The sequence below is a fragment of the Devosia sp. Z6_126 genome, assembly GCF_058133495.1.
The window spans coordinates 1-448,990 of sequence record NZ_JBYUNO010000003.1; the positions used below are offsets into that span (position 1 = coordinate 1).

The 448,990-nt window shown below is 62.8% G+C and carries 450 protein-coding genes, 2 tRNA genes, 1 other RNA gene, 2 pseudogenes and 1 riboswitch (1 of these 456 cut by a window edge); of the genes and pseudogenes, 219 read left to right on the plus strand and 236 right to left on the minus strand.

Translation table 11 applies throughout. From position 1 onward, the window contains the following. Positions 1-117: 117 nt before the first annotated feature. The 12 genes from ftsA to rsmH all read right to left on the minus strand — a co-directional run bounded on the left by ftsA (position 118) and on the right by rsmH (position 14,149). Entirely contained in the window at positions 118-1,431 is a 1,314-nt protein-coding gene (ftsA, locus tag AC3YOG_RS12140) for a cell division protein FtsA (protein WP_127753563.1), read from the minus strand. Then, entirely contained in the window at positions 1,428-2,315 is an 888-nt protein-coding gene (locus tag AC3YOG_RS12145) for a cell division protein FtsQ/DivIB (protein ID WP_489935281.1), read from the minus strand. Before AC3YOG_RS12145 ends, ftsA begins: the two co-directional genes overlap by 4 nt. Then, positions 2,303-3,226 carry a D-alanine--D-alanine ligase gene (locus AC3YOG_RS12150; protein WP_489935282.1) on the minus strand — a complete coding sequence of 308 codons (924 nt, stop codon included), beginning with the start codon at positions 3,224-3,226 and terminating at the stop codon, positions 2,303-2,305. Before AC3YOG_RS12150 ends, AC3YOG_RS12145 begins: the two co-directional genes overlap by 13 nt. A 34-nt stretch (positions 3,227-3,260) precedes the next feature. Beyond that, positions 3,261-4,679: a UDP-N-acetylmuramate--L-alanine ligase gene (gene murC, locus AC3YOG_RS12155; RefSeq protein ID WP_127753566.1), complete on the minus strand. Its 1,419-nt coding sequence runs from the start codon at positions 4,677-4,679 to the stop codon at positions 3,261-3,263. Beyond that, complete coding sequence (gene murG, locus AC3YOG_RS12160) at positions 4,676-5,791, minus strand: undecaprenyldiphospho-muramoylpentapeptide beta-N-acetylglucosaminyltransferase (protein ID WP_489935283.1); 1,116 nt, start codon at positions 5,789-5,791, stop codon at positions 4,676-4,678. Before murG ends, murC begins: the two co-directional genes overlap by 4 nt. Further along, positions 5,788-6,948: an FtsW/RodA/SpoVE family cell cycle protein gene (locus AC3YOG_RS12165; protein WP_127755256.1), complete on the minus strand. Its 1,161-nt coding sequence runs from the start codon at positions 6,946-6,948 to the stop codon at positions 5,788-5,790. The genes murG and AC3YOG_RS12165 overlap by 4 nt, the downstream gene beginning before the upstream one ends. Positions 6,949-7,077: 129 nt before the next feature. Next, entirely contained in the window at positions 7,078-8,163 is a 1,086-nt protein-coding gene (gene mraY / locus AC3YOG_RS12170; RefSeq protein ID WP_127753568.1) for a phospho-N-acetylmuramoyl-pentapeptide-transferase, read from the minus strand. Positions 8,164-8,191: 28 nt separating this feature from the next. Continuing rightward, positions 8,192-9,586 carry a UDP-N-acetylmuramoyl-tripeptide--D-alanyl-D-alanine ligase gene (locus tag AC3YOG_RS12175; protein ID WP_489935284.1) on the minus strand — a complete coding sequence of 465 codons (1,395 nt, stop codon included), beginning with the start codon at positions 9,584-9,586 and terminating at the stop codon, positions 8,192-8,194. After that, entirely contained in the window at positions 9,586-11,028 is a 1,443-nt protein-coding gene (locus AC3YOG_RS12180; RefSeq protein ID WP_489935906.1) for a UDP-N-acetylmuramoyl-L-alanyl-D-glutamate--2,6-diaminopimelate ligase, read from the minus strand. The genes AC3YOG_RS12175 and AC3YOG_RS12180 overlap by 1 nt, the downstream gene beginning before the upstream one ends. Before the next feature lie 30 nt (positions 11,029-11,058). Beyond that, the gene (locus tag AC3YOG_RS12185) at positions 11,059-12,768 is read right to left on the minus strand and encodes a peptidoglycan D,D-transpeptidase FtsI family protein (RefSeq protein ID WP_172123666.1); all 1,710 of its coding nucleotides are present in this window, start codon (positions 12,766-12,768) and stop codon (positions 11,059-11,061) included. Then, on the minus strand, positions 12,768-13,151 hold the full coding sequence (gene ftsL / locus AC3YOG_RS12190; protein WP_127753571.1) for a cell division protein FtsL: 384 nt from the start codon (positions 13,149-13,151) through the stop codon (positions 12,768-12,770). Before ftsL ends, AC3YOG_RS12185 begins: the two co-directional genes overlap by 1 nt. After that, on the minus strand, positions 13,148-14,149 hold the full coding sequence (gene rsmH / locus AC3YOG_RS12195; protein ID WP_489888986.1) for a 16S rRNA (cytosine(1402)-N(4))-methyltransferase RsmH: 1,002 nt from the start codon (positions 14,147-14,149) through the stop codon (positions 13,148-13,150). Before rsmH ends, ftsL begins: the two co-directional genes overlap by 4 nt. Before the next feature lie 219 nt (positions 14,150-14,368). Between rsmH and AC3YOG_RS12200 the strand changes: the two genes are divergently transcribed. The 3 genes from AC3YOG_RS12200 to AC3YOG_RS12210 are packed head-to-tail and all read left to right on the plus strand — an operon-like array spanning position 14,369 to position 17,343. Further along, positions 14,369-15,862: a sensor histidine kinase gene (locus tag AC3YOG_RS12200; protein WP_489935285.1), complete on the plus strand. Its 1,494-nt coding sequence runs from the start codon at positions 14,369-14,371 to the stop codon at positions 15,860-15,862. Next, complete coding sequence (locus tag AC3YOG_RS12205; protein ID WP_127753573.1) at positions 15,859-16,302, plus strand: response regulator; 444 nt, start codon at positions 15,859-15,861, stop codon at positions 16,300-16,302. The genes AC3YOG_RS12200 and AC3YOG_RS12205 overlap by 4 nt, the downstream gene beginning before the upstream one ends. A 3-nt stretch (positions 16,303-16,305) precedes the next feature. After that, a complete protein-coding gene (locus AC3YOG_RS12210) occupies positions 16,306-17,343 on the plus strand; it encodes a sensor histidine kinase (protein ID WP_172123668.1) in 1,038 nt (345 codons plus the stop codon). Positions 17,344-17,345: 2 nt separating this feature from the next. On the opposite strand, the gene rnpB is transcribed toward AC3YOG_RS12210, so the two are convergent. The 7 genes from rnpB to AC3YOG_RS12245 all read right to left on the minus strand — a co-directional run bounded on the left by rnpB (position 17,346) and on the right by AC3YOG_RS12245 (position 24,355). Then, an RNA gene (rnpB, locus tag AC3YOG_RS12215) (RNase P RNA component class A) lies at positions 17,346-17,738 on the minus strand. 32 nt (positions 17,739-17,770) lie between these two features. Then, complete coding sequence (locus tag AC3YOG_RS12220; RefSeq protein ID WP_127753575.1) at positions 17,771-18,526, minus strand: J domain-containing protein; 756 nt, start codon at positions 18,524-18,526, stop codon at positions 17,771-17,773. Between the two features lie 107 nt (positions 18,527-18,633). Continuing rightward, entirely contained in the window at positions 18,634-19,479 is an 846-nt protein-coding gene (locus AC3YOG_RS12225; RefSeq protein WP_489935286.1) for a hypothetical protein, read from the minus strand. A gap of 157 nt (positions 19,480-19,636) precedes the next feature. Continuing rightward, entirely contained in the window at positions 19,637-20,533 is an 897-nt protein-coding gene (gene metF / locus AC3YOG_RS12230) for a methylenetetrahydrofolate reductase [NAD(P)H] (RefSeq protein ID WP_172123670.1), read from the minus strand. 17 nt (positions 20,534-20,550) lie between these two features. Next, positions 20,551-21,495, minus strand: coding sequence for an ArsR/SmtB family transcription factor (locus AC3YOG_RS12235; RefSeq protein WP_489935287.1), 945 nt, complete (start codon positions 21,493-21,495; stop codon positions 20,551-20,553). 64 nt (positions 21,496-21,559) lie between these two features. Then, positions 21,560-22,684, minus strand: a complete 1,125-nt coding sequence (locus tag AC3YOG_RS12240; protein WP_489935288.1) for a DUF2336 domain-containing protein — start codon at positions 22,682-22,684, stop codon at positions 21,560-21,562. 150 nt (positions 22,685-22,834) lie between these two features. Continuing rightward, entirely contained in the window at positions 22,835-24,355 is a 1,521-nt protein-coding gene (locus tag AC3YOG_RS12245) for a catalase (RefSeq protein WP_489935289.1), read from the minus strand. Positions 24,356-24,477: 122 nt separating this feature from the next. Between AC3YOG_RS12245 and AC3YOG_RS12250 the strand changes: the two genes are divergently transcribed. Beyond that, positions 24,478-25,380: a hydrogen peroxide-inducible genes activator gene (locus AC3YOG_RS12250; protein WP_172123673.1), complete on the plus strand. Its 903-nt coding sequence runs from the start codon at positions 24,478-24,480 to the stop codon at positions 25,378-25,380. Here AC3YOG_RS12250 and rarD read toward each other — a convergent pair. The 3 genes from rarD to ettA form a co-directional block, all read right to left on the minus strand. After that, positions 25,377-26,324 carry an EamA family transporter RarD gene (gene rarD, locus AC3YOG_RS12255; RefSeq protein ID WP_489935290.1) on the minus strand — a complete coding sequence of 316 codons (948 nt, stop codon included), beginning with the start codon at positions 26,322-26,324 and terminating at the stop codon, positions 25,377-25,379. The two genes, AC3YOG_RS12250 and rarD, sit on opposite strands and share 4 nt — an antisense overlap. Positions 26,325-26,405: 81 nt before the next feature. After that, entirely contained in the window at positions 26,406-27,239 is an 834-nt protein-coding gene (locus AC3YOG_RS12260) for an alpha/beta fold hydrolase (protein ID WP_489935291.1), read from the minus strand. A 14-nt stretch (positions 27,240-27,253) separates the two neighbouring features. Continuing rightward, a complete protein-coding gene (gene ettA, locus AC3YOG_RS12265; RefSeq protein ID WP_127753584.1) occupies positions 27,254-28,909 on the minus strand; it encodes an energy-dependent translational throttle protein EttA in 1,656 nt (551 codons plus the stop codon). A gap of 213 nt (positions 28,910-29,122) precedes the next feature. On the opposite strand from ettA, the gene AC3YOG_RS12270 reads away from it, so the two are divergent. Together AC3YOG_RS12270 and AC3YOG_RS12275 are read left to right on the plus strand one after the other, a co-directional pair. After that, positions 29,123-30,754: an alpha-amylase family protein gene (locus AC3YOG_RS12270; protein ID WP_489935292.1), complete on the plus strand. Its 1,632-nt coding sequence runs from the start codon at positions 29,123-29,125 to the stop codon at positions 30,752-30,754. Positions 30,755-30,814: 60 nt separating this feature from the next. Continuing rightward, positions 30,815-31,345, plus strand: a complete 531-nt coding sequence (locus AC3YOG_RS12275; RefSeq protein WP_489935293.1) for a superoxide dismutase family protein — start codon at positions 30,815-30,817, stop codon at positions 31,343-31,345. 35 nt (positions 31,346-31,380) lie between these two features. On the opposite strand, the gene AC3YOG_RS12280 is transcribed toward AC3YOG_RS12275, so the two are convergent. The 3 genes from AC3YOG_RS12280 to AC3YOG_RS12290 form a co-directional block, all read right to left on the minus strand. Then, positions 31,381-32,199: an ABC transporter permease gene (locus AC3YOG_RS12280; protein WP_489935294.1), complete on the minus strand. Its 819-nt coding sequence runs from the start codon at positions 32,197-32,199 to the stop codon at positions 31,381-31,383. Then, positions 32,196-32,951 carry an ABC transporter ATP-binding protein gene (locus tag AC3YOG_RS12285; RefSeq protein WP_489935907.1) on the minus strand — a complete coding sequence of 252 codons (756 nt, stop codon included), beginning with the start codon at positions 32,949-32,951 and terminating at the stop codon, positions 32,196-32,198. Before AC3YOG_RS12285 ends, AC3YOG_RS12280 begins: the two co-directional genes overlap by 4 nt. 90 nt (positions 32,952-33,041) lie before the next feature. Next, positions 33,042-34,076: an ABC transporter substrate-binding protein gene (locus AC3YOG_RS12290; protein ID WP_172123678.1), complete on the minus strand. Its 1,035-nt coding sequence runs from the start codon at positions 34,074-34,076 to the stop codon at positions 33,042-33,044. 576 nt (positions 34,077-34,652) lie between these two features. On the opposite strand from AC3YOG_RS12290, the gene urtA reads away from it, so the two are divergent. From urtA to urtE, 5 genes are all read left to right on the plus strand, one after another. Then, positions 34,653-35,957 carry an urea ABC transporter substrate-binding protein gene (gene urtA, locus AC3YOG_RS12295; protein WP_489888975.1) on the plus strand — a complete coding sequence of 435 codons (1,305 nt, stop codon included), beginning with the start codon at positions 34,653-34,655 and terminating at the stop codon, positions 35,955-35,957. Positions 35,958-36,022: 65 nt separating this feature from the next. Further along, on the plus strand, positions 36,023-37,735 hold the full coding sequence (gene urtB / locus AC3YOG_RS12300) for an urea ABC transporter permease subunit UrtB (protein WP_489935295.1): 1,713 nt from the start codon (positions 36,023-36,025) through the stop codon (positions 37,733-37,735). 175 nt (positions 37,736-37,910) lie between these two features. Then, positions 37,911-39,086: an urea ABC transporter permease subunit UrtC gene (urtC, locus tag AC3YOG_RS12305; protein WP_489935296.1), complete on the plus strand. Its 1,176-nt coding sequence runs from the start codon at positions 37,911-37,913 to the stop codon at positions 39,084-39,086. A 3-nt stretch (positions 39,087-39,089) separates the two neighbouring features. Beyond that, positions 39,090-39,839, plus strand: coding sequence for an urea ABC transporter ATP-binding protein UrtD (urtD, locus tag AC3YOG_RS12310; RefSeq protein WP_489935297.1), 750 nt, complete (start codon positions 39,090-39,092; stop codon positions 39,837-39,839). A gap of 2 nt (positions 39,840-39,841) precedes the next feature. Further along, on the plus strand, positions 39,842-40,543 hold the full coding sequence (gene urtE / locus AC3YOG_RS12315) for an urea ABC transporter ATP-binding subunit UrtE (protein WP_489935298.1): 702 nt from the start codon (positions 39,842-39,844) through the stop codon (positions 40,541-40,543). Positions 40,544-40,591: 48 nt separating this feature from the next. On the opposite strand, the gene AC3YOG_RS12320 is transcribed toward urtE, so the two are convergent. Further along, positions 40,592-40,945 (minus strand): hypothetical protein, encoded by a 354-nt coding sequence (locus AC3YOG_RS12320; RefSeq protein ID WP_489935299.1) that lies wholly within the window; start codon positions 40,943-40,945, stop codon positions 40,592-40,594. Positions 40,946-41,042: 97 nt separating this feature from the next. Between AC3YOG_RS12320 and AC3YOG_RS12325 the strand changes: the two genes are divergently transcribed. The 12 genes from AC3YOG_RS12325 (at position 41,043) to AC3YOG_RS12380 (ending at position 48,380) form a co-directional block, all read left to right on the plus strand. Next, complete coding sequence (locus AC3YOG_RS12325) at positions 41,043-41,888, plus strand: urease accessory protein UreD (protein ID WP_489935300.1); 846 nt, start codon at positions 41,043-41,045, stop codon at positions 41,886-41,888. An 8-nt stretch (positions 41,889-41,896) separates the two neighbouring features. Beyond that, entirely contained in the window at positions 41,897-42,199 is a 303-nt protein-coding gene (locus AC3YOG_RS12330) for an urease subunit gamma (RefSeq protein WP_489935301.1), read from the plus strand. 42 nt (positions 42,200-42,241) lie between these two features. Then, positions 42,242-42,547 carry an urease subunit beta gene (locus AC3YOG_RS12335; protein WP_127753596.1) on the plus strand — a complete coding sequence of 102 codons (306 nt, stop codon included), beginning with the start codon at positions 42,242-42,244 and terminating at the stop codon, positions 42,545-42,547. Next, positions 42,544-42,954, plus strand: coding sequence for a hypothetical protein (locus AC3YOG_RS12340; RefSeq protein WP_489935302.1), 411 nt, complete (start codon positions 42,544-42,546; stop codon positions 42,952-42,954). Before AC3YOG_RS12335 ends, AC3YOG_RS12340 begins: the two co-directional genes overlap by 4 nt. Before the next feature lie 43 nt (positions 42,955-42,997). After that, the gene (gene ureC / locus AC3YOG_RS12345; RefSeq protein ID WP_489935303.1) at positions 42,998-44,707 is read left to right on the plus strand and encodes an urease subunit alpha; all 1,710 of its coding nucleotides are present in this window, start codon (positions 42,998-43,000) and stop codon (positions 44,705-44,707) included. Between the two features lie 85 nt (positions 44,708-44,792). Beyond that, positions 44,793-45,251: a DUF4126 family protein gene (locus tag AC3YOG_RS12350; protein WP_489935304.1), complete on the plus strand. Its 459-nt coding sequence runs from the start codon at positions 44,793-44,795 to the stop codon at positions 45,249-45,251. Positions 45,252-45,317: 66 nt separating this feature from the next. Next, entirely contained in the window at positions 45,318-45,704 is a 387-nt protein-coding gene (locus AC3YOG_RS12355) for an MliC family protein (RefSeq protein WP_127753600.1), read from the plus strand. A gap of 28 nt (positions 45,705-45,732) precedes the next feature. Beyond that, positions 45,733-46,197 (plus strand): urease accessory protein UreE, encoded by a 465-nt coding sequence (locus AC3YOG_RS12360; RefSeq protein ID WP_489935305.1) that lies wholly within the window; start codon positions 45,733-45,735, stop codon positions 46,195-46,197. Next, the gene (locus AC3YOG_RS12365; protein WP_489935306.1) at positions 46,194-46,853 is read left to right on the plus strand and encodes an urease accessory protein UreF; all 660 of its coding nucleotides are present in this window, start codon (positions 46,194-46,196) and stop codon (positions 46,851-46,853) included. Before AC3YOG_RS12360 ends, AC3YOG_RS12365 begins: the two co-directional genes overlap by 4 nt. Beyond that, positions 46,850-47,281: a DUF3995 domain-containing protein gene (locus AC3YOG_RS12370; RefSeq protein ID WP_489935307.1), complete on the plus strand. Its 432-nt coding sequence runs from the start codon at positions 46,850-46,852 to the stop codon at positions 47,279-47,281. The genes AC3YOG_RS12365 and AC3YOG_RS12370 overlap by 4 nt, the downstream gene beginning before the upstream one ends. Continuing rightward, positions 47,278-47,913, plus strand: coding sequence for an urease accessory protein UreG (ureG, locus tag AC3YOG_RS12375; protein WP_127753604.1), 636 nt, complete (start codon positions 47,278-47,280; stop codon positions 47,911-47,913). Before AC3YOG_RS12370 ends, ureG begins: the two co-directional genes overlap by 4 nt. A gap of 2 nt (positions 47,914-47,915) precedes the next feature. Then, a complete protein-coding gene (locus tag AC3YOG_RS12380; RefSeq protein ID WP_489935308.1) occupies positions 47,916-48,380 on the plus strand; it encodes a GNAT family N-acetyltransferase in 465 nt (154 codons plus the stop codon). Here AC3YOG_RS12380 and AC3YOG_RS12385 read toward each other — a convergent pair. The 8 genes from AC3YOG_RS12385 to AC3YOG_RS12420 form a co-directional block, all read right to left on the minus strand. Beyond that, a complete protein-coding gene (locus tag AC3YOG_RS12385) occupies positions 48,377-49,108 on the minus strand; it encodes a metallophosphoesterase (RefSeq protein ID WP_489935309.1) in 732 nt (243 codons plus the stop codon). The genes AC3YOG_RS12380 and AC3YOG_RS12385 overlap by 4 nt on opposite strands. Continuing rightward, positions 49,089-51,107: a glycogen debranching protein GlgX gene (gene glgX / locus AC3YOG_RS12390; RefSeq protein ID WP_489935908.1), complete on the minus strand. Its 2,019-nt coding sequence runs from the start codon at positions 51,105-51,107 to the stop codon at positions 49,089-49,091. The genes AC3YOG_RS12385 and glgX overlap by 20 nt, the downstream gene beginning before the upstream one ends. Position 51,108: 1 nt before the next feature. Next, positions 51,109-52,740 (minus strand): alpha-D-glucose phosphate-specific phosphoglucomutase, encoded by a 1,632-nt coding sequence (locus tag AC3YOG_RS12395; protein ID WP_489935310.1) that lies wholly within the window; start codon positions 52,738-52,740, stop codon positions 51,109-51,111. Then, a complete protein-coding gene (gene glgA / locus AC3YOG_RS12400; protein WP_489935909.1) occupies positions 52,724-54,181 on the minus strand; it encodes a glycogen synthase GlgA in 1,458 nt (485 codons plus the stop codon). The genes AC3YOG_RS12395 and glgA overlap by 17 nt, the downstream gene beginning before the upstream one ends. Next, the gene (gene glgC / locus AC3YOG_RS12405) at positions 54,181-55,452 is read right to left on the minus strand and encodes a glucose-1-phosphate adenylyltransferase (protein ID WP_127753609.1); all 1,272 of its coding nucleotides are present in this window, start codon (positions 55,450-55,452) and stop codon (positions 54,181-54,183) included. The genes glgA and glgC overlap by 1 nt, the downstream gene beginning before the upstream one ends. A gap of 56 nt (positions 55,453-55,508) precedes the next feature. Continuing rightward, positions 55,509-57,704 (minus strand): 1,4-alpha-glucan branching protein GlgB, encoded by a 2,196-nt coding sequence (glgB, locus tag AC3YOG_RS12410; protein WP_248305100.1) that lies wholly within the window; start codon positions 57,702-57,704, stop codon positions 55,509-55,511. 87 nt (positions 57,705-57,791) lie between these two features. Continuing rightward, the gene (locus AC3YOG_RS12415) at positions 57,792-60,269 is read right to left on the minus strand and encodes a glycogen/starch/alpha-glucan phosphorylase (RefSeq protein ID WP_489935311.1); all 2,478 of its coding nucleotides are present in this window, start codon (positions 60,267-60,269) and stop codon (positions 57,792-57,794) included. Positions 60,270-60,360: 91 nt separating this feature from the next. Then, positions 60,361-62,196: a monovalent cation:proton antiporter-2 (CPA2) family protein gene (locus AC3YOG_RS12420; protein WP_489935910.1), complete on the minus strand. Its 1,836-nt coding sequence runs from the start codon at positions 62,194-62,196 to the stop codon at positions 60,361-60,363. Positions 62,197-62,386: 190 nt separating this feature from the next. Between AC3YOG_RS12420 and AC3YOG_RS12425 the strand changes: the two genes are divergently transcribed. The 3 genes from AC3YOG_RS12425 to AC3YOG_RS12435 all read left to right on the plus strand — a co-directional run bounded on the left by AC3YOG_RS12425 (position 62,387) and on the right by AC3YOG_RS12435 (position 63,794). Continuing rightward, positions 62,387-63,328: a nucleoside hydrolase gene (locus AC3YOG_RS12425; RefSeq protein ID WP_489935312.1), complete on the plus strand. Its 942-nt coding sequence runs from the start codon at positions 62,387-62,389 to the stop codon at positions 63,326-63,328. Between the two features lie 90 nt (positions 63,329-63,418). Further along, entirely contained in the window at positions 63,419-63,625 is a 207-nt protein-coding gene (locus AC3YOG_RS12430; RefSeq protein WP_127753612.1) for a hypothetical protein, read from the plus strand. Between the two features lie 93 nt (positions 63,626-63,718). Further along, a tRNA-Ile gene (locus AC3YOG_RS12435) sits at positions 63,719-63,794 on the plus strand. 20 nt (positions 63,795-63,814) lie between these two features. Here AC3YOG_RS12435 and AC3YOG_RS12440 read toward each other — a convergent pair. From AC3YOG_RS12440 to AC3YOG_RS12455, 4 genes are all read right to left on the minus strand, one after another. Continuing rightward, entirely contained in the window at positions 63,815-64,891 is a 1,077-nt protein-coding gene (locus AC3YOG_RS12440) for an AI-2E family transporter (RefSeq protein ID WP_489935313.1), read from the minus strand. 248 nt (positions 64,892-65,139) lie between these two features. Next, the gene (locus AC3YOG_RS12445; protein ID WP_489935314.1) at positions 65,140-66,153 is read right to left on the minus strand and encodes a bile acid:sodium symporter family protein; all 1,014 of its coding nucleotides are present in this window, start codon (positions 66,151-66,153) and stop codon (positions 65,140-65,142) included. 55 nt (positions 66,154-66,208) lie between these two features. Further along, complete coding sequence (locus AC3YOG_RS12450; protein WP_489935315.1) at positions 66,209-66,598, minus strand: YybH family protein; 390 nt, start codon at positions 66,596-66,598, stop codon at positions 66,209-66,211. 13 nt (positions 66,599-66,611) lie between these two features. After that, the gene (locus AC3YOG_RS12455; protein ID WP_489935316.1) at positions 66,612-67,298 is read right to left on the minus strand and encodes a GntR family transcriptional regulator; all 687 of its coding nucleotides are present in this window, start codon (positions 67,296-67,298) and stop codon (positions 66,612-66,614) included. A 215-nt stretch (positions 67,299-67,513) separates the two neighbouring features. Between AC3YOG_RS12455 and AC3YOG_RS12460 the strand changes: the two genes are divergently transcribed. From AC3YOG_RS12460 to AC3YOG_RS12505, 10 genes are all read left to right on the plus strand, one after another. Further along, positions 67,514-69,346: a gamma-glutamyltransferase family protein gene (locus tag AC3YOG_RS12460; RefSeq protein WP_489935317.1), complete on the plus strand. Its 1,833-nt coding sequence runs from the start codon at positions 67,514-67,516 to the stop codon at positions 69,344-69,346. Between the two features lie 33 nt (positions 69,347-69,379). Next, positions 69,380-70,900 carry an ABC transporter substrate-binding protein gene (locus AC3YOG_RS12465; RefSeq protein ID WP_489935318.1) on the plus strand — a complete coding sequence of 507 codons (1,521 nt, stop codon included), beginning with the start codon at positions 69,380-69,382 and terminating at the stop codon, positions 70,898-70,900. A 20-nt stretch (positions 70,901-70,920) separates the two neighbouring features. Next, positions 70,921-71,961 carry an ABC transporter ATP-binding protein gene (locus tag AC3YOG_RS12470; RefSeq protein WP_489935319.1) on the plus strand — a complete coding sequence of 347 codons (1,041 nt, stop codon included), beginning with the start codon at positions 70,921-70,923 and terminating at the stop codon, positions 71,959-71,961. Continuing rightward, positions 71,958-73,076, plus strand: coding sequence for an ABC transporter ATP-binding protein (locus AC3YOG_RS12475; protein WP_489935320.1), 1,119 nt, complete (start codon positions 71,958-71,960; stop codon positions 73,074-73,076). The genes AC3YOG_RS12470 and AC3YOG_RS12475 overlap by 4 nt, the downstream gene beginning before the upstream one ends. Positions 73,077-73,079: 3 nt before the next feature. Continuing rightward, entirely contained in the window at positions 73,080-74,021 is a 942-nt protein-coding gene (locus AC3YOG_RS12480; RefSeq protein WP_127753621.1) for an ABC transporter permease, read from the plus strand. 2 nt (positions 74,022-74,023) lie between these two features. Beyond that, a complete protein-coding gene (locus AC3YOG_RS12485; protein WP_489935321.1) occupies positions 74,024-74,905 on the plus strand; it encodes an ABC transporter permease in 882 nt (293 codons plus the stop codon). Between the two features lie 71 nt (positions 74,906-74,976). Continuing rightward, the gene (locus AC3YOG_RS12490; RefSeq protein WP_164854843.1) at positions 74,977-75,123 is read left to right on the plus strand and encodes a hypothetical protein; all 147 of its coding nucleotides are present in this window, start codon (positions 74,977-74,979) and stop codon (positions 75,121-75,123) included. Positions 75,124-75,182: 59 nt separating this feature from the next. Beyond that, on the plus strand, positions 75,183-76,166 hold the full coding sequence (gene rsgA / locus AC3YOG_RS12495; RefSeq protein WP_489935322.1) for a ribosome small subunit-dependent GTPase A: 984 nt from the start codon (positions 75,183-75,185) through the stop codon (positions 76,164-76,166). Between the two features lie 168 nt (positions 76,167-76,334). After that, complete coding sequence (locus tag AC3YOG_RS12500; protein ID WP_164854844.1) at positions 76,335-76,496, plus strand: hypothetical protein; 162 nt, start codon at positions 76,335-76,337, stop codon at positions 76,494-76,496. A 165-nt stretch (positions 76,497-76,661) separates the two neighbouring features. Next, complete coding sequence (locus AC3YOG_RS12505) at positions 76,662-78,107, plus strand: glycoside hydrolase 5 family protein (RefSeq protein WP_489935323.1); 1,446 nt, start codon at positions 76,662-76,664, stop codon at positions 78,105-78,107. A gap of 72 nt (positions 78,108-78,179) precedes the next feature. On the opposite strand, the gene AC3YOG_RS12510 is transcribed toward AC3YOG_RS12505, so the two are convergent. The 8 genes from AC3YOG_RS12510 to AC3YOG_RS12545 form a co-directional block, all read right to left on the minus strand. Next, positions 78,180-79,136 carry a nucleoside hydrolase gene (locus tag AC3YOG_RS12510; protein WP_489935324.1) on the minus strand — a complete coding sequence of 319 codons (957 nt, stop codon included), beginning with the start codon at positions 79,134-79,136 and terminating at the stop codon, positions 78,180-78,182. A gap of 216 nt (positions 79,137-79,352) precedes the next feature. Next, positions 79,353-80,297, minus strand: coding sequence for an isoaspartyl peptidase/L-asparaginase family protein (locus AC3YOG_RS12515; protein WP_489935325.1), 945 nt, complete (start codon positions 80,295-80,297; stop codon positions 79,353-79,355). A 3-nt stretch (positions 80,298-80,300) separates the two neighbouring features. Further along, positions 80,301-81,821 carry a carboxypeptidase M32 gene (locus AC3YOG_RS12520; RefSeq protein ID WP_489935326.1) on the minus strand — a complete coding sequence of 507 codons (1,521 nt, stop codon included), beginning with the start codon at positions 81,819-81,821 and terminating at the stop codon, positions 80,301-80,303. A 5-nt stretch (positions 81,822-81,826) separates the two neighbouring features. Continuing rightward, positions 81,827-82,837, minus strand: a complete 1,011-nt coding sequence (locus AC3YOG_RS12525) for an ABC transporter ATP-binding protein (RefSeq protein ID WP_127753627.1) — start codon at positions 82,835-82,837, stop codon at positions 81,827-81,829. Beyond that, on the minus strand, positions 82,834-83,808 hold the full coding sequence (locus AC3YOG_RS12530) for an ABC transporter ATP-binding protein (RefSeq protein WP_489935327.1): 975 nt from the start codon (positions 83,806-83,808) through the stop codon (positions 82,834-82,836). The genes AC3YOG_RS12525 and AC3YOG_RS12530 overlap by 4 nt, the downstream gene beginning before the upstream one ends. Next, positions 83,805-84,710 carry an ABC transporter permease gene (locus AC3YOG_RS12535; protein ID WP_127753629.1) on the minus strand — a complete coding sequence of 302 codons (906 nt, stop codon included), beginning with the start codon at positions 84,708-84,710 and terminating at the stop codon, positions 83,805-83,807. The genes AC3YOG_RS12530 and AC3YOG_RS12535 overlap by 4 nt, the downstream gene beginning before the upstream one ends. Further along, on the minus strand, positions 84,707-85,678 hold the full coding sequence (locus AC3YOG_RS12540) for an ABC transporter permease (RefSeq protein ID WP_282567555.1): 972 nt from the start codon (positions 85,676-85,678) through the stop codon (positions 84,707-84,709). The genes AC3YOG_RS12535 and AC3YOG_RS12540 overlap by 4 nt, the downstream gene beginning before the upstream one ends. Positions 85,679-85,772: 94 nt before the next feature. Continuing rightward, positions 85,773-87,353 carry an ABC transporter substrate-binding protein gene (locus AC3YOG_RS12545; protein WP_127753630.1) on the minus strand — a complete coding sequence of 527 codons (1,581 nt, stop codon included), beginning with the start codon at positions 87,351-87,353 and terminating at the stop codon, positions 85,773-85,775. Between the two features lie 89 nt (positions 87,354-87,442). Between AC3YOG_RS12545 and AC3YOG_RS12550 the strand changes: the two genes are divergently transcribed. Genes AC3YOG_RS12550 through AC3YOG_RS12565 form a run of 4 tightly spaced genes read left to right on the plus strand, consistent with a single transcriptional unit; the run spans position 87,443 to position 90,964 of the window. Further along, a complete protein-coding gene (locus AC3YOG_RS12550) occupies positions 87,443-88,507 on the plus strand; it encodes a GntR family transcriptional regulator (protein ID WP_282567757.1) in 1,065 nt (354 codons plus the stop codon). Continuing rightward, the gene (locus AC3YOG_RS12555) at positions 88,504-89,205 is read left to right on the plus strand and encodes a creatininase family protein (RefSeq protein ID WP_489935328.1); all 702 of its coding nucleotides are present in this window, start codon (positions 88,504-88,506) and stop codon (positions 89,203-89,205) included. Before AC3YOG_RS12550 ends, AC3YOG_RS12555 begins: the two co-directional genes overlap by 4 nt. Continuing rightward, the gene (locus AC3YOG_RS12560; protein WP_489935329.1) at positions 89,202-90,218 is read left to right on the plus strand and encodes a ketopantoate reductase family protein; all 1,017 of its coding nucleotides are present in this window, start codon (positions 89,202-89,204) and stop codon (positions 90,216-90,218) included. The genes AC3YOG_RS12555 and AC3YOG_RS12560 overlap by 4 nt, the downstream gene beginning before the upstream one ends. Then, positions 90,209-90,964: an SDR family NAD(P)-dependent oxidoreductase gene (locus AC3YOG_RS12565; RefSeq protein WP_489935330.1), complete on the plus strand. Its 756-nt coding sequence runs from the start codon at positions 90,209-90,211 to the stop codon at positions 90,962-90,964. The genes AC3YOG_RS12560 and AC3YOG_RS12565 overlap by 10 nt, the downstream gene beginning before the upstream one ends. 81 nt (positions 90,965-91,045) lie before the next feature. On the opposite strand, the gene AC3YOG_RS12570 is transcribed toward AC3YOG_RS12565, so the two are convergent. Next, positions 91,046-91,189: a hypothetical protein gene (locus AC3YOG_RS12570; RefSeq protein WP_164854846.1), complete on the minus strand. Its 144-nt coding sequence runs from the start codon at positions 91,187-91,189 to the stop codon at positions 91,046-91,048. 314 nt (positions 91,190-91,503) lie between these two features. Here AC3YOG_RS12570 and AC3YOG_RS12575 point away from each other — a divergent pair, with 314 nt between their 5' ends. From AC3YOG_RS12575 to AC3YOG_RS12605, 7 genes are all read left to right on the plus strand, one after another. Continuing rightward, positions 91,504-92,526: a PstS family phosphate ABC transporter substrate-binding protein gene (locus AC3YOG_RS12575; protein ID WP_127753635.1), complete on the plus strand. Its 1,023-nt coding sequence runs from the start codon at positions 91,504-91,506 to the stop codon at positions 92,524-92,526. A 57-nt stretch (positions 92,527-92,583) separates the two neighbouring features. After that, entirely contained in the window at positions 92,584-93,960 is a 1,377-nt protein-coding gene (gene pstC / locus AC3YOG_RS12580) for a phosphate ABC transporter permease subunit PstC (protein ID WP_489935331.1), read from the plus strand. Between the two features lies 1 nt (position 93,961). Continuing rightward, complete coding sequence (gene pstA, locus AC3YOG_RS12585; protein WP_172123714.1) at positions 93,962-95,329, plus strand: phosphate ABC transporter permease PstA; 1,368 nt, start codon at positions 93,962-93,964, stop codon at positions 95,327-95,329. 82 nt (positions 95,330-95,411) lie between these two features. Then, positions 95,412-96,194 (plus strand): phosphate ABC transporter ATP-binding protein PstB, encoded by a 783-nt coding sequence (gene pstB, locus AC3YOG_RS12590; protein ID WP_127755266.1) that lies wholly within the window; start codon positions 95,412-95,414, stop codon positions 96,192-96,194. Between the two features lie 28 nt (positions 96,195-96,222). Then, positions 96,223-96,930 (plus strand): phosphate signaling complex protein PhoU, encoded by a 708-nt coding sequence (phoU, locus tag AC3YOG_RS12595; protein WP_127753638.1) that lies wholly within the window; start codon positions 96,223-96,225, stop codon positions 96,928-96,930. Positions 96,931-97,026: 96 nt separating this feature from the next. After that, a complete protein-coding gene (gene phoB / locus AC3YOG_RS12600; protein WP_127753639.1) occupies positions 97,027-97,728 on the plus strand; it encodes a phosphate regulon transcriptional regulator PhoB in 702 nt (233 codons plus the stop codon). A 106-nt stretch (positions 97,729-97,834) separates the two neighbouring features. Next, complete coding sequence (locus AC3YOG_RS12605; protein WP_489935332.1) at positions 97,835-99,025, plus strand: GNAT family N-acetyltransferase; 1,191 nt, start codon at positions 97,835-97,837, stop codon at positions 99,023-99,025. Between the two features lie 6 nt (positions 99,026-99,031). On the opposite strand, the gene AC3YOG_RS12610 is transcribed toward AC3YOG_RS12605, so the two are convergent. Beyond that, positions 99,032-100,354: a GumC family protein gene (locus AC3YOG_RS12610; RefSeq protein ID WP_489935333.1), complete on the minus strand. Its 1,323-nt coding sequence runs from the start codon at positions 100,352-100,354 to the stop codon at positions 99,032-99,034. A gap of 211 nt (positions 100,355-100,565) precedes the next feature. Between AC3YOG_RS12610 and AC3YOG_RS12615 the strand changes: the two genes are divergently transcribed. Continuing rightward, positions 100,566-101,801: a glycosyltransferase family 39 protein gene (locus tag AC3YOG_RS12615; protein ID WP_489935334.1), complete on the plus strand. Its 1,236-nt coding sequence runs from the start codon at positions 100,566-100,568 to the stop codon at positions 101,799-101,801. A 21-nt stretch (positions 101,802-101,822) separates the two neighbouring features. Here AC3YOG_RS12615 and AC3YOG_RS12620 read toward each other — a convergent pair whose 3' ends face one another. Continuing rightward, a complete protein-coding gene (locus tag AC3YOG_RS12620; protein ID WP_489935335.1) occupies positions 101,823-103,112 on the minus strand; it encodes an O-antigen ligase family protein in 1,290 nt (429 codons plus the stop codon). Between the two features lie 168 nt (positions 103,113-103,280). Between AC3YOG_RS12620 and AC3YOG_RS12625 the strand changes: the two genes are divergently transcribed. Next, positions 103,281-104,609, plus strand: coding sequence for a TIGR03808 family TAT-translocated repetitive protein (locus tag AC3YOG_RS12625; RefSeq protein WP_489935336.1), 1,329 nt, complete (start codon positions 103,281-103,283; stop codon positions 104,607-104,609). Positions 104,610-104,615: 6 nt separating this feature from the next. Here AC3YOG_RS12625 and AC3YOG_RS12630 read toward each other — a convergent pair whose 3' ends face one another. Genes AC3YOG_RS12630 through AC3YOG_RS12640 form a run of 3 tightly spaced genes read right to left on the minus strand, consistent with a single transcriptional unit; the run spans position 104,616 to position 107,740 of the window. Continuing rightward, complete coding sequence (locus AC3YOG_RS12630) at positions 104,616-105,104, minus strand: cupin domain-containing protein (protein ID WP_489935337.1); 489 nt, start codon at positions 105,102-105,104, stop codon at positions 104,616-104,618. Between the two features lie 20 nt (positions 105,105-105,124). Continuing rightward, a complete protein-coding gene (locus AC3YOG_RS12635; protein ID WP_489935338.1) occupies positions 105,125-106,564 on the minus strand; it encodes an aldehyde dehydrogenase family protein in 1,440 nt (479 codons plus the stop codon). Between the two features lie 24 nt (positions 106,565-106,588). Next, positions 106,589-107,740 (minus strand): fumarylacetoacetate hydrolase family protein, encoded by a 1,152-nt coding sequence (locus AC3YOG_RS12640; protein WP_489935339.1) that lies wholly within the window; start codon positions 107,738-107,740, stop codon positions 106,589-106,591. 186 nt (positions 107,741-107,926) lie between these two features. Between AC3YOG_RS12640 and AC3YOG_RS12645 the strand changes: the two genes are divergently transcribed. Continuing rightward, on the plus strand, positions 107,927-108,643 hold the full coding sequence (locus AC3YOG_RS12645; RefSeq protein WP_172123723.1) for an SIMPL domain-containing protein: 717 nt from the start codon (positions 107,927-107,929) through the stop codon (positions 108,641-108,643). Positions 108,644-108,716: 73 nt separating this feature from the next. Here the strand turns inward: AC3YOG_RS12645 and AC3YOG_RS12650 are convergent, their stop codons facing one another. Together AC3YOG_RS12650 and AC3YOG_RS12655 are read right to left on the minus strand one after the other, a co-directional pair. Beyond that, positions 108,717-109,547: a sulfite exporter TauE/SafE family protein gene (locus AC3YOG_RS12650; protein ID WP_489888929.1), complete on the minus strand. Its 831-nt coding sequence runs from the start codon at positions 109,545-109,547 to the stop codon at positions 108,717-108,719. Next, positions 109,547-109,969 carry a secondary thiamine-phosphate synthase enzyme YjbQ gene (locus tag AC3YOG_RS12655; RefSeq protein ID WP_127753650.1) on the minus strand — a complete coding sequence of 141 codons (423 nt, stop codon included), beginning with the start codon at positions 109,967-109,969 and terminating at the stop codon, positions 109,547-109,549. The genes AC3YOG_RS12650 and AC3YOG_RS12655 overlap by 1 nt, the downstream gene beginning before the upstream one ends. Before the next feature lie 252 nt (positions 109,970-110,221). Here AC3YOG_RS12655 and AC3YOG_RS12660 point away from each other — a divergent pair, with 252 nt between their 5' ends. From AC3YOG_RS12660 to AC3YOG_RS12670, 3 genes are all read left to right on the plus strand, one after another. Further along, the gene (locus AC3YOG_RS12660; RefSeq protein ID WP_489935340.1) at positions 110,222-112,243 is read left to right on the plus strand and encodes an OmpA family protein; all 2,022 of its coding nucleotides are present in this window, start codon (positions 110,222-110,224) and stop codon (positions 112,241-112,243) included. 165 nt (positions 112,244-112,408) lie between these two features. Next, positions 112,409-112,741 (plus strand): hypothetical protein, encoded by a 333-nt coding sequence (locus tag AC3YOG_RS12665; RefSeq protein WP_127753652.1) that lies wholly within the window; start codon positions 112,409-112,411, stop codon positions 112,739-112,741. A 177-nt stretch (positions 112,742-112,918) separates the two neighbouring features. Next, entirely contained in the window at positions 112,919-113,968 is a 1,050-nt protein-coding gene (locus tag AC3YOG_RS12670) for an LLM class flavin-dependent oxidoreductase (RefSeq protein ID WP_489935341.1), read from the plus strand. Positions 113,969-113,979: 11 nt separating this feature from the next. On the opposite strand, the gene AC3YOG_RS12675 is transcribed toward AC3YOG_RS12670, so the two are convergent. From AC3YOG_RS12675 to AC3YOG_RS12700, 6 genes are all read right to left on the minus strand, one after another. Next, entirely contained in the window at positions 113,980-114,201 is a 222-nt protein-coding gene (locus tag AC3YOG_RS12675) for a hypothetical protein (RefSeq protein ID WP_127753654.1), read from the minus strand. 78 nt (positions 114,202-114,279) lie between these two features. Then, a complete protein-coding gene (locus tag AC3YOG_RS12680; protein ID WP_489888925.1) occupies positions 114,280-114,573 on the minus strand; it encodes an HlyU family transcriptional regulator in 294 nt (97 codons plus the stop codon). Between the two features lie 11 nt (positions 114,574-114,584). Continuing rightward, a complete protein-coding gene (locus tag AC3YOG_RS12685; RefSeq protein WP_127753656.1) occupies positions 114,585-114,878 on the minus strand; it encodes a DUF2442 domain-containing protein in 294 nt (97 codons plus the stop codon). A 60-nt stretch (positions 114,879-114,938) separates the two neighbouring features. Continuing rightward, complete coding sequence (gene rpoD / locus AC3YOG_RS12690) at positions 114,939-117,014, minus strand: RNA polymerase sigma factor RpoD (protein ID WP_489935342.1); 2,076 nt, start codon at positions 117,012-117,014, stop codon at positions 114,939-114,941. A gap of 178 nt (positions 117,015-117,192) precedes the next feature. Then, the gene (gene dnaG, locus AC3YOG_RS12695) at positions 117,193-119,136 is read right to left on the minus strand and encodes a DNA primase (RefSeq protein ID WP_489935343.1); all 1,944 of its coding nucleotides are present in this window, start codon (positions 119,134-119,136) and stop codon (positions 117,193-117,195) included. 58 nt (positions 119,137-119,194) lie between these two features. Continuing rightward, positions 119,195-119,758, minus strand: coding sequence for an HdeD family acid-resistance protein (locus tag AC3YOG_RS12700; RefSeq protein ID WP_489935344.1), 564 nt, complete (start codon positions 119,756-119,758; stop codon positions 119,195-119,197). 170 nt (positions 119,759-119,928) lie between these two features. Between AC3YOG_RS12700 and AC3YOG_RS12705 the strand changes: the two genes are divergently transcribed. Next, positions 119,929-121,113: an MFS transporter gene (locus AC3YOG_RS12705; RefSeq protein ID WP_489935345.1), complete on the plus strand. Its 1,185-nt coding sequence runs from the start codon at positions 119,929-119,931 to the stop codon at positions 121,111-121,113. 120 nt (positions 121,114-121,233) lie between these two features. On the opposite strand, the gene AC3YOG_RS12710 is transcribed toward AC3YOG_RS12705, so the two are convergent. Continuing rightward, complete coding sequence (locus AC3YOG_RS12710) at positions 121,234-121,686, minus strand: GatB/YqeY domain-containing protein (protein ID WP_489935346.1); 453 nt, start codon at positions 121,684-121,686, stop codon at positions 121,234-121,236. A gap of 135 nt (positions 121,687-121,821) precedes the next feature. Between AC3YOG_RS12710 and carA the strand changes: the two genes are divergently transcribed. From carA to AC3YOG_RS12725, 3 genes are read left to right on the plus strand one after another with little or no spacing between them, the layout of a single operon-like run. Next, positions 121,822-123,027, plus strand: a complete 1,206-nt coding sequence (gene carA, locus AC3YOG_RS12715) for a glutamine-hydrolyzing carbamoyl-phosphate synthase small subunit (RefSeq protein ID WP_489935347.1) — start codon at positions 121,822-121,824, stop codon at positions 123,025-123,027. 37 nt (positions 123,028-123,064) lie between these two features. Then, positions 123,065-123,781, plus strand: a complete 717-nt coding sequence (locus AC3YOG_RS12720; protein WP_489935348.1) for an AzlC family ABC transporter permease — start codon at positions 123,065-123,067, stop codon at positions 123,779-123,781. After that, complete coding sequence (locus AC3YOG_RS12725) at positions 123,781-124,089, plus strand: AzlD family protein (RefSeq protein WP_127753664.1); 309 nt, start codon at positions 123,781-123,783, stop codon at positions 124,087-124,089. The genes AC3YOG_RS12720 and AC3YOG_RS12725 overlap by 1 nt, the downstream gene beginning before the upstream one ends. Positions 124,090-124,102: 13 nt before the next feature. Here AC3YOG_RS12725 and AC3YOG_RS12730 read toward each other — a convergent pair whose 3' ends face one another. Together AC3YOG_RS12730 and ypfJ are read right to left on the minus strand one after the other, a co-directional pair. Then, positions 124,103-124,603 (minus strand): cupin domain-containing protein, encoded by a 501-nt coding sequence (locus AC3YOG_RS12730; RefSeq protein ID WP_489888920.1) that lies wholly within the window; start codon positions 124,601-124,603, stop codon positions 124,103-124,105. Further along, positions 124,603-125,532, minus strand: a complete 930-nt coding sequence (ypfJ, locus tag AC3YOG_RS12735) for a KPN_02809 family neutral zinc metallopeptidase (protein WP_489935349.1) — start codon at positions 125,530-125,532, stop codon at positions 124,603-124,605. Before ypfJ ends, AC3YOG_RS12730 begins: the two co-directional genes overlap by 1 nt. Positions 125,533-125,755: 223 nt before the next feature. Here ypfJ and AC3YOG_RS12740 point away from each other — a divergent pair, with 223 nt between their 5' ends. After that, entirely contained in the window at positions 125,756-127,735 is a 1,980-nt protein-coding gene (locus AC3YOG_RS12740) for a bifunctional 2',3'-cyclic-nucleotide 2'-phosphodiesterase/3'-nucleotidase (protein WP_489935350.1), read from the plus strand. A gap of 58 nt (positions 127,736-127,793) precedes the next feature. On the opposite strand, the gene AC3YOG_RS12745 is transcribed toward AC3YOG_RS12740, so the two are convergent. Both AC3YOG_RS12745 and AC3YOG_RS12750 read right to left on the minus strand, forming a co-directional pair. After that, a complete protein-coding gene (locus AC3YOG_RS12745; protein WP_127753666.1) occupies positions 127,794-127,997 on the minus strand; it encodes a hypothetical protein in 204 nt (67 codons plus the stop codon). 60 nt (positions 127,998-128,057) lie between these two features. Next, positions 128,058-128,450: a hypothetical protein gene (locus AC3YOG_RS12750; RefSeq protein WP_348983114.1), complete on the minus strand. Its 393-nt coding sequence runs from the start codon at positions 128,448-128,450 to the stop codon at positions 128,058-128,060. A 153-nt stretch (positions 128,451-128,603) separates the two neighbouring features. Here AC3YOG_RS12750 and AC3YOG_RS12755 point away from each other — a divergent pair, with 153 nt between their 5' ends. Genes AC3YOG_RS12755 through AC3YOG_RS12765 form a run of 3 tightly spaced genes read left to right on the plus strand, consistent with a single transcriptional unit; the run spans position 128,604 to position 130,891 of the window. Beyond that, positions 128,604-129,362 (plus strand): ABC transporter ATP-binding protein, encoded by a 759-nt coding sequence (locus AC3YOG_RS12755; RefSeq protein WP_489935351.1) that lies wholly within the window; start codon positions 128,604-128,606, stop codon positions 129,360-129,362. Continuing rightward, complete coding sequence (locus AC3YOG_RS12760; RefSeq protein WP_489935352.1) at positions 129,359-129,826, plus strand: hypothetical protein; 468 nt, start codon at positions 129,359-129,361, stop codon at positions 129,824-129,826. Before AC3YOG_RS12755 ends, AC3YOG_RS12760 begins: the two co-directional genes overlap by 4 nt. A 54-nt stretch (positions 129,827-129,880) precedes the next feature. Next, complete coding sequence (locus AC3YOG_RS12765) at positions 129,881-130,891, plus strand: hypothetical protein (RefSeq protein WP_489935353.1); 1,011 nt, start codon at positions 129,881-129,883, stop codon at positions 130,889-130,891. Positions 130,892-130,894: 3 nt separating this feature from the next. Here the strand turns inward: AC3YOG_RS12765 and AC3YOG_RS12770 are convergent, their stop codons facing one another. Together AC3YOG_RS12770 and AC3YOG_RS12775 are read right to left on the minus strand one after the other, a co-directional pair. Further along, positions 130,895-131,731: an aldo/keto reductase gene (locus AC3YOG_RS12770; RefSeq protein ID WP_489935354.1), complete on the minus strand. Its 837-nt coding sequence runs from the start codon at positions 131,729-131,731 to the stop codon at positions 130,895-130,897. Positions 131,732-131,828: 97 nt separating this feature from the next. Then, complete coding sequence (locus AC3YOG_RS12775) at positions 131,829-132,122, minus strand: hypothetical protein (RefSeq protein WP_172123741.1); 294 nt, start codon at positions 132,120-132,122, stop codon at positions 131,829-131,831. Between the two features lie 144 nt (positions 132,123-132,266). Here AC3YOG_RS12775 and AC3YOG_RS12780 point away from each other — a divergent pair, with 144 nt between their 5' ends. Beyond that, positions 132,267-132,665, plus strand: coding sequence for a DUF2382 domain-containing protein (locus AC3YOG_RS12780; RefSeq protein WP_172123742.1), 399 nt, complete (start codon positions 132,267-132,269; stop codon positions 132,663-132,665). Next, positions 132,666-133,682: a YsnF/AvaK domain-containing protein gene (locus tag AC3YOG_RS12785; protein WP_489935355.1), complete on the plus strand. Its 1,017-nt coding sequence runs from the start codon at positions 132,666-132,668 to the stop codon at positions 133,680-133,682. A 103-nt stretch (positions 133,683-133,785) separates the two neighbouring features. Here AC3YOG_RS12785 and AC3YOG_RS12790 read toward each other — a convergent pair whose 3' ends face one another. Beyond that, a complete protein-coding gene (locus AC3YOG_RS12790; protein WP_127753673.1) occupies positions 133,786-134,031 on the minus strand; it encodes a hypothetical protein in 246 nt (81 codons plus the stop codon). A gap of 301 nt (positions 134,032-134,332) precedes the next feature. On the opposite strand from AC3YOG_RS12790, the gene clpS reads away from it, so the two are divergent. After that, a complete protein-coding gene (gene clpS / locus AC3YOG_RS12795) occupies positions 134,333-134,644 on the plus strand; it encodes an ATP-dependent Clp protease adapter ClpS (RefSeq protein ID WP_127753674.1) in 312 nt (103 codons plus the stop codon). Positions 134,645-134,646: 2 nt separating this feature from the next. Beyond that, complete coding sequence (locus AC3YOG_RS12800) at positions 134,647-134,928, plus strand: DUF2277 domain-containing protein (protein WP_489888913.1); 282 nt, start codon at positions 134,647-134,649, stop codon at positions 134,926-134,928. On the opposite strand, the gene AC3YOG_RS12805 is transcribed toward AC3YOG_RS12800, so the two are convergent. Together AC3YOG_RS12805 and motA are read right to left on the minus strand one after the other, a co-directional pair. Then, entirely contained in the window at positions 134,925-135,839 is a 915-nt protein-coding gene (locus AC3YOG_RS12805) for a flagellar motor protein MotB (protein ID WP_489935356.1), read from the minus strand. The two genes, AC3YOG_RS12800 and AC3YOG_RS12805, sit on opposite strands and share 4 nt — an antisense overlap. Positions 135,840-135,851: 12 nt before the next feature. Continuing rightward, positions 135,852-136,712: a flagellar motor stator protein MotA gene (motA, locus tag AC3YOG_RS12810; protein ID WP_127753677.1), complete on the minus strand. Its 861-nt coding sequence runs from the start codon at positions 136,710-136,712 to the stop codon at positions 135,852-135,854. Positions 136,713-137,184: 472 nt separating this feature from the next. On the opposite strand from motA, the gene carB reads away from it, so the two are divergent. From carB to AC3YOG_RS12825, 3 genes and pseudogenes are all read left to right on the plus strand, one after another. Then, positions 137,185-140,496: a carbamoyl-phosphate synthase large subunit gene (gene carB / locus AC3YOG_RS12815; protein WP_489935357.1), complete on the plus strand. Its 3,312-nt coding sequence runs from the start codon at positions 137,185-137,187 to the stop codon at positions 140,494-140,496. A 75-nt stretch (positions 140,497-140,571) separates the two neighbouring features. Beyond that, positions 140,572-141,339, plus strand: a complete 768-nt coding sequence (locus AC3YOG_RS12820) for an AAA family ATPase (RefSeq protein ID WP_489935358.1) — start codon at positions 140,572-140,574, stop codon at positions 141,337-141,339. Positions 141,340-141,458: 119 nt separating this feature from the next. Then, a pseudogene (locus tag AC3YOG_RS12825) lies at positions 141,459-141,995 on the plus strand (phytanoyl-CoA dioxygenase family protein); the annotation flags it as partial. Positions 141,996-142,034: 39 nt separating this feature from the next. Here the strand turns inward: AC3YOG_RS12825 and ltaE are convergent. Beyond that, a complete protein-coding gene (gene ltaE / locus AC3YOG_RS12830; protein ID WP_489935359.1) occupies positions 142,035-143,054 on the minus strand; it encodes a low-specificity L-threonine aldolase in 1,020 nt (339 codons plus the stop codon). After that, positions 143,051-144,001 carry a class I SAM-dependent DNA methyltransferase gene (locus AC3YOG_RS12835; RefSeq protein WP_489935360.1) on the minus strand — a complete coding sequence of 317 codons (951 nt, stop codon included), beginning with the start codon at positions 143,999-144,001 and terminating at the stop codon, positions 143,051-143,053. The genes ltaE and AC3YOG_RS12835 overlap by 4 nt, the downstream gene beginning before the upstream one ends. A 467-nt stretch (positions 144,002-144,468) precedes the next feature. On the opposite strand from AC3YOG_RS12835, the gene AC3YOG_RS12840 reads away from it, so the two are divergent. The 4 genes from AC3YOG_RS12840 (at position 144,469) to AC3YOG_RS12855 (ending at position 147,627) form a co-directional block, all read left to right on the plus strand. Further along, positions 144,469-144,678, plus strand: a complete 210-nt coding sequence (locus AC3YOG_RS12840) for a cold-shock protein (RefSeq protein WP_127753682.1) — start codon at positions 144,469-144,471, stop codon at positions 144,676-144,678. 443 nt (positions 144,679-145,121) lie between these two features. Then, positions 145,122-145,595, plus strand: coding sequence for a transcription elongation factor GreA (greA, locus tag AC3YOG_RS12845; protein ID WP_127753683.1), 474 nt, complete (start codon positions 145,122-145,124; stop codon positions 145,593-145,595). Between the two features lie 155 nt (positions 145,596-145,750). Further along, complete coding sequence (gene trxB / locus AC3YOG_RS12850) at positions 145,751-146,701, plus strand: thioredoxin-disulfide reductase (protein WP_489935361.1); 951 nt, start codon at positions 145,751-145,753, stop codon at positions 146,699-146,701. Between the two features lie 29 nt (positions 146,702-146,730). After that, on the plus strand, positions 146,731-147,627 hold the full coding sequence (locus tag AC3YOG_RS12855; RefSeq protein WP_127753685.1) for a LysR family transcriptional regulator: 897 nt from the start codon (positions 146,731-146,733) through the stop codon (positions 147,625-147,627). An 873-nt stretch (positions 147,628-148,500) separates the two neighbouring features. On the opposite strand, the gene AC3YOG_RS12860 is transcribed toward AC3YOG_RS12855, so the two are convergent. The 3 genes from AC3YOG_RS12860 to AC3YOG_RS12870 form a co-directional block, all read right to left on the minus strand. Continuing rightward, positions 148,501-149,703, minus strand: coding sequence for a pyridoxal phosphate-dependent aminotransferase (locus AC3YOG_RS12860; RefSeq protein WP_489935362.1), 1,203 nt, complete (start codon positions 149,701-149,703; stop codon positions 148,501-148,503). 56 nt (positions 149,704-149,759) lie between these two features. Beyond that, positions 149,760-150,818, minus strand: a complete 1,059-nt coding sequence (locus AC3YOG_RS12865; protein ID WP_489935363.1) for a LacI family DNA-binding transcriptional regulator — start codon at positions 150,816-150,818, stop codon at positions 149,760-149,762. Positions 150,819-151,239: 421 nt separating this feature from the next. After that, positions 151,240-151,821, minus strand: coding sequence for an NADPH-dependent FMN reductase (locus AC3YOG_RS12870; protein WP_489888906.1), 582 nt, complete (start codon positions 151,819-151,821; stop codon positions 151,240-151,242). Between the two features lie 188 nt (positions 151,822-152,009). Between AC3YOG_RS12870 and AC3YOG_RS12875 the strand changes: the two genes are divergently transcribed. The 9 genes from AC3YOG_RS12875 (at position 152,010) to AC3YOG_RS12915 (ending at position 158,260) form a co-directional block, all read left to right on the plus strand. Continuing rightward, a complete protein-coding gene (locus AC3YOG_RS12875) occupies positions 152,010-152,384 on the plus strand; it encodes a winged helix-turn-helix transcriptional regulator (RefSeq protein WP_127753689.1) in 375 nt (124 codons plus the stop codon). A gap of 57 nt (positions 152,385-152,441) precedes the next feature. Then, the gene (locus AC3YOG_RS12880; protein WP_127753690.1) at positions 152,442-152,819 is read left to right on the plus strand and encodes a hypothetical protein; all 378 of its coding nucleotides are present in this window, start codon (positions 152,442-152,444) and stop codon (positions 152,817-152,819) included. Between the two features lie 176 nt (positions 152,820-152,995). After that, positions 152,996-153,856 (plus strand): Spy/CpxP family protein refolding chaperone, encoded by an 861-nt coding sequence (locus AC3YOG_RS12885; protein ID WP_489935364.1) that lies wholly within the window; start codon positions 152,996-152,998, stop codon positions 153,854-153,856. 131 nt (positions 153,857-153,987) lie between these two features. After that, complete coding sequence (locus AC3YOG_RS12890) at positions 153,988-154,893, plus strand: DMT family transporter (RefSeq protein ID WP_489935365.1); 906 nt, start codon at positions 153,988-153,990, stop codon at positions 154,891-154,893. Positions 154,894-155,006: 113 nt separating this feature from the next. Continuing rightward, positions 155,007-155,606, plus strand: a complete 600-nt coding sequence (locus AC3YOG_RS12895) for a thymidine kinase (RefSeq protein WP_127753693.1) — start codon at positions 155,007-155,009, stop codon at positions 155,604-155,606. Next, a complete protein-coding gene (locus tag AC3YOG_RS12900) occupies positions 155,603-155,998 on the plus strand; it encodes an acyl-CoA thioesterase (protein ID WP_489888902.1) in 396 nt (131 codons plus the stop codon). The genes AC3YOG_RS12895 and AC3YOG_RS12900 overlap by 4 nt, the downstream gene beginning before the upstream one ends. 96 nt (positions 155,999-156,094) lie before the next feature. Then, on the plus strand, positions 156,095-156,736 hold the full coding sequence (locus AC3YOG_RS12905) for an SH3 domain-containing protein (protein ID WP_489935366.1): 642 nt from the start codon (positions 156,095-156,097) through the stop codon (positions 156,734-156,736). A gap of 136 nt (positions 156,737-156,872) precedes the next feature. After that, positions 156,873-157,544 carry an SH3 domain-containing protein gene (locus AC3YOG_RS12910; RefSeq protein ID WP_172123768.1) on the plus strand — a complete coding sequence of 224 codons (672 nt, stop codon included), beginning with the start codon at positions 156,873-156,875 and terminating at the stop codon, positions 157,542-157,544. A 134-nt stretch (positions 157,545-157,678) separates the two neighbouring features. After that, a complete protein-coding gene (locus AC3YOG_RS12915; RefSeq protein ID WP_489888899.1) occupies positions 157,679-158,260 on the plus strand; it encodes an SH3 domain-containing protein in 582 nt (193 codons plus the stop codon). Between the two features lie 548 nt (positions 158,261-158,808). On the opposite strand, the gene AC3YOG_RS12920 is transcribed toward AC3YOG_RS12915, so the two are convergent. Then, on the minus strand, positions 158,809-159,366 hold the full coding sequence (locus AC3YOG_RS12920) for a DUF1003 domain-containing protein (RefSeq protein WP_489935367.1): 558 nt from the start codon (positions 159,364-159,366) through the stop codon (positions 158,809-158,811). Between the two features lie 861 nt (positions 159,367-160,227). On the opposite strand from AC3YOG_RS12920, the pseudogene uvrB reads away from it, so the two are divergent. Both uvrB and AC3YOG_RS12930 read left to right on the plus strand, forming a co-directional pair. Beyond that, a pseudogene (gene uvrB / locus AC3YOG_RS12925) lies at positions 160,228-162,210 on the plus strand (excinuclease ABC subunit UvrB); the annotation flags it as partial. A gap of 759 nt (positions 162,211-162,969) precedes the next feature. Beyond that, on the plus strand, positions 162,970-163,323 hold the full coding sequence (locus AC3YOG_RS12930) for an iron chaperone (RefSeq protein WP_489935368.1): 354 nt from the start codon (positions 162,970-162,972) through the stop codon (positions 163,321-163,323). 41 nt (positions 163,324-163,364) lie between these two features. Here the strand turns inward: AC3YOG_RS12930 and AC3YOG_RS12935 are convergent, their stop codons facing one another. Further along, on the minus strand, positions 163,365-165,287 hold the full coding sequence (locus AC3YOG_RS12935) for an NACHT domain-containing protein (protein ID WP_489935369.1): 1,923 nt from the start codon (positions 165,285-165,287) through the stop codon (positions 163,365-163,367). A 338-nt stretch (positions 165,288-165,625) separates the two neighbouring features. Between AC3YOG_RS12935 and AC3YOG_RS12940 the strand changes: the two genes are divergently transcribed. Both AC3YOG_RS12940 and AC3YOG_RS12945 read left to right on the plus strand, forming a co-directional pair. Then, positions 165,626-165,973, plus strand: coding sequence for a hypothetical protein (locus AC3YOG_RS12940; protein ID WP_489935370.1), 348 nt, complete (start codon positions 165,626-165,628; stop codon positions 165,971-165,973). A gap of 508 nt (positions 165,974-166,481) precedes the next feature. Next, positions 166,482-166,988 carry a pyridoxamine 5'-phosphate oxidase family protein gene (locus AC3YOG_RS12945; protein WP_489935371.1) on the plus strand — a complete coding sequence of 169 codons (507 nt, stop codon included), beginning with the start codon at positions 166,482-166,484 and terminating at the stop codon, positions 166,986-166,988. 23 nt (positions 166,989-167,011) lie between these two features. Here AC3YOG_RS12945 and hemH read toward each other — a convergent pair whose 3' ends face one another. The 3 genes from hemH to AC3YOG_RS12960 all read right to left on the minus strand — a co-directional run bounded on the left by hemH (position 167,012) and on the right by AC3YOG_RS12960 (position 170,645). Beyond that, positions 167,012-168,034 (minus strand): ferrochelatase, encoded by a 1,023-nt coding sequence (hemH, locus tag AC3YOG_RS12950; RefSeq protein ID WP_172123784.1) that lies wholly within the window; start codon positions 168,032-168,034, stop codon positions 167,012-167,014. A 78-nt stretch (positions 168,035-168,112) separates the two neighbouring features. Then, complete coding sequence (locus AC3YOG_RS12955) at positions 168,113-169,753, minus strand: HoxN/HupN/NixA family nickel/cobalt transporter (protein ID WP_489935372.1); 1,641 nt, start codon at positions 169,751-169,753, stop codon at positions 168,113-168,115. Next, a complete protein-coding gene (locus AC3YOG_RS12960) occupies positions 169,746-170,645 on the minus strand; it encodes a LysR family transcriptional regulator (RefSeq protein WP_489935373.1) in 900 nt (299 codons plus the stop codon). The genes AC3YOG_RS12955 and AC3YOG_RS12960 overlap by 8 nt, the downstream gene beginning before the upstream one ends. A gap of 146 nt (positions 170,646-170,791) precedes the next feature. Between AC3YOG_RS12960 and AC3YOG_RS12965 the strand changes: the two genes are divergently transcribed. Together AC3YOG_RS12965 and AC3YOG_RS12970 are read left to right on the plus strand one after the other, a co-directional pair. Beyond that, positions 170,792-171,214, plus strand: coding sequence for a MarR family winged helix-turn-helix transcriptional regulator (locus AC3YOG_RS12965; RefSeq protein WP_173088064.1), 423 nt, complete (start codon positions 170,792-170,794; stop codon positions 171,212-171,214). A gap of 98 nt (positions 171,215-171,312) precedes the next feature. Next, positions 171,313-171,768 (plus strand): SH3 domain-containing protein, encoded by a 456-nt coding sequence (locus tag AC3YOG_RS12970; protein ID WP_489935374.1) that lies wholly within the window; start codon positions 171,313-171,315, stop codon positions 171,766-171,768. A 35-nt stretch (positions 171,769-171,803) separates the two neighbouring features. Here AC3YOG_RS12970 and AC3YOG_RS12975 read toward each other — a convergent pair whose 3' ends face one another. Together AC3YOG_RS12975 and AC3YOG_RS12980 are read right to left on the minus strand one after the other, a co-directional pair. After that, positions 171,804-172,244 (minus strand): hypothetical protein, encoded by a 441-nt coding sequence (locus tag AC3YOG_RS12975; protein ID WP_489935375.1) that lies wholly within the window; start codon positions 172,242-172,244, stop codon positions 171,804-171,806. A gap of 19 nt (positions 172,245-172,263) precedes the next feature. Beyond that, positions 172,264-173,184 carry a DMT family transporter gene (locus tag AC3YOG_RS12980; protein ID WP_489935376.1) on the minus strand — a complete coding sequence of 307 codons (921 nt, stop codon included), beginning with the start codon at positions 173,182-173,184 and terminating at the stop codon, positions 172,264-172,266. Positions 173,185-173,393: 209 nt separating this feature from the next. Here AC3YOG_RS12980 and AC3YOG_RS12985 point away from each other — a divergent pair, with 209 nt between their 5' ends. From AC3YOG_RS12985 to AC3YOG_RS13010, 6 genes are all read left to right on the plus strand, one after another. Next, entirely contained in the window at positions 173,394-174,173 is a 780-nt protein-coding gene (locus tag AC3YOG_RS12985; RefSeq protein ID WP_489935377.1) for an SDR family oxidoreductase, read from the plus strand. Next, positions 174,170-176,086, plus strand: a complete 1,917-nt coding sequence (gene uvrC / locus AC3YOG_RS12990) for an excinuclease ABC subunit UvrC (protein ID WP_489935378.1) — start codon at positions 174,170-174,172, stop codon at positions 176,084-176,086. Before AC3YOG_RS12985 ends, uvrC begins: the two co-directional genes overlap by 4 nt. Positions 176,087-176,311: 225 nt before the next feature. After that, positions 176,312-177,385, plus strand: coding sequence for a 3-deoxy-7-phosphoheptulonate synthase (locus AC3YOG_RS12995; protein ID WP_489935379.1), 1,074 nt, complete (start codon positions 176,312-176,314; stop codon positions 177,383-177,385). A gap of 99 nt (positions 177,386-177,484) precedes the next feature. Then, positions 177,485-178,051 (plus strand): CDP-diacylglycerol--glycerol-3-phosphate 3-phosphatidyltransferase, encoded by a 567-nt coding sequence (gene pgsA, locus AC3YOG_RS13000; RefSeq protein WP_489935380.1) that lies wholly within the window; start codon positions 177,485-177,487, stop codon positions 178,049-178,051. Next, positions 178,048-178,299: a MoaD/ThiS family protein gene (locus tag AC3YOG_RS13005; RefSeq protein WP_489935381.1), complete on the plus strand. Its 252-nt coding sequence runs from the start codon at positions 178,048-178,050 to the stop codon at positions 178,297-178,299. Before pgsA ends, AC3YOG_RS13005 begins: the two co-directional genes overlap by 4 nt. Before the next feature lies 1 nt (position 178,300). Beyond that, positions 178,301-178,756 carry a molybdenum cofactor biosynthesis protein MoaE gene (locus AC3YOG_RS13010; protein WP_489935382.1) on the plus strand — a complete coding sequence of 152 codons (456 nt, stop codon included), beginning with the start codon at positions 178,301-178,303 and terminating at the stop codon, positions 178,754-178,756. 42 nt (positions 178,757-178,798) lie between these two features. Here AC3YOG_RS13010 and AC3YOG_RS13015 read toward each other — a convergent pair whose 3' ends face one another. After that, positions 178,799-179,689, minus strand: coding sequence for a branched-chain amino acid aminotransferase (locus AC3YOG_RS13015; protein ID WP_489888883.1), 891 nt, complete (start codon positions 179,687-179,689; stop codon positions 178,799-178,801). 220 nt (positions 179,690-179,909) lie between these two features. On the opposite strand from AC3YOG_RS13015, the gene AC3YOG_RS13020 reads away from it, so the two are divergent. After that, positions 179,910-180,347, plus strand: a complete 438-nt coding sequence (locus tag AC3YOG_RS13020) for a MarR family winged helix-turn-helix transcriptional regulator (protein WP_489935911.1) — start codon at positions 179,910-179,912, stop codon at positions 180,345-180,347. Positions 180,348-180,365: 18 nt separating this feature from the next. Here AC3YOG_RS13020 and proC read toward each other — a convergent pair whose 3' ends face one another. The 3 genes from proC to AC3YOG_RS13035 form a co-directional block, all read right to left on the minus strand. Then, complete coding sequence (proC, locus tag AC3YOG_RS13025; protein WP_489935383.1) at positions 180,366-181,190, minus strand: pyrroline-5-carboxylate reductase; 825 nt, start codon at positions 181,188-181,190, stop codon at positions 180,366-180,368. Then, positions 181,187-181,687 carry a type III secretion system chaperone family protein gene (locus AC3YOG_RS13030; RefSeq protein ID WP_127753720.1) on the minus strand — a complete coding sequence of 167 codons (501 nt, stop codon included), beginning with the start codon at positions 181,685-181,687 and terminating at the stop codon, positions 181,187-181,189. The genes proC and AC3YOG_RS13030 overlap by 4 nt, the downstream gene beginning before the upstream one ends. Before the next feature lie 290 nt (positions 181,688-181,977). Then, positions 181,978-182,238 carry an accessory factor UbiK family protein gene (locus tag AC3YOG_RS13035; RefSeq protein WP_489935384.1) on the minus strand — a complete coding sequence of 87 codons (261 nt, stop codon included), beginning with the start codon at positions 182,236-182,238 and terminating at the stop codon, positions 181,978-181,980. A gap of 65 nt (positions 182,239-182,303) precedes the next feature. Here AC3YOG_RS13035 and lgt point away from each other — a divergent pair, with 65 nt between their 5' ends. From lgt to pth, 6 genes are all read left to right on the plus strand, one after another. Next, a complete protein-coding gene (lgt, locus tag AC3YOG_RS13040) occupies positions 182,304-183,173 on the plus strand; it encodes a prolipoprotein diacylglyceryl transferase (RefSeq protein WP_489935385.1) in 870 nt (289 codons plus the stop codon). Beyond that, positions 183,163-184,245 (plus strand): class I SAM-dependent methyltransferase, encoded by a 1,083-nt coding sequence (locus AC3YOG_RS13045; RefSeq protein WP_489935386.1) that lies wholly within the window; start codon positions 183,163-183,165, stop codon positions 184,243-184,245. Before lgt ends, AC3YOG_RS13045 begins: the two co-directional genes overlap by 11 nt. After that, positions 184,242-185,009: a peptidoglycan editing factor PgeF gene (gene pgeF / locus AC3YOG_RS13050; RefSeq protein ID WP_489935387.1), complete on the plus strand. Its 768-nt coding sequence runs from the start codon at positions 184,242-184,244 to the stop codon at positions 185,007-185,009. The genes AC3YOG_RS13045 and pgeF overlap by 4 nt, the downstream gene beginning before the upstream one ends. 116 nt (positions 185,010-185,125) lie before the next feature. Then, positions 185,126-186,058, plus strand: a complete 933-nt coding sequence (locus AC3YOG_RS13055; protein WP_127753724.1) for a ribose-phosphate pyrophosphokinase — start codon at positions 185,126-185,128, stop codon at positions 186,056-186,058. Positions 186,059-186,369: 311 nt separating this feature from the next. Beyond that, entirely contained in the window at positions 186,370-186,990 is a 621-nt protein-coding gene (locus tag AC3YOG_RS13060; protein WP_127753725.1) for a 50S ribosomal protein L25/general stress protein Ctc, read from the plus strand. Between the two features lie 71 nt (positions 186,991-187,061). Beyond that, on the plus strand, positions 187,062-187,775 hold the full coding sequence (gene pth / locus AC3YOG_RS13065; RefSeq protein WP_489935388.1) for an aminoacyl-tRNA hydrolase: 714 nt from the start codon (positions 187,062-187,064) through the stop codon (positions 187,773-187,775). Positions 187,776-187,790: 15 nt separating this feature from the next. Here pth and AC3YOG_RS13070 read toward each other — a convergent pair whose 3' ends face one another. Then, the gene (locus tag AC3YOG_RS13070; RefSeq protein WP_489935389.1) at positions 187,791-188,483 is read right to left on the minus strand and encodes an alpha/beta fold hydrolase; all 693 of its coding nucleotides are present in this window, start codon (positions 188,481-188,483) and stop codon (positions 187,791-187,793) included. Positions 188,484-188,631: 148 nt separating this feature from the next. On the opposite strand from AC3YOG_RS13070, the gene ychF reads away from it, so the two are divergent. The 7 genes from ychF (at position 188,632) to AC3YOG_RS13105 (ending at position 193,388) form a co-directional block, all read left to right on the plus strand. Further along, positions 188,632-189,729: a redox-regulated ATPase YchF gene (ychF, locus tag AC3YOG_RS13075; RefSeq protein WP_489935390.1), complete on the plus strand. Its 1,098-nt coding sequence runs from the start codon at positions 188,632-188,634 to the stop codon at positions 189,727-189,729. A gap of 125 nt (positions 189,730-189,854) precedes the next feature. Next, positions 189,855-190,334: a MaoC/PaaZ C-terminal domain-containing protein gene (locus AC3YOG_RS13080; protein WP_489935391.1), complete on the plus strand. Its 480-nt coding sequence runs from the start codon at positions 189,855-189,857 to the stop codon at positions 190,332-190,334. A 73-nt stretch (positions 190,335-190,407) separates the two neighbouring features. Continuing rightward, positions 190,408-190,887 (plus strand): MaoC/PaaZ C-terminal domain-containing protein, encoded by a 480-nt coding sequence (locus tag AC3YOG_RS13085; protein WP_489935912.1) that lies wholly within the window; start codon positions 190,408-190,410, stop codon positions 190,885-190,887. 31 nt (positions 190,888-190,918) lie between these two features. Continuing rightward, positions 190,919-191,272: a hypothetical protein gene (locus AC3YOG_RS13090; RefSeq protein ID WP_489935392.1), complete on the plus strand. Its 354-nt coding sequence runs from the start codon at positions 190,919-190,921 to the stop codon at positions 191,270-191,272. Between the two features lie 145 nt (positions 191,273-191,417). Beyond that, the gene (locus tag AC3YOG_RS13095; protein WP_489935393.1) at positions 191,418-192,437 is read left to right on the plus strand and encodes a TerC family protein; all 1,020 of its coding nucleotides are present in this window, start codon (positions 191,418-191,420) and stop codon (positions 192,435-192,437) included. Between the two features lie 92 nt (positions 192,438-192,529). Beyond that, positions 192,530-192,922, plus strand: coding sequence for a VOC family protein (locus AC3YOG_RS13100; protein ID WP_172123828.1), 393 nt, complete (start codon positions 192,530-192,532; stop codon positions 192,920-192,922). A 67-nt stretch (positions 192,923-192,989) separates the two neighbouring features. Next, a complete protein-coding gene (locus AC3YOG_RS13105) occupies positions 192,990-193,388 on the plus strand; it encodes a GFA family protein (RefSeq protein WP_489888870.1) in 399 nt (132 codons plus the stop codon). On the opposite strand, the gene AC3YOG_RS13110 is transcribed toward AC3YOG_RS13105, so the two are convergent. From AC3YOG_RS13110 to petA, 5 genes are all read right to left on the minus strand, one after another. Next, the gene (locus AC3YOG_RS13110; protein ID WP_172123832.1) at positions 193,389-193,922 is read right to left on the minus strand and encodes an adenine phosphoribosyltransferase; all 534 of its coding nucleotides are present in this window, start codon (positions 193,920-193,922) and stop codon (positions 193,389-193,391) included. It lies immediately after the preceding gene. A 24-nt stretch (positions 193,923-193,946) separates the two neighbouring features. Further along, positions 193,947-194,141, minus strand: a complete 195-nt coding sequence (locus AC3YOG_RS13115) for a hypothetical protein (protein WP_127753735.1) — start codon at positions 194,139-194,141, stop codon at positions 193,947-193,949. 139 nt (positions 194,142-194,280) lie between these two features. After that, the gene (locus AC3YOG_RS13120) at positions 194,281-195,132 is read right to left on the minus strand and encodes a cytochrome c1 (RefSeq protein ID WP_489935394.1); all 852 of its coding nucleotides are present in this window, start codon (positions 195,130-195,132) and stop codon (positions 194,281-194,283) included. 17 nt (positions 195,133-195,149) lie between these two features. Beyond that, positions 195,150-196,400, minus strand: coding sequence for a cytochrome b (locus AC3YOG_RS13125; protein ID WP_489935395.1), 1,251 nt, complete (start codon positions 196,398-196,400; stop codon positions 195,150-195,152). A gap of 14 nt (positions 196,401-196,414) precedes the next feature. Further along, complete coding sequence (gene petA, locus AC3YOG_RS13130) at positions 196,415-196,945, minus strand: ubiquinol-cytochrome c reductase iron-sulfur subunit (RefSeq protein WP_489888867.1); 531 nt, start codon at positions 196,943-196,945, stop codon at positions 196,415-196,417. 231 nt (positions 196,946-197,176) lie between these two features. Between petA and AC3YOG_RS13135 the strand changes: the two genes are divergently transcribed. Further along, the gene (locus tag AC3YOG_RS13135; protein WP_489935396.1) at positions 197,177-197,647 is read left to right on the plus strand and encodes a tRNA (cytidine(34)-2'-O)-methyltransferase; all 471 of its coding nucleotides are present in this window, start codon (positions 197,177-197,179) and stop codon (positions 197,645-197,647) included. Beyond that, positions 197,644-198,537 (plus strand): oxygen-dependent coproporphyrinogen oxidase, encoded by an 894-nt coding sequence (gene hemF / locus AC3YOG_RS13140; RefSeq protein WP_489935397.1) that lies wholly within the window; start codon positions 197,644-197,646, stop codon positions 198,535-198,537. The genes AC3YOG_RS13135 and hemF overlap by 4 nt, the downstream gene beginning before the upstream one ends. Positions 198,538-198,570: 33 nt before the next feature. Here the strand turns inward: hemF and AC3YOG_RS13145 are convergent, their stop codons facing one another. From AC3YOG_RS13145 to AC3YOG_RS13155, 3 genes are all read right to left on the minus strand, one after another. Beyond that, a complete protein-coding gene (locus tag AC3YOG_RS13145; RefSeq protein WP_489935398.1) occupies positions 198,571-199,758 on the minus strand; it encodes a CCA tRNA nucleotidyltransferase in 1,188 nt (395 codons plus the stop codon). Further along, positions 199,755-200,375: a CoA pyrophosphatase gene (locus AC3YOG_RS13150; RefSeq protein WP_489935399.1), complete on the minus strand. Its 621-nt coding sequence runs from the start codon at positions 200,373-200,375 to the stop codon at positions 199,755-199,757. Before AC3YOG_RS13150 ends, AC3YOG_RS13145 begins: the two co-directional genes overlap by 4 nt. 89 nt (positions 200,376-200,464) lie before the next feature. Next, positions 200,465-201,007 (minus strand): GNAT family N-acetyltransferase, encoded by a 543-nt coding sequence (locus AC3YOG_RS13155; protein WP_489935400.1) that lies wholly within the window; start codon positions 201,005-201,007, stop codon positions 200,465-200,467. 353 nt (positions 201,008-201,360) lie between these two features. Here AC3YOG_RS13155 and AC3YOG_RS13160 point away from each other — a divergent pair, with 353 nt between their 5' ends. Continuing rightward, positions 201,361-202,320, plus strand: coding sequence for a glutathione S-transferase family protein (locus AC3YOG_RS13160; RefSeq protein WP_489935401.1), 960 nt, complete (start codon positions 201,361-201,363; stop codon positions 202,318-202,320). A gap of 3 nt (positions 202,321-202,323) precedes the next feature. On the opposite strand, the gene AC3YOG_RS13165 is transcribed toward AC3YOG_RS13160, so the two are convergent. Continuing rightward, the gene (locus tag AC3YOG_RS13165; protein ID WP_489935402.1) at positions 202,324-202,800 is read right to left on the minus strand and encodes an NUDIX domain-containing protein; all 477 of its coding nucleotides are present in this window, start codon (positions 202,798-202,800) and stop codon (positions 202,324-202,326) included. A 110-nt stretch (positions 202,801-202,910) separates the two neighbouring features. On the opposite strand from AC3YOG_RS13165, the gene AC3YOG_RS13170 reads away from it, so the two are divergent. The 3 genes from AC3YOG_RS13170 (at position 202,911) to murD (ending at position 206,513) form a co-directional block, all read left to right on the plus strand. Further along, entirely contained in the window at positions 202,911-203,801 is an 891-nt protein-coding gene (locus AC3YOG_RS13170) for a metallophosphoesterase family protein (protein WP_489935403.1), read from the plus strand. 80 nt (positions 203,802-203,881) lie between these two features. Continuing rightward, on the plus strand, positions 203,882-205,216 hold the full coding sequence (locus AC3YOG_RS13175) for a MurL-like N-terminal domain-containing (protein ID WP_489935404.1): 1,335 nt from the start codon (positions 203,882-203,884) through the stop codon (positions 205,214-205,216). Beyond that, positions 205,206-206,513 carry a UDP-N-acetylmuramoyl-L-alanine--D-glutamate ligase gene (gene murD, locus AC3YOG_RS13180; RefSeq protein ID WP_489935405.1) on the plus strand — a complete coding sequence of 436 codons (1,308 nt, stop codon included), beginning with the start codon at positions 205,206-205,208 and terminating at the stop codon, positions 206,511-206,513. Before AC3YOG_RS13175 ends, murD begins: the two co-directional genes overlap by 11 nt. Here murD and AC3YOG_RS13185 read toward each other — a convergent pair. The 4 genes from AC3YOG_RS13185 to AC3YOG_RS13200 form a co-directional block, all read right to left on the minus strand. After that, positions 206,510-207,046: an MgtC/SapB family protein gene (locus AC3YOG_RS13185; protein ID WP_489935406.1), complete on the minus strand. Its 537-nt coding sequence runs from the start codon at positions 207,044-207,046 to the stop codon at positions 206,510-206,512. The two genes, murD and AC3YOG_RS13185, sit on opposite strands and share 4 nt — an antisense overlap. Before the next feature lie 43 nt (positions 207,047-207,089). Then, complete coding sequence (locus AC3YOG_RS13190) at positions 207,090-208,142, minus strand: NAD(P)-dependent alcohol dehydrogenase (RefSeq protein WP_489935407.1); 1,053 nt, start codon at positions 208,140-208,142, stop codon at positions 207,090-207,092. A gap of 78 nt (positions 208,143-208,220) precedes the next feature. After that, positions 208,221-209,219 (minus strand): DNA topoisomerase IB, encoded by a 999-nt coding sequence (locus AC3YOG_RS13195; RefSeq protein WP_489935408.1) that lies wholly within the window; start codon positions 209,217-209,219, stop codon positions 208,221-208,223. Between the two features lie 7 nt (positions 209,220-209,226). After that, entirely contained in the window at positions 209,227-209,385 is a 159-nt protein-coding gene (locus tag AC3YOG_RS13200) for a hypothetical protein (RefSeq protein WP_164854851.1), read from the minus strand. A 129-nt stretch (positions 209,386-209,514) separates the two neighbouring features. Between AC3YOG_RS13200 and ade the strand changes: the two genes are divergently transcribed. Together ade and AC3YOG_RS13210 are read left to right on the plus strand one after the other, a co-directional pair. Beyond that, positions 209,515-211,224 carry an adenine deaminase gene (gene ade / locus AC3YOG_RS13205; RefSeq protein WP_489935409.1) on the plus strand — a complete coding sequence of 570 codons (1,710 nt, stop codon included), beginning with the start codon at positions 209,515-209,517 and terminating at the stop codon, positions 211,222-211,224. A gap of 2 nt (positions 211,225-211,226) precedes the next feature. Then, a complete protein-coding gene (locus AC3YOG_RS13210; RefSeq protein ID WP_489935410.1) occupies positions 211,227-212,861 on the plus strand; it encodes a CocE/NonD family hydrolase in 1,635 nt (544 codons plus the stop codon). A 1-nt stretch (position 212,862) separates the two neighbouring features. Here AC3YOG_RS13210 and AC3YOG_RS13215 read toward each other — a convergent pair whose 3' ends face one another. The 11 genes from AC3YOG_RS13215 to uraH all read right to left on the minus strand — a co-directional run bounded on the left by AC3YOG_RS13215 (position 212,863) and on the right by uraH (position 227,598). Beyond that, positions 212,863-215,034, minus strand: coding sequence for a malate synthase G (locus AC3YOG_RS13215; RefSeq protein WP_489935411.1), 2,172 nt, complete (start codon positions 215,032-215,034; stop codon positions 212,863-212,865). Between the two features lie 35 nt (positions 215,035-215,069). Beyond that, positions 215,070-216,386: a guanine deaminase gene (gene guaD / locus AC3YOG_RS13220; RefSeq protein WP_489935412.1), complete on the minus strand. Its 1,317-nt coding sequence runs from the start codon at positions 216,384-216,386 to the stop codon at positions 215,070-215,072. After that, the gene (locus AC3YOG_RS13225) at positions 216,383-217,609 is read right to left on the minus strand and encodes a urate hydroxylase PuuD (protein ID WP_489935413.1); all 1,227 of its coding nucleotides are present in this window, start codon (positions 217,607-217,609) and stop codon (positions 216,383-216,385) included. Before AC3YOG_RS13225 ends, guaD begins: the two co-directional genes overlap by 4 nt. A gap of 201 nt (positions 217,610-217,810) precedes the next feature. After that, positions 217,811-218,896: a BMP family ABC transporter substrate-binding protein gene (locus AC3YOG_RS13230; RefSeq protein ID WP_489935414.1), complete on the minus strand. Its 1,086-nt coding sequence runs from the start codon at positions 218,894-218,896 to the stop codon at positions 217,811-217,813. 50 nt (positions 218,897-218,946) lie between these two features. Then, positions 218,947-219,870 (minus strand): ABC transporter permease, encoded by a 924-nt coding sequence (locus AC3YOG_RS13235; RefSeq protein WP_489935415.1) that lies wholly within the window; start codon positions 219,868-219,870, stop codon positions 218,947-218,949. After that, positions 219,870-220,952, minus strand: coding sequence for an ABC transporter permease (locus tag AC3YOG_RS13240; RefSeq protein ID WP_489935416.1), 1,083 nt, complete (start codon positions 220,950-220,952; stop codon positions 219,870-219,872). Before AC3YOG_RS13240 ends, AC3YOG_RS13235 begins: the two co-directional genes overlap by 1 nt. Further along, positions 220,936-222,468: an ABC transporter ATP-binding protein gene (locus AC3YOG_RS13245; protein WP_489935417.1), complete on the minus strand. Its 1,533-nt coding sequence runs from the start codon at positions 222,466-222,468 to the stop codon at positions 220,936-220,938. The genes AC3YOG_RS13240 and AC3YOG_RS13245 overlap by 17 nt, the downstream gene beginning before the upstream one ends. A gap of 1 nt (position 222,469) precedes the next feature. After that, positions 222,470-223,333 (minus strand): xanthine dehydrogenase accessory protein XdhC, encoded by an 864-nt coding sequence (xdhC, locus tag AC3YOG_RS13250; protein WP_489935418.1) that lies wholly within the window; start codon positions 223,331-223,333, stop codon positions 222,470-222,472. A gap of 115 nt (positions 223,334-223,448) precedes the next feature. Beyond that, on the minus strand, positions 223,449-225,776 hold the full coding sequence (xdhB, locus tag AC3YOG_RS13255; protein WP_489935419.1) for a xanthine dehydrogenase molybdopterin binding subunit: 2,328 nt from the start codon (positions 225,774-225,776) through the stop codon (positions 223,449-223,451). Continuing rightward, positions 225,776-227,242, minus strand: coding sequence for a xanthine dehydrogenase small subunit (gene xdhA, locus AC3YOG_RS13260; protein WP_489935420.1), 1,467 nt, complete (start codon positions 227,240-227,242; stop codon positions 225,776-225,778). The genes xdhB and xdhA overlap by 1 nt, the downstream gene beginning before the upstream one ends. Next, the gene (gene uraH / locus AC3YOG_RS13265) at positions 227,242-227,598 is read right to left on the minus strand and encodes a hydroxyisourate hydrolase (RefSeq protein WP_489935421.1); all 357 of its coding nucleotides are present in this window, start codon (positions 227,596-227,598) and stop codon (positions 227,242-227,244) included. The genes xdhA and uraH overlap by 1 nt, the downstream gene beginning before the upstream one ends. A 155-nt stretch (positions 227,599-227,753) precedes the next feature. On the opposite strand from uraH, the gene puuE reads away from it, so the two are divergent. Further along, positions 227,754-229,172: an allantoinase PuuE gene (puuE, locus tag AC3YOG_RS13270; RefSeq protein WP_489935422.1), complete on the plus strand. Its 1,419-nt coding sequence runs from the start codon at positions 227,754-227,756 to the stop codon at positions 229,170-229,172. Between the two features lie 326 nt (positions 229,173-229,498). Here puuE and AC3YOG_RS13275 read toward each other — a convergent pair whose 3' ends face one another. After that, positions 229,499-230,266, minus strand: a complete 768-nt coding sequence (locus AC3YOG_RS13275; RefSeq protein ID WP_489935423.1) for an FkbM family methyltransferase — start codon at positions 230,264-230,266, stop codon at positions 229,499-229,501. Between the two features lie 449 nt (positions 230,267-230,715). On the opposite strand from AC3YOG_RS13275, the gene AC3YOG_RS13280 reads away from it, so the two are divergent. The 5 genes from AC3YOG_RS13280 to AC3YOG_RS13300 all read left to right on the plus strand — a co-directional run bounded on the left by AC3YOG_RS13280 (position 230,716) and on the right by AC3YOG_RS13300 (position 235,033). Next, a complete protein-coding gene (locus AC3YOG_RS13280) occupies positions 230,716-231,534 on the plus strand; it encodes a bifunctional allantoicase/(S)-ureidoglycine aminohydrolase (RefSeq protein WP_489935424.1) in 819 nt (272 codons plus the stop codon). 4 nt (positions 231,535-231,538) lie between these two features. Further along, the gene (locus tag AC3YOG_RS13285) at positions 231,539-232,039 is read left to right on the plus strand and encodes an ureidoglycolate lyase (RefSeq protein WP_489935425.1); all 501 of its coding nucleotides are present in this window, start codon (positions 231,539-231,541) and stop codon (positions 232,037-232,039) included. Positions 232,040-232,117: 78 nt separating this feature from the next. After that, a complete protein-coding gene (locus AC3YOG_RS13290) occupies positions 232,118-232,636 on the plus strand; it encodes a hypothetical protein (RefSeq protein ID WP_489935426.1) in 519 nt (172 codons plus the stop codon). 185 nt (positions 232,637-232,821) lie between these two features. After that, the gene (gene otsB, locus AC3YOG_RS13295) at positions 232,822-233,598 is read left to right on the plus strand and encodes a trehalose-phosphatase (RefSeq protein ID WP_210258558.1); all 777 of its coding nucleotides are present in this window, start codon (positions 232,822-232,824) and stop codon (positions 233,596-233,598) included. 28 nt (positions 233,599-233,626) lie between these two features. Then, positions 233,627-235,033 (plus strand): alpha,alpha-trehalose-phosphate synthase (UDP-forming), encoded by a 1,407-nt coding sequence (locus AC3YOG_RS13300; protein WP_489935427.1) that lies wholly within the window; start codon positions 233,627-233,629, stop codon positions 235,031-235,033. A gap of 63 nt (positions 235,034-235,096) precedes the next feature. Here the strand turns inward: AC3YOG_RS13300 and AC3YOG_RS13305 are convergent, their stop codons facing one another. The 4 genes from AC3YOG_RS13305 to AC3YOG_RS13320 form a co-directional block, all read right to left on the minus strand. Next, on the minus strand, positions 235,097-236,587 hold the full coding sequence (locus tag AC3YOG_RS13305) for a DEAD/DEAH box helicase (protein WP_248305105.1): 1,491 nt from the start codon (positions 236,585-236,587) through the stop codon (positions 235,097-235,099). Between the two features lie 323 nt (positions 236,588-236,910). Further along, the gene (locus AC3YOG_RS13310; protein ID WP_489935428.1) at positions 236,911-237,702 is read right to left on the minus strand and encodes a molybdopterin-dependent oxidoreductase; all 792 of its coding nucleotides are present in this window, start codon (positions 237,700-237,702) and stop codon (positions 236,911-236,913) included. Next, positions 237,699-238,517, minus strand: a complete 819-nt coding sequence (locus AC3YOG_RS13315; protein ID WP_489935913.1) for a cytochrome b/b6 domain-containing protein — start codon at positions 238,515-238,517, stop codon at positions 237,699-237,701. The genes AC3YOG_RS13310 and AC3YOG_RS13315 overlap by 4 nt, the downstream gene beginning before the upstream one ends. Positions 238,518-238,635: 118 nt before the next feature. Next, positions 238,636-239,286: a ThuA domain-containing protein gene (locus tag AC3YOG_RS13320; protein ID WP_172123888.1), complete on the minus strand. Its 651-nt coding sequence runs from the start codon at positions 239,284-239,286 to the stop codon at positions 238,636-238,638. A 364-nt stretch (positions 239,287-239,650) separates the two neighbouring features. Here AC3YOG_RS13320 and AC3YOG_RS13325 point away from each other — a divergent pair, with 364 nt between their 5' ends. Further along, entirely contained in the window at positions 239,651-241,261 is a 1,611-nt protein-coding gene (locus tag AC3YOG_RS13325; protein ID WP_489935429.1) for a bifunctional metallophosphatase/5'-nucleotidase, read from the plus strand. Between the two features lie 57 nt (positions 241,262-241,318). Here the strand turns inward: AC3YOG_RS13325 and AC3YOG_RS13330 are convergent, their stop codons facing one another. From AC3YOG_RS13330 to AC3YOG_RS13355, 6 genes are all read right to left on the minus strand, one after another. Further along, positions 241,319-241,570, minus strand: a complete 252-nt coding sequence (locus AC3YOG_RS13330) for a GlsB/YeaQ/YmgE family stress response membrane protein (RefSeq protein WP_127753775.1) — start codon at positions 241,568-241,570, stop codon at positions 241,319-241,321. A gap of 86 nt (positions 241,571-241,656) precedes the next feature. Further along, a complete protein-coding gene (locus AC3YOG_RS13335) occupies positions 241,657-242,439 on the minus strand; it encodes a ThuA domain-containing protein (protein WP_489935430.1) in 783 nt (260 codons plus the stop codon). 186 nt (positions 242,440-242,625) lie between these two features. After that, entirely contained in the window at positions 242,626-243,633 is a 1,008-nt protein-coding gene (locus AC3YOG_RS13340; protein ID WP_489935431.1) for an ABC transporter ATP-binding protein, read from the minus strand. 12 nt (positions 243,634-243,645) lie between these two features. Continuing rightward, positions 243,646-244,494, minus strand: a complete 849-nt coding sequence (locus AC3YOG_RS13345) for a carbohydrate ABC transporter permease (RefSeq protein WP_127753778.1) — start codon at positions 244,492-244,494, stop codon at positions 243,646-243,648. Beyond that, complete coding sequence (locus tag AC3YOG_RS13350; RefSeq protein ID WP_489935432.1) at positions 244,494-245,474, minus strand: carbohydrate ABC transporter permease; 981 nt, start codon at positions 245,472-245,474, stop codon at positions 244,494-244,496. The genes AC3YOG_RS13345 and AC3YOG_RS13350 overlap by 1 nt, the downstream gene beginning before the upstream one ends. An 89-nt stretch (positions 245,475-245,563) precedes the next feature. After that, positions 245,564-246,814: an ABC transporter substrate-binding protein gene (locus tag AC3YOG_RS13355; protein ID WP_489935914.1), complete on the minus strand. Its 1,251-nt coding sequence runs from the start codon at positions 246,812-246,814 to the stop codon at positions 245,564-245,566. A gap of 374 nt (positions 246,815-247,188) precedes the next feature. On the opposite strand from AC3YOG_RS13355, the gene sseA reads away from it, so the two are divergent. The 3 genes from sseA to AC3YOG_RS13370 all read left to right on the plus strand — a co-directional run bounded on the left by sseA (position 247,189) and on the right by AC3YOG_RS13370 (position 252,549). Then, positions 247,189-248,019: a 3-mercaptopyruvate sulfurtransferase gene (gene sseA, locus AC3YOG_RS13360; RefSeq protein ID WP_489935433.1), complete on the plus strand. Its 831-nt coding sequence runs from the start codon at positions 247,189-247,191 to the stop codon at positions 248,017-248,019. Positions 248,020-248,141: 122 nt separating this feature from the next. Beyond that, on the plus strand, positions 248,142-249,401 hold the full coding sequence (locus AC3YOG_RS13365; RefSeq protein WP_489935434.1) for an efflux RND transporter periplasmic adaptor subunit: 1,260 nt from the start codon (positions 248,142-248,144) through the stop codon (positions 249,399-249,401). 19 nt (positions 249,402-249,420) lie between these two features. Continuing rightward, positions 249,421-252,549, plus strand: a complete 3,129-nt coding sequence (locus AC3YOG_RS13370) for an efflux RND transporter permease subunit (protein WP_489935435.1) — start codon at positions 249,421-249,423, stop codon at positions 252,547-252,549. 440 nt (positions 252,550-252,989) lie between these two features. Here the strand turns inward: AC3YOG_RS13370 and mmsB are convergent, their stop codons facing one another. The 4 genes from mmsB to chvE (AC3YOG_RS13390) all read right to left on the minus strand — a co-directional run bounded on the left by mmsB (position 252,990) and on the right by chvE (AC3YOG_RS13390) (position 258,119). Beyond that, positions 252,990-254,216: a multiple monosaccharide ABC transporter permease gene (gene mmsB / locus AC3YOG_RS13375; protein WP_489935436.1), complete on the minus strand. Its 1,227-nt coding sequence runs from the start codon at positions 254,214-254,216 to the stop codon at positions 252,990-252,992. Next, positions 254,213-255,745, minus strand: a complete 1,533-nt coding sequence (mmsA, locus tag AC3YOG_RS13380; RefSeq protein WP_127753784.1) for a multiple monosaccharide ABC transporter ATP-binding protein — start codon at positions 255,743-255,745, stop codon at positions 254,213-254,215. Before mmsA ends, mmsB begins: the two co-directional genes overlap by 4 nt. 124 nt (positions 255,746-255,869) lie before the next feature. Further along, on the minus strand, positions 255,870-256,934 hold the full coding sequence (gene chvE / locus AC3YOG_RS13385) for a multiple monosaccharide ABC transporter substrate-binding protein (protein WP_489889186.1): 1,065 nt from the start codon (positions 256,932-256,934) through the stop codon (positions 255,870-255,872). A gap of 111 nt (positions 256,935-257,045) precedes the next feature. Then, positions 257,046-258,119 (minus strand): multiple monosaccharide ABC transporter substrate-binding protein, encoded by a 1,074-nt coding sequence (chvE, locus tag AC3YOG_RS13390; RefSeq protein ID WP_172123906.1) that lies wholly within the window; start codon positions 258,117-258,119, stop codon positions 257,046-257,048. Positions 258,120-258,528: 409 nt separating this feature from the next. Between chvE (AC3YOG_RS13390) and AC3YOG_RS13395 the strand changes: the two genes are divergently transcribed. The 6 genes from AC3YOG_RS13395 (at position 258,529) to AC3YOG_RS13420 (ending at position 264,380) form a co-directional block, all read left to right on the plus strand. Next, entirely contained in the window at positions 258,529-259,296 is a 768-nt protein-coding gene (locus tag AC3YOG_RS13395) for a FadR/GntR family transcriptional regulator (protein ID WP_172123908.1), read from the plus strand. Positions 259,297-259,409: 113 nt separating this feature from the next. Then, positions 259,410-262,763, plus strand: a complete 3,354-nt coding sequence (locus tag AC3YOG_RS13400; RefSeq protein ID WP_489935437.1) for a transglutaminase family protein — start codon at positions 259,410-259,412, stop codon at positions 262,761-262,763. 219 nt (positions 262,764-262,982) lie between these two features. Further along, the gene (locus AC3YOG_RS13405) at positions 262,983-263,150 is read left to right on the plus strand and encodes a hypothetical protein (RefSeq protein WP_489935438.1); all 168 of its coding nucleotides are present in this window, start codon (positions 262,983-262,985) and stop codon (positions 263,148-263,150) included. A 47-nt stretch (positions 263,151-263,197) separates the two neighbouring features. Next, complete coding sequence (locus AC3YOG_RS13410) at positions 263,198-263,356, plus strand: DUF3309 family protein (protein ID WP_127753789.1); 159 nt, start codon at positions 263,198-263,200, stop codon at positions 263,354-263,356. A gap of 201 nt (positions 263,357-263,557) precedes the next feature. Then, positions 263,558-263,935: an ElaB/YgaM/YqjD family protein gene (locus AC3YOG_RS13415; RefSeq protein WP_164854854.1), complete on the plus strand. Its 378-nt coding sequence runs from the start codon at positions 263,558-263,560 to the stop codon at positions 263,933-263,935. A 4-nt stretch (positions 263,936-263,939) separates the two neighbouring features. Then, on the plus strand, positions 263,940-264,380 hold the full coding sequence (locus tag AC3YOG_RS13420) for a hypothetical protein (protein WP_489935439.1): 441 nt from the start codon (positions 263,940-263,942) through the stop codon (positions 264,378-264,380). Between the two features lie 31 nt (positions 264,381-264,411). On the opposite strand, the gene AC3YOG_RS13425 is transcribed toward AC3YOG_RS13420, so the two are convergent. From AC3YOG_RS13425 to AC3YOG_RS13440, 4 genes are all read right to left on the minus strand, one after another. Then, entirely contained in the window at positions 264,412-265,860 is a 1,449-nt protein-coding gene (locus tag AC3YOG_RS13425) for a sensor histidine kinase (RefSeq protein WP_489935440.1), read from the minus strand. Between the two features lie 174 nt (positions 265,861-266,034). Further along, positions 266,035-266,952 carry a diacylglycerol/lipid kinase family protein gene (locus AC3YOG_RS13430; protein ID WP_127753793.1) on the minus strand — a complete coding sequence of 306 codons (918 nt, stop codon included), beginning with the start codon at positions 266,950-266,952 and terminating at the stop codon, positions 266,035-266,037. An 11-nt stretch (positions 266,953-266,963) separates the two neighbouring features. Then, positions 266,964-268,358 (minus strand): sensor histidine kinase, encoded by a 1,395-nt coding sequence (locus AC3YOG_RS13435; RefSeq protein ID WP_127753794.1) that lies wholly within the window; start codon positions 268,356-268,358, stop codon positions 266,964-266,966. Positions 268,359-268,438: 80 nt separating this feature from the next. Then, positions 268,439-269,131, minus strand: coding sequence for a Crp/Fnr family transcriptional regulator (locus tag AC3YOG_RS13440; RefSeq protein ID WP_172123918.1), 693 nt, complete (start codon positions 269,129-269,131; stop codon positions 268,439-268,441). Positions 269,132-269,320: 189 nt separating this feature from the next. On the opposite strand from AC3YOG_RS13440, the gene AC3YOG_RS13445 reads away from it, so the two are divergent. Continuing rightward, positions 269,321-269,689, plus strand: coding sequence for a hypothetical protein (locus AC3YOG_RS13445; protein WP_127753795.1), 369 nt, complete (start codon positions 269,321-269,323; stop codon positions 269,687-269,689). Here AC3YOG_RS13445 and AC3YOG_RS13450 read toward each other — a convergent pair. Together AC3YOG_RS13450 and AC3YOG_RS13455 are read right to left on the minus strand one after the other, a co-directional pair. Further along, the gene (locus AC3YOG_RS13450) at positions 269,686-270,258 is read right to left on the minus strand and encodes an RNA polymerase sigma factor (RefSeq protein ID WP_489888818.1); all 573 of its coding nucleotides are present in this window, start codon (positions 270,256-270,258) and stop codon (positions 269,686-269,688) included. The two genes, AC3YOG_RS13445 and AC3YOG_RS13450, sit on opposite strands and share 4 nt — an antisense overlap. Next, the gene (locus AC3YOG_RS13455; protein WP_348983115.1) at positions 270,245-270,445 is read right to left on the minus strand and encodes a NepR family anti-sigma factor; all 201 of its coding nucleotides are present in this window, start codon (positions 270,443-270,445) and stop codon (positions 270,245-270,247) included. The genes AC3YOG_RS13450 and AC3YOG_RS13455 overlap by 14 nt, the downstream gene beginning before the upstream one ends. Before the next feature lie 165 nt (positions 270,446-270,610). Here AC3YOG_RS13455 and AC3YOG_RS13460 point away from each other — a divergent pair, with 165 nt between their 5' ends. The 8 genes from AC3YOG_RS13460 to AC3YOG_RS13495 all read left to right on the plus strand — a co-directional run bounded on the left by AC3YOG_RS13460 (position 270,611) and on the right by AC3YOG_RS13495 (position 277,242). Beyond that, positions 270,611-271,405 carry a response regulator gene (locus tag AC3YOG_RS13460; protein ID WP_127753797.1) on the plus strand — a complete coding sequence of 265 codons (795 nt, stop codon included), beginning with the start codon at positions 270,611-270,613 and terminating at the stop codon, positions 271,403-271,405. A gap of 114 nt (positions 271,406-271,519) precedes the next feature. Then, complete coding sequence (locus AC3YOG_RS13465) at positions 271,520-271,684, plus strand: DUF1328 family protein (RefSeq protein WP_127753798.1); 165 nt, start codon at positions 271,520-271,522, stop codon at positions 271,682-271,684. 92 nt (positions 271,685-271,776) lie between these two features. After that, positions 271,777-272,754, plus strand: a complete 978-nt coding sequence (locus AC3YOG_RS13470; RefSeq protein WP_127753799.1) for a sensor histidine kinase — start codon at positions 271,777-271,779, stop codon at positions 272,752-272,754. 142 nt (positions 272,755-272,896) lie between these two features. Further along, positions 272,897-273,691: an ABC transporter ATP-binding protein gene (locus AC3YOG_RS13475; RefSeq protein ID WP_489935441.1), complete on the plus strand. Its 795-nt coding sequence runs from the start codon at positions 272,897-272,899 to the stop codon at positions 273,689-273,691. Between the two features lie 29 nt (positions 273,692-273,720). Further along, positions 273,721-274,473: a transporter substrate-binding domain-containing protein gene (locus AC3YOG_RS13480; RefSeq protein WP_127753801.1), complete on the plus strand. Its 753-nt coding sequence runs from the start codon at positions 273,721-273,723 to the stop codon at positions 274,471-274,473. A gap of 75 nt (positions 274,474-274,548) precedes the next feature. Then, positions 274,549-275,361, plus strand: a complete 813-nt coding sequence (locus tag AC3YOG_RS13485; protein ID WP_172123922.1) for an ABC transporter permease subunit — start codon at positions 274,549-274,551, stop codon at positions 275,359-275,361. Continuing rightward, positions 275,361-276,095 carry an ABC transporter permease gene (locus AC3YOG_RS13490; protein ID WP_489935442.1) on the plus strand — a complete coding sequence of 245 codons (735 nt, stop codon included), beginning with the start codon at positions 275,361-275,363 and terminating at the stop codon, positions 276,093-276,095. Before AC3YOG_RS13485 ends, AC3YOG_RS13490 begins: the two co-directional genes overlap by 1 nt. A gap of 4 nt (positions 276,096-276,099) precedes the next feature. Continuing rightward, a complete protein-coding gene (locus AC3YOG_RS13495) occupies positions 276,100-277,242 on the plus strand; it encodes a succinylglutamate desuccinylase/aspartoacylase family protein (protein WP_489935443.1) in 1,143 nt (380 codons plus the stop codon). Here AC3YOG_RS13495 and uxuA read toward each other — a convergent pair. The 13 genes from uxuA to AC3YOG_RS13560 all read right to left on the minus strand — a co-directional run bounded on the left by uxuA (position 277,239) and on the right by AC3YOG_RS13560 (position 292,105). Continuing rightward, the gene (gene uxuA / locus AC3YOG_RS13500; protein WP_489935444.1) at positions 277,239-278,459 is read right to left on the minus strand and encodes a mannonate dehydratase; all 1,221 of its coding nucleotides are present in this window, start codon (positions 278,457-278,459) and stop codon (positions 277,239-277,241) included. The genes AC3YOG_RS13495 and uxuA overlap by 4 nt on opposite strands. Positions 278,460-278,524: 65 nt before the next feature. Further along, positions 278,525-279,139, minus strand: a complete 615-nt coding sequence (locus AC3YOG_RS13505; RefSeq protein ID WP_127753806.1) for a trimeric intracellular cation channel family protein — start codon at positions 279,137-279,139, stop codon at positions 278,525-278,527. A 90-nt stretch (positions 279,140-279,229) separates the two neighbouring features. After that, positions 279,230-280,636 (minus strand): dihydrolipoyl dehydrogenase, encoded by a 1,407-nt coding sequence (lpdA, locus tag AC3YOG_RS13510; RefSeq protein WP_489935445.1) that lies wholly within the window; start codon positions 280,634-280,636, stop codon positions 279,230-279,232. Positions 280,637-280,833: 197 nt separating this feature from the next. Continuing rightward, a complete protein-coding gene (locus tag AC3YOG_RS13515) occupies positions 280,834-281,298 on the minus strand; it encodes a hypothetical protein (RefSeq protein ID WP_489935446.1) in 465 nt (154 codons plus the stop codon). A gap of 154 nt (positions 281,299-281,452) precedes the next feature. After that, the gene (gene odhB / locus AC3YOG_RS13520) at positions 281,453-282,733 is read right to left on the minus strand and encodes a 2-oxoglutarate dehydrogenase complex dihydrolipoyllysine-residue succinyltransferase (protein WP_489935447.1); all 1,281 of its coding nucleotides are present in this window, start codon (positions 282,731-282,733) and stop codon (positions 281,453-281,455) included. 10 nt (positions 282,734-282,743) lie between these two features. Then, positions 282,744-285,746, minus strand: a complete 3,003-nt coding sequence (locus AC3YOG_RS13525) for a 2-oxoglutarate dehydrogenase E1 component (RefSeq protein WP_489935448.1) — start codon at positions 285,744-285,746, stop codon at positions 282,744-282,746. A gap of 209 nt (positions 285,747-285,955) precedes the next feature. Further along, positions 285,956-286,864, minus strand: coding sequence for a succinate--CoA ligase subunit alpha (gene sucD / locus AC3YOG_RS13530; protein WP_489935449.1), 909 nt, complete (start codon positions 286,862-286,864; stop codon positions 285,956-285,958). A 33-nt stretch (positions 286,865-286,897) separates the two neighbouring features. Further along, on the minus strand, positions 286,898-288,094 hold the full coding sequence (gene sucC / locus AC3YOG_RS13535) for an ADP-forming succinate--CoA ligase subunit beta (RefSeq protein ID WP_489935450.1): 1,197 nt from the start codon (positions 288,092-288,094) through the stop codon (positions 286,898-286,900). A gap of 162 nt (positions 288,095-288,256) precedes the next feature. Next, the gene (gene mdh / locus AC3YOG_RS13540) at positions 288,257-289,219 is read right to left on the minus strand and encodes a malate dehydrogenase (RefSeq protein ID WP_127753813.1); all 963 of its coding nucleotides are present in this window, start codon (positions 289,217-289,219) and stop codon (positions 288,257-288,259) included. A gap of 88 nt (positions 289,220-289,307) precedes the next feature. After that, positions 289,308-289,799 (minus strand): P-loop NTPase family protein, encoded by a 492-nt coding sequence (locus tag AC3YOG_RS13545; RefSeq protein ID WP_489935451.1) that lies wholly within the window; start codon positions 289,797-289,799, stop codon positions 289,308-289,310. 1 nt (position 289,800) lies between these two features. Further along, positions 289,801-290,913 carry a cell division protein ZapE gene (zapE, locus tag AC3YOG_RS13550; RefSeq protein ID WP_489935452.1) on the minus strand — a complete coding sequence of 371 codons (1,113 nt, stop codon included), beginning with the start codon at positions 290,911-290,913 and terminating at the stop codon, positions 289,801-289,803. 56 nt (positions 290,914-290,969) lie between these two features. Further along, complete coding sequence (locus tag AC3YOG_RS13555) at positions 290,970-291,614, minus strand: AprI/Inh family metalloprotease inhibitor (protein ID WP_127753816.1); 645 nt, start codon at positions 291,612-291,614, stop codon at positions 290,970-290,972. A 119-nt stretch (positions 291,615-291,733) separates the two neighbouring features. Next, on the minus strand, positions 291,734-292,105 hold the full coding sequence (locus AC3YOG_RS13560; protein ID WP_489935453.1) for a hypothetical protein: 372 nt from the start codon (positions 292,103-292,105) through the stop codon (positions 291,734-291,736). Positions 292,106-292,176: 71 nt separating this feature from the next. Here AC3YOG_RS13560 and AC3YOG_RS13565 point away from each other — a divergent pair, with 71 nt between their 5' ends. From AC3YOG_RS13565 to AC3YOG_RS13580, 4 genes are all read left to right on the plus strand, one after another. Next, on the plus strand, positions 292,177-293,280 hold the full coding sequence (locus tag AC3YOG_RS13565) for a microcin C ABC transporter permease YejB (RefSeq protein WP_489935454.1): 1,104 nt from the start codon (positions 292,177-292,179) through the stop codon (positions 293,278-293,280). After that, entirely contained in the window at positions 293,277-294,419 is a 1,143-nt protein-coding gene (locus tag AC3YOG_RS13570; RefSeq protein ID WP_489935455.1) for an ABC transporter permease, read from the plus strand. Before AC3YOG_RS13565 ends, AC3YOG_RS13570 begins: the two co-directional genes overlap by 4 nt. Positions 294,420-294,678: 259 nt before the next feature. Next, complete coding sequence (locus AC3YOG_RS13575; RefSeq protein WP_489935456.1) at positions 294,679-296,304, plus strand: ABC transporter ATP-binding protein; 1,626 nt, start codon at positions 294,679-294,681, stop codon at positions 296,302-296,304. Positions 296,305-296,356: 52 nt separating this feature from the next. Then, positions 296,357-298,207, plus strand: coding sequence for an extracellular solute-binding protein (locus tag AC3YOG_RS13580; RefSeq protein WP_489935457.1), 1,851 nt, complete (start codon positions 296,357-296,359; stop codon positions 298,205-298,207). 295 nt (positions 298,208-298,502) lie between these two features. Here AC3YOG_RS13580 and AC3YOG_RS13585 read toward each other — a convergent pair whose 3' ends face one another. Both AC3YOG_RS13585 and AC3YOG_RS13590 read right to left on the minus strand, forming a co-directional pair. Further along, positions 298,503-302,834, minus strand: coding sequence for a translocation/assembly module TamB domain-containing protein (locus AC3YOG_RS13585; RefSeq protein ID WP_489935458.1), 4,332 nt, complete (start codon positions 302,832-302,834; stop codon positions 298,503-298,505). Next, positions 302,834-304,819 (minus strand): autotransporter assembly complex protein TamA, encoded by a 1,986-nt coding sequence (locus AC3YOG_RS13590; RefSeq protein ID WP_489935459.1) that lies wholly within the window; start codon positions 304,817-304,819, stop codon positions 302,834-302,836. The genes AC3YOG_RS13585 and AC3YOG_RS13590 overlap by 1 nt, the downstream gene beginning before the upstream one ends. A gap of 243 nt (positions 304,820-305,062) precedes the next feature. On the opposite strand from AC3YOG_RS13590, the gene AC3YOG_RS13595 reads away from it, so the two are divergent. The 5 genes from AC3YOG_RS13595 (at position 305,063) to AC3YOG_RS13615 (ending at position 310,509) form a co-directional block, all read left to right on the plus strand. Then, complete coding sequence (locus tag AC3YOG_RS13595; RefSeq protein WP_489935460.1) at positions 305,063-305,839, plus strand: SDR family NAD(P)-dependent oxidoreductase; 777 nt, start codon at positions 305,063-305,065, stop codon at positions 305,837-305,839. 71 nt (positions 305,840-305,910) lie between these two features. Further along, on the plus strand, positions 305,911-306,807 hold the full coding sequence (locus AC3YOG_RS13600) for an aromatic ring-hydroxylating oxygenase subunit alpha (protein ID WP_489888794.1): 897 nt from the start codon (positions 305,911-305,913) through the stop codon (positions 306,805-306,807). A gap of 45 nt (positions 306,808-306,852) precedes the next feature. After that, positions 306,853-307,359, plus strand: coding sequence for a DUF1801 domain-containing protein (locus AC3YOG_RS13605; protein WP_489935461.1), 507 nt, complete (start codon positions 306,853-306,855; stop codon positions 307,357-307,359). A 495-nt stretch (positions 307,360-307,854) separates the two neighbouring features. Further along, on the plus strand, positions 307,855-309,618 hold the full coding sequence (locus AC3YOG_RS13610; protein WP_489935462.1) for a Rieske 2Fe-2S domain-containing protein: 1,764 nt from the start codon (positions 307,855-307,857) through the stop codon (positions 309,616-309,618). A gap of 159 nt (positions 309,619-309,777) precedes the next feature. Then, positions 309,778-310,509: a glutathione S-transferase family protein gene (locus AC3YOG_RS13615; RefSeq protein ID WP_489935463.1), complete on the plus strand. Its 732-nt coding sequence runs from the start codon at positions 309,778-309,780 to the stop codon at positions 310,507-310,509. A gap of 25 nt (positions 310,510-310,534) precedes the next feature. On the opposite strand, the gene AC3YOG_RS13620 is transcribed toward AC3YOG_RS13615, so the two are convergent. Genes AC3YOG_RS13620 through epmA form a run of 3 tightly spaced genes read right to left on the minus strand, consistent with a single transcriptional unit; the run spans position 310,535 to position 312,967 of the window. Beyond that, a complete protein-coding gene (locus AC3YOG_RS13620) occupies positions 310,535-310,816 on the minus strand; it encodes a hypothetical protein (protein ID WP_489935464.1) in 282 nt (93 codons plus the stop codon). Positions 310,817-310,835: 19 nt separating this feature from the next. Then, positions 310,836-311,885 carry a lysine-2,3-aminomutase-like protein gene (locus AC3YOG_RS13625; RefSeq protein WP_489935465.1) on the minus strand — a complete coding sequence of 350 codons (1,050 nt, stop codon included), beginning with the start codon at positions 311,883-311,885 and terminating at the stop codon, positions 310,836-310,838. Further along, entirely contained in the window at positions 311,882-312,967 is a 1,086-nt protein-coding gene (gene epmA, locus AC3YOG_RS13630; protein WP_489935466.1) for an EF-P lysine aminoacylase EpmA, read from the minus strand. Before epmA ends, AC3YOG_RS13625 begins: the two co-directional genes overlap by 4 nt. A gap of 125 nt (positions 312,968-313,092) precedes the next feature. Here epmA and efp point away from each other — a divergent pair, with 125 nt between their 5' ends. Continuing rightward, positions 313,093-313,662 (plus strand): elongation factor P, encoded by a 570-nt coding sequence (gene efp, locus AC3YOG_RS13635; RefSeq protein ID WP_127753832.1) that lies wholly within the window; start codon positions 313,093-313,095, stop codon positions 313,660-313,662. Between the two features lie 53 nt (positions 313,663-313,715). Here efp and AC3YOG_RS13640 read toward each other — a convergent pair whose 3' ends face one another. Continuing rightward, entirely contained in the window at positions 313,716-313,943 is a 228-nt protein-coding gene (locus AC3YOG_RS13640; RefSeq protein ID WP_127753833.1) for a DUF2934 domain-containing protein, read from the minus strand. A 179-nt stretch (positions 313,944-314,122) separates the two neighbouring features. Next, entirely contained in the window at positions 314,123-314,848 is a 726-nt protein-coding gene (locus AC3YOG_RS13645; RefSeq protein WP_489935467.1) for a Crp/Fnr family transcriptional regulator, read from the minus strand. Between the two features lie 107 nt (positions 314,849-314,955). Here AC3YOG_RS13645 and AC3YOG_RS13650 point away from each other — a divergent pair, with 107 nt between their 5' ends. From AC3YOG_RS13650 to AC3YOG_RS13675, 6 genes are all read left to right on the plus strand, one after another. After that, positions 314,956-315,735 carry an SDR family NAD(P)-dependent oxidoreductase gene (locus AC3YOG_RS13650; RefSeq protein WP_489888787.1) on the plus strand — a complete coding sequence of 260 codons (780 nt, stop codon included), beginning with the start codon at positions 314,956-314,958 and terminating at the stop codon, positions 315,733-315,735. A 289-nt stretch (positions 315,736-316,024) separates the two neighbouring features. Beyond that, positions 316,025-317,335 carry an ABC transporter substrate-binding protein gene (locus AC3YOG_RS13655; protein ID WP_489888786.1) on the plus strand — a complete coding sequence of 437 codons (1,311 nt, stop codon included), beginning with the start codon at positions 316,025-316,027 and terminating at the stop codon, positions 317,333-317,335. A gap of 199 nt (positions 317,336-317,534) precedes the next feature. After that, entirely contained in the window at positions 317,535-318,407 is an 873-nt protein-coding gene (locus AC3YOG_RS13660) for a carbohydrate ABC transporter permease (RefSeq protein WP_489935468.1), read from the plus strand. A 179-nt stretch (positions 318,408-318,586) separates the two neighbouring features. Then, positions 318,587-319,417 carry a carbohydrate ABC transporter permease gene (locus AC3YOG_RS13665; protein ID WP_172123982.1) on the plus strand — a complete coding sequence of 277 codons (831 nt, stop codon included), beginning with the start codon at positions 318,587-318,589 and terminating at the stop codon, positions 319,415-319,417. A gap of 154 nt (positions 319,418-319,571) precedes the next feature. Continuing rightward, positions 319,572-320,576, plus strand: a complete 1,005-nt coding sequence (locus tag AC3YOG_RS13670; protein WP_489935469.1) for an ABC transporter ATP-binding protein — start codon at positions 319,572-319,574, stop codon at positions 320,574-320,576. Positions 320,577-320,720: 144 nt separating this feature from the next. Next, positions 320,721-322,190 (plus strand): mannitol dehydrogenase family protein, encoded by a 1,470-nt coding sequence (locus AC3YOG_RS13675; protein WP_489935470.1) that lies wholly within the window; start codon positions 320,721-320,723, stop codon positions 322,188-322,190. A 67-nt stretch (positions 322,191-322,257) separates the two neighbouring features. Here AC3YOG_RS13675 and AC3YOG_RS13680 read toward each other — a convergent pair whose 3' ends face one another. Further along, complete coding sequence (locus AC3YOG_RS13680) at positions 322,258-322,746, minus strand: DUF4142 domain-containing protein (protein WP_164854857.1); 489 nt, start codon at positions 322,744-322,746, stop codon at positions 322,258-322,260. Between the two features lie 300 nt (positions 322,747-323,046). Here AC3YOG_RS13680 and AC3YOG_RS13685 point away from each other — a divergent pair, with 300 nt between their 5' ends. Then, positions 323,047-323,487, plus strand: a complete 441-nt coding sequence (locus tag AC3YOG_RS13685) for an ion channel (RefSeq protein WP_489935471.1) — start codon at positions 323,047-323,049, stop codon at positions 323,485-323,487. 31 nt (positions 323,488-323,518) lie between these two features. Here the strand turns inward: AC3YOG_RS13685 and AC3YOG_RS13690 are convergent, their stop codons facing one another. From AC3YOG_RS13690 to AC3YOG_RS13730, 9 genes are all read right to left on the minus strand, one after another. Next, positions 323,519-324,757, minus strand: coding sequence for a metal-dependent hydrolase family protein (locus tag AC3YOG_RS13690; RefSeq protein WP_489935472.1), 1,239 nt, complete (start codon positions 324,755-324,757; stop codon positions 323,519-323,521). 15 nt (positions 324,758-324,772) lie between these two features. Further along, positions 324,773-325,747 carry an ABC transporter ATP-binding protein gene (locus AC3YOG_RS13695; RefSeq protein ID WP_172123994.1) on the minus strand — a complete coding sequence of 325 codons (975 nt, stop codon included), beginning with the start codon at positions 325,745-325,747 and terminating at the stop codon, positions 324,773-324,775. Then, a complete protein-coding gene (locus AC3YOG_RS13700) occupies positions 325,740-326,744 on the minus strand; it encodes an ABC transporter ATP-binding protein (RefSeq protein WP_127753845.1) in 1,005 nt (334 codons plus the stop codon). Before AC3YOG_RS13700 ends, AC3YOG_RS13695 begins: the two co-directional genes overlap by 8 nt. A 37-nt stretch (positions 326,745-326,781) precedes the next feature. Next, positions 326,782-327,726 carry a succinylglutamate desuccinylase/aspartoacylase family protein gene (locus tag AC3YOG_RS13705; RefSeq protein WP_127753846.1) on the minus strand — a complete coding sequence of 315 codons (945 nt, stop codon included), beginning with the start codon at positions 327,724-327,726 and terminating at the stop codon, positions 326,782-326,784. Positions 327,727-327,756: 30 nt separating this feature from the next. Beyond that, positions 327,757-328,599, minus strand: a complete 843-nt coding sequence (locus tag AC3YOG_RS13710; RefSeq protein ID WP_127753847.1) for an ABC transporter permease — start codon at positions 328,597-328,599, stop codon at positions 327,757-327,759. 4 nt (positions 328,600-328,603) lie between these two features. After that, a complete protein-coding gene (locus tag AC3YOG_RS13715; protein WP_127753848.1) occupies positions 328,604-329,584 on the minus strand; it encodes an ABC transporter permease in 981 nt (326 codons plus the stop codon). An 11-nt stretch (positions 329,585-329,595) separates the two neighbouring features. Continuing rightward, a complete protein-coding gene (locus AC3YOG_RS13720; protein ID WP_489935473.1) occupies positions 329,596-330,768 on the minus strand; it encodes a M24 family metallopeptidase in 1,173 nt (390 codons plus the stop codon). Positions 330,769-330,832: 64 nt separating this feature from the next. Further along, positions 330,833-332,371 carry an ABC transporter substrate-binding protein gene (locus AC3YOG_RS13725; RefSeq protein WP_172124000.1) on the minus strand — a complete coding sequence of 513 codons (1,539 nt, stop codon included), beginning with the start codon at positions 332,369-332,371 and terminating at the stop codon, positions 330,833-330,835. A 42-nt stretch (positions 332,372-332,413) separates the two neighbouring features. After that, positions 332,414-333,448 carry a GntR family transcriptional regulator gene (locus AC3YOG_RS13730; RefSeq protein ID WP_127753851.1) on the minus strand — a complete coding sequence of 345 codons (1,035 nt, stop codon included), beginning with the start codon at positions 333,446-333,448 and terminating at the stop codon, positions 332,414-332,416. 215 nt (positions 333,449-333,663) lie between these two features. Between AC3YOG_RS13730 and AC3YOG_RS13735 the strand changes: the two genes are divergently transcribed. Further along, entirely contained in the window at positions 333,664-334,644 is a 981-nt protein-coding gene (locus tag AC3YOG_RS13735) for an aldo/keto reductase (protein WP_489935474.1), read from the plus strand. Between the two features lie 29 nt (positions 334,645-334,673). Next, the gene (locus AC3YOG_RS13740) at positions 334,674-335,840 is read left to right on the plus strand and encodes a hypothetical protein (protein ID WP_172124006.1); all 1,167 of its coding nucleotides are present in this window, start codon (positions 334,674-334,676) and stop codon (positions 335,838-335,840) included. A gap of 120 nt (positions 335,841-335,960) precedes the next feature. Here AC3YOG_RS13740 and AC3YOG_RS13745 read toward each other — a convergent pair whose 3' ends face one another. After that, a complete protein-coding gene (locus AC3YOG_RS13745; RefSeq protein ID WP_248305107.1) occupies positions 335,961-336,428 on the minus strand; it encodes an Lrp/AsnC family transcriptional regulator in 468 nt (155 codons plus the stop codon). A gap of 151 nt (positions 336,429-336,579) precedes the next feature. On the opposite strand from AC3YOG_RS13745, the gene putA reads away from it, so the two are divergent. Continuing rightward, positions 336,580-339,972 carry a bifunctional proline dehydrogenase/L-glutamate gamma-semialdehyde dehydrogenase PutA gene (gene putA, locus AC3YOG_RS13750; protein ID WP_489935475.1) on the plus strand — a complete coding sequence of 1,131 codons (3,393 nt, stop codon included), beginning with the start codon at positions 336,580-336,582 and terminating at the stop codon, positions 339,970-339,972. A gap of 45 nt (positions 339,973-340,017) precedes the next feature. Here the strand turns inward: putA and AC3YOG_RS13755 are convergent, their stop codons facing one another. The 8 genes from AC3YOG_RS13755 to AC3YOG_RS13790 all read right to left on the minus strand — a co-directional run bounded on the left by AC3YOG_RS13755 (position 340,018) and on the right by AC3YOG_RS13790 (position 348,150). Then, positions 340,018-340,365, minus strand: coding sequence for a RidA family protein (locus AC3YOG_RS13755; RefSeq protein ID WP_489935476.1), 348 nt, complete (start codon positions 340,363-340,365; stop codon positions 340,018-340,020). Continuing rightward, complete coding sequence (locus AC3YOG_RS13760) at positions 340,362-341,330, minus strand: bifunctional Delta(1)-pyrroline-2-carboxylate/Delta(1)-piperideine-2-carboxylate reductase (protein ID WP_489935477.1); 969 nt, start codon at positions 341,328-341,330, stop codon at positions 340,362-340,364. Before AC3YOG_RS13760 ends, AC3YOG_RS13755 begins: the two co-directional genes overlap by 4 nt. Continuing rightward, the gene (locus AC3YOG_RS13765; protein WP_489935478.1) at positions 341,330-342,424 is read right to left on the minus strand and encodes an ABC transporter ATP-binding protein; all 1,095 of its coding nucleotides are present in this window, start codon (positions 342,422-342,424) and stop codon (positions 341,330-341,332) included. The genes AC3YOG_RS13760 and AC3YOG_RS13765 overlap by 1 nt, the downstream gene beginning before the upstream one ends. A gap of 22 nt (positions 342,425-342,446) precedes the next feature. Further along, the gene (locus AC3YOG_RS13770) at positions 342,447-343,805 is read right to left on the minus strand and encodes a Xaa-Pro aminopeptidase (RefSeq protein ID WP_489935479.1); all 1,359 of its coding nucleotides are present in this window, start codon (positions 343,803-343,805) and stop codon (positions 342,447-342,449) included. 14 nt (positions 343,806-343,819) lie between these two features. Then, positions 343,820-345,028 carry an ROK family transcriptional regulator gene (locus tag AC3YOG_RS13775; RefSeq protein WP_127753859.1) on the minus strand — a complete coding sequence of 403 codons (1,209 nt, stop codon included), beginning with the start codon at positions 345,026-345,028 and terminating at the stop codon, positions 343,820-343,822. 50 nt (positions 345,029-345,078) lie between these two features. After that, entirely contained in the window at positions 345,079-345,906 is an 828-nt protein-coding gene (locus AC3YOG_RS13780; protein ID WP_489935480.1) for a carbohydrate ABC transporter permease, read from the minus strand. After that, positions 345,903-346,802, minus strand: coding sequence for a carbohydrate ABC transporter permease (locus AC3YOG_RS13785; RefSeq protein ID WP_172124017.1), 900 nt, complete (start codon positions 346,800-346,802; stop codon positions 345,903-345,905). Before AC3YOG_RS13785 ends, AC3YOG_RS13780 begins: the two co-directional genes overlap by 4 nt. An 82-nt stretch (positions 346,803-346,884) precedes the next feature. Beyond that, on the minus strand, positions 346,885-348,150 hold the full coding sequence (locus AC3YOG_RS13790; RefSeq protein WP_489935481.1) for an ABC transporter substrate-binding protein: 1,266 nt from the start codon (positions 348,148-348,150) through the stop codon (positions 346,885-346,887). Positions 348,151-348,562: 412 nt separating this feature from the next. On the opposite strand from AC3YOG_RS13790, the gene AC3YOG_RS13795 reads away from it, so the two are divergent. From AC3YOG_RS13795 to AC3YOG_RS13810, 4 genes are all read left to right on the plus strand, one after another. Then, on the plus strand, positions 348,563-350,863 hold the full coding sequence (locus AC3YOG_RS13795; protein WP_489935482.1) for a molybdopterin-dependent oxidoreductase: 2,301 nt from the start codon (positions 348,563-348,565) through the stop codon (positions 350,861-350,863). A 3-nt stretch (positions 350,864-350,866) separates the two neighbouring features. After that, complete coding sequence (locus AC3YOG_RS13800) at positions 350,867-351,625, plus strand: hydroxypyruvate isomerase family protein (protein ID WP_127753863.1); 759 nt, start codon at positions 350,867-350,869, stop codon at positions 351,623-351,625. Between the two features lie 30 nt (positions 351,626-351,655). Then, complete coding sequence (locus AC3YOG_RS13805) at positions 351,656-352,786, plus strand: M20/M25/M40 family metallo-hydrolase (RefSeq protein ID WP_489935483.1); 1,131 nt, start codon at positions 351,656-351,658, stop codon at positions 352,784-352,786. 174 nt (positions 352,787-352,960) lie between these two features. Then, positions 352,961-354,142, plus strand: a complete 1,182-nt coding sequence (locus AC3YOG_RS13810) for a GAF domain-containing sensor histidine kinase (RefSeq protein ID WP_489935484.1) — start codon at positions 352,961-352,963, stop codon at positions 354,140-354,142. A 14-nt stretch (positions 354,143-354,156) separates the two neighbouring features. Here AC3YOG_RS13810 and AC3YOG_RS13815 read toward each other — a convergent pair whose 3' ends face one another. From AC3YOG_RS13815 to AC3YOG_RS13825, 3 genes are all read right to left on the minus strand, one after another. Then, positions 354,157-354,930 (minus strand): SDR family NAD(P)-dependent oxidoreductase, encoded by a 774-nt coding sequence (locus tag AC3YOG_RS13815; protein ID WP_489935485.1) that lies wholly within the window; start codon positions 354,928-354,930, stop codon positions 354,157-354,159. Beyond that, a complete protein-coding gene (locus AC3YOG_RS13820; RefSeq protein WP_489935486.1) occupies positions 354,908-355,405 on the minus strand; it encodes a 2,4'-dihydroxyacetophenone dioxygenase family protein in 498 nt (165 codons plus the stop codon). The genes AC3YOG_RS13815 and AC3YOG_RS13820 overlap by 23 nt, the downstream gene beginning before the upstream one ends. Positions 355,406-355,483: 78 nt before the next feature. Then, complete coding sequence (locus AC3YOG_RS13825) at positions 355,484-356,635, minus strand: iron-containing alcohol dehydrogenase (protein WP_489935487.1); 1,152 nt, start codon at positions 356,633-356,635, stop codon at positions 355,484-355,486. 304 nt (positions 356,636-356,939) lie between these two features. Between AC3YOG_RS13825 and AC3YOG_RS13830 the strand changes: the two genes are divergently transcribed. Next, on the plus strand, positions 356,940-357,938 hold the full coding sequence (locus AC3YOG_RS13830) for a Gfo/Idh/MocA family protein (protein ID WP_489935488.1): 999 nt from the start codon (positions 356,940-356,942) through the stop codon (positions 357,936-357,938). Between the two features lie 52 nt (positions 357,939-357,990). On the opposite strand, the gene AC3YOG_RS13835 is transcribed toward AC3YOG_RS13830, so the two are convergent. From AC3YOG_RS13835 to AC3YOG_RS13865, 7 genes are all read right to left on the minus strand, one after another. Next, complete coding sequence (locus AC3YOG_RS13835; RefSeq protein WP_489935489.1) at positions 357,991-358,365, minus strand: VOC family protein; 375 nt, start codon at positions 358,363-358,365, stop codon at positions 357,991-357,993. A gap of 46 nt (positions 358,366-358,411) precedes the next feature. Next, positions 358,412-359,116, minus strand: a complete 705-nt coding sequence (locus AC3YOG_RS13840) for a helix-turn-helix transcriptional regulator (protein WP_489935490.1) — start codon at positions 359,114-359,116, stop codon at positions 358,412-358,414. An 87-nt stretch (positions 359,117-359,203) separates the two neighbouring features. Then, positions 359,204-360,130, minus strand: a complete 927-nt coding sequence (locus AC3YOG_RS13845; RefSeq protein ID WP_489935491.1) for an ABC transporter ATP-binding protein — start codon at positions 360,128-360,130, stop codon at positions 359,204-359,206. Then, a complete protein-coding gene (locus AC3YOG_RS13850; protein WP_489935915.1) occupies positions 360,127-361,110 on the minus strand; it encodes an ABC transporter ATP-binding protein in 984 nt (327 codons plus the stop codon). Before AC3YOG_RS13850 ends, AC3YOG_RS13845 begins: the two co-directional genes overlap by 4 nt. Beyond that, on the minus strand, positions 361,053-362,108 hold the full coding sequence (locus tag AC3YOG_RS13855) for an ABC transporter substrate-binding protein (RefSeq protein ID WP_489935492.1): 1,056 nt from the start codon (positions 362,106-362,108) through the stop codon (positions 361,053-361,055). The genes AC3YOG_RS13850 and AC3YOG_RS13855 overlap by 58 nt, the downstream gene beginning before the upstream one ends. Before the next feature lie 20 nt (positions 362,109-362,128). Next, complete coding sequence (gene arfA / locus AC3YOG_RS13860) at positions 362,129-363,649, minus strand: arabinosylfuranosidase ArfA (RefSeq protein ID WP_489935493.1); 1,521 nt, start codon at positions 363,647-363,649, stop codon at positions 362,129-362,131. Between the two features lie 95 nt (positions 363,650-363,744). Further along, the gene (locus AC3YOG_RS13865) at positions 363,745-364,668 is read right to left on the minus strand and encodes an ArsR/SmtB family transcription factor (RefSeq protein ID WP_489935494.1); all 924 of its coding nucleotides are present in this window, start codon (positions 364,666-364,668) and stop codon (positions 363,745-363,747) included. 198 nt (positions 364,669-364,866) lie between these two features. On the opposite strand from AC3YOG_RS13865, the gene AC3YOG_RS13870 reads away from it, so the two are divergent. Together AC3YOG_RS13870 and AC3YOG_RS13875 are read left to right on the plus strand one after the other, a co-directional pair. Next, positions 364,867-365,007, plus strand: coding sequence for a hypothetical protein (locus AC3YOG_RS13870; RefSeq protein ID WP_489935495.1), 141 nt, complete (start codon positions 364,867-364,869; stop codon positions 365,005-365,007). Positions 365,008-365,227: 220 nt separating this feature from the next. Next, positions 365,228-365,443: a hypothetical protein gene (locus AC3YOG_RS13875; protein ID WP_489935496.1), complete on the plus strand. Its 216-nt coding sequence runs from the start codon at positions 365,228-365,230 to the stop codon at positions 365,441-365,443. A 60-nt stretch (positions 365,444-365,503) separates the two neighbouring features. Here AC3YOG_RS13875 and AC3YOG_RS13880 read toward each other — a convergent pair whose 3' ends face one another. Genes AC3YOG_RS13880 through AC3YOG_RS13890 form a run of 3 tightly spaced genes read right to left on the minus strand, consistent with a single transcriptional unit; the run spans position 365,504 to position 366,940 of the window. Continuing rightward, positions 365,504-365,869: a hypothetical protein gene (locus tag AC3YOG_RS13880; protein ID WP_489935497.1), complete on the minus strand. Its 366-nt coding sequence runs from the start codon at positions 365,867-365,869 to the stop codon at positions 365,504-365,506. After that, positions 365,866-366,669, minus strand: a complete 804-nt coding sequence (locus AC3YOG_RS13885; protein WP_489935498.1) for an ORF6N domain-containing protein — start codon at positions 366,667-366,669, stop codon at positions 365,866-365,868. The genes AC3YOG_RS13880 and AC3YOG_RS13885 overlap by 4 nt, the downstream gene beginning before the upstream one ends. Before the next feature lie 46 nt (positions 366,670-366,715). Next, entirely contained in the window at positions 366,716-366,940 is a 225-nt protein-coding gene (locus tag AC3YOG_RS13890; protein WP_489935499.1) for an Arc family DNA-binding protein, read from the minus strand. Between the two features lie 120 nt (positions 366,941-367,060). On the opposite strand from AC3YOG_RS13890, the gene AC3YOG_RS13895 reads away from it, so the two are divergent. Then, positions 367,061-367,639, plus strand: a complete 579-nt coding sequence (locus AC3YOG_RS13895; protein ID WP_489935500.1) for an Arc family DNA-binding protein — start codon at positions 367,061-367,063, stop codon at positions 367,637-367,639. 129 nt (positions 367,640-367,768) lie between these two features. Here AC3YOG_RS13895 and AC3YOG_RS13900 read toward each other — a convergent pair whose 3' ends face one another. Beyond that, the gene (locus AC3YOG_RS13900) at positions 367,769-368,221 is read right to left on the minus strand and encodes a hypothetical protein (protein ID WP_489935501.1); all 453 of its coding nucleotides are present in this window, start codon (positions 368,219-368,221) and stop codon (positions 367,769-367,771) included. A gap of 40 nt (positions 368,222-368,261) precedes the next feature. After that, the gene (locus AC3YOG_RS13905) at positions 368,262-368,699 is read right to left on the minus strand and encodes a hypothetical protein (RefSeq protein ID WP_489935502.1); all 438 of its coding nucleotides are present in this window, start codon (positions 368,697-368,699) and stop codon (positions 368,262-368,264) included. A 48-nt stretch (positions 368,700-368,747) separates the two neighbouring features. On the opposite strand from AC3YOG_RS13905, the gene AC3YOG_RS13910 reads away from it, so the two are divergent. From AC3YOG_RS13910 to AC3YOG_RS13950, 9 genes are all read left to right on the plus strand, one after another. Beyond that, positions 368,748-369,047 carry a hypothetical protein gene (locus AC3YOG_RS13910; protein ID WP_489935503.1) on the plus strand — a complete coding sequence of 100 codons (300 nt, stop codon included), beginning with the start codon at positions 368,748-368,750 and terminating at the stop codon, positions 369,045-369,047. Between the two features lie 150 nt (positions 369,048-369,197). After that, complete coding sequence (locus AC3YOG_RS13915) at positions 369,198-369,443, plus strand: hypothetical protein (protein ID WP_172123249.1); 246 nt, start codon at positions 369,198-369,200, stop codon at positions 369,441-369,443. After that, positions 369,443-369,883 (plus strand): thermonuclease family protein, encoded by a 441-nt coding sequence (locus AC3YOG_RS13920; protein ID WP_489935504.1) that lies wholly within the window; start codon positions 369,443-369,445, stop codon positions 369,881-369,883. Before AC3YOG_RS13915 ends, AC3YOG_RS13920 begins: the two co-directional genes overlap by 1 nt. Further along, complete coding sequence (locus AC3YOG_RS13925; RefSeq protein WP_489935505.1) at positions 369,874-370,209, plus strand: hypothetical protein; 336 nt, start codon at positions 369,874-369,876, stop codon at positions 370,207-370,209. The genes AC3YOG_RS13920 and AC3YOG_RS13925 overlap by 10 nt, the downstream gene beginning before the upstream one ends. A gap of 661 nt (positions 370,210-370,870) precedes the next feature. After that, complete coding sequence (locus tag AC3YOG_RS13930) at positions 370,871-371,800, plus strand: purple acid phosphatase family protein (protein ID WP_489935506.1); 930 nt, start codon at positions 370,871-370,873, stop codon at positions 371,798-371,800. A gap of 31 nt (positions 371,801-371,831) precedes the next feature. Beyond that, positions 371,832-372,521: an SOS response-associated peptidase gene (locus tag AC3YOG_RS13935; protein ID WP_489935507.1), complete on the plus strand. Its 690-nt coding sequence runs from the start codon at positions 371,832-371,834 to the stop codon at positions 372,519-372,521. Positions 372,522-372,652: 131 nt separating this feature from the next. Then, entirely contained in the window at positions 372,653-373,411 is a 759-nt protein-coding gene (locus AC3YOG_RS13940) for an AfsR/SARP family transcriptional regulator (RefSeq protein WP_489935508.1), read from the plus strand. Positions 373,412-373,436: 25 nt separating this feature from the next. Then, entirely contained in the window at positions 373,437-373,991 is a 555-nt protein-coding gene (locus AC3YOG_RS13945) for a hypothetical protein (RefSeq protein ID WP_489935509.1), read from the plus strand. Positions 373,992-374,904: 913 nt separating this feature from the next. Next, positions 374,905-375,111, plus strand: coding sequence for a hypothetical protein (locus tag AC3YOG_RS13950; RefSeq protein ID WP_489935510.1), 207 nt, complete (start codon positions 374,905-374,907; stop codon positions 375,109-375,111). Positions 375,112-375,323: 212 nt separating this feature from the next. Here the strand turns inward: AC3YOG_RS13950 and AC3YOG_RS13955 are convergent, their stop codons facing one another. Genes AC3YOG_RS13955 through AC3YOG_RS13965 form a run of 3 tightly spaced genes read right to left on the minus strand, consistent with a single transcriptional unit; the run spans position 375,324 to position 376,751 of the window. Continuing rightward, positions 375,324-375,683, minus strand: a complete 360-nt coding sequence (locus AC3YOG_RS13955; protein WP_489935511.1) for a hypothetical protein — start codon at positions 375,681-375,683, stop codon at positions 375,324-375,326. Between the two features lie 20 nt (positions 375,684-375,703). Next, positions 375,704-376,066 carry a hypothetical protein gene (locus AC3YOG_RS13960; protein ID WP_489935512.1) on the minus strand — a complete coding sequence of 121 codons (363 nt, stop codon included), beginning with the start codon at positions 376,064-376,066 and terminating at the stop codon, positions 375,704-375,706. A gap of 13 nt (positions 376,067-376,079) precedes the next feature. Beyond that, positions 376,080-376,751 (minus strand): hypothetical protein, encoded by a 672-nt coding sequence (locus tag AC3YOG_RS13965; protein WP_489935513.1) that lies wholly within the window; start codon positions 376,749-376,751, stop codon positions 376,080-376,082. 376 nt (positions 376,752-377,127) lie between these two features. On the opposite strand from AC3YOG_RS13965, the gene AC3YOG_RS13970 reads away from it, so the two are divergent. The 4 genes from AC3YOG_RS13970 (at position 377,128) to AC3YOG_RS13985 (ending at position 380,959) form a co-directional block, all read left to right on the plus strand. Further along, positions 377,128-377,367, plus strand: a complete 240-nt coding sequence (locus tag AC3YOG_RS13970; RefSeq protein WP_489935514.1) for a hypothetical protein — start codon at positions 377,128-377,130, stop codon at positions 377,365-377,367. Between the two features lie 273 nt (positions 377,368-377,640). Then, the gene (locus AC3YOG_RS13975) at positions 377,641-378,087 is read left to right on the plus strand and encodes a hypothetical protein (protein ID WP_489935515.1); all 447 of its coding nucleotides are present in this window, start codon (positions 377,641-377,643) and stop codon (positions 378,085-378,087) included. A 189-nt stretch (positions 378,088-378,276) separates the two neighbouring features. Continuing rightward, a complete protein-coding gene (locus AC3YOG_RS13980; RefSeq protein ID WP_489935516.1) occupies positions 378,277-379,419 on the plus strand; it encodes a glycosyltransferase family 2 protein in 1,143 nt (380 codons plus the stop codon). Position 379,420: 1 nt separating this feature from the next. Continuing rightward, entirely contained in the window at positions 379,421-380,959 is a 1,539-nt protein-coding gene (locus AC3YOG_RS13985; protein WP_489935517.1) for a hypothetical protein, read from the plus strand. 78 nt (positions 380,960-381,037) lie between these two features. On the opposite strand, the gene AC3YOG_RS13990 is transcribed toward AC3YOG_RS13985, so the two are convergent. From AC3YOG_RS13990 to AC3YOG_RS14025, 8 genes are all read right to left on the minus strand, one after another. Beyond that, positions 381,038-381,487: a hypothetical protein gene (locus AC3YOG_RS13990; protein ID WP_489935518.1), complete on the minus strand. Its 450-nt coding sequence runs from the start codon at positions 381,485-381,487 to the stop codon at positions 381,038-381,040. A gap of 5 nt (positions 381,488-381,492) precedes the next feature. Then, complete coding sequence (locus tag AC3YOG_RS13995) at positions 381,493-383,055, minus strand: glycine-rich domain-containing protein (RefSeq protein ID WP_489935519.1); 1,563 nt, start codon at positions 383,053-383,055, stop codon at positions 381,493-381,495. A 63-nt stretch (positions 383,056-383,118) separates the two neighbouring features. After that, positions 383,119-383,337 carry a hypothetical protein gene (locus tag AC3YOG_RS14000; protein ID WP_489935520.1) on the minus strand — a complete coding sequence of 73 codons (219 nt, stop codon included), beginning with the start codon at positions 383,335-383,337 and terminating at the stop codon, positions 383,119-383,121. A 22-nt stretch (positions 383,338-383,359) separates the two neighbouring features. After that, positions 383,360-386,491: a phage tail tip fiber protein gene (locus AC3YOG_RS14005; protein WP_489935521.1), complete on the minus strand. Its 3,132-nt coding sequence runs from the start codon at positions 386,489-386,491 to the stop codon at positions 383,360-383,362. A gap of 17 nt (positions 386,492-386,508) precedes the next feature. After that, positions 386,509-386,913 carry a DUF6950 family protein gene (locus AC3YOG_RS14010; RefSeq protein ID WP_489935522.1) on the minus strand — a complete coding sequence of 135 codons (405 nt, stop codon included), beginning with the start codon at positions 386,911-386,913 and terminating at the stop codon, positions 386,509-386,511. Continuing rightward, positions 386,906-387,496 carry a DUF2163 domain-containing protein gene (locus AC3YOG_RS14015; RefSeq protein WP_489935523.1) on the minus strand — a complete coding sequence of 197 codons (591 nt, stop codon included), beginning with the start codon at positions 387,494-387,496 and terminating at the stop codon, positions 386,906-386,908. The genes AC3YOG_RS14010 and AC3YOG_RS14015 overlap by 8 nt, the downstream gene beginning before the upstream one ends. Continuing rightward, positions 387,493-388,161 (minus strand): hypothetical protein, encoded by a 669-nt coding sequence (locus AC3YOG_RS14020; RefSeq protein ID WP_489935916.1) that lies wholly within the window; start codon positions 388,159-388,161, stop codon positions 387,493-387,495. Before AC3YOG_RS14020 ends, AC3YOG_RS14015 begins: the two co-directional genes overlap by 4 nt. Continuing rightward, on the minus strand, positions 388,161-389,846 hold the full coding sequence (locus AC3YOG_RS14025; protein WP_489935524.1) for a phage tail length tape measure family protein: 1,686 nt from the start codon (positions 389,844-389,846) through the stop codon (positions 388,161-388,163). The genes AC3YOG_RS14020 and AC3YOG_RS14025 overlap by 1 nt, the downstream gene beginning before the upstream one ends. A 59-nt stretch (positions 389,847-389,905) precedes the next feature. On the opposite strand from AC3YOG_RS14025, the gene AC3YOG_RS14030 reads away from it, so the two are divergent. After that, positions 389,906-390,316 carry a hypothetical protein gene (locus AC3YOG_RS14030; RefSeq protein ID WP_489935525.1) on the plus strand — a complete coding sequence of 137 codons (411 nt, stop codon included), beginning with the start codon at positions 389,906-389,908 and terminating at the stop codon, positions 390,314-390,316. Between the two features lie 17 nt (positions 390,317-390,333). Here the strand turns inward: AC3YOG_RS14030 and AC3YOG_RS14035 are convergent, their stop codons facing one another. The 15 genes from AC3YOG_RS14035 to AC3YOG_RS14105 all read right to left on the minus strand — a co-directional run bounded on the left by AC3YOG_RS14035 (position 390,334) and on the right by AC3YOG_RS14105 (position 400,274). Then, complete coding sequence (locus AC3YOG_RS14035) at positions 390,334-390,519, minus strand: hypothetical protein (protein ID WP_489935526.1); 186 nt, start codon at positions 390,517-390,519, stop codon at positions 390,334-390,336. Between the two features lie 38 nt (positions 390,520-390,557). Further along, positions 390,558-390,908, minus strand: a complete 351-nt coding sequence (locus tag AC3YOG_RS14040) for a hypothetical protein (RefSeq protein ID WP_489935527.1) — start codon at positions 390,906-390,908, stop codon at positions 390,558-390,560. A 9-nt stretch (positions 390,909-390,917) separates the two neighbouring features. After that, positions 390,918-391,412 (minus strand): hypothetical protein, encoded by a 495-nt coding sequence (locus AC3YOG_RS14045; RefSeq protein WP_489935528.1) that lies wholly within the window; start codon positions 391,410-391,412, stop codon positions 390,918-390,920. Positions 391,413-391,469: 57 nt separating this feature from the next. After that, the gene (locus AC3YOG_RS14050; protein WP_489935529.1) at positions 391,470-391,895 is read right to left on the minus strand and encodes a hypothetical protein; all 426 of its coding nucleotides are present in this window, start codon (positions 391,893-391,895) and stop codon (positions 391,470-391,472) included. Continuing rightward, positions 391,895-392,134: a hypothetical protein gene (locus AC3YOG_RS14055; protein WP_489935530.1), complete on the minus strand. Its 240-nt coding sequence runs from the start codon at positions 392,132-392,134 to the stop codon at positions 391,895-391,897. The genes AC3YOG_RS14050 and AC3YOG_RS14055 overlap by 1 nt, the downstream gene beginning before the upstream one ends. A gap of 9 nt (positions 392,135-392,143) precedes the next feature. Then, complete coding sequence (locus AC3YOG_RS14060) at positions 392,144-392,443, minus strand: head-tail joining protein (RefSeq protein ID WP_489935531.1); 300 nt, start codon at positions 392,441-392,443, stop codon at positions 392,144-392,146. A gap of 2 nt (positions 392,444-392,445) precedes the next feature. Next, entirely contained in the window at positions 392,446-392,712 is a 267-nt protein-coding gene (locus AC3YOG_RS14065) for a hypothetical protein (RefSeq protein WP_489935532.1), read from the minus strand. Between the two features lie 2 nt (positions 392,713-392,714). Then, positions 392,715-393,752, minus strand: a complete 1,038-nt coding sequence (locus tag AC3YOG_RS14070; protein WP_489935533.1) for a major capsid protein — start codon at positions 393,750-393,752, stop codon at positions 392,715-392,717. A 10-nt stretch (positions 393,753-393,762) separates the two neighbouring features. Further along, positions 393,763-394,134 (minus strand): head decoration protein, encoded by a 372-nt coding sequence (locus tag AC3YOG_RS14075; protein ID WP_489935534.1) that lies wholly within the window; start codon positions 394,132-394,134, stop codon positions 393,763-393,765. After that, complete coding sequence (locus AC3YOG_RS14080) at positions 394,134-395,282, minus strand: head maturation protease, ClpP-related (RefSeq protein ID WP_489935535.1); 1,149 nt, start codon at positions 395,280-395,282, stop codon at positions 394,134-394,136. The genes AC3YOG_RS14075 and AC3YOG_RS14080 overlap by 1 nt, the downstream gene beginning before the upstream one ends. 15 nt (positions 395,283-395,297) lie before the next feature. Then, positions 395,298-396,812, minus strand: a complete 1,515-nt coding sequence (locus AC3YOG_RS14085) for a phage portal protein (RefSeq protein ID WP_489935536.1) — start codon at positions 396,810-396,812, stop codon at positions 395,298-395,300. After that, a complete protein-coding gene (locus AC3YOG_RS14090; protein ID WP_489935537.1) occupies positions 396,812-397,027 on the minus strand; it encodes a phage head-tail joining protein in 216 nt (71 codons plus the stop codon). Before AC3YOG_RS14090 ends, AC3YOG_RS14085 begins: the two co-directional genes overlap by 1 nt. Positions 397,028-397,036: 9 nt before the next feature. Further along, entirely contained in the window at positions 397,037-398,983 is a 1,947-nt protein-coding gene (locus tag AC3YOG_RS14095) for a phage terminase large subunit family protein (protein WP_489935538.1), read from the minus strand. Further along, complete coding sequence (locus AC3YOG_RS14100) at positions 398,955-399,533, minus strand: hypothetical protein (protein WP_489935539.1); 579 nt, start codon at positions 399,531-399,533, stop codon at positions 398,955-398,957. The genes AC3YOG_RS14095 and AC3YOG_RS14100 overlap by 29 nt, the downstream gene beginning before the upstream one ends. Before the next feature lie 84 nt (positions 399,534-399,617). Then, positions 399,618-400,274 carry a hypothetical protein gene (locus AC3YOG_RS14105; protein WP_489935540.1) on the minus strand — a complete coding sequence of 219 codons (657 nt, stop codon included), beginning with the start codon at positions 400,272-400,274 and terminating at the stop codon, positions 399,618-399,620. Positions 400,275-400,356: 82 nt separating this feature from the next. Here AC3YOG_RS14105 and AC3YOG_RS14110 point away from each other — a divergent pair, with 82 nt between their 5' ends. Both AC3YOG_RS14110 and AC3YOG_RS14115 read left to right on the plus strand, forming a co-directional pair. Continuing rightward, complete coding sequence (locus AC3YOG_RS14110) at positions 400,357-400,563, plus strand: hypothetical protein (RefSeq protein WP_489935541.1); 207 nt, start codon at positions 400,357-400,359, stop codon at positions 400,561-400,563. Positions 400,564-401,178: 615 nt separating this feature from the next. After that, positions 401,179-401,376, plus strand: coding sequence for a hypothetical protein (locus tag AC3YOG_RS14115; protein ID WP_489935542.1), 198 nt, complete (start codon positions 401,179-401,181; stop codon positions 401,374-401,376). A gap of 741 nt (positions 401,377-402,117) precedes the next feature. Here AC3YOG_RS14115 and AC3YOG_RS14120 read toward each other — a convergent pair. The 12 genes from AC3YOG_RS14120 to AC3YOG_RS14175 form a co-directional block, all read right to left on the minus strand. Continuing rightward, entirely contained in the window at positions 402,118-402,330 is a 213-nt protein-coding gene (locus tag AC3YOG_RS14120) for a cold-shock protein (RefSeq protein WP_489935543.1), read from the minus strand. Between the two features lie 208 nt (positions 402,331-402,538). Beyond that, positions 402,539-402,721: a hypothetical protein gene (locus AC3YOG_RS14125; protein WP_489935544.1), complete on the minus strand. Its 183-nt coding sequence runs from the start codon at positions 402,719-402,721 to the stop codon at positions 402,539-402,541. Continuing rightward, the gene (locus tag AC3YOG_RS14130) at positions 402,718-403,539 is read right to left on the minus strand and encodes a hypothetical protein (protein ID WP_489935545.1); all 822 of its coding nucleotides are present in this window, start codon (positions 403,537-403,539) and stop codon (positions 402,718-402,720) included. The genes AC3YOG_RS14125 and AC3YOG_RS14130 overlap by 4 nt, the downstream gene beginning before the upstream one ends. Positions 403,540-403,614: 75 nt before the next feature. Then, positions 403,615-404,160: a hypothetical protein gene (locus AC3YOG_RS14135; protein ID WP_489935546.1), complete on the minus strand. Its 546-nt coding sequence runs from the start codon at positions 404,158-404,160 to the stop codon at positions 403,615-403,617. 40 nt (positions 404,161-404,200) lie between these two features. Continuing rightward, positions 404,201-405,028: a DUF6551 family protein gene (locus AC3YOG_RS14140; RefSeq protein WP_489935547.1), complete on the minus strand. Its 828-nt coding sequence runs from the start codon at positions 405,026-405,028 to the stop codon at positions 404,201-404,203. A 456-nt stretch (positions 405,029-405,484) separates the two neighbouring features. Continuing rightward, complete coding sequence (locus AC3YOG_RS14145; protein WP_489935548.1) at positions 405,485-406,429, minus strand: toprim domain-containing protein; 945 nt, start codon at positions 406,427-406,429, stop codon at positions 405,485-405,487. Then, positions 406,426-407,751: a DEAD/DEAH box helicase gene (locus tag AC3YOG_RS14150; protein WP_489935549.1), complete on the minus strand. Its 1,326-nt coding sequence runs from the start codon at positions 407,749-407,751 to the stop codon at positions 406,426-406,428. Before AC3YOG_RS14150 ends, AC3YOG_RS14145 begins: the two co-directional genes overlap by 4 nt. Before the next feature lie 21 nt (positions 407,752-407,772). Beyond that, positions 407,773-408,015 carry a DEAD/DEAH box helicase family protein gene (locus AC3YOG_RS14155; protein ID WP_489935550.1) on the minus strand — a complete coding sequence of 81 codons (243 nt, stop codon included), beginning with the start codon at positions 408,013-408,015 and terminating at the stop codon, positions 407,773-407,775. Continuing rightward, entirely contained in the window at positions 408,015-408,932 is a 918-nt protein-coding gene (locus AC3YOG_RS14160) for a hypothetical protein (protein ID WP_489935551.1), read from the minus strand. The genes AC3YOG_RS14155 and AC3YOG_RS14160 overlap by 1 nt, the downstream gene beginning before the upstream one ends. Next, complete coding sequence (locus tag AC3YOG_RS14165; protein ID WP_489935552.1) at positions 408,929-409,213, minus strand: hypothetical protein; 285 nt, start codon at positions 409,211-409,213, stop codon at positions 408,929-408,931. The genes AC3YOG_RS14160 and AC3YOG_RS14165 overlap by 4 nt, the downstream gene beginning before the upstream one ends. Positions 409,214-409,218: 5 nt before the next feature. Beyond that, a complete protein-coding gene (locus tag AC3YOG_RS14170) occupies positions 409,219-409,629 on the minus strand; it encodes a transcriptional regulator (RefSeq protein WP_489935553.1) in 411 nt (136 codons plus the stop codon). A 115-nt stretch (positions 409,630-409,744) separates the two neighbouring features. Next, on the minus strand, positions 409,745-409,987 hold the full coding sequence (locus tag AC3YOG_RS14175; RefSeq protein WP_489935554.1) for a hypothetical protein: 243 nt from the start codon (positions 409,985-409,987) through the stop codon (positions 409,745-409,747). Positions 409,988-410,084: 97 nt separating this feature from the next. On the opposite strand from AC3YOG_RS14175, the gene AC3YOG_RS14180 reads away from it, so the two are divergent. The 11 genes from AC3YOG_RS14180 (at position 410,085) to AC3YOG_RS14230 (ending at position 415,444) form a co-directional block, all read left to right on the plus strand. Beyond that, positions 410,085-410,858: a helix-turn-helix domain-containing protein gene (locus tag AC3YOG_RS14180; protein WP_489935555.1), complete on the plus strand. Its 774-nt coding sequence runs from the start codon at positions 410,085-410,087 to the stop codon at positions 410,856-410,858. Positions 410,859-410,942: 84 nt separating this feature from the next. Then, on the plus strand, positions 410,943-411,380 hold the full coding sequence (locus AC3YOG_RS14185) for a hypothetical protein (protein ID WP_489935556.1): 438 nt from the start codon (positions 410,943-410,945) through the stop codon (positions 411,378-411,380). Between the two features lie 63 nt (positions 411,381-411,443). Then, positions 411,444-411,812 carry a hypothetical protein gene (locus AC3YOG_RS14190; RefSeq protein ID WP_489935557.1) on the plus strand — a complete coding sequence of 123 codons (369 nt, stop codon included), beginning with the start codon at positions 411,444-411,446 and terminating at the stop codon, positions 411,810-411,812. Beyond that, positions 411,809-412,027, plus strand: coding sequence for a hypothetical protein (locus AC3YOG_RS14195; protein WP_489935558.1), 219 nt, complete (start codon positions 411,809-411,811; stop codon positions 412,025-412,027). The genes AC3YOG_RS14190 and AC3YOG_RS14195 overlap by 4 nt, the downstream gene beginning before the upstream one ends. Next, positions 412,027-412,266, plus strand: a complete 240-nt coding sequence (locus tag AC3YOG_RS14200; protein ID WP_489935559.1) for a hypothetical protein — start codon at positions 412,027-412,029, stop codon at positions 412,264-412,266. The genes AC3YOG_RS14195 and AC3YOG_RS14200 overlap by 1 nt, the downstream gene beginning before the upstream one ends. A 178-nt stretch (positions 412,267-412,444) precedes the next feature. After that, positions 412,445-413,128, plus strand: a complete 684-nt coding sequence (locus AC3YOG_RS14205) for a hypothetical protein (RefSeq protein WP_489935560.1) — start codon at positions 412,445-412,447, stop codon at positions 413,126-413,128. Positions 413,129-413,141: 13 nt separating this feature from the next. After that, positions 413,142-413,429: a hypothetical protein gene (locus tag AC3YOG_RS14210; RefSeq protein WP_489935561.1), complete on the plus strand. Its 288-nt coding sequence runs from the start codon at positions 413,142-413,144 to the stop codon at positions 413,427-413,429. Then, positions 413,426-413,596 (plus strand): hypothetical protein, encoded by a 171-nt coding sequence (locus AC3YOG_RS14215; RefSeq protein ID WP_489935562.1) that lies wholly within the window; start codon positions 413,426-413,428, stop codon positions 413,594-413,596. The genes AC3YOG_RS14210 and AC3YOG_RS14215 overlap by 4 nt, the downstream gene beginning before the upstream one ends. Beyond that, positions 413,589-413,960: a hypothetical protein gene (locus AC3YOG_RS14220; RefSeq protein WP_489935563.1), complete on the plus strand. Its 372-nt coding sequence runs from the start codon at positions 413,589-413,591 to the stop codon at positions 413,958-413,960. The genes AC3YOG_RS14215 and AC3YOG_RS14220 overlap by 8 nt, the downstream gene beginning before the upstream one ends. Before the next feature lie 166 nt (positions 413,961-414,126). Continuing rightward, positions 414,127-414,393, plus strand: a complete 267-nt coding sequence (locus AC3YOG_RS14225; protein ID WP_489935564.1) for a hypothetical protein — start codon at positions 414,127-414,129, stop codon at positions 414,391-414,393. Next, positions 414,353-415,444, plus strand: a complete 1,092-nt coding sequence (locus AC3YOG_RS14230) for a tyrosine-type recombinase/integrase (RefSeq protein WP_489935565.1) — start codon at positions 414,353-414,355, stop codon at positions 415,442-415,444. The genes AC3YOG_RS14225 and AC3YOG_RS14230 overlap by 41 nt, the downstream gene beginning before the upstream one ends. 61 nt (positions 415,445-415,505) lie before the next feature. Here the strand turns inward: AC3YOG_RS14230 and AC3YOG_RS14235 are convergent. The 3 genes from AC3YOG_RS14235 to AC3YOG_RS14245 form a co-directional block, all read right to left on the minus strand. Continuing rightward, positions 415,506-415,582 (minus strand) — tRNA-Met (locus tag AC3YOG_RS14235). A gap of 59 nt (positions 415,583-415,641) precedes the next feature. After that, positions 415,642-417,117 (minus strand): UdgX family uracil-DNA binding protein, encoded by a 1,476-nt coding sequence (locus AC3YOG_RS14240; RefSeq protein WP_489888745.1) that lies wholly within the window; start codon positions 417,115-417,117, stop codon positions 415,642-415,644. Then, the gene (locus tag AC3YOG_RS14245) at positions 417,114-418,352 is read right to left on the minus strand and encodes a putative DNA modification/repair radical SAM protein (protein WP_489935566.1); all 1,239 of its coding nucleotides are present in this window, start codon (positions 418,350-418,352) and stop codon (positions 417,114-417,116) included. Before AC3YOG_RS14245 ends, AC3YOG_RS14240 begins: the two co-directional genes overlap by 4 nt. Before the next feature lie 244 nt (positions 418,353-418,596). Between AC3YOG_RS14245 and AC3YOG_RS14250 the strand changes: the two genes are divergently transcribed. Further along, positions 418,597-419,547, plus strand: a complete 951-nt coding sequence (locus tag AC3YOG_RS14250) for a ring-cleaving dioxygenase (RefSeq protein ID WP_489935567.1) — start codon at positions 418,597-418,599, stop codon at positions 419,545-419,547. 157 nt (positions 419,548-419,704) lie between these two features. Continuing rightward, on the plus strand, positions 419,705-419,911 hold the full coding sequence (locus AC3YOG_RS14255) for a hypothetical protein (protein ID WP_172124057.1): 207 nt from the start codon (positions 419,705-419,707) through the stop codon (positions 419,909-419,911). Here the strand turns inward: AC3YOG_RS14255 and mnmA are convergent. After that, positions 419,908-421,059: a tRNA 2-thiouridine(34) synthase MnmA gene (mnmA, locus tag AC3YOG_RS14260; RefSeq protein WP_489935568.1), complete on the minus strand. Its 1,152-nt coding sequence runs from the start codon at positions 421,057-421,059 to the stop codon at positions 419,908-419,910. The two genes, AC3YOG_RS14255 and mnmA, sit on opposite strands and share 4 nt — an antisense overlap. Before the next feature lie 249 nt (positions 421,060-421,308). On the opposite strand from mnmA, the gene AC3YOG_RS14265 reads away from it, so the two are divergent. The 3 genes from AC3YOG_RS14265 to sciP all read left to right on the plus strand — a co-directional run bounded on the left by AC3YOG_RS14265 (position 421,309) and on the right by sciP (position 423,798). Beyond that, on the plus strand, positions 421,309-422,703 hold the full coding sequence (locus AC3YOG_RS14265; protein WP_489935569.1) for a flagellar hook-length control protein FliK: 1,395 nt from the start codon (positions 421,309-421,311) through the stop codon (positions 422,701-422,703). A gap of 9 nt (positions 422,704-422,712) precedes the next feature. After that, on the plus strand, positions 422,713-423,381 hold the full coding sequence (locus AC3YOG_RS14270) for a flagellar hook assembly protein FlgD (protein ID WP_489935570.1): 669 nt from the start codon (positions 422,713-422,715) through the stop codon (positions 423,379-423,381). A gap of 138 nt (positions 423,382-423,519) precedes the next feature. Next, positions 423,520-423,798 carry a CtrA inhibitor SciP gene (sciP, locus tag AC3YOG_RS14275; RefSeq protein ID WP_035102845.1) on the plus strand — a complete coding sequence of 93 codons (279 nt, stop codon included), beginning with the start codon at positions 423,520-423,522 and terminating at the stop codon, positions 423,796-423,798. 90 nt (positions 423,799-423,888) lie between these two features. Here sciP and AC3YOG_RS14280 read toward each other — a convergent pair whose 3' ends face one another. Next, complete coding sequence (locus tag AC3YOG_RS14280; protein ID WP_489935571.1) at positions 423,889-424,512, minus strand: glutathione S-transferase family protein; 624 nt, start codon at positions 424,510-424,512, stop codon at positions 423,889-423,891. A gap of 137 nt (positions 424,513-424,649) precedes the next feature. Here AC3YOG_RS14280 and fliF point away from each other — a divergent pair, with 137 nt between their 5' ends. The 11 genes from fliF to AC3YOG_RS14335 all read left to right on the plus strand — a co-directional run bounded on the left by fliF (position 424,650) and on the right by AC3YOG_RS14335 (position 435,663). After that, positions 424,650-426,278: a flagellar basal-body MS-ring/collar protein FliF gene (gene fliF / locus AC3YOG_RS14285; RefSeq protein WP_489935572.1), complete on the plus strand. Its 1,629-nt coding sequence runs from the start codon at positions 424,650-424,652 to the stop codon at positions 426,276-426,278. Between the two features lie 51 nt (positions 426,279-426,329). Then, a complete protein-coding gene (fliG, locus tag AC3YOG_RS14290; RefSeq protein WP_127755283.1) occupies positions 426,330-427,364 on the plus strand; it encodes a flagellar motor switch protein FliG in 1,035 nt (344 codons plus the stop codon). Between the two features lie 4 nt (positions 427,365-427,368). Continuing rightward, a complete protein-coding gene (locus AC3YOG_RS14295) occupies positions 427,369-428,025 on the plus strand; it encodes a FliH/SctL family protein (RefSeq protein ID WP_172124069.1) in 657 nt (218 codons plus the stop codon). A gap of 38 nt (positions 428,026-428,063) precedes the next feature. Continuing rightward, positions 428,064-428,357, plus strand: coding sequence for a flagellar motor switch protein FliN (gene fliN, locus AC3YOG_RS14300; protein WP_248305347.1), 294 nt, complete (start codon positions 428,064-428,066; stop codon positions 428,355-428,357). 12 nt (positions 428,358-428,369) lie between these two features. Further along, positions 428,370-429,737, plus strand: a complete 1,368-nt coding sequence (gene flbD / locus AC3YOG_RS14305; protein WP_489935573.1) for a sigma-54-dependent transcriptional regulator FlbD — start codon at positions 428,370-428,372, stop codon at positions 429,735-429,737. A gap of 8 nt (positions 429,738-429,745) precedes the next feature. Then, positions 429,746-429,940 (plus strand): hypothetical protein, encoded by a 195-nt coding sequence (locus AC3YOG_RS14310; protein ID WP_127753921.1) that lies wholly within the window; start codon positions 429,746-429,748, stop codon positions 429,938-429,940. Further along, on the plus strand, positions 429,937-432,075 hold the full coding sequence (gene flhA / locus AC3YOG_RS14315) for a flagellar biosynthesis protein FlhA (protein WP_127753922.1): 2,139 nt from the start codon (positions 429,937-429,939) through the stop codon (positions 432,073-432,075). Before AC3YOG_RS14310 ends, flhA begins: the two co-directional genes overlap by 4 nt. A gap of 85 nt (positions 432,076-432,160) precedes the next feature. Further along, positions 432,161-433,225, plus strand: a complete 1,065-nt coding sequence (locus AC3YOG_RS14320) for a zinc-binding metallopeptidase family protein (protein WP_489935574.1) — start codon at positions 432,161-432,163, stop codon at positions 433,223-433,225. A 44-nt stretch (positions 433,226-433,269) separates the two neighbouring features. Beyond that, complete coding sequence (locus AC3YOG_RS14325) at positions 433,270-433,731, plus strand: GNAT family N-acetyltransferase (protein ID WP_489935575.1); 462 nt, start codon at positions 433,270-433,272, stop codon at positions 433,729-433,731. Positions 433,732-434,004: 273 nt separating this feature from the next. Next, entirely contained in the window at positions 434,005-434,652 is a 648-nt protein-coding gene (locus AC3YOG_RS14330) for a PRC-barrel domain-containing protein (RefSeq protein WP_489935576.1), read from the plus strand. A gap of 75 nt (positions 434,653-434,727) precedes the next feature. Next, positions 434,728-435,663 carry a PRC-barrel domain-containing protein gene (locus AC3YOG_RS14335; RefSeq protein WP_489935577.1) on the plus strand — a complete coding sequence of 312 codons (936 nt, stop codon included), beginning with the start codon at positions 434,728-434,730 and terminating at the stop codon, positions 435,661-435,663. Positions 435,664-435,672: 9 nt separating this feature from the next. Here AC3YOG_RS14335 and fliJ read toward each other — a convergent pair whose 3' ends face one another. Both fliJ and fliI read right to left on the minus strand, forming a co-directional pair. Then, positions 435,673-436,083 carry a flagellar export protein FliJ gene (gene fliJ, locus AC3YOG_RS14340; protein WP_489935578.1) on the minus strand — a complete coding sequence of 137 codons (411 nt, stop codon included), beginning with the start codon at positions 436,081-436,083 and terminating at the stop codon, positions 435,673-435,675. 48 nt (positions 436,084-436,131) lie between these two features. Further along, complete coding sequence (gene fliI / locus AC3YOG_RS14345; protein ID WP_127753928.1) at positions 436,132-437,460, minus strand: flagellar protein export ATPase FliI; 1,329 nt, start codon at positions 437,458-437,460, stop codon at positions 436,132-436,134. 430 nt (positions 437,461-437,890) lie between these two features. Between fliI and ctrA the strand changes: the two genes are divergently transcribed. Together ctrA and AC3YOG_RS14355 are read left to right on the plus strand one after the other, a co-directional pair. Next, a complete protein-coding gene (ctrA, locus tag AC3YOG_RS14350; RefSeq protein ID WP_127753929.1) occupies positions 437,891-438,595 on the plus strand; it encodes a response regulator transcription factor CtrA in 705 nt (234 codons plus the stop codon). 110 nt (positions 438,596-438,705) lie between these two features. Continuing rightward, entirely contained in the window at positions 438,706-439,866 is a 1,161-nt protein-coding gene (locus AC3YOG_RS14355; RefSeq protein ID WP_489935579.1) for a hypothetical protein, read from the plus strand. 62 nt (positions 439,867-439,928) lie between these two features. Here the strand turns inward: AC3YOG_RS14355 and AC3YOG_RS14360 are convergent, their stop codons facing one another. The 3 genes from AC3YOG_RS14360 to AC3YOG_RS14370 all read right to left on the minus strand — a co-directional run bounded on the left by AC3YOG_RS14360 (position 439,929) and on the right by AC3YOG_RS14370 (position 441,594). Then, complete coding sequence (locus AC3YOG_RS14360; RefSeq protein WP_127753931.1) at positions 439,929-440,312, minus strand: response regulator; 384 nt, start codon at positions 440,310-440,312, stop codon at positions 439,929-439,931. Positions 440,313-440,363: 51 nt separating this feature from the next. Beyond that, complete coding sequence (gene chpT / locus AC3YOG_RS14365; protein WP_489935580.1) at positions 440,364-441,068, minus strand: histidine phosphotransferase ChpT; 705 nt, start codon at positions 441,066-441,068, stop codon at positions 440,364-440,366. 67 nt (positions 441,069-441,135) lie between these two features. Beyond that, complete coding sequence (locus AC3YOG_RS14370) at positions 441,136-441,594, minus strand: YHS domain-containing (seleno)protein (RefSeq protein WP_489935581.1); 459 nt, start codon at positions 441,592-441,594, stop codon at positions 441,136-441,138. A 136-nt stretch (positions 441,595-441,730) separates the two neighbouring features. Between AC3YOG_RS14370 and AC3YOG_RS14375 the strand changes: the two genes are divergently transcribed. Then, positions 441,731-442,297, plus strand: a complete 567-nt coding sequence (locus AC3YOG_RS14375; protein WP_127753934.1) for a DUF1134 domain-containing protein — start codon at positions 441,731-441,733, stop codon at positions 442,295-442,297. A gap of 167 nt (positions 442,298-442,464) precedes the next feature. Next, entirely contained in the window at positions 442,465-443,448 is a 984-nt protein-coding gene (locus tag AC3YOG_RS14380) for a hypothetical protein (protein WP_489935582.1), read from the plus strand. On the opposite strand, the gene AC3YOG_RS14385 is transcribed toward AC3YOG_RS14380, so the two are convergent. Then, entirely contained in the window at positions 443,445-443,810 is a 366-nt protein-coding gene (locus AC3YOG_RS14385; RefSeq protein WP_127753936.1) for a DUF6476 family protein, read from the minus strand. The two genes, AC3YOG_RS14380 and AC3YOG_RS14385, sit on opposite strands and share 4 nt — an antisense overlap. Here AC3YOG_RS14385 and AC3YOG_RS14390 point away from each other — a divergent pair. Together AC3YOG_RS14390 and rpoH are read left to right on the plus strand one after the other, a co-directional pair. Then, a complete protein-coding gene (locus AC3YOG_RS14390; RefSeq protein ID WP_127753937.1) occupies positions 443,809-444,837 on the plus strand; it encodes an RluA family pseudouridine synthase in 1,029 nt (342 codons plus the stop codon). The genes AC3YOG_RS14385 and AC3YOG_RS14390 overlap by 2 nt on opposite strands. A 222-nt stretch (positions 444,838-445,059) precedes the next feature. Further along, the gene (rpoH, locus tag AC3YOG_RS14395) at positions 445,060-445,935 is read left to right on the plus strand and encodes an RNA polymerase sigma factor RpoH (protein WP_127753938.1); all 876 of its coding nucleotides are present in this window, start codon (positions 445,060-445,062) and stop codon (positions 445,933-445,935) included. A gap of 639 nt (positions 445,936-446,574) precedes the next feature. Here rpoH and AC3YOG_RS14400 read toward each other — a convergent pair. Beyond that, entirely contained in the window at positions 446,575-447,276 is a 702-nt protein-coding gene (locus AC3YOG_RS14400; protein ID WP_489935583.1) for a thiamine diphosphokinase, read from the minus strand. A 25-nt stretch (positions 447,277-447,301) separates the two neighbouring features. Next, positions 447,302-447,402: riboswitch (TPP riboswitch) on the plus strand. Positions 447,403-447,459: 57 nt separating this feature from the next. On the opposite strand from AC3YOG_RS14400, the gene thiB reads away from it, so the two are divergent. Then, positions 447,460-448,476: a thiamine ABC transporter substrate binding subunit gene (gene thiB, locus AC3YOG_RS14405; RefSeq protein ID WP_489935584.1), complete on the plus strand. Its 1,017-nt coding sequence runs from the start codon at positions 447,460-447,462 to the stop codon at positions 448,474-448,476. 226 nt (positions 448,477-448,702) lie between these two features. Beyond that, positions 448,703-448,990, plus strand: the 5' end (the start) of a protein-coding gene (locus AC3YOG_RS14410; protein ID WP_489935585.1) for an ABC transporter permease family protein. 1,299 nt of this gene lie beyond the right edge of the window; only the first 288 of its 1,587 coding nucleotides appear in the window; it begins with the start codon at positions 448,703-448,705; its stop codon lies off the right edge, out of view.

The following is a 448,990-nucleotide window of genomic DNA, read 5'->3' on the forward strand; positions in this document are numbered from 1 at the left end:
GCCGACCGTTCGTCGCGACCGCGCAGTTGCGCATGAAGATGGGGCAACAATAACCGAGCTTTTGGCACCGGGGATAAATTGAGTCGCCGGGCAGCGGAGGCTGCCCGGCCAACCACGCTAAAAGCTGGCCTTCAGCCAGTGCCCGACCCGCGCCAGGTAACCATCGGTGCCGGTCAGCTTGCTGGCGCCGCGCGGCTCGGCATATTCATGCGAGCACACCTGCGGGTAAATCAGCATGCCGGCAACGGTCGCGAAGGCTGCGCCCTTGGCCATCTCCGGCAGCCCCGCGATTCCCATCGGCCGGCCATTGCGCACATTGCGTGCGAGCACGCGGCGGGCGACTTCGGGCAGGCCCGTCATTTCGCTAGCGCCGCCAGTCATCACGAAACGCCGCCCGCACATATCCATCATCCCCGTGGCTTGCATGCGATCGCGGATGGCCGTCAGGATTTCTTCGATTCGCGGCCGCATGATCCGGGTCAGCACGGAACGAGCCACCTGCCCCGGCGCCTCATCGTGAGTCGCGCCCACTGGCTGGATGGGAATCATGTCGCGTTCGTCGGCCTGGCCGGGCAGCACCGAGCCATAAAGCGTCTTCAGGCGCTCGGCATCGGCAACGCTGACCGAGAGCTGGCGCGCAATATCCAGAGTCAGGTGATGCCCGCCGATGGCGATAGCGTCGGCATAGCAAAGATGGCCTTCGTTGAAGACCGAAACGGTCGTGGTCGCGCCGCCGAAATCCAGGCAGGCGACACCGAGCTGGGCTTCATCATCAACCAGGGTCGCCAGACCCGAGGCATAAGGCGTGGCGACCAGCGCTTCGATCTGCAGATGGCAGCGATGCAGCACCAATTCGAGATTGCGCATGGCAAGGGTTTCCGAGCTCACCACCGCCACGTCGACGCCGAGCTTGTCGCCGACCATGCCCTTGGGATCCTGGATGCCCTTTTGGCCATCGAGCGAATAGCCGATGGGCAAGGCATGGATGATGGAGCGCTCGGGGCGAACGCTGCGCTCGTTAACGGCGCGCAACACGCGTTGCAGATCGGCCTTTTCGACTTCCTGGCCATCAAGCGAGACGGCTGCGGAGAAGGTTTCCGAGCCGAGCCGGCCGGCAGTGACATTGACGAGCACCGACTCCAGCGTCAGCCCGGCGGCGCGCTCGGCCATGCCCACCACAGAGCGAATGGCCTGCTCGGCCTTCTCAATATCGGTGACGACCCCGCTCTTGACGCCCGAGGACGGGCCATACCCAAAGCCGATGACCTCGGCCTTGTGCGAGCGGCCCTTGAGCGACTTGCCTTCCGGCCGGGGCGACAAACGCGCAATCACGCAACAAATCTTGGTGGAGCCGATGTCGAGCACCGCCACAAGCGTGGTGCGCCCGGGCTGAAGGGGACGAAGCCGCGAAGTCATGGCATCGGTCATCATGGTTTCTTGGTTTCTTTTTCTTCTTCGATCTCGGCCGGCCGGACTGCCACGAGGCTATCCACGCGCAAATCGATCACGGTGACGTCGCGGTCGAGGAGCTGGTATTCAGTTTGATACATATCGAGCTTGCGCAGCGCCTGGGCGACGCCAAGCTCGGGCAATTGCACGCGCAAGCCGGTTTCGTAGATCATGTCCCAGCGGCGGTCGGCGATGCGCGACAGGGCCACCAGACCCTCCTGCAGCACCGGATGTTGCTGCAGCGCCCGGATCATCACGAGGGCATCATCCGCCGCGCCATCGCCCACGACGAGGGGCAGATCGCCATAAGCACCGGCATCTTCGCCGATCTGGTCGCCCTGGGCATCCACCACAAAGGTCACGCCATCCACGCGCCAACGCGCCACCGGTACCTTTTCAGTGATGGTGACGACGATGTCACCGGGCAGGCCCTTACGGACGCTGACGGCCTCTACCGAAGGCAGCTCGGCAATGCGCAGGCGGGCCGCTTCGACGTCAAACGCAACGGTCGAGGTGTAGGGCTGCACGCCAAGGGCATCGAAGATGTCCTGCTCGCGCGTCAGGGCTTGGCCCGTGATCGAGATTTCGCCAATGGCAAAGCCGGCAGCGGCAGCCTGCCCTTGCGCCAGCTCGCCAAGGGTGGCCATCCCCAGCCCGATCGGCTCGCGGACCTGCCACACACCCAGCCCAACGGCGAGCAGCGCCATAGCGCTGGCGGCCCGCACGAGGGCGTGGCGGTGCAGCACCCAGGCGCGGCCCACAATATTGGCCAGCTTGCGCCGGGGCGGTCGCATGCGAACAGGCAGCTGGCGCGGATTGACCACCCGCGCTCCGGCGAAAAACGCCTCGCTTTTTACCTGTTGCAACTCGCGTCCTCCACCAACCAGGTGACCAGTTCTTCGAAGGAATGCCCGGCGTGAGCCGCTTGTTCGGGCGCCAGCGAAGTGGGGGTCATTCCCGGCTGGGTGTTGATTTCAAGGCAGACCAATTCACCATCTTCGCCTGCCGCGTCGTTGAAGCGGAAGTCGCTTCGGGTAATCCCGCGACACCCCAACGCCGCATGGGCAAGCAGGCTCATCTTCTGCACTTTGTCGTAAATTTTCGGTGAAATTTGCGCCGGCAGCACATGATGTGATCCGCCGGCGGAGTATTTCGCCTCGTAGTTGTAGAAGGCCAGATCGGTGACGATCTCGGTGACGCCCAGGGCTACATCGCCCATCACGGCACAGGTCAGCTCGCGCCCAGGGATATAGCGCTCGACCATCAGCTCTTCGCCGCCCTTCCAGTCTTCGCCCAGTATCTCCTGGGGCGGATGGGACTGGTCAGCCTTGACGATCAGGATGCCAAAGCTCGAACCATCGGCGACGGGCTTGACCACATAGGGCACGGGCATGACATGGGCGCGGCCCACTTCGGCGCGGCTCGCCACCACATGGTCGGTCACCGGCACGCCGGCGGCCTTGAGCATGATCTTGGTCTGGTGCTTGTCCATGGCGAGCGCCGAAGCCAAAACGCCCGAATGGGTATAGGGAATGCGCAGAAATTCCAGCACACCCTGGATGGTGCCGTCCTCGCCATAGCGGCCATGCAGAGCATTGAAGGCAACGTCTGGCGCGATCTCGCGCAGCTGTTCGGCGATGTCATAGCCGACATCGACCTCGGTCACCTGGTAGCCGACGCGGCGCAGGGCTTCGGCACAGCCCTTGCCGGAGCTCAGGGATACGGGACGCTCATTGGACAAGCCGCCCATAAGGACGGCAACGTGCTTGGCCATCAAAATGCTCCTGCAACGGCAATCACGAGGAGGTGGCTCACTGGGGATCCTCCCCCATGAGTGCGCCGAGTTCCGCCGGCAGTGCCGCGGCCCATTGCGTGATGTTGCCGGCGCCCAGGCACACAACATAGTCGCCCTTGGCCACGCGGCTGGCGAGCAGCGGCGCAAGAGCTTCGGCGCGGTCGATCACGCGAGCATCGCGGTGGCCGCGGGCGCGGATACGGTTGACCAGTTCGTCATGGGTGACGCCGGGGATGGGCTGCTCGCCGGCGGCGTAGACCGGAGCGACGATCACGGTGTCGGCGTCGTTGAAGCAGGCAGAGAAGTCGTCGAACAGGTCCTGCAGGCGCGAATAGCGATGCGGTTGGACCACGGCGATAACGTCGCGCTTGGTGGATTGGCGGGCCGCGCGCAGCACCGAGGCGATCTCGACGGGATGGTGGCCGTAATCATCGATCACGGTGACGCCGCCGACGACGCCGGTCTTGGTAAAGCGGCGCTTGACCCCCGAAAAGCCCTTGAGGCCCTTGCGGATGGCTTCGGCCGGAACATGCAGCTGGTCGGCCACAGCGATGGCGGCGGTAGCGTTGAGGGCGTTGTGTTCGCCCGGCATGGGCAGTTCGAGCCCGTCGATGCGCAGCTGGGTCAACCGGATGCGGTCGCGGATCTCGACGGAGAACTTGCTGACACCGTCCACGGTTTCCAGGTCCACGAGGCGCACATCGGCCTGGGGGTTGGTGCCATAGGTGATGACGCGGCGATCGCGGATCTCGCCGACCAGCGCCTGCACTTCGGGGTGATCGAGGCACATCACCGCAAAGCCATAAAAAGGGACGTTCTCGACGAAGTTGTGGAAGGCGCGCTTGACGCCTTCGAAGTCGCGGTAATGGTCGAGATGCTCGGGATCGATATTGGTGACGACGACGACGTCGGCCGGCAGCTTGACGAAGGTGCCGTCGCTCTCGTCGGCCTCCACCACCATCCATTCGCCCGCGCCCAGCCGGGCATTAGTGCCATAGGCATTGATGATGCCGCCATTGATGACGGTGGGATCGAGGTCGCCGGCATCGAGGAGCGTCGCCACCAGGGTCGTGGTCGTGGTCTTGCCATGGGTGCCGCCGATGGCGATGGCGTTCTTGAAGCGCATGATCTCGGCCAGCATCTCGGCGCGCCGAACTACCGGCAGCGCGCGGGCGCGAGCGGCAACCAGCTCGGGGTTGTCCTTCTTGATGGCCGAGGAGACGACGACAACAGCGGCTTCACCGAGGTTTTCGGCGCGCTGGCCGATCTCGATGCGGATCCCCATGTCGCGCAGGCGCTGCACATTGGGATTGGCGGCGGCATCCGAGCCCTGCACCACATAGCCCTGATTGTGCAGGATTTCGGCGATGCCACTCATGCCGATGCCGCCGATGCCGACAAAGTGGACCGGCCCGATATTGCGCGGCATTTTCATGGGGTATGTTCCAGTTCTTGAAAGTCTTTGCCCGCCAGCATTTCGGCGAGGTCAGCGAGTTTTTCCACAGCATGGGGCGCGCCCAGCCCCTTGGCCCGGGCCGCTGCGGTGGCAAGAGCCGGAGGGTCGGTCAACAAGGTGCCAACGCGTGTCGCAAGCGATTGCGGTGAGAGCGTGGCCTGCTCGGCCACCCAGCCGCCCCCGGCCGCTTCGACCGTGAGGGCGTTGTTTTTCTGATCGGCATCGATCGAGCCGGGCAGCGGCACGAGGATTGCGGGGCGCCCGAGGACGCAGAGTTCCGCCACCGTCGATGCACCCGAGCGGGCGATCACCAGATGGGAGGCGGCGATGCGCTCCGGCAGGTCGCCGAAAAAGGCCGCCAGTTCAACATTGACTCGAGCCTTGCGGTAAACTTCGGCCACCCGGTCGAGGTCTTCGGCGCGGCACTGCTGCAGTACCTGAAGGCGCTGGCGCAGGGCCTCGGGCAACTCGGCAATTGCTGCGGGGACGATGTCGGACAGCGCCTTGGCGCCCTGGCTGCCCCCGAACACGACGAGGTGCAAGGGCGCGTCGAGGTCAGGCGCGCTATAGGGGCGATCGGCAACGGCGCGCACCCGGTCACGCACCGGATTGCCGGTGAGCACGGTTTCGATCTGCAGCGCCTCGGCATATTTGGTGCTGGCAAAGCTCAGGGCAAGCAGATCGGCGAAACGCACCAGCGCGCGGTTGGCGCGACCCATTACGGCATTCTGCTCATGCAGGATGCCGGGAATGCCCAGAAGGCTTGCTGCGACGAATGGTGGAAAGGTGGGATAGCCGCCAAAGCCAATAACGGCATCAGGTCGGCTGCGTCGTAGCTTGCGCAGGGCAACGGCAACGCCGCCGCTCAGCTTGACCGCCGCCGCGGCAAACTTGACCGGGTTGCGCGTCGAGGGCGTGGCGGAGGGCACGATGTGGATTTCGCGCGCGGGGAATTCGCTGCCATAGCTTTCCACCCGATGGTCGGTCATCAACTCGATGACGTGACCACGACGGCGCAATTCCTGGGCCAGGGCCATGGCGGGAAACAGGTGCCCGCCCGTGCCGCCGGCCATCAACATGAACTTTTTCATTCTGCGGGCACCAATGCGCTCTTGTAACTGGGCAGCCCGGTGGCCAGGCGTTCTTCGGGCTTGGTGCGGGTGAAAGCGAGCATCAGCCCCATGCCAAAGGCAATCGCAATCATGGAGGTGCCGCCATAGGACACGAAGGGCAAGGTCATGCCCTTGGGTGGAACGAGGTTGAGGTTCACGGCGAGGTTGATGCCCGACTGCATGGCGAACTGGATTGCGAGCGTCGAGGCAGCAAGGCGGGCGAACAGGCTGCTCTGGCGCTGCGCCCCGAGCATGGCGCGGATAACGATAAAGCCGATCAATCCCACCAAAACCATGCAGAAGAGAATGCCGAACTCACCGGCGGCGGCGGAGAACACATAGTCGGCATGGGCGTCAGGGATGAGCTTTTTGGCAATGGATTCGCCCGGGCCCCGCCCGAACCAGCCGCCTTCCAGCAAGGACTGGAGGGCGCGGTCGATCTGGTAGGTATTGCCACCACCATCGGGGTTGAGGAAGGTATCGATGCGGCGCGAAAAGTGCGGGAAGAACATATAAGCGCCGAACAGCAGCACGGCTGCGACACCGGCCAGGCCAAAGATGATGAACCAGGAAATGCCGGACAGGAACAGCAGCACGGCCCAGGTCGCCAGTACCAGCGCGGTCTGCCCGATATCGGGCTGCAGCAAGAGGCCACAAACGATCACCAGCATGATCAGGGTGGCAAGGATCTTGCCCGGCACATTGCGGTGGATCATCGATTCCGAGAACAACCAGGCACCCAGCACGGCAAAGGCCGGCTTGACGAATTCGGAAGGCTGAATGGATTGGCCCGCCAGGGTGATCCAGCGCCGAGCGCCCTTCACTTCCGTGCCTAGCTTCAGGGTCGCCCAGAGCAGGACAACGCTGACACCCAGCGCAATGAGAGCGCCAACCCGCGCCTGCCGGTGGCTCAACAAGGAGGTTGCGACTAGCACGGGCAGCGCCAGCCCACAAAACATGGCGTGGCGAATGATGAAGAACCAAGGGGAAAGCCCGATGCGCTCGGCCACCGGCGGACTGGCGGCAAAGCTCAGCACCATGCCGCAGGTCAGCAACAGGATCAGCGCCCCAAGCAGTTCGCGATCGATCGACCACCACCATTCGGCGATGGGTGTTTTTTCGGCACGGGAAAACATCATGGGCAGTCGGCCTCGCGGCCTCCAGGCGGAACACTAGTCCCCATATCTAACCCAGGGATGGTTACCGATTTCCAACTTGCATCGCATTTTGCAACAAGTTGGACAACTGTGGCGCAGCGCCGCCAACTAGCGTAGCTTGAGCGAGCTCAACCCGATCAGCGCCAGTACGAAGGAAATGATCCAGAACCGGATCACGACTTGGCTCTCCGTCCAGCCCATATGCTCGAAATGGTGGTGGATGGGCGCCATGCGGAACACCCGCTTGCCGGTGAGACGGAACGAGGCGACCTGAACGATCACCGACACGGTTTCCAGCACGAAGAGGCCCCCAATAATGGCAAGGACGATTTCGTGCTTGGTGGCGACGGCGATTGAGCCGAGCGCGCCGCCCAAGGCGAGCGAGCCGGTGTCGCCCATGAAGATCTGGGCTGGCGGGGCGTTGAACCACAAAAAGCCGAGGCCGGCCCCGATCAGGGCGCCGCAAACCACCGACAGTTCGGCTGTGCCGGGGACATGGTTGAGCAGCAGGTAATCCGAGAAGACCTGGTTACCCACGAGATAGGCGATCAGGGCAAAGCAGGCCGAGGCAACCATCACCGGCACAATGGCGAGGCCATCCAGCCCGTCGGTGAGGTTCACCGAGTTACCGGCGGCCATGATCACGAAGCCGCCGAACAGCACAAAGAAGATGCCAAGATCAACCGCCAATCCCTTGGCAAAGGGGAACAAAAGCGCATTGGAGAACGCGCCCGGCGAGAGTTGCGAGATGGCATAACAAGCCACAACGCCAATGAGCGCTTCAAGGGCGAGGCGCTGCTTGCCGCCAAAGCCCTTGTGGCTCATGCGCTTGACCTTGAGATAGTCATCGTAAAAGCCGATAGCGCCGAAGCCGACCGTCACAAATAAGACCACCCAGACATAGCCATTGGTGAGGTTTGACCAAAGCAGGGTCGATATAACCGCGCCCGACAGGATCATCAGCCCGCCCATGGTGGGCGTGCCCTTTTTGGTCAGCAGGTGCCCCTGGGGTCCGTCTTCACGAATGGGCTGGCCCTTGCCCTGCTTAAGGCGCAACAGGGAGATCATCCCGGGGCCGAACAGGAACACGAAAAACAGCGCGGTGACGACCGCTCCTGCCGTGCGGAAGGTGATATAGCGGAAGACGTTGAACGCCGCGAGCGTGTCCCCCAACTGGGCAAGAAAGTACAGCATTTCTGGGAGGTGTCCTCGCGTGGGTGGGCTATTTCTGGTGGAAATGGCCCCGGATTTTTTCAACGACGCCCGCTAGCCCCACGCCGTTGGACCCTTTGATCATAACTGCATCGCCCGAAGCAAGATCGTTGAGCACGATCATCCCCATCTCTGCTGCCGTTTGTGTGTGGCAAGCCACACGCCCGGCGCCCAGTGTAGTGGCAAGGGCGGCCATTTCGGGGCCGACCAGGTAGATACGCTCGGCGCCCGAGCGCAGAACTGCTTCGGCGAGGCTGGCATGGAGTGCAGCGCTTTGAGCCCCGAGCTCACGCATGTCGCCCAGCACCAGCAGTTTGCGGCCGCCGGGTGCCGGCTGGGCCGCGAAGACGTCGAGCGCCGCGGTCATCGAGGCGGTGTTGGCATTGTAGCTTTCATCAATCAGCAGCAGCGGGCGCTCGGGATCGCCCAGGAGCAGGCGCTGCCCCCTGCCCGGCTGTGCGCCAAAACTGGCCAATGCTGCCACGGCAGCCTCCCGGCTCATTCTGGCGAGGTCAGCGACAATCAGCGCTGCCGTGGCATTGACCACCATATGGCGGCCTGGAGTGTTGAGATGGAGAGAGATGCGCTCGCCGGCATGCTCGAGCGTGGCGGTGCTGCCCTCGGCCTGCAGATCCGCTTCGAGGATGCGCCAGTCGCAGTTCTCGGTGAAGCCGTAGGTGATCACCCGTTGAACGCCCGCCTTGCGTGCCGCCTCGAGCAGCAGCTCGATCTGGGGATGATCGGCATTGAGCACTGCGGTGCCGCCAGGCTCGAGCCCCTCGAAGATCTCCGCTTTGGCCGCAGCGATGGCTTCCAAAGAACCGAGATTTTCCAGATGTGCGGCGGCCACATTGGTGATGACGGCGATATGCGGCCGCACCAGTTGCGACAAGGGCGCGATCTCGCGGGCGGCGTTCATGCCCATTTCGAAGACGCCGAACTGCGCTTCCGCTGGCATACGGGCCAGCATCAGCGGCACGCCCCAGTGATTGTTGAAACTCTTGATCGAGGCGTGGGTGGGACCTGCTGCCTCGAGCACCGTGCGGATCGCCTCCTTGGTGGTGGTCTTTCCAACGCTGCCGGTGACGCCAACCACCAGCGCCTCGCTCCTGGCACGGGCCGCGCGAGCGAGATAGCGCAGTCCCTCCAGCGCATCGGGGACGACGATGCAGCCGTCTTGTTCGCCCCGACCCTCGCTCACCAATGCAGCAGCGGCGCCATTGGCCAAGGCTTGGGCCACAAAGTCATGACCGTCGAAACGATCACCCTTGATGGCGACGAACAAGGCATCGGGACCCAGGTCACGCGAGTCGATCGAGACCGAGCCGATGCTCGCCCCAACCGTTCCCACCATCCGCCCCCCTGTGGCTTGCAACAGGGCGTCTCGGGTCCAGAGTGCGGGCATCAGAGTCTCTTGATTGCCTCGGCCACGGCTTGGTGGTCCGAGAAGTGGTGCTTGGTCGTGCCGATGATCTGGTAATCCTCATGCCCCTTGCCGGCAACGAGCAAAACGTCGCCGGGCTGGAGCGCGGCAACGGCGGTGCTGATGGCTTCGCCGCGATCGCCGACCTCTGCGGCGCGGGGTACCGCATGCATGATCTCCGCGCGGATCGTGGCGGCAATTTCGGTGCGGGGATTGTCGTCAGTGACGATGATCTTGTCCGCCAGCTCGGCTGCAACGGCGCCCATCTGCGGACGCTTGCCCTTGTCGCGATCACCGCCGGCGCCAAAGACCACACGCAGATCACGCGTCACATAGGGGCGTAAAGCCATGAGCGCGGTCTTCAAGGCGTCGGGCGTGTGGGAATAATCCACGAACACCGCCGCGCCGTTGTGCTCGGCTACGAGCTCCAGGCGCCCCTTGGCGCCACGCAGCTGCTCCACCGCGGCGAAAGCCTGCGCCTTTGGGACACCGCTCGCTATCGCCAACCCGGCGGCGACCAGGGCATTGCCGACCTGGAACTCGCCGGTGAGCGGAAGGTGAAAGCTCACGGTTTCGCCTTCGAAGCGGACCTCGACGCGCTGCCCGTAGCCCTGCGTTGTCACCGAACGGATCTGGATGGCAGCCCCGGGGGCATGGCCAACGCCCAGCAGCTTTGCGCCCCGGTCGACCGCGGCCGCGAGGAAAGCCGCGTGCTCGGGATCATCCATATAGACCACCGCCGTGCCACCATCGGCCAGCAGATCGGTAAAGAGCCGCAGTTTAGCCACGCGATACTCATCCATATCTGCGTGGTAATCGAGATGATCGCGCGTCAGGTTGGTGAAGGCGACAGCGGCAAAGCGCATACCGTCGAGACGCCGCTGATCAAGACCATGGCTGGAGGCTTCGAGCGCGACATGGTCGATGCCCTGCCCCTTGAGCGCGCGCATGTTCTGGTGGATTGATCGCGCGCCGGGGGTGGTGAGACTGCCCTCGATGTGGCGCGTGGCGGTTTGCACCCCCAGCGTGCCGATGCTGGCGCCAGCAATTCCGGCCTGCTGCCAGATCTGCCGCACGAAGGACGCGACGGAAGTCTTGCCATTAGTGCCGGTGACCGCCACCACGGTTCGCGGCTGGGGTGCAAAGATTCGCGCGGCGGCGCGGGCATAGGCGGCGCGGACATCGGGAACCACGATCACTGGCACGCCGGGATCTTGGGCGGGCACGAGATCGGTGACCACTGCCAAGGCCCCGCGCCCCACCGCGTCGGCGATAAAGGCATTGCCATGCACCGCTGCGCCGGGGAGCGCAAAGAACAGCTCGCCCAGCTCGATCCGCCGGCTGTCCGAGTTGAGGCCGAACACCGCACCCAGATCCTCGACCGGCGCGGCGCCTGATCCTTCCAGCAACTGGGATACGCTCAGTGACACTGCAACAGGTCCTTGTGGTTGGCCTTAGTAAACGCCAGCGGGCTTCAGCGCCTGATCAAGCGCTTCGGAGAAATCGGGCGCGATGCCCAGCATGGGCGCAACCCGCTGCACGATGCGACCGGTGACGGTACCGGCATTCCAGCCCGCGGTGGTGCCGGACTGCGGGTTTTCGGCCTTGGGCTCGTCCACCATGATCACCATTGCATAGCGCGGATTGTCCAGCGGGAACGCCGACGCAAAGAAGTTGGTGACTTTGCTGGAAGAATAGCGGCCGTCAACCACCTTTTCGGCCGTGCCGGTCTTGCCGCCGACGCGATAACCCAGTGCTTCCTTGTTCATCTGCGAGCCCGAACCTTCAAGGGCATTAAGCCGCATGAGATAGCGCAGGGCATCACTGGTGGATGGCTGCAGGACGCGCCGGTACAGGGACTCGGCCTCCCCCAGGTCACGCTTGTAAAGCGTGGGAGGCACGTAATTGCCGCCATTGACGAATGCTGCATAGGCTACCGCCATGTGCAGCGGGGAAACCGACAAGCCGTGACCGAAAGACGCGGTGGCCGCGCCAACTTCGGACAGTTGCTTGGGCACCGTTGGCAAGCGCATCTCGGGCAGCTCGAAGGGTACCCGCTGGTCAAAGCCCATCGTGCTCAGGAACTGCCGATAGGGCTCCTTGCCCATGGCCTGCATGATGCGGATCGTGCCGATATTGGACGAGTATTTATAAACTTCGGGCAGGCTGAGAATGCGGTGCTTGCCGTGGAAGTCATCGATGGTGAAGCGGCCAAAGCGGACGCCGAAGCGGGCATCGAACTGATCGCTCACCGACACCGCACCGCTATCGAGTGCACCGGCAATTGTCACGGTCTTGAAGATGGAGCCGGGCTCGAAAATGCCGGCGGTGATACGGTTGAAGCTGTCTTTGACCAGTGCCGAGGCGGGATCATTCGGGTTGAAATCGGGCACGGAGGCGAGCGCAATGACCTCGCCGGTATGCACATCGAGCATGATGCCGGCGGCAGCAATCGCCTGGTAGCGCGTCATCGCGTCCATCAGCTGCTCGTGCATCACATGCTGGGCGCGCATGTCGATGGAAAGCTCAACCGGGGTCAGCGCATTGCCGCGGGCAAGACCCAGCTCCTGCAGGAGCGCGACGTTCTCGCCATCCATGTGCCGCTCAATGCCGGCAATGCCCTGGTTGTCGATATTGGTGGAGCCCAGAACGTGGGAAGCCTCGGCCATGCCGGGGTAAAAGCGCTTGGATTCGGTGATGAAGTCGATGCCCGGGATGCCCAGCCGCATCACCCGCTCCTGGATGGAGGGCGACAGCTCGCGCTTGAGCCAAACAAAGCCCTTGTCGCCGGTGAGCCGGTCGCGCAGCCACTTCTCGTCGAGATCCGGGATGACCGTGCGCAGTTTTTGCACGGCTTCTTCCACATCGATGATGCGGCGCGGCTCGGCAAACAGCGAGGGAACACGAATATCGACCGCCATTTCGAGCCCATTGCGGTCAAGAATTGGTGGGCGAGTCGCGGTGATCAGGTCGCGTGCCTGCCCTTCGATCGTGGAGTCGGGCACGACCATGCCCAACTGCACCAGCCGCGCGCTCACCAGGGCAAAACCCAGCACGATCGCGAAGATCATCCAGCGAATGCGCGCCTGGGTGAGATTGCCGCGGACCTTGCGTGCGCCGTCGAGCGAAATGGGCGGGGCAAAATTCTCGTGCGCCAAGGCCATTACTCAATACCCTCAAGTTCGAGAATAGCGTCGATGGGGTCGATGCCGGCGTCCAGCGATTGGAACAGCGCGTTAAGCGCGGCGCTGTTGGGCTTGACTGGCCGCATGGGGAGACTCGCAAACGAGCCAAACTGCTCCTGCTTGACCGGCACAATGCCTAGCGCCGCCTGGTGCCGACGAACGATCGGATCGATATGGCCGGGCTGGTTGAGCACCGCCCAATCGGCCTTGAGCAGAGAAAGGTCACCCTCCTGCTGGTCGATGCGGGCGATCAGCGCCGTGCGCTCGCTGGCGGTGTGCTCGATGGAGAATTTCAGCGCGTAAACGCCCGAAAGCATCAGCACGCTGGAAAACAGCAGCAGAATGTTGAGGTTGCGGATCATGCATTTCCCCGGATTGTTGGCACGCCAAGGCCCTCCATTCGCACCGGACGGGCGGGCGCAGCGCCCCGGACCGCCCAGCGCAGAATGGCCGACCGCGAGCGGCTGTTGCGCTCAAGCTCGGCGCTGCCAGGCTTTTTCGCCTTAGCAACTTCGACCCAGCGCCGCTGTTCGCCCACCACCTGCGGCAGGTGCCGTGACTGAGTTGGCGCGCCCTTGTCGGGATCAAAGAAGCGTTTGACGATGCGGTCTTCAAGGGAGTGGAAGGTAATGACGGCGAGCCGCCCACCTTCACCTAGCAGGCGCTCGGCCGCGAACAGGCCCTGCACCAACTGCTCGAACTCGGCATTAACGGCAATACGCAGCGCCTGGAACGAGCGGGTGGCCGGATGGGCATCGCCGGGTTTGCGGCCGATGGCTTTCTCGATGATGCGGGCCAGCTGCAAGGTTGTTTCGATTGGCGCTTCCTGGCGGGCCGCCACGATGAACTGGGCGATACGCCGCGACTTGCGCTCTTCGCCGAAGGCATAAAGCAGGTTGGCAAGCGCCTCGGCCTCAAGGCCATTGACGAGATCAGCAGCGCTTTCGCCTGCCCCGCTCATGCGCATGTCGAGTGGACCCTCGCGCATGAAGGAAAAGCCGCGCTCGGCCTCGTCCAGCTGCATCGAGCTGACGCCGATATCGAGCACCACCCCGTCAAACGGGCCCTGCTCGCCCGCCAAATCGTCAAGCTGGGAAAATGTGCCCGGCAGAAAGGTAAACCGGTCGGGGTAGTCGGCCTTCAATGCATCGGCAAAGGGCAGCACGCTTGGATCGCGATCAATGCCCACGACCTCGGCCCCGGCAGCCAAGAGCGCGCGGGAATAGCCGCCGGCACCAAAAGTGCCATCAACGATTCGCTTGCCATGAACAGGCGCAAACACCGCCAGCACCTCATCGAGGAGCACGGGGATATGCGACATATTCTCTTGGCTGGCTTCGGGCATCTTACTCTTGCCCATGCGACCATAACTCCACGCCCGCGTCGATGCGGGTCACTCAAACCAAGCTCACTCTTGGACCAGTGTGTTTAAGATTCTGTTTCCCATGTCGCGCACGCGGCAAGTTGCCGATCACACCCGACGCATCGCGCGCGACGCCTGCCCACCTGGAGGGCGGAATTCAAGGTTGCCCCCTCCAGCGGATTAGGCCATGAACAACCGTCACTTCAGGGTAATTTGATGCCGATATCGAACAATGCCTTTGTTCGCGCGACCACCATTCTCTTGTTGGTCGGCTTTTTTGCACTGGTCGGCATTGTCGGCACTACGATCTGGCTGGTTGAGCGCACTCAGGGCTATTTCAACGAGGTGGTCGTATCGCGCGAAATCCGTAGCGCCGCTACCGATCTGCGTAACGCATTGGTGGACGCCGAAACAGGGCAGCGCGGTTTTCTGCTGACAGGCAACGAAGCCTATCTGGAACCCTATACCGGGGCCGTTCAACGCCTGCCCGTGTTGCAGCAGCGGCTGGTCACCGTGCTGGCGCCCTATCCCCAGCTTCGCGAAGGCCTTGTCGAACTCCAATCTGCCATCGACATCAAGCTGCAAGAACTTGCCCGAACTATTGATCTGATGCGCGCTGGCGATCGCGATGCCGCCCTGGCGATCGTCAACAGCGACACCGGCAATGAGAACATGGGGCGCACCCGCGACTTCCTCGTGGCGCTGGTGGCAAGCGCACAGGAGCGCCTCGATACCGGCGTGGTCGACCAGCGCAATGCCGCCACCGCGCTGCGTTGGGTCGCCATTTTTGGCGCGCTGGTGATCGTTGCTGTGGTGGGGGGCTCAGTCTGGACAGCGTTGGCCTATACCAGGGAAATTGCCCGGGCCCGCCGCGAAGTGGAAGAAGCCAATCAAAGCCTTGAGGAGCGGGTGCAGGAACGCACCGCGGACCTGGGCAAGGCCAATGAGGAAATCCAACGCTTCGCCTACATCGTGACCCATGATCTGCGCGCGCCTCTCGTCAACATCATGGGGTTTACCAGCGAACTGGAAACCAGCGTCGCTACCCTGCGCGACTATATGAGCGAGCGCGAAGAATCGAGCGATCCCAAATTCGCCGAGGCGCGCCTGGCCGCCACCGAGGACCTTCCGGAGGCGATCGGCTTTATCCGCTCTTCGACCCGCAAGATGGATGCACTGATCAACGCCATCCTCAAGATTTCCCGCGAAGGCCGGCGCCAGCTCAAGCCCGAAGCACTGAACCTCGCCGAAATCATCGACGCTTCGGTCAGCGCCATCCAGCATCAGGTGACGGAAAATGGCGGCTCGGTTACAACCGAGGTCAAGGTCGCACGCCTCGTCACTGACCGGCTTTCGCTGGAACAGGTGCTCGGCAATCTCCTAGACAATGCGGTCAAGTACCAGGAACCTGGCCGACCGCTGACCGTGGCCATCCGGGCCCTGCCCGCGGAGCGCAACCGACTCAACATCGAAGTGATCGATAACGGCCGCGGCATTGCGTCTACTGACCATGAGCGCGTCTTTGAACTTTTCCGCCGCTCTGGTAGCCAGAGCCAACCGGGCGAAGGCATCGGCCTGGCGCATGTGCGCACCATGGTGCGCAGCCTGGGTGGCGAAATTACCCTCTCCTCGGAGCTGGGCAAAGGAACGACCTTTAGAATCAATCTGCCGCGCGATCTGCGCAGCTATCTCGGGAGCAATGCAAAATGAACTCCGGCACACCCGTCACCATTGTCATGATCGAGGACGACGAGGGGCACGCGCGGCTGATCGAGAAGAACATCCGGCGGGCCGGCGTCAGCAACCAGATCATCCCCTTCACCGACGGCACCTCGGCGCTGAACTATCTGATGGGCAATGATGGCAGCGGCGAAGTCAGCAGCGGACGGCAATTGCTGATCCTGCTCGATCTGAACCTGCCCGACATGACCGGCGTCGACATCCTCGAGAAGGTCAAGAGCAACGAACATACCCGCCGCTCGCCGGTCGTGGTGCTGACCACCACTGATGACCAGCGCGAAATCCAGCGTTGCTATGATCTAGGCGCCAATGTCTATATCACCAAACCGGTCGACTATGACGGGTTTGCCAACGCGATTCGCCAGTTGGGATTGTTTTTCTCGGTGATTCAGGTTCCGGAAGCCGACTGACCCATGCCTAACCGCACGCCCTATGTGCTCTATATCGATGACGATGCCGGCCTTGCACGCCTTGTGCAGAAGGCAATAGAGCGGCGCGGCTATATCTTCGAGCATGCAACAACGGGCGAACAAGGCCTGGCGCGCATTGCGCAAGGCGGCATCGACGTGGTGGCGCTGGATCATAATCTGCCCACCGGCACCGGGCTCGACGTTCTGGCTCAACTAGCTGATATGCCTGACCGGCCGGCGGTGGTTTATGTCACTGGCACGGTGGAAACGGCCGTTGCGGTGGCGGCGCTCAAGGCGGGCGCGGCCGATTACGTGCTTAAAACCGTCGACATGGACTTCCTGGAACTCCTGACCAGCGCGATCGGCCATGCCGTGGACCTGCAGCGCCTCAACCGCGCCAAGGCCAAGGCGGAGCAGGAAATGCGCGAGGCCAAGGACCGCGCCGAAACGCTGCTGGGCGAGGTCAACCACCGCGTGGCCAATAGCCTGGCCATGGTGGCGGCATTGGTGGGCCTGCAGGCCAATGCCATCACCAATGAGGAAGCTCGCAGCGCGCTGGCCGAAACCCAGGCCCGCATCCAGGCTATCGCGGGCGTGCACCGGCATCTCTACACCACTGACGATGTGCGCTCGGTCCATATTGGCGAATATCTGCAAAGCCTTGCCAGCGAACTTGAAACCTCGATGCAGGCGGCGGGCAGCCTTTCGCGCATCCTCGTTGCGGTCGAGAACATCTCCATTCCCACGGAAAAGGCCGCTTCGGTGGGTGTTATCGTGACCGAGCTCGTCACGAACGCCATCAAATACGCCTATGGCGCCGATGCCGGGGGCGAAGTGCGCATCAGCGTTGCCCGCAAGGGCGAACTGATCGACCTGGTGGTGGAAGACGATGGCATCGGCTGGAACGGCACCGGCAAGCCCCAGGGCACGGGCCTGGGCAGCCGTATTGTCAAGGCAATGGCCCACGGCCTTGGGGGCACTGTCGCCTATCAGGCCGAGGGACGCGGCACCCGCGTGTCGCTCCAGTTCTCTGCCTCTTAAAAGGCGCCAGTTGACCTGTAAGCCGGGTTCTGTAGGGCACCGTGCTTGCGCGCGGTACGTGGTGACCATTCATCTAGGACGCCTGTTGCCAGGCGCCTCGTGCAACCAACCCGGATGATCTGGCCTCAAAACCGGCTGGGGCATGAAGCCCCGCGTCATCCCTATTTGGTCTTGCTCCCGGTGGGGTTTACCGTGCGGTCCCCATTGCTGGGTCCCCGGTGCGCTCTTACCGCACCCTTTCATCCTTACTCCGGCGCGCCGGAGCGGTTTGCTTTCTGTGGCACTTTCCCTGAGGTCGCCCTCGCCGGGCGTTACCCGGCACCGTGTTTCGAAGGAGCCCGGACTTTCCTCTCCCGGATGGTTACCCATCCGGCAGCGGCCACCCGGTCAACTGGCATGGCCTTGTAGAAACGGATCGTTGGTGCCGTCAAGCACTGCTGGGCAGCAGCGGCTGAACGCGTGGCTTGGTAATCGCCTGATAGGCCAGATTAATCGCCGCCATGCGCGCTGTAGCAACCTCGATCAGTTCCTCAGGTACGCCCTTGGCGATGAGACGATCAGGGTGGTGTTCGGCAACAAGAAGGCGATAAACACGGCGCACTTCTTCGGGTGGCGCGCCGGGAGTCAGGCCCAGCACGAGATAGGGGTCAAGATCGCTGTCCAGCATGACGTGCTGGGCCGAGATCTGCTCGAACCGCGCTTCATCAAAGCCGAAGATGTTGCTGACGGAGTGGAGATATTCCAGCTCGGCCTCATGCACCATACCGTCGGCGGTCGCGATAAAGAACAGGCTATCGAGCACATGCTCGAGCGTGTCGGGACTATCGGCGAAAAAGCGGCCGATCTTGCGGGCATAGCTTTCAAAACCCGCTACATCCTGCTTGGCCAGGTTGAACAAGCGCTCAACCTGAGGCTCCTGCTCTTGAGAGACTTCGACCGTCGCGTTGAAGGCACGCACTTCCGAGGCGGTCACCGCCCCATCGGCCACCGCCATCTTGGCCGAAAGCGCAATCAGCGCGAGGGTAAAGGCTGCGTCGCGTCCGCCCGGCAGCCAGGTGTCGGGATCAAGGATATTGGCGACAGAGCCGGCCAGTCCAGTGCGACGCGTGAACGAGCCGAGAAAGGCCGAGAGTTTCTCCCAGCGATCCTTGTTCTCTTCCACTTTGCGCACACAGCACAGCATTGCGGCTCCTTTCGGCAGCGTCCGGCGAACGACTCGTCCGCCAGTTGGGTTGGGAAAATACCGGCGGAGCGGGGCGGCGTCCACCACTCCCCGCGCATGCCAGACCATCAGCGGAAGGGGACGATATAAACTTCCTCGACGGGCCCGATCAGGCGATCCCGGCCCCGGCGAACCGGTTCCTCGGGATAGAATTCTTCCTCAAAGCCAGCGGTCCTTCCGGATCCGCCCTGGCGACGGTTGAGGAATTCGGAAAGCGGGCCGGACTCCCAGTCCTCCAGATCGTCGGCGTCGATCCGGCCACGGTCGGCACTGACAACATCGGGCGGAATGATCACGGGCTCATCCCGGCTCGGTGCCACGGCAATCTGCGCCGGGGGACGCATGGACAGTGGCATCGGCACGGGTGCCACCTTCTGGGGCGGCAGCGAAGCGACTTCCACGGGGTCAACTCCAGGAGCCGCGGGCTCGAGGGGCGCAGCGGCAACGGCCGGAGCGGGAGCCGGAGCCACAACGGGAGCTGGAGCCGTCGGTTGAGCGGGGGCAGCCTGGGGCGCAGCATTGGCCTCGGTGATATAGGAAGGCATCGCCTTGCCGGACTCGAGGAACGAGTTCACCGGATCGCCGGGCTTGTTGCCGGTTTTTGCGGGCTCGGCCACGGGCTTGGCGGGCTCTGCTGCCTTGGCGGGCGCCGCCGACTCAGCCTTGACGGGGGCGATCGCGGCTGGCTTGGCGGCTACCGGAGTTGTTGGTGCGCTGGCGACAGCTTCCTTTACGGGCTTGGCTGTGGGCCGTTCGCCCGCTGGCGCGGGGATCGGCGCCTGGGGCGAGATGACGGCCACGCGCTCGGGCTCGCCCAGCAGCTGGGCTGACAGCAGATCGGCGACGGGTACGCCGACAACAACAAACAGACCGGCCCATGCCAGGCCATTGGTGAGACGACGATCGAATTTCATGTTCTCAAACCCTGTTGTCCCGCCCTCAAAACCGGGAGAAAGACGGTTTTCATGGCCATTTCAAGGAGACCATGTCAGCCCGCCACATAGCGGCCATGCGCCTGAACAGAACCTGAACGGCATCTGGCCATGCCACCAGAACATGGTTAAGGCGGAATTAATTGGCGCGCCGACCCAGCAGCCGGGCAAGCGCCAGCACCAGGTTGGAGCGGTTGAGCGTATAGAAGTGGAAGGCGGTGACGCCTTCGTCGAGTAGCTCGGTGACCTGCTCTGCAGCCACGGCGGAGGCCACGAGCGCATGGGTTTCCGGATCATCGTCCAGGCCCTCGAATCGCTCGACCATCCAGGGTGGGATGGAAGCGCCGCAGCGGGCGGCAAAGCCCGAGATCTGCTTGAAGCTGTGGATGGGCTGGATGCCGGGGATGATCGGCGCGGTGATGCCGGCGGCGCGAGCACGTTCCAGGAAGCGCAGGTAGTCGGCGTTGTTGAAGAACATCTGCGTGATCGCGCGGGTCGCCCCGGCGTCGAGCTTACTCTTCAAATTATCGATATCGCTTTGCCAATCGGGGCTTTGCGGGTGCCGCTCGGGATAGGCCGCAACGGAAATGTCGAAATCACCGATCCGGCGGATACCGGCGACGAGGTCCGCGGCGTTGCGGTAACCTTCGGGATGGGGCGTGAAGGGCTGCCCTACCCCTTCAGGCGGATCGCCGCGCAGGGCAACGATGCGGTTGACCCCGGCGGCTTGATAAGCGCGCACGACGGCATCAACCTCGTCGCGCGTGGCGCCGACGCAGGTCAGGTGCGCGGCACCCGATAGCCCGGTCTGGTCGGTGATGCTCGACACCATGCGCAAGGTGCGTTCGCGCGTCGTGCCCCCCGCGCCATAGGTGACGGAAACGAATTCGGGGTGGAGCGGCGCGAGCTTGTGGAGGCTTTCCCAGAAGCGCTCCTCGGTGGCGTCGTTTTTGGGGGGGAAAAACTCAAAGGAAAGGTGAAGCGGCGGGCGCTTTTCCGCAAGTTGCCGGCTGGTGCGGTCGCTGTCTTCGATCATGGCTGTTCCATTCAAGTTTATGCGCAGAGGCGCCACAGGCAGACGGTCAGCCCGCGTTCGCCATTGTCACTGGGGAATTCCCGCACGGTCTGAACCTGCAGCCCGGCACTCGCGGCCCAACCGCTCATCTGCGCCTGGGACAAGCCCAGCCGTCGATGCGCATGCTCGGTGCGCAGGAATTCCAGTTCATGAGGGGCAAAATCGACAATCACCATCTGCCCGCCTGGCTTGAGCAATTCGCGCGCGCCCATCAGCATGCGGCCGGGATCATCGAAATAATGCAGGACCTGGTGGATCACGATGGCATCGGCGGGTCCGAGTGCCGGGTCGAGCTCGGCTATGTCTCCGAGCCGCACCTGCGCATGGGTTACGCCGGCCGAGCCAAGCCGCGCGCGCGCCACGCTCAACATTTCGCGGCTGGAATCAACGCCGATGCCGCGCTTGTAGCGATCGGCCAGCAGCTGGAGCATGCGCCCGGTGCCGGTACCCAGATCAACCAGCAACTCCACCGGCCCTGCCTGGAAGCCCTCAAGCACAGCCGATTCGACGGCGTCTTCAGGAACATGGAGCGTTTTCAGCAGGTCCCAGCTGCCGGCGACCTTGGCGAAGTAATGCGCCGCCTGCGCCTGCTGGGCGGCACGCACCTCGGCCTGCCGTTCGCAGTCGCGCACCCGCTCCGGGTCGGTGTGATCCACCCGCCCCACCAGCCATTGCGCAACCGCTCCCGCTTCGCCGTCCTGGGCAAGGCCGTAATAAGCCCAGGCGCCCTCGGCATTGCGTTGCACGAGGCCTGCATCGGCCAGGAGCTTGAGATGGCGCGAAACGCGCGGCTGGCTTTGATCAAGGATTTCGGTGAGGTCCTTGACGGAATGATCCCCGCCAGCGAGTAAAGCCAGAAGGCGCAGGCGAGTCCCCTCACCTGCCGCCTTGAGCACTCCCACCAATTCCGACAACTCAGCCATCAGCCCTCACGAGATATAAAGATATCTTTATATCCCTTTGGGGCGGAGGTCCAGAGGCTTAGGCCTAGGCGGAGGCGCGTTCGTCGGTCCCAGTGCGCTTGCGGAAGGAATGGGCCCGCCACAGCGCAAAGATTTCGTCGGCTTCCTCGCGATCCATGCCAAGGAAACGCTGCTGGATCAATGCCTTGTCATCTGCACTGGGCAGATCGCGCCAGGGCAGCACGGCAAAAAGGGCTGCAAACAGGTCGGGCGCCACGCCCGCGGCCTTGAGCGCGACGCTTACCGCGACATAGTCCTGGCTCGCGAGCCACTTCACCACCACTTCGGGGGTGATGCGCAGCATTACGCTGATGGCAGCGGCCGCGTGGTGGCCATAGCCAAAGCGGGCAAAGCGCGCGAGGGCGCGGTCGTCCAGCTGCTTGCGATCGGACAGCGCCTTGACCTGGTTATAGGCCAGCTTCCACTCGGAGGCGGCAAAACCGACGCCATTGCGGATGCGGTTGAACACCACCGCGTTGACCTTGCCAGCGGCCACCGGATCCAGCGTGCTCTCGGCCCGCGAGAGATCTTCCAGCACCTTGTCGGATAGCTGGTGGATTTCGCCGCGCAGCGACTGCCAATCCAGATCGTGCCGGCCGCGCAGGTCATGGGCGATCTCGGCGTCCTGGGTGGCGCGGGCGACCAGCTTTTGCAGCGTTGCCCGGTCGAACTCGGCATGGGAATTGCGCACCAGCCGCACCAGCGAGGTAGTCTCGCCATGCTCGATAATGGCCTCGCCCACCCGTTCGGGCACGCTGGGGCGACTGGCAATGGCGACACGATGCGCTTCGCTCTGCTTGCTGATGATGTCGATCAGATCGTCGTCACTGAGGACATTGGAGAATTCGAGCAGCGGACGTGCCACTTCGATATCATCATTGGCGAGCTTGACCACGACAGTGCCCGGAGCGCGTTCCAGCGGCGCCAGCAGCTTGGCGACATGGGCGCGCGCTTCCACCTCGACCAGCTCGGCCAGGTGGCAAAGCACCTCGTCATACTGGGCAACCTGCTCATCGTCGCAGCGGTCGGAAACATAGCTGAACAATTGCGCCATGTTGCGGAACAGCTGTTCGCGCTCGGAGTGATTGTCCTCGCCATTCAAGACCCGGAAGCTGGAGAATGCGCGTTGGCCTTGATCGAGTTCGTTCATCGGTGGTCTCCACGACTATGCGTAAAACCACCCTGCGCCCGCACTCGCTTGCGCCCGGTCAAACGGATGCCGAGCAATTGACTAAAATTGTACGCAACCAAATAGGAAGAAGGGGCGCAACCACTGCGCCCCTTCCATCATCTCTGCGACTTAGTGCGAGCCGACTTCGCTGCTGTGGCTGGTGCTGATGCTCGAAGTCTTCTCTGCATCGGTTTCGCCCTTCACCTTGACCAAAGCCGCCCGTACGCCGGCGCCATAGGCCGGGTCCACCTGATCGAACAACGCCAGCTGGCGATCTTCGATGAACTGGGGGATGCCGTTCATGGCTTCGGCAATGTTGGAGAACAGCCGCTGGCGCTGGCCTTCGTCAAAAAGGGCATACAGTGCCCGCGGCTGGCTGAAGTGATCGGCCGTGCCACGGAAGTCATAGCGGCCCACTACGCCTTCATAGCGGTGCGGTGGTTCGGCAAAGCTCGGATCTTCCACCGGGCCGCCAAAGCTGTTGGGCTCGTAATAGGCGTCCGCATTGGTGCGCATACCGAGCGTGGCTTCGCCGTCGCGGTGATAATGATGCACCGGGCAGCGGGGCTTGTTGACCTCGATCGACTGATAGTGGACGCCGATACGGTAGCGCTGCGCATCGGGATAGGAGAACAAGCGGCCCTGCAGCATCTTGTCAGGCGAAAAGCCGATGCCCGGGACCACGTTGGACGGGTTGAAGGCAGCCTGCTCGATATGCTGGAAGTAGTTCTCGGGGTTCTTGTTGAGCTCGATCTCGCCGACCTTGATCAGCGGATAGTCGGCATGGGGCCAGACCTTGGTCAGGTCGAACGCGCTCCAGCCGGTGCGGCTCTCGAACTCGTCTTCTTCGCCTTCCGGCATGACCTGGATGAAGAAGGTCCACTTGGGGAACTGACCGTTCTCGATCGTGGTGTAAAGCTCTTCCTGGTAGCTCTCGCGCGACTTGGCAATGACGCCTTCGGCTTCACGATTGGTGAAGGTCTTGTGGCCCTGCTGGGTCTTGAAGTGGAACTTCACCCAGAATCGCTCGCCATTGGCATTCCACATGGAGAAAGTGTGGGAGCCGTAGCCGTTCATATACATCGGCGCCTGGGGGATGCCGCGGTCGGACATCAGGATGGTGACCTGGTGCAGCGATTCCGGGCATAGCGACCAGAAATCCCACATGGCGGTACCCGAGCGCAGATTGGTGCGCGGATGGCGCTTCTGGGTGTGGATGAAGTCAGGGAACTTGTAGGGATCCGCGACAAAGAACACGGGCGTGTTGTTGCCCACGATGTCCCAGTTGCCCTCTTCGGTATAAAATTTGAGCGAGAAGCCGCGCACGTCGCGTTCGGCGTCGGCGGCACCCTGCTCGCCGGCCACAGTCGAGAAGCGGAGCAGCATTTCGGTCTGCTTGCCCACATGCGAGAACAAGGCGGCACGGCTATAACGCGTAATGTCCTCGGTGACGGTCAGGGTGCCATAGGCGCCCCAGCCCTTGGCATGCACCACGCGCTCGGGAACGCGCTCGCGATTCTGGTGCGCGAGCTTTTCAATCAGCTGGTAGTCCTCGAGCAGCACCGGGCCACGCGGGCCGACGGTCTTGGCATTCTGGTTATCGGTAACCGGCGCACCGGCGGTGGTGGTCAGTCTTGGTCTGTCGCTCACGAGAAACTCCTTGCGCCCAACGAGTCAGCAAGCTGGACTCGTTCAATCTGGCAGCCTTGTGCCCAATCAATCTTCATCAGGCAAATTGATTGATCTTCTTAATGCGATAAGATGAACCTATCATGAGCTTTACCCTCAAACAGCTTCGCTACGCCATCGCGGTCGCCGATCTCGGCCATTTCGGCCGCGCGGCCGCCGCCTGCAACGTTACTCAACCCGCCCTTTCCCAGCAAATTCAGTCACTTGAAGCCTGGTGCGGAATCCCGATCTTCGATCGGCTGGTGCGGGAAGTGCGCCTGACGCCCTTTGGGCGCGAGTTCGTTGGGCGGGCCCGCCCGCTGCTATCGGGAGCCGAGGCGCTGGCGAGTTTTGCCGCCGGGCCCGCCACCGCGCCCGACCGACCGCTCAGGTTCGGGCTGATTCCAACTGTGGCGCCCTATCTGCTGCCCGATGTTTTCCCGGCCCTGGCGCAGCGGCTGCCCGAAATGCGCTTTGCCATCAGCGAGGACCGCACGGGCGCCTTGCTGGCGGCGCTGGGCGACGGGAGCCTTGATCTGGCGCTGATCGGCTCCGAGCTGCCAAGGGGCGGCCCCAAGCTGAGCAGCCTCCCCTTGTTCGAGGATCCCTTTGTGCTGGCCACGAGTTTGGCGGAAGCGCGCGAGGGTCCGGTATCGCTGGCCGGCGTGCCGCCTGAGCGCATCTTGTTGCTCGATGAAGGCCATTGCTTTCGTGACCAGGCCATTGCGGCTTGCGATCTCGGCAGCGAGCTATCGAGCCGTACCTTTGCCGCCACTTCGCTGTCCACCATTGTGGAATTTGTTGCCGCCGGCCAGGGCGTGACGCTGTTACCCCGGATCGCTTTGCGCAAAGAAGCGGGCGACCGCATCGCCATCCACCCCTTGGCGCCGCCCCGCCCAGGCCGGCACCTGTCGCTTGTATGGCGAGATGGATCGCCATTTGCCGGGGTGTTTGAACAAGTGGCCGAGCTGATCCGCGAGACCGGGATGGGCGAGGCCAAAGGCTAGCCTGCCGGAACGGGCTCCACCGGCAGCCGGCGATTGCGGAAGCTGTCATAGCTGAACACGGCAAGGGACAGCCAAATCAGCCCAAAGCTGAGGAGCCGCACACCGTTGAGCTCCTCGTGGAACACGAAGACGGCGACCATGAACTGCAGGGACGGCGAAATATATTGCAGCATGCCGATCGTGGTCAGGCGCAGCCGCTGCACGCCATAGGCGAACAGCAGCAGCGGCACCGCCGTGGCGGGGCCGGTCAGCATGAGCAGCACCATCGTGCCCGGATCAGCATGGGCGCCCCAGCCATAGGTCGCGATGTTGAAGACGACATAGGCCAGGGCCGCCGGAGCCAGCAGCACCGTTTCCCCGAACAGGCCCGACACCGGGCCGGCCATAACCGTTTTGCGGAAGTAGCCGTAAAAGCCGAAGGTCAGCGCCAGGCCGAGCGCGATGAAGGGAAAGCTGCCCATGCCGATGGCCTGGAGCAGGATGGCGAAGGCCGCGATGGCGATGGCAATGGTTTGCAGCCGGTTCTGCCGTTCCCCCAACAGCACCATGCCCATGGCGACATTGACCAGTGGGTTGATGAAATAGCCAAAGCTGGCTTCGATCACCTGACCGGTTTCCACCGCCCAGATATAAAGCAGCCAGTTGCCGCCTAGCAGCACGGCGGACACCAGCATGATGATGGCCTTGCGCCGGTCGGCAAAGAGAGCGCGAACTTCGCCGAACTTGCGCGTGACGAGCAGGATAACGCCCAGGAGCAGCAACGACCACAGGGTGCGCTCGGCCACGATCATCACCGATCCCACCGCATCGAGCTGCCGGAACAGCAGCGGCAGGAAGCCCCAGCACAGGAACGTGCCGATGGCGGCAAGAACGCCGGTGCGCGCGTCGCCGCTTTGCGGGCGGGTCGTGGATGGGGACGTAGCGGGGGAAGTTGGCGCGGACATGGGATGCTCCGCCCCGGAACCGGGGCTCGGGTGTCCTTAGCAGGGGCGTAACAGCGGCGCCAAGACCCTTGTGGTCACCGGCTAGTCGAGCTCAGGCGAGCCGCCGCCTTCGATGGCATCGAGGAATTGCAGCAGCAGCGTGTTGACCAAATCAGGCCGCTCGATGCTGGGCAGGTGGGCGACGCCTTCGAGCACCGCGGCAAAGGCGTTGGGCATTTCTTCGGAGAGATGGTCGTGCCGCTCGATCAAGGCACCGAAGTCCTCGTCGCCCACCAGCAGCAAGGTCGGGGCGGCAACCTCCCCTACCCGGCTCCAGGCTTCGGGCGCGGGCTCCCCTTGCGTGAGTTCGGGCTTGCGCAAAGCAATGCCGTTCATGTCGAGGAACAGCTCGCGCACGGCCCCGCCAACGCGGCCGCTTTGGGCGCGCGGACCATCGAGCCATTGGTGAGCCTGCACCTTGTTGAGCATGTCGAGATCGCCGCGCTCATAGGCGTCTTCCTCGGCCGCTTCCACCGCCGCTTCCATATCCGAAGTGCTCCAGGGCGAGCCGGTCACCGACGTGCCGAGCAATGCGAGACCGATGATGCGGCCGGGATGGCGCAGGGCAAAATCGAGGGCAAGACCACCCCCGAGCGAGCAGCCCACGAGCACGGCGGCGTGGATGTCGAGGGCATCGAGCAGCGCTTCGAGATCATCGAGATGGCTGAAGGGCTCGTCGGGGCTTTCGCTTTCGCCGAAGCCGCGACGGTCATAGGTGATGGCGTGCCAGCCCGCAGCGGCGACCGCCTGCATCTGGCTGGCCCACATGCGGCTGTCAGCGACGCCGGCATGCAGGAAGACGACGGGCAGGCCCTCGCCCAGTTCGGAGCCGGCCAGGATTGCCTGGCCGATCTCGATGTCGAAGGGCTCGCCCATCATCATTGGTCCGATCAGCGCGTCAGCGGCTTATAGGTGGCGCGCTTGGGATTGACCGCATCGGCGCCGAGGCGCCGGACCTTGTCGGCTTCATAGTCGGCGAAGTTGCCCTCGAACCATTCCACATGGCTGTCGCCTTCAAAGGCGAGCATATGGGTCGCGAGCCGATCGAGGAACATGCGATCGTGGCTGATGATCACGGCGCAGCCGGCGAATTCCTCCAGCGCCTCTTCGAGCGCCGCAAGGGTTTCGGTGTCCAGATCGTTGGTCGGCTCATCGAGGAGGAGGACGTTGGCGCCAGACTTGAGCATCTTGGCCAGGTGCACCCGGTTGCGCTGCCCGCCCGAAAGATTGCCCACCTTTTGCTGCTGATCGCCGCCCTTGAAGTTGAAGGACGAGGTATAGGCGCGCGAATTGACCTCGCGCTTGCCCAGCATGAGGATTTCGTCGCCCTCCGAGATCTCTTCCCACACAGTCTTGTTGGGGTTGAGGCTGTCCCGGCTCTGGTCGACATAGCCCATATGGACATTTTCGGCGACCTTGATGGTGCCGGAGTCAGGCTGCTCCTGGCCGGTCAGCATCTTGAACAGCGTGGTCTTGCCTGCGCCATTGGGGCCGATAATGCCCACGATGCCGCCCGGGGGCAGCTTAAAGGTGAGATTGTCGATCAGGAGGCGATCACCAAAGGATTTGGAGAGGCCTTCCACGTCGATGACGTTCTGGCCCAGCCGCTCGCCCACAGGAATGATGATCTGGGCGGTCGAGGACTGCGTCCGCGCCTCGTTGATCTTGACCAACTCGTCATAGGCCTTGAGGCGGGCCTTGCTCTTGGACTGGCGCGCCTGGGGGGACTGCCCCATCCATTCGCGTTCGCGCTCGAGCACCTTGGCGCGGGCCTGGTCTTCGCTCTTTTCCTGGGCGAAGCGCTTGGCTTTGGCGGCGAGATAAGCCGAGTAATTACCTTCATAGGGCACGCCGCGACCACGATCGAGTTCGAGGATCCAGCCGGTGACATTGTCGAGGAAGTAGCGATCGTGGGTGATGATCAAAACGGCGCCGGCGAATTCGCGCAGATGGCGCTCCAGCCAGGCGGTCGTTTCGGCATCGAGATGGTTGGTGGGCTCGTCGAGCAGCAGCAGGTCGGGCTTGCTCAGCAACAGGGCGCACAGGGCCACGCGGCGGCGTTCGCCGCCTGAAAGCTTGGTCACGTCGGCTTCGCCCGGAGGGCAACCCAGGGCTTCCATCGCCACCTCCACCTGGGACTCGAGGTCCCACAGGTTTTCGGCGTCGATCTGGTCCTGCAACTTGGCCGCTTCATCGGCGGTCTCGTCGGAATAGTTCATCATCAATTCGTTGTAACGATCGATGACGGCCTTCTTTTCCTTGACCCCGGTCATGACATTGCCGAGCACGTTGAGCGCCGGATCAAGCTCGGGCTCCTGCGAGAGGTAGCCAAGCTTGGCGCCCTGGGCCAACCAGGCTTCGCCGGTGAACTCGGTATCGATGCCCGCCATGATCTTGAGCAGAGTCGACTTACCCGAGCCGTTCGGACCCAGCACGCCGATCTTGGCATCGGGGTAGAATGACAGGTGGATGTTGTCCAAGACCTTCTTGCCACCGGCATAGGCTTTGGACATTCCGCTCATGTGATAGATAAACTGGCGAGCCATAGGCTTGCGACCTCGTAGGAACCTTGGTTTGGGCTGCTATGTAGGCCAAGCCGAGCGCCACGGCAATGCGCCCGTAGGTAGCGGCGGCTGAACACCAGCGCCCGCTTCGGCGGCGGTGTCTCCCCGGCGCAAAGCTCGCTTTGCGCGACGACATGAAGCGGGAACGGCCAAGCCCTTACCGTCGTTGGCGTTCCGGTTACGCCGGGAGAATTCATGTCAGCCAATCTTTGGTACAAAAACGCCGTCATCTATTGCCTGCATGTCGAAACCTTCATGGATGGCAATGGCGACGGCATTGGTGACTTCGTTGGTCTGGCCGACCGGCTCGATCACCTGGAGCGCCTGGGCGTCAATTGCATCTGGCTCAACCCGTTCTATCCCTCGCCCCGGCGCGACAATGGTTATGACATCACCGATTATTACGGGGTCGACCCGCGCTATGGCACGCTCGGGGACTTTGTGGAGTTCATGCACGCGGCAAGCGACCGGGGCATGCGGGTGATCCTCGACCTCGTGGTGAACCATACCTCGATTGACCATCCCTGGTTTCAATCGGCGCGCGAAAGCGAGGAGTCCCCCTTCCGCGACTGGTATGTGTGGAGCAAGGAGAAGCCCGACAACATTACCGAAGGCGTGGTTTATCCGGGCGTGCAGGAAGCCATCTGGACCTATGACCGCAAGGCCGGTGCCTGGTATCTGCATCGCTTCTTCAAGCACCAGCCCGACCTCAATGTCGCCAATCCCGAAGTACGGGCCGAAATCCTCAAGATCATGGGCTTCTGGCTGGCCCTTGGCGTGTCGGGCTTCCGGGTGGATGCGGTGCCTTTCCTCATCGAGGATATGGGACTGGAGAACACCGGCGCCGACCCTTTTGTGCTGCTGACCGAAATGCAGGAATTCATGAGTTGGCGCCGGGCCGGCTCGGTGCTGCTGGCCGAAGCCGACATTCCCTATGAAGGATCGGGCGATTATTTTGGCGATGGCAATCGCATGAACATGATCCTCGACTTCCCTCTCAACCAAAGCCTGTTCCTCGGCTTTGCGCGCAAGACGGCTGAACCCGTGCGCCAAACGCTGATGCACCGTCCCAAGCGGGCCGAAGCGGCGCAATGGGCAAGCTTTTTGCGCAATCATGACGAGTTGAACCTCGGCCAATTGTCCAAGGCCGAGCAGCGCGAAGTGTTCAAGGCCTTTGCTCCCGAGCCCGACATGCAGCTTTACGAGCGTGGCATTCGCCGGCGCTTGGCGCCCATGCTGGGCAATGACCCCGCCCGGCTGCGGCTCGCCCATTCCCTGATGTTCGCCCTGCCCGGCACCCCGGTGATGTGGTACGGCGAGGAAATTGGCATGGGCGAGGACCTGTCCCTGCCCGAGCGTGCGGCGGTGCGCACGCCCATGCAATGGAACGAGCAACCCAATGGCGGCTTTTCGGCCGCCCAACCCGAAGAGACCGTGCGCAGAGTGCCGGCCAAAGGGGCCAACGGGCACCGCCGGGTCAATGTCGCCGAGCAGATCTGCGATCCCGATTCCCTGCTCCATGCCGTGGCGGGCATGATCGGCACCCGCCGCTCGGCGCCCGAAATCGGCTGGGGCGAATGCGAAGTGGTCGACCTGGGCACGGACGATGTGCTGGCGCTGAGCTATCGCTGGCGCGGCGGGCATGTGGTGATCTTGCACAATTTCACCGACGGTCCCGTCAGCATGGTGATGGAGATCGATGACATCGAACGCTATGTGCCGCTGCTGTCGGACGCCGAGAACCGCACGCCCTTCGCTAGCGGCACGACGGTGACACTGGGGCCCTATGGCTATTGCTGGCTGCGCTGCGGTTCGGAGCGGCGCTGAACGGCGGAACGGAGGCGAGCCGGCATCGTTACCTTCCAACACCAAAAATGGAGCATCACGATGCGACGCTTAGTTCTGATCAGCGCCTTCGCTCTCGCCGCCGCCCTGCCCGCCCAAGCGCAGGACGCCCCTACGGCTACAGCCACATTCATCGATGCCTCGGGCAATGAAGTGGGCTCGGTGACGCTCACCCAGGACGGCGATGCCGTCAGCATTGTTGGCCATGTGATGGACATCACCCCGGGCGATCACGGCCTCCACTTCCACGAAACGGGCGATTGCGATGCCTCGACCGCTTTTGAATCGGCGGGTTCGCACTTCAACCCAACCGAGCATCAGCACGGCACGGAGAATCCCGAAGGGCCGCATGCCGGTGACCTGCCCAACATCACGGCTGATGCGGATGGCATGGCAGACATCGAGCTTTCCACCGAGATGATTTCGCTGGAGGAAGGTGACGACGCCTACGTGTTCGATGACGATGGTACCGCCCTGGTGATCCATGCCAGCGCCGACGACTATAAGACCGATCCCTCGGGTAATTCGGGTGATCGCGTCGCTTGCGCCGTGATCGAAGCGGCAGCGGAATAAAGCAACGGGCGCCGCGGCGCCCGTTTTCTTTGACGCTATTGCGCCATGGTGGAACGGTGCGCCCAACCGGTCATGCGCCGTTCCAGCCACGCCATCAGCGCATACATAGCGATGCCTTCAACGGCGAGCATCAAGAGGCCGGCAAACACCAGCGGCACGTTGAAGTTGGACTGGGCCGAGGCCATCATATTGCCCAGGCCATTGTTGGAGGCGACGGTTTCGCTGACCACGGAGCCGACAAAGGCCAGGGTAATGGCGATCTTGAGCGAGCCGAAGAAATACGGCATCGAGCGCGGGATGCCGACCTTGAGCATAATGTCGAGCTTCTTGGCCCCGAGCGCGCGCAACACGTCCTCGGTTTCCGGCTCGATGGTGGCGAGCCCCGTCGCGACATTGACGACGATGGGAAAGAACGAGATCAGGAAGGCGGTCAGCACCGCGGGCACGGTGCCGATGCCGAACCAGATCACCAGCACCGGCACCAGCGCCACTTTCGGGATGGCGTTGAAGCCAATCATGATCGGGTACAGCCCGGCATAGATGGTCTTGGACCAGCCGATGAAGAGGCCAATGCCGAGCCCCGCCACCACCGCGATCAGGAAGCCGAGCGTTGTGGTGTAGAGCGTTTGCAGCGAGTTCTTCCAGATCGGCGACCAATACTGCACGATCGCTTCGAACACGCGCGAAGGCGTGGGCAAAATGGTGTGCGGCAGCCCCGATATGCGCACGCCCACTTCCCAAAGGACGAAAAGCCCGATGGTGTAGAGGAGCGGCGCGAGGCGGATCCAGTTGATGCGGAAGGCTGGACGCGGCGGCGTGCCGGCAACGGCGGTGTTCTGGGTGATGACGCTCATGCCGCCACCCGCGCACTGGCAATCTCGCCATGGAGCGATTGCACCATCTCGTTGAACTCCGGCTGGTACATGATGTCGAGCTCGCGCGGTCGGGCAAACGGCACGTGATGTTCGGCAACAACGCGCCCCGGCCGGGCGCTCATCACCACGACCTTGTCGGCCAAAAACACTGACTCACGCAGATCGTGCGTGACGAGCACGATGGTGACGCCCTGCGCGGCATGCAGGTCGCGGATTACGCACCAGAGCTCTTCGCGGGTAAAGGCATCCAGCGCGCCGAAAGGTTCGTCCAGCATCAGCAATTCAGGCTGGTGGATCAGCGCGCGGCAGAGATTGGCGCGCTGCTGCATGCCGCCCGACAATTGCCAGGGAAATTTCGAGCCAAAGCCCTTGAGCCCGACGGTTTCAAGCAATTGCTCGGCCTGCTCGACATAGTCGCGCTTGTGGCTGCGCAGGCGATGGCGGTGGCGCTCGACGATTTCGAGCGGCAAGAGGATGTTCTCGAGCGTGGTGCGCCAGGGCAGCATGGTTGGGTTCTGGAAGGCCATGCCCACGATGGAGACGGGCTTGGTCACTGGCGAGCCGGCCACGACCACATCTCCGGCTTGAGGAATATGGAGCCCCGTCACGAGCTTCATCAGCGTGGACTTGCCGCAGCCCGAGGGCCCAACCACGGCCACGAACTCGCCCTTTTGGATGTTCATGGAAAGGCCGGATACGGCGAGCGTGCCGTCCGGGCCGCCATAGCGCATATCCACGTTTTCAATGCTGACCAGCGCCATGCATTCTCCCCCGTCGGTGGTGATGGCCCGGCGCGCCGGACCACCCCGTGGTTGTTGTTATCAGGGCAGCATACGCTCGGCCGCGGGCGGCAGATAGCTTGGGTCGAACACATCGGCAGCGGTGACGGCACCCTTGAGATCCATGGAGATCTTGAGGGTTTCGATGGAAGCGGCGAGCCGCGCCTCATCGATGCCGCCAAAGCCGTTCTCGACCACGTAAGGGGTCTTGATGTTCATCTCATTGGCCATTTCGAGGCGGGCGGTTTCGGTATCGATGTTGAGCGTTTCGTTGCGGGCCAGAACGGCCGCGGCGCCAGCAGCGGGATCAGCCACGGCATCGGCAAAGCCCTTGGCGAGAGCGCGCAGGAAGCCGGTCACCAGCTCTGGGTTTTCTTCGGCGAAGGTTTCATTGACGAGGATGGCATTGCCGTAAAGCTCAAGGCCGTGATCGGCAAAGAGGATGGTGGAGATATCGTCTTCCGGCACGCCATTGGCGAGAAGGTTCAGGATCACCGAAAAGGCAAAGCCGAAGACGCCATCCACATCGCCCGAAGCCAGCATCGGCTCGCGCACGGGAAAGCCGATGCTTTCGATAGTGATGGAGGAGGTGTCGAGATCGGCGGCTTCCACAAAGGCGGGCCACTGCGCGAAAGCGCCATCAGGCGGCGGGGCGCCGAGCTTTTTGCCTTCCAGCGACTTGGGATCGTCAGTTACGCCCAGCGACTTGCGGCCGACCACCGAAAACACCGGCTTGTCATAGACCATCATGACCGATTTGACCGGCTGGGCAGGATCTTCGTCGAGGAACTTGATCAGGGAGTTGATGTCGCCAAAGCCAAACTGGTAGGCGCCGGTGGCGACGCGGGGAATGGCTTCCACCGAGCCGTTGCCGGTGTCGATGGTGACATCGAGCCCTTCGGCGGCAAAGTGGCCATTGTCCTGCGCTAAAAGGAAGCCGGCAGCAGGGCCTTCGAAGCGCCAGTCGAGCGTCAGCTTGACCGAAGTCTGCGCCCAGGCGGGCAGGCTGCCAAAGCCAGTAACGGCCAGGGTGGCGGTAACAGCTGCACAAGCAGTGAAGTGTCGGCGATTGAACATGCGTTTGTCCCTCAACAATGTTGGGGGAAGTCAAGCGCACGGCACAGCGAGGCGCAAGCAGAAACTGCACCATTTCGCGCCAGCGAGCTCTGTTGCACAAAATGGCGGCGCAATGCCTACCGAAGCGAGGCAGCGAACATCAAAAAGGGGCGCGAGACCAAAGCCTCACGCCCCCACCGGAGGCACTGCAAAGGAGCGTCAGCCTTTGCAGCGCCCGCCGATCATTTGGCGCGGCACCGGGCCATCACCAATTCCTGCCGGCCACCAGATCCTCGGGGCTGCAGCTTGCTGGAAGAACGGGTTGCCCGGTGAAATGTTCCCGCGTTTTGCGCCAGCTGAAATTTCGTGAACAGCGACTGTTATGCGCAATTCAGCAGCAGTCACGGGCAGCGCCTAAAATATAATCGCACCCTTGGAGGCCTGCTTACAAATGCAGCACGCGCCCACCGCAGCTGGGCAGACACCGGCCAGTAGTTGCCGGTGAGCCTGTATTTGAATCAGTCTCTTAGCCGCCGCCGCTAGCTGCTGGCACAGGCTTTGCAATTACCTCGCTGCAATCATCTGCCGGAGGTAAGCATGACAAAAGTAAACCGCCTGATCGCGGGACTGGGCCTGGGCGCGAGCATCACACTGGGCGCGGCGGTGGTCCCCGCTTTCGCCCAAGACGACACCATCAAGGTCGGTATCCTCCATTCGCTCTCGGGCACGATGGCGATCTCCGAAACCACGCTCAAGGACACCATGCTGTTCCTGATCGAGCAGCAGAACGCCAAGGGCGGCCTGCTGGGCAAGCAGATCGAGCCGGTCGTAGTCGATATCGCGTCGGACTGGCCGCTGGCTGCCGAAAAGGCGCGCGAACTGCTGACCGTCAATGAAGTGGATGCCGTATTTGGGTGCTGGACCTCGGTATGTCGCAAGTCGGTGCTGCCGGTGTTCGAGGAGCTCAACGGGCTGCTGTTCTATCCCGTGCAGTATGAAGGCGAAGAGTCCCAGCGCAACGTGTTCTACACCGGCGCGTCCCCCAACCAGCAAGCGATCCCGGCTGTCGATTACCTCATGAACGACGAAGGCGTGGAGCGCTGGGTGCTGGCCGGCACCGACTATGTCTATCCGCAGACCACCAACAAGATCCTTGAACAATACCTGCTCGACAAGGGCGTCGCGCAGGAAGACATCATGATCAACTACACGCCTTTCGGTCATTCCGACTGGCAGACCATTGTCTCCGACATCGTCGCCTTCGGCTCGGAGGGCAAGAAGACCGCTGTGGTCTCGACCATCAATGGCGACGCCAATGTCCCCTTCTATCGCGAACTGGGCAACCAGGGCGTCGCGGCTGAAGACATCCCGGTCGTGGCCTTCTCAGTGGGCGAGGAAGAGCTTTCGGGCTTCGACACCACGCCGCTGGTCGGGCACCTGGCGGCCTGGAACTACTTCATGTCGGTCGATACGCCCGAGAACGAGGAGTTCATCACCGCCTGGCACGAGTTCATCGGCAGCGAGGATCGCGTCACCAATGACCCGATGGAAGCGCACTATATCGGCTTCAATCTTTGGGTGAAGGCGGTCGAAGCGGCCGAGAGCACCGAGGCTGATGCGGTGATCGAAGCCATTGTCGGGCTCGAAACGCCTAACCTGACCGGCGGCGTCGCCAAGATGCTTCCCAACCACCACATCACCAAGCCCGTGCTGATCGGCGAAATCCAGGACGACGGCCAGTTCGACGTCGTGTGGGAAACCGAAGACTTGGTCCCGGGCGATGCCTGGTCGGACTTCCTGCCCGAGTCGGCGGTGCTGGAAGCCGATTGGACCGCGCCCATCAACTGCGGCAACTACAACACCCAGACCAAGAGCTGCGGCGCGGCCGTCGCCGCCCAGTAACACCCCAACCTGAGCTGGCGAAGGCGGTCTGCCGCCTTCGCCCCTGTCTAGGCGGAGCAAAGCATATGAGCATGATCGAGGGCAGCCTTATCGGCGAGCGGTCTGGCAGCAAGACGGCGAGCCTCGGCTTGCGGTTAAACCGTCAGTGGAACTGGCGCTCCTTGGCCGCTCGTTTGACTCTGCTTTTGGCGCTCCTCGTCTCCTTCTCCTCACCCGGCTTCGCCCAGGCACCCGACGAGCAACTCTCCGCGCTGGTGGATGCCCTTTATCCCGGTGACTATGGTGACCGGCAAGCGGCTATCGCCGCGCTGGTGGCCACCGGCGACCCGCGCGCCGTGCCGGTGCTGCAAGTCCTGGGGGAAGGCGATCTTTACGCGGTGGAAGCCACCGGCAAGGTGGCCTTAGTCGAGCGCAGCGGCAGCAATTATGCCCTGACCGATCCGGTGACCGGTGCCGCGCTCGGCGAGGTTGCGCGCAGCGACACCGAAAAGGTGCGCGTCAACAATTCGCTTAGGCGCACGATCCGCACAGCCATCGGGCAGATGACGCTGCTGAGCGACAACCCGGGCACGCGCCTGTCGGCTGCCCAATCCATTTTACGCGATGCCGATCCAGCCAATCTGGAACTGCTCGACACCGCGCTGGCCAGCGAAGCCGATCCCAAGATCCGCACCACGATGGAGCTGGCTCGCGCGGTGATCCTGCTCAAATCCGACGATGTGAGCTTTGAAGACCAGCAGCAGGCCGCAGCCACCGTCGCGGCTTCCGGCAGCCGCGATGCGATCACCATCCTCACATCGGCATTGGCCAGTGCGCCAGACGACCTCAAGCCCGCCATCCAATCGAGCCTTGATGGGCTCCAGCGCGACCGGGCCGCCTGGGCGGCGCTGCAAAATGTCTGGTTCGGCGTGTCGCTGGGCTCGGTGCTGCTGCTCGCCGCGATCGGGCTCGCCATCACCTTTGGCGTCATGGGCGTCATCAACATGGCTCATGGCGAGATGGTGATGCTGGGCGCCTACACCACCTTTGCCGTTCAGGAGGTGATCCGCCAGAACGCGCCGGCTCTGTTCGACCATTCCCTCGCCATTGCCCTGCCCCTTGCCTTTCTCCTCACCGCCCTGATCGGCATTGCCATCGAGCGCGGCGTGATCCGCTGGCTTTATGGCCGCGCGCTCGAAACGCTGCTCGCAACCTGGGGCCTGTCGCTGATCCTGCAGCAAACCGTACGCTCGATCTTCGGGCCTACCAACCGGCAGGTGGGCAATCCCAGCTGGATGTCGGGCTCGGTGGATTTTTACGGATTGTCGCTGACCTGGAGCCGGGTCTGGATCGTCGTCTTTGCCATTGTCGTGTTCGTCGCCCTCTTGGTGGTGCTCAATCGCACGGCGCTGGGCCTGCAGATGCGCGCCGTCACCCAGAACCGGCGCATGGCTTCGGCCATGGGCATCCGCACCCCCTTTGTCGATGCCATGACCTTTGGTCTCGGCTCCGGCATTGCCGGGCTCGCGGGGGTGGCGCTCAGCCAGATCGACAATGTCTCGCCCAATCTGGGGCAAGGCTACATCATCGACAGCTTCATGGTCGTGGTGTTCGGCGGCGTCGGCAATCTCTGGGGCACGCTGGTGGGCGCCATGACCCTGGGAATCGCCAACAAGTTTCTCGAGCCCTATGCCGGAGCAGTGCTCGGCAAGATCCTGATCCTGGTGCTGATCATCCTCTTCATCCAGCGCCGCCCGCGTGGGCTGTTCGCGCTCAAGGGAAGGTCGGTAGAGGCGTGAGAACGATCGGTAATCTCGGTGTGTTCGCTCCCTCCCCCTTGAGGGGAGGGCTGGGGTGGGGGTCGTTCAGTGGCGCGCCCAGCCACCCCCACCCTCGATCCCTCCCCTCAAGGGGGAGGGAAGCACAAGAGCCCCGTGCGCTGTGCCAGACTGACCCATCTTGGAGTGCCGCCCCATGCTGACCCAGGCCTTGTTTCGCGCACTGGATCGCAAGGCGATCTGGTTGATTGGCATCTTGGTGACGCTGGCCGTGCTGGTGCCGGCCGCCAACCTGCTGATCCCGCCCGGCCAGTTCGGCCACGTGCCCAATTATGCCGTGACCCTCTTCGGCAAATATCTGAGCTACGCCATGCTGGCGCTCGCCCTTGATCTGGTCTGGGGCTATTGCGGCATTCTTTCGCTCGGCCACGGCGCCTTTTTCGCGCTGGGTGGCTACGCCATGGGCATGTATCTGATGCGCCAGATCGGCAATCGCGGCGTTTATGCCAATGCCCAGCTGCCTGACTTCATGGTGTTCCTCAACTGGAAGGAACTGCCCTGGTATTGGCAGGGCTTCGACAATTTCGCCTTTGCCATGCTGATGGTGATGCTGGTGCCGGGCATCCTCGCCTTTGTGTTCGGCTTTCTCGCCTTCCGCAGCCGGGTCACGGGCGTTTATCTTTCCATCATCACCCAGGCCATGACCTATGCACTGCTGCTGGCCTTTTTCCGCAATGACATGGGCTTCGGCGGCAATAACGGGCTGACCGACTTCAAGGACATCCTGGGCCAGCCGATTGCCGCGCCCACGACACGGGCCTCCTTGTTCGCAGCGACGGCAATCGCGCTCGCACTTTCCGTGCTGGTTTGCTCCACAATTGTGCGCTCCAAGCTCGGCAAGGTGATGGTGGCAGTGCGCGACGCCGAAAGCCGCACGCGCTTTTTGGGCTACCGGGTTGAGTATGTGAAGCTCTTTGCCTTTGTGGTGTCCGCCGTCATGGCGGGCATCGCCGGCGCGCTTTATGTGCCTCAAGTCGGGATCATCAATCCCGGCGAGTTCGATCCGGCCAATTCCATCGAGGTGGTGATCTGGACCGCGGTGGGCGGACGCGGCACCATTGTCGGGCCGATCATCGGCGCAATCCTTGTCAATATGGGCAAGTCCTATTTCACCGGCGCCCTACCCGAGTTGTGGCTGTTTGCGCTGGGCGCATTGTTTGTTGGCGTTACGCTGTTCCTGCCCAAGGGCATTGTCGGCCTGCTTGGACAGTATCGCAGCCTGACTACGAGGCGCGAGCAGCACCAGCCGCAAACGCCCAACTCGATCCAGTTGGAAGCCGGCCTTGATCCTCAACCCAAGGCGGCGGAGTAAGCCATGTCCGACAAAACCGGCACCATGCTGTATCTCGACGGCGTTTCCGTCGCCTTCGATGGCTTCAAGGCCATCAACAACCTGTCGCTGATCGTTTATCCCGCCGAGATGCTCGCCATTATCGGCCCCAATGGCGCGGGCAAGACCACGATGATGGATATCATCACCGGCAAGACTCGGCCCGATGATGGCGAAGTGCTGTTCAATGGCCGCACCGACCTGACCCGCCTCGATGAAGCGGCCATCGCTAATTTGGGCATTGGGCGTAAGTTCCAGAAGCCCACCGTGTTCGAAAGCCAGACCGTCTGGGACAATCTGGAAATGGCGTTGCGCAAGCCGCGCGGCATCTTTGCGACGCTGTTTTATACCGCCGACGCCGAGGACATCGCCCGGATCGAGGACATCCTCGACACGGTCCGGCTCGGTCACCGCAAGAATGATCTGGCTGCCAATCTCAGCCATGGGCAAAAGCAGTGGCTCGAAATCGGCATGCTGCTGGCACAGGACCCCAAGCTGCTGCTGGTGGATGAGCCTGTTGCCGGGATGACCGACAGCGAAACGGCCGAAACCGCCAAGCTCCTGCGCGAGATCGCCACGGCCCGCTCGGTCGTAGTGGTGGAACACGATATGAGCTTTGTGCGCGATCTGGGCTCACGCGTGACGTGCCTCGCCGAAGGCGCGGTGCTGGCCGAAGGCAGCCTCGAACAGGTCAGCGCCAATCCCCTCGTCATCGAACGCTATCTGGGACGCTGAGCATGACCGCCCTCTCCATCGACGCCATCGACCTGCATTACGGCGCCGCCCAGGCGCTGCGCGGCGTGTCCATCACCTGCCGGCCCGGCCGCATTACCGCCGTGCTCGGGCGCAATGGGGTCGGTAAATCCTCGACCCTGCGGGCCATCTCGGGGATCAACAATATTACCGCAGGCTCCATCACCCTCGGGAACGAACTGCTGCGCAAATCGCCGCCCTATAAGCGCGCCCGGCTCGGCCTCGGCTATGTGCCACAAGGGCGCGAAATCTTCCCGCTGCTCACGGTGCGGGAGAACTTGGAAACCGGGTTCGCGAGCGTTCCGCGCTCGGAGCGCACCATTCCAGATTACATCTTCGAGCTGTTCCCGGTGCTCAAATCCATGCTTAACCGGCGGGGCGGGGATTTGTCAGGGGGCCAGCAACAGCAGCTGGCCATCGGGCGGGCGCTGGTAACCCGGCCCAAAGTGCTGGTGCTTGACGAGCCCACGGAAGGCATCCAGCCTTCGATCATCAAGGATATCGGCCGCGCCTTGCAGTTCCTGCGCGACGAAAAGGGCATGACCATCCTGCTGGTGGAACAGTTCTTGGATTTCTGCCGGGAGATCGCCGATGATATCTATGTCATGGACCGAGGAGAGATCCAGCATGCGGGGCCTGCCAGCGATCTTGAACGGCCCGAAGTGCGCCGGCACCTCATGGTTTAAACAAAAACGCCCGGCAACGCCGGGCGTTAAAGCAGAAGCTTGGAGTGCTTACTCGCCGAGACCGGCAGCTTCGCACTGTTCCAGCGTGATCGTATCGAGGTCGATATTGATGCCGGCATTTTCGACTTCATTGGCGGCCGGAGGATTCTCAACCTGGGGGGTCGAATCCGCGCCGGCACCAGGCGTGGATTCCGTGGAGCCGTCGCCGTCGTCGGAAGCACTATCTTCGGTCAGCGACTCGGTGGTGGCAGCGGTTGCCAGCTGCGTGCAGCGCTGCTGGACAGCATCAAGCTCGGATCCGGTCAGCTCAACACCGTTGAACATGGTCTGTGCAAAGGCGGAGCCAGAAAACGTCATGGCGGAGACAAGTGCAACGGCTGAAAGCAGAGACTTTGTACGCATGCAAGGTTCCTCTTTATTTTTTGTGCTGTAAGAGCATGTGCTCGCAGAAAGAACGCCGGTTCGCGCAAATCGTTGCTCGCCCCATTCAACTGTCGCAATGAAGCATTCACTTACCATAGAGCACTCATTCCCCGTTTTGCAGCGCGCCCGCGGGGCCGGTGAACTCCGCACCAAGGAGCGCGCCGGGGCGACGCGGATCGACACCCTGTTCCAGGATGGATGCGCCAAGATCCGCCTGCCCAACACCCATGGGCAACATCTCGAAGCGGTGTTGATCAACACCGCGGGGGGCCTGACCGGCGGCGACCAAATGGCCTGGTCGGCGCAGGTGGCCCCGGACGGCAAGCTGCTGGTGACCACCCAGGCTTGCGAGCGCATCTATCGCTCCTTAGGCGGGCCTGCGCAGGTGCAAGCCCGGCTCGAAGTGCGCGCTGGCGCGCATCTGGACTGGATGCCCCAGGAAACCATTCTCTTTGAACATAGCGCCCTCAACCGTCGTATCGACATCGAACTGGAGGCCGGCGCCACTCTCACCGCCGTTGAAGCGGTTCTGCTCGGGCGCGATGCGATGGGAGAAACCGCGTCCCGTGCCGCCCTGACCGATCAATGGCGGGTGCGGCGCGAGGGCCGCCTTATTCATGCCGAAGCGAACCGGCTGACGTCGGAATCCTCGCCGCGCGAAGGTTTGTCGCTGCTGGCCGGCCATCGCGCCTTTGCCACGATCCTCCACATCGCCGCGAGCGCTGATGCCGCCGAAGCCCAACTTGCCCGAGTGCGCCAAACCATTGCAGATCTGGACGGGCCCATCGCGGCCAGCGTCGTTGGCGAACGGCTCGTGATCCGCGCACTCGCTCCAGGCGGGCTTGCGCTACGGCGCCAAATTGTTCCACTTCTTGCCCAGCTCTCCGGCACCGGCAGCGTGCCGCGCCTGTGGCATCTATAGGACTTCCGATGAACCTGACCCCCCGCGAAAAAGACAAGCTGTTGATCTCCATGGCCGCAACCGTCGCCCGTCGGCGGCTGGAGCGCGGCGTCAAGCTCAACCATCCCGAAGCCATCGCGCTGATCACCGACTTCGTCGTGGAAGGCGCGCGCGACGGGCGGCCGGTGGCCGAACTGATGGAAGCCGCGGCCCATGTGGTCAACCGCGACCAGGTCATGGAAGGGATTGCCGAGATGATCCATGACATCCAGGTGGAAGCAACCTTTCCCGACGGCACCAAGCTGGTTACCGTCCACCAACCGATCCGCTGAGCCGAGTCTGCTCGGCAGCCCAAGAACCAACAGGTCCCGTCCATGATTCCAGGTGAAGTCATCACCGTTCCCGGCGATGTTGAACTAAACGCCGGCGCTGCTGTGACCGTGCTCGAAGTGGCCAATACCGGCGATCGCCCGGTGCAAGTCGGCTCGCACTATCACTTCTATGAAGCCAATGCGGGACTGCGCTTTGAGCGCGAGCAAGCCCGCGGCATGCGGCTCGATATCGCAGCGGGAACTGCCGTGCGCTTCGAGCCCGGGCAAACCCGAGAGATCAGGCTGATCCCGCTTGGCGGCGACCGGCAGGTGTATGGATTTCGCGGGCAGATCGGCGGGGCACTATGAGCGAGACCGAAGTGGGACAGCGCGAAGAGTTCAAGCGGCGCCTGGCAGCAGTGATGGCAGACCTCAACGGGGATGGCATCCGCAGCGCGCCTGCCATGCTGACGCTGGGCCATCTGGCGCAGGGCATCGCCGACCAGCTCAGGGCTGCAACCTGGCCCGATGCCAAATCCGCCATGAACATGACCTTTGTGCGCGCGGTGCTTGGGGAATTCGGCACCCAGATGGACACCCATCAGCGCGCCGGGCGGATCAACCAGGCCTATGCCATCCAGGCCCTTTCCATGTCGATCCTGGCGCGCAGCCATGCCGATGATCCCGTCGTGGCTCAAGGCGAGCAACTGATCGACACCTTGATCGAACGCGCCATCGCCTTTTACCGCCAGCAGCGCCCCGCCAAGTCGAACTGATCGCCCGACCAACCCTCAGCCGCCCACCACCGGAGCCGTCTCAATGCCCGCCCGCATTTCCCGCGCCACCTATGCCGACATGTATGGCCCGACCACCGGCGACCGGGTGCGCCTGGCCGATACGGAACTCTTTATCGAGGTGGAAAAGGACTTCACCACCTATGGCGAAGAGGTCAAGTTCGGCGGCGGCAAGGTGATCCGCGACGGCATGGGCCAGTCCCAGCGGACCCGGGCAGAAGGCGCCGTGGATACGGTGATCACTAATGCCTTGGTTGTCGACGTAACAGGAATCTACAAGGCCGATATCGGCTTGAAGGACGGCCGGATCTTTGCCATCGGCAAGGCGGGCAATCCCGATACGCAGTCGGGCGTCAACATCATCATCGGCCCCTCCACGGAGGCCATAGCCGGGGAAGGCAAGATCCTGACGGCGGGCGGCATGGATGCCCATATTCACTTCATCTGCCCCCAGCAGATCGAGGAAGCGCTGATGAGCGGGGTGACAACCATGCTGGGGGGCGGCTCGGGCCCGGCGCACGGCACTTTGGCGACCACCTGCACCGGCGCCTGGCATATCGGGCGGATGATCGAGAGCTTTGATGCCTTTCCGATGAACCTGGCGCTAGCGGGCAAGGGCAATGCTTCGCGCCCTGCCCCCTTAGTCGAAATGATCCTGGCCGGTGCATCATGCCTCAAGCTGCACGAGGACTGGGGCACCACGCCCTCGGCCATCAACAACTGCCTCTCTGTCGCTGACGAGTTTGACGTGCAGGTGATGATCCACACCGATACGCTCAATGAATCGGGCTTTGTGGAAGACACGATCGGCGCCTTCAAGGGCCGCACTATCCACGCCTTCCACACCGAAGGCGCCGGTGGCGGGCACGCACCCGACATTCTGAAGGTGGCGGGGCTGCCCAATGTGATCCCCTCTTCCACCAATCCGACCCGGCCCTATACGGTCAACACCATCGCCGAGCATCTCGACATGCTGATGGTGTGCCACCACCTCGACCAGAACATTCCCGAGGATGTGGCTTTTGCCGAGTCGCGCATTCGCAAGGAAACCATTGCGGCCGAAGACATCCTGCACGACATGGGCGCGCTCTCGATCATCTCGTCGGACAGCCAGGCGATGGGCCGGGTCGGCGAGGTGCTGATCCGAACCTGGCAGACGGCCGACAAGATGAAGCGGCAGCGCGGACAATTGCCGCAAGAAACGGGCAGCAATGACAATTTCCGCGTCAAGCGCTACATCGCCAAATACACCATCAACCCCGCGATCGCCCATGGCATGAGCCAGCATATCGGCTCGATCGAAGCGGGCAAACGGGCGGACCTCGTGCTCTGGAGCCCGGCTTTTTTCGGGGTCAAACCCGAAATGGTGCTGCTTGGCGGCTCGATTGCCGCTGCCCCCATGGGTGACCCCAATGCCTCCATCCCGACGCCCCAGCCCATGCATTACCGCCCGATGTTCGCCGCCTTCGGCAAGCTCGTGACCAACTCATCGGTCACCTTCATTTCGCAAGCGGCCTATGAAGACGGCTTGCGCGGCAAGCTGGGCGTCGACAAGCAATTGTTGCCCGTCACCAATACCCGTGGTGGTATCGGCAAAGCAGCGATGATCCACAATACGGCAACCCCGGTTATCGATGTTGATCCCGAAACCTATGAAGTGCGAGCCGATGGAGAGTTGCTGACTTGCGAACCGGCAACCGTGCTGCCGATGGCGCAACGCTATTTCCTGTTTTGACTGGGACCGGCCTAGATACAAGCCTTCCCGGCTGCACTAATCTTGCTGGGCGGCAGTCTGCCGCGGATCGTTGCTGGAGGCGTTGATGATCTACCTTCTCGCACTTCTTATTGGCGTCGTTGCCGGCTTGCGCGCCGTGACCCCGCTGGCGGCCGTCAGTTGGGCGGCCGCTCTGGGCTGGATCGACCTCAGCAACAGCTGGGCGTCGTTCATGGGGTCGGCGATAACACCCTGGATCTTCACCATCCTGGCCGTGGTGGAGCTGGTGACCGACCAACTGCCGCAAACACCCAGCCGCAAGGTGCCGATGCAATTTGGCGCCCGCATCGTGACCGGCGCCTTTGCCGGAGCCGTGCTTGGCATCTCGGGCGACGGCCTGATCGGCGGATTGATCGCCGGCGCCATAGGGGCGGTTCTGGGCACCCTGGGCGGTGCTGAATTGCGCGCCCGCATGGCCGCCGCGTTCGGCAGCGATCGACCCGCGGGGCTGGTGGAAGACGTTATCGCGATTGTTCTGGCTTTTGCTATAGTGGCGCTGGTCTGAGCGCCATCCAATTTCCGCCGCTTGTTGGTGCAAGTCTTTGGGCTGAGGTCGATTGGGAGAGCCACGATGATCACGAAACGAGTTCTGGCCGCGCTTGCGGTGCTCACCGGCACGGCAGTGCCGGCCATGGCAGCGCAGACCAGCGTTTCCATAACGCTGGGCAACGAAGGTGGCGATCTGGAGCGCCGAGTGACCGTCTATGATTGCGAAGTGGGTGATCCCATCAGCGTGCAATACATCAATGCCGCCCCCAACTTCCTCGCCATCCTGCCCGTGCCCGACCAAACCGAACCGCTGGTATTTGCCGCGGTGCTCTCCGCTTCGGGTGTGCGCTATGCCGCGGGGCAATTCATCTGGTCCACCAAGGGTGTCGACGCGACGCTGATCGACATCACCGAAGGCGAGGATGCCGACCCGATCAATACCTGTAGTGAAGTCAACAACACCCCCTGAGCCCTCGTTCAGGCAACAGAGTGAACCCATGCTGCGTGCCTCCGCCCACCTGCCCCCCGGCCATGGCCGTGGGGATGCCTTTGACGTCATCAGTCTTGCCCATGACGAGCGGCGGCTGCGCCGCAAGCTCCTGACCCTGCGCGGCGGCACCGAAGTGCTGGTGGATTTTCCCCAAACCCTGACCCTTGAGCATGACGGGGCCTTGCTGCTCGAGGACGGGCGCCTTGCAGGGATCATTGCTGCGGACGAATTGCTCTATGAGATTCGCGCCGACGATCGCGCCCATCTGGTGCGGCTCGCCTGGCATATCGGCAATCGCCACACTTCAGCGCAGCTGGAGGGGGATCGCATCCTGATCAAGCGCGATCACGTGCTCAAAACCATGTTGGAAGGGCTCGGTGCGCGCATCACCAATATCTCCGAGCCGTTTTTCGCCGAGCACGGCGCCTATCACAGCCATGGCGATGCCGGGCACGCCTTGCTTAACCGATGAGCAGCGGCGACCTGCAAAAGCTGCTGACCTGGCTGTCACCCGCCTTTCCCGTCGGGGCTTTCGCGTGGTCAGCGGGGCTCGAAACCGCCATCCAGAGCCGTGTGGTGCATGACCGCGCCACGACGCAGGACTGGATCGAGGGCAGCCTGCATCATGGTGGGCTGCGCACCGACGCCATCCTCCTGGCGGCCGCCCAACGCGTGGCCGATGACGCGGCAGCATTAAGTGAGCTTGCCGACTTGTGCCTCGCACTGACGCCGGCGCGAGAACGACACACGGAAACCGTCACTACAGGGGATGCCTTTGCTGCGGCAGCGCAGGCCTGGTCCGGGACGGGGACCCTGGTGCTGCCACAGCCCTGCCCCTACCCCATCGCCGTAGGCGCCATTGCCGGCAAGCACGGGCTTGAGCCCGGCGCCACACTCCTGGCCTTCATCACTGCGGCCGTGCATGCGCAGGTCTCGGTGGCTGTGCGGCTCGTGCCCATCGGCCAAACCGATGGCTTGCGGATCATGGCTGCGCTGGAGCCGGCGGTCGCGCAAGTGGCGACGTTGTGCGGGAGCGCTGGCCTCAACGAGATCGGGGGCATTGCCTATGCCGCCGATATCGCGCAAATGGCCCACGAGACCCTCCATACGAGAATCTTCCGCTCATGAGCATGTTCATTGCTGCCTTCATGTTCATTCCCTTGCTGGCGGTTTCGTTTGCCCACCTACTCTGGTCGGTGGGCACGACCTGGCCGATCCGCAACGAGCAATTGCTCGCCCAAACCGTTGTGGGCACCCCGGGCGTCACGCGGATGCCGCCTCGGCTGGTTTCGCTTGCCGTAGCAATCGGCACGCTGGCCGCCGGCATCGTCGCCCTGGCACTCGCGGACCATGACAGCGGCGGCGCCACCCTGACACTGGTCGGCGGGCTGTGTGCGATCCCATTTTTGGCGCGAGGAGGCCTGGGCTATACCGCCCGCTGGGCGGAACGGACGCCTGAACCAAGCTTCCGGTTCAACGACCGGCGGGTTTATTCACCGCTTTGCCTGTTTATCGGGCTGGGCTTTCTGGCACTTGTTCTCTTGAGGCTCCTATGAAGTCGCTCAACGGTCCCCTCCGCATCGGCATTGGCGGACCCGTCGGTTCGGGCAAGACGACGCTATGTGAGATGCTGCTCAAATCCATGCGCGAGCGCTATTCCATGGCCGTGGTGACCAACGACATCTACACCCAGGAGGACGCGCTGATCCTCGCCCGGGTGCAGGCGATCTCGGAAGACCGCATTGTTGGCGTGGAAACCGGTGGCTGCCCGCATACGGCGATCCGCGAGGATGCCTCGCTGAACCTGGCCGCAATCGACGCGCTCAACCGCAAGTTCCCCGATCTCGACATCATCCTGATCGAAAGCGGCGGCGATAATCTGGCCGCAACCTTCTCGCCCGACCTGGCTGACCTCACCATCTACGTAATTTCGGTGGCCCAGGGCGAAAAGATCCCGCGCAAGGGCGGCCCGGCGATCTCGCGCTCGGACCTGCTGGTGATCACTCATACCGATCTGGCGCCACATGTGCGCGCCAGCCTTGAAGTGATGGAAAGCGATACGCAAAAGGTGCGCGAGGGCCGCCCCTATGTGTTCACCGACCTGCTGCGCCGCGAAAGCCTCGATCAGATCATCGCCTTCATCGAAAAGGCCGGCGGGCTGGCCGAGGTGACCGCGGCGGCGGAATAGCAGTGACCGTCTTTCTGCGCTTGCGGGCGAGCCTTACGGGCTCGCCGCCGGCGCCGGTCTGGCCCCAAGGCACATACCGGATGCCGCTGGCGGAGGCCCGACCGCGAGACCTGCACGACCTGCTGGTGCTGGCTTACCGCGATGGCGGCGGCAGTGTCCCGCCCTTTGAGACCTGGTGGACAGGGCTTGTCGAGGATGACGAGTTTCATCCCGAGCTCGTCATCATCGCCGCGGACGCGAATGACCGGCCCATCGGCATTGCCCAGTGCTGGACTAGTGGCTTCATCAAGGATCTGGCTGTTGCGCCTGCATGGCGCCATCGAGGTATTGGGGCAGCCTTGCTGCGCACCGCCTTGGCCGTCTTTGCCGCCGAGGGGCTGACCCAGGTTGATCTCAAGGTGGAGGCCGACAACCTTGCGGCGCAACGCTTTTACCGCGGCATGGGCATGGTCGAGGCGTCGGACTAGGAAGCAACCATCACCACATGGCTGACCAGACGACCATCGGCGAAATGATGGATCATCAGCCCCGGTGGGTCGACGCGTTGAGCCTCCTTGCCATCGAGGCGCAGCTTGTTGGAGCGCGCCACAGAAGGAGCCATCGTGGCGGGGCGGCCGGCAAAGCTCGTGAACAATGGTCGGTGCACATGCCCGCAGGTAAGGCCTAGCACCGGCGAGGCAGCCGCAGCGATCGTGTCCGCCAAGGCGGCGCCGTTAAGGCAAATATTGCGATCCTTGTTGTCGATGCCGCAGCGAAAAGGATGCTGGTGCTGGAACAGGAGCGCTGGCGGGCCCTGCTCCGCCAGCTGCTCCGCGAGCCACCCAAGCACCGGTGCAGCGTCACCATGGTGCTGACCGGCCACGGTCACATCCAGCCCGATCAATCGCAGCGGCCCGCCATCCCGGACGCTATTCAGGGCGCCTACCGGTCCCCAACCGTGCTCGGCGCCGAAGACGCGCCGCATGGGGCCGTGGTGATCCATATTGCCGGGCACAACCTGGACCGGCGCCTTGAGCGATCCCAGCCGTTCGGCAACATCAGCATAGCTTTGCAGTGCGCCATCTTCCGCCAGGTCCCCGCTCACGATTACCGCGTCCGGCGCGAGAGGGCGCAGCCAGGTCAGCACGGCATCGAGCCGGGCCAGCGCCTCTCGGGTTCCGTTGGCGTGGATATCACTAAGCTGGGCGATGATCATTGTTTGCCTTTCCCCGAACCAGAGCCACTACCGAACGGGGCCCCAAAGTAACCGTTCCGCCGCCGATCACCGGGTGCAGGTCGGAAGCGAGGCCCACACTCCAGTCGCCAGCGGGCAGTTGCGCGACGAGGCTATCGTGCCGGCGGTTGAACCAGATCAGCACGTCATCGGAGCCGTAGCAGAGATGCATGCCGAGAACCGAAGCATTGGGATGCTCCCATTCGACGCTGTTCATCTCGTGCCCCGATGGGTGCAGCCAGGTCACGTCGCGCTGACCGGCGGCTCCGGTCCCGTTGAGGAAGCGATCAGTATGCACCGCCGGATGGTGCTGGCGAAAAGCGTAAACGGCAGCAACAAGGGCCGCTAGCTCCCGATCGCCGTTGGACCAGTCCAGCCAGGTGATCTCGTTATCCTGCGCATAGGCATTGTTGTTGCCCCCTTGCGTGCGGAACAACTCGTCGCCCTGTTGCAGGAGGATGCCGCCGCGCGACAGCAGCAGCGTGGCGAGCAGCGCGCGCACATCGCGGCGGCGGGCTAGATTGATCTGCGCATCCTCGGTTTCCCCTTCCACGCCGCAATTCCAGGAGAGATTGTGATTGTGCCCGTCGCGGTTGTCTTCGCCATTAGCCTGATTGTGCTTGTGCGCAAAGCTCACCAGATCGCGCAGGGTGAAGCCGTCATGCACGGCCAGCAGATTGATCACCGAAGCTGGCGTTTGCCCATCGCGATTAAACAGCTCGGCACTGCCGGCAAGCTTGGCTGCAAACCGGCCGATGGAGCCGGGCTCGCCGCGCCAGAAGGCCCGCACCCCATCCCGATAAGTGTCATTGTGCTCCCGGAATGGCGGCCCGAACTGGCCCAGCTGATAGCCGCCCGGACCCGGATCCCAGGGTTCCGCGGCAAGGATGCACCGGCTCAGCAGTGGATCGGCCTTGATCCGCTCGAGCAGTTCGGCGCTGGGATTGAACTCGGGCTCGCGCCCCAGGACCGGCGCCAGATCGAAGCGAAAGCCTGACACACCGCCCTCCTCCACCCAATAGCGCAGGCTGTCGATGACGAGGCGCTGCGTCGCTGGATGATTGCAGCGCAGCGTATTGCCAGTGCCGGTATAATTGACGAGTTCCTGCCGTTCTTCGCGATCGGCAAACCAGAAATAAGCTTGCGGATCGATACCCATGAGGCTCAGGATCGGGCCTTGCGCATCGCTTTCGCCGGTGTGGTTGAACACCACGTCCAGGATCACCGCTATCCCCGCCTCCCGATAGCGGTCCGTGAGCTGGCGCAGATCGGCGATACCGCCGGGTGCAAGGCGCGGATCAATGGCGCCATAGGCGATGGGATTATAGCCCCAGGCATTGCTCAGCCCCAGCGGCGGCAGGTGCCGCTCGTCAATCCAGGCGGTCACGGGCATCAACTGCAGGGCGTCGACGCCAAGCTGTTGGAAGTGCTCGATCACGGCCGGCGCACCCAAGCCCTTCAGCGTACCGCGCTCGGCCGGTGGGACCTGGGGGTGGCGCATGGTGAAACCACGCACATTGAGCTCGTAGAAGAACTTAGGAGTCGTCAGGAGCGGCCCAGTCGCAGCCGTAAGCTTTTCGACGACAACGGCCTTGGGCACCAGTGGCGCAGTATCGAAGGAGGGGTCTCGTGGGCAACGCAAATCGGGCGAATAGGCGAAGGCCCGATCCAGTTGCCGGGCATAGGGATCAACGAGGAGCCGCGCAGGATCGAAAAACAAGCCGCTATCGGGCGCATATGGACCGTCGACACGCAGCCCGTAGCGCGTGCCGACGCCCAGACCGGCGATCAGAGCGGCATGGATACCGTCGTGATGCACATCGAATGGAAAGCGATGAACCTCGCTGTCATGCTCATCGAAGATCGATACCCAAAGCGCTGTTGCAGCAGAGGAAAAAACCGCGAAGTTGACCCCCTCAGGGGTGATCGTCGCGCCCAGATCATGGGTGTTGCCGCGGCCGGGGAGCAGCCGCGGCACCATCTCAGGTGATGACACTCGGTGCCTCACGGCCGGTGCGCTGCTGAACTCCGGCAAGCTGGTCGGCAATGGCGATCAAAGGCTCCAGAGCCACTTGCGTTTCCAGATCGTGACGTCCGTCGGCCTCCTCGTAACGCTCGAGATACAGCCGCAAGGTGGCACCAACGGTACCCGTGCCGCTCAGGCGCAGGACGATGCGCGAGCCGTCAGTGAAGCCGATGCGGATGCCCTGCTTGGCGCTCGTGGAGCCATCCACCGGATCATGGTAGGTGAAGTCATCGGCATAGGCGATCTGCAGGTCCTCGCCGAAGGTCTGGCCAGCAAGGCTCGGCAGGCGCGCACGCAGATCATCGACCAGCGCATTGGCGATGGCAGCATCGACCTCCTCATAATCGTGCCGCGTATAGTAGTTGCGCCCGTAAGTGGCCCAATGTTCGCGCACAATCTCGTCCACGCTCTGCCCGCGCGCGGCGATGATGTTGAGCCACAGCAGCACGGCCCAGAGCCCATCCTTTTCGCGCACGTGATTGGAGCCCGTGCCCGCGCTTTCCTCGCCACAGATGGTGACGCGGCCAGCATCGAGAAGATTGCCGAAGAACTTCCAGCCGGTGGGTGTCTCGTGCATCTCGATGCCCAGCTTTTCCGCGACCCGGTCCGCCGCGGCGCTGGTGGGCATGGAACGAGCGATCCCGGCAATGCCGTTGCGATAGCCGGGCGCGAGATGCGCATTGGCGGCGAGCAGCGCGAGTGAATCCGAGGGGGTAACGAAGCGGTTCTTGCCGATAATCAGGTTCCGGTCGCCGTCGCCATCGGAGGCGGCGCCGAAATCAGGACCCTCAGGCGTCATCAGCAGGTCGTGCATGTCCTTGCAATAGACGAGGTTCGGATCGGGGTGGCCGTTGCCGAAATCAGGCGACGGTGTGCCGTTCACGACAGTGCCCTGAGGAGCACCCAGTCGGTCCTCGATGATATTCTTGGCGTAGGGCCCGGTAACCGCATGCATCGCATCAAAGGTCATGCGGAAACCACCGGCAAACAATGCGCGGATGGCGTCGAAGTCGAAGAGAGTTTCCATCAAGGCCGCGTAATCAGCCACGGGGTCGATCACCTCGACCACCATGTCGCCGACGCGCTGACTACCCACCTGCCCCAGCGCCACATCGGGCGCATCGGCGGTTTTGTAGCTCTCGATCACCTTGGTGCGGGCGAACACCGCATCGGTGATCTTTTCGGGCGCCGGCCCGCCATTGCCGATATTGTACTTGATGCCGAAATCGCCTTCCGGCCCACCAGGATTGTGGCTAGCCGACAGTACGAGGCCGCCAAAGGCGCCGTAGTGGCGAATGATGTGGCTGGCGGCGGGCGTCGAGAGCAGGCCGTTCTGCCCCACCATCACCTTGCCAAAGCCATTGGCAGCCGCGATGCGGATCGCCTTCTGGATGGCCACATCATTGTAGAACCGGCCATCGCCGCCGATCACGAGGGTCTGGCCCGCAAACCCCTCGAGCGAGTCAAAGATCGCCTGGATGTAGTTCTCGACATAGTTCGGCTGCTGATAAACGGTTACGCGCTTGCGCAGCCCGGATGTGCCCGGCTTCTGGTCGGGGTAAGGCGTGGTTTCAATCGTCTTGATCATCGTCATTCTTGAGCCGGAGGAGAGAGGCGTAAAGGTCTGCATAAAGGCCGGCGCTGGTTTCCCAGGACACATCAGCCTTCATGCCGCGGCGCTGCATTTTCTTCCAAACCTTGTCCTGGCCGTAAAGCCTGACGGCTTTGCGCAGGGCTTCAGCAAGGGCCTCGACACTGTTGGGCGCAAACTGAAATCCGGTGGCGACTTCCGCCTGCAGCGCGGCGGGATTGGCGTCGATCACCGTATCGGCCAAACCGCCGATGCGGCTGACAACCGGCACGCAGCCATAGCGCAGGCCATAAAGCTGGGTCAGCCCGCAGGGCTCGAACCGCGACGGGATCACAATAGCGTCGCACCCGCCCTGCATCAGGTGAGACAGGCTCTCGTTATAGCCCACGACGAGGCCAACCTTGCCGGGGTAAGCCGCGGCCATGTGGCGGAAGCCATCCTCAAGATAAGCTTCTCCCGAGCCCAGGACCGCGAGCCGGCCACCGGCCCCGATCAGGTCGGGCACAGCTTGCAGCAGCAGGTCCATGCCCTTCTGGTCGGTCAAGCGGCTGACCACGCAGAACAGCGGGCCGTTCACGCCGTCCAGGCCGAACTGCTCAACCACCGCGGCCTTGTTTACGCGACGCATATGCACAGTGCTGGAGGTATATTTCTGTGCCAGCACCGGATCGGTCGCGGGGTTCCAGGTCTGGGTGTCAATGCCGTTCAGAATGCCCGCAACGGTACTCTGGCGGGCGTTCAGCAGCCCTTCGAGGCCGAGGCCGAACTCGGGCGTGCGGATTTCCTCGGCATAGGTGGGGCTGACCGTGGTGACAAAGTCAGCGCATTCCAGCCCCGATTTCAGGTAAGAAATGCCGCCGTAATACTCGACGCCGTGCACGCTGAAGGCCTGTGGCGGCAAGCGCAACTGGCCAAAAATCTCGGCGCCGAAAAAGCCCTTAAATGCCATGTTGTGGATGGTCATCACGGTCTTGATCCGGTCCGAGCGGCCGAACTTGATATAGGCCGGCGCGAGGCCCGCCTGCCAATCATGGGCATGAATGATCTGGGGGTGATAGCCCCCGACCATACCCATGGCCAGCTCGGCCCCGACCCAGCCCAGCGCGGCAAAGCGCTGCCAGTTATCTGGCCAGTCCCCTTCGGGGCCGACATAGATGTTGCCGGGGCGATTATAGAGATGCGGCGCATCGATGATGATCACGTCGAGGCCAGCCGTTCGGCCGGCCAGCAGCCGTGCGGGACCGCCAAAGAGATCGTCGAGCTCCTTGACCACCCGACCACCTTCCATCTGCCCCAGCACGCTTGGATAGCCGGGGACAAGGGTGCGCATATTGACGCCGCGGCCAGCCAGTGCGGCGGGCAAGGCGCCCGTCACATCGGCCAAGCCGCCGGTCTTGATCAGCGGGTAAACCTCTGACGCGACCGAGAGAACTTCGATCATCGGCTCGCCAGGTATTTGTTGATCATGGGCTGGGTGATCAGCGTCACGCCATCATCGCTGCGGCGGAACCACTTGGCGTCGAACTCGGGATCCTCGCCGACCACGAGGCCCTCGGGGATGTTGACGCCGCGATCGATCACCACCTTGCGCAACCTGGCACTGCGGCCGATGTCGCAATAAGGCAGCACCACCGCTTCGTTGAGTTCCGAATAGGAATGGACGCGCGAGCCGGTCGAGAGCAGCGTGCGCTGCAGCGAGCCGCCCGAAATGATGCAATCGCCCGAGACCAGCGAGTTCACCGCCGCACCGCGCCGCCCGTCATAGTCATGCACGAATTTGGCCGGCGGGGTGATCTCCGCATAGGTCCAGATCGGCCAGTCGCGGTCATAGAGATCGAGCTGGGGCTGGATGTCGGTGAGGTCGATCGAGGCCTTCCAATAGGCGTCGATCGTACCGACGTCGCGCCAATAGGAAACTTCTTCCTTGGACGAGCGCACGCAGGAGCGTGGGAAGCGGTGCGCCCAGGCGGTGCCGTTCTTGACGATATAGGGGATGATGTCCTTGCCGAAGTCCCGATTGGAGCCTTCGGTGGCCGCATCGCGCCGCAGCTGCTCCATCAGGAACCGCGTGTCGAACACGTAAATGCCCATCGAGGCCAGCGCCATGTCCGGCTTGTCGGGGATCCCCGGCGGGTCCTTGGGTTTTTCGACGAAATTGACGACGCGGTCGCGGCCATCCACATGCATCACGCCAAAGCCGGTGGCTTCCATCCGCGGCACTTCAAGGCAGCCAATGGTCACGTCGGCGCCGGTGTCCACATGCTGGCGCAGCATGATTTCGTAGTCCATCTTGTAGATGTGGTCGCCCGCGAGGATGACGATATAGCGTGCGCCGGAATCTTCGATGATGTCCATGTTCTGGTACACGGCATCGGCGGTGCCGGCATACCACATATCCTCGCGCACCCGCTGGCTGGCTGGCAGCACGTCAAAGCTTTCGTTACGCTCCGGACGCAGGAAGTTCCAGCCGCGCGACAAGTGCCGGATCAGGCTATGCGCCTGGTATTGCGTCGCCACGGAAATGCGGCGAATGCCCGAATTGATGGCGTTCGAGAGCGCAAAATCGATGATGCGCGACTTGCCGCCGAAATAAACGGCCGGCTTGGCGCGCCGGTCGGTCAGTTCCATTAATCGCGTGCCACGGCCGCCGGCCAACACATATGCCATCGCCTCGCGTGCCAGCGGCGACGGCGCCCGATAATCAGCCATTTAATCCCTCCAAAATAGCCCGGTTTGACCCGGAGCGTTCTTCGGCCCCCGCCGGTTCACGCAGGTTCGAATTTCAAGAACAGTGTCGAAAGCGGCGGCAGATAAATCTCGGCTTCCGCCGGCCAGTGCATGCCTTCAACGGGATAAGCGGTCACTGCACCCTGGTTGCCCGTGTTGCTGCCCGAATACCAACCCGCATCGGTGTTGATACGCTCGACCCACTTGCCGGCAATCGGCATCGGGATCTTGTAGTTGCTGCGCGGCACGGGGGTCATGTTGGACACCACCAGCACCGGATCGGCGCCCGGGGCCTTGCGCAACCAGGCAAAGACGGAATTGGCGTGGTCATTGCCAATGACCCACTCAAAGCCTTCCGGCTCGCAATCACGCTCGTGCAGGGCGGGAAGCTGGCGATAGGCAGCATTAAGGTCGGCGACGAGCCGCCGCAGTCCCTCATGCATGCCTGCTTCCAGCAGCCACCAATCCAGCGAGTGGGCCTCGGTCCATTCTTCGCGCTGGCCAAACTCCTGCCCCATGAACAAGAGCTTCTTGCCGGGATGCCCCCACATGAAGGCGTAGTAAGCCCGCAGATTGGCGAATTTCTGCCAGTCATCGCCCGGCATTTTCTCGATCAGTGACTTCTTGCCATGCACCACCTCGTCATGGCTGAGCGGCAACACGAAGTTTTCCGTGAACGCGTAGACCGTGCCGAAGGTCATGTCGTTGTGGTGGTAGCGGCGGTGGATCGTTTCGCGGCTCATGTAACGCAGGGTGTCGTTCATGAACCCCATGTTCCACTTGAACCCGAAGCCCAGGCCGCCCGCATCAACGGGGCGGCTCACCCCGGGCCAAGACGTGGACTCTTCGGCGATCATGAATGTGCCCGGATGAAGCCGATAAGCCTCAGTGTTTACCCGCTGCAGGAACTCGACCGCTTCCAGGTTTTCATTGCCGCCATGCTGGTTGGGCACCCACTCGCCGGGCTGGCGGGAGTAGTCGAGATAAAGCATCGACGCCACGGCATCGACGCGCAGACCGTCAAGGTGGAACTGCTCGAGCCAATACAGGGCATTGTTGACCAGGAAGGACACAACCTCGCGCCGGCCAAAATTGTAGATCGCCGTGTTCCAGTCGGGGTGGAAACCCTGGCGCGGATCGGCATGCTCATACAGCGCCGTGCCGTCGAAATGAGCGAGCCCATGCGCATCGGTGGGGAAGTGCGCGGGCACCCAGTCGAGAATAACACCGATGCCGGCTTCATGAGCGGCATCAACAAAGCGCGCGAAGCCTGCGGGATCGCCGAACCTTGCCGTCGGCGCATAAAGCCCGGTGGGCTGGTAGCCCCAGCTCGGATCGTAGGGATGCTCGGTGATCGGCATCAGCTCGATATGGGTGTAGCCCATATCGGCGGCATAGGGGACAAGCTGCTCGGCAAGCTGTTCATAGGACATGAAGCCGCCATCGGGCTTGCGCCGCCATGAGCCCAGATGCACCTCATAGATGGACATAGGCATGCGCCGCCAATCCTTGGAGCGGCGCTCTTCCATGTATTGGGCATCCGTCCACACGAACGGCGAGGGATCGGGGACCACGGAAGCGGTGCGCGGGCGCATTTCCGCCTGGCGGGCGTAAGGATCGGCCTTGAGCGGCTGGGTGACGCCGTCTGGACCGACGATCTCGTATTTGTAGAGCGTGCCCGTTCCGAGCACGGGGATGAAGACTTCCCAGACCCCGGTATCTAGCCGCTTGCGCATGGGATGGCGCCGGCCGTCCCATTCGTTGAACGAGCCAACGACGCTCACGCGCTGCGCATTGGGCGCCCAGACAGCAAAGTGGGTGCCATGGATGCCTTCGAATTCCATCTCATGCGCGCCAAGCTTGTCGTAAAGCCTGAGATGGCTGCCTTCGCCGATATAGTAGTCGTCGAGCGGGCCGAGTACGGGACCAAAGGAATAGGGATCATAGACATCCCACTCCCCGCCCGCATTGCTTGCCTTATAGCGGATCGGCTGGCGGGCAGCTAGCGGGACCGGGCCTTCGAAAAAACCAGCCGGATGGCTTTGCAACAGTTCGCCAAGGAACTCGCCGCCCAGCGTCCAAGCGCTCAGTTTCTCGGCGTGCGGCACGAATGCGCGCAGCACCATCTGTCCGTTACTCTCGTGCAAGCCCAGAAAGGCGAACGGGTCGGCATGACGCCCACCGACGATCGCTTCCACTTCCCGGGCATCTGCCTGCCAGTCCTGCCTGTCCACCCGCGCATCCTTTGTCCGATCACAGCCGGTGAAAGCCGGCTAGACCTCATTGTCTTATTGCATTCATCGGACGCGCTCCGCTGCAACCTAGGTTGCAGCGACGGGCACGCCCCAGATTTCTTCGGCATATTGCTTAATCGTGCGATCCGAAGAGAAAAAGCCTACGCGCGCCGTGTTGCGAATGCCCATGGCATTCCAGCGCGCCTTATCGAGCCACAAGCCATCCACCCGTGCCTGAGCCGCCACATAGGAATCGAAATCTCGCGCAACCATGAACCAGTCGCGGTCATAAAGCCCGCCGATCAGATCGCCATAGCGATGCGGATCGTCGGGCGAAAACACGCCCGAAGCGATCGCTTCGAGAGCTTCCTTGAGAGCTGGCGAACTATCGATGGCCTGGATGGGCGCCTCGTGCCGCGCTCGCTTGTCGTTGACCTCTTCAGTGGACAAGCCAAAGATGACGATGTTTTCCGCGCCAACTTCCTTGTGCATCTCCACATTGGCGCCATCCATGGTGCCAATTGTGATGGCGCCATTGGCCATGAACTTCATGTTGCCGGTGCCCGATGCCTCCATCCCCGCTGTCGATATCTGCTCAGACAAATCGGCTGCTGGCATGATCACCTCGGCGAGGCTGACATTGTAGTTGGGCAGGAAGACCACCTTGAGAAGACCGCGCACCGCCGGGTCATTATTGATGACCTTGGCGACGTCGTTGATGAGTTTGATGATGAGCTTGGCGTTCCAGTACCCTGGCGCTGCCTTGCCCGCGAAGATCTTAACGCGGGGCACCCATTCGCGTTCCGGGTGAGCGCGAATTTCCTGATAAGCGGCAACGGCTTGGATGATGTTGAGCAACTGTCGCTTGTACTCGTGGATGCGCTTTACCTGGACGTCGAACACGGCGTCCGGTGAGACTACGATGTTCATGCGATCCTTGATCAGGCGGGTCAGCCGATCCTTGTTCCCGCGCTTGACTGCGGCAAACTTATTCTGAAAGGCCGGATCCTCGGCGTGATCAGCGAGCGCGTGGAGCGCATTCACATCATCCAGAAATGCGGGCCCAATGGTTTCGGTGATGAGCTTGGTGAGTTCGGGATTACACTGCATCAGCCAGCGGCGCGGCGTAATGCCATTGGTCTTGTTGGTGATCCGGTCGGGATAAAGCTTGTGCAGATCGGAAAACACCGTCTGCTTCATGAGCTCGGTGTGGAGCGCCGACACACCATTGGTGGCGTGCGAGCCGACGAAAGCCAGCTGGCCCATGCGCACCCGCCGCCCGCTATTCTCATCGATCAACGACAGATTGGCCACCTGCGCATCGGTGAACTCGGCGCTGCGCCGCGCTTCGCCCAGAACTTGGCTGTTGATCTGGTAGATGATCTGCATGTGCCGCGGCAGCATGCGCTCGAGCAAGGCCACCGGCCAGCTTTCCAGCGCTTCGGGCAACAGGGTGTGGTTGGTGTAGCTGAAGGTTGCCTTGCAGATCGGCCAGGCGACGGACCAATCCAGACCATGCAAATCCACTAGGATGCGCATCATTTCGGCAATCGAAATGGCCGGGTGCGTGTCGTTGAGCTGGATGGCGACCTTGTCCGGCAGGGAATGCAGATCGCCATATTGCTGCAAGTGCCGGCGCACGATGTCCTGCAGGGAAGCCGAGGAGAAGAAAAACTCCTGACGCAGCCGCAACTCCTGCCCGGCGGCGGTCGAGTCAGCGGGGTAGAGCACCCGTGTGATCGCCTCGGCCCGTGAGCTTTCCTCGAGCGCCCCGAGATGGTCGCCCGAATTGAACTTGTCGAGGAGGATGGGATCAATCGGCTGGGCGCTCCAAAGGCGCAGCGTATTCACCCGCGCTCCGCGCCAGCCTACAATGGGTGTGTCGAAGGCGACGGCAAGGAAATGATCGTTGGGGCGCCATTCCTGGCGCACCGTGCCATCGGGCCCTTCAACCGGCTCAACGATGCCGCCGAAGCCAATTTCATAGGAGCTTTCGCGCCGCTCGAATTCCCAGGGATTGCCGTGGGCGAGCCATTCTTCGGGCAGCTCCACCTGCCAGCCTTCGCTCATTTCCTGGCGGAACAGCCCGTGCACATAGCGGATGCCATAGCCATAGGCAGGGATCTTGAGCGAGGACATCGACTCAAGAAAACACGCGGCAAGACGGCCTAGGCCGCCATTGCCGAGCGCGGCATCAGGCTCCAGATCGATAAGGTCGCCCAAATCGACATTGAGGTTCTTGAGGGCTTCTCTCACCGGCTCAAGCAGGCCCACATTGCTCATGGCGTCGCGCATCAGGCGGCCGATCAGGAACTCGAGGCTGAGATAATAAACGCGCTTGTGGGAGGTGCGCCAGGTTTCGCGCGAGGACTCCATCCAGCGGTCCATCACCCGATCGCGCACCGCCAGAATTGTCGCCGCCAGCCAGTCATGAGGCCGCGCGACAATGGGGTCCTTGCCGACCGAATAGATCAGCCGTTCAAGGATCTCGGCTTCCAATGCCTCCACTGTAGTGGCACGAGGCTGGGGGGTGGGAGCGTCGTAGACGATTGGCTTCTGGGGCATATCGCGATCCGGAATACGTGACGAACAGGTCCCTCTTAGACTTTAGTCTGGCATTTAACCAGTGTTGGTTAAAGCCCTCACTTTGGCGGCACTAACGGGCTCCTCCCACCGAAGACGCTTCTTTAGCGTCTTCGTCGATGTCCTCCTCACGCACGGCAACACCGCTTTCACGCGCCTGATCGACCGCATTGCTGAGCAGCAAGTGGCGCCCTGCCATTTGCGCGCCGCCCACCATCTGCAACTCGAACCGCTGGCTGTCGCGCTCGCGAACGCCCGCCACGACCTGGTCGGCTTCTTCCTGGCTGGCGCCAAGCAGCGTGATCGCCTTGCCGCCAAGGATCAACGAGGACTCGAACAGTTCGCGCTGTTGATACTCGACCCCGGCTTTGACCAGTTCAATGGCGTGCCCGCGGTCGAATGCACGAGCCATGACCTTGGCAAGGGGAAACTCGTCACGCACCAATTCGGCAATGCGCGTTGCACTCGCCTTGTCATTGACGCAAATCAGGATGATCTCGGCATTATCAGCCCCTGCGGCATGCAGGATATCGAGCCGCGTTCCATCCCCGTAATACACCTTGAAGCCGATCTGCGAGGCAGCCCGGATCATGTCGGTGTCATTGTCGATAATCGAGACGGAATGATGCATCGCCAGCAGCGGCTGGCTGGCGATCTGGCCAAAGCGCCCGAAGCCGATGATGAGCACCCTACCCCTTAGATTGCTGGCCCTATCCACCCCATCCATGGATTGGGTGGTCTTTGGCGTCACAAAACGCAGGCCCGCGATCGCAAAGGGGGTCAGGACCATCGAGATCACGACTGTGGCGGTGAAGATGGAGTTGGTGGGTGCGTCGATGATGCCGGCGGCTGTCGCCGTCGTGTACAACACAAAGGCAAATTCGCCGCCCTGCGACATGAGCACGGCGCGCTCCAGCGCTTCGCCATGGGAGGACCGCAACAGGCGGGCAATCGCATAGATGCCAATACCCTTGACCAGCATATAGCAGGCAACACTGAGCGCAATGATCGCCCAGTTGTCCGCGACAATGCGCAGGTCCAGCGACATCCCGACGGCAAGGAAGAACAGCCCGAGCAGGATGCCGCGGAACGGCTCCACATCCGCTTCCAGCTGATGCCGGAAGGTCGAGGTCGAGAGCAGCACGCCAGCCAGGAAGGCTCCCATGGCCATGGAAAGCCCGCTCAGCTGAAACAACAAGGCCGCGCCCAGGACCACCAGCAATGCAGCGGCAGTCATGACCTCACGCTGCTTGGTGGAGGCCAGCGCTGCAAAGAGCGGGTTCATGATGCGGCGCCCGAGAAAAATCAGCAGCAGCACGGCGCCAAGCGCGATGGCAATGCTCACCAGGCGGGTACCGAAGCTGTCCGATCCGCCGGAATGGCCGAGCAGCGCCACGATGGCCAGGAGCGGCACGATGGCAAGGTCTTCGAGCAGCAGAACGGAGACCATTTTCTGGCCGCTATCTGTGGCAAGTTCCCCGCGCTCGCCGAGAATTTGCATGACGATGGCCGTCGAGGTCAAAACGAAGCCCATGCCGGCGACAAAGGCCACCGGTGGCGCAAAGCCGAGGAGAATGCCCACCCCCGTCAGCAGCGCGCCGCAGACCAGTACCTGGACGACCCCCAGGCCAAAGATCTGCTTGCGCAGCGCCCACAACCGCGTCGGCTCCATTTCGAGGCCGATGATGAACAAAAAGAGGACGACGCCGAGCTCGGCGGCCGAAAGCACGGCTTCGGGCTCATGGATCACGCCCAGCACGGACGGGCCAAGCAACAACCCAGCCGCGAGATAACCCAGCACTGAGCCGAGCCCGATGCGTTTGAACAATGGTACGGCAAACACACCTGCCGCCAGCAGCACCACGATGGGTATCAGGTCCACCCCGTGACCTGCCGCTTCCGTTACCACGTGTTCCACACTCGATTCCTTGTCTTCGATGAACCCGGACTGTTCGGCAGCAAAGCGACATCCGTCAAGCACATGACGGCATGGCAGCTATTCGGCTATCGCGCCGGGCGCCAGCCGATATAAGGTTTGGCGCGCCAGGCCCTTGGCGCCACTCAGCTATTCTTCGATCCAACAAAATTCAGGTTCTTCCATGACCCGCAAGATCATCATCGACACCGATCCCGGCCAGGATGATGCTGTCGCCATGCTGCTGGCGCTGGCATCACCTGAGGAACTTGAGGTTGTGGGGGTGGTCGCTGTTGCAGGCAATGTCGGTGTTGCGCAAAACGCCCGCAACGCGCTCAAGGTGGTCGAGCTTTCCGGCCGCAAGGACATTCCCGTGTTCGCCGGCTGCGGCCGCCCCATCCGGCGCCCGCTGATCACGGCCGAGCATGTGCAAGGCGAAACCGGCCTCGATGGCCCCGACCTGCCGGCCCCCAAGCTCCTGCTCGAGCGGATGCACGGGGTGGACTTCATCGTAAATACCCTGCTCGCTTCCGAGCCGGGCACGGTAACCCTCTGTGCGCTGGGGCCTCTCACCAATATTGCGATGGCGCTCATCAAGGAGCCGCGGATCGCCGAGCGCATTGCCGAGATCGTCTTGATGGGCGGCGCTTACTTCGAAGTCGGCAACATCACGCCAGCGGCCGAATTCAACATCTATGTTGATCCCGAAGCCGCAGATGTTGTGCTGCGTTGTGGGGCGCCAATCACCATGATGCCGCTCGACGTTACGCATGGCGTACAGTCCACACCGGAGCGGCTCGCCGCCATCCACGCCCTGGGCAATCGCGCCAGCACGGCGGTGTACGAGATGCTGAGCTTTTCCCAGGATTTCGATTTGCAGAAATACGGCTGGTCAGGCGCCCCGCTGCATGACCCCACGGTGATCGCTTATCTGCTCAAGCCCACCCTGTTCACCGGCCGTCACTGCCATGTTGCGGTTGAAACGGGGAGCGAGCTGACGCGCGGCATGAGCGTGGCTGATTTTTGGCATGTCACCGGCAAGCCAGCCAATGTGCAGTTCATGCGCCACGCCGATGCCGATGGCTTTTATGCCTTGCTGGCCGAACGGCTGGCCCGGCTACCCTGAGCCTTGCCGGTCATGCAGAATTGAGCGGACTACTGCGCGCTTCTTGCGCATCGCGCTTGCCTTGCCAACGGCTTATGCCTAGCTGGCATCATGCAGTTTGAAGTGACCCATGCCCGCTATTCGGCCGAGCACCGGCGGCTGCATTTCACCGCGTCGGGCATCCGCAACGGCGTGAGTTTCACCGTTGTCAGCGATGTGCTTTGCCTGCGTGATCCCTCCACCCCCGAGAACGTGCATCTGGCGGCGCTGCTCAAGCTCACCGAACTGTTCAGCCGCCCCAGTGCCTCGGGGCGCTGAGCCCCAGCTCCAGCGTCAGACCCTGACGGAAGTGTCACTTCCTTGGCAGTTGACCCTTTCGGCCCTCCCGACACTTTGCTACACACCCAGCCGGGGCCTATAGCTCAATGGTTAGAGCCGACCGCTCATAACGGTCTGGTTCCAGGTTCGAGTCCTGGTGGGCCCACCAATCTATTCAAGTACTTAGAGTTAGGCCCTTCGGGTCGGTCTGGCTCGGATACGGTCGGACCTTGCGCTTTCGCGCGGCTCCCCCAACACATCGATGATATAGAGTTCGCGCAGGGCTACTAGCAGCACCACCGTCAGCGGCACGCCCAGGACAATTCCCAGTGGTCCGAACAGCAGTGCCAAGCCCACCACCGAAAATAGCGCGACGACTGGCGGCACCTCCACCGTCCGTTTCTGGAGGAGCGGCATGAGGATATTGCCCTCGCTTTGCTGGATGAGGACGTAAACCCCTAAGACCCACCAGAAGGTGTTGACGCCCTGAGCAATGGCGGCCAACCCAAGTGGAATATAGGCGACGATAGCGCCGACATAGGGCACGAATTCCAGCAGACCTGCAATCAGCCCCAGGGCCAGCGCGGAGGGAACTCCGAACATGGCGAGAACCGCAGCGGTTGCACCGCCGATAATCACCATGGCAATCACCTGCCCCGCCAGCCAATGTTGCAGTGACCGTGCCGCCAGATTGAGCGTTTGGCGCAGCCGCTCGCGTCGGGACCGGGGCACCAGCAAGAGGGCCCCTTCCCGATGACCCTGTGGATCAAGCGCCAGAAAGACGCCGCCGGCCACGACAAGGATGCTGGATGATACAGTGCTGAACACACTCGGCACATAGCCCAGAGCGTCCTGGAGCCAACTGGTGTAGTCAGCATGGGCGACCCATTGCTGCACATCCAGGCCAAATCGGGTTTTCAGTTCAGATGCCACCAAGGGAACTGCGTCACGCAGGGTCGAGACTTGCTCGACCACCTGAGCGCCCATCAGCCAGACCAGGCCGACAACGAGGGCGACAATGATCAGGCAAGCGACTGCCACCGCCCCTTTGAGACGGAGCGGCAGGATTTTGCGCACCAGTTCGGCCACGCTCCAGATGATCACTGCCAACAGGATCGCGGCGAAAAACAGCAGCAAGATCTGGCGCAGGAACCATGCGACGAGCATTAGGCCAACAACCGCGCCGATCACCAGCGCATAGAGCGCGACCTCGGCTGGACCGGTCTGGATGGGCGCGGGAGTGGGGGTGGTTTGCTGGTCGCTCATGGCTGAACCCTGCAAACGAAAGTCAAACGCTGCGACGAGCGGTTTGTATCCGGGCGGGAAAGCAGCGCTTTTTAGCGGTCCTGGAAAGCGACACCTGCAGGCGAAGCGCAGTTGGCCCACTATTGGCCGAACCGAACGTCAGCTGATTCCCAAGCGCATGGTCATTGCTGATCAAGACCGGACATCAACAATGACCGCCTCCAGGCCGCGAGCGGCGAAAGCCGCCAGCACGCCGCCTTTGAAGCCTGCTAAGCCGCCGAAGCCTTGGGTTCGGCTTGGGCCACCATCGCCTTGCGGCCATTGGCGATGCGTTGGGCGATGACGGCGCAGACCAGAAGCTGGATCTGGTGGAAGATCATCACGGGAAGGATGATCAGGCTCACGGCTTGCCCGGCAAACAGGATATTGGCCATGGGCAGGCCGCTGGCGAGGCTCTTCTTGGAGCCGCAAAACAGCAGCACCAGCCGATCCTCCTGCGAAAGGCCGGCGGCCTTGCCGGCAAATACAGTGGCGAACATCACCACCGCCAGTAGCACGCAGCTGGCGAGCATGATGATGAGGATCGCGACCCAATCCACCTGGCTCCAGATGCCCGCGACCATGCCGGCGCTGAAGGCGGAGTAAACAATGAGGAGGATCGAGCCGCGATCAACGATCGAGGTCAGGAGCTTGTGCTTTTGCACCCAGGGCCCGATCAGCGGCCGCGCCACCTGCCCGAGGAAAAACGGCAGCAGGATCTGAATGCCGATGCTCAACATGGCACTGGCATCAACCCCATGACCGCCAGTGTGGAGCAGCAGCGCTGTCAGCGCCGGGGTGATGAAGACGCCCAGCAGGTTCGACACTGATGCCGCGCACACGGCGGCCGGCACATTGCCGCCGGCAATGGAGGTAAAGGCAATGGAGGACTGCACTGTCGAGGGCAGCAAGGTTAGATACAGCAAGCCGATGATGATCTCGGGCTGCAGCACCGATGCGAGGGCCGTAGAGAACAGGAGCCCCAGCAGCGGGAAAGCGATGAAGGTGAAGCCAAACACCAGCAGCTGGAGCCGCCAATTGGCGATGCCCGCCACGATGGCCGAGGTGTTGAGCTTGGCGCCATACAAAAAGAACAGCAGCATCACGGCGTAGTAGGACGCCTGCGACACCACTTCCGCCCCCAGCCCCCGCGCGGGCAACAGGGTGGCAAGAACCACCATGCCGAGGAGCAGCACCATGTACAAGTCGATGCCGAGGCTCTTGAGTCGTGCGGAAAATGCCATTGAAGTCGCCAGATAAGGTTAGGCGCCGGAGCGCAGAAAGAACGAAGGTTTGGGGTTAGGCAGGCTCGAAGCTCGAGACATGGTTGAGCGCGATGACCCAGCGCCCGTCGCGCTTGCGCATGAGCCTGGTGTTGATGCCCTGCTGTGCCTCGCGCGGGCGCGAAAGGCGGTATGAACTGACCAGCTGGGCCGCATCGGGCGCGAGCATTTCGATGCGAATGTCGGAGAACTCGATCTCGCCGCGCATCTCGGGGGCTGAACCATAGTCCGCGATGTAGTGATCCAGTGTCGCCTGCCAGTCTCGCTGCACCCGCCCGCGAGACACGAAGATCACGTCCGGATTGGCAAAGCCGGCCATATAGCCGTGGAAATCTCCACGATTCCAAGCGACCTGCATATCGGCGATCACGGTGCGGATGGCGGTTTCATCGTCGGAATAAGACATTGCGGGCTCTTGTTCAGGCAGGAGAGAAGGTGGGTTTGCTGGTTGCACTGTCCTGGATCTGGCGGCGGATCAACACTTCCTGCGCCGCCGAAACAAGATGCCGCCGCAGTGCCGTTTCAGCGGCGCGCGCGTCCTGATCGAGGATCGCATCGACAATCTGCTGATGCTCGAGGCAGGAGCGCTTGAGCCGGCCGGTATCCTTGAGCTGGTATTTGCGGAACGGAGCAAGTTTGACGCGCAGGGCCTGGGCTATCCCAGCCAGATCGCTGTTGTGACTGCCCTGGAATAACAGCTCGTGGAACGCGGCATTGGCGGTGTCGTAGCCGCCGTGATCGCCCGCTTCAGCCAGGGCATTCATCTGCTGATGCAGGCGCTCGAGTTCGGCGCGCTCGCTCATGGTCATGCGCTGGGACGAGAGGCGGCCGCAGGTGGCCTCCATCTCGGCCATGGCCTCGAACATCTGGTCGATGCGCTCGGCCGAAATCTGCACCACCAGAACGCCCTTGTAGGGGACGCGCTCGGCAAGCGAGCGGCCACACAAGATATGGAGGGCCTCGCGAACGGGGGTCCGCGAAATGCCGAATCGCTCCGCAATGGAGCTCTCATCCAGACGAGATCCCGCCGGGATGATCCCGGCGATAATTTCCTCTTCGAGTTCCTCCGCAACCACATGGCTGTGGACCTTGCGCGTCTCCAGCATCGTGCTCCTTCCTTCGCGGACCCTCTTGGCGCCGCGGCATTCTTGTATTGGTGAATTATGCAACAGCCTTGCAATGTGCGCAAACAATATACAGTATGCGGCCTCATCCCCCGCGGGGTTGAGGCTGCACAGCTGTATCGTATACAATACTCACAGCTGAGACGAGTTTTGTCCACAGCGCCTCAAGGGCGTATCCGAGAAGCTGAAGGGAAAAGATGAGCTTTACAACACGTCCGGAACTGCGCGGTACGTTTGGGGGGGTGTCCACCACCCACTGGCTCGCATCGGCTACGGGGATGGCGATTCTTGAAAAAGGTCACACCGCCTTTGACGCCGCTGTTGCGGCGGGCTTTGTGCTGCAGATCGTGGAGCCGCATCTGAACGGCCCCGCGGGCGAAGTTCCAATTCTGGTAACGCCCGCCGGCGCCTCAGAGCCGATCGTGATTTCCGGGCAAGGCCCCTCTCCCGCCAAGGCAACGCTGGACTATTTTCGCGAGCTTGGCCTGACCGTTGTTCCGGGCACTGGCATGCTGCCGGCCTGCGTGCCGGGGGCATTCGGCGCCTGGCTGACCCTGCTGCGCGATTTCGGCACCGCCGAGCTCGAGGACGTGCTGGCGCCGGCCATTTACTACGCGGCCCACGGCCACCCGTTGGTGCCGCGCATTGCCAACACCATCGCCTCCATGCGCGAACTGTTCACCACCCACTGGCCAACCTCGGCGGAACTCTACCTGCCGGACGGCGTGGCGCCGCAGGCGGGCAAACTGTTCCGCAACCCGCAAGTGGCGGCGCTTTATACCCGCATCCTGGAGGATGCCAGCAAGGCGCCAACGCGCGAAGCGCGCATCAATGCGGCGCTCGATTTCTGGTACAAAGGTCCGGTGGCCGAGCAGATCGACCAGTTCTGTGCCAGCCAAGATGTGTGGGACGTTTCGGGCACCGCCCATAAGGGCCTGCTCTCCGCCGACGACATGGCCAGCTGGACGCCGCAGATCGAAAAGCCGGCTTCGGTCACCTATGGCGACTACCAAGTGTTCAAATGCGGGGCCTGGTCGCAGGGTCCGGTGCTGCTCCAGATGCTGCAGCTGCTCAAGGGCACGGGCATCGACAAAGTCGACACGCTCGGCCCCGACTTCGTGCACCTGGTGGTGGAAAGCGCCAAGCTCGCCATGGCCGACCGCGAAGCCTGGTATGGCGACAGCCCCGATGTGCCACTGACCGCGCTGCTCTCCGATGCCTATGCCGATGAGCGCCGCCAGCTGATCGCCGACACGGCCTCAATGGAGGTTCGTCCGGGTTCCCCCGAGGGGCGCAATTCCGCCCTGCCGCCGTTGCGCCCTGTGGGCACGATCCCCCAGCCGGGCATCGGCGGCGGCGAGCCGACCGTTGCGCGCGATGTGCTGCTGCCCACCGATAAGCAGGGCGAACCCGCCCTCACCCGCGATGGCGCCCAGCGCGGCGACACCGTGCAGGTGAGCGCGGTGGATCGCTGGGGCAACATGGTTTCCGCCACGCCGTCGGGCGGCTGGCTGCAGTCGAGCCCGGTTATTCCAGGTCTCGGCTTTGGCCTCACCACGCGCGGACAGATGTTCTGGCTCGATGAGGGTCTCAATTCCAGCATGGCGCCGGGTGTGCGGCCGCGCACGACGCTGACGCCTTCCACCGTGTTCCGCGACGGCGTTCCTTATCTCGCCTTCGGCACTCCTGGCGGCGACCAGCAGGATCAGTGGCAGCTCATCATGCTGCTGCGCCACATCCATGGCGGCATGAACCTGCAGGAAGCTATCGACGCGCCCAGCTTCCATACCGACCATCTGCCCAGCTCCTTCTGGCCACGCGAGATCAGCCTTGGCGCCGTGACCCTCGAGTCGCGCTATTCGGCCGAGACGCAGGCGGAACTGGAACGGCGCGGTCACAAGATCACCTTGGGCGACGCCTGGTCCGAAGGCCGGCTCAGCGCCGTGGCCCGGGAGATGGACGGGACGACGCAACTCATCAAGGCGGCAGCCAATCCGAGGGGAATGCAGGGCTACGCCATCGCCCGCTAGCCGCCAATTGCAACCAGTGGAGAGAAGACACCAATGACACTAAAGCCCTTACACATCGCCCTGATGGCGAGCCTTGCCCTGACCGGCATCGCTGCCGCGCCGGCCCAGGCGCAGTCGGTACTCAATATCGGCCTGCAGGATGATCCTGACACCCTTGATCCCGCGACCAACTGGAGCTTTGTGGGCCGCCACGTGCTGCAGTCGCTGTGCGACAAGATCGTCGACATCGACGCGCAGGGCCAGATCGCGCCCATGCTGGCCACCAGCTGGGAATGGAACGCCGACAGCACCGCGCTGACCCTGACCATCCGCGAAGACGCCACCTTCCATGATGGCGAAAAGGTCGATGCCGAAGCGATCAAGTACAATCTCGATCGTGCGCTCACCATGGAAGCCTCGCGCCGCAAGTCCGAGATCAGCAGCATCTCGAGCATCGACGTGCTGGGTCCCTACCAGGTCCAGATCAATCTGAGCGAGCCTTCGGTGCCGCTGCTGGCCGCGCTGACCGACCGCGCGGGCATGATCATCAGCCCCAAGGCCGGCGAAGAGTTGGGTGAGAACTTCACCAACAGCCCTGTCTGCTCGGGTCCCTACAAGTTCGTCGAACACATTGCGCAGGACCGCATCGTCCTAGAAAAGTTCGCCGAATACCACGACGCGGACAACTACCACTTCGATCGCCTGGTCTATCGTGGCATGCCCGATGGCAATGTGCGCCTGCTCAACTTGCGCTCGGGCCAGATGGACCTGATCGAGCGCCTTGCCGCGACCGACGTTCCGGCGGTTCAGGGCGAAAGCAACCTCGCGGTCGCTCCCGTCGTGGGCCTGGGCTATTATGGCGTAACCTTCAATATTACGGGTTCGGGCGCCGACCTCGACGCCGGCAAGCAGGCTGCCGTTCGCGAGGCCTTCAGCCTAGCCGTCGATCGCGACGCCATCAACCAGGTTGTGTTCGAAGGCCAGTTCACCACCGGCAACCAGCCCTTCCCGCCCAGCAGCCCCTTCTACGACCAGAACTTCCCCATTCCCGCTCGCGACCTTGACGCTGCCCGCGCCAAGATGGCCGAAGCCGGCGTGAGCTCGGTCGATGTGGAATTGCTGGTGCCCACCGACGCCGAGCGTCAGCAGGTCGCCCAGATCATCCAGGCCATGGTTGGTGAAGTCGGCATCAATGTCGAAATCAAGCCGACCGAGCTGATGACCTTGCTCGACATCGCCCGCGAAGGCGCCTTCGAAGCTCACCTTGTGGGCTGGAGCGGCCGCGTCGATCCGGACCTTAACATCACGCCCATGCTCGCTTGCGGTGCGGCCGGCAATGATGCGCACTACTGCAACGAGGAACTGGACGCGATCATGACCGAAGCGCGCGCCGTCGGGGACACCGAAAAGCGCAAGGCCAAATACGCCCAGGCCATCGAGATCCTGCTGCGCGACCTGCCGATCGTTTATCTCTACCATTCGCAGTGGATCTTCGCCCACAACGCCAATCTGTCCGGCTTCCAGCCCTTCCCCGACGGCATCATCCGTCTGGGTGGCGTGACCCGCCAGGACTAAGCACAGGCATTACCGCTGCAATGAGCACGCCCACTCCGCTTCAAACCCTGTCAGCCCGCCCAGAAGAACGGGCTGACCCTGCCACCAACCCGGTTCTCGAGGTCAACGATCTGCGCGTCGTATTTGCCGGCGAAGATCGCACCGTAACCGCGGTTGATGGCGTGAGCTTTGTTGTCCGCAAGGGCCGCACGCTCGCCATCGTGGGTGAGTCAGGCAGCGGCAAGAGCGTGACCTCGCTGGCGGTAATGCGCCTCCTGCCCCAAGACAGCGCCCGCATCTCGGGCGCTGTCAATTTCGCCGGCCGCGAACTTCTGAGTGAACCGCACGGGACCATTCGCGACCTGCGCGGCAATCGCATCGCCATGATCTTTCAGGAGCCGATGACCTCGCTGAATCCCTCCTATACGGTCGGGGACCAGATCAGCGAAGCCATCCTGCGCCACCGCAAAGTGTCCAAACAGGCAGCAGCGGAACGGACGATCGAGATGCTGCGCCTTGTGCGCATCCCCTCGCCCGAAACCCGCTACCACCAATATCCGCATAATCTGTCGGGCGGCATGCGCCAGCGCGTGATGATCGCCATGGCCCTCGCCTGCGATCCCGAACTGCTGATTGCCGACGAACCCACCACGGCGCTCGACGTCACCATCCAGGCGCAGGTGCTCGAACTGATGGGCGAGCTGCAGGAGAAAACCGGCACCGCCATCATCCTCATCACCCATGATCTGGGCGTTGTGGCTGAAGCCTGTGACGACGTTATCGTCATGTATGCCGGCCAGGTGGTCGAGCAATGCTCGGTCGAACAGCTCTTCGCCTTTCCCGAACACCCCTATACCGTTGGCCTGCTGGGCTCCCTCCCTCGGCTTGATGGCAAGCGCGAGCGCCTGACGGCGATCAGCGGGACCGTGCCCGACATGGCCAATCCGCCGAGCGGCTGCCGCTTCCGCGCCCGCTGCCCCTTCAGCATCGACAAATGCGCCGAGATGCCAGACCTGCTGGAAGTCTCGCCGGGCCATTTCAGCCGCTGCTGGCGCACTCCGCTGGAGAACCTCGTCCCATGACCGCCTCCACCGTTTCAGCCCAGACTGCGCCGGCCGTTCACCCGATTGTCGAAATCCGCGGCATCGAAAAGCAGTTCGTCGCCAAGAGCAGCTTCCTGGGTCGCCCGCTGGCCAGCGTCAAAGCCGTTGACGACGTGTCGTTGGCGCTGATGCCGGGCGAAATCCTCGCCATTGTCGGCGAATCCGGTTGCGGCAAATCCACGGTCGGGCGCCTGCTGATGCGCCTGATCGAGCCGACCGCCGGGCAGGTCTGGATCGACGGGGAAGATGTCACCAAGCTCGGCCACGCCGCCATGCGCCGCCGCCGGCACAAGGTGCAGCTGATCTTCCAGGATCCCTATGCCTCGCTCAATCCGCGCATGACCATCGGCCAGACCATTGCCGAACCGCTGATGCTGCACAATGTGGTGCCCGCCAATCAGCGCCGCCAGCGCGTCGCCGAACTGCTGGAAATGGTTGGCCTGCGGCCCGAACAGGCCAACCGTTATCCGCACGAGTTCTCCGGCGGCCAGCGCCAGCGCGTCGTGATTGCCCGCGCCCTCGCCTCCGAGCCGCGCGCCATAATCTGCGATGAAGCCGTCTCAGCTCTCGACGTCTCCATCCAGGCCCAGATTCTCAATTTGCTCAAAGATTTGCAGAAGCGACTTGGACTGGCGCTGGTGTTCATTTCCCACGATCTGGGCGTGGTCAAGCACATCGCCGACCGCGTTGCCGTCATGTATTTGGGCAAGCTCGTGGAGATCGGCACCGCCGACATGATCTTTGGCGCCCCGCGCCATCCCTATACCCGCGCGCTGCTGGCCGCGATCCCCGTCGCCGCGCCCACCAAGCGCGAAACGAGTGCCGCGACCTTGCAGGGCGATCTGCCCAGCCCGCTAGCACCCCCGCAGGGCTGCCGCTTGCACACCCGCTGCCCCCATGCCCGCCCCGCTTGCAAGGACGTGGATATGCGGCTCGATGTTGAACCCAATGGCCACGCCAATGCCTGCGCCTTCTGGCGCGAATTGCCCGACCCTGGCCCGGTGACCCGGACTGACGCCAGCCGCAATCCTAAGCTCGAGCAGCTCTTTGCCGCCTTCGAGACGGCCCCGCTTGCCGCAGTCGGGAGGAACTAGAACATGTGGAGCCTATTTGCCCGCCGCCTCCTGCAGCTGGTCCCGACGGTGTTCCTGCTGTCGCTGATCATCTTCTCGCTCCAGCATCTCCTGCCTGGCGATCCAGCGCTGATCCTCGCCGGCGAGAACCCCGATGCCGAAACGGTGGCCGCCATCCGCGCACAGTACCATCTCGATCAGCCTATTTTCGTTCAGTATCTCTACTGGGTGCGGGGCGTGTTCTCGGGCGATCTGGGCATGTCCATGCGCCATGGCCAGCCCGTCGCCTCACTGATCCTGCTCAAACTGCCGGTGACGCTGCAGCTCGCCGTGATGGGCATCGTCATCGCCCTGCTGCTCGGCATTGCCGGCGGCGTTATCTCGGCCCTCAAGCGCAACACCCCGGTCGACTACGTCACCAATGTGGTGTCGCTGGCCGGCATCTCGATACCCAATTTCTGGCTCGGGATCATGATGATCCTGTTCTTCTCCATCTATCTGCGCTGGCTGCCGGCCTCGGGCTATGTCAGCCCCGGCGAAAACTGGCAGATGAACCTAGCCACCACGATCATGCCGGCCTTCGTGCTGGGCTGCAGCATTGCCGGCGTCATCATGCGCCACACGCGCGGGGCCATGATCCAGGCGCTGCAGAGCGACTATGTCCGCACCGCCCGCGCCAAGGGCCTGAGCGAATGGGTCGTGCTGTTCAAGCACGCCATGCGCAATGCGCTCACGCCGATCATCACGCTTGGTGCGCTGGAGTTCGGTGCCCTGCTCTCGGGGGCGGTACTGACCGAGCAGATCTTCACCATCCCCGGCTTTGGCAAGCTGATCGTGGATGCCGTGTTCACCCGGGACTATCCCGTGGTGCAGGGCGTCGTCCTGGTGACGGCTCTCTTTTACATCATCCTCAATCTCCTGGCCGATATCGGCTATATCCTTGTTAATCCTCGTCTGAGGAGCTGATCTTGGCCGCAATCTCTTCTTCTGCGCCGCGCACCAACCCACTAACCGTCTGGACCCAACATCGCGTCTGGCGCCGCCTCGTGCGGCACAAAAGCGCCATGTTCGGCCTGATCATCGTAGTGTTCATGGTGCTGGTCGCGATCTTGGCGCCCCTCATCGCACCCTATGATCCGACGGCGCAAAGCTGGACGGCCGTCCGCAAGCCACCCAGCCCCGAATTCTGGATGGGCACCGACGAGGCCGGGCGCGACATCCTTTCGCGCATCATCTATGGCGCCCGCGCTTCGCTGATGGCGGGCCTGACCTCGGTCGCCATTGCTATCGCCATCGGCGTGCCGCTTGGGCTCGCCGCCGGCTTCATCGGCGGCTTTGTCGATGGCCTCATCAGCCGTTTTACCGACGCGATGCTGGCCTGCCCCTTCCTGATCCTTGCCATTGCACTTGCCGCTTTTCTGGGGCCCAGCCTCACCAATGCCATGCTCGCCATTGGTATCACCGCCATGCCGCTCTTTATCCGGTTGACGCGCGGTCAGGTCCTGCAGATCAAGAGCGAGGAATATGTGGAAGCCGCGAGCGCCGTCGGCAATCCGCGCTGGCGCATCGCCTTCCGGCATATCCTACCCAATATCCTGCCCCAGCTGATGGTGCAAAGCACGCTGACGATTGCGGCGGCCATTATCGCCGAAGCCAGCATGTCCTTCCTCGGCCTCGGCCTGCAGCCCCCCGCTCCCTCTTGGGGCTCGATGCTCAACACCGCGCAGCGCTTCATGGGCAATGCGCCCTGGATGGCACTTTGGCCAGGCATGGCGATCTTCATCACCGTCCTGTCCTTCAACCTGCTGGGCGACGGTTTGCGTGATGCACTCGATCCACGCTCCAAGTAGGAAAGCGCGCGGACGGGTTGCAATCTGAGCGCCAAAGCCTCACCTACGCAGACATACAGAAAGAGGCATCCATGGCGCGCAAACCCAATTACGACTTCGAACGGCGGGAACGCGAGCGGCTGCAAAAGCAGAAAAAGGCTGAACGAGCCGAAGCCAAGCTCAAACCCGCCGGCGAAACCGAGAACACCGATCCCGACCAGACCTCCAGCGAGCAGTAGATGGCTTCGCAGGGATCGACCTATGGGCTGCAAACACTGCTTCTTGTCAGGGCCGGAGCGTGAAGTCGCCCCCGCCCCCGGACCAGGCAGATTCGTTGCGCCAGCTGGGTTGGGGAACATTTCTCCAGGACCAGCTTTCGGCCGGGGAGGCAGAGTTTACCCCAGCCAGGATCGATGCCGTGCACCGTGCGAGGCTCACCGCGCTCTCGGCAACTGGCCAGATCGACATCGATCTACCGGTGCGTACCGACACGGCTGACTTCGCCGTCGGGGACTGGGTCCTCGCTGATCCCCTGACAGGGCTCCTGCACCGACGGCTGGAGCGCAAAACGCTGTTGCAGCGTCCCGGCGAGGGCCGAAGGCCGGCCCAGCTCGTCGCGGCCAATGTCGATACCCTGCTGGTTGTCGTTTCCTGCAATGCCGACTTCAACACCGCTCGGCTCGAGCGCTACCTCGCTTTCGCCAATGATGCAGGAACCGAACCCGTTATCGTCTTGACCAAAGCCGACATGGCCAGCGACCCAGCCGATTACCTGCGCCAGGCCAAGGGCCTGCAGCGCGACCTGGTTGCGCTTACACTCAACGCTCGCTCGCCTGATGCCGCGTTGGCGCTGCAGCCCTGGTGCGGGGCTGGCTCCACAGTAGCCGTGGTCGGCTCATCGGGCGTTGGCAAATCTACCTTGGTCAATACGCTGGTGGGTGAAACCGGAGAGCCGCCACAGCAAACCGGAAGGGTCCGGGAGACTGACTCAAAAGGGCGCCACACAACGACGTCGCGCTCTCTTCACGCCATTCAAGGTGGCGGCTGGGTGATCGACACACCCGGCGTGCGCAGCCTGCATTTGAAGGATGTCGGCCAAGGCATCGACATGCTGTTTGCCGAAATCACCGAGCTTGCCCCCGCTTGCAAGTTCCGCAACTGCAGCCACGATCACGAGCCAGGATGCGCCGTTCGCGCAGCTGTGGCGGCAGGCACGCTCGACCCGGAGCGATTGGCCCGCTGGCGAAAACTGCAGCTGGAAAGCGGCGGCAAAGGCCACTAGGTAGGGCCTAAGTTGCACCATTAAGGGGTGGTTCGCCGACTTGCGGGCGAGCTATTCGCGGAATGCATCACCGCCAGATCACAGTCCCGCGATGTAACAGATTTGATCGACCTTCTTCACACATCGCTAACCATCAGCGGCGCACCGTCCATGCAGGAGAACACCCTCATGAACGCTGAACTGCATCCCGATACCAAGCCGACGCGCCATTTGATCATGAAGGAAGACAAGGTGGACCCGATGTGGGCTGCCGACGAGGACGATCGACGTGCCGCCATTATCCGCCGCGCCGCGGCCGGAGCCCGCAAGGCGCTGCGCGAGCGGAAGTGAGTTTCAGCTCCAACCCTCTTGATCGTTGCTGAGGCCAAGATCCACTGAGTTCATCCACGGTGGGCGCCACTCCGCTCTGGACCAATTGATGTGTCCATGCCAGGAGGAACCCCGTCCGGCCCGAACCATTTGGCTCGCAGCTTGAGTTAAATATCAGGAGTTTGGATGAGTAAGGCTGTTGGCGCGGACGGCTCGCTTCTTTCCGCTGCGACCCCATCCCTCTCCTGGATTTCGGTGGCGCGTCACGCGCCATACTTTGTCGATGAAACCGGCGCCCCCTGGACACCCATTGGGCAGAACGACGCCATCAGCTGGCCCGAACTCAATGGCCTCTTCCGTCGGCGTGACGTTGAAAGCGTGGAAAAGCACCTGCTCTGGCTCAAGGACAGCGGGGTCACCTGTCTGCGGCTGATGCTGGAATATGCCCAGGTCCGGCATCGCTATTTCGAACGCCCCGCTGGCCGCTACGCGCCTTCCATGGTGCAGTTCTGGGATGACCTATTTGCCCTTTGCGAGCGCATCGGCCTGCGCCTGCTCCTGACCCCGGTCGATACGTTCTGGACCTGGCTGCATTGGCGCTGGCACCCTTGGAACACGGCCAATGGCGGTCCGCTCCGCTCGCCCACGGAGATCCTCACCTGCCCCGAAACCCGGCAGCTGATCAAGGCAAGGCTGGGCTTTGCCGCCCGCCGCTGGGGTGGATCAGGCGCGCTCTTTGCTTGGGATCTGTGGAACGAAATTCACCCCGCTCAAGCCGGCGACAGCGCCGACAACTTTTCTGAATTCATCCATGACCTCTCCAGCTATGTCCGTGAACTGGAAACCGAACTCTACGGCCGCGCTCATCCCCAGACCGTTTCCGTCTTCGGGCCCGAGTTGACGTGGAAGCCGCATATGGCTCTGCACGAGCATATCTTCCGCCATCCGGATCTCGATTTCGCAACCATCCATATCTATGGCTCGGGGCCGATCGACAATCCCAAGGACACGGTGCAGCCGGCCGTCCTGTTTGGCCAGATCGTTCGCGACAGTCTCGCCGAGATCCGCGACAACCGTCCCTTTCTCGATACCGAGCACGGCCCGATCCACAGCTTCAAGGATAAGAAGAAAACTCTGCCCGAAGCATTCGACGACGAGTATTTCCGCCATATCTCCTGGGCCCATCTCGCCTCGGGTGCGGTGGGCGGCGGCATGCGCTGGCCCAATCGCCATCCCCATGTGCTGACGCCCGGCATGCGCCGCGCACAAAAGGCCATGGCCGACTTTCTGCCGCTCCTGAACTGGACCGAGTTCAGGCGCCGCAACCTCAACGCCGAGATCACCGCCGAAGGCTTTCACGCCTTTGGCTGCGGCGACGCCCAGCAGGCACTGCTCTGGCTCTTGCGCCGCGATGAACTGGCAGCGGATGGGCGGGTGCGAACCGACGTTTCCGCCCGCTCAACCATGGTCCGTGTTCCTGGCATTGCCGAAGGCACTTACCAGGTCACGGGCTGGAACACTTCGGATGGGCGCGCTCTCGACCAGCATGTCGCCAGTGCCCGGAACGGAGCGCTTGAATTCACGCCGCAGCCAATCGTGGCTGATCGCGCTTTCGCCATCACGCCGCTTTAGCCGAAGCGTGACCCTGGACACGACCGCTCATAACGGTCTGGCTCCAGGTTCGTCGGCAACGACGCCCTGCCCTTAGCTTGCAGCGGGACGATACGCGACCGAGCGCTGATATAGCGCCACCAAACGCTCGATCTTGGCTTCCTCGATCACGGTCACCTTGGGCGTGCCCAGCCGGCCCGAGGGGTCCACCACGGTCATGCCGCGGGTGATGCCGGGTGCCAGCGCCACATCGATCGATGCTTCGATCGTCTTGGTCACGATGTCGGGCTCGATCACGGCCGCAGCGGCTAGCGGGTCGACGAAGCGGAAATGGTCTTCCCCGCCATAGCCGATATTGGTCTGCCGGGCATGATGGGCCAGGGCCAGCGAGAACTGCTTTTCGGAGCACTCGGGGAGCGCTGCGAACATCGCATCCACTTCCGCCCCGGTCATGTAATGGGTAACGCAGGGCTCCCAGGGGGCCACGAGGGTCTCGATCTCGGCCCCGAACACGATCGCGGCCGCCTCGGGGTCGGCATAGATATTGAACTCTGCCGCGGGCGTGGTGTTGCCGCGGCCATAAACCGTGGCGCCCATGATCGTCAGCTGTCCGATGCCGCCCACGATGTCCGGGGCGACCCGCAGGGCCAGCGCCAGATTGGTCAGCGGCCCGATCATCAGGATATCGATCTTGTCGCCGGCAGCGGCCGCTGCGCGTAGGCTCGAAACGAGGAAGCCAACCGCATCTTCGCTGGCAGGCTGCCCCGTTTGCGTCGGGCGCGGTGCACCGCCAAGGCCATCTTCACCATGGATATATTTGGCATCGATGATGGGCTGGGTCAGCGGCCGTGCCGCCCCCTTGTGCACGGGCACATCGCCCGCCCCGCCCACGGCGAGAACCGCCAGAATGTTCCGCGCGGCGGCATCAAGCCCCACATTGCCAAACACGGTGGTGATGGCATCGGGCGTGCGCCCCGCTGCGATTAGCATCAGCAGCGCCTGCGCGTCGTCGACGCCACCATCGGTATCGAGAATAAACTTGCGAACCATAAAACTACCCTTTGCGCCGCTGGGCAGCTGGCCCGCACTTTGGTCCGGGCCAGCCAAACGGCATTAGAAACGCTTACGCCGCCGCGCCCCGGAGGGGCGTTGCGACGCTCGGCTTCCGCTTAACCCGGCAGCGCGGCGATGTCAGGGCTTAAGCGCACAAGAGGAATGTTAATTTCGCGCGAGTAGCAGGCGCGGTAAACGCGCCCACCGTTCGGATTACAGCGGCACGGCGCTGAAATCGTCGGCATAAACGCCGACCGAAGCGGTCCCGTCGGCTGTCACCGAGCCGCGATACATGCCTTCGGTGTTGTGCGGCATGGCAATGCGCCCCTCGGCATCCACCGCAATGAGCCCGGCGCCGCACTGGTCTTCCGTCAGATCGGCAATGGCAGCCTGTGCAGCATCCGCCACAGCTTCCCCGCGATAGCGGATGCGCGCGGCAATGTCATGGGCCGTGCCACGGCGGATGAAATACTCGCCCAGGCCCGTGCAGGACACCGCCACCACGCCATTGCAGGCATAGGTGCCGGCCCCGATCACCGGTGTGTCGCCAACGCGGCCAACGCGCTTATAGGTATAGCCGCCGGTCGAGGTCGCCGCGGCCAGATTGCCCTGATCGTCAAACGCCACCGCACCCACGGTGCCGTGCTTTTCGGCTTCGCTGCGCGGCCGCATCAGCAGGCCCGCCTTTTCTTCCTGGGCCCGCAGCCAGTGCTGCTGGCGCAGCGGCGTCGTGAAATAGGACTGCTCCACCATTTCGAGCCCCTGCTCGCGCGCAAAGGCATCGGCACCGCCGGCCGACAAGAGCACGCAATCACTGTCATCCATCACCCGGCGCGCCGCACGCACCGGGTTGCGGATGGCACGGGCGGAGGCGACGGCCCCTGCTGCACGGGTGCGGCCGTCCATGATGGCGGCATCCAGCTCATGGTCGCCGGCGGCATTGAGCACCGCGCCATGGCCGGCATTGAAGCTCGGGTGGTTCTCAAGCGCCACCACGGCCGCTTCCACCGCATCAACCGCCAACCCACCACGGGAGAGGACGTCCCAGCCGGCGCGCAGCGCATCACGCAGACCATCCCGGGCGGCCTGGTAGGTCTCGGGCGTAAAGTTGGCACGCGGAATGGTGCCGGCGCCGCCGTGGATCACAAGACTTGCCATGCTTTATGCCTCTTCCGAATAACGGGCTTGGAGATAGTTGAGATAGGGCGCGATCTCGACCGAACGCCCGGTCACGCGCTGCAGCAGTTCATCGCGCGAGAAGCGGCGCCCGTGCTGCCAGATATTGTCGCGCAGCCAGCCGGCAAGCGGCACATAATCACCTGCTTCGCTTAAGGCGATCACTTCGGGAACGGTCTTGCGTGCCGTTTCCATCAGCTGCGCTGCCGTGATGTTGCCGATCGTATAGGTCGGGAACGAGCCGAGGTAACCCACCGACCAGTGGATATCCTGCAGGCACCCCTGCAGGTCATCGGGAACATCCAGCCCCAGATCGCGCTTGATTGCCTTGTTCCACTCGCCTGGCACATCCGCGACAGCCACGCTGCCATCGAGCATGGCCTGCTCGAGTTCCACCCGCAGCATGATGTGGAAGTCGTAGCTCATCTCGTCGGACTCGACGCGGGTCAGGCCCGGCGAAACGCGGGTCACGCCCTTGTAGAACTCCTCGGCAGTGACATCGTCATAAACGCCCGGCACATCGCTGCGCAGATCGTCCATATGCCGCTGCCAGAATGAGCGGCTGCGCCCGACATGGTTTTCCCAGAGGCGCGACTGCGATTCATGGGCGCCAAAGCTGGTCCCGCCCACGGCATAAAGCCCGATGAGGTCGGTCGCGAGCACCGAGCGGGTCAGCTCGGGCGCAATGTTCTGCTCGTAGAGCCCGTGGCCGGTTTCATGCAGCGTGCCGAACAGCGCCATCGGCATGTAGTTGGGACGATAGCGCGTGGTCAGGCGCACATCGTTGCGCGTGAACGACACCTCGAACGGATGCACCGAAATATCGAGCCGGCCGCGGTTCTGATCGAAAGTGAACGCCTCCGCCATCCGGGCGGCGAATTTGCGCTGCAGCGCCGGATCCACCGTGCGGAACAGGAAATCGCTGCGCGGCGCGGGACGGGCCACGGCCGCGTCGTAGATCGGCTTAAGTCCGGCCCGCAGGGCGCTGAAAAGACTCGTCAAACTAGCGGCGGTCTCGCCGGGTTCATAGAGCCCGACCAGGGCATCATAGGGATGATCCTGCCAGCAAATCGCATCGGCATAAAGCTTGGAGAGGCGCAGCATTTCCGCCAGGTGCGGCGCAAAGATCGAAAAGTCATTGGCCTGCCGGGCAGCAATCCAGGCATCATTGGCCACCGAATGCTGGGCGGCGCGCTCGCGGACCAGCTCACCAGGGACGCGCAGGTGGAAATCGATAGCTTCCTTGGCCTGCGCCACACTGCGCCGCTCGATGGAGTCTTCGGGCAGATCAGCGGTTGCCTCGTCCGCCGCCGCGGTCAGCTCGCGCGTCTTGCTGTCGACGATCAGATCGCGCGCCAGACCCGTGAGGGTCCCCACCTGTTCGGAGCGCGTGACGCTGGCTTGGGCCGGCATCATCGTGCGCGCATCCCAGTTGAGGATGTTCACGGCATTGAGCACGTCGTTGACCGCGCCGAAGCGGGTGACGAAATCCTGGTATGCAGTCATGTCAGTCAGGCTCCTGTGCCACCGTCATAAAGGTGGCAGGCAACATCGCCGGGGGCACCGGCGGCAGGCTTGAGAACGGGACGGTCAACCTTGCAGCGGGGCCCCGCATGGGGGCAGCGCGGATGAAACGGGCACCCTGGCGGCGGATTGAGCGGCGAGGGAATTTCCCCGACCACGGCCGAAAACGCACCGCGCCCAGCACCCAGCTTGGGCACGCTGTCGAGCAAGGCCCGCGTATAGGGATGGGCCGGCGCATCGAAGAGCGGCACGGCATCGGCTAGCTCCACGATCCGCCCCAGATACATGATGGCGACGCGGTCCGATACGTGACGCACAACGCTGAGGTCGTGGCTGATGAAGACGGCGGTGAGCCCAAGCGTCTGCCGCAGATCGAGGAAGAGGTTCAGCACCTGCGCCTGGATCGACACGTCGAGCGACGCTACCGGCTCGTCCAGCACCAGCAGTTCGGGCTGCATGGCCAAGGCGCGCGCAATGGCCACGCGCTGACGCTGGCCGCCCGAGAACTGGTGCGGGAAGCGGCGGCGCGTGCTGGGATCGAGACCCACCCGGCGCAGCATGTCGGCGACATAGCTGTCAGCGCCGCTGGCCGGCACGAGCTTGTGGTGCACGGGGCCTTCGGCCACCGTGTCGCCCACGCGCATGCGTGGATCCAGACTCGAAAACGGGTCCTGATGCACCATCTGCACGCGGGTCGTCAGCTTGCGCGGGCGCCCGCCCGTGCTGGTGGCCACAGGCTTGCCGTCAAGGGTGATGGCCCCGTCGCTCGGGTCATAAATGCCGGCAATCATCCGCCCAAGGGTGGATTTCCCACAGCCCGACTCCCCGACGAGGCCGACCACTTCCCCTTTTTGGACGCCCAGACTGACGTCCGTTACCGCATGCACGGTCTGCGTGCGGTCTTTACCGCCTAGCTTATGGGCGATCTTGTCGGTCAGGGCCGGGCGGCGCACGAAGCGCTTGGAGGCGTTGGTGATGGCAAGGATCGGCTGGTTCATGCCGCGCCCTCCAGAATGGGGTGGTAACAACGCACCATGGTGTCGTCGACCGGCGCCAATGGCGGCATGGTTCGGCAGATCTCGGTGGCGCGCGGGCAGCGCGGCTGGAATGGGCAGCCCGGCGGCAGATTGGCCAGCGAAGGGGTCGAACCCTTGATCTGCGCCAGCTTCTCGCCGCGCTTGGCTTGGCTCGGCACCGAAGCGATCAGCCCGGCCGTATAGGGGTGCTTGGGGTGAGCCAGCACGGCCGCGCTTTCCCCCGACTCCACGATGCGGCCCGCATACATCACCGCAATATCGTCCGCGAGGCTCGACACCACCGACAGGTCGTGGGTCACCCAGACAAAGGCTGTGCCGGTGCTATCGGCGAGCCGGCGCACCTCGGCCAGGATCTGGCTCTGGATCGACACGTCAAGCGCCGTGGTCGGCTCGTCGGCAATGATCACCGCGGGCTTGTGCAGCAGCGCAATAGCAATGGCCACGCGCTGGCGCATCCCGCCGGACAAATGATGCGGGTAGACATCGAGCCGCTCATCGGGAGCGGGAATACCCACCAGCGCGAGCGCATCCCGGGCGCGCTTGCGCGCGTCGGCGGTGGAGATTTTGACATGCGCCTTGAGCGCCGCCACCATCTGCGTGCCGATTTTGAGCACGGGATTGAGCGTCATCATCGGATCCTGGAAAATCATCGAGATGACGGCCCCGCGCGTTTTGCGCATGGCCTCGTTGTCGAGGCTCGCCAGATCGGTCCCGTTCAGCAGTATCCGGCCACCGACGATCTTGCCCGGTGCATCCACCAGCCGCAGGATCGAATAACCGGTGACCGACTTGCCCGAACCGGACTCGCCAACCAGTCCCAGGATGCGACCTTTGCCGACGGAGAAGGATACCCCGTCTACGGCCTTGAGCACGCCCTTGCGGGTAAAGAAGTGGGTCTGCAGTTCTTCCACAGACAGAACGGCATCACTCATTGGCCGCGCCTCGGATTAAGCACATGCCGAACCTGATCGCCGACAAGATTGATTGAAACGATGGTGATCACCAGCGCGACACCCGGATAAACCGAGATCCAGAACCGGCCCGACAGCAGATACTGGAAGCCGTTGGAGATCAGCGCGCCGAGTGAGGGCTCGGTGAGCGGCAGCCCGAGGCCGAGGAACGACAGCGTCGCTTCCAGCGCAATGGCACTGGCCACCTGCACCGTCGCCACCACGATCAGAGGCGGCAGCGAATTGGGCAGCAGGTGCCGCAGGAGGATGATGTGCGCCGGCAAGGGCGTGGCGATTGCCGCCTCGATATAGTCCTTGTCGCGCTCGGCACTGGCCGAACCATGAATGGTGCGGGCGAAATAGGCGTATTGCGCCACGACCAGCGCCGTCACCAACTGCCACAGCCCCTGCCCCAGCATCGCGGTCAGCACGAGGGCGAGCAGGATCGCCGGCATCGACAGCTGCAGATCGACCACGCGCATGATCAGCGCCTCGACCCGGCCGCCCTTGAAGGCGGCGACGAGGCCAATGGTCATGCCAACGAGCAATGCCAGGGCACCCGACATCAGCCCGATCAGCAGCGAGATGCGCAATCCATAAAAGATCGCCGACAGCAGGTCGCGACCCGCCGCATCCGTGCCCAGCACATGCACATAGCCGCCCGACCCAACGCTGCCTGGCGGCAGGCGCGAGTCAAACAGATCGAGCTTGGCCAGGTCATACGGGTTCTGTGGCGACAGCCAGGGTGCAAAGATGGCGATCAGCACGATGGCGACGATAACCACCAGCGAGACCAGCGCCACCTTACTCTCGGAGAACTCGCTCCAGAAGTCGCGCAGCCGTGTGCGCCAGGTTTCAACCTGAAGATCTTCAACCATGCTCATGCCGACCGCCTCGCGCGAATACGCGGATCGAGAATGCCGTACAGCAGATCGACCACCAGATTGATGAGAACAAAAAGGAGCACCACCAGTATGAGGTAAGCCACCATGACGGGGCGATCGAGCACCATGATGGAGTCGATGATCAGCTTGCCGACGCCGGGCCAATTAAAGATTGTCTCGGTCACGACGGCAAAGGCCAAGGTCGAACCGAATTCGAGGCCGAACACGGTCACGATCGGGATCGATATGTTCTTGAGCACATGCAGGCCCACGACCTTGCTTTCCTTGAGACCCTGGGCGCGCGCAAAGCGCACATAGTCTGAGCTCATCGCCTCAAGCGTGCCCGCGCGGGCGAGCCGGATCAGCAGGCCCATATTGAACAGCGCGAGGTTAAAGGCTGGCAGGATGATGTAGCTCCAGCCCTCGGGCGTGAAGAACGAGAAGGGCACGCCGAGAAGGTCGCTGGTCGGTCCGCGCCCGCCTGAAGGCAGCCAATGCAGCTGCACGGCGAAGGTCAGCACCAGCAACAAGCCCACCCAGAAGGTCGGCAACGAAAAGCCGAGGATCGACAGCGCCATGATGGCCTTGGACGAAAACGCCCGTGGCCGGTAGCCGGCCCAGATCCCGAGGGGTACACCGACTACGGCGGCCATCAAAATGGCGCCCAGCGCCAACTCAAAAGTCGCTGGCAAGCGCGAAAAGATCAGATCAAGTACGGGTACGCGGTACACGAATGACTGGCCGAACTCGCCCTGCAGCACATTGCCTACGAACACGAAATACTGCTCGTACAGCGGCCGGTCGAAGCCGTACTGCCGGATGAGGTTTTCTCGAATTTCCTGGGTTGAGGCCGGATCGATCATCACATCGATAGGATTGCCGATGGCGTAAACGCCAATAAACACCAGGATCGACATGACCACCACGACGATGGCTGCCTGGAAAATACGTTGGATGAAGAATCCCAAGAACAGGAAATCCGCTAGCGTGAAGCCCTGAGCGGGCTCAACAGGTTGAGGGGAAGCGCCCGGCTGTCAGCTGAACAGCCGGGCGTCGAGAGCTTTACTGAGCGACAGGCTGGATCAGGTGGGCGAGCGTTTCCTGGTCAACACGCGGCTCGAAGGTCAGCGTATCGGCCTTGGCCGCCCAAACAGTCTGGATGATCACGGTCGGGATCAGCACACGGTCGTTCATCGAGAGCTCGGTAGCCTGCTTGTAGAGCCCACGGCGCTTTTCATCATCCAGCGTGCGCGAGCCTTCCTCGAGCAGAGCATCGATCTCTGGATTGGAGTAGCCCGACTTGTTGAACGCGCCGAGACCATTTTCCGGATCAGCGGTGTGCACCAGCGAACCATAGGTATAGGACGCTTCGCCCGTCAACGTACCCCAGCCCGAGAGCCAGAGGCTGAATTCGCCAGCCTGCTGGGCCGGGAAGAACACCGTGCCGTTAAGTGCATTGGCGTTGATCTTGAGACCAGCACGCGCCCACATCTGCGACAGGGCCTCGCACACAGCAGCATCACCGGGGAGACGGTTGTTGGTGCAGGCAAAGTCGAGCTCGAAACCGTTGGGGTAGCCAGCTTCCGCCAGCAGTGCCTTGGCACGTTCGAGGTCGTACTCACGAACCGGCAGATCGGTGGAGCCGCCAAAGAACGTGGCTGGCATCAGCTGGTTGGCGGGCTTGCCCAGGCCTTCCAGCACGACTTCCGACAGGATGTCGCGGTTGATGGCGAGGTCCATGGCCTCACGAACGCGCAGGTCCTTGAGCGGGTTTTCAGCGATCTCGGCGCCGTTCACCTTCGCCTTGACTGGCAACTCATCCTTCACGTTGGGCGTGATGTTGAGGATGTAGACGCTGTCGGCGATGAAGGTGTCGAGACGCGAGTCATTCTGCATGGCAGCATAATCGGTCGCCGGCACATAGTTGATCAGGTCAACTTCACCGGACTGGAGAGCCGCAACGCGCGATGCGTCATTGGGGATTTCCTTGCGGACGACATTTTCCCAATGGGCTGGCTCGCCCCAATATTCCTCATTGCGCACGAGGACGAGGTCGCCCTTGGGCTGCCAGGACACGAACTTGTAGGGACCGGTGCCGATAGCGGCCTTGCCGGAGTTGAACTCTTCATTGCCCACTTCCCCGATCTCGGAGGACACCACGAACAGGCGGATGAAGTCGTTGGGGAGCGTGGCGGCCGTGCCCTTGGTGTGGACATGCACGGTGTAGTCGTCGATGACCTCAACCGAATCCACCGACTTGGTGTAGATGGTCATGCTCATTGGGCCAGTGACCTGCGGAATGCGATCGATCGAGAACTTGACGTCCTCGGCGGTCAGGTCGGAGCCGTCATGAAACTTGACGCCTTCCCGGATCTTGAATTCCCAGGTGTCGTCATCGACTGGCGTCCACGAAGTGGCGATCGCCGGCTGCAGCTGCAGATCCTTGTCGACGCCGATCAGCGTGTCGAAGATATGACGGAGCGATTCAGCCTGGCTGCCCAGGGTCGACCAATGCGGATCGATGGAGTCAGGACCGGCGCGCACGCCGATCGTCAGGTCGTCAGCCATGACCTGGGCGGACAGAGTTGTGGAGCCGATCAGGGCTAAGGTGAGGGCGAGGACGGCATTCTTCCGGAAAAGCATTTGAACCCCTTGATTACGTGGCGCCACTGTTCAATCCTGTACTGACTGACTAGAACGCTTGCGCCCAAACGGAACCAGATCGGCCCTTGATGTCAAGCTCTCCTCGCACTAATCTGCCGGAAAAACGATCAAATCGTTCTGACCGCCTAGGACATGCGCAGGCTGAGCTAATCCTGGCCACATTTGCTGCGAAACTCGACCGCTCACTGCCCGTCCCACTCGGCGTGCAGCTCCAGGGCCTTATCCAATACGGCATTGCGCTCGGTGATCTCCCGGCCGGAATGCGGCTCCCCTCTGTACGCGAGCTGGCGGAAAGCGCCGGCGTAGCCCCCATGACCATTGTGGGCGTCTACAACGAACTCAAGCAGCAAAAACTGATCGAGTCCCGCGGCAGTTCGGGCACATTCGTGGCCAAGACCGAGAGCTTGCCCGACCCCACGGTGTTCCAGCGGCTTAATCCTGCCATCGACGCCCTGCTGCAACTGGGGCAAAGCCTGGGCGTGGACGCTGGCAGGATCACCGCCATGATTGCCGGTCGCGCCGGCCATCTGCGGTTCCAGCAGGCAAACGGGCTCAATCTCGTGCTGGTGGGCTTGTTTGCCGATGCGACCCAGGCCTATGCCGACCACATTCGCCCGAACTTGCCCGCAACTGACACTCTTGTTGCAGTAACCGTCGACGCTTTGCGCAATGGAGCGCCCCTCCCCCCTGCCGACCTGATCCTAACCTTCGCCAACCGGCGGGCTGAAGTCGAGCAGATCGTTGGCACCAATATCCCGGTGCTCGGCCTTCAGTTTATTGCCTCGGAGGCCACCCGAACGCGCCTCGCCGGCCTCGATCCAAGCATGCGGGTCGGCATCGTCTCCATCTTCCCCCAGTTCATGGCGATGATGAAGTCCGGCGTCATGCGCTTTTGCCCTCATGTGACCAGCACGGCGATCACCATGGCCGACGATCCCGAGCTCGAACGCTTTATCGAGCAGGTCGACGTCGTGGTTTATGCCACCGGCCTCGACTGGATGGCCGCCAAGGTCGCCCCTCATCAGCAGGCCTTCGAATACCGGCACGCGCCGGACCGCACCTTCGTGCAGCAACACGTCCTGCCGCTGCTTGATACCCTGAGAAACAATACCACTGCCAAGGAGACAGCATGAAAATCGCCGACATGAATTGGTTTCAGGTCGAAACTTACCTGAAATCGGATGACCGGGCGATCGTGCCTCTCGGCTCTACCGAACAGCACGCCTATCTGAGCAATGCGGTGGACTCGATTCTTGCCGAGAAGATCTCGGTGGAAGCTGCTGAACCTTATGGCATTCCGGTGTTCCCGGCCCTGGCTTTTGGCATCACCCCCTATTTCGCCACCTATCCCGGCAGCATCACGCTGCGCATGGATACCTATGGGCGCATCATCACCGATATTCTCGATAGCCTCGCGAGCACTGGCTTCAAGCGCGTACTGTTCGTGAACGGGCATGGCGGCAACACGCCCGGCCAGACGGCCGCGCTCGAATGGCTCAACAGCAACCCCGATTGCCGCATTCGCTGGCACAACTGGTGGAACGCCCCCAAGACCCTCGCCAAGGTGCACGCCATCGATCCCGTGGCTTCGCACGCTTCCTGGATGGAGAACTTCCCCTGGACGCGCCTGCCCAATATCGGCATGCCCGACGAGCAAAAGCCGATGGCCGATCTCGACAAGCTCAAGACCATGGACGCCGGCAAGGTCAAGGACTACCTCGGCGACGGCAATTTCGGCGGCCGCTACCAGCGCTCGGACGAAGACATGCAGGCGATCTGGGACGTTGCCATTGCTGAAACCCGCGCGCTGATCGAGGACGGCTGGGCATGACCGACACCATCCTGATCTGGGGCGGCGGCGCCATTGGCGGCACGCTCAGCGCCTTCATGGCCCGCGCCGGCGAGGATGTGCTGCTGGTGGACATCGTCCCCGAGCACGTCGCTGCCATCAACGAAAATGGCCTGCTCATCGAAGGGCCGGTGGAAACCTTCACTCAGCCCATGAAGGCGGCCCTGCCCGCTGAGGTCACCGGCAAGTTCAAGACCGTGATCCTGGCGGTCAAGGCCCAGCACACCGAAGCGGCGATCGAGGCCCTGCGGCCGTTCCTGGCTGATGACGGCTATGTTGTGTCGGCCCAGAATGGCCTCAACGAACTCACCATCGGCAAGCTGATCGGCCCCGAGCGCACCATTGGCTGCTTTGTCAATTTCGGCGCCGATTGGCTCGAAGCGGGCAAGATCCTCCTGGGCAATCGCGGCAAGGTGGCGATTGGCGAACTCGACGGCTCGGTCACCGACCGGCTGCGCGAAGTGCATCGCCTATTCTCGCTCTACGAGCCTGATGCCGAGCTCACCACCAATATCTGGGGCTATCTCTGGGGCAAGATGGGCTATGGCGGCATGCTGTTTGCCACCGCCCTCACCCCCGCCTCGATGTCGGACAACTTCGCCAGCACCAAGCATGCCCCGGTCTTCGAAGGTCTCGGCCGCGAGGTGATGGCCGTCGCCCGTGCCCGTGGCGTGACGCCCTTGGGCTTCAACGGCTTTGATCCCGCCGCCTTCATGCCGGGCTCCTCAACCGAGGACGCCAAGCGCTCCATTGCCGCCATGGAAGAACACAACCGCCACACCGCCAAGACCCATTCGGGCGTATGGCGCGACATCGCCGTGCGCAAGCGCAAGACCGAGGTGGACGCGCAATTCGCCATCATCATCGATCTGGCCAAGGAAGCGAGCGTTGACGCCCCGATCACCAGGCGCTTGGTCGATCTGGTGCACGAAGTGGAAAATGGCCGTCCCCAATCCTGGGATGTTCTCGATGAGTTGTTGGCAGCATGCAGCTAGATTTCACCGGTAAACGCGCGGTTGTCACCGGCGCCGCCCAAGGCATTGGCCGCTCCATCGTTGCGGCGCTGGTTGAAGCCGGCGCCCGCGTCGTGGCTCTTGACCTGGACCCACAAGGGCTCGTCGAAGCCAAGGCCGCAGGTGCTGAACACACCATGATCCTTGATCTGTCCGACCGCAGTCAGGTGCAGGCAAGGTTCAGCGAAATCAACGCCCTGCTCGGGGGCATTGACGTTCTGGCTCTGGCCGCCGGCGGCGTGCGGGGCCAGGTGGCCCAGCCGCTGGAAAACGTCTCCGAGCATGATTGGCATCAGCTCTTTGCCGCCAATGTGGACGCCGCCTTCTGGTGCGCCCAGGCTGCCGCGCCTGGGATGAAAGCGCAAAAAGACGGGCGCATTGTCACCATCGCGTCGGGCGCTGGCTTGCGCCCGAGCCTGACCGGCATCCAGGCCTATAGCTCGGCCAAGCACGCCCTTGTGGGCCTGACCAAGCAGCTCGCGCTGGAACTTGGGCCCCACGGCGTCACGGTCAACAGTGTCGCCCCTGGCTTTGTGCTGTCCAATCCCGCCACCCAGCGGCAATGGGAAAGCTATGGTGAGGCGGGGCAAAAGGCGCTTGTTGACTCCATTCATCTCCGCCGGCTGGGCGAGCCCGCCGATATTGCCAAGGCCGTGCTGTTCCTAGCCTCCGAACATGCCAGCTGGATCACCGGGCAGATCCTGAGCGTGGATGGCGGCCGCGCCTGATCTAAAAGGAGCCGCCCCCAGGGCGGCTCCACTGGCAAAGCGCGGGCTGCTGGCGCGCAGTGCCCGCTCGATCAAACCGGCTTACTGTGAAGCCTCGGCGCCGCCTTCCAGCGACTCTGGTGCCGTGACGTCACGCTGCGGACCTGCGGCATTGAACGAGCTGACCACGACGGCCCCGATGCCGAGAACCAGAAAAATTGCGAGAGCGATAAGAACGTTTCTCATAGGGCCTCCTGTCCGTGAGCTAACGGTCAGATCTCGCCTGCGGTTCAATTCTCCCCGTGTTAATCCCGCAGCGGATCGCCCGAGGCACTCCGTGGCATGCTCACCTATGCCGCCTGGGAACGCCCATCCTGTGGCAAGCGTGGCGTTGTCATTGAAATTCGCCCGTAGCGGCAATGACTTGCACCGTCACACAGGTGTTGCACATCCGTTATAAAACCGTCGCCACGGCTTCATAGGTTGGCCGGGTCACAGCGCGGGCCCGGACTTGCCGGATCGGCTAACACGATAAAGACGAACTCCGAAAAGGGAACCACATGAAAACTGCACTTCTTGCCAGTGCTGCAGCCGTTGCGCTTGTTGCCGGCTCCACTGCTGCGTTCGCCCAGACCCGCGATACCATCCAGATCGCCGGCTCCTCCACCGTTCTGCCTTTCGCGTCGATCGTCGCTGAAGAATTCGGCGCAGCTTTCCCTGAATTCAACACGCCAGTTGTTGGCTCCGGCGGCACGGGCGGTGGCTTGTCCCAGTTCTGCGCTGGCGTTGGCGACAACACCATCGACATTGCCAATGCATCCCGCCAGATCCGCGACGGCGAGCGCGAAGCCTGCACCGCCGCCGGCGTGACTGACATCCGGGAAATCCAGTTCGGCTTTGATGGCATCGTCTTTGCCTCTGCCGCATCGGGCCCCGACTTCGCCCTCACTCCTGTCCATGTCTACAAGGCAATCGCGGACAAGGTCGTTGTGGACGGCGAGCTCGTGGACAATCCCTACACCAACTGGTCCGAAATCGATCCTTCGCTGCCCGACCAGCCCATCATGTTGGCGGTTCCCGCTTCGAACCACGGCACGCGTGAAGTGTTCCAGGAACGCGTTGTGGACGCCGGTTGCGAGGAAGCCGGGCTGCCTGAAGGGCTGAGCGAGGACGAAGCAGAAGCCGCTTGCACCACTTACCGTCAGGACGTGGTCACCGAGATCTCGGGTGACTACACCGAAACTCTGGCGCGTCTCAACTCCGACCCCAACACCGTCGGCGTTTTCGGACTCTCCTTTTACGAGCAGAACACCGATACCCTGAAGGTCGCCACCGTTGACGGTGTAACGCCCTCCAAGGAAACCGTTGCAGCGGGTGAATACCCTGTCAGCCGTCCGCTGTTCTTTTACGTCAAGGGCCAGCATATCGGCGTCATCCCGGGCCTTGAAGATTATGTCGCCTTCTTCCTGTCAGAGGCCGTTTCCGGCGAAGGCGGCGTGCTTGAAGCTGCCGGCCTGATTCCCCAGCCCGCCGAAAAAACCGAAGAAGTTATGGCCGCTTTCGAAGCTGGCCCGACCCAGTAATCGATCCGGCGGGCCACCCTGGAAGGTGGCCCGCTCCCTTATGTGCGGGAGCATCGCATGAATTCCCTTGCTGTTGCCGGCCTCTTGCTGGTGTTGCTCGGCTTGTCCTACCAGACGGGTTGGTCGCGCAGCCGCGCTCTTGCCACAACCAGTGGCCAGAAGGTCCATTCGCGCCCGCAATATCACGGTGCCTATACCGCCATCTGGACCATGATCCCCGCCCTGCTGGTTCTGCTGCTCTGGGCCTGGTTCGGTGGCGAGATTACTCACAACTACATCGTCGCGCAAATTCCCCTCGAAACCCTCCAGTCGCTCGACCAGACCGGCCTGAACGCCACCATCGGCCGCATCCAGGCTATCGCCTCGGGCTTTGGCGTTGCTGGCGAAGTCGCCCCCTATGAGCAAGCCGCCGGGGAGCACCTGCGCTGGTTCCAAATGCTCACCAGTGCCGGCGTGCTGCTGGTCGCCGCCCTATGTGGTGGTGCCGCGCTTCTTTACGCCCGCAAGCGCATCACTGCCCGTCTTCGCGCCCGCAACGCAGTGGAGCGGGTCATCAACATCGGTTTGCTGCTTTGCTCGGCGGTCGCAATCCTCACCACCCTTGGGATTGTTGCGTCCCTGCTGACCGAAGCCATCCGCTTCTTCACCTTCATTCATCCGCTAGATTTCTTCTTCGGTACAGTTTGGGCCCCCAATAATGCCCCCGCTGCCGGCAATTACGGCCGCTACGGGCTGCTCCCGCTCCTCGCCGGCACGCTGATGATCACCGCCATCGCGATGCTGGTGGCCGTACCTTTAGGTCTGATGGCCGCCATTTATCTCAGCCAATATGCGCCGCGCCGGCTGCGGGCCGTCGCCAAGCCCTTGATCGAGGTGCTGGCCGGCATTCCGACCATCGTCTTCGGGTTTTTCGCACTCGTGACCGTCGGGCCATTCCTGCGCGACTTCGGCCGTCTGGTCGGGCTCAACATCAATGCCACCAGCGCCCTCACCGCGGGCATTGTCATGGGCATCATGATCATCCCCTTTGTCTCCTCGCTCAGCGACGACATTCTCAACCAGGTGCCACGCACTCTGCGCGATGGTTCATACGGGCTTGGGGCCACCCAGAGCGAAACCATCCGAAAAGTGCTGCTGCCCGCCGCGCTGCCGGGCATCGTTGGCGCCTTTTTGCTGGCTGTCAGCCGCGCCATTGGCGAAACCATGATTGTGGTGCTTGCCGCCGGCAATGCACCCGTGCTGCGCGGCAACCCCTTCGAGCCCGTTGCAACCATCACCGTGTCCATCGTCAACCAGCTCACCGGTGATACCGATTTCTCCGGCCCTCAGTCCCTCGTCGGCTTTGCCCTGGGGCTCACCCTCTTCGTGATTACCCTCTGCCTCAACATCTTCGCGCTTTATATCGTCCGCCGCTTCCGGGAGCAGTACGAGTAACATGGCCACCACCCTCACCACTGCCCCCCGCGAAATCTCCCAGCAGCGCACGCGCCTGGTCCGGTCGGGCTTGCGCCGTCGGCACCGGAACGAAGCGATCTTTCGAGGGCTGGGCATCGGCGCCATTGTTCTGGCACTGGGCTTTGTCGCCCTCCTGTTCGTGGATGTGACCCGCAAGGGGATCCCGGCTTTCGTCCAGTCCAACCTGCATCTGGAGGTGTTCTTCGATCCCGCCATCATCGATGTCGGCCCTGCGCCCGTGGCGGGCGAATTCGCCTCGCCCGCGGAATATCAGGCGGCGGATTTGCGCTGGCGGCGTGAACTGGCTTTGTTGAACTGGAACCGCATCCTAGAGGCCGCGCTGCTCGCCAAGCTGCCGCCGGGGACCGAGATCACCTCGCGCGAACTCCTCTCGATTCCGGAAACCAATGCCCGCCATCAACTCCGGGAGATGTTCGTTGCCGATCCAGCGCTGCTTGGCCGCACTGTGCCGGTGGACGTTCTCGCCTCGGCCAACGCCGATAATTGGATCAAGGGCAACATCAACCGCTCGCTCGGCGATGCGCAGCAGCAGCTGTCACCGGCCGCCCGTAGCGTGATCGATGCCTTTGAGGCGAACGGCACCGTCACCAATGGCTTTGCCTGGTCACTGTTCACCAATGCCGATAGCCGCGCCGCGCCGGCCTCCGCGGGCCTGCTGGGCGCCTTTGTGGGCTCCCTTTACATGATGCTGATCGTGATCGTCCTGGCCGTTCCTATCGGCGTCGCCGCGGCGATCTATCTCGAGGAATTTGCGCCCAAGTCGCGGCTGACCGACTTCATCGAGGTCAACATCAACAACCTCGCCGCCGTGCCCTCCATCGTCTTCGGTCTGCTCGGCGCCGCGGTCTTCATCAACTACATGCACCTGCCCATCTCGGCTCCCTTGGTTGGTGGTCTGGTGCTGACGCTGATGACGCTTCCCACCATCATCATCGCGACCCGTGGCGCGCTGCTGGGCGTTTCCCCCGCCCTGCGCCAAGCCGCCTTGGGCATGGGGGCCAGCAAGACGCAGATGGTGTTCCATCATGTACTGCCGGTGACGCTTCCCTCCATCCTCACGGCCACCATTCTGGGCGTCGCCCACGCCCTTGGTGAAACAGCGCCGCTCCTGCTGATCGGCATGAAGGCCTTTGTGGCCCAGGTGCCCGCTACCCCGCTCGATCAGGCCACCGCCCTGCCCGTCCAGATCTATCTCTGGCAGGGCAACGAGAACCGCAACTTCTTTGAACCGCGCACGGCAGCGGCCATCATGGTGCTGCTCGGCGTCATGATCGTGCTGAACGGCACTGCCATCTATCTGCGCTCGCGCCTCGAAAAGCGCGTCTGATCGACCTCACGCAACAAGGACATCGAAAATGGACATGCTTGCCGGTAAGGTGAAGTTGACCCAACAATCAGTGACTAGCGCCATGAACCCGTCTGCCGCCTTGGATCGTCCTATCCGGATCGAAGCCCGGGACGTAACCGTCCACTACGGCGCCAAGCAGGCTTTGTTCGGCATCTCCATCGACATCCCCGATCGCGCGGTGACCTCGTTTATCGGCCCCTCGGGATGCGGCAAGTCGACTTTCCTGCGCTGCATCAACCGCATGAACGACACCATCGAAGGCGCTCGAGTCGGCGGCACCATCAAGCTCGACGGCGAAGACATCTACGATCCCGCGCTCGACGTGGTGGAACTGCGCGCCCGGATCGGCATGGTGTTCCAAAAGCCCAACCCGTTCCCCAAATCCATCTACGAGAACGTCGCCTACGGACCGCGCATTCACGGCTTGGCGCGCAACAAGTCCGATCTCGACGAGATCGTTGTCTCCTCGCTCCGCAAGGCCGGTCTCTTCGAGGAGGTCAAGGATCGCCTCAACGAGCCCGGCACCGGCCTGTCGGGCGGTCAGCAGCAGCGTTTGTGCATTGCCCGCGCCATCGCCGTCGGCCCCGAGGTCATCCTCATGGACGAGCCCTGCTCAGCCCTTGATCCGATCGCCACCGCCATCATCGAAGAACTGATCGATGAGTTGCGCGAGAACTACACCATCGTCATCGTCACCCACTCCATGCAACAGGCAGCGCGTGTGTCGCAGAAAACCGCGTTCTTCCACCTGGGCAAGCTGATCGAGGAAGGGGTGACCGAAGACATCTTCACCAACCCGGTCCACAAGCAGACGCAAGACTATATCATGGGCCGCATCGGCTGATTTGCCCGGCACCAACGGAGGAAACGCCATGCCCGCCACTAAAGACCACATCGTAACGTCCTACAGCGACGAACTGGTCGCGCTTGCCCAGGCCATTGCCGAAATGGGCGGCATGGTGGAACTCGCCATCGAGAACGGCACCAAGTCGCTGCTGAAGCTTGACCGCGAACTGGCCGACCTCACCATCATCGCCGACCAGCGCATCGACGACATGCAGCGCCGCATCGACGACATGGCTGTGTCCATGATCGCCCGGCGCCAGCCCATGGCTTCGGACCTGCGCGCCATCATCACCGCGATCCACGTCGCTCAGGACCTGGAGCGCGTCGGTGACATGGCCAAGCAACTGGCCCGCCGCTCGCTCAAACTCGAAGGCATGAACCTACAGCCCACCTTCTATAACGGCGTCAAGAACATGACGGCGCTGGTGCTGGGCCAGATCAAGAACGCACTCGATGCCTATTCGAACCGCGACGCTGCCGCTGCCATCGAGGTTTGCAATCGCGACGACGAGGTCGATGCCATGCACACTTCGCTCTTCCGCGAACTGCTGACCTATATGATGGAAGACCCGCGCAACATTACCACCTGCACCCATCTCCTGTTCTGCGCCAAAAGCCTGGAGCGGATCGGCGATCACGCCACCAACATTGCCGAGCGGGCCTACTACCTGCAAACCGGCCGGCAGCTTACGGGCGACGTTCAGGAACTGCACCGCACGCAAATCAAAGCATAGCACGCACCAAGGTTTATTTTGGCGCCACCCTGCCCCTAGGGAAAGGGATTGCGCAGTTGAACAATCGGGCCAATGAGCCCGACTGGAGGGTAACCCATGCCAGCCACAATTCTTGTTGTCGAAGACGAAGAAGACCTCTCGATCCTGCTGCGCTACAATCTCGAGGCGGAGGGCTTTGCGGTGCTCACGGCCGAAACCGGCAATGATGCGCTCGAGCATATCAAGGACAAGGTTCCCGACTTGATCCTGCTCGATTGGATGCTGCCCGAGATTTCCGGCATCGAGCTGTGCCGGCGCCTCCGTGCCCGCCAGGAAACCGCATTGATCCCCATTATCATGCTGACCGCCCGCGGCGAGGAAGAAGAGCGCATCCGGGGTTTGGCGACCGGCGCCGATGACTACATGGTCAAGCCCTTCTCGGTGCCTGAACTGGTTGCCCGGGTGCGGGCCCTGCTGCGCCGCGCCAGCCCAAATCTCGTCACCGCCTCGCTCAAGCTGGGTGACTTGGAACTCGATCGCACCACTCACCGGGTGCGCCGCGGCAGCCGCGACGTCCATCTTGGCCCTACTGAATACCGCCTGCTGGAATATTTGATGCGCCATCCCGGCCGGGTTTATTCACGCGAGCAGTTGCTGGACGGCGTTTGGGGCAATGAGGTTTATGTCGATGAACGTACAGTTGATGTGCACATCGGCCGCCTGCGCCGCGCGATCAACCGGGGCCGCGATGCCGATCCGATCCGCACCGTGCGGGGCGCTGGTTATGCCTTTGACGAGCGTTTCGCCCAGCCCGCCTGAGCGATCCTGCTCTCGCCTGTTGATAATTTTGTAACGATCTGCTCAAGCGGTTTGTTAAAAGCCGGGCTGCTAACGCTGTTTTCTTGAGGGAACGGCGGGGCAGTGCATGACCACCACGGATCAACGCCTGATCGACGAGCTTGCCAACCAGCCGGCTCCGGCGTCCACGACGTCCGGCGGCGGCATCACCCTGCAGCGCGGCCTCGCCGCTGCGGAGCCGGCGTGGCGCGCTCTTGAGCGCGAGGCGATCTTCACGCCCTACCAGCGCTTCGACTGGATTGCCGAGATTGCCCGCTCCCAGCAGCTCGAAGATTCGGACTTCGTCACCCTCCTGATCGAATTTGATGGCAGCCCCGCCGCCCTGCTTCCCTTGCATCTTCACCGCAAGGCCGGCTGCACCTTTGCGGCCATTCCCGGCTCCTCCTTTGGCAACAGCGACTGGATGCCTGTTCGGCGCGATGCTGCGGCGCTTCTTACCCGACCCGTGCTGAACCGGGCCTTTGCCCAATTGCGAGACGAGGCCGGCGTCGATGTGCTCAGCTTCGAGCACCTGCCTGCCCAATGGCGGGGCATTGACAATCCCCTGCTGAGCTTTCCCCATCAGCCTTCGCCAGACCATTTCTATTATGCGGACATTGCGCCCACCATGCTCGAAACGCTCCCGAAAAAGCGGCGGGTCGATATCCTGCGCGGGCGTCGCCGGCTCGAAGAAACGCTAGGTCCCGTCACGTTGCGCCGCGCCACAACGCTCGAGCACATCGACCAAGTCCATGCGGCCTTCCTTGAGCATCGCTCCGTGCGATTCCGGCAAATGGGCGTGCCAAATGTCTTTGCCGAGCCTCACTTCCGCGCCTTGTTCCGGGATGGGGCCATTGCCGGCGCCAGCGAGGACAAGCCGGCCGTAGCGCTCCATGCGCTTTATGTCGGCGAAGAAATCGTGGCGACGGCGGTAGGCACCTATTCCCCCTGCCATTATTCGCAATACATCAACTCCAACACGGACGGGCCGGCCTCCAAATACAGCCTTGTGGGCCTCCTGATGTTCCTGCTGGTGGAAGATCTTATCGCCGCCGGCATCAGCAGCATCGATATGGGCGTGGGCGATTTCGCCTACAAAACCTCCTGGACCCAGAAGACGCCGATCAACGACGCGGCGATTGCGCTAAGCGCTAAGGGCACTGCCGCCGCCGCCCTCCTTAATGGCAAGCGCGCGCTTAAGCGGCACATCAAGCAGAACGACAAGCTTTGGAGCTTTGCCAAGCAGCTGCGCCAGTGGCGCCAGCCAAAACCCGACTGATCGACCCTATCCTGCAGCTGGACGACGGGCCACAAGGCTCGTGACGATCAGATAGGTCAACACCAGCGCTCCCGCCGTGATCATCACCGCCAGCAGTACCAACCCGGTCTTGGGCGAAACCGGTGCACTCGACACCACCGGATGCGACACCAGGCGCATATCAGGGAATGCAGCGCCCCCGTCTACCTGAGCCCGCGCCGCTTCGGCCTGCTGCAGGTAACGCTCGAGGACGCTACGTTGCGCCGCCGCATCGCGCTGCAGCGCCGCGAGGGCCACGCTGTCGCGCTCTTCCCCGCCGACGGATTGTTGCAAGATCTGCTGGTCGGCCGCCAGTGCCTCAGCCAGAGCCGCTTCAGTCTCGGCCTGCCGATCCGTCTGGTCAGCAATGTGCCGCGCGGCGGTAGCGAGTTGCGCATCGACAACCGCAATCTGCGCCCGCAATCCCAGAACATTCGGATGGTTGAACGATAAACTGCTGGCTTGCTGCGCCAGCTGTCCCTGCAGACTGGCCCGGAGCTGAATGAGACTTCTGCCCCTTGCGTCCGCCGCCAGTTCCGTGCTGCCCACCAGCGAACCTCCTAGCGCCAGGCGCTGCCGCAGCACCGCCGCACGCGCCCTGAAGCTCAAACTGCGCTCCTCAGCCGCAAGCCGCCGCCCCGCCATGTCGCTCAATTGGCTGCCAACCATGCTGCCCTCCGGCAGGTCGCCAATCGTCCCCCGCGCAATGCGGAACTTGGCCACGGCGTCCTCGGCTTGAAACACTCGCTGCCGCAACTCCGGTATCGTGCTCTCAAGCCACGCTAATGCCTGCCGGGCATCGTCGAGCCCCTGCTGCGCCCGTCGGGCGATCGCGGTTTCGGCGATGCTCAGCGCCAATTGGCGTGCCAATTCGGGTGCACGGGCCCGGGTCTTCAGCCAGATTATCGCGGTTCCCAGTTCGCTCGTTACCAGCGTACGCTCTTCGAGCGCCAGCACCGCCGCGTCAAACGCCGCCTGCCCCGTTTTGCCGCCGTTGAACTCGGCTTGCTGCGCCAGCCCGAGCTGCGCCACCACATCCATCAAAGTGTCGCGTGACCGCAGCAATTGCACATTGCTGGAAATGGTCGCTCGGTCCGGAACTGATACGGACGCTGGCTGACCCGCCCCGAAGTAGTTGGGTCGTGGCTCCACCAGGATCGTGGCCGAAGATTCATAAAGCCGGGGAACGCGTGACACGGCAACATATGCCAGCACGGGCACCACAAGGAGCACCAGCAGCGCGGCCCACCGGCGCGCCCAGATAATTCCGAGCAGCTGATAAAGGTCGATCTGGGAGTCAAACGCGCGCAAGCAACTGGCCTCTAACGGCAGGAACCGGGGCAGCCTAGTGCCTTTCCATGTTCACGCCGTTAACCGCGGGTGGAAATGCTTGGGAAAGCATAGAAACAGCAACACGACTGGCGCTCAGCCCCAATCATCTTCCCTCCCAATTGTTGCTAATTGCAGCGAGATTTTCTTCATTCTTGCTGGCTAGGTTTTTGCCCAGTAATTGGGGGCAGAAGTGAACAGCAAGCGTCTTGTTATCTCAGGGGTGCTGGGCGGGCTCGTCCTCGCCTTCCTCGCCGTCATGGCAGTTTCGATTTTGCGCGAAGTGCCCGGCACCAACAGCTACGCGCTGCTCGCCCAATCCTGGCTCGAAGGGCGGCTCGATACCACCGGGCCGTGCTTTGACGGCGACTGCGCGCTTTATGAGGGCCGCACCTATGTGGTGTTTCCGCCCGCCCCCGGACTGGTGGTGCTGCCCTTCGTGGCCATCTTCGGCAGCAGCTTTCACTTCTTTACGCCGCTGACCATGCTGGCCTTTGGCCTTACCGGCTGGCTCTGGTGGCGCATTGCCAACCAGGCCGTGCGCCTCAATCGTGACCTGGCCATCCTGCTCGTGCTGCTGGTGCTGTTCGCAACCCCACTGGCCTTTGTCGCCATTCGCGGCGATCGGGTTTGGTTCTTCGCCCAAAGCTGGGGAACCTTGTTCAGCACTTCAGCCATCTATTTCGCGCTGGTGCGACGCAACGGTTTGCTCGCGGGTCTCTTCATCGCACTCGCCTTCCTGTCGCGGCAGATGACGATCCTTTACCTGCCCTTCCTCTACATCCTCCTGCTCGAAGATGGCGTGCCCCTGTTCCGCATCGATCGGGCCGCATGGCGGCGAGCCTTTACCCTTGCTGCCTTCCCCATTCTCGGGGTGCTGATCTACCTCGCCTACAACTATGTGCGCTTCGATTCCTTCACCGAAACGGGCTACAACTATATCTTCCCACCCCAGTTCGACACAGGGGAGACGGCGGGCAACTTCCTTGTCTCGCGGGTACGCGAAATCGGGATCTTTGCCCCCGCTTACTTCATCTTCAACTTCATCTACATGTTCATCGCCGGCCCGCATGTGGATTTCACCGGCCCTTATCTGACCGAGATGGGCGGCTTTGACACCAATGGCGCGTCCCTATTCCTCGTCACGCCAGTGCTGTTGTGGGTGTTTCTGGGTAACTGGAACCGCAGCTTCTGGTGGGGTCTGGGCACCTGCGCCGCCATTCTTGGCTTGACGCTGCTCTACCATTCCAACGGCTTCTCGCAATATGCCGCCCAGCGCTTCACCCTAGACTGGCTGCCCATCCTGCTGCTGCTGCTAGCGCGGGCCCTTAAGCCCGGACACGCGCCGCCGCTGTCCATTCTGCTGGCCTATTCCATGCTCGTTACGCTGGCGATGATCGTGCTGGGGGGCGTGCTCGCAATGGGCTGACGCTTCCCGCCCGCCTGAGGGTCATAGCCCTCGGGCGGCCTGCTTGCGCAAAGCGGGCAGCCGCAGGTCTGGATCGGCCCGGACAGTCACGCCCCAGATCAACCCTACGACCAGGAAATAATGCCGCCAGTGATCGGTATCGATCACGCCCGATTGCAGCGCGAGCGGGATAAACACCGCCAGTGCCGGGATCAGCAGCTTGCGCCGGCTCCGGTCGGCCAGGCCGCGGAACCCGCGCCACAACGTCGCCAGCACCAGCAGGTAATAACAGGCGCCGCCACCCCAGCCATAGGCCTGGATCACAGTGACATAGGTGTTGTGCGGCTGCTCGATGATGCGCAGATTGTGGAACTCGGTCGGTCCAAGTCCCAGCGGATGCGATAGCGCCAGATCGAACGCATAGCCCTGCCGCCCAAACCGCCCGGTATCGCCGGTATCATAATCCTGCGTGACGCTGGCCCGCTCCTCGAACAGGCTCCCCACTGCCGGGATACTCAGCAACCCGGCGAACGCGATCATGATCACAAACAAGCCCGCCAGCGCCAGGAGCAGCATCCGCACCTTGTCGCGAGCATAAGCTTCCAGAAAAAAGCACAAGCCGAACACCAGCAGCGACGACAGGGCAAAATGCCCCCATGCCGCCCGTGAAAAGCTCATGAACACGCCGATCATCACCAGCATGAACAAGATGGCGGGGATAAAGAGCTTGCCGCCGCGCAGGAAAAACACGTCGCGCAGCACATACATGGCCGGCAGGATCAGGAAGGGGCCATACACATTGGGGTCCTTGAACAGCCCCTTGGCGCGACCATACAGCACAAAGGCATCAGCGCCCGGCATGAGGCCGAGATAAGCCAAGACGCCGAGCACTGACGACAGCACGGCGATAGCCATATAAGCACGAACGATCAGCCGGACCCGCCGTTCCGGAGCTTCACCCACGAAGTTCGCGACGAAATAGCTGGTGATGAACAGGAAGATCGTCACCGCGACAAAGGTGAAAGCCTCGGTCAGTGGCGTGTAGCGCACCTGGAACGCTGCGATAAGCCCGAACGGGATAAACGCCGTCGTCAGCAGCAGCAACGGGATAGTCGAACTAAAAAGGCTCATCCCCGCAGCCAGTGCCATGGCAAGCACCAGCACGAAGCTGAACTCATAAGGCGAGGGCTCGAACAGCACGACGCCACCCGAGAACACCCATATCGCCACCGTTGCGTGTAACAGCCAGAGCGCGCGCTCGCGCAGGAAGCCGCGCCCTAGCCGAGTGCCGATACCTGTGTGAGGCGCAAGGGCGCCCGCCATTTCAGCCATGAGCCGGCCCTGCAGCGCTGCGGCGCCGCCTGACGCCTATCGCGGCAACACTACGGAGTTGCGCGTGAAGGAAGTGCTAAGCACACGGAGGGATTTTAGCCCCGCCCCGCCGCGCCTTAACCCCGCTCTCGCCGCAACTCGCTAGCCTTGAACAAAGGAGTACCGGCAATGATCCAGCGACGCAGCATCTTGGCCCTGGGTGTGATGGCGAGCGCCGCAGCACTAGCTTCCCCCCTGCGCGCCCAACCGGCCCTTGACGCATCAGCCTTTGGCCTCGATGGCACGTCGAGCGCCAACCAGTCCGGTGCCCTGCAAGCCGCCATCGACGCCGCCACCGGCCTGGGGCAGCCGCTCGCCCTCCCCTCCGGCACCTACGCGGTCGCCGATATCCGCATCGCGGCTCCCCTCCGCCTGCAGGGCTCGGGCCAGACCATCCTGGCGCTCGCCGCCGGCGGCGACAGCATCCTTTCCATCGAGAACACCGCCGACGTCATCCTTGATGGCCTCACCTTCGCTGGCAACGGCAATGGCACCGGCCGCAGCGATACCGGCCTTGTCCAACTGGTGGACGCCACTGACACCACGCTGCGCGATTGCCGCTTCACCGATGCCCCGGCCCAGGGCCTCCTCCTGGCGCGCAGTGCCGCTTCCATAACCGGCTGCAGCTTTTCGCGAAGTGCCGACGCTGCCATCTGTTCGATCGACAGCTTGGGCCTGCTCATCTCTGGCAACCGCATCAACGGTTGCGGCAATGGCGGCATTCTGATCTGGCGCAGCGAACCGGGCTGGGATCGCTCCATCATCACCAACAATGCGGTCGGCAGCATCGACTGGCGCGACGGCGGCAATGGCCAGAACGGCAACGGCATCAACATTTTCCGCGCTGACGGCGTGATCGTTTCGGACAACCAGATCAGCGACTGCGCCTTCTCGGCCATTCGCCTCAACACGGCCAACGACACCCAGATCACCGGCAACACCTGCACCAATGGCGGCGAGATCGCGATCTATTCCGAATTCGCCTTTGCCGGCTCGATCATCGCCAACAATCTGGTGGATGGCGCCGCCGGCGGCATTTCCATGACCAATTGGGACAATGGGGGGCGCCTCGCCATGTGCTCGGGCAATATCGTGCGCAACATCACCGCCACCTCCCGCACCAATCCCGACGTCAATCCCTATGGCATCGCCGCCGAAGCAGACGCCGTCATCTCGGGTAATATTATCGATGCCGTGCCCGGCATCGGCATCGGCGTGGGCTGGGGGCCGTTCCTGCGGGATGTGCTCGTAAGCGACAATCTGATCCGCGGCACCGAGCGCGGCATCGTCGTCAGCGTCGCCGAGGGCGCGGGCGCCGCCCGGATCACCGGCAACTTGATCTCCGAAACCCTGCATCCAATCGTGGGCGCGCGCTGGAACGAGATCGCCTCGACGCGCCTCCAGGACGATGCGGGCCAGTTCCCTGCCCTCACCGTCTCCGGCAATACGCTGCACTAAGCCGCCTCAATAAGGCGTGCCGTCCTTGTGTGTGAAGCGCCAGCCCTCGGGCGTGTGGTTGGCGACGAGATCGTCATGGGGATAGCTGCCGACATCGCCTGGGCTGCGATCGCCGATCTCGAGATAGACCGCGGAATCCCAGGAGCGGTTTTCCAGATGGTGGCTGATGCCGCCGGCGGCAAAGCCAGCGCACATCCCCGCCTCAAGCCGCATTTCGGTCTCGCCCGCAACCAGCCACAGCTCGCCTTCGAGCACGTAAACGAACTCGTCCTGACGGCTGTGCCGGTGCTGGAGGGCGCTGACCGCCCCCGGATTGAGCGTCGTGCGGTTGACGCCAAAATTGCGTAAGCCGAATAGGTCGCCCAGCGGTTGCTTGACCCGCCCTTCCATCCGCACCGCAAATACCGGCGGATAGTTTGACGGCTTGGTGCGAACCGGGGCCTCGGCGGCAATGATGGCCAATGGGGTCGCCGCTCGCGGGTCTGCCTTGTCCATCATTGCCCTCCTGGGTAGGCCTAGCCGGCCGCGGTATAGGCGGTCTTGACCACGGTGAAGAACTCGGCCGCATACTTGCCCTGCTCGCGCGGGCCATAGCTCGAGCCCTTGCGGCCACCAAACGGCACGTGGAAGTCCACGCCGGCGGTGGGCACATTGACCATCACCATGCCCGCTTCCGCATTGCGCTTGAAGTGGGTGGCATATTTGAGCGAGGTCGTGACGATACCGGCCGACAAACCGAACGGCGTGTCGTTGGAAACAGCCAGCGCTTCCTCGTAATCCTTGACCCGGATCACCGAAGCGACCGGCCCGAAGATTTCCTCGCGCGAGATGCGCATCTGGTTGGTGGTTTCGGTAAAGAGCGTCGGCTGGAGGAAATAGCCCTCGGTGTCCTTCTGGACGCGCTCGCCGCCGGCCACCAGCTTGGCGCCTTCCTGCTTGCCGATCGCGATATAGTCGGTGTCCTGCTTGAGCTGGCTGGGATCAACCACCGGCCCGATCTCGGTGTTCTTGTCCAGCGCATGGCCGACGCGCAGATTGCGGGCGCGCTCGGCGAGACCCTCGACGAACGCATCATGAATGCCTTCGGTCACGATCACGCGCGAAGAGGCCGTGCAGCGCTGGCCGGTCGAGAAGAACGCCGACTGCGCCACGCTTTCGATCGCGACCTTGAGGTCCGCGTCGTCCAGCACCACGACCGGGTTCTTGCCGCCCATTTCGAGCTGGAACTTGCGGTTGTGCTCGATGGAAGCTGCAGCCACGCGCTTGCCGGTGCCGACCGAGCCGGTAAAGCTGATCGCGGTCACATCGGGGCTGTCGAGCAGGGCCTGGCCCACGACCGAGCCTTTACCCATGACGAGGTTGAGCACGCCCTTGGGCAGTCCCGCGCGCTGCAGGATATCAACGATCGCCCAGGTCGAGCCGGGCACAAGGTCGGCGGGCTTGATCACGACGGTATTGCCATAGCAAAGCGCCGGCGCAATCTTCCAGCTCGGGATGGCGATGGGGAAGTTCCAGGGCGTGATGATGCCGATCACCCCGATGGGCTCGCGGGTGATCTCGACACCGACGCCGGGGCGCACGCTCTGGACCACTTCGCCTGTCAGGCGCAGCACTTCGCCGGCAAAAAAGTCAAAGATCTGCCCGGCGCGGGTCACTTCGCCAATGGCTTCTGGCAGTGTCTTGCCTTCTTCCCGGCTCAGCAACTCGCCCAGTTCCGCCTTGCGTGCGAGGATCTCGTCGGCTGCCTTGCGCAAAATGGCATGGCGCTCGAGAATGCCCGAGCGCGACCAGGCGGGAAATGCCGCCTTGGCCGCCGCAATGGCCTGCTTGGTGTCTTCGGCCGAGGCGCGTGCATAAACACCCACAACTTCGGCCGTGTTGGATGGATTGATGTTCTCGGCGCCATCCGAGCCCACCCATTCGCCGTCGATCAGGTTCTGGTAGAGGTCAGTCATGGTTTCGTGCCTTTCCGAAAAGCCTTAAAGCAGGTTCGCCTTGGCGAGATCGCGCAGCAGGTGGCTGGCGCCATAGGTCCAGGGCGGACATTGGGTGGACAATTGCACCCGGTTGACAAGCGTGCCCAGCGAAGGGGTCGAGATCGACACCACATCGCCCAGCTTGTGGGTAAAACCCTTGCCGGCGCCGCCGCGATCCTTGACCGGGGCGAACATGGTGCCGAGATAGAGCACCAGGCCGTCGGGATATTGATGGTGATCCCCGATCGTGGCTGCAACCAGCGATGCCGGCGTACGCGAGATCTGGCTCATGGACGAATGGCCGTCGAGCTCGAAGCCATCCTCGCCTTCCACCCGCAGCGTGATCTCGGCATTGCTGACCGTTTCAAGCGTGAAGTCGCCGCTGAAGAGGCGGATGAATGGCCCTAGCGAAGCCGAAGCATTGTTGTCCTTAGCCTTGCCCAGCAGCAGCGCCGAACGGCCTTCCACGTCGCGCAGATTGACGTCATTGCCCAGCGTGGCGCCGATGATCGCGCCCTTGCTGGTCACCACCAGAGCCACTTCCGGCTCGGGGTTGTTCCAGCTCGAAGCGGGGTGCAGGCCCACATTGGCGCCATAGCCCACCGAGCTCATCGGCTGGCCCTTGGTGAAGATCTCGGCGTCAGGTCCAATGCCGACTTCCAGGTACTGGCTCCACACGCCCCGCTCGATCAGCGCTGCCTTGACGCGTGCGGCCGTTTCCGAGCCCGGCACCAGTTCGGACAAGTCCGTGCCGATGAGGTCGAGAATTTCTGTGCGCAGGGAATCGGCGCGGCTTTTGTCGCCGCGTGCCTGCTCCTCGATGACGCGCTCGAGCAGGGACACCACGAAAGTGACGCCCGAAGCCTTGATCGCCTGCAGATCGATGGGCGAAAGCAGGCTGGCCTGGCTGGCATCGTGGCTGGGGGCATGGCTGTTGCGTAGCACCGCCTCGACGCGACCGATCGGCGTACCCTGCGCTGAACTGACATATCCCGACGCATCTTGGCTTTCAGCAATGTCGCGCACTGTGGCAAAACGGGGCGCCGTGATGTCCAGCAGCACGTCGTCGCGCACTGTCACCACGCGTGGATGGTTGTGCCCCGGCACTCGTGCCCGCCCCAGCAACACGCCCTCGGGATAATCCTGCCCGCTCATATAATGCTCCCTCCGCTTATGGGATTTGACTACTCTCGGGCGCCCGCTCGCGCAAGACCTCGCGGCGCCCGAAGCGTTCGGCTGCGCTAAACGATTACCCACAGCCTTGTTCAACTTCGGTTCAGCTGTGCCGCAATACTGACGCATTGACTGGGGAAGTCTCCCCGCCCCTGATGGAGTGTTCAGATGCGTCACCTTGCTGCTCTTTTGCCCCTCGCCCTCGTGGCCGGTTTTGCCCTGCCGGCCTATGCCGGAACCATCTCCATCGAAGGTCGAGGCGAAGTCACCGCCGCCCCCGATACCGCCTTCATCACCTCGGGCGTGACCACCCAAGGCGCCACCGCCCGCGAAGCGCTCGACCTCAACACCAAGGCCATGGCCGAGCTGATCACCGAGCTCAAGGCTTCGGGCATCGAGGCCCGCGACATCCAGACCTCGGGTTTCTCAGTCAGCCCAAATTATGTTTATTCCGACGAGCGCGACACCAACGGCTATACCCTGCCGCCTCGCATCGCCGGCTACCAGGTGGCCAATGTCGTGACTGTCAAGGTTCGCGCGCTCGACCAGCTCGGCGCCATTCTCGACAAGTCGGTGACCATCGGCGCCAACACCATTAATGGCGTGTCCTTCAGCGTCGAGGATCCAAGCGAATTGTTGGACGAGGCCCGTAAGGCAGCCTTTGCCGATGCCCGCACCAAGGCCGAGCTTTATGCTACTGCCGCCGGCGGTTCGCTCGAGGAGATCGTGTCGATCAACGAAAGCCAGAACTTCAGCGGCCCGCAGCCATTCGAGGCGCGCAGCATGGCCGCCGCTGCGCCCCAGAAGGATGTTCCTGTCGAGGCTGGCGAGCTCAGCTTCGCCATCAATGTCTCGGTGCAATGGGAACTCGACACCGACAAATAAGAATCCCACTCTCCTCTCGCGAGGGGTATGGGCGATGGGGGCGGACCACCGTAGTCAAACCGCCCCCATCAACCTATCCAGCCAACACCTTCCAGAGCATGTTGAGCCCGACCAGCACCAGGAACGCCGCGAACAGATAGCGGAGCGTTTTTTGGTCCAGCCGATGCGCCAGCGCCGCCCCATAGGGCGCGAACACCGCTGCAAGCGTTCCCACCAGCACGAGCGCCACCAGGTTGATGTAGCCCAGGCTGAGTGGGGGAAGGCCCGGCACGCCCCAGCCCGAAATGATAAAGCCCAGGGTTCCCGAGACGGCGATGGCCACCCCGATCGCCGCTGAGGTCCCGACCGCGGCATGCATGGTGGCACCAAAGGCGACCAGCGTTGGCACGGTGAGCGAGCCGCCCCCGACCCCCATCAGCGCCGAATTATAGCCAACAATGCTGGCTGCGATCCGGTGCACCAAGCGCGAGCCGTTCAGGTGCCCCATCAAGCGGGTCTGCCAGCTGGACACGATATTGGCGGCGATCAGAAAGGCCATCACCGCAAAAACGATCCGCAAGGCATCGCCGGAAAATAACCCCGCCATCAAACCACCCAGGAATGTCCCCGCGACAATGAATGGCACCCAAAGCTTGAGCGTCGGCACATCCAGCGCCCCACGCGCCAGATGCGCCCGTGCGCTCATCAGGCCGGTGGGAATAATGATGGCGAGCGAGGTACCCACCGCGGCGTGCTGCACCACATCGGCATCGAACCCTAGCAGGAGCAGCGCATTGCTCAATGCCGGCACGATGATGGCACCACCCCCGATCCCCAGCAGACCCGCGGCAAGGCCGGAGAACACCCCGGTCACCATGAGGCCCAGCACGAAAGGCCAGTACCCGACCAGTTCAGTCCAGGCCATCAGCGCTCTCCTGACAGGTGCAGCACGACCTCCCGCCAATGCGGGCGGCGGCGGTGCTCGAACAAAAACAAGCCCTGCCAGGTCCCGAATACCGGGGCGCCGCCCATCACCGGAATACCGATCGAGGTCTGGGTAAGGGCAGTGCGCAGATGCGCCGGCATATCGTCGGGACCCTCGGCGGTATGCACCAGCCAATCCATGCCCTCGGGCACCAGCCGCTCAAAATAGCCCTGCATGTCGGTTTGCACATCCGGATCGGCATTTTCCCCGATCAGCAGCGAGCATGAAGTATGCCGGCAAAACACGGTCAGCAGCCCCGTGCCGACCTCAGCGCGCGTGACCACGTCCCGAGCCTTGGCGGTGAACTCGTAAAGCCCCTGCCCCTGGGTCGGGATCGTCAGCGTTTCAATGATCTGGTGCATGCAAGGTCCACGAGCCTGTTCCCGCCCTAGCATGGCGCCCGTCGCGCCGCCACTGGCCTACGCCGCAATCGCGCCATCTTTGGCTTCAAGACAGTAAGCCGCAGCGCTCTGGTGGAACCACCCCTAAGCCCCGGCGTTGCGGGGCTTGCGGGGATAAGAGCATCATCCAGCCAGCTGTCGTTTCGTTCAGAAGCCGTTCATCTGAGATGCTGATGCTTGATGCCAACATTAAAAATTAAAGGAAAAACAGCAATGCGCATCCGAAACTGGCTCCTGACCAGCACGAGCCTGGGCCTTCTGGCCGTTGCCCCATTGAGCGTCTCGGCGCAGGAAAGCGTCGCACCAGCCGAACTGCCCCAGGCTTGCGTTGACGCCGGGTTCAGCACGCTAGAATCTTGCATCGCCGCGCAGCCCGCCGGCGCCGATGCCGAAGCCGCCCCGGACGAAGAGGAAGCTCCCGCTGCCGACGAAGCCACCGAAGAAGCCCCTGCCGAAGAGCCCGCCGTTGTAGACGAGGCGCCGGCTGAGGAGCCTGCCGTCGAGGAAGAAGCTCCGGCCGAAGAACCTGCGGCTGTCGAGGAAGCACCCGCTGAAGAGCCTGCGGTCGAGACGGAAGCCGTCGAAGAACCATCGGTAGACGAAGAAACGGTTGAAGAAGAAACCGTCGAGGAAACCGATCCCGAAGAAACCGTAACCACCCAGGACGTCGCGCCCGAAGCGGAGCCCGCGGCCGCTGAGGAGACCGCTCCGGCAGCCGAAGAGCCTGCTGCTGAAACCGTTGTCACGGAAGAACCCGCGACCGCCGAAGAGCCAGCAGCCGAGCAAACCACCGAGGCCGGTGAAGAGCCAGCCGCTACCACCGGAACCGGCGAACAGCCTGCAACCGAACAGCCCGCCGAAACCACCCCCGAGCTGACCACGCCCGAAGCCACCACCACTGAACAGCCTGCTACCTCGGAGTCGATCGAGACCCTATCGGCCGAAGAACCTGCCGAAGTCATCGAAGATCTGCCCGAAGGCGTCACCCAGGAACAGGTCGCCCCGGTTCTGGACAGCGCCAAGGACGCCGAAACGGCTCCCGTGGAAGGCCAGGCTGCCCCCGAAACTGCAGCACAGCCCGCAGTTGCTGAAGAGCCTGCCGCGCCCCCGCCAACCAGCGATGCGGACGCCCAGGCTCGCCTGGCGGTTCCTGAAGAAGCTGCCGTCCTTGCCGTTCGCGAGGAGCAGGGTCAGGTTATCGAGGCTCAGGCATTGCCTGCCCAGCAGGTGCCGCAGAACGTCACCGTTGTTAACCAAACCAATGTGGTCAACAACGTCACGAACAACACCACCAACAATACGGCCATCGACAACTCGACCAATATCGGTCAGCAGAACAACGTTCAGCAAAACAACGTTCAGCAGAACAATGTCCAGCAGACCAATTATGGCGATACCTTGACCCAGGTCGTCGTGGAGCTTGGCAACCAGCTTTATGTCAACACTCCCGGCCAGGACACTTCGCGCTTCTACAATGCCAATGAGGACGAGGTCTTCTACGAAGAGCTTCGCAACGGCCGCATCCGCGAGACCGTGACGCGTCCCGACGGCACCCAGATCGTAACCGTGCGCAACCGCAATGGTGACGTGCTGCAGCGCACCCGCATCCGGCCGGACGGGCAGGAAGTCGTGCTCGCCTATTTCGACGAACAGTATGATGACGAACTCCTGGAATGGCGCGACCCGGGTCAGGACCTCCCCCCGCTGCGTCTCAACATTCCGGTGCAGGAATATGTGCTGGATGCCGCCGATGCTGACGAGGAACAGGTTGAAGTGTTCTTCCGCCAGCCACCAGTGGAACAGGTTGCGCGCCTTTACTCCATCGACGAGGTCAAGCGTTCGGCCCGCGTTCGCGACAGCGTGCGCAAGCTCGAAGTGGGCGGTCTGACCTTCGACACCGGTGCTGCCACGATCAGCCAGGATCAGGTTGGCTCGCTGTCCAAGGTCGCGGCCGCGATGCTCGACCTGCTGGAAAGCAACCCGGCTGAAACCTTCCTGATCGAAGGCCACACCGACGCGGTTGGCTCCGACATCTCGAACCTGCAGCTCTCCGATCTTCGCGCCGCCACGGTCGCTCGTATCCTGACCGACTTCTACGACGTGCCTCCTGAGAACCTTGCTACGCAGGGCTATGGCGAACGCTATCTCAAGATCCGCACCGAAGCTCCCGAGCGGGAAAACCGTCGCGTGACGATCCGCCGGATCACGCCGCTCATCACGGTCGCCAACAAGTAATCGGCGCTCAGAGCCACTATTTTGGAAAGGCCGGGCAATGTGCCCGGCCTTTTTCTTTGTCCCGAAGACTCCCGGAACGGCATCATCCTTGTGATCACTTAATCGGGAACGAAAGTAAAAACCTCGCGTTTCTGGACTACGGAACAGCATAGAGGAGTGAGTACTATGGCAAATCCAGAACGCGACACCGTGTATGATACAGACACAACTCGGACCACCTATGTGCGCGAAAGTAGCGGCACTGGCTGGTTCGTAGGCATTATCGTAGCTCTCGCCCTGCTGGCGATTGGCTATCTGGTATTTTCTGCAAACTCCGGCACGTCAACTGCAGTTGATGGCGCAGCGGCGCCCGCAGCTGTCACCGAGCCCGCGGCTGAACCCGCAATGACGGCTCCAGCTCCGGCCATCGAATCGGCTCCCCCGGTTGAAGCTACCCCCGCCCCAGCCGCCCCGGCGACTGATGCTGCCCCTGCTGCTGGCGCTCCAGTGGCTCCATAATAAACTTCAGATACGGTGCCCTTGCACTCCCAAGGCAGGCATCTTCAGGGCCCTGGCATTCGCCGGGGCCCTTCTGTTTGGGCAACAGGAATGCCCCTATAGGGCAGTTACAACCATGTGCGTTCTTGATTGCGCCAGGCAGCAGGGTCATCTCCGGGCGGACGGAAAGGACATCGCATGGAACTTGGACTTTATTCCTTCGCCGAGAACACCCCGGATCTGTTGAACAATGGTCATCTGCAAAGCCCGGCAGAACGGCTGCGTGACCTCCTGGAGGAGATCGAGCTGGCTGATCAGTTGGGCCTTAGCTTTTTCGGCTTGGGCGAACATCACCGGCCTGACTATGTGGCTTCCGCACCCGTAACGATCCTGGCCGCAGCGGCCGCGCGCACCAAATCCATTCGCCTCTCCAGCGCCGTCACCGTGCTGAGCTCGGATGATCCGATCCGCGTCTACCAGCAGTTTGCGACCCTGGATTTGCTCTCGAACGGCCGTGCCGAGATCATGGCCGGGCGAGGCTCGTTCATCGAGAGCTTTCCGCTCTTCGGCTATGACCTCAACGATTACGACGAACTATTTGAGGAAAAGCTTGAACTGCTGCTCAAGCTGCGTGAGGGCGGCAAGGTCGTCTGGCCCGGCAGCAAGCATACGCACGCCATCCCCGGCATCACCGTCTACCCGCAACCCGTGCAGCAGCCGCTGCCGCTCTGGATCGCGGTGGGCGGCACTCCAAACTCGGTCGCTCGCGCCGCCTATTACGGCCTGCCCTTGATGATCGCCATAATTGGCGGACAGCCCAGGCAGTTCGCGCCTCTGGTGCAGTTTTACCGCGACACTCTGGTGCAAGTTGGCAGAGAGACCAACCTACCCGTTGGCATCAGCTCGCATGGCTTCATCGCGCAAGACAGCCAGGACGCCCGTGACATCGCCTTTCCCGCCCATAGCGATGCCATGAGCCGGATCGGCAAGGAGCGGGGCTGGTCACCAACCACCCGCGCACAGTTCGAGGCTGGAGCGAGCCCACAGGGAGCCTATGTGATGGGATCGCCGCAGGAGGTCATCGACAAGATCCTGCAGCAGCATGAATGGTTCAAGCACGACCGTTTCGGGCTGCAGATGAGCGTCGGCACCCTCCCCCATGACAAGGTCATGAAGGCCATCGAGCTTTATGGAACGGTGGTTAAGCCTGCGGTGGACAAAGCCTTGGGCGCGCCTGCCGCGCCATAAAACGCAAGCGCCTACTTGCCGCTGCGGCGGATCGACTTGATCTGCAGCGGCGGCAGGCCCGACTTCTCGGAAATGGCGCGATCTTGCTCCATGATGGCGGCACGCGCCGGCTCATCGCCGTCGAGGCCACCCAACAAGGCTGCGTCGACCTTGCGGTTAGAGCGCTGGCTGCCATCTTCATAGATAACGTCAAACATCACGAATTCACTGCGGGCGGTTGGCTTTCTGGCCATGATAGGTTCTCCTAAACAGCAGCAACCGCCAGGCGCACGACTGCGCGCCCGGTCCGGTTGCAAAGATTGAAAAAAGGGCTAGCTGAAAATATTCTCGCCCTGTTCGTCGATGATCTGCCGGCCCTTGTTCAAAGCCATCGCAATCAGATCATCCTTGGAGCTCATGCGGTCTGCCCGAACGAACCGATAGGTCTTGAGCTCGCCGCCGACGTCCTTTTCGATCGTCCCGGCCAGCTGATATTCGCTTCCCGCCCGCATCTCGATGGCCCGGATGGTGAAGTCCTTGTAGCTTTCTTCGCCCAGGACCTTATCCCCTGCCGGCTCAGCCGATGTCTTGGCCCCGCCACCAAAAAGCTTGCTCAGAAACGACATCGCCATCCTCCTTATGGGCGCTGCCGCGCTGGGCGCGGCACAATTAACTCACCGCGCCGCTCCATTTCTTCGCGGAGCCAGCTAGGCGACAGGTCGAAATAGTTCGGCCAGGTCGGCACGCCATTAGCCAGGGCTACGCTGCCGAAATAACGCCGGTCGCGCAGGGGCTCCACCCCCTCGCCGCGCTCGCTCAGCATCTGAGCAGCATCGAAGGTCCCGCTCGAGCCATCCGAGAACGTGACCACCAGCTTGAATGGCACTATGGCGCGGATCGCCGTAACCTTCAGGCGCTGCACAGCGGACATGGGAAAGCTTGCCTTGCCGACATCAGCATCCCCGCCACCGGCGAGGATGCCCTGTTACACTTAGTTATCAAGGAAGCTGCGCAGCTTGCGGCTGCGGCTGGGATGCTTGAGCTTGCGCAAGGCCTTCGCCTCGATCTGACGGATACGTTCGCGCGTAACCGAGAACTGCTGGCCCACTTCCTCGAGCGTGTGGTCGGTGTTCATGCCAATACCAAAGCGCATGCGCAGCACACGCTCTTCACGCGGCGTCAGCGAAGCCAGCACGCGCGTCGTCGTCTCGCGCAGATTGCTCTGGATAGCCGCGTCGATCGGCTGGATCGCATTCACGTCCTGGATGAAATCGCCCAGGTTTGAGTCTTCCTCGTCCCCGATCGGGGTTTCAAGCGAGATCGGCTCCTTGGCGATCTTGAGCACCTTGCGCACCTTGTCCAAAGGCATCTGCAGCTTTTCGCTGAGCTCCTCCGGCGTTGGTTCGCGCCCGATCTCGTGTAGCATCTGGCGCGAGGTGCGCACGATCTTGTTGATCGTCTCGATCATGTGCACCGGAATACGGATGGTGCGCGCCTGGTCGGCGATCGAGCGGGTAATGGCCTGCCGGATCCACCAGGTCGCATAGGTCGAGAACTTGTAGCCGCGTCGATATTCGAACTTATCGACGGCCTTCATCAGCCCGATATTGCCTTCCTGGATCAGATCCAGGAACTGCAACCCGCGATTGGTGTACTTCTTGGCGATCGAGATCACGAGGCGAAGATTGGCTTCCACCATTTCCTTCTTGGCGATGGCAGCTTCGCGCTCGCCCTTTTGCACCTTGTGCACGATGCGGCGATATTCGCCGATATTGAGGCCAGCTTCGGTCGCGAGCGTCGCCACGTCACCCCGGATCTCACGGATCGTGTCGGCTTCGCGCTTGGCAAACTCAGCCCAGCCCTTGCCATCGAAACTCGCGAGGTTCTCTTCCCAGGCCGGGTTCACTTCCTGGCCGTAATAGCTTTCAAGGAACTTCTCGCGCTTGACGCCATAGCTTTCCGCCAGGCGTAGCAAACGGCCCTCGAGCTTCACCAGCCGCTTGTTGATGTCATAAAGCTGCTCGACGAGGTTCTCGATGCGGCCGGCATTGAGCGACAGCGACTTGACGTCGGCGATCACCTCGCCACGCAACTCATCGAGCTGCTTGCGATCGGCATCGCTGATATCGGCGCTGCGGTCCTCGGCATGCCGGTCCTGCATCTCGCGCATCTTGCCATAGGCTTCGGCAATGCGATCGAAGGTCTCGACGACCTGCGGCTTGAGCTCGGCTTCCATCGCCGAGAGCGACAGGGCGTTCTCGAACTCGTCATCGTCATCGTCGACCGGGTCCTGCGGGGCCTGCGGCTCCTCGGGCACATAGTCGTCATCCTCGCCCGAACCGGCGCGGCGCGAGGCCGGCGCAGCCTTGGGCTTTTCAGCGACGCTCTCCATGCGCGGGGCAGCGTTGAGGTTGACGAGGTCGGGCGCGGGAGCGGCCTGCTTGGCATCGGGGCCTGCATAGGTTGCTTCCAGGTCGATGATGTCGCGCAGCAGGATTTCACCCTCGGCGAGCTGATCGCGCCAGATGATAATGGCCTGGAAAGTGAGCGGCGATTCGCACAAGCCTTCGATCATGGTCTCTCGACCAGCCTCGATGCGCTTGGCGATGGCGATTTCGCCCTCGCGGCTCAGCAGCTCGACCGACCCCATTTCGCGCAGATACATGCGCACGGGATCGTCGGTCCGGTCCGAACCCGCCTTGGCATTGGATGTGGTCGCAACCGCGCTGCCGGTGCTGCTGGCAGGCGCGATTTCACCGCCGCCGCCCTCGTCCTCGTCCTTCTCGACTTCGGTTTCTTCGACCTCGTCTTCATCAACGACATTGATGCCCATGTCCGAGAACATCGACATGATGTCCTCGATCTGCTCGGAGGAAACTTCCTCGGAAGGCATCACCGCATTGAGTTCTTCGTAAGTCACATAGCCGCGCTTCTTGGCGACCTTGATGAGCTTTTTGACGGCGGCATCGGATAGGTCGAGTAGCGGGCTGTCATTCGTCGCCTCGGGGGCGCCGGCTTCCGGCTTCTCGGTTTCCTTGGTGGTCTTGGTAGCTGCCCTAGTGGCCATCTGGTACTCCTCGGGACCCGCTGCAGGCGAGTGCCGGTAAGGTCTTTAAGTGGTGACACCTCAAAGCGCGGTAAAGGTGCGGTAGCTCAAGCGTTAACGCCGCGGCGCGCTACCGGGTTCGCTTCGGGTTCTTCACATATGCAAAATCGCGCGTACCCGCGGCATTTAGGGAGAAACCCTAAAAACTGCGTGTCGCGCGTCCCGATAGCGAACCAAATCCTTCTATCAGTGCCTCTGTGCCATCGACAGTGGTTATCTGGTTCTTGATGTCGCGCAGCCTTTCAAAGGTCTCTTCGCTCGGGTCATCGCCCAGCGCCGCTTCGGCTGCCTTGAGTTCCTTATTTAGCTGAACTTTCTTGTTATGCAAGGCCAGCGCGTGACTCAATCCAGTTTCCGCGTCAATAAGGGCAATCTCCAGCCCGATCTGCCAGACGCCCTGCCCCTGCAGGACTTGCTCCATTCGCTCCAAGGCTGGCCCAAATCCGCGAATCCTCAGTGCCGATTTAAGATCGGCCGCCGAAATATCGTGGTGCCGTACCACCAGCCGCAAGATTTCGCTTAGCGCATTGCGAGCCGAAGGAGTCTCAAAGTCGAGCGCCGCCAGCGCTTCGAACTTGTCTTCCACCAATGCGGGATGATTGACCAGACTAAGGATGATCGCTGCCTCGCGCGGCGTTGCCTCGGCGGCAAGACCTGGCTTCAGCAACCGCGAATTGCGCAACGTATCGGACACGACCACCCGCGGTGAGCCGCGACCCGACCGAGCATAGCCCCCAGCACCGTAGGGCGATCGCTTCTCGCCTCCGCCACCCCGCCGTTCATAGCCTCCCGAGCGCACAGGCGAGAAGAACGCCTTCAAACGCTCATCAAATGCCTGCGCGTAATGAAAGCGCACCGAACTGTCGCCGATGGAGTTGGCGCGCTCGCGCAGTCGCGCCTGCAAGGCTGCCCGCTCCTCGGGCGCTTCGGGCACCAACCCACCCGTTTCCAGGCTCCAGATCACATCCGACAAGCTGCGCGCTCGCTCGATCACATCGGCAAAGGCCGCCCTGCCCTGCGCCTTGATCAGGTCATCGGGATCCTGCCCTTCCGGCAGCGTCGCGATCTTCACGGTTTGACCGGGCTTGAGATGCGGCAGCACCATTTCGGCCGCGCGCTGCGCTGCTTTCTGGCCCGCCGCATCGCCGTCAAAACACAGCACCGGCGTATCGCTCAGGCGCCAAAGCAGCTGCAGATGCTCCTCGGTCAGAGCCGTCCCTAAGGGCGCCACCGTCCCTTCAAAGCCGGCGCTGACCGCGGCAATCACATCGAGATAACCCTCGACCACGATCACCGTCGCTCCGTCATGGGCGGCCTGTCGGGCCGTGTGGCCGTTGTAAAGCGTCTGGCGCTTCTTGAAGAGCTCCGTTTCGGGCGAATTGAGGTACTTTGCCGGCACATCCGCCGACAGCGCCCGCCCGCCAAAGGCGATGATGCGCCCACGAAAATCGGTGATCGGGAACATCAGCCGATTGCGGAAGCGATCATAGGGCATGGGATCATTGTCGCGCGTCGCCACGAGCCCCGTTTCGAGCATCTGCTGGGCCGAAACGCCATTGGCCGCCAGATGCTCCTTGAGCCCGTTGCGGCTATCGGGGGCAAAGCCGAGGCGGAACCGCGTCTGGCTGGCGGCAGAAACACCCCGCTCGTGCAGATAGCCCCGCGCCCGCGCTCCGATATTGTGATGCAGCGCCGCCTCGAAATACTTGGCGGCCAGCTCCATCACATCCATCAGCGTGCGCTGCTGCGCGGCCCGCTTCTCCTGGCGCTCGTCGCGCGCCGGCATCGGCACGCCAGCCATCCCAGCCAGCCGCTCTACCGCTTCGGGAAAGCTCAACCCGGCTTTTTCCACGAGGAAGCGAAAATGGTCCCCGCTCACCCCGCAGCCAAAGCAATGATAGATGCCGCGCCGGTCATCAGCGTGAAAGCTCGGGGATTTCTCGCCATGAAACGGGCAACAGGCCCACATGTCGCCCTTGCCCGGCTGCGACTTGCGCTTATCCCAAATGACGTGCTCGCCCACCACCTGCGTTATCGGCAGGCGCTGACGGATTTCATCCAGGAACTGATCGGAAAAGCGCATAGCCGCTAGGTAAGCACTGGCTTGACCGATGTCACGTCCTCAGCGGTTTTCCACAGCCTCAGGCGCGCTTGCTGCGCTGATACAGCCGCAAGGCCCACCCAAACAGGCCACAGGCGAATAGCACCAGCATGATGCCGCCCAACACCACCATTACGCTTGAACTGACGAGTGGGAAAAACAGAAACACCAGACCAAGCACCACATAGGCGATGCCCGACAGCAGCACCGGCCAGATGCGCGCGTAGATTTCACGCTCGCGAATGATGACGACGATTTGCATGATCCCCACCAGCAGCGCCGCCAGCCCGACAAGGCTCGCGAGGAACGTCGCCGTTAAAATCGTGGCGACCAGCGGGCTGAGCAGAATCAACACACCAAGAAGCAGCGACAAGGCATTGGAAATAACGTCGAACCAGTAATTGCCGCTCTTGCCGCCACCAAAGGTGAGGCTCCACAAACCCAGGGCTCCGTCGACGATCAGAATAATGCCGCCGGCCAGCACCAGCACCGTCAGCGCATCGCCCGGCGCCAGGATCGCATAAAGCCCCGCCAGCAACATGATGAGGCCGCGCAAGGCGGTAATCGCCGCAAAGCGCCGCTTGATTTCTCCATTAATCGCCATCAAAAGATCTCCCGGCCGGCCCCGCTGCCAGCACCCCACTCTAGCGCGGCGCAAGCCATCGGTCACCCTTGCCCTGGTTGCCGCCGAGCCACTGCGACCCTGATGTGGATTGCCCTGCCGCTTCGGGCATGGTTTGTCGCCCCGCCCCATCCATGCCGAGGTTTGCTTTGATGTCGTTGCCGCTGCTCGCCCTGTTTCTTGCGGCATTTGCCTTCGGCACCGCCGAATTCGTCATCGCCGGCATTCTGCCTGATGTCGCCACCGATCTCGGCGTTTCGGTTCCAGTCGCCGGCTACCTCATCTCGGGCTACGCCATCGGCATCGCCATTGGGGGCCCGCTCCTTGCGCTCCTGACCAATCGCATGTCGCGCAAAACCCTGATCCTTCTTCTAGGCGCCGTGTTCACCCTGGGACAGGCGCTCTGCGCCATCGCGCCCAACTTCGAGCTCTTGATGGCGGCGCGGGTGATCGTCTCGGTCGTGCATGGCGCCTATTTCGGCATCGCCGCCGTGGTCGCAGTGACCTTGGTCGCGCCCGAACGGCGCGGCTTTGCCGTCGCCCTGATCCTGTCGGGCCTCACCGTCTCCAATATTCTTGGCGTGCCCGGCGGGACCGCGATCGGTAATGCCCTGGGCTGGCGCGCCACCTTCTGGACCGTGGGCGCTATCGGCTTTGTCGCCACGTTGGCGACCGCCTTTTTCCTGCCCGCCGCCCCCGGCGTTCAGGCCGCTGCGGGCAGTTTCAAGCGCGAGTTCCGCGCCCTCGGTCGGCAGGCCATTATCTGCTCGCTGCTGATCGTTGTTCTGGTGATGATCGGCCAATACAGCCTCTTCACCTTCATCGCCCCGCTCCTGCTCGAAGTCACCCAACTCGAACCCGGCGTCGTGCCGTGGGTGCTGCTGCTCTTCGGCATCGGCTCCACCATTGGCGTCTTCATCGGCGGCCGCCTCGCCGACTGGAAACTCATGCCATCGCTGATCGGCATCATGGTGCTGCAGGCCAGCGTTTATGCAGCCCTCTATCTCGCCAGCCCCGTCCCCTGGTTGATGGCCATCACGGTGATCGCTTGGGGCGGCGTCAACTTCGCCTTCGGCTCACCCGTGCAGTCCCGGATTCTCGCTTGGGCCGGCGATGCGCCCAATCTGGCCTCGGCCCTGGTGCCCACCGGCTTCAATATCGGCATTGCGATCGGCGCCGTGCTGGGCGGCACCTTGCTCGAGCACGGCTTTGGCTACCGCAACCTCCCCCTGATCGGGGTCGCGGCGTTGCTGCTGGCGCTGGCCATTGCAGTTCTCTCCTATGCGTGGGAGCGCCACAGCGGTGAAGTGCCGCCCGGGGCGCCTGCCGCCGCCTGAGGACCGCTGGGCGGACCTTTTTAAAGAGCTGCTGCGCCGCGCTGATGACGCTCTTTATTAGTCCGAAGCGGGCTGGCCGGACTGCGTTTAAGACCCCACTGCCCAGCACCGGCTGGTGGCCTAGGCCGACAGCGCAGCCTTGACCTTGCCGCTGGCTTTGCCGAAATCAATCCGTCCCGGATAGTCGGCTTTGAGCTGGGCGATCACCTTGCCCATGTCCTTGGGACCTTCGGCGCCTGTTGTCGCGATGGCCGCCTTGATGGCGCTGTCCACCTCATCCTCCGTGAGTCCTTTGGGCAGGAACTCATTGAGGATATCGATTTCTTCCTTCTCGACCGTTGCAAGATCACTCCGTCCCGCCTGCGCATAAATGGCAAAGCTTTCTTCGCGCTGCTTGACCATCTTCTGGATGATGGCGAGCACTTCCTCATTGGTGGCCGGTCCGCGATTGTCCTGGCGGATCGCGATATCCTTGTCCTTGATGGCCGCACTGATCGCCCGGAGCGTGGCCGTCCGGCGCTGGTCCCGTGCCTTGAGCGCCGTTTTCAGGGCTTCGCTGATGGTCTCGCGCACACTCGATCTCCTCTTGCCATGCAATTCTGCCGGCCCATATAGGCGTAAACAAAGCCGTGCGCCACTTGCGCGGTCCCGTGGCTCCTTCTAGAAGGAGACCTCAATCGACATTGCCAAGAACCCTGGAGGCCCACCGTGACCGGCTGGCAGCAATCCCCCGCGACCGCCCTTTTGATCCTTGCGGATGGTACTCGTCTTGAGGGGCGCGGAATCGGAGCCACGGGCCAGGCCGCCGGCGAAGTGTGCTTCAACACCGCCATGACCGGCTACCAGGAAGTGCTGACCGATCCCTCCTATGCCGGGCAGATCATCACCTTCACCTTCCCCCATATCGGCAATGTCGGCACCAACGACGAAGACATCGAGATGGTCAACCAGGCCGCTCTGTCGGGCGTGCGGGGCGTCGTGCTCAAGGCCGATATCACCAATCCTTCCAATTACCGGGCCGCTGAAAAGCTCGACGCCTGGCTCAAGAAGCGCAACATCATCGGCATTGCCGGTATCGACACGCGCGCCCTGACCGCCAAGATCCGGGAAGGCGGCATGCCCAATGGCGTGATCGCCCACCAGCCCGACGGCGCCTTTGACGATGCGGTCATTACCGCCGAACTCAACGCCTTCCCCGGCCTTGAAGGGCTCGACCTGGCCAAGGAAGTCACCACCGCCCAAACCTATCATTGGTCCGAGACCGGCTGGAAATGGGGCGAAGGCTATGCCGAAGTCACCGATCCGGCCTTCCACATCGTCGCCATCGACTACGGCGCCAAGCGCAACATTCTGCGTTGCCTGGCCGATCAGGGTGCGCGGGTCACTGTCCTGCCTGCGACTGCAACGGCCGAGGATGTGATGGCTTACCAGCCGGACGGCATCTTCCTGTCCAACGGCCCCGGCGATCCCGCGGCGACCGGCGAATATGCCGTGCCCACCATCCAGAAGCTGATGGATACCGGCAAGCCGGTCTTTGGCATCTGCCTCGGCCACCAACTGCTTGGCCTGGCGCTTGGCGGCAAGACCTCCAAGATGCACCAGGGTCATCACGGCGCCAATCACCCGGTCAAGGACCTGACCACCGGCAAGGTCGAGATCACCTCGATGAACCACGGCTTTGCCGTTGATTCCGCGAGCCTGCCCGCCGGCGTGACCCAGACCCATATCTCCCTGTTCGATGGCTCCAATGCCGGCCTGGCGGTCGAGGGCAAGCCGATCTTTTCGGTACAATACCACCCCGAAGCCAGCCCCGGCCCGCGCGACAGCCATTACCTGTTCACGCGCTTTCTCAACCATGTGCGCGAGCAAAAAGGTGTGGCCCCCGAGCCCGAACACAAGCAGCCCGGCGTCTAAGGGCACCTAAGTCTCACGCGGGGAAGCGTTTCGCCTCATGAACCGTAGCGATTTCCTCGCGGGCCTGCGCAGTGGCTTTGTGGTGGCCGTCTCCTCGGCGCCGTTCGCGGTGCTGTTTGGCGCGGTAGCGGTCGACAATGGCCTGACCGTTCTCGATGTCGGCTTGATGAGCGCCCTCGTTTTTGCGGGGGCCAGCCAGCTCGTTGGCATCGAGCTCTTCGGCAGCCACGTTCCAGCCTGGCTGATCGTCCTCTCCATCCTCGCGGTGAACTTTCGGCACGTGCTCTATTCGGCGGCGCTGGCGCCGATGTTCAGCCGCTACAGCCCCATGCAGCGGCTACTCGCTTTCTTTCTCCTCACCGATCCGCAATATGCCGACGCCATCCGGCGCTCCGAGACAAACCAGTCGCTCAGCTTCACCTGGTATCTCACCTTCGGCCTTGTGGTCTGGCTGCAATGGGTGGTGTTCTCCGTCCTTGGCGCCTGGTTCGGCGGCCTGCTCGGCGACCCCCGCACCTTCGCCATCGACGTGCTGCTGCCCATCTATTTCCTTGGTCTCGTGGTCACTTTCCGCCGGCGGACCGGCTTTTATCCGGTTGTGCTCGCCAGCATGACGGGCGCCGTGCTCGCCTATCACTTCGTCGGCTCCCCCTGGCATGTCAGCATCGGCGCAGTCCTCGGCATCCTTGTTGCCGTGCTGCTGCCCGCTCCGCTGGCGCAGGCTAGGTCTTCCGTAGCGCCGGAGGCGCACTGATGGGGGTCGATGCTGGAATGCTGGCCCTGATTGCTGCGGCTGCAGTGGCCACCTACCTGACCCGAATTGGCGGCTATGTGCTGATCACCCGGCTCCACACCATCCCGCCCCGCCTGCAGGCAGCGCTGGATGCCGTTCCGGCGGCCGTGCTGACAACCCTGTTCGCTCCGGCCTTCTTCAATGGCGGCTGGGACGTCAAACTCGCCCTGCTGGTCGCGGGCCTCGTGTCGCTGCGCTATCCCGGCCTCATTATGCTGTTTGCCGGCTGGGCCACCGCCATGGTCGCCCGGCACCTGCTCGGCCTTTAAGCACGCCTGGCGACTAGCGCCACCGGTCTACCAGTGCTCCAGTCTTGCCGGTCACCGGATCGCTTTCCGGCAGCGGCAGCTTGGCGATGGTTTCATCGGCCTTGGGTCGATCATCGGGCTGCCCGCGCAGCGTATCCCATTGCTCTTCGCCTGGTGGATAAGCGCCCACCACCATGAAGTCAGTGCTCGCCAGCATCCGCTGATGCGCCACCCCGGCGGGGATCACCACCACGTCGCCCGCCTCCACCTTCACTTCGGCCCCGCTCGGTCCCCCCAGGCGCAGGGTTGCATTTCCCTCAGCCACGCCAAGGCATTCATGCGCGTTGGAATGATAATGGTGGAACGTGAACACCGTGTCGCGCCATTTGGGCGGCCAGCCATTACGCTCGAACAAGCGCTCCAGCGCCGGCGCGCCGTCTTCGGGCTTGACCGCGCCACGATACACCAGCACCGGCAGCCGGCTATTAGGAAACACGCCGTCATCGGCGAGCAGCAACTCTTCCGGCTCAAGCATTAGATACGCGCCGAGAAAGTGTCGCAATCGGCCGGATCCCCCGAACGGTAACCGCGGTCAAACCAGTTACGGCGCTGCTCGGATGTGCCGTGATTGAAGGTCTTGGGCACGACGAACCCCTGCGAGCGCATCTGCAGCGTATCATCCCCGATTTGCTCGGCCGCATTGAGCGCTTCTTCAAAGTCGCCCGTTTCCAGCAGGTTTTGCTGGCCCGCATAGTTTGCCCACACCCCCGCATAGCAATCGGCCTGCAATTCAATGCGCACGGAATAAGCATTGGCATCTTCCTGGCTCATGCTCTGCCGGCGCTGGTTGAACTCGGGAAGGATGCCGGTCAGGTTCTGCACATGGTGGCCAACTTCATGGGCCAGCACATAGGCCTGGGCAAAGTCGCCGGGCGCGCCGAACTGCCGGTGCAGCTGATCATAAAAGCTCAGATCGATATACACCCGCTGGTCGCCGGGGCAATAAAACGGACCCGTGCTCGAATCGGCTGTGCCACAGGCGGTGTTGACCACATCGGTGAACAGCACGACGCGTGGCTCCACATATTCCGCGCCTTGGGCGGTGAACACCTCGGTCCAGAGATCTTCGGTTTCCTTGACCACCACGCCGACGAAATCGGCGAGTTCATCCTCGCCCTGCGTGGGCAGACTGCGCGACGAACTTTGCGCCGGAACCCCGCCGGTGCTCGAGCCGCCCGTGAGCATATCGAGCGGATTCTGCCCAGTCGCAAACCAGAGGATGCCCAGCACGATGATGGTGCCGAACAACCCGAGGCCACCGCCCGTGCGGCCGCCCATGGGAATGCGAATACCACCGCCGCGTCCAAGCCCGCCCAGCCCGCCGCCACGACGGCCGCCAAAACCGCCGCCCTGCCCGCGCCGGTCCTCGATATTGGAGCTACGATTTCTTCCTTGCCACTTCATGCTGGATCCTTGCGCGGGCGTAACAATGCTTGCCACCATAAGCCTTGGAGGATGATGTGAGTTCCCCCGCGGCCCTGATGGGCCAAATTGACCCGCCCTGAGAGAAGGCCTAGCCTGCTCCTGCCGCTGTCATCGCAGCGTCACGGCGACACGGCACAGCACCCGAGTTCGACACCGCCCCCACGGGGGCACATACTCCCAGAGCCGCAGTTCGGAGAACGCGATGAAGTTCAATCCCAGCATGTCCCGGCGCCATTTTCTCGCGGGCTCGGTCAGCATCGGCGCCCTCGCCGCCATGCACCCCTTTGCCAGCCTCGCCCAGGCCAATCAGGCCCATCTGCGCATTCTCCAGACCACGGACCTGCACGTAGCGGTGTTCCCCTACGACTATTATGCCGATGCGCCCAACGACACGATGGGCCTGGCCCGCACCGCGGCGATCATCGAGCAGATCCGTGCCGAGGCGGGTAACTCCATGCTGGTCGACAACGGCGACATTATCCAGGGCACGCCCATGGGCGATTACATCGCCTATGAAAAAGGCCTTGAGGGCAATGTGCACCCGATGATCGCGGCCATGAACACGCTGGGTTACGAAGCCGCCACCCTCGGCAATCACGAATTCAACTACGGCCTCGACTATCTCGACGCCGCCCTTTCGGGCGCCAACTTCCCCTTTGTTTCGGCCAATCTGGTGCGCGGCACCACGCTTGCCGACGACCCCACCGCCGATGACACCTATATCGCGCCCTACCGCATCATCGAAAAACAGCTGACCGATGGCTCGGGCGCGGGCAAAACCATCCGCGTCGGCATCATCGGCTTCCTGCCACCCCAGATCATGACCTGGGACTCGAGCCACCTCACCGGCAAGGTCGCCACGCGCGACATCGTGGAAACCGCCAAGGCCTATGTACCGCGCATGCGCGCCGAAGGCGCAGACCTGATCGTCGCCCTATCCCACTCCGGCATCGCCGAAGACAAGGGGCCGGGCTCGGAAAACGCTTCCCTGCAGTTGGCTGGTGTCGAGGGCATCGACGTGGTCCTCACCGGCCACCAGCATCTGGTGTTCCCCGGCCCCGATTTTGCCGAACTCCAAGGCGCCGACATCGAGGCCGGCACCCTCAACGGCAAGCCCGCCGTGATGCCGGGCTTCTGGGGCTCGCATATGGGCCTGATCGACCTGCTCCTCGAGCAGGACGCCGAGGGCAAATGGTCCGTCGTTTCCCACACCGCGGAAGCTCGACCGATCTTCGAACGCGTCGATGGCAAGGTCACCCCTCTGGTCGAGGACGAAGCGGAAGTCACCGCCGCTGCCCAGCAAGAGCATGAGGAAACCCTCGATTATATCCGCCGCCCTGTGGGCGAAACCTCAGCGCCCCTCCACTCCTATTTCGCCCTCGTGGCCGATGATCCATCCGTGCAGATCGTCTCCCAGGCTCAGACCTGGTACATCGCCCAGATGATGAAGGGTACTGAATGGGAGGGTCTGCCGATCCTGTCCGCCGCAGCCCCCTTCAAGTCCGGCGGTCGCGGCGGCCCCGATTATTACACCGATGTGCCGGTGGGCCCCGTCGCCATCAAGAACGTCGCCGACCTCTATCTCTACCCCAACACCATCCAGGCCCTCGTGATCACCGGGGCCGACGTCAAGAACTGGCTCGAGCGCTCCGCCGGCATCTTCAACCAGGTGGAAAAGGGCGCCTCCGACGCCGAACTCATCAACCTCGATTTTCCCGCCTACAACTTCGACGTCATCGATGGCGTGACCTACAAGATCGACATCACCCAGCCCTCGCGCTTTTCCGCCGACGGCAAGCAGGAGCTCAATCCCGACGCCAACCGCATCGTTGATCTGCAGTTCAATGGCGCCCCCATCGATCCGGCCGCCCGCTTCGTGGTCGCCTCCAATAACTACCGCGCCGGCGGCGGCGGTACCTTCCCCGGCATCGGCGCCGACAAGATCGTCTTCAAAGGCCCCGACACCAATCGCGACCTCATCGTGCGCTACATCGTCGAAAACGGCACGATTGACCCCAAGGCGGACAGCAACTGGTCGCTCGCCCCGATCGGCGACACCACCGTCCTGTTTGCCACCGGCCCCAAGGCCGCCGAGCACGTCGCCGATGTCACCGCTGTCAAGGTCGAGCCCACCGGCGACAACAACGAAGACGGCTTCGGGCTGTACCGTATCACCCTCTGAACAAAACAAAGCGGGCGCCCCTGAAGGCGCCCGCTGCTGCATCTGGTGTTAACGGGGCTTACTGCCCGTCGGGAACCACATCGACGCTGACCGCTGGAACGTCGACATCGACTGTCCCGCCGCCACCGCCATTATTGTTGAAGAACACGAGGTAACCGATGGCGAGCAGCGCGAGCGCCACGATGATGCCGATCAACAAGCCGCTGCCACCGCCGCGGCTCCCGCGATCGACCACAACGGTTTCACGTTCGCGAATATCCATTTGTAACTCCTGCACTATGTTGTCGCCACAATGCGCGCGGCGCCAACTTGGTTCCGGAAGCTAGCTCTGCCGCTCGTTCGGTGAGGCCAGGGGCGCACGGCCCTTGTAACTCTCATCACGGCTATGCGCCTTACCCTCGACAACGGTGGTGCCGACCACGAAGTCACCCTCACCGGCGTTTTCTTCAGCGGCAACCGGCTCCTGATCCACCAGCGCATCTTCGATCTCGGTTTGCGGCCGGTCTTCGCCCGTGGCGAGTTCCTCGTGCCATTCGCCCTTGGCGTCCTGGTAAAGAATGGCCGCGGTGTCGCCGGCCAGTTGCTGCCGGTCGGCCGCAGCCACGGCCGCATCGAGCGCCAGCTCGTGGGTAGGATAAGCCTCGGAGAACACGTCCCCTACCTTGTAGGCGAACCCGCCATCATGCTCCACAACTTCATACTTCACTTCAGCCATTATAGAACCTCCTGGGTTGGGGTTTGAACACCCCTAGGGCCGGGTTGGTTGCCCGGCTCCAGCAAATGCCGCTTTGCCGAACATTAACTGCCCCCCTTCACGCCACCGCAACGCTCCCGGCGTTAAACCTGGCTTTGTCAGCCGGAGTTCGCCATGACCGCCGCCCTTGCCCTCGCCATTTCCGATCTGTCCAAATCCTTTGATCGTCCTGTGATCCAGCAGCTCGATCTCACCGTGCGGCCCGGCGAGTTCTACGCCCTGCTCGGTCCCAATGGCGCGGGCAAGACCACGATCCTGCGCATGGTGGCGGGACTGCTGCAGCCCGATAGCGGCGCCATTTCCATCTTCGGCATCGATGCGCGGCGAGACCCGGTGGCAGCCAAGCGCATCCTCGCCTGGGTCTCGGACGAGCCCATGGTTTATGACCGCCTCACCCCGCTGGAATATCTCGAATTCGTGGCCGGCCTTTGGCAGATCAACGCCTCCACCGCCCGTCGCAAGGCCCATGACCTGATCGACTGGCTCGGCCTCGCGCCCCACGCCAATCAGCTCTGCGGCAGCTTCTCCAAAGGCATGCTGCAAAAAGTCGCCCTTGCCGGCGCCCTCGTGCACGACCCGCGCCTCATCATCCTGGACGAACCGCTCACCGGACTCGACGCTGGCTCGGCCCGCCAGGTCAAGGACGTGCTGCTGGGCAAGGTGGGCGAAGGCGTCACCGTCATCATGACTACCCACATTCTCGAAGTCGCCGAACGCATGGCCGAGCGCATCGGGGTGATCAGCGCCGGTCGCCTCATTGCCGAAGGCACGCTCGCCGAGCTGCGCAGCCGGATCGGCGGAGCCAACCAAAGCCTCGAGGATATTTTCCTCAATCTGGTCGCGCGCAACGAACCGGATACCGCCGCTGCATGACCACAGCGCCCACATCCCTTTTCTGGTTTGCCCGCCACGAGCTCAAGCTCGCCTGGCGCGACTGGCTGGTCATGATGACCGGGGGCCAGACGGGTCGCCGGGTAGCGATTGTACTGTTCGGTATTTTTGCCGCCGTCCTCTTCCACCTCCTTGCTTATGGGCTGGTGCGCCCCTGGGTCGCGGCGGGCATCGTCCCCGACAAGCCAACGCTGGTGTTGCTGACCGGCACCGGCCTGCTGTTCTGGTCCGTCACGCTTTCCCAGGCCCTTGAGTCGATCACCCGCGTTTATTACGCGCGCTCCGACCTCGATCTGATCCTGTCCTCCCCCGCCTCCTCACGCCGCCTCTTTGCCGTTCGCACCGGCGCCGTTGCCATCACCACCGTGGCCCTCTCCGCCTTGCTCGCCAGCCCGCTCATCAACATGCTGGCCCTGCTCGATGGCCCCCGCTGGCTGGCTGCCTAGGGCCTTCTTCTCGCCGCGGGCGCCCTGTCCACCGCCATTGCCGTCGCCATCACCATGGCCTTGTTCCGCCTTGTGGGCGCTAAGCGAACCCGGCTGATCGCCCAGATCGTCGCCGCCATTATCGGCGCCGGCTTCATCATTGGCATCCAGGCGGTCGCGATCATTCACTACGGCAGTTTCTCGCGCTTCACCCTGTTCCAGTCTGCCGATCTGGTGAACGCCGCTCCGGCTCTCAACAGCCCCGTTTGGCTTCCCGCCCGCGCAGCCCTGGGGGACTGGGCGGCCCTGGCGCTGGCGGCAGCGATCAGCTTTGGTGCCCTCGCTGGCATGATCGCGCTTTCCGCCTCGAGCTTTGGGCGCCACGCCATTGCCGCGGCGGGTCTAGCCCATGTCCGCGCCGGCAGTGAGCCAGCCCCGGCGCGTTTTCGCCCCATGACGCAAACCCAGGCGCTGCGCCGCAAGGAATGGCGCCTTCTCAAGCGCGACCCCTGGCTCTTGTCGCAAACGCTGATGCAGATCCTTTATCTGCTGCCGCCAGCCCTTTTGCTCTGGATCAACTATGGCGACAGCGCCGGCGCCTATGTCGTGGCTGTGCCCGTCCTCGTGATGGCCGCGGGCCAACTTGCCGGCGGGCTTGCCTGGCTCGCCATCTCGGGTGAGGACGCCCCTGACCTCGTGGCCACCGCGCCCATCACGGCGCGCATGGTGCTGATCAGCAAGATCGAGGCCGTGCTCGCCGTCATTGCCATCATCCTCCTGCCACTGCTCGCCTTGCTGGCTTTGTCCTCGCCAGCCATGGCGGCCGTCACGGCGCTTTGCGCGGCCTTGTCCGCCGGCTCCGCCACGGCCATCCAGCTCTGGTTCCGCGTTACCGCCAAGCGCTCCATGTTCCGCCGCCGCCAGGTCGCCTCCCGCGCCGCCACCCTGTCGGAAGCCTTTGCTTCCATCATGTGGGCCGGCACGGGCGCGCTCATGGCGGCGGGCTCGCTCCTCGCAATTGGTCCCGCGCTCGTCGCCGTTTTTGTGCTGGGGCTGGCCAAGCTGCTCAGCCCCAGGCACGGCTAGTTCCTACCAGATCGCGTTATTGGTCGCCGGATTGCCACCCGTCTTGCCATCTGGCCGGTCGAGCCCCGCAATCCGCTGCAGGTCTTCCCCGTCCAATTCGAAATCGAACACGTCGATATTGGCCCGGATGCGCTCCGGATGGGTAGACTTGGGAATGACGATAAAACCTTCCTGGATGTGCCAGCGTAAAATGGCCTGGGCTGGGCTCTTGCCGTGCTTCTCGGCAATCTCGGCGATTGTGGGGTTCTTGAGCGCCGCCCCGCTGCCGAGCGGGCTATAGCTCTCGATCGCAATGCGGTTCTTCACATGGAAATCCAGCACATCGCGCTGCTGGTACTCGGGATGCACCTCGATCTGGTTGACCGCCGGGGTCACGCCCGTCTCGCCGATGATCCGCTCCAGATGCTCTGGCAGGAAGTTGGAAACCCCGATGCTCTTGATCAGGCCTTCTTTTTGCAGCTGCACAAAGGCCTTCCAGGCTTCGGGATACTTGTCCTGCCCCGGTACCGGCCAGTGGATCAAAAACAGATCGAGATAATCGAGCCCGAGCTTTTCGAGGGACCCATGGAAGCTCTTGATCGCTTGATCATAAGCCTGGTCCCGGGTGCGCAGCTTGGAGGTGACAAACAGCTCCTCGCGTCCGATGCCACTGTCCTTGATGGCGCGTCCCACGCCTTCTTCATTATTATAGCCCTGGGCCGTATCGATGGAGCGATACCCCGCCTGCAAGGCTTCGCTGACCGCTGCCTGCACTTCATTATTGGGCACTTGCCAGACCCCGAAGCCAAGCTGGGGAATGGAATTGCCATCATTGAGGGAAATATTGGGGACGCCGGCCATGCGAAAGCTCCTTGCGCAGGTTCAAACTCCCTGCCCAACGGCTCTCCGCTCCAAGAGTTCAGCGCCTGGGGATGATCTATCACCCAGGAGGCACCAGCTAGCGCTTAGCCTGCGTCGGCACGAGCTTGAGTTGCGGCCGGCGGGATGCATGGAACAGCGTGATTTCGGCTTCGGCTTGCTCGTCGCTTTCGCCCCCAACCAGGCGATACCCGAACCGCTCGGCCAGGGGGCGCAGTTGCTCGACGCACTCAGCCCGCACCCGCCGCTCGATCACCGGCTCGCCAAGAGCCATCAACACAACCGCCGCACCGATCTCTACACCCAGGTCGAACTCATCGTCCCGGCCCGGAAACCGTACCCGCACTCCATCTAGCACCTCGATCTGGCGCATCCACGAACTCCTACTAACACTCGATCATCACTCTGACGTGGTGAAAGCCATGTTAACAAAACCGTGCCCGCCCGGCACTTCACAATTGGGAACCAAGCCTGAATCCGCCCGTTCCCTTGGCCTCGACACAGCGGCGGAAAAGCAATGACAGACGCCCAAGATACCCTGCAGGTCGTTGACGAGTTTTCGACCATTCGTAAGCAGGACGTGGTCACCGGCAAGGTCCGGGTTAGCACCAAGACTGAGCTCGTGGAGGACGTGGTTTCGGCCATGCTCGACCGCCAGGATGTTGAAGTGACCCGCGTCCCGCGTGGGATCGAGATCACCGAGGCCCCCCCAATCCGCACCGAAGGGGATACCACCATCATCCCCGTCGTTGAGGAGGTTCTCGTGGTCGAAAAGCGCCTGGTGCTCAAGGAGGAGCTTCATCTGCGCCGTTCTGTATCGCGTGAGCACGTCGAATTACCGATCACCCTGCGCAAGCAGCACGCGGTGGTTGAAAGAAGTGAAACGGACCAACCCAACATCGAAGAGGAACAATAAATGAGCCAGTTTTCCGCAACCGGCGCCGAGCGCACGCTTTCGGCATTTTTCGACTCCCGCAGCGAAGCTGATCGCGCTGTCGAGCGGCTGATTGACGCGGGCATCTCGCGCGACAATGTTCGCCTTATGCCTGGCTACGAGAATGACGAACCTGTGCAGAATCGCGAAGAAACCCACCGCGGCTTCTTTGCCTCGCTGGCTGATTTCTTCATGCCCGACGAGGACCGCTACACCTATGCCGAGGGCCTGAGCCGCGGCGGTTATCTGGTGACCGTCAGCGATCTGGATTCAACGAACCACGATACCGCTCTCGACATCCTGGATGACGAAGGGGCCATCGATCTGGACGAGCGCGAGGAAAGCTGGCGCACGGAAGGCTGGACCGGTTACACGACCGATTATTCCGGCACTGCCCGCCGCGCCGCCGACTCCACCAATAGCTCCGGCGGCACTCTGGGTGCAGGCACCACCAGCGGCAGCACGCTGGGCGCGAGCGGCGTAGGCGCCACCACCACCTCGGACATTGCCGGCTCGACTGGCAGCGCGGGCTACGCCTCGACTAGCCAGGGCCAGACAACCTCCACCTCGGGTGCCGGTTATACCGATCGCACCACCTCCGAGTTCGGCACTGATGAAGTGATCCCGGTGGTTGAGGAAGAACTGCGCGTTGGCAAGCGCGACGTCAATCTGGGTCGGGTCCGCGTCCGCTCCTATGTTCGCGAGGAACCCGTCAGCGCCAATGTGAACCTGTATGAGGAGCGCGTAACCATCGAGCGTCGCCCCGTGGATCGTGCTTTGGGCGCCGGCGACGCCGCCTTCCAGGATCGCACCATCGAGGCCGAGGAGCACGCCGAAGAAGCTGTGGTCGACAAGCAGGCTCGCGTTACGGAGGAAATCTCCCTGCGCAAGGAGGGAGCCAGCCGCGAGGAAACCATCAGCGACACCGTGCGCAAGACCGAAGTGGAAGTCGAGGACGACCGCAATACCGGCCTCAGCGACCGCAAGACCAGCATCTAGCCCAAGGCTTGATGCCTATACCGGCCCCGCTCTTTGGAGCGGGGCTTTTTCATGCCTGCCGCTCTCCGGGCCGCTCCGCCACCGGCGGCAGCCCGGTCGTCGGTTAGCCCTGCGCGCGCGCCAGTGGATAACCTTCGGCGTAATACAGATCACGAATATCGCTGCCTTCGAAGCGCTGCTCGTCGACTTCGAGCAACGAGCCGCGCAGCAATTCCGCTGGCATCTCTTCGATGGCGTAGCGTAGCGCCTCGGCGGCCGAAGTGAAGCGCTGGTAACGCACCTGGCGAGATTTGTAGAAGCTCTTGCTGGGGTAAAGTTCGGCCGCGGCATTGTAGTTGAAACTGGACATGGGCACCTGCCTGGGGATCAAGATGGACGGGCAGCACGGGCTCAAAAGCGGGGCGCTGCGGGGAGTCGCAAGTCTCGGGGATCGCCAAGCAACCGGCAGGACCGGGAGGATCAGGTAGCCAATTGGCCGAAAACATACCGCTCATATATGCTCTTCCGCAGGGCTAATTACAAGGCGGCGCCCTTGGCCGCGCCTTTGCCTTAGCTCTGCAGCCCTTGCCCAGCGCCCCTCCTGCTCTGCCAGCAGATGTGCTAGAATTTGGCGGCGCTCCAGGCACCATCACCACCAGGGAGGCTTGCTCATGGCTGGAACCAACACCGACTCAAAGCCTCGCGTCGAGACGCGCCAGAAAACTGCCCGCCCGCCCTTGCACAAGGTCATCCTCGTCAATGACGATTTCACGCCGCGCGAATTCGTCGTGCGGCTACTCAAGGCCGAATTCCGCGTGCCCGAGGCTCAGGCCCTTGGCATCATGCTGACGGCCCACACCAAGGGGTCGTGCGTGGTTGCCGTGTTCACCAAGGAGATCGCCGAGGAAAAAGCAAACCGGGCCACCGAAACGGCGCGCAGCAAGGGCTACCCGCTGCTGTTCACCACCGAGCCGGAGGAATAAACATGTGCCGCAACATCAAGCCGCTGTTCAATTTCGAGCCGCCCGCGAGCGGCAACGAGATCCACGACGCCGCGCTCCAGTTCGTGCGCAAGGTCTCGGGCTTTACGGCACCATCAAAGGCTAACGAGGCCGCCTTCCATGAGGCCGTCGAAGCCATCGAGCGCAATCTGCGCCACCTGCTGCAGGCGCTCGAAACCGCCGCCCCGCCCAAGGATCGGGAGATCGAAGCCGCCAAGGCGCGCGCTCGCAATCGCGAGCGCTACGGCAGCGCTTCAGCCAACTAGAAGCTTAAGCCGGCCGGCACCGGCGGGGCTCGGTTGAGCACGACGATTTTGATCCGCTCATTGGCTGCCTGATAGGGGTCGTTGGGAAAGAACGGATCGGCACTCGCCCTGCCGCTCACAGCGCTCACCCGGTCATCGGAGAGCCCGAACTCGCCCAACAGCCCCCGCACCACATTGGCCCGATCGCTCGAAAGCTCCCAGGAGCCATAGCGCGGATTGACATATGTGCCACCCGCCGCCGTGTGGCCTGAGATCGTGATCTGGCTGGAAAGCTTCTGCAAAATCGGCCCTAGCGCAGCAATCGCCTGGCGCGCCGGCTCGGTGGGGTATTTCGATCCTTCGGGGAACATGGGCGTCCCTTCCTGGTCGATGATCTGGATGTCGAGGCCGTCCTCGGTCGCTTCCACCAGCAGATTATCGGCGATCTCCGTGATATCGGGCAGCGCCTGCCAGGCCTGGCGGATGCTGGCCGCAGCGCTGTGAAAGGCCTGGACTGTGTTCAAGTCCTTGGGCGCAACGCCAGTGGTAGTTTCGGTTGCGCCGGTCTCGCCCTTGATCCCCTCGGTTCCCGCTTCCTGGCTGCCCGCGCGCGTGCTTGCGGGAGAAGTAGCCGCCTCCTGCTGGTCCTTGAGCGAAGTGCCGGCCATCTTGGCGCCAGCGGCGTCAAGCGCCGTGCCCCCCAGTAAGCCCCCCGCCCCGCTCGTCGTCGGCGCAATGCTCGGCGGGGCGAAATAATCCGCCAGGCCTTCCTTCTGCTCCGGCGTCGTCATGCTGATGAGCCAGAGCAGCAGGAAGAACGCCATCATGGCCGTCACGAAATCGGCATAGGCGATCTTCCAGGCCCCGCCATGATGGGCGTGGGCCGCCTTCTTGACCTTCTTGATGATGATGGGCTGATTATACTGGGCCATGGCGTTCTACTCTTATGCCGCGGCCAGGTTTGCCGTTGCCGCATCGACCTCTTCAAAACTCGGGCGGTCTTCCGACAGCAGCGCCTTGCGCGCAAATTCGATCGCCATCACCGGCACCTGCCCCGATATATGGGCGAGCAGGCCGACCTTGAGCGACAGGAAGTATTTCGATTCCGCCTGGTAGATATTGTTGAGCGACTGGGCGAAGGGCGCAAAGAACCCATAGGCGACGAACACGCCAAAGAACGTGCCCACCAGCGCGCCGCCGATCATGTGGCCCAAAACTTCGGGCGGCTCGCTGATCGCGCCCATCGTGTGGATCACGCCCAGCACCGCCGCCACGATCCCGAGCGCCGGCGTACCATCGGCCAGCGCCTGCATGGCGCCCACGATCCGATATTGCTCCTGATGGTGGGTCTCCAGCTCCTCATCCATCAGGGCTTCCATCTCATGGACATTATTGGACCCGAGCGTCACCATGCGCAGATAGTCGCACACGAACTCCACCGCATGGTGGTTGTTGGCAAAGGTCGGGAAACGCTTGAACAGCTCCGATTCATGCGGGTTTTCGATATGCGGCTCGAGCGCCAGGATGCCCTTGGCCTGCACCAGCTTGAACAGCGTGAACTGCATGCCCAGCAGCTCGACATAAGCGGCCTTGTTGTATTTTGGGCCTTTGAACAGCGTCGCAAAAGCCCCCAGCGTGCCCTTGATCACCGGCCCGGTATTGCCGATCACGAAGGCCCCGATCGCGGCCCCCAGGATGATGATGAATTCAAAGGGCTGCCACAACACCGCAAAATGTCCGCCCACGCCGGCATAGCCGCCCATGACGCAGCCGACCACGATCAGAATACCGACAAGAAGGCGCATGCAGCATACACTCGCTTTGAAGGCCGCCCTCGCGCCGCGAACTTTGCCGCTGCTGCCGGATCTGCCCACTTGAACTCACGGGCGCCGCGATCCTGGCTCCCCAGCCGCACTATTGGCCAAGTCCACTTAACATGCCGTGTATTTGCCGCATTTGCGCAACACCGACGCCAAACCCCAGCGGCAACGCGGTTTTTACCCCGCGGGGGCAAGGCGCCCCGCGTCAGTTCCCCGCGTTATGCAGAGCTGCCACCCCCTTCCCTTTCCCCACCATTTCGGCTAGACAGCCCACCTAACCACCATGTCTGGAATCTGACCCCGCGCGCGCAGCGCTGCCGCCGCGCGAGTTTGCCACGACAGGTGCTGTCCGGGCGATTCCCTCCTTCTCGCCGGGCTCTCGGAGCGTTGCCGGAAAAGTGGTTCTCACTTTTGCTCGGCAGCGCGCCACTACGACGTGAACAGTTGAGCGAGCACCATGCCAAAACGTACCGATATCAAATCGATCCTCATCATCGGTGCCGGCCCGATCATCATCGGCCAGGCCTGCGAGTTCGACTATTCAGGCACCCAGGCCTGCAAGGCGCTCAAGGAAGAGGGCTACCGGATCATCCTGGTCAACTCCAATCCGGCCACGATCATGACCGACCCGGATTTGGCTGACGCGACCTATATGGAGCCGATCACCCCCGAAGTGGTCGCCAAGATCATCGAAAAAGAGCGCCCCGATGCGCTCCTGCCCACCATGGGCGGCCAGACCGCCCTCAATTGCGCGCTCTCGCTGCGCAAGATGGGCGTGCTCGAAAAGTTCGGCGTCGAGATGATCGGCGCCACCGCCGAGGCCATCGACAAGGCCGAGGACCGTGAACTCTTCCGCGACGCCATGAAGAAGATCGGGCTGGAAACCCCACGCTCCATGCTGGCGCACAACACCATCGAAGCGCTCCAGGCGCTTGAAGTGATTGGCCTGCCCGCCATCATCCGCCCGTCCTTTACCCTGGGCGGCACCGGCGGCGGCATCGCCTATAACCGCGAAGAATATCTCGCCATCGTCGAGTCCGGCGTTGACGCCTCGCCCACCAACGAAGTGCTGGTCGAAGAATCGGTGCTGGGCTGGAAAGAATACGAGATGGAGGTTGTCCGCGACAAAAAGGACAACTGCATCATCATCTGCTCGATCGAGAACATTGATCCCATGGGCGTGCATACCGGCGACTCCATCACTGTCGCCCCGGCCCTGACCCTGACCGACAAGGAATACCAGATCATGCGCGACGCCTCGCTGGCGGTGCTGCGCGAGATCGGTGTGGAAACCGGCGGCTCCAACGTCCAGTTCGGCATCAACCCGGCTGACGGCCGCATGGTTGTCATCGAGATGAACCCGCGCGTGTCGCGCTCCTCCGCCCTCGCCTCCAAGGCGACCGGCTTCCCCATCGCCAAGGTCGCGGCGCGCCTCGCCGTCGGCTACACGCTCGATGAGCTCGACAACGACATCACCGGCGGCGCGACCCCGGCGTCCTTCGAGCCCACCATCGACTATGTCGTCACCAAGATCCCGCGCTTTGCCTTCGAAAAATTCCCCGGCGCCGACAATCGCCTGACCACGTCGATGAAGTCGGTCGGCGAAGCCATGGCTATCGGCCGCACCTTCCAGGAATCGCTGCAAAAGGCGCTGCGCTCGCTCGAAACCGGCCTGACCGGCCTCAACGAGATCGGCATTCCCGGTCTTGGCGAAGGCGAAGACAAAAACGCCATCAAGGCGGCTCTCGGCACGCCAACGCCCAACCGGCTGCTCCATGTCGCCGAAGCCATGCGCCTTGGCACCAGCCTTGAGGACATTCACGCCGCCTGCAAGATCGATCCTTGGTTCCTCGAGCAGATGCAGGGGATCGTGGATACCGAAGCCAAGGTCAAGCAGTTCGGCCTGCCCCAGGACGCCGCGACCCTGCGCTCGCTCAAGGCCATGGGCTTTTCCGATGCGCGGCTGGCTCAACTCGCCGGGGTGAAAACCACGGATGTGCGCAAGCTGCGCCAGTCACTTGCCGTGCGCCCGGTCTACAAGCGCATCGACACTTCGGCCGCCGAGTTCGCCTCCCCAACCGCCTATATGTACTCGACCTATGAGGCACCCTTTGCCGGCGAGCCCGCCGACGAAGCCCGTCCCACCGATCGCAAGAAGATCGTCATCCTCGGCGGCGGTCCCAACCGCATCGGCCAAGGCATAGAGTTCGATTATTGCTGCTGCCATGCCGCCTTCGCGCTCGGTGAGGCCGGCTACGAGACCATCATGGTCAACTGCAATCCCGAGACCGTCTCGACCGACTACGACACCTCGGACCGGCTCTATTTCGAGCCGCTGACCGAAGAAGACGTCATCGAAATCCTGCTCACCGAAAAGCAGAACGGCACGCTCCATGGCGTGATCGTGCAGTTCGGCGGCCAGACCCCGCTCAACCTCGCCGAAGCCGTGCTCAAGGCTGGCGTGCCCATTCTCGGCACCCAGCCCGACGCCATCGATCTGGCCGAAGACCGCGACCTCTTCTCCAAACTCCTCAACAAGCTCGAGTTGACTCAACCCAAGAACGGCATCGCCTACAGCCTTGAACAGGCTCGTCTTGTTGCCGAGCGCCTGGGTTATCCGCTGGTGATCCGCCCCTCCTATGTGCTGGGTGGCCGCGCCATGGCGATCGTCCATTCTGCCAGCGAATTCGAGCGCTATGTGCAGGACACCCTGACCGGCCTCGTGCCGCCCGATATCCTGCAGCGCTACCCCAATGACCGCACCGGCCAGATCAACTCGGTACTGTCCGACAACCCGCTGCTGTTTGATGCCTACCTGTCCGGCGCCACCGAAATTGACGTCGACGCGCTTTGCGATGGCAAGGACGTCTTCGTTGCCGGCATCATGGAGCACATCGAGGAAGCGGGCATCCACTCGGGCGACTCCGCCTGCTCGCTGCCGCCGCAAAATCTCTCCCCCGAGATCATGGACGAGCTCAAGCGGCAGACCCGCGAACTCGCCTTTGCCCTCAAGGTGGGCGGCCTGATGAACGTGCAATATGCCCTCAAGGACGGTGTCATCTACCTCCTCGAAGTCAATCCGCGCGCTTCGCGCACCGTGCCCTTCGTGGCCAAGGTGATTGGCCAGCCCATCGCCAAGATCGCCTCGCGCATCATGGCCGGTGAAAGCCTGGCGAGCTTCAATCTCAAGGAAAAGACCTTCAAGCACATCGCCGTCAAGGAAGCCGTGTTCCCCTTCAGCCGCTTCCCGGGCGTCGATACCGTGCTCGGGCCCGAGATGAAGTCGACCGGCGAAGTGATCGGCCTCGACTACGATTTCGCCATGGCTTTCGCCAAGTCGCAGATGGGTGCGGGCTCCAAGGTCCCCACCAGCGGCGCCGCCTTCATCTCGGTGCGCGATGACGACAAGGAGTTGATCATCGACACCGCCCGCCATCTCGAGCAGGCTGGTTTCACCATCCTCGCCACCGGCGGCACCCAGCGTTATCTGGTGGAAAACGGCATTGCCGCCACCAAGATCAACAAGGTGCTCGAAGGGCGCCCGCATATTGTGGATCTGATGAAGAATGGCGGCGTGCAGCTGGTGATCAACACCACCGATGGGATGAAGTCGATCTCCGACAGCCGCGACATCCGTCGCACGGCGCTTTATGCCAAGATCCCCTATTACACCACGATCGATGGGGCGATGGCGGCCGTGCAGGGTATCCTGGCTTACCGCGACGGCAACCTTCAGGTCCGCCCGCTGCAGGACTACTTCGCCCACTAGATTGGTCAGGAGCCAAAGTTTCGCCATCTGGCGAAGCTTTCCTGCCCATCCAACCAAAGCTCAAGGGAGGCGGTCTTGGCCCGTCAAAGCCGGCAAACCCGCCTCCCCGCTCCCTTCCTCAAGCGCCTCTGGCGCCTCCCCGATTGGGGTATCCGCTCCGGCTATCCCTTCAACCTCCCCTGGTTGCAGGATCCCGACTGGAGCCTTGAGTTCACCACCCCCATCACCATCATCGTGGGCGAAAACGGCACCGGCAAATCTACCTTGGTGGAGGCCATCGCGGCGATGAGCGGCTATGACGAAGCCGGCGGCGGCAAGGGCTATATGCCGGTCGATCACTCCGCCGCGCTCGACCGCAGCGGCGCCCTACTCACCGACGTGCTCCGCGCCTCCTGGCTGCCCAAGGTCACCAATGGCTGGTTCTTTCGCGCCGAGTCGTTTTATTCCGTCGCCCGCTATCTCGATGCCGCAGCCATCGACGCCGGCGGCGCTGCCCCTGACTACCTGTCGCAAAGCCATGGCGAAGGCTTTGTTGATTTCTTTGAAAGCCGCATGACCCGGCAGGGCATCTATTTCCTCGACGAGCCCGAAAGCGCCCTCTCGCCGCAGCGCCAGCGCGAACTGCTGCGCCTGCTCCATCGCCTGGGCCAGAACGCCACCGCCCAGATCATCATGGCGACGCACTCGCCCCTGCTGATGGCGCTCCCCGGCGCCACCCTCCTCGAAATCACCCGCGACGGCCTTGCCCCGGTGCGGCTCAGGGATACGCGCCACTTCCGGCTTTACCGCGATTTCACCGCCGATCCCAAAGGCTGGATCGCCGAAGTGCTCGAAGACCTCTAGCCTGGCGCCCGCTTGCACTCGGCGCCGCTTTTGCTATCCTGCGCCCATCATGATGATGATCCGGTCCAACAAGTTCGCCGTGTTCCTGCGCGCCTGATCGGCGCCTCCTGAGGCACACACTGGTCGGCCCCGGCCGCTGGCTGCCGCGCGGGGGCCTCGGCACCTTCCCGGTCCGCTTCCCCCTCCCCCAGGATGCGGGCGACACCGGCTGGCACATCGATGCGAGCTTTGGCGACGACAACCCGGACTTCCTCGAATGGCGCGCCAACATCAACTCGCGCGGCCGTGCGCTCTTGCTGTTGTTCCTGTTCTCCGATGTCGGGGACAACGATGCGCCCACCCGCATCCGCCCGGGCTCCCATCTCGAGGTTGCCCGCTATCTGGCACCTGCCGGTGAAACTGGAAGGACCCTGCGCAACATGCTGACCGACCGGCCCGACTGGTTCGACACCGGCCGCGAGGCCCTCGCCACCGGTCCCGCGGGCACGGTTTATCTCTGCCACCCGTTCCTCGTCCACGCCGCCCAGATCCACCGCGGCAAAACGGTCAAGTTCATGGCCCAGCCGCCACTCCTGCCCGCCGAACCCCTCCAGCTCGAGCGGGCAGACGACAACTACTCCCCGGTGGAAAGGGCCATCCGCCTGGCCCTGGGGTGAAATCAAAGGGGCGGCGGCTCGTGCTCCCGCCCCTACGTCTCAGCCCCCGAAAAACTCGCGCACCCCCGCCAGCGCATCGCCCACCGCCGCATCATCGATATCCAGATGCGTCACCCAGCGTTGCTGCCCATATTGCCCACCGATGGCAATGCCGCGCTCCCCCAGGAACTGCGTCATCGCCTTTTCGAGCTCGGTATCAGCCTTCACGAAGACGATATTGGTGTCCGGCATCGGCACACTGAGATCCGCAAAACTCGCGAGCCCCTCTGCCAGCTGCTTGGCCCGGCGATGATCCTCGGCCAGCCGCTCCACATTGTGCTCCAGCGCATAAAGCCCCGCCGCCGCCAGAATGCCCGCCTGCCGCATCCCGCCACCCAGCATCTTGCGATTGCGCCGCGCTTTTTCGATCAGCGTGCCGGTTCCCACCAGCACTGACCCAACCGGCGTGCCCAACCCTTTGGACAGGCAAATCGACACCGTATCGAACGGTGCGGCTAACTCCGAGATCTCGATCCCCAGCGCCACGCAGGCATTGAACGCCCGCGCGCCATCAAGATGCAGCCCCAGCTCGCGCTCGCGCGCCAGCTCGGCCACCTCATCGATATAAGCGAGCGGCAGCACCCGGCCGCCAAAGGTGTTTTCGAGCGCAATCACCCGGGTGCGGGCAAAATGCATGTCGTCAGCCTTGATGGCAGCCGCGATGTCATGGAGCGCCATCGTCCCATCAGGCTGGTGGGCAATGGGCTGGGGCTGGATTGAGCCCAGCACGGCCGCCCCGCCCGCTTCGAACATGTAGCAATGCGCGTTTTGCCCCGCGATGAACTCGTCGCCGCGCCCGCAATGGCTCATCAGGGCAAGCAGGTTAGACATTGTCCCGGACGGCACGAACAGCGCCGCTTCCTTGCCCAGCAGCGCTGCCATCCGCTGCTCGAGGTGCTGCACGGTCGGGTCATCGCCATAAACATCGTCCCCCACCTCCGCCGCCGCCATCGCCGCCCTCATGCCGGGGGAAGGACGGGTCACGGTGTCGGAGCGGAAATCATAACGCAGCGTATTCATGCTTCATCCTCAAGCTGGGCCGGATCGGGCTTTTGCGCCACCACCAGCATACCGGCAATTGGCGCGCCGCGGTCTTGGCGCAGAGTCGCGGTCTCAAACTGACACACATGCAGGCCCGCATCGGCGAGCGCCACCCGCGTTGCCGCAACCCCATGCGCATAGCGGAGCGACGGGCGCAAGAACATCGGCTCTTCGCCCTCATGCGCCTCGAGCGAAAAGGCCAGCAGCCCACCCGGCTTGAGTGCTCCCACCATGGCGTTGAGCACCGGGGGCAGCGCGCCGCAATAAATCAGCACATCGGCCGCGGTGATCAGATCGGCCTCGATTGGCCGGCGCTGGAGGAACCGGACGAGTTCGTCCTTTTCCAGTCGATCATAGATGTTCTTGCGCCGGGCTGTCGCGACCATGGCAGCGGAAAGATCGACCCCGTCGAGCCGCTCGACCTTGCCTCGCAGCCGCTCGCCCATCAGGCCCGTGCCACAGCCAAGGTCCAGCGCCAGGGTCCAGCGCCCGATCCCCTGCCGCGCCATCTCCTGCTCGATCATTGCATCGAGCAGTTCGGGCACCTGGTAGCCAAGCTTGCCCACCAGCGACGCCTCGAACCGCGGCGCATATTGATCAAACAGCGCTTCCACATAGCTCACTGCCGTCCCCGCGGCTGCGACCGCGGCACCATGGGCCGAAAGCTTGAGGGCGGTGCCGAACACCCCCTCGTCGTCCAGCGCTTCGAGGTGCCGCCAGGCCGAAATGGCCCCGCTCACATCGCCCGCCTTCTCGCAGTAGGTGCCCAGCAGGTTCCAGCCCCCGGCCCAATCGGGCGCCAGTTCCAGGGTTTGCGCCATCACCTCTGCAGCTGCGTGGTGATCGCCTTCTTCGGATAGGAGTCGTGCGAAACCGGCACGTCGGTCGGCGATCATGTCGCCCGAACTCTGGAACGCCTTGGTCAAGCGTATACGATCTCTGAATGGAGGTGATGGAGGGCGGATGTGACGGATTTCTTGACGAAAAGCAAGAACACGCTTTGCGCAAAAGGGTTACATTGGGATGCATTTGAGCTAACATCTTTTCATCGCCTGCAGCTTTTTGCTGCTGTCGAGCATTGGGTCCCTTACGGAGCCGTCTTCAGTTCCCGCCTTGGCAGCGCGCAAGACTATGCCAAGCACTAGAGCCATGTTGCTCTTGCCCTAGCCAAAACGAATGTTTGGCCGGGTGCTTCGGCACGATCATTCGCTGTATTGAACCCCCCATTGTTTAGAGCTAAGCTCCCCTCATCGAATAAAGCGGCCGACTGATCTGATCATGCGAATACCATTCGCTCCTGCTGACGTCATTATCCGACAATTCGATTCAACCAAGTCTTGGTCGCTGTGACCAAGGCCGCCTACAGCAGCGACTGCACGAGGGAACGCGCATCATGGCAACTGGCACCGTAAAGTGGTTCAACGGTCAAAAGGGCTACGGCTTCATCCAGCCCGACGAAGGCGGGACCGATGTCTTCGTCCATATTTCGGCGGTTCAGCGCTCCGGCCTGAACGGTCTGGATGAGGGCCAGAAGATTACCTACGAGATCGTCAAGGACAAACGCACCGGCAAATCCGCCGCCGACAATCTCGTCGCCTCCTGACCTCAACAATCCCCCAACCGATAGGAAGCGCATCCCACCGGATGCGCTTTTTTGTTGAGGCTTTGCGCTGAGACCTAAATTCAACAGCCGCCATCCCTGGGCGCTGGGCTTTTTGCCGACGGGCGCAAGCCGGGGCTTATCCGCCCCTTCCACGAGCGGCGCGCGCGAATGCTAGCCGGCAGCGCGACGCCCAAGTGCAAACAGCCCAATAATGACGGAAGAACATCGTGTCGCGAAAAGACGGCGCATTGGCAAACCTCCTCTTGACACTAGGGCGGAGCTTGAACGCACGTGTGGACACCCCATGTTCTTGAGCGTCACCCGCTTGACCGCAACGCGTCTGGCGGGCAATTTGAACCATCTTCCCCGAAAACTAGTCGTGAAGCGGATGCCGAACGGGTTTTGGCTGGAAGACACCTGCATTTGCCCTGGAGGCGATACGAATGGACAAGATCCCGATGACGGTGGCTGGTCACAAGGCCCTCACCGTTGAATATGAGCACCGCACTGCCAATGAGCGCCGTCGCATCATCGACGCCATCTCCGAAGCGCGCGCCCATGGCGATCTCTCCGAAAACGCCGAATATTCGGCTGCCAAGGAACAGCAGAGCCTGAACGAAGGGCGCATCCAGGAACTTGAATCGATCCTGGCGCTGGCCGACATCATCGATGTCTCCAAGCTCTCGGGCTCCACCGTCAAGTTTGGTGCCACCGTCACCTATGTCGACGAGGACACCGAAGAGGAAAAGACCTACCAGATCGTTGGCGATCCAGAGGCCGATGCCTCGGGTGGCCGCATCTCCATTTCCTCGCCCATCGCCAAGGCGATGATCGGCAAATCCGTCGGCGATTCGTTTGAAGTGGCGGCCCCTGGTGGCTCGCGCTCCTATGAAATCCTGAAAATCCGCTACAGCTAAGCCTGTTTAGCGGGCAAAGGCTGGTGCAGGCTGTGCTTTTTCGGTGCACAGCCCCAGCTGAATTGCCCCCGCCGTGTTGGCGGCCTTGAAACCGCCCGCACTTCGGCCTTTAACTGAGGCCAAGGGAGGCCTCGTACTCTGGGGAGAGCGTTGCGATGCACGCCAAAGTCATCATCATCGGTTCGGGTCCGGCCGGCTACACCGCTGCAATCTACGCGGCGCGCGCCATGCTGGAGCCCGTGATGATCCAGGGCATCCAGCCCGGTGGCCAACTCACCATCACCACTGATGTTGAAAATTATCCCGGCTTTGCCGACGTCATCCAGGGCCCCTGGCTCATGGACCAGATGCGCGCGCAGGCCGAACATGTCGGCACCCGCATCGTCAACGACGTGATCACCTCCGTCGATTTCGACCGCCGCCCCTTTGTGCTCCACAGCGACAGCGGCACCACCTACACCGCCGACAGCGTCATCATCTGCACCGGCGCCCAGGCCAAGTGGCTCGGCCTGCCCTCCGAGCAGAAGTTCCAGGGCTTTGGCGTTTCCGCCTGCGCCACCTGCGATGGCTTTTTCTATCGCAACAAGGAAGTGGTCGTAGTCGGGGGTGGCAACACCGCAGTCGAGGAAGCGCTCTTCCTCACCAACTTCGCCTCCAAGGTCATTCTCGTGCATCGCCGCAGCGAGTTCCGGGCCGAGCGGATCCTGCAGGATCGCCTGTTCAAGAACCCCAAGATCGAAGTGCGCTGGAACACCGAGATCGACGAAGTCCATGGCAGCGCCATGCCCCCTTCGGTCAATGCAGTGACGCTGCGCGACCTCAAGACCGGCCGCACCTATTCCCAGCCGATCGACGGCGTGTTCGTCGCCATCGGCCATTCGCCCGCGACCTCGATCTTTGCCGGCAAGCTCGACATGAAGCCCGGCGGCTATCTGCAGGTCCGGCCCGGCACGACCCAGACCAACATCCCGGGCGTGTTTGCCGCCGGCGATGTCACCGACGACGTTTATCGCCAGGCCATCACTGCAGCGGGGATGGGCTGCATGGCCGCGCTCGATGCCGAACGGTTCCTGGCCGAACACGAACTCGCCGAAGCGGCGGAGTAGACCACCCACTAAGAAGAAAGCACTGTGTAATGCTCGACTGGGACAAGCTCCGGATCTTTCATACCGCCGCAGAGTCGGGCAGTTTCACCCACGCCGCCGAAAAACTGGGAATGAGCCAATCGGCCGTCAGCCGCCAGATTTCGGCCCTCGAAGACGATCTGGGGCTTAAACTCTTTATCCGCCATGCCCGCGGCCTCGTGCTGACCGAGGTCGGCGAGCAACTGTTCCGCACCGCCCACCGCATGCACTGGGAACTCCAGCAGGTGGAAACCCAGATGTCCGAATCCCAGGACGAGCCCACCGGCCCGCTGATCGTCACCACGACGGTGGGCATCGGCTCCACCTGGCTGTCCTCGCGTATCAACGAGTTCATCCGCCTGTATCCGCTGATCCAGCTCGAGATCCGCCTCAACGACGCCGAGCTCGATCTGGCCATGCGCGAAGCCGACGTCGCCATTCGCCTGCATCGTCCCAACCAATCCGAGATGATCCAGCGCAAGCTGTTCACCGTGCATAACCACTTCTATGCCACGCCCGAATATCTGAGCGAATTCGGCTCTCCCAACAGCCCCGAGCAACTCGACGATCACCGCATCATCAGCTTCGGCGAGCCGGTGCCCTCCTACCTGCCCGAGCTCAACTTCCTCGAGCGCATGGGCCGCAGCGATTCCAGCCCGCGCCGTGCGGTGCTCAAGGTCAATTCGATCTACGGCATGCTCCAGGCCTGCCAGGCCAGCATCGGCATCGCCATGCTGCCCGACTATGTCACCGAGCAGGAAGACGGCGGCCTCGTCCAGGTTCTGCCCGAAATCGAGCTGCCGGCCTATGAAGCATACTTTGTTTACCCTCCCGCGCTGAAGAATTCCAAGCGCGTTGGCGTCTTCCGCGACTTCATCGTCGGCAAGGCGCGCGAGTGGAGCTTTTAGCGGGCGAACGCGTTCACTGTCGGATGCGCCTTCCAAATACCCATCGCTGGGCGGATCTGCCCTGACAGCGACACCGTCGGGGCCCCTACCCAGCTAACGCCCTGTCTTTCCCAGATATTCCCGCGGAATGACGCTGCCCGCCCAGCGCAAGAATCGCGAATCTTTCTGCAGCACGCCGGGCGCTCCCGGCTCCAAAACCCACAATTGTGATCGTGTAGCGCCTGCATGTGGCGCATGGCTGGCATGACCCACCGCGCATTGCTGGCGAGCCGGCTCTCCCTCATATTGGACCTGTCGCTGAGGCGCGCTCCGAATCCTCCTCCCTCGGACCCCGCATCGCGACGCCGGATTTGGATCGATTCTCCTCCCTCGATCCCGGTCCATCGGTGAAGCGCTTTCCTCCTCCCTTGCGCTTCGCCATCACTATCGATTTGGCTTCGGCCCTATCATCAGCCCCATCTTCGGATGGGGCTTTTTTTTCGCCTGTTCCGGCGGGTTGCAACGCCGAGCAATGGGCCTGCTTATTTAGTGGACAGATTGTCGCTGTGCCTAACGCATAGCTCCTATTCGCTCTTCCGCGTTGCACTAACCGATCGGGCTATCTATATACGTCCTTGTCGCTGCGACGCCGTCCGTTTCCTCCTCCCTCGGACCTGCGTTGCCCGACACCGGGTTCAAGCCGTATCCTCCTCCCTCGGCTTGGGTCCACCCGGTCCGGCGCATCTCCTCCTCCCTTGCGCGGGACCATTACTAGCGATTTGGCTTCGGCCCTATCCATGGCCCCATCTTCGGATGGGGCCCTTTTTTTGCCCCACCCGCTTCGTCGATCGCTAGGGCGCCAGCACTGGCCGGCACCCCCACAACTCTTTTGGTCTATCGTACTGCGGCGCAGAACTGCTGCACGCGCGCCACCGCGTCGCGCAGTTGCGCATCCGCCGCCGCATAGCTCAGCCGGAAATGCCCCGGCAGCCCGAACGCGGCCCCATGCACCAGCGCCACCCCCGTTTCGGCCAGGAGCGCCAAGACGAAGTCCTCGTCCGTTTCGAGCTTGGTGCCGCCGCCGCTGGTGCGCCCCAGCAATTCAGCGCAGGAGGGGAACACGTAAAACGCGCCTTCGGGCACCAGGCACTCGACCCCCGCGGCCGCGTTCAGCCCCTCGACCACGAGGTCGCGCCGCGCCTGGAACGCCGCCCGCCAGTCCTTGAGGAACTCCTGCGGCCCGTTCAGCGCCGCCACCGCCGCCCATTGCGAAATCGAGCAGGCATTGGTGGTGGATTGGCTTTGCAGCTTGGTCATCGCCGCCAGCAGCGGCTTGGGCCCGGTGCAATAGCCGATGCGCCAGCCCGTCATCGCATGCGATTTGCTGACGCCATTCATGGTCAGCGTGCGCTCCCGTAGTGCCGGCTCCACCTGGGCAATTGTCGCGAACTGGCGCCCGTCATAAACCAGCGGCTCATAGATGTCGTCGGTCAGGATCATCACCTGGGGATGGCGCAGCAGCACCTGCGCGAGCGCTCGCAATTCTTCGGCCGAATAGGCTGCGCCCGTCGGGTTGGACGGGGTATTGAGGATCAACCATTTCGTGCGCGGCGAAATCGCCTGTTCCAGCACTTCGGGCTTGAGCTTGAACCCGGTCGAGGCGTCCGCCCGCGCCAGCACGGGCTCTGCCCCACAAAGCCGGGTGATTTCGGGATAGCTCACCCAGAACGGCACCGGCACCACCACTTCGTCGCCGGGGTTCAGCGTCGCCATCAGGGCATTGAAAATGATCTGCTTGCCGCCCGAGCCCACAAAGCACTCATCGGCCCGAACATCGAGCCCGTTGTCGCGCCGGAATTTTGCCGCCACTGCTTCCTTGAGCTCGGCGAGCCCATCCACATTGGTGTAGCGCGTCTTGCCCTCATTGATAGCGCGGATCCCGGCTTCGCGCACGTGCAGCGGGGTGTCGAAATCGGGCTCCCCCGCCGAAAGGGCAATCACGTCCTTGCCCGCGGCCACCATGTCGCGCGCTTTTTGCGTGATGGCCACCGTGGCCGAAGGCGCCACCCGGTCCAATGCATCCGACAACAGTTTCATCGATCATCTCCACATCTGTGGGATGTGATACTGGCCCGTTCGGGCACCGGCAAGCGCTATGGCGGCGGCGCTCCCGTGGAACCGCGGACCACCAGCGACAGCGGAACCACCTGGCGCTCCACCGGCCCGTCGAGGATCGCCGCCACGGCCCGATGGGCAATATCCGCCAGCGGTTGCTGCACCGTAGTCAGCGGCGGCTGCGCCGCTGCGCTTTCAGGCACGCCATCAAAACCCACCACCGAAACATCCTCAGGCACGCGCAGCCCGCGCTCGCGCAGCCAGTCCAAAGCGAGAATGGCAATCCGGTCCGACATGCACAGCAAGGCCGTTGGTTTGGTCGCCCCGGTGAACACCGCCTCCAGCGCCGCCCTTACGCTGGCCGGCTCATTGCGGGTTTCATGCACCGGCACGTCAGCGCGGGCAATGCCGGCACCGTCCAGCACCTGCCAATAGCCCAGCATGCGGTCGCGCGAGGTGGAATAAATTGCCGCGGCGATCTCCGCCTCCCCTACCGGGCCCGCATGCCCCTCTTTAAGCTCGGTGCTCAGCACCGCAAAGCGCCGGTGACCCAGTTCCACCAGGTGCTGCGCCGCCCTCGCCGCGCCGGCAATATTGTCGATCCCGATCGCAGGGATGGAGTCGTCGCCTGTTCCCAGCGCCAGCGCCACGAAAGGCAGGTCCCGCTTGCGCGTCAGCGCCACCAGTTCGTGCCCGCCTTCCACGCACAGCAGCACAAACCCGTCCACTAAAGCTGTTTCGATGTTCCAGGCCAGCTTTTCCCGGTTCACCGCCGAAACCAGCGCCATGCCGGCGCCCCGCCGATCGCAGATTTCGGACATCTCCGCGAGCAGGCTGCGGGCCCACGGATCCTCAAAGAAATAGGACAGCGGCTCAACCGCAGCGACCCCGATGGCATTGACCTTGCCCGCTCGCAGCAGCCGCCCCTTCAGGCTCGGTCCGCCATAGCCCAACTCCTTGGCAACGGCTTGCACGCGCTCGCGCACCTCTTGCCGGACGAGTTCAGGTCGGCTGAAAACATTGGATGCCGTGCCCTGCGACACACCGGCCGCCGCCGCTACATCCCTCAGCTTTATGGTGACCGGCGGTTTGACCACGAAGAACTCCTTCCCTCACCACTAGCAAAAAAGATGTATCGGTTCAAATCGGGTTGACGCCGGCAATACCAATGCTAGCTTGAACCGATTCAACCCGCACTCACATCCTCGGGTTGAACCGATTCAAGGAGTAGTGCCACAATGATCCCTCCAAGCTATCTCTTCAAATCAGTTTACTTCGACGAGTGGGAACGCCCCGCCCCTGTCGCGGCGGCCACGCCGGTGCATTTGGGCGGTGGTGATGGCTGGCACCGGCGGGCAACAACCTGGCTCGCCAGTGCGGGTCGCCTTGCCCTGGGTTTCCGCCTCCGCCGGTCACGCGGGGCGGCCCCTGCGCCGAAGGGCCGGCCTTCGGTCACTAGCCACAGGCTTGGGGAGCGACCCACCCCCAAGCTCCATGCCTTGGCCCAGCGCCCCCGGCTTATGCCTGCGGCTGTGCCTCGCGCATATTCTTGAGCCCCACGGCCCATTTATGCAGCTCATTGAACATCAGGCCGGCGCCTTGCACCATTGGCTCATTGGGTCGGAACACGCCGTCCTCGCCCAGGAAATTGGCGGTAAACGGAATCGGCACGGACTGGCTGAGCGCCACGACATTGAGATTGCTTAACAGCTGGCGCAGCACCTGGCTGGCCCGCAGGCCGGCCGACACGCCGCCATAGCTGACGATGCCTGCGGGCTTTCCCGTCCATTCCTTTGACAGATACTGGATGGCATTGACCACCGAAGCTGGGGGGAAATAATCATATTCCGGGGTCACGAACACAAAGGCGTCGCCCTCCCCGACGGTCTTGCTCCAGCGCTTGGTGTGCTCATGCTCGTATTGCTGCAGCATGGGGTGCTTGGGTTCATCAAACAGCGGCAGTCCTACCTCGGCCAGATCAACCAGTTCGATGTCGAACTTGCCCTGCTCCCTGGCAAAGTCCTCCACCCAGCGGGCGACGGTTGGGCCGACGCGGCCGGGCCGGGTGCTGGCAATTATGATCTTGAGTTGGAGAGCCATTCGGAGTTTCTTTCATGAAGCAAAAAGCAGGATCGGGCCCGCCATGCTGGCGCTCCGGCTCCGACCGCTGTTGTGGTCAATTGGATGTATCTTTTGGAAACCCAGGTTTCCTTGGGATACCAACCTGTCGTATATGAGAGTGAGCAGCCGACACAAGACGGCACCTGCAAGATACCGAGGTCACTTCCATGAGACCGTCCTACCTCAGTCACAGCCATCCCCACTGCGCCGCCACACGCGACATCCTCACCATCATTGGCAGCAAATGGGCGGTGCTCGTCGTGGCCCTGCTGCAGGAGCGCCCTAAGCGCTTTTCCGAACTCAAGCGCGAGATCGGCGACATCACCCAGAAGTCGCTAACCTCGGTGCTGCGCGAACTGGAAAAGAACGGCATCGTCGAGCGGGTGGTGACCCCCACCGTGCCCCCGCGGGTTGACTACAGCCTGACCCGATTGGGTCAGTCCTTGCTCGGTCCGATCGGCGCCTTGGGCCTGTGGGCGGCCGAGCATCACGAAACCGTGTTGCACGCCCGCGCCCGCTACGAAGCTCCCACTGCCGCCTAAGCTCGCAGCCCTGCGGTCCCGCCAAGCCGGCCTGTCGGCATCCCTCGGCAGCGCTTCGTGACGCTGCCCGCCACAATCGAACCGCATTGGGGTGACACTTCTGCGCTGCTCGATAGCTTCAAGGAAGATGCGACCCCCATGCGTGAATCTACACCTGCCCCGCGCAAACGCTTCAGGCTCTACGCTTTCGCCTCTGGCATGTTTCTGGTTCTGGGAGGCGCCGCTGCGGTCCTTGCCGGCATCACCCCTGCCACTGCCGCCACTCTCGCCCAGGAACCCGACACCCAGATCGCCGTCTTCATGGTGCCGCTGACGCTCCTGGTTCTCGCCATTCTAGTTGAAGTCACCCGCGTTGCTTTGCGGGGCAATCTCCCCGCCGAAGCCCCGGCGCGGATCAAGCCCAGCCGCCTGCCTCCCGCGCCGCCCCGGCGCTGAACCACCTCAGATTTGCTGCCAAATTGCCGGCCCCAGTGGCCGGCTTTTTGTTGCCCCGGCTCCGCCCACCTTACCAACCTTGCCAAGCTTTCACCTTCCCGCAAGGTTCTGCCCACGGCACTTGCTCTATCATCTGGCCAGCCGAAACCTCCGGCCAGACACCAGGGAGCAATCCGATGAACAAGATTTCCGCCGCGGCTCTCGCGGTCCTTCTCACCGCGACCACGGGCCTTGCGGCCACCGGCACCGCCTTGGCCCAGCCTGGCAAGCCTCCGATGGGTTACCAGTCCGGCGGCGATGACGACTGCAACTGGCAGCGGGGCGACGGCTACAGCCGCGGGGGCTGGCACGGCCAGCGCAACAGCGGCTGGGACGGTCAGCATGGCGGTCGCCGCGGCGGCGGCATGGGTGGCGGCATGAACGGCCCTTCCGACCGCAACGACGGCCCCGGCATGCGCCAGAACGGCCGCCAGTTGGGCAACAGCATGACCGGCCTGTTCAACTTCCAAAGGGGCGCCGAAGCCATCGAACTGGCGCTTGTGCGGATTAGCCACCGGCTCAATCTCACCGCCGAACAGCGCCCGCTGTTTGAGCAGATGCGCACCGCGGTCATGGACGCCGTCCGCAAATATGTTGACGACACTGCGCAGGTTCGCGCCGAGCGCTCCACCCCCACGGCTCCCCTCACCATCCCCGACCTGCTGCAGCGCCGGATCGTGCTCGACAATGCCCAGCTCGAGGCGCTCACCAGCGTTGTTCCTTCGGTCACAGCATTTTACGAAAGCCTCACCCCCGAGCAGCAAGCGCTGCTGACGCCGCCCCAACGCGGCCAGCGCGGCGGCGGCAATTGGGGCGGGCCCGGCAACAATCAGCCGGACCAGTCGGACTCGCAGCCGCCCGCTGATCAACCAGCCCAGCCGCCCATTGATCAGCCCGCCGCACCGCCTCCAGCCGATCAGCCGGGCGCCGCACCCGCCGCCCCGCCCAGCCAGCCGCCCGCCCCGCCGTCCAGCCCGGCTCCCGCCATCCGGGGCTAACCACACCCGCGGTGCCGCGCCTTTCTCCTCGGGGAGGCGCGGCGCCGCATTGGCCGCCCGGCCCCGAGTGGCCGGGGTTTAATTTCGACCGGCCTTGCTCTAGCTATAGCTGGCAGCTGACCGGAACCACCATGACCCGCGCCACCGCCACCCTATGCCTTTTGCTCGCCACTGCTCTTTGGGGCTTTGGCTTCATCGCCCAAAAGCACGCCATGCTCTCCATGGGCCCGCTCAGCTTCACCGGCGTGCGTTTCATCATCGGCGGCGCCCTCCTCCTGCCGCTCGCCCTGCGCGAGCGCCGCACCAAAGCCGCCACCCTGTCGCGCCGCGACTGGTTGTTTGTTGGCGCCATGACGCTGGTATTCTTCATCGGCAGCTGGCTGCAGCAGGTGGGCCTCGCCAGCACCACCGTCACCAATGGCGGCTTCCTCACCGGGCTTTACGTGCTCTTTGTGCCGCTGATCGCCTTCCTCGTCTTTCGCACTCAGCCCCATCCGCTGGTGCTGATCGGCGTCGCTCTCGCCCTTGTCGGCATCTACCTGCTCAACGGCGCCCGCCTCGACCGGCTCAATATCGGCGATGCGCTGATCGTGCTCTGCGCCGTGTTCTGGGCCATCCATGTGCTCATGCTCGGCGCCATCGCCAGCCGCACCGGCCTGCCCCTCGCCATCACCTGCGGCACCTTTATCCTTGCCGGTCTTGGCGCGATCCTGCTCGCCTTCGTCTTTGAAGCCCCCACCCTCGCCCAGATCAGCGAGCAGTGGCTCGCCGTCGCCTACGCCGGCATTGGCTCCACCGCCATCGGCTTCACCCTCCAGGCCGTCGCCCAGCAATATGTCCCCGCCACCAATGCCGCGCTGGTGCTGTCCTCCGAAGCCTTGTTCGCCGCCCTCGGCGCCGCGCTGCTCCTTGGCGAGCGCCTGCTGCCCATCGGCTATCTCGGCGCCCTCGTCATCTTCCTCGCCCTTCTCCTCGGCGAAGTGTTGCCGCCCATCCTCCTGCGCCGCCGCACCCGCGCCGAGGCCGTGACGACCTAGCCCGCCCCCCGCCCAACCTGCCCCGCGCAACCCCTCCCGCCCGCCAGCAGTTTGTTGTGGACCACCCGGTGTTTCCCCTCGCCCCCCCGGGCCCGCTCCGGCACAACCAGCCCATGGCCAAGCTTTACTTCTCCTATTCCGCAATGAATGCGGGCAAATCCACGCTCCTGCTTCAGGCGGCCTATAACTATCGCGAGCGCGGCATGAATGCGCTGCTGTTCACCTCCGGGCTGTACGCCAGTGATGGCGTCGGCCGGATCAGTTCGCGCATCGGCATCTCCGAAGCTGCCGCGCTTTATACCGACGCCGACGATCTCTATCTCGCCATCCACGACGCCACCGAGATCGCCAAGGTCGATTGCGTCTTTGTCGATGAAGCCCAGTTCCTCTCCCCCGAACAGGTCTGGCAACTCGCCCGCGTCGCCGATCGCCTGCGCATTCCGGTGATGTGCTTTGGCCTGCGCACCGATTTCCAGGGCAAGCTCTTTCCCGGCTCGGCCGAACTGCTGGCGATCGCCGATATTCTGCGCGAAATCCGCACCATCTGCTCCTGCGGCCGCAAGGCCACCATGGTGGTGCGTCAGGACCCCTCCGGCCGGGTCCTCACCGCCGGCGACCAGGTCGCCATCGAAAAGTCCGTTTATCTCTCCCTCTGCCGCATGCACTGGGAAGAAGCCGTTGGCCGCTGGCCCGTGAAAGGACCGTCCTCATGATCCCCGTCCAAACCACACCCTCCACTGAACCTTCGGGCGCGCTCACCATCCGCACCCTGGCCATGCCCGCCGACGCCAATCCCGCTGGCGACATTTTCGGCGGCTGGGTAATGAGCCAGATGGATATTGCCGGCGCGATCGCCGCCGTCGAGCGCGTTGGCGGCCGCGTCGTTACCGTGGCGGTTGAAGCCATGACCTTTATCGCCCCGGTCAAGGTCGGGGATATCCTGTGCGTCTACACCGCCGTTGACCGCGTCGGCACCACTTCGGTCACCATCGCCATCGAAGCCTGGGCCCGGCGCGAGCGGCGCGATGATCGCGTCAAGGTCACCCAGGGCCACTTTGTTTACGTCGCCATGGGCGAAGACGGCCGCAAGCGCACCATTACCTGACTTTTTTCGAACCGGATCGTTCAGCCAGCATTCAGTTGCCATCGGGTCTTATGGACCACGCCGGCCCCAAGCGCCGGCAAGCAAGGGGAGCCCTCGATGAAGTCTGTTCGCCTCGGATTGATCACCACCTTCGCCGCCGTGCTGGCCGGCACTATTGCCGCTGCTGCCGCCCCGGCCAGCGTTTCAACCAATGTCAATGTGCGCTCTGGCCCCAGCACGCAGCATCCCGTTGTCGGTTCGCTCTTTGCCAACAACACCGTAGATGTCGGCCAGTGCAGCGCCGGCTGGTGCCAGATCTCGGCCGGGCATGTTGCCGGCTGGGTCTCGAGCGACTTCGTCGTTATTGGCCGGCAGGCGCAGGTCGCGCCGCGTGGCAACGGCTTTGGCGAACCCGGCTTTGACGTCGAATTCAACTTCGGCGGTCCTGGCCGTCCCTTCCCGTCCCCACCGCCAGCGCCACCGGCACCCCCGGTCTACGATGATGAGGAAGCCGGCGCCTGCTTTTATACCCGCCCCGATTTCCGCGGTGAGCAGTTCTGCGTCACCGAAGGCGAAACCTATGACTACCTGCCGGGCCTGTGGGACGACAGCTTCCGCTCGGTCGAAATCTATGGCGGCGCCCGGGTGGATGTGTGCCGGGACGAAGAGCTTTCAGGCGCTTGCGCCACGCTGCGGCGCGACACTGCCCGGCTGCCGCGCGAACTCGACCGCCGCATCTCCTCTCTGGACGTTTACTAAGGTCTAGAGAGCAACAGAGTCTTCGTGCTGGGCCGGAACCGTTTGTTTCCATCATCGTTTGATCAACAACAACAACAGCGTCACTGCCGATCGGCCAAATACGGTTGTCGGCCAAGAATATAACAGGAGTTCAAGGATGAACCGCTACAACCGCAAGCTGCTGAAAACCGCGGCTACGGGTATTGCCGTCGCAGCCACCGCCGTGATCGTGTTCCTGCCCGCAGCTGCCCAGGCAGCTCCCGGTACCGTGACGAGCAACATCAATGTGCGTTCGGGCCCTGGCGGCAATTATGGGGTAGTGGACACCGTGCGCGCCGGCACCAATGTGGATGTGCAGCAGTGCGAAGGCTCCTGGTGCTATATCGCCAAGCCCGGCCCGGATGGTTGGGTTTCGGCTCAGTATCTGAGCGCAGGTGGTCGTCCCGTCAATTCCGGCCAGCCCGGCCTGTCCTTTGGCTTCTCCACTGGCCCCGGTGGCCCACAGATCAATATCGGCGTTGGCAATGAAGGCCGCAATCCTCCTGGCCGTCCGCGCCCACCTGCCCCGCCCGTGTATGAGGAAGAGATCGCCGAGGTCTGCTTCTATGACCGCACCCGCTTCCGCGGCGAAAGCCAGTGCCTTGAGGAAGGCGAAAGCGTGCGCAATCTGGGCGGCTTTGCCGACCGCATCTCTTCGATCGACAATCCCGATGGCCTGCGGGTTCAGGTTTGCGCCGAAGTGAACTTCCGCAATTGCCGCACCTATACCACCAGCGCTTCTTCGCTCGGTGACTACGACGACTACATCGCCTCGATCCGCGTCCGCTGATCCCAGGCTACAGCCACTCCCGGGCGCCATCCTACGATGGCGCCCTTTTTCACATCCAGGATTCCGATAAACCTTGGCCTTGGCCCGGTGCCGCGCTAGTGTCCCCGGGCCCAGCCTTGTTGTGGAACAGCGTCATGCCTTATCTTCTTCGCACTCTCGTTTTCCTCGCCATTGCTGGCTTCTCGCTGGTCGCGGGCGCTTTGCCTACGCTCGCAGCGTCCGAATCGGGCAGCCTTGCCTGGACTACCAAGCCCGCGACCCTCCACCAGGGCCCCGGCCGCGAATATCCCATCCTGGGCCAGATTCCGGCCGAACAGCGCATCAAGGTGCTGCGCTGCCAGCGGGTCTGGTGCATGATCGATGGCCCCGGCGGGCGCGGCTGGACCTCGATCCACGCTGTCGATTTCGGCAAGGATCCCCGCGGCATCGAGTGGAACGAATGGACCTTTGAGCGCCCCGCCCCCAAGCAGGTCTGCTTTTATGAGGGCGAGAATTATACCGGCGGCGCGCTCTGCCTCGACCCCGGCACCAAGATCGAAGACCTGCTGCTGATCGGCGCCGATAACCGCTATTCCTCCGTGCGCATCGAAGGCAAAGTCGCCGTCGCCGCCTGCCGCGACCGCTTCTTCCAGAGCTATTGCGAACGCATCACCCACAGCCAGCCCCGCCTCGATCAATACCTCAACAAGGCCCTCTCCTCGATCGAAGTCTACTAACCAGCGCCACGGGCCCTTCCTTCACCTCCCCCTCGATGGGGGAGGCCGGGTGGGGGTGCGAGAGCCCCAGTGCCTCGGCCCTGCCGATATAGTCCCTACATCTCAGCATGCCCCCCGGCTCAGCCCGGCGTGACACCAAGTGCAGGACGCCCTCATGCAATTCCCCACCCTTCGGCCCCTGCCCTTCCCTCCCCTTGAGGGGCTTCGACCCGTCCGCGTCAGCGGCCGTGGAGGCGAGAAGGCCATGAGAGCTACGCTCGAATGGCCGAGGGGGTGCAGGCCCGCCGCAGCTGAATCGCAGGTATACGCACCAACCCGCCCAAATGGCCTCTCCCGCGCACAAGAGCTAAGACTCCGGCCCTCCCTCCCCCTTGAGGGGAGGGCCGGGGTGGGGGTCCTTCGGTTCCATCACCGACTGATCAACCCCCAAAAACCCGGGCACCGGCCCAACCGGGCCCCACCCCACGACCCCCTCCCTTAATCCCTCCCCCAAGGGAGGAGGGAGGCACCAGCCCCAAGCTCGGCAAGAGCTGAAGAAATCCAAAGCGTCACACCTCCGCCTTCTCCTCCGCATCCGCGATCCGATCCATCACCGCTTCGGGCGACACATCCCGCTCGAGCTCGCTGAGCTCGTCATCGGCCTCCGTATGGATATCGAGCTTGCGGGCAATCGCACTCACCAGCTCGATCAGCCGCGTGGTTTCATGCTCGTTGAGCAGGCTCACCTGCAGGTCGAGATCGGCCCGGATATTGTCCTCCGCCGCCATCCGGTTCTGGTTGATCAGCACGAACGTGCTGAGGAAAATCGCTTCCACCGACGCTTCCATCGCCAGCACCACCAGCGATGGGTCCCAAGGCTCCATGATCGGCAGCCAGCCCAGATTGACGCTGATCCACAGCCCGAAGAACACGATGTGGATGTAAACAAACATCATCGAGCCGGCGAATTTGCTGATCGCCGCCGCGGCCCGTTCCTCGAGCGAGGCCGAGCGCGCGCTTTCGCGCCGCCGCTCCATGATGGCATCGATATTGCGCGTCAGCGCGGGGTTTAATCCCTCGGCGGCCTTTTTGGTCGGGCTATTCGCCTCGGGCTGGTTTTGGCTCATCTGCTCGAACTCCGTTGTCGCCCCCACAACGGCCAGCCCTGCCCTTTGTTCATCGGGGCAACCGGCATCAACACTGCGTGCTCCTGCCACCTGCTGTCAGCACCCCCGTTCCGTCTCCGTTCGCGACCTGCTAAGACGGGGAACGTTGCAATTTGCGGCACCGTTTCCCACATCAGGTGCCTTCCCGAGCATTGGTGTCTTATGGCCGACAAGTCCGCACGTCCCGGCAAAGCCGAGTTTTCCATCGACGATTTCCTGGGTGAGATCGAAAAGGCCGAGGACCTCGCCGCGAGCAAACCCCTCTACGCCGAGCGCATGCGCAACAAGCGCGCGCTTGATCGCGCCGATCAGGCCGCCGCCGCTGCCGCCGACGAGGCTGCCAAGGAAGCCGCCAAGCCCAAGACTGCGCTCGAAAAGCGCCGCACCACCAAGTCCTCGCACGACACCGTCACCGGCATGTCGCCCAAGACGGGTAAGACCAAGATCAATTCCGTCGTCCGCCCCGATTTCTCCGGCATGGGCGAAGCCCCCCAGGCCGGCTTCGGCCACGTCCCCTCCGCCAAGGCGCTGAGCGCCCGCAAGATCACCGGCGCCCCTCATCCTGAGGAGGCGCAAAGCGCCGTCTCGAAGGACGCCGATCCCGAGGCCACCGCCGAAATCCGCGCGGCCCTCACCGCCGCCACCAAGAAGGCCAGGGCCAAAAAGAACGAGGACGTCTCCAACGCCCAGACCGTGGGCGTCACGGCCACCGTCAAGGCGCTCGAACAGATCATCCTGCATGGCCGCAAGGAAGTGGAAGGCTCCTCCCCCTGGATGCCCCACAAGGCGCAGAACCGCCTCGAAAAACGCGCGCCCCGCCGCCCCTTCCGCATGGTCACCGACTACCAGCCCGCCGGCGACCAACCCACCGCCATTGCTGAACTGGTGGAAGGCATCGAGAATGGCGAAACCGATCAGGTCCTGCTCGGCGTCACCGGTTCGGGCAAGACCTTCACCGCCGCCCAGGTGATCGCGCGCACCAATCGCCCCGCGCTGATCCTCGCCCCCAACAAGACCCTCGCCGCCCAGCTTTACGGCGAGTTCAAGAGCTTCTTCCCAGACAACGCCGTCGAATATTTCGTGTCCTATTACGACTACTACCAGCCCGAGGCCTATGTGCCGCGCACGGACACCTATATCGAAAAGGAATCCACCATCAACGAGCAGATCGACCGCATGCGCCACTCGGCGACCCGGGCGATCCTCGAGCGCGACGACGTCATCATCATCTCCTCGGTCTCGTGCATCTACGGCATCGGCTCGGTGGAAGATTACACCGCCATGACCATCGATGTGCAAAAGGGCGAAAAGATCGACCAGCGCGAGCTGCTCGCCAAGCTCGTCGCCCTGCAATACAAGCGCGGCGATACCGGCTTTGTGCGCGGCACCTTCCGCGTGCGCGGCGACACCGTGGAACTCTTCCCCGCCCACTATGAAGCCGCCGCCTGGCGCATCACCCTCTTTGGCAACGAGATCGAGTCCATCACCGAATTCGATCCGCTGACCGGCAAGAAGTCCGCCGACCTCACCTTCATCCGCGTCTTCGCCAATTCCCACCACGTGACGCCGCGCACCACCATGAACCAGGCGATCAAGCTGATCCGCGCCGAGCTCAATGCGCGCCTGCAGGAGCTCAACGGCGCCGGCCGGTTCCTCGAAGCCCAGCGCCTCGAGCAGCGCACGCTCTTTGATCTCGAGATGATGGAAGCCACCGGCTCCTGCGCCGGCATCGAGAACTATTCGCGCTACTTCTCCGGCCGCAAGCCCGGCGAGCCGCCCCCGACCCTCTTCGAATATCTCCCCGACAACGCCCTCGTTTTTGTCGACGAATCCCACGTCACCATCGGCCAGCTCGGCGCCATGTATCGCGGCGACCTTCGTCGTAAGGCAACATTGGCCGAATACGGCTTCCGCCTGCCCTCCTGCATGGACAATCGCCCGCTCCGCTTCGAGGAGTGGAACGCCATGCGCCCGCAATCGGTCTATGTTTCGGCCACCCCCGGCTCCTGGGAAATGGACCAGACCGGGGGCGTTTTTGCCGAACAGGTGATCCGCCCCACCGGCCTCATCGATCCGCCCGTCGAAATCCGCCCGGCCAAGACCCAGGTCGATGACGTCATCGACGAGATCCGCCAGGTGGCAAAAACGGGCTACCGCACGCTCTGCACCGTCCTCACCAAGAAAATGGCCGAGGACCTCACCGAATACATGCACGAACAGGGCATCCGCGTGCGCTACATGCACTCGGACATCGACACCATCGAGCGCATCGAGATCATCCGCGACCTGCGCCTCGGCGCCTTCGACGTCCTTGTAGGCATCAACCTCTTGCGCGAAGGCCTCGATATTCCCGAATGCGGCCTTGTCACCATTCTCGATGCGGACAAGGAAGGCTTCTTGCGCTCGGAAACGTCCTTGATCCAGACCATCGGCCGAGCCGCGCGCAATGTCGACGGGCGGGTGATCCTTTACGCCGACAACATCACCGGCTCCATGGAACGCGCGCTCGCCGAAACCAATCGGCGCCGCGAAAAGCAGATCGCCTATAACGAGGAACACGGCATCACGCCCCAGTCGGTGCGCTCCAACATCCACGACATCGTCGACAGCGTCTACGAGCGCGACCACGTCACCGTTTCGATCGGCAAGGGCCGCGACGGCAAGGAACAGCTCGCCGTGGGCGAAAACCTCGCCGCCGTGCTCAAGGACCTCGAACGCTCAATGCGCGAAGCCGCCACCAACCTCGAATTCGAAAAAGCCGCAAGGCTCAGGGACGAGATCAAGCGCCTCAAGGAAATGGAACTGGATACTTTATCCGGCGAGGTTTCTTAGTCACCTACCGCGCGGTCTAGCTCCAGCCCCTCGGCTCCTGCCCTCCCTCCCCCTTGAGGGGCTTCGAGCCGTCCGCCAAAGCGGCGGATCGCTCCAGTGGAGCGATCCGAGGTGAGAAGGCCATGAGAGCTATGCTCGAATGGCCAAGGGGTGGGGGTCCGTCGGCGCCTTCACCAAACTCCGAGCAGCCACCGCCAAAGAGCCCACAGCCCCCGGCACCGCCAGTGCCCTCCTCCACGACCCCCTCCCTCAATCCCTCCCCTCAAGGGGGAGGAAGCCCCAACTCATCCGCTCCTGCCCGCAACGAGAGCCCCAAACCCGTCGGCCCTTGCCCTCCCTCCCCCTTGAGGGGCTTCGAGCCGTCCGCCAAAGCGGCGGATCGCTCCAGTGGAGCGATCCGAGGTGAGAAGGCCATGAGAGCTATGCTCGAATGGCCAAGGGGTGGGGGTCCGTCGGCGCCTTCACCGAACTTAGAGCAGCCCCACTGCCAAGAGATCACAGTCCCCGGCACCACCGTGCCCTCCTCCACGACCCCCTCCCTCAATCCCTCCCCTCAAGGGGGAGGGAAGCCCCAACTCATCCGCTCCTGCCAACAACGAGAGCCCCAGACCCTCGAATGGCGAAGGGTCGGGTCCCTCGCTGGCCCCGATCCCTCCGCCAAAAACCCACCCTAAGACTGTCCGCCCCCGACACCCCCGCGCGTCCTATGCTGCCGAACCCGGAGCCAGGTTTATGCCCCAACCCGCCCCCGCCAGCGTCGATCTCTATCTCGCCGCCCAGTCGCCCGAGGCGCGCGCCATTCTCGAGCGCCTGCGCGCGATCATCCACCGCGCCGCGCCCGAAGTCGTAGAATCGATCAAATACGGCATGCCGCTGTTCCGGTGGAACGAGCGCTATCTCTATCTGGGCGCCTGGAAGCACCATATCGGCCTCTACCCGATCCCGCCCCTCACCCCGGAGCTGGAAACTGCCCTCGCCCCCTTCCGCGCCCACAAGGACACGGTGCAGTTCAGGTACACGGAGCCGGTGCCGTATGAGGTATTTGAGGGGCTGGTGCGTACAAGGCTTAAGACGTCACCATCTTAGAAGTGACTTATACACCTACCCAGAGGGCCCGGCAGCCCATTTCAGGGTTTGAGGAACAAGTCCTCAAATGAGGAGGTCACCTGATTATATTGCCCTAGCTGCTGGTTGACGTAACGATGGGACTCCGCAGCGTAAAACTCAATATACCGGTACATGTAAGATTCCCGGAAGTAATCAAGAACCCACTCATCTGTAAGTTCACTGCCCGAAGAATCCTGAACTACTAGATGCCCGTTCCTCGCGAAAACATGGAGTTCTTCAAACTTCAGCCCCCCTCGTTCCGCGACCTTAAAGAAAAACCGCTCGTCAGCATTGTCGTCCAACTCAACATCTTTTCTGCTAGTTGGTTTTCCGAAGCCCGGAAGATTCTGCAGGCTCTCTACGAACTTGTTGAAGTTGTTACCTGTACTCAGTGTAACCATAACAGTCTTCGTAGTTCGGGCCTTTGAGCTGCCGCCTTTAACTGGCTTGCCCTTAAGGGATCGCTCCCTCCGGGGCTGACAGCTAAAGCGCTGCCCCGAGTGTGAAAGATAACTTCTACACCCAACCTCCTCAACGGGCAGGTCAAAAAACCCGTTAAACCTCGTTCTCATTGGTATGAGGTACTTTTCGCGAAACAGGTCAGGGTCCATCTCAGCAACCATAGGGAGGACTTCATCATTGTAACGCTCCGCGAAGTGCGTGAATAAAGCCTCGATGTTTCTATTAGCCACACGAGAGACGCAGACGGCTGAAAAGTATTCCTGAAAGCTCCGATGTATAAAGTTGTAGTGAATTCCATCCTTCTTTATCAGACACACGTTATCAACAAGGTCTTTCAAAAATTCGGCCGAACTAACTGAGAAATCCTCAAATCGTGTCGCCTTGTCGATCTGCGCCAAGATATTGCCCTCGGTATCCTCCGTAATGCCATCGTAGTAAGTGCACAGGCAGAAATAAGAGAGCAAGCGGATAAATTGCTGTTTGTCGAGGTCTGTATTGTACTTTCTTATGTACCCACCTCCTTTAACAGTATCATGCCGATGATACAAAGCATCAAAGGCAAGTTCGTAGAAAGCAGACATCTTGTTCGGAATATCGGGGTTCCGAGCAATGGTCAGTAACATCATATATGCCAGCAGCGGATTCGATAGAAAGCTCTCGTGGCTTTTGTATAAGCCGCCCTTAATTCTCTTCAAAAGCCTGGACTTCGACGTGTCGTCATATTGGGCCCTGGCGATCAGAAGCTCAGCCTCCTTCTGCAACATAGGCAACACCTCGACGTGCTCAAACTGGTGCCAGCCCCGAAACCGGTCATCGGGTCTACTAGTAAGCACAATTGTCAAACGTGGATTGTTCTCTCTAAGCTGCTGCACCTGGAACTCAACTTCCTGCCTCTTCTCTGGGAGGATTTCGTCAAAACCATCTAGGAAGATAACGATCTCACCTTGCTTTAGCGATCTGTCGAAGTTGGCCTGTGAGATTGTCGCACCTGTTCGCACAACAGAGTGGTACAAAAAGTCGCGGATATTTAGGTTGGTGGCAGTGTTCACCTGCCGGATCTCAATGAACAGCGGTATCCTCCCATCGCTGTCCTCTAAGAAGGATATCCAAAGATACTTCATGAAGAACGATTTACCTCCGCCGCCCGTACCGGCAATGATAAACGACTTTCCTGATGATTTTATTTCCTCTACCAAGTTATACTGATCGACATCTTGACCTCCCTTCTGGAAGCGTTGATCAACATAAATGGAAAGCAGGTTTACTGGGGACTCATTGAGAATTGTCTTAGTGTTAAGACATTTGTCGAACACCACTTCAATGTGTTCCCTAAGGTCGGTCTCCACATCTGAGGGCTTTTTCCCTAGAGCAGGCGCTCCCTTATTGAAAAGTTTCTCTACTAAAGAGCCGAGCAAGCCTTGGAACCCTTTAGCAGCCACAGTGGTAGCGAGCGCACCTATTGAGATTGGTTCGGCAGCCATTTTCCCTCTTAGACATTCAAGTCACCGTGTGCGTGGATGCTATCAGGCGGCTGGCCATAGAGTCTTGCTATCTCAGGCCGTTTTCCAGAATTTTGTAATTGACTGTTCAGTCGTAAGCCGAATGCAGTCGTTGTCACGTTGGTTACTTGGTTACGGATATTGGTCTAGCAGATTCATTGTTGCATCGCGAAGCGGTGAGCACAGCCCATTCCGCTAACAGGCACGAAGGCGTCCCACTTCTCAGCTACCGTTCTTCTTGAAACAGCAGGCTCTTACCACCTTATCCCCGCCCCCTGCCCTTCCCCCAAACTCGCGGCTCCATCCCCCTGGAGCCGCCCATGCCCATTCCCGACAAAACCATCCCCTACGCCAATCTCGCCCGCTACGAGGCCGTGCGCCCGCGGCTGCAAAACTTCGTCGCGCGGCTCAAAATCCTGGGTGAGCCCGACCAGCCCGCCTCCCCGGTGGAAAAAACCCTCGCGGCCGAGCTGATCCGGGAAACGAGGCGCACCACTTCGCGCGACGGGTTTGGCCGCGCCCTGCCCCTGCTGCAGCCCGGCGCGCCGCACACCCGGGCGGCGCTGCTCGAAAAACTGGCGGAAGCGGAAACGGCGCTCGGGGCTTTCGCGGCCCTGTATTGCCGGGGCGAAGGCGAGGACGCGCCGCGCTGGCGGCTCGACCCCTGATTTTTTGCATTTTGAAGGGTCGTTCAGGACGCGGGGAAACCCGTTCACAACGCGTTCAGAACCCGTTCAGTTTGCGCCCCCAGCCGTTCACTTATCCCCGCCCCCATCGCGCCATGCGATAGTGCCTTCATTCCCGCCGAAAACACGCGGCGCCGACGAAGCGCCGGGCGGGAGGTGTGGACTGTGCGGGGTCGCCCGGACAGCCGTGGTTTGCCGACTACCGGCCGGTTCCTGGCCCGTTTGCTCCCAAAAGACCGGGGGCGGCGGGCCGGCCCAAACCCCTCCCTGCGGGGAAGCCGCTCGAGGCGCCACGGTCCAAAAATCCACGCGTGCGGTGCGGCTTTGGCCTCACTCTTTTGACCACCCCGATGAGGCGAAAGCCGCGCCGTGCCGTGCCTGCCCGACTCACTCGAAACCGCGCGGCGCCCGGCCGGGCGGCGTCCCCGCTTGCCTGCAACCCAAGCCCCCTCCGCCCCGTTCGGTTGGCAACGCAACAAGGGAGCCAAATATGGCCAACGACCAGCAGCACACCGACAAAACCCCGGACGAAGTTGAAGACCGCATCTGGGAGCTGATGAAAAAGATCGATTTTTGCATGTTCACCACCTGGAACGGCACCGAACAGCGCTCGCGGCCCCTGTCGGCACGCGTGTTCCGCGACGAGCATGCCGTGTATTTCCTCGTGGATGCCAATGGGCACAAGAATATCGAGATCGAGCAATATCCGCAGGTGTCCTGCGCCTTTGCCGACAATTCCGGCCACAAATATGTAGCGATGAATGGCCTCGCCTCGCTCAGCAATGACCGCGCCAAGATCAAGGACCTCTGGAGCGACATGGACAAGGCCTGGTGGGACAACGAGAACGATCCCGATATCCGCCTGCTGACGGTGCGCCCCGACGGCGCCGAGCTCTGGGACAGCCCCAACCAGCTGGTCGCCACCGCCAAAATGCTCACCGCCGCCGTCACCGGCGCCAAGCCCAGCTTTGGCGACAACGCCAAGGTGGATCTTTAGGCCCCAGGGCTGTTCGGGCTGGCTTACAACCAGCCCGACAATTCCCGCCGCACCATGGCCTCGATCATGTCCATGCCACCCGGCGAGTCATTAAGGCACGGGATATAGGCAAATTCCTCGCCCCCCGCCTCCATGAAGGTTTCGCGCCCCTGCATGCTGATTTCTTCGAGCGTTTCGATGCAGTCCGCGGAAAACGCCGGCGCGAGGATGGCGATTTTTTTAATCCCCTTGCCCGGCAGCGCCGCTAAAGTCACATCCGTATAGGGCTCGAGCCACTTGGTCGGCCCGAACCGGCTTTGGAAGGTGACCATCAGCTTTTCTTTGGGCCAGCCCAGATATTCGCGCACCAGTCGCGTCGTCTTGTAGCACTGGCAGTGATAGGGGTCGCCCCGCTCCAGATACTCCACCGGCATGCCATGGTAGGAGGTGATCACCAGGTCCGGCTCGAACGGCAAGGCGGCAACGCCGTCGCGGATCGAATTTCCCAATGTTTCAATATACTTAGCGTCTTCGAAATAGGCCGGAGCCGTGCGCACGGCCGGCTGCCAGCGCATCTCGCCCAGCGCATCGAACGCCTTGTCATTGGCGGTCGCCGTGGTCGTCGCCGAATATTGCGGATAAAGCGGCACCAGCAAGATCTTGGTGCAGCCCTGCGCCTGCAGCTTTTCGAGCACGCTCTTGGTGGAAGGATTGCCATAGCGCATGGCATAATCCACCACCACGCCCTCACCCGACATCCGATCGGCCAGCGCTTCGGTCTGGTTGCGCGTGATCACCCGCAGCGGGCTTTCATTGGTGCGCTGGTCCCAGATCTGAGCATAGGCATGCCCGCTTTTCTGCGGTCGGAATGAAAGGATCACGAGGTTGAGGATCGGCCACCACAACCATTTCGGCGTCTCGATCACCCGCGGATCGCTCAAGAATTCCTTGAGATAGCGCCGTACGCTCCAGTAATCGGTCGCGTCGGGCGTGCCGAGATTGAGCAGCAGGACGCCGATCTTTTGCTCTGGCACAGGCGGATGGTTAGGCGGCAGGTGATCGGACATGTCAGCCAGTTTGGAAGGATTCTAGGCTGGCGCACCATAGTTCTTCCTGCCGCGTGCGCAAGGCGGCGATGGGTCGCGCTAAAGGCTCGCCAGCAACAAAAGCACCCCAAATCCCAGCACCGCAAAGGCACCGAGCAGCTCGGCCCACCACACCACGCTCGCAGTAACGGGATTATCAGCACCCCCGAGGCGTTTGGCGAGGCCTTTTGCGCCTACCGCGACGCTGGCCAATGCCGCAACCGTGATCGCCGTACCCAGCCCCATCAGGAACACAGCCGCAATACCGGCCGCCAGCACGCCCTGCGATAGGGCAAACACCATCACCACCAGCGCCCCCGAACAGGGCCGCAACCCTACCGCCAGCACCACGGCAAGCTGTTCACGCCAGCCACCGCTCGTTGCCTGCGGCGCTACGATATGCGCGTGCCTGTGAGCAACATTGCTAGGCGCGTGTGCATGCCCGCGCTCGTGCGCATGATCATGATGATGATCCTGATCGTGATCGTGATCGTGCCCCCAGCCCAGCAGCTTGCGCAACACCAACCACAAGCCCAGCAGGGCAATCAGCCCATAGGAGCCGATGCCGATCCAGTTGGCGGCATTGCCCATGGCGAGGCTCGTCATCCCCAGCGCACCGGCAGCCACGAGCACCAATGCGACGGCGACAACGGATTGCAGCATTGCCGAAACCACGCTCAAACGGATGCCGCGGCGCAGCTGGGTCTCGTTGGCCAGCATATAGGATGAAATCACCACCTTGCCATGCCCCGGCCCGGCTGCATGAAACACTCCATAAAGGAAACTGAGACCACCCAGCAGCCAGAATGCCGTCCAGTCGCTGCGCACAGCAGCAAGCGAGGCTGTCATGGCCTGGTAGAAGTTCCTTTGCTGCTGCTGCAGCCAGCCGAAAAAGCCGGACCGCGGCAGCGACAAGCTCGGCTCTGCGGGTGGGCCTCCAAATGGCGTCGCCGGCCGGGCCTGCGCCATGGCTTCAGCCGCCTGGACAGCGCTGGCAGGCTCAACCCCCGCGCCACCTGCTGGGCAGGTGATCCGGATCAACCCTTGCGTGCCGCGCATCGCGGCGGCGAGATCCGGTGGCAGTTCGAGCACATCGGGCCCGAGGGCGTAGAGGCGCTCCTCGACTGCCCGATCCATTGGCCGAGGCGGCTCGACAGCGGCAGCACAACCGGCTGGAGCGTTCTCTAGGTGCACACTGCCGGCATCGGGAACGGTGATCGCGACGTAATATTCTGGATCATAGATGCCCAGTTCAAATCCGTCGCGGACCTCCTCTGGGGTTTCCGCCAGGACGGAATAGCTGAGGGTCGTTTTTCCGTCCGCATAAACCATGCGCTGGTCGCCCGCGGCCTCCCAGGCCATGGGCGCATCCTGCGCGCCGGCGAAGGTGTAAAAGCCGAATTCCGCGAGCCCAGCCAGGTTCTCGTCGGCAAGCTCCTGCAACTCCTCCGGACTGGTAATCCCATCACCATCGGTGTCGAGGCCTTGAACTACCCAGCTGGAGAAAGCGGCATCAAAGGTCCAGTCGTGGCGCAAACCTGACACGGCGCCATTGCCATCAAAGACAATGGTGACTTGGGCGTCGATGAAAATATGGGGATGCGCGACCGCCGGCATTGCGCCGACCAGCACCAGGCTGGCTGAGGCCAGAAGGGGTTTGACGGTGCGGCGAATGGTGGGCACGTTCATAAGATCAGGCAATGGGGTGAACCGCAAACCAGTCCACCAAGTGGTCGATTAGGGCGCGCACTTTGCCCGCCAAATGCCGGCGATGCGGATAGACCGCTTGCAGTGTCTGCCCGGTGGGCAGAAATTCAGTCAGCACGGGCGTCAATTCCCCTTTGGCGACCACTGGGTCTGCGAGATAAGAAGGCAGCACAACGAAGCCGAGGCCCATAGTTGCGGCCTGCCGCGCCGCCAGGGGCGAGTTGACCCGCAACGGCCCGGTCACTGGCACCGATATGGTTCGCCCCTCTTCGGTGAAGCGCCAGTTCGATTGCCCTTGCAGGTTTACGTCAACGATGCAGGGCAGCTTGCGCAGATCCTCAGGATGTTGTGGCGTGCCGTGGTTCTTGAGCAGCGCCGGAGCGGCGCCCACCACCACATGCATGTCAGCAATCTTGCGGGCGATCAGCGAGCTATCGGCCATAGTTGAGATGCGCAGTGCAACGTCGATGCCTTCGTCAACAAGGTCGACATAACGATCCTCCAGCCGCAAATCGAGCGTCACCTTGGGGAACTTGAGGAGATAGGAGAAGATCGCGGGAGCCAGCGTATCTTCGCCGAAGTTGCGCGGCGCCGACACGCGCAGCATCCCGCGGGGCTCAGCGGTCTGGTCGGTGATGGTTGCGTCGAGCTCGTCCAGCTGTTGCAGCAGCGCGCTGGCTTCCCGGTAATAAGCTTCGCCAGCTTCGGTGAGGCTCAACTTGCGGGTGGTCCGGTTCATCAGCCGGACGCCGAGGTAATCCTCAAGATCAGTGACATATTTGGACAGCAATGCCTTGGAGCGTCCATGCTCTCGCGCTGCCGAAGAGAAGCCGCCGGCGTCGAACACCTGCACGAAGGCACGAATGCGGGCGAGATCTTGGGTCATGGGCTCCGAACGCACACAGCAGGCTCGGATGTCGGCATAAACTATCCGGTACAAGCGAACAACAAGCCGTCTTGGCCGTTGCACGATTAACGATAGGATGCTTGCTTGTTCGACGTATCCAAGGAGTTCGGACTATTTTCCCACTCATGGCCAAACCTACATCCAGTTCCACGCTGTACCGGCTCATCGAAGCGGGTCAGTTGGCGCATAAAGCCTTGCTGACTCCGTTGCTGGAACGCGGATTGGAGCCGGGGGATGACGCCGTGCTCTTTATTCTCGGACGGGCAGCGACGCTTGAAAGCGATCTTGCCAGCGAACTAGGGTTGGACGAAGCCAGCCTGGCTCCTCGCCTGCGCCGGTTGATCGAGCGCGAGCTTGTCGGCCAGCAGGCGGTCGGGCCGGAGCTGGCAGTTGGGGTCGCCTTGACCGAGCGTGGGATCCGGATCCGCAACAATCTCGCCGACCACTGGGCCCAGCTCGAGGAAGCGCTGATCGGTGAGCTCAAGCCCAAGCAGCGCAAGAAGCTGGCCAACACACTTAAGCGCTTCGTTGAGCTGCTGACCCTCTAAGCTACCAAGATGACTGCGGTATTCAGCTTGGGTTCATCGGCAATGGTGTTCTCTGCCGCCATCGGCAGGTGATGCCGGACGACAAGAGGAGTGGAGCAATGGCCTTAAACAAGAAGCTCTTGGCTAGCGGTTTCGCTGCTTTGGCGCTGCTGGGAACCGCGGTAGCAGCTTCCGCAGCCCCCGCATTTGCCAGCGCCAATGTGAATGTGCGCTCGGGCCCTGGCACCGGCTATGCCGCAGTAGACAGCCTGCAGCGCGGTCAGCCGGTGGATATCGATTACTGCCGAGGTAGCTGGTGCTATGTAACCAAGCCCGGTCCAGATGGGTGGGTTTCCGCCAGCTACCTGGAACGCGGCCGCGATCGGGGCCCAGGCTGGGATGATCGTGGCTGGGACCGCCCGCGCGGGTGGAATCCTCCCCCGCCGCCCCGCTGGCACCCGCCCCGTCCGCCGCGTCACTATGACGACTATCGGCCCTATCGGGTGTACCCAGCCGAGCCGGACGCAAGCTTCTGCTTCAACGGCCCCAACGGTTACTTCTGCGCCGGCAGCTAGCCCGGCTGGAGCGCCGCCCCTAGGCGGCGCTCCTTTTACTCGACTCGCAAGCGCTCCACATCGATCCCATGCCGCTCCAGCGGCTCGCGGATGCGTCGCGACAGGAACTCGTTGAGACCATAGACGGCGAGCGCGCCGACGACGATGGCGATGCCAAAGCCGCGCAGTCCGTCCTGGTTGGCTGCAACAATGGCACAAAACAGCGAAGCGCCCGCGACACCGAGTAACATCCAGCCCTTGCGCTCGCCCGCCACCCGCAGATTGCGGGCGCCGGAGTGCAGGAGGTCGCGCAGCTCACTGTCGCTCATTGCCGCCAGCCTGGGGTTGCTGCGCTCGCGTCGGATGGTCTCGATATAGGCATCCACCCGCCGCAGCGTCAGCGCTTCGCGTCGGTCCGTGCCTTTGCCGCCAGCGAAGAGCTTCAGCCCGCCTCCAACAAGCAACAACACCAGCGCCAGTTCGATCAGCCAGATCATCACCCCTTCTCCTCTGCCTTCAGTCCTTGCCCGGCAAAATGGGTTCAACGGCCACCCGCTTGCGCCAGCTTTCACGCGCCATCACCACCAGCCCGGCGGCCACGATGATCGCCGCCCCCAGGAGGGAAATGAAATCGATCATGTGCCCGAAGACGAGCACGGACAGGAAAATGGCCCAGGGCAGCGAAAAGTAGTTGAACGGTTGCACAACGCTTGCGGGCGCCAGGGTCAGCGCCTGGACCATCAGCCCGTGCCCGATACAGGTAGTCGCCATGATGACGAGCACCAGCCCAACGTCTGGCCAAGCCATGGGCTGCCAGAAGAACACGCCAACTACGCTGGACAACACTAGTCCGACAAAACCGGTATAGGCCATGCTGGTCGCCGCGCTGTCGTGCCGGCTGACCTTGCGCGTAATCACGATATAAAGCGAATACAGCGATGCTGAAGCCAGGGCATACAGCACCCCCCAGTCAAGGGGCAGGCCACCCGGGCGCACGATGATCATCGCCCCGGAAAAACCCACACCAACCGCAACAAGGCGGAAAACGCCGACCTTTTCACCCAGGATGGGAATGGCAAACAAGGTCACCATCAGCGGGTAAACCAACGAGATGGCCTGCAGTTCGGCCAAGGGGACTGACCGCAAGGCCATGGCGAAAAACCAGATCTCCACGATCAGCAGCGTGCCGCGCAGAAGCTGCCAAAGAGGCACCTTGGACGACAGCGCCTGCCGCAGGGGCGCCTGCCGCAGCACCAGCACCAGCGAGAAGGCAGCAAAGCCCCAGAACCGCAGCATCGTGGTCTGGAACGGGGAGTAGTTTTGCACCAGCACCTTGGAGATGGCATCCTGCACGCCAAACACCGCGATGGTGATGAGCGTCAGCATCATGGCTCGTCCGATTTGATCAGGCTTGGACTGGGCTATGACAGCGGACATGACGACGGCTCGCGCAAGATGGGAGCACCGCCGGCCGGCGCCTTCCGGCGTGAGCCATAGCGCAAGCGGTGAGTGCGCGCCACCGGACACTCGCCTCGCAGCTTTCCTCGCTGGCTTGTAAAATCCTGCCTACGCACCATGTTCTTGTGTGGTTGAAGCAGGCGGCAGAAGCGGCCTATGGTCCCTTCCCGTCCCCTAGCCCAGCACTTATGACGAATCACACAGTTTTGCCGCCCTCTCCTCCTGTCGCCCTGGTGACCGGCGCCAGCGATCGCATCGGCGCTGCAATTGCCCGCGTGCTGGTGCAGGCAAACCACAAGGTTGTGGTTCACTATCGCTCGGGCGCACAAAAGGCGGAGCAACTCTGCCGCGAGCTCAACCGCACCGGCTCGGCCATTGCCGTTAAGGCCGATCTGGCCGTGCGCACCGAACACGCCAACCTTGTTGCAGCCGCAACTGCCGCCTTTGGTCCGCTCACCGTGCTGGTCAACAATGCTTCGGTGTTCGAGCCCGACAGTGCGCGTGACGTAGACGAAGCCCTGTGGGACACCCATTTCGCCCTGCACGCCGAAGCGCCGGTGTTTCTGGCCCGTGACTTTGCCGCGCAACTGCCCGAGGGCACTCGCGGCAACATCGTCAACATCGTCGACGAGCGCGTACTGCACCCCTCACCTGCCTATTTCAGCTACACCCTGTCTAAGGCCGTACTATGGACGGCAACCCGCACCTTGGCGCAGACCTTCGCGCCAACTATCCGGGTTAATGCCATTGGCCCGGGCCCTGTCCTGCCCCATGCCGGCCAAAGCGCCGAGGAGTTTGACGCCGAGATCGCGAACCTGCCGCTGCAGCTGCATGCGGGCGCTCAAGGCATCGCCGATGCCGTACTCACCCTGCTCAACAACCCGTCCATGACCGGCCAGATGCTGTTGCTCGATGGTGGCGAGCATCTCCAATTTCTGCCCCGAAACGCTGCTACGCCACGAAGATGACCGACGATACCCCAACCGGCGCACCGCAGGCTTGCGGCCCCGATGTGATCCGCGCCTTTGTGCGCACGCTCCCGGCCGCGCCTGGCGTTTACCGCATGCTCGATTCGAGCGGCGAAGTGATCTATGTCGGCAAGGCGCGCAGCCTCAAGGCACGCGTCTCTAACTATACCCGACCTGAGGCCCTGCCCGTGCGCATCCAGCGCATGGTTGCGGCTACCTGCTCCATGGAGTTCGTGCGCACTGAAACCGAGAGCGAGGCCCTGCTGCTTGAGGCCAACCTCATCAAGCGGCTCAAGCCCCGGTTCAACGTGCTGCTGCGCGACGACAAGAGCTTCCCCTATATCCTCATCGCCACCGATCACGAGGCGCCCGAGCTGATGAAGCACCGCGGCACCCGGCGGCGCCAGGGGCACTATTTCGGCCCCTTCGCCTCCGTTACAGCGGTCAATCGCACCATCGCCAGCCTGCAGAAGGCGTTTCTGCTGCGCAACTGCTCGGACAGCTTCTATGCCGCCCGGACGCGCCCATGCCTCATGCACCAGATCAAGCGCTGCTCCGGGCCGTGCACGCGTGAGATTTCGCTCCAGGACTATGGCGAGCTGGTGCACGAGGCCAAGGAATTCCTCAGCGGCCGCTCGCAAAGCGTCCGCGACCATCTGCAAAAGGACATGAATGAGGCGGCCGAAGCGCTTGATTTCGAACGGGCTGCATTGCTGCGCGATCGCCTCTCGGCTTTGGCGCTGATCCAGTCGCAGGGCGATGCCACCGCCAAGAGCGTCGAGGAAGCCGACGTGTTTGCCATCCACCATGAAGGTGGCCAGTTCTGCGTTCAGGTGTTCTTTTTCCGCGCCTTCCAGAACTGGGGCAATCACGCATTCCGCCCCCGCGCCGACGCCAGCATGTCCGATGCCGAGGTGCTCGAAGCCTTTGTCAGCCAGTTCTACGAGTCACGGACGCCGCCCAAGCTGGTGCTGCTGAGCCACGAGCTCAGCGAACCCCAGCTCATGGAAGAGGCCCTGTCCTCTCGCGCCGACTACCGGGTCCGCGTGCAGACGCCACAGCGCGGCGAAAAACGCGACCTCGTCAATCACGCCCTCAACAATGCCCGCGAGGCACTTGGTCGCCAACTGGCGGAGGGCGCCACCAACCGCACCTTGCTTGAAGGCGTTGGCGAGATCTTTGGCCTCCAGGAAGTGCCGCGCCGCATCGAGGTCTACGACAACTCCCACATCTCGGGCACCAATGCCGTAGGCGCCATGATCGTGGCGGGCGAAGAGGGCTTTTCCAAAAAGCACTACCGTACCTACAACATCCGCTCCACCGACATCACCCCCGGCGACGATTTCGGCATGATGCGCGAAGTTCTCACCCGCCGCTTCAGCCGGCTTGCCGCCGAAAGCCCCGACGACGCGGAGGACGAAGCGACCGGCATGCCCGATTGGCCCGATGTCGTATTCATTGACGGTGGTGCCGGCCAGCTTAATGCGGTGCGCGAGGTCATCGCCAAGCTGAACCTGCCCAAGGACGTGACCTTTATCGGCATTGCCAAGGGCGAGGAGCGCGATGCCGGCCGCGAAAAATTCTTCATGGAAGGCCGGGATGCCTTCATGCTCCCTCACCGTGATCCGGTGCTGTATTATGTGCAGCGCCTGCGCGACGAAGCCCACCGCTTCGCCATCGGTACTCACCGGGCCCGCCGCAAGAAGGACGTGGTCAAGAACCCCCTCGACGAGATCGAGGGTATCGGGCCCACCCGCAAGCGGGCCCTGCTCAATCATTTCGGTTCAGCCAAGGCGGTGGGCCGGGCTTCCTTGCAGGACTTGGCAGCAGTGCCGGGAATCTCCGATCAAATGGCGCAGATGATCTACGACCATTTCAACCCGTGGAGTGAGAGCTCCGGGATGCAGCCTTAGCCATAAGACTGAGCTCAAGGCCCTCGACTCCTCTGGAAACCCGCGCTAAGCTTCGGTTCATGATCAGCGCCGCCACCTTCTCGTTTTGGTATTTTAGCTATCCGCTCCCGGCGGAGGCTACCGCGCGCTTGCACTGATCGCGACACGATCCAGTCAAACCCGAAGCCAGCCGCCCCCAACAGGCGGCTTTTTTGTTGGCCGCCTTCCCCTACCGAGGACCAACAATTGCTCAAATCAACTGACGACCTGCGCATCACTGCCATCACCGAGATCGCGACCCCCATCGAGGTGATGCGCCAGCATCCCCGCACCGATGCCGCGACCCGCACCGTGCTGAGCGCCCGCCACCAATTCAGCAACATCCTCAAGGGCAGCGACGACCGCCTCGCCGTTGTCGTTGGCCCCTGCTCCATCCACGATCCTTTGGCCGCCATGGACTACGCGCGCAGGCTGGCGGCGTTGCGGGACCAGCTCGGCGACCGCCTGCAGCTGATCATGCGCGTCTACTTCGAAAAGCCCCGCACCACCGTGGGCTGGAAGGGCCTGATCAACGATCCCAATCTCGATGGCTCCTTCGACATCGATACCGGCCTGCGCACCGCCCGCAACCTTTTGCTCGAGATCAACAATCTCGGGCTCCCGGCGGCGTGCGAATTCCTCGACATGACTACCCCGCAATACATCGCTGATCTTGTGTCCTGGGCGGCCATCGGCGCCCGCACCACCGAGTCGCAGATCCATCGCGAACTCGCCTCTGGCCTGTCCTGCCCAGTGGGGTTCAAGAATGGCACCGATGGCAACACCAAGATTGCCTTCGACGCGGTCAGTTCCGCCCGCGAACCCCACCACTTCCTCGCTGTCACCAAGTCGGGCCGCTCCGCCGTCGCCACCACCACCGGCAATCCGGACTGCCACATCATCCTGCGTGGCGGCAAAGCGCCGAACTATGACGCCGCCAGCGTGGCGCTCGCCGCCGACCAGGCCGGAAAATCCGGCCTGCCGGCGACCATCATGATCGATGCCAGTCACGCCAACTCGTCCAAGAAGCCCGAAAAGCAGCCCGAAGTGCTGCGCGATGTCGGCCTGCAGGTCGCCAGCGGTGATCAGCGCATCATCGGCGTCATGGTCGAATCCAACCTGGTTGCCGGCCGTCAGGACCTCGTGCCCGGCCAGGACCTCGTTTATGGCCAGTCGATCACTGATGGCTGCATCGATTGGGACACAACGGTCGCCGCCCTAAACCATCTGGCGGATGCTGTGACCGCTCGCCGCCAGGCGACCAACCAGCAGGTCGCCTGAACCTGCCGCGCTGCGCCCGGCGTCACCGGACCGCAGCTGCATCAACTGGCACGCGCCTCGACCCTTGACCGGTCGGGCGCCTTCCTGTCTTGTTCGCCCATGGCCAAGTCCCAGATCACCTCCATCCCGAACCTCATCACCATGGCGCGCATCTTTGCGATCGTGCCGATCGCCTGGCTGGTGATGACCGGCGACCAAAACTTGCGCGCCGTGGCGCTGGTATTGTTCATCGTTGCGGCGGCCAGCGACTGGGTGGATGGCTACCTCGCCCGCAAGTGGCAGCAGGTCTCGCCCCTCGGGCGCATGCTCGATCCCATCGCCGACAAGATGCTGGTCGGCATCATGATCGCCGTGCTCGCCTGGGATGGCAGCTTTTCGGGTTGGGACATGATCCCGGTAATCGCCATCCTCTTTCGCGAGTTCTTCATCTCGGGGCTGCGCGAGTTTCTCGGCAATGTGAAAGTGGTCCTCCCCGTCAGCCAGCTCGCCAAGTGGAAAACCACCGTGCAGCTAGTCGCCCTGACCCTGGTGCTGCTGGAGCGTCTCGTGCCTGGCCTTGGCCTGATCAGCGACCTCCTGCTCTGGCTCGCCGGCATCCTGACCCTCTGGACCGGCCTGCAGTATTTCCGCGCCAGCTGGCTGCATCTGTCGGGCGAAGCGCCGTGAAGATCCTTTATTTCGCCTGGCTGCGCGAGCGCCTCAATCGCAGCGAAGACGATGTCACCTTGCCGCCCGAGGTTGAGACCGCGGCCGATCTGCTGGCTTGGCTGGCCCAGCAGGACGAGGCGCTGGCACTCGCTCTTGAAAAACCCGAGCAGTTCAAGGTTTCACGCGACGCTCATATCATCGCCCATGATGCGTCCATTCTCGGTGCCAGCACAGTGGCGATCCTCCCGCCCATGACCGGCGGCTGAAATGTCCGTACGCATCACCGACCAGCCTTTTGATCCCGGCTTGCTCAGCAATGCCTTTTTGGCCGGTGACAATGGCGCTGGAGCCGCGGTGACCTTTACCGGCATTGTCCGCTCCACACCCGAGCACCACATCACCGCGCTCATTCTCGAATGCTACCCCGAACTCGCGGAAAACGAGATCAGCGCCATCCTTGAGCGGGCCAAGCAGCGCTTTGCACTCACGGCCGCTTCGGTGCTGCACCGTTATGGCCGCCTCCTGCCTGGGGAGCCGATCATGCAGGTGATGACGCTGGCGCCGCACCGGCAGGCCGCCTTCGATGGCGCGCAATATCTGATGGACTATCTCAAGACCGACGCACCCTTCTGGAAGCAGGAAGAAACGCCTGCGGGCACACGCTGGGTCGAAGCCAAGCCTGCCGACGACGCCTCGCGCGAGCGCTGGTTGGCAGACTGGTAACAAAAAGGCCGGGCATGATACCCGGCCTCCAATTCTCATTATCTATTCGGCTGCAGCCCGCTTGGGCTGCACTTCGGCGCCATAAGCGTCGATCAAGGTGCGGCAGCCCTGCCCCGGCGTAAACCGGAACTCGCCGATCTGCGACACGGGCGTCACTTCCGCGGCCGTGCCAGTGAGGAAGCACTCGTCGAACTGGCTCAGCTCCTCGGGCATGATGTGCCGCTCGGTCACCGTGTAGCCATTGCGCTTGGCCAGATCGATCAGGGTCTGGCGGGTGATGCCGTTGAGGAAGCAGTCGGGCGCTGGAGTGGTGATTTCCTGACCCTTGATGAAGAACACATTGGCGCCGGTCGCCTCGGCCACATAGCCGCGATAATCCAGCATCAGCGCATCGGCATAGCCATTAGCCATCGCCGCGTCCTTCGACAGCGTGCAGATCATGTAAAGACCCGCGGCCTTGGCCGAAGAAGGGATGGTCTCTGGCGATGGGCGCTTCCACTTGCTCCACTCGAGGCGAATACCCTTGAGCTTTTCTTCCACCGAAAAATAGCTCGGCCACACCCAGGCAGCGATCGCCAGATGCACAGTGTTGTTACGCGCCGGCACGCTCAGCTCTTCCGAGCCGCGCCAAGCGACGGGACGGACATAGGCGTCGATCAGGCCATTGCGCTCGAGCACGAGGCGCTTGGCTGCCTCGATCTGGTCGGCAGAATAAGGAATGGTGAAGTCCAGCGTCTTGCCGGAGCGGATCAAGCGCTCTGTATGCTCGCGCGACTTGAAGATCTCGCCGCCATAAGCGCGCTCGCCCTCAAATACCGAGCTGGCGTAATGCAAGCCATGGGTCAGGACGTGGATCTTCGCGTCCTTCCACGGCACCATTTCACCATCAAACCAAATCCAGCCATCGCGCTGGTCCATGGGCAAGCCTGCCATGATCCTCTCCAAAATCGTTTATTGATCGGTGCTGCATCCTGGCAGACCCGCCTGGCCGGGGATCATGCCCGAGGCCCATACCCTTGGCAAACGGCAAAGGCTTTGGGATAAGAATGATCGGCGGTCGATAAGGAAGACAATGTCAGCGCAGCAGAGAAATGTCAACATAGCTGACATAAAATCGGGCGACCAAGGCCCCCCTGATCTGCCCCTCGACATCATGGGCCTGTTCTTCTTCGCCTACCGGGATTTCACCGGCGACGCCGACGCCTTGCTTGAACGCCAGGGCTTTGGCCGGGCCCATCACCGCGTGCTCTATTTCGTTAATCTCAAGCCCGGCATGCCCGTCGCCGACCTGCTCGATATCCTCAAGATCACCAAGCAAAGCCTTGCCCGCGTGCTGCGCCAGCTAATCGACAATGGCTATATCGAACAGGAAACCGGGCAGGCTGATCGCCGCCAGCGCCTGCTATTTGCGACGGATAAGGGGCGTGAACTCTTCGCCAGTCTCTCAGCCAGCCAGGCCAGCCGCATCGAAGCGGCCATCAGCGGCCTGCCCGCAGAAGCGGGCAATATCGTGCGTCAGTTTCTCGCCGGCATGGTCGAGCCCAATGACCGGCCCGTGCTCGACGGGCTCAAGCTCACCGAAAAACTCTGAGATACGAGAGAGAGCCCTTTAGGTGCGCCCGAGTTCCTCTGAACGCTGCCGCGCCGCCGCAACCGCCCGCCCCACCAGCGGCGTCAACCCGTCCGGCGCCATCAGCACGGCCAAAGCTTCTGCCGTCACGCCCTTGGGCGAGGTCACATTCTCGCGCAACACGCTTGCCGGCGCCGGATCCGCCTCCAGCAGCGCCGCAGCACCGATCACTGTCTGCCGCGCCAGTTGCATGGCTATAGTGGCCGGCAAACCCTGCTCTTCGCCCGCGGCGGCCAGTGCCTCCACCAGGTTGAACACATAAGCAGGACCGGACCCTGACACCGCCGTCAGCGCATCCAGATCGCCCTCGCTCTCGAGCCAGACCACCTTGCCGGAAGCGCGCAACAAGGCATCGACGGCAGCTTTGTCGGCGGCGCTGATATCCGGTCCGGCCACGGCGCCCGTCATGCCCTTGCCGACCTGCGCTGGGGTGTTCGGCATGCACCGCACCACCCGCCCGGTCTGCAACGCCGCTGTCAGCTGCGCCAGCTGAATGCCCGCTGCAATCGAGAGCACCACGGTGTGAGCGCCAACCACCGGCAGCAGGCTTTCCATCACCGGCGCCAGCACCTGCGGCTTGACCGCCAGCACCAGCACATTGGGCTGCAACCCGACGGCTTCCACATGGATCGGCAGTTCGTAGTCCTGTGCCAGCTCCTTTGCGGCTTCGCTCGGCGAAGGATCCACCAGCACCAGATTGTGGGGCGGCAGACCAGCCTCGAGCCACCCGCGCGCGAGGGCCAGGCCCATCTTGCCCGCGCCGATCAGCATCACCGGGCCGATAGTCTGAAGGGCTGCACTCATGCTTCACCTACCGTTTCGAACATCACATGGCTCAGGGCATCGGCAGCGGTTTTGCCGGCCCAAACCACGAACTGGAAAGCCTGATAATACAGATCGCAGGCATCAGTTGCCGAACGCAGCAGCGCCTCGCATTGCTGGGGTGACACCTCGGCGCCCCCGGTCAGGAGGTGCGAATTGCGAAACAGCACCACCCCTTCCCGGTTCCAGCTGTCGAAATGCCCAATCCAGAGCTGCTCATTGATGAGGGCAATCAGCTGCTTGATCTCGTTGCGCCGCCCTTCGGGCACTTTGAGATCGAACGCGCTCGCGACATGGAGCGACTCGAGGTCTTCCATCCAGTTGAAGGAAACGTGATAGTCGCACCAGCCGCCGCGTACCGAGATCGAGATTTCGTCGGCGTCCTGCCGCTCGAAATTCCAGTCGTTGATCGCCGCGATCTGCTCGATGATATCAACTGGGTGGATGGTACGGTCAGCTTCGACCTGAAAAAGCGACATGGCAGCTTGGTCCTGCAACGATGATCGATGCCACGGCCAAAAGGCCGCAGGTTCGGGTACGCAAGGGAACTGGCCGCACGCGGGATTGCCTACGAATCGTTCTTAACGAGAACCCTACACGCCATCGGCGATTCCGGGGACGAGGCCGGGGCTCAGAACAGCAATCTCTTGTGGAAGATTGGTGGCCCCGTATTAAGACAGCGTTAACAACGCCGTTTGCGTCCAGCGGAAACAAAAAGGCGCCGCAACAATGCAGCGCCTCTTCGGAGATGTTGTTCGTCTAGCCTGATTTACAGCACGATCGGGCCGGTATCGACCTCACGCAGTGCCGCGATCTCCTTGCGCAAAGCATCGATCTCTTCACCCTGCACCTGAACCAGCTCACGTAGCGCGTCGAAATCCTCGCGCTTGACGAGGTCCATATCGGCGACAAAGCGCTGGGCCTGGCCCCGAACCACCGTTTCCACTTCCCGGCGCACGCCATCGGCAACACCGGCAGCTTCATTCATCACGCGACCCAGATCGTCGAAAATTCTTTTGCCTTGGCTCATCAGGACACCTGTTGGGTTGGCGCCAGCTGGCGCATTTGCCCCAAATGTAGGGGAGCGCTGCCGACTTGACCAGAGCGGGCGAAGCGGCAATGGTCCACGCGACCTCCATGGAGCGCTCATTGCCCTTCCCAGATATCGACCCCATCGCCTTTGCCATCGGCCCCTTCGCCATTCGCTGGTATGCCCTCGCATACCTGTTTGGCGTCGGCCTCGGCGCCGCCTACGGCTATCTTTTGCTGCGCAATACGCGGCTCTGGCCCAATGGACGCCCGCCCTTCAAGGCCGAGGAGATTTGGGACTTCGCCTTCTGGACCATGCTCGCCATCGTGGTGGGCGGACGTGTCGGTTACGTCCTGTTCTACAACCTGCCCTTCTATTTGCAAAATCCGCTGCAGGCCTTCAACACGCTTGATGGCGGCATGTCCTATCACGGTGGCATGCTGGGCCTGATGCTCGCCGGCATCCTGTTCACGCGCTCCAAGGGCGGCAACTGGCTGTCGGCGCTCGATCTCCTGGGCGCCGTCGCCACCATCGGCATCATGCTCGGGCGCATCGCCAACTTCATCAATGCCGAACTGTATGGCGCACCGACTACCCTGCCCTGGGGCGTCATCTTTCCCACCGATCCGCTGCAAACCCCGCGCCATCCGAGCCAGCTTTATGAAGCGGCGCTCGAAGGCCTGCTCCTGTTCCTCGTGGTCCGCTTCGTCACCCACATCGCCTATGGGCTACGCCGCCCTGGCCTCACCGCTGGCATCTTTGCGATTGGCTACTCCCTGGCGCGAATTGCCGTGGAATTCGTCCGCCTTCCCGACGAGCCGATCGGCTATCTCTATGGCGGCTGGCTCACCATGGGCCAGGTGCTGAGCCTTCCGATGCTCATTGGCGGCATCATCCTTGTTATCTATGCCTCGCGAGGCCGCCATGTCCGTTGACAAGCCGAGCCTGTCGGAAGTCATCGCCATGCAGATCCGCGAAACCGGCCCCATGTCGGTCGCGACCTTTATGGGCCTTTGCCTCACCCATCCGCGCGAAGGCTATTACAAGGGCGCCGATCCGCTGGGCGCCGCCGGCGATTTCATCACCGCCCCCGAGATCAGCCAGATGTTCGGCGAGCTGATCGGGTTCTTCTTCGTCAATCTCTGGCAGCAACTTGGCCAGCCCAAGAGCTTCACCCTGCTTGAGCTCGGTCCCGGCCGCGGCACACTGATGGCCGATATGCTGCGCGTCGCCTGCCGCGCTGAAGGCTTCCGCGACGCTCTCCAGCTGCGCCTATTTGAGACCAGTCCCGGCCTCATTGCCGAACAGCACCGCCGGCTTGAGCCCTATGAGCCGCAATGGATCAACAGCTTCGACAAGGTCGGGCCCGGGCCGCTCCTCGTCGTTGCCAACGAGTTCTTTGACGCCATGCCGATCCGGCAATTCGTGCGCACCGAACAGGGCTGGAACGAACGCCTGGTCGGGCTTTCTGACGACAAGCTGGCCTTTGGCCTGTCACCCACTCCTATTCCCCCCACCACCATGCCCGCGGCCATCGCCGATGCGCCGCCCAATGCCGTGTTCGAGGTCGGCTTTGCTGCCGGCGAGGTGATGTCACGCCTCTCCCGCCTCGTTGCGGCGCAAGGCGGCGCCATCCTCGCCATCGACTATGGCTATGGGCGCACCCAGACCGGCGAAACCCTGCAGGGTGTGCGCCGCCATGCCTATGCCGATGTGCTCGATGCGCCCGGCGAAACCGATCTTTCCGCCCATGTGGATTTTGAGGCCCTGGGCAATGTGGCGCGCAATGCCGGCCTTGCGGTTCAGCCGCTCGCGACGCAGGGTGAATTCCTGTCCCGCCTCGGCATCAACGAGCGCACTCGCGCGCTCAGCGCCGCCAATCCGGGCTCGGCCAAGGACCTGGAAGCGGCCCGCAACCGCCTCGTCGCCCCCGATCAGATGGGTGATCTCTTCAAGGTCTTTTGCGCCGCCAGCCCCGGCCTGCAGCCGCCAGGATTGAGCGCATGAACGTTCCCCACGAACAAAGTCCCGGCCTCATCGCCATTCCCAATGTCCGGCACGCCTTTTTCGGCCGCGAGGGTGGTCTATCGGAAGGGCCGTTCGCCAGCCTCAATCTCTCCGACACCAATGGCGACGATCCCGCTGTGGTGGCTGATAACCGCAAGCTGGTGACGGCAGCCTTGGGCTTTGACCCCCACCGCCTGGCGCTGCTCAAGCAGACCCATTCCGCCCGCGTGGTGACGATCACCGGGCCCCATTCCGGCCCCCGGGTCGAGGCCGATGCGATGGTCAGCGCCCGCAACGGCATCGCGCTGGGCATTCTTACCGCTGATTGCACTCCCATTCTGCTCGCCGACCCGGTGGCCGGCGTTGTCGGAGCGGCCCATGCCGGCTGGCGCGGTGCCGCCGACAACATCATCAGCGCCACCCTCGAGGCCATGGCGGAACTCGGGGCCGAGCCAGCCCGGATCATCGCCGCCATCGGCCCCACCATCAGCGGGGCCAATTACGAAGTCGGCGAACAGTTCAAGACCGACTTCCTTGCGCTTCACCCCCGCAGCGAGCACCGCTTCAGCCAGCCACCCGAAGGCCAGACGCATTTCGACCTTCCCGGCTTTGTCGCCGATCAGCTGGCCGCCGCGGGGGTCAGCACCGTTGATAAGGTCGGGGGCTGCACCTATGCCGATCCCGCCCGCTATTTCTCCCATCGCTATGCCACGCATGCCGGCACCACGACGGGGCGGCAGATCGCTATTATTGGCTTGGGATAAATCTTCTTATCTATCCTACGTTAGGAGCGTTGCTAGTCAGGGCTTCAGCCGTTAATGCTCCGCCCGAAACTGATAGCCCCGCCTTCCCCGGGGTCGTTGAGACAGGATCACCCCATATGAAGCTGGTCACCGGCAACTCCAACCGTGCCCTCGCTGAAGCCGTCGCCTCCTATCTGGAACTCCCTTTGACCGACTGCACGGTCAAGCGGTTCGCCGATAAGGAGGTCTATGTCGAGGTGCATGAAAACGTGCGCGGCGAAGATGCCTTCATCCTGCAGTCGACGAGCTTTCCCGCCAACGACAACCTGATGGAATTGCTGATCCTGACCGATGCGTTGCGCCGCTCATCGGCCCGCCGCATCACCGCGGTTCTCCCCTATTTCGGCTATGCCCGCCAAGACCGCAAGTCGGCCCCCCGCACACCCATCTCGGCCAAGCTCGTGGCCAATCTCATCGCTGGCGCCGGCGTCAATCGCGTGATCACGCTTGATCTGCACGCCGCCCAGATCCAGGGCTTTTTCGACATCCCTACCGACAACCTTTATTCGGCGCCGGTGATGACGCGCGATATCGAGCAGAATTACGACACCAACAATCTGATGATCGTGTCGCCCGACGTTGGCGGCGTTGCCCGTGCCCGGGCCATTGCCCAGCGCATTGGCGCCGATCTCGCCATTGTCGACAAGCGCCGCCCCCGCGCCGGCGTGTCGGAAGTGATGAACATCATCGGCGATGTGTCCGGCCATTCCTGCCTCTTGATCGACGACATCGTCGATAGCGGCGGCACCCTGGTGAATGCCGCTGAGGCCCTGATCAAGGCCGGTGCCAAGGAGGTCTCCGCCTACATTACCCATGGCGTGCTGTCCGAAGGCGCCTCCGCCCGCATCGCCGGCTCCAAGCTCAAGGAACTGGTGATCACCGATTCCATCGAGCAGACCGAAGCTCAGCGCAATGCCGGCAATATCCGGCGCGTTTCCATTGCCCCCCTCATTGGCGAGGCCATCGCCCGCACCGCCAGCGAACAAAGCGTTTCGAGCCTCTTCGACTGATCCAGCCCCGCACTGCGGGATGCGCCCCCGCCCGCCGGGGGCGCCAATGCTCCACGAGAGCAAAGCCGGCCAAGCCCTTGGGATGACTCACAGTCGCCCTGCCGAGCACCTGCTGCGCCAGGCCGGCCAGCGCTCCGGCGGTCCGCAAATCCCCGCCAAAACTGACCCGCACGCTGCCGCGCGCCGAGCATTCCCTTGCTCCTCCCTCGGCTTTGGGCTATAGCCCGCCCATGAAGCGCTCGTCACCCCTGGAGGACGGGCGCGTATGCTGTTGTAAGGACGCATACACCAACCCCATGAATGGAAATTCCATGGCTGAGACCAAGGTGCTCAAGGCACAGGCGCGTGAGGGAGTGGGCAAGGGGGCCGCTCGTGAGCTGCGTCGTCAGGGACTCGTTCCCGCTGTTATCTACGGTGACAAACAACCCCCAGTCACCATCTCGCTCGCCTACAAGGACGCGATGAAGCACATCTATGCCGGCGGCTTTCTGAGCCACGTCATCGATCTGGACGTCGACGGCACCGTCCACCGCGTGATCCCGCGCGACTACCAGCTCGATCCGGTCAAGGACTTCGCCCTGCACGTGGATTTCCTCCGCGTCGGCGCCAATTCCAAGCTCCAGGTGGAAGTGCATGTCACCTTCATCAACGAAGAGCAGAGCCCCGGTCTCAAGCGCGGCGGCACCCTCAATGTGGTGCGTCACACTGTTGAAGTGCTGGCTCCCAACGATGCCATCCCCGAAGAGATCGTTGTCGATCTCACCGGCTCGGAGATCGGCGATTCCATCCACATTTCGGCTGTCCAGCTGCCAGCCGGCGTGACCCCGACCATCACCGATCGCGATTTCACCATTGCGACCATCGTTGCTCCTTCGGCGCTGAAGTCGTCTGAAGGCGGTGAGGCTGAGCCCGGCGAAGAAGCCACCGCCTAACCGGCCTGGTGTTCTGTTGCTGAATTTCGAGGCGGCCTCCGGGCCGCCTCGTTTTGTTTCGGGAGTTCCTCATGTACCTGCTGGTCGGCCTCGGCAATCCTGGCAACCAATATGCCGGAAACCGCCACAATATTGGCTTCATGGCCATCGACGCCATCGCGCGGCGCCACAATGCCGGTCCCTGGAAAAGCAAGCATGCCGGCCTGATTTCGGAAGCCACGATCAATGGCGAGCGCGTGTTGCTGCTCAAGCCGCAGACCTTCATGAACAAATCGGGCGACAGCGTGCAGCAGGTCGCCCGCTTCTACAAGATCGACCCCGCCGAGGTCATCGTGCTCTATGACGAACTCGACCTTGCCCCCGGCAAGGTCCGGGTCAAGATCGGTGGCGGCAATGGTGGCCATAACGGGCTCCGCTCAATCGACCCGCAGATCGGCCTCAACTACAAGCGCGTTCGCCTCGGCATCGGCCATCCCGGCTCCAAGGACCTGGTCACCCACCATGTGCTCGGCGATTTCAGCAAGGCCGATGCCACCTGGCTCGAGCCCCTGCTCGATGCCATCGCCGCCAATATCGGTATGCTGCTTGCGGGCGACGACAGCGGTTTCATGAACAAGCTCGCCTTGGCCACGAAGAGCGAGGGAGCCGCCTTGGCTGCGCCCAAGCCAGCCACCAAGGCCCAGTCCCATATCCGCCAGGCTCGCCCCGCTGAGCCGCAAGCCAAGCTGCCCGCCACTGGCCCCATGGCCGACATGCTCAAGCGCCTCCTCGGCAACAAGGACTAGTGGCCGCGCTCAGCTTTAGGATGTGATCCACCGGATCAGTGCCGCATTAACCGCTTCGGGCTGCTCGATTGTGGACGCATGTCCGCAATCGGGCACCACCACGAGCTCGGCCTCCGCGATCCCTTCGGCAATTTCGCGCGCCCGCTCGGGTGGCGTCAGTGGATCGCTATCCCCCACCAGCACCAGCGTCGGCACCGTGATGGCGCCAAGGCTTGGCCGCGAGTCCACCCGCGCAATGATTGCCTCCTGCTGGCGCACCATGCCCTCGAGGCCAACCGCGAGCGCCATGCGCAGGTTCACGGCCCGCAGCTCCGGATCGTCCTGCCGGTCCGGATGCAGTGTTGCGCCGGTGGCTTCAACCACCACTGCTTCGAACTCGCCGGCCTTGGCCCGCGCCAGCCGTTCCCGCCGCACCGCGGTCTGTTCTGGCGTGTCCGGCCGGGCCGACGTGTCGAGCAGGGCGAGCTTGACCACCCGATCGGGCGCCTGCCGCATGATCTCGAGGCAGATATAGCCACCCATAGAGATACCCGCCAAGGCAAAGCGCGGCGGCGCTGCGGCAAGGATTGCCGCCGCCATTTCCGACATCGTGCCGCCCTCGAGCGTCGACGCGATCGTCACCGGTCCGTAAGGCCACAAGGCAGTGGCCTGCGCGGCAAAGATCTCCGCCGAACACAGCAGTCCCGGCACGAGCACGATTGGGGTCATTTCACTTCCTTTGCGCCTTTAATCAGGGGCACGCTACATCCCCCTTCCCGCCCTGGGCAAGGCTGGTTCCCGCTCAGATGGGCACGCCTGCATTGACTTCCCCGCCATTCCGACCCAAGTGGGGGCCAACAAATTTCCGGAGTTTCCCATGGGTTTCAAGATGGGCATTGTCGGCCTGCCCAATGTCGGCAAGTCGACCCTTTTCAATGCGCTCACGCGCACCGCTGCGGCTGCCGCCGCCAATTTCCCGTTCTGCACCATCGAGCCCAATGTGGGCGACGTCCCCGTGCCCGATGAACGCCTGCAAAAGCTTGCCGCCATCGGCAAGTCCGTCAACGTACTGCCCGCGCGCATGAGCTTTGTCGATATTGCCGGCCTCGTGAAGGGTGCCTCCAAGGGCGAAGGCTTGGGCAACCAGTTCCTGGCCAATATCCGCGAATGCGACGCCATCGCCTATGTGCTGCGCTGCTTTGAAGACGGCAACATCATCCATGTCGCCAACAAGGTCGACCCGCTCGCCGATGCCGAAGTGGTGGAAACCGAGCTGATGCTGGCCGATCTCGAAAGCCTCGAAAAGCGCCGTGCCGGCGTTGAGAAAAAGGCCAAGGGCAATGACAAGGAAGCCAAGACCACGCTCGATCTGATCGACCGCGCGCTGGTGCTGCTGCGCGAGGGCAAGTCGGCCCGTTTCGTCGAGCGTTCGCCTGAGGAAGAAAAGGCGTTCGGGGAACTGCAGCTCCTCACCTCCAAGCCCGTGCTCTATGTGTGCAATGTGGACGAAGGTTCGGCCGAAAGCGGCAACGCCATGAGCAAGGCCGTCGAGGATTACGCCCATGCCAATGGCGCCGGCGTCGTCATCATCTCGGCCGAGATCGAAAGCCAGCTGGCCCAGCTGCCCGATGAGGAACAGGCCGAATATTTGGAGTCACTCGGCCTGCACGAGCCCGGCCTCAACCGGCTCATCCGCGAGGCCTATGATCTTCTAGGCCTCCAAACCTATTTCACCGTCGGCCCCAAGGAAACGCGCGCCTGGACCATCCACAAGGGCGACAAGGCCCCTGCGGCCGCCGGCGTCATCCACTCCGATTTTGAACGCGGCTTCATCCGCGCCCAGACCATTGGCTACGAAGACTTCGTCACCCTCGGCGGCGAAGTTCCCGCCAAGGAAGCCGGCAAGGCGCGCGACGAAGGCAAGGAATATGTGGTCAAGGACGGCGACGTGATGCTGTTCAAGTTCAACACCTGACCTCGTCTGAACGGCACCGGATCGGGCGAGTACCACTCGCCCGTCCGCCTGCCCTCCCCGCTCGCATCCATCTTGCCCGCCACGTCTGAAGCGTGCACAACCGCCTTGACGTAAGGGGCAACTGCATGACCGAACCGGTAATTACCTCTCCCCGCTTCTGGGAGGATCTGCAGCTCGGCGAAGTGATCGAGCTTGGTCGCACCACCCTAACGCGGGACATGATCACGAGCTTTGCGCGTGAGTTCGACCCCTTCCCGTTTCACCTCGACGAAAGCGCAGCCCAAGCCTCGCTGCTTGGCGGCCTGGCCGCCAGCGGCTGGCAGACTGGCGCGCTATGCCTGCGCATGCTGGGCGATAGCTTCCTTGCCACCACCAACTCCGCGGGAATCGCCAGCGTTCGGGATCTGAAGTGGAAAAATCCGGTCATGGTTGGTGACGATATCGGCGGCACCGCCACCATTGCGGAATTGACGAGGCTGCCAGGCCAGCCCGAACTCGGCATCGTGGCTCTGGACTTTGATGTGGGCAATCAGAAGCGCCAGCCGGTGCTGCAGATGCGCCTGTCGCTGCGCGTCGCCACCCGCGCCTTTGGAGTATCGGCATGACGCGCTGGTATGAAGACATCGTCATCGATGAAGCCTTCGATCTGGGCACGCACACTTTCGAGGCCGTGACATCATCCGCTTCGCCAGCCTCTACGATCCGCAGCCCGTGCACACCGATCCGCGCGCGGCCGGGGCAAGTTACCTCAAGGGCCTCGTGGCCAGCGGCTGGCACGTCGCGAGCGTTGGTCACCGCAAAATGGTCGACACCCTCTTTGCCGAGGAAGAGCGCCTGCGGGCCCTCGGGCAGGAGCCTGGAGTGTCCGGCCCCTCCCCCGGCGTCAACAGCATGGATTTCCCCACCCCGGTGCGCCGGGGGGATGTGGTGAGCTTCCAGCTCGTCGTCACCGGCAAGCGCCCCTCCAATTCCCTGCCGGGTTGGGGCTTGCTGTTCAACCGGCTGACCGGCACCAATCAGCACGGCGATCTCGTTTATAGCGCCGAATTGGTCGGCTTCTCGAAATTACGCGATTACCGGATGCCCTGGTGGCAAAAACTGTTGCAGGCACTCACCAACCTCCCGCTCATCGGCCCGCTCATCGCCCGACGCAGTTGAACAGCGCACCGAGGCGATTCACACTAACGCCATGCGCCGAATCACCCCTGCCTTCGCCTTCATCGCCTTCATCGCCCTGCTCGTTCTGCCCGCTTCAGCGCAAAGCTTTGAGGGCAACTGGAGCTGCCGCGACGAGACCGGCGGCAAGGCGGGCATTCTGACCATCTATGGTGCGGTCTATGGCTTTGCTTCCACAGCCCTTGCGGATGCCGCTTCGGGAACCGGCAGCATCACGGGCTACCAGGACGGGGTGGGCTTCAACGACGGAGGCCTCAAGTCAGCGCGCGGCATTCAGGCCGGTCGGATCGTGCCCGACCCTACCCGTGGCACTGTGATCCAGCTCGAAACAAACGACGCCGTCGTCATGCTCTGCGCTCCCCGCTGAATTAACTGGGCGGCATCCTGCCGCACCGGGTTGAACTTTTCGCCGCATTTGCGCATTCTTGCTGTGCGGCGCCGGGCCCCTCTGGTCATAGTTCACTATGGCGATGTCGGAGCTGCTCCAATGTTCACATGGAGATGGTCCGGCGATGGAATCGCTTCTTGCCGCCCTTTTGGGCGATTTTTTGGGTACCCCCGTTTATTTTTGGGCCGCGTTTATCACGGTCGTTATCGCATTGCTGGTGTTCGACCTTGGCATTCTGCACAAAGACGAACACGAAATTTCTGCGCGTGAAAGCCTGACGCTTTACGGCTTCTACGTCGCTATCGCGCTCGCCTTTGGCGGCTGGGTCTGGTGGGCCCGCGGCGCCGAAGCCGGGCTTGAATTCTATACGGGCTATTTGATCGAGCAGAGCCTGGCGATGGACAACATGTTCGTCATCGCCACGATCTTCGGTTTTCTTGGCATTCCCCGCCTCTACCAGCACCGCGTGCTGTTCTGGGGCATTCTGGGCGTGATCGCCTTCCGCGCCATACTGATCGGCCTTGGCGCTGCTTTGGTGCACTCCTTCAGTTGGATTCTGTTCGGCTTCGGCGCCTTCCTGATCTTCACCGGCTTCCGGATGTTCAAGCATCAGGATGAAACGCCCGATATCGAGCACAACCCGATATTTCGCTTCCTGCGCAAGCACTTCCGCATCACCGACCGCCTGCATGGCCGTGCCTTCACCGTGCGTGAGCCAGACCCCAAGACGGGTAAGGTGGTAATGTTCCTGACCCCGCTGGCGGTGGCGCTGATCATGGTGGAAGCGGTTGACCTGATCTTTGCAGTGGACTCTGTACCGGCGGTCTTTGCGGTGACCCAGGACACCTTTATCGTCTACACCTCCAACATCTTCGCCATCCTTGGCCTACGCGCGCTCTACTTCGCCCTGGCCGCTGCCATGAACCGGTTCCGCTACCTGCAGACGGCGCTGGCGATTGTGCTGGTGCTGGTGGGTATCAAGATCTTCCTCGTCCCCCTCGAGATCAAGATCGACACCCTGCTCTCGCTGGTCGTGACCGTTGGTATCCTGGCCGGTGGCGTGCTCTTCTCCTTGTGGAAGACCCGCAACGAGCCCGATATCAGCGCTGAAGAGGCCCCCAAAACCGGTCAGCTGGAGCCCTAACCGGCCCCGCCTGACGCCCCTTGGAGCACCCCTGCCTAGTCTTGCCGCAATTCCTTTCTAAGCAATGCGGGAATTGGAACAGGAGATCGGGCATGGGTGCCATCCACGAGATCGTCTTTGACTGCGAACAGCCAACCGAGCTCGCCCAGTTCTGGGTCAATCTGCTGGACGGCTACACACTGCGCCAACAAGACGAGGCGGAACTTGCCCGCCTCGCCGCCCTGGGTCTGGCTCCCGATGCCGGCCAGATGGTTATGCTCGACGGCCCCGGACCCAGCATCTGCTTTCAGAACATCGACGGCCGCCGGCCCGACAACAACCGCGTTCACTTCGATATCGTCGCCTCAGATCGCCCCAGCGAAGTGGACAAGCTGACCCAGGCCGGCGCTGAGATTGTGCGCGTGCTACCCACTTGCACCATTCTGCGCGACCCCGAGGGCAACCAGTTCTGCCTCCTCGACAACCGGCAATCCATCGCGGCCTGAGGCCTGCTGACAGGCTCTGTCATCCCGTTCTGGCAGGTTGCTCCCACAACCCTCAGGGAGAACCACGATGACACTTGTTGCAACCTGCCACTGCGGCTCCACCCGGATCGAGATGCTGCAAGCCCCCACCGAAGCCCATGAGTGCAATTGCACCTTGTGCAATCGCGTGGGCGCCGTCTGGGCCAGCTTTGCCCCTGAAGAGGTTCGCATCACCGCGACTAACGATCAGGTCTACTCGGCCAGCGAAGGGGTGAACCTGCATCATTTCTGCGCCACGTGCGGCAGCAACACGCACAGCGACTGCCCGGACTGGGGCTCACTCTACAACCTTGACGGCACGCTCAAGCCCGGCATGACCGACGCCATCCCTGCCAACCGGATCATCACCGTCAACTTGCGCATGATCCCCGACTTCGACCCGAGCTCCCTGCCCGTTTCCCAGGTGGATGGCCGCAATAACTGGTAGTCAGTGGCCGCTGAACGCCATCAGCGAATAAATCTCGACCTGCTCGTGACGCAGCTTTTCGGCGCCGCCAAGGTCGGGCAGGTCGATGGCAAAGGCCGCATGGTCGCAGATGGCACCCGTGCGCCGCAGCAGCCCCACAGCCGCCAAGGCCGTCCCACCGGTGGCGATCAAGTCGTCCACCAGCAGCACCTTGTGCACGTCGGTCAGCACGTCGGCGTGGATCTCGATCGTGTCGACGCCATATTCCAGCACATAGTTCTGGCCGATGGTCTGGCCCGGCAGCTTGCCGCGCTTTCGAATCGGCACGAAACCCACGCCGAGCGCGATCGCCACCCCTGCCCCGAATATAAAGCCGCGCGCCTCTATTCCCGCCACATGGGTAATGCCGAGGTCGCGATGCGCCGCAGCAATACGCTCGATGCTTTCTCTGAACCCTTCGGGGTGCTCGATCAGCGTTGTGATATCGCGGAACAGGATCCCCTTCTTGGGGTAGTCCGGAATGGTGCGAACCAGCGATTGCAGGTCAAGCGGCATGAAACACTCGCAATATTGGGAAGCTTAGCGCAGCCGGCGCCGAACGATCATCCGTGCCACCACTCCGGCCTGGTAGGCGGCACCTCGGGTAACGGTCACGGCTGCATCGCGCGCCTTGGGATTGTTGGCCACCGCCCGCATGCCCGCCCGCACCACGGGATGGCGGCTGGCGGCCACGGCTGCACTCACCACGGTAACAGCAATGCGGATCGCGGACATGACGGCTCCTCGGCGAAGATTCGAGACCCATAATGCGGTCTCGCGCGAGAATAACAAGGGGATAGGCCCGAACTGGGGCATGGCGTGAAAAAAGGGTCCCGTAGGACCCTTCAACTCAACGCAGTTCGGCGGCGAGCACTCAGTGCTCGACGCTCTTCCAGATGCGGTTCTTGGTGAACCACAGCAGGCCCGCGAACACGAACAGGAACAGCAGAACCACAAAGCCGGTCTGCTTGCGCGCCACAAGGCCAGGTTCGGCCAGCCACATCATGAACGCACTCACATCCTGCGAGTACTGCTCGACTGTCTGTGGAACAGTCTGGCCGTCTTCACCGGGTTCATAGGTGATCTGGTCGTCCGCCAGGGGCGGTGCCATGCCGATGGCGTGCCCTGGGAAGTACTCGTTGTAGTACTTGCCTTCCGGTAGGTCGAAGCCTTCAGGTGGTTCGACATAGCCGTTGAGCAGCGCGTGGATATAATCCGGGCCGCCTTCAGCGTAACCGGTAAAGTAGTTGAAGATCCAGGTGGGGAACGGATCGCTGACGCCACGTGCCTTGGCCAGCACGGAGAAGTCCGGCGGCACGGAGCCGCCATTGGCATCGCGAGCTTCCTGATCGGAGGCAAAAGGCGCCGGCCACCGGTCTGCTGGTACGGCCGGCCGAACGCCGCCCTCGGCTGCCGGATCGGCAACCTCATATTCGGCCGCCAGCGCCTTGACCTGTTCTTCCGAGAAGTGCGGGCCACCGGGCTCGGCCAGATTGCGGAAAGCAAGCAGATTGGCGCTGTGGCAGTTGGCACAAACTTCCCGGAACACCTGGAAGCCGCGCTGCAGCTGGTTCTGGTCATAGGTGCCGAAAATGCCGGCGAAGCTCCAGTCCTGCCGCTCGATATGCGGAGTGGCGTGGGTATCGGCTTCCTGGGCGACAGTCGGGACTGCGATCAGAGCGGCCGACACTGCTGCGGCGGAGATGAGTGTCTTGATATTGAACATTGACCTGATCCCAACCGTCACGGCAGTGCCTTGCCCAGTACGCTTTCCGAGATGCTGGTCGGCAAGGGCCGGGGCTTCTCGAACATCGGCAGGAAGGGCAACACAACAAGGAAGTAGAAGAAGTAGTAGAACGTCGTGATCTTGGCGAGCACCACATAGATGCCTTCAGCCGGCGCCGCGCCCAGATAGGCCAGAGCCAGGAAGTTGATGATGAACAGCCAGTAGAACCACTTGAACAGCGGGCGGAAGGTGCCCGAGCGAACCGGCGACCGATCGAGCCACGGCACGAACAGCAGGATCACGATGGAGCCGGCAAAGAAGATGACGCCGCCAAGACGCGAGTCGATGAACAGGATGTTGAAGTCAATGGCGCGCAGGATCGCGTAGAAGGGCAGGAAGTACCATTCGGGAACGATATGCGCCGGCGTCACCTGGCTGTTGGCCATGACATAGTTGTCGGGGTGGCCAAGGATATCGGGAATGAAGAACACGAACCACGCGAAAGGAATGGCGAAGACCACGACCGCGAACAGGTCCTTCATCGTGTAGTACGGATGGAAAGGCACGGTATCGCGGCTCGACTTCACATCGACCCCGGTCGGGTTGTTGTTGCCCGGCACGTGCAGCGCCCAGATGTGGAGCGCAACGAGTGCTGCGACCACGAATGGCAGCAGGTAATGCAAGGAGAAGAAGCGGTTCAGCGTCGGGTTGTCGACCGCAAAGCCACCACGCAGCAGCTCGAGGATCGGGTTACCGACAATCGGAATCGCGGCAAAGATATTGGTGATAACGGTAGCGGCCCAGAAGCTCATCTGGCCCCATGGCAGCACATAGCCCATGAAGGCCGTTGCCATCACCATGATGAAGATCAGCACGCCAATGATGTAAAGGATCTCGCGCGGAGCCTTGTAGGAGCCGAAATACAGGTTACGGCCCATATGGATGTAAAGGGCAGCAAAGAACATGGAAGCGCCCACGGCGTGGGTGGCCTGGATGATGCGTCCGCCATTCACGTCACGGCGGATATGCTCCACCGAGTTGAACGCCATGGCGATATTGGGGGTGTAGTGCATCGCCAGAATGACGCCGGTGACGATCTGCACCACCAGCATGATCGCCAGAATGGCCCCGAAGGTCCAGAAATAGTTGAGATTCTTGGGCGTCGGGAAGTCCATCAGGTGCTCTTTGGCAAACCTGACAACGGGCAACCGCTCGTCGAGCCACTTTTCTACGCCGGTACCCGGCTGGTAAGTTGAATGTTCTGACATCGGCGAAGCCCCCACTAACCGATCTGGACCAGCGTATCGCTGACGAAATTATAAGGCGGCAGCACCAGGTTCTTTGGTGCGGGACCTTTGCGAATACGTCCGGCCGTATCGTAGTGCGAGCCATGGCACGGGCAGAACCAGCCATCGAAGTCGCCGGACTGACCCACCGGCACACAACCGAGATGAGTGCAGTTCGCGATCATGATCAGCCACTGCTCGTGGCCTTCCTGGGTGCGCTGCTCGTCCGTCTCGGGATCCTTGAGGTCTGCCAGCGGCACAGCGCGGGCTTCCTCGATCTCGGCCGGAGTGCGATGACGCACAAACACCGGCAGGCCGCGCCACATGATGGTGACCGCCTGGCCTTCTTCGATGCCGGTAAGGTTGAATTCGATGCTGGCCAGCGCCAACGTAGACGCATCCGGGTTCAGCTGATTGATCAGCGGCCAGGCCACGGCAGCGGCGCCTACAGCCCCTACGGCCCCGGTTGCCACAAACAGGAAATCCCGTCGCGTGGATGAATGTTCAGCTTGCGTAGCCAAGGTCACGATCCCCGTACAATACACTTCGACGCGGCCGGCAAGCGCAGCCAGCTCCCACCTACGCAGAATCGGCCGCCGTCCGCCCTCAAGCGGCCCGTCAGGTGCGCTCTTTTTGCACTGTCCCCGGCGCTTGTCCAGAGCGCGCGGGAATGAACGAGGCTGGCTGCGACACTATACCCGGCGCCTTTCGCCAGCTATTGGACTATGCCTGCGCGCTCCCTTGCCACGATCAAGCTCATGCCGGTCGATCTCGCCCTTTATCAACCCGATATCGCCAACAACACCGGCACCCTGATCCGGCTCTGCGCCTGCGTGGGCACGACCATCCACATCATCCATCCCACCGGCTTCCCCTTTTCACCAAAGAACCTGGCCCGTGCGGGGCTCGACTATGTGGATCGCGCCAGCGTAGTGGAGCATACCGGGTTCAGCCAGTTCGATGCCTGGCGGCAATCGGCCGGGCGCCGCTTGGTGCTGCTTACGACCAAGGCCACGACTGCCGCCTATGCTGCGAGCTACCAAGAGAACGACATTCTGCTGATGGGCCGCGAAAGCGCTGGCGTACCTGATGCGGTCGCCCAAATCGCGGATCTCAAGATTCGCATTCCGATGCAGCCCGGTTTGCGCTCGATCAATGTCGCCGTCGCGGCAGCGCTTATTCTGGGGGAAGCCAAACGACAAACTGACGGGTGGACGAGCCTGCAATGACGGTACATATCCCAAGCATGAATATCCCAGACGATATCGAGACCAAGAAAACCCGCGCCACCACCTGGTTCCGGCAGCTGCGGGATCGCATTTGCGCCGAGTTCGAGGCCATCGAGCGTGAACATCAAGGCAGCCATGCCCATCTGCCCGCCGGTCAGTTCGAGCGTTCGCCTTGGGATCGTACGGCGGGCGGTGGCGGCGAAATGTCGATGCTTTATGGCCGGGTCTTTGAAAAGGCCGGCGTGCATATCTCGACCGTACACGGCAATTTCTCGGGCGACTTCGCCAAGCAGATCGCCGGCACCGAGGAAGGCGCGAGCTTTTGGAGTTCGGGCATTTCCCTCATCGTGCATCCCTGGAGCCCGCATGTGCCGGCCGTGCACATGAACACGCGCATGATCGTCACCGGCAAGCAGTGGTTCGGCGGCGGTGCTGACCTCACCCCGGTGCTCGACCGCCGGCGCACCCAGACCGATCCAGACAGCGTTGATTTCCACGCCGCCATGCGCGCCGCCTGCGAGAACCGCCCGGGCGTCGACTACGAGCGCTTCAAGCAATGGTGCGACGAGTACTTCTTCCTGCCCCATCGCAATGAGCATCGCGGCGTCGGCGGCATCTTTTATGACCACCACAATACCGGTGACTGGGAAGCCGACTTCGCCTTCACCCAAGCCGTGGGCGAGGCTTTCCTCGACATCTACCCCCGTCTGGTGCGCCGCAACTTCGAGCAGGCCTGGACGGAAGCCGATCGCCATGAGCAGCTGGTGCGTCGCGGCCGCTATGTCGAGTTCAACCTGCTTTACGACCGCGGCACTACCTTCGGCCTCAAGACCGGCGGCAATGTGAATTCGATTCTGTCGTCCATGCCGCCCGAAGTGCGCTTCCCCTGACCCATCTGGACTGCTGCAGGCGCTCGGCTCCGCTCATATTTGGGCGGCTGCCAGCAGCGCCTGCCGGTCCAGCGCAAAATCGCTGGCCAGCCACAACGCTTCCAGTCGCCCCAGCTCCTGGCCCAATGCCGGGCCTGGCTTCATGCCCAGCTTAAGCAGATCGGCGCCACCAATGGGCAAGGGCGGCACGACGATTTCCCCGACCTGCCGCTGCATCTCGACGGTTGCTTCGGCACTCCAGTCACCCAATGCCGCCGCGACCAAGACCCCTTCCCCGCACCCAGCCCCAAAGCGATAAAGCGCTTCACTCAACTGGCCTTGCAACAGCAGCCTTGCCGCCGCGCGCACCTCTACGGCTTCGCGGACGGTTTCATTGGCCAATCGCCAGCTGTGCTGCAGCTGTTCTGGACTGCTCTCTCCCAGCAGCAGCGCCAGCCGCCCGCTCACCGCCACCCCACCCAGTTCTTCATACCGCTCCAGCGCCGCCAGGGTTGGCACCTCAAGCTCGAGCAACCCGATACCGGCCATCACCCGCAAGGTCGCCGCGATCTGCGGCAAGGCCAGCATCCGCAGCATTTCCCCGCCCACCCGCTCGGCGGAAAGATGATCGAGCGAGCCAACCGCCGCCGCACAGGCCGCCAGCGCTGCGGCATCTAGGCTCTGCCCGGCAAACCGCGCCGAAAAGCGGAAGAACCGATAAACCCGCAAACCGTCTTCGGCGATTCGCTGTGCCGGATCGCCAATGAACCGCACCCGGCCATTGAGCGCATCGTCCAATCCGCTCAGCGGGTCAAAAAGCGTCCCATCGGCAAAGGCATAGAGGGCATTGAGAGTGAAATCGCGCCGCGCCGCATCTTCCGCCCAGTCGGACCCAAACGCCACCACCGCATGCCGCCCATCGGTTTCCACATCCCGCCGCAGCGTGGTGACCTCGACCAGCGTTTCACCCAGCCGCAGCGTCACGGTACCGTGCTCAATTCCGGTCGGATAAGACGCAATCCCCGCCTCTTCCGCGCGCCGTACCACCTCGGCTGGCAACAACTCGGTTGCCATGTCGATATCAACGTCACTGCTTCCCAAAATGGTGTCGCGCACCACCCCACCCACTGCGCGGGTGCGCCCTCTCGCGCCATCCAGCGCCGCAAAGATTGCCTGGGTTTCGGCGCGCTGCCGCCATTCGGCATCGCGCAAGCGCTGCTGCGCTTCGGCTGCCTCCGTCATGGCCGTGCCCCCGTCACCAGGTCGCGAAACAGCCGCGTCAGATTGGCGGTGATGCCCCAGATTCGGTGGCCGTCATGGTCGATCTGCCAGGTGCGGTGCACTGTTCCGCCCCGCTCCACCTTGACCTCGCCATAGCTTTGTGGATCGAGCAGGCGGCTCAGCGGCACCTCGAAGACCGAATGCACTTCCCCCGGATTAGGCACGAACGGGCCGCTCGGCTCCACCAGCGCCACCACAGGGGTAATGAGGTAGTTGGTACCGGTAAAATAAGTGGGCATGAAACCCAGCACCTGCGCATCGCTGCGCACCATCCCCACTTCCTCATAAGCCTCGCGCAGCGCCGCCGCGGCGACATCCTCGTCTTCGGGGTCAACCTTGCCGCCGGGAAACGCCACCTGCCCCGAATGCGAGCGCAAATCGGGCGAGCGCTCGGTGTAAAGCACCGTATGTCCCTCCGGCCGCTTGATCAGCGCGATCAAAACCGCCGCCGGTACGGGCGCCCGGTCGAACGGCCGTGTTGGTGCCCAGTCGGGCACCAACAGGTGGCGTTCGGGCAATGCTGGGGGCTGCGCCAGCAGCCGCGCTGCCAGCCCATCAAGGTCTAGTTCTGCAATCAAGCGTCACCGGCACGAACAATCATCGCCCCTATCTATGACACCGCGCCCGTCCCTGCACGCGCCTTCTGCAAGCAGCGTGCAGGCGGTACTCAGGCTTGGAAGGCGCCGATCACGCCGCTCAGCGACTTGGCCAGCGCCGGATCTTCGGCCAGCAGCAGCACGCGGTTGGGGTCGACCGGCCCGGGGAACTGGATGGCACCGGGCACGGTCGGGACCCACCCCAGCGGGCAATAATAATCCTGGTCACCCACCAGCAGCACGAATTTACCCTCGTTGCGGGCCAGGGCGCGCTTGCTGACCTCAAGCGCCAGCAGCTTGCCGGCGCCGCGCTTCCGGAAATTGGGGTGCGTTGCCAGCGGGCCCAGCAGATAGCCATTGCTGCCGCCCACGCTGATCGGGGTCATCCACACCGAACCGCATGGCACGCCATCCACTTCGGCAACAAGGCTCAGCCTCTTGTCGATCGGAAAGCGCTCGCGGATGCGAAAGGCCGTGCGCGCAAACCGGCCCGGGCCAAAGGCAATGGCCTGCAGCTCATCGATGAACGCGTCATCGGCGGGGGTTGCTGGACGAACGGAAAGCACACCGGCATGAGGAGCAGCCGAAACGGCTGTGGACGCGGCAATGGTCATGGCAAAATCCAAAATGGAAGCAGCAGGCAGAAACCCGGCGCCACCTAAAGCGCGCCGCTCAAAAACCCCTTAGGGTCGTCGTGTTGCCAGCAAAACCTTTACCATCCTGGGCGCCTCCACGCCTGAAATCCGCATTAGCACCACCATGGCCCTGCGTAAACAAAAAGGTCGTACCGGGTGCCGGCAAAAACAAGAGCGAGCGGTCCGTGTTTCTTTTGCACAACGATTTGTTGCCGATTTGGCTGCTTATCCGGGCGGGCATTCTCCCCTATTTCCCTGTTCAATCCTGCAACAACCCGACGCTTGCGGGACTTTACCTCGCATGCGCAACAAACTCGTGAAAGAGCCTCATCATGGGACAGCTGATCGACGGAAAATGGTCCGACCAATGGTATGATACCAAGAAGACCGGCGGAAAGTTCGAGCGCTCCCAATCGGGCTTTCGCAACTGGATCACCGCCGATGGCAGCCCCGACCTCTCTGGCGAAGGCGGCTTCAAGGCCGAAGCGGGCCGCTACCACCTTTATGTGTCCCTCGCCTGCCCCTGGGCGCATCGCACCTTAATCTTCCGGCGCCTCAAGGAGCTCGATGACCTGATCTCGGTTTCGGTCGTTTCCCCCAAAATGCCCGACGAGACCGGCTGGACCTTCCGCACGGATGAAGGCTCCACCGGCGATGCTCTCTTTGGCAAGGACATGCTCTGGCAGGTCTATACCGAGGCCGACCCGCATTATACCGGCCGCGTCACCGTGCCGGTGCTCTGGGACAAGCAGCGCGGCACCATCGTGTCCAATGAAAGCGCCGAGATCATCCGCATGTTCAACTCGGCTTTCAACGAGCTGACCGGCAACACCGAGGACTTTTATCCGGTCGAACTGCGCGAGCGCATCGATGAGCTCAACCCGCGCATCTATGACGACATCAACAATGGCGTCTACAAGGCCGGCTTTGCCACCACCCAGGCCGCCTATGACGAGGCCGTGGTCAAGCTCTTCTCAGCCCTAGACTGGGTGGAGGACCTGCTCGGCCAGACCGCTTACCTCACCGGCGAGAACATCACCGAAGCCGATTGGCGTCTCTTTACCACGCTGGTGCGGTTCGACGCGGTTTATGTCGGCCACTTCAAGTGCAACCGCCGCCGCATCGCCGATTATCCCAACCTATCGCACTATCTCAAGGCGCTCTATGAGGTGCCCGGCGTCAAGGAAACGGTCGACCTCGACCATATTCGCACCCACTACTACTGGAGCCACGTCACCATTAATCCGACGCGGATCATTCCGATCGGCCCCGAACTGCCCTTTCTGAGCTAAGGCTCAGTAGCCCCAGGTCTCGCGGCGTGGCGCCCCGTCGAACACTTCGTCGACGCGCTGCGAGGTCGCGGGGGTAACCTTTTCGGGCAGTTGCGTGCGATCGAACCAGCCCACCTCGGCGATCTCGTAATTGGGCTTGAACTCAAAGGCCTGCTCGAACTCCCGCCCAACGAAGAATGCCACATGGTCCCGGTTCGTCACCGGGCCCGTATTGTGGTAAAGCCCGAACAGCTCCAGTTGTCCCGTGCTGCGAAAGCCGGTTTCCTCGACCAGTTCGCGCTGGGCGGCCAGTTCGGCCGTTTCCCCTGGCTTCACCCCGCCGCCGGGAAACTGCCAGCCCGGCACATAAGTGTGCCGAATCAACAGCACCTTGTCGCCATCTACCAGCATCACGCGCGCGCCGATGGTCATGCGATGGGTCAGCCCCATGACGTTGAGGAATACCTTGGCCCGAATTTGCTGAAAGCGATTCATCTGCATGGCTTCACTCCGTTAGCTTAGGCGTAGCAGAGAGTGCTACCGACCACAAAATCGTGCCTTGAGTGAGTTCGTCATTTTCTTGCGGCAGTGCTTCTGGCATTACAGCGACAATGATCACCCTCGCCCACATTTCCGACATTCACCTGTCCCCCATGCCCCAGGTTGCCGTCCGCGACTTGGTCGGCAAACGGCTCACGGGCTATCTCAATTGGAAGCTGCGCCGCCATGGCGAGCTCAACAGCGGCACGCTGGCCAGCCTTGTTGCCCATCTCCAGGGCCAAAATGCCGATTTCACCGCAGTCACGGGTGACCTCACCAATTTAGCGATGAAGTCCGAGATCACCCGGGCCGGCGAATGGCTCCAGGCCTTGGGCAGCCCCGATAGAATTTGTGTCTGCCCTGGCAATCACGACGCCTATGTCCCTGGTGCCCTCGAAGCCGCCGAGGAAATCTGGGGCGACTACATGAAGGGCGAGACCGTCGATGACGCGATTTATCCCTTTGTGCGCCGCCAGGGTGAATTGGCCGTTGTGTCTTGCTCAAGCGCCGTGCCCACCCGCCCCTTCGTGGCGCTGGGCCGTTTCGATGAAAAACAGGCCAGCCGCCTCGCGCGCATTCTCAAGGTTCTGGGCGAAGGCGGCTACTATCGCGCAGTCCTCATCCATCACCCGCCCTGCCAGGAACTGCAGCACCCCTCCTTCGGGCTCAAGGGGCATCGCCTCTTCCGTCAGGTCATCGCCGAATGCGGGGCCGAGCTGATCCTGCACGGTCACACCCATCGCTCCTCCATCCACACCATCCCCGGTGTTGGCCGCGAAGTGCCGGTGGTTGGCGTTGCCGCTGCCAGCGCCGCTCAGGGCGGCACGCTCGACGATCCCGCGCGCTACAACCTCTTCCGCATCGAAAAGACCGGGGACACCTGGTCCTGCACCATGCGCGAATTCGGCTTCCAGCGTTTGGGCAACGACATCGTCATGCGCCTGCAGATGCGCCTCTACTAGGCGCCTCTCCCCCATCGCGCACAAATCAACTATATCAGGGCAAAGCCGGCCATGGGGCCGGCGCGGAGATGCGATAGGCCGTGCAGTCCCAGTTCCTTATCGAGCGGCCGATCTTTGATGCCGCCAATGCCACCGCCCGCTTCAGCTATGGGCTGGATGGCCGCCACTTCATCGAAGTGCTGGAATTCCCCGCCATCGCCGAGCCGGCGGCACTCACCTCGCCAGCCTTCCTCAAGCTGCTCGACCTGACCGCAATCGTCCTCGGCGTCAGCTACTTCAAGCTCAAGGCCCCGCTCGAAATCTGTGCGCCAAATATCGCGCTGACCCAGAGCGAAACCGCGTTCGTGCTCGACGTCTACGAGAACGGCTTGGGCGAGTTCTACGCGCGCAACAACCTGTCGCGCTTCGGCAAGCTCGTGGTCTCGACGCCCCATGATGTGACCACATCAGCCGACCGCAAGCTTGAACTACCCAACCGTGCCCTGCTGCCCATTGGCGGGGGGAAGGATTCGCTGGTCAGCGTTGAACTCCTGTCCGCCGCCGCCATCCCCTTCACCCCTTTTGCGGTCAATCCCAAGGGCCCGATCCTGACCTCGGTCGACAAGATCGGCGTGCCCCCGGTCTATGTTCGCCGCATCCTCGACAAGGAAATGATCCGGCTGGGCAAGGAGCCGGGCTTTTACAACGGCCACGTCCCCTCCACCGCCATCAATTCCATGATCGCCTCGCTCTGCGCGCTGCTCTTTGGCTTCAACCGCATCGTGCTGTCCAACGAGCGTTCCGCCAGCGAAGGCAATGTCGTGTTCGATGGCCGCGAGGCCAATCACCAATATTCCAAGTCGCTGGGCTTTGAGCGCACCATTGCCACCATCCTCGCCGAAGCCACCGGTGGCGCGCTCGAATACTTCTCGCTTCTGCGCCCCTATTCGGAAGCGCGCATCGCGGCGCTCTTTGCTCGCGAAACCCGCTATGACCGGGTCTTTTCCAGCTGCAACCAGAACTTCAAGCTGGCCGGTCATGATGGCCCGCTCTGGTGCGGCCACTGCCCCAAATGCCACTTCGTCTTCCTGATCTTCGCCCCAGTCATGGACAAGGCGCGGCTTCTCTCCATCTTTGGCCAGAACCTGCTCGACAATAGCGAGAACGAAGCCTCCTTCCGCGAACTGACCGGCCTTGCCGGCCAAAAACCCTGGGAATGCGTCGGCGAGATCCTTGAAGCTGCCGCCTGCCTATACGCTTTGGCCGAGCGCCCGGAATGGTCCGGCGACACGATCGTCGCGCGCCTCAAGCCCGATCTCGAAGCCCAGTATGGCGCTCCCGCCCTCGCGTCTGCCTTGGCCGAGCTGATGGCCGATAGTCCCGATCACCTGATCCCCGCCCCGGTTCTTGCCGCAGTGTCCCCCCATGCCGTTTGATGCCCCCGTGCTGCTCTACGGCGCCGGCCGCGAAGCGCTCTCCACCCGCGCCTTTCTCGCCGCCCGCCACCCCGACCTGCCCGTCTTCGTGACCACCGATAGCGGCACCGCCGATCTGCCCGGCACCACCTTTATTGCCCCGGCGGAACTGCCCGCCGCCTTTGCCGAACGCCGCTTCGGCCTCATCGTCAAAAGCCCCGGCGTCTCGCTCTACAAGCCCGTCTTCGAGCTTGCCCGGCAAGCCGGCATCCCCGTCACTTCCAATCTCAATCTCTGGGCGCAGACCTACCGCACCGGCCGCCAGGTGATCGCCATCACCGGCACCAAGGGCAAGTCCACCACCGCCACCCTCACCCATCTGATGCTGACCCAATCAGGCGTCGATGCCGGCCTTGCCGGCAATGTCGGCCTCGCCCCGCTCGAAATCGCCGATCGCCACCAAACGGTGATCTTCGAGCTCTCGAGCTACCAGACCGCCGACATGGGTTTTGCGCCCGATATCGCCGCGCTCACCAATCTTTATCCCGAACATGTGGATTGGCACGGCTCGGTCGAGCGCTATTACGCCGACAAGCTCCATCTGCTCGCCCAGCCCGGTGACATCCGCATCGCTCTCGGCACGCCGGCGCAAACCAATCCCCGCGTCCTCGCCGCCTTGCGGGCCCCCGCCCAGCTACTGCCCGCTCTTGCTGCCGATACTGTCGCCGCCATCACCGCCGCGGCCTCCACCTCGCGCCTCAAGGGCGCCCACAATCTCGACAACGCCAAGCTCGCCGCCCAGATCGCGCTGGCGGCAGGCGGCACTCTCGACGGTATCCTCGCCGGCATTGCCGCCTTCCAGCCCCTGCCCCATCGGCTCGAGGAACATCGCATCGGCGACCTCGTCTTTGTCGACGATTCCATCTCCACCACGCCTGAAGCCACCAAGGCGGCCCTTGCCGCCTATCGAGGGTACCGCATCGCCCTGATCGCTGGCGGCCATGAGCGCGAGCAGGACTATGGTGAACTCGCTGGCCTCCTTGCCGGCGCGGGGGTGACGACCCTCGCCTGCCTGCCCGTCACCGGCGCCCGCCTGGCCGAGGCCACCCGCAAGGCCGCGCCCCAGATCGCCGTGTTGACCCCACCCGATCTCGACAGCGCCATGCGCGCCCTCGTCGAACACCGGACGCAGTTCGACGCCGTGCTGCTCTCGCCCGGCGCGCCGTCCTACAATCAGTTCAAGAATTTCGAGGAACGCGGCCGCCGCTTCATCGAGCTGGCCGAGGGGCTGTTCAGCCCGCCTGATCCCGGCCGCTAGCGCTCCAGGTCTTGGCTTGCCTGCGCCGCCTCGTGCGGGTCCTTCACATGGCGCAGCACATTGTGCGACCAGGCCCGCAGCAGCGCCAGCACGATCACCGCGAGCACCGCAACCCCCGCCGCCATTGGGTAATAGCCCAGCGCGCAGGCGATCCCCACGGCACCCGCCAGCCACATGCCCGCCCCGGTGGTCAGCCCCTGCACATTCCGGCCACTGCGAAAAATAGCACCGGCCCCCAGGAAAGCGATGCCGGCAGTCACCGCCTCGATGACACGGATGGGATCAGCCCGCGAGACGTTGCCGTCCGCACCGCCCCCAACATCGATCGTGTGATAAATCTCGAAAGTCAGGATAGTGAACAGCGCCGCCGCCACGGCAACGAGAATATGGGTGCGCAGCCCCGCTTCGGCAGTGTTGACCTGCCGCTCAAAGCCGATCATCCCGCCCAGCACCGCGGCCATCAGCAACCGGATCGCGATGATGTGGGTGGGCAGATAGGTATGCACCCAGCCCCATTCATTGCCCACATCCATCGCGTACTCCTTGGCAAGACAAGTCCGGCCGCCGGTGCTGCGATCAAGCGGTCTCCGCCACCCGGATCTGCAGCTTCACATCGTCGGGCCGCGCTTCCACCGCCCGGTCAAACGCCTTGATCGCATCCTCGAAGGCAAAGGTCTCGGAGATCAGCGGTTTGAGATCCACCCGCCCCGAAGCAAACAGTGCAATCGCCCGATCATATTGGTGGGCATAGCGGAACACGTTTTCGATGCGCACTTCCTTGGTGGAAGCGGCGGCGATGTCGACCTTGACCGGCTCCACCGGCAAGCCCACCACCACGATCGTGCCCGCTGGGCGCGGCAGGTCCATGATGGTTTCCCAGGCCTTGGGCGAGCCCGAGCATTCGAAGACCACATCGGCGCCCCAGCCATCGGTCAGCCGCTTCACCTCTTCAACAAGGTTCTGTTCGCGGATATTGACCGGAATAACGCCCTGGTACTTGGCCGCAATATCGAGCTTGGGCTGCGCCAGATCAGCCACGATCACCCGCGCACAACCGCCAGCGAGAGCGGCAATTGCCACCATGGTCCCGATCGGACCAGCGCCCAGCACCACTGCGGTATCGCCAGGCTTGATCCCGGCCCTGGTGGCCGCCTGCATGCCCACGGCAAATGGCTCAACCATCGCCCCTTCGGCAAAGCTCACATTATCGGGCAGCTTGAAAGTATAATTGGCGGGATGCACGACTTCCGAAGTCAGCACCCCATGCACCGGCGGCGTCGCCCAAAAACTCACCGCGGGATCGACATTGTAGAGCCCCAGCCGTGACGCCCGCGAATTGGGATCGGGAATACCCGGCTCCATGCAGACCCGGTCGCCGACCTTGAGATGGGTGACGCCCTCGCCCACCTCGACGACGGTGCCCGCCGCCTCATGGCCCAGCACCATGGGATCGTTGACCACGAACGGCCCGATCTTGCCATGAGTGTAGTAATGTACGTCCGAGCCACACACGCCCACCGTGTGGATCGCGATCTTGACCATGCCCGGCCCGACTTCGAGTGGCAGGTCGATCTCGCGCAGCTTGAGCTCGTGTTGCCGCTCCAGCACCAGTGCCCGCACTTTTGTCATTGCTCTTCCCTATTCAAGACGCATGCTACCGTCTTGCCTAGCGCGTCCCCTCCCGCTGTGCAATCAGCCAGACGGCCATCAGCTGACGCTGGCGAGCACCGCGGCCAACCGCTTCTCACGCTGCAGCAATCCCGCGCGTCCTGGGCCCGCCGACGACCACAAGTCCTGCAGCTTGCCCTCGTCAAACAGCTTGAACAGGCATGGGGTAATATAGGACTTGCGGCAGATCGCGGGCGTGTTCTTGAGCACTTCGGAGACTTCGCGCGCCACCTGCGCCATCTGCCGTTTGCGCGCTGATGCCGATTTCCCGGTATCGAGCTTGGCCAGCGACTCTGCCGCGAGCGAACTGGCCCGCAGCGTGCGGAAGTCCTTGGCAGAAATCTCGATCCCCGTGACCTCGCGCATATAGGCATTGAGTGCGCTGGTCTTGATCGGCTTGATCGCGCCCTCGGCATTGCGGAACACCAGCAGCCGCTTGCCCGGTATGGTCTTGATCCGCGCTATGGCCTGGGCCAGCCCGGCATCGGTAAAGCCATATTCGGCCCGCTTGCCGCCCTTGGCATCAAAGGCGATCACCACATCATCGCCCGACACCCGCACATCGCGCGAAAACAGCGTTCCCGCGCCGCGCGTGCCATTGGCTTCGAGATATTTTTCGCGTCCCACCCGCATGGCGGTGCGGTCGATCAATGCCACGCCGATGGCGAGCGCCAGCTCCCGGCTGCCGGCAGGCGCCAAGAGATCCTGCTGCACCTGCTTGCGCAGCCGCGGCAACACCGCCGTCATCAGCGACAGCCGCTTGACCTTCTTGCCCTCGCGCCTGAGCTCCCAATCGGCATGGTAGACATATTGCTCGCGCCCGGCCTCATCCTTGCCCAGCGCCTGGATATGCCCATTGGGCTTGGCCGAAATGCGCACATCCTTCCAGGCCGGGGGGATCCCCAGCGCCTGCACGCGCGCCTTTATTGCCGCATCGGCAACAAGGGCGCCGGTGCTATCGAAATAGCAAAAGCCCTTGCCGCGACGCTGGCGAATGATGGTGAGATCGCTGCGTGCGACCTTAACGAGCCGAACCATGTTGGTCTCAGGTTGGGTTAGGCTGCGCTCCGGCAAAGACCATGTAGACGATGGCAAACAGCACGATCACGGCCACCAGCGACATGATCAGCACGCGCAGGTTCATCTTGCGGGGGCTGGCCTGCGTAGTTTCGGTCGTGTTCTTGTGCGGATCGTAGGTTTCCATAAAGCTCTCCCAGAGTGTGCATTGGCAACGTGTGCCATGCCGTCGCGGTTCCCCCTTGCAACCGCACGAGGGCTTGACCGCTGAGCCGCCCCGGCCGACCCTCACACCCAATTGCTTTCGGAAGGCCCCATGACCAGCTCGTCTCAACTCGCCCGCATGATCCTCGTTGGCCAGGGCAAGGCCCCTGCCGATCTGGTCATCAAGAATGTTCAGCTGCTCGATGTGATCACCGGCGCCGTCACGCCCACCGATATCGCCATCGTCGACGACCGGATCGTGGGCACGCTGGCCCGGTATGATGGACTGCAGACCATTGATGGCGCTGGCCGCTTTGCCGTGCCCGGCTTCATCGACACCCATCTGCACATCGAATCCTCGCTGGTCACCCCCTTCGAGTTCGACCGCTGCGTGCTGCCCCATGGGGTCACCACCGCCCTTTGCGATCCCCACGAGATCGCCAATGTGCTGGGCGCCGAGGGCATTCGCTACTTCCTCGATTGCGCCGAGCGCACGATCATGGACATCCGCGTCAATCTCTCCTCCTGCGTGCCCGCCACCGGCTTTGAAACCAACGGCGCCACCCTCGAAATGGAAGACCTTGCCCCCTTCCGCGACCATCCCAAGGTCGTGGGGCTCGCCGAAATGATGAACTTTCCGGGCGTTCTCGCCGGCGATCCGGGCCTGCTCGCCAAGCTCGCTGCCTTTCAGGGCGGCCATATCGATGGCCATGCGCCCCTGCTGCTGGGCATGGGGCTTAACGGCTATCTCGCCGCCGCCATCCGCACCGATCACGAAGCCACTTCCGCCGCCGAAGCGCGTGAAAAGCTCGCGAAGGGCATGGCCATCCTGATCCGCGAAGGCTCGGTCTCCAAGGACCTCGAAGCCCTAGCCGAAATCCTCGATGCCGACACTTCGAGCTTTGTTGCCCTTTGCACGGATGACCGCAACCCGCTCGATATCTCTGAGGAAGGCCATCTCGACAGCTCCATTCGTCGCCTCATCGCCCGAGGCTGCCCGCTCCATCACGTCTATCGCGCCGCCTCCCACTCGGCCGCCCGCATCTTCAACCTGCGCGATCGGGGCCTGCTGGCCTCGGGCTGGCGCGCCGATATCGCGCTCCTCGACAATCTCGAGGAATGCCGCGTTTCCGATGTGATCGCCGGCGGCCGCCTGGTCACACCAGATCGCTTTGCTGGCCGCAGCGCCACCGATCCAGTGGGCCTCAACTCGGTCAAGCTCCAGCCGGTAACCCCCGCCACCTTCAACGCCCCCACCAATCCCGCGCGCAACCAGACGCCGGTGATCGGCGTCAAGCCGGGCCTCATCCTCACTTTCCGCGAAACCGCGGCTCTCGCCTCCACCGACGAAGGGCTCCAGCCCGATCTCGCTGCCGATGTGATCAAGGTCGCCGTGGTCGAGCGCCATGGGCGCAACGGCAATATCGGCCGCGGCTTTGTAACCGGCTTTGGCCTCAAGCGCGGCGCCATCGCCTCTTCGGTCGGCCACGACAGCCACAACATCACCGTAGTGGGCACCAACAACGAGGACATGGCGCTGGCCGTCAACCGCCTGATCGAGTTGCGCGGCGGCTTTGCCGTGGCCGATAACGGCGCGATCACCGCCGAGCTGGCGCTGCCCATTGCCGGCCTCATGAGCCTTGAGCCCTTCGAAACCGTTGCGGCTACGCTCCACGAGCTGCGCGATGCGGCCCGTGCCATTGGCTGCGTCCTGCCCGAGCCGTTCCTCCAGGTCTCATTCCTCGCCCTCCCCGTCATCCCCCATCTCAAGATGACCGACCGCGGCCTCTTTGACGTCGACGCCTTTGATTTCGTGGACTGACGATGAGCCTCAGCAGCCTCTTTCTGGCCTATGTCGAGGACCTGCCGCCCCGCCGCAATGGCGTGAGGACACACCGCAACATCCCGGTCACCATGCCCGACGGCGTGGTGCTGGCGACCGACCATTTCGCGCCGCGCGCCACCGGTGACTTCCCCACCATCCTGATGCGCCTGCCCTATGGCCGCCGCGGCTTTGGCACCATCGCCCAGGTCTATGCCGAGCGCGGCTTTCATGTCGTGCTGCAGGCCTGTCGCGGCACCGAGCAATCGGGCGGCGAATTCGATCCCCTCACCAATGAGCGCGCCGATGGGCTGGCAACGCTGGATTGGCTCAAGGCCCAGCCCTGGTTCGATGGCCGGCTCGGCCTATCCGGCCCCAGCTATCTCGGCTACGCGCAATGGGCGATCTGCGATGCACTCCCGCCCGTCTCGGCCATGGCCACCAAGGTCACCACGGCCAATTTCCGCCCCGTCGTCTTTCCCTCAGGCGCCTTTCACCTCGGGCTTTGGCTCTCCTGGCTGCAGGTGATCGAGGGCCTGCGCCAGCGCCCGCTCCAAACCGCCACCCGCATGTTTTCCGGCCGCATCGAGCGCACCACCGCTGCGGCCGGCATGACCCTCCCGCTCGTTGAGGCCGACCGCGCCGCCTCAGGCCATGCCGTGCCGTTCTGGCGCCACTGGTTCGAGCATTCCGTAGGCAATGACCGCTTCTGGGACGCCATCGACCACCGCCACCGCCTGACCGCAACCACGCCCCCCGTGCACTTCATTTCGGGCTGGTACGACTTTATGCTCGATCCGCTGCTCGCCGACTACGCGCGCCTCGTCGAACTCGGCCATCGCCCTTACCTGACGGTCGGCACCTGGTTCCACATCGCCGAGGAGCTGCAGCGCGACAATCTGCGCGAAACCATCTTTTGGATGCGCGCCCACCTCGAAGGCGACAGCTCCGGCCTGCGTGCCAGGCCCGTCCGCATCCACATTTCGGGCGTCAATGAATGGCGCGAGTTCGAGCACTATCCGCCTGGCCCGCCCGATCTGGAGCAATGGTTCTTGGGCACCGACGCGGCGCTCACACCCACCGCACCTACCTCCTCCGGCGTCGATCGCTACCGCTACGATCCCGCCGACCCCACCCCCAATCTGGGCGGCGCCATCTTCGCCTTCACCGGGGCCGGTGCCGTCGACAACGCGCTCCTCGAGGCCCGCAGCGATGTTCTGGTGTATTCCTCGGCGCCCCTCACCGAAACGCTGACCGTAATCGGCCAAACGAGCGTGACCCTCCACGCCCGCGCCGCCCTCGCGCATGCCGATTTCTTTGTGCGCTTATGCGACGTGTCGCCCGAGGGCCGGTCGATCAATATCTGCGACGGGCTTTATCGCGTCACGCCCGCGACGCCCCGAGAGCCGGATGGCTCCTGGCGGCTGGAGTTCCCCCTCCATGCCACCGCCCATGCCTTCCGGCCAGGCCATCGCCTGCGCCTCCTGATCGCGTCAGGCGCCCATCCGCGCTATGCCCGGAATCTCGGTACCGACGAGCCGATCGGCACCGCCACCACCATGCTCGCCAACACGATCGAGATCTTGCACGGCCCGGGGCAGGCGACCGCAATCACCCTGCCCCGCTACCAGCTTTAGCTTACGCCTTGGCGCGCTCGCGCGCCTTCACCTGCAGGCGCCGCGCATGCAGCACCGGCTCGGTATAGCCGCTTGGTTGGTCCGCACCATGCAGCGCCAGATCGAGCGCCGCCTGGAACGCCACCGACTGCAGATTGGGCGACATCGGCCGGTACAGCGGATCGCCCGCATTCTGCTCGTCCACCACGGCAGCCATGCGCTCAAAGATCGAGGTCACCTCGTCCCGGCTCACCAGCCCATGGCGCAGCCAGTTGGCAATATGCTGGCTCGAAATCCGGCAGGTCGCCCGGTCTTCCATCAGCCCCACATTGTTGATGTCGGGCACCTTGGAGCAGCCAACGCCCTGCTGCACCCAGCGCACCACATAGCCCAGGATCCCCTGCGCATTGTTCTCGGTCTCGCGGGTAATTTCTTCGCGACTGAGCGAATAAGGCGCCTGCACCGGCATGGAGAACAGCTCCGCCAGCGCCGGCGTCGCTTCGTTGTGCCGCCGGCGCTGCGCCTCGAACACATCAACCTGGTGGTAATGCAGCGCATGCAGCGTCGCCGCTGTCGGCGATGGCACCCAGGCGGTATTCGCGCCTGATTGCGGATGCCCGATCTTGGCCGCCATCATCGCCGCCATGTCGTCGGGCCGCGCCCACATGCCCTTGCCGATCTGCGCCCGGCCCGACAGCCCGCAGGCCAGCCCGATCAGCACATTGCGGTCCTCATAGGACGCGATCCAGCGCTCGAGCTTGATCTCGTCCTTCCGCAGCACCGGGCCTGCTTCCATCGAGGTATGGATCTCGTCGCCCGTGCGGTCGAGGAACCCGGTATTGATAAAAAACAGCCGGTCGCGCGCCGCATGGATTGCCGCCTTGAGATTGGCGGAGGTGCGGCGTTCCTCGTCCATGATGCCGATCTTGACCGTCAGGGGTGCCAGCCCCAGCATCTTTTCGACGGACGCAAAGATCGCGCAGGCAAAGGCCACTTCCTCGGGTCCATGCATCTTGGGCTTGACGATATAGATCGCGCCCGTCGTGCTGTTGCCGCCCTTGTCATGCATGGCGCAGAGCACGGTGATCGCCGCATCCAGCAGCCCTTCGCCGATCGGCTTGCCGTCGGCGGTCTTGACCGCATCACTGGTCATCAGGTGCCCGACATTGCGCACCAGCAGCAGCGAGCGCCCCTTGAGCACCAGCTCCCCGCCGGAACGCGAGGCGTAAACCCGATCTTCCTTGAGGCGGCGGGTGACCTGCTTGCCACCCTTTTCGAACGTGTCTTCCAGCGTGCCCTGCATCAGGCCCAACCAATTGCGATACACCCCGATCTTGTCCTCGGCATCCACCGCCGCGACCGAATCCTCGCAGTCCTGGATCGTGGTTAGCGCCGCTTCCACCACCACATCGGCGAGCCCCGCCGCGTGCTCGGCGCCGATGGCGCTCGCCTTGTCGATGACGAGGATCACATGCAGCCCATTATGGCGCAAAACGATCTCGGCGCTGGCGCCCTCACCGCGATAGCCGACAAAGGCCTCGGGATCGCGCAAGGTGGTCGGGCCCGCCGCGGTGTCGATCACGAGAGTGGCGGTGCCACCCTGCTCGGCCACCACATAGGACGTCACGTCGGCATGGCTGCCGCGGCTGAGGGGCAGCGCCTCGTCAAGGAACGCGGCGGCGCGCGCCACCACGGCCTGGCCGCGCGCGGCGTTGTAGCCCTTGCCCGGCGCCAGCTCGCCATCGCGCGCAATGACGTCGGTGCCATAAAGCGCATCGTACAGGCTGCCCCAGCGGGCATTGGCGGCGTTGAGTGCATAACGAGCATTGGAAACCGGCACCACCAGCTGCGGCCCGCAGAGGCTCGTGATCTCCGGATCGAGCCCGGTGGTCTCGATGGTGAAATCCTCGGGCTCGGCTACAAGATAGCCGATATCCCTGAGGAAAAACTCGTAACCCTGCGGGTTGTTGGCGACTGGACCATAGCGGCGGTGCCAGTCGTCGATCTTGCCCTGCAGCTCATCACGGCGCGCCAGGAACTGGGCATTGACCGGCGCGTGTTGCGCCACCACTTCGGCAAAACCGCTCCAGAACTGATCGGCGGAAACCGGCAGGCCCGGCAGGACCTCCCGCTCGACAAAGTCCACTAGTCCCGCGTCAACGGAAAGTCCGGACTTGGTCAAATATTGGCTCATGCTTACTTCCTCTTCAGGCGCGGCACAGCTTTAGGTCAAGCAGATGCCCCTGCCAACCCAACTAAGGTCGATTTAGCTCGTCTGCCTGCCACATAAACTTCGGCAATGGCGCGATCATCGCCCATGGTTTGCAGCAGGAAAAGTTCTTCTCTGAGGTGGTTCACCGTCGCCTGCCGCAGTCGCATGGCTGGCGTCGCGCCCGCATCGAGCACGACGAGATCGGCGTCACAGCCCGGCGCAATCGTGCCGATCACGCCCACCAGCGACAGCGCTTGCGCATTGCCCAGCGTGGCCATGAAGAACGAGTGCAATGGGCTTAGCCTTTGCCCGCGCAACTGCCCAACCTTGAATCCCTCGTCGAGCGTGCGCAGCATGCCAAAACTGGTGCCCCCGCCAATATCGGTGGCAATTCCTAGCCGCACCCCTGCCCGCGCCAGCCGCTCGCGATCAAACAGGCCACTGCCCAAAAAGAGGTTGGAGGTCGGGCAGAACACCGCCACCGCCCCCGTTTCCGCGAGAACCGCGGTTTCGCGATGGTTGAGGTGAATGCAGTGCCCCAGCAGCGTGCGCGGCCCCAGCAGCCCATACTGCTCATAAATGCCCGCATAGTCCGGCGCCTCCGGATACAACTCCATCGACAAGCGGATCTCGTCGGTGTTTTCGCCGAGATGGGTTTGCACATGGCAATCGGGATGCTCGGCCGCCAGCGCCTGCGCCGCCTCCAGTTGCGCGGGGGTCGAGGTGATGGCGAAGCGGGGCGTGATCGCATAACGCGCCCGGCCGCGCCCATGCCAGCGCGCGAGGAGCGCCTTGCTGTCGTCATAGCTCGCCTGGGCGGTGTCGCAGAGCGCCTCGGGCGCATTGCGGTCCATCATCACCTTGCCCGCGACCATCAGCATGTCGCGCCGTTCCGCCTCGGCGAAGAACGCGTCCACCGATTGCGGATGGCTGGAACAATAAACGGCCGCCGTCGTCGTGCCGTTGCGCACCAACTCGTCAAGGAACCCCGCCGCCACCGCGCCGGCATGTCCCTGCTGCCCGAACTTTTGTTCTTCCACGAAAGTGTAGGTGTTGAGCCATTCCAGCAGCGAGCCGGCATAGGAGGCGATCATCTGGCTTTGCACATAATGCAGATGCGTATCGATGAAGCCGGGCAGGATCAGATGCGGCCGGTGATCGATGATCTCGCTGTCACGGCTGTCGATCGCGCCGAAGTCGCCGACCTCGACCACCTTGCCACCGGCAACGGCTATCGCGCCATCTTCCCAGAAGCGGTAGCTCTCGGCGTCATCGGCCCCTTGTGGCTCGCGGACAAAGCTCAGCACCCGGCCGCGCAGAACCGTGCGGCTCACTCCCCCGAGCCCTCGCGGAACCAGGCCACCAGCAGCGCCCGCTCCTCGGGCGTGATCTCGGTCACATTGCCCGGCGGCATGGCGTGGGAATAGCCGGCCTGCATGGCAACGTCCCGGGCATGGTTGGCGATCGCCGCATCGCTGTCTAGAATGACATTCTTGGGCGCCTCATAGATCCCGGGCCAGACCGGCTCGGCGGTGTGGCACATCGAACAGCGCGTTTGCACGGCAAGGCTGGCCTCGGGAAAGAGGCTCGCGGCCATGAACGGCTCGGCTGCGCGTGACGCCACCGCTTCCTCGCCCACGCCCGGCAGCTTGGGTCCGCTCGAGAGCCACGCGATGATGACGAACAAAATCACCGCCACCGCCCAGGTCCAGTGCGGATTGCCCTTCCGGGCATGGCGCGTGTTGAAATAATGCCGTATCACCACGCCCACAAGGAAGATCAGCGAGGCGATGATCCAGTTCCACTGCGTCGCGAAGGCCAGCGGGTAATGGCTTGAAAGCATGAAGAAGATGACGGGCAGCGTCAGGTAGTTGTTGTGCAGGCTGCGCTGCTTGGCGATCTTGCCGTATTTGGCATCGGGCACCCGCCCGGCCTTTAGATCGGCCACCACGATCTTCTGGTTGGGGATGATGATCATCGCGACATTGGCGGCCATGATCGAGGCGGTGAACGCGCCCATATGCAGCATCGCCGCCCGCCCGGTGAAGATCTGCGTATAGCCCCAGGCCATGGCGGTGAGGATGGCAAACAGCACCAGCATCAGCCCGTTCTGCGATTCACCCAGTGGCGATTTGCAGAGCCGGTTATAGACCACAAAGCCCAGCACGATGGAGCCCATGGAAAGGAGGATTGCCCCCCAGGCCGGCACATCGAGCACATTGCGATCAACCAGATACAGGTCGGCACCGACATAATAGATCAGCACCAGCAGCATGAAGCCGGACAGCCACGTCCAGTAGCTCTCCCATTTGAACCAGGTCAGGTGCTCGGGCAGAAAGTCGGGCGCCACCAGATATTTCTGGATGTGATAAAAACCCCCGCCATGCACCTGCCATTCCTCGCCATGCGCCAGCGGCGGCAGGCTCGGCGTCTTGCGCAGCCCCAGATCGAGCGCGATGAAATAAAACGACGAGCCGATCCAGGCGATTGCCGTGACCACGTGCAGCCAGCGCACCGCAAACATCAGCCATTCATAGGCAATCGCATAATCCGGCATTTTTCGTCCCTTCGATACACCCCTGGCGGCATGCTGGCTTGTTCAGCCACCGCGACCGGGGCTCCAGCCCTCCCTCCCCCTTGAGGGGAGGGCCGGGGTGGGGTCCCTCGGTGATGCTCCGCCTCACCTCCCTCACCCGCAGCCGCTCAGCAAAAGGGGCAGGCCGAAACCCGCCCCTTCCAATCCGATTCGAACCCCAGCTTATGCCGGCTGTTCGACGCCTTCCACATACCAGTCCATGCTGAGCAGCTCGGCATCCGTCATGGTCACGCCGGCCGGCACGCGCTCGGTGCCGGTATTGTCCTTGATGGGGCCGGTGAAGATGTGGAACGAGCCATCGATCTGGCCGGTGCGCACGGCCTCGGCTGCAGCCTTGACCTCTTCGGTGACCTTGGGACCATAGGGCCCGATCTGCACCACGTCTTCCTTGAGGCCTTCCCAGGTGTCGCCAGCGGTCCAGGTGCCGTCGATCAAGGCCTGGGCCGAAGCCACATAGCGCGGGCCCCAGTGGTCGATAATCGAGGTCAGCTGCGTTTCGGGCGCAAAGGCGCTCATATCGGCGCCCTGGCCAAACCCGCCAATAATGCCGCGTTCCTGGGCCACCTGCAGCGCTGCCGGGCCATCGGTATGCTGGGCAATGATGTCCACGCCCTGGTCGATCAGCGCGCGGGCCGCATCGGCTTCCTTGGCCGGATCGTTCCAGGTCGAGATGTAAACCGGCTTGACCGTGATGGCGGGGTTCACCTTGCGGGCCGACAGCGCCAGCGCATTGATGCCCATCACGACTTCAGGGATCGGGAACGAGCCAATATAGGCGAGCTTGCCGGTCTTGGAGAGGTGCCCGGCAATGGTGCCGCAAACGGCGCGGCCTTCATAAAAGCGCGCATTGTAGAGGCCGACATTGTCCGCCTTCTGGTAGCCGGTGGCATGCTCGAACTTCACGTCGGGGAACTGCTGGGCAACCTTCATCACGGAGTCGCCAAAGCCAAAGCTCGTCGCAAAGATCAGCTTGTTGCCCTGCTGGGCCAGTTCGCGCAGCACGCGCTCGCAGTCCGGACCTTCCGGCACGTTCTCGACATAGGTGGTCTCGACCAGATCACCCAGCTGCTCTTCCAGGAAAATCCGTCCCTGATTGTGGGCATAGTTGTAGCCATTGTCGTTGATCGTGCCGACATAGATGAAGCCCACCTTGAGCGGTTCGCCCTGGGCGAAGGCGCGGGAGCCCATCAGCGGCAGCGCAGCGGCGGCGGCGCCTGCCTTGAGAATAGTGCGGCGATTGAGTGTCATGGGTCTTCTCCTGATGGTCGTGGTTGCTTGAAGCGGTCGTTGGCGCCGGCTCAATTCGTGGGCAGGAACGGCTTGCCGAGGCAAGCCGGAGCATTGGTGGACACATCGCGCTTGATCGAAATCAGCACGAGCACGATGATGGTGGCGAGGTAGGGCAAGGCGGCCCAAAGTTCGGACGGAATAACCGACAGCACTCCACCGCCCGCCTTGGCGTAAAGCTCCATGGTCATCACGAGACCAAAGAGGTAAGCCCCCGCGAGCAGGCGGAACGGGCGCCAGGAGGCGAACACCACCAGCGCCACGGCAATCCAGCCGCGCCCGGCCGTCATCCGCTCGGCCCATTGCGGGGTCAGCAGCAGCGGGAAACACGCCCCGGCAATACCGGCCATCGCCCCGCCGAACAACACGGCGAGATAGCGCACGAGCTTGACGCTGTAGCCGATGGAATGGGCGGAAAGGTCATTCTCCCCCACCGCGCGCAGGATCAGCCCGGGCCGGGTTTTCTCGAGGAAATACCAGACCGCAAACACCATGAAGAACGAGAAATACACCGGCGCCGAATAGCCGAACACCACCCGCAAGACCGGGTGGCTGGCAAGCTCGGCGGGAAACAGCGGCCCCATCAGCTGAATGGGGCGGGCGGAAAACGGCGCGCCGGCCAGCGCCGAAAATCCCGTGCCGAAAATGGTCAGCGCCAGCCCGGTCGCGGTCTGGTTCGCCGACAGGCTCAGCGTCAGGAAGCCAAAGATGATCGAGGTCGCCGCCCCGGCCGTCGCCCCGCAAAGCAGCGCGAAATAGGGGTTGCCCGTATAGAACTGGCCCGCAAAGCCGGCGATGGCGCCGACCAGCATCATGCCTTCGACGCCGAGATTGAGCACCCCCGACTTTTCCACCACGAGCTCGCCGAGCGCAGCCAAGAGGATCGGGGTCGCCGCAAACACCAGCGTGACGATGATGGGAATGATGATTTCCATTACGCCGTCCCCGGCGCCGCGGCGCTATGAACCCGGCGCACGCGATAGCGCACCAGCAGGTCACCACCCAGGAGGAAGAACAGCACCATGGCCTGGAAAATGCCCGTGGCGGCATTGGGCAGCCCGATCGTCGTTTGCGCCACTTCCCCACCCACAAAGGTGATTGCCATCACGAGGCCGGCAAAGATCACCCCAAGCGGATTGAGCCGTCCCAGGAACGCCACGATGATCGCGGTAAAGCCGTAATTGGTGGGAAAGCCCGGCACCATGCGCTGGAACGGCCCGGCCACTTCCAACACGCCCGCAAGCCCCGCAAGGCCCCCCGACACCAGCATGGCCAGCCAGATCGTCTTGTTCTCGGAAAACCCGCCATAGCGCGCCGCATGGGGCGCCGTGCCCACCACCCGCATCTGGTAGCCGAACACCGAGCGGGACATGATGAACCAGGCGACGAGCGCCACCAGCACCGCGATCGGCACGCCCAGATGCACGATCGTGCCCGGCAGGATGGTGGGCAGTCGCGCCGCCTCGGCAAACAGCCGCGTCTGGGGGAAACCCATGCCCATCGGGTCCTTCCAGGGCGCGCGGATCAGGTAATAGATCAGCTGCACCGAGGCATAGGTCAGCATCAGCGAGGTCAGGATCTCGTTGACGTTGAGCCGCGTGCGCAGCAGCGCTGGGATGGCGGCGTAAGCCATGCCCCCGACCACGCCAGCGAGCACCATCAGCGGCAAGATCCAGGGCCCGTTGAGGCCATGGGTCGCCAGCGCCACCCAAGTGCCGGCCAGCCCGCCAACCACATATTGCCCCTCGGCGCCGATATTCCACACATTGGCGCGGTAGGCGATGGAGAGCCCCACCCCGATAATGATCAGGGGCGCGGCCTTCACTCCCAGATCCTGCCATTTGTAGGAATTGGTCAGCGGCGTGAGAAAGATCTCGCGCACCGCCCCGATACCGTCATAGCCGATCAGCGAAAAGATGATCGCGCCCACCACCATGGTCAGCACCACTGCCGCCACGGGCGTCAGATAGCGCATGAGCTGGCTGGGCTCGCGCCGTTTTTCAAGCCGGAACAGCATTGCTTGCCTCCGTGGCGCCATGGACCCCGCCCATCAGCAAGCCGATTTCTTCCACACTCACCTCGCCCACCGGCCGCGCCGCCGAGAGGCGGCCAAGATTGATCACCGCCAGCGTGTCGCACAGCGCCAGGAGCTCATCGAGATCCTGGCTGATCACCACGATGGCCGAGCCTTCGGCCGCCAGGTCCACCAGCGCCTGGTGGATGGCCGCGGCGGCCCCGGCATCGACGCCCCAGGTCGGCTGGCTGACCACCAGCACGCTCGGGCGCTGCAGGATTTCGCGCCCCATGATGTATTTCTGCAGATTGCCGCCCGAGAGCGATCCTGCCATCGAGCCCGGGCCCAGCGCCTTGACGGCAAAATCGGCGATCACCTTGCCCGTATAGGTCTTGGCCGCGCCCGAATTGATGAGGCCCAGCATCACCATGCCGAGCCGATCGCGCGCCGTCAGCACCGAATTGTCAGCCAGCGAGAACTCGCCCACCGCCGCATGGCCATTGCGCTCTTCAGGCACGGCACACAGCCCGCGCTTGCGCCGGCCGGTGGTGTTGAGCAGCCCCAGCGGATAGCCATCCAGCGTGATGGCTTCCTTGTCATCCCCGAGGATTTCCCCGCTCAGCGCATCGAGCAGGGCGTTCTGCCCATTGCCCGCCACCCCGGCAATGCCAAAGATTTCGCCCGCCCGCACGGTAAAGCTCACATCATTGACCGGCACATCGAAATGCCCGGTCTTGTGGGTCGAGAGCCGCGACACGACCAGCTTGGGCGCGCCCAGCTGCCGCCCCTTGGCCCGCACGATGTCGCGCAAGCCCGTGCCGATCATCTTTTCGGCCATGGAGCGCGAGGTTTCTTGCTTGGGATCGCAGGTATCCACGAGCTTGCCGCCCCGCAGGATCGTCGCCGTATCGCACAGCGCCTTGATCTCATCGAGCTTGTGGGAAATGTAGAGGATCGAGCAGCCCTGCGCCGCCAGCTTGCGCAGCACTTCAAAAAGCTGCTCCACTTCCTGCGGCGTTAAAACCGAAGTGGGCTCGTCCATGATCAAGAGTTTGGGGTCGAGCAAGAGCGCGCGCACGATCTCGATGCGCTGCCGCTCCCCCACCGATAAGGTCGCGACCGTCCGGTGCGGATCGAGCAGCAGCCCATAGGTGTGCATCACCTCGCGAATGCGGGCCTCGAGCTCGCGCGACTTGAGCGAGCCATCCATGCCCAGCGCAATGTTTTCGAGGACGGTCAGCGCTTCAAACAGGGAAAAGTGCTGGAACACCATGCCGATGCCCAGCTTGCGGGCGGCCTTGGGATTGGTGATCACCACCGGCTCGCCATTCCAGCGAATTTCGCCGGCATCGGGCTGCATGATCCCATAGATCATTTTGACCAGCGTCGACTTGCCGGCCCCGTTCTCGCCCAACAGTGCATGGATTTCGCCTGGCTTGACGCCAAAGGAGATATTGTCATTGGCAAGAACGCCGGGAAACTGCTTGGTGATCCCGGTCAATTGCAGTCGCAACGGCATGCTAGCGTCCATCCACGGCCCTCAGTTCCCTGGCGCCCTGTACATGCCCAATGTCAGCTTCCCGCCGACCAATCTGAACCATAATTTCTGCCGCCGCTAGTGCCGCAATGACTTCGGGGCGCTTATCCCCAAGCCCTTGGCGGCCAATAGGTGAAACGAGCCGCTGGAGGGCCGCAGGGTCCCCTCCTTCGGCGCGAAACCAGCTGCTGAACCTGGCGCGCTTGGTCGCCGATCCCACCATGCCGATATAAGGACTGTCCGCCCGCTCCAGCGCTTCCTTGGCGAGCAGGAAATCGAGCGCATGGTCATGGGTCAGAATCACAAAACTGCTGCCCGGCGGCGCCGACCGGATCGCCGCTTCCGGCAGTGGCGTCAGCCGCGCCTCGACGCCTGCCGGCAAGCCAACCAGCTCGCTTGCCCGCGTATCCACCACATGTGCCTGCACCGGCAACAGCGCCAGCGCCTGGGCCAATGCCCGCCCTACATGACCGGCACCAAACACGAAGACATGCGGCAACGCCCGATCTTCCGCCGCCACCCGATCGAGCAGCGCTTCGCGCAGAGCGGCATCGGCATGGCGCAACTGCACCCCGACGCGCCCGCCGCAGCATTGCCCGATCTCGGGCCCCAGCGGCACATCCATGGCCGCTTCCGCCTGCCCCGAGGCTAGCAGGCGCCGCGCATGGTCGATCACCATATGCTCGAGCGCCCCGCCCCCGATCGTGCCGAAAATCCCCTGCGCGCCTACCAGCATGAACGTGCCCTGCTCGCGCGGGCTCGACCCGCGCACCCGCGTCAGCTCACAGGCAATCGCCTCGCTGTTGGCGCGAAGGAAAGATTGCAGCTGGGGCAGGCGCAAGGTCATGACAGCCGTCCCTGCAAGGAGGCGTGCAGGCTGATCGCCCTGCTTTGGGCTCGTGCCCTCCCTCCCCCTTGAGGGGAGGGCCGGGGTGGGGGTCCAACCGTCGGGCGCAAAACCATCACCCCCGCGCTTCCTGCTTCAACCGCTCGCACCCCATCAGCACCCGCTCGGGGGTCACTGGCGTGTCGAGCCGCGGCGGCAGCTTGTAATCGGCCATCGCAGCCACTGCCATCGCGAGCGCTTCCACCACGCTCATCGCCAGCATCAGCGGCGGCTCGCCCACCGCCTTGGAGCGCCCGATCGTGGGCTCGCTGTTCTCGGACCATTCCGCCAGCCGCACATTGAACACCGGCGGCACGTCGCTTGCGAGCGGGATCTTGTAGGTCGAAGGCGCCTTGGTGCGCAGCTGCCCCTTGGCGTCCCACCACAATTCTTCGCTCGTCAGCCACCCCATGCCCTGGATGAACCCGCCCTCGATCTGCCCGAGGTCAAGCGCCGGATTGAGCGACTTGCCGACATCATGCAGAATATCGACCCGATCCACCTGGTATTCGCCGGTGAGCGTATCGATGGTGACCTCCGAAACCGAGGCGCCATAGGAATAATAGTAGAACGGTTGCCCGCGTCCGGTGGCCCGATCCCAATGAATCTTGGGGGTCTTGTAGAAGCCCGCGGCCCAGAGCTGCACGCGGTTGAGATAAGCCGAGGCCACCAGTTCCGTGAATGGCACGAACTCCTCGCCCGCCATGATGCCCTCGGGCACCCAGACGATCTCGGCCTCATCGCACTGGTAGAGCTTGGCGGCATGGGTGGCGAGGCGCTCCTTGATCTGCCGAGCCGCATCCCAGGCGGCCATGCCATTGAGGTCCGAACCCGAAGAGGCCGCCGTGGCCGACGTGTTGGGCACTTTGGCCGTCGAGGTTGTCATGATCTTGATGCGATCGAGCCCGACGCAGAACGCTTCCGCCAGCACCTGCGCCACCTTGGTATGGAGCCCCTGCCCCATTTCCGTGCCGCCGTGATTGAGCTGGATCGTGCCGTCCTTGTAGACATGCACCAGCGCCCCGCCCTGGTTGTACCAGGTCGCGGTGAACGAGATCCCGAACTTGACCGGCGTCAGCGCAATGCCTTTCTTGAGCACCGGGCTCGTGGCATTGAACGCCAGCACCGCGCGGCGCCGGGCCTGATAGTCCGAACTGGCTTCCAGCTCGCTCACCACCCGCTCGATCACATTGTCGGTGATCGTCTGGTGGTAGGGCGTCACATTGTTGCTGTCGGTGCCATAGAAATTGGCCTTGCGGATCTCGAGCGGATCCTTGCCGAGGCTATAGGCGATTTCCTCGATCCAACGTTCCGCCGCCAGCATCCCCTGCGGCCCGCCAAAGCCGCGAAACGCGGTGTTGGATACCGTGTTGGTGTAAAGCGGCTCCGAGCGCGCCCGCACCGCAGGATACCAATAAGCATTGTCGCAGTGAAACAGCGCCCGGTCCGTCACCGGTCCCGAAAGGTCCGAGGAGAACCCGGCCCGCGCGCCATACACGGCATCCACCGCCTCGATGCGGCCGGCTTCATCATAGCCCACATCATAGTCGACGACGAAATCGTGCCGCTTGCCGGTCGCCGTCATGTCGTCATCGCGGTCGGGCCGGATCTTGCAGGCGCGGTTCCATTTCTTGGCCGCCAGCGCCGCCACAGCGGCAAAGAGGTTCCCCTGCGTTTCCTTGCCGCCAAAGCCGCCGCCCATCCGGCGCACATTGATCGTCACCGCGTGGTGCCCGATATCGAGCACCTGCGCCACCATCAGCTGCACTTCACTGGGGTGTTGGGTCGAGGCATAGATCGTCACATCCTCGTCTTCGCCCGGAATGGCAAAGGCGATCTGCCCCTCAAGGTAGAAGTGATCCTGCCCGCCAATCACGACGCTGCCCTTGACCCGCTTGGGCGCAGCCTTGAGCCCCGCCTCCACATCGCCGCGCTGCAAGGTCAGCGGATCGACCACGAGCTTGCGGCCGGCCGCCTGCGCCGCGCGCACATCGCCGATAAAGGGCAGTTCTTTGTAATCGACCACAGCGAGATGCGCCGCCCGTCGCGCTTGGTCGCGCGTTTCGGCCAGAACGGCAAACAGCGGCTGCCCCCAGAACTGCACCTTGCCTTCGGCAAAGATCGGCTCGTCATGCCGGTGGCTCGGGCTGATGTCGTTCTCGCCCGGAATATCGGCCGCTGTCAGCACCCCGATTACCCCCGGCGCCGCCAGCACCGGGGCAAAATCGATGTTGAGGATTTCTGCATGCGCCCGCGTCGACAGCGCCAGATAGGCATGCATCGTGCCCCGCGGCTCGATCATATCGTCGATATATTCCGCCGTGCCCGCCACATGCTTGGGGCCGCTATCATGGCGGGTGGGCTGATGCAGGGTCGAACGCAACAGGGTCGGATGCTTGTTCATCACGCCACCTCACGTTTGAGCCGCACCTGACCGCCCGTGCTTTCATGAAAGAACCGGAGCAGCAGGTTCTGCGCCACCAGCAGCCGGTATTCGGCCGAAGCGCGCATATCGCTGATCGGCTGGTAGTCCTCGGCAAAGGCCGCCACCGCCTCCTCGATCGTCTCGAGGCTCCAGGGCTTGCCGACCAGCGCTGCTTCAACCGCCCGAGCCCGCTTTGGCGTCGCCGCCATGCCACCAAAGGCGATCCGCGCCATCCCCACGCTCCCGGCATCGTTGACGAACACCCGGAACGCCCCGCAGACCGAGGAAATATCCTCCTCGCGGCGCTTGGAGACCTTGTAAACCGCGAACCGCTCGCCCGCCGGCAGATGCGGCACGGTCACGCTTTCCACGAACTCTCCGGGCTCGCGATCCTGCTTGCCATAGGCAAGGAAATAGTTCTCGAGCTTGATCTCGCGCCGGTGCTCGCCGCGCCGCAGCGTCAGCTTGGCCCCGAGCGCAATCAGCGCCGGCGGCGTATCGCCGATGGGCGAGCCATTGGCGATATTGCCCCCGATCGTGCCCATATTGCGCACCTGCTCGCCCGCCAGCCGGCTCCACAGTTCTTCCATGGCGGGGAAATAGCTCTGCAGGATCGGCAGCGCCTCGGAATAGCTCACCCCGGCATAAAACCGCACTTCGCTGTCGTTCTCGGCGATGCGCTTGAGCTCCGGCAAATGGTTGATGAAAATGGCCGGCCCGATCGGGCGCAGGAACTTGGTGACCCAAAGCCCCACATCGGTGGACCCAGCGACAATCGTCGCCTCCGGGTTCTGCTCATAAACCGCGGCGAAATCATCCAGGCTGGCCGGCACGATGATCCGCTCGGCCCCTTCCCCGATCTCCACGCGCCTACCGTCATTGAGCGCGAGGATCCGCCCCTTGAGCGCAATCCGCTCCGCCCGCAACGGATCGGCCTCGGGGGCGCCATAGGTCGAGATCGCCTGCGCGGCCCGGATGATCGGCGCATAGCCGGTGCAGCGGCACAGGTTCCCCTGCAGCGCCTTTTCCACCGCGCGCTGGCTCGGCTGCGGGTCGCGCATCCACAAACCATAGAGCGACATCACGAACCCGGGCGTGCAGAAACCGCATTGCGAGCCATGGTGATCCACCATCGCCTGCTGCACCGGATGGAGCGTGCCATCCTTGGCCGCCAGATGCTCGATCGTCACCACATGCGTGCCATGCAGGCTCGCGACGAACCGGATACAGGCGGTGACGCTGTCATAAATGATCTCATCGCCTATCACTCGCCCCACCAGCACGGTGCAGGCCCCGCAATCACCTTCCGCGCAACCTTCCTTGGAGCCGCGCAACCCGCGCTCGAGCCGCAGGAAATCGAGCAGCGTCTGCTCGGGCCGGACCTGGTTCAGCACCACTTCCTGGTCGTTGAGGATAAAGCGGATCGCATTTGCAGTGTCGGCCATCAGCTGCCTCGATAAGTGGAATAGGCAAAGGGGCTCACCAGCAGCGGCACATGATAATGCTTGTCTTCGCTGATCGTGAACCGCACCGGCACCACGTCCAGAAATGCCGCTTCGGGCTCCATCCCCAGCCGGGCGAAATATTGCCCTACATGGAAATGGATCTCGAACTCGCCATGCTGGAACTGCTCGCCTTCCAGTAGCGGCTGGTCGACCCGGCCGTCGGCATTGGTATAGCTCTCGGCAATATGGTGAGTGTGATCGCCATGCACAAACAACAGGTCGAGGCGCATGCCCCGCGCCGGCGTGCCGTTCATGGTATCAAGTACATGCGTCGTCAGGCGTCCTGAACCCGCCATTATTCTTCTACTTCCCTAGTCCCCGGCCCGCGAGATTAAACCAATAGCGCCAGCGGGCAACGCCTAATTTTTACCAGCTGGTCCAAATTTGTGCATCTTGGTGCGACGCCCGCGACTCATTAGTCTCGCCCCGACACTTGCCCGGAACTTCTCTCATGAATCGTTACCCCCGCGACATGCATGGTTATGGCCCCACCCCGCCCCACGCCAACTGGCCCGGTGGCGCCCATATCGCGGTGCAGTTGGTGCTGAACTACGAGGAAGGGGGCGAAAACAACATCCTGCATGGTGACGCTGGCTCGGAAGCCTTTCTCGCCGATGTGGTGGGCGCCGCCCCCTGGCCGGGCCTTCGCCACTGGAACATTGAGTCCATGTATGAATATGGCGCCCGTGCCGGCTTCTGGCGGCTGCACCGCCTCTTTACCGAAGCCCAGCTGCCCGTCACCATCTATGGCGTCGCCACCGCTCTCATGCGCGCCCCCGCCCAGCTTGCCGCCATGCAGGATGCCGGGTGGGAAATTGCGAGCCACGGCCTCAAATGGGTCGAGCACAAGGACATGCCCGCCGAGCTCGAGCGCGAGCAGATCCGCGAGGCCATCCGCCTGCACACCATCGCCACCGGTAGCCGCCCCTTGGGCTGGTATACTGGGCGCTGCTCGCTCAACACGGTCGATCTCGTCTCCGAGGAAGGCGGCTTTGCCTATGTCTCGGATACCTATGACGACGACCTGCCCTATTGGCGCGTCCACCAGAACCGCCCGCAGCTCATCATTCCCTATACGCTCTCGGCCAATGACATGCGCTTTGTCACCGCTTCGGGCTTTGACAATGGCGAGGAATATTTCCAGTTCCTCAAGGACAGCTTTGATTGCCTTTATGCCGAAGGCCAGGCCGGCTTACCCAAGATGATGTCGATTGGCCTGCATTGCCGGCTCGTCGGCCAGCCCGGTCGCTTCCAGGGCCTCAAGAAGTTCATCGACTACATCAAGAGCTTCCCCCAAGTCTGGGTCCCGACTCGCTTGGAGATCGCCGAGCACTGGGCGCGCGAACACCCCTACCAGGCCCCGGCGCTGGTTCCGAGCCAGCTGCCCAAGCCCGAATTCGTCGAGCGCTTCGGCTCGATCTTCGAGCACTCCCCCTGGATTGCGGAGCGCGCCTGGGATGGCGAACTCGCCCCCGCCAACGACACCGCCATTGGCCTGCATTTCGCTTTGCGCACCCAGTTCCGTCTCGCCACCGATGAAGAACGCCTCGCCGTGCTGCGTGCCCATCCCGATCTGGCCGGCAAGCTCGCCGCCGCCAGGCGCCTCACCGAGGCCTCCACCGCCGAACAGGCCTCCGCGGGCCTTGATGCCCTCACCGACGACGAACGCGCCGAATTCACCCGTCTCAACACCGCTTATGTGGAAAAATTCGGCTTCCCCTTCATCATCGCCGTGCGCGACAACACCAAGGCCACCATCCTCGCCGCCTTCCGCCAGCGCCTCGACAACAGCGCCCAGGCCGAATTCACCACCGCCTGCCGCCAGGTCGAACGCATCGCCCAACTCCGCCTCCAGGCCATCCTGCCCTAGCCACTCTTTCTTCACCTCCCCCTCGACGGGAGAGGCCGGGTGGGGGTGCGAAAGCCCCAAAGCTCTTAGCTTATCCAAGCCACTCCCAAACCCTCAGCTCCTGCCCTCCCTCCCCCTTGAGGGGAGGGCCGGGGTGGGGGTCGAGGAAACGGCCACGTCACTCCATCCTGCACCAACCCTTCACGGCCGGGACCTGCCCGCACAGCCATCGCCTCCCTCCCCCTTGAGGGGAGGGATCGAGGGTGGGGGTTCCGGCACCCGGGCTGATTTAGGACCCACCGCAGATACGCGACGCAAACCCCGCCGCTCAGCGCGGACCAAAAGCCTCAATCCTCCACCCGCAACCAGCACTCCACCGTCAAAATCGTCTCGCGCCGCTCCAGTCCCGCCGAAGCCAGCATCAGATACAATTCCCCCAGCCGCGCTTCCCCGAACGCCAGCGGATGGAACTCGATGATCGCCACGTCGATCTGGCGCAGCAGCATTGGATTTTCGCGGCAGAACTCGTATTCGCCCCCCTCTATGTCCATGATGAGGGCGCTGAACGCCTCTCCCGCTACAGCTTCCAGCGCTTCCACCGTCGTGGTGGGCACGGGCGTGCCGCTCGCCACCACCTGGTTGCTGTCCATATCGGCATCGGTGCTGATCATGGCGCTCGGCTGCCGCGTCACCACGGCATTGACCGCGTGGAATCGGGCGCCATTAGCCATCCTGTTGGCTTCGAGCGTCGGCATCAGCAGCAGATTGGCTTCTACCGCGACATGCAGGTCCCGATTGTCGAGCAGGCTGTTGATGACGCAGGACACCACCCCGATACAGGCCCCCAGTTCCAGCACGCAGGCATTGCGCGGCAGATAGCGCTTGATCAGCGTCCTCTCGGGATACTCATAGGTATCGACAGTGAATTTCCCGCGCATTTCGCGCGAGGTGTAGGCAGCGGGAATGGTGAACACCATCCCTTCGCTGCGATAGGTGCGCACAAACAGATCGAAGTATAATCCGGCCGCATATTTCGCCGTCCGGTTGAGGCGATAGCCGATCCCTGATCGTGTCGCCCCCTTTAAACCATAGACCACCGTCTGAGCCAGTTTCATGGCTACCCCCCGCAGGTGTGTTCCACTGCCCGGCCCCCGCCCAACGTGGAAAATGCATACGCAAGGAAGGTGACTTGCCCAATCCATCCCGGCAAACCAGCCAGAAGAGCCTACTGGAATACGGCTATCGATCTAGATCGTGACAATGGATCGGCTGAGGGCCCGGAACGAAAAAGCGTAGCAAAGTCGGAAGCTTAGCTCTTGGTCAGGGCTCAACTCAACGCGCCATGGGCCTCTGCAGCGCTAGGAACAAGCCCATCCGGGAAAGGCCACCGCGAGAACTGCGTAAGCCGCACGTCTTACGCGGGCCTCCGCCCGAACAAACCGCCAAGCGCCAACCACGGCAAAGCGAGCGTGACAATTGCCGCCCCTCACCGCCGCTTCCCCATGGCCGAGCGGCAAAACACGCTCTAGTGTTTGCTCAGCGTTCACCATCGGCACCCGAGTCCATGCCCCCATCCTATGCCAGCCCCGCTGCGGGCCTTCCGCCCCAGACTGCCCTTCACACCGGCCGCGCCGTCTTCACCGAGGCCTATGCGCTGATCCCGCAAGGCGTGATGCGCGACATCGTCACCAGCTTCCTGCCTCATTGGCACAAGACCCGCTGCTGGATCATCGCTCGGCCCCTCTCGGGCTTTGCCGAAACCTTCTCGCAATACATCGTTGAAGTGGCGCCCGGCGGCGGCAGTGAGCAACCCGAGCCCAATCCCGAAGCCGAAGGCGTGCTGTTCGTGGTTGCGGGCGAGGCGAGCCTCGCCATCGAAGGTCAGGCCCACACGCTCGTCGCTGGCGGCTACGCCTTCCTGCCCCCAGGCTGTCGCTGGACTCTCGGCAATCCGGGTTCAGCCCCCCTGCGCTTTCATTGGGTGCGCAAGCGTTACGAGGCCGCCGCCGGCGTCGAAGCCCCAACAGCCTTTGTCACCAACGAAACCGAGCAGCCCATCCACTGGATGCCCGGCACTTCGGATCGCTGGGGCACCACCCGCTTTGTCGAGCCGACCGATCTTCGCCACGACATGCATGTCAACATCGTCACGCTCGAGCCCGGCGCCGTTATCCCCTTCGAGGAAACCCATGTCATGGAGCACGGCCTTTACGTGCTCGAAGGCAAGGCCGTGTATCGCCTCAACCGCGATTGGGTTGAGGTGGAAGCAGGCGACTTCATGTGGCTGCGCGCCTTTTGCCCCCAGGCCTGTTACGCCGGCCCCGAGCGCTTCCGCTATCTGCTCTACAAAGACGTCAACCGCCACGCCAAGCTGAGCTTTTAAGCCCATGAGCGACAACACCATCTTCATTGAGCCGCTGACGACGGAAGCGTTCGCACCCTTTGGTCAGGTGATCCAGACCGAGGGCGCCCAGCACTTTCCCATCAACAACGGCAAGACCGAGCGCTTCCATGATCTGGCCCAGGTGCAATTGGCCGGCCCCAATTCGCGCCCCATCATCTCCATCGCTCGCGGCCAGCCCTATGACCTGCCCCTGACCCTGGCCATGGTCGAGCGCCACCCCTTTGGCAGCCAGGCCTTCCATCCGCTGTCGGACCGACCGTTCCTCGTGATCGTCGCGCCCGACGAAAACGGCACCCCCGGTCGCCCCCGCGCCTTCCTTACCGCGCCCGGGCAAGGCATCAACTACGCCATCAACACCTGGCATGGCGTGCTGACCCCGCTGGGCGAGCCGGCCGATTTCCTCCTGGTCGACCGTGCCGGCGACGGACCCAATCTCGAGGAATATTTCTATCCCACCCCCTGGCAAGTTGTGGCGGCGAGCTGAACGGCACTGATCTTGGCTAGGCGGGAACAGGCCGGACGGTCACCGCGTTGGTGAATGCTTGGTTAAGAGGATCCCGCAATGCACAAGACCTCCCTCCCCGCCGCGCTACTCACTGCCACCTTCCTGGCTCTTGCCGGCCCCGTCGCCGCCCAGTCGGGTCTCGGCTGGACGCGCTTGGAGGATCCCGCTCTCGGCTACCGCATCGAGGTCCCGCTCGATCATTATGGTCAGGACGGCGCGGCCGATGCTTCGGGCATCCGCACCTTTGATGCGCTCGATGGCTCGGGCCAGCTCAGCATTTTCGGCGCCCCCAACACTGACGACCTTAGCATCGCTCAGTTGCAGGAAGCCGTCGCCTCGAGCGGGCAGATCGACAATGTCACCTACCGGGCCAGCGGCAATAGCTGGTTTGTCCTTTCCGGCTACGACACCGACGAGAACGGCCGGGAACTCGTGGTCTATACCAAGTTCCTGTTCAACCGCGACCGCTCCGCCTTCGCAGCCTTCGAGATCAGCTACCCCGAAGACGAGCGCAGCCGCTACAACCCCATTGTCACCCGGATCGAAAAGAGCCTGCGCGCGCCAGCCCCGGTTTGAGCTGGCGCGGCAGGCGCACCTTGCCCCCGCGCACCCGAAGAAATTGATCGCAGGGTTGATGAACACGTTCACGATCCGTTAAGACTGCGTTCATCTTCGTGGTTTTCGCATGGCGGCCTTGCCCGAGCGAACCATTCCCCTGCCACCGCGTTGGCCTTGCATCCACAGCTCGGAAGGCTTCTGGCATGTCCATGATCGATCATTCAGCGCCCCATACGACGCAGCGCCTCGCCATCTTCACCGATTTCGACGGCACTCTGGTGGAGATTGCGCCAACCCCTGATTCCATTGATGTTCCAGCGTCTCTGCCCGATCAATTGCAGCGCGCCGCACGCGAACTCGACAGCGCCTTTGCCGTGATCACCGGTCGCGAGATCGAGGACATCGACAAGTTCCTCTCTCCCCTGCAACTCCCGGTTGCCGGCGCTCATGGCACCCAGCGCCGCCGCGCCGATGGCACGATGGAAGAGATTGATTCAGAACTCCTTTCGGGCGCCGAACACATCGCGCAAGCCGTCACGCCGCTCGTTATGGCGCACCCTGAACTGCTGATCGAAGCCAAGGACGGCGCCGTCGCCCTCCACTTCCGCCAGGCCCCGGAGCTCGAAGAACTCTGCCGACAGGCCATGCAAGAAGCAGTCAACAGCTATACCGATTTCGCGCTGATCGCCGGCAAAATGGTCTTTGAAGCCCGCCCCAAGGGCATCAGCAAGGGTACCGCCTTGCGCGCCTTCATGCAGGAAGAGCCCTTTGTCGGCCGCACCCCGATCTTTATCGGCGATGACGTCACCGACGAGGACGGCTTCATCGCGGCCCAGGAACTGGGCGGCGTCGGCATCAAGTTGGGCGAAGGCGACACCCATGCGCGGATGCGCATTTCCAATGTTGCATCGGTGCATGCATTGATCCGTGGGCTGGGAGACATCGTCGCGCGCGAGCGTGACGCCCTGCCCCCACACTGAGACCAGACGAAGGGGGGCACCCGTCGCAATGAGCCGCTTGATTGTAGTTTCCAACCGGACCCCGGGCAAATCAGCCGCCGCGGGCGGACTTGCTGTCGCCTTGCGCAAAACCCTGTCCGAGCGCGAAGGCTTTTGGTTCGGCTGGTCTGGCAAATTGACCGACGCCCCCTCGGTTCAAGCGCGCTTCGAGGATGTTGAAGGGCTCTCGGTTGCGACTATCGATCTGACCCGGGACGACCATCAGGCCTATTATGCCGGGTTCTCCAACTCCATCCTGTGGCCCAGCTTCCATCTGCGCCTCGACTTGGCGCATATCGATTCCACCTGGTACGAGGGCTATCGCCGGGTAAACCAGCAATTCGCCCGGGCGCTGCTGCCCTTGCTGCAGCCAGACGACGTGATTTGGGTGCACGACTACCACCTGATCCCGCTCGCCAGCGAGTTGCGTAGCCTTGGCGCCACCAACCGCATGGGCTTTTATCTGCACATCCCCTTCCCCACTGCCGACGCGCTTTATGCCATTCCCCATCATCTCGATTTGATGCGGGACGTCTCCCGCTACGACCTAGTGGGCATGCAGGCCAATCGCGACGTCGCCGCCTTTACCGAGGCGGTGGAGAACATGACCCACACCAATCTTTCGGGCGACCCGCTGCAGCTGTTTGATTTCGCCCGCACCGAGGTTGCCGCCTTCCCCATCGGCTCCGATCCCGCCGCTTTTTCGCGCATGGCCGTAAGCCCCGCCGCCAACAAGATGGTCAAGCGCATGGACCGCGTCCTTGTCGGACAGCAATTGATCCTGGGCGTCGATCGGCTTGATTATTCCAAGGGCTTGCCGCAGCGGGTCGAGGCCTATGAAAAGCTACTCGAGAACAATAATCGCTTCCGCCGACGCGTCCATATGCTCCAGATCGCGCCCCCTTCCCGGGACTCCATCAAGGAATACCAGGAAACCAGCGACACGCTCGACGCCATCTGCGGCCGCGTCATGGGCCGCTTTGCCGAACCCGACTGGGCGCCGCTGACCTATGTCAAACGCGCCTATGGCCAAGCCAGCCTTGCCGGCTTCTACCGCTTGGCGCGGGTGGGTCTGGTCACGCCCCTGCGCGACGGCATGAACCTTGTCGCCCACGAGTTCATTGGCTCGCAAAACCCAGCCGACCCTGGCGTCCTGGTGTTATCGCGCTTTGCCGGCGCGGCCGAGATCTTCGAGGACGCCATCCTCGTCAACCCCTTTGATACGGATGAAACGGCCGAAGCGCTGCGCCTCGCCCTCGACATGCCGCTGGAGGAGCGTCAGACCCGTTGGCGCTCATTGATGGCTGCCGCTCAGAAACACAATGTGGATGACTGGTCCAAGGCATTCCTTGAGCGCCTCTCCCCCGCGGCAGCTTCCTCGGGCACGCCCAAGCGCGACATCCTTTATCTCGCCTGAAGTGGCGAACCGACCCGGTAAACAAAAAGGGCGGCTCCGAGGAGCCGCCCTTTTCTGTTCCGTTTAGCCGTTGGCGCGACGCGCCCGCCCGGCTTCCTTCTGGGGCTTGCCCCAGCGTTGCTTGGGCTTGCCATCCACCTTGGCACCGATCAGCTTGCCAGTATCGCCATCACGACGCACGCGGTTGACCTGCCCTTCCGGGCGGGTGCGTGGTGCAGCTTCAGCAGGCGGCCGGGTACGTGCGGCAGGCTTGCCTTCTTCCGCAAAGGCCGCGAATGGCCGGCGCTCGGCTGGCGAGCGACGATCCTGCTGCGCCGGCTTGGGGTTGCGTGCCGTGCGCGGTCCGGGGCGATTGCCGGCTGGCTTGTAAGCCGAGCGCGGTGCTTCCACGACGCCGGTGTCATTGGCCAGGTGCAGGTCGCCCGAAACCGGCAGCGTGCGCCGGATCAGCCGTTCAACGTCGCGCAGCTTGCCGCGCTCGGTGCCGTCACACAGGGTAATGGCAATGCCCGAAGCGCCATTCCGGCCCGTCCGGCCGATGCGGTGAACATAGTTCTCCGGATCGTCGGGCAGTTCGTAATTGACCACATGGGTGATGCCGGGCACGTCGATGCCGCGGGCCGCGATGTCGGTTGCGACCAGGATACGCACTTCGCCGGTGGCGAAACCCTTGAGGGCCGCCTGACGCGCATTCTGCGACTTGTTGCCGTGGATCGCCGCGGCCTTGTGGCCGTCGATCTCGAGGCTCTTTGCCACCCGATCGGCACCATGCTTGGTGCGCGAGAAGATGATCACGCGCTCCATATTCTCGGTTTCGCTGGCCAGCAGCTCGTTGAGCACGCCACGCTTGGCCTTGGAGCCCGACATGATCACGCGCTGGTCGATCTTGACCACGGTCGAGCCGGCGACCTGTGCATCAACACGCACCGGATCGTTCAGCAGGCCCTTGGCCAGCTCTGCAACTTCGGGCGCCATGGTCGCCGAAAACAGCATGGTCTGGCGGCGCGTGCCAATGGCCTTGGCGATGTGCTTGACCGGGGCGATAAAGCCCATGTCGAGCATCCGGTCGGCCTCGTCGAGCACCAGCCAACGCGTTTCGTTCAGCTTGATCTTGCCGTCGTCCATCAGGTCCTTGAGGCGACCGGGAGTGGCGACAACCACGTCCACGCCCTTGGCGAGCTTCTGGACCTGGTGGTAACGCGACACCCCGCCCAGCACCAGAACGGTGGAGAGCTGCATCTTGGAGCCCGCAAACTTGCGGATGTTTTCTTCGATCTGCACCGCCAATTCGCGGGTCGGCGCCAGGATCAGCGCGCGGGCGGTCAACGGCCGCGCCTTGCCGGTCAGCGTCAACAGCCCCGCCAGGATCGGCAGGCCAAAGGCTGCGGTCTTGCCCGAACCGGTCTGGGCAATGCCGACCATGTCCCGGCCAGCCAGCAGCTTGGGAATGGCCTGGAGTTGGATCTTGGTGGGCTCGGTGAAGCCGCCGGCGGTCAGACTGTCAGTCAGGACTGCGGGCAGGCCGAGGGAAATAAAATCGTTCAATTCAATCATACTTTCTGCGCCGATGAAGCGCATCGGGCGCGCAGAACAATGCAGCGCGCCGGTCGCCAGCCGCAAAGTGCAGGTGGCGCGTCAACAGGTGCAATCGGGCGATAAAAGGAAAGTATCGCGCGGGTGCTGGCTCGAACCCGGACAAACTGTTTCCGGGCTGACTTCGCCGCTCACCGCAAGGATAAGAAGAGAAGTCCGTCACCACTGATAGCTGCCCGGTCCAAGACCGTGCGGGTGACGATGCATCCTATGTGGAGGAGCCGGGGGCAAATAGCAAGCTTCGATTGTCTCTCCGGCTGCATGGCCGCCCTGCGCCGCCGGGGTTAGATGCCGCCATACCAGTCATAGCCATAGTCTTCCCAATACCCACCATTGCCCCGGCCAAAGGATTGCAGGTCCGCCACCAATTCGATCGTGTGCAGATATTTGGGCTGTTTATAACCCAGCGCCCGCTCGATCCGCAGCCGCACCGGGGCGCCGTTTGCTACCGGCAGCACCTGGTCATTGAGGCCGTAAGCCAGGATCGATTGCGGATGATGGGCGTCCACCAGGTCCGAACTCTCGTAATAAAAGACATCGCCCGAAAGGCCCCGCTCGATATTATCAAAGCAGTGATAAACGCAGAACCGCGCGTCAGGATGGACGCGCGCGGCGTCAAGGATCGGCCCCAGCGGCGTACCGGTCCATTTGGCGATGCAGCTCCAGCCCTCGACGCAATCATGCCGGGTAATCTGCGACCGGGCTGGCATATTGCGCAGCTCGTTGAGCGAGAAGCTCAAGGGCTGCTCGACCATCCCGGTGACCTGCAGCCGGTAATCGGCGAAATTACCCTCCTGCAACGCTTTGTATTCGGGCGTCGTCGGCTGGGTCGATCCATTGGGCTTCTGTCCCTGCCGGATTTCGCTGGCGGCATATTCGCGCGCTAGCGTCTGCTCGCCAACAAGGCGGCGCTGCGCCCGATAGGTCAGCACATTGGCTTGTTCGACGAAGTTGCGGGCCGGATGGTTTTGCTGCCCGAGGAAATCGAACTGGTCGCACCCCGCTAGGATCAACCCTGAGGCAGCACCCGCCGAACCCTGCAGGAACCGGCGGCGGGAAAGCAGCAGGCGGCTCACGGTCGATCTCCTTTGAGCTTTGGATTACCCGCGCTGATCCGGTACCAGCCGGTAACCATGGAGCGCAGTTCGTTGAACGGCCCCGCCGCAATCACCATCACGAGGTGAACCACAAAGAACAGCACCAGCAGCACCATGGCGCCAAAATGGATCGTGCGCGCCGTTTGCCTCCCGCCAAACAGATCGAGCATCCAGGGCCAGGCAGCGTTGAGTCCGGGGCTCATGGTCAGCCCGGTTAGCACGATCAGGGGAAACAGCACGAACAGCACGACAAAATAGGTGATCTTTTGCACCGGCCCATAACTGCGATTGTGGTGGAGGCGAAAGCGGGCATGATCGACGAGATCGCCCGGCGCCGCCTTGAGGTCGGCAATCCCGGGCACGATGTTGCGGCGAAAATGCCCCTGGACGAGGCTGGCGACGAACCAGACCAGCATCGTGCCCAAAAACAGCCAGCCGAAAAAGAAATGCACCACCCGGCCGGTCCCCAAATCCCGATAGCTGGGAATGGTCACCGCCCCCGGGAAGGCGGTGAACACCGGGCTTTCCGCCGAACCCGACGCGCCCAACACGCCCGTCGTATCAAAGGTCTGGCCAAAAATCCGCGTTTGCCCGCGCGGCCCCTCAGGGCTGTTCACCGCCCCGATCGCCAGCACCGAATTGTCGAATTCAAAGCCCGACTGCTCGCCGATATAAAGCGTGGGATGCGCGTTGAAGATCTGCAGCCCACTCAGCAGCAGGAAGAACAGGCACACTGCCCACACCCAATGGGTGACGCGGGTGGCCAGCGACTGCCGGTAAACCAGCGGCCCCACGGCCTTCCTGCGGCGTCCTGTGTCTGCCTCACTCACTTGCCGCTCCACTTGTGACCCCATCAAGATACGAAGCGAACGGCACCGCAGTTTCAAGTCAACTCACGGCGATGAGGCCCAGCTATTCTTCGTCGCGAGCCGCCCAGTTGAGGCCCCGGCGCATGATTGTCGCCATGTCGCTGTTCTCGAATTCCTTGGCCCGATGCCCCAGCGTCATGTGGAACACCCGGCCCTGCCCATGGTGCCGCTTCCACACCACCGGCATGGTGACGCCTTCGATCCAGGGCGCGTGTTCGCCGCTGAACGTTGTGGTCGCGAGCACCTCGTTGGAGGGGTCCACATGCATGTAATACTGCTCGGACGTATAGGGGAACGACTTGATCCCGGCCATCACCGGGTCATCGGGCTTGGTCACGTCAACCGTATAGTCGATGATGTTCCCGGGATGGGCGACCCACTGCCCGCCCACCATGAATTGGTACTCCACCGCCTCCCGAAAGGCATCGCTCATGCCCCCGTGATGGCCCGCCAGGCCCACCCCACCTTGAACGGCCTTGGTGAGGTTCTCCACCTCCTCCTTTTCGATCTTGCTCATGGTGAAGATCGGCACGATCAAGGACAGATCGTGGATGGACGGATCGGCAAAGGCGCTCGTCTCGGTCGCCATGCGCACCGAAAACCCATCTTCGTGCAGCCACCGGCGGTAAATGGCAGCACATTCCTCAGGATCGTGCCCAGCCCAACCGCCATAAACAATCAATGCGCTTCGCATGGCATTCCCCCGCAAATCAATGGGGGCGGAGATTACCGTATAAACCGGTGAATGGAACCCCGGCCCGAACGCCCTTCATGATCGATTTGGCCTCGCCATCGCTCAGAAACCACCAGCTATGCTGTTGAAGACGGACCGGCAAAGCACAACGCCACCCCTCGAAAAACCTGCCCTGCTGTTCCAGTGTTTCGGCCCAGTTTGGCGGCGGACAGCGAGAAATCACGGCAATATAGGCGATGATGAGGGAGAGTGAAGCGAACCACTTCCACCTGTCATAAAGAACTGATTAACTTCCCCGAGGTGGTCCGGCCTCGCTTGAGGCGCCATTGCAACAGCACGGTCGAAAGCATCAAGGATGACAGGGATGAAGAAACTGCTCTTGGGCGCCAGCGCGCTCACCCTCTGCGCCACATTTTCTGGCGCAGCCTACGCCGATTGGACGCTAAACATCCTGCACATCAACGATTTCCACTCGCGCTTCGAGCCGATCACGGGTTCGGACTCCGACTGCGACGCCGAAACCGATGCGGCCGGCGAGTGCTTTGGCGGTATCGCCCGCCTCAAGTCCATCATCGATACCACGCGCGCCGACATTGACGCGGCCGGTGGCAACTCGCTGCTCCTTTCGGCTGGCGACAACTTCCAGGGCTCGGTCTACTACACCACCTACAAGTCCAAGGTCGTTTCCGACTTCTTCAATCAGATGAATTTCGACGTGGTTGCTACCGGCAACCATGAGTTCGACGATGGCCCCGAAGAGTTTTCCACCTTCATCGCCGCCGCCGAGTTTCCCATTATCGGCGGCAATTTCGACGTGACCCGGTCCGAAGATCTGCGCGGCAAGATCAAGGGCTCCATCGTTCTCGATGTTGGCGGCGAGCGCATCGGCATCATTGGCGCCACCACCGAAGACACCCCCGAGATTGCGTCGCCCGGCGCCGATGTCGAGTTCACCGACGTGATTCAGTATGTGCGCGGCGCCTCCGAAGCCCTTGATGCGGCTGGGGTAAACAAGATCATCCTCCTCAGCCATATTGGCTATACGCTCGATCAGCAGGTTGCCGCCGCCCTGCCCCTCGTCGACGTCATTGTCGGGGGCCACTCCCACACCCTGCTGTCCAACACCGCCGAAGGCGCCGCCGGCCCTTACCCCACCCTGGTCAACAACCCCATGGGCGTGGAAGTGCCGGTGGTCCAAGCCAATCAATACGGCAAATATCTCGGCAATCTCGCCGTCACCTGGAACGACCAGGGCGAGGTGATATCAGCCGAAGGCGAGCCCTTCCTGATCGATGCTTCCGTCGAGGGGAACGAGGACTTCGCCACCCAGCTGACCGCACTGGCCGGCCCGATCGAGGAAGCCATGGGCGAGGTGATCGGCACCGCCACCGCGCCAATCGAAGGCTCGCGTGAAGTGTGCCGCGCCATGGAGTGCGCCATGGGCAATCTGCTGGCCGACGCCATTCTCGACCGCGTCGCCGATCAGGGCGCCACCATCGCCTTCCAAAATGGCGGGGGCGTGCGTGCTTCCATTGACGCCGGCGAAATCACCATGGGTGAGGTGATCACCGTCCTGCCCTTCTCCAACACGCTCGCCACCGTCGACATCACCGGCGCTGATGTGATCGAAGCGCTCGAAAACGGCGTCAGCGACGTCGAGAACGGCGCCGGCCGCTTCGCTCAGGTCGCCGGGCTCAAATACGCCTTCGATATCTCCCAGCCCGTTGGCAGCCGCGTCAGCGAGGTCATGGTCAAGAACGGCGAGGATTGGGGCCCGATCGATGAAGCCGCGACCTACAAGATCGTCACCAACAACTATGTCCGTGGTGGCGGCGACGGCTTTGCCAGCTTTGCCGGGGGCGACAACGCCTATGATTTCGGTCCCCCGCTCGAGCAGGTCGTAGCCGAATACATTGCCAAGCTCGGTGGCGAGTACACGCCCTATACCGATGGTCGCATCACCGTCATCAAATAGTGGCCCAGAGACACGAAAGGCGCCCGAGGGGCGCCTTTTTTTGTTGGCTGCGACGGATTAAGCCCGCCGGGCCAACTGGCTCCAAACCAGCAGCACGATCACCGCGCCAACCACCGCCCCGATAAACCCCGCCCCATCATTGGCGTCGTAGAGCCCGATCTGCTGTCCCAGGAATGTCGCGACCAGTGAGCCGACAATGCCCAGCACCGTAGTGAGGATAAAGCCGGATGGCTTGTGATCGCCCGGCGTGATCCAGCGCGCGATCAGCCCCGCAAAGAACCCAACGAAAATACTCCAGATAATGCCCATTTCGGTCCCCTTGTTCGCGCCACTAGATGCGCAATGGAAGCCGGACTTGCAAGATCGGGAATGTCACCGCGCTAGGCTTGCCAGGCCTAGCGAAACCCCTCTTCGCGCCCATGATGCAGTTTTGGTCCGCGCTCCTCGATTTTCTCGGGCGCTTCGTCGACCGGCCGGTTGGGCGCGGTCAGCAGCTGCGGATAGCTCTTAGCATTATAAGCCCAGTTTACCGCGTTGCGCAGCACCAGCCCGACCGTGTCGTCGTGATAGGTCGGATAGGTTTCGTGGCCCGGGCGGAAATAGAAAATATTGCCGGCACCACGCCGGTAGGTCAGCCCCGAGCGGAACACTTCCCCGCCCTGGAACCAGGAAACGAACACCGTTTCGAGCGGCTCGGGCACCGAGAATGGCTCGCCATACATTTCTTCCATCTCGAGCTCGAAATATGGCGGCAGGCCCTTGGCGATGGGGTGGCCAGGATTGGTGACCCACAGCCGCTCGCGCTCGCCCGCTTCCCGCCAGGAGAGGCCGCAGGGCGATCCCATCAGCCGCTTGAAGATTTTTGAGAAATGTCCGGAATGGAGCACGATCAGCCCCATGCCTTCCCAGACGCGCTGGGCGATCCGCTCAACTACCTCGTCCTCGACCTGGCCATGGGCAGCGTGTCCCCACCAGATCAGCACATCGGTCTCGGCCAATGCCGCTTCGCTGCAGCCATGCTCGAGGTCCTGCAGGGTCGCGGTCTTGGTTGAGATATTGCTGTCGCTGGCGAGGAGCTTGGCGATCTGGTTGTGCATGCCCTCGGGGTAATTGTCCGCGACGATCTTGTTCTTTTGCTCATGGACATTTTCGCCCCAGACCAGGGTACGGATCGGCATGGTCGTCTCCTATAACTTGCTGGCCGGCGGGTCATTGCTTCCGCACGGCCATTGAACCAAGGCGCTTGGCAGCTCCGCGGCCGAGGCGCGCGGAAAGGCGCCAGACCCAGGAGGTGTTCTCAAAACGCTAACGCCGGGAGGCAGCGCCGCGTTGCGGTTCCTGCTCCTTGCCGTCGAGCGGCGCCCTCACCGGATCGGCTTGCCCCCGCCATCGAAGCGGTGAATCTTGTCGTCCATCGGACTGATATGCACCGTTTCGCCCGAATGGTAGCTGTTGCTGCCATCGAGCCGCACCACTACGGGCTCTTCGGTGCCCATTTCGAGATAAACATAGCTGTCGGCACCCAGGTTTTCCGTATGGATCACCTTGCCGGTCCACAGCCCCTCGCTGGGCTTGATGATGATGTGTTCGCCCCGGATGCCCACTGTCTTAGCGCCAAAGGGCGCCGCCAGTTCCCCGGAGAGGAAGTTCATCTTGGGCGAACCGATAAACCCGGCGACGAACATGGAATCGGGCCGCTCATAAAGCTCCATCGGCGTGCCCACCTGCTCGATCATCCCGTCGCGCAGCACGCAGATACGATCAGCCAGCGTCATCGCTTCCACCTGATCATGTGTCACATAGATCATGGTGACGTCGTTCATCTCTTCATGCAGCTTGGCGATCTCGATGCGCGTCGCCACGCGCAGCGCCGCATCGAGGTTCGAGAGCGGTTCATCGAACAAAAACACGCGCGGATCGCGCGTGATCGCCCGCCCGATCGCCACGCGCTGGCGCTGCCCGCCCGACAGCTGCTTGGGCAGCCGGTCGAGATAGGGCCGGATCTGCAGCATATCGGCGGCGCGCTCCACCCGCTGGCGGATTTCTTCCTTGCCCTTGCCCTTTTCCAGCGTCAGCCCGAAGGCCATGTTCTCGTAGACCGTCATATGCGGATAAAGCGCATAGGACTGGAACACCATGGCGATGCCGCGCTTGGATGGGGCCAGCGCATTGACCACCTCGCCATCAAACAGCATCTCGCCCGAGGTAATGTCCTCGAGCCCACAGATCAGACGCAACAAGGTGGATTTGCCGCAGCCCGAGGGCCCGACAAACACCATGAACTCGCCCGAGCGCACCTGCAGGTCGACGCCCTTGATCACCTCCACCACGCCAAAGGCCTTGCGGATATTGCGAAGCTCGATGCTAGCCATCTGGGAACACTCCTAGCCTTTGACGCCGCCGGCGGTGAGCCCGCTGACGATCTTGCGCTGGAAAATCAACACCAGCACCACCAGCGGCACCGTCACGATCACCGAAGCGGCCATGATCAGCCCCCAGGGCGTTTCGAACTGCGAACCACCCGAGAGCAGCGCAATGGCGACCGGAACAGTGCGGGTATTGTTGGATGAGGTGAAGGTCAACGCGAACAGGAACTCGTTCCAGGCGCTGATGAAGGCCAGGAGCCCCGTCGTCACCAGCGCCGGCCACATCAGCGGCAGGAAGACGCGGGTGATGATCACCCAGGGCGTTGCACCATCCACGATCGCGGCTTCCTCGATCTCCACCGGCAAGTCGCGCATGAAGGTCGTCAGTACCCAGACGGTAAAGGGCAGCGTGAAGATCGTGTAGGAAAAGATCAGCGCCCAGGGCGTGTTGTAGATCCCAAGGCTCCGGATCACCTCGAACAGCCCGGCGAGCACCGCGATCTGGGGAAACATCGAGACGGCGAGAATCGTCATCAGCAATAAGCTACGGCCCCGGAACCGCACGCGGCTCAGCGCATAGGCCGCCGTCACGGCCAGAAACAGCGCCAGCAACACGGTGACGGTCGCGACAAAGATCGAGTTGAGCAGATTGCGCGGAAAACTGCCTGAGGTCAGCACCGATTGGTAGTTCTGCAGGCTGAACGAAGTCGGCCAATAACTGACCCGGAAAATGTCGGTACCCGATTTGAAGCTGGTCAGGATCGCGTAATAGAACGGGAACACCGAGACGACGACGATCACGAGGACCAGCAGGTAGAATAGCACCCGCTTGATCAGCTTCCAAGGATGAATGGTGGCGGCGGCCATCAGCGATCTCCCCCGTCGAAATTGACCCGTCCCAGCCAGATATAAAGGATGGTGAACAGCACGATCAGCACGAACAGGAATGTCGACTGCGCCGAGCCATAGGCAAAATTGTCGAAGTCGAAGAGGTTTTCGCGCGCCAGCACCGACATGGTCTTGGTAGCCGCGCTATTGGGCGTCAGCACATAGATCAGATCGAAGATGCGCAGCGCATCGAGAATGCGGAAGATGATCGCCACCATCAGCGCTGGCCTGACCAGCGGCAGCGTGATGCGGAAGAACTGCTTGACCGGATGCACGCCGTCGATTTCGGCCGCCTCATAAATGTCGCGCGGGATCATCTGCAAGCCCGCCAGGATCAGCAGCGCCATGAATGGCGTCGTTTTCCAAATATCGACGATCAGCACCGCGGTCATCGCCGTTTCGGGTGACGCGGTCCAGGCCACTTTCTGGCTCAACAGGCCCAGCTTCATGCCGAGATCGTTGATGATGCCGAACTGGTCGTTCAGCATCCAGCCCCACATGCGGGCCGAAACAATGGTCGGGATCGCCCAGGGGATCAGGATGGCCGCGCGGACAATGCCGCGGCCCTTGAACTCGGCATTGAGCACCAGCGCCACCAGCATGCCCAGCACCGCCTCGGCGGACACTGAAATGACGGCGAAGCGGACGGTGTTCCAGACGGCGTTCCACCAGGCCGGATCCACCAGCAGGCCACGGTAAATCGTGCGCCCGCTTTCGAGTGTGCGGATCTGCAGATAATTGCTGAACCCCACCCATTCGGCCCCATAAAGGTCGTTGAGCGAAGCGTCGGTGAAGGAAAAATAGATCGAGCGCAGCAGTGGCCAGCCGGCCACCACCGCCAGCGCCGCCATCATCGGCAACAGGAACCAGCGCGCCGCCCGCAGGCGCTGCTGCATCAGTTGGGACTGGACCTTGGGTCTGGCTGCGGGGACTGGCGCCGCCAGGGTTTCGGTAGCCATCTGCTGCTCCTCCCCCGTTATTTGCCCCCGGCTGGAGGCGGGCGGCTAGCGTGCCGTCCGCCCGAGCTGAAAAGGGCCCGACTTCTGGCTTACCAGCCGCTGCCCTTGAGGTCGGTCAGATCGAGTTCCAGCACTTCGAGGTTCTCCGCCGCCGAGCCATTGCCCGAAAGCGTGTCATGCACAGCGCTCCAGAACAGCGAGGAGACCTGGTTGTAATCCGCCTTGGTCGGGGCCGATGGACGCGGCACCGCATTCTGGAAGATTTCCTTCCAGTTCGGCACGATCGGCGCGGCCTCGGCGATTTCGGCATCGTCATAAAGGGCTTCGATCGTGGGCAATTGCGTCTGGTTGATCGCCCGCGCTTTTTGCACTTCGGGCGAGCTCAGGAACAAGGCTAGCTCGATGGCCGCATCGGGATCCTGGGAATATTTGGATACGGCATAATTCCAGCCACCCAGCGTTGCGGCCGACCGCGCCTCGGCGCCATCGCCTGCTGGCAGGGGAGCCACGTCGAACTTGCCGGCAATGCTGGAGTCCGAGCCATTGCCCAGCGCATAAGCATAGGGCCAGTTGCGCATGAACACTGCATTGCCCAGCTGCCAGACGCCGCGGCTTTCTTCTTCGCCATAAGCGAGATTGCCTTCGGGCGAGATCGTGCCGATCCAGCTGGCCGCTTCCTCGAGCGCCGCGACCGCCTGCTCGTTGTTGATGGAAATGGTGCCGTCGGCCTCAACCACCTGCCCGCCGCCATAGGATTTGACCCATTCCAGCGCGTTGCAGGTCAGCCCTTCATAGGCATTGCCCTGGAAGACGAAGCCGAACATGTCGGGGTTCCCCGCCGCACGCTCGCCATCCATCACTTCTTGGGCGGTCGCCTTGAGCTCGGCCCAGGTGCCGGGCACTTCCTTGCCGTATTTTTCCAGCAGGTCGGTGCGGTAATAAAGGGCTGGCGCGTCGGTATAGCCGGGCATGGCTACGAGCTTGCCGTCCACGGTCTGGGATTCGATGATGGAGGGGAAATGCGCCCCGATCACATCGGCAGCCGCTTCGCTGAGGTCGAGGAACTGGTCGGCCAGCTGCGGCGCCCAGATCACGTCGGTGGTATACACATCGATATCGGCATTGCCGGCCGCCAGCCACAGCCGATACTGGCCGAACTGGTCCGAGGTCGAAGACGGCATGGGCACGATGGTGACGGCGTGCCCGGTCTGCTCGGCAAACAGGTCCAACTGGGTCTGCAGGAATGCCAGCCCCGTGCCGGTGTCCCCCGAAACAATGGACAGCTCGGCCGCTTGCGCGGCGCTCGCCACCAGGGTGACGCTCGCCAGCAGACCGGCCATCAGCTTGTTGATCTTCATTGGTATCCTCCCGAATGAAACACGTGATCGAGGAAGAACCCGGCCAACAAGCGCGCCTTTTCGGGGCGGCGCTGGCAGCATTCCCCCTCTTAGGCTTTGGTTGGCTGGTTGCCCCAACACTCTTCCAAAGCGCCTTGCTCAGGAGACAACCAGAGGCCCCCTATACTGTCAAGCAGCGGCCACCTGAATTCGCCCGCCGCCTGCCTTTTGGCAAGAACAGGGACAAATCCGCGTGTATTGCCGGACGCTTGCGCCGGCTATCGTCGAGCACTTGCCAGCCCGGATAGGGCGCTGCGCGTTTGACGCGCGCGGGCGCCCGCGCCATGGTGGCCCCGCGACAAGCAAGGAGCCGAACAATGGATAACCACTTCGTATCAACCGACTGGCTGGCCGAGCATCTCGGCGATCCCGATCTGGTGATCCTGGATGGCTCCTGGCACATGCCCGGCTCGGTCCGCGATCCACGCGCCGAATATCTTGAGGCCCATCTGCCGGGCGCCGTGTTCTTCGACATCGATGCCATCGCTGACAAGGACACCGACCTGCCCCATATGCTCCCCGCCCCGGCCGCCTTTGCCGGCGCCGTGGGTGAGCTCGGCATTTCCGACACCATGACCATCGTTGTTTACGACCAGCTCGGCATGGCCACCGCCCCCCGCGTCTGGTGGACCTTCAAGGCCATGGGCGCCCCCAACGTGCTCCTGCTCGCCGGCGGCTCGCCCAAATGGCGCGCAGAGGGCCGGCCAATGGAATCGGGGCCAGTGCACCGTGAGCCGCAACACTTCGAGGTCCGGCTCGACCCAGCCCGCGTGGCTGATTTCGGCACTGTCGCCGCGCGCAGCCGCGACCGCGAAGCGCAGATCCTCGATGCCCGGCCGGCGGCGCGCTTCCATGCTGAAGTGCCTGAACCACGACCGGGCCTGCGGGGTGGCCGCATACCCGGCAGCATCAATGTGCCCGCCAGCCTCTTGACCGAGGCGGGTGCCATGCGCTCGCCCGCCGAGCTGCGCCAGCTGTTTGCCGAGCGCCGCGTTGATCTCAGCCGCCCCATCATCACCACCTGCGGCTCGGGCATCACCGCCTCTGCCCTTGCGCTCGCGCTTGAGGTCGCCGGCGCCAAGGATGTGTCGGTTTATGACGGCTCCTGGACCGAATGGGGCGCCAATCCCGATGCTCCGATCGCCTGAAACGGCGCTCCATGGTTAATTAACGGCATTGTAACGTGCGCAGGGGGGACCAAGGCTGATATGCTGCCACCGACAGCGCTGCGGCTCCTTCGCGCGCATTAGGTGAATGGGATTAAATCAGCTTGATACGGCAGCTTCTGGCATCGGTGATCATTTTAGCCGCTGCGGCCCTGGCATGGGTCTTTTTCGCCCCCGGCGCCACACAAACCCTGGCCTCCTACGGCATCGCCCTGCCCTTTGGCTCCACCCAGGAAGTTGCCAATGCCCCTCCAGCCGGGCGCCCGGGCGGCGCTCCTGGCGCCCCGGATGGCGGTCCCCGCGGACCCGCGGCCGGCCCTGGTGCAAACCCTGGTTCAGGTCCGGGCGGGCGCGGCCCGGGCGGCCCGCGCGGCGCCAGTCGCCAAACCAATGTCGTGACCACCGGGGTCACCCTTGCCACCATCAACGACACGCTCAGCGCCATCGGCGAAGGCACCGCCGTGCGCTCCGTCACCGTGGTTTCCTCCGCCGGCGGCACGCTGACCGAAGTTCTGGTCGCGCCCGGCCAGGAAGTGGCAGCCGGCGACGTCATCGCCCGCCTCGAAGCCGATGCCGAACAGCTTGCCCTCGACCGCGCCCGCCTCGCCGCCGATGATGCCGCTGCGACCCTTGCCCGCACCGAAGGGCTCGCCAGCTCCAATGTCGTGGCCAACACCGCCCTCACCGCCGCCCAGCTCGCCGCCGCCAATGCCGATCTTGAGGTGCGCAATGCCGAACTGGCCCTCGCCCGTCGCACCATCACCAGCCCAATCAGCGGCACGGTCGGATTGATCCAGGTCACCCCCGGCAATTATGTCGGCGCGCAAACCACCGTCACCACCATTGATGACATCGCGTCGGTGCGCGTCGATTTCTGGGTGCCCGAGCGCTACACCAGCATCGTCCAGCCGGGCACGCCCATCACCGTATCCGCCCTCGCCGTGCCGGGCCGCACTTTTGAAGGCGAGATCAGCGCGCTCGATAATCGCGTCGATCCCGCCAGCCGCACGCTCCAGGTCCAGGCGGAAATCCCCAATGAGGACGGTACCCTCCGCCCCGGCATGTCTTTCCAGGTGGCCCTGCGATTCCCCGGCGAAACCTACCCAGCCGTCAATCCGCTGGCGATCCTGTGGTCCACCGAGGGCTCCTATGTTTGGAAGTATGTCGAGGGCCGCGCCGTGCGCGTGCCCGCCGAAATCGTCCAGCGTAACAGCGACGGCGTTTTGGTCCGGGCCGATCTGGCGCCGGGCGACGCCATCATCACCGAAGGCGTGCTGCAGCTGAGCGAAGGCGCTCAGGTGACGCTCCTTGAAGGGCCCGACGGCACCGGGGGCGAATTGCCCCAGGCCGCGTCGGCCAGCTAGCCCGCAAAGGATTTTGCCCATGTCGATTGCAGCAAAAAACCAGCGTGGCGGCACCCTCGCCGGCCTCTTTGTGCGCCGCCCAGTCATGGCGATGGTGATCAACGCCCTCATCGTCGTGGCCGGCCTTGCCGCGCTCCTTGGCGCTGAAGTGCGTGAGCTGCCCAGCGTCGAGCAGCCCGTCCTGTCCATCTCCACCCGCTTTGAGGGCGCGGCCGCCGAAACCGTGGATCGCGAAGTCACCGCGGTTGTCGAAGGCGCCGTGGCGCGCGTTCAGGGCGTCACCGCCATTTCCTCGAGTTCCTCCACCAATACCAGCCGCGTTACCCTGGAATTTACCGACGGCACCAATCTCGATGTCGCGACCTCCGATGTCCGCGATGCCCTGAGCCGCGTCACGCGCTCCCTGCCCGACGGGGTAGATGACCCCACCATCTTCAAGGCAGACTCCGATGCCCAGGCCGTTATCCAGCTTGCGGTCACGTCCGATATCGTCCCGGTAGGCGAGCTCAGCCAGTTGGTCGAGGACGTCATTTCCGAGCGCCTCGCTGCCGTCAACGGCGTGGCCGAAGTGCAGGTCTATGGCACGCGCGAAACCGCGTTCGAGATCGATGTCGATCCCGTCAAGCTCGCCAGCCTTGGGCTCACCGTCGCCGACATCCGCAACGCCGTTTCCACCATTGCCTTTGATACGCCCGCCGGCTCCATCAATGGCCCCAACCAGAATATTTCCGTGCGCGCCCTCTCCGAAGTCACCCAGCCGGAGGACTTTGAGAACATCATCATCTCGGGCAAGACGACGCTGGGCGATGTCGCGACTGTCGTCTTCGACGCCGCCGCCAGCACTTCGTCGCTCCGCTCCGATGGCAAGCCCGGCATTGGCCTCGGCATCGTGCGCCAGGCCCAGTCCAACACCATCGAGATTTCGGAAGGTGTTCATGCCGCCGTCGAAGTGCTCAACCAGACCCTGCCCGAAGGCGTCAACGTCAAGATTTCCAGCGACGATGCGGTCTTCATCGAAGGCGCGTTGCATGAGGTGCAGATTGCCCTCATCGTCTCCCTACTGGTGGTCGTCGCCATCATCTATCTGTTCCTGCTCGATTGGCGCGCCACCATCGTGCCGGCCCTCTCCATGCCCATCGCCCTTCTGGGCGCCGTCGCGGGCATTTACCTCGCCGGCTTCTCGCTCAACATCATCACGCTCCTCGCCCTTGTGCTCGCCACCGGGCTGGTGGTCGACGATGCCATCGTCGTGCTGGAAAATATCGTGCGCCGCAAAGCCATGGGCGCCGGACCGCGCGCTGCCGCAGTCCTGGGTACCCAGGAAGTGTTCTTTGCGGTGGTCGCCACCACCCTCACCCTCGCCGCCGTGTTCATCCCGCTCTCCTTCCTTGCGGGTCAAACGGGGCGCCTGTTCCGCGAATTCGGCTTCACTCTCGCGATCGCCGTGTTGCTGTCTTCGGTAGTGGCGCTGTCGCTTGGCCCCATGATCGCCTCGCGCCTGCTCAAGGCCGAGCTGCATACCGACCAACCCCGCAAGGGTCTGATCGGGGGCATCGGGCGCTTCTTTGCCCGTCTTTATAGCCGCACCCTCAAGCTCGCCCTTGCCAACCCCTTTGTGGTGGTGCTCGTCGCGCTGCTCTTTGCCGCCTCGTCCTATTACGTCTATGGCAATCTGCGTCAGGAGATCACCCCGCCCGAGGACCGCTCGCAGATTTCCCTGCGCGTGCAGGCCCCCAGCACCGCCAGCCTCGATTATGTGCGCAGCCAGATGACGACCATCGAGTCCATGCTGCAGCCCTTTGTCGATAATGGCGAAATCCGCTCGATCTTTGTGCTCTCCGGCTGGGGCAATGGCGGCTCGCTCACTCTTTCGCTTGCCCCCTGGGGTGAACGGGAACGTAGCCAGGCCGAAATCGCCGCCGACATCAATGCCCTGATGGCCCAGGTTCCCGGCGTGCGCGCTTCGGTCGGTCAGGGCAACAGCCTTGGTATCCGCGGCGGCGGCTCGGGCCTGCAATTTGCCGTGGTGGGCTCCAACTATGATGTGCTGGCCGACACGGCCGAAACCATCAGCGACCGGCTCGAGGAAGACGGGCGCTTCGGTCGCGTGACCGTCAATTTCGATACGACCCAGCCCCAGCTCACCTTGTCGGTCGACCGTGAACGGGCTGACGCGCTCGGCATCGATATCAACGGCCTTGCCACCACCATGCAAGCCATGATCGACGGCACCGATGTGGGCACAGTCTTCATTGAGGACACCAGCTACACCGTGCGGATGCTCTCCACCAGCAATCCGGTGAACGACCCGCGCGACCTCGAAACCCTCTTCGTCAAGACCGGCCAGGGCCGCTATGTGCCCATGTCGACCATCGCCACCATCACCGAGTCTGCCGTGCCCCCGACCTTGCGGCGCGAGCAGCAGCGGCGCGCCGTGACGGTCACCGCCAGCCTTGAAGATGGCGGCCTCGCGCTCGGCGACGCCTATACTCGGCTGCTGGAAATCGCTCGCCCGATCCTGCCCGAGGGCACCGCCATCCTGCCCCTTGCCGAAGCCAAGACGCTGGGTGAAGCCAATAACGGCCTGTTCCTCACTTTCGGCTTTGCGCTTGTCATCATCCTTCTGGTGCTGGCGGCACAGTTCGAAAGCATGTGGAGCGCCATCATCGTGATGACCACCGTGCCCTTCGGGGTGGCGGCGGCGCTTTATGCGCTGCTGGTCACGGGAGGCAGCCTCAACATCTTCAGCCAGATCGGGCTCGTCCTCGTGGTCGGCATCATGGCCAAGAACGGCATTCTGATTGTTGAATTTGCCAATCAGTTGCGCGACGAAGGCCGCTCGGTGGGCGAAGCGATCGAGGAAGCCTCCAATATCCGCCTGCGCCCGGTGATGATGACCATGATCGCCACCATCATCGGCGGCCTGCCATTGGTGCTGGCCAGCGGCGCGGGCGCCGAAGCGCGGACGGCGCTTGGCTGGGTGATGGTGGGCGGCCTCAGCTTCGCCGCCATCTCGACGCTCTACCTGACGCCGGTGGCCTATCTGCTGCTGGCCCGCTTCAGCAAGCCTAAGGCCGAACAGGAAGCGCGCCTCGAGCGCGAACTCGACGCCGCCAACGCCCCGGCGGCACCGGTCCCGGCAGAGTAAGCGGGCACCGAGCGCGTCGGTCGCCCCTTGGCGACCGACCAACTTATCCCCGGTGCCAAAAGCTCGGTTATTGTTGCCCCATCTTCATGCGCAACTGCGCGGTCGCGACGAACGGTCGGCATGGGGAGGCCGGATGGCATGGGGGTCGCTCCATGTCCTGTGGTTTAAAGGATGATCTGTGACCCGATTTGAGCCCCCGGGTTTTCTTTCGGCACGGGCTTAAGCCGAGGACGGTCCTTTCCATAGAGTCTCCGGGATAGCATGGGGCAAGGCTTGCTTCACCTATACCTTTTGCCGGACGACCGGCACCGAGGCGATCCTTGCCCCATGTCGCAGCCGCTGGCCCTTGGCCGAGCGGAGATTTGGCACGTCCCAGCCCCTGCAAACGAAAAGGCCGCCGGATTGCTCCAGCGGCCAGATTTGAATCCCCGAACAGGCGCTTAGGCTTTGTTCTTGTTGTAAACGTCGAACACCACGGCACCCAGCAGCACCAGGCCCTTGATCACCTGCTGCCAGTCGATATTGACGCCCATGATCGACATGCCATTGTTCATCACGCCCATGATGAAGGCGCCGATCACGGCCCCTGCCACCTGCCCCACGCCACCCAGGGCCGAGGCGCCGCCGATGAACACGGCCGCGATCACGTCGAGCTCGAAGCCCTGCCCTGCCTTGGGGGTCGCGGTATTGAGGCGCGCCGCAAAGATCAGCCCGGCAAGAGCCGCCAGCATGCCCATGATCACGAACACATAAAAGGTCAGCCGCTCGGTCTTGATGCCCGAAAGCTGCGCCGCCTTGCTGTTGCCGCCCAGCGCATAGATGCGCCGCCCCAGTGTCGTGCGCTTGGTCACGAACACAAAGATCGCGATCAGGATCGACATCACGATCAGCACATTGGGCAGGCCGCGATAGGAGGCCAGGAGATACGAGAAGAACAGGATCAGCGCACCCAACACCGCGGTCTTGACCGCGAACACGGCAAATGGCTCGGCCTCATAGCCATGCTCCTGCCGGCGCTTGCGGCTGCGCAGGCTGGTGAACACATAACCGAGCGTCACGAGGATACCGATCACCAGCGTCGTCGTGTGCAGCACCAGCGGCGGGCCATCGCCCTGTGGGATGGTGATGGGGCCGATGATGTCGGGGACAAAGCCGGCGCTCAGCAGCTGGAACTCAACCGGGAACGGCCCGACCGAAGCGCCGCCCAGCAGCGCCAGCACCAGGCCCTTGAACACCAGCATGCCCGCCAGCGTCACGATAAAGGACGGGATCTTGAGATAAGCGATCCAATAGCCCTGTGCCGCGCCGATGGCAGCACCAACGGCCAGGCACAGCACCATGGTGGCGAGTGGCGGAATGCCCCAGCGCACCATCATGATCGCGGCGAGACCACCGACAAAGCCCGAGACCGAGCCCACCGACAGATCGATATGGCCAGCGACGATCACCAGCAGCATGCCCAGCGACATGATCACGATATAGGAGTTCTGCAGGATCACATTGGTCAGGTTCAATGGCCGGAACATCGTGCCATTGGTGGTGATCTGGAAGAACACCATGATGGCCAGCAACGCGACGACCAGCCCGTAGTCGCGAAGATTGGCCTGGAGTACGGAGCGCGCCGAAGAAGTGGTGCTCGGTACCTGCGGTACGGTTTCGGTGGTCATGCGATTTTTCCTTCTGCACGCACGATAGAGCGCATGATTCGTTCCTGGCTTGCCTCGCTCCCGGCGAGCTCGCCAACGATGCGGCCTTCATTCATCACATAGATGCGGTCACAGATCCCCAGCAGCTCGGGCATTTCCGAGGAGATGACCAGAATGCCCTTCCCCTCGTCGGCCAGCTTGTTGATGATCGTGTAGATTTCATACTTGGCGCCAACATCGATGCCGCGGGTGGGCTCGTCGAGGATCAGCAGGTCAGGGTTGGCGAACAGCCACTTGCTGAGCACGACCTTCTGCTGGTTGCCGCCTGAAAGATTGCCCACGATCTGATACACGCTCGAGGAGCGGATATTGGTCATCTTGCGATAATCGTTGGCGACCTTCATCTCGGCCATGTCGTCGATCACCCCGCCATGCGAGATGCCCGGCAAATTGGCCAGCGTCGTATTGTGCTTGATGTGGTCGATTAGGTTCAGCCCATAGGTCTTGCGATCCTCGGTGGCATAGGCAATCCCGGCATCCACTGCCCGGCGGACGGTGGAGGTATCCACCTTCTTGCCATGCATGAACACTTCGCCCGAAATGTTGCGGCCATAGGTCTTGCCAAAAAGGCTCATGGCGAATTCGGTCCGCCCGGCCCCCATCAGCCCGGCAATGCCCACCACTTCACCCTTGCGCACATTGAGGTTGACCCCCTTGATCACCTGCCGCTCGCTATGGAGCGGGTGGTAAACCGACCAATTCTTGACCTCTAGCAGCACCTCACCGATCTTCGGTTCGCGCTTGGGATAACGATCCTCCAGCGAGCGGCCCACCATGGACGCGATGATCCGGTCTTCCGACATATCGGCGCGATCCATCGTCTCGATGGTGCGCCCATCCCGGATCACCGTGACCCGGTCGGCAACGCGGGCGATCTCGTTGAGCTTGTGCGAGATGATGATCGAAGTAATCCCCTGCGCCTTGAACTCCAGTAGAAGATCAAGCAGTGCCGCGCTGTCCTTCTCGGACAGACTCGCGGTGGGTTCATCAAGGATCAGCAGTTTGACTTCTTTGGACAGCGCCTTGGCAATCTCGACCAGCTGCTGCTTGCCCACCCCGATATGGGTGACCAGCGTATCGGGATCTTCCTTGAGCCCGACCATGGACAACAGCTTGCGCGCGCCATTGCGCGTCTCATCCCAGTCGATCACCCCCGCTTTTGCCTGCTCATTGCCCAGAAAGATGTTTTCGGCAATCGAGAGCAACGGCACCAGTGCCAGCTCCTGATGGATGATGACGATACCCACATGTTCGCTGTCGCGGATGGTTTTGAAGGCAACCGGTTTGTCTTGATAAATGATCTCCCCTTCATAGCTGCCGGCGGGATAAACCCCGCTCAGCACCTTCATCAGGGTGGATTTGCCCGCGCCGTTTTCCCCCACAATCGCGTGGATCTCGGCTTCGCGCACATCCAGGTTCACATCCTGCAGCGCCTTGACCCCCGGAAAGGTCTTGGTGATGCCGCGCATTTCCAGAATGGTCTTGGTCATCGTCTTGTCTCTAACGCTCCGTAGCGCGGCGCTTAGCTTGGTTCTACCGGGTCCGGCAAGCAACGCCTTTGTGACGGGAAAGGCCCCGCAAACAAATGCGGGGCCCAGTCCTTGGTTTGCAGGATTACTGGACGTCTTCGGCCTTGATATAGCCCGAGTCGATCAGCAGTTCCTGATAGTTGGTCTTGTCCACTTCATATGGCGTCAGCAGGATCGAGGGCACGACCTTGACACCATTGTCGTAAGTGGTGGTGTCGAGGCCTTCAGGCGTGTCGCCCGAAACAACCGTTTCCACGAGGTCCGCGGTGACCCGGGCCAATTCACGGGTGTCCTTGTAAACGGTCGAATACTGCTCGCCCGCAACAATCGCCTTGACCGACGGAGCCTCGGCGTCCTGGCCCGAAATGATCGGCCAGGCGAGGTCGGACGAACCATAACCAACGCCGCGCAGCGACGAGATGATGCCGCGAGCCAGCCCGTCATTGGGTGCCAGAACGGCATCGACGCGGGTGCCGTCCGAATAAGCGCTGGACAGCAAGTTATCCATGCGAGACTGGGCGGTGGCACCATCCCAGCGCAGGGTACCAACCGTCTGCATGCCGGTCTGCCCGGACTTGACGACGAGGTCCCCCTTGTCGATCAGCGGCTGGAAAACGCTCATCGCGCCGTCGTAGAAGAAGAAAGCATTGTTGTCGTCGGGCGAGCCGCCGAACAGCTCGATATTGAACGGGCCGGGCTTCTCGGGATAGCCGAGGCCCTTGAGGATCGAATTGGCCTGCAGCACGCCCACCTGGAAGTTGTCGAAAGTGGTGTAATAATCCACATTCCCGGTGTCGCGGATCAGGCGGTCATAGGCGAACACTTCCACTTCGGACTCGCCCGCCTGCTGCAGCACGGCCGACAGCGTCGTGCCATCGAGCGCGGCGATCACCAGGGCATCAACGCCCGTGGTGAGCATGTTTTCGATCTGGGCGAGCTGGTTGGGAATGTCGTCGCCGGCATATTGCAGGTCGACCGTATAGCCCTTTTCCTCAAGCGCGGCCTTGAGCTCGGCGCCATCGGAAATCCAGCGCAGCGTGGTCTGCTCGGGCATCGAAATGCCGATCGTGCCCTTGTCCTGGGCCAAGGCCGCGCTCGAGGCCGTCATTGCCACGGCGCTCACCGCCAGAACACTGGCGAAGGTCTTCAAAAATGTCATGTATCGCATCCCTGTGGAGCAAAGAACTTTTGCAAGAACGCCGGCGGATTGCTCCGCCAGCGCAGTCATTCCTCGTCCGGGCGAGAACGAAAAGCCCGGCAGTTACTGGAGATCTTCAGCCTTGAGGTAGCCGGAATCCACCACCAGTTCCTGGTAGTTGGACTTGTCGACTTCATAGGGGGTGAGCAGGATCGAGGGCACGACCTTGACGCCATTTTCGTAAGTCGTGGTGTCGAGACCTTCGGGCGTGCCGCCAGTCAGCACGGTTTCCACCAGGTCCGCAGTCACGCGCGCCAGCTCACGGGTGTCCTTGTAGACAGTAGAATACTGCTCGCCGGCAATGATCGCCTTGACCGAGGGGGCTTCCGCATCCTGGCCCGAAATGATGGGCCACGGCTGATCGGCCGAGCCATAGCCCACGCCGCGCAGCGAGGAGATGATGCCGCGCGACAAGCCATCATAGGGGGACAGGACGGCGTCGACGCGCGAACCATCCGAATAGGTGCTCGACAGGAGGTTATCCATGCGGGCCTGCGCCACCGCACCGTCCCAGCGCAACGTGCCAACGGTTTCCATGCCCTGCTGGCCCGACTTGACCACCAGGTCACCCTTGTCGATCAGCGGCTGGAACACGCTCATCGCGCCGTCATAGAAGAAGAAGGCATTGTTGTCGTCGGGCGAGCCGCCAAACAGCTCGATATTGAATGGGCCAGGATTCTCGGGATAGCCGAGACCCTTGAGGATCGAATTGGCCTGCAGCACGCCGACCTGGAAGTTGTCGAAAGTGGTGTAGTAATCCACATTGCCAGTGTCGCGGATCAACCGGTCATAGGCAACGACCGGGATGCCCGAGTCAGCCGCCTGCTGCAGCACGCTCGACAGCGTCGTGCCGTCGATCGACGCGACAACCAGCGCCTCGACCCCGGTGGTCACCATGTTCTCGACCTGGGCGAGCTGGTTGGGGATGTCGTCTTCGGCATATTGCAGATTGACGGTATAGCCCTTGGCCTCGAGCGCGGCCTTGAGTTCATTGCCGTCCGAGATCCAGCGCAAGGACGACTGGGTTGGCATGGCGATACCGATGGCACCCTTGTCCTGGGCAAAAACCGCTGCCGAACTGACCAGCGCCACGGCGCTGACCGTCAACAAGGTTGCAAGAGATTTGGCAAGCTTCACGTCTCGACTCCCTATGATCTTCAGTATGCAAGAATAAGCATTGGTGCTTGGGGGCGGGCGGCGCCCCACGGATGCGGGCTGCTCAAGGCATGCCGAACCGGAGCGAACCAGGCATCGGCGGCGCCCCGGCGCAGCAGCAATTTGCGTTGCATTGATTCCTCTCCCGGCAGCCGCTGTTGCAGCCGCGGCCCTCCCAAGCCCACGTCGCGGAAGCTAGTTTAATCAGATAAGACTGTAAAGCTACTTTGCTTCCCGCGCGCTCCCCCTACCCTGCCAAAGTTCAACAAGCCTCCCGGTTGCGGCCGCTCTTGCTTGACGATACCGTCCGCCCGCCCGCCAGTGCGCCGAGGCCAAAAAGCATTCGAAGCAATGCAATCTATGTCGACCTATCAGATAGGCAGGAGGAAAGTTGAGCATCGCAACGGATGGGAACTCCCCTGAGGGGGGCAGCGCCGCCAGTGTCGTGGCCGATCACCTCGCACGCCAGATCCTGACCGAGATGATCCCGGGAACAAGCCTGCCCAGCGAAGCCGAACTCGCATTGCGCTACCAGGTGAGCCGCTTGACCATCCGGGAGTCCGTCAAGCTGCTCGAAGGCCGGGGTCTGCTTGAGATCGCCAAGGGCCGCCGCGCCGTCGTGCGCGAGCCGGACGGCGCCGCCTTCACCGATTTCCTCACCTCGGTGTTGCGCTACGATCCCAAGGGCCTGTTTGACCTCATGGAAGTGCGCATGTCCCTTGAGGTGCAATCAGCGACCCTGGCGGCCAAGCGCGCGTCCCGAGCCGGCACCGCGGCCATCGAGCACGCCCTGCAAGGAATGCGCGATGCCGCGGGGGAGTCGGAAACCGCAGCGGAGACCCACGAGGTCTGCTTCAACGACCATGACCTGGCCTTCCACGAAGCCGTGGCGCTGGCCAGCGGCAATCGCGTGCTCGGCTATCTGTTCGAGGGCATGGCCCCGGCATTGCGCGAAGGCTTCACCGTCAGCCAGCGCGGCCATCAGCGGCGCGGCCACACGGTTTGGAACACCATTGCCGACCATGAGCGTATCTTTGAATGCATCAAGTCAGGCAATGGCCGCGCCGCCGGTGAAGCCATGCGCCTGCACCTCAAGGACACCGAGCGCGACATGCGTGCGGCTCTGACAATGGCCCTGCCACAAACTCCACGTTTGTAAAGAGGAGCTTGCGTCCCCCAACCGCGTTATCGGCAGTGCTGGCGGCTGCGGTCAAAGGGGACTAGGCTGCCGCCAGGCGACCCGGATTTCACCCAAGCGAGCGACGCAACCGCATGTCGATCAAAGCTGCCGTCTATCACCTCACGCACTACAAATATGACCGCCCCGTTTATTTGCAGCCCCAGATCATCCGGCTCCAGCCAGCGCCGCATTCCAAGACCAAGGTGCTCAGCCACGCACTCAAAGTCACCCCAGCAAACCACTTCGTCAATGTGCAACAGGACCCCTACGGCAACTTCCTCGCCCGCTTCGTCTTCCCCGAACCCGTAACCGAGCTCAAGATCGAGGTGGATCTTGTGGCCGACATGACGGTCTACAATCCGTTCGACTTCTTCGTGGAAGAAAGCGCCGAGACCTGGCCCTTCCTGTATCCCGAAGACATCAGCGACGACCTGGCCATCTACATGAAGGCCGAACCTCTTGGCCCGCTGGTTGAACAGTTCCTCGCCGGCATCGATCGATCGCCCACCAATACGGTGACCTTCGTCACCGGGCTAAACGCCCGCCTCCAGCAACACGTCGCTTACATCGTGCGCATGGAGCCCGGCGTCTGGAGCCCCGAGGAAACCCTGGGCAATGCCCGCGGCTCCTGCCGCGATTCCAGCTGGCTCCTGGTCAACATCCTGCGCCATCTGGGCTTTGCTGCCCGTTTCGTTTCGGGCTACCTGATCCAGCTCAAGCCCGATCTCGTGTCCCTTGATGGCCCCGCCGGTACGGACCGCGACTTCACCGATCTGCATGCTTGGTGCGAGGTCTATTTGCCCGGTGCGGGCTGGGTCGGTCTTGACCCCACTTCGGGCCTGCTCACGGGCGAAAGTCACGTCCCTCTGGCGGCCACGCCGCATTACCGCAACGCCGCCCCGATCTCGGGTCTTGCCTCCTATGCCGAGGTCGACTTTGCTTTTGACATGCGCGTTGACCGCGTCGCCGAGCATCCCCGCGTCACCAAGCCGTTCTCGGATGCCGCTTGGGACGAGCTCAATGCGCTGGGCCACCAAGTCGACGCCGTTCTGGCGGCAAATGACGTCCGCCTCACCATGGGTGGCGAGCCCACCTTTGTCTCGATTGACGACTTCGAGGCCGAGGAATGGAACACGGGAGCGGTCGGGCCGACTAAGCGCGCCCTGGCCGATGACCTGATCCGGCGCCTGCGCCAGCGCTTCGCCCCAACGGGCCTGCTGCATTATGGTCAGGGCAAGTGGTATCCCGGCGAGACCCTGCCCCGCTGGACCTTCTCGCTTTACTGGCGCACCGACGGCCAGCCGGTCTGGCAGGATGAGAACCTCATCGCTCGCGAGGGAGTGGCCACCAATGCCGCACTGGGCGATGCCGAGGCATTCCTTGCCGCCTTCGCCCGCCATCTCGGCCTGTCCGGCGACACCATCCAGCCGGCCTATGAAGATCCTGGCGAATGGCTGCTCAAGGAAGCCAACCTGCCGCCCAATGTGGACCCGGCCAATTCCGAGCTCGCAGATCCCGAAGCGCGCTCACGCATCGCCACCGTCTTTGCGCGCGGCCTAACTAACCCCACCGGCTATGTGCTGCCAGTGCAGCGCTGGAACGCGCAGGCCTCGAGCCCTTGGCTGACGGAAAAATGGCAGACCCGCCGCGGCAAGCTGTTTCTGGCTCCCGGAGACAGTCCCGCCGGCTATCGGCTCCCCCTGTCCGCGCTGCCGCACCTCAAGCCTACCGACTACCCCCATGTCGTGGCGCAGGACCCTGGCGCCCCGCGTGGCCCCCTGCCGCCCGCCGACGCCATCCTCCCGCACGCCGCCCATCCCGGCCTTTCCGCCGATCCGCGCGCCCAAACGGCCGCCGAGTTCACCGCCGCCGGCGAGCAGCAGGATCGCACCGAGCAAGTGATCAGCGAAATCAAGGGTGAGGTGCGCACTGCAGTTACCGCCGAAATCCGCGACAATCGACTTTGCGTCTTCCTGCCGCCGGTGGAAACGCTCGAGGACTATCTGGAACTCGTTGCCGCCACTGAAGCCGCAGCCCGCGAAGTCGGCCAACCCGTGCACCTCGAGGGCTACGGGCCACCAACCGACCCGCGTCTCAACGTCATCCGCGTTGCCCCTGATCCCGGCGTGATCGAGGTCAACATCCATCCCGCCAATAACTGGGATGAGTGCGTCGCCACCACGACCGCCGTGTACGAGGAGGCCCGCCATTCCCGCCTGGGCGCCGACAAGTTCATGATCGACGGGCGCCACACCGGCACCGGCGGCGGCAACCACGTTGTTGTGGGCGGCGCTACGCCCGAGGACAGCCCCTTCCTGCGGCGTCCGGACCTGCTCAAGAGCCTCGTGCTCCATTGGCAGCGCCATCCTGCGATGTCCTACCTGTTCTCGGGCCTCTTCATTGGGCCGACCAGCCAAGCGCCCCGGTTCGACGAGGCGCGCCATGACAGCCTCTATGAACTCGAAATCGCCATGGCGCAGGTGCCGAACCCGGCATCGGGCGAGCCGGCGCCACGGCCTTGGCTGGTGGATCGCCTGTTCCGCAATCTCTTGACCGACGTCACCGGCAACACCCACCGCTCGGAGATCTGCATCGACAAGCTGTTCTCTCCCGACGGTCCGACCGGCCGGCTAGGCCTTGTGGAATTCCGCGGCTTCGAAATGCCCCCCAATGCCCGCATGTCCCTCGCGCAGCAGGTGCTGATCCGCGCGTTGATCGCCCGGTTCTGGACCGATCCGCTAGAGGGCAAGTTTGTACGCTGGGGCACGACGCTTCATGACCGCTTTATGCTGCCCCACTTCATCTGGCAGGACTTCCTTGATGTTCTGGCCGACCTTGAGCACCACGGCTTCCGGCTTGATCCCGCCTGGTTCGCCGCTCAACTGGAGTTCCGCTTTCCTTTCTGCGGCGAGGTGGAATACGAGGGCCTGCGCCTTGAACTTCGCCAAGCGCTGGAACCCTGGCACGTCATGGGCGAACAGGGTGCAATTGGCGGCACGGTGCGCTTTGTTGATTCATCGGTCGAACGGCTTCAGGTGAAACTTGAAGGTACCAATCCTGACCGCTACGCCGTGTGCTGCAACGGGCGCCCCCTGCCCCTGCGCAAAACCGACGCCGCCGGCACGGCGGTTGCGGGGGTACGCTTCAAGGCCTGGCAACCTGCCTCGGGGCTCCACCCGACACTGGAGCCAAACGCCCCCCTCGTGCTCGACATCTATGATCGCTGGACCGGACGTCCCGTCGGCGGCTGCGTTTATCACGTCGCTCATCCCGGCGGGCGCAACTACGACACTTTCCCCGTCAACGGCAACGAGGCTGAAGCGCGCCGCCTCGCCCGGTTCGTGCCCGGCAACTACACTGCTGGCGGCTTTGCACTGCACGAGGAACAACCAGCCGACGAATTTCCGCTGACACTGGACTTGCGCCGCCCCGCCAATCTGAACTGAGCACCGCTCTGGGACGCTGAACGACAACAAGGCTGCTCGCTAGCTGGTTATCATTAGCCATCTGAGGCGCCAGCTGAACCGCACTTAGATCCTTCTGGCTAGGGCGGAGAGGAGATCACCGGAACCAAGTCGTTCCATCGCCGTTATTTGATCACGCACAACAAAGCGTGATTGCCGGTCGATCCTGTTGGAAAACCTGGCTTTCACATGGAGGGCATCGTGAACAATTCTGTCCGCAACTTGAGCGAGCATGCACGCCACAGGGCACCGGCATGGTCAATCGAGGGCCATGATGGGGAGACTCACTATTCCGACGTGCTTAAAGCTTTGTCGCCTGCGTTCTTTATCTTGACCGTCGCTGCCGCTTTGATGCTCGCCATTCTTTAGCGGCCAGCGGCGATCGGAACTTTAGCGTCACTTAAAGGAGAGTTCCCATGACGTTAGGCACTATTCTCATCATCATCCTCATCTTGTTGCTGATCGGCGCGCTGCCCAATTGGGGCTATTCGCGCGGCTTTGGCTACTTCCCCTCCGGCATCCTCGGCGTGATCCTCGTGATCGTTCTGATCCTGGTGCTGATGGGACGGGTCTAACCCTCCCAGCTCAACCAATATGGCGCAGCCAATTAAATTGGCCTCTGCTCAAGCAGGACGCGCCTTGCGAGCCGGGAAGTCCCCTCCCGCGCTTGCCCTGTCACCCCGATGCCTTGTCGCGTCGGGGTGTCTTTCCCATTTTAGCGGGCCGCACACCGGATCAACCCGCAATCGTCAACTCCAGAGAAGGACCGCCTCATCATGGCCAACACTACCAGCACTGATCTTCCCCCGGGCGTCCGCAAAGTCGGCGCGGCCTCAGCAGCAGAAGACGCAATCCCCGCGGCCTCCAAGGAGCAACAGCTCGAGCAGCAGGTCAGCCAGCTCCAGAACGATATTCGCGATATTGCCGCAACATTGGCCCAGCTGACCGGAGAAAAGGTCACCGAAGCGCGCGGCATCGCCGAAACCGAGATGCACCGCCTCAAGCGCCACGGCCAGAACGCTCTGGACGAAGTGCAGGATCAGGCCGGGGCGCTTGAGGAAAGCCTCAAGCAGACCATCCGCGAGAAGCCCTTCACCGCCGTGGCAAGCGCCTTGGGCGTAGGCTTCATCCTGGCGCTGCTGAGCCGGCACTAACAGCATGAACATGCTCGTGCCGCTTGCGGCCCTGCTCGGCATCGAGCTTGAGGCAATAACCGGTCGTGTCCGGCAGGCCATTATTGCTTACGCGATAATGGGCCTGTTCGGGCTGATCGCTTTCGGCTTCCTGCTGATCGCGGGCTATCTGGCCCTGGCCGATTGGCTGGGCGCCGTGCCCGCAGCCTTGATCTGCGCCGGGGTAGCGATCGTGCTGGCTTTCGCCACCTTCATCGTGATCCAGGTTAGCACCGCCCGCCGCGAGCGCGAACAGGCGGAAAAGCGGCGGGCTGCCGAGGCCAGCGCCTTTGTCACCACCGCGACGGTGACGGCCTTGCCTGCCTTGTGGAGGTCCTCGGCCTTGCGCAACATCGCCCTGCCGGCGGCAGCCGCTGCCGCAACCTTCCTGTTCAGCCGCCGGCGCGGCAAGCGCACCGACGAATAAGCACCAAGCGCGACGCCCCTGGCGTCGCGCTTCAGACTTCCTCGGGCAGCGGCATCCAGATGCTGGCTTCCACGCCAGCCGGGTTGAACTTGAGATCGACCTTGCTGTCGAGCACCTTGGCAAGGCTCCGTTCGATCAGTCGGGCCCCCAAGCCATATTCTGTGGGCGTGCTGACTCTCGGACCGCCCCGCTCACGCCAGTTCAGCGACAAGCCGCGCACCGGCGTATCGGTGATCTCCCAAACAATGTCGACAACCCCGTTCTCGCTCGCCCAGGCGCCATAGCGATGGGTATTGGTGGTTAGCTCATGCAGGATCAGCCCCAGACCAAGGGCATGGTCGGCCGGCAACATGATGTTCTCACCCTCGACCTTGGCCCGGTCCGGCTCCTCTAGAAAATGTGGACCGAACTGCGAGCCGATCACCTCATACATGGTCACGCCCGACCAATCACGATTGGCGAGCAGCACATGGGCGTCCGAGATGGTTTTCAGCCGGCCCGAAAATGCCTCGATGAAACTTTGCGGATCCGGGTTCTGCCGGATGGTCTGGCGCGCTACCGATTGGATCATCGCCAGCGTATTCTTGACCCGGTGATTGAGCTCACGCAGCAGCAGCCTGGTATTGTCGGCACTGAGCTTGTTTTCCGAGATGTCGGTGCTCGCACCCATCAGCACCAAGGGCCGACCATCGGCGTCGCGCTGGTAAACCCGACCGCGCATCGCCAGCCAGCGCGTCGCATCCGCTGAGCGCGCTTCGACATTGAAGTCAGCGCCTTCTTCGAGGCTACCCTTGATCTCCTCGCGCAAGCGCTCCTGATCATTGGCATGAAGAGCGTCCAACACCTGCTGCGCATCGATCGCCTCGTTATCGGGCAATCCATACATGCGCCGGAATGTATCGTTGCAGGTGATCTCCCCGCTCGGCACATCCCAAACCCAGCTGCCCACCTTGCCGGCTTCCAGCGTCAGGGCGTGGCGCCATTCCTCCCGGATCAATGCTGCAGCCGTGCGCGCCCGCACCCGCGCCTCATCCTTGAGCGACAAAAGGCTGGAGACCACGCCCGCCAGATCGACCAGTTGCGCGAGTTGGTCGGGGTCAACCTCGGAGCGTGGCTGGGTGTCTAGGACGCAAAGCGAACCCAGGCGTTGCCCCCGCACCACCACCGGCGCGCCGGCGTAAAAGCGCACCTTGGGCGAACCCACAACGAAGCGATTATTCTCGAAGCGCGGATCGGCCGCGGTGTCGAGCACGACGAGCGGCTCGGATCCTGGCTCGGCTAGCGTATAGGCGCAAAAGGAGGCCTCCACCTCGCTGCCTTGCAGGTCATCCACGCCAAAACAGGAGCGAAACCATTGCCGCTCAGCGTCAAGCAGCGGTAGGAGCGCGAACTTGGCTCCAAACACTCTGGCAGCAATGCGGGTGAGGCGATCGAAATCGGCGTCGGGTTCGCCATACAGCAACTCAAGGCTTTCGAGCACTGCAAGTCGTTCAGGCTCTTCGAGAACTTGCCGAACGTGAGAAGGAAAAGAGCGTTGATTATCTGCCAATGTTTGTCCCGTTACCGGTTGCGGCAAATGGTGCAACGACTAGGCCGCACATCCATCAACCCAACCAAACGACCAGGGTGGTATTTGGTTGCCAATATTCTGCAATCATTCGGGAACCTGCATCGCCGGCTGCGGCAGCAGCACCGGCAGGCCGCCGGGATGAACCCGCAGTTTTACCAGTTTATCCAGCCGGATCAACTCGCCATCGATCACAGCATGGGCACCGCGCTTGCGCTTGGGAAAATGCAGCACCGCTTCTTCGACCAGGGTTGAGGTAACCAGCGGACTTGATTGCCAGGTGCCGCGAAAAACGTCGACTACCAGCTTGAGCAGGGCCCAGCTCGACATGGGTTCGGCGACATAAACGGCCAACAGGCCGGCATCCAATTGATCCGGATGCGGCAGCGGGCCGGAGCCGATGGGATTGTTGGAAACGACAATGCCCGACGCGCGCCGCCGCTGGCTCCCGGTGGGCGTATGCAGATCCACTTCGAAGTTGGGGGGCCGCACCACCGTCGCGGCCACGGCCCGGAGACTGGCGAAAATCTTGCCCAGCCGGCTCCGGTAAACCATGTCTTCGCGAATGCGCACCAGCCTGGCATGGACGCCCACATTGAACTGGTAGACAAAGGCGCGATCATTGGCGCTGCAAACATCGACCTGCCCGATAGTGCCCGCGGCAAGTGCCTCAAGCGCTTCATGCAGGTCCTGCGGCACTTTGAGAGACCGGGCAAACAAGTTCATGGTTCCAGCGGGAAGTACCGCCAGTGGCACCTTGGTGGCAAAGGCCACCCCCGCCGCTGCAGAAACCGTGCCGTCCCCACCAGCGGCCATAATGACGTCGACCCCCGGCGTTTCCGCCACGCGCCAAAGCTCACCCTGGACAGCTTTGCCACCAACCACCCGGCACTCGAGGGAATGACCGTGCTCCGCAAAAATCGAGATTGCCTCAGTGCTGAAGGCATCAAGGTCCATGGTGCGCAGCGTACCGCCATCCCGGTTCAGCACGGCAATTATGCGCATCCCCAGCCCTCTCAGCTGTGTGTCGGGTTTTCGGCAGAGTCTATCGTCGGCAGCGGCACCGAGATCTTCATACCGCCTTCTTCGCGCCGCTCGTAAACCGGCACGCCGCCAAACTGTGCGGCCAGTTGCTTGACGATAACACTGCCGAGCCCACCCTCGCCCATGTCTTGATCCGGCGCAATGCCCACCCCGTCATCAGCCACCGCGAGCGTGGGCACGCCATCCTCCGAGCGCCGCAGCCGCACCGAGATTGTGCCACCCTGCCCGTCCGGAAAAGCATGCTTGAGGGCATTGGTGACCAGTTCGCCGACCAAGATGCCGATCGTGGTGGCATCCCTCGCTCCAATCACGAAGGGCTCCACATCCCCTTCGATATGGACCACCCCTGCATTGGCGGCAGTCAGCTTGAGATCATCAAGCACCGCTTCCATGAACTCATCGGCCCGGGCGGTTTCCAGATCGTCGCCCAAGCGCAGCCGCCGATGCGCCGACGCAATGGCGTGCACCCGGGAACGAGCCGACTCCAGCGCTCGTTGCACCTCGGGCGATTTCGAGCGCAGCATCTGCAGCCCCAGCATGGACGACACCGTCGCTAGGGAATTGCCGATGCGGTGATTGGTGTCCTGCAGCAGCGCTTCCACGCGTTGCCGTTCATGTTCGGCATGGGCGCGCGCTTCCTCCAGCGCCTGGGTGCGTTCGCGCACATGCCCTTCGAGCACCTCGTTTTGGGATTGCAGCGCCGACTGCCCATGGGCCAGCGACACGACCATGCGCTGGGAGCGGCTAAACAGCGAATAAGCCAGGATCGCCGCTGCCGCCAAGGCGGTAATCACCGCACCCACCAGCCAGCGCCGCGACGTATCGATGGCACGGTTACGCTCGCCCAGCCGCTGGTTTTCCTCGCGGATAAACTGCTCGAGCGACTCGCGAACCGAATCCATCAGCCGTGCCCCCATGCCGGTTTGCGTGAGCGCTTGCGCCTGATCGGCCCGCATGGTCCGCACCAGTTGCACATTGCGTTCCATTTCAGCGGTGCGCATCGCGATCTCGGAGGCGATTAGCGCCATCCGCTCGGCCTGGTTCGGGCGATCCTTGGTCAGCGCAGCCAGCGAGAGCATTCGGGTTTGAATTGCAGCACTCGCCCGGCGATAAGGATCAACGAAGCTTTCATCGCCCGTGAGCAGATAGCCGCGCTGGCTGCTTTCCGCCTCCGCCAGGGCGTTGGTGAGCTCACGTGCCTGGTTGCGCACCTCATAGGTGTCGATCACGTCGCGCAGTTGCCGATCAATGCCCTGCATCATCACGAGGGCAGCCGCCGCGGCCAACAAGACCAGAGCCAGCGAGGCAAACACGGCCAGCCTTTGTATTGATCCGCGCGACGATACGACCGTTCCGGTCTGACTCAACCTGCCCTCACTTCAACATGCGCTTGGCGCGGCCCCGGCACGCTCTTGGGTAATGGGGGTGGCGGTTTTGAGGCCGATCCTCAGATAAACGGCCGATTCGGCTCCACTGTCCCGTCCCAATCAGCCAATGCCATCAGCCCATCGGGGTCCAGCACGTCGCACGCCCGGTCGAGCCATCGAATCAGCATGCGGTCGGCCAGCCGGCGTAGCGTCTTGTTGGTATGCACGATGGACAAGCCCAGCGTATCGGCAACATGGCTTTGCGTTATCGGGATATGCAGCGTGCGCGACGGCGCAAGGCCCACCGAAGCGGCGCGGTGATAAAGGAACGCAATAAGATAGGCCGCCCGCTCCGTGGCACTACGCCGGCCTACGCTGAGCAGGTGCTCATCGAGCATCCGCTCTTCGCGTGCCGCAAGCCAGGTGACGTCAAAGCCCAGCCCCGGATGATTGCGGAACACCTCGTCCAGCCGATTGCGCTGGAACACGCAGAGCACCATGGGCGACAGCGCTTCTACGGAATGCTGCATTTCCCCCAGCACGGAGCCCTGCAGCCCCACCAGGTCTCCCGGCAGCACATAGTTGAGGATTTGCCGCCGCCCGTCCGGCAGGGACTTGTAGCGGAATGCCCAGCCCGACAGCACCGTATAAAGGTGGGCGTTGTTGACGCCTTCCGACAACACTGTGGTGCCGGTCTCGGCGATCAGCTCGCCCGTCTTGAAGGTGGAAATGAATTGCAGCTCGCCAGGGGAGAATTCGCGAAAGCGCGGCATCGCCCGCAATGGGCATTGCTGACAAGGCACCCGTCGACCGGAACTGGGCAGAACGAGACTCAAACAACACCGCGAAAAGCAAAGGGGCCCCTTGGCGGGCTAGCTAAGGGTCGGCCCCCTCACATGTCAAACTTTAATGACAGGATTCGCGCCGGGAGCCATTAGAGTGGCTCACATTATCGGATCGCCATGCTCACCGGCCAAACTGTTCTCGTTGTCGAAGAAGAACTGCTCATCGCGCTGGACATCCAGCGTGTGCTGGAAGCTTTTAATGTTGGTCAAACAACCCTGGCGCATTCCGTCGATGAAGCCCTCGCGCTCCAGGACCAGTGGAGTTCATGCGCCTTGGCGATCGTGGATCTCAAGCGCGCCTCCCCCGATGAGCTGGCGCTGTGCGAGGGGTTGCGCGGGGCCGGAGTCCCCTTGGTGTTCACCACAGCCGACTACATCACTGCTCGCGGCGTTCCTGGCATGAAGGATGTCTCGGTCGTGCTCAAGCCCGTGCCCGAGCAAAAATTGACGAGCGCCATTACAGGGGCGCTCGCCGGTCGTTCCTAGAACGAGTGGTTGGACGTGGTTACCTGCGTTGAGACCGCGTCGGGACCGAAATCGGCTTCGCCACTGATCTTGAGGATGTCCTGCAGGCGCGTGCGCGCACGGCTGACCCGGCTCTTCATGGTCCCCACGGCGCAATCGCATATTTCTGCGGCTTCCTCATAGGAAAAGCCTGAAGCACCGATCAGGATCACCGCTTCGCGCTGGTCATCGGGCAATTGGGCCAGTGCCTTCTTGAAATCCTGCAGGTCCATGGAGCCATATTGCGAGGGATGGACGGACAGCCGCTCGGTGAAGGCGCCATCGCTGTCCTGAACCTCACGGCCGCGCTTGCGCATCTGGCTGTAGAACTCATTGCGCAGGATGGTGAACAACCAGGCCTTGATATTGGTGCCCATCTCAAAGCTGGATTGCTTCGCCCAGGCCTTCATGACGGTATCTTGCACCAGGTCGTCGGCCTTGTCGTGCTTGCCCGTCAGCGATACGGCGAATGCACGCAGGCTCGGCAAGGTCGACAGCATCTCTCGCTTGAAAGAAGGAGCCTCAACTTCCATGCCGTTATTCTCCGCCATGTTGAGGATTCTTGCGTGATTGTGCCTGCTCAGCGCTGTCGAGTTTCTCAAGAAGATCGAGCAATTGCTCGGGTACGCCCTCGTCTTGAACCGCGCCATAGAGCGCACGCAGACGCGAGCCGATGTCCGAATTCGGACCCAAGCCGTCCTCCGCCCGCCCCTGCATACGCATACGTTGCTGGGACACAAAATTATCCTTTATCATGCCTATAAAACTGATCCGATTTGCCCACTAGGTCGGTAGAATGCACCGTCCTCAAAAAAGTTCCAAGCCATTGGAACTTTCATTTCACCGGTCCGTTTATTCGGATCGTGGCCACCACAAGCTTCAAGCGTCATTTGGGAGTTGTTAATGACTTTGTCCACGCGGATCGCTCCGCACTTGCCGTATCTGCGGCGGTTTTCCCGTGCAACCACGGGTTCTCAAACCTCGGGCGACGCCTATGTTGCCGCCACCCTGGAAGCTCTGATCGCGGACATCTCATTGTTCCCTGAAGCGTCAAACGACCGGATTGCGCTTTATAAGCTCTTCTCTGCCCTGTTCTCGTCTTCGGCCGTCAAGGTTCCCGAGCCTGCCTCCACCTTCGCCTGGGAGCAGCGCGCTGCCAGCAACCTCGCCAACCTTGCCCCCCGCCCCCGCCAGGCCTTCCTGCTCGTGGCTGTCGAAGGCTTCACCCATCCGCAAGCGGCGGAAATTCTGTCCGTCTCGGACGCCGAATTCGCCGCGCTCCTCGACGAAGCTTCGGTCGAAATCTCCCGCCAGGTTGCCACCGAGATCATGATCATCGAGGATGAGCCGCTGATCGCGATGGACATCGAGCAGCTGGTGGAAAGCCTTGGCCATAAAGTGGTCAGCGTTGCCCGCACCCACAAGGAAGCGGTCAATCTCTTCAACCAGACCAATCCCCGCATGATCCTGGCCGATATTCAGCTCGCCGATGGCAGCTCGGGTATCGACGCGGTCAATGACATTCTCAACACCCATTCGGTCCCCGTGATTTTCATCACTGCCTTCCCCGAGCGGCTGCTGACGGGCGAGCGTCCCGAACCAACTTTCCTCGTGACCAAGCCCTTCAACCCCGACATGGTCAAAGCCCTTATCAGCCAGGCTTTGTTCTTTGACGAAGGTTCGCGCGCTGCAGCCTAAGGGTACTGCAAACCATTGATCGGGCCGGGTTTTCCCGGCCCTTTTTTGTGCCTTGCAGGAACCGCGCTATCGGCCACCCGTTACCATTGCATTGGCAGGTCCGGGAGCAAACCCATGCTGTATTACGCGCTTGTCTTCCTTGTCATTGCGGCGTTGGCCTTCATAATCGGCTTCGGCGGGTTCGCTGGCGCGATGGCCGGTGCCGCGCAACTTCTGTTCTTTTTGTTCCTGGCGCTGGTCGCCAGTTCTGTCGTCGTCGGCCTTATGCGGCGTGTCTGAAGCATCCTAGGCGATCCTTGCAAGCCAAAGGCGTACGCTGTTTCAGCGCCTTTGGCTTGCGAGGCAGCCGCAAATAGTGAGCAGTTAACGCCATGCCGAGCACCTCTACCGAGCCCCCCGAAGCTCTGCGGCTGCGCGCCTTGTCTGCCGGACTGGCGGGGCAAGGGATCACCATCTTGCACCACAACTCTCAGGGCCGTTTCGATCTGGCCGAAAATCTTCCCTCCGCCTGGGCCAACTGCCCGATCATTGGCAGCACCGAACGGGAGCTATTGCCCGAATCCGTCGCATCAAGCTTTGCCGAGGCCGTTGCCGATTGCCGCGCCACCGGCCAAGTGCAAACCAACACATTCGAGCTGCCCGACGGCTCCCGCCGCCGACAGTTCGAGGGTCGGTTCCTGCCCGACAGCGATGGGGTCATCATCGTCCTCAATGATATCACCGACGAGCGCAGCCGCGAGGCGGCCATCGCGGCGCTGCTGCGTGAAGTCAGTCACCGCTCCAAGAACCTCCTTGCGATCGTGCAAAGCGTCGCGATGCAGACCGCCCACCACAGCGGGGGCATCAAGGACTTCCTCGACAAGTTCCGCGGCCGCCTGCACGCCCTTTCCAGCACGCAGGACCTTGTGACCGAAAGCAATTGGCAGGGCACGCACTTCCAGTCGCTTGTGACCTCACAGCTCACCCGGGTGAGTTCGGGCATGCTCAAGGAGATGCGCCTGACCGGAGACAATCCCCTGCTCGGGCCCAACGCTGCCCTGCATATCGGTCTCGCCATCCATGAACTTGCCGCCAATGCCGTCTTTCACGGCGCGCTTTCGGATGGCCAGATGGGGCATGTCTGGATCGACGCACAGGTAAGCCAAGAGGACGAGCAGCCCCCATCCCTCCTCATTGAGTGGCAGGAAACGGGCATCGACACCGAAAAAACCCGCCAGGCGCCCCGCTTCGGCACCATGGTGCTCGAGCGCATCGTGCCGCTTTCTGTCGGGGGCACCGCCAGCTTCACCATCGACGAGGACCGGCTGAGCTACCGACTGCGCGTCCCGGCCGACCAGTTCGGCGCTTGAACGCAGTCATGCAGCCGCAAACACGCGTTTTCCCTTGCTTATTGCCGTGGATTTGCATTTCTTGATTGCGAATTGAGGAGCGAGCCTCAAAAACGAGCACATGACCAGAGCGGCTGCCGGCCGCCACGGACCCAAGGTAAGTATGACGCAAACTCAGCCCGCTGGGGCTCGATCCCCGGTGGTGCAACTCCAGGACCTGCATAAATCCTTCGGCGCACTGGAAGTGCTCAAGGGCATTTCCTTTGCCGCTTATGAAGGCGAGGTCATTTCCCTGATCGGCTCGTCTGGTTCGGGCAAGTCGACGCTGCTGCGCTGCATCAACATGCTCGAAGTGCCCGAGCGCGGCACTGTTTGCATCGACGGTGAACCTATTGCCCTGCGCGGCGAGGGCTCGCATCGCCGCATCGCCAATGAAGAGCAGATCCGCCGCATCCGCTCGGAGCTCGGCATGGTGTTCCAGTCCTTCAATCTCTGGGCGCATATGACGATCCTCCAGAACGTCATGGAAGCGCCGCTTGTGGTGCAGAAGCGCGGCCGCGCCGAAGTGGAAGCCGAAGCTCTCGCCATGCTGGATAAAGTAGGCATCGCCGATAAGGCCATGAGCTACCCGGCCCAGCTTTCGGGCGGCCAGCAGCAGCGCGCCGCCATCGCCCGCGCCCTCTGCATCAATCCGCGTGTCATGTTGTTTGATGAACCGACCTCGGCACTCGACCCTGAATTGCAGGTAGAGGTTCTGCGCGTCATCAAGGTCTTGGCTGATGAAGGCCGCACCATGATCCTTGTGACCCATGACATGGAATTTGCCCGCTCGGTCTCGGACCGCGTTATCTTCCTGCATCAGGGCTGCATCGAGGAAGAAGGCACGCCCGAGGAGGTCTTCAACTTCACCAAGTCCGCTCGGCTCAGGCAATTCTTCAACGCTGCCCAGCACAGCTAGGCAGCACATCAGCGAAAACGGAGACGACAATGAAAAAATTACTGCTGGCGGCGCTCGCGACCCTGTCGCTGTCCGGAGCCGTTCAAGCCCAGGAAACCCTGCGCATCGCCACCGAGGGTGCTTATGCCCCTTGGAACTACCTCGATGACTCCGGCGCTCCTGCTGGCTATGAGATCGAGTTGGGCAATGCCATCTGTGAACAGGCGGGCCTCACCTGCGAGTGGGTTATCAATGATTGGGACTCCATCATCCCCAACCTGCTTGCCGGCAACTACGACCTGATCATGGCGGGCATGTCGATCACCGATGAGCGCCGCGAGTCGATCGGCTTCACCGACAACTACTTCCCACCCGATCCCTCGCGCTTCGCTGCCCCTGCCGGCGCTGATCTGGATTTCGCCAACCTCAGCGGCGTGCGCATCGGCGTTCAGGGCGGCACCATCCAGGCCGCTTACGCCGAGCAGAACATGGCTGAAGGCAATACCATCCTGTCCTTCACCACTGCCGATCAAGCGATGGCCGATTTGGCCGGCGGCAATCTCGACGTCATCTTCGCCGATGGCGCCTATCTCGAGCCAGTCGTGAATGCCTCGGGCGGGGGGATCGAGTTCGTTGGCGAAGATGTCCTCATCGGCGAGGGCATCGGCGGTGGCATCCGCAAGGAAGATACCGAACTCAAGGCAACGCTTGATGGCGCCCTTGCGGCCCTCAAGGCCGACGGCACCGTTGACGAGCTGATCGCCAAGTGGTTCGAAGGCCGCGGTCCCTACTTCGCCCAATAAACCATTGCTCCGGGGCAGGCACCCTGCCCCGGCTTCTCGCCAAGTCTCCTCCTCTTGCCCGGTCAGCCCTTATCTATGAGCGAAGACATCGGCTTCTGGCTGGCTTATCTGACCAATGGCAAGCACCTCACCTGGTATGCGAGCTTCCAGTTCACGATCTTTGCCGCCCTGGCCGGCGGCACTCTGGCCGTGATCTTTGGATTGCTCGGGGCCACATTCCGCAATTCGCGCTTCCTGCCGTTGCGGCTTGTGGGTGGTTTTTACGCCAACATCGTGCGCGGCGTACCTGATGTGCTGTTTTTTCTGTTTTTCCCCCTGGCCTTCGAACAAGGCGTAGAGTGGCTGCTGGCCAAGCAGGTTTGCTCACCCGAGGACATCGCGGCCCAGGCTGCAGCCTGGCCGCCCTGTCCCGGCGCAAACTGGCTCCTGGGCACACCCGAATACCTCGTCCTCGCTTCCGTCTCACTCGGGCTGGTTTACGGCGCATTCGCGAGCACGGTGATCCACGGCGCCCTGCGCTCTGTGCCCAAGGGCCAGCTCGAAGCCGCTCAGGCCTTCGGCTTTTCGGCCCGCCAGGTGCTCTGGCGCTTTCAGATCCGCCAGATGTGGGTCTATGCCCTGCCCGGCCTTTCCAATGTCTGGATGCTGATCATCAAGGCGACATCCCTGCTGTCCTTGCTACAGATCGCCGACATCGTCCTGTGGGCCGATCGGCTCGGCGCCCCCAATTTCCTGCCCACCGTCGGGCTGGTGCATGACGATTGGCGCTGGCGCTATTACCTCGTTCTCTTCGTCTTCTATATCCTCGTGACCTTCCTGTCCGAAAAGGCCTTTGCCGCCATTACCCGGCGCGTCGGCCGTGGCATCATCAGCGAAGGTCACAGCTGATGGAGCGCTTTTTCGCTGAACTGGCGCTTTTCCTGCCGGCCGTCTGGTTCAACATCTATTTTGCCGCCGCCTCCATCCCCATCGGCTTTGGCATGGCGATCCTGCTGGCGCTGGGGAAGAACGCGCGCAATGCGCTGCTGTCCCGCCTTTGCCGCGGCTATATCTACGCCTTCCGCGGCTCCCCGCTCTTTATCCAGTTCTTCATGTTCTATTCGCTGGCGCTGTCGCTCAATATCAGCGTTTGGAAGCCATGGGGCATCTCCTGGCTGGTGCTCCATCCCCTCTTCATCGGCCCGGTGGTACTGACCCTCAATACCGCCGCCTATACCGCCGAAATCTTCTATGGTGCCCTGCGCGCCGTGCCGCGCGGCTCGGTGGAAGCCGCCCGCGCCTTTGGCATGAGCCGCTGGCAACAGTTCCGCTCCGTCATCTGGCCCAGCGCCATCCGCCTGGCCTGGCCGGCCTATACCAACGAGGTCGTCTTCCTCTTCCACGCCACGGCCATCGTGTATTTCGCGCTGCCGGTGATCGGCCAGCAGAAAGACCTGATGATCACCGCCAAGGAGTTGTTCGAGCGCGACTACAACGTCTTCCTCCACTTCTCGGTGGCCGCGTTGTATTTCCTCGTGGTCTCCCTCATGGTCTTTTTCGTGTTCGACCTCGTTTACCGCCGCCTGATGCGGCACATGCCCAACCAGCCCAAGCTGCGCTTTGCCCCCAAATGGATGCGCTAAACCAATGACCTTCGAGCTCCACCGCAACACCCTTTCCGGCGACATCCCCGGCACCAGCACCGAGCTCTTCTGGTACACGGCCGGCCCTGCCGACGCGCCCCGCGCCGTCCATCTGCAAGCGGCCCTCCATGCCGATGAACAGCCTGGCACCATGGCGCTGCATCACCTTTTGCCCATGCTGCGCGACGCCGATGCCGATGGCGCCCTGCGTGCCCGCTTCACCATCTTCCCCTCGGTTAACCCGCTCGGGCTCGCCAACCGGTCGCTGCGCCACCATATCGGGCGCTACGACACCGAAACCGGGGTCAACTACAACCGCCGCTGGCCCGATCTCTACCCGCTGGTCGCCCCGGCCCTCGCCGGCCGGCTGAGCGACGACCCCACCGCCAATATCGCCGCCATCCGCTCAGCTGTTGCCGCCTGGATTGACGAACAAATCCCCAGCTCCGCCGCCCAACACCTGCGCCTTCAGGTGCTGCGGTCCGCCGCGGCGGCCGATCTGGTGCTCGATCTGCATTGCGATGACGACAGCCTCAAGCACATCTTCACCTCGCCCGAACTGATGCCGGGCTTGCAGGACCTCGCCGACTGGATGGGCGTTGCCGCGACCCTTACGGCCGAGGACAGTGGCGGTGGCTCCTTTGATGAGGTCTTCCCCTCGCTCTATCGCAAGGCGGCGGCGGCCAACCCCGGCCACCCCGTTCCGGTGGCCGTCGAGGCCGCAACCCTTGAATATCGCGGCCGCGCCGACAGCTTCGACCATTTCGGCCGCCAGGACGCTCTGGGGCTGTTCAATTTCTTTGCTGGCCGCGGCTTGATCGACGCAGCGCCCGCGGCAGCACCCGTTCCTGCTCCCGGCCCCACGCCCTTTGAAGCCACCGAAGTGCTGCGCGTCGATGCGCCCGGGCTCCTCGCCTACCGGCTCGAGCTGGGTGACCATGTCGAGGCCGGCCAGCCCGTGGCCGATCTCATCGCCATGGATGGCCCGGAGGCCTTCATGGCCCGCCGCCCGATCCTCGCCGGAACGAGCGGCATCGTGCTCTCGCGCGTTTCGGCCAAATATGTACGGCGCGGCGCGGGTATCGCCAAGATCGTCGGCACCACCATCCTGCCCACCCGCGCCGGCGCCTATCTTCTGGAAGACTAGCGCGCCGCTAGTCCCAGTTCCCGATGCTCGAACGCGGTCATCACCCCGCGCAGTTCCGCCAAGCCCTTCATGCGGCCAATCGTCGGGTAACCCGGCTGCGCCCGCCGGTTGAGGTCATCGAGAATATCCTGCCCATGATCGGGGCGCATGGGAATGGTGTGGTCGCTCCGCCCGGCAATGCGCCGCCGGTTTTCCTCGCGCACAATGGCCGCGATGAGGGCCACCATGTCCACATCCCCACCCAGATGCTCGCTCTCGAAAAACGAGCCCATGACGTCGTCGGTGTCCCGCTTGACGTTGCGCAGATGCAGGAAGTGCACCCGGCTTCCCAGCCGCTCCATCATGCCCGGCAGGTCGTTGTCCGGCCGTGCCCCCAGCGAACCCGAGCACAGCGTCATGCCATTGGCGTGGCTGTCCACCGCCTGCAGGATGGTGGTGTAATCCGCTTCGGTCGACATCACCCGCGGCAGGCCCAGCAGCGCGAACGGGGGATCGTCGGGATGGCAGCAGAGCCGCACGCCCAACTCCTCGGCCGTCGGCACCACTTCCTCGAGGAAGTCGATGAAATGGGCCCGCAACTGTTCGGCGCTGATCTGGCCATATTCCGCCAGGTGGGCGCGCACATCGTCGAGCGTCATCGACTCCGTTGAGCCCGGCAGCCCCATGGTCACATTGCGCGCCAGTTGCTTTCTGCTGTCCTCATCCAGCTCGGCAAAGCGCCGCCCGGCCTCGTCGACAATGGCATTGCTGTAGTCGGCGCCAGCGCCCGGCCGCTCGAGAATATGAATGTCGAAGGCGGCAAAATCATTGATGTCAAAGCGCATGCAGGAAGCGCCATTGGCGACGGTGAAGCGCAGGTCGGTCCGCGTCCAATCCAGCACCGGCATGAAATTGTAGCACACCACCTCGATGCCGCTTTCCGCCAAGTGGCGCAGCGAAATCTTGTAATTGGCGATATGCTCGCGCCAGTCGTTCTTCTGTTTCTTGATGTCTTCGGAAACCGGCAAGCTTTCCACCACGTCCCAGGTCAGACCCGAAGCCGTGCCATCCTTGCGGGTGCCGATTTCCTGGTGCCGCTTGCGGATCTCCTCGGGCGTCCACACCACCCCATTGGGTACGTGATGCAGCGCGCTGACGACACCTTGCGCGCCAGCCTGGGTGATATCGTCAATGCTGGTCAGATCCTGGGGACCGAACCACCGCCAAGTTTGTCGCATTCCACACTCCCACTTGTATGGTAGCTCAATGCCATAAGGGGGTTAGGGACGGAAGGCCCTATGCGTTAGCGCAGATCTTTATCATAGACAAACTTGGGCATGTTCCAGTGCCAAATCAGCGCGGCAACGCGAAACGCAAAGCCGAAGGAAGCCGCCGCGACACTGACCAGTTCCGCGTTCAAGCCTGCCTTGAGCCCCAGGTAATATACCGCAGCTGTCGCCAAAGACACGGTCGCATAAAGCTCACTGCGGAAGACCAGCGGAACGTCGTTGCACAACACGTCCCGCAGGACGCCGCCGACGATGCCGGTCACCATGCCCGAAACCAGCACGATGATGGGATGGCTGCCCGATTGCATCGCCACATTGCAGCCGATGATGGTGAACACCACGAGACCCAGCGCATCCAGCAAGAGGAACGGCCAGCGCAGCCGGTCGACAAATTGCGCCAGGGCAATGGTAAGGAGTGCCGCTCCGCAGGCCAACAACAAGACATAGGGGTTGGCCACCCAGTACAGGGGATAGTGTCCCAACACGATGTCGCGCACCGTACCGCCGCCAAGCGCCGTCACGCAGGCCAACACGCAAACGCCGAACCAATCCATGCTGCGCTGCCCAGCCGTCAACGCAGCCGTCATCGCCTGCGCGGCGATCGCGACATAAGAAAGCAGGGTCAGCATGAACGGGCTCCGAAGCGCAAGATGCGCTCCGGCACGTTACAGAACCTAGTCCTCATGTCCAATGCGGCGGGACGCCCGCCGCCTCGGGACCTAGATATGGATGGCGCCATCACCCAGCGACAAGGCCGCTTCGCGCACCGCTTCCGAGAGCGTCGGATGCGCATGGGTCGTGCGGGCCAGATCTTCGGCGGCGCCGGAAAATTCCATCAGCGTTACCAGTTCGTGGATCATCTCGCCGGCATTCTTGCCCACAATATGGGCGCCCAGCACGCGATCGGTTTCCACATCGGCCAGGATCTTGACGAAGCCCTGGGTCGCCAGCATCGCCTTGGCACGACCATTGGCCGTGAAGGGGAATTTGCCAATCTTGTATTCGATACCCTCGGCCTTGAGCTCGTCCTCGGTCTTGCCGACGCTCGCAACTTCAGGATTGGTGTAAACCACGGCGGGGATGGCGCCGTAATTGACGTGGCCCGCCTGCCCGGCCAGGATCTCGGCCACGGCAATGCCCTCGTCCTCGGCCTTGTGCGCCAGCATCGGCCCTTCGATCACATCGCCGATGGCATAGATGCCCTCGACGGAAGTCTTGTAATGCGCATCGACGCGCACGCGGCCGCGCTCATCGAGCGCCACGCCCGCTTCTTCGAGCCCCAGCCCTTCGGTGAACGGCTTGCGCCCAATCGCCACCAGCGCCACATCGGCTTCCAGCACCTCGGCCTCGCCGCCCTGCGCCGGCTCGACCCGCACCTGCAGCGCAGCGCCTGATTTGTCGACACCAGCAACCTTGCTCGACAGCTTGAACTCGATGCCCTGCTTGGCGAGAATGCGCTGGAACTGGCGCGCCACTTCGCTGTCCATTCCCGGCAGGATGCGGTCGAGATATTCCACCACGGTGACCTTGGCGCCAAGGCGCGCCCAGACCGAGCCAAGCTCAAGCCCAATCACCCCTGCCCCGATCACCAGCAGCTTGCTTGGCACCTTGTCGAGCGTCAGCGCGCCGGTCGAGGTGACCACGCGCGTCTCGTCGATCTCGATGCCCGGCAGGTTGGCAGAAACCGAACCAGTGGCGATCACAATGGCCTTGGCCTCGACCTCGCTGGCCTCACCGCTTTCCGGCGTTACGCGCACCTTGCCCTGGCCGACGATTGAGCCGGTGCCGCGCAGCACGGTGACCTTGTTCTTCTTGAACAGATAGTCCACCCCGCCGACATTGCTCGCCACCGTATCGCTCTTGTGCTTCATCATCTGCGGCAGGTTGAGCTTGGGCGCAGGAATGTCGATCCCCAGTTGCGCAAAGCCATGCGCGGCTTCATCGAACAGCTCGGAAGCATGCAGCAGTGCCTTGGAGGGAATGCAGCCGATATTGAGGCAGGTGCCGCCCAGCGTCGGCCACTTCTCCACCACGCCGACCTTCATGCCCAGCTGTGCCGCGCGAATGGCTGCCACATAGCCGCCCGGGCCCGAGCCGATGATGATGAGGTCGAATATATCTGCCATAGTGATAGCCCCAAAAATCCTGCAACTGCTGTTCAGCCCCAGTCACGCTGGCGGCCTGCGGCTAGATGTAATGTCGGGGAGGAGATTTAACCACCGCTAGAGCGCGGAAAAGCCTCGCCGGACACTGTCGTCTACTAGCGGGAGTCGCGGCAAAAGCGAATTGGCAAAACGCAGCACTCCCGCTGCCCATGCCAGCCTCAACGCGAGGCAATTTCCTGGGCCCGCTTGAGCGGCTCGGGCAATTGCTTGTCGATATCGAGCTCGCCGCTTTCCACCCGCTCGAGAAAGCTTTGGCAAAAGGCCCGTTTGTCGTCGGCGCTGTTATAAGCGCTCATGATCTGGGTGCCGCCATAAGTCTCGGCCGCCTCGAGCTGGCCCGGCTCCCCGCCCCCAAGCCGCGCGATCACCCGGTCAGCAAGGTCCAGAAAGCCGATATTGCGCAAATACCAGTTGTCGCGCGCCGTCTCATAGGCGCTGTTGAGCCCGGTATTTTCATAGCAATGGGTGGTCATCGCCGTAACGATCGCTTCCGAGCCGTGGAACGCCATCAACTCGCCCACAAGGGCGGGATCGGGAACAGCAGTCGCTGGTTCGATGGCCTCCTGCGCCCAGGCAGAAACGGGCAGCAACAGGCACAAGGCAATGACAGGGATCTTCTTCAAACACTCAACTCCACACTGCAACGCCCCAGCCCCTGTAGAAACCGGTTAGAGCTTAGCAAAGCGTTACCCGCCACCCGCCCCACGCCAACGTGACCACATAAAACAAAGGCCCGCCGAAGCGGGCCTCCATTCAAGCCTGTGATTTGTGGCTCAATCAGAGATCGAGAACGAGGCGCTCGGGCGCCTCGAGGCTTTCCTTGACGCGCACAAGGAAGGTCACCGCTTCCTTGCCATCAACGATCCGGTGATCATAGCTCAGGGCCAGATACATCATCGGCCGAACTACAACCTGTCCCCCGACCACAACCGGGCGCTCCTGGATCTTGTGCATGCCCAGGATGCCCGACTGCGGTGCATTGAGGATCGGCGTCGACATCAGCGAGCCGTACACACCGCCATTGGAGATGGTGAAGGTGCCCCCCTGCATGTCGGCCATGGACAGCTGCCCGTCGCGGGCCTTCTTGCCCAGTGCGTTGATCGACTTCTCGATCTCGGCAATGCTCATCTGGTCGGCATCGCGCACCACCGGCACCACGAGGCCCTTATCGGTGCCCACGGCCACGCCGATATGGGCGTACTGCTTGTAGATCAGCTCATCGCCATCGATCTCGGCATTGATCGAGGGGATTTCCTTGAGCGCATGCACCACCGCCTTGGTGAAAAAGCCCATGAAGCCAAGCTTGACGCCGTGCTTTTTCTCAAACAGCTCCTTGTACGAGGCGCGCAGGTCCATCACCGGCTTCATGTCCACCTCGTTGAAGGTGGTGAGCATGGCCGCGGTGTTCTGGGCATCCTTGAGGCGGCGCGCAATGGTCTGGCGCAGCCGGGTCATTTTGACCCGCTCTTCGCGGGCGGCATCGTCTGCCGCGACGGGCGCCCGCGCAGCCGCTGGCGCTTTGGCTTCGGCGGCAGGAGCCGCGCCGACACGGCTGACCGCCGCCAGCACGTCTTCCTTGAGCACTTGCCCGCGCTTGCCCGAACCGTTGAGATCGCCCGTGCCCAGATTGTTCTCGGTCATGAGCTTTTGGGCCGAAGGGCTGGCCGTCGCCGAACCGCCACTGGCCGCCGGAGCCGGAGCTTCGCGGCTGGTCTGGTGACCAAGCGCCGGATCGGCCTGACCAGCAGCAGGGGCTGCGGCCGGCTTTGGCGCCTCGGCTGCCTTGGCGGCGGGAGCTGGCTTGGCAGTTGCCGTCGCACCGGCAGCGCCGATCGCACCCAGCAGCGCACCCACATCGACGGTATCGCCGGGCTGGGCCGCAATCGCTTCGAGCACGCCGGCGGCAGGAGCCGGCACTTCAATGGTCACCTTGTCGGTTTCCAGCTCCACCACGGGTTCATCGGCGGCGATCGCATCGCCCACCTTCTTGAACCATTGCCCGATGGTGGCTTCGGTAACGCTTTCGCCGAGCGTCGGCACGCGGATTTCTGTCGACATTGTCAGTCCCTTATTGTGCGAAAGCTTCGTCGAGGAAGGCTTGCAGCTGTGCCAGATGCGTACGCATCAGGCCCGTGGCCGTGGAGGCCGAAGCCGGGCGGCCGGTATAGCGCACCCGCTGGCCATTGCGGCCCATCTGGTCGAACACCCATTCCACATAGGGCTGGATAAACGCCCAGGCCCCCATATTCTTGGGTTCTTCCTGGCACCAGATGATCTCGGCATTGCCGAAGCGCCCGAGTTCATCGAGCAGTGCCTTGGCCGGGAACGGATAAAGCTGCTCGATGCGCAACAGATACACATCATCGATGCCGCGTTTTTCGCGCTCTTCCAGGAGGTCGTAATACACCTTGCCGGTGCACAGGACGACGCGCCGGATCTTATCGTCCGCTACCAGCTTGATGCTGGTCTTGGGTGCACCGGGCGCTTCGGCATCGTCCCAAAGCAGGCGATGGAAGCAGGAGTCGGCGCCCATCTCAGCCAAGCCCGAAGTTGCCCGCTTGTGCCGCAGCAGCGACTTGGGCGTCATCAGGATCAGCGGCTTGCGGAAGTCGCGGGTCACCTGCCGGCGCAGCGCATGGAAATAGTTGGCCGGCGTCGTGCAGTTGGCGACCTGCATATTGTCTTCCGCGCACAACTGCAGGAAGCGCTCGGGACGCGCCGAGGAGTGCTCGGGACCCTGCCCTTCATAGCCATGCGGCAACAGCATCACGAGGCCCGACATGCGGAACCACTTGCGCTCGCCCGAGGAGATGAACTGGTCGATCACCACCTGAGCGCCGTTCACGAAGTCGCCGAACTGGGCTTCCCAGATCGTCAGCGCCCGGGGCTCGGAAAGCGAATAGCCATATTCAAAGCCAAGCACCGCTTCTTCCGAGAGCATCGAGTTGATGACTTCGTAGCGGCTCTGATCGGGAGCCAGGTTGTTCAGCGGCGTAAAGGTCTTGCCGTCCACCATCTGGTCGTTGAGCACGGAATGGCGCTGGCTAAACGTGCCACGCTCCACATCCTGGCCCGACAGGCGCACCGGATGACCATCCGTCACCAGCGTGCCAAAGGCCAATGCCTCTGCAGTCGCCCAGTCGATGCCCTCGCCCGACTCAATCGCGGCGAGCCGGTTATCGAGGAACCGCTTGACCGTCTTATGGACGTTGAAGCCCTCCGGCACCTTGGTCAGCGCGGTGCCGATCTGGTGCAGGCGATCCACTTCGACGCCGGAATGGCCGCGACGCGGACCTTCCTGCTCGGCCGGCTTGAAGTTCTTCCAGGCGCCATCGAGCCAGTCGGCCTTGTTGGGCCGGTAGTCCTGCCCTGCCTCGAACTCGGCTTCGAGCTTGCTGCGCCATTCGGCCTTGAGCGCTTCGATTTCCTCGGCGGTGACGAGGCCTTCCCCGATCAGCTTGTCGCCATAGATTTCGAGCGTGGTCTTGTGCCCGCGGATCTTGGTGTACATCAGCGGCTGGGTGAAGCTTGGCTCGTCGCCTTCGTTGTGACCGAAGCGGCGATAGCAGAACATGTCGATGACGACCGGCCGGCCAAAGCGCTGCCGGAACTCGATCGCGACCTTGGTGGCAAACACCACCGCTTCCGGATCATCGCCATTCACATGCAGCACCGGCGCCTCGATCATCTTGGCGACGTCGGTCGGATAGGGCGAGGAGCGCGAGAATTTCGGGCTCGTGGTGAACCCGATCTGGTTGTTGATGACGAAATGCACCGAACCGCCGGTGCGGTGCCCTTTGAGACCCGAAAGCCCCAGGCATTCGGCAATCACGCCCTGCCCGGCAAAGGCGGCATCGCCATGCAGCAGCAGCGGCAGCACCATGGAGCGATCGGGCTTGCCCTCGGTCGCGATGTTGATGAGCTTGCCATCGGGCGAGATATGCTGGTCCTGCTTGGCGCGGGCTTTGCCCAGCACCACGGGATCGACGATCTCAAGATGGCTTGGATTGGCGGTCAGCGACAGGTGCACCTTGTTGCCATCGAACTCGCGGTCCGACGAAGCGCCCAGGTGATACTTGACGTCGCCCGAGCCTTCCACGTCCTCGGGGTAGAACGCGCCACCCTTGAACTCGTGGAACAGCGCGCGATGCGGCTTGCCCATGACTTGGGTCAGCACATTGAGGCGCCCGCGGTGGGCCATGCCCAGCACGATGTCCTTGATGCCGAGCGCGCCGCCGCGCTTGATGATCTGCTCAAGCGCCGGGATCAGCGCTTCCGAGCCATCAAGGCCGAAGCGCTTGGTGCCGGTATATTTCACATCGATGAACTTCTCGAAGCCCTCGGCCTCGATCAGCTTGTTGAGGATGGCCTTCTTGCCCTCGGGGGTGAAGGTGATTTCCTTGTCCGGCCCTTCGATGCGCTCCTGGATCCAGGCCTTAGCCTCGGGATCGGAGATGTGCATGAATTCGATGCCGAGCGTGCCGCAATAGGTCCGCTGCAGAATGGCCAGCATCTCGGGGACGGTGGCGTATTCCAGCCCCAGATAGTTGTCGATAAAGATCTTGCGGCTGTAATCGGCCTCGGTGAAGCCATAGCTCTGCGGGTCGAGCTCGGGCGCGGCTTCGCGCACCTGCAGCTTGAGCGGATCGAGATCGGCATGCAGATGCCCGCGCATGCGATAAGCGCGGATCATCATGATGGCGCGAATGGAATCCTGGGTTGCCTGCACCACATCCGCAGCGCTGGCCGCCGGAACGCCGGCAGCTTCGGCCTTCTTGGTGACGGCCTTTTCGGTCTTGACGGCGATCTCGCCCCAGTTGCCATCAAGCGCGCTGACCAGCTCGCTACGGGGGCTCTGGGGCCAGTCCGTGCGGCCCCAGCTCGGGCCCTCGGCGCTCTTTATGGCGTCGGCATCACTGTCTTCGAGTTTGCCGAAAAAGCTCTTCCAGGTCTCGTCGACACTGTTTGGATCGGCTTTGAAGCGGGAATACAGCTGTTCGATATAGTCGGCATTGCCCCCGTAAAGAAACGAGGTCAGCAAGAACGTGTCGTTCTTTTCCTGTCGTGTCATCGCTTTTATGCGAGGCCCGAGCCCCGCCATCCTTCTCAACAAGCCGGCCAGCCCGGCTTACCTGTAGTCCGAATACGAAGCCTTAACCGAGTTTCGTGAGCATCTTGTTAAGCGAGACGGCGCCTAAAAGCGCCGCCATTCGGCTCACTTGCAGGGTCCCTAGCATCACTCAATGGCGAAAACGGGACCGATCCTGGGGTAAACCCCCATCAGCCCTTGAGCACTTCCGCCAAGGTCTTGCCAATTCGCGCGGGGGACTTGGATACTTTGATCCCCGCTGCTTCCATGGCCGCAATCTTGTCCTGCGCGCCGCCCTTGCCGCCCGAGATCACCGCGCCAGCATGGCCCATCGTGCGCCCGGCTGGTGCGGTCAGGCCCGCGATAAAGCCGGCCATCGGCTTTTTGCGGCCGCGCTTGGCTTCATCGATCAGGAACTGCGCCGCGTCTTCTTCGGCCGAACCACCGATTTCGCCGATCATGATGATCGACTTGGTCGCATGGTCGGCCAGGAACATTTCGAGCATGTCGATGAACTCGGTGCCCTTCACCGGGTCGCCACCTATACCCACCGCCGTCGTCTGCCCAAGACCCTCATTGGTGGTCTGGAACACTGCCTCATAGGTAAGCGTGCCCGAGCGCGAAACAATACCCACCGAGCCCTTGGAGAAGATCGAGCCGGGCATGATGCCGATCTTGCATTCCTCCGGAGTCAAGACGCCGGGGCAGTTCGGGCCCAGGAGGCGCGACTTGCTCTTTTCGAGCTTGGCCTTGACCCGCACCATGTCGAGCACCGGAATGCCCTCGGTGATGCACACGATCAGTGGGATTTCAGCATCGATGGCTTCCTCGATGGCCGCGGCAGCGCCCGGAGGGGGCACATAGATCACCGATGCGGTGGCGCCGGTGCGCTCCTTGCCTTCGGCAACCGAGGCGAACACGGGCAGCGACGCCGAAGCATCGAGCCCGCTGGTCCAGGTTTCCCCGGCCTTCTTGGGGTTAACACCACCCACCATCTTGGTGCCGTAATAGGCCAGCGCCTGTTCGGTATGGAACGTGCCGGTCTTGCCGGTCAGCCCCTGCACGAGGACCTTGGTGTCTTTGTTGACGAGAATGGACATGGTTTGGGCCTACGCTTTAATCGTGTGGGGGGATCAGGCGGCCTTGACCGCGGCGACGATCTTCTGGGCAGCGTCGTCAAGGTCATCGGCGGAGATGACGTTGAGACCCGACTGGTTGAGGATCTCCTTGCCTTCCTTGACCCGGGTACCCTCGAGGCGCACCACCAGCGGCACCTGCAGGCCCACTTCCTTGACCGCAGCGATCACGCCTTCGGCGATCACATCGCAGCGCATGATGCCGCCAAAGATGTTGACGAGGATGCCTTCCACTGCCGGATCGGCGGTGATGATCTTGAACGCTGCCGTGACCTTTTCCTTGGTCGCGCCACCGCCCACATCGAGGAAGTTCGCCGGCTCGGCGCCATAGAGCTTGATGATGTCCATAGTAGCCATGGCAAGGCCCGCCCCGTTCACCATGCAGCCGATATTGCCATCAAGCGCCACATAGGCCAGGTCGTACTTGGACGCCTCGATTTCCTTTTCGTCTTCTTCCGAAAGGTCGCGCAGTTCCTTGAGCTCGGGGTGGCGGAAGGCGGCGTTGTTATCGAAGCTCACCTTGGCGTCGAGCACCCGCAGATGACCATCGGTCATCACGATCAGCGGATTGACCTCGAGCAGGCTCATATCCGTCTCGACAAACGCCTTGTAGAGAATGGGGAACAGCTTGGCGGCATCCGCCTTGGCGTCGCCTTCGAGGGCCAGCGCATCGGCAATCTTGGCCACATCGGCTTCGGTCACGCCCGTCTGCGGGTCGATGGCCACCGAGATGATCTTTTCAGGCGTGTGCTCGGCAACCGCTTCAATATCCATGCCGCCTTCGGTGGACACCACGAAAGCCACGCGGCTGCTGCTGCGATCCACCAGCAGCGAGCAATACAGCTCGCGTGCGATGTCGGCACCGTCTTCGATATAAAGGCGATTAACCTGCTTGCCCGCATCCCCGGTCTGCTTGGTCACGAGCGTGTTGCCCAGCATCTCCTTGGCGAATGCCTTCACCTCCTCGATGGAGCGTGCCAGCCGCACGCCGCCCTTGGCATCGGGCCCAAGTTCCTTGAACTTGCCCTTGCCGCGTCCGCCGGCATGGATCTGCGACTTGACCACATAAAGCGGCCCGGGCAGCTTCTTGGCCGCGGCTTCCGCCTCGTCAGCCGAATAAATCACAACGCCTTCAGCCACGGGCGCACCGTAGGACTTCAGCAGCTCTTTGGCCTGGTGTTCGTGAATGTTCATTTGCTTGAACCCTGTGTGGGGCACCTGATGGTGCTCTGGGGGCTATCCGCCGCGGCGGATAGCGTGGATGTCGAGAACCGGAGCGCAGCGTACGTTGAGTACGTGAGCACCGGAAGCGCAGAAATCTGCGCTAGGCGCCCGGCGGGAGCGCTCGGAGTACCATCAGGCCAGCTTGGGTGCGATCTTCTTACAGGCCTCGATCAAGCCTTCGACGGCGTCCACCGAGCTGTCGAATGCCTTCTGCTCGGCGCCATTGAGTGCGATCTCGATGATCTTTTCGGCGCCATTGGCCCCGATCACCACGGGGACGCCGACATAGGTGCCCTTGACGCCATATTCGCCATTGAGGAACGCGGCAGCAGGCAGCACGCGCTTCTTGTCCTTGAGATAGCTCTCGGCCATGGCAATGGCCGAGGTTGCCGGGGCATAAAAGGCCGACCCGGTCTTGAGCAGGCCCACGATCTCGGCACCGCCATCGCGGGTGCGCTGGATGATGGCGTCGAGCTTTTCGCGGCTCATCCAGCCCATCTTGACGATGTCGGTCAGCGGAATGCCCGCCACGGTGGAATAGCGCGCCAGCGGCACCATGGTGTCGCCATGCCCGCCCAGAACGAACGCATTGACGTCTTCGACCGAGACATTGAGCTCATCGGCGATGAAATGCACAAAGCGCGAGCTGTCGAGCACGCCGGCCATGCCGATCACCTTGTTGGTGGGCAGGCCCGAGAACTTCTGCAGCGCCCAGACCATGGCGTCGAGCGGGTTGGTGATGCAGATCACAAAAGCGTCGGGTGCGTATTTGGCAATGCCCGCGCCCACCTGCTCCATGACCTTGAGGTTGATTTCGAGCAGATCGTCGCGGCTCATGCCGGGCTTGCGCGGCACGCCGGCGGTGACGATCACCACATCGGCCCCTGCGAGGTCCTTGTATTCGGAGGTGCCGGTGATCTTGGCGTCATAGCCTTCCACCGGTGCAGACTGGGAAATGTCCAGCGCCTTGCCCTGGGGCACGCCATCGACGATGTCGAACAGCACGATGTCGCCCAGGTCCTTGAGCGCTGCCAGATGCGCGAGCGTTCCGCCGATCTGTCCCGAGCCGATAAGAGCGATCTTTTTGCGCGCCATAAGCCTCAATCCCCACTGCGTTGAATTGGCGCACCTCTTAACCCTGTCGCGCAACAGGGGCAAGTGAACCCTTCGTCTAAACTCCCCCTCATCCCTTGCCCATGGGGGAAGCCCCCATGCCGAGCGGGCATGGAAGGATGCGCAGAAAACCCTGCACCGCAGCCGCTGATCGAAGATCATATACCGGGGTGCCACCGGCTGCGCTAAGCACCGCTTCGTCCCTGTCTCCGAACACGCGCTCATAGCTCCAGGCGCTGCGCCACAGGCCAAGGTTAACGCCCTCACGGCGCCACAGCCGCCACAGCCGCAGCAATCGCGGCAGCTTGAGGCGGATCACGCAGTCTGCACGGGCAACTCTGTCCCCATAGGTTCGGGTATTACCGCCCTCGATAATCCAGCGCGGCAGCTCTGCCGCAGCCCGGACATCTTGGTCGATGGTATCAGCAGGCCGAAGCTTGCCACCCCTGTCATGCACAAATTGGTCAACCGAGATCACCGGCAACCCGAGCTTGGCCGAAATTTGGCCTGCCAACCATGTCTTTCCCGCACCCGGCGCACCAATGATCATGATGCGTTCCATCTCAGTGCTCGGCCACCCCGACGTCGCGCAGCGCCTTGCCTAGGTATTCTTCCGACTGCATTTCGACCAGCCGCGAGATCGTGCGCTCGAACTCAAACGCCGTGCGATCATCCCGTCCGAGTTCGGCGAGCGGCACCGCAAAGCTCGCGCCCAGCTTGACGCCGCGGTCATAAAGATTGTCGATCAGCAGGATAAAACGTTTGGCCCCATCGCTCTTCGTGCGGTCCATCTGCGGCACGCCATCAATGATCATGGCGTCATAACTCTGTGCAATCCGCACAAAGTCGCGCGAACCCAAGGGCTTCTCGCAGAGATCGGCAAAGCCGAACCGGGCAGCGCCGCGTGCCGCGAGCGGCACGGCAATTTCGCGCCCGGTGCTGTGGATCGTGGTCGGCCGCCCCGCCTCGCCACCGGTCAGGCGCAACCATAACCGATCCATCGCCGCCTTGGTTTCCGGCCCGGTCCCGAAGGCAAATACCTGCTGGCCAGCGAATTTGAGCCGCCGGTAATCCTGCTCCGCGTCGAGCGACGCCACCGTCGTGTACTGTTTGAGCAACGCAATGAACGGCAAGAACAACTCGCGGTTGAGCCCATTCTCATACAGCCGCTCCGGCACCACATTGGACGTGGCCACCAGCGTCACCCCGCCCGCAAACAGCTTTTCAAACAGCCGGTTGAGCAGCATGGCATTGGTGATATCGTGCACATGAAATTCATCGAGGCACAACAGCCGCAACCCACCCTTTAGGATGGGCCGCACCACCGCTTCCACCGGATCGCTATCATCACCCTTGGCCTTGGCGCGCTTGCGGAACGCGGCAATGCCCGCGTGGATCTCGTCCATGAAGGCATGGAAATGCACCCGCCGCTTCTGCGGGATTTCCACCGCCTCGTAGAACAGATCCATCAGCATGGTCTTGCCGCGTCCCACCTCGCCATAAAGGTAGAGCCCCTTGACGGGCTGCGGCTTGTCGAGCCACCGGGCCAGAAAGCCTCCGGAAGCCGAAGCGTCGAGCGCAGTGGCAATACCGTCCAGTAATCCCGCCGCCTGTTCCTGGGCGGGATCGCGGCTCAAACCGCCACGCGCGACAAGCGCCGCATAAGCAGCGCTCACCGGCCCCGACTGGGACGATGCGGATGGGTCAGGCTGGCTTGGCAAGTCAGGCGCGATCAGCGCTGCATGGAAATGGCTTGGCCGCCGCCCAGCGTACCGATATAGCGCCCGCCGCTCGGTGCAAGGAACGCTGCGATATTACCATTCTCATCATAGAGCTGCAGCTGCGAGCCGACCTGCTGCCAGCCGCCCACCGAAGCAAGGCCCGGCACGCCGCAGCCCGGCGCCGATGCGCGGTAATAGCTGGTGCCAGTCTTGGCGGTCATGGGCAGGTTGAGCCGGCACTGCGTCGGCCCGGCCTGCACGGTCCAAACGCCCTCGGGGCCGGCAGTAAAGCCGCCAGACGCAGCGGGCGCCGCGCCATTGGGCCCAAGTGTTACAAACGAGCTGTTGGAAGCCGTCTGGGTGGACGCACCAACCGGCGGCAGCGATGAAACGCCCCCAGCCATGCCTGGAGGGGTGCTGGGAACGCCGCCCAACACGGGCTGACCCGACAGCCCGGGAGCGGGCGCGCCGGTCGCGCCGCCCAGCGCCGGCAGCGTGCTTTGCTGCACGCTCGAAGGCTGCACCGGCTGCAACTGCGCCGGGGCGCCGATCGTGTTGAGATTTGCGGTGTTGGAGGTTGAAGAGCAACCGGCCATCAAAAGGGCCACCGCCGCCAAACCCGCTGCCGATACCGATCCGCGCATCCAAGCCGCCATGAAGTCGCTCCTGCCCGAAGGCCTGCCTAAAGGTTAACAATGGGCGCGCTTATAGCCAAACCACTGGTGTGACACAATCGCCCGCTTCGCGTGGACCACCATTCACTGATGTGGCAGTTTTAAGGCCCCTGCATTTCCTTCAACAACTCGCGCGCCAGAAGGGTTGCGTCCCCCGCCTCCTCTTCTGGCACCTGCACCGGCACGCCGCGCGGCCCGAACAGGCCCCGCACGCCCGGCAATCCGCCTTCCCCGCCTTCGAGCGGATGAAAGCCATGCGCGCGCAGCGCCACCACCAGGACCCGCGCCTGGGACAGGTCCTCGACCTGGGCTATCGTTTCGAACGCCATCGCCGGCTCCTTGTTGCTGCCGCGATTGTGCCGTTCATCCCCGCTCGCCGCAACCCCGCCCCGCCGAAGCGGCAGCGAACTCAAAAGCACCGCCTCGGCACTTGCCATCTTGCGGGGGAAGTGTTGCTGTGGTCGGTAAGCCATTTCACCTGCTGGTGATTTGCACATGGGCAGCTTCGGCGCTTTGCTCGGGCACAGCCAGCCATGGAGATCTGATGGGCGCCTATATTCTTCGCCGCCTCCTGCTGATGATACCGACCGTGTTCGGCATCATGGCGATCTCGTTTCTCGTGGTCCAGTTCGCTCCGGGCGGCCCGGTGGAGCAGGCGCTCGCCAATCTGAGCGGCCAGAACAGCTCCATCGCCGAGCGCGTCACCGGCAGCGCAGGTGGCGATTTCGCCGCCCAGCCCGGCGCCAATCCTGGCGGCAATAACTCGGTATATCGTGGCTCACGCGGCCTGCCGCCGGAACTCGTTGCCCGCATCGAGCAGCAGTTCGGCTTTAACAAGCCGCCGCTCGAGCGCTTCGGCACCATGCTGTGGAATTATCTCCGCTTTGATTTCGGCGAGAGCTATTTCCGTGACATCTCCGTGATCGACCTCATCCGCGAGAAAATGCCCGTTTCCATTTCACTCGGGCTCTGGATGACGCTGATCTCCTACGGCATCTCCATTCCCCTCGGCATCCGCAAGGCCATCAGCGACGGCTCGCGTTTCGATGTCTGGACCTCCACCGTCATCATCGTGGGCTACGCCATTCCCGGCTTTCTCATCGCCATCGCGCTGATCGTCCTTTTCGCGGGCGGCAGTTTCTGGTCCGCCTTCCCCTTGCGCGGCCTGACCTCGCCGGGCTTTGAGAACTTCCCATGGTGGCGCCAGATTCTTGATTACGCCTGGCACCTCGTCTTGCCCATCACCGCCATGGCTCTGGGAGCCTTTGCGACGACGACCCTGCTCACCAAGAACTCGTTTCTCGATGAGATCGGCAAGCAATATGTCACCACGGCCCGCGCCAAGGGGCTGACCGAACGGCAGGTGCTGTATGGCCATGTCTTCCGCAACGCCATGATGCTGATTATCGCGAGCTTCCCGGGCGCCTTTGTCGGCGCCTTCTTTGGCGGCTCGCTCCTCATCGAAACCATCTTCTCGCTCGATGGGCTGGGCCTGCTCGGGTTTCAGTCCGTCGCTAACCGCGATTATCCTGTGGTCTTTGCCACCCTTTATATCTTCTCCCTGCTCGGCCTCGTGATCAGCCTCCTCTCCGACCTCGCCTATATGTGGGTCGATCCCCGCATCGACTTTGAAAGCCGCGGCCTATGAGCGAAATGGCCGAACAAGCTGCCGTGCTCGAGGCGCCCCACAATCGCTGGCTGTCGCCGATCAATAAGCGGCGCCTCGCCAATTTTCGCGCCAACCGGCGGGGCTTCTGGTCGCTTTGGATCTTCCTTGTCCTCTTCATCCTCACGCTGGGCTCTGAATTCATCGCCAATGACAGGCCCATCCTCGTCTCCTACAAGGGCGAACTGCTCTTCCCCGCCTTTGTGGATTATCCCGAATCCCAGTTCGGCGGCTTTCTTGCCGTCACTAATTACCGCGATCCCTTCATTGCGGACGAGATCAAGGCGAATGGCTGGGCAATCTGGCCGCCCGTGCACTTCAGCTACGCCACTGTCGACAGCTACCTGCCCTATTCCGGCGCCGTCGCGCCCAGCTGGACCATGGACCGCGCCGAAAACTGCGCGCGCTATCCCCTGGGGGTCGATGATCCCGAATGCAATCTGGGCAATTACCACTGGCTGGGCACCGACGACCGCGGCCGCGACGTCCTCGCCCGCCTGCTCTATGGCTTTCGCATCTCCATCCTCTTCGGTCTCGTGCTGACCATTGCTTCCTCCATCATCGGCGTCGCCGCCGGTGCGGTGCAGGGCTATTTCGGCGGCTGGACCGATCTCCTGATGCAGCGCTTCATCGAGATCTGGACCTCGATCCCCGCCCTGTATCTGCTGCTGATCATCTCGAGCTTCATAGCCCCAAGCTTCTGGGTGCTGCTTGGCATTCTCTTGCTGTTTTCTTGGGTCGCGCTCGTTGGCATCGTGCGCGCCGAATTCCTGCGCGGCCGCAATTTTGAATATATCGCCGCCGCCCGCGCCCTTGGCGTCGGCAACTGGACCATCATGATCCGCCACCTCCTTCCCAATGCCATGGTCGCGACCCTGACCTTCATGCCCTTTATTCTTTCGGGCTCCGTCGCCACCCTGACCTCGCTGGACTTCCTCGGCTTCGGCCTGCCCCCCGGCTCCCCCTCGCTGGGCGAACTGCTTGCCCAGGGCAAGAACAACCTCCAGGCGCCCTGGCTCGGCCTCACCGGCTTTTTCACCATCGCCTTGATGATGACCCTCCTCGTCTTCATCGGCGAAGCCGTCCGCGACGCCTTTGACCCTCGCCGGACCCTGGCATGATAGTCATTGTCCCCACCGATATCCGTGAGCTTCGCTCCACCCCCTCCCCCTTGAGGGGAGGGCCGGGGTGGGGGTTGAGGCCCCGCCGCAAACTCGGCGTGTGTGCTGATACGCCGGTGCCCAAACGAGCGGTCCCCTCCCCCTTGAGGGGAGGGCTAGGGAGGGGGGCCATCAACGAAACACGGCGGCCGCAACCAGCACCGGCATCCCGCCATCCGACCACTCAAGCCACCAATCACCACCATGAGGAGGCCACCCCATGACCCCTCTCCTCTCCGTGCGCGACCTCACCATCAGCTTCGGCCCTGCCGATGCTGCCCACAACATCGCCTTTGATATCGCGCCAGGCGAAACCCTGGCGCTTGTCGGTGAAAGCGGCTCGGGCAAATCCGTCACCGCCCTGTCCATCCTCAAGCTCCTGCCGCCCAGCGCTAGCGTTGCGGGAAAAATCCAGCTCGGGGATACCGACCTCGTTTCCGCCTCCGCCGCCGAGCTCCGCTCCGTGCGGGGCAATCGCATCTCCATGATCTTCCAGGAGCCGATGAGCTCCCTCAATCCCGTGCACACCATCGAGCGCCAGATCGGGGAAGTGCTCGCCGTGCACCGCGGCATGCGCCCCAACGCTGCCCGCGCCCGCACCCTGGAACTGCTCGATCAGGTCGGCATCCCCGATCCCGCCGGTCGCCTCGCCTCCTATCCGCATCAGCTTTCGGGCGGCCAGCGCCAGCGCGTGATGATCGCGATGGCCCTCGCCAACGAGCCGGACCTCCTGATCGCCGACGAGCCCACCACCGCGCTCGACGTTACCGTCCAGGCGCAGATCCTGACCCTCCTCAAGCAGTTGCAGGCGCGGCTGGGCATGGCCATGCTCTTTATCACCCATGACCTCGGCATCGTCCGCCGCATCGCCGACCGGGTCTGCGTCATGCAGGCCGGCGAGATTGTTGAAACCGGCGCAGTCAAAGCCCTCTTTTCTGCGCCCCAGCACCCCTATACCCAGCGCCTCCTCGCCGCCGAGCCCAAGGGCGCTCCGCCGCCGGCCCGCCCCGATGCACCGATCGCGCTTGAAGCCAAGGACCTGCGCGTCTGGTTTCCGATCAAGCGTGGCTTGCTGCGCCGCACTGTCGGCCACATCAAGGCAGTGGACGGGGTCGACCTGGCCATCCGCCAGGGCGAAACCCTTGGTGTTGTCGGTGAAAGCGGCTCGGGTAAATCCACCCTGGGTCTGGCCCTCCTCCGCCTCATCGCCTCGCAGGGCCGCATCGTCGTCCTCGGCAACGAGGTGCACGAACGCTCCTGGCGCGCCATGCGCCCACTGCGCGCCGACATGCAGATCGTCTTTCAGGATCCTTTCGGCTCGCTCAGTCCGCGCCTTTCCGTTGACCGCATCATCGGCGAAGGGCTCGAAGTTCACGCCCCAAAACTCGACGCCGCCGAGCGCGACCGCCGCGTCGTCCGCGCGCTTGAGGAGGTCGGCCTCTCGCCCGCCACCCGCTTCCGCTATCCCCACGAGTTCTCGGGCGGCCAGCGCCAGCGCATTGCCATCGCGCGCGCCATCGTGCTCGAGCCGCGCTTCTTGGTGCTCGACGAGCCGACCTCCGCACTCGACGTCTCCATCCAGGCCCAGATCGTCGATCTCCTGCGCGACATTCAGGCCCGGCGCGGCCTCACCTATCTGTTCATCTCCCACGATCTTAAAGTCGTGCGCGCCCTCGCCAATACCCTCCTCGTCATGCGCAATGGCAAGGTGGTGGAAAGTGGAGCCGCCGTCGATGTCTTTGCCGCGCCCCAGACGGACTATACCCGCGCGCTTATGGCCGCCGCTTTCGACATCGCCGCCACTGACACGCGTGATCTTGATCCGCCTGCCCCTGTCGGCCCATGACAAACCAGCCTAGAATCCAACCAAAGTTTCTGCCCATGCCCGGAGCCAGCCGATGAAGTTTGCGCCCCTTGTTGCCACCGCCCTGGCCCTGTTCTGCCTTGCCCTGCCCGCCGGGGCCCAGACCCCGACTGGCGTTTGGACCTCATCCTTCATCATGGAAGGCGAGCCCAAATACCCCGATGGATTCCCCCATTTCGATTACGTCAATGTCGATGCGCCCAAGGCCGGCACGGTGCGGCTGGGCAGTCTGGGCGGCTTCGATACCTTCAACCCAATCCTCCCCAAGGGTGAGCCCGCCGACGGCGTCGGCCTGCTGTTCGAAACCCTGCTGACCCCGTCCCTTGATGAAGTCAGCGCCTATTACGGCCTGCTCGCCGAGAGCCTGCAGATCGCCCCAGACTACGGTGCAGTCACCTTCCGGATGAACCCCAAGGCGCGCTGGCACGATGGCCAGCCGGTCACAGCCGAAGACGTGGTCTGGACCTTCGAAAAGAACATCGAACTCAATCCCGACCGCATGCAGTACTATGCCAATATCGAAAGCGCCGAAGTCACCGCCCCCGGCGAGGTGACCTTCACCTTCAACCAGACCGGCAACCGCGAATTGCCGCTGATCCTCGGGCAATTACAGGTGTTTCCCAAGCACTGGTGGGAGGGCACCGACGCCAATGGCAAGCAGCGCGACATCGCCCAGTCTACCCTTGAGCCGCCCTTGGGCTCGGGCCCCTATCGCCTGGCCAGCTTCGATGCGGGCCGCACCATCACCTATACCCGCGTCGACGACTACTGGGGCGCCGACCACCCGACCCAGATCGGCCAGAACAATTTCAACGAATACCGCATCGAGTACTTCCTCGATCTCACCGTGCAGTTCGAGGCCTTCAAGGGCGACCAGTTCGATTGGTGGAACGAGAATTCCGCGCGCCGCTGGGCCACCGCCTATGATTTCCCTGCCGTCGCCCAGGGCCGCATCATCCAGGAACTCTTCCCCCAGGATTATGCCAATTCCGGCCTCATGATCGGCTTTGTGCCCAATCTGCGTCGCGAAAAATTCCAGGACCAGCGCGTGCGCCAAGCCCTCAACTACGCCTTCAACTTCGAGGAACTGAGCAACACCCTGTTTTATGGCCAGTATGAGCGCGTCGACAGCTACTTCTTCGGCCTGCCCTTTCGCTCCACCGGCTTGCCAGAGGGCGAGGAACTGGAAGTGCTGGAATCCGTGCGCGACCTCGTGCCCGCCAGCGTCTTCACCGAGCCCTACACCAATCCAGTCGGCGGCGATCCAACCAAGCTGCGCGCCAATCTGCGTACCGCGCTCGGCCTCCTCACCGAAGCCGGCTATCGCCTCGAGGGCAACCGTCTCATCGATGCCAATGGTCAGCAGCTGAGCTTTGAAATCCTGCTCAACGGCCCCACCATCGAGCCCGTCGCCGCCAACCTCGTCACCAACCTCGCCCAGATCGGCGTCGCCGTCTCGCTGCGCACCGTCGACAGCCCGCAATACATCAACCGCCTGCGCTCCTTCGACTACGACGTAACCTATGCCGGCTGGCCGCAATCCTTCTCGCCGGGCAACGAGCAGCGCTACTTCTTCGGCTCCTCAACGGTCAACGAAGAGGGCTCGCAGAACTATGCCGGCATTGCCGATCCCGGCATCGACGCCCTGATCGACAAGCTTGTGGTCGCCGATGACCGCGCCACCCAGGAAGCCGTCACCAAGGCGCTCGACCGGGTGCTGCTTGCCCATCATTTCGTGGTGCCGTCCTATTCCCTGCGCACCTCGCGCATCGCGCACTGGGACCGCTTCAGCCACCCCGAGCCCCTGCCCGAATTCTCCAGCGGTTTCCCCACCATCTGGTGGTGGGACGAAGCCAAGGCAGCCAAAACCGCCGGTGCTCGCTAGCAAAAAACCGGGCCGGCAACAGCCGGCCCTCGCCGCAGAGCAATCGGTCAAGGGATTGAACCCGCCCTCAACCGCGATTGTCACCCCGGCCTTGAGCCAGGGCCCATCCTGATCTTGCAGAGGGCGCCCCTATTTAACGCCCGCCACGGCACCAAAGCTAAGGGCGAACCCTCCCCTTAAGGGGACGGGGGTGCGGGTGGGGGGGCCCTCAGCAACGCACCGACCTTTCCCGACCCCGGCTCTGAGCCGGGGCCCATTACGAGATCGCTCGGCCAACTAACACAGGCAAGCCCCCTCAATAATCCTTCTCGTAATACACCCCGAGTGCGGATTCGCCGTTCTGTCCAGCAGCGCCCGTCACCTTGAGGTCGTCGGTCACATCGAGATTGATCGTCACCCGGCTCTGCCCGCCGGCACCAGCCTGCACGCCCAGATACACATTGTCCTGGATATAAGTGCCGGCTTGCACGGCCACATTGCCTTCCGCATCGGTGACCACATCGAGATCATCGAGCCCGGCAGCACCGCGCAAGGAGTCTACGAGGCCCCCGCCGCCACCGCCCATCAGTTCGGCCGCCGCGCCCGCCAGCCGCGCCAACTGCAGCGGCGACAGTTCGCCCATTGAGCGCTTGAAGATCAGCCGCGCCAGCACTTCATCCTGCGGCAACACCGGATTGGAGGTGAAGGTCACCTCGACATCCGACACCCGGCCCGCGACCGTGACGAACACCGTAATGTCGTCGCCCTCGGTGCTCGCGACAAAATTGATCACGGGGTCCAGGTCGCCCACCAGCGTGACAATGCCGCTATCAAACACGATGCGCTGACCCAACAGGCTCAACCGCCCGCGATTGAGCTCGAACGCCCCCACCGGCTGAATATCGTTGAGCGGTCCGGTGAGCCGCACCGTGCCCCCCACTTCAGCATCAAGCCCGCGGCCGCGCACAAAGATCTGGTTGGGTGCGTTGACATTGACATCAAGCACGACGCCGGCTGGCCGCGTACGCGGCACCGGTGCCCCGCCGCGGGTGGTCACCTCCGCCCGGGCAAGGGTTTGCGCCACATCGCGCGGCGGGCGCACATGCTCCACCTCGACCAGCGCCGCACCGCCACCGAAATTCTCGGGCACGGTGATATTGGCTTCCTCGACGAGGAGATTGCCGCTCAGCAAAGGCGAACCGGTCAGATTGCCCGTTAGTGCCAGATCGCCCGATGCGGTCGCCACGAACAGGTCGCCATCGGCGTACCGGGCCGAACGCAGCGCCAGCCGCAAATCGGCCGGGAAACCACCGGTCAGTCCCACCGTACCGGAGGCCGAAATCGTACCCCCCGTGGCGAGCTGCGCCCCAAGGCTATTGATCGCCAGCTGCGTGCCCGAAAGGCTCGCCGAGCCGGTGATCCCCACCAGCCGCAGATTGAGCTCGGGATCGACATAGCCCGCATTGCTGGTGGAAACCGAGCCGCCAAATTGCGGCGCCTGCAGGCTCCCCCTCACCTGGGCGTCAAGTTGCACCGTGCCGCTCAACTGCGCGCCGCGATCGGCGACGAAGCGGTTGGCCAGGGTCAGCGGCGCCGCGCCCTGCAAGCGCAGATCGAGCCCCTCGCCCGCCAGCGGCACGCTGCCGCTGCCCGAAACGGTCAACCCGCCCGCGCCATTGGCCTGCACCGACCCAAGCCGCACCACGCCCCCGGCAAAACCGCCTTCGGCGGTCAGCGCCAGCGGGGCCACCCCATAATCGCGGATCGCAGCTGCATTGATCCCCGCCCCGCGTGCGGTAAACTGCACCTGCGGATCGCTGCCGCTGCCGGTAATGCGGGCCTGCCCATCGAGCGTTCCCGCCAGGCCCAAATCCGGGGCCACCGCGTTGGCAATCGACAGCGGCAGGGAATTGACCTCGAGCGCAATGTCGAGCACCTCCCCGGCCGAGCCGGTCGCTGTGATCGAGCCCGACCCAACATCGAAGCGCACGGCCTGCAGCGCAACATTGTTGCCACTCACCTGCAGCACGGTTGGCTGCGCCAGGCGCGCCGAAAGTTCCCCTTGCGCCAGCTGCGCCCGATCTAGCGCCAGCCGATAGCCGCCCTCCACCGGAGCCAGGGATCCCGCCACGTCCACATCGGTGCCCGTCGCCAGCCGCGCCTGTGCGTCAAATGCAGTGGTGTCGCCGGTCTGGTTCGCCGTCGCCTCGAGGGTCTGGATCGTCACCCCCGCTGCCGCGACCGTGCTCGCATTGACCCGGCCATCAACCGCCGGCACTCCAAAGAGATCACCGATCTCGGCGGTAAAATCGGCGGCGCCTACCTGGATATCGTTGATCAGAAGGCCGGAGACATCGCCATTGACGCTGGCATTCTGCTTGCCATCAACACCCGACAACACTGCCCGAGCATTGATCGCGCCGCGCGCTTCCACCAGCGCCAGCGCTGCCGCCACCGAAATATCAGGGGCCGCGACCACGAGATCACCATCGATCAGCCCGCTGGCCACATTGCGCACCAGCCCGCCAGTGATTTCCGCGCTCACAGTCTGGAACGCAATGTTGCGTAGAGCCTGGGTATCGGCATTCACATCCACATCGGCCCCGAGGCTCGAGCGGTGTCCGTCAACGAACGCGGTGCCGGTAACGGCGCCCGCGAGCCGCGCGTCCTGGTATTGCCCGGCAAAACCCAGCGCCGCTTCGCGCAAGGGCCGTCCGGCCAGCGTGCCACTGGGAATGGTGGCGTCAAGATCAAGCGCAATCACCCCCTCCTGGCCCTTGGCGGTGCCCACGACGCTGAGCGCGCCGGTTGCTTCGGGCGAGAGCAGCGCCAGATCGGCCAAGCCGAGATTGAAGGTGAAATCGGCCGCGCTGGACGAGAAGGTGCCGTCCGCCAGTACCTGCACCTGCTCGTTGGCGATGCGGAATTCCTTGGCCGTCAACCCCGCCTCGGTGCGCGCCACCAACCCGGACAAGGCAACCTCGCCCTGCAACAGATTGTCTGCCAACTCGTCATCGATCTGGAGATCGCGCCCGGTGCCGTCGAGTTCGAGCGTGAACACCCCGGTCACCGGCATGACGCTGCCGGTCGCCCGCAGCGTCAGCCCGCCATCGAGCTCCCGCCCAGCCAGTCCCGAAAACGGCGCGATGCTGGCCGTTTCGATCGCGATGTCGCCGGTAAAATCGAGGCCCGAAATCGTGCCCGACAGCGCCGCCGTCAGCGCTTCCCCGACAACGCGCAACTCGGCCAGCTCAACGGGCTGGCCCGCATTCCATAGGCCCGCAATGCCAACGCCGATGCCGTCGCCCAGCGCCGCTTCCACCTCAGGTGAGGCTGCAATGCCGCCCAGCGTGCCATCGCCATTAAAGGTCAGGCGGCGAGTGGCTGGGTCGGACAGATTGGCCGCAACGCCACCAAGATTGAACGCCAGCGTATCCGCTGCAAAGCCCTCGGTCGCGTATTGCGTTACCGAAAAGCTCGAACTCCAGTCCTCGCTGTCGCCCACCCCGTAATCCACTGCGAGCACGGCCGATTGCACCGTAGTTGCGGCGCCCGGCACCGGCAGCGTCACCGGCGCGCCTGTGCTGTCCGCGATATTGGCGCGCAGCACCAACTCACGCAGGAAATTGTCTGGCGTGGTTTGCGCCGAAGCTTCCAGCGCCAATTGCCCGCCGCTCAGCCGCAAGCCACTGATGCTCAACCCGCCTTCCGAGCGCACCAGCGCATCGGCCGACAGCACCGATTCAGCGCCAAAGAAGGGCCGGTAGGGCTCGGCCACCAGCGTCGCGAGGGGCCCGCGCACATCCAGGTCGATATTGTGGCCCTCACCCGTCTGGGTGATCTGGGCGCCGCCCGACAGCGCGGTTTGCCCATTGGCAACCAGCGTCAGCTGCGTTTGCAGCCCGGCCACCGGGCCCGACCCCGTCAGCCGCAGTTCCACCGCCGGCCGCCCATCGATGCGCAACAGATTGGCCAACACGCCGTTTTCCGGCTCCACCAGCGCGAGCGCCAGCTCGATGCTGCTGGTTTCATTGCTATAGGCAACATCGAGATCGAGCGTTCCGCCCGGCCCGTCGAGCCGGATAATATCGAGCTGCGCATCAAGATTGCCGTCCGCGAGCGTAAACCCGCCGGCCAGCGAAATCTCGGAGGCCAGGCCAAACACGTCCTCGCCAAAGCTCACCCGCGGAACAGCCAGTTCCTCAATGGTGATGGCGACGGGAAATTCAGGCACGCTGAACGGCACGGCCTCAGGGGCCGGCAGGTCGAGCTGGTCATTGGGTATGGCATTGCGCAGGTATTCGATGGAATCGGCTGCAAGCGAACGCACTTCCAGGCGCCCCAGCAGCAGCGCGCCCTGGTTCCAGTTCAGCCGCGCATTGTTGACGCGCAGCCATACGCCCTCGGCATCGGCTATGGTGATCTCGCGGATCACCACATTGGAGCCGAGCGCCCCTTCGATATTGGACAGCCGGATCTGCCGTTCAGGCGTCGATAGCCGATCCTGCACGAAATTGGTGATCCAGTTCTTCTGCTCTTCTTCGCCCCCGTCCTGGGACAGCGATAGCGCCGTGGCGCCAAACAGGAGCGCGAGCGCCAGAACCACAAGCGCCGCAAACCGCCGCCGAAAGAACGGGAAAAGTGCCATCAAAAGCTTTGTCCTATGCCGACATAAATGGCGTAGTCAGGGTCTTCGTCCCGCTTGTTGAGCGGCACCGCCACGTCGAGCCGCAGTGGCCCAAGGCCCGTGTAATAGCGCAACCCGAGACCCGCGCCCAATTGCAGGTCATCAATGCCCGGGAATTCGTCTGCGGCCACATAGCCCCCGTCGAGAAACGCCACGGCACCGATCGTATCGGTAATCTTGGCGCGCGCTTCGATCGAGCCTTCCAGCAGATAGCGACCACCGGTGACAATCCCATCGGGGCCTTCAACGCCGATGGACTTGAACCCATAGCCGCGCACCGAGCCGCCACCGCCGGCAAAGAACAGCCGGTCAGGCGGAATTTCCGCCAAGTCCGGGCCTGCCAGCAATCCGCCCTTGAGCCGCCCGGCCAAAACGAACCGCTCGTCCTCGCCAAAACCCCAATAAGCGCGCCCTTCAGCCGTCAGTTGTGCCGCCGCATTGCCATAGCTCAGCTCGTAGAACGGCTCGACATTGCCCGCGAGGTAAAAGCCCCCGGTCGGATCGACCTTGTCGTCGCGCGCATCGTAAACGGCGCCCGCATAAACACCGAGCAGCGAGAAATCGCGCGTGCCGAAATCATCCTCGTATCGGCCCCGCTCATAGAACGTACCGCCTTCAACGGTCAGTTGATCCGAGAAGATATGGGTTAGCCCGACCCGCCCGGTCGCCGATGTCTCGATATAGGTTGGATTGACCGTCCGCTCGGCCGAAATCCCCGCCACCAGATCCGTATCGGGCGTCCAGATCCCGGGCTTGGTGAAGGTGCCGCCAAAGAAATAATCGAACTCTTCGGTTTCCACCGGATAAGCAATGCTCGCAACGCGCGCATCGAGCCGCAGCCGCTCGGCCTGCCCGAAGAGGTTGCGCCAAAGGTGATACCCTTCCACTCCCAGCCCATCGATGCTGGAATAGCTGGCGCCCACCCCAAAGCGGCGCCCCGGCAACTCCTGCACCAGCAATTGATAAGGCAGCAAACCATCCGCGCCCACCGCTTCGGCCGCTTCAAACCGGGCCGAGCGGAACACTTCGAGCCGGTCGAGGCGCTTTTGCGCCCGGTCCAGCGTATCGGGATCGTATTCCTCACCCACTTCGATGCCGGTCTGGCGGCGCACGAACTCGGGGTCCATCCGCTCGGTACCCGATACGGTGATGTCACCAAACCCGGCATGCCGGCCCGGATCCACCGTGATCGCCACATCTACCGTGCGTGTCGCGTGATCGGCCACGACCTCGCGGCTGCCAATCTGCGCCTTGGGGTAGCCTTGCTGCTGCCAAGCCTCGATAGCTAGTTTTTCAGCCGCGAGAATAACGCTCGACTTGGCCACCTCACCGGACCCAAAGCCGCGCTCCTCGGGCAGCTCCACCAGATCCGCGGGATCGCTGGTCAAGGGCGCTTCGTTGACCACTGCAACCCGGTTGAAGTTGAACAGCGGGCCGGGATCCACCGTAATAACGACCCCGACCGGGTCGGGCAGCGACACGTCAGGCGCAAGATCGCTCGCTTCGCGCCCCGCCACCAGGACATGAACCGTGCCGCCGTAATAACCTTCATTATAAAGCGCGGCGATGATCCGTCGGTAATCGCCCCGCGCCTTGGCCAGCAACCCGGCTGCACCCGAAGCAGGCTCGTCCGCATCGGCCACGAGAGCCGAAGCATTGCGTACCGCGCTTTCCACCTCCCCTTCGCCAGCGACGGTGACCTCGACCGTATAGGGCTGCGGATCGGCAATCACCGCCTCGGCATCCGCCTCCGTCTGGTCTTCAAACAGCTTGATGCCGAAAATCTCGAACGCGGCAGCCGCCGGCACAAACACCGGCCCGGCTAAGGCCGCAGCAAGACAAAGGGCGCTTAAACTCGTTACAATCCGCGCGTTTTGCAGTGAACCCGCCCCCAGTTCGCCTGCGCCGCCACCAAGATTGGTCGCCCGCGCCAGGCCTTCGCTCATCGTCCCGCACCGGCCAGACAGGCCTGCAGCAAGCCTGTTTACCTTACCGGGCAGTGTAGAGCGACCCCAGCGCCGGAACAACCGGTCCGCGCAATTTGTTCCTAATTGTGACCACCGGAGTTGCCGATTCGCCGCACCCCCTGAAGACATGGTTAGCACCGGGTTAACGCCGCCCGCCCGCTTGACCCCTGCCGCCGCCCAGTCCACCTTCCCGGCTCGCCCACACCATTTGCAGGACCCCTAATGTACCAGATGCTCGATCCCACGCGCTTTGTTGTCTTCATCACCGGCGCGACCTCGGGCTTTGGCGCGGCAGCTGCCCGCCGCTATGTCGCTGCGGGCGCCAAGGTCATTGCCACCGGCCGCCGCACCGAGCGCCTCGAAGCGCTTCAAAACGAGCTCGGCGCCGAGAACTGCCACATCATCACCCTCGACATTCGCGGCCGCGCTGCGCTCGAAGCCGCCATCGCCGCCCTGCCCGCGCCCTTTGCCGGCATCAACATCGTCATTGCCAATGCCGGCCTCGCCCTCGGGCTCCAGCCCGCTGCCGAAACCGACATCGCCGATTGGGACACCATGGTCGCAACCAATATCAACGGCCTGATGTATACGGTCCGCGCCCTCCTGCCCGGTCTCATTGAGCGGGGCGGCGGCCACATCGTCACCCTGGGCTCGGTTGCCGGCGATTACCCCTATCCCGGCGGCAGCGTTTATGGCGCAACCAAGGCCTTCGTGAAGCAGTTCGCCCTCAACCTGCGCTCCGATGTGCAGGGCAAGCAGGTGCGCGTCACCAATATCGAGCCGGGCCTCACGGAAACCGAGTTTTCCCTTGTGCGCTTCAAGGGTGACGAAGCCCAGGCCGGCAAGCCCTACCAGGGCACCCAGCCCATGACCGCCGAGGACATCGCCGAGTCCATCTTCTGGACCACGACCCTGCCCGCCCATGTGAACGTCAACCGCCTCCAGCTCATGGCCACCACCCAGGCCTTTGCGCCCTTCGACATCTACCGCGAAAGCTGATCGCCCCGCCCCAACTTGGCACCGCGCCAGCCAGCGCTTATGCTGGCGCGGTCTTCCCCCTGGATCTGCCCATGTCTTCGCCCATTGATCGCACGACCCTCGACCTCTGGCACGTCATTGCCGCCACCGATGAAGTGCCCCAGGGCCTTGTGGAAACCACCATGCTCCTTGGCCAAAAGCTCGCGCTCACCCGCGATGCCGCGGGCAATCCCGTGGTCTGGCGCCGCACCGATGAAGAGCAAGGCGACGAGATCGACCCCGCCGAAATCACCGAACGCCTGCCCGTGCGCACCGGCTATGGCTATACCTGGACCAGCCTCGGCACCCCGCCCGCCGAGCTCTTCCCCATCCCCGAATACAGCGAGCCTGACCGCGTCAACATGAGCTGCGGCTCCATCGGCATCCATGTTTCGGCCCCCCGGGCCGTCGAAAACTTCCTCGATATGGGCCACTTCCCCTATGTCCACACCGATATCCTCGGCTCCGAGCCCCATACCGAGGTCAAGGAATACGACGTGGAAGTCTCCGAAGAACGCGACGAGGTGCTCGCCACCCGCTGCCGCTTCTTCCAGCCCCGCGCCGCCCTCTCGGCGACCGAAGGCATCGAGGTCGAGTATGTCTATCGCGTCCCGCACCCCTTCTGCTCGGTGCTCTACAAATCCTGCCCCGAGGATGAATCGCGCCGCGACGTGATCGGCATTTTCCTGCAGCCCGTGACCGAGGAAAGCTGCCGCGCCCATCTGCTGCAATCGATGATCGACTCGACCTCCACCATCACCGATCTGCGCCGCTTCCAGCAGACCATTTTCGGTCAGGACAAGCCGATCCTCGAAAACCAGTTCCCCAAGCGCCTGCCGCTCGATCCCCGCGCCGAAACCCCCATCCGCGCCGATAAATCCGCCATCGCCTATCGCCGCTGGCTCAGCCAGAAAGGCATCACCTACGGCACCATCCCCGTCGCGGGATAACAGGAAGCAGGCGCGGCAGGAGCAACGGCAGAGGAGAATGCCCAAATGTCACCAGCCCGGCAGTCGACGCCCTCCCCCTTGAGGGGAGGGATCAAGGGTGGGGGTTCCGGCCCCTCCGCAAGCGCAACGCCTGATAAGACCACAGACAAGACGCCCACCCTCCTCTCCGGCGGTAATCCCCAAATCCCCAAAGGCTACGGCAACGAGCCAATCCAGGCCTACATCGCCGCCACGCCCGGCTGGAAGCGCGCCGTCGGCGAGCAACTCGATAGCCTGATCACGGCCGCCCTTCCCGGCGTCTACAAGGCCGTCAAATGGAACTCCCCCCTTTACGGCGCCGCCGAAGGTCGCTGGTTCCTCTCGCTCCATTGCTTCAACAAATACGTCAAGGTGACCTTCTTTGACGGCCACGCCCTGACCCCGCCCCCGCCGGTCGTCTCCACCCAACCCAAGGTCCGCGCCTACCATATCGGCGAACACGACCCCATCGACCCCGCCCAGTTCACCGCCTGGATCCACCAGGCCGCCCAACTCCCCGGCGAAAAGATGTAATCGGGCTGAGCCCCTTCTTCACCCTCCCCCTCCCGGGGAGGGCCGGGGTGGGGGACGCGAGCCCCGGACCTCAGTGCTCGACCGAAACCATCCGTCCGAGAGCCATCGGCCCCATCGCCTCCCTCCCCCTTGAGGGGAGGGATCGAGGGTGGGGGTTCAGGCCCCTCCGCGGTCCGGATTTCGAAGCAAAGCACATATTCAGCACTTCCAGCTCCCCCAACGCCATCCGCTTCTGCCCTTCCCTCCCCCTTGAGGGGAGGGACCGAGGGAGGGGGTCCCTCAGTCACTCACCGCGCCACCCCCTCCCGACCCCCTCTCCTCAATCGGGATCACAGCCCCGCCGACAACCGCCCCTGCGACCCTCTTTCTTCACCCGCCCCCTTGTGAACAGCCCCGCCCTAAGGGTAACCCTCACCAAGGTCTCCCGTACGCCAGGAGAGCCCCGCCTGTTTGCCCCCGATCGTGGCGCGATCCCCACTTGCCCTGGGTTGACCCATGCCCCTAGACCTCGACGACACCACCTGGCATCCCATCGCCTCGAGCGATGACCTGCCCTTCCGCCATGTCTATCAGGGCCAGCTGCTGGGCCGCGAACTGGCCGTCTGGCGGGCCGATGACGGCAATGTCAATGTCTGGGAAAACCGCTGCCTGCACCGTGGCGTACGCCTCTCGATCGGCATCAACGAGGGCGCCGAACTTAAATGCCAGTATCATGGCTGGCGCTATGCCAATCGCTCGGCCGGCTGCACCTATATCCCCGCCCATCCGGCCGACGCGCCGGCCCGCCGCATCACCAACCGCACCTATCCCGCCCATGAGGCCTTTGGCCTCGTCTGGTCCGCCGCGGCCGACGCCCAGCCCTTTGCCCCATTTGCCGGTAGCGATGGCGCCGACTGGGTCGCGCTGCGCCCCGTCCCTCTGAACGCCGCCCCCCAAGACGTAGCGCTCGCTCTGGAAAAATACCGCTTCCAGCCAGCCGAGGCGCTGGATGGCGAAGCCGCCCGCACCATGATCGAGCGCCTGTCGCCCCTTTCGGTCCGCCTCACCGCCCAGTCGGGTGAGGTCATCGAGCGCGCCGTGTTCTTCGTGCAGCCCGTCGACGCCGGCCGCGCCGTGATCCGGGGCCTCATCGAAGGCTCGCCCGCCCGCCCTCTTGCCGTGCTGCGCCACCACAATGAGCGCCTCACCCAGCTGCGCGACCGCGTCGAGCGCGCCGCCCGCCGCAAGCCCGCGCCCGAGCCGCTGCAGCCCGCCTTCGCCCCGGTCTCGGCCGAGCTTTCCACCATGCCCGATATCGCTGTGCCGCGCGGCAACACCCTGCGCGTCGTGGTCAAGCGCAAATGGGACAGCGCCGATGGCATCGTCGCCTTTGAGCTCGCGGCGCTCGATGGCGGCCACCTGCCAACCTTTCAGCCCGGCGCCCATATCGATCTGCACCTCCCCAACGGCCTCGTCCGGCAATACTCCATCACCAATGGCCCGGGCGACCTGCTCAGCTACACCATCGGCGTCAAGCGCGAGAGCGCCTCCAAGGGTGGCTCGCAGATCCTCATCGAAAGCGTCAGGGAGGGTGACGTGCTGGCCATCAGCGAGCCGCGCAACAACTTCCCGCTGCGCCGCGACGCCACCCGCACCGTCCTCATCGCCGGCGGCGTCGGCATCACGCCGATCCTCTCCATGGCGCGTTTCCTCGACAAGTCCCACCTGCCCTATGAGCTGCATTACTTCGTGCGCCAGGGCGAACATGCCGCCTTCCGCGAGGAGCTGGGGCAGCTGGCGGGCAAGATCACCACTCACATCGGTCTTTCGCGCGAAGACAGCGGCCGCACCATTGCCGGGGCGCTCGGCCACTGGAGCCGCGCCCAGCATGTTTACATCTGCGGCCCCTCATCCATGCTCGAAACCGTCCGCACTACCGCCGCCGCGCAAGGCTGGCCCGATGAGGCCGTGCATTTCGAATATTTCAAGAACGACAAGGTTATCGACCAGTCCTCGGCCTTCGAGGTGGAACTGGCCCGCTCGGCCATGACCCTGCAGATCCCTGCCGGCAAGACCATCCTCGAAGTGATGCGCGAAGCGGGCCTGCAAACCCCCAGCTCCTGCGAACAAGGCGCCTGCGGCACTTGCCTCACCGGCGTGATCGAAGGCGAGGTCGACCACCAGGACGTTTACCTCAACGACACCGAGAAACGCTCCAATCGCGCCATCCTCACCTGCGTCAGCCGCGCTAAGGGTAAGCGGCTGGTGCTGGATATCTGATGTGAACACCAAAGCGGCAGCCTGCGTCTCCCTCCCCCTTGAGGGGAGGGATCAAGGGTGGGGGTTCCGGCCCTTCAACCGCCTCGATGCCTGCGGACCTGCCCGAAGCCCCACCCTAACCCTCCCCTCAAGGGGGAGGGAACAGACCGAGCCCAACCCATGACCATCACGCTTTACGATTTCGAGCTCTCCGGCAATTGCTACAAGCTGCGCTTGCTGATGAGCATTCTCGGCCTGCGCTATGACATCGTGCCGGTCGACTTCTTTCCCGGCCGCCAGCACAAATCCGACTGGTTCCTGCGCCTCAATCCCTTTGGCCAGTTGCCGGTGCTGGTCGATGACGGGCTGACCCTCTCCGACTCCGGCGCCATCCTCGCCTATCTCGCCAAGAAATATGACGCCTCCGGCCAGTGGTTCCCCGAGGACCCGGCCATCACCGCTGAAGTGCTGCGCTGGCACGCCGTGGCCGATGACATCACCGCCACCAGTTCCGCCGCCCGCCTCGCGCTCGGCTATGGCTATGATTTCGACATCGAGAAATCCCAGGCCGGCGCCCACCGCATCTTCCGCATCATGGACGAGCATCTCTGGTTCGGCGAACGCGAAGGGCGCGATTGGCTCTGCTCGCCCGCCCATCCCACCACCGCCGACATCGCCTGCTTTCCCTATGTGATGCTGTCCGAGGAAGGCGGCATCAGCCGCGCCGATTACCCCGCCCTGCGCCGCTGGAGCGACCGCGTCCGCCGCATCCCCGGTTTTGTGGTGATGTCCGGCATCTTCCCGGCCGGCCGCCCGCTCGAAACCGTCCAGCAGGAAGCCCCCTTTCTTCACCTCCCCCTCAAGGGGGAGGCCGGGAGCGGGGGAGGCGAGCCTGACCGCCTTGAAGGGTAAGCAGAAGGTGGCCATACGCCTTCCCTCAATAGCGCACGCCCCGCTTAGCCTTGATCTGGGCAATCCGTTCGGCGTCGCTCGCCTGCAAAAACCGCCCGCGCTCGAGCAGTTCAAGCGTATATTCTTCATAGGTAAGCCCGAGCAGCGCGGCCCGTTCCGCCCGCATCCGCGCGATCTCCATCGGCACGCCGTAAAACGCCTGCTGCTTGGCCGCCTTCCATTCAAAATAGGTGCCGATGGAGCCATTGCCCCATTCATGCTCGGGCTCGTCCAGCGGCGGCCCGCCATTGCCCTCTTTGCCAGCCAATTACGCCTCGCGCCGTGATCTATCCGGCAGGCGGATAGCGATGCTCCTGCCCCTGCCAGTCCCGCACCGTAAAGCATCCATCACCGCCCGCAATCGCCGCTTTACCGATATCAGCCTTGCCATGGCCGCCGGGCAGGTCGAGCACATAGGTGGGTTGCGCCAGCCCGGAAATGCGCCCGCGCAACGCCGCCACCAGCGCCTGCCCGTCCTCGATGCTCACGCGGAAGTGGCTCGTCCCTGGCGCGAGGTCCGGGTGGTGCAGATAATAGGGCTTGATCCGGTTCTCGACAAAGCAGCGCATCAGCGCGGCCAGCACCGCCACATCGGCATTCACCCCCTTGAGCAGCACCGATTGGCTGACGAGCGCAATGCCCCCATCGGCCAGCCGCGCCACCGCCGCCCGTGCCCCCGGGGTGAACTCCCGGGGATGGTTGGCATGCACGGCAAGATAGGTGGTCTTGCCGCTCGCCTTGAGCGCTGCCACCAATTCATCATCCACCCGCCCCGGCTCCACCACCGGCACCCGCGTATGGAACCGCACCACCCGCACATGCGCAATGTCGGCCAGCTTCTCGGTGATCGCCCGCAGCCGCCGCGGCGACAGCACCAACGGATCGCCCCCGGTCAGGATCACTTCCCAGATCTCGTCATGCGCGCGGATATAATCGAGCGCCCGCTCCAGCGCTTCGGGTGCGAGCGTCCCCAGCCCCTGCGGCCCCACCATTTCGCGCCGGAAGCAGAACCGGCAATATACCGGGCACACATGCACGGCCTTGAGCAGCACCCGGTCGGGATAGCGATGCACGATCCCCTCGACCGGCGAATGGCTGAGATCCCCGATCGGGTCGGCCCGCTCCTCGGGGGTCGTGTGCAGTTCCGCCAGCTGGGGCACGAACTGCGCCGCGATCGGGTCCGCCTTGTCGGCTGGATCGATCAGCTCCACCAGCTCAGGCGTCAGGGCAATGGCATAGCGCGACGCCACCGCCTCGAGCCCCGCCACCGCGCCCGGCGCCACCAGCCCTGCCGCCGCGAGTTCGCCCGCCGTCCGGATCGGCCGCCCTTCGCTCATGCGCCAAACTCCGCCACCGGCACCCATTGCACCAGATCGATCCGCGGCGCCCCGGTGGCCAGCATCACCAGCCGGTCGAACCCCAGGGCAATCCCGCTCGCCGCCGGCATCAGCGCCAGCGCCGCCAGAAACTCCTCGTCGATCGGGTAGCGCTCCCCATACAGGCGCTGCTTTTCGGCCATCTCGGCTTCGAAGCGCTGCCCCTGCTCATCTGGATTGGTCAATTCGCCGAACCCGTTGGCCAGCTCCACCCCGCAGGCATAAAGCTCGAACCGTTCCGCCACCCGCGCATCTTCCGCGCAGCGCCGCGCCAGCGCCGCCTCCGCCGCCGGATAGCGATCCAGGATCGTCACCCGTCCCATCCCCAGTTTGGGCTCGACCTTCTCGTTCAACACGAGGCTGAAGAGATAGCTCCAGCTATGCTCCGCCGGCACCTGCAGCCCCTGCCCGTGCATCTGCGCGGCCAGCGCTGCCGCATCCGTCTCGCCCTCGGCGTTCATCGTCGCCAAAAGATCAATCCCGGCGAAGCGTGCAAACGCGTCCACCACGCTCAGCCGTTCCGGCTCGGCGACTGGGTCGGCTTCCCGCCCGCGAAACCGCAGCCGCTCCGCCCCTGTCGCCGCGACCGCCAAACGCAACAGCGCCATGCAGTCAGCCATCAGCGCGGTATAGTCCTCGCCGACCCGGTACCATTCGAGCATGGTGAACTCGGGGGCATGCAGCGCCCCTCGCTCGCGATTGCGCCAGACATGCCCGAGGCTGGCGATCCTGTGCTCGCCTGCCGCCAGCAGCTTTTTCATCGCAAATTCGGGCGAGGTATGCAGGAACGCGCGATGCCCCACCCCGTCATTGCCAATGGCAGTGGTCTCGAACGCATGCAGATGGGTTTCATTGCCCGGCGAGCGCTGCAAGCCCGGCGGATCCACGAGGAGAAAGTCGTGCTCGGCCAGGTATCCCCGCACCCCCGCCTCGATCCAGTTGCGCGCCAGCAGCACGGGCCGACGGTCCCGATGCAGCTCGGGCGTCCACCATGGCGATGCGGCAACTGGCAAGGATTGGCGGGGCAACTGCGCCTCTTTCATGCTCGGGGCTGGTGAATTTGCCGGATTTGGGGTATCGGGCGGCACCGAACAACCCATCCACGTCCCGGCCGGCGCTCTGTGCCAACGCTTTAGGCCGCCCGGTCGGCGTGAACAAGGAAGAAATAATGGTCAAGGTCATCGCCTCTTCGCTGCGCAAGGGCAACGTCGTCGAGCAGGACGGCAATCTGCACGTCGTCCTGACGGCTGAGAACGTGCATCCCGGCAAGGGCAACTCCATCACCAACGTCAACATGCGTCGCATCAGCGATGGCGTGAAGGTCGTTGGCCGCTGGCGCACCGTCGAAATGGTCGAAAAGGCCGACGTCGATGACCGCGAATACGACTATCTCTACTCCGATGGTGAAGGCCACCACTTCATGAACCCGGAGAACTACGAGCAGATCACCGTGGCCGATGACGTGATCGGCGACCAGAAGGCCTATCTCATCGATGGCATGAAGGTGCACCTCAAGACCTTTGAGGGTACTGCCCTTTCCATGGAATTGCCCCAGCGCCTGACCTTCGAAATCGTCGAAACCGAACCCGTGGTGAAGGGCCAGACGGCGTCCTCGTCCTATAAGCCCGCCGTTCTCAACAATGGCCTGCGCGTCATGGTCCCGCCCCATATCGGCGCCGGCACCCGCATCGTCATCCTGACCGAAGACAATTCCTATGTGGAACGCGCCAAGGACTGATCCCTGCCGCCCCTCCAGCTTACACAGCGGGCCCCTGTTCGGGGCCCGTTTGCTTATGCGTCGTCGTCTTCGATTTCCTCGGCCACATCGCGCCAGATCTCTTCGGCGCGGCCAATGGGCGTGCCTTCCGCCAGCCAGCGGTCATAGGCCATCTGGCGCAAATGCATTTCCTTGGCCTTGACCCAGTACTCAAAGCTTCGCCCTTCCGGGCGGCCATCCTGTTCCCACAGAAAATAGGCCGTGTTCCTGACCGCCTCGGCCAGCTCGGTATTCTTCAGCATCTGCTTAGTCAGTCACCCTGTGACGTTGTGAACAACCGCCAGCTCCCGCTGCCAGCGACTTGCCATATGTTAGCTTGCCACGAGCCGCTCGCGAAAGCCTTCACCTAGGTTGGTTATCGCCGATTTGATGGCGCCATGCGTCACCCTAGCTTGGTCCGCCCGCTTCGGCCCGCCCAAGCTCAGCCGCAAAGCGCCTGCAGACGCTTGAGATCGGGCACTTCGACTTGCCGGTTATGGGTCACCTCGATCACCCCGATCTGGCGCAATTTGCTGATCTGCCGGGATACGGTTTCAAGGGTAAGCCCCAGAAAATCCCCGATATCGGCCCGCGTCAGCGGCAGCTCAAACCGCGCGCCCGCCTTGAGGTCCGCCACTGGGTCCGAGTGCGTGGCCAGCAGGTAAAGAAAGCTCGCGAGCTTTTCCTGGGCGCTCTTGCGCCCCAGCGTCACCATCCAGTCTCGCGCTTCATCGAGTTCGCGCAGCGTTTGCTGCATAAGCCGATGCTCGAGCGCCGGATTTTCCTCGATCAAGCCTTCGAGCGCCCGCTTGGGGACCACGCACAAATCCACCGTGGACGCCGCTTCCGCCGCGATCGCATTTTCATGCCCGAACAAGCGCCCGAGGAAATCGGGCGCAAATTGCAGCCCCACCACCTGCTGGCGCCCATCCTCGAGCACCTTGGTCAGCTTGACCACGCCGCGCATCACATTGGCATAGGACTGGATCTTGGTGCTTTCCCCGATCAGCTCGGTTCCGGGCTCGTGGCGCGCCTTGTGCGTCGCCTTGGCCAGCGCCACCAATTGCTCGGGCTCCAGCACGCCGCACATGCCCCGGTGCCGCGCTTCGCAACTGCGGCACAGCACTGGCACGTCCGAATTGTGGATATCCTTGCGATCCGCAGCCATGCGCACTCCTGCTAAACGCTGTGTTTAGCGGCGATGCGCCCTAAAAACCAGTGGACAAGCCGTGATCCAGTCGCAACGCTGGGCTCCACTTCCTGGAGGACCACACTGTGCCCGCATCTACGCTCACCATTCCCGGCCTTGCCGGCAAGGCCGTTCTGATAACCGGCGCCTCGACGGGCATCGGCGCCGCCCTCGCCCAGGCCTTTGCCCAGCAGGGCGCTCTTGTGGGCCTGCACTACAACAGCAGCGCCGATCAGGCCACCACCCTGGCCCAGTCCATCGAAGCCGCCGGCGGCACCGTCTTCCTGGTTCAGGCCGATGCGTCGCGCCAGGGTGAACTGGCTCGGGCCGTCGAAGACACCGCCGCACGCTTCGGCCGCTTGGACGGGCTCATCAACAATGCCGGCGGCATGGTCGCACGCCAGCCTTATGCGGAATGGACCGACGAGCTTTATGACGCCGTCATGGACCTCAACGCCCGCTCGGTGCTCTCGGCCACCCGCGCGGCCATTCCGTACCTCAAGCGCAATGGTGGTTTCATCATCAACACCACCTCGATCGCAGCGCGCAACGGCGCCAGCAATGGCGCGGGGCTTTACGGTTCCTCCAAGGCCTTTATCGGCAATGTCACCCGCGGCATGGCCAAGGAGCTGATCCCCTTTGGCATTCGGGTCAATGCCGTAGCGCCCGGGGTGATCACCACGCCCTTCCATGAGCGCTATTCCACCCAGGCTCAACTTGATGCCGCGCTCGCCACCATCCCGCAGGGCCGGCTGGGCGTCGCCGAGGACTGCGTCGGCGCTTACCTGTTTTTGGCCTCCGACGCCCTGTCGTCTTACATCATCGGCCAGACCATCGAGGTCAATGGTGGCCAGCTGATGCCCTGATCGACCCACCCTGCCGCACCGCATTTTCCCCGCCGATCGCCCCCAAAGCGGTCGGCGGCGTTCATTCCAGCCCCCCAATCGAAATGCTTAGCCGCCCTCCGGAGGGCGGCGCCCAATGTCTCATCAGCATTACCACAGATAAATCTGTGGATCGGCGCAATTTGCCGTAGTTTATCTCAGGCGGAAGCCATCCCTTGCCAAGCATAGCAGGCTTGACAACTAGCCACGGAAGGCGAGTACTTGCCCCATCGCCGCAGCAACAAAATTGTTGCGGCTTTGGGAGGAAACAATGCAACTCACACCCCTTTTCGTGGGCGCCTTCACACTTGCGCTCGCCGCTTCCGCTTCGGCCCAAACGCTCACCATCGCGACGGTCAACAATGGCGACATGGTGCGCATGCAGGGCCTGTCGCCCGCCTTCACCGAAGAAACCGGTATTCAGCTCAATTGGGTGATTTTGGAGGAGAACACCCTGCGCCAGAACGTCACCACCGACATCGCCACCAATGGCGGGCAGTATGACGTGATGACCATCGGCACCTATGAAGCGCCGATCTGGGCGCGCCAGGGCTGGCTGGTGCCGCTCGACGTGCTGAGCGCCGATCCCGAATATGATGTCGACGACATTCTCCCCCCGGTGCGCGCGGGCCTCTCCTACGAGGACAAGCTTTATGCCGCCCCGTTCTACGCGGAATCCTCCTTCATCATGTACCGCAAGGACCTGATGGAAAAAGCCGGGCTCACCATGCCCGATGCGCCCACCTGGGAGTTCGTAGGCCAGGCCGCCCGCGCCATGACTGACCGCGCCAACGACATCAACGGCATCTGCCTGCGCGGCAAGGCGGGCTGGGGCGAAAACGTCGCCTTCATCACCGCCATGGCCAATAGCTTTGGTGCCAGTTGGTTCGACGAAAACTGGCAGCCCCAATTCGATTCCCCCGAATGGAAGGAAACGCTCGACACCTATCTGGCTCTCATGGCCGATGCTGGGCCGTCCGGTGCATCCTCCAATGGCTTCAACGAAAACCTGACCTTGTTCCAGCAGGGCAAGTGCGGCATGTGGATCGACGCCACGGTCGCGGGTTCGTTCGTCACCAATCCCGACGATTCCACCGTCGCCGATCAGGTGGCCTTCGCCCTGGCTCCCGATGCGGGCCTCGGCAAACGCTCCAACTGGCTCTGGGCCTGGTCGCTGGCCATTCCCAATTCCAGCCAGCAAAAGGAAGCGGCCGAGCAGTTCATCAACTGGGCGACCAGCAAGGACTATCTCAATACCGTCGCCGCACAGGACGGCTGGGCCAACGTGCCTCCCGGCACCCGCACCTCGCTCTATGAAAACGCGGAATACTTGGAAACCGCGCCCTTCGCGCAGATGACCATCGACTCCATCAACGCGGCCGACCCGAGCAAGCCCACGGTCAATCCGGTGCCCTATACCGGCATCCAGTTCGTCGCCATTCCCGAGTTCGCCGGCATCGGCACCAATGTCGGCCAGCTCTTCTCGGCCGCTCTTGCCGGCCAGATGAGCGCCGACGACGCCCTCGCCCAAGCCCAGGACGCCACCCTGCGCGACATGACCCGCGCCGGCTACATCAAGTAGGCCGGCGGCCGCCCGCTCTTAATTTCCTGCGTCCGGGCGGTTGCACGCAAACAGCAGGGCCCCTGCGCCTCCCTCCCCCTTGAGGGGAGGGATCGAGGGTGCAGGTCCCTCGGTGGATCACTACACCGCCCTCAACCCACTCCTTCCCAAAGGGGAGGAAGCCAAACCGCCGACCCGCCGGGCAAAACGGACAAAAAGCATGGCCACAGCCCAGACCCGCACCCTATCGCGCCTGATGATGGCCCCGGCCGTGATTGTCCTTTTGATCTGGATGATCGTGCCGCTGGTGATGACCCTGTGGTTCTCGTTCCAGAACTACAATCTGCTCAATCCGATGATGACCGGTTTCGCCGGTTGGGCGAACTATGTCTATGTCATTGGCGATCCCAGCTTCACCCAGGCTCTCGTCAATACGCTGCTGCTGGTCGGGGGCGTGCTGCTGATCACCGTTATTGGTGGCACCTTCCTCGCGCTCCTGCTCGATCAGCCCATCTGGGGCCAGGGCATCTTGCGCATCATTGTCATCTCGCCCTTTTTCGTCATGCCGCCGGTCGCCGCGCTGGTCTGGAAAAACGGCTTCATGCATCCCGGCTATGGCATGCTGAGCCATCTCTGGCGCGCCTTTGGACTGCAGCCCATTGACTGGTTCAACCAGTTTCCCCTGCAGTCCATCATCGTCATCGTCGCCTGGCAGTGGCTACCCTTTGCCACCCTGATCCTGCTAACCGCCTTGCAATCCCTGTCCGAAGAACAGCGCGAAGCCGCGGAAATGGATGGCGCCAAGGCGGTCAACCGCTTCCGCTACATCATCCTGCCCCATATGGCCCGGGCGATCACCATCGTCATCCTGATCCAGACCATATTCCTTTTGGGAATTTTCGCCGAAATCCGCGTCACCACCGGCGGCGGCCCGGGCTACGCCTCCACCAACCTGACCTTCCTCGTTTTCCGCACCGGCATCCTCTCCAACGACATCGGCGCGGGCTCCGCGGGCGGCGTGGTCGCGGTGATCCTCGCCAACATCGTCGCCATCTTCCTGATGCGCGCGGTGGGAAAGAACCTCGATGAGTAGCTGGTCCGCCCCAACGCTCCTACCATGCCCTCCCTCCCCCTTGAGGGGAGGGCCGGGGTGGGGGTCTGCGACTGGTGGCATGGCGAAGGGGCCGCAAGCGCGATGCAGCACCTCCCCCCTTGTGGGGGAGGATGGGTGGGGGGTGTTCCCACGCCAAAACTCCGGAGGAACCCGCTGACATGGCCCGCAACGCCTCCACCGGCACCCGCATCGGCTTCACCCTCCTCGCCTGGGTGATCGCGCTCCTCTTGTTCTCCCCCATTCTCTGGACGGTGCTCACCGCCTTCAAGACCGAGGCCGAGGCCATCGCCGCCCGCCCGACCTTTTTCCCGCAAACCTTCACCCTCGAAAACTTTGCCGCCGTCCAGCAGCGCAGCGACTACATCAAGCACGCCACCAATTCGGTGATCGTCTCGCTCGGCTCAACCCTGCTCGGCCTCCTGATCGGCATCCCCGCCGCCTGGGCCATGGCCTTCGCCCCCACGCGCCGCACCAAGGACGTGCTGATGTGGATGCTCTCCACCAAGATGATGCCCGCCGTCGGCGTCCTCATCCCGATCTACCTGATCTTTCGTGACCTGCGCCTGCTCGACACCGTGCATGGCCTCACGATCATCATGACGCTGATCAACCTGCCCATCATCATCTGGATGCTTTACACCTATTTCAAGGAAATCCCGGTCGACATCCTTGAAGCCTCGCGCATGGATGGCGCCGAGCTCTGGAACGAGATCGTCCATGTCCTCGTCCCCATGGCCGTACCCGGCATTGCCTCAACGCTCCTGCTCAACGTCATTCTCGCCTGGAACGAAGCTTTTTGGAGCATCACCCTGACTTCGGGCCGCGCCGGCACGCTCACCGCCTTCATCTCCTCCTTCTCCTCGCCCCAGGGCCTCTTCCTCGCCAAACTCTCCGCCGCCTCCCTCCTTGCCATCGCCCCCATCCTGCTCCTGGGCTGGTTCAGCCAAAAGCAACTCGTCCGCGGCCTCACCTTCGGAGCGGTGAAATGATGTTTCTCCTCCCCGCGAATGCATCGGCTCCTGTGTACCCCTCCCCCTTGAGGGGAGGGGAAGGGGTGGGGGTTCAGGCCTCTCCACACATCCGGCGCTCACCCGATCGCCCGCATCCTGCGCCTCAGTTGAACACACCGGAGGGCTAACAATCATGGGCTCCATCACCCTCGAACACGTCCAGAAATCCTTCGGCGATGTGCATGTCATCCCCGATATCTCCCTCGATATCCGCGAAGGCGAGTTCGTGGTCTTTGTCGGCCCCTCCGGCTGCGGCAAGTCCACGCTGCTGCGCCTGATCGCAGGGCTCGAGGACACGACAGGCGGCCGCATCCTCCTTGACGGGCAGGACATGACCAAGGCGCCCCCGGCCCGGCGGGGCCTCGCCATGGTGTTCCAGAGCTACGCGCTTTATCCGCACATGACCGTGCGCGACAACATCGCCTTCCCGCTCAAAATGGCCAAGGCGCCCAAGGAGGTGATCGAGCAAAAGGTCGAATACGCCGCCCGCACCCTCAACCTTTCCTCCTATCTCGATCGCCGCCCCCGCGCCCTCTCGGGTGGCCAGCGCCAGCGCGTCGCCATCGGCCGCGCCATCGTGCGCGAGCCCAAGGCCTTTCTCTTTGACGAGCCGCTCTCCAATCTCGACGCCGCCCTGCGCGTCAATATGCGCCTCGAGATCACCGAACTGCACCAGCAGCTCAAGACCACCATGGTTTACGTCACCCACGACCAGGTCGAGGCGATGACCATGGCCGACCGCATTGTCGTGCTCAATGCCGGCAAGGTCGAACAGTTCGGCTCCCCGCTCGAGCTCTACAAGCGCCCCGCCAACCGCTTTGTCGCCGGCTTCATCGGCTCGCCCAAGATGAACTTCATCGACGGCCCGGAAGCGGGCAAGCACGAGGCCCATTCCATCGGCATCCGCCCCGAGCACTTCGCCATCAGCACCAGCCCCCTGCCCGGCGGCTGGCGCGGCGTTGTCGGGGTCGCCGAACAGCTGGGCTCCGACACGTTCCTCCATGTCCATCTCGAAGGCATGGGCCTCATGACCGTGCGCACTGATGGCGAGCAGATCTTCAGCCACGGCGACGAGGTCTATCTTGCCCCCGATCCGACCCGCATCTACCGCTTCGATGTGGCCGGCGTGGCGATCTAGTCAGTCGCGCAATGGCCGGGCCATCGACGCCCTCCTCTCACGGGGAGGGATTGAGGGCGGGGTCGGCCAATGCTACGCGACATCAGCGCCACCCCGGACCCGCCTTCCGGGAAGAACCACCCGCCGAGGCATCGAGGACCAGATATGACCACCAAGCTTTCCGCCGCCACCCTCTCCACCCTCTCCACGGCGTCTGTCCCCGCCTATGACCGCGCGGCCCTCACCCCCGGCATCGTGCATTTCGGCGTCGGCAACTTCCACCGCGCCCACCAGGCGGTGTATCTCGATGATCTCTTTGCCACCGGCCGCGACCATGATTGGGCGCTGATCGGCGCCAGCGTGCGCGACGAAGCCGTCCGGCAAAAGCTCGGCGCCCAGGATTGGCTGACCACCGTGGTCGAGCAGGAAGCCGACCACAATTCCGCCCGCGTCACCGGCGCCATGATCGACTACATCCAGCCCGGCGACAGCGCCACAATCCTCGCGCGGCTCGCCAACCCGGCCACGCGCATTGTCTCGCTCACCATCACCGAAGGCGGCTATTACATCGATCCGGCCTCCCAGCGCTTCGATCCGACCCACCCTGATATCGTCTATGACGCCGCCCATATGGAAGCGCCCAAGACCACCTTCGGGCTGATCCTTGCCGGCCTCCTCGCCCGCCGCAACGCCGGCATTGCCCCCTTCACCGTGATGAGCTGCGACAACATCCCGGGAAATGGCCATGTCACCCAGAATGCCGTGGCGGGCCTCGCCGAACTCGTCGACCCCGCCCTCGCTCAATGGGTGCGCACCGCCGTCGCCTTCCCCAATGGCATGGTCGATCGCATCACCCCCGCCACCTCCGAGCGCGAACGCGCGCTCCTGCTCGAGCAGTTCGGCATCGAGGATAACTGGCCCGTCTTTTGCGAAAGCTTCCGCCAATGGGTGCTGGAGGATAATTTCCCTGCCGGCCGCCCGGCGCTCGAAACGGTCGGCGTCCAGTTCGTCGACGATGTCGCCCCCTATGAGCACATGAAAATCCGCATTCTCAATGGCGGTCATGCCACCATCGCCTATCCTGCGGGCCTGCTCGACGTGCATTTCGTGCACGAAGCTATGGAACATCCCCTCGTCTCGGCCTTCCTCGCCAAGGTCGAACAGGACGAAATCATCCCCGTCGTCCCCCCGGTGCCCGACACCAATCTGGGTGACTATTTCGCGCTCTGCCAGCGCCGTTTCGCCAATCCCAAGATCGGCGACACCATTCGCCGCCTCGCGCTTGATGGTTCCAACCGCCAGCCCAAATTCATCATCCCAACCGCCATGGATCGGGTGGCCGCCGGCCAATCCGTCACCGGCCTCGCGCTGGTGTCGGCGCTTTGGTGCCGCTATTGCTTTGGCACCACCGATAGCGGCGCCATCATCGCGCCCAACGATCCCTCCTGGGATCGCCTCACCCAACAGGCCGCTGCAGCTAAAGCCGATCCGCAGGCCTGGCTGGGCATGACTGACATCTATGGCGATCTCGGCCGCAACCCGGCTTTCGCCGCCGCTTTCGGCACGGCGCTCAACAGCCTCTGGCAGCACGGCACTGCCGCAACGCTCGAGCGCTATCTCGCCGGCGCGCTCTAGCCTGCTTGAAAAAGAAAGGCTCCGTCCAACAAACGGAGCCCTTCGACAAAACTCGGCAATCGGGAGCTTATGTGAGCGAATTGCGGATCGAGTTCAGCATCACCAGATGCGTCTGGATGCCGGTAACCCCGACCATGGACGCGCCACGCGCCATTGGATCATCGCCATTCTTGGCATAGGTCTGGTGGATCTTGAGCAGCTCTTCATGGCCCTCAATCTGGCCATCGATATACATCGCGTCGAACTCGGCGCCATCGGCAGCTTCAAGTGCTGCCAGCTTTGCCGCGTGCTCTTCGCTAAGGCCCGCAGCACCGGGCTCGGAGCCAAAGGCTTCGGCAACAGCCGCCTGCTCGGCGATTTCGAGCTCGGCAAAGGTCTTGACCGAACGGTTGGTAGCCTTTTGCGCCGCCAGCTTGCTGGTGGCGGTCGCATAGTCGCCGCCCATCAGCGCCGGCAGCTTGGCCTGGTCGACACTCGAGGTCTGGGCAAAGGCAATGCCGGCCATTGGCAACAAAGCAAGGGCGGCAGTGCCGGCCATAATGGTACGTCTGTGCATGTGTTCTCCTTTCGGGAAGATGATGCCCAAATAACCCCGCCCTATACTGGCTGTTCCGCCCCTATAACTTGCGGCAGCAAAGATCGTCTGCCACAATTTCCAGGGTGCACAGCAAAACAGTACTGACACCATCACCGCCGCGGATAAGTCGGTGTAAAGGCGGTCGCAAATAGTCAAAACTGTTTTGTTACCACCTCCAACAGGAACCAATTCACCCGCCCATGTCTCGCGGCGATTGACTAAGGTCGGCCCAGCCCTGCCTAGTGCGGCCGACATCGACCAACACACCGAACCCCCACCATGCCAGCTTCGATTTCTATTCTCGCGCTCGGAACCGGGCTGATCGCCGTCACGGTCTTGATCCACGTCCTGGGGTTGATCTCCATCACCCGGACCGCAACAGGGCTCGCCAAGCGCTTCCGGCTGGCCCGCTCACACCACCGCATCGGGCTCATGATTGGCGTGGTGCTCGGTCTCTTCGCCGTTGCGACGGTGGAAATCTGGCTTTGGGCCTTTTGCTTTTGGGCGCTTGGCGTCGCGCCCGATTTCGACACCTCGCTTTATCTCTCCACCATCACCTATTCCACCGTCGGCTTTGGCGATGTTGTCCCCGCCCACTCCTGGCGCCTGCTCGCGGCCCTCGAAGGCGTCACCGGCTTTTTGATGATCGGCTGGTCCACCGCCTTCCTCGTCACCGCAGGCACCCGCTTCGGCCCCTTCCGCCCGGGCGAACACTTCTAGCGGCCGCAGTCTCGCGACCTGCCTGGCCTGCTCAAGCCGTAGCGAACTCGTCCTTTAATACAGCGCCATCGCGCATGATCAGCGCCAGGTTCTCGGGCTTGCCCAGCACTCCGATGTCGCTGAGCGGATCACCATTCACCACCAGCAGATCGGCGAGAGCTCCCGGTGAAATCGTGCCCAGTTCGCCTGCCATGCCGCAAAGTCGCGCTCCAATCAGCGTGGCCGACTGGATGATCTCGGCCGGGGTAAGCACCTCGGCCAAGAGCCCGAACTCGCGGGCATGATATGCCCGCAACTGCCCCAACAGATCCGAGCCAAAGGCCATCGGCAAGCCGGCATCGCGCATGATGGCGAGGGACGCGAGCCCACCCTGGCGCACCGTATCGATCTTGGCGAACTCCGCCTCTCCCAGCCCAAGCGCCTTGCCCTCCAGCCACAGCGCCTCATAGGCCACCAGCGTTGGCACGGCGATGCACCCGCGTTTCGCGGCCATCTCCGCGGTTTCGCGCGTGATCAGATTGCAGTGCTCGAGCGAGTGCACACCCAGTTCCACGCAGCGCCGGATTGCAGCATCGGTGTAAACATGGGCAGAGACATAAAGCCCGGCATTCTCGGCCTCCTCCACCATCGCGGCGATCTCGTCGCGCGAATACTGGATGGAGTGAATGGGATCGTTGGGCGAAGACACCCCGCCATTGGCCATTACCTTGATGAACCGGGCGCCTTCCTTGATCATGGTCCGGCAGGCCGCCCGCACCTCGTCAACGCCATCGGCGATCAGGCCCATCGAGCCCAGCCGGTCCGACATCATCCCCGGCCGGACATCGGTGCGCGGACGCAGATCGGCATGCCCGCCGGTCGTGGTCAGCCCCTTGCCGCAAATAACGAGGCGCGGGCCGTCGATCAGCCCCTCCTCGACGCCGCGAACCAGGCCATGATCAGCGCCACCAAGGTCGCGCAGGGTGGTGAAGCCGCGTTGCAGAGCTTCTTCCATCACCCGTGCCGAGCGCAGCCCGGCCAGCGAGGACGGGGCCACCATGTTGGACCAGAGATCGAGGCTTTCCGCCACCACATGCACATGGCAGTCGATGAGCCCCGGCATCAGCGTGGCGCCATTGAGCTCCACCCGCCGCGCCTGCGACGGCGCCTCGATGCTCTCCCCCACCGCAACGATCCGTTGGCCGTCAACCAGCACGTGCAGGTTGTCACGCAAGGCGCCGGCCTCGGTATCGAGCACGCGCCCGCCGGTCAAAAGAATGGGCTGGTTCATCGAATTACTCTCGCTCTAGCGGTGGTGGCAGGCGGCGAAGCGGTCCTCGCCCCGCGGCGTGAGCGCCGGCTCCTGCGTCTTGCAGATTTCGGTCGCAAGCGGGCAGCGCGTATGGAACGGGCAGCCCGAAGGCTTGTTGATTGCGCTCGGCATGTCATCGCTGCTGGCGCTGAACCGATGCCGCTGGCGCGGATCAAGGCTTGGCGCCGAGCGCATCAGCAATTCGGTATAAGGGTGCACCGGCGCGGCGAAGATGGGTGCCTTGGGCGCCAGCTCGACGATCTTGCCCAGATACATCACCGCGACGCGGTGCGAGATATGCTCCACCACGCCCAGATCGTGCGAGATGAACAGAAACGACACGCCCAGATCCTTCTGCAGATCACCCAACAGGTTGAGGATCTGCGCCTGCACCGACACGTCGAGCGCCGACACCGGCTCGTCGCACACGATGATATCGGGCTTGAGCGCCAAGGCGCGCGCAATCCCGATGCGCTGGCGTTGCCCGCCGGAAAACTGGTGCGGGAAATTGTCGGCCTGGTCGGGCCGCAGCCCAACCCGGTCCATCAGCCGCCGCACTTCGGCATCCCGTTCGGCCGGCGTGCCAATGCCGTGGATATCGAGCGGCGCCCGGATCGCCTGCCGGATGCGCTGGCGCGGATTAAGCGAGGAGAACGGGTCCTGGAACACGATCTGCATGCGCCGGCGATAATCGCGCAGCGTGCGGCGGTTAAAGGTCGTGATCTCCTGGCCATCAAACGACACGCGCCCGCCCGTGGGGGATACCAGCCCCATCAGCGCGAGGCCGGTTGTCGACTTGCCACAGCCCGATTCCCCCACCAGCGACAGCGTTTCGCCCCGTCCGATGGCAAAACTCACCCCATCCACGGCTTTGACGGCGCCCACCTGGCGCTGGAGGATCCCGGCGCGAACCGGAAAATGCACTTCGAGATTTTCAACGGCGAGGAGCGGCGAAGCGTTATCAAGCATCAACATGTTCCCAACAAGCGGCCAGGTGACCGGGGCGCTTCTCGACCAGGGGCGGACGTTCTTCGAAGCACCGCTGCGAAGCGCGCGGACAGCGCGGCGCAAAGGCACAGCCCTTCGGCAAGTCCCAGAGCGGAGGCACCGTGCCGGCGATATCTACCAGCCGCTCGCCGATCTGCTGGCCGGGCACCGAACGCGGAATGGCCCCCATCAGGCCCAGCGTATAGGGGTGGATGGGTCGATCGAAGAGGTCATAAACACTGGCCTCCTCCACCCGTCGCCCCGCATACATCACCACCACCCGGTCGGCGACCTCGGCCACTACGCCCAGGTCATGGGTGATCAGCACCAGCGCCGTGCCCAGTCGCTCCTGCAGGTCCGAGATCAAGCCCAGGATCTGTGCCTGAATCGTCACGTCCAGCGCCGTGGTCGGCTCGTCGGCCACGATGATGCGCGGATCGCAGGCCAGCGCCAAAGCGATCATGGCGCGCTGCCGCATGCCGCCCGACAGCTGGTGCGGATATTGCCGGGCCCGCCGCTTGGGGTCGGGCATTTGCACCAGTTGCAAGGTCTCGATTGCCCGCGCCATGGCATCGCGATGGCTGATCTTGCGGTGCTGCCGCACGGCCTCGGCGATCTGCTCGCCGATGGTCAGCACCGGGTTGAGCGCGGTCAGCGGCTCCTGGAAGATCATGGCGATCTGCTCGCCCCGGAAATCCTCCACGCGCCGCTCACCCATGGCGAGGAAATCCTCGCCATTGATGTGGATCTGCCCCGAGGCGACATAGGCCGCCTCGGGCAGGAGGCGCAGCAGCGACAGCGCCGTCATCGACTTGCCGCACCCTGATTCACCCACGATGCAAACGGTTTCGCCTGGCGACACCGTCAGCGCCATTTCCGAAACAACGGCGAATGAGCCATGCTCGCCGCGAATGCGCACTTCGAGGTCCGCAACGGCCAGCACGGGCTCGGCAGCAATCGGGGCGGGTGTTGGGCTCATTGGCGTTGTTCCTTTTGCGGGGCGCGGCGCGAACTGGCTATTGCTCGGCGCCGTCGAGATTGCCGACCATGAAGCCATAATCACCCGCTTCCACGAGATTGCGCGTCAGGTGCTGCATGACCATGATGCCGTTCTCGAACGGGGTTACGATCTCCTCGATGGTCTCGAAGTCATAGGGGCTGACCACGCGGCCCAGCAGGCTGCCGCCCTTGATGATCTCGCCATTGGCCGGCGCCAGGGGCTCGAGCCAGCCGCCATGCTTTGGCCGGATGCCGGCGAGTTCGGTCACCACCACCTGCTGGGGATTGGGCATCACCTCGCCCTCGATGGAGCCAATCACGCGCAGCTGGTTGAGGAGCCCCGCGACGGTGCGCTCCACATAGGGGGTCTGGTCGACAATGCCGCCACCCAACTCGATGGTGACGACCTTGGTGCCATGCCGGTCCATCGAGACGCTCTTGCTGGTACCCGCATAAACCGTGCCCGCCTTGCCGCTCACCGGGCGATACAGGATCTTGGAGCCAAAGGCGCGCGACAGCGGCTCGTCGTTCCAGATATAAACATAGTCAACCGTCGGACGGTCAGTGCCCGAATGCAGGTCGAGATTGAAGTCGAGCTTGGCAAAGAACTCCTCTGCCAGCGCATGGGCCAGCTGCTGCGAATAAGGGCCGCGCGGATCGCCGGGGAACTCACGGTTCAGGTTCAGCTGGTCCAGCGGGTTGTGACGGTGATTGACCGCAAAGGAGCGCGGATTGGCCACCGGCAGCAGGATGATGCGGCCCTTGAGCTTGACGTCCTTGATCTGCCGGTAAAGCTCGAGAATGGCCTGCGAGCCGGTGTTTTCATTGCCATGAATTGAAGCGCAGATACCAACGGTTGGCCCGTCCTCTTCGCCCACCAGTTCGTGCATGAACAGCACGGCGTCGCTGCCATCGGCATGGGTGGTGAATTTGGGGCGGAGCTTGTTGATCGCCTTGACCATTGGGTAGTCCTTTGTTCGCAGAAAGATTGGTTACTTGTTGCCAGCCGAGCGGCTGAGCTGGCGTGGGTCGAGAATGTCGCGCAACCCGTCGCCAAGCAGATTGAAGCCCAGCACCGTGACCATGATGGTCGCGCCCGCGATGATGGAGAGCCAGGGCTCGTCGCGGATGAAGCGGGTGCCATAGGAGAGCGTCCAGCCCCAGGTTGGAGTTGGGGGCGGCAGCCCGAAACCGAGAAACGAGAGCGCCGATTCGGCAATGATCGCGGTGCCCAACCCCAGGGAGGCCAGCACGATGATTGGCCCCAGCGCATTGGGCAGGATTTCCCGGAAGATGATGCGGAGCGGCGAAGCCCCGAGCGCGCGGGCTGCCTGCACATAGTTCTGCTCGCGCAGCACCAGCGTCGTTGCCCGCACCACTCGCGCATATTCGGTCCAGAACACGATCACCAGCGCCAGCGAGATATTGTAGATCCCAGGCCCCAGCACCGCGATGATCGCCAGCGCCAGGACAATGGCGGGGAAGCCGAGAAAGATGTCGGTGATCCGCATCAACAGCAGGTCGACCCAGCCGCCGAAATAGCCGGCAACCAGCCCAACCGTGGTGCCGATCACCACGGCCCCGCCGACCGACATCAATGCTACGGACAGCGACACCTGCGCCCCGAACACGAGGCGCGACCACAGGTCCCGCCCGAAATTGTCCGTGCCCAGCCAGTGCTCGGCCGTAGGCCCGGCAAAGCGGTTGCGCATATCCATCTGCTCAACGCCGTGGGTAGCCATATAGGGTGCGAGGACAGCGCAAAGCACGATGAACAGCGTAATCAGCGCGCCCACGACAAGCGAAGTGTTGCGGAAGATCTTGGGAATACGCATCGGATCACCCCAACCGGATCCGCGGATCAACCGCGGCGTAAAGCAGGTCAACCACGAGGTTCACCAGCGCATAGATGATGGCAAAGGTCAGCACGATGCCCTGGATCAGCGGCAGGTCGCGTTGCGCGATTGCCCCGATCGTCAGCTGCCCGAGGCCCGGCCAGGCAAAGATGGATTCCACCAGCACCGCTCCGCCCAGCAAGGCGCCGAAGCGCAGCCCGATCACCGAGATCACCGGCAGCAGCGCATTGCGCAGCGCATGGCGCACGACCACGCGGCCGCGCCGCAAACCCTTGGCATAGGCGGTGCGCACGAAATCCTCGCGCAGCACTTCAAGCATGGAGGTCCGCACCAGCCGGGAGATGATCGCCGACGTATTGGCGGCAAGCGCCAATGCGGGCAGCAGGATGTGAGACAACGAGTCGAGCAGCACGCCGGGACGCCCGCTCAACGCCGCAACCAGCGCCATCGGCAAGGGCTCGCCCCGGCCCACCGCCGGCAACCAGCCCAGCACTACCGCAAAGGCCAGCATCAAGAGCAGCCCCAGCCAGTAGATCGGCATGGAAACGCCCAGCTGTGCAAACAGCATCGCCGCGGTGTCGATGATCGAGCCCTGCCGCATGGCCGCAACCACGCCCAGCGTCATACCGATGATGATGGACAATACCAGCGCCACCACCGCCAATTCCAGCGTTGCGCCGAGACGGCCAGCGATGATGGTGCTTACAGGCTGCGTCTGGAAGATCGACTGCCCCATGTCGCCATGCAGCAGCGCCACGAAGTAATCCCACAGCCGGATAAACCAGGGATCATCCAACCCCATGGCCGTGCGCAGGCTCGCCACTGTTTCGGGCGTCGCGTTCTGCCCCAGCAGCACCGAGGCGGGATCGCCCGGCACCAGCAAGAGCAGGCCAAAGGTCAGAATGACGATGCCGATTGCGGTTGGGATCAACAACAGCAATCGCCGGGTGATATAAGCCAGCACCTGCCCTGCCCTCAGCCGATAACGATTTGCGCGAGCTCGCGCGGATAATGCGTCAAGCTATCGGGCCCGGCTTCGGTGACGAGCACCGTGTCGGAGATGCGAAAGCCCCCTAGGCCCTGCACGTAAAGCGCCGGCTCGGAGGAAAACACCATGCCGGGCTGCATGATCGTGTCGTCCCCGCCCTCCACCCAAGGCGGCTCGTGGAACATCACGCCCATGCCGTGCCCGACTCGATGCAGGCAGTATTCGCCGACGCCCTCGCCCTTGATGTAACCCAGCGCCGCATCGTCCGCCGAAGCGCAGGTAGCGCCCACGACAAGGCCCTCGCGGCCAATCTGCTGGGCTTTTTGCGCGATGGTGTAATAGCGCTCCTGTTCGGGGCTCGGCTCGCCCAGGATAAAGGTGCGCTCGCTTTCAGCCGCGCGTCCCCCGACCCGACAGCCTAGCGACAGGATGATGCTTTCCCCGCGCTGCGGCCGGTGCCCCGATGGCATGCCATGGGGAAAGGCCGAGCGGGCGCCCGAATAAACGAGCCCGCCGGCAATGCCCTGCACCAGCATCACATTGTCATGCTCGCGATACATGGTGTCGAGCGCATGGCGGATAACATGGGCTTCGAGCTCGATCTCGGTGGGCATCTCGCCATTGCCGCGCAGGGCCTCAGCGATCAGGTCCACCCCGGCCGCCACCATGGCATCGGAGATACGCCCCGCCTCACGCATCAACGCCACTTCTTCAGGGCGTTTGAGAACGCGCATCTGGCTGACGATGTTGGAAGCGAGCACGCGCGCATTGGGGAAGGCAGCAGCGACCTGGGGCACCCGCGCCAGCGAAATGCCGCCGGAATGGCCAACGACGCCACTGATATTGCCAATGGCGCGGCCCAGCACGTCGAAGGGACGGTCACGGCCCGGAAATTCGAAATAAACAACGAGCTCCGCCGCCGCCTGCTGGTCGAGCGCATGATGACGCTCCAGCTCTGGCACCAGCAGATAGGCGCTGTCTTGTGTCAGCGCGAACACCACCGGCCGCTCGGTCGTATAATGGGAAAAGCCGGTGGTATAGATAATGTCGTCATTGGCATCGAGCAGCAGCAGGTCGATCCCGTCCGCGGCCATGCGGGCACGCATATCGCGGTGCAGATCGGCATAATACTGGGCGCTCAGGCGCTGCGAAAAACCCATGACATTTCCCTCGGTGGCAGAATGCGGCCGGCACGGGAGCGCCGGCCGCGGGAACAAATCCGACTTAGCTTGGCATGCCGATCAGGCCGCGCAGATTGCCACGCGGCGTCGCTTCAACCGTGCCGGGCAGGTCCTTGGCATAGAACAGCTGATAGCCCTGGTAGGAAACGATGTAGTACGGCACCTCTTCGGCAAGGATCGTGGCCGCTTCCTGGTAAGCCTGAGTGCGGGCCGCCTGGTCCAGCGACGAGCGCCCGGCCTGGAGCAGTTCATCCACCTTGGGATTGCTGTAGCCGCCCCAATTATTGCCGCCACCCGTGGTCAGCTGCGCAAACAACAGCCGGTCGGGATCAACGATGTTGACCCAGCCCAGCAGCGCGATCTGGTGCTGGCTCTTTTGCACATAATTGGTCGAAAAGGTCGGCCAATCGCTGATCTGCGCCTGCGCATCCACGCCCGCCTGGGCAAAGATCGCCTGCATATATTCAATGGTCTGCACGCGATTGGGGTCTTCGCTGTGGGTCGAGAGCGTCACCGTCAGCGGCTGGCCGTCCTTGTCGAGGAACCCGTCCGAATTGCTGTCGGTCCAGCCCAGTTCAGCAAACAGCGCCTTGGCGCCTTCGGGATCAAACTGCGGCTGCTGCACTTCAGCCGAATACGCCCAGGACGAGGGCAGGATCACCGAATTGGCGACGGCATCGGCGCCCTGGTAGATGTCATTGACGATGGTCTGCTGGTCGATCAGCATCGAAAACGCGCGGCGCATCTTGGGATCGGCGAGCAGCGGGTCATTGGCGTTGAAGTTGACATAGGTCACGGCCAGGCCCGGGATAACCACATTGCCGAACCGGTCATCGGCGGCAAGGCGGGTAATATCCTGCGGCGAGAGCGGCGACTGGATCACGTCCAGATCCCCCGCTTCGAACGCCTGCGCCCGCGAGGAATTGTCCGCGATCAGCCGCATCGTGACATTCTCGACTGCCGGAGCGCCTGCCCAGTATTCTGGATTGGCTTCGAGCACGATCTCGGCGCCGCGGTTCCAGCTGACGAGCTTCATCGGGCCCGCGCCAATGGGCTCGGCCGCAATGTCGCGCCCGGCTTCCACCAGCTCCTGCGGCACAATGCCGACATCGAGATAGGACAGCAACGGTGCATAAGGCGCGCTCAGCACGAACTTGACCGTGCGGTCATCGACCTTCTCGACACTCGCGATCGGCGTATAAAGGGCGCGCATCGGCGAGTTGAAGTCGGGATTGATCAGGGACTGGTAGGTGAACACCACATCGTCGGCCGTTAGCGGCGTGCCGTCCGAGAACTTGAGGCCCTCGCGCAGGTGGAAAATAAAGGTCTGCGGATCAGGCGTTTCCCAGCTTTCCGCCAGGTCGGGCTCGGCTTGGAGGCTGGGCGTGATGGTCACGAGGCCCGAATAGATCAGGTCGGCGGCACGGAATGCTGTGGTGTCGCGGGTCAGGCGCGCATCAAGCGTGCCGGCATCCACATCCACGCCCACCACCAGCGTGTCGGCGTCCTGCGCGACCGCCACACCCAGCGGCATAAAGCTCAGTGCCACAATGGCGCTGGTCGTCAATAAAAACTGCTTCATTCTTTTCTCCCTCAGTCGTGTCTAATCTGTTGGCGGTACGATCTATTTGGCGCGCGCAACGGGCTGCCGCTCGGGCGCCCCATGGGGCTCGTTTCCGGCAATCTTGTTCTGGCGCAGCTCGGCCAGGCACGGCACGAGCACGCTTTCCAACGCCCCTTGGTCGGGCGCATGCCGAAATTCGAAACACGGCTTGCCCGGTCCCACCAAATCGATCACGTGATCGGCCCCCGAGGCATAAATCACCGCATCGCACTGCGCGATTGTCTCGGAAATGTCCGCCGCTGCCGACCAGGTCACCTTGATGTCGGCAATGTGGGGCGCAAACTCGCGCACGCTGGGCCGCATGATCGCGATATATTCGGGGAAATAGGTGACCGCAGCCACCCGCATGCGCGGATCGAGCCCGGCCAGCGCCTGCCGCGTTTTTTCCGATGGAATGAACCGCAACCCCAGCAGGCGCGCCGCCGGAACCAGCGCACGCACTTCGGCTTCGCGATTGACGAAGGTCAGCACCAGATCGGCGTCGAGCGCAACGCGGCGCGCGTCCTCGGACACTTTAAGCGTATCCAGCGTCAGGATCTGCACCTGGTCAGTAGCGCCCAGCACCGGCTTGATCTGGGCCACATAGTCCCGCCCCGGCTCTTCAAAGATCGCCACGAACACCAGCCGCAACCCTGTCTTGGGCTTACGCAGCTGCGATTGCGCATTGATCATCGACACCAATGCCATGGGGGAAACGCCGAGCTTTTCGGCCTTGCTGATCAGGATCTCGATATCGGCGCGCAACGCGCTTACCGGCAGGTCACCGCCCGCACTGGTCTTTTTCGGATCACGAGCAGAAAACGCCCCGAGCCCCTGGCGCATCTCGACAAGCCCGGCATCGCGGAGCCGCTGATACACCTGGCTCACCGTCATCGGTGCAATGCCCAGTTCCGCAGCCAACTGGCGCACCGACTGTAGCTTGCTGCCATAGGGGATCCCGCCAAACGCCAGCGCATAGGTCAAAAGCCCATGCAGCTGTGTGCCGACCGGGACCGGCAGCGACTTGTCTATGCTGGATGCGTCGATACGGAACATGTGTACTATCCAAGCGATACACCTAGACCGTATCAACTCTCTCCCGAAACACAATGGGGCCGCACGTTTTTTATCCACAGCAACTTAATGCCTAGTCGCTGAGCAAAGCTTTGGGCTTGCACCGGCTGATTTTCGGTGTTCTCTAAGCTTCAACGCGCGCCGCAAGTCGGCTGTGTGTTGGACTCCGAACCCGCGGGCGCGAAAAGGGTGTACTAATGGAATATGTCAATCTCGGCCGATCCGGCCTCAAAATCTCTCGTCTGGCCTTAGGCTGCATGACCTTTGGCTCCCCCAGCTGGGCCCCTTGGGTCCTCGACGAGGAGAATTCCCGCCCCATCATCGCCCGTGCACTCGAAGTCGGGATCAATTTTTTCGATACCGCCGACATGTATTCCCTGGGCGCCAGCGAGGAAGTGCTGGGCCGCGCCCTCGCCGATCACCCCCGCCACAAGCTGGTGCTCGCCAGCAAGCTCTACAATCCGATGAGCCAGGACCCCAATGACCGGGGCCTGTCGCGCAAGCACATCTTCGAATCGGTGGATGGCAGCCTGCGCCGCCTCGGCACCGATTACATCGATCTCTACCAGCTGCACCGCTTCGATTACGAAACGCCGCTCGAGGAAACGCTCGACGCGCTCAACGATCTCGTCCGCATCGGCAAGGTGCGCTATCTCGGCGCCTCCTCCATGCATGCCTGGCAGTTCATGAAGGCCCTGGGCCTGCAGCGCCAGCACGGCTGGGCGCAGTTCATCTCCATGCAGCCGCACTACAATCTGATCTATCGCGAGGAAGAGCGCGAAATGATGCCCCTCTGCCGCTCCGAAGGGGTCGGCGTCATTCCCTGGAGCCCGCTGGCCCGCGGCGTTCTGGCCGGCAAGCGCGGCGAAGACGGCAAGGGCAGCACCCGCGCCCAGACCGACCGCACCGCCACCGCGCTCTATGAGGCGACCAAGGCGCAGGACGACCAGGTCGCGGCCGCCGTCAAGGCCCTCGCCGAACGGCACAACTGCCCGATGGCGCAGGTTGCCTATGCTTGGGTGGCGAGCCGCCCCGGCATCACCGCTCCGATCATCGGCGTGTCGCGCCTCACCCAGTTCGACGATGCGGTGGCCGCGCTCAGCCTCAAGCTGACCGACCAGGATATCGCCGAACTCGAAGCGCCCTACCGGCCCAAGCCCGTGGCCGGCCACCAGTAGCGCCATCCTATTTGCCGAGGACTGACCCAATGAAACTTGGACGCGAACTGGCCGAACTGACCGCCGGCCTTGATGCGCTTTACCGCAGCCACAACACCGCTGCTGGCTTTCTGGATCGCGAGGGGCTGATCCCGGTTGCGGTCGCCGATGTGGCGCCCCGCCCCTTGCGCGATTACGCCGAAGCGCGCGCCGCGCTCGAAGCGCTGCAGGCGCGCATTCCCGCCGAGGCAGAAAGCGATCTGCGCCGCGACTACCTGCTGGAAATGGTCGACTCGCTCCTCGCCCTGGTGACCACATTTGAGGGAGCGCCCATTTCCTTTGCGGATCGGGTGCGCCGCCAGATCCGGGTCGAAACCACCAAGGTGCCACCCGCGATCATCGAGGCCTATCGGGACACCATCCGCGACAAGCTGATCGAGATTGGTCAGTGGACCGGCGACATTTCAGCCGATGTGCGTCGCTGGGAAGCCTCGGTTCGCGTCCCGGCCGACCAGGTCATCGACACCATGCGCGAGCTGACCAAGGTGGTGCGCGAGCGGGTCAGCGCCCGCATGTATGATTTCCGCCATGAATGGATCGAGCCCCAGGAGCTGCGCGATGTGCCCTTCTCGGCTTACTGCGATTTTCCCGCGCGCAAGCAGTATCTCAACCTCGACCATCCCTACACGACCTACGCGCTCAAGCACCTGGCCTGCCACGAAGCCTTTCCCGGACACCTCGTGCACCTCGCCCTGCGCCAGCAATATGTGGCCGAAGGCACCATGCCGCTCGATGGAGCGCAGGTCGTTACCAGCTCGGCCAGCAGCGCGCTGTTTGAGGGTATTGCCGACAACGGCCTCTTCTTCATCGATTGGGTGGAAACCCCCGAGGACGAACTGGCCGTCGCCCTCCAGCGCATGCGCGCCGCCCTGCGCTGCAATGCCGCCTGGATGCTGCACAACGACAACATGTCGGCCGATCTGATCGCGCCGATCATGGCCGAACAGAGCTTTGAGGAGCTTCACGCCATCAAGTCCAAATTGCGCTTCCTGCGCCATGGGCTGCGGGCACCCTTTGTTTATTCCTATTGGTGCGGCGACATGGCGGTGCACGACCTTTGGAAGACTGTTCCCAAGGAACGCCACGCCGAGTTCTGGGCCTATCTCTATGGCAACATGCATACGCCAACCACACTGGCGCGGTACTGGAAGTCCTGAAGCACCCGATCCTGACCACCGGCAAGCCTCCCATTGCCGATGGTCATCACCGCTGCATTTATTCCAACCTGCCCGAGGCCAGTCCGGTCTCGGGCACCAGGCGCTCCGCCCTTCCGTGCTCTATTCCGCCTGATCCTTGACCGCCTCCATCGACACATGCGTGCTGGTATGGGCGACATGGGGCAGGCTGCTGATGCGCTCGCCCAGCACTTCGCGATAATCGGCGATATCCTTGGTGCGCACCTTGAGCAGGTAATCAAAGCTCGAGGCGATCATATGCGCCTGCTCCACTTCGGGAATGGCGCGCACTGCCTTGTTGAAGGCGTTGAGCGCCGCCTTGCGCGTGTCGCTGAGCTTGACCTCCACAAAAGCCACATGCGGCAAGCCCATCCGGTCCGGATTGATCACGGCCCGATAGCCCAGGATGTACTTGGCATCCTCCAGCCGCTTGATCCGCGCCTGGCACGGCGTCTTGCTCAAATTCACCCGCCGGCTCAACTCGGCCACGCTGATCCGGCCGTTCTGCGCCAGCTCGTGCAGGATGCGACGGTCGATCGGGTCCAATGCGTCGTGATCGGCAAGGTTCACAGGCGTTTCTCCTAGAAGCTGCCCCAACTATATTGCATTAGGCCGGATCCAGCCACCATATCGGGCGAAATGCCTTTAGGCGCAGCATTATCTTCTACCTGCCTTCCGGCCGAGATACTCGACCGGGAAGGGTTGCCCTGGAGCCCCCCAATTGTCTGAAATCGCTGCTGCCCGCCAAACTCTTCACGCCCGCAATCTGGCCGACGAGACTGCTCTCGTTGGGCAGCTGATTGCCGATACCGGCCTGTCCCCTGCCGAGCGCAGCGCGATCTCGGCGCAGGCCGAAAAGCTGGTGACGACCGTGCGCACCGGCAATCGCCTTGGCCTCATGGAATCCTTCCTCGCCGAATATGGTCTCGCCACCGACGAGGGCGTGGCCCTGATGTCGCTGGCCGAAGCGCTGCTGCGCGTCCCCGACGCCGAAACCGTGGATGCCCTCATCCACGACAAGGTAGGCGGCTCCGACTGGGCCAGCCATTTCGGCGGCTCCTCCAACCAGCTCGTCAACTTCTCCTCCTGGGCCCTCAGCCTCACCGCCGATGTGCTGGGCGACCCGGAAGTCGGGCCCAAGAATGCGCTCCATCGTGCTGTAGCGCGCCTGGGCGAACCGGTGATCCGTACTGCCGTCGGCCAGGCCATGCGGCTCCTCGGCTCCCAGTTCGTCTTTGGCCGCACCATCTACGAAGCCATCACCAATGCCCGCAAGCCCGAGGCTCTGGGCTACCGCTATTCCTATGACATGCTGGGCGAAGCCGCCCGCACCTCCGCCGATGCCGAGCGGTATGCGGAAGCGTATAGCCGCGCCATCGCCACTCTCGCTCCCCGCTGCACCGCCCCGTCCGTGCGCGACAATCCCGGCATTTCGGTCAAGCTTTCGGCCCTTCACCCCCGCTACGAGTTCGCGCAGCGCGAGAGGGTGATGAGCGAACTGGTTGCCACGACTCGGCAATTGGCGCTCGCCGCCCGCGCCGCCAATATGGGCTTCAACATCGATGCCGAGGAAGCCGACCGGCTCGATCTGTCGCTCGACATCATCGCCGAAGTGCTCGCCACGCCCGAATTGGCCGGCTGGGACGGCTTTGGCATCGTCGTCCAGGCCTATGGCAAGCGCGTCCTGCCCCTCATCGATTGGCTCGATGCCACCGCCCGCTCGCTCGATCGCCGCATCATGGTGCGCCTCGTCAAGGGCGCCTATTGGGACGCCGAAATCAAGCGCGCGCAGGTGCTGGGGCTCGATGGCTATCCCGTCTTCACCCGCAAGGCCGCGACCGATGTCAGCTACATCGCTGCCGCCCGCAAGCTCCTTGCCGCCGAGGCGATCTACCCGCAATTCGCCACCCACAACGCGCACACCGCCGCCGCCGTCCTCCATCTCGCCGCGCAAGTCGGCAAGCCCAAGGACAGCTTCGAGTTCCAGCGCCTCCATGGCATGGGCGAGCGCCTCCACGAAGTGCTGCGCACCGCCCACGGCACCCGCACCCGCATCTATGCCCCGGTCGGCGCCCACAAGGACCTGCTCGCCTATCTCGTGCGCCGTCTTCTCGAAAATGGCGCCAACGGCTCCTTTGTCTACCAGATCGCCGACGAGAACATCCCCGCCGCTGTGGTGGCCGAGGACCCCATTGCCAAGCTCCTGGCGTTGGGCGACGCCATCCCCAATCCGGCCATTCCCGCCCCGGCCAATATCTTTGCCCCCCGCCGCAACTCGGCCGGGCTCGATCTCACCGACCCCGTCGCCTTCCCGGCCGCCGAGGCCGCGCGCAATGCCTTCGCCACCACGCAATGGCACGCCCACGCCCTGACCGCGCTCAGCAGCGAACCCGCCCCGGGCGCGCAGGCGCAAACTCTCACCAACCCCGCGAAGTCCAGCGACATTCTGGGCACGGTGACCGATGCTCTCCCGCACGAGATCGAAGGCGCCATCGCCGCGGCCACCCACTCCGGCTGGTCCAGGGAGCCCGTCGCCCGCCGCGCGGAGCTCTTGCGCGCCGTCGCCGATCTCTACGAAGCCAACCGCGCCGAGTTCTTCGCCCTCCTCACCCGTGAAGCGGGCAAGACCTGGGCCGACGCCGTGGCGGAGGTGCGCGAAGCCGTCGACTTCCTGCGCTACTATGCCCGCGGCGCCGAACGGCAAACCCTGGGCGCGCCGCGCGGCCCCTTCACCGCCATCTCGCCCTGGAACTTCCCCCTCGCCATCTTCACCGGCCAGATCGCGGCCGCGCTGGTGGCGGGCAATCCGGTGCTGGCCAAGCCCGCGCCCCAAACCCCGCTGATCGCCTTCCGCGCGATCCAGCTGATGCACGAAGCCGGCATCCCCCGCGACGCCATCCAGCTCCTCACCGGCGCCGGTGAAGTGGGCACCGCGCTCACCTCCCACCCCGCCATTGCCGGCGTCGTTTTCACCGGCTCCATCGCCACCGCGCGCCGGATCGACCAGGCCATGGCCGCCAATCTGGCCCCCACCGCGCCCCTCATCGCCGAAACCGGTGGCCTCAACGCCATGATCGTTGACTCCACCGCCCTGCCCGAACAGGCCGTGCGCGACATCATCGCCTCCGCCTTCCAGTCCGCCGGCCAGCGCTGCTCGGCCCTGCGCGTGCTTTACGTGCAGGAAGAAGCGGCCGAGCGGACCCTCGAAATGCTCAAGGGCGCCATGGACGAGCTGACCCTGGGCGATCCCTGGCACCTCAGCACCGATATCGGCCCTGTCATCGATGAGGCCGCCCGCAGCAAGATCGAGGCGCATGTCGAGAGCTTTGCGCGCGCGGGCAACCTCATCCATCGCCTGCCCACCCCAGCCGGCGGCACCTTTGTCGCCCCCGCCGTGCTGCGCGTCCCCGGCATCGAGGCGCTGGCCGAAGAGATCTTTGGCCCGGTGCTCCATGTCGCGACCTTCAAGGCCACTGAGCTCGACGCCGTCATCGCCGCCGTCAACCGCTCGGGCTATGGGCTGACTTTTGGGCTGCACACCCGCATTTCCTCGCGCGTGCGTCTCGTGTCCAGCGCCGTCCAGGCCGGCAATATCTATGTCAACCGCAACCAGATCGGCGCCGTGGTCGGCTCGCAGCCCTTTGGCGGCGAGGGCCTTTCGGGCACCGGCCCCAAGGCGGGCGGCCCGCATTACCTCCCCCGCTTCACCATCGGTGCTGCCGAGGGCAAGACCATGCCCCTCCCCCTGCCCGGCCCCACCGGCGAGTCCAATGTCATGCATGTCAGCCCGCGCGGCACCGTGCTCTGCCTTGGCCCCACCCCGGCCGATCAGCAGGCCCAGGCCAATCTGGCCGCCACGCTCGGCAACACCGCCCTTCTGGCCGAACTCGATGTGGACGTCCTTCAGCACGCCCAGACCTTTGATGCGGTCGCCTATTTCGGCGCGGACGGCCAGCTCAGCGCCATCCGCCAGGCCCTGAGCCAGCGCAGCGGCCCCATCCTGCCACTCGTGACGGGCAAGGACGACGCCCTGCGCCTCGTCGTGGAACGCCATGTCTGCATCGACACGACAGCGGCGGGCGGCAACGCCACCCTGATGGCCCAGGCTGGCTAAACTCAACAAAAAGCCCGCTGGCATCACCAGCGGGCTTTTTTACCCTTACGCGACCGCCGCAGTCGCCACGAACTCGACCTTGTAGCCGGGGTCCGCCAGCAGCGCCTGCACGCAGGCGCGTGTCGGCTTGTTGTCCGGATCGATCCAGGCGTCATAAACGCTGTTCATCCCGGCAAACTCGCCGATATCGGCGAGATACACCGCCATCGTCAGCAGCTGCGCCTTGCTGCCCCCGGCCTCCGCCAGCAACCGCTCCACTGCCGCCAGCGCCTGCTCGGTTTGCCCCACGATATCGAGGCTCGTATCCTCGGCCACCTGCCCGGCCAGGTACACGACCCCGCCATGCAGCACGGCCTGGCTCATGCGCTTGCCCATTTCCATTCGCTTGATCATGCGATCTCCTCGGCGCCCAGGCGCTCCATCACCAATTCCGCCCCCGCCAGATCTTCAAGGGCATGCCCCGCCGATTTAAACAGGGTGATATCCTCCGGCGCCCGCCGCCAGCGCGGCGCCTCGCCCAGCAATTCGGCCAGCTCCGTTACGTCAGCCGCCTCGATCACCCCCGCCGCTATGGGTTGGGCGATGTCGCCGGTTTCTGTTTTTGTGTGCGGCACGTCGACCACCGCCCGCGCCTTGCGCACTAGGGCATCATCGCTTTCGCGCATGTCGCGGCGGAACCCGCCGACGAGGTCAATATGCGTGCCCGGCCGCACCTGCTCGCCCAAAATGATGGGCTCGCGCGCCAGCGTCGCCGCTGAAACAATCTGCGCCTGCCCCACGGCCTCGGCCAGTTCCCCGGCCGCGCTCGCGGCAATCCCGCGCGCATCGAGGCTCGCGGCCAGCGCCTCGGCCTTGCCCGTGTTGCGCCCCCAGATCAACACCCGCTTGGGCCGCAACACCGCCCAATAGGCTTCTGCCAGTGCTTCGGCCACGCTCCCGGTGCCCACCACAAGGAGGGTTTCGGGCTCGGGATTGGCCAGCACCGAAGCCGCCAGCACCGATGCTGCGGCCGTGCGCCGCGTGGTCAGCGCGTGCCCGTCGATCGTGCCCAGCGGCTCGCCGCTCGCCGCGTCGAGCACCATATAGATCGCCCGTAGCGCCCCGCCCGGCCGATTGCCGAGTTCAGGCAAGACCGTGACGAGCTTGACCCCGATCAGCTTGCCCGGTCGCACCGCCGGCATCACCAGCAGCGTGCCAGCCGACTGCCCCGGTGCCGCCTCGATCGGCACGGCCTGCCGGCTCGGCGCAGTGGGCGGCGCCAAAAACGCTTCGCGCAGTTTCCCCACCAGCGATGGATAATCCAGCAATCGCTCGACCGTCGCCGCGTCGATCACCTTGAGTGCGGTTGTCCCCGCCATCAGTAGATAACCTTGTCGGTCGCAGGATCGATCAGGTGCATGCTGTCCATATCGACGGTTAGGGCAATCGTCTGCTTGGGCGCGGCCTGATACGACGGCGCCACCCGCGCACAGACATTGTCCGTGCCCACCCGCATATAGAGCAGTGTCTCGGCCCCCAGCGGCTCCACCAGATCCACGGTCCCGCTGAGCGCCGCCGTATTGGGGCGGTCATGCACATTGCTGAAAGCTTCGGGCCGCAGCCCCAGCACCACGTCGCGCCCGGCAAATGGCGCATAGGCATCCCGGCGCGACGCCGGCACGGCGAGCCGCTGCTCGCCCGACAGCTGCACGAACAGCCCGTCGCCCTCGCCCACCAGCCGGCCATCAAGGAAGTTCATTGCCGGCGAGCCGATAAAGCCCGCCACGAACCGGCTCACCGGTCGGTTATAGAGTTCCTGGGGCGGCCCCGCCTGCTCGATGGTGCCATTATTCATCACCACCACCCGGTCGGCCATGGTCATGGCCTCGATCTGGTCATGGGTCACATAAACCGTGGTGGTCGGGATCTGCTGGTGCAGCCGCTTGATTTCGGTGCGCATCTGCACGCGCAGCTTGGCATCGAGATTGCTCAGCGGCTCGTCGAACAGAAACACTTTGGGGTTGCGCACAATGGCGCGCCCCATGGCCACGCGCTGGCGCTGCCCGCCCGAGAGCATGCGCGGCTTGCGTTTGAGCAGGGGCTCGATCTCGAGCACGCGGGCAGCCTCGGCGACCCGCGCCGCCACTTCGGCCTTGGGCATGCGTCGTTGTCGCAAGCCAAAGGCGATGTTGTCGTAAACCGTCATATGCGGATAAAGCGCATAATTCTGGAACACCATGGCGATGTCGCGCCGCCCCGGCTCGACATCGTTGATGGTCTGGTCGTCGATGCGGATCTCGCCACCCGAAATAGTTTCGAGGCCCGCGATCATGCGCAGTGTCGTGGATTTGCCGCAACCCGAAGGGCCCACCAGCGCCACGAACTCGCTATCGGCGATTTCGAGATCGATGCCCCGGACGGCCTGGAAGGTCTGGTAGGACTTGGTCAGGTTGCGGATCGAAAGATGGGCCATGTCGGCTCCTTCGTGTGAGAGCTTAGGCGCGAGCCAGCAGCATGTTGGACGCCAGCCAGAAGGGCGGCAGGCAGAGCGGGGTCGAGGACATCGGCAGGATGGCATCGTGAATGGCGACCCCGAGCTCGTCGCGCATAAAGGCGCGGCGCTGCTCGATGCGGGCATAGACCTGCGGATGGCGCGTGCGCAGCTCTTCGCGCAGCGCCGCATCGGCAAAGGTCACCGCGTCTTCGCAGTTGAGCGCCCAGCCATTGGGCATCGGCACCGGGATCACGTCGATCTGGAAGGGCATGCCCGAAGCGATACGGCTTTGCGAACCCGGCCGCACCGGCGAGTTCAGCCATTCGTCATGGCCCGTCAGGTGCCCGGGATTGAGCGCTGAACCAAGGCCGCCGCGCGCCAGCGCGCCGGTCACCGCATCATGGATTTCGCCACCCGTGACCCCGAGATCGGCCGTTTCATACCAGGTGATCAGCCCCTCGAAATAGCTCTTGGCGGTGGCGAGGAACGCCTCGTCATGGTCGGTCACGAGCCCGGCGCGCGAGGCAAGCCCACCCCAAAAGCTCACTGCGGCCGAAATGCCGTTGCCCTTGCCGATGATGCGCCCGGTTGGGCTCGAAAGCCCGATCACCGGCCCCGAAGCATCGCTGGTGGTCAGCATCGGGTGGCAGTTCATCGGCTCGCCGGCATAGCCCATGCGGCTTGCGGCCGCCAATTCGCTGTCCCCGGCCTGGATGCCGGTCACCATGCGCCACACTGCCGCCGAGGCGCGGGCTGCGCCCCATTCATAGGCGGCGATCTGGTCGGCATCCACCACCGAGCGCAGGCCGTCGGTTTCATGCATCAGCACCGGGGTGGCTTCGGCCGGGCTCTGCCCGGTAATGCGCTTGAGCAGGATCGGCAGGTAAGCGGGCACAAACAGGCCCGGCTCCTCGTCCGCCCATTCCGCACCTTCGAAATACTTCCAGCCGACCACGCCGACGCTGTCGCCGCTCTTGATCCCGCATTCGCGCAGCACTGCCTCGACGCTCGGACGGCGCGAGCGGTCCTGGGCCAACAGGCTCATCGACTGGGCCAGCACCACTTGCTTGCCGGGCAGCGGGGAAATGGCGGTATAGCTTTCATCCTCATTGCCCACGACGAAGATGCGCTGCTCGCCCGGGCCCAGCAGCAGCAGGGCCTCCTCGAAGCGCGGATCAAAGCCCGACATGAACATGATATTGGCGTTGTGCTCGCGGTCGGCATAGATCACGAGCCAATCATGGCCGGCACGCCGATAGGCCTCGTTGCACCGCGCCGCATAGGTCGCGCCCGGAATGGCGGGCTGCTGCAGGGGAACCTCAATGGCCGGCGCGGCAATGGAACGGAGGGCAATGGTCATCAATAAAGGTCCTTTCAGCTCGCCGCAGATTCTGCGGCAGATGGGTCGGCAGCGCTGGGCGCATGCCAGAGCGGCGCCTTGGCGCCCGAAAAATTGGTGCAGCCTTCCAGCGCCAGGGCGACCCCGCCCAGCGGCACATTGTTGGTGCTGAGGCTCGAGAATTCGATCCGGCAATCCTGCAGCGCTGCGGGCAGCGCCAGCTCCTCGACGGCGTGGATCATCGAGTTGCGGATAAAGGGCGCCAGCCGCGCCAGACTCCCCCCGAGGATCACCCGCGGCGGATCGAAGATATTGATGAGGTTGGACACCCCGATCCCGAGATAACTGCCCATTTCAGCCAGCACATGCAGCGCCAGCTCGTTGCCCGCTTCGGCGAGGTTGAGCAGCTCGGCGGTCGAGGACACCTGCACCCCGTCCTGCTGCAGCCGCTGCGCCAGCGCGAAATCGGACACATAGGCCGACAGGCACCCGGTATTGCCGCAGCGGCACAGCCGCCCATTGGGCACGATCTTGGTGTGGCCGAACTCGCCGGCATAGCCGCCATGGCCCCGAAACAGCGCGCCATCGAGAAACAGGCCCGCGCCCACGCCCGAGGAGCTGTCGAGATAGATAAAGGTCTCGTCCTCCGCGGCACTGCCGAACAGATATTCGGCCATCGCATCGGCATTGCAGTTGTTGTCGATGTAGAGCGATGCCTCGACGGCATTGTCGAGGAGGCTGCGCAGCTCGAGGTCGCGCCAACCCAGGTTCGGCGAATGGGCAAGGTGCCCGTCGCGCCCCACCAGGCCCGGCACCGACACCCCGACGGCGCGCACTTCGTTCATGCTGCGCCCGATGCTGGCCACGAGCTCGCCGATCCCGGCGCGCAATTCGGCAGCCAGTTCAGAGCGATGCGGCAGCGTGCGCGTCACCTGCCCCAGCGGCGCCCCATCGAGCCCCGTCACCACATAGCTGATCTCGCCGGGCACCGGATGCACCCCGACCAGGAGGCCCCCATTGGCCGAAATCGAAATGCGCTCCCCCGGTCGCCCGCGCCCCTTGCCCGCGACCTTGGTGGCGCGCTCGATCAGCCCGATGGCCTCGAAATCCTTGAGGATCGCCGAGACCGTCGACTTGTCCGTCTCGGCCTTGTCGGCGATCTCGCGCTGCGAGGCATTGGGATTGAGCCGGATCGCATGGAAGATGCGCGAGGCATGGATCTGGCGAACAACAGATGGATGCATGAGCTAGTCCCTCTCGGGCGGGCGTGGCGAGGCAGCCGGGGAATGGGTCATCATTTTGACGAGCCACCCAACAGGCCCCGCGTGAATGCCTTCTGGAACAGCAGGAATGCAATCATCATGGGAACGATCGAAATGATCGTCGCCGCCATCATCGGGCCGTCATCCACGTCGAGCCCGCCGATCATCGCATAAAGGCTGACCGGCGCCGGGCTGTTCTGCCCGCTGGTGAGGGTCAGCCCGAAGAACAGGTCGTTCCAGGCCGACCGGCTCTGCACGATGGCAATTGCCGCGAGGCCCGACACCGATGCGGGCAGCAGGATCTTGAAGAAGTACCCCGCCGGCCCGCAGCCATCGAGCTGCGCCGCCTCGAACATCGAGCGGGGCACCGTCGCAAAATAGTTGCGCATGAAAAACGTGACGAAGGGCAGACCATAGGCGGTGTGGACCAGCCACATCCCCGGAATGGTGTTGTAGAGCCCGAGCGAACGCATGATCATGAACAGCGGGATCTGCACCGCCTGATAGGGCACGAGCATCCCGGCGAGGATCAGCAGATAGACGACGCGCCCGCCCGGGATATTGACCTGCGATAGCGGATACGCCGCCAGCGAGCCCACAAACACCGACAGCACAACAGATGGGATGGTGATGAGGAAACTGTTCCACACCGAGCGCCCGATCCGCTCCCAGCCCTCGGCATAGTTCTGCCAATAGATTTCGCTCGGCAATTGCAGCGAATAGGGGATTTCGGCCGGGCTCTTGAGGCTCGCATTGAACGCCATCAAGAGCGGCGTCAGATACAGGATCGCCAGCACGACGAGGATGAAATAGCGCAGCCCGGTGGAAAACGCAGGGCGACGGACGGCAAAGGCGCTCATTCGCGCACCTCCTCGACCTGGGTGGACATGTAATAAACATAGGGCATCACCACGATGGCCGCGAGCACCAGCAGCAGCACCGCGATCGCCGCGCCCTGCCCCATCTGGAAGCGCGAGAACGAGGTCTCGTACATATCCACGGCCAGCACATAGCTCGATTCAAACGGCCCGCCCTGGGTCATCGACCAGACGATATCGAAGACGCGCATGGAATCGACGCCCGCAATCCCCAGCACCACGACGGTCGAGGGCAGCAGCAGCGGCAGCTTGATCTTGGTGAGGATCGTCCAGGGCGACGCCCCATCGATCCGCGCCGCCTCGATATATTCGGTGGGCAGGTTGCGCAGCCCGGCAAAGTAGATGAGGAAGGTGAACCCGCTCCACGCCCAAAGCGAGGCCGCCATGATCGAATAGGTCACGATCTGCGGGTCGCCGAGCCAGTTCTGGTTCCACTCCGACAGCCCCAGACTGTTAAGCACGGTCGAGAACAGTCCCGTCGTCGGCCGATACAGCCACCGCCAGGCCGACGCCACCGCCACGGTCGTGATGGTGAAGGGCAAAAAGAAGATGGTCCGGAAAATATAGGCGCCCTTGACGTCGCTATCGAGCAAGAGCGCGAGCCCCAGCCCCACGATCGTGGGCAGCACCAGGAAATAGATCAGCCACTGGAAATTGTTGAACAGCGCATGCATGGTGCGCGGCTGGTTGAGGATCTGCTGGAAGTTCGCCAGTCCAACCCATTGCCGCTCCACCGACATTCCGTCCCAGGAATGCAGCGACAGCCAGATCGTATCGATCACCGGGTAAATGAAGGCGGCGATAAACAACGCGATCGGACCCAGCAAGAACAGCGCATAAACCAGGTTGCGCCTGGCTCTGAAATCAAGTCCGCCCATGACTGGCCCCTTCCTGCATTCCCAACCCGGCACCCGCGCGCGCCGGACGATCGGCCCCCGCCGCAGCGGGGGCCTTGTGTCATCACCAGGCGTAGAACAGCTTCTGGCCCGCCATCGAGAGGCGCATCTGCTCGAGCATCTCAAGCGAAGTCTCGAGCCCTTCCGGCGTTGGATTGGCGGCGTATTTCTCGATCTCGGTGCCGATCGCCATGCGGTAATCCACCGGCAACAGGATCATGAGGCTGGGCAGTGCCATGGTGGCGAACCGCTCCGCTTCGCGCTTGCCGATCACGTCATAGATGTCGGTGGACACTTCCACATTGGGCGCGAGCGAACCCTTGGGCTGGTTGAACGCGGTTTGCGCTTCCACCGATACCACCGAGCGCACGAACTGCTTGCCCTGCTCCTGCAGGTCGCCCTTGAGCACCACCACCGTATCGGTCTGGAAGATCGACTGGTCCTCGGTGCCGGGCGCGACAAAGAAGTCGTAATCCTCGCCCGGCGTCCAGCCGCGGCCCTTCATATAGCCCGAAATCCAGTTGCCGGCCTGATACATGCCGATCTCGCCGCGCATCAGCTGGTCCGAGCTGTCAGCCCAGGCCGCCGCCGTCCAGTTGGGCGCATAATGCTCGGCATAATTCTCGCGGAAGATCTCGAAGGCTTCGCGCATTTCGGGACCGGTCCAGGAGAGCTCGCCCCGGGCGAACTGCCAATAGCCCTCTTCACCCACTACGCTCAGCAGCGGCGCATAGAAGTTGTAAAAGCTCCAGGGCCAGCCCGCCGAATTACCGAGGCACGCCACATTGTTGGCCTCGAGCGTTTCACAGACGGTGTTCCACTCTTCCCAGGTGGTGGGCGGGGTCAGGTTGAGCTTTTCGAACAGCGCCTTGTTGTAGAACACGTCATTGACGATGCTGAGCGAAATCGGCAGCGCGGTATGCACGCCACCAAAGGTGATGATGCGGCGCAGCCCCTCGGGGAAAATCTCGTCGCCCCGGATATCCTGCCACACATCTTCGATGTCGAGGATGCGGCCCGAATTGGCCACCTGGGTTAGGTCATAGCCCGAGTTGAACTGGTAGGCCATGGGCGGGGTGCCACCCATCAGCGACACCTGCACCTGCTGGCGCAAGCCCTGGGTATGGCCCGGGATCACCCGCTCGGTCACCGGGGCGTCCGGGTTCTGCTTGTTGATCTCGGCGATCATGGCTTTGACGCCATCATACTCGCCGCCAACGCCCATATAGTGCCAGAACTCGGGCACCTGCTGGGCCGAAGCGGGCGCGCTGCCGGCCGCGACCGACAGCGCGAGGAGGGATACGGCAAGAAACTTGGATCTGCTGGACATGGGTTAAACCTTTTGCTGGCCGGTCGTGACATCCAAAAACTGCGCACCCCATAATTTGTTGGAGTGTAGGATTATTGATTGACCGGCTAAGCGTGGCTGTCAATCGGGCCTGCTTGCTTTTAGTGCAATTTTTCTGCTGCTACAAAACTAGCCACCGCGAGAGGACCGGAGTCGGTATCGCGTGGAAACCGGCCGAAATGCCCGCTGATCCTGGTAAAAACCAGTAAATCTCGCCTCCATCGCGCGGCTCGATCCGGCGCGCCCGCGCCTGGACCCTCGCCTACCCTGTGGAAAATCCGTGCTGAAAAACCTCAAAGAACGGTTTGACATCTCCCCAAAATAGGTTTGATTATCAAAAGAAATAAACCTGAGGCGGCGGAACGCTGATCCGCATCAGCGCGGAGAGTACGGCATGGCCTATACCTCGACCCATTGGGGCGTGTACGAGGCAAAGAACACCGGCGGCACGGTGGAACTGACCCCGGCTCCCTGGGACCGCGACCCCTCCCCCCTCAGCCGCTCCCTCACCTCCGGCCGCGATGCGGCCGCCCGCATCCGCCGTCCCGCCATCCGCGCCGGCTTCCTCAAATCGGGCGCGGCTTCGCGCGAGGGCCGCGGGCGCGAACCCTTTGTGGAAGTGCCCTGGGACGAAGCCTTCGACATCACGGCGCACCACATCGCCCGCGTGCGCGAGCAATATGGCAATGAGAGTTTTTACGGCGGCTCCTATGGCTGGTCGAGCGCCGGCCGCTTCCACCACGCCCAAAGCCAGTTCAACCGCTTCTTTCGCCTCACCGGCGGCTATGTCGACAGCGTCGATAGCTATTCCCTCGCCGCCGCCCGCGTGATCCTGCCCCATGTGGTCGCGCCTTGGGGCGAGCTGTCCCAGGGCCATACCGATTGGAACAATCTGGCCGAGCATACCGACCTCTTCATCGCCTTCGGTGGCCTGCCCGCCAAGAACACCCAGGTCAATCCGGGTGGCGCGAGCGACCATGTGGTGCGCGAAGCGCTGCGCCGCATGGCGGCCGGCAAAACCCAGTTCGTCAATGTCAGCCCCAGCCGCTCCGACCTGACCGATGCCGAGGGCTGCGAATGGCTGCCGATCCGGCCTGGCTCCGACACTGCCCTGATGCTCGCGCTCGCCTATGTGCTGATCGCCGAAGACCTGCACGACCGGGCTTTCATCGAAAGCCACAGCGTCGGCTTCGAGCAGCTGCGCGATTACCTCTTTGGCGCCGCCGACAACCAGCACAAGACCCCCGCCTGGGCCGCCCCGCTCTGCGACATCCCTGCCGACATCATCACCGCGCTCGCCCGCCGCATGGCCAAGGGGCGCACCATGATCAATGTCGCCTGGTCGCTCCAGCGCGCCGAAAATGGTGAATTGCCCTATTGGATGGCCGTCAACCTTGCCGTGCTGCTGGGCCAGATCGGCCTGCCCGGCGGCGGCTTTGGCGTTGGCTATGCCTGCATGCAAAGCGTCGGCTCAGGCCGCTTCCCCTTTTCGGGCCCCCGCCTGCCCCAGGGCACCAACCCGGTCACCACCTTCATCCCCGTGGCCCGCGTCTCGGACATGCTGCTCAATCCCGGTGGGTCCTTCACCTATGATGGCGGCAGCTTCACCTATCCCGATATCAAGCTGGTTTACTGGTGCGGCGGCAACATCTTCCACCACCACCAGGACCTCAACAAGCTGATCGAGGCCTGGCGCCGCCCCGAAGTGACCATCATCAATGAGAGCTTCTGGACGCCGCACGCCAAGTTCTCCGATATCGTCTTGCCCGCCACGACGACGCTTGAGCGCAACGATATCGGCAGCGCCTCGCTCGACCGCTTCATGGTCGCCATGAAGCGCGTTGCCGATCCTGTCGGCGAAGCCAGGGACGACTACGATATCTTCAGCGGCATTGCCGAGCGCCTCGGCTTTGCCGAGCAACTGCGCGAAGGCCGCACCGCCGAGCAATGGCTCGAAGTGCTCTACGAGGAATGCCGCCCCCGCGCCGAGGTCTTCGGCATCACCCTGCCGCCCTTCGAGCAGTTCTGGGAAGAGGGGCTCTTTGATCTGCCCGCCCCCGAGCAGGATACGATCATGCTCGAAAGCTTCCGCAAGGATCCCGAGGATTTCCCCCTCAACACGCCCTCGGGCCTCATCGAGCTGACCTCGACCAAGATCGCGGGCTTCCACCTGCCCGATTTTCCGGGCACCCCGGAATGGCGTGAACCGCGCGAATGGCTTGGCGCCCCGCGCGCCCAGACCTATCCCCTCCATCTCCTCTCCAACCAGCCCAGCACACGCCTCCATAGCCAGTACGATCATGGCGTCGTCAGCCGCGAATCCAAGATCAACGGCCGCGAACCTCTCACCATGAACCTCGCCGATGCCACCACGCGCGGCCTTGCCCATGGTGATGTGGTGCGCGTCTTCAATGATCGCGGCGCTTTCCTTGCCGGTCTCGTCGTCAGCGACGCCATCCGCCCCGGCGTCGTCCAGATCGCCACCGGCGCCTGGTATGATCCGCTGGTTCCCGGCGAGATCGGCACCCTCGACAAGCATGGCAACCCCAATGCCGTCACCCAGGATATCGGCGCCTCGAGCTTGAGCCAGGGCTGCGCCGCCCAAAGCGCGCTGGTGCAGGTAGAGCGCTTTACGGGCGAGTTGCCGCCCATTACCGCTTTCCAGCCCCCGCAATTCGTCGCCAAGGAGCCTTAGCCCATGCGCTTTTCCGCCTGCCTCGAAATGCTGTTTGTTCCCGAAACCGCCGATTTCACCGCCCGCATCGCCCTGGCCCGGTCAGCCGGCTTTGATCTGGTGGAATTCTGGCGCTGGACCAACAAGGATCTCGATGCGGTGGAAGCGGCGCTGCGCAAGCATGGGGTTGCGCTCTCGGGCATCGTCGCCGAACCCATGATCCCGCTGACCGATCCCACGCGCCACGCCGAGTTTCTCCTCGGGCTCGAGGACAGCATCGCCACCGCCCAGCGCTTGGGCGCGCCGCTTCTCATTGCCCAGGCCGGCAACGAGATCGATAGCCTCACTCGGGCCGAACAGCACGACGCCATCGTCACTGTGCTACGCCGCGCCGCTCCCCTGCTGGAGCGCGCCAACATCATTCTGGCGCTCGAGCCGCTCAACACCTTGGTGGATCACGCCGGCTATTTCCTCCATTCCACGGTTGAAGGGCTCGATATCGTCGATGCCGTTGGCAGCCGCCATGTGCGCCTCCTCTATGACATCTACCATTCGGCCGTGATGGGCGAGAACATCGCCAGTGTGCTCGACGGCCGGCTCGATCGCATCGCTCACGTCCACCTCGCCGACGCCCCCGGCCGCAACGAGCCCGGCAGCGGCGAGATGGATTGGCAGGGCAAGCTCGATTGGCTGGGGCGCGCCGGCTACGATGGCCCCGTCGGCCTCGAGTTCCGCCCTACCGGTCCGACGGTCGACGCGCTCGAACTCGTGCTTTCCCGCTAACCCTCCCTCATCTCGGGCCCTTCTTTACCCATGGACTACACCACCCTCCCCCTCGACGCCGGAGCCATCCTTGCAGGCGTGCGCCCATGGGTCGAATGCGAAAGCCCCTCCTGGGATGCCGCCGCCGTCAATCGCATGATGGATCTGGCCGCCACGCACATGCAGAGCATGGGCGCGACCCTCGAGCGCTTCCCCGGCGACAAGGGCTTTGGCGATTGCCTTTATGCTGATTTCAATCCCGAGGATCCGCGCCCGGGCATCCTCCTGCTCGGCCATCTCGATACCGTCCATCCTATCGGCACCCTCGCCGGCCCGCTCAGCTGGCGCCAGGACGGCAACAAGGCCTATGGCCCCGGCCTTTACGACATGAAGAGCGGCAACTATCTCGCCCTCGAAGTGCTGCGCCTGCTGCGCGAAGGCGGCGCCAATTCCCACCTGCCCGTCCGCATGCTCCTCGTGTCGGACGAAGAATCGGGCAGCCCTTTCAGCCGCCCGCTGATCGAGCACATCGCCCGCGACCAGCGCTTTGTGCTCGTTGTTGAAGGCGGCGACACCAGCGGCAATCTCGCCGTCGGCCGCTATCCCGTCGCGCGCTTCCGCATCCGCACCTATGGCAAATCCAGCCACGCCCTGATCGAGCCCGGCATCGGCGTTTCTGCCCTCTCTGGCCTCGCCCGCATCGTGCCGCGCGTCGAAGCCCTGGCCCAGCCCGGCCGCTCGCTCACCGTCAACTATATCCAGGCCGGCCAGCACGTCGCCATCATCCCCACCGAAGGCACGATCGGCCTCGTCTCCACGGCCAAGACCCTCGACCTCCTAGAAGACGTCTACCACCAGCTCGTGCGCATCGTCGAAGAAGAGATGGGCGAGCGCGGCGAAGTCATCCGCTTCTCCAACCGCCCGCTCTGGACCCCGACCGCCGCCGACCACGCGCTTTGGCAGCAAGCCCGCACCCTCGCCGACCCGCTCGACCTTCCATTCGGTCACGACATGATGTTCGGCGGCTCGGACGGCAACATCACCGGCGCGCTGGGTGTCCCCACCCTCGATTGTCTCGGACCATTGGGAGCCGATGCGCACCAATTGACCGAGCACATCCTGCTCGATTCCGTTGTCCCGCGCGGCCGCCTGCTCGCCGGCCTGCTGCTCACCCTCCAATAGCAGTCTAGGGCCGTTCAGAACCCGTTCATCTTCATGGCGATAACGTGACCAGGAGCCCGTTCCCGCGACTCTCGACACCGGCAAGTTTCGCGCTAATATAGTCTTTGACCATGTTGCGACGACACGATCGACCGTCCTGCGACACCGTGTTGTCCGAACTTGCCGCGAGTAAACATGGCCTACGACTTCCAGCAAGACGTTGATGCTGTTCAGCGAATTGGCGCCGTCCCTACCATTCTCGACGTAGTCTGCCGCGCCACCGGCATGGGCTTCGCCGCTATCGCCCGGGTCACCGAAGATCGCTGGGTTGCTTGCGCCGTCATGGACAATATCGACTTCGGCCTGCCGCCGGGCGGCGAACTCAAAGTCGAAACCACGCTCTGCCATGAAATCCGCCAGCATCGGCGCGTCATCGCCATCGACAATGTTGCCGAAGATCCCGTCTATTCTTGCCACCACACGCCGCAGATCTATGGCCTCAAGAGCTATATCTCTGTGCCAATTACCATGCCCGACGGCCGCTTCTTCGGAACACTTTGCGCCATCCATCCTGAACCGGCTGAGGTGAACAACCCGCAGATAATCGGCACCCTCACCCTTTTTGCCGAACTGCTCGCCTATCACCTCGAAGCCGAAGACAAACTCGCCGCCGCCGAAACCCGCGCCACCGATCAGCAAGCCAACTCCGACCTGCGCGAACAATTCATCGCCGTGCTCGGCCACGACCTGCGCAACCCCCTCGCCGCCATCGACGGCGGCGCCAATATCCTGCTGCGCGAAGGCGCCTGGACCGAAAAAACCCCGGTCATCCTGCGCCTGATGAAGAACAGCGTCACGCGCATGAGTGGCCTCATCGACAACGTGCTGGATCTGGCGCGCAGCCGTCTAGGCGGCGGCATCGCCCTCAACCTTGATGCCGAAAGGCCGCTAAAACCTACGCTGGAACAAGTGGTTGACGAAATCCGCGCCGCCAATCCGGCGCGCCTGATTGACGCGGAGATCGACATTCCCCGCGCTATCAAGGTCGACCATCACCGCATCGCTCAGATGTTTTCCAACCTGCTCGGCAACGCGATTACCCACGGCGCCGACGACCAGCCGATCCACGTCCAGGTCAAGCTCGAAGACGAAGCCACCCTCGCGCTATCGGTCATCAACGCCAGCGAACCCATTCCTCCCGAGATGATGGAGCACCTGTTCAAGGCCTTCCACCGCGGCCAGGTGCGCAGCAATGCCGAGGGCCTCGGCTTGGGGCTCTACATCGCCGCCCAGATCGCCGAAGCCCATGGCGGCAAGATCGACGTCCATTCCGATGCAGAAGCCACCCGCTTCACTTTCCGCATGCCCCTGAACTAAGCCGATGCAGCCGCTCAACTAATCGAGTAGCCGCCATCGACCACTAACGTAGATCCAGTCACAAACCCCGCCACCGGGGAGCACAGATACAGCACAGCATTAGCCACTTCCTCGGGCCGGCCCCACCGCCCCATCGGCGTGCGCGCGAGGATCGGGTCCGAACGTGCAGGATCATCGCGCAGCGCCTGGGTCAGCGGCGTCGCGATCCAGCCCGGCGCCACCGCATTGACGCGGATGCCGTCCCTGGCAAAAGCAATCGCCAGCGATTTGGTCAGCTGATTGACGCCACCCTTGCTCGCCGCATAGCCCGGCACCAATCCCCCGCCGAAAAACGACAGCATGGAAGCAAGATTGACGATGCTCCCCTGCCCCGTCGCTTGGAGCAGCGGCCGCGCGGCCGAACACATTCGCATCGTGCCATTGAGATTGACGTCAAGCACCTGCTCGAACACCGCAGGATCCAGTTCCTCGCCCCGTCGGATCATGCCGGCGCAATTGACCAGGATATCGAGCGCCGGCAGCTTGCCCACGAGCTCTCCGACGGCCACGGCATCGCGCACATCGAGGATGCCCAGTTCCGCCCCGGCAAAATCCGCATCCCCGGCCAGCGCATCGATCTCGCGCTGCGCCACGCCGGTCGCCGTCACCGCCGCACCCGCCAGCAGGAAAGCCCGCGCCACCGCCGCCCCGATCCCGGACGTGCCTCCGGTCACCAGCACGCGCTTGCCCGCATACCACCCACGGGCCCAGTCGTAATTCACCGCCTCAGCGGACGAACTGATCGACATAGTCCGCCCCCAAGCCCACCTTTTCGTAATGGGCGCGGCACATATCGATCTTGGTGAACACGTCCTCGTAGCCGACATGCTGGTTGTTCTCGTCGAGATAAACCATCGAGCCGGTGATGTTAAAGAAGGTGATCATCTCCTCCACATCCTCGGGCACCAGCAGCGTGTGAATTTCGCCTGGCGGCTCGAACACATAAGAACCCGTCTCGGCCACCCAGTCATGCTCGCGATAATGCCAGCGGCCCTTGATCACATAGCCATGCACCGGATTGGGATGCAGGTGCCGCGACAGCACGCCCGAGCGGCGCACCCGCAACAGATTGCACCACTGTCCCACCAGCGTATTGAGCATCAGCGGCCGAAACCACACGCCTTGCGCCTGCGGCACCCAGACCCGCTCATCATCGGGCACCGCCTTGACCGCAATCTCGGGCGGCGCCAGGGGATGGGCTGAACCGTTCATGATGCTGTACATTGCTAGGCTTTTCCTCCAGGCAGGCGCGTTTGGCGCCCGCAAAAACTTGGGTGTTGTCTAGACCCGATCCCGGGGCCGTTAAGCGGATTGGGTGACTGCACCATCCGCCATGGCCGCTTCCAGAATGGCGCGGTAGTCCTCGGCCGACGCCTCCCGTGGATTGGTGGGATGGCTGTGATCGGCGAGTGCCCGCTCGATGACCCAATCAAACTGGTCACGGCGCAGGCCCATCTGCGCGAGCCCCGTCGGCAGACCAAATGAGCGATTTAGCGCCTCGAGGGTATCGGCAAGATCTTCATCTGGGCCGAGACCCATTGCCGCTTTGAGCCGCTCGAGCTTGTCGGCCACAGCAGGCGCGTTGAACCGGACCACGAGCGGCATCAGGATGGCATTCAGTGTGCCATGATGAAGTTTGAGATCCTTCAATCCGCCTAGAGCGTGGCTCAGTGAATGCACTGCCCCCAAGCCCTTCTGGAACGAGAGCCCGCCATGCAGCGCCCCAAGCATCACCTCGGTGCGCGCCCCGATATCTGCCCCATTGGCAAAGGCCAGCGGCAGATTTCGCCATACCCGCCCCGCCCCGTCGAGCGCGATGGCCTCGGCTGTTGGATTGAAGCGCGGAGAAAAGAACGTTTCGATGCAGTGGGACAATGCATCGAGCCCCGTCGCCGCCGTCAGGTAAGGCGGCAGCCCCAGCGTCAGCTCGGGGTCGCAAATGGCGCGGCGCGGGATCAGATGCGGGCTGATGATCCCGAGCTTGCGGCCATCCTCCAGCGTCAGCAGCGCCGCTCGGCCTACTTCCGCGCCGGTTCCGGCCGTCGTGGGAATAGCAATTGTCGGCGCCACTGCGGTGGTGATCCGCTCCAGCCCGCCATAAATCGCCGCATATTGCTCCAGACTACCTGGATGGGTCGCCAGCAGCGCAACACCTTTGGCGAGGTCGATGGGTGAACCGCCGCCCAGCGCCACCACGCCGTTGCAATTGCCGGTGCGGTACGCCACCAGCGCCGCATCGACTGCGCTTTCGGTGGGGTTGGGCGGCGTATCAAGAAACACTGCGCTCCCCTCGGGCAGCAAGCTCTCCACCCGCGCGAGCAGCCCGGACGCGGCGATACCGCGATCCGACACGAGCAGCGGCCGGGTGATCTTGAGATCGGCCAAGGCGGCTGGCAGCGAAGCCAGCTCCCCCACCCCGAAATCAATCGTCGTCAGATAAGCAATACGTGCCATGCTAGTGTCCTACTCTGCCGGCAGGGTCTTGCCCACGCATGCTCCTAACGGTGTCGCGCCAGCTCTGCCAAACCTTCATCCACAGTCCTCCCATGGCGACGTTGCGCCCTCTCGAACCGCTTGGCGGCCGAACCTCGCTAATGGTCGATCTCGAAGGCCTTTTGTCAACCACGCAGCGCCTGCTTCAACAGCGCTTGGCGGCGGCGCGGCCTGCCGCTATCACTGGCACCACGTTGCAGGCGCGACGAGCCGGTCGCAGCCCTCGCTTCGCGCCAGCCCGGAACCAAGGCCAAGGAGAGAGCCGTTGAAGAAGATTCGTTGGGGCATTTTGTCGACGGCTAATATCGGCATGGAAAAGGTGACGCCCGCCATCATGCGCTCGGCCCATTCGGAAGTGGTGGCCATCGCTTCGCGTGACCTCGGCAAGGCGCAGGCTGCCGCGGCAAAGCTGGGTATTCTCAAGGCTTATGGCTCTTACGAGGAGCTTTTTGCCGATCCCGACATCGACGCGATCTACAACCCGCTGCCCAATCACCTCCATGTCCCCATGACCCTGGCTGCCGCCCAGGCGGGCAAGCATGTGCTCTGCGAGAAGCCCATTGCTCTCTCGGCTGCCGAGGCCGAACAGCTGCGCCAGATTCCATCCGGCTGCATCGTGCTCGAGGCCTTCATGATCCGCTTTCATCCGCAATGGCTGCGGGCACGCGAGATCATCCGCTCGGGCGAACTGGGCGAGGTGCGCGCCATCAATGCGGTTTTCACCTACTTCAACGCCGACCCTGCCAATGTGCGCAACCAAGCCGATATCGGCGGCGGCGGCATCATGGATATCGGCTGCTATCCAGTCACGACCGGCCGCTTCCTGTTTGAGGCCGAACCCCAGCGGGTCGTGTCCCTCGTCGAGCGAGATCCGCAATTCGGCACCGACCGCCTGGCCAGCGTCCTGATGGATTTCGGCGGTGGCCGGCAGCTCAATTTCGTCTGTTCGACCCAGCTCACCGGCGAGCAGAGCGTTACGGTGCTGGGCACCAAGGCAAAGCTTGAAATCATCGTCCCCTACAACGCTCCCGCCAACGAGCGGACGGCAATCACGGTCGACACCGGCGCGCCATTTGATGGCTCCCTCGCCCGGCGTGAAATCCTGCCCGCCTGCGATCAATATACCGAACAGGCCGAAGCCTTCGCCCTTGCCGTGCTTGGCGAACAGCCCCTGCCCTGGGGAGTCGAGGACGCAATCAGCTCGATGAAAGTGCTCGATGCCATTTTTGTCAGCGAGAAATCGGGCGGCTGGGCCACGGTCTAACCCCTTGCCCTTGCTCTGGCGCCGCCCACCGGCGCCAGAACACGCTTACACCTCAGCTTGGCCTGGCAGCCGGCACAAACGGGCGGAGCAGGTGCCCATCGGGATCTTCGGCGACAAAGGTGAAGCCGAAGGGCAGCTCGACCGGCTCCTGCAGGACGGTCAGGCCCAGCGCCTGCCAGTGTCGGTAAGTGGCCAGCAAGTCCTCGCGGCTGCCTTCGGTAAAGGAGATCTCGCTGCCGCCGACCGGCTTGGGCGCCGGCTGGATCTGGTCCTTGGCCCAAAGCCCGATCTTCATGCCGTTGGGCAGCACGAACAAGGCAAATCCCGACCGGTTCTGCACCGGCGCGACGCCCAGCAGCTTCTGGTACAGCTCGGCGCTCGCTTCGGTATCGGCCACCGCCAGCAACAGATAATTCAACACACGCATCGTCTAGCTCCTTTTTAGCTGGAGCCAGACCTACGGCACCGGACTGTCAGTTTCCGGCAGGGTCGGGGTGGCGGATTCCTTCGCGCTCTCGCCACTGCTTGAGCAGCGCCGCGCGCCGCGCCGCGTATCGGTCGGGCAGCACGTCGAGCCGCGTGATCCGATCGAGCCGGAATGCCCGGAAATCCTGCCGCAGCTCGCACCACGCCAGCACCACCCGCACGTGCTCGAAGAACGCCACGGCGAAGGGCCAAACGACGCGCTCGGAGCCGGCGCCATCACCTTTGTCATAGGCAAGTGCGAGCTTGTTCTGGCCCCGAATAGCGGCACGGATCGCTCCCAGATCCACAATAGTGGGCACCACATCGCTGCGCGCGACGAGGAGGCTCGTCGCTTCCACAGCATCGCGGATGGTGTCAGGCAAGACGGCGCTGACTTTACTTAAAAGGCTCGCCGCCGCCGCGCTCAGCCTCGGATCCTCGCGACGCTGCTCCACCCAGCGCGAACCGAGCACCAGCGCTTCGATTTCCTCAGCCGAGAACATCAGCGGCGGCAGGGTAAAGCCGGGCCGCAGCACATAACCGAGCCCGGGCTCACCACGGATATCGGCCCCCTGCGCCTGCAGTGTCGCGATATCGCGATACAGAGTGCGGATCGAAATACGCAGATCCTGGGCCAACTGCTCACCCGCAACGGGGCTGCGCCGATTGCGCAGCAATTGCAGCAGATCAAGCAGGCGTTCGGTGCGGGACATCGGCATCCGGACTTGGGTTTAACAAGGCCCACTCCCTAGCATATCCCGCCCCGCGTGACAGCAGCACCGCGCCCCGGCTCCGCAGGGCTAACCCGCTACCAGTTCGGGGCTGCGCACCAGCCGCCCATCGGGACGCTCGAGCAACTTGCCCCTGTCGCTGAGAGCCTTCTGGCTTAGCTCCATTAAGTCCCGGGCCGGTTCGAGCTGCCCGTCACCCGCATCGGCGGGATCGAGCACCGAGGCCTTGAGCAGCCGTGAATAGGGATGCTCGGGTGCATCCAGCACCACTCGGGCTGGCCCCATTTCGACCACCATGCCCTTTTGCATGATGATCAGGCGGTCCGAAATATAATAGGCAGTGGCGAGGTCGTGGGTGATGTAGATCACCGACACCCGCAAGTCGTCCCGCAAGGAGCGCAGCAGGTTGACGATCGACATGCGCAGAGACGCGTCCACCATGCTGACGGGCTCGTCGGCGATCAGCAGCGCCGGATTGGGGATCAGCGCCCGCGCGATTGCCGCCCGCTGCAACTGTCCCCCGCTCAACTCATGGGGGAACCGGCCTCGCACTTCCGCAAGGCTCAGCCCGACCTTTTGCAGCGCCTCGTCCATAGCGGCATCGATCTCCCCACGCTGCCTCAACCCCAGGAACTGCCGCGCCGTGGACTCCAGGTAACGATCGACCCGCTTGAGCGGGTTAAACGCTTCGAACGGGTTTTGGAACACGGGCTGCACCTTGGCCATGAAGGCCTGCCGCTCGGCCCGGCTCACATGATGGCTGATCGTCTTGCCGCGAAAGCGGATTTCCCCGCTCGTGGGGGTTTCCAGCCCCAGGATCATGCGAGCCAGCGTGGTTTTGCCCGATCCGCTTTCCCCGATCACGGTAAAGATCTCGGGCGTGTCGAGCGCGAGCGAAAAACTGGCATCCTGAACCGCATCGACCATTTTGCGGCCAAACAGTCCGCCCATCGCATAGCGCTTGCTGACATGGCTGACGTCGAGAAGATCGCTCATGCCGGCTCCCTTAGCTTGACGGCTGGCGCGACGAGCGGCTCCACATCGCGCCAGCGCCAGCAAGCTGTGCGGTGGTCGGGCGCGACCGTTTCCAGGGGTGGCGCCTCCTGCCGGCATTTGTCCGCCGCCAAAGGACAGCGCGGATTGAACCGGCACCCAGACGGCGGCTCCGCCAAATTGGGCGGCCTCCCCTCGAGCGCTGGCCGCTGCACCGTGTCGCCGATGCGTGGCAGGCTTGCCACCAGATGGGCGGTATAGGGGTGCTTGGGTTGGAAGAACATCTCCCGGGTCGGCCCCTCTTCCACGAGCCGCCCGGCATAGATGATCCCGACACGATCAGCGACATTGGCATGAACGCTCATGTCATGCGTCACGAACACCACGGAAGAGCCCATCTCCTGCTGGATTTCCCGGATCAGCCCGAGCACTTCCTTTTGCACAACCACATCGAGTGCCGTGGTCGGCTCGTCGGCGATGATGAACTGCGGGTGGCACACTGTCGCCAACCCGATGGTAACCCGCTGGCGCATCCCGCCCGATAATTCATGTGGGTAAGCATTGAGCACCTCGGGCCCGAGCTTCAGGCGCCCCAGATGCGTCACCACCCGCTCGCGCAACTCGTCGCCCTTGAGGCCCAGCGGACGGGCGGCATAATCATCGAAGATCTTGCCGATCCGGCGCACTGGGTTAAGCACGCTCATCGAGCCCTGCATGATATAGGACAGATACCGCCAGCGGATCGCCTCAATCTGCGCCTTATCGGCACTCGCCACATCGACGGTGAGCCCATCGAAGTCATAGCGCACCACCCCCTCGATGATGCGCAGCGGCGGCCGGATCGCCGCCGCCAGCACCTTGATGAAGCTCGTCTTGCCCGAAGAGCTTTCCCCCGCAATGCCATAAACCTCGTTGCGGCGCACGCTCATGGTGATGTCGTCCACCGCCCGGACTTCCCAACCTGCACCCCATTCTGGTTCCAGTTCTGGGCGACCATGGTGCCGGCGCGATTGATCACGCCATCGGACGGGATCAGCAGGGTAAAGGCAAAGGGTTGCCCATCCGGCATCATCCACTGGTTGCCGTTGCGGGTGAACCCGGCCGCTTCCAGCAGCTCGGTTGCCGCCTGCACATCCTGCTTCCACCAGCCATAGCCAAAGGCGTTGCGGATGGCCCCCTCATCAGTCGGCACCTGGTCACCATATTGCGGGTGAACCATTTCAGCGATCTGCAAGCCGACATTGGGATCATAGGGCTGGATGGTGCGGCTGCCGGTATCGAGCTGATAATCGATCTGCCATTGCTGCATCGGCCCATGATAATCCTGCGGATGAGTGCCGGTGGGCGGAATGGCGATCGGCGACAGCGTTGCTGCGCCCCGATAGCTGGCCATGGAGATTGCCCGTGCGTCCAGCATTAGCGCCAGGGCCCAGCGCACGCGCTTGTCTTGGAACTTCTCGTTTTGCGTGTTGAAGATCACGCTGGGCAGCGTCGGGTCCGGATGAGCATAGGGGAAGCCCGGGAACCAGCCCTTGGCGTTCTCGTCCTCGGCGATGATGGAGAAGGTGCCTTCGGGCGAAAGATCGTGGATCATGTCGAGATTGCCGTTTCGCATCTCGATCAGCCGGTTATCGATATTGATATTGTTGCGGTACACGACGTGTTCGGGCGTGGGTTCGCCCACGAGGCCCAGCATTGTGTTCTGCCAATCCTCGCGCTTGTCCCAGATATACCAGGTGCCATTGGGATCAAAGCTGTTGAGGGTATAAGCACCTAGCGTTACAGGTGGGTTGAAGTCGAATTCGAGCACATTGTCGACTTGGCTGAACACATGCTCGGGCATGATCCAGGCCCCGTTCCAGCGCACTGAAAAGACAGAGTGGAAGCGCGAGTTGGGTGCTTTGAGCGTGAACTTGACGGTGTAGGGGTCAATCGCCTCGACTGTTTCCACCTGGGTGGAGAATGCGCCGCTCCACGCCATACATACCCGCAAACCTGATTCTAACCGCGAGCGACGCTGACCCGCACCATCTGATAGGAATGCGGCGGAAGGCTCACACTCAGCTTGTCCTCCCCCGCAACTGCGCCCTGCCCTTGTCTTGGGGCCACATTATCCGGGTTTGCTGCAGTGTTGACGGCGTTCAGATCGTCGTGGGTCATCACCTGGTGCTCGAGCACCCTTGCATCGCGGTAGCCTTGCAAAGACAGCTCGACGTCGAGTTCCTCTTCGCCATTGCGGTTGACGAGGAAGAAAGTGAGCGTGCCCTCGGCCTCGTTTTCCACCCCGGCCACATCGAGATAGGGGATTTCCCCAATCAGTTCGACTTCGTAGCTGGGGCAGCGCGCGACGAGGTTGAGCGCCCGGCCCCGTCCGAACATGGATGCGAAATACAGCGGATAATAGGTGGTCTGCTTCCAGGACCTGCCGCCCGGCTCAGTCATGATCGGAGCAATAACATTGACCAGTTGGGCAATGCAGGCGAGCTTGACCACGTCGGACTTGCGGATAAAGGTGTTGAGGCAACACCCGACCTGCAGCACATCCTCAAAATTATAGATGTCTTCCAGCAGCGCTGGCGCATGCGGCCAGCCATGCTTGCCGTCAAGGATCGCCCGGTCCTGCTTGCGCGAATGATACCAGACATTCCACTCATCAAACGCGATCGTCACCTGGCGCTTGCTGCGCTTCTTGGCCTTCACATAGTCGATCGTGGCGGCAACCGTGCTGATATAGGCCTCGAGCTTGACATTGTGCGCGAGGTAACCGGGCGTGTGCTTGTCGTAATTGGACGAATACATATGCAGCGAGATGTGGTCGACCGTTTCATAGGTGTGCTCCAACACCACCCGCTCCCACTCGGGATAGGTGGGCATGTTGGAGTGCGATGACCCGCAGGCGATGAGTTCGAGCGAACTGTCAAAAGCGCGCAGCGCCTTGGCGGTTTCACTGGCGAGGCGCCCATATTCGTCCGCTGTTTTGTGGCCGATCTGCCAAGGCCCGTCCATCTCATTGCCCAGGCACCACATCTTGACGTCCCAAGGGTCCGCCCGTCCGTTCTTCTTGCGCAGATCCCCCCAATAGCTGCCCGTAGGTCCGTTCACGTATTCAACGAAATTACGCGCTTCCTCGAGCCCGCGCGAACCCAGATTGACTGCCAGCATCATCTGGGTGCCAACCGTCTCGCACCAGTCGGCAAATTCGTGAATGCCGACCTGGTTACTCTCCGAAGTGTGCCAGGCCAAGTCCAGCCGGGTGGGTCGTTGCTCCCGAGGGCCGATCCCGTCCTCCCAGTTATAGGCGGAAACGAAGTTGCCCCCAGGATAGCGCACCATTGGCACATCGAGCGCCCGGACCAGCTCGGCCACATCGGCCCGCATGCCGTTCTTGTCAGCGGTTGGATGATCGGGCTCATAGATGCCCGAATAAATGGCCCGGCCAAGATGCTCGAGAAACGCTCCGTAGATTCGATTGTCGATCTCGGAAATCACATAGTCCCGGTTGGCAATAACGCTGGCGCGCACAACTCTCTCCCTCTTGTGCCGATTGTCTGATTTGTATCAGAACTTTCGGTTACTAGAGCCAAGAAGCGGTCCCGCGTCAACCGGGAAGCGGCGCGTTAGCGCAAAATCAACCGCAGCACTATGTCCTGGTCATAATTGCCAAAGCCGCGCCCGAAGATATTCATACCACCGGGATGATGGGCGCTTTCCTCGACGCCAATCCGCACGCGAATGGAATGGTGCGAAGTCAGGTCGAGGTCATCCAGCGTTACTGGCGAGATCCGCACCCCATCGACAAACGTGCCTTCCGCGGAGGTTCGCCAGGTCTTGAGCTTGCCGTATTGGCTGCCCTTGAGCTTCCACCATTGCGGCGTATAAACCCCGCGCTTGTCGCCGAAATCGCCAGGACTGGTCCAGGTGCCCACTGCCTTGCCGTTAAGCGTTAGCGTAATGTCGGAGGGCCAATCGGCCGACGTGCCTGGCACTTCCGAGGACAGCTCAAGCGAAATCTCGATCGCTTCAACTTCTCCTCGCGTCAGCTTGGAATTGTTGGGGAACTGGTATTCCACATGCCCGCGCGTCAGCCACAACAGCCCCGCTTTCATCCGGTCTGGATCAAGAAATGTATCGGGTACATCGAGGAGCCCGATCACCCCCTCGCTTGAGCAAATTCCACAAGGCGCGGTCACCTCGAACCCCGTATAAAGCCCTAGCGGCATGGATACTTCGATGGTCTTGTCACTGATCTGCGCCGACGGTTCCTTGAAGCGGATCAGCACTTCCTCAAAGGTCGAGCGGCAAATCTTCTGACTGCCCTTGCGCGCCTTTTGCGCCTCGGTGGCGATCAACCCCGCTTCCTCGAGGATCTGCACATTGGTCGACACCGTTGATTGCGGCAGCTCCAGCCGCGCCGCAATTTCGTTGACGTTGAGCGCCCCCCCTTGCAGGATCTTGAGGATCTGCGCCCGCACCGGCGAAGCCAGCCCCCGGATCACGGCCATATCCTCCTGGGGATCAACGACGAGGAAATTTCCGGCCATGGCAGGCGCTCACTGTGGCAACGATATCAAGAATGTTGATATAGCCAAGCCGCGCCAACCGTAAAGCCCAATCCTTCTCGCGCCCCCCTCTAGCGCGTCGCCCAAAGCAGCCCTCGCCGCAGGATTTCGCGTACCGACACCGCCAGCTCATCGGCGGTGTGCCCCAGCGGCGAATAGAATATTCTACCCCGGTCGCGCGTGGATCGTGAAGCAATCGGCCGGGGGGCGGTGCGGCTTCTGGTGCATCATATGGACGGCGAGCGCGCCGTGCAGCAACTCGAAATCGGCGTGACCATGGTGGAAGGCGAAACCATCTTCCCCCTCCTGGCCGGCAAGTGATGGGCCCGGCACACCATCCGGACAGAAGGCAACAAAAAACCCCCGGTTGCCCGGGGGTTTTGATTGGTAGCGAAGCCCAGATTTGAACTGGGGACACACGGATTATGATACCGAGCTTAACCGTATTGCCGCCGCGGCTTAGGGTGTCTAGAGGCAATAAGAAGCCCGTTGAAATCAAAGGACAAATAGCATCTTCGTCTAGAAAACAGGAGCGTCTGGAATGACAAAGTTCACCGCCGCCGACGTAACTAGGGCCATCAAAGGGGCCACCGCCGCTGGCCTTAAGATCTCGCGGGTTGAGATTGGGCCGGACGGCACCATAGCCGTCTGCAGTGACGAAGAGGCAGGCGCAACCAAGACCAAGCTCACTCCCCTTCAGCGGTGGCAGGCTCAAGAGCGTGCGATAGAGATTGCCAAACCCAAAGGCTACTTCTGACGCAAAACCCCGACTTTTCAGCCGGGGCTTCGTGCTCCGATATCGGCTGGGCGATATCGCTTATGCGGCTTGAGCTTGCTGCTGCAGCGCCATCTGGATCAGCTCAGCTACGGGAGTGCCGGACGCGCCGTAGTCCGCCTCATACCGGATGATCAGCCGGATGCGTCGGTCATCGTCGTCTGGATCCTGGAAGCGAATGACGCGGAGGCTGTTCACCACGTCATCGATCGCGTTGGCGCACCACTCCTCCCCTACCCGCACGATCAGGTCAGCACCGCGATGGTACTCGCCCTGCTTTGAGTTTAAGGAGCGCGGCTGGTTCTGGAGCCACACGGCGGCGTCGTTGAGGTGGCGGATACCATCGAAGGCGAGCTCATAGTCGAGGATCGTCCAGCCGGCCATGTAGAGGGTGGGGAGCACTGTCACTTGCCACCCCCAGCAATTCTGGCGCGCAAGATGTCGACGATGCTCCTTGGCCAAAGCAGCTGCTGGATCATGCGACCGCCTTGCCGCTTGCCAGTGTCCATCATCCGCGCACCAGCCGCCAGACCTTTGTCGGTCGGCTCGTAGTGAAGATCGTTCTTGGCATCGCGGAAAGGTGTTTGAAAACCGATGCTGATCAGATCCTTGTTCACAGTCTGAGCACTGCGGCCGTCGATCTGCTCGCCGATGGTTTTGGGATTGATCATCACCTCATCAGTCGGTGCCGGAAGGTGGATGCGTCCGACAATTTCCAGCGGGTCCGTTCCGGTCTCGCGCTTGGTGGCCAGTGCGGCCGACAAGACGGCCGCATTGTCCTTCAAACCGGCAAGCTTGGCGATGCGCGCCGTGATGCCGAACACCTGCTCGACCTCCCGCAGCTGCGCGCTGCGCTTCGCGGGTGCCTGGCTAGCCTTTACGGCGAAGTAGGTGTCCTCGAGCTGCTCGAAGATTTCCCAGGCTGTGTCCGTGTCCAGGATCTTGGCATGCCGGGCAACGCCGCGCTCTGTCCACAGGAGAAGGCTCCGGGCCTGCTTGCCCACAGACCCGATAAAATCGGGTCTGTTCTTCAGAGTGCGGAGATCTTCGCCTTCTACCTTATAGAAGTGAACCCCTTCGGCGAACCGGGCGGCATTGTTGGCGAAGTTGTCCGATATCTGCTTGATCCCGGCGCCGAAGCTGGTGGCCATTAGCTCTGTGGTCATCACCGGCTTGCCCTTGAAGGCGACAGGGTTGTCGATCGGCACGTTCCCGATCTGTGCAGGTGGATTTCCTTCAAGGGGAGCGCTATAGTTAGGCATCATTGCCTCCGTGCTTTTCCGTGGGGTGGTTTTGATCATGGCTCGGCGGGATGGCAGTCCCGGCCGGGCTTTTCTCATTCTGGAAGTCGCGCTCGAGGCGAAATACCGCCTCGGCGTTCATCGTGCGGCGATTGACGCTTGCCGCTTGCCTAATCTTGTCGCGCAACCCGGCGGGCAGGCGAAGGTTCATTTTGTCGGTCGCTGTCTGGGCAGTCACTCCGTTGACCTCTATTTAACCATGGCTTTTAGCCACGATTGCACCATGGCTTAAAGCCATCTATCGGTCAAACGATTACTGCTGGCTATCAGCCACTATCCACAACCTGGTGATTTCGAGATGGCGCGTGAACCCCTTCAGCCTCAGGATAAGTACGTTCTGCGTATGCCAGACGGCATGAGAGACCGACTGAAGACCGCTGCTGCTGAGAACAATCGGTCGATGAACGCAGAGATCGTGGCGCGACTGGAAGAGAGTTTCACCGATCAAAGCTCAGCCCTGCTTGAGGCCGCACAGGTAGCTGAGTCGCTTAGGGCTAATTTGACGGAGAGGCTCGCCTCTATCGACAAAGCACAGGAGCTCTTCGACCTACGGATGAGGCGCTTAGCAGAACGAGAAGCCGCCCTGGACGAACGGGAAGCTGGACTGAGCCGAGGCCTTGATCATCTGAGAGAGACGCTCGAACAGGAATTCGAAGATCGCCGCAAGAAACAGGACAGGACTTACAAGGCATTAATGAATGAAGCCAAGGAGCGCTTCGAGCGGGCAGATGAATACGCTGCCTTTACGATCGCTCGCGAGCGGCAGTTCATCGAGACAATCAAGGCCCTCACTGGTAAAGAGCCACCAGCGGTAGAGCCGATAAGCAAGGCCGCTCGCCGTGGCTTAAACGACGATGAGGGCAAGGACAAAGACTAGCAGATCAATGCTGGCCCTTGATCTGGCGAGCTCCAAATGGCTCGCCGCACTTCTGGCAGTAGATCACCGATGACTGATTTCGCGTTGGATGCGCATTTTGCTTCTACTGCGCGATCACCTGGATGTTGATCAGGTTAGGTCGGCGGACTGGTTATTGAAGCTGCCACGGCCCAATCTAAAGCTCACTCGGGTGACCTCAGCCCTGAGCTTCACCATGGGCGGAGCGAACAGTATCAGCTCGTTGATCCGCCCCGCTGTCACTCTCGCCTCTAGCATCACCACTGCCGGTACTGGCACAAACACGGCCGCATTGATCCAACCTTTAGAACGGTAAATGGCCCCTATTGGAGTGATAGGCTGCCCGTCGTGTCCTTTGGTTAGATCGAACCTTGCGCCGTAGACGGTGACCGATGCGCCCTTCAGTTTCTTGAGCTTCGGGGTGAGTAGCTCTCCTTCAATTTCGAGACGGTAATCCTCTTCATGCTTGAAGTCCCCCCGCATCTGAGCAAAGGAGCCGAAGGAATATCCAAGCACGCATGAGGCAGGCCGGAACACGTAAGAAATGGTCGGGTCAAGTCCCATGCATCAAGCTCCCAAAGTCGGCCAACAAGCGAGCAGTTGATTACCGAAGGTCGGGTTTCTTCTTCGGCCGGGCCTTGGCAGCCTTCTTGGCGTTCATCGCTTTGCGTACCTCAAGCAGGTCGGCGTAGGTGCGACCGCTGAGCCTCCGGTTGTAAGCGGACTGCTCGCGAGCTATTGCGAACATCTGGGTGTCAATTTGGCTAGGCTCTGCCGCGCGCAACAATATCCACCAGCAATTGTCCCCCTTGAATTCCCCGATGAAATACCTTGCCACGACTTCGTAATGCTCCTCAGGATCCGGCCTCTCCGGATCCCAGAGCGTAGTGAAGAAGTCGCCAACTGCCGGGAGCTCGCCCCCAAAGATTTCTGGTTTCCAGTTGTCATGGTGAGTGACTTTTCCCTTGGCGTCGATGACAGCCATACGGAAGCCATACTGGGAAAACTCAATGGCCTCGGAGTACTGATCTTCGTCCGACATCACGCCACCTCTGCAGCGACAACTTCGCCATCAATGTAAGGCCATCTCATGCCGAAGTCTCCAGCGCGCTTTACCCAAAGTGACGTAACCAAGCTGCTCAAGGCGGCGAGAGGGACAGGCTTTGCCTGCGTCACCATCGATGTGCTTGGTTCCGGAGGGTTGCGGGCGGTCTATTCGGCGGAGCCATCGAAGCCGGTTTTTAATGAATGGGACGCTGTCTTTGGGGAGCAGCCGTCGGCCCTTCAGGCGAGGAGGGATAAACTATCGCAAGAGCACGTTGCAGCAAAGCAGTCGGGCAAACAAGATGGTCCATGGTCCACTAGGCCGTCGGATGCGCTGAAAAAATAGCACGGGCGGCAACGGCCGGGGGTGGGGCGTTGCCATCGCAGCTGCTTTTGTATCATGTGCCCAAACATGGATCGGCAGGGTCTGGCACCGGGCTGGCGACCATTGAGGTCGCCCCTTGCCGCCCCCTCCACTACCGCGCTACCGTGGGCGATGAGCCTCAACATAACCATCGACTTAAACGAACCAAACCGCTTGCTCGATTGCCAGGTGCGCGTGATCTCCGTAGAGGAGCACCACCTTGGCATTCTGGAACTGGACACGGACCAGGGCTTTCTCCCGATCTCGGTCAACCGGAGCGCGGCTGCCACGCTGATCACCGCTCTTGCCGAGTTCATGGCGGCCACAGAGGTGGACGAAGAAATCCCGATCGCCAACGACGATGACCCGGTGGATTGATGAAACACGCCTCACTGCTATTAGCCGCCTTATTGCTGCTGCAAGCTGCCCTGCCCGCGGCAGCTCAACCTCATCCCCGCCTGCGCCTGGAGATGTGCGGCAACCAGCCAAACACGCCAACCAAGACCTGTGTGGTGGATGGCGACACGCTGTGGTTGTCAGGTGAGAACATCAGGCTGAAGGACTTCGACACGCCCGAGCCGCAAAGCAGCATCTGCGGTGGGGACAAGGAAGTTGCTCTAGCGAAGCAGGCAAGCGCCCGACTACTGGAACTGCTCAACAGCAATGAGTGGACCATCGAGCGCTTCGGGCTGGACAACACCCGCAGTAAGCGCCGGCTGGCCACAATCAGGATAGACGGACGGGATGTGGGCGATATCCTAATCGAGGAACGGCTGGCCCGGTCTTGGCCCAACGGCAGAGAGTGGTGGTGCAACTGATGCTGCGCAGGTTGAGAGATTGGTATGACGGGCGGGTTAGGCAGGCCTTCGCAAAGCAGGAACGGCGACTTGCAGATGATCTTGAGAAAGTAAAGCGCCTACCTGCGAGCCCAGATCGCTCAAAGCTGATCGCCGAGACTGAAGCATTCCTGGCAAGCCGAGACAGCACACCTCCAAACGGCCATCTTGAGGCCCGGTTTGCCGCGGCAGACGCTGACCTGAAGCATCTGCGAACAGAACTGGCGGTTGATCAGGCTCGATCCGAGCGCGCCAAGTTGAGCAAGCGGATCGACAAGCTTGCCGAACTTTCCAAGAAGATCCCGTAGGGGGATGACACCCCCTTACCAATGGACCGATGACGACGAGGTGACGCTCAACGCGATCACGGTTGGCATTGGCGACGACACGGCAGTGCTGGAAAAGCTTGGGCTGACGATCCCCGAGACCGTGGCTTCCATCTACTGGCCTGAGTGGATTACCCAAGGTGATAAAGTGCATGCCGGAATGGAAGGCCCATACACGGCGCCTGATGCCTTGAAGCGCGCCCGTTGGCTGGTTTTAGCTGAAGTTTCGCCGAGTTGTCCTCAGCCTGCAAAGCCACTCGCTATGGCGCAGGGAATGGGGCATGCTCTGCGAGCTGCCGGGGTTCGATTGATTTGCGAAACACAACTCGGGGGCCGGCTGTATTGCGGCCGAGTTAGAGGTGCCCCTTGCTTGCGACTTATCGCGGCCACGCTATCCTGCTGACCAAAGACGCAGGGTTTACAGCGCACATTACCGAACAGTCGACCTTGAACCCCTTTCCCACGAGTGTGTGGGCCAGCGAGATAGAAGGCAAAGAGGTCTGTCATGGCCGGGCAAGAGCTCTGATTGACCTGTATCTGGATCAGCCCACCTGAGAAGTTGAGGACATGTGCGGCCGCTTCATCAATGAAATGAGCTGGCAAATACCGGAGCACTGGGTGCAGTGATGGGGCCAGCTTAGATATGAGCCAGACGCGTCGCGAATTTGTCGTGCGTTCATGTGCGCTGGCTGCCTTCCTTTACCTCGGCAGCCGGGCTGTAGCGGATGAGCGGACTGCTTCGCTATCCTTCCTCGTCGTTGGGGATTGGGGCAAACCCGACTTGTCTAGCAATGCGATCGAGGTCGCATCGCGGATGAAAGAGCAAGCCGAAGCCATCGGCGTGGGTTTTATCATCTCCACCGGCGACAACTTCTACGAACAGGGCGTTGCGAGCACCGGTGATCCGCTTTGGCAAACCGTTTTCGAGGATGTGTATTCCGCTCGGGCCCTGCAGGTGCCTTGGTACGTTGTTCTGGGCAACCACGCCTACAACGGCGCTCCCGATGCCGAGCTGGCCTATGCGCTCCGGAGCAGACGGTGGAACATGCCCGCCCGATATTATGTCGAGCAGCAGGTTCTTGCCGACGGTACAAGGGCAGATTTCTTCTTCCTCGACACCAATATGCTCGTGGACGTGAACTTGGGTAACCGCTGGTTCGATGCCGGCGCTGATGCTCAAGAGCAACTGGAATGGCTCGATACCATGCTCACCGCCAGCCCCGCTGCATGGAAGTTCGTGGTTGGACACCATCCGATCTACTCAGGCGGGGAGCACGGCAACAGCCAAGCTCTAATTGATGGCGTTCTGCCCTTGCTGAAGCAGCACGCTGTGCAGGTCTACATCAATGGCCATGACCATGATCTTGAGCACATCGAGCGGGATGGCATTCACTTCCTAACAAGTGGAGGCAGTGCGGAGCGGAACCCGGTTGAAGCTACCAAGGGCACTTTGTTCTCCGCGGCTTCGTTAGGATTTGTCTCAGCAACGGTCATGGCCAGCCGTATGAAGATTTCATTCATAAACGAAAATGGCCATGTCCTTCACAGCGCCGCCATCGCCATTCGAGAGTAGTTGCGGTGCGCCCCACTGAAAGAAGTCAGAAATGTGCGGTCGCTTCACTAACGAGATGACCTGGGCGGATCTCCACGCCCTCTACAAGCTCAGCGATGAACTGTATCCTTTAGCGCCGTCCAATATTCAGCCGCGCTACAACATCGCGCCCACTCAAAAAATCCAGTTCCTGCACCTGGACAGAGCGGGCAATCGCGAGCTGGATCAAGGCCGCTGGTGGCTCGTACCGTTCTGGGCCAAGGATGTGCCTAAGGCGGCCATGTTTAACGCTCGCATCGAGGCCATCGATACTTCCCCAGCATTTCGCGAGTCCTTCAAGAACCGGCGCTGCTTGATCCCGGCGGATGCGTACATTGAGTGGACCAAGAACGCCGATGACGGGGGCAAGGACCCTTGGCTCCTCTACTTGTCGGAGCATCGGAGCTTCAGCTTTGCCGGGCTGTGGGCACACAATGACAACCTGGGCGTCACCAGCTGCACCATCATCACGGCGCCGGCCGTCGAGCACATCGCGCACATCCACGGACGAATGCCGGTCATTCTCGAAGAGAACGCCTATGAGGCGTGGCTGTCGGGCGACGCGCACGGCGGTGAGGCAAAGGCGCTGCTGCTCCACAACCATCTCGACACGCAGCTGGAGTTCCACCGGATCAGCCGCGCCGTGAACAACAGCCGGTATGAAGGTACGGACGTGAAGAAGCCAGTGATCAATCCGTTGTGAGTGGACCCGGCCGTAAGGCTGGCGCAGTGCTGTTGACTAAGAAGATTAGCTTTCCTGATGAGAGTCGTGCGTATCAGCCGCTTGGTTTGCATGCCGCATGGGGAGTGTAGGCCGGACCTTAGGGGAACATGATGTTCGCGCTGAACGACGCGACCGCACCAGTATCGGTCTTTGTCTTCGGGCATCACCAGGTCCGATCGTCTGGCACGTTAGCCAATCCGCCGCTCAACTTGCTGCGAGTACTGGTCTTTGTGTTGCTGGAGGGGCAAGGCAAGCCGGTACTGAGGAGGCATATCCGCGATCTGATCTGGTCCGACAGCGGCTCCCAGCAGGCCAACGCTGCCATCCGCCAGACTATGGGTCGCATTCGCAAGTTCCAGCAAGAGTGCAATTTTGAGTTGCTCTCGGCAGATGCCCAAACCGTCCGGATAAACCCGGAGCAGAACATCTATGTCGATCTGGCTGAGTTCATAGGTCTCATTGCAAGTCCCAGCCCAAAGGCCTGCGTGCGGATGTGCGAAATCTACAGGGGTGATCTGCTGGGTTCGTCTGGCTCGGCGGGAAATGGGTTTGAGGACTGGCTTGCATTCCAGCGCACCGCCTTGCTCCGTCAATTTAACAGCGCGATGTCACAGGCCCTGGAGTTCGGGACCGAACTGACCCCGCAGGAACGCTATCTTTGTGCGTCCCGTTTGCTGCAGCTGGATCCCTGTCATGAAGGAGCCCACCGGGCTCTGATGTCCGACGCGGCTGCGAAGGGGCAGTTCTCGCTCGTTAAGCAGCTCTTCAACGCTTGCAGCAAGCAGCTGCATGAGGAATTGGGAGTTGGACCCGACAACCACACCATCCGACTTTATCAAGAACTGACCGGCAGGAGCCCGAACAACTAGCCGGAAGCTTCAGGAGGCAATCACGATGGACGACAGTGGTATCGTGATCATCGTGGGGTGCATCGAAGACCTCTTGTCGATCTTCGGATCAGCAACCGGCCTTTCGCCCCAGACTGGGGAGCGGGCTAAGCACGCGTTGGATCGCATCCAGGACACCCTGGAGTCCATCGTTGAAGGTTATGTTTCCGCGCTAGCAAAGGCCGAGAGGGATGCGATCCAGGGAGTGGACGTTTCGTTAATTGTTGCCGACATGACGTTTGCGAGGACGCAATTGTCGGTCGGCACGGATGAAATTGATGCGCAGATCGCGGTAGCGAGTAAGTCAGGGCTACCAGCCAACGTGATGTCGTACTTCGAGTCCCTGAAATCTGTATTCCGGCCCGACGGCACACTCACTCAGCGCACCACTATGTTCTCAAGCTTCCTCGAGGCGATGAGCGTTCTCGAAGGCAGTAAATCCCTCCCTAATGCGGAGTTTGCCGCCCGTACTCTTCGTGAGGCCATGCAAGGGAACTGGAGAGAGCAAATCAAGTGGTATCACGCCCTTCTCGCGCTGATCGAGACGGAGAAGTTTGGCTGAAGCCTCGTCGGCGCCGAGAGTGCGGACCAAGCCCTTAGCTGTACCCGATCGGTGGCGTGGAAGGCAGGGGCGTGCAGGCCTCGACAATTAACATCAACTGAGTGCCACCGTGCTGCCCTTTCGCACTCGGCAGCGCACGATCCTGCTTATTACGAACTGACCGGCAGGAGCCCCACGGCCTAAGCTGTTGGCGCCTTAATTCGCGGCGTCCACCCGCCGCCGATTAAGCTCCGCCGAGAGACTTGCCAGCAGGTCCTGCACAACCGGCGGCGTCTCACCGGCCCGCATCTGCGGCTCGAACTGCAGGCGCAGCGCATTGATCAGCTTGCGCAGGAACTCGCTGTCTTCGCTGAACAGGTAGTTCGGTGGGGGGCCACCAGTACTCGCGCCACCAGCACGTCGATTTCGGTTTCGACCTCCCGGGCTATGGGCGTAGCCACAGACGCCTACCACGCCTGAGTGGCTGCATCGGCTGCAGCCTGTTTATCGCCCGCCTGACCGTTCTGTTTGAACCACTTGGGCCATGCCGCGATCCAGAACCACTGCCGATCGGTGGGAAGGTGTTGGCGCAACTCGATGGCCGCGCAACGCTCCGGATGCTGGCGGCCGACTAGATAAGCCACAAAGCGCCCGCCCTCGCGGTGCCCAATGGAGCCTGGATGGATCCATGCCAAATCACACGCGCTCGCCGAACGCTTGCGCACCAGCTGTTGGCTTGCAGTGCCTGGCGTACCGCCTCGGTCTCAACGTGTAGCTTCCGCGCGATCTCCTGCTCAGTCATCTCCGGATGCAGCTGCTACAATCAACATCAAGCGTGTCTCAAAATGTCCTTGAGCTGTTAGGGAACATGAGGGAACCTTAGCTCTAACGATCTAGCCCTACTGATGTACTCAACAGCGAATGGGGGCTCCGTATGCCAGCACATATGGCACTGGTTAGGGACTTTCTTGAGCAGGCCTTAGTGGTCCTGCCTTACGACGATCCAGTGTCAGTTGAGCTGGAACAATTGATCGAGCGCGCTATTGGGCTTGCCTACACGTCCAGCTTTGCCGGGCACAAAGCCGGCCAGAACGTGGTTGACTTCCAAGGTGCCGCCGAGCGCCTCAGGCCTGCCTCATAGTAGGAAGCCTGGATCGGCGGCCAATATGTCAGAGACGCTCTATAGAGGCAGCGCGCAACCTGACGCCCGCTTGGGTGGTGGCCAGATTACCTCAGCCTCCCACCGGTGCCACGGCCCTCCCCCGTCACACTCGCAGCGATACCAGATGACGAGCCGACCACTGATCTTGCTCGGCTCCCACTGGCATGGCTGGGAGCACTTCCGGCAGTAGATCACTTGCCCCGACCGCCCTCGATGGCCCGATCAACCTGGGCCTCCAGGCGCTTTTCCAGGCGCTGCATTTCCTCGATGACCTTGCGCTCGATGTTGATCATGGCCTCGTGGGTGACATAGGTGCGCGAGGCCTCTAGCCGGATGTCGTTCACCCGCTCAGCAACGATGGCGATCTGGGCGTTCGCAGCAGCGATGGAGAGGCGAATATCGCGGTGCTCACTGTCTTTGTGGTTCTGTAGCTCCTCGATATGAACGGCATTGGTCGCCACTCTCTCGCCGACTCGGGCCAGCCAAATGACCACCCCAATGCCGGGAACGATAACGCCCATGAGCGTCGGGATGTTAATGGTCCAATCCATTGGCCCGGGTCCTTACTTGGCTACTTGCGGCGAAGCATGTCGATGATGGTACGGGAGCGCGGCACTGGAGCGCTCTTGGCGATTGCCTCGACCTTGGCCGTGGCCACGCTCTCCTTTGGCAGAATGATCTGCTGCGCGTCGGCGGTGACCACCTGGGGCCGCACGGTGGAGCGCCAGGACTTCCATTGGCTCCAGAGATAGAGGGCAATGGTAGCGACCGCGCCGAGAGAGACGTTCTGCCAGCCGCCGGCGAAGATCTGGTTGATGGCGTCTTTGCCCTCAGGAGGCAGAGACAGATAAAGGAACCCGAGAGTGCCACCGAGGCCGCCCAGTTCCTGGGTCCGGCGCCAGAGCCAGCCCAGAACGATGTTGTTGCCAATCATTTTGGTGCGCCTCCTAGCGCGAGCCGAAGTAGAAAATGAGGATGATGGCCACGATCACCACGATGGCTCCGATGGCGAGAAAGCGAAGATTGCCGCCGGTATCCTGCTCGATGGGGTGGGGCTTGGTGACGGGCGGCTCGGGGTAGTGGGGGATGTCGGGCGGAGGCGGTGCCGATACCGGCCCGTTGCCGGCTGCCTTGACCTTCGCCAGCAGCGCCTCGATGGTTTCGGGCGTCGTCAGCGACTTGTTGAGCCCGTCGCCGTCGTAATAGCTCTCACCGCGTGAATTGCCGTTGGCGGGCGCCAGGAGCGGCAGTGAAGCCCATTCCTGGGCAAGGCGCTTGCCAAACTCGACCGTGCCGATCTTGCCGGACCTGAACTGCTCATAGCCCCGGCGCTTCAGCAGATGATAGCCAAGCCGGTCCTGCAGGTTTGCGTCGAACACCTGCCCGTCGAGCAGACGCAGCTCCTTGCGGAGATCCTTGAGCGTGGCGCGCATGAACTGATAGGCGCCGGCCGCGGTAGATTTTGCAGGCCAGCCTTCCGCCTGGTGGTGCTGCAGCTCCGCCACGGTCATGCGGGTGATGGGCTTGGGAAGCCGCGCCTGCGCATGGGCGTAGATCACGTCATAGGCTGAGGCGTCGGCTTTGCCGGTCTCGATCTTCCTGATAAAGTCGAGCAGCATCGCCGCTCCTTTGGGAACGGTTGGGTCCATAGGTCACCTGTTGATGTTGACGATTGCGCCGTCTCCCTGCGCGTGCCTCAATCAGCAGGAGTCGGGAGGCAGCAGATGGATTGGCGGTGGTTCAGGAACCGCTTCGTGGTTGAGGTGCTGATCTGCATGGTCACGCTGGCGGTGTGCTGCGTGTTCCTGATCTTCCGGATGGACTATCTTGGCGTGTGGTGAGTTCAGTCCGGAATGGCCTGGAGCTCAGCAGGACGGATCTTGCGAGACAGAGCGCCCCAGCAGTCCCGCACAAGGCTCCCCTCTCAATACCGAGTGACTATCGGAACCAGCCCAAGGGCAAGGCATTGGGCTGCTGCTATAGAGGAGACGCGCTATGCCCGCTTCTACCATCGACCGCATCCCGGACCCGCTCACCGAAAAGTTCAAGTTGGACGATCTGCCCCGTATAGCGCCATGGGTCTATGATGAGATCACTGCGATTGGTGTGGACCAGATAAAGGCCACGATCGTGGATATGGGGCAGGATCCAACGGAGTCCCTGTTCATGCGAACCTGGGTCGCGGCGCTGACACACCACCGTTCGAACCTGTGGGATGCCCTGGCGCAGGGTTGACCGCCTTCTGGCTCACCCCGCTGGCCGGGTCGAATTATCTAGTCTGCAGCGCCTCTGGTTCGAACCACCCCGAGGTGGGCGCCTGCTGCGACCGCCCTCGACGGCAGGCGCCCTGTTCATCGTTTGCTGCTCAAAGGAAAGGCCCTGGTTAGGGAGCCTTCCCTTGTGCATGGCTTAGCTCCCGCGTTGATTTCGGCAGGGGTAGTCTCCGGAGGTGATAGGGATTGCGGCGCGCCGTCTGACGTGTCTGAATAAGCACGACGAGGAGAGCAGATGCTCAAGATTGTATTGGTTGGCCTTGCGGCTGCGGCGATGGCTAGTTGCTCAGGGCACAATACCAGCCTGCACACTCTGCAGTTCTCAGGCGATGCGATACCGCCGCCTGAGAACTACCAGGCAGAAGCGCTGAGGGTAGCGAAGGATCGCGAGCCAACAACTGGGTCAGTACTCATCTCGGAGCCTCAGACCACGTTAGGCGAGACAGCATTCTCGCCTAAACGCTGGTATGTATGCATGGCGGGGCTTTCGCCTGTGTCCTCTGCGGGCAAAAAGAAGACTCTTACCGACGCGGTAGGTAATTGGATCAGTGAGCCCGCTGGCGTCTATAACGTCCTGCTTTTCTTCTCGGGTAGTCACATGCCCTCTGTTCGAGAGGCCTACGACTCGCCGCTTTGCAAGAATGTGAGGTACGAGACTGTACAACTCCCCCATCCTGCTTAGCCCCGCCGAACGAGTGAGATTGCTCGTCTCCGTTCGTCTGTCGAAGCATTCTGCTCCGCAGCCCCTAAGCTTTCTATTCGGCGGAGGTAGAGTAGCGATCGTAGAAAAATAGCCGAGTGTGCTCTTAATACACTCCCCGCCTAAGCATTACTGTGTAAGAAGCTAATCCATTACATCAGGGTTGGCTTCGTGTCCGATATTTCGAGTAATCGCGGCGAAACCGCGTTTGGCGGCTGGGAACTCGCGCGCCCGCAAATGGCAGTTGTTGTTCCTAGCTACAACGAGCGGGATAACATCGAGCTTCTTTACGAAAAGGTCGCGCTTGCCTTGGGGGGCACGCCCTGGGAAATGATCGTCGTAGACGACAATAGTCCAGACGGTACGGCTGATGTGGTGCACAATCTGTCGCAGGTCTACCACAATATACGCTGCCTCCGTCGGTTCGGCAGGCGAGGCCTCGCTTCGGCCTGCGTTGAGGGAATGGCGGTGACCGCCGCGCCCTTTGTCGCCGTCATAGACGCCGATTTGCAGCACGACGAAGCCATTCTCCCTGAAATGCTACGCCGCGCGCAGGCTGGCGCTGACTTGGTGGTCGGCTCACGGTTCATCGAAGGCGGCTCTGCTGGACAGGGCCTGAGCGAGACCCGCCTGTCCGGCAGCCAGTTTGCGACCAAAATGGCCGGCATGATCGCGGGACAGGTAGTCAGCGATCCGATGAGCGGGTTCTTCCTGATCCGGCGTGAGGCGGCGTTGGCCGCAGCGCCAAAGCTGGCGAGCGACGGCTTCAAGATCCTGATTGATCTGATCGTGACTTCGCAACGCATGGGCAAGCCGCTGTCCGTATCGGAGGTGCCATATACCTTCCGTCCCCGCAATGCAGGCGACAGCAAGATGAACCCGCTGATCGTGGTCCAGTACTTGGGTCTATGGGTCTCTAAGCTCACCAACGGGGTCTTGCCGCCCAGCTTTCTCCTCTTCGGGCTAGTCGGTGGCACCGGCGTTGTGGTGCATCTAGCCACGCTAGCGCTGCTCACCTCCATCTTCGGGCAGGGCTTCTTACTTTCTCAAATTGCCGCAACGCTGATCGCGATGACTTGGAATTTCGTGCTGAACAATAATCTCACTTATGCCGATCGCAAACTGCGCGGCGTCAAGTTGATACGCGGCCTGTTGAGCTTTTTCGGTATTTGCGCTTTAGGTGGGATCGCCAATATCTCAGTTGCCAACGCGATCTATGAGTTCGATCACCACACCCTGCTCGCTGGCCTTGCCGGGGCGATCATGAGCTCGGTGTTCAACTACGCGGTGACGCGCGCCTTTACCTGGAATTAATATGCATCAACGCGACTGGCTTTGGGCCGGGCTGGCGGCGCTAGTCTTTGTTCCGCTTTTCACTTTGGTTGCCGGTGGCGTTTCCGGGGCCACACACTGGGACGGCGGGGTAAATAGCGACCTCCTGCAGCCGTTCCTCACAACTCGGGATGCAATGAAGGATCCCAGTAGCCTTCTGGCGTGGTATCATTCCCCCTCGATTTATTTTTTCCCAGACTGGGTCATTGCCGCTGCGCTTCAACTCATCGCTCCGTTGAGCCCGGGGCTAATGGCTCTCGCGTATTCGGGCGTCATCCTCACCCTCTACGTAGTAACGGTTGCGGCCTTTCTGAACGCAGCCCACCTTTGTAGCTTCCGCGCGGGCCTTGTGTATTCCAGCGGGCTTTTATTGGCCGTTGTGTGCCTGCCCCTGCTCCCCGGCGGAGGGTTGGCTGCCTCAATGACTCGCCACCTCGCCACTGCTTACATACACACTGGTGCCATCGCATTCGGCCTAGCGTTCTGCGCTGGAATGTTGTGGCACTTCCAAGAAGATCGGACTGCCCCCAAGCTTGCCACACCGGCGAGCGTCTTCTGCTCGATCACGGCTTTTCTAATCTCATACTCCGACCAGATTGTACTCCCGTGGTTCATTGCGCCCTGTCTTGCGGTCGTGGTCCTCGTTGACCTCCTGCGAAGAAAAAGGCCGCGGATAAGGCGCTTAGTCGCCATTCTGCTTGCGGGCCTAGCGGGTACGATTGTTGATCGCGCCACGCGCAGCTTTCCCGTCGAGACAGTAAAAAATTACGGCGGCTTGCCGCGTGTCCTTCATGACCTGATCAATGTTTCATTGAACCAGGGCGACCTTCTGATGGGCTTTGCCGTGGCCATGTGTCTGATCATGGCAGGTCGAGGGGCGTGGATACTGTGGCGCGTCTCCCGCACCAGGGAAGTAGACCTCACCCATTTGGCCGAGCTAATTCTGATCGGCTGCACTTGGTCTGCGTTCCTAACCCCGTTAGTGACTGGCGCGCTCGTTCATACCAGCCTTATCCGGTACGCTCTTCCTGTTTTTCTTTTGCCGACGCTGTGGGTTGGGGTTCTGATCGCGCGCGCTATCCCAGAGCGGGCCGCACCCGCCATGGTTGGGTCGGTTACAGCGATATGGATCCTAGTGCTCGCAACAAACTGGGCGCCAATCCTGATGGGCACTGGCTTCTATGCCCGGGAGCCTGCGCTTGCCGCGTGCATCCGCGCCAACGGTTTGACGGAAGGATATTCTGACTACTGGAACGCGAAGAGCCAGATGTGGCTTAGCGGGTACAAGGTGCACCTCGTTCAATTGGACGATTACGCCAATCCTTACCGATACAACTTCAATGAACGTTGGTTTACCACGAACGCCACTACGGGCGAGGCGATCAGTCCGAACTTCATTGTCCCCACCCGATTAAACGAGGCGTTACTCGTAGAGAAGTTCGGCGAACCGGACTCGCTCCTCAATTGCGAGGGGCAGCGCGTTTGGAAATACTCGCGCCCACTGCCCACGTTCCCCCGCTAGAACGCTACGGTGCTGAGCGCTTTCAGCCCTACAACATTCCCGCCGACGACACCGCCGGCGACAGATTGGACTGGCAGATCAGACCTGGGCAAACCTCCACAGCGCATCCAGTTCGGCCTCGCTCATGCCTATTGCGATGCGGGCGTCTTCAATGAATGGGTGGCCGCGCTCAAAGAACTTGGCGAACTGGAGTTTGGACGATGCCGCCGCCCAATTGACCGGGTTGTAGGTCGAGCTCGCCGGATCGTTCATGGACGCCACCCAAGCTAACAGGTCTGGCTCATAGCCCGATGCCCGCACTACAAACCAGAACTGATCCGGCTCGAGGTTGGGGAACTCCGGCCCGGCAGGAGCTTCTGGTTCAATGGCAGCGGGCGGCGGCGAGAAAGCCCCCTGCGCATAGGACCAGCCGATCTGCGCTTCATCATGGGCGAGCCATTTAGCCTTGTCTGGCCAGTCCTCGGGTATGACCCCTTCGAACACCAGCCGGTTGGTGACCTTGCCCTTTTCAACCTTGCAGTAAATCATGCCTGTCACTCCGAACAGTATTCGATGATGGTCACAAGGCCGCCGCTACCATTGCCGCCCGCTCTGTTGGCTTGCGTACTGTAATCAGAACCACCGCCCCCGCCCGCGCCGAAGCCGCTGGCGTTGCCACCATTGCCGCCCGGCACAATTTCCCCACCGCCACCGTATGGAGAAAAGCCGCCATTCCTGCTGTAAATCACGGTGATGGTGGTGCCGGAGCGAGTACCAGTGACGCCGGGGTTACCACTGACCTTCAGGTCTCCAATGCCAGCAGCTTCTGATCCACCAGCCCCGCCGCCACCGGAGCCCCCAGAAGCGGTGCCACCGCCGCCGCCACCGCCCTTCGCTAGACACAGCCCGCCGACGCTACTGTCGCCGCCCGTTCCACCCGTATTGGCACCCGCCGGCCCTCCGCCGCCCGGTGCCCCTACCGAAACGGGTTGGCTCGCGCCGATTTGTTCGCGGGTCACTGTCCTGCGCGAAAGTGCGCCTGCCCCGCCGCCGCCAGCGCCGTTGATGGTGTTCGATGCGGTCTGCGCCGCACCCCCACCACCGCCGCCAGCGCCAAGGCACTCAATCTCGCAACAAATCATGTTTGGATGCGGGGTATAGGTGCCCGATGCCGTGAAGGTCCGGACGCGGACAGCCCCGAATGTGGGCCTGTCTGCTGGCATGGCTCCCAGACCTGCCAAGGCCGACGCCTGATCTGCATCCGACCCAAGTCGAGACACCCAGAACGGCGTCACGCCGCTGATATCGCCAGTTGGGCCGCGCGGGATGGCGATGTCCAGCCGATAGCCGCCCGGCACCGGCTCGAACGTCACTGCCGCTGGCTGATCTGGTGCGAGCGTCGTCGTCGCACCCGGCTCGATGATCATCCCACGCGGAATTTCGAAAGCCAGATCATAACCGCCTGCACGCGGGGTCAGCGTCACATCGGGTTCAGTGCCATAGGGCACCTCGTCAACTTCGATCACGTCGAGCGTAATCGAAGGGCCGGTGAGATACGCTGGCGCAGACCAATCGCCAGAAGCATTGGTGTTCTTGGTGTAAAACGCGGTGCGCCCGTCGCCAGTATTTGCCACCAGAACGGAGAACCCAGCCGGTTGCCCGTTATAAGCAGCACGAGCGGAAAGGTCATTGACCTGTACGTCGGAGTGTATGCCAGAAACCAGGTCACGCTTTGAGATAAGCCCCATGGTACCGGGGCCGGTGAACACAGGCAGCTTATCAGCCATCCCGGCCAGTTCGGCAAAGGCTTCTAGGTTCCCGCCAGCAAGACGAAGCAGCAGAGTTTCGACGGCTTCGTAGTAGCCCAGGTCATACGGCGTCCGCTGAATTTCATAAGTCGCGGCGGCCTGCGCGCCGCCGGTCCAAGGATAGGCCAGCGTCAGCGATGTGTTGCTGTTGACGCTGAGGATGCGAATGCCCGAGCCCCTGTGGGTGCCAAAGAGGTCACCCTTGCGGATCGTGCCGGCCCATGTGGTGCCCTGCCCGGTTACCGTCGTGCTGTCGGCATCTACCGTGGCGGTACCGGTATTGTAGTGGCTCTGGTCGATGTCGGCCATGGTTGCTCCAGGCAAGAAAAAACCGCCCTAAGGCGGCTGTGTGGTTCAGGTCTGTGTTCGGTATCAGGGCACCATCTCGGCGCCGTCGGGCGCAGCCAGCTTGGCTCGAGCGTCATCCAGCTCTTCTGGGGTGCCCTCTGCCACCAGTCGGCGGAACTGCGCTGCCGCACTATGCACTTCGTCTAGCTGATGCTGAAGCATTTTGGCCTGCTGCTCCCAGAACGAAGCAGCCGCAGCGTAGTGCTTTGCGGCCGATAGTGGTGAGATGGTCGTATCGTTCATGGTGAGTGGCTCTTGGTTTGTTTCATTTCCGGGGCACGACGATGGAGAAGATCGGCGCCTGCGTGATAGTTCCGCTGCCCGTACCGTCCCCCCCGATGAAGAAAGAGACGCGGTAAGTCTGCCCGTTGTTTAGAGCCCGGATCGTTGTGAAGTTCACCGGGCCACTCTGAATACTGGTGAGTAGCTCTTCCCTGCCACCGGTGCTGACATTTTCAAGATATATTGCCCAGTACCAGTTTGCGTCCGATCCAGAGTTAGAAATGCTGACCCTGCCAAATGTAGAGATCATCGTCGGCTTAGAACCAGCCACGAATTGATCCGAATAGTAGTTCCTCCCACTTCCACTTCTGCCGGTGTAATAATCGGCAAAAGCACCATCCGCGATCTTGTCGCGGCCGATCGACAAATTATCGAAGTTACCTGACCCGACCCGCAGGTACTGGATAAACGCCGTGGACGCCAGCAGTTGCTGCACGTTGATCTCGTTCGAAGTCAGGCTATTCGCAGCGATGTTGACCGCCTTGAGGTTGCGAATTCGACCTTCATCGAACCACACCACCCCATTGTCGATCGCAAAGATACCGTAGCTGGTGCCGGTGGGGCTGGACTTGACCGCGAACCGATTGGCTACGACGAAAACATCCGAGGATCCATCCGACCGAGCATTGAGGTAGAGCGCCCCATTGCCCATAGCGGCACCGTCCGACGCTGCAACCCCGAGCACAGCAGTCGCAACCGCCCCAGCAGCCGTTGCCACCGTCTCGATCCGCAGCAGTCCGCTGGCGGAATACCGGCCCACCTTGCTGTCGATAGCCAGGATTGCATTCCCGATAGCCTGCAGGCCAGTCCCAGGGTCATTAACCTGGGTAGACAGCAGGTTCACGACCTCAGCCGTAGCCGGCAGCCCTGAAACGGGGTCAAAGACCTCAGCCCGTAGTTCTTCGATGCGAACCACGAGCGCCGAACTCGGCCCCGTTGCGGCAAGGATATCCTCCGACCAAGCTGCTTTGCTCGTCTCGCTGGTAGACGTAGCCTCCCGCCGAATGCGTTGCCTGTCGTTGAAGTCCCCGACTGCCCCCTCGACGTTCAGCAGGATAGCGGTGCGCTTCTCTTCGATCGTCTCGCGCGTGTTGAAGCGAGCCCAGTCGTCCAGAGGCGCAATTGTCTCGATGACCTCTTCGGCCACACCATCGAACAGGGCCTCGTCAAAGAACTTGAACGGGCCAGTCGTGTCCGGCGTGGATACCCACGGGGTGTAGGTCTTGAGACGGTCTGGAACGGTCGTGATCGTCGCGCGAGCGGTGTACCGAACACCCGGCGCGACGTTCTTGGTGGTCGTATATACCCCAGCCTCAGGATCGCTGGTCTGGTCCTGGTAGATGACCTGATCTGTGGGATCCAGGCCGACAAAGTAGAAGAACCGCACCGCAACGATGGTCGGGTCATCAGGCGGCGTCCATGTAAAACGTAGCGCCGGCGCTTCCATCTTGTTGGCGCCATTGATGAAGCCTACCGCCACGTCGAAGTTCTGCACCGTGGGAAGGATCGACGGGTTAACCGGCGGCGTCTGAGGAATGACGATCGGGCCGGGCTCAATCCCCGCTTCCGAATACACGTCGGCTCCCGTTTCAGCGAGCGTGAGAGTGATGCGGAGTTGGCTGTCACAGCGCCAGCCCGTGATGAGCCACTGCTTGCCCTCGAAGGCTACCCACTCCCCTTCCTGGACCCGAAGGCCCAATCGGCGCGATACCGGCACCGTTGCCGAACCGCCCTTCCGGTTTTGGCGATAGCGGATGTTCAGCAGGTACTGCGCAATATCCGGGTCTGTGACCTGCAGGAAGTCGTTCGATGTCTGTCTGGTCCGCCCATCGGCCGCTACGTCAGCATTGACGACAATCGGCTTTAGGCTCTCCGGGTTCCACATGCTTTGGATCGAGGTGAACTGCCCCGACATGTGGTTGTAAAGCTCGAACGCCGACTTGCGCTTCTTGACTTCTTGGGCCCGCCCCACAGGGATATCTGCCGGTGTGATGCTCGCCACGGGTATCTGCGGTGCGCCGGCTACTACACCAGACAACCCGCGGCGATTGAGTGCATACCCGGCTATTGCATCGTCCAACTCACGCAGGATCTCCGTATGGTCATCATTGGCCGTGACGTAGAGCGATGCCTGATAGGTCGGCTTACCATTGCGAACCGCATCGGCAGCATTGATGGCCGCGATATATGAGCCCAGATCAAGCTGGCCCAGGCTCTTGCCTTCACCGATCAACGTGCGTCCCGAGATGAGCCCCCGAAGGCCAAGCTGATAGTTAAGCCGCTGCAGCGCGGGGTTCTTGCTGAACTCCCATGTGGCAGGATTGTCGATGCGATGCGAGCCCGAGCCGCCGGCGACAGTACTGTCCTTGCGCGGATCGTAAAGGCGCAGACCGCGCATCACAAATTCGAACTCAGGTTTTCCCTGCTCGAATAGTTTCTCGTCCCATTCACGCTCCACGACAACATAGGCAATGCCGGAACAACGGCTGGTCAACCTCCAAGGGTTATCGAGCGCAGCTGTGTTGGTGACCAAGGCCGCGTCCGCCTGCTGCCCCGGACGTCCATTGTAAAACCGTATGGTGATCTTGCCGCCGAAACCCTCAACGCCCCATACCTCAGCTGCATTGGAGAAGGCTGCATATGGCGTGCCGACCTGGCTCTGGAGCAGCTTGTAGAGGCCATCGAACGCTATGCCGAGCGCGCCAATGCGATTGCTGAACTGTGACCAAGTCTCGCCGGCGGTCAGGCCCTGGTCGATGCGAACAAGGTTGTGCCGCTTCCCGTAAAAATAGATGGAGGGCTCTAGCCCGTCACACCATCCATTCGAGAGCGCGAACACCTCGGCGTTGAATTTATTCCCCTTGCCGTACTTTGCGTAATAAAGCTGATGGCCCTTGAGCTTGCCGGTTCCATAAAGCGCACCTACAGGCGTATTGGCGCCGAACTGGATCTCGCCCTGCACGGCAGAATAAGAACGCGCCTTGGGACGGTTGATCTGCTGCCAAAGCAACGATGCACCATAGGCAAGGCCAGCAGAGATAACCGTAGCCGCAAGCGCAGACCCAGCAAAGAGCGCCCCTGCGATCGCAGTGCCGATCGCGGTAAAGATTGCCATGTAGGGTTATCCGATGTTCAGCCAGCGCGGAATGCGGCTTTGACAGTCGCGAGCTCGCAGAACGATTGTCCGCGTGCTGTCTTGGTGATGAACTTCTGGCCGACACAGACGCCGACATGCTCGCCGTCATCCAACTGGATCACGCCGATATCGCCGACCCGCGCCAAAGCTGGGGCGCACTGCTCCAGATGGTCGGAGAACAAGCCGACCAGGCTCTTGTGACCGCGCTTGCGCAGAGCCGCCTGTGCCCCGCGCAGCGTCTTGTAGGAGCCGGCATATCGCTCCTCCAGCCCAAGTGATGGGTCGAGCGCATCTGCAGCCCTGATGCCGAAGAAGAAGCAATCGGCAGTGCCAGGCACGTATGGCGTCGCCATTTCTTGGGCGATGATGCGGCTGACAATTTCGAAGCGAGTTTCAGCCACTACGCTGCCCCCATTCCACCGGCATGGTCGCCACCTGTGAAGCGTATTCGAGGCTGGTGTCGTTCGGGTCGTTGTCAAACTGCTGCTCAGCTTGAGCTCGCTTGACCTGCGTCGCGCCTCTGGCGCTGCGCCCTGGTGGCTCTAGATCAATCTCCACCGTCACTGAGCGCTCGCCAGTGTCGTTCATGGCGCTCTTGACGTAGCGAACCTCGTTTATCTCGTAGATCGTGGAGGCGAGAATGCCCACCACTTCGTCCGTCTCGGGATCACCCGCCAGATGCGTGATGATCACCGGTGCGTTTGTGTACTGGAAGTTCTCGAGGCGAGCGATCGCGTCGTCTACATTGTCCGTCGGGACGTTGGAGAACGCTATGCTCCTAGTGGTGACAGCGGGGCCGAGCTGCTGGCTCATGTCGCCAAGCTCAAGAAACCGGTTCGGCAGATACGTGATGCCATTGTAGGTGAAGGGCCGTCCGCCACGGTGATACCCGACCGAGAGGCCGGGGAGGTCGAAGCGGATCAGATCGAGCCGAACTAACTGGCCTTCGTCCAGCAGGTTCTCGACTGCAGCATCGAGACTCATGAAAAGAACACCTCTTGGGCAGAAAAGCTTGGGTTGCGGCTGCTCCACGCCTTCGGGCCGGAGTAGCTGCCGGGATCGACCTGCATAAGACAGCTGGGCTTTTCGAAGTTGACTGTCGCCGCGCCGGCAAACACCGAAGTGTTGATGCCATGCCTGATCTTGAGCGTAGCCGTTCCGCCAGCGCCGCCCTTCACGTCTTCAATGATCCGATGCAGTGAAATCAGAGACGGCGATTTCACCACCTCCACATAGTCGCCGGCCCTGAATTGGAAGTTGGCAGGTAGACCCGTAACAATGATCTGGCGGCTGTTGCTGATGCTCCCGAGGGTAGCAGTGCCATCGAACCCCCCACCGCCAACGCGCGTCCCTGAGAGCGGAACGTTGCCGTTTGCCTCAAGCCAAGCAATGGGACGCATGCGGAAGGGATCGTGAGCGCGGAATACCTCTCCGCCATCGCCTGCCCGCATCATGAATGCGTCCATCAGGCCAAAGTCCCGGTCAGACAGCCATGGCGCGGCATAGCTTGCACGCCACCATTGCGTCCCGAATTGCTGGGCCTCGGTGCGGCGCCCCTCCATGCGGTCGATATCGCGAGGAACAACCGGATCGAAGTTTACGCTGGTCCAGCCGGTTATGCCCGGCATGTTGATAATGGTCGGTGCCATCAATTGCCGCCGTTCATCTTGTAGTTGGAATTGGCCTTCTGGTTGGCCTGGACAATCTTGATCGTATTAGCGCCAGCCTGCTCCAACACCTCGGCTTGCCAGCCCTCAGGCATGACGAGGCGAACAGTGATCGAACCGCTGTTGTCGTTGGCCTGGTTCTGGTTCGCGATCCGCATGGACTGCTGATGCGGGATCACCTGTGCGCCTCTTGGGATGTTCAGGAGCTCGGGGCCTCGCTCACCTACCCAAGCCATGCCGCCAGGCGCGGAGTTGGTGCCGTTGGCGAAGCCGGGGAAGAAACCGCCAGGCACATGCGCCTTGGGGATGTTCCACGAGCCGCCGGGCATCATACCGCCCATGAAGGCTCCAAAGAGCATGTCGAACAGCCCGCTGCTCGCCATGCCCATCAAGCGGTCGGCGATGCTGTTGAGAGCGTTGGCCGCTGCGTTGCCGAACGATGACCAGAAGCCTTCGCCGTCCTTTAGGCCCTGCGACAGGTCGGAGAAGAACCCGTTGAAGGTGCCGCGGTAGAAGTCCCATTCGGCCTTCGCTGCTCGGGCAGCATCGGACAGGCTTGTGCCTAGGGTTTTAGCGATGTCGTTGGCCGCTCCAGCAGCCTTGCCTAGTTCTTCTACCTCGCCGCGAGCGGCAGCGATCTCCTGAGCCCGGTCGCCGACGCCACCAAGCCAGTTGCCAACGTAATTCTGCCCCATGGCGTTGTTGAAGGCCGCGCCAGCGGCGCCAACAGCGTCTTCAGCCGAGGCGTACGGGTTTGCTTCCGTCTTGAAGTTCTCCTTGCCATATTTGAGCACGTCGAACCTCGGCAAGAATGGCTTGCCACCCATCTTCAGCGCCATGTTGTCGATCTCTGAGAACATGGTGTTGAAGCCCGACATTATGTCCTTCTGCATCTGAACGACGGCGTTGGAGACGCCTCGGCTTACCTCGAACATGACGTAGCCAATCGCTTCAGGTAGTACGCCCCAAACGGACTTTATCGCCTCCACCGCGCCCACAAAGACACCGATCACCTGGTTGATCTCGCGGACCGTATCGCTGGTGATTTGGTCAATAGCCCGATTGAATTCGTTGCCTAGCCAAGTGAATGCTGGCCCCAATGTCGTCTGCACAGCACCTGCCAGAGCTTCCCACATGGCGAGAGCCGTATCGACCATCGACACATTGGAGTCGTTGGCTTCGTTGATCTGGCGGGTAAACCCATAAAGCAGCACAGTGGCCGCCCCGATGACCGCGCCAAGTGGCGCGAACTTGCTCGCCGCTTGAGCGGCCATGTTCGCCGTCTCGCGAAGTGCAGGGATCACGCCGCCTTCATAGATCATAGCAATTTGTGAGCCTTGCTGCGCCATGACGAGCAACGGGTTCATGCCGCCGGCAAGTGACACGCCCACGTCATTCAGCTGGAACAGGAGGTTGGTTCGCTGGCTCGCCATAAGCCGGCTCGCCTTCTGCGCAGCCTCCCCTGCCTTAGCGGCCATGCGGTCCGTCTCTCTGGCGGCAGCTTGCGCCGCTTTCTCGACAGCGCCGAACCCCGCGGCAGAATTTCGCCCCAGATTTGCAATTGCGGCATCGGCCTGACGAGACGCAGCGGTCATCTTGTCGAGTGCAGCATTCGCCGCGGTGGCGCCACCCGTGTCGGCGCGGATGACTACGTTCAACAGATCCACTTTGACTTCCCCTGCCGGTTCGTGAGTTATTTCAGGATTGGAACGCCGAGGAGTAAGAGATGAAGGCCATTAAAGCGCCCCGAGGGGCCGTGGTGATCGCGGCGCTCAGCTTGTTTGCTGGGATATGCCCCACATCGCCTGCCAGCGCCCTGGACGCCCGCTTAGTCGCGGAGCAATCATCGCGGTGCCTAAACCTACTGCCTGCTGAGATGGCATCAGGAGCGACTGCAGAGGTCAAACTAGAGATCGACTCCAGCGGGCAGCCTACAGCGATCAATGTCCTCAGCTACCAACCTGAAGATGAATTGGGACAGACCATCGCGATGAAGGCGGCGCGCGCCATTGAGATTTGCGGGCCTTACCTCGGGGCGGTCAGCGGCGTCGTAATCCACTTGGGCCCCGGAGTGGATCCAGGAGCTGAGTCTTCGATCATCACCATGCCCGCACAGAGCCACAAGAAAAACCCGTAGCGAGAAAGCTACTTGGGTTACCCGGCCGATCCGAACACGCCGCGGAACTTGTCCGGCGTCATCGGCTCTAGTTTCTCGGGTGCTTCCGGTTCATCACCGCCAAAGACGGCGCGCAACATTCCAGTCTTTCCGTGGTAACCCACGATGATAGCGTTGACGTCGGAGGCTAATGCCTGCTGTTCGGTCCATCCCAGCCAGCCCAAAGCCCATTCCGCCAGCTGATCATAGTACTCGACCAGCGTTACGCGTTCTGAGGGTCGTCCTTTCCCTCTCCTCCCGTTTCCTGAACAGGTCGTCCGCCATTTGCTAGGATGGATAAGTAGTTGATCACCGGCGCCACTAGATCGGCCATTCCAGTGGACCAAACCTTCTCGGGGAGTTCCCGGGCTTCCCGCCCTTCCGCCCCGGTTCCAAGGGCAATGACGGTCACGATCACGTCGAAATCAAAGCGCCCGACAGCTTCCACTGCCGCCATGATGCCCCCCTTGGCCCGCGAGATGTTCTGTGCCGCCTTCAGAGTTGGCCGGAGTGTTACCGGCTCACCGTCGAGTTCGATATCGATGTTGCCCGCGCCAAGCGATGCTTTGCTCATGTGTTATCCTCAGGTGGCCGAAGGCTGAACGTCGACAAAGTTGGAGTTCGGCAGGAGCGTCACTGCCAGCATGCGGTTGGTGTTCGCAGATCCGCCGATGTACCGAGCGCCACTGACCAGGGCTATGAAGTACGTCAGTCCGTTCTTTGGGCTCGCGCCCGTCGCCGGCTTGTCGTTCCACTCGATCTTGATCATGTAGTTGCTGTTGGTCTTCTCAGCCGCCTTCACCGCGATCTGACCCGGATCGGCATCGTCCCGGTTGTGCTGGTTCTCCATGGCAGGAGCAGCGCGCGTTCCCTTGGCGTTCTTATCGCGGCCGAAGTTGATCACTTGAGAAGTGATGATCGCGGCACTGTCGCCGATATCGCCCATCGTCACCCACTCGCCGATTTCCACGAAGGCCGGCGAGCCGGTGGTGAAGTCGGTGATGGTGAAATCCGTGTTCTTGTCGGCCACTGCTGGGCCAATAGAAATCTTGCAGCCTGCCACAGCGTAGCGAGCCATTTGTATTCTCCATTATGTCGGGATGCCCTTGCCCAAGGAGCGGTCTAGGCGCGCGGTTCACACTCCGGAGGGAGCAGTTTCGTACTGGATGGCGAAGGTCAGGGTAGCGAGGGCCTGCCGCGCCTCCCCTTCTCCGTCGATGCCGATTGAAGTCTCGCGGAGATAGCTGAGGGTTGATAGCCCACCTAAACGTGGGTCGGCATTCATAGCGGTCTCCGCCTTCTCACACATGTCGTCCAACACAGCGTCGAGCGGGCCTATAGCCTTGGTCCGGAGCTCTAAGACGAGATCCAGCATGCGGGAGAGGTCGTAGGCTGTGGTGGCGAGTTCCGAACGCTCCGCGGTCGTGTACACAAGCACAACCGGAAGTTCGCGGGCCTCCGTCGGCCGGGCCCTAGTGGCTTCCACCCGCTCCTCCCATCCCGGCACTAACTTAAGTAGCGCAACGACCGCCTCGCGGATGCGCTGTCGCTTGTGGATCATCAGTACAGCGCCCAAATATCGGCCGCTGTCCCGCCCAGGCTGACCTGGCGACATGCCAAGGGGTTGTAGCCCTGCTGCAGCGGCACATCGGTGCGAGCAACGCCCGAGGCGTCCACCAGGTTGGCTGTGCCAGCCGTCCCGACCAGAAGCGACCGGCATGTGCCACCCGGCAGCGCGGCATCTGCCTTGGCCACCGGAACGAACCGTCCAGAAGGCGCGCTAGAGTCGATTATTGCCAATGCGGCCTCCTATGCGATTTTCTCGAGCTGAATGGTGGTCATCCCCTGCCCGTCTGGGCGAACTTCCCACCGGCGGTAAAGCCCGCCCCGAACCACGATGATCGTGTCGTCAGTGATGTCAGGCAGCCCGGTCGAGGGGACGGAAATGGTGGTGATGAGGTCGGACGAACCGCCCTCACCGTCTTCGTCGGCAAAGTGCCGGCTGTCATAGATTGCCCGCACCGGAACGCCGCCAATGGTCACCGGCTGCGTTGCAGGGTCGTCCCCGAACACGTCGAGAACGGCGCTGTTGAGAGCGGAGAAGTCCACGATCAGATGCGCTTGGCGTGCTTGGCCACAGCCCCAACCGCGTCAGGATCGGGAGCGCGCGTAGCGCCAGATGCCGGCAAGGACGTATCGGTGGCTGGGTCACCGGTGCCCTGGTCACTGTCGTCGGCGACAACCCGAGTCTTGCGAGAAGCGGCGCCGCTGTCGATCAAGGCCTGAGCCTCGTCCTTATCCTCGATGTCGAACTCACTGCCGGGCGCCGCGGACTTGCCGGCGCCCAGATTGACCGTGTTGATTGCTATAAGCTTCATGGTCAGACCGCCTTTGCGCTGAGGGTTGCGTTGATCCGGTACGGCACCACGAGAGGAGCCGACTGGAGCAAGAGGAACCGGGCCGCAGGGTCCGGCATGGTCCAGGACTTCTGGAAGTAGTCGAGAGCCTGAAACCCGGCAGTCTCGTCCTTGATGGCACCGAAGTGGCGGACACCCTCCACTTGGCCTGTGGCGGCCATGACGAGGTAGTTATCGGGGATGTATTGGCCCACGGTTCCGGTCTCATCAACGAAGCTGTCGGAGTAGACCCAGACGTTGAACGCTCCGAAGGTGCCCATGTAACTGGCGCCGGCTCGCATCGAGTTCGGGCCGAGGTCGAGGTTGGTACGGCGGCTGAAGCCGCTGTCCTGCTTGACCAGGTTCTGAACCTTGGGGTGACCGCGGAACACACCGAACACGTTCTGCGCCATGATGACGTCGACCGCATTCGCACCAGACTTGGCCCGGATCAGACCGGCCCAATTTTCCAGGTCGCTCACTGGATCGGAAGCCGCATCGGTCCACAGCGCCGTGCCGGTGTTGGTCACCGTGAGAGCTGCATCACGACCGAAATTCACGACCGTGGTCGGGTACTTCTCGCCGGTGATGGTCACCGAGCCCGTGAGCAGGATCTTGGCCGCCATCCATTCCAGGCGACGATTGAGCATCGCCAACTGGTCCAGCGTTTCCGTGGCGAGATTGATGCGGCGCAACTCCATGGGATCGAGGGGGCCGGCGATAGCCTGACCGGGCGCTCGGCGCACAGCCTTGCCGTCTTCAAAGACGCGCTTGTCTTTCACATACGCCGGCTTGAAGCTGTTGGTGGTGTAGCCCAGGGACTCAACGATCTGGCCCTCGACCAGTGGCGACACAAACGGCGCGAGGCGCGGCTTGCCCGTCAGCACGTCGAAGTAGATTTCTTCCTGGGTGGAGACGGAAGTCTCGCCGAAGAAGGTGTTGAGCAAAAAGGGATCCAGAGCCTGAGATTTCAGGTCCTGGACGACGCGGTTGAGTACCGCGGAACTGTAAAGATCGACCATTGCGGTTTCCTCAACGCGTGATGCTGGACTGGAGCTTGATGCCGTAGTCACGCAGTTGTTCGCGTACCGACACCTTGGTATGCCCCGTGCCATAGGTCAGGGCATTCTCATCGAAGACGCCGCCATGATAGGCGACCGTCACCTTGTCGCCGCCCGACGCATCGGTGGCTTCCGCCAGGATGCAAGCTGCGACCTGCGACCCATCGGCGGCGCCCGAAAGGCTCAGGGCGTACTTGCCAGAAGCCGTGATCTTGCCCAGCACCGCGCCACGCGGGAGGTTCTGGCCGGCGATCAGGGTGATCTGGCGGGTCTGTGGATCATCTTCGCCGGCAAAGATGCCGTCGGGCGTGAAGCTACCCTGGGACTGGAACGAAGCGACCATCAGGCGGCACTCCCCTTTTTGGTGTTTGTGTTTGCGCCGGTGAAGGCGGCGACGACCTTGGCAGCCTCAGCTGCCGCGGCGTCACCTTCGCCGGTGGTGGACTGGTGTGCCGAGGTGATCTCGGGCGACTGCGCCGTCGTGATTTGCTCGAACAACTTGGCCCGGACCTGTTCCATCGGCATGCCGGCCGCAATGAATGCGTCGGCAGCGTTGGCCTCGATCTTGGGGCAGGACTTTCGGGCCAGATCAACGGCGGCGCGGATGTCCTTGGCGCTGTCGGTGCGGGCTTTGGCCTGGTCCAGCGTAACACCCTCACGGATCAGCACCGACGCCATGGTGGGCACGCCTGCGGTGTTGCAGAGGTCCACGATGTCGGCCGCCGTAGCAGTGACGGTCTTGGTCGTTTCAGCCGTGGCGTCTGCTTTGGCTTTATCAATATCGGCGGGGGTTAGCCCCGTCGTGGTCGGTTCCGTCGCCATGGAAGGCTCCTTTTGTTGACGGGAGGACGCGGCGGGGGCCGCTGGGATACTGGCATCGGGGAGAGACCAGTTCTTCTTGCTCGCGAGCGTTTTCAGCTTCTGCGGCGCGTGTGCGTAAATGCGGTAGTCGAACGAGGCGACCGACTTGGCCTTGGCGCCCTCGGCCTCAGTGGCGTAACCCTGCTGGACAGCTTCGTCGGCGGTTAGCCAGAGCTCGTCCTTCATGGCGGCGCGGACTTCCTCAGTGCTCTTTCCGCTACGCTCTGCGTAGATCGACGCCATGACGTCGCCGAGCTTGTTCAGTCGGCCGATCGCAGTCTCATGATCCTCTGCATCGCCGACGGTGATCGTGGCTGGGTCGTGGATCATCATCAGGCTGCCCGCCTTCATGACGATATCGTCGCCGGCCATGGCAATCAGGGAGCCGGAGGATAGCGCAACGCCATCCACCTCGATGCGAACGCGGCCCTTGTGAGCCGTCAGCGCGTTGTAGATGGACACACCATCGTCGGTGTAACCGCCGCCGGTGTTAAGGCGAACGGTCAAGTCATTCTCCCGCCCGTGCTCAGCAAGGGCAGAGATGACCTCTCGGGCGGTGAAGCCCTCATCCCAATAGTTCTCGCCGACGAACCCGTACAAGACGAGCTCGCCGTTCTCATAAACGGCCATGGTTCTGAACCTCAGTTAGGGTTGAGCGCTCGCAGGCGGCTCGTCATCATCCTGCCCGGCATTGGCACCAGAGCGGGTCGTCTTGCGGGGGTCGCTATCGAGCACCAGGCCCGCCGCGTCCGCGCGCCCATTGTCGGACGCGATCTCGGCGTCGATCTGCTCGACATCATCGCCGGCAGCGGAAACAACGGACGCACGCGACTTGAACCCGGCGCGCACCTCGAGCTCTTTGGATTGCACATCCTGCACGGGGTGGATGTAAGCCCAGCCCTGCGGCACCCACTTCGCTCGAGCGACCTGACCAACTGTGATGCCGGCAGGAAGCGTTACGCGCCCCGATAGGATCGCCAGTTCAGCCCAGCGGCGCAGGATCGGCCGGCACCATTGAAACACTACCAAGTGGTGCTGCCACATGGCGCAGCGGCGGCGAAACTCGTTGACCGCAGCTCGGAAAGTCCGGTCATTGATCTGCGAGTAGTCGCCCGTGAGCTGCTCGTAGAGGATGCCCAGAGAGACGGCTACGCCGCGCTGTTGCTGGCGCATGAAGTCTTCATAGCTATCGCCCGGCGAAGGCGGCGCGGACCAGTTTACCGACCTTCCAGCCGGCAAAACCTGCATGGTGCCGGGCTCAAGGGACGCAAGCTCCAGATCACCATCGGCGGAGACCTGGCCGCCGAGCACATCCCCCTCGTCGCCGACATCCTCATCGCCATCATCGGTGATGAAACCCGCAAAAAGCGCGGCAATCTGCTGCCGAACCAGCTGGGCGTCGTCGTACTTGTCGAGGTCGTGCAGTTTGACCAAAGCTCGCGTCAGCCAGGGTTCCCCACGGACCTGACCAGGACGCCGAACGGCGGCAAGATGCGCAACTTCGCTTGCTGGCACCGGAAATGTGTTGATCGATCCCAAGCTGAGGAGGTGCGGCCCGTCGTTGGGGTGCGTCTTGTGCATGTGGTAGGCAAAACGACGGCCGATGGTGTCGAACTCGACGCCGCAACGGACCGTATTAGCACCCGTTCCGCCTGAGTTCTTATCCTCGGGCACATATTCGGCCTCGAGCACCTGAATTTGCAGCGGCACGGACAAGCCATCCTGCAGCAGTCGGGCCCGCATACGCGAAAACGTGTCGCCGCCCTCAATCATGGAGCGAACCGCCAACGATTGGAGGCCATAGAAGTCGAGACGGCCCTCGGCGTCGGCCTCATCTGTCCACTCGAGGAAGGCATCGGCCAGTTGCCGGTTGAACTCGGGGTTCGAAGTCGTGAATTGCGGCTTGATGCCAGTGCCGATGATGTTCGACACCAGCGCTTCGACGCCGGCCTCAGCATAGCCCATCTGTCGCACGGCATCACGGGACCGAGCCCGCAGGGTGTCAACAGAACCATCGAGCAGAGCATTGGGCCCGGCAGATGGCGCCGCCCATTTCACCAGGCGCGGGCTGCGGCTGGCACCTTCATAAGCGGCTTTGGTGGCTGTCGGCTTCACGTAAACGGACGTGCCCTTGATACGATACCGAACAGGGCTGGTCATCAGCATAGGCCCTTGCTGGTCACGAAGCGAACCTGGCGCGGACGCCGGCGCACCTTGCCAGCTTCCGCATCAACCTCGGCCTGCAGCAAACGCAAGGTGTCCCGCATTTCAGCCAAGCTGCGATAAGTGACCTCGCGGTCGGCGAACCTAACTTTGGTCGCCCCTTGGGCGATTGCAGCCTTGAGCTTGTCGATGTCAGTTTGGGTCCAAGCCATTGTTCTACCTCACCGACCCAGAAATGATGATCGCGACACCCGTCGCGGTTGACGCGTTGCGGTGACCGCCACGCTTGGCGCTGCCGCCACTTCTTCTTCAACAACCTCGCGGCGCCGAGCCGTTAGCTTCTGGTCAGCGATGATCCGCTGAACCTTGCCCCAATTGATCGACATGGAGCGTAATGCTGCGAAGGCATATGCCCTGCAGTCGAGCGCCTCCTGGCGGGTGTTTGGCTTGGGCGTCCAAGCCCGAACCGGGAAGCCTTTGACGTACTTGGTGACCACCGTTTCGGAGGTCAGTTGCTCAAACCAACCGCTGTCCCGATCGACCGGGAAGTGACAAAAGCCAGGCCCGGGATCGGCAATGCGGAGCCGGCCGTAGACCACGTCCTTGGCGGCATCGACGCCGACCATGAACAGGGACACTCGCCCCTTGTTGTTCTTGCTCGCCAGCTTGGGCCAGACCGGGCGACCTTCACCGCCCTGCCCTTTGATGGCCCAGACCCGCCGCCGAGCTTTATCCCGCACGAAATTGTAAACGGCATCGGTGTAGTGACCGCCGCTGTCGATCGCCGTGGCTGAGACTGGCAACTCCCGATCGTCCACCGTCATCGACGGCGTCATCAGGTATTCGTCCAGCTCTTCCCAAATCTCGGGCGCCGCGGGATCGCCGTAGAACACCTTGTGCTCTAGCGACCATGACTCGTCGCCGACGCCCCAGCCGACCCGCTCTGCTTCAAGGCGGTCACCCTGCACGTCCACGCCGCAGGTGATCAGCAGCACGCCCTCCGGCGCCGGCAGCGGATCATCGTTGTCATCCGACCCGCGCCACCCCTCTGCTCGAGCCCGGCTTTCAAGGCTGTGAGTATCCACGTCCTCGCCGCGCTCTTCCCAGGGCTCGCCCAACACCAGGTTGACGAAGGTCTTGAGCTCCAGCGGATTGGCTTTGACGCTCAGGAACTCTTCGACCAGCTTGGGCCAAGCCGCATTGGCAAACAGCGAGTATCCGGCCCAGATATGAAAGCCGGCATGGCCATTGAACGGCTTCTCGGCGATCCACTCACCGTTATCCACCATCCAGGCCTTATCGTGCTCCTCGATGATGCAGCCGTTTTCGCACACATAGTGCGCCGTCTTGGGGTCCCCATTCTCCCAGCGAATGCCAGACCATTTCAGGGTCTGCTTATGCTCACAGTGGGGACACGGCACATAGTAGCGGCGTTGATCGCTGGTTTCCCAGGACCGAAAGATGCGGCTGGTCACTTTGACCGCCGGCGTCGAGCCCAAGATAATCTTGCGGTTCCAGAAGCTCTCCGTTCGCTTCTTGCCCAGCTTGATCTGGTCGCCTTCATCTCCCGCGCCGGCCGGCGGATATCCATCGACCTCATCAAACGCCACGACGCGAGCCGTGATGCGGCGAAACCCGCCTGGTGAATTTGCTCCAACGAAGGTGAGGCTGGCGCCATTCTTGAACACCCGCTTCAGAATACGCTGGTTGCTGCCCTTTGCCTTCAGGTCGCCGGCTATTTCGGCGAGTACCGGCGTGTCGCGCAGCATCGGCGCAATCTCGCTGGTGCTGTAATCCTCAGCATCCTCCACGCGGGGCTGCACAATCAGCAGCGGCGACGGATCCTGGTGGATGAAGAACCCAGCGACATGGTCGAGGATCTTGGTGTAGCCGACACGCGCCGACTTCATCACCGTAATCGTCTCGACCGCGGGGTCGGTTACCGCATCCATGATGCCGTTCTGATAGGCGAAGGCTCGGAACTTGCCGTGTGAGGCGCTGGTCTCTTTCGACAGCACCGCGTATCGGTCGGCCCAGCCCGATAGTGACAGCCGCGGCGGTGGAAGCAGCGCTACCCGGCGGATATCGACCAAGGCGCGGCGAAGAATGTCAGGCCCGTTCTCGTATCGAGCGAGCGTCTCAGGAGATGGCGCCGAGATGTCCGTCATAGGCGAGCTCCTCAAGCGCGTGCGCGACCTCCTTTTCGATCAAGGCTCGAACTTCCTCGGGCGTTTTCATCAGCACGGCCATCGGCGCGACTGACGATGGAATTTCCATCAGCTTGGAGCGGACCTTCGCGTATTCGGCGCCAACGATCCGGGCGACCTCAGATACCTTCACCACCTCGCCGGACTTCTCATCGAACTCCAGCTTGCGGAGCAGCGCCAGGTAAGTCTCTTTCGCCTTCTCCGCATCTGCTTTAGTGGCGAACTGTGACAGCATGGTTGGTGCAAGGCGCTCGGCCGCTTCATCCAGCGTTTCATCGTCCCGTGCGGACACTGCGGACAGGTCTGCGGACACCTGCGGACTGTCCGCACTTCCGGCGGGGGTGTCCGCACCTCTCCCATATCGCTGGCGCCAGTCCGTTCCGACCAGTGCCGGATCCAGCTTGCCGTCGGGGAGCGCCCGCAAATGGCCGCTTTCGATCTTTCGGCGAACCACCTTGTCAGAGCAGCCATCCCGCCGAGCAAACTCGCGGATCGAAATACCTTCAACCACTGCGGACACCCTTTGATGGTCTGCACCTAGAGACACATCGAGGTGCCGAATTACCCTCACCCGGGCAGGACCCCAGGGGCCCCGTCACCTCATCGTCGCCATAGCTTGAGCAATGCTGACTTCAATCTCGCGCTTGACGTTGTCGCGGGCGATCTTGGTCACGCGCTCGGCGAACCGGAACCGGGGCTGGTACTTGGCCTGGCGCTCGAATGCGACCAGCATGTTCAGCCTGGTCTTCTGGTTGCCCCTCCCTGTTGTCACCTTACGGCCGCGACGTGAGCCCAGACCCTTCTTGCTCTTGGTACTGAGGCGCTCGTAGATGCCCGGCGGCAGATGCTTGGTCTTGCCCTTACCTTTGGATACGAACACGTTGGGCTTGGCCCTGAGCTTGGCAATCGCACCGCGGCTGATGTTGCCGTACTGGTTGAGGCGCTGACCCACGGCGATGTTGATCGGACTGCCCGGCTGCGGCTTGCGAAGGCCACCCTGCTCCTGCCGCGTCAGATACCCGGCTTGCACGTCACGGACGAAGACCCTAGCCTCCAGCTTCGCCTTAGTGGCTGACTGGAAGCCAATCGCCCGCTGAGTAAATGGGGTTGGCCGATCGAAGATGGTGGGCAGTTGTTGCTGCATCTTCTCAGATGCGAACTTGGCCGTCGCGGTCAGGCCGCGGGCGATGCCGAAGGTCAGGTTCTTCTGAACCTTGGCTCGCATGGCGCGAGCCTGGGCTTCTAAGGACACCGAGCATCTCCCGGCCTAGTGTCGCCACGAGCCATTTGGTATTATTCCAATGTTTTTCAGACCACCAACGAGAATTCAGCCAATGAAGCTTGTCGAACTCTACGACTCTTCCACGGGAGAAGCCGTCTTCATCAACCCTGAGCATGTTGTTTTGGTGAGGCCGTACGACTACGAAAGCGAGCCACCCACTTCCATTGTGCAGACATCGGCGAACGCTAACGGTCTGCAGATTTTGTACGTGATAGGAAAGGCTGAGGAGGTGGTTGCCTCTCTTCAAGGCGATCTCTGATCAATGCCATTTCACTGGTCCAACAGTTGGCTTGAACTTGGCGCCATTATAAAGCCGGGTAATTACGGTCGGATAGTCGTGGCAGCGGGCTATGCTCACAAGCTCGCTCTCCGTGAGAGTGTTCTAGAACAAGTTAGGCGAGAAGGCTTCCTGGAGCAGCCGTCCCGCCTAACGTCGGCCTTCTATTTCGACAACCTTGACCGCGCTTACACCTACAGAACTCGCGAGAACCTGAGTTTCGTCAACCTCTATGAAGTGGAGCTCTGCTCGAAGATGCCGGAGGCGAGAGTGGACTTCAGAAGAGTAAATCCCGTGGGGCCGATCGGCTTCTCATGGGCTCAAGCCTATTGGCGTGGCGAACCCTACCCTGAAATGGGCTCAGAGAGCTCTTTCTTCATTGAGACCTTCTCCGAGGCGCCTCTCCGGATTATCCGACAAGTCAGTTGAGAGAAAAGCCCGGTTTCCATCATGAACGCGAGTTGCGAGGCGCGAGGCGCCAGCCATAGCGAGTGCGGCTTGCATAGGCTTGCAGCCAGCCCGGCATCTGCGGCCCTCCGGCTGGACTCTGTCACGAGGCTCTGATCCTCTTGGTCTGCAAAGACTTGGAGGAACAATATGGCCGAGCCTACTAATTTTGACGTCGCCCTTGCGGCTTTAACTCTGCACATAGGGCTGATGAAGGTCTTGAATAGGAAGGGCATTCTCGAGAACGATGATGCAAAGGAGATAATGAACATCGCTCTAGACGGCCTGCAGGGCGAAACTCAAAAGGCCGCGGTGCTTGAGGTCTTCAAACGGATGGGCGCGACGTAGAGGGGTTTGGCAGCGTTGCAATCTTCAGGTCCGTGATCTTTGCATCGGTGATTGAAACGTCACCACGCCGAACAGGGAAGGGACCTTCACCCTTAAAAACCTGGAGGTCACCGATAGCAGCGTCTGAAATCAGCAGGCCCGTTGCGTTGACCGCCCTGGTGCAATGGGGTTCGAGCGGCCCGGTTGGTGCAAAGGGTGCTGGAGGGGTGTCCGTCCGCTCGATGGAGATTGAGGCGTTGTCTGGCCTGTTTGCAGATAGCGCCGTTCCCTGGCAGCGCTCACGCCGTAGCCTCAAACTGGTAAGATGCAAAAGCGCAGACTAATAAGCCAGGAGCCGCGGAAACGAGTCGGCTACGAGGGACCAGGAAATGACGCTCAAGCTACTGAAGGCAATCGTTTGGATCGTTGTGCTGGTGTTGGTCGGCGCCTTCGCCGCTGGCTTCCTAGGCTTGACCTGACAGGCTCTCGCGCAAACACAAACACGCCGGTGAGGGCGATAATTTGGGTGCAAAACCATATGGGACCCCTGAAGCGCACTGCTTGCCCAAATACCTTTGTTAGGGATTTGTTAACCGCCTCCCAGCCAATCTGAGTTCCGTAGCGCCTCACGCCCATAGTGGTCGGCGCTGCCCCAACTGGTGCCCGCCTTTGTTGGCGGGTTCTTTTTGAGACGGCGCGGGGAAACAATGAAGCCCCAGCACTGGCCGGGGCTTTGGACTGGGCGTCTGCTTGGCGCCGGCGCTACGAGACAAGCTTCAGGTTGACTGCTGACTCTTTGCCGTCCCGGCCAGCTTCCACATCGTAAGTCACCTTGTCCCCTTCGTAGAGGCCCTGGAGACCCGACCGCTGAACGGCCGAAATGTGTACAAAGGAGTCTTTCCCGCCGCCTTCAGGCGAGATAAAGCCGAAGCCTTTGGTGGTGTCGAAGAACTTGACGGTGCCGGTGGTAGCCATTTGCTTGTTCTGCCAGTTGCGTCAGCGTGTATCACTGCCGGGTTATTCCCACAGGCACATGCCTGCAGATGAGCAACCATCGCGCAGCACGGAATAGTTGTCAAACCGCGAAAAGGAAAAGGCCCCCGCAAGGGAGCCCTAATCTCTGGCGCGTTTCGCCAACTTAACCAAAACATAGGTGATTTGGCCTGCTTTGGCAATAGGCCAGTCAGGGCCGCTTCTCGCCATTCACCAGTTCCTCCGCCACAGTGTTGATGAACAGAAGCAGCAGCAGCGGGACCACGGCCCAATAGCCAATGGCGGGCTTCATCATCGTGGCGAGCTGGAATGCGATCACGTCCGCCAAAGTCCAGTGCCGAACATACAGGGCCCGGATCATCCGCGCGGTCACGGCGCCGGCTCCTCGTCGCGCACGATCCTCGCCTTGGAACCGTCTGTCCAACCCTTCGGCTTACCACCCTCCTTATGCAGCAGTCGGAAATGCGCCACCAGCACGTCAAGCGCGTCCAGCAGCTCGCGCTCCAGCCTTCGGCGAGCTTGCCCTCCCTGCCCGATCTTGAGCTTTTCAGCCAGGCTGCGGACAGACGTTCCGTAAACCACCACCTGGTCGACGATGCTGGCCGCGCGTGCGCCTAGCGCCTCTCGCGCGCCGGTCAACTCCCAGCGTTCAAGGTCATTGCTCAGCGAGGCCGGGTTTTGCCGGGGGCCCGACGTGTCGACGCGCAGGTCACGATAGTCGGTAGCCTGCATGGGGCCGATTTGAGAAATTTCGTAGAGGCGGCAATATCGGGCCGCCGCGAGGAATTGCGCCTCGGTCTTTGCCTTCACCCGGGCAAGGCCTCCAACCAGCAGCACCTCGTTTCGCAGGACGCCACTGTGCCGATCGTGCTGCGTCTCCACCTCGCCATTGGCAACGGCGTCGAGCAGACCCTGCGTGATCATCGGGTTCGGGACCAACGCCTCTTTTACGACCTGGTGGCCCTCGCCCCCGTCGACAATCGCCCGCAACTCGTCCACACGCCGCATCGCTGATTTGGACTTCGCCGCCTCGCGCGCCATGATGCCGTGCAGGGTCCGCAGCTGGACGATGCACTGCTCATAAGCTTCAGCATAGACGCTTGAGACTGCGCGGGCTTGGGCCTCGGCAGCGGGGAGTTCGGAGGCCGCTTGATCGTAGGTGAGCGGCTTACCCTTGCGGGGTTTAGACATAGAACGACCTCTCGGATGGGAGAGGTCGGGCAGGCTAGTCGGACGCTCAGACTCTGGACGATTTCGGTCCCCGCGTCAATATTGAGCCGCCCGCATTGCGGCCCCCATCCTCTGGATCTGGGCCTTCACCGCTTCCTGTTCAGCGCGCAAGGCAATGACCGCATCGGACACATCGCCATCGCGTTCGGCGATCCATAGCTGCACGTGCCGCCACCAAGCCCCGCCTTCCACCACGTGCTTGTGGTAGCGACCGCCGGGAGATATCGCGGCCAGTATTGTTTCAGGCGTGCCGACCCGGTGAGATGCCAGCCGCGGATCGTTGGACCGGTAGGCCACGAACATGTCCGTCTTGGCGCGCATGGTCGCGTAGGATTGCACGCTGTAGCGGTTCCAAAATACCAGGCCGCCCCCGAGCGCCTCCATACTCGACCACTGCCAACCATCCACCGCTGCGCAAACCAGCTTGGCCGCACGAATGACGGAGACCCGGTGCCTCTTCTCGGCACGGTTCAGCCCGGGGAAAACTACTTCGCACAGCTCCTCGGTCGTCGGCGCTCCATCGGGATGAAGCGCAAACTCTTCGGCGATCTGACGCTGTATGCGTCCTGGTCCTTTGCTCATAAGTGTTACCCTACGCGCAAGCTGCGTCGTTGGGAAACACTTAGGCAACTTTCCGTTTCTTCCGCGTGCGCTTGAACCAGACGCTGGCATATGCCTTCACCTTGGGCTGGCGGTGGGTGGCCGCGAACGCACTAGCCTCTGCCTCGATCAAGCCCGCATGCGCGCGGATGCTGTCGGTCAGGGCCTCTGGTTCCACCTCCTCCTTGAACTCGGGGTCGGTCATCAGCAGCTCGGCGGCCTTGATCTGGAGGGACTGGACCGGGCGCAGATCGGCCTTGGCCAGTATCTCAAGCACCTGCCGGGCCTTCATGGCGCCGCGCCGATCGATCAGCCCGCGCAATGCAGCAACAGCAACGGTCTCGCACGGCCCGTATTTGCCGTTGCTGCCCGGATAGCGCAGCACCTTGAGCCCTGCCCGATCGCACACCTGCTGCAACGTCACGGCTTCTGGGTCGCCAGCTGCCAGTTCGGCCCAGAACATCTCGAGCGGCGAGACGTTTTTGCGAGCGCCGTTCACATTGACGAAGGTTTCGGCCTCCGCCGCCGTGCCGCTGGCGACGATGATCACGGCCGGCACCATGCTGACCTTGGGGTGGCGCTTGGCGGCTTCAATGCGGTGCTGGCCATCGATGGCGTGGTAGCGCCCATCAGCGGCCGGAGCGACCACGACAGCGCCGAAACTGTCCCAAGCAAACCAGTCGAGGATCTTCTGAACTCGGTTCTCATCCAGCCCACGCTGGTAGGTCGTATCGACGTCGATCAATGTCTTGTCGATCCAGTCGACCGCTGGCAGCTCACCGGGGTCGCGGTAGCTCGCAGCGGTTGTGGACACATCAGGATCAGTACTGCTGTCTGGCATCAGGCTCATAACTCTCGGCTCCTTCTCGGAATGGCGGTTGGTGGGGGTTGAGCAGACACACTTCGCCCGTCACCGGGGCGAGGCGTGTCTGGCGGGCGGGCGTTCTGGAGCCGGGCATCGCTTAAACACAATCAGGTGCCGGATTTCCTCGGGAGAGGAGCGAGCTGGGGTCATCCTGTCAGCTCTACCGGTGCTTCGTTCTGGCGGCGCCGCGTCAAAGCCACCTGATCGACAGATGACGCGGGTGCACCTTTTTCAGGGTGCGTCCTGTGTGGGTAATGGTGCCTCAGCGATCGGACCCGGTCTCGTGCTCCGGCTTATCCGCCCCGTGCGCCGGGGTCTCAGTGCTGACTATGTTGTCGCTGTTTCCGGCGCGACGAGCGGCTTTACCAAACCGATCCCGGCACAATCTCAGGCTTTCGCCACCGATCGCATGGGCCTAGGCACCTTGCGGCCCGCCCGCGGTTACATCTTCCCCTCCCGGATAAACTCGGTGAGGTGGCGCTGCACGGCGAAGATGCCGGCGCCCATGTGCATATCGTTGAAGTCGTGGCCGATGGTCGGCGGCATCGTGTAAGGCTTGCCCGCTTGCCGAGCGTAATACTCTCCGGCCCCTAGCCCACCGAATTGCGCAGGGTTTGCCTTGGGGGGAGCGTCATGATCCGCGGCGATGTAGCAGCGGCCTCGGATCCTGGCGGCAACCCGCACGATGTTGGAGGCGGAGAAACACACCAGCACAGTGTCATGGCGGCTCAGCCCCCTTAGGGCAGCCCGGATCGACAAGGCCGTGGCATAACCCTCACACAGCCAGGTGTCAGTGCCGCTGGCCACCCGATGGAACGCGCCGCCCATGTTGCCGCCGAACAGAAACTTCTTGGTGCCATCTCGCCAGATCAGCTGCACGCTGGCCACCGGCACGCCGATGCGGGCGGGCACCACCAGCGCGACTTTGGCGCCATTGGGAACGAGGTACTCGCCAGTTTTGCCACTGGAGGGATCGGCCGCGATGGCCTTTACCTTCTCGGCTGGCAAGATCAGCCCACGTTCTTCAGGGAAGCCCTTGGCGACAAGGTACGGGTGCAGGCCGAGAGCTGAGGCCGAAACAATCTGCCCGGCCACTCGAGCGGCCCGCATTGCCCGCTCCACTTCGGCCCGCCGATCGACAGCACGGCGCTCTGCGAACCGCCTGCGATCTTCCGGCGAACGTTCGCTGTTCAGCCACACAGTGGACTTCTCGCCTGTCTGCCAGTTGAAGGCGGTGACGCGGTCCTCGTCCAGCATGACGCTGCCGTCGCCTTTACCATTCTTGCCGATGGCGTCGGTGCGTAGCCACTTGCGCATGGTGCTCGTCTTCGGCTGAGACACCGATACGGACGCACAGGCTTGGCTGATGGCCTCCTCCAGCGTCATGCCGACGCCCTCTTTCCGCTCTTGCGAAACCTCTTGATTTCACGTTCGATGAGCGACCATTCGTCAGGCTGGACCTTTCCGGCATCATAGGGCGCTTCGAACAGGCCTTTGGGCAATTTGGCGCCGGGATAAATGCCCGCCCATACGCCGAAGGCCCATTTGCGTGCCGCTTCGGGTCCTTTACGGGTGCTAGCGCTGCAATAGGCCACTGCGGCGTTCCACATGGCCTGTGGTCGGTCCAGACAGGCGGCTCGCAATCCAGGCCGCGGTTGGAAAGCATGCTTCGTGCTGATCTCGAAATCGATGAGCTCGCCCTGCACGATCTGCACCGTGCCCACCGCTGGACGCTGCCATCCGCATGACGGGCAGATGCCCAAGACCACCTGGGTAGAGCACTCCGGGCAAAAGTGCTCGCGCTTCACCACCTCTTTCGGCTCGCGCGGCGTGCTATCCTGTTTCGCGGCATCGCTGAGGCTATCAACGCCGTTTTCGAACAGCAGGGCAGTGTCCGCTGCGAATGAAATCACGTTGTTGCTGTGGCAAAGCCACAGGCCGAATTCCTTACCTGGAGAGGATCGCATGACGCGGCCCATCTCCTGTATGTGGCTCGAGAACGACTTTCGGTATGGTTTGCACGAGATCCCGCACAAGATCTCTGGCACGTCGAAGCCGCGCGTCAGAACCGCGCATGAAACCAGGCCGTCTATGTTGCTGTTTGGTCGGCGAAACTCGGCAATCTTCGCCCGGCGTAGATTTTCGTCCCGATCCAGATGGCTGAGCTGCTGAAAGTTAAAGCCACGCGCAGCCATCTGCCGGCAGAATTCCTCGCCGTGGGCCACCGTCGGTGAAAAGACGATGGTCTTAACCGGCCCCCCGAAGACCGCTGCCGTCTGCTCTATCCAGGTGTCGGCAACATTGCCGATAATGGTGATGCCCCGGCTTGCCGTTTCGTTCTCGTCGTACTCTCCTGCCTTGATTTTCACGCCCGACATGTCAGGCGCGACACACGCCTTAATGCGAAGCGGAACCAAATTTTTGGAAGCTATCAGCTCATTGACGGTTATCGGGCTGATCAGCTTATCCCAATCGTCTGCCATGCCGGCAGTGAACGGGGTGGCCGTGAGCCCGACGACAACAACTTTCACGCCGAGGGCCATCGCACGCCGGATAAGCTCCTGGACGGCCTTGTGCCGGACGTGCGCTTCATCAACGATGATGAGCTGCGGGAGCAAGCGATCTGCCACCCAACGCCGGGCCAGCGTCTGAGCACTGACAATCTGAACTTGCTGGGCAGCATCGGTCAGGAAGTGGTCTGCTTGCATTACGCCAAGCTCGATACCGTATCAACCGAACCGTTCGACCGTTTGGTCAACGAGGGTTACCCGGTCAACGATAAACCATACGCGCGAGCCCTTCCTGATGGCCTCTTGGACCAGATGGATCGCGGTTTCGGTTTTTCCCCCGCCGGTGGGAATGGCGAGGATTTGCCGACGAGCGCCGGCCTTGACGCCGTCTCGCAGGCGATCAATTGCAGCGAGTTGATAATCGCGCAGCTGAAGGATTTCCGGTTCTCGCGAGCCCAGCATCAGAAGCCCGCCTCATCGCTGAGATCATCAAGAGGCGACTCGTCAGGCCCGCCCTTCGTCTGCAAGTTTGGCGAGACATAACCGAGCTCAAACGCGGTTTTGCGCCAGAACTCGCGCGATTTGGCGAGGGTCGCCCGATCGGCAGACATGGCTTCGACATCTCGCTGCAGACCCCGAATTCGCTCGTCTTTGGTGGCAATGATGGCCTCAAAGCCACCCTGCTCAAATTGGACAGCCATCGCGTCGAAGGCGGCAAGTCGACGGTCACGCTCAACGATGTCAGCTCGGAGCGCCGCGACTTCATCGATCAGTTCATCACGATGAGCTCTCACGGCCTCTGGGTGCTCTTCGGCAGGAACACCTGGCGCAGCCGCAACTGCCGCATTGCGGGCACCGTTGTTATGTTTAGCCAGCTCGCTGCGCTGCACCGCTGGGTTCAGGTTTCGGCGCGCATCTTCTTGTTCGCGATCCCATTTGGCCTGCTGCTCATCGCGTTCGGCCTTCGCTGCCGCTTTTTCTGCGCGTTTGGCAGCAATGGCTTCGGCGGTCGCCTTCTTGGGGTCTTCCCCGGCTTCAACGCGGGAGCGGATTTCCTTCGTGACGGCTGGAAGTTCCGACTTAATGTCGCGTGCCGCTCGCTCGGAGATTTGTGAACCGTGGTTCACATCCAGACCAGCTGCAGCGCTGATTTCGCGAATGACGCTGCCTTGGTCGATCAGCTGATAAGCGCGGCGGGCCCCGACGGGAAGTTCGGCTTTCACGTAGGCGTCAAACGTTTCGTACCCGAGCGCCTTCCAAGCGCGCCGGTCGTGCGCCTCAAGCAGAAGCGACCATAGTTGGTCCACGTTCTGGCGGATGCGATCGGTAAGCACCTGCGCTTCCGCTTTAGTGCATGGCTTTGTGATGGTGTCGGTCACGCGGCATCCTCCGCAACGACCTGCGCCTGGTCCCGGATGGCCTCGTACTCGCGGCGCTGCCTTACAAACCCGGCGCGAACCTTGGGCCCTAGTTCGTCCCAATCATCTTGGAGGCCAGCCAGCAGGTTGCCGATCTGGTCAAAGTCATCGGCACGCGTGCGCTGGGCTCGGGCATGCTCACTGGCGACGGCAGAAGCGTCGACGGCCGGATTGCGTATTCGGAGGCGCTCTGCTTCCACACGCACGAGTTTCTCAAGATGGAATAGGCCGGCTACGGTCAAGGCGCTCATTCCTCGACGAGCCCCAGAACGAACGCCAGATTATTGCGCGCTTCAACCAGCGCCTCGGCCGTGCGAATTCCGGGATCGGCGACGTTGCGGTGCCGGGCGTCCAGAAAGGCGCGGATGACCTTCTCGTCGAACGCAATCCCATCGGGGCCGGGAAGATCGCGGTCGCGCACGGAATGCGCATCGGGATATATGTCCGGGCGAAGGACGCACCGGTGGATGCCGGTAAGCTCCTGAACTTCCAGAACGCGCAGCGTAGGGATGGCCACCCACTGGCTGACCGCCTGCGCACTTATGCCGAGCGCTCGTGCCAACCGGCCCTGTCCGCCCGCCGTGCGGAAAGCGAACTGCATTGCATCCTGCAAGACAGCAGACATGGCTTCGCCATCATCGATTTCATGTGTTTTCATGATCGGAGTTCTTTCGCTGGTGGCGGCTGGTTGTCCGACTAGCCTGCCCGACCGAGATTATGGGGAGAGCTGAACTGTCAGGTCACCGGACCGTCGCGTGCGTGCAAGTGCGAGATCATGCGGCGATCCGCGGCAAGGTGAGGTCGGGCTTGTCGTGTCCCTCAGGCCAGTTGGCATCAAACCACGCGATTACCTCGTCGAAGGTTCGGACGGTGAAGCTGCCATCAGCACTGGCAATACGGACGAAGAAAGCTTTGTCATTGCGACAGCGCCGGGCAACGGTCGAAAGAGCACAACCGGCCGCCCCCGCGTACTGGCGGGCGATTAGAAGGAGGAAGTTGCGAAGTTCGTTTTCCATAGCTTCTTAACCATGGGGGACGTTTCCCTCTAACGCAACATCTTTTTGGGGGATATATCCAACTTTGTGATCCACCGCTTCTGAGGGATAGTTGGGTATGGCAAATTCTACGACGTTGGCAGATCGCATTCGGGCGCGCTTGAGCGCTACCGGCAAGAGCGCTTCAGCCGTTTCCATGGAGGCGGGGCTCGGTCGGTCGGCTATCCGCGACATTCTAAACGGCAAGGCTGGTCATCCCAGGCTTGATACCTTGATGAAACTCGCCGGCCCCCTCGGGTGCTCAGTCGCGTTCTTAACTGGGCACGAAGACCAGGCAGGCGCATCGAGTAGCGCGCTAAGTGGTTTTGCACAGACGCTGGGCGTTCAGATGCTGTCCGTGCGGGCAGTTCTGAAAGTCGGAGTTTACGCCGACTCTCTCTCCACCCTCGGGGAAAACAGCGGCGCGTTCCAAGATTTGCACACCATTGCCGTTCCAGCGGGGATCATTGGAGAAGTGCAGCTTTACCGTTTAGGAGACGACAGTTTAGCCGGCGGAGGCCTGCTCAAAGACGACCTACTCATAGTTGAGCAGACGACCTCGGGCGTTGCGGACATCCTGATACCGGGCACCCTTGTCGTCGTGGAGCGGGCACTGCATGGAATGCCACAGGGGCCCTACGAATACAGTGCCCGCGTTGTTTCGGTACGCAAAGGAGTAGTGAGCCTGACCACAGCGCCGAGGGTCGACGAGCCGCGATCCGTTCTTATCGACCAGAATTCGTTCGAGGATGGCGATGAGGCCGATCCTGAACGCTTGAGCCTACTCCCGCCAGCATCGGGTTCAGTTCGTATTATCGGTGTGGGCCGCCAGGTAATTCGCGAATTGAAGTAACAGATGCGGGATTTATCCCCCATCGCCATTGACGAGGGATAAATCCCCCGTTAGGGTTAATCCAGAGTTGATCTGGAGGCCCACATGCCGTCACCTACCCTCACCCGCCGCTCAGCACTGACCGGTGCCAGTGCGGCCGTCGCGAGCACTGCCCTTGGGCTCGCCATCGTTCCGGCCGTCCGCGCCGATGCTGCCGAAGATATCTCATCGTGGTCGAGCGCAGGCGCCGATCGGGTGGAGCAGCTCATCGCTCGCCACCAGCGCCTCTGGCTCGCCTTTGTGCAGTCCTGCGATGCAGCGGACAGCCGTAGCTCTGCTTACGAGGGTGACGGCGCAGAGAAACGCCGGGACCGCCTGTGCGATGCCGAGACGCAGGCGCTGATCGCACTGATGCGTCAGCCGACCAACACCCGCTACGCCAACAATCGTAAAGCTACCTATCTGCTGACCACGATCGGCCATGCCGGCCGGTGGCAACCGGACATCGAGAACGTCGCCGCCCTGCTGTCGTCAATGCTTTGAGCAAATCGGCCCGGGCAAGCGGTTGAGACGCTCCCCGAGCCTTCCACCAAAACGGAGGCTTCAATGGATACTGCGAAGGATATCACCGCGATCGTCTCGGTGACAACGGTCCACAAGATCAGCACATCGATAGACACCAAGGGCGGGATGCTCGCGAAGGCCTACGCGGCCAAGCACCTTTCGAACGTGATCCTCGGTGAATTCAATCAGCACTTGGCAGCGAACAAGGGCCAACCCACAGAGATCGAATGCGTCAAGGCGTTTCCGGTCACCGATAATGTGCGGGACACCCTCGACTGGCTCGTATCGGAGCTTTGGGAGGTTTGTCAGGACTTAGCCGACCAGGTCGACGAGTTCCAAGACGACTTCGTGGAGATTTCGAACGCTGCCTTCGAGGCGGAGAGCGCCAAGCCAAATCGGGCGGGTGCATGATGGCGCTGGTTCACGAAGTAAACGAAGCCGCTGACGCGATTGCCGACGCAAGAGCCATGGTCTGGGCGGTGTTTCACATCGCTCAAGGGCTGCATGACGACGAAGTAGGCGAGGCCCTTTCCGCCTGCTGCAACCAAGCTCTGGTCCGCCTCGGGGCGGGCGCTGCCATTCTAGCCGCCGTCGCGGACATTGAACGCGTGAAGGAGGGCATGTGATGGCCCACAGCCCCCTCACCCTCTCCGTCGACGGCGCTTATGACCTCAACGCACTGCTGATCGTCTGCCATGCCGCGCTTGAAGCGCTCGACATGTACGACGGGGGTTCATCTGAAAATGCGCAGATCACTGGCGCTGTCGCCCGCACGCTCCGCGACATCGCCATCCCTATGGCCGGCGCTGCTGTGGACGCACTGGAGGGTGCCGAGCGCGCCGAGGAAGCGAGGGCGAAGCAATGACCGGGATTTGTCAATTTGAGAAGCCAAGGAGAACTCGTCTGTGACAAAGGCTTTCCTCAAGGAATTTACAGCGACCCTGCCCGTGGTCACCACCATCACGCCGGTTCGTCGCGTCTTTCGGGGGCATGCTCAAGCCCCTAATCGCGTCCTTCAGCGTCTGCTTCGACAGAGTGTTCTGATGCAAATCTTCGAGAACAGCATCGCCCTTGCCAAGCGCGACCCGTTGGTAAGGTGCAACCCCTTGGAGAAGGAGGACGCTATGGCTGCCCGCATCAATGTCGCCGAAATGACCCCGGAAGAATTTGAGGTATGGAAGGAGCGCAAGGCTGTCGTTCGCAGGGCTAACCAGAAACGTCGGTACGAGCGGATTAAGTCTGAGCAACCGGAACGGTATGCGCAGAATATGGCACGGAAAAACGCCTATTTCCGAGCCCACTACGCTCACCTGATGCAGACAGATCCGGACCGCCTGCGCGCCAAGGAGCCTGCATGGCGGGCTGCGAACCCAGAGAAGGCACGCGAACGGAGCCGCCGTCGGGCCATAAAGGTCAAGCTGTCAACACTGCCCAGAGAGGGAAGGGCATTCAGGGAGTGGCAGACCAAGCTATTTACCGACGCCATGACCGCCGTCCCCAAGAGCCTACCTCCGGACGTCCGGGATGACGTAATCTCCGCGCTTGTCCTGGCGGTACTCGAGGGGCGCGTGGCCGAAAAGGACATTGTGAAAAGCGCCAAAACCTTCGTTACGGCGCACTACCGCATGTTCGACCAGCACAAGCAGCTTTCCCTGGAGGTGCCTGTCGATGGGAGGGAAGGCGCAACCTTCAAGGACATGCTCGCATCCGACGTCGAGCATCTGTAGCTCGGAGCATCCCATGAACAAGATTGAAGCGAAGGCGAAGGCTCTGCTCGATGCTGTCGACTTCGACAACAACGGTGCCATGGTCGCGGGCAAGTACGTCGGGGGCAACGGTGGGCTGATCAGTCAAGCCACGATCAAAGCCGCGGACGAGCTGCGAAAGGCACTGATGAGCGGCGAGAATAATAAACCCACGCAAACTGCGGGGGTTTCCGGACAAACTGTCCCGATACCGCCGCAAGTTGCGGCAGTTTCCACGCAAACTGCGGCGAAACCAGATGCGCTGGCGGAGGTGAAGCCATGACAGCGCAAATAGTCGCTACGCTCGGCATGGTGTTGGCTCACGCGCTGGGCATGGTCGATGCGGGGCTGATCAACTACGGGCACAAGCCGTGGAAGTCTTGGGTCGTGATCGCGGTCTTCATGGCCGTGAACCTGATCATCAACGTCATGGTGGTCTCAAATGGCTGACCTGAGCGAATTCATCGCGCGCATCACCCGACTGGAATTATGGGCTTGGGGCACTGAGCCTCCCGCCCGGCTCCCATCGCTTGACCGGCTGATGCCGCAGATTGAAGTAACCAGCCTGCCCGCATCGGCACCGGAGGAACAGCCGGCGGGCGTCAGCCCTGACGTTTGGGAAACGGCTCGGGCGCTATGGCAAGATGAAGGTGCAGAGGACGGCGCTATTCTGATTGCTCTCGCAATTCAACAGGAGCGCGCCCGCGCGCAGTCCATCGCCATGCGCGAGCGCCGGAGGCACGGCGACGAAAGCAGCGGAGCGCTCGCGGCGGTACGGATCGCCCTTGAGATCGCTGAAGGGGAACGACCTTGAGACTGTCGTGGGTATCCGGGTGCGCAGTTGCGGCGCTCAGCTGCGCATCATGGGCCACGGGACTGCAACCCCAGACGATCTTTGCGCCCGAATTCACATGGTTGTGGTGGTTTCCAGCGTTCACCTGGACCTTCACCGCCATCAGGTCGGCGATGGGGGCGCTAGGATGAGCCATATCCCTCAAGCCCGGCGCCTACTGTCTCGCGCCGAAGCGGCGGCTTATTGCGCTCTGTCGGTTCCAACCTTCACGGCGGTATGCACCGTGCGACCTGTTCCTCTTGGCCCCGGTAAGCGTCTTGAGCGATTTGACCGGGCTGATCTCGATAAATGGATTGACGGGCTCAAAGGGATAGAGACCAAATCCGAATTCGATCAAGCACTGGAAGCCCTGAATGGCGCCGCGGAAGAAAAAACCGGCAATACCCGGCATTAAGCGATACTTCGAGCCGAAGTCCGGCAAGTGGTATTCTTATCACCGGAAAAGCGGGAAGAGGATCAACGCCGAGTATGGCACGCCTGAATTCGTGGCGGAGGTAGCCCGCCTCAATGACGAACTGGCGAAAGCGTCCGCCGGCAATGCCAAGGCGGGCACCCTTGGCGCGCTGATCGTGATGTATCGGATGACGGCCATGCCTCTTCTGGCACCCCGTACGCAGGCGGACTACCAGAAGGTGTTCGACTATCTTAAGCCGATGCAGGATCTGCCTTTAGCCTCTTTCACCAGCGGGGCCATTGTGAAGATCCGGGACAAGGCATTCGCCAAGCACAAGCGCCGGTTCGCCAACTACGTTGTGGCTGTATTTTCGGTCATCTTCGAGTTCGCGAGGGAGCGCGAGATGGTCGCCACAAATCCGGTGATCCGAACAGTCAAAAAGATACGCCGGCCGAAAGGAATGGCCGACGCTAACCGCCCATGGACCCAGCTTGAGCGCGAGGCTGTCATGGAGGCAGCCCCCGTTCACCTCAAGGTGCCGATCGCATTGGCGATGTTTGTTGGACTGCGTGAAGGTGACGTGCTGCGCATGACATGGGCGCGCTACAATGGGCACGACATCTCGACCACCACCAGCAAAGCAGGGACTTTCGTGTGGTGGCGCTGTCCCGCAGCGTTGCGGGAGATCCTCGACGCAGCGCCGCGGTTTGACGGCGTGCCAGAAATCGCAGCGACCAGCCGGGGCAAAGCCTGGTCGGAAAGTGGATTTCGGGCGTCATGGCGAAAGTTCAGGATGTCACTGGAAGAGCAGAACTTGGTGCAGCCTGGCCTTACCATCCACGGCCTCCGGCACACGGTGGCCACGACCATGCGTGAGCAAGGTTTTGACACTCGCACTATAGCTGACGCCCTCGGACAAAAGACCGAGATAATGGCCGCGCACTACAGCAAACACGCTAACTTGCGGAACAAAATGGCGACGGTAACCGATGCTATGGATCGCCAGCATCAGAACGAACAGGAACAGAAGCTGTCTAGACGCAGTGTCTAGAGCTCGTTTCGTTCTTTTCCCCGCAGAAGCAAAAAACCCCCGGTTTCCCGGGGGTTTTGATTGGTAGCGAAGCCCAGATTTGAACTGGGGACACACGGATTATGATTCCGCTGCTCTAACCAACTGAGCTACTCCGCCTCACGGCTCAGCCTCGATAAGGCCGATGCGCGAATACCTAGTTTTGGCGAGCGGCGCTGTCAAGTGTGTGACGCAACTGAGTTCTGCGCTGTTCTGACCCGCTCGATCGCGTCGCGCACCAAAACGAGGTCCGCCTCGAACTTGGCCCGCTCTTCTTCCTGGCGCTCCCGCTCGGGAATGCGCAGCAAATAGGAGGGATGATTGGTCACAAACAGCATCGTGCCATCATCCATGGTGATCGGCGCACCGCGCAGCCGTGAAATCGTTGCCGCTTTCCCCAACAGGCTCGACGCCGCCGTGGCGCCCAGCGCCACGATCACCTTGGGCTTAACGAACGCCCGCTCCAGATTGAGCCAGAATCGGCACGCCTCCACCTCGCCCCCATTGGGCTTTTGGTGGATGCGCCGCTTGCCGCGCGGCTCGAACTTGAAATGCTTGACTGCATTGGTGACATAGACCTGCTCGCGGTCGATCCCCACCTTTTCAATCGCGGCATCCAGCACCTTGCCCGCTGGCCCCACGAAGGGCTGCCCCGCCAGATCCTCCTGGTCGCCCGGCTGCTCGCCAACAAACATCACGTCGGCGGCTTCGGGTCCTTCCCCGAACACCGCTTGCGTTGCAAATTCGAACAGCGGGCAGCGCCGGCATTCCTGCACGGCCGCGCGTGCCTCGGCGAGCGAGGCGACCTCGCGCTCCCCATCCTGGACTGCCGGCGCCTCTGTCGGGCGCCGCAGATGCCGTGCCGGTGGTTGGCTCGAAACCCGCTCGATCATTTCCCGCTCCGCTTCTCTGGCACCTCGGATCATGGGAGCAATGAGTTCGGCCTCGGGCAGGTTGCGCCAGTATTTCATCGGCATCTCCCCCTTCATCGCGCCGATCTTGAGCCGCGCAGGATTGAAGATGGAGGCGAAATAGGTCTTCCAGTCGCCCTCGACCGCATCATCCTCGGGCACGTCGCTTTTCTGCCCGCCCGGCCCGAACAACAGCTCCTGCCCGTCCCAAAAGGCCGAGCGATAGGGCGTGATGATCGCCCAGATCATGCCGGCAAAGCGGCGCTCGAAAAACGGTGCCGTACGTTCAAGGATAAAATGCTCGGGCTCGAACCAGGCGGCAAAGCGCTCGAGCCCGCTATCGTCGATAACAGCCTTGAAGCGCACAAACGCCTTCATCTTGTGGCTGTCGCGCCGGACCGCCGAAGCCAGACCGGTTAGGCGCAGCAAATCGGGGTCGGAGGCCGCCGTCATCAGCCCTCGATCCTCCAGCAGGCGCCACAAGAAGCGATAGAGCAGAGCAAACCGCTCGGGATCATTGTTGCAGATCGCCAACTGCGCCAACTCGATAAAGGCGGGCGGCACGCTCCCGACCGCCCCTTCCCCGCTTGGCAGCATGGAATCGCCCGCTTCGAACAACCCGTTTTCTTCCCCCGGCCCCCGCCAGATCACCTGCTCGGGCCGCACGCCCGCCAGCAACAACTGCCGCGCCTTGGCCCGCCACTCGGCAAAGTCGTTGCGCTTCTCCAGCCGCACCGAAATCATGCAAACAGGCTCAACTGTTCGGGCTGCGGCGTCAACTTGGCCTTGAGCTTTGCATCATCGGTCATACCGCCCGGCGTCCAGTCCACCGCTTCGATGAACGGGCGCACCGCATCGATCGAGCCGACAATGCGCGCCACATCTTCAAGGCGCAAACTGTGGTGGCGCCGCGTCGTGATGATCCGCTCGATGCTCTTGGTCCCCAGTCCCGGCACCCGCAACAGCAGTTCGCGGTCGGCGCGGTTCACATCGACGGGAAAGCGCTCGCGATGCTTGAGCGCCCAGGCAAGCTTCGGGTCGATCGCCAGGTCCAGCAACCCACCCTCCCCGCCCGCCACGATCTCGGGCACGTCAAAGCCATAGAACCGGATTAGCCAATCGGCCTGGTAGAGCCGGTGCTCACGCAGGAGCGGCGGCGCCTTGAGGGGCAGCTTGGCGCTGGAGTCGGGAATGGGCGAAAAGGCCGAGTAATAAACCCGCTTGAGCTTGTAGCCCGAATACAGCCCCGCCGCGCGCGTCAGGATGGCTTCGTCATTGGCAGCATCGGCACCCACGATCATCTGCGTGGATTGCCCCGCCGGCGCATATTTGGGCTTGTCGGCTTTGGTCTTTGGCTCAGGCGCGGCTTCCGCCAGCTTGCCGCGGATGCGGGCCATGGCCGTGCGGATCTCGCTCGGCTTTTTCTCCGGCGCCAGTGCCTCCAGCCCCAGATCGGTCGGCAGCTCGATATTGGTCGATAGCCGATCCGCCCAGCGCCCGGCTTCCGCCAGCAGCTCAGGCGCGGCATTGGGAATGACCTTGAGATGGATATAGCCGGCGAAGTGATGGTCCTCGCGCAGGCTGCGCGCCACCCGCACCATTTGTTCCATCGTATAGTCGGGCGAGCGGATGATCCCGGAGGACAGAAACAGCCCCTCGATATAGTTGCGTTTGTAGAAGTCGAGGGTCAGTCCCACCACTTCCTCGACGGAAAAGCGCGCCCGCTGCACATTGGACGAGGAGCGGTTGATGCAATAGCTGCATTCATAGATGCAGAAATTGGTCAGCAGCAGCTTGAGCAGCGAAATGCAGCGCCCGTCCGGCGCATAGGAGTGGCAAATGCCATTGCCCTCGGTCGAACCGATGCCGCCGCTCGCCTTGCTGTTGCGTTTCTCGGTGCCGCTGGAAGCGCAGGAGGCATCATATTTGGCGGCGTCCGACAACACGGCCAGCTTGCGACGAAGGGTTAAAGCCGCCATCCACGTTCCTCATCTGTTCACGCCAGTCTTAACGCGCGAACCGAACAAAAGCACCGGCGAAAACCTGTTCTAGCCAGCTTGTGATCGCCTCCTCGCCCTGGAAACGATGGGGTTCCATTGTTCGCTCAGGCGCAACAACCCGTTATGGCGCCGTGGGCTGACGGGATCGGGCAACTTCACCTATCTTGAGGGCAACGGCACCAAGGCTCGGCTGACGAGCATGTGCACTCCAAGGAGAACACCAATGGACCTTCAGCTTGGCGGCATCCACCACCTGACCGCAGTCACCGCCCAGGCGGCCAAGAACCTGCAGTTCTACACCCAGACGCTGGGCATGCGGCTGATCAAGAAGACCGTCAACCAGGACGACACCACTGCTTACCACCTGTTCTATGGTGATGGCGTGGCCTCGCCCGGCGCAGACCTGACCTTCTTTGATTTCGACGCCGCCCGCGAGCAGCGCGGCAACCACACTGTCAGCCGCACTGGCCTGCGCGTCGATAGCGAGGACAGCCTGCAATGGTGGAAAGAGCACCTGCAGGCGCAGGGCGTCGGCACCTCGGCCATCAAGGAACGCAATGGCCATGTCTCGCTCGATTTCGAGGATTTCGAAGGCCAGCGCTTCCGCCTCGTGCTCGATCCCGCCAACAAGGTCGTGCCCTGGGCCAAGTCGCCCGTGCCTGCCGAGCGGCAGATCATCGGCCTTGGGCCGATCAGCCTTGCCGTGCCGCGCCTCGATCGCACCGAAGTGGTGCTGACGCAGGTGATGAACATGCGCAAGGTGCGCACCTATCCCGCCCGCGAGCGCAATGGGGAAACCCATGTGTTCGAGATGGGACCCGGGGGCCCCGCGGCCGAACTGCACGTGGTGGTCGACCCAAGCCTGCCCCCGGCACGGCCCGGCGCCGGTGGCGTGCACCATGCGGCGTTCCGCACGCCCGACCAGGATACGCTCCGGCAGTGGATCGCCCATGTCAACTCGTTCGGCATCCGCTCGAGCGGGGAAGTCGAGCGGTTCTACTTCACCTCGCTTTATTTCCGCGAGCCCAATGGCATTCTGTTCGAGATCGCGACGGACGTGCCCGGCTTTGCTGCGGATGAGCCGATGGAAACCTTGGGTGAAAGCCTTTCCCTGCCGCCTTTCCTTGAAAGCCGGCGGGCGAGCATCGAAGCGGGCCTCAAGCCCCTGGTCTAAACCGCTTCAGTCCACCAGCTCTCCTCCCCGCCCGGGGAGGAGAGCGCAATTGGCGCGGCGCGTCACCACGGCCTTAGCCAAAGCGCAGCGAAGGTGCTAAACCCGGCGCGCATCCCGTGGGGTGCGTTCCCGTTGACCCCCTTCAAAGGCAACTGCCATGCCCGTGCGAAAACTCAATTCCAGCCAATGGGTGCTCGCCATTTTCATCGGGCTGGCCGTCATCACCGTGGCAGCGACGGTGTTCACCAATCTCGTGCAATGGCGCAACTACGACACGATCGAGGCCGAACAGAACATCGCGCCCGAAGACGCGATCCCCCTGCAAAAGGGCTTCACTGAGCCAACGCCGGCGCCCGCCAACTAGGCGGCAAACACCGCCGGCACCGCTTCCGCGATGAACCCACCGCCCATCACTTCGGACGTGGCGCTGTCATCGGCGTAGAACACGCAGGCCTGGCCCGGCGAAATGCCATATTCGCCGGCCACCAGCGTCACATAAACCGCGCCATCGCGCATCTGGATCACGGCCGGCTGCGGCCCGCGCGTCGAGCGCACCTTGACCTCGACCGGTGCACCATTGCCGGCGGCAGCTTCGGCCAGCGGCCGCGCCCCCAGCCAGTTCACATCTCGCAACCGCACCGTATGGGTCTTGAGCGCCTCGCGCGGCCCCACAATGACGCGCCCGGTCTTGTGCTCGAGCTTGATCACGTAGAGTGGCTCGGCAGCCGCCACGCCCAGGCCCTTGCGCTGTCCGACCGTGTAATTGACGATCCCGGCATGCCGCCCCAGCACCCGGCCATCGAGATGGACGATCTCGCCTTGCGCCACCGCTTCGGGATGCATCTTGCGGATGATATCGGCATATTTGCCCTGCGGCACAAAGCAGATGTCCTGCGAATCGTGCTTGTCGGCAATCTCGAGCCCCATTTCGCGCGCGAGCTCGCGCACCGCAGCCTTGCTCATCCCCCCCAGCGGAAAGCGTAAGAAGTCGAGTTGCGCCTGGGTGGTCGCAAACAGGAAATAGGTCTGGTCACGATCGCCATCGACGGGACGGAACAGTTGCCGCCGCCCATCTTCGCCCAGCCGCGACTGCACGTAATGGCCGGTCGCCAGCACATCAGCGCCAAGATCCTTGGCCACTTCCAGCAGGTCGACGAACTTGACCGACTGGTTGCAGGCAATGCACGGCACCGGCGTTTCACCCTGCTGATAGGCATTGGCGAACGGCGCGATCACCGAGCGCTGGAAGCGCTCTTCATAGTCCAGCACGTAATGGGGAATATCGAGTGCCGCCGCCACCCGGCGGGCATCATGGATGTCCTGCCCGGCGCAGCACGCGCCTTTACGATGGGTGGCCTCGCCATGATCATAAAGCTGGAGCGTCACCCCAACCACATCATAGCCCTGCCGAGCCAGCAGGCCCGCCACAACCGAGGAATCCACGCCCCCGGACATCGCGACAACAACGCGCGTGTCTTGGGGACGCTTGGCGATATCAAGCGAATTCAGCATCTTTCTTGCATCCGGTTGGGTTCAAGGGCCAGCGGACAACTGTCCCGCGCCTCTTAGCCCTTTCAGCAATGCGCTGCAACGCCGCCCGGCAGATTTTGCCGCTCGCGCTGCGCAATGCACCCTCCCGGCTCAAGCCATGTTCCTCGAACCCAAAACACAGCTCTGCGCAAACAAGCACTTAGCCGCCTTGGATCACTGGCAAGCTCCTTGCATGGCACGGGGCGAGTAGTTGCAGGATTTTTCGGCAAAGTGGCATCCCATCTTACCCTTTCGGTCGCAAGCGGTGCAGGCAGCGTCACGCGAAGCTTTGGCTCGCCCGCCGATGCCGACGCCGCACCCGCTTCGCCCGTTGACGCATTCGCCAGCCTGCTCACCGGCGCGAATGCCGGCACCACGCCGGCCTCGAGCTTCAACCTGAGCCTGGGCAAGGCGCTCGAAATAGGGCTCGAAACTGCGGGCGAAACCGACATCGAAGCCGAAGACCTTGGGCTGGCTCTGGGAGCCGAAGCCGCTCTCGTCCCCGAACCTCCCGCCCTGCCCCAGCTGCTCGACAGCCTCGCCAACATCGCCCAAAGCCTCGCTGCCGGCCAGTCTCCCGCAGGCGACGACCTCGGCGCGGCCAGCACCGCTCTCAGCCGGCTCGCCGACCAGTTGGGCATCTCCCTGTCCAGCCCGGCCCAGCCCGCAGCCGGTGGCGAACCGGCCAGCGATTTCGCGCAACAGCTGGCCAATGCCCTGGCGCCGCTGGCCGAACAGCTTCTCGGCACCGATGCCGCCGACGGTGGTCCCGAACTGGGTCAAAAGCTCGCCGCACTGCTCGCCGGCCTCAAGCAAGCCGGTCCCGGCCTTGATCAGCAGGCCCTTGCCGCCGGCGCCGCCGCGCTCGAAGACGCGGTGGCCAAGCTGACCCGCGCCATCCCGGCCGCCCCTCCCGCCGACCCGGCTGCCCCGAGCACCAGCACTGCCGCGCCCCTTACCTCCACCGGCTCCACGGCACCGACGCTCGCGCAGCCCAGCATCGAGCCTGACCCGGCTCTCGGCACCGACACCCAGCCAACCGCCGAAACCGACGCGAAGCCCGCTCCCGCTGCCGCCGAACCCCCGCTTGATGCTGCCGCGGCCAAAAGCCTGCCCAGCGCGCTCGACCGGGCCGAGGTCGCCGCCGCCGCCCTCCGTCCCGTGCAGCCTGGCTACCAGACCACCCAGCAACAGCTCAACCTGCCCCAGCTCGCCTTTGAGCTGGGGCACCAGGCCAATGCCGGCAATTCCCACTTCCAGATCCGTCTCGATCCGCCCGAGCTCGGCCGCATCGAGGTCAAGCTCGAATTCGATGCAGCGGGGCAGGTCAATGCCCGCCTCATCGTCGATAAGAGCGAAACCCTCGATCTGATGCAGCGCGACCAGCGCGGGCTGGAACGCGCCCTGCAGCAGGCCGGGCTCGATGCCAGCAAGACCAACCTCGAATTCTCCCTCCGGCAAAACCCCTCCCCAGGCGACGGGCGCCAGGGCAATGGGCAGGAGCAGGAACGCCGAGGCTCGTTCGGTGGCGGCCCGAGCGGCGGCGATGCCGACCCGCTACCCCTTCCCAGCGTCAATCTTTACCGCGGCAGCCTTGCGGCTGGCGGCGTCAACATCATCGCCTGAGGAACAATCATGGCTGTTAATGGCATATCCGCAACCTCTGCCGCCGGTGCGATCAGCAACTCGCGCAACACCATTGCCGATAATTTCGACACCTTCCTCAACATCCTGACCACCCAGCTCAAGAACCAGAACCCGCTCGAGCCGCTGGATACCAACCAGTTCACCCAGCAACTGGTGCAGTTCACTGGCGTGGAACAGCAGCTCAAGACCAACGACTTCCTTGAAGCCATGATGATGGCCAGCCAAAGCGCCGGCAAAACCGACGCGGTCAACTATATCGGCAAGGAAGTCACCGTCGCCGGCACCTCCTCCGAGCTCAAGGGCGGCAAGGCTCTGTGGGGCTATGTCGCCTCGGGGGCCGTGCAGAACGCCAAGGTGAACATCAAGAACGCCGCCGGCAGCATCGTTTACTCCGAGAACGGCTCGCTTCCCGCGGGCAACGGCCAGTTCGCTTGGGACGGCAAGGGCTCCAACGGGCTAGCTCAACCTGCTGGGTTGTATTCCATCGAGATCACCGGTACCGATCTGAGCGGAAATACGGTCGGCATCACCACGGCCGCGGTCGGGATCGTGAACGCGGTGGACTTTTCGGGCACGGAGCCGCTGCTGACCATCGGCACCTCCAAATACCCCCTTTCCCAGGTCCGGGATGTGCGCACCCCAACGCCGGCCACCTGACCCGTCGCGACACGCTTTGCGTCCCGAATACCTTGATTTTCCTTCTAATTCTTAACCTGTTGTTCGTTTCCCCTTAGCTGAATTTTAAGTCAGCATCGCTACTCTGCCTTCCTATGGTCAGGTTGAGTAGAGAGTAAAATGACCGTACAGATGCGTCCTCGCGTTAAGTACGTTATCGGACCGGACGGAAGTCCGCTCACGATCGCAGATCTTCCCCCCGCCAATACGCGGAGGTGGGTCATTCGGCGAAAAGCCGAAGTTGTTGCTGCGGTGCGCGGTGGTCTGCTCAGCCTCGAAGAGGCCTGCGACCGCTACACACTCAGCGTCGACGAGTTCCTGAACTGGCAGGCTGCCATCGACAAGCATGGACTTGCCGGCCTGCGGACCACCTGGATCCAGCATTACCGCGAGGGCTGATCCGGTCCAAACCGATAACGAGCACCAAAGCCCGCCGGGTCCGCCCTGCGGGTTTTTCGTTTTCTTGGCACTAGACCCCCAATCCGCCTCCTAAGGCGTCTCCGCCCCCATCCATCTTGCCCCCGCCTCCCGGCCGAGCAGCCGATCATAATACTCCCGCACTGCTGCAAACACGGGCTTGTCCGCCTGCACGCTCATCCAGCGATGCACCGAAAGGCCCAGCGCAATATCGGCAATGCTGAACTCAGCCCCGGCCACAAACGGCGAGCCTTTGGCCAGATGCCCATCCAACAACGCCATCTTGGCGCCCCAGGCTCGCAGTGACGCTGCAATCTGCTCGGGATCATCATAACCGGGCGTCTTGCGGATCAGCGCATTCACGGCATAACCCCAGGGTGGATTAAGCTCGCTCGCCTGCCAGCCCAGCCATTGCAGCACCCGCGCCCGCTCCTGCAGCCTACTCGGTAGCAAGCGCCCGTCACCTGCCTTTTCCGCCAGATAGATCAGGATCGCATTGCTTTCCCACAGCACGAATCCATCATCGATCAACACCGGGATCTGTCCATTGGGATTTAGCGCCAGGAACTCGGGCACCTTGGGATCGCGCAAGGGCAGGCCCCAATCCTCCCGCTCATAGGGGAGTCCCAACTCATCGGCCGCCCACAAGACCTTGCGCACATTGATGGACGTGACCCGCCCTAGCACTTTCAACACACTTGCTCTCCCGTCCGGCAATTTTTGCCCGCGCAACCGCTGGGCACCCACAAGTTAAGACAATGTTTACCAAACACTAGGTAATTTTTGCCGGGCGGCAGCTTTCATCGCCGGTGACGTGAACCTCGAGTACCGACTTGAATAACCTGACCCAGCTCATCAACCGCATTGGCCTGCCGCGCCTTGCTGCCATGGCCACCGTAGCGGTGCTGATGTTGGGCTTCTTCGCCTTCCTGATGATGCGCGCTTCAGCCCCCAACCTGGCGCCGCTTTACACCGGGCTGACGCTGGAAGATTCGTCCGCGATCACTACCGAACTGCAAACCCTCAATATCCCATTCGAGCTGCGCGGCGAAGGCGATACCATCCTCGTGCCGCGCGAGCAGATCACCAAGCTGCGCATGGATCTCGCCGGGGCCGGCCTACCCACTCGCGGCCAGGTCGGCTACGAGATCTTTGACGAGCAGAACACGCTTGGCGCTACGAGCTTTGTGCAGAACATCAACAATGTTCGCGCGCTTGAAGGTGAACTCGCCCGCACCATCTCTTCCCTTGCCCGCATCAAGTCCGCCCGGGTTCACCTGGTTCTGCCCGAGCGCGAATTGTTCCGGCGCGAGCGCAAGGATCCTTCCGCCTCGATCGTCCTGTCCGTGCGCGGCGAACTGGCTGCCGGCGAAATCCGCGCCATCCAGCACCTCGTCGCCTCCGCCATCGAGGGTCTCTCGCCGACCCGCGTCTCCATTGTCGATGATACCGGCACCCTCCTCGCCTCCGGCACCGGTGACAGCGCGCAGGGCGCCCTCGCCGGCGAAGCGGCCGAAAAAACCCTTGGCTACGAAAACCGGCTCCGTACGCGCCTTGAAGACATGCTCGCCAACATCGTTGGCGTTGGCCGTGCCCGCGTCGAAGTTGCGGCCGAGATGGACTTCAACCGCTCCACCACCACTTCGGAGACCTTTGACCCCGAAGGCCAGGTCGTCCGCTCCACCCAGCTGCGCGAGCAGGAGAACCAGTCCGGCGCCAATCAGAACCAGGTGACCATCGCCAACGAGTTGCCCGGCGCTTCCCAAACTGCCGCCGATGGCACGCTCGAGCAGGGCACCACGTCCGAAGAAGTCACCAACTACGAAATCTCCAAGACCACCCAGACTGCCGTCACCGAAGCGGGCAGCATCAAGCGCCTTTCCGTCGCTGTGGTGGTGGATGGCGTTTATGCCGATGATGGCGCGGGCAATCTGACCTACAGCCCCCGTTCAGCTGAAGAGATTGCCCAGGTGCTCACCCTGGTACGCTCGGCTGTGGGTTATTCGGAAAGCCGCGGCGACAGCGTCGACGTGGTCAACATGCAGTTTGCCGAGCGGCCCGAACTCAACCTGCCCGGCACCGACAACGCCGCGGGGCTCCTCGACTTCACGCGCGACGACCTGATGAATGCAGCCGAAATGGCCGTGACCCTGCTGATCGCCCTGGCCCTCGTGTTCTTCGTGCTGCGCCCCCTGCTCAAGCGCGCCTTGGTCCCTGAACCCCAGCCTCTCGCCCTCCCCTCCGGTGCCGAACTCGGCGCACCTGTCGCGCTGGGCCCCGAAGGTCAGCTCGTGCCCATCGAAGCGCCCGAATCGGTTACCGGCGCGCCCGATTGGATGGCCAATGCCCGCACCTTGGGCGAAAGCCAGCTCCAGACGCTAAAGACCGTGGGTAGTCTGGTTCAGGAAAATCCCAAGCAGGCCGCACTGATCGTGCGCGACTGGCTGAGCAGCGCGGCATAACCCATGGCCCTGGTCTCCCAATCCCTCGACACCACCGACGCCATGGGTTCCATGGGCAAGCAGCTGGTGGTCGGCAACGATGCGCCACACCGCTCGCTCAGGGGCGACGAAAAGGCTGCAGCGCTTCTCCTCGCGCTCGGCCCCGATCACGGCAAGCCCATCTTCGATGAGCTCGACGAGGTCGAGATCCGCCAGCTCAGCCGCGCCATGGTGCGCCTTGGCCCGATCACCCAGGCCATGTTGGACGAGTTGATGGTGGAGTTTGTCACCAGCGTGTCGGCCAATGGCTCGCTGTCGGGCAACACCGAAACCACCGAGCGCCTGCTGCTGTCCTTCCTCCCCTCCGATCGTGTCAGCTCCATCATGGAGGAAATCCGCGGGCCGGCCGGCCGCAATATGTGGGAAAAGCTCTCCAACGTTCAGGAAGACGTGCTCGCCGCCTATCTCAAGAACGAATATCCCCAGACCATCGCCGTGGTGCTGTCCAAGATCGCGCCTGAGCACGCCAGCAAGGTGCTCGCCGTTCTGCCCGAAGCACTCGCTATGGACGTGATCCAGCGCATGCTCGGGCTTGATCCCGTGCAAAAGGACATTCTCGAAAAGATCGAGAACACGCTGCGCACCGAATTCATGTCGACCCTGTCGCACACCAAGCGCCGCGACAGCCACGAGCAGATGGCCGAGATCTTCAATTCCTTCGACCGCCAGACCGAAGCCCGCTTCATCACCGGCCTCGAGGAAAACAGCCGCGAGGACGCCGAGCGCATCAAGTCGCTGATGTTCACCTTCGAGGACCTGGCCAAGCTCGATGCTTCGGCGGCTCAAACTCTGCTGGCGCGCATGGACAAGGCCGAGCTGGCGCTCGCCCTCAAGGGCGCCAACGAAACGATGAAGGAATTTTTCTTCAAGAACATGTCCGCCCGCAGCGGCAAGCTCCTCAAGGATGACATGGAAGCGCTTGGCCCCGTGCGCCTCAAGGATGTCGATGAAGCCCAGGGCCGCATGGTCGCCACCGCCAAGGATTTGGCCGCTCAGGGTGAGATCATCATCCTCAAGGGCAAGTCCGACGAGCAGATGATCGCTTAGCACCATGGCCAGTCACGCCCGCTTCACCTTCGATCTCGACCTCGGCAAGCGCCCCAGTGCTGCCGCGGTCTCACCGCGCGCCGGCATGGCCGAAGACCTCGTGGCCCGCCTGGTCGCCGAAGCGCGCGAAGAAGGCTATGCCGAAGGCTTTGCCGCCGGCGCCCAGAACGCCGCCGCCATGGCCGCGCAAACCATCGCCGCTGCTGCCGCGACCCTTGCTACTCGCAGCGCCGAAATGGCCGCGGCCCTGGACGATGCGACCGCCAATAGCCGCCGCGAAGCGGTGGAACTGGCCGCCAGCATTGGCCGCAAGCTCGCCTTGCAACTCTTGGCCCGCGAACCCACCGCGGAGCTCGAGGGCCTCATCGCCGAATGCATGGCCAATCTCGAAGGCGTGCCGCACCTTGTGATCCGTTGCCACCCCGATATTGCCGATGGCGTGCGCGACATTGCCACCGCCCATATGACCACCTCCGGCTTTAACGGCCGCCTGATCGTCATGGGTGACCCCGAGCAGCGCCTGGGCGACGGCCGGCTCGAATGGGTCGATGGCGGCCTCGTGCGCGATCTTGATTCCATTTCCACCGACATCGACCGGCGCATCGCTGCCTATCTCGAGGGCGGCCACCCGCAGATCAGCCATGAGGAACCCCATTCATGAGCGCCCCCAACGACAGCGACAACATGAACTTTGAGGAAATGGCCGCCGCGAGCGGCATGGCTCGTGGTCCCGAAGCTCATCTCGAGCGCACCGCAGCCGACCTCGAAGCGGTTTTCGATGTGCCCGTGCGCATCTCCGTCGTATTGGGCCGCACCAAGATGCCGGTGTCCCAATTGCTGCGCATGGATGTCGGCACCGTCATCGAACTCGACCGTCAGGTCGGCGAAGCCGTCGAGATCCTCGTCAATGACCGCCTCGTCGCTCGCGGCGAAATCGTGCTGGTCGAAAACCGGCTCGGCGTCACCATGACCGAAGTCATCAAGCCACAATAAGGGAGCACCGCCATGCGTCTACTCATCGTCGGAGCTCTCGAAGGCCAGCTCAGCACCGCCACCAAGATGGCCATGGATGGCGGCGCCAAGGTCGCCCATGCCCCCTCGGTCGATATTGCCCTCGCGACGCTGCGCGCCGGCCGCGGCGCCGATCTGCTGCTGGTCGATGTGATGATGGACATCGCCCGGCTCATCGGCGGGCTCGAAGCCGAGCGCATCGCCGTGCCCGTTGTTGCCTGTGGCGTGGAAACCAATGCCGCGGCCGCGGTCAACGCCATTCGTGCCGGCGCCAAGGAATACATCCCCCTGCCCCCCGATGCCGAGCTGATCGCCGCCGTTATCGCCGCCGTCGCTCGGGATTCCTCCGAATTCCTGTTCCGCGACCCCGCCATGGCCCGCATCGTGAAAATGGCCGACCAAATCGCGGGCTCCGACGCTTCCATCCTCATCACCGGCGAGTCCGGCACCGGCAAGGAAGTGATCGCCAAATATGTTCATTCCCGCTCCAAGCGCGCTGGAAAGCCCTTTATCTCGGTCAACTGCGCCGCCATCCCTGAGGCGCTCCTCGAAAGCGAGCTCTTTGGTCACGAGAAAGGCGCCTTCACCGGCGCCGTCGCCCGCCGCATCGGCAAGTTCGAGGAAGCCTCGGGCGGCACGCTTCTGCTCGATGAAATTTCCGAAATGGATGTGCGGCTGCAGGCCAAGCTGCTGCGCGCCATTCAGGAGCGCCTGATCGATCGAGTCGGCGGCGGCAAGCCGGTGGCCGTGGATATCCGCATCCTCGCCACCTCCAACCGCAACCTCGCCGACGCCGTGCGGGAAGGCTCCTTCCGCGAAGACCTGCTGTTCCGCCTCAACGTGGTCAATCTCAAGCTCCCCGCCCTGCGGGACCGGCCGGGCGACATCATCGCCTTGTCCGAGCATTTCGTGGCCAAATACAGCAAGGCCAATGGCCTGCTGCCGCGCAGCCTCACCGAGGATGCGCGCGACGCCCTGGTCCGCGCTCCTTGGCCGGGCAATGTCCGCGAACTCGAAAATACGCTGCACCGCGCCGTGCTGCTGTCCTCGGGCGAAAGCATCACCGCCGACGCCATCGTCCTGCCCGACGGCATGGGCCTGCATGAAGTGGCATCCGCGGGCTCCCTTTCGTCCCAGCTGGCGCAAACCGCCGAAGCCATGTCCCGTGCCCTTGTGGGCCGCACCGTGGCCGATGTGGAGCGCGACCTGATCCTCGACACCCTCGATCACACGCTGGGCAACCGGACCCACGCCGCCAATATCCTTGGCATCTCCATCCGCACTCTGCGCAACAAGCTCAACCAATATTCCGATGAAGGCACTTTGGTGCCCGATCCCGGTGAACGCAGGGCCGTGGCATGATGGGCCCCGTGAGCCCCCTTGCGGGCAAGCCCGAACTCGCCTCGCGCGAGCCGTCGGCCTTGGCGCTGGCCATCATTGCCGCCCTGACCCTTGCTGTCAGCACCGATCAGCTCGGCACGGCGTCGGCGGCAGCCCAGGCCTGGGAAACTGCCCAAGCCTTTCCCGCTGAGCACGACACCATCCCGGACCAGGCCACCGCATGAGCGAGCTGCCCACCCTGCGCACCCGCCCGGCCTTCAAGCTGCCGACTGGCGCGGCCGTGCTCGATACCCTGCGCTCAGGCGATATTGCCCTTGCGACAGGGGTCATGGGCCTCATCGTCATTCTCATCGTGCCTATGCCGCCGCTCCTGCTCGATGGGCTGCTGGCAGTCTCGATCGTCTTTTCCGTGATGATCCTGATGACGGCACTCTTTATCCAGAAGCCGCTGGAATTCTCGTCCTTCCCGACGGTTCTGCTGATCGCCACCATGCTGCGGCTCGGCCTTAACCTTGCCACCACCCGCCTCATCCTGTCGGAAGGTCACACCGGCACCCACGCCGCCGGCCATGTCATCGAAGCCTTCGGCAACTTCGTGATGCGCGGCAATTTTATCATCGGCGTCGTGGTCTTTGCCATTCTGGTGCTGGTCAACTTCATTGTCATTACCAAGGGCTCGGGCCGCATCGCCGAAGTGGCGGCCCGCTTCAGCCTCGACGCTATGCCCGGCAAGCAGATGGCCATTGATGCCGATCTGTCGGCGGGCCTGATCGATGAAGCCACCGCCAAGGTGCGCCGCGCCGAACTCGAAGGCGAAAGCGCCTTTTTCGGCAACATGGACGGCGCCAGCAAATTCGTGCGCGGTGACGCCATTGCCGGCCTCATCATCACCTTCATCAACGTCGTTGCCGGCATGGTGATCGGCATGATGCAGGAAGGCCTTACCGTCCAGGAAGCTGGCAATGTTTATACCCTGCTGACCATCGGCGATGGTCTGGTCTCGCAGATCCCTGCCCTCATCGTGTCCACCGCCGCCGGCATTCTCGTGTCCAAATCTGGCGTCACGGGTTCCGCCGACAAAGCCCTTTCCGCCCAGTTCACCGGCTATCCGCGCGCCTTGGGCATGTCCGCCGCCGTGATGGGGCTCTTGGCCTTTCTGCCTGGGATGCCGGTCATTCCGTTCCTCGCCATCGCGGCGGGCGTCGGCTACCTGGCCTGGCGCTCCGCTGCGACCAAGAGCGAAAAGCAGGCCGATGCCACGCGCCTCGCCGCGCTGGCAAACCCGCCCCAGATCGGCAGCCCCGGCGGCCCCGCTCCTGAAGTGCCGATCACCGATAGCCTCAAGATCGACGAACTCAAGCTTGAACTCGGCTATGGCCTGCTGTCGCTGGTCAAGGAAGACGAAAACGGCTCCGACCGTCTTACCGAACAGATCAAGGCGCTGCGTCGTCAGCTCGCGACCGAACTGGGCTTTGTCATGCCGCCCGTGCGCATCCTCGACAACATGCAGCTCGAGCCCAATGACTACAAGGTGCGCATCAAGGAAGTGGAAGCTGGCCACGGCCAGATCTGGGCCAGCCAGCTGATGGTGATGGACCCGATGGGCCGCTCCATCGACCTGCCCGGTCACCACACCACCGAGCCCACTTTCGGTCTGCCCGCCACCTGGATCGAGCCAGCTCTGCGCGACGAGGCCGAACTGCGGGGGCTGTCGATCATCGATCCCTCTACTGTGATCTCCACCCACCTGACCGAAGTGCTCAAGGCCAATGTCGCGGACCTGCTGAGCTACGCCAATGTGCAGTCGCTCCTGTCCGGCCTGCCCAAGGAGCAGCAAAAGCTCGTCGAGGACATCGTCCCCGGACTCATTACCGTTTCGGGCATCCAGCGCGTGCTGCAGACCCTCCTCAACGAGCGCATCTCCATTCGCGACCTCTCGACCATCCTCGAAGGTGTCGCCGAGATCGCCGGCCCGGGTCGGTCCATGCAGATGATCGTCGAGCATGTCCGCTCGCGCCTCGCCCGTCAGCTCTGTGCCGCCAATCTCGGCCCCGATGGCAACCTGCCGCTCCTGACTTTGTCGCCCACCTGGGAGCGCGATTTTGCCGAGGCCATGATCGGCGAAGGCGACAACCGCCACCTCGCCATGGCCCCCTCGCGGCTGCAGCAGTTCATTGGCGCAATTCAAACCGCCTTTGAACGCGCCGCCCAGCAAGGGGAGCTGCCAGTGCTGATCACCTCTCCCGGCATCCGCCCCCATGTGCGCTCCATTATCGAGCGTTTCCGCCCGCAAACCGTGGTGATGAGCCAGAACGAGGTGCACCCCCGCATCCGCCTCAAAACCATTGGCAGCGTTTAACCGGCCCCCTCCTCCAGCCTGCGGCAAGTGGTGGAACTGCCCACCCCGTTAATCATTGAGGCCTGGCATATCTCCGGGGCCTTCCATGAAGCTGTTCAACTGCGACCATTGCGGCAACACCATCTATTTCGAAAATGCCGTTTGCGAAGTGTGTGGCCATCAACTTGGCTATATCTCCGGCAAGAACGCCCTGGTCTCCCTGGTGCAGAACGACGGCGGCAACTGGACCTCGCCCGCCTTTCCCGATCAGCCCTATGTCTTCTGCGCCAATGCCCAGCACGGCGCCTGCAACTGGCTGATCGAAGCGGCGCCGGACGGTGATGTGTTCTGCGCCGCCTGCCGCCACAACGAGACCATCCCGCCGATTGAACAGCCAGAAAATCTGAGCCGCTGGCAAACCATCGAGCGGGCCAAAAAGCGCCTCTTCTATTCCCTGATTGAACTCGGCCTGCCTCTGCAAACGCGCGGGGAAGATCCCCAGCACGGCCTCGCCTTCCGTTTCCTTGCCGACGAACCCGCCGGCACCGCCCCGGTGATGACCGGGCACGAAAACGGCATCATCACCATCGCCCTTGTGGAAGCTGACGACGCTGAGCGCGAAAAGCGCCGCACCCAGATGGGCGAGCCCTATCGCACCTTGCTGGGCCATTTCCGTCACGAAATCGGCCACCACTATTGGGACCTTTTAGTCGACAACACCCCTGCCATCGAGCCCTTCCGCGCCCTCTTTGGTGACGACCGGGCCGATTATGGCAAGGCGCTGCAAACCTATTACGCCAATGGTGCCCCGCTCGGCTGGCCCCAGACCCATATCTCAGCCTATGCCACCTGCCATCCCTGGGAGGATTTTGCCGAAACCTGGGCCCATTATCTCCACATCACCGATACCGTGGAAATGGCCGCCGCCTTTGGTGTGCACGCCCGCCCCAAGGGCCAGGACGAAAGCCTTGCCGTGGACGCCGATTTCAACCCGTATCGCCAGCAGGATTTCGCCACCATTGCCGATCACTGGGTGCCGCTCGCCCTGCTGCTCAACAATCTCAATCGCGCCATGGGCCACCCCGACGCTTATCCCTTCGTGCTCACCCCCGCCGTGGTCGAAAAGCTCGCCTTCGTGCATGATCTGGTGCATGGCCGCTTTGCGCACTGACGCAGCCAGTTCCCAGCGGGGCCGACATGAGCTATGGCCGTGCTATGCAATCGCCTCTCACCATCCTGCCGGTCCCGGTCTTTTCCACCCTCTGCAACGCAGCCTTCGCGCTGCGGCGCGAAGTTTTCGTCTGGGAGCAAAAGGTGCCCGAGGAAGAAGAGCACGATAGCTATGATCTGACGGCGACCCATCTTGTCGCCGTAGCGGAGGGCGAAGTGGTGGGCACGCTCCGGCTCATTGCCTTGCCCGAACACACCAAGATCGGCCGTGTTGCCGTGCGTCAGCATTGGCGCGGCCGCGGCATCGCCAAGGCGATGATGGCCGAAGCCACCCGCCTGGCTGCCGCCGCCGGACAACACCGCCTTTATCTGACCGCGCAGTCCGATAAGCTGGGCATGTACGAAAAGCTGGGCTTCGTCGCCTTTGGGCCTGAGTTGATGGATGGCGGCATGCCCCATCGGGCCATGCGCAACTACGACCGCGACACCGCCGCCCTCAGCGACTGAGAATCCGGCGCGGCCCGATTATCGGCCCGCCCGCATCACTCCCCTCGCAACAGCCCCGCGGCTCGTGGGTCCCGCAAGCCCCTCGCGCGGGCTCGCCTTGACCCATGTATCGGTCCGCGCGCGGGCTCGGCTTGCGACGCAATGTCGGCAAATCCGGGAACCCCTCGCACACAGCCGCGTTACCACAACATCAAGGGCCGCACGGTGCGCCACCTCGCAAGTTTAGCACCGCACGGCCCTGTTCATAACAACAATGAACCTATGGAGCCTATAATGATCCGCACCCTTTTGGCCACTACGGCATTCGCAGCACTGATGACTGCAGGCGCCATCGCTCAGGACGCAACTCCGGTACAGAGCACCGACGCACCTGCCAACAACGAAACCACCACGACCACCACCGAAACCGCACCGGCGACCACTTCGGCCCCTACGGCTCCGGCACCGGCTGCCAATGCTCCGGCTCCTGTTGAAGCTGAGCCAGGCGCTGCGGTTGAAACCTTTGAAATGTCGTCTGGTTATGTTGCCGTCGACAGCGACAACCTGGGCTCCCAGCTGATCGACCAGGCCGTTTATTCGTCCGCTGGCGATGACGCCGAGGAAATCGGCAACATCACCGACATCGTGTTCAATCAGGATGGCCAGATCACTGCCGTCGTGATCGGCGTGGGCGGCTTCCTCGGCATTGGCGAAAAGTCCGTGGCCGTTCCCTTCGACGTTCTCGAATTTGTCATCGCTGCTGACAACACCGAACGTTGGGTTGTTCCCACCACGGCTGATGCCCTGACCAGCGCTCCTGAATTCGTCTGGGAAGAAGACGAGCCAGCTGACGCAGACACCGATACCACCACGGCTCCTGCCGATGGCACCGCTCCTGCTGCCGGTGGCGCTATGGCTCCGGCTGCTCCCACCACCAACTAATCCCCTGTGGATTAGCGCTTCAGGGCCGGCCTTTGGGTCGGCCCTTTCTGTTTGAGCCTCTTTCTGGAGACCGCCATGCTACGACCCCTGACCCTGGCTTCGACTTTCGCGCTCTTGCTCGCAGCCCCGGCCCTCGCGCAGTCCCCGGCTGCAACGCCGCGCAGCGGAACGCCAAGCCAGCTTCAGCAAAGTGGCCTTACCCCTCCCACGATCCTGTCGGAGGGATATTCCAGCCGGGGCGAGGACATTCTGGTGACGGTGCTGCTGGGCGAAACGGTTTATGCCGGGCCCGAAGACGACGCCGAACAGATCGGCACCGTCAAGGACATGGTGGTCACCTCCGGCCAGGGCGTTTCTGCCGTAGTGCTCGGCGTAGGCGGCTTTCTGGGCGTCGGCGAGAAAGACGTTGCCGTCGACTTCACCCAGCTCCAGCAGATCGAGCGCGAAGACGGCAGCCGCCGTTGGGTCCTGCCCACCACCGCCGAAGCATTGACCGCGGCACCCGCCTTTATCTGGAGCGAAAGCGAAGCGGCCACCGGTCCCGAGATGACGCCGGACGAAGAACAGGAGCAGATGGTCGATGGCGATCCCAATGCCGCGCCCATCGATCCCGAACTCACCACCGATCAGCCCGATGCGCCCGTCGAAGCAACCGCGCCGCTCGATCGCACCGACTTCAGCGAAGTCGACCAGTCCGGCCTAACCGCCGATCAGCTGCGCGGTATTGCGGTTTACGGCATCAATGACGAGCAGATTGGCACCATTGGCAATGTCGTCGAAACGCCCGAAGGCGCCATCGATGCCGTGGTTGTCGATGTCGGGGGGTTTCTGGGCCTGGGTGCCAAGCCGGTCGCCGTAGGCTTTGATAATCTGGTGTTTTCCGCCGATACGGCGGGCATGCGCTATCTCTTCATCAACGCCTCGCGCGAACAGCTCGAAGCGCAACCGGCCTTCGACCCCCTCACCTATGCCACCGCCCGGGACGAGCAGCGCATGGTGATCGTGCCCTAGCCCCTCGGGCTAGCGGCGGAAGCGCAGCCGGCCGATTTCATCATAGTCGGATTGCTCTTGCTTGAGCTGTTCGACCGCGTCGCGCTGATGCTCGCGCTGCTCCAGCAGCTCGACCTTCTTGAGGTCTTCGAGCGCTTCAGCCAATGCGTCCTGCGCGATTTCAAGCTTGCCACGCATGTCATTGGCGGAAGCCAGCAGGTTGTCGCGCCGGATTTGGGCGGCCTTGGCGAAGGTCGAATAAGCGAAATGGGCCACATCCGAGATGCCGGTCTTGCTGTGCTCGATCTCGATCTGCTGGTCGAGCTCGCTCGCCATGCGCTCGAAGTCGTTGACCATCATTTCGATCTGCGTCACCTGGCGGCGCTTCTCGTCGACCTGGAACTTCTTGAGCCGAATGAGGCTCTCGCTACGCGATTTCAAGACCTGTACTCCTTACACACCAAGTCAAACCTCCGAGCAGCGGGCCTTTCAGCCCGGTGCACCCGCCTCCGCAACAATGGCCTCGAGCATATGGTAGCCCTCGGCAATCGTGGTCGTTTCTTCCCGCTCCTGGCTCAAGAACGCCTCGAGTGCAGGAAAAACGGCGATGGCGCGGTCCACTTTCGGATCTGATCCCTTCCGGTAAGCTCCCAGCCGGATCAGCTCCTCCATGTCCGAATAGATGGACATGAGTTCACGCGCCTTTGCCAGGACCGGCCTGAACGAGGCCGGAACGCACCCTGGCATGGTGCGCGAGATGGACCGGAGCACGTTGACCGCCGGATAACGCCCCCGTTCGGCAATCCCGCGCTCCATTACGATGTGCCCATCAAGAATGCCGCGTACGGCATCCGCTATGGGCTCATTGTGATCATCACCTTCAACCAGAACGGTAAAGAGTCCGGTAACGGAGCCCGTAAAAGCTGTCCCAGGACCCGCACGTTCCAACAATCGTGGCAATTCTGTGAAAACCGTGGGCGGATATCCCTTGGCCGTTGGCGGCTCGCCGATCGCCAGCCCGATCTCGCGCTGTGCCATGGCAAACCGGGTCAGGCTATCCATCATGCACAAGACCCGCTTGCCCTGGTCGCGGAAGAACTCGCTCAGGGCCAGCGTCAGATAAGCTGCCTGCCGCCGCATCAGCGCCGCCTCATCGGACGTGGCAACCACCACCACCGCCTGCTCGATCCCCACCTCCCCCAGATACTCCTGGATGAACTCGTGCACTTCGCGCCCGCGCTCGCCGATCAGCCCGATCACGGCAACATCCACATTGGTGTTGCGCGCCAGCATGCTCATCAGCACCGACTTGCCCACGCCTGAGCCGGCAAAGATCCCCAGCCGCTGCCCCTCGCAGACGGTGGTGAAGGTGTTGAGCGCCCGCACCCCTAGATCAAGCGGCTCGCCCACGCGCACCCGGTCATGGGCCGCCAGGGGTGACTGGCGCAGCGGATAGGCCTGCGCCCCGCGCCCGAGCGGCCCCTTGCCATCGATCGGCTCGCCATTGGCATTGATCACCCGCCCCAGCCAGTCATGGGCAGGAAACACCGCCCCGTCGCTGCGCTGGAACACGGCCTTGCACCCCAGCCGAACCCCGGCGAGTTGCCCGAAGGGCAGGCACAGTGCATGGCCATCCTTGAACCCTATGATCTCGGCGGCCAGTTGCCCGTCATTGCTGGTTTCGATCTGCACGCGTCCGCCCACCCGCAACTCGCGGACCGGGCCGACAATTTCCACCAGCAGTCCCTGAACGGACTTGACGCGGCCAAAGACCTCAATCTCGTCGATTGCCTCGATGGCTGAAATCAGCGCCTTCATGCCGGATCTCCTGTCGCCTTAACGGCTCCCGAAAACGTGTTCACGTCGGGATGCCGGTGGCTCAAAACTCGAATCAAACAGTAACCCCGCGTTAAGCAAAAAGCTCTATCGCTACCGCAAGGGCCCCTTCATGCGGGATTTTTCGCCGCGCGCCCCTGCTCCCCCGCCAGCGCTGCAATGCTTGAATCCGCCGAGTCGCTTGGCCGGGCTACTTAAACCATTTTCTTAAGAAAAACGCGGCCACTTTTTCGTTTAGTTTCAGACAGTTAGATATAATTCACCTTACCAGATTTTGCGTATTGCGTGATGGAATTAAACTTTGTTAACTATTTGGGCTTAGGGTTCAGTCATATCCAGTACGGGTGACGTGGGGCGAGCATTGGCCGCTGGCTTCACTGTTCCAGCAGGAACGAATCACAAGGGGAATATAATGCGGGTACTCCTTATCGAGGACGATAGCGCGACAGCGCAGAGCATCGAGTTGATGCTCAAGTCCGAAAGTTTCAACGTCTACACCACCGATCTGGGTGAGGAAGGCGTCGATCTGGGCAAATTATACGACTACGATATCATCCTGCTCGATCTGAACCTGCCCGACATGAGCGGCTATGAAGTGCTGCGCACCTTGCGCGTGGCCAAGGTGCAGACGCCCATCCTGATCCTGTCGGGTCTTGCCGGTATCGAGGACAAGGTTCGTGGCCTCGGCTTTGGTGCCGATGACTACATGACCAAGCCCTTCCACAAGGACGAGCTCGTGGCCCGCATCCACGCCATTGTCCGCCGCTCCAAGGGCCATGCGCAGTCGGTGATCTCGACGGGTGAACTCACCGTCAATCTCGACACCAAGACCGTGGAAGTGCAAAGCCAGCGCGTGCACCTCACCGGCAAAGAATACCAAATGCTGGAGCTGCTTTCGCTCCGCAAGGGCACGACGCTCACCAAGGAAATGTTCCTCAACCACCTCTACGGCGGCATGGACGAGCCCGAGCTCAAGATCATCGACGTCTTCATCTGCAAGCTGCGCAAGAAGCTCAGCGTTGCGACGGGCGGCAAGAACTACATCGAAACCGTCTGGGGCCGCGGCTATGTGCTGCGCGAGCCCGACGAGAACGAGCTTTATTCCGAAAGCGCCTAAGCTTTCCCCTTCCCTTGTGCAAGGCCCGGCGCAGTGATGTGCCGGGCCTTTGCTCTTGCGGAACTCCCCAACCCGGTTATCGTTAGCTCCCAATCAAGGGGGCCCACGACATGGACAGTTCACTCGCGCAGCGTCTTCGCGAACCGCTCGTTCTCACCATTCTCATTATTGCCATTGTCGGCTGGATTGCCTTTCTGGCGACCTGGATCAGCTCGAGTTCGACCAATGGCGACCTGCAAGGCCAGGTGTCCGCGCTGACCGACGAGCGTAGCGCGCTGCAGATGCAGTTGGCGGACCTCGAAACCGCAAGTGGCGATCTCGAAGCGGTTCAGGAACAAACCACCGCCGCCCAGGCGCAACTGGACGAACTGACCACCCAGCGCGACACCGCTCAGGGCGAACTGGATGGCGTCAGTGCTGAGCTGGCCAGCACCACTGAAACCCTCAATTCCCGCCGGGCTGAAATTGCGGCGATCCAGGAAGAGTTCGCCCAAAGCGATCAGCGCCGCGCCGAAGCAGAAGCCGCCCGCGAAGAAGCGCAGAACCAGGTTACGGCCCTTAACGAGCAGATGACCGCGATTGGCCAGCGGCTTGAACAGGCCCGCGCCCAGGAAGCCGAAACCCGCGCCGCCGTCGCTCAGCTGACCGAGGAAGCCGCTGCGGTGACCAGCCAGCTCGCCCAGGGCGAACAGCAGCTGCAGGCCGCCCGCGGACAGGAAACCGAGATCCAGACCCGCCTGGCCGATATTGCCGCCCAGACCGAAACCAGCGGCACCCAGCTGGCGGACCTGCAGACCCAGATCGCCGATCTCCAGTCCCAGCGCGACCAGCTCTCCAAGGACGTCGCCAGCTACCAGACCCAGCGCGATCAGCTGCAGCCGCAGGTGACGGACTTGACCAATACGCTGGCCGCCCGCGGCAAGGAGCTCTCGGACCTTGAAGCCCAGATCGCCTCGGCCACCGCCCAGCGCGACGCCGCCAATGCCGCCCTGGTGGGTCGCTACGAGGCCAATGCCGAAGGCCCCGCCGGCGGCATTGCCGTGGTGCTCAATGATGACGACAGCTTTACCATGACCGATCGCCGCGGCCGCTCCGTTTCCGGCCGCTATACCGCTACCGCGGAGGCGCTGACCTTCACCGACGCCACCGGCAATATCGGCTCGGCGACCTTCCCGATGACCTGCCCCATCCAGGGCTCTGGCCCGGCCTTCACCATCGGCGAAGCATCCGATTGCGTCCTTGCCGGCGCAAGCTTCACCCGCACCCCTTAGGCGCGGCTGGCTCACTCAAGACGGCAAAAGGCCCGGGCGGTTCTCGCCCGGGCCTTTTGTTGTTAGGCGATTTCGGCCGACGGAAGCGCGCGGTCCAGGTCGAACTTGGCTTCCAGCAAGGCCCGGTCAAAGGGCTTCATCATATAGTCGCTGGCGCCGGCCTTGAGCGCCATGGCAATAGCGCCAATATCGTTCTCGACCGTGCAATAAACGACATGCGGCCGCTCGCCCCCGACATAGCCGCGCAGATGCTTGAGGAATTCGAGCCCACCCATGATGGGCATGCTCCAGTCGAGAAGGATCGCGTCGGGCATTTCGAGGCGGCATTTGTCGATAGCCTCCTGCCCGTCCTCGGCTTCCTCGACAATATAGTCCATGTCTTCGAGAATGCGGCGCGCCACTTTGCGCACCACACTCGAGTCATCGACGATCAGGCACGACTTCATGAATGTGTTTCCCCGGCCAAAGGCTCGGAAACAACTATGAATGGCAACTGCCTACGGAATGGTTAGCGCCTCGGGTGCCGCTTCTTCCTGGATGGGCGGCTTGGGCAGCGCACGCAGGTAGAACTTGCCGTCCTCAAGCCCGATGCTGATCTCCATATCGGTCATCCGAGCCAGCAGGCCCGTATAAAAGGGCTGGATTCCCCGGGCATCCACCGAGCCCTCTTCGGGCGCCCCGGACAGCAGCCCCGCCGCGCCTGACGGCACCAGCGTCTTTTGCCGCTTCTCGGGATCACTGTAGGAGGTGAACTCAAACACCTCCGCTCCGGCCGGTCCAGTGATACTGGCCCTAACCGTGCCACCGCGCGGCACCGAGCCCGCTGCGATCAGCAGCATGTTCATGAACAGCTTGGCCTTGTGCTTGGGAAGCAGGATCAGCGGCACCTGCCACTCCAGATCGGCCTTCTCGATCTCGAAATAGATCCGCGCCACCCGCTCGCATTCGCGCGTGTCGATATCGGTGCCCGCCGTCGAGGAGGCACCATAAGCCAGGCGCGCAAATTCGAGCTTGGCCCGGCTTTGATTGGCCGCGCTGGCGATCAGGTCGCGGGCGCCTTCAGCCATGTCACCCTGCGTGGGGTCGGCCAGAACCTCAAGCCCGTTGCCAATCGCCCCAATCGGGTTGATCAGGTCGTGACAGACCCGGCTGCACAACATTGCCGCAAGGTCGGTTGCCTTGAGCTCGATGATATCGGCCATGGGTTTTCTCCATCAGGGGCGCGTTCGAATCACTTGCGCCGACCTTAGTGGCGGTTGCGCTTGAGCACTATTGCCAGACCAGAGATTTGGACAAAACCGCCCAATTGGCTTGTGCCTCGCGGGCCGCGGCGTTGGGCGCCAGCAAAAAGGCTTCCCGGCTCGCCGCCGAATAGAACAGATAAAGGCGCTGCTTGAAGACCGTGTAGATTGCCGGGTCGCCGTCCGACAAAAAGCCGCGCGCCATGCTCATCGCTGAATGGCCCCCGAACTGCGGCGCATAGATCTGCGGCGCGCGCGCAAAGGCGTCCCGATTTGCTGCGCTGCTGAACTGCCAGGGCGCCCCGCCCCACTCATATTCGAACTCGCTCCGCCCCGGCACCGGCTGGCTTTCCACGAAATAGGAGACGGGATCCATGCCCCCGAGCGCCAGCCCCGTCAGGGGGTCGCTCACCACTGCCGTGTTGATTGACTGGCTCCATGCCGGTGCCGCACCGCCGGCCAAAAGCGGCAGAACAAAGGCAAGCATGGTTAAGATTTGTTTACGGGTTTGCGTCATCATTGATCCACGGGCCAGCCCTTGTCCAGCGCTGGCCCGACCAACCATGACCGAGAAACTTTAAAGTCTTGCGAAGTCCCGGCTCGCCTGTTTTAGGGGGAACACCATGTTCAAACGCCTGCTTTGCACCCTGACCCTGCTCCTCGCCCTCGCTGGCGCCGCTCCTGCCTTTGCCCAAGGCTCGCTCAGCGACAGCTATTCCGGCGATGAGTTGGTCGACAAGGGCCACCAGTTTTTCGGCTCCGCTGCCCAGGGCCTCGCATCCCTCGTTGAGCGCGCCGTCTCCGAGTTCGGCCTGCCCAACGGCTACATCCTGGGCGAAGACGCTGGCGGCGCGCTGTTTGCCGGCGCCCGTTACGGCGAAGGCCGGCTTTACACCCGCAATGCCGGCGAGTTGCCCCTTTATTGGCAAGGCCCCAGCCTAGGCTTTGACGTTGGCGGCGATGGCTCCAAGGTCATGATGCTGGTCTACAATCTCTCCAGCACCAATGACGTGTTCGGCCGCTTTGCCGGCGTTGATGGCTCCGCCTATGTGGTGGGTGGATTTGGCATGACCGTGATCAAATACGGCAATGCCATCATGGTGCCGATCCGCTCGGGCGTGGGCGCGCGGCTGGGCGTTAATATCGGCTATCTCAAGTTCACCCAGCAGCCCACCTGGAACCCTTTCTGATATCGGCGCTTTGGTAGATGCTGCGAGCCGGAGGCGTGCGCCCTCCGGCTTCTTCGTGACGTAGACCACCGGAACCGCTAAGCAATGGCCCAACCACTACCCTTTGCGGCGCTTAAGTCAGCTTCCTGTCGACCGCATCTGGACGGCCTGGTTCCGGAGTTCGCACGATGATGATCGAAAACATCATGTATTTCGCCCTCGGCCTGCTGTTTGCCGGGCTCTTGGCAGTGATCATCCTGCCCGCGGTGTGGAAACGCGCTGTCCGCCTCACCAAAAAGCGCATCGAGGCCGCGACCCCCATCACCCTCGCCGAATTCCGTGCCGACAAGGATCAACTGCGCGCCGAATTCGCCCTCCAAACGCGCCGGCTCGAAACCACAATCGAGGGGCTCCGGGCCCGTCTCGCCGAACAGGTGGGCGAATACAACGACCGGCGTGCCGAATTTGGTGCGATGCGGGCCGAGCGCGACAGCGCCGTCGGCAAGATGAGCGAACTGGAAGCGCGCGAAGCGGCATTGCGCGACCGCGTGCTCGAACTCGAGCGCGAAACCACCGATCTTGCCCAGCAACTGCGCATGCGCGAGCGCGAACTCGAAAACCGCACGGCCGAAATCCAGGCGCTCCGCGATGAATACGCGCAGGCCGCGCTCGAGCAGGCTGCCCTCGAAGAGGCCGCGCTCGAAGAAGCCGAAAGCATCGAGATCGCCCAGGCGCGCATTGCCGAAGCCGGCTCCAGCCTAGACGCCATGGCCGGGCAAACCGCCGCCCAGGCCGATGGCACCATGCCCCCGGCACTTGCCGAAGAGCTCAACCTCGAAGACCAGCTCGGCCAGCTGCATCGTCGTATCAACCATGTGGAAACCACCATCATGGCCGATTGGGATACCGAGCGGCTCGACGAAACCGCCTTGCGCGCCCAGCTCGACGCCATTGCCGCCGATACCAGCCGCATCGTTTACGCCGCCGATACCGAGCCGCCCCAGCAGCCCCCGCCAGCCGAAGAAAGCCTCTTTGATCGCATCCAGCGCTTTGCCGATGGGCGCGAGGAAACCCCTGCCGCGCCACCACCACCTGGGCCTATTGCCACAGCCAGACGCGGCGGCAGCGTCACCGACCGTATGGCAGCGCTGCGCGAAATCCAGGGGCGCTAAAGCCGGGGCGCACCGTCGGCAACGATCTGCACCGAACTGATATGTTCGCCCGTGCCCCGATCGAACAACGCCAGCACCATCGCCCCATCAAGACGATACAGCACATTGATTGCGCCATCACCTGTAGTGGCTGACACGACCTCGGCCCCGGCGGGCACGCTCAGCGTTTGGGCCATGCTGGGCGGCGGTGCGTCGCGCATCACCCGATAGACAATGGCAAAGCCAATCGCCATAAAGCCCAGCAGCAGAATGCCGATGGAGATGCCGAACGACCGGCGCGCCTTTCCCAGCACGGCTTGTGCTTCGGGCGACAACGGCTCGGCATCTTGGCCCACCGGGCCGGTATTTGAAGGATCGCTCATGGAACACCTAACCGCTGACGACTTCGAGGGCGACGAAGTCCAATTCACTATCACTGCCGAACAGGCCGGCGGCCGGCTCGATGCCGTTCTGGCCAAGGCACACCCGGCGCTCAGCCGCAGCCGCCTCAAGGACCTGATCCTGGGCGGGGCCGTATCCCTTAACGGCCAGCCGATCAGCGAGCCCAAATATCGCGTAACGGCCGGCGAAACAATCACCCTCCTCGCCCCGCCGCCCGAAGATCCCGAGCCCAAGCCCGAAAACATCCCCCTCGATATCCTCTATGAGGATGATCAGCTGATCGTGGTCAACAAGCCCGTCGGCATGGTGGTCCACCCCGCTCCCGGCAGCCCTTCCGGCACCCTGGTCAACGCGCTGATCTATCATTGCGGCGCGAGCCTGCAGGGCATTGGTGGCGTGCGCCGGCCCGGCATCGTTCATCGCCTCGATCGCGACACCTCAGGGGTCATGGTCGCGGCCAAGACCGATCTGGCCCACCAGCATCTGTCCGCGCAATTTGCCGATCATGGTCGCACCGGCCCGCTGCATCGCGCCTATCTCGCCTATGTCTGGGGGTCCACTGAAACCGCCAAGGGCACGGTTGAAGCGCCCCTCGGGCGCGACGCCAATAATCGGCTCAAGCAGGCCGTGCGCAAGGACGGCCGCGAAGCCATCACGCATTACATGGTCGAGCAGCGCTTTGGCGGCGATGGCTGGGACATCACCCGCATCCAGTGCCAGCTGGAAACCGGCCGCACCCACCAGATCCGCGTCCACATGGCTCATATCGGCCACCCCCTGGTTTCCGACACCGTTTATGCCTCGGGCTACGCCACCAAGATCAACCGCCTGCCTCCCGAGGTCGCCGCACCCATTGTTGCGCTAGGCCGGCAGGCCCTCCATGCCGCCGAGCTCGGCTTTGAGCATCCCGTGACCGGAGAGGAAATGTTCTTTGAAGCCCCGCTCCCGCCCGACCTTGTGGCGCTCGAGGAAGCGCTCGAGCCCTATGACAAGGCCTTCGCCCGCTAGGATCTGCGGGGGCCGGTAACCGAGAAGTGCGGGCGGGCCCTCCCCTAATGCCCGCACCACGGGCAACCCTTGCGCTGCCTGCACCGTTCGTCTGCATTCGGCGGCCTTACAATTGCGGCAATACGCCATATATTATGACCTGACTTCTTCCGCCGGGCCGCCAGGACGGCCGAAGATCGATCCGCCCGCCTGTGCGGGGGAATAAGTAAAAGGGGTGCATAAATGGCCCAGACCAATCTGCCTGTGCTTTCTGCCGAAGGAGGCTTGAGCCGCTATCTTCAGGAAATTCGCAAGTTCCCCATGCTGGAACCCGATGAAGAATTCATGCTGGCCAAGCGCTACAAGGAGCACGCCGATCCGGCCGCTGCTCAACGGCTTATTACGTCCCACCTGCGCCTGGTTGCCAAGATCGCCATGGGCTATCGCGGCTATGGCCTGCCCATTGCCGAGGTGATCTCGGAAGGCAATGTCGGGCTCATGCATGCGGTCAAGCGGTTCGAGCCCGACAAGGGCTTCCGCCTTGCGACCTATGCGATGTGGTGGATTCGTGCTGCGATCCAGGAATATGTCCTGCGCTCCTGGTCGCTGGTGAAAATCGGCACCACCGCTGCCCAGAAGCGGCTGTTCTTCAACCTGCGCAAGGTGAAGGGCCAGATCGCCGCGCTCGACGATGGCTCGCTCCATCCCGACCAGATCAAGCAGATCGCGACCACCCTCAATGTGACCGAGGATGACGTGGTCTCGATGAATGCGCGCTTGTCGGGCGATGCCTCGCTCAATTCGCCGATGCGCGCCGATGAAGGCTCCTCCGAATGGCAGGACTGGCTCGTCGACGACACGCCCAGCCAGGAAACTGCCCTTGGTGAAAGCGAGGAATATTCCGAACGCATGGGTCTGTTGACCAATGCCATGGATGTTCTCAACGATCGTGAGCGCGCCATCTTCCAGGCTCGCCGCCTGCAGGAAGATCCGCTGACCCTCGAAGAGCTGGCCCAGCAATACGATGTCAGCCGCGAGCGCATCCGCCAGATCGAAGTGCGCGCCTTCGAAAAAGTGCAAGACGCCGTTCGCGAAGCTGCCCGCTCCAACGCCGCATAAGGCTGGACCGCCGCAAGCAACCAATGCAGCCCTCGGTTTCCCCCGAGGGCTTTTTTACGCCTGCGAGCCCCGCCACCGATGCCAACCTGGCCTTGAGCCCGGGGCCCATCGAGCCTCCGGCATACTCATGGCCACCCCAAAAGCCCTTACCCTCCGGAGCCCTCATGGTGAGGTGCGCAGCGAAGCGCAGCCTGGAGCCACGAGGGCTCGGGAAGCGTGGAATGAGCGGGAATGTGCCGGAGCCCTCATGGTGAGGTGCGAAGCGGAGCGCAGCCTCGAACCACGAGGGCGGCCATCACCACCCCACAAACTTATCCCCGCCCCCGAAAACCTCAGGCACAATCCCCCTTGTTCCCGGGCAAGCTGCGCGGTCGCGACGAACGGTCGGTGCGGGAATATCGGATGGGTTTGGGGTCGCCCAAGCTCCTTCGGGACGAGGATGATCCGGGACCGATTTCATCCCCCGGTCCATGAAGCTTCAGGGCTTCTGGCGTTTGGCACGGGTCTAGCCACGGACGGTCCTCACCGAAGAGTCTCCGATGGAGCATGGGGCGAAGCTTGCTTCACCTTCTACTTCCCGCCGGACGACCGGCACCGAGGCGAACTTCGCCCCATGTCGCAGCACCAACCGCAGGGTCATCAGACCCGGGCGGGATTTTGGCACGCCTTAACGAGATCCCAGAGCCGCGCCTTGGGCAGGATCAGCAGCCACGGCACCCGCTCAGCCGGCACGATCTCGATCCGACCCCCAAGGCCCGCATTGGAGGTGCCGATCAGCCCGCCCGGCGCCAGCTGCAGGCCATCCATCGGATAGAGCAGCCCCTGCGAGCGCTCGAACCCGATCGGCACCAGCGGATGGATCGACACCCGCTCCCCGGCCGCCGCCTCAAAGGCAATCGGCCCCACTACCGCCAACGCCACATCGATCTCGTCCACCAGCAACAAGTGCCGCTCGGGGGCATATTGCAGCACCGCGCTCAGTGCCGCGAGCGTATGGTCGAGCCGCTTGCCCGTCATGCCCAGCGCCAGCGTCACCGGCGCTTGCGTTGAGCGCAGTGCCTTCTGGAAATCGGTGGTCACCTGCTCGGGCAGGTGCAACACCCGGGTGCGCCGCTCCCAGCCGGCGCGATCCTGGAGCGAATCGAGATCCCCGATGATCGCCGCAGGCACCAGCCCTGCCGCCCCGATCGCATCCGCCCCGCCATCGGCCCCGATCAGCGTCACTCCCGCCGCCGCGAGGTCACGCAGGGTTTGGCTCTCCACCGCCCCGCCGCCCACAATGGCGATCGGTCCGGCAAAGCGCAGGGGCGCGTCGGCAGCTGGGCTGAAATTCTCTTGCACTTGGGGGGCGCTCTTATAAGATCACGGCGTCTCGCTGGGGTGTTCCGGGTCAAGCCGGAGCTGAGAATTACCCATTGAACCTGAACCAGGTCATGCTGGCGGAGGAAGTTCGAGATGGCAAGGGCATCTCGTGCCCGCCATTGACACCCATCCCTTCACTCATGGCCGCACACCAATGAAGGGATGACCATCTTGGTCCACACCACTCACCTGGCGCTTGCGGTCCTTTTCGGACTGGCCGCCTCGCCCGCCTTGGCCCAAACCGCACCCGCGCTCACCATCTATACCTATGATGGCTTTGCCGCCGAATGGGGCCCCGGCCCCCAGCTCGCCGAAGGCTTTGAAGCCCAATGCGGCGGCTGCACTGTCGAGTTCATCGCCGCCGATTCCTCCATCGGCGCCCTGCGCCGCGTCCAGCTTGAAGGCGCCACCACCCCGGCCGACCTCATCGTCGGTCTCGACGTCGCCACCGCCGGGGAAGCCCGCGCCACCGGCCTCTTTGCCGATCACACTCTGGAGCTGGGCGATCTCGCCCTCCCCGAGCCCTGGACCGATCCGCAATTCGTGCCGGTCGACTACGCCCATTTCGCCTTTGTCTACGACACCGACCGCACCGCCACCCCGCCCGCCTCCTTCGAGGAGTTGATCGCGCTCCCCGACGGCCTCAAGATCGTCATCCAGGACCCGCGCTCGGCCACCCCCGGCCTTGGTCTCGTGCTCTGGATCAAGGCCGCCTATGGCGACCGTGCCCCCGAAATCTGGGCCGGCCTCAAGCCCCATATCCTCGCCGTCACCCGCGACTGGTCGGAAAGCTATAATCTCTTCCTGACCGGCGAAGCCGATATGGCGCTCTCCTACACCACCTCGCCCGCCTACCACATCGTCGATGAAGACGACGACACCATCAAGGCGGCGCTGTTTGATGAGGGCCATATCGTGCAGGTCGAGGTCGCCGGCATGCTCGCCTCCACCGACCAGCCCGAGCTCGCCCGTCAGTTCCTGGCCTACCTCGCCTCCCCCGCCGCCCAGGCGATCATCCCCACCACCAACTGGATGTTCCCTGTGATCGACCTCGGCGCCGACCTCAACCCCGCCTTCGGCACCCTCCCGCAACCCGCCAAAACCCTGACGATCAGCGACACCGACCTCGAAGCCAACCGCGCCGCCTGGATCGACGAAATGCTCGCCGCCATCCAGTAGGAATCAGGACAGCCACAAGCTTCGAACCCCTCAGTGTGCCTCCCGTCCCCCTTGAGCGGAGGCACACTGAGGGGGGCGATCAAGGGAACACAGTCCCTGATAGCCACACCACGACTCTCCGCCATCCCAGCGCCATCAGCCGACGTCCCCTCCCCCTTGAGGGGAGGGACAGGGTGGGGGTTCAGGCCCATCAACCCGCTCCAAGGCTAGCGCCAACCACCGGACCATGACCCTCCCACCCCGCCCCTTGCGCATCGCCACCGCTTGCCTCCTCGCGCTTGCCATCGCCGGGCTGATTGCTCTCGTCCTCTGGTCCATTCTCGCCGCCGCCACCGATGCCGCCGCCACCAGCCGCATCGATATTGCCCACCTCCTGCGCATGACCTCCATCCAGGCCGGGCTAACCACCGTGCTTTCCTTGCTGCTCGGCACGGCATTGGCCTGGTCGCTCAATCGTCTGCGCTTCCCCGGACGCGATCTCCTCGTCGCCTTCTTTGCCTCCGCCATCGTCACC

What these genes read in the sequence shown, in the direction of transcription:
- ftsA (WP_127753563.1), bottom strand. Translation starts at nt 1,431, where the DNA reads ATGATGACCGATGCCATGACTTCGCGGCTTCGTCCCCTTCAGCCCGGG.
- murC (WP_127753566.1), bottom strand. Translation starts at nt 4,679, where the DNA reads ATGAAAATGCCGCGCAATATCGGGCCGGTCCACTTTGTCGGCATCGGC.
- murG (WP_489935283.1), bottom strand. Translation starts at nt 5,791, where the DNA reads ATGAAAAAGTTCATGTTGATGGCCGGCGGCACGGGCGGGCACCTGTTT.
- AC3YOG_RS12165 (WP_127755256.1), bottom strand. Translation starts at nt 6,948, where the DNA reads ATGTTTTCCCGTGCCGAAAAAACACCCATCGCCGAATGGTGGTGGTCG.
- mraY (WP_127753568.1), bottom strand. Translation starts at nt 8,163, where the DNA reads ATGCTGTACTTTCTTGCCCAGTTGGGGGACACGCTCGCGGCGTTCAAC.
- AC3YOG_RS12175 (WP_489935284.1), bottom strand. Translation starts at nt 9,586, where the DNA reads ATGCCCGCACTCTGGACCCGAGACGCCCTGTTGCAAGCCACAGGGGGG.
- AC3YOG_RS12185 (WP_172123666.1), bottom strand. Translation starts at nt 12,768, where the DNA reads ATGGCCTTGGCGCACGAGAATTTTGCCCCGCCCATTTCGCTCGACGGC.
- ftsL (WP_127753571.1), bottom strand. Translation starts at nt 13,151, where the DNA reads ATGATCCGCAACCTCAACATTCTGCTGCTGTTTTCCAGCGTGCTGATG.
- rsmH (WP_489888986.1), bottom strand. Translation starts at nt 14,149, where the DNA reads ATGGGCAAGAGTAAGATGCCCGAAGCCAGCCAAGAGAATATGTCGCAT.
- AC3YOG_RS12200 (WP_489935285.1), top strand. Translation starts at nt 14,369, where the DNA reads ATGCCGATATCGAACAATGCCTTTGTTCGCGCGACCACCATTCTCTTG.
- AC3YOG_RS12205 (WP_127753573.1), top strand. Translation starts at nt 15,859, where the DNA reads ATGAACTCCGGCACACCCGTCACCATTGTCATGATCGAGGACGACGAG.
- AC3YOG_RS12210 (WP_172123668.1), top strand. Translation starts at nt 16,306, where the DNA reads ATGCCTAACCGCACGCCCTATGTGCTCTATATCGATGACGATGCCGGC.
- AC3YOG_RS12220 (WP_127753575.1), bottom strand. Translation starts at nt 18,526, where the DNA reads ATGCTGTGCTGTGTGCGCAAAGTGGAAGAGAACAAGGATCGCTGGGAG.
- AC3YOG_RS12225 (WP_489935286.1), bottom strand. Translation starts at nt 19,479, where the DNA reads ATGAAATTCGATCGTCGTCTCACCAATGGCCTGGCATGGGCCGGTCTG.
- metF (WP_172123670.1), bottom strand. Translation starts at nt 20,533, where the DNA reads ATGATCGAAGACAGCGACCGCACCAGCCGGCAACTTGCGGAAAAGCGC.
- AC3YOG_RS12235 (WP_489935287.1), bottom strand. Translation starts at nt 21,495, where the DNA reads ATGGCTGAGTTGTCGGAATTGGTGGGAGTGCTCAAGGCGGCAGGTGAG.
- AC3YOG_RS12240 (WP_489935288.1), bottom strand. Translation starts at nt 22,684, where the DNA reads ATGAACGAACTCGATCAAGGCCAACGCGCATTCTCCAGCTTCCGGGTC.
- AC3YOG_RS12250 (WP_172123673.1), top strand. Translation starts at nt 24,478, where the DNA reads ATGAGCTTTACCCTCAAACAGCTTCGCTACGCCATCGCGGTCGCCGAT.
- rarD (WP_489935290.1), bottom strand. Translation starts at nt 26,324, where the DNA reads ATGTCCGCGCCAACTTCCCCCGCTACGTCCCCATCCACGACCCGCCCG.
- AC3YOG_RS12260 (WP_489935291.1), bottom strand. Translation starts at nt 27,239, where the DNA reads ATGGGCGAGCCCTTCGACATCGAGATCGGCCAGGCAATCCTGGCCGGC.
- ettA (WP_127753584.1), bottom strand. Translation starts at nt 28,909, where the DNA reads ATGGCTCGCCAGTTTATCTATCACATGAGCGGAATGTCCAAAGCCTAT.
- AC3YOG_RS12270 (WP_489935292.1), top strand. Translation starts at nt 29,123, where the DNA reads ATGTCAGCCAATCTTTGGTACAAAAACGCCGTCATCTATTGCCTGCAT.
- AC3YOG_RS12275 (WP_489935293.1), top strand. Translation starts at nt 30,815, where the DNA reads ATGCGACGCTTAGTTCTGATCAGCGCCTTCGCTCTCGCCGCCGCCCTG.
- AC3YOG_RS12280 (WP_489935294.1), bottom strand. Translation starts at nt 32,199, where the DNA reads ATGAGCGTCATCACCCAGAACACCGCCGTTGCCGGCACGCCGCCGCGT.
- AC3YOG_RS12285 (WP_489935907.1), bottom strand. Translation starts at nt 32,951, where the DNA reads ATGCGCTATGGCGGCCCGGACGGCACGCTCGCCGTATCCGGCCTTTCC.
- AC3YOG_RS12290 (WP_172123678.1), bottom strand. Translation starts at nt 34,076, where the DNA reads ATGTTCAATCGCCGACACTTCACTGCTTGTGCAGCTGTTACCGCCACC.
- urtA (WP_489888975.1), top strand. Translation starts at nt 34,653, where the DNA reads ATGACAAAAGTAAACCGCCTGATCGCGGGACTGGGCCTGGGCGCGAGC.
- urtB (WP_489935295.1), top strand. Translation starts at nt 36,023, where the DNA reads ATGAGCATGATCGAGGGCAGCCTTATCGGCGAGCGGTCTGGCAGCAAG.
- urtC (WP_489935296.1), top strand. Translation starts at nt 37,911, where the DNA reads ATGCTGACCCAGGCCTTGTTTCGCGCACTGGATCGCAAGGCGATCTGG.
- urtD (WP_489935297.1), top strand. Translation starts at nt 39,090, where the DNA reads ATGTCCGACAAAACCGGCACCATGCTGTATCTCGACGGCGTTTCCGTC.
- urtE (WP_489935298.1), top strand. Translation starts at nt 39,842, where the DNA reads ATGACCGCCCTCTCCATCGACGCCATCGACCTGCATTACGGCGCCGCC.
- AC3YOG_RS12320 (WP_489935299.1), bottom strand. Translation starts at nt 40,945, where the DNA reads ATGCGTACAAAGTCTCTGCTTTCAGCCGTTGCACTTGTCTCCGCCATG.
- AC3YOG_RS12325 (WP_489935300.1), top strand. Translation starts at nt 41,043, where the DNA reads ATGAAGCATTCACTTACCATAGAGCACTCATTCCCCGTTTTGCAGCGC.
- AC3YOG_RS12330 (WP_489935301.1), top strand. Translation starts at nt 41,897, where the DNA reads ATGAACCTGACCCCCCGCGAAAAAGACAAGCTGTTGATCTCCATGGCC.
- AC3YOG_RS12335 (WP_127753596.1), top strand. Translation starts at nt 42,242, where the DNA reads ATGATTCCAGGTGAAGTCATCACCGTTCCCGGCGATGTTGAACTAAAC.
- AC3YOG_RS12340 (WP_489935302.1), top strand. Translation starts at nt 42,544, where the DNA reads ATGAGCGAGACCGAAGTGGGACAGCGCGAAGAGTTCAAGCGGCGCCTG.
- ureC (WP_489935303.1), top strand. Translation starts at nt 42,998, where the DNA reads ATGCCCGCCCGCATTTCCCGCGCCACCTATGCCGACATGTATGGCCCG.
- AC3YOG_RS12350 (WP_489935304.1), top strand. Translation starts at nt 44,793, where the DNA reads ATGATCTACCTTCTCGCACTTCTTATTGGCGTCGTTGCCGGCTTGCGC.
- AC3YOG_RS12355 (WP_127753600.1), top strand. Translation starts at nt 45,318, where the DNA reads ATGATCACGAAACGAGTTCTGGCCGCGCTTGCGGTGCTCACCGGCACG.
- AC3YOG_RS12360 (WP_489935305.1), top strand. Translation starts at nt 45,733, where the DNA reads ATGCTGCGTGCCTCCGCCCACCTGCCCCCCGGCCATGGCCGTGGGGAT.
- AC3YOG_RS12365 (WP_489935306.1), top strand. Translation starts at nt 46,194, where the DNA reads ATGAGCAGCGGCGACCTGCAAAAGCTGCTGACCTGGCTGTCACCCGCC.
- AC3YOG_RS12370 (WP_489935307.1), top strand. Translation starts at nt 46,850, where the DNA reads ATGAGCATGTTCATTGCTGCCTTCATGTTCATTCCCTTGCTGGCGGTT.
- ureG (WP_127753604.1), top strand. Translation starts at nt 47,278, where the DNA reads ATGAAGTCGCTCAACGGTCCCCTCCGCATCGGCATTGGCGGACCCGTC.
- AC3YOG_RS12385 (WP_489935309.1), bottom strand. Translation starts at nt 49,108, where the DNA reads ATGATCATCGCCCAGCTTAGTGATATCCACGCCAACGGAACCCGAGAG.
- glgX (WP_489935908.1), bottom strand. Translation starts at nt 51,107, where the DNA reads ATGGTGCCGCGGCTGCTCCCCGGCCGCGGCAACACCCATGATCTGGGC.
- AC3YOG_RS12395 (WP_489935310.1), bottom strand. Translation starts at nt 52,740, where the DNA reads ATGATCAAGACGATTGAAACCACGCCTTACCCCGACCAGAAGCCGGGC.
- glgC (WP_127753609.1), bottom strand. Translation starts at nt 55,452, where the DNA reads ATGGCTGATTATCGGGCGCCGTCGCCGCTGGCACGCGAGGCGATGGCA.
- AC3YOG_RS12415 (WP_489935311.1), bottom strand. Translation starts at nt 60,269, where the DNA reads ATGCCCCAGAAGCCAATCGTCTACGACGCTCCCACCCCCCAGCCTCGT.
- AC3YOG_RS12425 (WP_489935312.1), top strand. Translation starts at nt 62,387, where the DNA reads ATGACCCGCAAGATCATCATCGACACCGATCCCGGCCAGGATGATGCT.
- AC3YOG_RS12430 (WP_127753612.1), top strand. Translation starts at nt 63,419, where the DNA reads ATGCAGTTTGAAGTGACCCATGCCCGCTATTCGGCCGAGCACCGGCGG.
- AC3YOG_RS12440 (WP_489935313.1), bottom strand. Translation starts at nt 64,891, where the DNA reads ATGAGCGACCAGCAAACCACCCCCACTCCCGCGCCCATCCAGACCGGT.
- AC3YOG_RS12445 (WP_489935314.1), bottom strand. Translation starts at nt 66,153, where the DNA reads ATGGCATTTTCCGCACGACTCAAGAGCCTCGGCATCGACTTGTACATG.
- AC3YOG_RS12450 (WP_489935315.1), bottom strand. Translation starts at nt 66,598, where the DNA reads ATGTCTTATTCCGACGATGAAACCGCCATCCGCACCGTGATCGCCGAT.
- AC3YOG_RS12455 (WP_489935316.1), bottom strand. Translation starts at nt 67,298, where the DNA reads ATGCTGGAGACGCGCAAGGTCCACAGCCATGTGGTTGCGGAGGAACTC.
- AC3YOG_RS12460 (WP_489935317.1), top strand. Translation starts at nt 67,514, where the DNA reads ATGAGCTTTACAACACGTCCGGAACTGCGCGGTACGTTTGGGGGGGTG.
- AC3YOG_RS12465 (WP_489935318.1), top strand. Translation starts at nt 69,380, where the DNA reads ATGACACTAAAGCCCTTACACATCGCCCTGATGGCGAGCCTTGCCCTG.
- AC3YOG_RS12470 (WP_489935319.1), top strand. Translation starts at nt 70,921, where the DNA reads ATGAGCACGCCCACTCCGCTTCAAACCCTGTCAGCCCGCCCAGAAGAA.
- AC3YOG_RS12475 (WP_489935320.1), top strand. Translation starts at nt 71,958, where the DNA reads ATGACCGCCTCCACCGTTTCAGCCCAGACTGCGCCGGCCGTTCACCCG.
- AC3YOG_RS12480 (WP_127753621.1), top strand. Translation starts at nt 73,080, where the DNA reads ATGTGGAGCCTATTTGCCCGCCGCCTCCTGCAGCTGGTCCCGACGGTG.
- AC3YOG_RS12490 (WP_164854843.1), top strand. Translation starts at nt 74,977, where the DNA reads ATGGCGCGCAAACCCAATTACGACTTCGAACGGCGGGAACGCGAGCGG.
- AC3YOG_RS12500 (WP_164854844.1), top strand. Translation starts at nt 76,335, where the DNA reads ATGAACGCTGAACTGCATCCCGATACCAAGCCGACGCGCCATTTGATC.
- AC3YOG_RS12505 (WP_489935323.1), top strand. Translation starts at nt 76,662, where the DNA reads ATGAGTAAGGCTGTTGGCGCGGACGGCTCGCTTCTTTCCGCTGCGACC.
- AC3YOG_RS12510 (WP_489935324.1), bottom strand. Translation starts at nt 79,136, where the DNA reads ATGGTTCGCAAGTTTATTCTCGATACCGATGGTGGCGTCGACGACGCG.
- AC3YOG_RS12515 (WP_489935325.1), bottom strand. Translation starts at nt 80,297, where the DNA reads ATGGCAAGTCTTGTGATCCACGGCGGCGCCGGCACCATTCCGCGTGCC.
- AC3YOG_RS12520 (WP_489935326.1), bottom strand. Translation starts at nt 81,821, where the DNA reads ATGACTGCATACCAGGATTTCGTCACCCGCTTCGGCGCGGTCAACGAC.
- AC3YOG_RS12525 (WP_127753627.1), bottom strand. Translation starts at nt 82,837, where the DNA reads ATGAACCAGCCGATCCTTGCCATCACCAACGCCTCCAAGCGCTTCGTG.
- AC3YOG_RS12530 (WP_489935327.1), bottom strand. Translation starts at nt 83,808, where the DNA reads ATGAGTGATGCCGTTCTGTCTGTGGAAGAACTGCAGACCCACTTCTTT.
- AC3YOG_RS12535 (WP_127753629.1), bottom strand. Translation starts at nt 84,710, where the DNA reads ATGAGCATGGTTGAAGATCTTCAGGTTGAAACCTGGCGCACACGGCTG.
- AC3YOG_RS12545 (WP_127753630.1), bottom strand. Translation starts at nt 87,353, where the DNA reads ATGCTTTTCCGGAAGAATGCCGTCCTCGCCCTCACCTTAGCCCTGATC.
- AC3YOG_RS12550 (WP_282567757.1), top strand. Translation starts at nt 87,443, where the DNA reads ATGTCAAGCTCTCCTCGCACTAATCTGCCGGAAAAACGATCAAATCGT.
- AC3YOG_RS12555 (WP_489935328.1), top strand. Translation starts at nt 88,504, where the DNA reads ATGAAAATCGCCGACATGAATTGGTTTCAGGTCGAAACTTACCTGAAA.
- AC3YOG_RS12560 (WP_489935329.1), top strand. Translation starts at nt 89,202, where the DNA reads ATGACCGACACCATCCTGATCTGGGGCGGCGGCGCCATTGGCGGCACG.
- AC3YOG_RS12565 (WP_489935330.1), top strand. Translation starts at nt 90,209, where the DNA reads ATGCAGCTAGATTTCACCGGTAAACGCGCGGTTGTCACCGGCGCCGCC.
- AC3YOG_RS12570 (WP_164854846.1), bottom strand. Translation starts at nt 91,189, where the DNA reads ATGAGAAACGTTCTTATCGCTCTCGCAATTTTTCTGGTTCTCGGCATC.
- AC3YOG_RS12575 (WP_127753635.1), top strand. Translation starts at nt 91,504, where the DNA reads ATGAAAACTGCACTTCTTGCCAGTGCTGCAGCCGTTGCGCTTGTTGCC.
- pstC (WP_489935331.1), top strand. Translation starts at nt 92,584, where the DNA reads ATGAATTCCCTTGCTGTTGCCGGCCTCTTGCTGGTGTTGCTCGGCTTG.
- pstA (WP_172123714.1), top strand. Translation starts at nt 93,962, where the DNA reads ATGGCCACCACCCTCACCACTGCCCCCCGCGAAATCTCCCAGCAGCGC.
- pstB (WP_127755266.1), top strand. Translation starts at nt 95,412, where the DNA reads ATGAACCCGTCTGCCGCCTTGGATCGTCCTATCCGGATCGAAGCCCGG.
- phoU (WP_127753638.1), top strand. Translation starts at nt 96,223, where the DNA reads ATGCCCGCCACTAAAGACCACATCGTAACGTCCTACAGCGACGAACTG.
- phoB (WP_127753639.1), top strand. Translation starts at nt 97,027, where the DNA reads ATGCCAGCCACAATTCTTGTTGTCGAAGACGAAGAAGACCTCTCGATC.
- AC3YOG_RS12605 (WP_489935332.1), top strand. Translation starts at nt 97,835, where the DNA reads ATGACCACCACGGATCAACGCCTGATCGACGAGCTTGCCAACCAGCCG.
- AC3YOG_RS12620 (WP_489935335.1), bottom strand. Translation starts at nt 103,112, where the DNA reads ATGGCTGAAATGGCGGGCGCCCTTGCGCCTCACACAGGTATCGGCACT.
- AC3YOG_RS12625 (WP_489935336.1), top strand. Translation starts at nt 103,281, where the DNA reads ATGATCCAGCGACGCAGCATCTTGGCCCTGGGTGTGATGGCGAGCGCC.
- AC3YOG_RS12630 (WP_489935337.1), bottom strand. Translation starts at nt 105,104, where the DNA reads ATGGACAAGGCAGACCCGCGAGCGGCGACCCCATTGGCCATCATTGCC.
- AC3YOG_RS12635 (WP_489935338.1), bottom strand. Translation starts at nt 106,564, where the DNA reads ATGACTGACCTCTACCAGAACCTGATCGACGGCGAATGGGTGGGCTCG.
- AC3YOG_RS12640 (WP_489935339.1), bottom strand. Translation starts at nt 107,740, where the DNA reads ATGAGCGGGCAGGATTATCCCGAGGGCGTGTTGCTGGGGCGGGCACGA.
- AC3YOG_RS12645 (WP_172123723.1), top strand. Translation starts at nt 107,927, where the DNA reads ATGCGTCACCTTGCTGCTCTTTTGCCCCTCGCCCTCGTGGCCGGTTTT.
- AC3YOG_RS12650 (WP_489888929.1), bottom strand. Translation starts at nt 109,547, where the DNA reads ATGGCCTGGACTGAACTGGTCGGGTACTGGCCTTTCGTGCTGGGCCTC.
- AC3YOG_RS12655 (WP_127753650.1), bottom strand. Translation starts at nt 109,969, where the DNA reads ATGCACCAGATCATTGAAACGCTGACGATCCCGACCCAGGGGCAGGGG.
- AC3YOG_RS12660 (WP_489935340.1), top strand. Translation starts at nt 110,222, where the DNA reads ATGCGCATCCGAAACTGGCTCCTGACCAGCACGAGCCTGGGCCTTCTG.
- AC3YOG_RS12665 (WP_127753652.1), top strand. Translation starts at nt 112,409, where the DNA reads ATGGCAAATCCAGAACGCGACACCGTGTATGATACAGACACAACTCGG.
- AC3YOG_RS12670 (WP_489935341.1), top strand. Translation starts at nt 112,919, where the DNA reads ATGGAACTTGGACTTTATTCCTTCGCCGAGAACACCCCGGATCTGTTG.
- AC3YOG_RS12675 (WP_127753654.1), bottom strand. Translation starts at nt 114,201, where the DNA reads ATGGCCAGAAAGCCAACCGCCCGCAGTGAATTCGTGATGTTTGACGTT.
- AC3YOG_RS12680 (WP_489888925.1), bottom strand. Translation starts at nt 114,573, where the DNA reads ATGTCGTTTCTGAGCAAGCTTTTTGGTGGCGGGGCCAAGACATCGGCT.
- AC3YOG_RS12685 (WP_127753656.1), bottom strand. Translation starts at nt 114,878, where the DNA reads ATGTCCGCTGTGCAGCGCCTGAAGGTTACGGCGATCCGCGCCATAGTG.
- rpoD (WP_489935342.1), bottom strand. Translation starts at nt 117,014, where the DNA reads ATGGCCACTAGGGCAGCTACCAAGACCACCAAGGAAACCGAGAAGCCG.
- dnaG (WP_489935343.1), bottom strand. Translation starts at nt 119,136, where the DNA reads ATGCGCTTTTCCGATCAGTTCCTGGATGAAATCCGTCAGCGCCTGCCG.
- AC3YOG_RS12700 (WP_489935344.1), bottom strand. Translation starts at nt 119,758, where the DNA reads ATGGCGATTAATGGAGAAATCAAGCGGCGCTTTGCGGCGATTACCGCC.
- AC3YOG_RS12705 (WP_489935345.1), top strand. Translation starts at nt 119,929, where the DNA reads ATGTCGTTGCCGCTGCTCGCCCTGTTTCTTGCGGCATTTGCCTTCGGC.
- AC3YOG_RS12720 (WP_489935348.1), top strand. Translation starts at nt 123,065, where the DNA reads ATGAACCGTAGCGATTTCCTCGCGGGCCTGCGCAGTGGCTTTGTGGTG.
- AC3YOG_RS12725 (WP_127753664.1), top strand. Translation starts at nt 123,781, where the DNA reads ATGGGGGTCGATGCTGGAATGCTGGCCCTGATTGCTGCGGCTGCAGTG.
- AC3YOG_RS12730 (WP_489888920.1), bottom strand. Translation starts at nt 124,603, where the DNA reads ATGCTTGAGCCGGAAGAGTTGCTGCTCGCCGATGACGGCGTGTTTCCT.
- ypfJ (WP_489935349.1), bottom strand. Translation starts at nt 125,532, where the DNA reads ATGAAGTGGCAAGGAAGAAATCGTAGCTCCAATATCGAGGACCGGCGC.
- AC3YOG_RS12740 (WP_489935350.1), top strand. Translation starts at nt 125,756, where the DNA reads ATGAAGTTCAATCCCAGCATGTCCCGGCGCCATTTTCTCGCGGGCTCG.
- AC3YOG_RS12745 (WP_127753666.1), bottom strand. Translation starts at nt 127,997, where the DNA reads ATGGATATTCGCGAACGTGAAACCGTTGTGGTCGATCGCGGGAGCCGC.
- AC3YOG_RS12750 (WP_348983114.1), bottom strand. Translation starts at nt 128,450, where the DNA reads ATGGCTGAAGTGAAGTATGAAGTTGTGGAGCATGATGGCGGGTTCGCC.
- AC3YOG_RS12755 (WP_489935351.1), top strand. Translation starts at nt 128,604, where the DNA reads ATGACCGCCGCCCTTGCCCTCGCCATTTCCGATCTGTCCAAATCCTTT.
- AC3YOG_RS12760 (WP_489935352.1), top strand. Translation starts at nt 129,359, where the DNA reads ATGACCACAGCGCCCACATCCCTTTTCTGGTTTGCCCGCCACGAGCTC.
- AC3YOG_RS12765 (WP_489935353.1), top strand. Translation starts at nt 129,881, where the DNA reads ATGGCCTTGTTCCGCCTTGTGGGCGCTAAGCGAACCCGGCTGATCGCC.
- AC3YOG_RS12770 (WP_489935354.1), bottom strand. Translation starts at nt 131,731, where the DNA reads ATGGCCGGCGTCCCCAATATTTCCCTCAATGATGGCAATTCCATTCCC.
- AC3YOG_RS12775 (WP_172123741.1), bottom strand. Translation starts at nt 132,122, where the DNA reads ATGCGCCAGATCGAGGTGCTAGATGGAGTGCGGGTACGGTTTCCGGGC.
- AC3YOG_RS12780 (WP_172123742.1), top strand. Translation starts at nt 132,267, where the DNA reads ATGACAGACGCCCAAGATACCCTGCAGGTCGTTGACGAGTTTTCGACC.
- AC3YOG_RS12785 (WP_489935355.1), top strand. Translation starts at nt 132,666, where the DNA reads ATGAGCCAGTTTTCCGCAACCGGCGCCGAGCGCACGCTTTCGGCATTT.
- AC3YOG_RS12790 (WP_127753673.1), bottom strand. Translation starts at nt 134,031, where the DNA reads ATGTCCAGTTTCAACTACAATGCCGCGGCCGAACTTTACCCCAGCAAG.
- clpS (WP_127753674.1), top strand. Translation starts at nt 134,333, where the DNA reads ATGGCTGGAACCAACACCGACTCAAAGCCTCGCGTCGAGACGCGCCAG.
- AC3YOG_RS12800 (WP_489888913.1), top strand. Translation starts at nt 134,647, where the DNA reads ATGTGCCGCAACATCAAGCCGCTGTTCAATTTCGAGCCGCCCGCGAGC.
- AC3YOG_RS12805 (WP_489935356.1), bottom strand. Translation starts at nt 135,839, where the DNA reads ATGGCCCAGTATAATCAGCCCATCATCATCAAGAAGGTCAAGAAGGCG.
- motA (WP_127753677.1), bottom strand. Translation starts at nt 136,712, where the DNA reads ATGCGCCTTCTTGTCGGTATTCTGATCGTGGTCGGCTGCGTCATGGGC.
- carB (WP_489935357.1), top strand. Translation starts at nt 137,185, where the DNA reads ATGCCAAAACGTACCGATATCAAATCGATCCTCATCATCGGTGCCGGC.
- ltaE (WP_489935359.1), bottom strand. Translation starts at nt 143,054, where the DNA reads ATGAATACGCTGCGTTATGATTTCCGCTCCGACACCGTGACCCGTCCT.
- AC3YOG_RS12840 (WP_127753682.1), top strand. Translation starts at nt 144,469, where the DNA reads ATGGCAACTGGCACCGTAAAGTGGTTCAACGGTCAAAAGGGCTACGGC.
- greA (WP_127753683.1), top strand. Translation starts at nt 145,122, where the DNA reads ATGGACAAGATCCCGATGACGGTGGCTGGTCACAAGGCCCTCACCGTT.
- trxB (WP_489935361.1), top strand. Translation starts at nt 145,751, where the DNA reads ATGCACGCCAAAGTCATCATCATCGGTTCGGGTCCGGCCGGCTACACC.
- AC3YOG_RS12855 (WP_127753685.1), top strand. Translation starts at nt 146,731, where the DNA reads ATGCTCGACTGGGACAAGCTCCGGATCTTTCATACCGCCGCAGAGTCG.
- AC3YOG_RS12860 (WP_489935362.1), bottom strand. Translation starts at nt 149,703, where the DNA reads ATGAAACTGTTGTCGGATGCATTGGACCGGGTGGCGCCTTCGGCCACG.
- AC3YOG_RS12870 (WP_489888906.1), bottom strand. Translation starts at nt 151,821, where the DNA reads ATGGCTCTCCAACTCAAGATCATAATTGCCAGCACCCGGCCCGGCCGC.
- AC3YOG_RS12875 (WP_127753689.1), top strand. Translation starts at nt 152,010, where the DNA reads ATGAGACCGTCCTACCTCAGTCACAGCCATCCCCACTGCGCCGCCACA.
- AC3YOG_RS12885 (WP_489935364.1), top strand. Translation starts at nt 152,996, where the DNA reads ATGAACAAGATTTCCGCCGCGGCTCTCGCGGTCCTTCTCACCGCGACC.
- AC3YOG_RS12890 (WP_489935365.1), top strand. Translation starts at nt 153,988, where the DNA reads ATGACCCGCGCCACCGCCACCCTATGCCTTTTGCTCGCCACTGCTCTT.
- AC3YOG_RS12895 (WP_127753693.1), top strand. Translation starts at nt 155,007, where the DNA reads ATGGCCAAGCTTTACTTCTCCTATTCCGCAATGAATGCGGGCAAATCC.
- AC3YOG_RS12900 (WP_489888902.1), top strand. Translation starts at nt 155,603, where the DNA reads ATGATCCCCGTCCAAACCACACCCTCCACTGAACCTTCGGGCGCGCTC.
- AC3YOG_RS12905 (WP_489935366.1), top strand. Translation starts at nt 156,095, where the DNA reads ATGAAGTCTGTTCGCCTCGGATTGATCACCACCTTCGCCGCCGTGCTG.
- AC3YOG_RS12910 (WP_172123768.1), top strand. Translation starts at nt 156,873, where the DNA reads ATGAACCGCTACAACCGCAAGCTGCTGAAAACCGCGGCTACGGGTATT.
- AC3YOG_RS12915 (WP_489888899.1), top strand. Translation starts at nt 157,679, where the DNA reads ATGCCTTATCTTCTTCGCACTCTCGTTTTCCTCGCCATTGCTGGCTTC.
- AC3YOG_RS12920 (WP_489935367.1), bottom strand. Translation starts at nt 159,366, where the DNA reads ATGAGCCAAAACCAGCCCGAGGCGAATAGCCCGACCAAAAAGGCCGCC.
- AC3YOG_RS12930 (WP_489935368.1), top strand. Translation starts at nt 162,970, where the DNA reads ATGCCCCAACCCGCCCCCGCCAGCGTCGATCTCTATCTCGCCGCCCAG.
- AC3YOG_RS12935 (WP_489935369.1), bottom strand. Translation starts at nt 165,287, where the DNA reads ATGGCTGCCGAACCAATCTCAATAGGTGCGCTCGCTACCACTGTGGCT.
- AC3YOG_RS12940 (WP_489935370.1), top strand. Translation starts at nt 165,626, where the DNA reads ATGCCCATTCCCGACAAAACCATCCCCTACGCCAATCTCGCCCGCTAC.
- AC3YOG_RS12945 (WP_489935371.1), top strand. Translation starts at nt 166,482, where the DNA reads ATGGCCAACGACCAGCAGCACACCGACAAAACCCCGGACGAAGTTGAA.
- hemH (WP_172123784.1), bottom strand. Translation starts at nt 168,034, where the DNA reads ATGTCCGATCACCTGCCGCCTAACCATCCGCCTGTGCCAGAGCAAAAG.
- AC3YOG_RS12960 (WP_489935373.1), bottom strand. Translation starts at nt 170,645, where the DNA reads ATGACCCAAGATCTCGCCCGCATTCGTGCCTTCGTGCAGGTGTTCGAC.
- AC3YOG_RS12965 (WP_173088064.1), top strand. Translation starts at nt 170,792, where the DNA reads ATGGCCAAACCTACATCCAGTTCCACGCTGTACCGGCTCATCGAAGCG.
- AC3YOG_RS12970 (WP_489935374.1), top strand. Translation starts at nt 171,313, where the DNA reads ATGGCCTTAAACAAGAAGCTCTTGGCTAGCGGTTTCGCTGCTTTGGCG.
- AC3YOG_RS12975 (WP_489935375.1), bottom strand. Translation starts at nt 172,244, where the DNA reads ATGATCTGGCTGATCGAACTGGCGCTGGTGTTGTTGCTTGTTGGAGGC.
- AC3YOG_RS12980 (WP_489935376.1), bottom strand. Translation starts at nt 173,184, where the DNA reads ATGTCCGCTGTCATAGCCCAGTCCAAGCCTGATCAAATCGGACGAGCC.
- AC3YOG_RS12985 (WP_489935377.1), top strand. Translation starts at nt 173,394, where the DNA reads ATGACGAATCACACAGTTTTGCCGCCCTCTCCTCCTGTCGCCCTGGTG.
- uvrC (WP_489935378.1), top strand. Translation starts at nt 174,170, where the DNA reads ATGACCGACGATACCCCAACCGGCGCACCGCAGGCTTGCGGCCCCGAT.
- pgsA (WP_489935380.1), top strand. Translation starts at nt 177,485, where the DNA reads ATGGCCAAGTCCCAGATCACCTCCATCCCGAACCTCATCACCATGGCG.
- AC3YOG_RS13010 (WP_489935382.1), top strand. Translation starts at nt 178,301, where the DNA reads ATGTCCGTACGCATCACCGACCAGCCTTTTGATCCCGGCTTGCTCAGC.
- AC3YOG_RS13015 (WP_489888883.1), bottom strand. Translation starts at nt 179,689, where the DNA reads ATGGCAGGCTTGCCCATGGACCAGCGCGATGGCTGGATTTGGTTTGAT.
- AC3YOG_RS13020 (WP_489935911.1), top strand. Translation starts at nt 179,910, where the DNA reads ATGGGCCTGTTCTTCTTCGCCTACCGGGATTTCACCGGCGACGCCGAC.
- proC (WP_489935383.1), bottom strand. Translation starts at nt 181,190, where the DNA reads ATGAGTGCAGCCCTTCAGACTATCGGCCCGGTGATGCTGATCGGCGCG.
- AC3YOG_RS13030 (WP_127753720.1), bottom strand. Translation starts at nt 181,687, where the DNA reads ATGTCGCTTTTTCAGGTCGAAGCTGACCGTACCATCCACCCAGTTGAT.
- AC3YOG_RS13035 (WP_489935384.1), bottom strand. Translation starts at nt 182,238, where the DNA reads ATGAGCCAAGGCAAAAGAATTTTCGACGATCTGGGTCGCGTGATGAAT.
- AC3YOG_RS13045 (WP_489935386.1), top strand. Translation starts at nt 183,163, where the DNA reads ATGTCCGTTGACAAGCCGAGCCTGTCGGAAGTCATCGCCATGCAGATC.
- pgeF (WP_489935387.1), top strand. Translation starts at nt 184,242, where the DNA reads ATGAACGTTCCCCACGAACAAAGTCCCGGCCTCATCGCCATTCCCAAT.
- AC3YOG_RS13055 (WP_127753724.1), top strand. Translation starts at nt 185,126, where the DNA reads ATGAAGCTGGTCACCGGCAACTCCAACCGTGCCCTCGCTGAAGCCGTC.
- AC3YOG_RS13060 (WP_127753725.1), top strand. Translation starts at nt 186,370, where the DNA reads ATGGCTGAGACCAAGGTGCTCAAGGCACAGGCGCGTGAGGGAGTGGGC.
- pth (WP_489935388.1), top strand. Translation starts at nt 187,062, where the DNA reads ATGTACCTGCTGGTCGGCCTCGGCAATCCTGGCAACCAATATGCCGGA.
- AC3YOG_RS13070 (WP_489935389.1), bottom strand. Translation starts at nt 188,483, where the DNA reads ATGACCCCAATCGTGCTCGTGCCGGGACTGCTGTGTTCGGCGGAGATC.
- ychF (WP_489935390.1), top strand. Translation starts at nt 188,632, where the DNA reads ATGGGTTTCAAGATGGGCATTGTCGGCCTGCCCAATGTCGGCAAGTCG.
- AC3YOG_RS13080 (WP_489935391.1), top strand. Translation starts at nt 189,855, where the DNA reads ATGACCGAACCGGTAATTACCTCTCCCCGCTTCTGGGAGGATCTGCAG.
- AC3YOG_RS13090 (WP_489935392.1), top strand. Translation starts at nt 190,919, where the DNA reads ATGCGCCGAATCACCCCTGCCTTCGCCTTCATCGCCTTCATCGCCCTG.
- AC3YOG_RS13095 (WP_489935393.1), top strand. Translation starts at nt 191,418, where the DNA reads ATGGAATCGCTTCTTGCCGCCCTTTTGGGCGATTTTTTGGGTACCCCC.
- AC3YOG_RS13100 (WP_172123828.1), top strand. Translation starts at nt 192,530, where the DNA reads ATGGGTGCCATCCACGAGATCGTCTTTGACTGCGAACAGCCAACCGAG.
- AC3YOG_RS13105 (WP_489888870.1), top strand. Translation starts at nt 192,990, where the DNA reads ATGACACTTGTTGCAACCTGCCACTGCGGCTCCACCCGGATCGAGATG.
- AC3YOG_RS13110 (WP_172123832.1), bottom strand. Translation starts at nt 193,922, where the DNA reads ATGCCGCTTGACCTGCAATCGCTGGTTCGCACCATTCCGGACTACCCC.
- AC3YOG_RS13115 (WP_127753735.1), bottom strand. Translation starts at nt 194,141, where the DNA reads ATGTCCGCGATCCGCATTGCTGTTACCGTGGTGAGTGCAGCCGTGGCC.
- AC3YOG_RS13120 (WP_489935394.1), bottom strand. Translation starts at nt 195,132, where the DNA reads ATGTTCAATATCAAGACACTCATCTCCGCCGCAGCAGTGTCGGCCGCT.
- AC3YOG_RS13125 (WP_489935395.1), bottom strand. Translation starts at nt 196,400, where the DNA reads ATGTCAGAACATTCAACTTACCAGCCGGGTACCGGCGTAGAAAAGTGG.
- AC3YOG_RS13135 (WP_489935396.1), top strand. Translation starts at nt 197,177, where the DNA reads ATGCCGGTCGATCTCGCCCTTTATCAACCCGATATCGCCAACAACACC.
- hemF (WP_489935397.1), top strand. Translation starts at nt 197,644, where the DNA reads ATGACGGTACATATCCCAAGCATGAATATCCCAGACGATATCGAGACC.
- AC3YOG_RS13145 (WP_489935398.1), bottom strand. Translation starts at nt 199,758, where the DNA reads ATGACGGAGGCAGCCGAAGCGCAGCAGCGCTTGCGCGATGCCGAATGG.
- AC3YOG_RS13155 (WP_489935400.1), bottom strand. Translation starts at nt 201,007, where the DNA reads ATGACCATTGCCGCGTCCACAGCCGTTTCGGCTGCTCCTCATGCCGGT.
- AC3YOG_RS13160 (WP_489935401.1), top strand. Translation starts at nt 201,361, where the DNA reads ATGGGACAGCTGATCGACGGAAAATGGTCCGACCAATGGTATGATACC.
- AC3YOG_RS13165 (WP_489935402.1), bottom strand. Translation starts at nt 202,800, where the DNA reads ATGCAGATGAATCGCTTTCAGCAAATTCGGGCCAAGGTATTCCTCAAC.
- AC3YOG_RS13170 (WP_489935403.1), top strand. Translation starts at nt 202,911, where the DNA reads ATGATCACCCTCGCCCACATTTCCGACATTCACCTGTCCCCCATGCCC.
- murD (WP_489935405.1), top strand. Translation starts at nt 205,206, where the DNA reads ATGCCGTTTGATGCCCCCGTGCTGCTCTACGGCGCCGGCCGCGAAGCG.
- AC3YOG_RS13185 (WP_489935406.1), bottom strand. Translation starts at nt 207,046, where the DNA reads ATGGATGTGGGCAATGAATGGGGCTGGGTGCATACCTATCTGCCCACC.
- AC3YOG_RS13190 (WP_489935407.1), bottom strand. Translation starts at nt 208,142, where the DNA reads ATGACAAAAGTGCGGGCACTGGTGCTGGAGCGGCAACACGAGCTCAAG.
- AC3YOG_RS13195 (WP_489935408.1), bottom strand. Translation starts at nt 209,219, where the DNA reads ATGGTTCGGCTCGTTAAGGTCGCACGCAGCGATCTCACCATCATTCGC.
- AC3YOG_RS13200 (WP_164854851.1), bottom strand. Translation starts at nt 209,385, where the DNA reads ATGGAAACCTACGATCCGCACAAGAACACGACCGAAACTACGCAGGCC.
- ade (WP_489935409.1), top strand. Translation starts at nt 209,515, where the DNA reads ATGACCAGCTCGTCTCAACTCGCCCGCATGATCCTCGTTGGCCAGGGC.
- AC3YOG_RS13210 (WP_489935410.1), top strand. Translation starts at nt 211,227, where the DNA reads ATGAGCCTCAGCAGCCTCTTTCTGGCCTATGTCGAGGACCTGCCGCCC.
- AC3YOG_RS13215 (WP_489935411.1), bottom strand. Translation starts at nt 215,034, where the DNA reads ATGAGCCAATATTTGACCAAGTCCGGACTTTCCGTTGACGCGGGACTA.
- AC3YOG_RS13225 (WP_489935413.1), bottom strand. Translation starts at nt 217,609, where the DNA reads ATGCCGGATTATGCGATTGCCTATGAATGGCTGATGTTTGCGGTGCGC.
- AC3YOG_RS13230 (WP_489935414.1), bottom strand. Translation starts at nt 218,896, where the DNA reads ATGACACTCAATCGCCGCACTATTCTCAAGGCAGGCGCCGCCGCCGCT.
- AC3YOG_RS13235 (WP_489935415.1), bottom strand. Translation starts at nt 219,870, where the DNA reads ATGGAAATCATCATTCCCATCATCGTCACGCTGGTGTTTGCGGCGACC.
- AC3YOG_RS13240 (WP_489935416.1), bottom strand. Translation starts at nt 220,952, where the DNA reads ATGCTGTTCCGGCTTGAAAAACGGCGCGAGCCCAGCCAGCTCATGCGC.
- AC3YOG_RS13245 (WP_489935417.1), bottom strand. Translation starts at nt 222,468, where the DNA reads ATGCCGTTGCGACTGCAATTGACCGGGATCACCAAGCAGTTTCCCGGC.
- xdhC (WP_489935418.1), bottom strand. Translation starts at nt 223,333, where the DNA reads ATGACCTTGCGCCTGCCCCAGCTGCAATCTTTCCTTCGCGCCAACAGC.
- xdhB (WP_489935419.1), bottom strand. Translation starts at nt 225,776, where the DNA reads ATGAACAAGCATCCGACCCTGTTGCGTTCGACCCTGCATCAGCCCACC.
- xdhA (WP_489935420.1), bottom strand. Translation starts at nt 227,242, where the DNA reads ATGGCCGACACTGCAAATGCGATCCGCTTTATCCTCAACGACCAGGAA.
- uraH (WP_489935421.1), bottom strand. Translation starts at nt 227,598, where the DNA reads ATGGCGGGTTCAGGACGCCTGACGACGCATGTACTTGATACCATGAAC.
- puuE (WP_489935422.1), top strand. Translation starts at nt 227,754, where the DNA reads ATGAATCGTTACCCCCGCGACATGCATGGTTATGGCCCCACCCCGCCC.
- AC3YOG_RS13275 (WP_489935423.1), bottom strand. Translation starts at nt 230,266, where the DNA reads ATGAAACTGGCTCAGACGGTGGTCTATGGTTTAAAGGGGGCGACACGA.
- AC3YOG_RS13280 (WP_489935424.1), top strand. Translation starts at nt 230,716, where the DNA reads ATGCCCCCATCCTATGCCAGCCCCGCTGCGGGCCTTCCGCCCCAGACT.
- AC3YOG_RS13285 (WP_489935425.1), top strand. Translation starts at nt 231,539, where the DNA reads ATGAGCGACAACACCATCTTCATTGAGCCGCTGACGACGGAAGCGTTC.
- AC3YOG_RS13290 (WP_489935426.1), top strand. Translation starts at nt 232,118, where the DNA reads ATGCACAAGACCTCCCTCCCCGCCGCGCTACTCACTGCCACCTTCCTG.
- otsB (WP_210258558.1), top strand. Translation starts at nt 232,822, where the DNA reads ATGTCCATGATCGATCATTCAGCGCCCCATACGACGCAGCGCCTCGCC.
- AC3YOG_RS13300 (WP_489935427.1), top strand. Translation starts at nt 233,627, where the DNA reads ATGAGCCGCTTGATTGTAGTTTCCAACCGGACCCCGGGCAAATCAGCC.
- AC3YOG_RS13305 (WP_248305105.1), bottom strand. Translation starts at nt 236,587, where the DNA reads ATGATTGAATTGAACGATTTTATTTCCCTCGGCCTGCCCGCAGTCCTG.
- AC3YOG_RS13320 (WP_172123888.1), bottom strand. Translation starts at nt 239,286, where the DNA reads ATGCGAAGCGCATTGATTGTTTATGGCGGTTGGGCTGGGCACGATCCT.
- AC3YOG_RS13325 (WP_489935429.1), top strand. Translation starts at nt 239,651, where the DNA reads ATGAAGAAACTGCTCTTGGGCGCCAGCGCGCTCACCCTCTGCGCCACA.
- AC3YOG_RS13330 (WP_127753775.1), bottom strand. Translation starts at nt 241,570, where the DNA reads ATGGGCATTATCTGGAGTATTTTCGTTGGGTTCTTTGCGGGGCTGATC.
- AC3YOG_RS13335 (WP_489935430.1), bottom strand. Translation starts at nt 242,439, where the DNA reads ATGCCGATCCGTACCCTGGTCTGGGGCGAAAATGTCCATGAGCAAAAG.
- AC3YOG_RS13340 (WP_489935431.1), bottom strand. Translation starts at nt 243,633, where the DNA reads ATGGCTAGCATCGAGCTTCGCAATATCCGCAAGGCCTTTGGCGTGGTG.
- AC3YOG_RS13345 (WP_127753778.1), bottom strand. Translation starts at nt 244,494, where the DNA reads ATGGCCGCCGCCACCATTCATCCTTGGAAGCTGATCAAGCGGGTGCTA.
- AC3YOG_RS13350 (WP_489935432.1), bottom strand. Translation starts at nt 245,474, where the DNA reads ATGGCTACCGAAACCCTGGCGGCGCCAGTCCCCGCAGCCAGACCCAAG.
- AC3YOG_RS13355 (WP_489935914.1), bottom strand. Translation starts at nt 246,814, where the DNA reads ATGGCCGGTCTGCTGGCGAGCGTCACCCTGGTGGCGAGCGCCGCGCAA.
- sseA (WP_489935433.1), top strand. Translation starts at nt 247,189, where the DNA reads ATGGATAACCACTTCGTATCAACCGACTGGCTGGCCGAGCATCTCGGC.
- AC3YOG_RS13370 (WP_489935435.1), top strand. Translation starts at nt 249,421, where the DNA reads ATGTCGATTGCAGCAAAAAACCAGCGTGGCGGCACCCTCGCCGGCCTC.
- mmsB (WP_489935436.1), bottom strand. Translation starts at nt 254,216, where the DNA reads ATGACCACCGAAACCGTACCGCAGGTACCGAGCACCACTTCTTCGGCG.
- mmsA (WP_127753784.1), bottom strand. Translation starts at nt 255,745, where the DNA reads ATGACCAAGACCATTCTGGAAATGCGCGGCATCACCAAGACCTTTCCG.
- AC3YOG_RS13400 (WP_489935437.1), top strand. Translation starts at nt 259,410, where the DNA reads ATGTCGATCAAAGCTGCCGTCTATCACCTCACGCACTACAAATATGAC.
- AC3YOG_RS13410 (WP_127753789.1), top strand. Translation starts at nt 263,198, where the DNA reads ATGACGTTAGGCACTATTCTCATCATCATCCTCATCTTGTTGCTGATC.
- AC3YOG_RS13415 (WP_164854854.1), top strand. Translation starts at nt 263,558, where the DNA reads ATGGCCAACACTACCAGCACTGATCTTCCCCCGGGCGTCCGCAAAGTC.
- AC3YOG_RS13420 (WP_489935439.1), top strand. Translation starts at nt 263,940, where the DNA reads ATGAACATGCTCGTGCCGCTTGCGGCCCTGCTCGGCATCGAGCTTGAG.
- AC3YOG_RS13430 (WP_127753793.1), bottom strand. Translation starts at nt 266,952, where the DNA reads ATGCGCATAATTGCCGTGCTGAACCGGGATGGCGGTACGCTGCGCACC.
- AC3YOG_RS13440 (WP_172123918.1), bottom strand. Translation starts at nt 269,131, where the DNA reads ATGCCGCGCTTTCGCGAATTCTCCCCTGGCGAGCTGCAATTCATTTCC.
- AC3YOG_RS13445 (WP_127753795.1), top strand. Translation starts at nt 269,321, where the DNA reads ATGCTCACCGGCCAAACTGTTCTCGTTGTCGAAGAAGAACTGCTCATC.
- AC3YOG_RS13450 (WP_489888818.1), bottom strand. Translation starts at nt 270,258, where the DNA reads ATGGCGGAGAATAACGGCATGGAAGTTGAGGCTCCTTCTTTCAAGCGA.
- AC3YOG_RS13460 (WP_127753797.1), top strand. Translation starts at nt 270,611, where the DNA reads ATGACTTTGTCCACGCGGATCGCTCCGCACTTGCCGTATCTGCGGCGG.
- AC3YOG_RS13465 (WP_127753798.1), top strand. Translation starts at nt 271,520, where the DNA reads ATGCTGTATTACGCGCTTGTCTTCCTTGTCATTGCGGCGTTGGCCTTC.
- AC3YOG_RS13470 (WP_127753799.1), top strand. Translation starts at nt 271,777, where the DNA reads ATGCCGAGCACCTCTACCGAGCCCCCCGAAGCTCTGCGGCTGCGCGCC.
- AC3YOG_RS13475 (WP_489935441.1), top strand. Translation starts at nt 272,897, where the DNA reads ATGACGCAAACTCAGCCCGCTGGGGCTCGATCCCCGGTGGTGCAACTC.
- AC3YOG_RS13480 (WP_127753801.1), top strand. Translation starts at nt 273,721, where the DNA reads ATGAAAAAATTACTGCTGGCGGCGCTCGCGACCCTGTCGCTGTCCGGA.
- AC3YOG_RS13485 (WP_172123922.1), top strand. Translation starts at nt 274,549, where the DNA reads ATGAGCGAAGACATCGGCTTCTGGCTGGCTTATCTGACCAATGGCAAG.
- AC3YOG_RS13490 (WP_489935442.1), top strand. Translation starts at nt 275,361, where the DNA reads ATGGAGCGCTTTTTCGCTGAACTGGCGCTTTTCCTGCCGGCCGTCTGG.
- AC3YOG_RS13495 (WP_489935443.1), top strand. Translation starts at nt 276,100, where the DNA reads ATGACCTTCGAGCTCCACCGCAACACCCTTTCCGGCGACATCCCCGGC.
- uxuA (WP_489935444.1), bottom strand. Translation starts at nt 278,459, where the DNA reads ATGCGACAAACTTGGCGGTGGTTCGGTCCCCAGGATCTGACCAGCATT.
- AC3YOG_RS13505 (WP_127753806.1), bottom strand. Translation starts at nt 279,139, where the DNA reads ATGCTGACCCTGCTTTCTTATGTCGCGATCGCCGCGCAGGCGATGACG.
- lpdA (WP_489935445.1), bottom strand. Translation starts at nt 280,636, where the DNA reads ATGGCAGATATATTCGACCTCATCATCATCGGCTCGGGCCCGGGCGGC.
- odhB (WP_489935447.1), bottom strand. Translation starts at nt 282,733, where the DNA reads ATGTCGACAGAAATCCGCGTGCCGACGCTCGGCGAAAGCGTTACCGAA.
- AC3YOG_RS13525 (WP_489935448.1), bottom strand. Translation starts at nt 285,746, where the DNA reads ATGACACGACAGGAAAAGAACGACACGTTCTTGCTGACCTCGTTTCTT.
- sucD (WP_489935449.1), bottom strand. Translation starts at nt 286,864, where the DNA reads ATGTCCATTCTCGTCAACAAAGACACCAAGGTCCTCGTGCAGGGGCTG.
- sucC (WP_489935450.1), bottom strand. Translation starts at nt 288,094, where the DNA reads ATGAACATTCACGAACACCAGGCCAAAGAGCTGCTGAAGTCCTACGGT.
- mdh (WP_127753813.1), bottom strand. Translation starts at nt 289,219, where the DNA reads ATGGCGCGCAAAAAGATCGCTCTTATCGGCTCGGGACAGATCGGCGGA.
- AC3YOG_RS13545 (WP_489935451.1), bottom strand. Translation starts at nt 289,799, where the DNA reads ATGGAACGCATCATGATCATTGGTGCGCCGGGTGCGGGAAAGACATGG.
- AC3YOG_RS13555 (WP_127753816.1), bottom strand. Translation starts at nt 291,614, where the DNA reads ATGGCGGCTTGGATGCGCGGATCGGTATCGGCAGCGGGTTTGGCGGCG.
- AC3YOG_RS13560 (WP_489935453.1), bottom strand. Translation starts at nt 292,105, where the DNA reads ATGGCTTACCGACCACAGCAACACTTCCCCCGCAAGATGGCAAGTGCC.
- AC3YOG_RS13565 (WP_489935454.1), top strand. Translation starts at nt 292,177, where the DNA reads ATGGGCGCCTATATTCTTCGCCGCCTCCTGCTGATGATACCGACCGTG.
- AC3YOG_RS13570 (WP_489935455.1), top strand. Translation starts at nt 293,277, where the DNA reads ATGAGCGAAATGGCCGAACAAGCTGCCGTGCTCGAGGCGCCCCACAAT.
- AC3YOG_RS13575 (WP_489935456.1), top strand. Translation starts at nt 294,679, where the DNA reads ATGACCCCTCTCCTCTCCGTGCGCGACCTCACCATCAGCTTCGGCCCT.
- AC3YOG_RS13580 (WP_489935457.1), top strand. Translation starts at nt 296,357, where the DNA reads ATGAAGTTTGCGCCCCTTGTTGCCACCGCCCTGGCCCTGTTCTGCCTT.
- AC3YOG_RS13585 (WP_489935458.1), bottom strand. Translation starts at nt 302,834, where the DNA reads ATGGCACTTTTCCCGTTCTTTCGGCGGCGGTTTGCGGCGCTTGTGGTT.
- AC3YOG_RS13590 (WP_489935459.1), bottom strand. Translation starts at nt 304,819, where the DNA reads ATGAGCGAAGGCCTGGCGCGGGCGACCAATCTTGGTGGCGGCGCAGGC.
- AC3YOG_RS13595 (WP_489935460.1), top strand. Translation starts at nt 305,063, where the DNA reads ATGTACCAGATGCTCGATCCCACGCGCTTTGTTGTCTTCATCACCGGC.
- AC3YOG_RS13600 (WP_489888794.1), top strand. Translation starts at nt 305,911, where the DNA reads ATGTCTTCGCCCATTGATCGCACGACCCTCGACCTCTGGCACGTCATT.
- AC3YOG_RS13605 (WP_489935461.1), top strand. Translation starts at nt 306,853, where the DNA reads ATGTCACCAGCCCGGCAGTCGACGCCCTCCCCCTTGAGGGGAGGGATC.
- AC3YOG_RS13610 (WP_489935462.1), top strand. Translation starts at nt 307,855, where the DNA reads ATGCCCCTAGACCTCGACGACACCACCTGGCATCCCATCGCCTCGAGC.
- AC3YOG_RS13615 (WP_489935463.1), top strand. Translation starts at nt 309,778, where the DNA reads ATGACCATCACGCTTTACGATTTCGAGCTCTCCGGCAATTGCTACAAG.
- AC3YOG_RS13625 (WP_489935465.1), bottom strand. Translation starts at nt 311,885, where the DNA reads ATGAGCGAAGGGCGGCCGATCCGGACGGCGGGCGAACTCGCGGCGGCA.
- epmA (WP_489935466.1), bottom strand. Translation starts at nt 312,967, where the DNA reads ATGAAAGAGGCGCAGTTGCCCCGCCAATCCTTGCCAGTTGCCGCATCG.
- efp (WP_127753832.1), top strand. Translation starts at nt 313,093, where the DNA reads ATGGTCAAGGTCATCGCCTCTTCGCTGCGCAAGGGCAACGTCGTCGAG.
- AC3YOG_RS13640 (WP_127753833.1), bottom strand. Translation starts at nt 313,943, where the DNA reads ATGCTGAAGAATACCGAGCTGGCCGAGGCGGTCAGGAACACGGCCTAT.
- AC3YOG_RS13645 (WP_489935467.1), bottom strand. Translation starts at nt 314,848, where the DNA reads ATGGCTGCGGATCGCAAGGATATCCACAATTCGGACGTGCCAGTGCTG.
- AC3YOG_RS13655 (WP_489888786.1), top strand. Translation starts at nt 316,025, where the DNA reads ATGCAACTCACACCCCTTTTCGTGGGCGCCTTCACACTTGCGCTCGCC.
- AC3YOG_RS13660 (WP_489935468.1), top strand. Translation starts at nt 317,535, where the DNA reads ATGGCCACAGCCCAGACCCGCACCCTATCGCGCCTGATGATGGCCCCG.
- AC3YOG_RS13665 (WP_172123982.1), top strand. Translation starts at nt 318,587, where the DNA reads ATGGCCCGCAACGCCTCCACCGGCACCCGCATCGGCTTCACCCTCCTC.
- AC3YOG_RS13670 (WP_489935469.1), top strand. Translation starts at nt 319,572, where the DNA reads ATGGGCTCCATCACCCTCGAACACGTCCAGAAATCCTTCGGCGATGTG.
- AC3YOG_RS13675 (WP_489935470.1), top strand. Translation starts at nt 320,721, where the DNA reads ATGACCACCAAGCTTTCCGCCGCCACCCTCTCCACCCTCTCCACGGCG.
- AC3YOG_RS13680 (WP_164854857.1), bottom strand. Translation starts at nt 322,746, where the DNA reads ATGCACAGACGTACCATTATGGCCGGCACTGCCGCCCTTGCTTTGTTG.
- AC3YOG_RS13685 (WP_489935471.1), top strand. Translation starts at nt 323,047, where the DNA reads ATGCCAGCTTCGATTTCTATTCTCGCGCTCGGAACCGGGCTGATCGCC.
- AC3YOG_RS13690 (WP_489935472.1), bottom strand. Translation starts at nt 324,757, where the DNA reads ATGAACCAGCCCATTCTTTTGACCGGCGGGCGCGTGCTCGATACCGAG.
- AC3YOG_RS13695 (WP_172123994.1), bottom strand. Translation starts at nt 325,747, where the DNA reads ATGCTTGATAACGCTTCGCCGCTCCTCGCCGTTGAAAATCTCGAAGTG.
- AC3YOG_RS13700 (WP_127753845.1), bottom strand. Translation starts at nt 326,744, where the DNA reads ATGAGCCCAACACCCGCCCCGATTGCTGCCGAGCCCGTGCTGGCCGTT.
- AC3YOG_RS13705 (WP_127753846.1), bottom strand. Translation starts at nt 327,726, where the DNA reads ATGGTCAAGGCGATCAACAAGCTCCGCCCCAAATTCACCACCCATGCC.
- AC3YOG_RS13710 (WP_127753847.1), bottom strand. Translation starts at nt 328,599, where the DNA reads ATGCGTATTCCCAAGATCTTCCGCAACACTTCGCTTGTCGTGGGCGCG.
- AC3YOG_RS13720 (WP_489935473.1), bottom strand. Translation starts at nt 330,768, where the DNA reads ATGGGTTTTTCGCAGCGCCTGAGCGCCCAGTATTATGCCGATCTGCAC.
- AC3YOG_RS13725 (WP_172124000.1), bottom strand. Translation starts at nt 332,371, where the DNA reads ATGAAGCAGTTTTTATTGACGACCAGCGCCATTGTGGCACTGAGCTTT.
- AC3YOG_RS13730 (WP_127753851.1), bottom strand. Translation starts at nt 333,448, where the DNA reads ATGTTCCGTATCGACGCATCCAGCATAGACAAGTCGCTGCCGGTCCCG.
- AC3YOG_RS13735 (WP_489935474.1), top strand. Translation starts at nt 333,664, where the DNA reads ATGGAATATGTCAATCTCGGCCGATCCGGCCTCAAAATCTCTCGTCTG.
- AC3YOG_RS13740 (WP_172124006.1), top strand. Translation starts at nt 334,674, where the DNA reads ATGAAACTTGGACGCGAACTGGCCGAACTGACCGCCGGCCTTGATGCG.
- AC3YOG_RS13755 (WP_489935476.1), bottom strand. Translation starts at nt 340,365, where the DNA reads ATGATCAAGCGAATGGAAATGGGCAAGCGCATGAGCCAGGCCGTGCTG.
- AC3YOG_RS13760 (WP_489935477.1), bottom strand. Translation starts at nt 341,330, where the DNA reads ATGGCGGGGACAACCGCACTCAAGGTGATCGACGCGGCGACGGTCGAG.
- AC3YOG_RS13765 (WP_489935478.1), bottom strand. Translation starts at nt 342,424, where the DNA reads ATGGCCCATCTTTCGATCCGCAACCTGACCAAGTCCTACCAGACCTTC.
- AC3YOG_RS13770 (WP_489935479.1), bottom strand. Translation starts at nt 343,805, where the DNA reads ATGACCATTGCCCTCCGTTCCATTGCCGCGCCGGCCATTGAGGTTCCC.
- AC3YOG_RS13775 (WP_127753859.1), bottom strand. Translation starts at nt 345,028, where the DNA reads ATGCATCCATCTGTTGTTCGCCAGATCCATGCCTCGCGCATCTTCCAT.
- AC3YOG_RS13780 (WP_489935480.1), bottom strand. Translation starts at nt 345,906, where the DNA reads ATGAGCGCCTTTGCCGTCCGTCGCCCTGCGTTTTCCACCGGGCTGCGC.
- AC3YOG_RS13785 (WP_172124017.1), bottom strand. Translation starts at nt 346,802, where the DNA reads ATGGGCGGACTTGATTTCAGAGCCAGGCGCAACCTGGTTTATGCGCTG.
- AC3YOG_RS13790 (WP_489935481.1), bottom strand. Translation starts at nt 348,150, where the DNA reads ATGTCCAGCAGATCCAAGTTTCTTGCCGTATCCCTCCTCGCGCTGTCG.
- AC3YOG_RS13795 (WP_489935482.1), top strand. Translation starts at nt 348,563, where the DNA reads ATGGCCTATACCTCGACCCATTGGGGCGTGTACGAGGCAAAGAACACC.
- AC3YOG_RS13800 (WP_127753863.1), top strand. Translation starts at nt 350,867, where the DNA reads ATGCGCTTTTCCGCCTGCCTCGAAATGCTGTTTGTTCCCGAAACCGCC.
- AC3YOG_RS13805 (WP_489935483.1), top strand. Translation starts at nt 351,656, where the DNA reads ATGGACTACACCACCCTCCCCCTCGACGCCGGAGCCATCCTTGCAGGC.
- AC3YOG_RS13810 (WP_489935484.1), top strand. Translation starts at nt 352,961, where the DNA reads ATGGCCTACGACTTCCAGCAAGACGTTGATGCTGTTCAGCGAATTGGC.
- AC3YOG_RS13815 (WP_489935485.1), bottom strand. Translation starts at nt 354,930, where the DNA reads ATGTCGATCAGTTCGTCCGCTGAGGCGGTGAATTACGACTGGGCCCGT.
- AC3YOG_RS13820 (WP_489935486.1), bottom strand. Translation starts at nt 355,405, where the DNA reads ATGTACAGCATCATGAACGGTTCAGCCCATCCCCTGGCGCCGCCCGAG.
- AC3YOG_RS13825 (WP_489935487.1), bottom strand. Translation starts at nt 356,635, where the DNA reads ATGGCACGTATTGCTTATCTGACGACGATTGATTTCGGGGTGGGGGAG.
- AC3YOG_RS13835 (WP_489935489.1), bottom strand. Translation starts at nt 358,365, where the DNA reads ATGCGTGTGTTGAATTATCTGTTGCTGGCGGTGGCCGATACCGAAGCG.
- AC3YOG_RS13840 (WP_489935490.1), bottom strand. Translation starts at nt 359,116, where the DNA reads ATGTCCCGCACCGAACGCCTGCTTGATCTGCTGCAATTGCTGCGCAAT.
- AC3YOG_RS13845 (WP_489935491.1), bottom strand. Translation starts at nt 360,130, where the DNA reads ATGAGCGATCTTCTCGACGTCAGCCATGTCAGCAAGCGCTATGCGATG.
- AC3YOG_RS13855 (WP_489935492.1), bottom strand. Translation starts at nt 362,108, where the DNA reads ATGGCGTGGAGCGGCGCATTCTCCACCCAGGTGGAAACAGTCGAGGCG.
- AC3YOG_RS13865 (WP_489935494.1), bottom strand. Translation starts at nt 364,668, where the DNA reads ATGGCCGGAAATTTCCTCGTCGTTGATCCCCAGGAGGATATGGCCGTG.
- AC3YOG_RS13875 (WP_489935496.1), top strand. Translation starts at nt 365,228, where the DNA reads ATGACAAAGTTCACCGCCGCCGACGTAACTAGGGCCATCAAAGGGGCC.
- AC3YOG_RS13895 (WP_489935500.1), top strand. Translation starts at nt 367,061, where the DNA reads ATGGCGCGTGAACCCCTTCAGCCTCAGGATAAGTACGTTCTGCGTATG.
- AC3YOG_RS13900 (WP_489935501.1), bottom strand. Translation starts at nt 368,221, where the DNA reads ATGGGACTTGACCCGACCATTTCTTACGTGTTCCGGCCTGCCTCATGC.
- AC3YOG_RS13905 (WP_489935502.1), bottom strand. Translation starts at nt 368,699, where the DNA reads ATGTCGGACGAAGATCAGTACTCCGAGGCCATTGAGTTTTCCCAGTAT.
- AC3YOG_RS13910 (WP_489935503.1), top strand. Translation starts at nt 368,748, where the DNA reads ATGCCGAAGTCTCCAGCGCGCTTTACCCAAAGTGACGTAACCAAGCTG.
- AC3YOG_RS13915 (WP_172123249.1), top strand. Translation starts at nt 369,198, where the DNA reads ATGAGCCTCAACATAACCATCGACTTAAACGAACCAAACCGCTTGCTC.
- AC3YOG_RS13920 (WP_489935504.1), top strand. Translation starts at nt 369,443, where the DNA reads ATGAAACACGCCTCACTGCTATTAGCCGCCTTATTGCTGCTGCAAGCT.
- AC3YOG_RS13930 (WP_489935506.1), top strand. Translation starts at nt 370,871, where the DNA reads ATGAGCCAGACGCGTCGCGAATTTGTCGTGCGTTCATGTGCGCTGGCT.
- AC3YOG_RS13935 (WP_489935507.1), top strand. Translation starts at nt 371,832, where the DNA reads ATGTGCGGTCGCTTCACTAACGAGATGACCTGGGCGGATCTCCACGCC.
- AC3YOG_RS13940 (WP_489935508.1), top strand. Translation starts at nt 372,653, where the DNA reads ATGTTCGCGCTGAACGACGCGACCGCACCAGTATCGGTCTTTGTCTTC.
- AC3YOG_RS13945 (WP_489935509.1), top strand. Translation starts at nt 373,437, where the DNA reads ATGGACGACAGTGGTATCGTGATCATCGTGGGGTGCATCGAAGACCTC.
- AC3YOG_RS13950 (WP_489935510.1), top strand. Translation starts at nt 374,905, where the DNA reads ATGCCAGCACATATGGCACTGGTTAGGGACTTTCTTGAGCAGGCCTTA.
- AC3YOG_RS13955 (WP_489935511.1), bottom strand. Translation starts at nt 375,683, where the DNA reads ATGGATTGGACCATTAACATCCCGACGCTCATGGGCGTTATCGTTCCC.
- AC3YOG_RS13960 (WP_489935512.1), bottom strand. Translation starts at nt 376,066, where the DNA reads ATGATTGGCAACAACATCGTTCTGGGCTGGCTCTGGCGCCGGACCCAG.
- AC3YOG_RS13965 (WP_489935513.1), bottom strand. Translation starts at nt 376,751, where the DNA reads ATGCTGCTCGACTTTATCAGGAAGATCGAGACCGGCAAAGCCGACGCC.
- AC3YOG_RS13970 (WP_489935514.1), top strand. Translation starts at nt 377,128, where the DNA reads ATGCCCGCTTCTACCATCGACCGCATCCCGGACCCGCTCACCGAAAAG.
- AC3YOG_RS13975 (WP_489935515.1), top strand. Translation starts at nt 377,641, where the DNA reads ATGCTCAAGATTGTATTGGTTGGCCTTGCGGCTGCGGCGATGGCTAGT.
- AC3YOG_RS13985 (WP_489935517.1), top strand. Translation starts at nt 379,421, where the DNA reads ATGCATCAACGCGACTGGCTTTGGGCCGGGCTGGCGGCGCTAGTCTTT.
- AC3YOG_RS13990 (WP_489935518.1), bottom strand. Translation starts at nt 381,487, where the DNA reads ATGATTTACTGCAAGGTTGAAAAGGGCAAGGTCACCAACCGGCTGGTG.
- AC3YOG_RS13995 (WP_489935519.1), bottom strand. Translation starts at nt 383,055, where the DNA reads ATGGCCGACATCGACCAGAGCCACTACAATACCGGTACCGCCACGGTA.
- AC3YOG_RS14000 (WP_489935520.1), bottom strand. Translation starts at nt 383,337, where the DNA reads ATGAACGATACGACCATCTCACCACTATCGGCCGCAAAGCACTACGCT.
- AC3YOG_RS14005 (WP_489935521.1), bottom strand. Translation starts at nt 386,491, where the DNA reads ATGGCAATCTTTACCGCGATCGGCACTGCGATCGCAGGGGCGCTCTTT.
- AC3YOG_RS14015 (WP_489935523.1), bottom strand. Translation starts at nt 387,496, where the DNA reads ATGAGTCTCGATGCTGCAGTCGAGAACCTGCTGGACGAAGGCCAGTTA.
- AC3YOG_RS14020 (WP_489935916.1), bottom strand. Translation starts at nt 388,161, where the DNA reads ATGGCACCGACCATTATCAACATGCCGGGCATAACCGGCTGGACCAGC.
- AC3YOG_RS14030 (WP_489935525.1), top strand. Translation starts at nt 389,906, where the DNA reads ATGAAGGCCATTAAAGCGCCCCGAGGGGCCGTGGTGATCGCGGCGCTC.
- AC3YOG_RS14040 (WP_489935527.1), bottom strand. Translation starts at nt 390,908, where the DNA reads ATGAGCAAAGCATCGCTTGGCGCGGGCAACATCGATATCGAACTCGAC.
- AC3YOG_RS14045 (WP_489935528.1), bottom strand. Translation starts at nt 391,412, where the DNA reads ATGGCTCGCTACGCTGTGGCAGGCTGCAAGATTTCTATTGGCCCAGCA.
- AC3YOG_RS14050 (WP_489935529.1), bottom strand. Translation starts at nt 391,895, where the DNA reads ATGATCCACAAGCGACAGCGCATCCGCGAGGCGGTCGTTGCGCTACTT.
- AC3YOG_RS14065 (WP_489935532.1), bottom strand. Translation starts at nt 392,712, where the DNA reads ATGAAGCTTATAGCAATCAACACGGTCAATCTGGGCGCCGGCAAGTCC.
- AC3YOG_RS14070 (WP_489935533.1), bottom strand. Translation starts at nt 393,752, where the DNA reads ATGGTCGATCTTTACAGTTCCGCGGTACTCAACCGCGTCGTCCAGGAC.
- AC3YOG_RS14075 (WP_489935534.1), bottom strand. Translation starts at nt 394,134, where the DNA reads ATGGTCGCTTCGTTCCAGTCCCAGGGTAGCTTCACGCCCGACGGCATC.
- AC3YOG_RS14080 (WP_489935535.1), bottom strand. Translation starts at nt 395,282, where the DNA reads ATGGCCGTTTATGAGAACGGCGAGCTCGTCTTGTACGGGTTCGTCGGC.
- AC3YOG_RS14085 (WP_489935536.1), bottom strand. Translation starts at nt 396,812, where the DNA reads ATGACCAGCCCTGTTCGGTATCGTATCAAGGGCACGTCCGTTTACGTG.
- AC3YOG_RS14090 (WP_489935537.1), bottom strand. Translation starts at nt 397,027, where the DNA reads ATGGCTTGGACCCAAACTGACATCGACAAGCTCAAGGCTGCAATCGCC.
- AC3YOG_RS14095 (WP_489935538.1), bottom strand. Translation starts at nt 398,983, where the DNA reads ATGACGGACATCTCGGCGCCATCTCCTGAGACGCTCGCTCGATACGAG.
- AC3YOG_RS14110 (WP_489935541.1), top strand. Translation starts at nt 400,357, where the DNA reads ATGAAGCTTGTCGAACTCTACGACTCTTCCACGGGAGAAGCCGTCTTC.
- AC3YOG_RS14115 (WP_489935542.1), top strand. Translation starts at nt 401,179, where the DNA reads ATGGCCGAGCCTACTAATTTTGACGTCGCCCTTGCGGCTTTAACTCTG.
- AC3YOG_RS14120 (WP_489935543.1), bottom strand. Translation starts at nt 402,330, where the DNA reads ATGGCTACCACCGGCACCGTCAAGTTCTTCGACACCACCAAAGGCTTC.
- AC3YOG_RS14130 (WP_489935545.1), bottom strand. Translation starts at nt 403,539, where the DNA reads ATGTCTAAACCCCGCAAGGGTAAGCCGCTCACCTACGATCAAGCGGCC.
- AC3YOG_RS14135 (WP_489935546.1), bottom strand. Translation starts at nt 404,160, where the DNA reads ATGAGCAAAGGACCAGGACGCATACAGCGTCAGATCGCCGAAGAGTTT.
- AC3YOG_RS14140 (WP_489935547.1), bottom strand. Translation starts at nt 405,028, where the DNA reads ATGAGCCTGATGCCAGACAGCAGTACTGATCCTGATGTGTCCACAACC.
- AC3YOG_RS14145 (WP_489935548.1), bottom strand. Translation starts at nt 406,429, where the DNA reads ATGACGCTGGAGGAGGCCATCAGCCAAGCCTGTGCGTCCGTATCGGTG.
- AC3YOG_RS14150 (WP_489935549.1), bottom strand. Translation starts at nt 407,751, where the DNA reads ATGCAAGCAGACCACTTCCTGACCGATGCTGCCCAGCAAGTTCAGATT.
- AC3YOG_RS14155 (WP_489935550.1), bottom strand. Translation starts at nt 408,015, where the DNA reads ATGCTGGGCTCGCGAGAACCGGAAATCCTTCAGCTGCGCGATTATCAA.
- AC3YOG_RS14170 (WP_489935553.1), bottom strand. Translation starts at nt 409,629, where the DNA reads ATGAAAACACATGAAATCGATGATGGCGAAGCCATGTCTGCTGTCTTG.
- AC3YOG_RS14175 (WP_489935554.1), bottom strand. Translation starts at nt 409,987, where the DNA reads ATGGAAAACGAACTTCGCAACTTCCTCCTTCTAATCGCCCGCCAGTAC.
- AC3YOG_RS14180 (WP_489935555.1), top strand. Translation starts at nt 410,085, where the DNA reads ATGGCAAATTCTACGACGTTGGCAGATCGCATTCGGGCGCGCTTGAGC.
- AC3YOG_RS14185 (WP_489935556.1), top strand. Translation starts at nt 410,943, where the DNA reads ATGCCGTCACCTACCCTCACCCGCCGCTCAGCACTGACCGGTGCCAGT.
- AC3YOG_RS14190 (WP_489935557.1), top strand. Translation starts at nt 411,444, where the DNA reads ATGGATACTGCGAAGGATATCACCGCGATCGTCTCGGTGACAACGGTC.
- AC3YOG_RS14195 (WP_489935558.1), top strand. Translation starts at nt 411,809, where the DNA reads ATGATGGCGCTGGTTCACGAAGTAAACGAAGCCGCTGACGCGATTGCC.
- AC3YOG_RS14200 (WP_489935559.1), top strand. Translation starts at nt 412,027, where the DNA reads ATGGCCCACAGCCCCCTCACCCTCTCCGTCGACGGCGCTTATGACCTC.
- AC3YOG_RS14205 (WP_489935560.1), top strand. Translation starts at nt 412,445, where the DNA reads ATGCAAATCTTCGAGAACAGCATCGCCCTTGCCAAGCGCGACCCGTTG.
- AC3YOG_RS14210 (WP_489935561.1), top strand. Translation starts at nt 413,142, where the DNA reads ATGAACAAGATTGAAGCGAAGGCGAAGGCTCTGCTCGATGCTGTCGAC.
- AC3YOG_RS14215 (WP_489935562.1), top strand. Translation starts at nt 413,426, where the DNA reads ATGACAGCGCAAATAGTCGCTACGCTCGGCATGGTGTTGGCTCACGCG.
- AC3YOG_RS14220 (WP_489935563.1), top strand. Translation starts at nt 413,589, where the DNA reads ATGGCTGACCTGAGCGAATTCATCGCGCGCATCACCCGACTGGAATTA.
- AC3YOG_RS14225 (WP_489935564.1), top strand. Translation starts at nt 414,127, where the DNA reads ATGAGCCATATCCCTCAAGCCCGGCGCCTACTGTCTCGCGCCGAAGCG.
- AC3YOG_RS14230 (WP_489935565.1), top strand. Translation starts at nt 414,353, where the DNA reads ATGGCGCCGCGGAAGAAAAAACCGGCAATACCCGGCATTAAGCGATAC.
- AC3YOG_RS14240 (WP_489888745.1), bottom strand. Translation starts at nt 417,117, where the DNA reads ATGATTTCGGTGCGGCTGGAGAAGCGCAACGACTTTGCCGAGTGGCGG.
- AC3YOG_RS14245 (WP_489935566.1), bottom strand. Translation starts at nt 418,352, where the DNA reads ATGGCGGCTTTAACCCTTCGTCGCAAGCTGGCCGTGTTGTCGGACGCC.
- AC3YOG_RS14250 (WP_489935567.1), top strand. Translation starts at nt 418,597, where the DNA reads ATGGACCTTCAGCTTGGCGGCATCCACCACCTGACCGCAGTCACCGCC.
- AC3YOG_RS14255 (WP_172124057.1), top strand. Translation starts at nt 419,705, where the DNA reads ATGCCCGTGCGAAAACTCAATTCCAGCCAATGGGTGCTCGCCATTTTC.
- mnmA (WP_489935568.1), bottom strand. Translation starts at nt 421,059, where the DNA reads ATGCTGAATTCGCTTGATATCGCCAAGCGTCCCCAAGACACGCGCGTT.
- AC3YOG_RS14270 (WP_489935570.1), top strand. Translation starts at nt 422,713, where the DNA reads ATGGCTGTTAATGGCATATCCGCAACCTCTGCCGCCGGTGCGATCAGC.
- sciP (WP_035102845.1), top strand. Translation starts at nt 423,520, where the DNA reads ATGACCGTACAGATGCGTCCTCGCGTTAAGTACGTTATCGGACCGGAC.
- fliG (WP_127755283.1), top strand. Translation starts at nt 426,330, where the DNA reads ATGGGCAAGCAGCTGGTGGTCGGCAACGATGCGCCACACCGCTCGCTC.
- AC3YOG_RS14295 (WP_172124069.1), top strand. Translation starts at nt 427,369, where the DNA reads ATGGCCAGTCACGCCCGCTTCACCTTCGATCTCGACCTCGGCAAGCGC.
- fliN (WP_248305347.1), top strand. Translation starts at nt 428,064, where the DNA reads ATGGCCGCCGCGAGCGGCATGGCTCGTGGTCCCGAAGCTCATCTCGAG.
- flbD (WP_489935573.1), top strand. Translation starts at nt 428,370, where the DNA reads ATGCGTCTACTCATCGTCGGAGCTCTCGAAGGCCAGCTCAGCACCGCC.
- flhA (WP_127753922.1), top strand. Translation starts at nt 429,937, where the DNA reads ATGAGCGAGCTGCCCACCCTGCGCACCCGCCCGGCCTTCAAGCTGCCG.
- AC3YOG_RS14320 (WP_489935574.1), top strand. Translation starts at nt 432,161, where the DNA reads ATGAAGCTGTTCAACTGCGACCATTGCGGCAACACCATCTATTTCGAA.
- AC3YOG_RS14325 (WP_489935575.1), top strand. Translation starts at nt 433,270, where the DNA reads ATGCAATCGCCTCTCACCATCCTGCCGGTCCCGGTCTTTTCCACCCTC.
- AC3YOG_RS14330 (WP_489935576.1), top strand. Translation starts at nt 434,005, where the DNA reads ATGATCCGCACCCTTTTGGCCACTACGGCATTCGCAGCACTGATGACT.
- AC3YOG_RS14335 (WP_489935577.1), top strand. Translation starts at nt 434,728, where the DNA reads ATGCTACGACCCCTGACCCTGGCTTCGACTTTCGCGCTCTTGCTCGCA.
- fliI (WP_127753928.1), bottom strand. Translation starts at nt 437,460, where the DNA reads ATGAAGGCGCTGATTTCAGCCATCGAGGCAATCGACGAGATTGAGGTC.
- ctrA (WP_127753929.1), top strand. Translation starts at nt 437,891, where the DNA reads ATGCGGGTACTCCTTATCGAGGACGATAGCGCGACAGCGCAGAGCATC.
- AC3YOG_RS14355 (WP_489935579.1), top strand. Translation starts at nt 438,706, where the DNA reads ATGGACAGTTCACTCGCGCAGCGTCTTCGCGAACCGCTCGTTCTCACC.
- AC3YOG_RS14360 (WP_127753931.1), bottom strand. Translation starts at nt 440,312, where the DNA reads ATGAAGTCGTGCCTGATCGTCGATGACTCGAGTGTGGTGCGCAAAGTG.
- chpT (WP_489935580.1), bottom strand. Translation starts at nt 441,068, where the DNA reads ATGGCCGATATCATCGAGCTCAAGGCAACCGACCTTGCGGCAATGTTG.
- AC3YOG_RS14370 (WP_489935581.1), bottom strand. Translation starts at nt 441,594, where the DNA reads ATGCTTGCCTTTGTTCTGCCGCTTTTGGCCGGCGGTGCGGCACCGGCA.
- AC3YOG_RS14375 (WP_127753934.1), top strand. Translation starts at nt 441,731, where the DNA reads ATGTTCAAACGCCTGCTTTGCACCCTGACCCTGCTCCTCGCCCTCGCT.
- AC3YOG_RS14380 (WP_489935582.1), top strand. Translation starts at nt 442,465, where the DNA reads ATGATGATCGAAAACATCATGTATTTCGCCCTCGGCCTGCTGTTTGCC.
- AC3YOG_RS14390 (WP_127753937.1), top strand. Translation starts at nt 443,809, where the DNA reads ATGGAACACCTAACCGCTGACGACTTCGAGGGCGACGAAGTCCAATTC.
- AC3YOG_RS14385 (WP_127753936.1), bottom strand. Translation starts at nt 443,810, where the DNA reads ATGAGCGATCCTTCAAATACCGGCCCGGTGGGCCAAGATGCCGAGCCG.
- rpoH (WP_127753938.1), top strand. Translation starts at nt 445,060, where the DNA reads ATGGCCCAGACCAATCTGCCTGTGCTTTCTGCCGAAGGAGGCTTGAGC.
- thiB (WP_489935584.1), top strand. Translation starts at nt 447,460, where the DNA reads ATGACCATCTTGGTCCACACCACTCACCTGGCGCTTGCGGTCCTTTTC.